Source organism: Streptomyces sp. DSM 120436 (genome assembly GCF_055778765.1).
On sequence record NZ_JBSKBS010000002.1, the window covers coordinates 1529339 to 1988432 of the forward strand.

At 73.0% G+C, this 459094-nt stretch carries 399 protein-coding genes, 1 tRNA gene, 1 other RNA gene, 13 pseudogenes and 3 riboswitches (2 of these 417 cut by a window edge); of the genes and pseudogenes, 195 read left to right on the top strand and 219 right to left on the bottom strand.

All coding sequences use genetic code 11. The annotated features are described in order from the left end of the window. Positions 1-640, top strand: the 3' portion of a protein-coding gene (locus ACWH4W_RS29045; RefSeq protein ID WP_473078773.1) for a LacI family DNA-binding transcriptional regulator. It extends 395 nt beyond the left edge of the window; 640 of the gene's 1035 nt are visible here — the last part of the coding sequence; the start codon falls outside the window, past its left edge; its stop codon occupies positions 638-640. Further along, entirely contained in the window at positions 637-1554 is a 918-nt protein-coding gene (locus ACWH4W_RS29050) for a carbohydrate kinase family protein (protein WP_473078774.1), read from the top strand. The genes ACWH4W_RS29045 and ACWH4W_RS29050 overlap by 4 nt, the downstream gene beginning before the upstream one ends. 66 nt (positions 1555-1620) lie before the next feature. Here the strand turns inward: ACWH4W_RS29050 and uvrA are convergent, their stop codons facing one another. Next, a complete protein-coding gene (gene uvrA, locus ACWH4W_RS29055) occupies positions 1621-4623 on the bottom strand; it encodes an excinuclease ABC subunit UvrA (protein ID WP_473078775.1) in 3003 nt (1000 codons plus the stop codon). A 223-nt stretch (positions 4624-4846) separates the two neighbouring features. Here uvrA and ACWH4W_RS29060 point away from each other — a divergent pair, with 223 nt between their 5' ends. Together ACWH4W_RS29060 and ACWH4W_RS29065 are read left to right on the top strand one after the other, a co-directional pair. Continuing rightward, a complete protein-coding gene (locus tag ACWH4W_RS29060; protein ID WP_473078776.1) occupies positions 4847-5536 on the top strand; it encodes a maleylpyruvate isomerase family mycothiol-dependent enzyme in 690 nt (229 codons plus the stop codon). Positions 5537-5575: 39 nt separating this feature from the next. After that, the gene (locus tag ACWH4W_RS29065; RefSeq protein WP_473078777.1) at positions 5576-6232 is read left to right on the top strand and encodes an MBL fold metallo-hydrolase; all 657 of its coding nucleotides are present in this window, start codon (positions 5576-5578) and stop codon (positions 6230-6232) included. A gap of 22 nt (positions 6233-6254) precedes the next feature. Here the strand turns inward: ACWH4W_RS29065 and aroQ are convergent, their stop codons facing one another. From aroQ to ACWH4W_RS29100, 7 genes are all read right to left on the bottom strand, one after another. Then, on the bottom strand, positions 6255-6728 hold the full coding sequence (gene aroQ / locus ACWH4W_RS29070) for a type II 3-dehydroquinate dehydratase (RefSeq protein WP_473078778.1): 474 nt from the start codon (positions 6726-6728) through the stop codon (positions 6255-6257). A 192-nt stretch (positions 6729-6920) separates the two neighbouring features. Beyond that, positions 6921-8021 (bottom strand): calcium:cation antiporter, encoded by a 1101-nt coding sequence (locus ACWH4W_RS29075; RefSeq protein WP_473078779.1) that lies wholly within the window; start codon positions 8019-8021, stop codon positions 6921-6923. Positions 8022-8304: 283 nt separating this feature from the next. Continuing rightward, positions 8305-9306, bottom strand: a complete 1002-nt coding sequence (locus tag ACWH4W_RS29080) for a TerC/Alx family metal homeostasis membrane protein (RefSeq protein WP_473078780.1) — start codon at positions 9304-9306, stop codon at positions 8305-8307. Positions 9307-9596: 290 nt separating this feature from the next. Then, on the bottom strand, positions 9597-11588 hold the full coding sequence (locus tag ACWH4W_RS29085) for a TerD family protein (protein ID WP_473078781.1): 1992 nt from the start codon (positions 11586-11588) through the stop codon (positions 9597-9599). A 94-nt stretch (positions 11589-11682) separates the two neighbouring features. Continuing rightward, on the bottom strand, positions 11683-12261 hold the full coding sequence (locus ACWH4W_RS29090) for a TerD family protein (RefSeq protein WP_106414740.1): 579 nt from the start codon (positions 12259-12261) through the stop codon (positions 11683-11685). A 136-nt stretch (positions 12262-12397) separates the two neighbouring features. Continuing rightward, positions 12398-14548 (bottom strand): excinuclease ABC subunit UvrB, encoded by a 2151-nt coding sequence (gene uvrB, locus ACWH4W_RS29095; protein ID WP_473078782.1) that lies wholly within the window; start codon positions 14546-14548, stop codon positions 12398-12400. Between the two features lie 40 nt (positions 14549-14588). Further along, positions 14589-15452: an MHYT domain-containing protein gene (locus tag ACWH4W_RS29100; protein WP_473078783.1), complete on the bottom strand. Its 864-nt coding sequence runs from the start codon at positions 15450-15452 to the stop codon at positions 14589-14591. A gap of 277 nt (positions 15453-15729) precedes the next feature. Between ACWH4W_RS29100 and ACWH4W_RS29105 the strand changes: the two genes are divergently transcribed. After that, positions 15730-16623, top strand: coding sequence for a glycerophosphodiester phosphodiesterase (locus ACWH4W_RS29105; RefSeq protein WP_473078784.1), 894 nt, complete (start codon positions 15730-15732; stop codon positions 16621-16623). A gap of 88 nt (positions 16624-16711) precedes the next feature. After that, complete coding sequence (locus tag ACWH4W_RS29110; RefSeq protein WP_473078785.1) at positions 16712-17266, top strand: methylated-DNA--[protein]-cysteine S-methyltransferase; 555 nt, start codon at positions 16712-16714, stop codon at positions 17264-17266. A 9-nt stretch (positions 17267-17275) separates the two neighbouring features. Here ACWH4W_RS29110 and ACWH4W_RS29115 read toward each other — a convergent pair whose 3' ends face one another. After that, entirely contained in the window at positions 17276-17704 is a 429-nt protein-coding gene (locus ACWH4W_RS29115) for a VOC family protein (protein WP_473078786.1), read from the bottom strand. Between the two features lie 99 nt (positions 17705-17803). Here ACWH4W_RS29115 and ACWH4W_RS29120 point away from each other — a divergent pair, with 99 nt between their 5' ends. Next, positions 17804-18715, top strand: coding sequence for a pseudouridine-5'-phosphate glycosidase (locus ACWH4W_RS29120; RefSeq protein WP_473078787.1), 912 nt, complete (start codon positions 17804-17806; stop codon positions 18713-18715). Next, a complete protein-coding gene (locus ACWH4W_RS29125) occupies positions 18712-19623 on the top strand; it encodes a carbohydrate kinase family protein (RefSeq protein WP_473078788.1) in 912 nt (303 codons plus the stop codon). The genes ACWH4W_RS29120 and ACWH4W_RS29125 overlap by 4 nt, the downstream gene beginning before the upstream one ends. Before the next feature lie 443 nt (positions 19624-20066). Here ACWH4W_RS29125 and ACWH4W_RS29130 read toward each other — a convergent pair whose 3' ends face one another. Together ACWH4W_RS29130 and ACWH4W_RS29135 are read right to left on the bottom strand one after the other, a co-directional pair. Continuing rightward, positions 20067-20495, bottom strand: coding sequence for a CBS domain-containing protein (locus ACWH4W_RS29130; RefSeq protein ID WP_473078789.1), 429 nt, complete (start codon positions 20493-20495; stop codon positions 20067-20069). A 134-nt stretch (positions 20496-20629) separates the two neighbouring features. After that, complete coding sequence (locus ACWH4W_RS29135; protein ID WP_473078790.1) at positions 20630-21274, bottom strand: nucleoside/nucleotide kinase family protein; 645 nt, start codon at positions 21272-21274, stop codon at positions 20630-20632. Positions 21275-21513: 239 nt separating this feature from the next. On the opposite strand from ACWH4W_RS29135, the gene ACWH4W_RS29140 reads away from it, so the two are divergent. Beyond that, positions 21514-21996 carry an anthrone oxygenase family protein gene (locus ACWH4W_RS29140; RefSeq protein ID WP_473078791.1) on the top strand — a complete coding sequence of 161 codons (483 nt, stop codon included), beginning with the start codon at positions 21514-21516 and terminating at the stop codon, positions 21994-21996. 159 nt (positions 21997-22155) lie between these two features. Further along, positions 22156-22452: pseudogene (gltD, locus tag ACWH4W_RS29145) on the top strand (glutamate synthase); the annotation flags it as partial. A gap of 512 nt (positions 22453-22964) precedes the next feature. Here the strand turns inward: gltD and ACWH4W_RS29150 are convergent. From ACWH4W_RS29150 to ACWH4W_RS29160, 3 genes are all read right to left on the bottom strand, one after another. Then, on the bottom strand, positions 22965-23768 hold the full coding sequence (locus ACWH4W_RS29150; protein WP_473078792.1) for an SAM-dependent methyltransferase: 804 nt from the start codon (positions 23766-23768) through the stop codon (positions 22965-22967). A gap of 81 nt (positions 23769-23849) precedes the next feature. Further along, positions 23850-24134 carry a DUF397 domain-containing protein gene (locus ACWH4W_RS29155; RefSeq protein ID WP_106414728.1) on the bottom strand — a complete coding sequence of 95 codons (285 nt, stop codon included), beginning with the start codon at positions 24132-24134 and terminating at the stop codon, positions 23850-23852. Further along, complete coding sequence (locus ACWH4W_RS29160) at positions 24135-24995, bottom strand: helix-turn-helix domain-containing protein (protein WP_473078793.1); 861 nt, start codon at positions 24993-24995, stop codon at positions 24135-24137. It lies immediately after the preceding gene. A gap of 236 nt (positions 24996-25231) precedes the next feature. On the opposite strand from ACWH4W_RS29160, the gene ACWH4W_RS29165 reads away from it, so the two are divergent. Together ACWH4W_RS29165 and ACWH4W_RS29170 are read left to right on the top strand one after the other, a co-directional pair. Then, on the top strand, positions 25232-25900 hold the full coding sequence (locus ACWH4W_RS29165; protein ID WP_473078794.1) for an ATP-binding protein: 669 nt from the start codon (positions 25232-25234) through the stop codon (positions 25898-25900). A gap of 47 nt (positions 25901-25947) precedes the next feature. Beyond that, positions 25948-26349 (top strand): hypothetical protein, encoded by a 402-nt coding sequence (locus ACWH4W_RS29170; protein WP_473079287.1) that lies wholly within the window; start codon positions 25948-25950, stop codon positions 26347-26349. Between the two features lie 29 nt (positions 26350-26378). Here ACWH4W_RS29170 and ACWH4W_RS29175 read toward each other — a convergent pair whose 3' ends face one another. Together ACWH4W_RS29175 and ACWH4W_RS29180 are read right to left on the bottom strand one after the other, a co-directional pair. Next, a complete protein-coding gene (locus ACWH4W_RS29175) occupies positions 26379-26564 on the bottom strand; it encodes a hypothetical protein (RefSeq protein WP_473078795.1) in 186 nt (61 codons plus the stop codon). Between the two features lie 156 nt (positions 26565-26720). After that, the gene (locus tag ACWH4W_RS29180; RefSeq protein ID WP_473078796.1) at positions 26721-27410 is read right to left on the bottom strand and encodes a DUF899 domain-containing protein; all 690 of its coding nucleotides are present in this window, start codon (positions 27408-27410) and stop codon (positions 26721-26723) included. Between the two features lie 556 nt (positions 27411-27966). On the opposite strand from ACWH4W_RS29180, the gene ACWH4W_RS29185 reads away from it, so the two are divergent. Together ACWH4W_RS29185 and glpK are read left to right on the top strand one after the other, a co-directional pair. Then, on the top strand, positions 27967-28809 hold the full coding sequence (locus ACWH4W_RS29185; protein WP_473079288.1) for an MIP/aquaporin family protein: 843 nt from the start codon (positions 27967-27969) through the stop codon (positions 28807-28809). A gap of 38 nt (positions 28810-28847) precedes the next feature. Then, entirely contained in the window at positions 28848-30365 is a 1518-nt protein-coding gene (gene glpK, locus ACWH4W_RS29190) for a glycerol kinase GlpK (protein ID WP_473078797.1), read from the top strand. A 16-nt stretch (positions 30366-30381) separates the two neighbouring features. Here glpK and ACWH4W_RS29195 read toward each other — a convergent pair whose 3' ends face one another. Further along, positions 30382-30573: a hypothetical protein gene (locus ACWH4W_RS29195; protein WP_473078798.1), complete on the bottom strand. Its 192-nt coding sequence runs from the start codon at positions 30571-30573 to the stop codon at positions 30382-30384. Between the two features lie 229 nt (positions 30574-30802). Here ACWH4W_RS29195 and ACWH4W_RS29200 point away from each other — a divergent pair, with 229 nt between their 5' ends. Continuing rightward, positions 30803-31939: a glutathione-independent formaldehyde dehydrogenase gene (locus ACWH4W_RS29200; RefSeq protein ID WP_473078799.1), complete on the top strand. Its 1137-nt coding sequence runs from the start codon at positions 30803-30805 to the stop codon at positions 31937-31939. Positions 31940-31951: 12 nt separating this feature from the next. On the opposite strand, the gene pip is transcribed toward ACWH4W_RS29200, so the two are convergent. Both pip and ACWH4W_RS29210 read right to left on the bottom strand, forming a co-directional pair. Next, on the bottom strand, positions 31952-32917 hold the full coding sequence (pip, locus tag ACWH4W_RS29205; protein ID WP_473078800.1) for a prolyl aminopeptidase: 966 nt from the start codon (positions 32915-32917) through the stop codon (positions 31952-31954). 31 nt (positions 32918-32948) lie between these two features. Beyond that, positions 32949-33671, bottom strand: coding sequence for a uracil-DNA glycosylase (locus tag ACWH4W_RS29210; protein ID WP_473078801.1), 723 nt, complete (start codon positions 33669-33671; stop codon positions 32949-32951). 97 nt (positions 33672-33768) lie between these two features. Between ACWH4W_RS29210 and ACWH4W_RS29215 the strand changes: the two genes are divergently transcribed. Then, positions 33769-34434 (top strand): RNA-binding S4 domain-containing protein, encoded by a 666-nt coding sequence (locus ACWH4W_RS29215; RefSeq protein ID WP_473078802.1) that lies wholly within the window; start codon positions 33769-33771, stop codon positions 34432-34434. 49 nt (positions 34435-34483) lie between these two features. On the opposite strand, the gene ACWH4W_RS29220 is transcribed toward ACWH4W_RS29215, so the two are convergent. After that, positions 34484-35170 (bottom strand): class I SAM-dependent methyltransferase, encoded by a 687-nt coding sequence (locus ACWH4W_RS29220; protein WP_473078803.1) that lies wholly within the window; start codon positions 35168-35170, stop codon positions 34484-34486. Between the two features lie 141 nt (positions 35171-35311). On the opposite strand from ACWH4W_RS29220, the pseudogene ACWH4W_RS29225 reads away from it, so the two are divergent. Further along, a pseudogene (locus ACWH4W_RS29225) lies at positions 35312-35574 on the top strand (DUF6343 family protein). Positions 35575-35607: 33 nt separating this feature from the next. Here the strand turns inward: ACWH4W_RS29225 and ACWH4W_RS29230 are convergent. The 4 genes from ACWH4W_RS29230 to rpsA all read right to left on the bottom strand — a co-directional run bounded on the left by ACWH4W_RS29230 (position 35608) and on the right by rpsA (position 39355). Continuing rightward, positions 35608-35988 carry a tetratricopeptide repeat protein gene (locus ACWH4W_RS29230; RefSeq protein WP_473078804.1) on the bottom strand — a complete coding sequence of 127 codons (381 nt, stop codon included), beginning with the start codon at positions 35986-35988 and terminating at the stop codon, positions 35608-35610. Positions 35989-36038: 50 nt separating this feature from the next. Further along, positions 36039-36650: a dephospho-CoA kinase gene (gene coaE / locus ACWH4W_RS29235; protein WP_473078805.1), complete on the bottom strand. Its 612-nt coding sequence runs from the start codon at positions 36648-36650 to the stop codon at positions 36039-36041. Between the two features lie 45 nt (positions 36651-36695). After that, positions 36696-37634, bottom strand: coding sequence for a PAC2 family protein (locus tag ACWH4W_RS29240; RefSeq protein WP_473078806.1), 939 nt, complete (start codon positions 37632-37634; stop codon positions 36696-36698). A gap of 227 nt (positions 37635-37861) precedes the next feature. Continuing rightward, positions 37862-39355: a 30S ribosomal protein S1 gene (rpsA, locus tag ACWH4W_RS29245; protein ID WP_093766690.1), complete on the bottom strand. Its 1494-nt coding sequence runs from the start codon at positions 39353-39355 to the stop codon at positions 37862-37864. Between the two features lie 362 nt (positions 39356-39717). Between rpsA and ACWH4W_RS29250 the strand changes: the two genes are divergently transcribed. Continuing rightward, on the top strand, positions 39718-40530 hold the full coding sequence (locus tag ACWH4W_RS29250) for a class I SAM-dependent methyltransferase (protein WP_473079289.1): 813 nt from the start codon (positions 39718-39720) through the stop codon (positions 40528-40530). Positions 40531-40534: 4 nt separating this feature from the next. Continuing rightward, entirely contained in the window at positions 40535-43324 is a 2790-nt protein-coding gene (locus tag ACWH4W_RS29255; RefSeq protein WP_473078807.1) for an ATP-dependent RNA helicase, read from the top strand. Positions 43325-43369: 45 nt separating this feature from the next. On the opposite strand, the gene ACWH4W_RS29260 is transcribed toward ACWH4W_RS29255, so the two are convergent. Further along, a complete protein-coding gene (locus ACWH4W_RS29260; RefSeq protein ID WP_473078808.1) occupies positions 43370-45199 on the bottom strand; it encodes a lytic transglycosylase domain-containing protein in 1830 nt (609 codons plus the stop codon). Positions 45200-45521: 322 nt separating this feature from the next. On the opposite strand from ACWH4W_RS29260, the gene ACWH4W_RS29265 reads away from it, so the two are divergent. Beyond that, positions 45522-46385, top strand: a complete 864-nt coding sequence (locus ACWH4W_RS29265) for a DUF4184 family protein (protein WP_473078809.1) — start codon at positions 45522-45524, stop codon at positions 46383-46385. Here ACWH4W_RS29265 and ACWH4W_RS29270 read toward each other — a convergent pair. Together ACWH4W_RS29270 and polA are read right to left on the bottom strand one after the other, a co-directional pair. Next, positions 46303-46740, bottom strand: coding sequence for a hypothetical protein (locus ACWH4W_RS29270; RefSeq protein WP_473078810.1), 438 nt, complete (start codon positions 46738-46740; stop codon positions 46303-46305). The genes ACWH4W_RS29265 and ACWH4W_RS29270 overlap by 83 nt on opposite strands. Positions 46741-47496: 756 nt before the next feature. Continuing rightward, positions 47497-50223, bottom strand: a complete 2727-nt coding sequence (gene polA, locus ACWH4W_RS29275; protein WP_473078811.1) for a DNA polymerase I — start codon at positions 50221-50223, stop codon at positions 47497-47499. Between the two features lie 194 nt (positions 50224-50417). On the opposite strand from polA, the gene ACWH4W_RS29280 reads away from it, so the two are divergent. From ACWH4W_RS29280 to ACWH4W_RS29320, 9 genes are all read left to right on the top strand, one after another. Then, positions 50418-52697, top strand: coding sequence for an FdhF/YdeP family oxidoreductase (locus ACWH4W_RS29280; RefSeq protein WP_473078812.1), 2280 nt, complete (start codon positions 50418-50420; stop codon positions 52695-52697). Positions 52698-52754: 57 nt separating this feature from the next. Beyond that, on the top strand, positions 52755-53237 hold the full coding sequence (locus ACWH4W_RS29285; protein WP_473078813.1) for a PaaI family thioesterase: 483 nt from the start codon (positions 52755-52757) through the stop codon (positions 53235-53237). Positions 53238-53362: 125 nt separating this feature from the next. Beyond that, a complete protein-coding gene (locus ACWH4W_RS29290) occupies positions 53363-53779 on the top strand; it encodes a hypothetical protein (protein WP_473078814.1) in 417 nt (138 codons plus the stop codon). Next, positions 53776-54381: a Tat pathway signal sequence domain protein gene (locus ACWH4W_RS29295; protein WP_473078815.1), complete on the top strand. Its 606-nt coding sequence runs from the start codon at positions 53776-53778 to the stop codon at positions 54379-54381. The genes ACWH4W_RS29290 and ACWH4W_RS29295 overlap by 4 nt, the downstream gene beginning before the upstream one ends. Positions 54382-54668: 287 nt before the next feature. Further along, a complete protein-coding gene (locus ACWH4W_RS29300) occupies positions 54669-55901 on the top strand; it encodes a branched-chain amino acid ABC transporter substrate-binding protein (RefSeq protein WP_473078816.1) in 1233 nt (410 codons plus the stop codon). A gap of 109 nt (positions 55902-56010) precedes the next feature. Further along, the gene (locus tag ACWH4W_RS29305; RefSeq protein ID WP_106414702.1) at positions 56011-56943 is read left to right on the top strand and encodes a branched-chain amino acid ABC transporter permease; all 933 of its coding nucleotides are present in this window, start codon (positions 56011-56013) and stop codon (positions 56941-56943) included. A gap of 5 nt (positions 56944-56948) precedes the next feature. Then, positions 56949-58775: a branched-chain amino acid ABC transporter permease gene (locus tag ACWH4W_RS29310; RefSeq protein ID WP_473078817.1), complete on the top strand. Its 1827-nt coding sequence runs from the start codon at positions 56949-56951 to the stop codon at positions 58773-58775. Next, positions 58772-59824: an ABC transporter ATP-binding protein gene (locus ACWH4W_RS29315; protein WP_473079290.1), complete on the top strand. Its 1053-nt coding sequence runs from the start codon at positions 58772-58774 to the stop codon at positions 59822-59824. Before ACWH4W_RS29310 ends, ACWH4W_RS29315 begins: the two co-directional genes overlap by 4 nt. Further along, on the top strand, positions 59821-60537 hold the full coding sequence (locus ACWH4W_RS29320) for an ABC transporter ATP-binding protein (protein WP_473078818.1): 717 nt from the start codon (positions 59821-59823) through the stop codon (positions 60535-60537). The genes ACWH4W_RS29315 and ACWH4W_RS29320 overlap by 4 nt, the downstream gene beginning before the upstream one ends. Positions 60538-60606: 69 nt before the next feature. On the opposite strand, the gene ACWH4W_RS29325 is transcribed toward ACWH4W_RS29320, so the two are convergent. After that, a complete protein-coding gene (locus tag ACWH4W_RS29325; protein WP_473078819.1) occupies positions 60607-61266 on the bottom strand; it encodes an ANTAR domain-containing response regulator in 660 nt (219 codons plus the stop codon). Positions 61267-61367: 101 nt separating this feature from the next. Here ACWH4W_RS29325 and ACWH4W_RS29330 point away from each other — a divergent pair. Continuing rightward, positions 61368-61450, top strand: a tRNA-Leu gene (locus ACWH4W_RS29330). An 82-nt stretch (positions 61451-61532) separates the two neighbouring features. Continuing rightward, positions 61533-62312 carry a helix-turn-helix domain-containing protein gene (locus tag ACWH4W_RS29335; RefSeq protein WP_473078820.1) on the top strand — a complete coding sequence of 260 codons (780 nt, stop codon included), beginning with the start codon at positions 61533-61535 and terminating at the stop codon, positions 62310-62312. A gap of 19 nt (positions 62313-62331) precedes the next feature. Here ACWH4W_RS29335 and pyk read toward each other — a convergent pair whose 3' ends face one another. From pyk to ACWH4W_RS29350, 3 genes are all read right to left on the bottom strand, one after another. Beyond that, positions 62332-63768: a pyruvate kinase gene (gene pyk / locus ACWH4W_RS29340; protein WP_473078821.1), complete on the bottom strand. Its 1437-nt coding sequence runs from the start codon at positions 63766-63768 to the stop codon at positions 62332-62334. Positions 63769-64064: 296 nt separating this feature from the next. After that, positions 64065-66623: an aminopeptidase N gene (pepN, locus tag ACWH4W_RS29345; protein WP_473078822.1), complete on the bottom strand. Its 2559-nt coding sequence runs from the start codon at positions 66621-66623 to the stop codon at positions 64065-64067. A 423-nt stretch (positions 66624-67046) separates the two neighbouring features. Then, complete coding sequence (locus ACWH4W_RS29350) at positions 67047-67385, bottom strand: chorismate mutase (protein WP_473078823.1); 339 nt, start codon at positions 67383-67385, stop codon at positions 67047-67049. A gap of 100 nt (positions 67386-67485) precedes the next feature. On the opposite strand from ACWH4W_RS29350, the gene ACWH4W_RS29355 reads away from it, so the two are divergent. The 3 genes from ACWH4W_RS29355 to ACWH4W_RS29365 all read left to right on the top strand — a co-directional run bounded on the left by ACWH4W_RS29355 (position 67486) and on the right by ACWH4W_RS29365 (position 70384). Further along, positions 67486-68385, top strand: coding sequence for a hypothetical protein (locus ACWH4W_RS29355; RefSeq protein WP_473078824.1), 900 nt, complete (start codon positions 67486-67488; stop codon positions 68383-68385). A 158-nt stretch (positions 68386-68543) separates the two neighbouring features. Then, positions 68544-69473 (top strand): rhomboid family intramembrane serine protease, encoded by a 930-nt coding sequence (locus ACWH4W_RS29360; RefSeq protein ID WP_473078825.1) that lies wholly within the window; start codon positions 68544-68546, stop codon positions 69471-69473. Beyond that, positions 69470-70384, top strand: coding sequence for a chitosanase (locus ACWH4W_RS29365; protein WP_473078826.1), 915 nt, complete (start codon positions 69470-69472; stop codon positions 70382-70384). Before ACWH4W_RS29360 ends, ACWH4W_RS29365 begins: the two co-directional genes overlap by 4 nt. Before the next feature lie 93 nt (positions 70385-70477). On the opposite strand, the gene ACWH4W_RS29370 is transcribed toward ACWH4W_RS29365, so the two are convergent. The 3 genes from ACWH4W_RS29370 to ACWH4W_RS29380 form a co-directional block, all read right to left on the bottom strand. Beyond that, entirely contained in the window at positions 70478-71941 is a 1464-nt protein-coding gene (locus tag ACWH4W_RS29370; protein WP_473078827.1) for a glutamate synthase subunit beta, read from the bottom strand. Further along, the gene (gene gltB / locus ACWH4W_RS29375; protein ID WP_473078828.1) at positions 71934-76532 is read right to left on the bottom strand and encodes a glutamate synthase large subunit; all 4599 of its coding nucleotides are present in this window, start codon (positions 76530-76532) and stop codon (positions 71934-71936) included. The genes ACWH4W_RS29370 and gltB overlap by 8 nt, the downstream gene beginning before the upstream one ends. Before the next feature lie 364 nt (positions 76533-76896). Further along, positions 76897-77628, bottom strand: a complete 732-nt coding sequence (locus tag ACWH4W_RS29380; RefSeq protein ID WP_473078829.1) for a VIT1/CCC1 transporter family protein — start codon at positions 77626-77628, stop codon at positions 76897-76899. Between the two features lie 304 nt (positions 77629-77932). Between ACWH4W_RS29380 and ACWH4W_RS29385 the strand changes: the two genes are divergently transcribed. From ACWH4W_RS29385 to ACWH4W_RS29410, 6 genes are read left to right on the top strand one after another with little or no spacing between them, the layout of a single operon-like run. Then, the gene (locus ACWH4W_RS29385; protein ID WP_473078830.1) at positions 77933-78937 is read left to right on the top strand and encodes an ADP-ribosylglycohydrolase family protein; all 1005 of its coding nucleotides are present in this window, start codon (positions 77933-77935) and stop codon (positions 78935-78937) included. Then, positions 78934-80160 (top strand): ADP-ribosylglycohydrolase family protein, encoded by a 1227-nt coding sequence (locus tag ACWH4W_RS29390; RefSeq protein ID WP_473078831.1) that lies wholly within the window; start codon positions 78934-78936, stop codon positions 80158-80160. Before ACWH4W_RS29385 ends, ACWH4W_RS29390 begins: the two co-directional genes overlap by 4 nt. 7 nt (positions 80161-80167) lie before the next feature. Beyond that, entirely contained in the window at positions 80168-81394 is a 1227-nt protein-coding gene (locus ACWH4W_RS29395; RefSeq protein WP_473078832.1) for an ADP-ribosylglycohydrolase family protein, read from the top strand. Then, complete coding sequence (locus ACWH4W_RS29400; protein ID WP_473078833.1) at positions 81382-82758, top strand: ADP-ribosylglycohydrolase family protein; 1377 nt, start codon at positions 81382-81384, stop codon at positions 82756-82758. The genes ACWH4W_RS29395 and ACWH4W_RS29400 overlap by 13 nt, the downstream gene beginning before the upstream one ends. Then, positions 82755-83975, top strand: a complete 1221-nt coding sequence (locus ACWH4W_RS29405; protein WP_473078834.1) for a CaiB/BaiF CoA transferase family protein — start codon at positions 82755-82757, stop codon at positions 83973-83975. The genes ACWH4W_RS29400 and ACWH4W_RS29405 overlap by 4 nt, the downstream gene beginning before the upstream one ends. Next, on the top strand, positions 83972-84802 hold the full coding sequence (locus tag ACWH4W_RS29410; RefSeq protein WP_473078835.1) for an HpcH/HpaI aldolase/citrate lyase family protein: 831 nt from the start codon (positions 83972-83974) through the stop codon (positions 84800-84802). Before ACWH4W_RS29405 ends, ACWH4W_RS29410 begins: the two co-directional genes overlap by 4 nt. 67 nt (positions 84803-84869) lie before the next feature. Here ACWH4W_RS29410 and lgt read toward each other — a convergent pair whose 3' ends face one another. From lgt to hisI, 11 genes are all read right to left on the bottom strand, one after another. Further along, complete coding sequence (gene lgt / locus ACWH4W_RS29415; RefSeq protein WP_473078836.1) at positions 84870-85868, bottom strand: prolipoprotein diacylglyceryl transferase; 999 nt, start codon at positions 85866-85868, stop codon at positions 84870-84872. A gap of 87 nt (positions 85869-85955) precedes the next feature. Next, positions 85956-86732: a DsbA family protein gene (locus tag ACWH4W_RS29420; protein WP_473078837.1), complete on the bottom strand. Its 777-nt coding sequence runs from the start codon at positions 86730-86732 to the stop codon at positions 85956-85958. 90 nt (positions 86733-86822) lie between these two features. Beyond that, complete coding sequence (gene trpA, locus ACWH4W_RS29425) at positions 86823-87638, bottom strand: tryptophan synthase subunit alpha (protein WP_473078838.1); 816 nt, start codon at positions 87636-87638, stop codon at positions 86823-86825. Beyond that, positions 87635-88918, bottom strand: a complete 1284-nt coding sequence (gene trpB, locus ACWH4W_RS29430) for a tryptophan synthase subunit beta (protein WP_473078839.1) — start codon at positions 88916-88918, stop codon at positions 87635-87637. The genes trpA and trpB overlap by 4 nt, the downstream gene beginning before the upstream one ends. 181 nt (positions 88919-89099) lie before the next feature. Continuing rightward, positions 89100-89261: a tryptophan biosynthesis modulator TrpM gene (gene trpM, locus ACWH4W_RS29435; protein ID WP_473078840.1), complete on the bottom strand. Its 162-nt coding sequence runs from the start codon at positions 89259-89261 to the stop codon at positions 89100-89102. 21 nt (positions 89262-89282) lie between these two features. Then, entirely contained in the window at positions 89283-90089 is an 807-nt protein-coding gene (gene trpC, locus ACWH4W_RS29440) for an indole-3-glycerol phosphate synthase TrpC (RefSeq protein ID WP_106414678.1), read from the bottom strand. Between the two features lie 119 nt (positions 90090-90208). Next, positions 90209-90643 carry a DUF2752 domain-containing protein gene (locus ACWH4W_RS29445; RefSeq protein WP_473078841.1) on the bottom strand — a complete coding sequence of 145 codons (435 nt, stop codon included), beginning with the start codon at positions 90641-90643 and terminating at the stop codon, positions 90209-90211. A 76-nt stretch (positions 90644-90719) separates the two neighbouring features. Beyond that, positions 90720-90971, bottom strand: coding sequence for an HGxxPAAW family protein (locus tag ACWH4W_RS29450; protein WP_473078842.1), 252 nt, complete (start codon positions 90969-90971; stop codon positions 90720-90722). A 124-nt stretch (positions 90972-91095) separates the two neighbouring features. Then, positions 91096-91737, bottom strand: a complete 642-nt coding sequence (locus tag ACWH4W_RS29455) for a TIGR02234 family membrane protein (RefSeq protein WP_473078843.1) — start codon at positions 91735-91737, stop codon at positions 91096-91098. Positions 91738-91779: 42 nt separating this feature from the next. Continuing rightward, the gene (locus tag ACWH4W_RS29460) at positions 91780-93273 is read right to left on the bottom strand and encodes an anthranilate synthase component I (RefSeq protein ID WP_473078844.1); all 1494 of its coding nucleotides are present in this window, start codon (positions 93271-93273) and stop codon (positions 91780-91782) included. 11 nt (positions 93274-93284) lie between these two features. Beyond that, positions 93285-93728, bottom strand: a complete 444-nt coding sequence (gene hisI / locus ACWH4W_RS29465) for a phosphoribosyl-AMP cyclohydrolase (RefSeq protein WP_473078845.1) — start codon at positions 93726-93728, stop codon at positions 93285-93287. Positions 93729-93812: 84 nt separating this feature from the next. Between hisI and ACWH4W_RS29470 the strand changes: the two genes are divergently transcribed. Continuing rightward, a complete protein-coding gene (locus tag ACWH4W_RS29470; RefSeq protein WP_473078846.1) occupies positions 93813-94448 on the top strand; it encodes a TIGR03085 family metal-binding protein in 636 nt (211 codons plus the stop codon). Positions 94449-94471: 23 nt separating this feature from the next. Further along, positions 94472-94870 (top strand): VOC family protein, encoded by a 399-nt coding sequence (locus ACWH4W_RS29475; protein WP_473078847.1) that lies wholly within the window; start codon positions 94472-94474, stop codon positions 94868-94870. 3 nt (positions 94871-94873) lie between these two features. On the opposite strand, the gene hisF is transcribed toward ACWH4W_RS29475, so the two are convergent. Genes hisF through hisD form a run of 8 tightly spaced genes read right to left on the bottom strand, consistent with a single transcriptional unit; the run spans position 94874 to position 100599 of the window. After that, a complete protein-coding gene (gene hisF / locus ACWH4W_RS29480) occupies positions 94874-95629 on the bottom strand; it encodes an imidazole glycerol phosphate synthase subunit HisF (protein WP_473078848.1) in 756 nt (251 codons plus the stop codon). Beyond that, positions 95626-96030, bottom strand: coding sequence for a Rid family hydrolase (locus tag ACWH4W_RS29485; protein ID WP_473078849.1), 405 nt, complete (start codon positions 96028-96030; stop codon positions 95626-95628). Before ACWH4W_RS29485 ends, hisF begins: the two co-directional genes overlap by 4 nt. A gap of 16 nt (positions 96031-96046) precedes the next feature. Beyond that, complete coding sequence (gene priA / locus ACWH4W_RS29490) at positions 96047-96769, bottom strand: bifunctional 1-(5-phosphoribosyl)-5-((5-phosphoribosylamino)methylideneamino)imidazole-4-carboxamide isomerase/phosphoribosylanthranilate isomerase PriA (protein WP_290007142.1); 723 nt, start codon at positions 96767-96769, stop codon at positions 96047-96049. Between the two features lie 4 nt (positions 96770-96773). Beyond that, a complete protein-coding gene (gene hisH / locus ACWH4W_RS29495) occupies positions 96774-97415 on the bottom strand; it encodes an imidazole glycerol phosphate synthase subunit HisH (RefSeq protein WP_473078850.1) in 642 nt (213 codons plus the stop codon). 4 nt (positions 97416-97419) lie between these two features. Next, positions 97420-97578: a hypothetical protein gene (locus ACWH4W_RS29500; protein WP_198602581.1), complete on the bottom strand. Its 159-nt coding sequence runs from the start codon at positions 97576-97578 to the stop codon at positions 97420-97422. Continuing rightward, positions 97575-98168, bottom strand: coding sequence for an imidazoleglycerol-phosphate dehydratase HisB (gene hisB / locus ACWH4W_RS29505; protein ID WP_473078851.1), 594 nt, complete (start codon positions 98166-98168; stop codon positions 97575-97577). Before hisB ends, ACWH4W_RS29500 begins: the two co-directional genes overlap by 4 nt. Then, entirely contained in the window at positions 98165-99277 is a 1113-nt protein-coding gene (locus ACWH4W_RS29510) for a histidinol-phosphate transaminase (RefSeq protein ID WP_473078852.1), read from the bottom strand. The genes hisB and ACWH4W_RS29510 overlap by 4 nt, the downstream gene beginning before the upstream one ends. Next, entirely contained in the window at positions 99274-100599 is a 1326-nt protein-coding gene (hisD, locus tag ACWH4W_RS29515) for a histidinol dehydrogenase (RefSeq protein WP_473078853.1), read from the bottom strand. Before hisD ends, ACWH4W_RS29510 begins: the two co-directional genes overlap by 4 nt. Before the next feature lie 192 nt (positions 100600-100791). Here hisD and ACWH4W_RS29520 point away from each other — a divergent pair, with 192 nt between their 5' ends. The 4 genes from ACWH4W_RS29520 to ybaK all read left to right on the top strand — a co-directional run bounded on the left by ACWH4W_RS29520 (position 100792) and on the right by ybaK (position 104942). Next, positions 100792-102369 carry an oxidoreductase gene (locus ACWH4W_RS29520; RefSeq protein WP_473078854.1) on the top strand — a complete coding sequence of 526 codons (1578 nt, stop codon included), beginning with the start codon at positions 100792-100794 and terminating at the stop codon, positions 102367-102369. A gap of 211 nt (positions 102370-102580) precedes the next feature. After that, on the top strand, positions 102581-103657 hold the full coding sequence (locus ACWH4W_RS29525; protein WP_473078855.1) for a hypothetical protein: 1077 nt from the start codon (positions 102581-102583) through the stop codon (positions 103655-103657). Positions 103658-103668: 11 nt separating this feature from the next. Next, positions 103669-104409, top strand: coding sequence for an LON peptidase substrate-binding domain-containing protein (locus tag ACWH4W_RS29530; protein ID WP_473078856.1), 741 nt, complete (start codon positions 103669-103671; stop codon positions 104407-104409). A 32-nt stretch (positions 104410-104441) separates the two neighbouring features. Next, positions 104442-104942 carry a Cys-tRNA(Pro) deacylase gene (gene ybaK, locus ACWH4W_RS29535; protein WP_473078857.1) on the top strand — a complete coding sequence of 167 codons (501 nt, stop codon included), beginning with the start codon at positions 104442-104444 and terminating at the stop codon, positions 104940-104942. 366 nt (positions 104943-105308) lie between these two features. Here the strand turns inward: ybaK and ACWH4W_RS29540 are convergent, their stop codons facing one another. The 4 genes from ACWH4W_RS29540 to ACWH4W_RS29555 form a co-directional block, all read right to left on the bottom strand. After that, a complete protein-coding gene (locus ACWH4W_RS29540; RefSeq protein WP_473078858.1) occupies positions 105309-106019 on the bottom strand; it encodes an AAA family ATPase in 711 nt (236 codons plus the stop codon). Between the two features lie 34 nt (positions 106020-106053). Further along, the gene (locus ACWH4W_RS29545; protein WP_473078859.1) at positions 106054-106866 is read right to left on the bottom strand and encodes an ABC transporter permease; all 813 of its coding nucleotides are present in this window, start codon (positions 106864-106866) and stop codon (positions 106054-106056) included. Between the two features lie 86 nt (positions 106867-106952). Then, positions 106953-107927 carry an ABC transporter ATP-binding protein gene (locus ACWH4W_RS29550; protein WP_473078860.1) on the bottom strand — a complete coding sequence of 325 codons (975 nt, stop codon included), beginning with the start codon at positions 107925-107927 and terminating at the stop codon, positions 106953-106955. 301 nt (positions 107928-108228) lie between these two features. After that, a complete protein-coding gene (locus tag ACWH4W_RS29555; RefSeq protein ID WP_473078861.1) occupies positions 108229-109434 on the bottom strand; it encodes an NYN domain-containing protein in 1206 nt (401 codons plus the stop codon). A gap of 221 nt (positions 109435-109655) precedes the next feature. Between ACWH4W_RS29555 and ACWH4W_RS29560 the strand changes: the two genes are divergently transcribed. Further along, complete coding sequence (locus ACWH4W_RS29560) at positions 109656-109823, top strand: hypothetical protein (RefSeq protein ID WP_473078862.1); 168 nt, start codon at positions 109656-109658, stop codon at positions 109821-109823. Between the two features lie 91 nt (positions 109824-109914). Here ACWH4W_RS29560 and dnaE read toward each other — a convergent pair whose 3' ends face one another. Continuing rightward, complete coding sequence (dnaE, locus tag ACWH4W_RS29565) at positions 109915-113454, bottom strand: DNA polymerase III subunit alpha (protein ID WP_473078863.1); 3540 nt, start codon at positions 113452-113454, stop codon at positions 109915-109917. A 261-nt stretch (positions 113455-113715) separates the two neighbouring features. Here dnaE and ACWH4W_RS29570 point away from each other — a divergent pair, with 261 nt between their 5' ends. The 4 genes from ACWH4W_RS29570 to ACWH4W_RS29585 all read left to right on the top strand — a co-directional run bounded on the left by ACWH4W_RS29570 (position 113716) and on the right by ACWH4W_RS29585 (position 118522). Continuing rightward, positions 113716-115062, top strand: coding sequence for a DUF2252 domain-containing protein (locus ACWH4W_RS29570; RefSeq protein WP_473078864.1), 1347 nt, complete (start codon positions 113716-113718; stop codon positions 115060-115062). Positions 115063-115130: 68 nt separating this feature from the next. Next, positions 115131-115838, top strand: coding sequence for a hypothetical protein (locus ACWH4W_RS29575; protein ID WP_473078865.1), 708 nt, complete (start codon positions 115131-115133; stop codon positions 115836-115838). Positions 115839-115937: 99 nt separating this feature from the next. Beyond that, positions 115938-116750, top strand: a complete 813-nt coding sequence (locus ACWH4W_RS29580) for a DsbA family protein (protein ID WP_473078866.1) — start codon at positions 115938-115940, stop codon at positions 116748-116750. A gap of 89 nt (positions 116751-116839) precedes the next feature. Further along, on the top strand, positions 116840-118522 hold the full coding sequence (locus ACWH4W_RS29585) for an alkaline phosphatase D family protein (RefSeq protein WP_473078867.1): 1683 nt from the start codon (positions 116840-116842) through the stop codon (positions 118520-118522). 15 nt (positions 118523-118537) lie between these two features. Here ACWH4W_RS29585 and ACWH4W_RS29590 read toward each other — a convergent pair whose 3' ends face one another. Next, entirely contained in the window at positions 118538-119131 is a 594-nt protein-coding gene (locus ACWH4W_RS29590; protein ID WP_473078868.1) for a dienelactone hydrolase family protein, read from the bottom strand. Between the two features lie 107 nt (positions 119132-119238). Here ACWH4W_RS29590 and ACWH4W_RS29595 point away from each other — a divergent pair, with 107 nt between their 5' ends. Beyond that, positions 119239-120360, top strand: a complete 1122-nt coding sequence (locus ACWH4W_RS29595) for a mechanosensitive ion channel family protein (RefSeq protein WP_473078869.1) — start codon at positions 119239-119241, stop codon at positions 120358-120360. Positions 120361-120367: 7 nt separating this feature from the next. Here the strand turns inward: ACWH4W_RS29595 and ACWH4W_RS29600 are convergent, their stop codons facing one another. The 6 genes from ACWH4W_RS29600 to ACWH4W_RS29625 all read right to left on the bottom strand — a co-directional run bounded on the left by ACWH4W_RS29600 (position 120368) and on the right by ACWH4W_RS29625 (position 125831). Next, entirely contained in the window at positions 120368-121111 is a 744-nt protein-coding gene (locus ACWH4W_RS29600) for an SDR family NAD(P)-dependent oxidoreductase (RefSeq protein ID WP_473078870.1), read from the bottom strand. A 51-nt stretch (positions 121112-121162) separates the two neighbouring features. Next, entirely contained in the window at positions 121163-122755 is a 1593-nt protein-coding gene (locus tag ACWH4W_RS29605) for a Na+/H+ antiporter (protein ID WP_473078871.1), read from the bottom strand. Between the two features lie 82 nt (positions 122756-122837). Beyond that, positions 122838-123305 carry a GNAT family N-acetyltransferase gene (locus tag ACWH4W_RS29610; protein WP_473078872.1) on the bottom strand — a complete coding sequence of 156 codons (468 nt, stop codon included), beginning with the start codon at positions 123303-123305 and terminating at the stop codon, positions 122838-122840. Further along, positions 123302-124246, bottom strand: coding sequence for an RluA family pseudouridine synthase (locus tag ACWH4W_RS29615; RefSeq protein WP_473078873.1), 945 nt, complete (start codon positions 124244-124246; stop codon positions 123302-123304). The genes ACWH4W_RS29610 and ACWH4W_RS29615 overlap by 4 nt, the downstream gene beginning before the upstream one ends. 53 nt (positions 124247-124299) lie before the next feature. Then, the gene (lspA, locus tag ACWH4W_RS29620; protein ID WP_473078874.1) at positions 124300-124959 is read right to left on the bottom strand and encodes a signal peptidase II; all 660 of its coding nucleotides are present in this window, start codon (positions 124957-124959) and stop codon (positions 124300-124302) included. A 65-nt stretch (positions 124960-125024) separates the two neighbouring features. Next, positions 125025-125831 (bottom strand): TraR/DksA family transcriptional regulator, encoded by an 807-nt coding sequence (locus ACWH4W_RS29625; RefSeq protein WP_473078875.1) that lies wholly within the window; start codon positions 125829-125831, stop codon positions 125025-125027. A 583-nt stretch (positions 125832-126414) separates the two neighbouring features. Between ACWH4W_RS29625 and ileS the strand changes: the two genes are divergently transcribed. Then, positions 126415-129558: an isoleucine--tRNA ligase gene (gene ileS / locus ACWH4W_RS29630; protein ID WP_473078876.1), complete on the top strand. Its 3144-nt coding sequence runs from the start codon at positions 126415-126417 to the stop codon at positions 129556-129558. A 215-nt stretch (positions 129559-129773) separates the two neighbouring features. On the opposite strand, the gene ACWH4W_RS29635 is transcribed toward ileS, so the two are convergent. The 16 genes from ACWH4W_RS29635 to rsmH form a co-directional block, all read right to left on the bottom strand. Next, entirely contained in the window at positions 129774-130937 is a 1164-nt protein-coding gene (locus tag ACWH4W_RS29635; protein WP_473078877.1) for a DivIVA domain-containing protein, read from the bottom strand. A 52-nt stretch (positions 130938-130989) separates the two neighbouring features. Then, on the bottom strand, positions 130990-131280 hold the full coding sequence (locus ACWH4W_RS29640) for a YggT family protein (RefSeq protein ID WP_106414640.1): 291 nt from the start codon (positions 131278-131280) through the stop codon (positions 130990-130992). A 48-nt stretch (positions 131281-131328) separates the two neighbouring features. Continuing rightward, positions 131329-131970: a cell division protein SepF gene (locus tag ACWH4W_RS29645; protein WP_473078878.1), complete on the bottom strand. Its 642-nt coding sequence runs from the start codon at positions 131968-131970 to the stop codon at positions 131329-131331. Positions 131971-132098: 128 nt separating this feature from the next. Further along, positions 132099-132818 carry a YggS family pyridoxal phosphate-dependent enzyme gene (locus ACWH4W_RS29650; RefSeq protein WP_473078879.1) on the bottom strand — a complete coding sequence of 240 codons (720 nt, stop codon included), beginning with the start codon at positions 132816-132818 and terminating at the stop codon, positions 132099-132101. A gap of 6 nt (positions 132819-132824) precedes the next feature. Then, on the bottom strand, positions 132825-133553 hold the full coding sequence (gene pgeF / locus ACWH4W_RS29655; protein WP_473078880.1) for a peptidoglycan editing factor PgeF: 729 nt from the start codon (positions 133551-133553) through the stop codon (positions 132825-132827). Beyond that, positions 133550-134746, bottom strand: coding sequence for a cell division protein FtsZ (gene ftsZ / locus ACWH4W_RS29660; protein ID WP_473078881.1), 1197 nt, complete (start codon positions 134744-134746; stop codon positions 133550-133552). Before ftsZ ends, pgeF begins: the two co-directional genes overlap by 4 nt. 288 nt (positions 134747-135034) lie before the next feature. Then, positions 135035-135829, bottom strand: coding sequence for a cell division protein FtsQ/DivIB (locus ACWH4W_RS29665; RefSeq protein WP_473078882.1), 795 nt, complete (start codon positions 135827-135829; stop codon positions 135035-135037). 25 nt (positions 135830-135854) lie between these two features. Continuing rightward, positions 135855-136949, bottom strand: a complete 1095-nt coding sequence (murG, locus tag ACWH4W_RS29670; RefSeq protein WP_473078883.1) for an undecaprenyldiphospho-muramoylpentapeptide beta-N-acetylglucosaminyltransferase — start codon at positions 136947-136949, stop codon at positions 135855-135857. Positions 136950-136955: 6 nt separating this feature from the next. After that, positions 136956-138308, bottom strand: coding sequence for a putative lipid II flippase FtsW (gene ftsW, locus ACWH4W_RS29675; RefSeq protein ID WP_473078884.1), 1353 nt, complete (start codon positions 138306-138308; stop codon positions 136956-136958). A gap of 86 nt (positions 138309-138394) precedes the next feature. Next, positions 138395-139813, bottom strand: coding sequence for a UDP-N-acetylmuramoyl-L-alanine--D-glutamate ligase (gene murD / locus ACWH4W_RS29680; protein ID WP_473078885.1), 1419 nt, complete (start codon positions 139811-139813; stop codon positions 138395-138397). After that, positions 139795-140868, bottom strand: a complete 1074-nt coding sequence (mraY, locus tag ACWH4W_RS29685) for a phospho-N-acetylmuramoyl-pentapeptide-transferase (RefSeq protein WP_473078886.1) — start codon at positions 140866-140868, stop codon at positions 139795-139797. The genes murD and mraY overlap by 19 nt, the downstream gene beginning before the upstream one ends. Continuing rightward, on the bottom strand, positions 140865-142295 hold the full coding sequence (locus tag ACWH4W_RS29690; protein WP_290007097.1) for a UDP-N-acetylmuramoyl-tripeptide--D-alanyl-D-alanine ligase: 1431 nt from the start codon (positions 142293-142295) through the stop codon (positions 140865-140867). The genes mraY and ACWH4W_RS29690 overlap by 4 nt, the downstream gene beginning before the upstream one ends. 4 nt (positions 142296-142299) lie before the next feature. After that, the gene (locus ACWH4W_RS29695) at positions 142300-143820 is read right to left on the bottom strand and encodes a UDP-N-acetylmuramoyl-L-alanyl-D-glutamate--2,6-diaminopimelate ligase (RefSeq protein ID WP_473078887.1); all 1521 of its coding nucleotides are present in this window, start codon (positions 143818-143820) and stop codon (positions 142300-142302) included. 219 nt (positions 143821-144039) lie between these two features. Beyond that, positions 144040-145998 (bottom strand): peptidoglycan D,D-transpeptidase FtsI family protein, encoded by a 1959-nt coding sequence (locus ACWH4W_RS29700; protein WP_473078888.1) that lies wholly within the window; start codon positions 145996-145998, stop codon positions 144040-144042. 5 nt (positions 145999-146003) lie between these two features. Next, complete coding sequence (gene ftsL / locus ACWH4W_RS29705) at positions 146004-146498, bottom strand: cell division protein FtsL (protein ID WP_473078889.1); 495 nt, start codon at positions 146496-146498, stop codon at positions 146004-146006. Positions 146499-146583: 85 nt separating this feature from the next. Beyond that, positions 146584-147588, bottom strand: a complete 1005-nt coding sequence (gene rsmH, locus ACWH4W_RS29710; protein ID WP_473078890.1) for a 16S rRNA (cytosine(1402)-N(4))-methyltransferase RsmH — start codon at positions 147586-147588, stop codon at positions 146584-146586. A 413-nt stretch (positions 147589-148001) separates the two neighbouring features. Here rsmH and ACWH4W_RS29715 point away from each other — a divergent pair, with 413 nt between their 5' ends. From ACWH4W_RS29715 to ACWH4W_RS29730, 4 genes are all read left to right on the top strand, one after another. Then, a complete protein-coding gene (locus ACWH4W_RS29715; protein ID WP_473078891.1) occupies positions 148002-148550 on the top strand; it encodes a beta-class carbonic anhydrase in 549 nt (182 codons plus the stop codon). Positions 148551-148810: 260 nt separating this feature from the next. Beyond that, entirely contained in the window at positions 148811-149878 is a 1068-nt protein-coding gene (locus ACWH4W_RS29720; protein ID WP_473078892.1) for an AAA family ATPase, read from the top strand. After that, complete coding sequence (locus ACWH4W_RS29725) at positions 149878-151239, top strand: DUF58 domain-containing protein (RefSeq protein ID WP_473078893.1); 1362 nt, start codon at positions 149878-149880, stop codon at positions 151237-151239. Before ACWH4W_RS29720 ends, ACWH4W_RS29725 begins: the two co-directional genes overlap by 1 nt. After that, positions 151236-153623 carry a transglutaminase TgpA family protein gene (locus tag ACWH4W_RS29730; protein WP_473078894.1) on the top strand — a complete coding sequence of 796 codons (2388 nt, stop codon included), beginning with the start codon at positions 151236-151238 and terminating at the stop codon, positions 153621-153623. Before ACWH4W_RS29725 ends, ACWH4W_RS29730 begins: the two co-directional genes overlap by 4 nt. Positions 153624-153808: 185 nt before the next feature. Here ACWH4W_RS29730 and ACWH4W_RS29735 read toward each other — a convergent pair whose 3' ends face one another. The 3 genes from ACWH4W_RS29735 to ACWH4W_RS29745 all read right to left on the bottom strand — a co-directional run bounded on the left by ACWH4W_RS29735 (position 153809) and on the right by ACWH4W_RS29745 (position 155942). After that, complete coding sequence (locus ACWH4W_RS29735; RefSeq protein WP_106416469.1) at positions 153809-154213, bottom strand: DUF3040 domain-containing protein; 405 nt, start codon at positions 154211-154213, stop codon at positions 153809-153811. A 287-nt stretch (positions 154214-154500) separates the two neighbouring features. Further along, positions 154501-155271, bottom strand: coding sequence for a methyltransferase (locus tag ACWH4W_RS29740; protein WP_473078895.1), 771 nt, complete (start codon positions 155269-155271; stop codon positions 154501-154503). Positions 155272-155378: 107 nt separating this feature from the next. Continuing rightward, positions 155379-155942, bottom strand: coding sequence for an SAV_6107 family HEPN domain-containing protein (locus tag ACWH4W_RS29745; protein WP_473078896.1), 564 nt, complete (start codon positions 155940-155942; stop codon positions 155379-155381). A gap of 423 nt (positions 155943-156365) precedes the next feature. Here ACWH4W_RS29745 and ACWH4W_RS29750 point away from each other — a divergent pair, with 423 nt between their 5' ends. Together ACWH4W_RS29750 and ACWH4W_RS29755 are read left to right on the top strand one after the other, a co-directional pair. Continuing rightward, positions 156366-156995, top strand: coding sequence for a TetR/AcrR family transcriptional regulator (locus ACWH4W_RS29750; RefSeq protein WP_473078897.1), 630 nt, complete (start codon positions 156366-156368; stop codon positions 156993-156995). 437 nt (positions 156996-157432) lie between these two features. Then, complete coding sequence (locus tag ACWH4W_RS29755) at positions 157433-158917, top strand: phytoene desaturase family protein (protein WP_473078898.1); 1485 nt, start codon at positions 157433-157435, stop codon at positions 158915-158917. 96 nt (positions 158918-159013) lie between these two features. Here the strand turns inward: ACWH4W_RS29755 and ACWH4W_RS29760 are convergent, their stop codons facing one another. The 5 genes from ACWH4W_RS29760 to ACWH4W_RS29780 form a co-directional block, all read right to left on the bottom strand. Continuing rightward, entirely contained in the window at positions 159014-159931 is a 918-nt protein-coding gene (locus ACWH4W_RS29760; RefSeq protein WP_473078899.1) for an SCO2102 family sporulation regulator, read from the bottom strand. Between the two features lie 56 nt (positions 159932-159987). Next, positions 159988-160911, bottom strand: coding sequence for a methylenetetrahydrofolate reductase [NAD(P)H] (gene metF, locus ACWH4W_RS29765; protein WP_473078900.1), 924 nt, complete (start codon positions 160909-160911; stop codon positions 159988-159990). A gap of 119 nt (positions 160912-161030) precedes the next feature. Further along, on the bottom strand, positions 161031-161690 hold the full coding sequence (thiE, locus tag ACWH4W_RS29770; protein ID WP_473078901.1) for a thiamine phosphate synthase: 660 nt from the start codon (positions 161688-161690) through the stop codon (positions 161031-161033). Between the two features lie 379 nt (positions 161691-162069). Continuing rightward, the gene (locus ACWH4W_RS29775) at positions 162070-162435 is read right to left on the bottom strand and encodes an Rv2175c family DNA-binding protein (RefSeq protein ID WP_006131264.1); all 366 of its coding nucleotides are present in this window, start codon (positions 162433-162435) and stop codon (positions 162070-162072) included. Positions 162436-162525: 90 nt separating this feature from the next. Then, positions 162526-163761, bottom strand: a complete 1236-nt coding sequence (locus ACWH4W_RS29780) for an NAD(P)/FAD-dependent oxidoreductase (protein ID WP_473078902.1) — start codon at positions 163759-163761, stop codon at positions 162526-162528. Positions 163762-163856: 95 nt separating this feature from the next. Beyond that, positions 163857-163968, top strand: a riboswitch (TPP riboswitch). Between ACWH4W_RS29780 and thiO the strand changes: the two genes are divergently transcribed. The 5 genes from thiO (at position 163966) to ACWH4W_RS29805 (ending at position 169131) form a co-directional block, all read left to right on the top strand. Further along, complete coding sequence (gene thiO / locus ACWH4W_RS29785) at positions 163966-165132, top strand: glycine oxidase ThiO (protein WP_473078903.1); 1167 nt, start codon at positions 163966-163968, stop codon at positions 165130-165132. Its footprint overlaps the riboswitch before it by 3 nt. After that, entirely contained in the window at positions 165129-165350 is a 222-nt protein-coding gene (gene thiS / locus ACWH4W_RS29790) for a sulfur carrier protein ThiS (protein WP_473078904.1), read from the top strand. The genes thiO and thiS overlap by 4 nt, the downstream gene beginning before the upstream one ends. Before the next feature lie 2 nt (positions 165351-165352). After that, positions 165353-166147, top strand: a complete 795-nt coding sequence (locus ACWH4W_RS29795; RefSeq protein WP_473078905.1) for a thiazole synthase — start codon at positions 165353-165355, stop codon at positions 166145-166147. A gap of 122 nt (positions 166148-166269) precedes the next feature. After that, positions 166270-168204, top strand: a complete 1935-nt coding sequence (gene pknB / locus ACWH4W_RS29800) for a Stk1 family PASTA domain-containing Ser/Thr kinase (RefSeq protein ID WP_473078906.1) — start codon at positions 166270-166272, stop codon at positions 168202-168204. A gap of 48 nt (positions 168205-168252) precedes the next feature. Then, entirely contained in the window at positions 168253-169131 is an 879-nt protein-coding gene (locus ACWH4W_RS29805; protein ID WP_473078907.1) for a deoxyribonuclease IV, read from the top strand. Positions 169132-169175: 44 nt separating this feature from the next. Here ACWH4W_RS29805 and ACWH4W_RS29810 read toward each other — a convergent pair whose 3' ends face one another. Beyond that, positions 169176-169823, bottom strand: a complete 648-nt coding sequence (locus ACWH4W_RS29810; RefSeq protein ID WP_473078908.1) for a sulfite oxidase-like oxidoreductase — start codon at positions 169821-169823, stop codon at positions 169176-169178. Between the two features lie 185 nt (positions 169824-170008). Between ACWH4W_RS29810 and bfr the strand changes: the two genes are divergently transcribed. After that, complete coding sequence (gene bfr, locus ACWH4W_RS29815; RefSeq protein ID WP_473078909.1) at positions 170009-170527, top strand: bacterioferritin; 519 nt, start codon at positions 170009-170011, stop codon at positions 170525-170527. A gap of 17 nt (positions 170528-170544) precedes the next feature. Here the strand turns inward: bfr and ACWH4W_RS29820 are convergent, their stop codons facing one another. Continuing rightward, complete coding sequence (locus tag ACWH4W_RS29820; protein WP_473078910.1) at positions 170545-170772, bottom strand: (2Fe-2S)-binding protein; 228 nt, start codon at positions 170770-170772, stop codon at positions 170545-170547. Between the two features lie 163 nt (positions 170773-170935). Continuing rightward, positions 170936-172291 (bottom strand): class II 3-deoxy-7-phosphoheptulonate synthase, encoded by a 1356-nt coding sequence (locus ACWH4W_RS29825; protein WP_473078911.1) that lies wholly within the window; start codon positions 172289-172291, stop codon positions 170936-170938. Between the two features lie 171 nt (positions 172292-172462). On the opposite strand from ACWH4W_RS29825, the gene ACWH4W_RS29830 reads away from it, so the two are divergent. Beyond that, the gene (locus ACWH4W_RS29830; protein ID WP_351712869.1) at positions 172463-172519 is read left to right on the top strand and encodes a trp operon leader peptide; all 57 of its coding nucleotides are present in this window, start codon (positions 172463-172465) and stop codon (positions 172517-172519) included. Between the two features lie 106 nt (positions 172520-172625). After that, the gene (locus ACWH4W_RS29835) at positions 172626-174536 is read left to right on the top strand and encodes an anthranilate synthase family protein (protein WP_473078912.1); all 1911 of its coding nucleotides are present in this window, start codon (positions 172626-172628) and stop codon (positions 174534-174536) included. A gap of 61 nt (positions 174537-174597) precedes the next feature. On the opposite strand, the gene ACWH4W_RS29840 is transcribed toward ACWH4W_RS29835, so the two are convergent. The 4 genes from ACWH4W_RS29840 to ACWH4W_RS29855 all read right to left on the bottom strand — a co-directional run bounded on the left by ACWH4W_RS29840 (position 174598) and on the right by ACWH4W_RS29855 (position 178592). After that, entirely contained in the window at positions 174598-175593 is a 996-nt protein-coding gene (locus ACWH4W_RS29840) for a 2-hydroxyacid dehydrogenase (protein ID WP_473078913.1), read from the bottom strand. Between the two features lie 211 nt (positions 175594-175804). After that, positions 175805-176497, bottom strand: a complete 693-nt coding sequence (locus ACWH4W_RS29845; RefSeq protein WP_473078914.1) for a response regulator — start codon at positions 176495-176497, stop codon at positions 175805-175807. An 8-nt stretch (positions 176498-176505) separates the two neighbouring features. Beyond that, entirely contained in the window at positions 176506-177753 is a 1248-nt protein-coding gene (macS, locus tag ACWH4W_RS29850; protein WP_473078915.1) for a MacS family sensor histidine kinase, read from the bottom strand. A 35-nt stretch (positions 177754-177788) separates the two neighbouring features. Beyond that, positions 177789-178592: a lysophospholipid acyltransferase family protein gene (locus ACWH4W_RS29855; protein ID WP_473079291.1), complete on the bottom strand. Its 804-nt coding sequence runs from the start codon at positions 178590-178592 to the stop codon at positions 177789-177791. A gap of 197 nt (positions 178593-178789) precedes the next feature. Between ACWH4W_RS29855 and ACWH4W_RS29860 the strand changes: the two genes are divergently transcribed. Together ACWH4W_RS29860 and ACWH4W_RS29865 are read left to right on the top strand one after the other, a co-directional pair. Beyond that, complete coding sequence (locus ACWH4W_RS29860; RefSeq protein ID WP_473078916.1) at positions 178790-179587, top strand: alpha/beta hydrolase; 798 nt, start codon at positions 178790-178792, stop codon at positions 179585-179587. Continuing rightward, positions 179580-180170: a hypothetical protein gene (locus tag ACWH4W_RS29865; protein WP_473078917.1), complete on the top strand. Its 591-nt coding sequence runs from the start codon at positions 179580-179582 to the stop codon at positions 180168-180170. The genes ACWH4W_RS29860 and ACWH4W_RS29865 overlap by 8 nt, the downstream gene beginning before the upstream one ends. A gap of 100 nt (positions 180171-180270) precedes the next feature. Here the strand turns inward: ACWH4W_RS29865 and ACWH4W_RS29870 are convergent, their stop codons facing one another. From ACWH4W_RS29870 to ACWH4W_RS29885, 4 genes and pseudogenes are all read right to left on the bottom strand, one after another. Then, positions 180271-181029: an endonuclease/exonuclease/phosphatase family protein gene (locus tag ACWH4W_RS29870; RefSeq protein ID WP_473078918.1), complete on the bottom strand. Its 759-nt coding sequence runs from the start codon at positions 181027-181029 to the stop codon at positions 180271-180273. A 36-nt stretch (positions 181030-181065) separates the two neighbouring features. Continuing rightward, positions 181066-181263, bottom strand: coding sequence for a DUF397 domain-containing protein (locus tag ACWH4W_RS29875; protein WP_473078919.1), 198 nt, complete (start codon positions 181261-181263; stop codon positions 181066-181068). Further along, on the bottom strand, positions 181263-181448 hold the full coding sequence (locus ACWH4W_RS29880; RefSeq protein WP_473078920.1) for a DUF397 domain-containing protein: 186 nt from the start codon (positions 181446-181448) through the stop codon (positions 181263-181265). Before ACWH4W_RS29880 ends, ACWH4W_RS29875 begins: the two co-directional genes overlap by 1 nt. Next, a pseudogene (locus ACWH4W_RS29885) lies at positions 181445-182267 on the bottom strand (helix-turn-helix domain-containing protein). Before ACWH4W_RS29885 ends, ACWH4W_RS29880 begins: the two are co-directional and overlap by 4 nt. A gap of 35 nt (positions 182268-182302) precedes the next feature. Here ACWH4W_RS29885 and ACWH4W_RS29890 point away from each other — a divergent pair. Beyond that, positions 182303-182500, top strand: coding sequence for a hypothetical protein (locus ACWH4W_RS29890; RefSeq protein ID WP_473078921.1), 198 nt, complete (start codon positions 182303-182305; stop codon positions 182498-182500). A gap of 148 nt (positions 182501-182648) precedes the next feature. Here ACWH4W_RS29890 and ACWH4W_RS29895 read toward each other — a convergent pair whose 3' ends face one another. The 5 genes from ACWH4W_RS29895 to ACWH4W_RS29915 form a co-directional block, all read right to left on the bottom strand. After that, the gene (locus ACWH4W_RS29895; protein WP_473078922.1) at positions 182649-183602 is read right to left on the bottom strand and encodes an ROK family glucokinase; all 954 of its coding nucleotides are present in this window, start codon (positions 183600-183602) and stop codon (positions 182649-182651) included. Between the two features lie 117 nt (positions 183603-183719). Next, on the bottom strand, positions 183720-184292 hold the full coding sequence (locus ACWH4W_RS29900) for a DUF5304 domain-containing protein (protein WP_473078923.1): 573 nt from the start codon (positions 184290-184292) through the stop codon (positions 183720-183722). A 58-nt stretch (positions 184293-184350) separates the two neighbouring features. After that, on the bottom strand, positions 184351-185502 hold the full coding sequence (locus ACWH4W_RS29905; RefSeq protein WP_473078924.1) for an ArsA family ATPase: 1152 nt from the start codon (positions 185500-185502) through the stop codon (positions 184351-184353). 241 nt (positions 185503-185743) lie between these two features. Beyond that, entirely contained in the window at positions 185744-186187 is a 444-nt protein-coding gene (locus tag ACWH4W_RS29910; RefSeq protein WP_473078925.1) for an SRPBCC family protein, read from the bottom strand. Positions 186188-186330: 143 nt separating this feature from the next. Beyond that, positions 186331-187128, bottom strand: coding sequence for a metallophosphoesterase family protein (locus tag ACWH4W_RS29915; protein ID WP_473078926.1), 798 nt, complete (start codon positions 187126-187128; stop codon positions 186331-186333). Positions 187129-187424: 296 nt separating this feature from the next. Between ACWH4W_RS29915 and ACWH4W_RS29920 the strand changes: the two genes are divergently transcribed. Next, a complete protein-coding gene (locus ACWH4W_RS29920; RefSeq protein ID WP_473078927.1) occupies positions 187425-189221 on the top strand; it encodes an AMP-dependent synthetase/ligase in 1797 nt (598 codons plus the stop codon). 446 nt (positions 189222-189667) lie between these two features. Here ACWH4W_RS29920 and ACWH4W_RS29925 read toward each other — a convergent pair whose 3' ends face one another. Next, positions 189668-190810 carry a glycosyltransferase family 4 protein gene (locus ACWH4W_RS29925; RefSeq protein ID WP_473078928.1) on the bottom strand — a complete coding sequence of 381 codons (1143 nt, stop codon included), beginning with the start codon at positions 190808-190810 and terminating at the stop codon, positions 189668-189670. Positions 190811-190931: 121 nt separating this feature from the next. Here ACWH4W_RS29925 and ACWH4W_RS29930 point away from each other — a divergent pair, with 121 nt between their 5' ends. Then, positions 190932-192164 (top strand): glycosyltransferase 87 family protein, encoded by a 1233-nt coding sequence (locus ACWH4W_RS29930; protein WP_473079292.1) that lies wholly within the window; start codon positions 190932-190934, stop codon positions 192162-192164. Between the two features lie 115 nt (positions 192165-192279). Here the strand turns inward: ACWH4W_RS29930 and ACWH4W_RS29935 are convergent, their stop codons facing one another. The 5 genes from ACWH4W_RS29935 to ACWH4W_RS29955 form a co-directional block, all read right to left on the bottom strand. Further along, positions 192280-193470, bottom strand: a complete 1191-nt coding sequence (locus ACWH4W_RS29935; protein ID WP_473078929.1) for a hypothetical protein — start codon at positions 193468-193470, stop codon at positions 192280-192282. 33 nt (positions 193471-193503) lie between these two features. Continuing rightward, positions 193504-194517, bottom strand: a complete 1014-nt coding sequence (locus ACWH4W_RS29940) for a C40 family peptidase (protein ID WP_473078930.1) — start codon at positions 194515-194517, stop codon at positions 193504-193506. A 190-nt stretch (positions 194518-194707) separates the two neighbouring features. Next, positions 194708-195748: a C40 family peptidase gene (locus ACWH4W_RS29945; protein ID WP_473078931.1), complete on the bottom strand. Its 1041-nt coding sequence runs from the start codon at positions 195746-195748 to the stop codon at positions 194708-194710. 231 nt (positions 195749-195979) lie between these two features. Then, positions 195980-197323, bottom strand: coding sequence for an NYN domain-containing protein (locus ACWH4W_RS29950; RefSeq protein ID WP_473078932.1), 1344 nt, complete (start codon positions 197321-197323; stop codon positions 195980-195982). A 103-nt stretch (positions 197324-197426) separates the two neighbouring features. Next, on the bottom strand, positions 197427-197666 hold the full coding sequence (locus ACWH4W_RS29955; protein ID WP_473078933.1) for a hypothetical protein: 240 nt from the start codon (positions 197664-197666) through the stop codon (positions 197427-197429). 156 nt (positions 197667-197822) lie between these two features. Here ACWH4W_RS29955 and ACWH4W_RS29960 point away from each other — a divergent pair, with 156 nt between their 5' ends. From ACWH4W_RS29960 to ACWH4W_RS29990, 7 genes are all read left to right on the top strand, one after another. Next, entirely contained in the window at positions 197823-198560 is a 738-nt protein-coding gene (locus tag ACWH4W_RS29960) for a rhomboid family intramembrane serine protease (protein ID WP_473078934.1), read from the top strand. Next, complete coding sequence (locus ACWH4W_RS29965; protein WP_006136621.1) at positions 198557-198838, top strand: Lrp/AsnC family transcriptional regulator; 282 nt, start codon at positions 198557-198559, stop codon at positions 198836-198838. The genes ACWH4W_RS29960 and ACWH4W_RS29965 overlap by 4 nt, the downstream gene beginning before the upstream one ends. Positions 198839-198966: 128 nt before the next feature. Further along, a complete protein-coding gene (locus ACWH4W_RS29970; RefSeq protein WP_473078935.1) occupies positions 198967-199314 on the top strand; it encodes a small secreted hydrophilic protein in 348 nt (115 codons plus the stop codon). Further along, a complete protein-coding gene (locus ACWH4W_RS29975; RefSeq protein WP_473078936.1) occupies positions 199202-200737 on the top strand; it encodes a sensor histidine kinase in 1536 nt (511 codons plus the stop codon). Before ACWH4W_RS29970 ends, ACWH4W_RS29975 begins: the two co-directional genes overlap by 113 nt. Then, positions 200734-201396 carry a response regulator transcription factor gene (locus ACWH4W_RS29980; protein WP_473078937.1) on the top strand — a complete coding sequence of 221 codons (663 nt, stop codon included), beginning with the start codon at positions 200734-200736 and terminating at the stop codon, positions 201394-201396. Before ACWH4W_RS29975 ends, ACWH4W_RS29980 begins: the two co-directional genes overlap by 4 nt. A 76-nt stretch (positions 201397-201472) precedes the next feature. Continuing rightward, a complete protein-coding gene (locus ACWH4W_RS29985; protein ID WP_473078938.1) occupies positions 201473-202888 on the top strand; it encodes an SLC13 family permease in 1416 nt (471 codons plus the stop codon). Between the two features lie 13 nt (positions 202889-202901). Continuing rightward, positions 202902-204062 (top strand): glycerate kinase family protein, encoded by a 1161-nt coding sequence (locus ACWH4W_RS29990; RefSeq protein WP_473078939.1) that lies wholly within the window; start codon positions 202902-202904, stop codon positions 204060-204062. On the opposite strand, the gene ACWH4W_RS29995 is transcribed toward ACWH4W_RS29990, so the two are convergent. The 6 genes from ACWH4W_RS29995 to ctaE all read right to left on the bottom strand — a co-directional run bounded on the left by ACWH4W_RS29995 (position 204053) and on the right by ctaE (position 211329). Continuing rightward, on the bottom strand, positions 204053-205549 hold the full coding sequence (locus tag ACWH4W_RS29995; RefSeq protein WP_473078940.1) for an aminotransferase class V-fold PLP-dependent enzyme: 1497 nt from the start codon (positions 205547-205549) through the stop codon (positions 204053-204055). The genes ACWH4W_RS29990 and ACWH4W_RS29995 overlap by 10 nt on opposite strands. A gap of 162 nt (positions 205550-205711) precedes the next feature. Further along, positions 205712-205828, bottom strand: a riboswitch (SAM riboswitch). Positions 205829-205925: 97 nt separating this feature from the next. Continuing rightward, entirely contained in the window at positions 205926-206990 is a 1065-nt protein-coding gene (gene trpD, locus ACWH4W_RS30000; protein ID WP_473078941.1) for an anthranilate phosphoribosyltransferase, read from the bottom strand. A gap of 148 nt (positions 206991-207138) precedes the next feature. Next, a complete protein-coding gene (gene qcrB / locus ACWH4W_RS30005) occupies positions 207139-208776 on the bottom strand; it encodes a cytochrome bc1 complex cytochrome b subunit (RefSeq protein ID WP_473078942.1) in 1638 nt (545 codons plus the stop codon). Then, the gene (gene qcrA, locus ACWH4W_RS30010; RefSeq protein WP_473078943.1) at positions 208773-209831 is read right to left on the bottom strand and encodes a cytochrome bc1 complex Rieske iron-sulfur subunit; all 1059 of its coding nucleotides are present in this window, start codon (positions 209829-209831) and stop codon (positions 208773-208775) included. Before qcrA ends, qcrB begins: the two co-directional genes overlap by 4 nt. Further along, positions 209828-210640, bottom strand: coding sequence for a cytochrome bc1 complex diheme cytochrome c subunit (gene qcrC, locus ACWH4W_RS30015; RefSeq protein WP_473078944.1), 813 nt, complete (start codon positions 210638-210640; stop codon positions 209828-209830). Before qcrC ends, qcrA begins: the two co-directional genes overlap by 4 nt. Positions 210641-210717: 77 nt before the next feature. Next, positions 210718-211329 carry an aa3-type cytochrome oxidase subunit III gene (gene ctaE / locus ACWH4W_RS30020; RefSeq protein ID WP_473078945.1) on the bottom strand — a complete coding sequence of 204 codons (612 nt, stop codon included), beginning with the start codon at positions 211327-211329 and terminating at the stop codon, positions 210718-210720. A 215-nt stretch (positions 211330-211544) separates the two neighbouring features. Between ctaE and ACWH4W_RS30025 the strand changes: the two genes are divergently transcribed. Next, a complete protein-coding gene (locus tag ACWH4W_RS30025; RefSeq protein WP_473078946.1) occupies positions 211545-211946 on the top strand; it encodes a response regulator in 402 nt (133 codons plus the stop codon). A 74-nt stretch (positions 211947-212020) separates the two neighbouring features. On the opposite strand, the gene ACWH4W_RS30030 is transcribed toward ACWH4W_RS30025, so the two are convergent. The 4 genes from ACWH4W_RS30030 to ctaC all read right to left on the bottom strand — a co-directional run bounded on the left by ACWH4W_RS30030 (position 212021) and on the right by ctaC (position 216567). Further along, positions 212021-213307, bottom strand: coding sequence for a L,D-transpeptidase (locus ACWH4W_RS30030; RefSeq protein WP_473078947.1), 1287 nt, complete (start codon positions 213305-213307; stop codon positions 212021-212023). A 139-nt stretch (positions 213308-213446) separates the two neighbouring features. Beyond that, complete coding sequence (locus ACWH4W_RS30035) at positions 213447-213845, bottom strand: cytochrome c oxidase subunit 4 (protein ID WP_473078948.1); 399 nt, start codon at positions 213843-213845, stop codon at positions 213447-213449. Next, positions 213842-215578 (bottom strand): aa3-type cytochrome oxidase subunit I, encoded by a 1737-nt coding sequence (ctaD, locus tag ACWH4W_RS30040; RefSeq protein ID WP_473078949.1) that lies wholly within the window; start codon positions 215576-215578, stop codon positions 213842-213844. Before ctaD ends, ACWH4W_RS30035 begins: the two co-directional genes overlap by 4 nt. After that, entirely contained in the window at positions 215575-216567 is a 993-nt protein-coding gene (gene ctaC / locus ACWH4W_RS30045) for an aa3-type cytochrome oxidase subunit II (protein ID WP_473078950.1), read from the bottom strand. Before ctaC ends, ctaD begins: the two co-directional genes overlap by 4 nt. A 299-nt stretch (positions 216568-216866) precedes the next feature. Between ctaC and ACWH4W_RS30050 the strand changes: the two genes are divergently transcribed. Beyond that, positions 216867-218255, top strand: coding sequence for a cysteine desulfurase/sulfurtransferase TusA family protein (locus ACWH4W_RS30050; protein ID WP_473078951.1), 1389 nt, complete (start codon positions 216867-216869; stop codon positions 218253-218255). Positions 218256-218261: 6 nt separating this feature from the next. Here the strand turns inward: ACWH4W_RS30050 and ACWH4W_RS30055 are convergent, their stop codons facing one another. Further along, positions 218262-219236, bottom strand: coding sequence for a carbohydrate kinase family protein (locus tag ACWH4W_RS30055; RefSeq protein WP_473078952.1), 975 nt, complete (start codon positions 219234-219236; stop codon positions 218262-218264). A 129-nt stretch (positions 219237-219365) separates the two neighbouring features. Here ACWH4W_RS30055 and ACWH4W_RS30060 point away from each other — a divergent pair, with 129 nt between their 5' ends. After that, positions 219366-219575, top strand: a complete 210-nt coding sequence (locus ACWH4W_RS30060; protein ID WP_473078953.1) for a hypothetical protein — start codon at positions 219366-219368, stop codon at positions 219573-219575. A gap of 143 nt (positions 219576-219718) precedes the next feature. Next, entirely contained in the window at positions 219719-221545 is a 1827-nt protein-coding gene (locus ACWH4W_RS30065; RefSeq protein ID WP_473078954.1) for a hypothetical protein, read from the top strand. Between the two features lie 81 nt (positions 221546-221626). On the opposite strand, the gene erpA is transcribed toward ACWH4W_RS30065, so the two are convergent. Continuing rightward, positions 221627-221983, bottom strand: coding sequence for an iron-sulfur cluster insertion protein ErpA (gene erpA / locus ACWH4W_RS30070; protein ID WP_356193288.1), 357 nt, complete (start codon positions 221981-221983; stop codon positions 221627-221629). Between the two features lie 285 nt (positions 221984-222268). Here erpA and nadA point away from each other — a divergent pair, with 285 nt between their 5' ends. Next, positions 222269-223453, top strand: a complete 1185-nt coding sequence (nadA, locus tag ACWH4W_RS30075; protein WP_473078955.1) for a quinolinate synthase NadA — start codon at positions 222269-222271, stop codon at positions 223451-223453. A gap of 82 nt (positions 223454-223535) precedes the next feature. On the opposite strand, the gene ACWH4W_RS30080 is transcribed toward nadA, so the two are convergent. The 5 genes from ACWH4W_RS30080 to ACWH4W_RS30100 form a co-directional block, all read right to left on the bottom strand. Further along, positions 223536-226655, bottom strand: a complete 3120-nt coding sequence (locus ACWH4W_RS30080) for an efflux RND transporter permease subunit (protein ID WP_473078956.1) — start codon at positions 226653-226655, stop codon at positions 223536-223538. Positions 226656-226791: 136 nt separating this feature from the next. Further along, a complete protein-coding gene (locus ACWH4W_RS30085; RefSeq protein ID WP_473078957.1) occupies positions 226792-227505 on the bottom strand; it encodes a response regulator in 714 nt (237 codons plus the stop codon). Between the two features lie 22 nt (positions 227506-227527). Continuing rightward, positions 227528-228751 (bottom strand): sensor histidine kinase, encoded by a 1224-nt coding sequence (locus ACWH4W_RS30090; protein WP_473078958.1) that lies wholly within the window; start codon positions 228749-228751, stop codon positions 227528-227530. A 109-nt stretch (positions 228752-228860) separates the two neighbouring features. Next, complete coding sequence (gene pspAA, locus ACWH4W_RS30095) at positions 228861-229142, bottom strand: PspA-associated protein PspAA (protein ID WP_473078959.1); 282 nt, start codon at positions 229140-229142, stop codon at positions 228861-228863. A gap of 20 nt (positions 229143-229162) precedes the next feature. Then, the gene (locus ACWH4W_RS30100; protein ID WP_473078960.1) at positions 229163-229996 is read right to left on the bottom strand and encodes a PspA/IM30 family protein; all 834 of its coding nucleotides are present in this window, start codon (positions 229994-229996) and stop codon (positions 229163-229165) included. Between the two features lie 255 nt (positions 229997-230251). On the opposite strand from ACWH4W_RS30100, the gene ACWH4W_RS30105 reads away from it, so the two are divergent. Then, complete coding sequence (locus ACWH4W_RS30105) at positions 230252-230890, top strand: DUF3043 domain-containing protein (RefSeq protein WP_473079293.1); 639 nt, start codon at positions 230252-230254, stop codon at positions 230888-230890. 86 nt (positions 230891-230976) lie between these two features. Then, positions 230977-231654: a class I SAM-dependent methyltransferase gene (locus ACWH4W_RS30110; protein ID WP_473079294.1), complete on the top strand. Its 678-nt coding sequence runs from the start codon at positions 230977-230979 to the stop codon at positions 231652-231654. Positions 231655-231747: 93 nt separating this feature from the next. Here the strand turns inward: ACWH4W_RS30110 and ACWH4W_RS30115 are convergent, their stop codons facing one another. Continuing rightward, the gene (locus tag ACWH4W_RS30115; RefSeq protein WP_473078961.1) at positions 231748-231993 is read right to left on the bottom strand and encodes a hypothetical protein; all 246 of its coding nucleotides are present in this window, start codon (positions 231991-231993) and stop codon (positions 231748-231750) included. A 116-nt stretch (positions 231994-232109) separates the two neighbouring features. Between ACWH4W_RS30115 and ACWH4W_RS30120 the strand changes: the two genes are divergently transcribed. After that, on the top strand, positions 232110-233309 hold the full coding sequence (locus ACWH4W_RS30120) for a bifunctional adenosylcobinamide kinase/adenosylcobinamide-phosphate guanylyltransferase (protein WP_473078962.1): 1200 nt from the start codon (positions 232110-232112) through the stop codon (positions 233307-233309). A gap of 323 nt (positions 233310-233632) precedes the next feature. Here ACWH4W_RS30120 and ACWH4W_RS30125 read toward each other — a convergent pair whose 3' ends face one another. After that, positions 233633-234682, bottom strand: coding sequence for a class I SAM-dependent methyltransferase (locus ACWH4W_RS30125; protein WP_473078963.1), 1050 nt, complete (start codon positions 234680-234682; stop codon positions 233633-233635). Positions 234683-234904: 222 nt separating this feature from the next. On the opposite strand from ACWH4W_RS30125, the gene cobT reads away from it, so the two are divergent. Then, a complete protein-coding gene (gene cobT, locus ACWH4W_RS30130; protein WP_473078964.1) occupies positions 234905-235969 on the top strand; it encodes a nicotinate-nucleotide--dimethylbenzimidazole phosphoribosyltransferase in 1065 nt (354 codons plus the stop codon). Between the two features lie 169 nt (positions 235970-236138). Here the strand turns inward: cobT and ACWH4W_RS30135 are convergent, their stop codons facing one another. Continuing rightward, on the bottom strand, positions 236139-236879 hold the full coding sequence (locus tag ACWH4W_RS30135; protein ID WP_473078965.1) for a hypothetical protein: 741 nt from the start codon (positions 236877-236879) through the stop codon (positions 236139-236141). Positions 236880-236939: 60 nt separating this feature from the next. On the opposite strand from ACWH4W_RS30135, the gene ACWH4W_RS30140 reads away from it, so the two are divergent. Both ACWH4W_RS30140 and ACWH4W_RS30145 read left to right on the top strand, forming a co-directional pair. Further along, complete coding sequence (locus ACWH4W_RS30140; protein WP_473078966.1) at positions 236940-237731, top strand: adenosylcobinamide-GDP ribazoletransferase; 792 nt, start codon at positions 236940-236942, stop codon at positions 237729-237731. Between the two features lie 83 nt (positions 237732-237814). Further along, positions 237815-238420, top strand: coding sequence for an RDD family protein (locus tag ACWH4W_RS30145; protein ID WP_473078967.1), 606 nt, complete (start codon positions 237815-237817; stop codon positions 238418-238420). Here the strand turns inward: ACWH4W_RS30145 and ACWH4W_RS30150 are convergent. Beyond that, on the bottom strand, positions 238380-239177 hold the full coding sequence (locus ACWH4W_RS30150; protein WP_473078968.1) for an endo alpha-1,4 polygalactosaminidase: 798 nt from the start codon (positions 239175-239177) through the stop codon (positions 238380-238382). The two genes, ACWH4W_RS30145 and ACWH4W_RS30150, sit on opposite strands and share 41 nt — an antisense overlap. Before the next feature lie 341 nt (positions 239178-239518). On the opposite strand from ACWH4W_RS30150, the gene ACWH4W_RS30155 reads away from it, so the two are divergent. The 7 genes and pseudogenes from ACWH4W_RS30155 to ACWH4W_RS30185 all read left to right on the top strand — a co-directional run. After that, positions 239519-241057 carry a leucyl aminopeptidase gene (locus tag ACWH4W_RS30155; RefSeq protein ID WP_473078969.1) on the top strand — a complete coding sequence of 513 codons (1539 nt, stop codon included), beginning with the start codon at positions 239519-239521 and terminating at the stop codon, positions 241055-241057. Positions 241058-241283: 226 nt separating this feature from the next. Then, on the top strand, positions 241284-242672 hold the full coding sequence (gene lpdA, locus ACWH4W_RS30160; protein WP_198602576.1) for a dihydrolipoyl dehydrogenase: 1389 nt from the start codon (positions 241284-241286) through the stop codon (positions 242670-242672). A 61-nt stretch (positions 242673-242733) separates the two neighbouring features. Then, positions 242734-244554: a 2-oxoglutarate dehydrogenase, E2 component, dihydrolipoamide succinyltransferase gene (sucB, locus tag ACWH4W_RS30165; protein ID WP_473078970.1), complete on the top strand. Its 1821-nt coding sequence runs from the start codon at positions 242734-242736 to the stop codon at positions 244552-244554. Positions 244555-244771: 217 nt separating this feature from the next. Then, positions 244772-245395 carry a GntR family transcriptional regulator gene (locus tag ACWH4W_RS30170; RefSeq protein ID WP_473078971.1) on the top strand — a complete coding sequence of 208 codons (624 nt, stop codon included), beginning with the start codon at positions 244772-244774 and terminating at the stop codon, positions 245393-245395. Between the two features lie 358 nt (positions 245396-245753). Continuing rightward, positions 245754-248456: a pyruvate dehydrogenase (acetyl-transferring), homodimeric type gene (gene aceE, locus ACWH4W_RS30175; protein WP_473078972.1), complete on the top strand. Its 2703-nt coding sequence runs from the start codon at positions 245754-245756 to the stop codon at positions 248454-248456. A gap of 74 nt (positions 248457-248530) precedes the next feature. Next, positions 248531-249517 carry a helix-turn-helix transcriptional regulator gene (locus ACWH4W_RS30180; protein ID WP_473078973.1) on the top strand — a complete coding sequence of 329 codons (987 nt, stop codon included), beginning with the start codon at positions 248531-248533 and terminating at the stop codon, positions 249515-249517. A 140-nt stretch (positions 249518-249657) separates the two neighbouring features. After that, a pseudogene (locus ACWH4W_RS30185) lies at positions 249658-249765 on the top strand (DUF4240 domain-containing protein); the annotation flags it as partial. A 28-nt stretch (positions 249766-249793) separates the two neighbouring features. On the opposite strand, the gene ACWH4W_RS30190 reads toward ACWH4W_RS30185, so the two are convergent. Together ACWH4W_RS30190 and ACWH4W_RS30195 are read right to left on the bottom strand one after the other, a co-directional pair. Next, a complete protein-coding gene (locus tag ACWH4W_RS30190; protein WP_365415829.1) occupies positions 249794-249970 on the bottom strand; it encodes a hypothetical protein in 177 nt (58 codons plus the stop codon). Further along, complete coding sequence (locus ACWH4W_RS30195; protein WP_473078974.1) at positions 249967-250881, bottom strand: peptidoglycan recognition protein family protein; 915 nt, start codon at positions 250879-250881, stop codon at positions 249967-249969. Before ACWH4W_RS30195 ends, ACWH4W_RS30190 begins: the two co-directional genes overlap by 4 nt. Positions 250882-251093: 212 nt before the next feature. Between ACWH4W_RS30195 and ACWH4W_RS30200 the strand changes: the two genes are divergently transcribed. The 3 genes from ACWH4W_RS30200 to ACWH4W_RS30210 all read left to right on the top strand — a co-directional run bounded on the left by ACWH4W_RS30200 (position 251094) and on the right by ACWH4W_RS30210 (position 255424). After that, the gene (locus ACWH4W_RS30200) at positions 251094-252278 is read left to right on the top strand and encodes a MarP family serine protease (protein ID WP_473078975.1); all 1185 of its coding nucleotides are present in this window, start codon (positions 251094-251096) and stop codon (positions 252276-252278) included. A 578-nt stretch (positions 252279-252856) separates the two neighbouring features. Continuing rightward, complete coding sequence (locus ACWH4W_RS30205) at positions 252857-253759, top strand: TIGR01777 family oxidoreductase (protein ID WP_473078976.1); 903 nt, start codon at positions 252857-252859, stop codon at positions 253757-253759. 249 nt (positions 253760-254008) lie between these two features. Next, a complete protein-coding gene (locus ACWH4W_RS30210; protein WP_473078977.1) occupies positions 254009-255424 on the top strand; it encodes an NAD(P)/FAD-dependent oxidoreductase in 1416 nt (471 codons plus the stop codon). 432 nt (positions 255425-255856) lie between these two features. On the opposite strand, the gene ACWH4W_RS30215 is transcribed toward ACWH4W_RS30210, so the two are convergent. Next, on the bottom strand, positions 255857-257320 hold the full coding sequence (locus ACWH4W_RS30215) for an NsdA family TPR-like regulatory protein (RefSeq protein WP_473078978.1): 1464 nt from the start codon (positions 257318-257320) through the stop codon (positions 255857-255859). 287 nt (positions 257321-257607) lie between these two features. Between ACWH4W_RS30215 and lipB the strand changes: the two genes are divergently transcribed. The 4 genes from lipB to ACWH4W_RS30235 all read left to right on the top strand — a co-directional run bounded on the left by lipB (position 257608) and on the right by ACWH4W_RS30235 (position 260733). Next, positions 257608-258450: a lipoyl(octanoyl) transferase LipB gene (gene lipB / locus ACWH4W_RS30220; protein ID WP_473078979.1), complete on the top strand. Its 843-nt coding sequence runs from the start codon at positions 257608-257610 to the stop codon at positions 258448-258450. A gap of 72 nt (positions 258451-258522) precedes the next feature. After that, positions 258523-259488, top strand: coding sequence for a lipoyl synthase (gene lipA / locus ACWH4W_RS30225; protein ID WP_473078980.1), 966 nt, complete (start codon positions 258523-258525; stop codon positions 259486-259488). Between the two features lie 280 nt (positions 259489-259768). Next, entirely contained in the window at positions 259769-259969 is a 201-nt protein-coding gene (locus tag ACWH4W_RS30230; protein WP_473078981.1) for an SCO2195 family GlnR-regulated protein, read from the top strand. Between the two features lie 59 nt (positions 259970-260028). After that, the gene (locus ACWH4W_RS30235; protein ID WP_471588281.1) at positions 260029-260733 is read left to right on the top strand and encodes a DUF4191 domain-containing protein; all 705 of its coding nucleotides are present in this window, start codon (positions 260029-260031) and stop codon (positions 260731-260733) included. A gap of 102 nt (positions 260734-260835) precedes the next feature. Here the strand turns inward: ACWH4W_RS30235 and ACWH4W_RS30240 are convergent, their stop codons facing one another. Beyond that, positions 260836-261303: an RDD family protein gene (locus tag ACWH4W_RS30240; RefSeq protein ID WP_473078982.1), complete on the bottom strand. Its 468-nt coding sequence runs from the start codon at positions 261301-261303 to the stop codon at positions 260836-260838. 210 nt (positions 261304-261513) lie between these two features. Between ACWH4W_RS30240 and glnA (ACWH4W_RS30245) the strand changes: the two genes are divergently transcribed. Beyond that, the gene (gene glnA / locus ACWH4W_RS30245) at positions 261514-262923 is read left to right on the top strand and encodes a type I glutamate--ammonia ligase (RefSeq protein ID WP_473078983.1); all 1410 of its coding nucleotides are present in this window, start codon (positions 261514-261516) and stop codon (positions 262921-262923) included. 158 nt (positions 262924-263081) lie between these two features. Beyond that, the gene (locus tag ACWH4W_RS30250; protein WP_473078984.1) at positions 263082-263339 is read left to right on the top strand and encodes an SCO2583/SCO2584 N-terminal domain-containing protein; all 258 of its coding nucleotides are present in this window, start codon (positions 263082-263084) and stop codon (positions 263337-263339) included. A gap of 6 nt (positions 263340-263345) precedes the next feature. Here the strand turns inward: ACWH4W_RS30250 and ACWH4W_RS30255 are convergent, their stop codons facing one another. The 6 genes from ACWH4W_RS30255 to ACWH4W_RS30280 form a co-directional block, all read right to left on the bottom strand. Next, complete coding sequence (locus tag ACWH4W_RS30255; RefSeq protein ID WP_473078985.1) at positions 263346-265898, bottom strand: FtsX-like permease family protein; 2553 nt, start codon at positions 265896-265898, stop codon at positions 263346-263348. Next, positions 265895-266638, bottom strand: coding sequence for an ABC transporter ATP-binding protein (locus tag ACWH4W_RS30260; protein WP_473078986.1), 744 nt, complete (start codon positions 266636-266638; stop codon positions 265895-265897). Before ACWH4W_RS30260 ends, ACWH4W_RS30255 begins: the two co-directional genes overlap by 4 nt. A gap of 22 nt (positions 266639-266660) precedes the next feature. Then, complete coding sequence (locus tag ACWH4W_RS30265; RefSeq protein WP_473078987.1) at positions 266661-267104, bottom strand: hypothetical protein; 444 nt, start codon at positions 267102-267104, stop codon at positions 266661-266663. 188 nt (positions 267105-267292) lie between these two features. Continuing rightward, positions 267293-267967: a response regulator gene (locus tag ACWH4W_RS30270; protein WP_473078988.1), complete on the bottom strand. Its 675-nt coding sequence runs from the start codon at positions 267965-267967 to the stop codon at positions 267293-267295. Then, complete coding sequence (locus ACWH4W_RS30275; protein ID WP_473078989.1) at positions 267964-269196, bottom strand: sensor histidine kinase; 1233 nt, start codon at positions 269194-269196, stop codon at positions 267964-267966. The genes ACWH4W_RS30270 and ACWH4W_RS30275 overlap by 4 nt, the downstream gene beginning before the upstream one ends. Positions 269197-269394: 198 nt before the next feature. Next, positions 269395-269709, bottom strand: coding sequence for a hypothetical protein (locus ACWH4W_RS30280; RefSeq protein ID WP_473078990.1), 315 nt, complete (start codon positions 269707-269709; stop codon positions 269395-269397). Positions 269710-269942: 233 nt separating this feature from the next. Here ACWH4W_RS30280 and ACWH4W_RS30285 point away from each other — a divergent pair, with 233 nt between their 5' ends. The 6 genes and pseudogenes from ACWH4W_RS30285 (at position 269943) to ACWH4W_RS30310 (ending at position 276123) form a co-directional block, all read left to right on the top strand. Continuing rightward, the gene (locus tag ACWH4W_RS30285; protein WP_473078991.1) at positions 269943-270329 is read left to right on the top strand and encodes an arsenate reductase family protein; all 387 of its coding nucleotides are present in this window, start codon (positions 269943-269945) and stop codon (positions 270327-270329) included. A gap of 98 nt (positions 270330-270427) precedes the next feature. Then, positions 270428-271114: an RlpA-like double-psi beta-barrel domain-containing protein gene (locus ACWH4W_RS30290; protein WP_473078992.1), complete on the top strand. Its 687-nt coding sequence runs from the start codon at positions 270428-270430 to the stop codon at positions 271112-271114. Between the two features lie 308 nt (positions 271115-271422). Continuing rightward, complete coding sequence (glnII, locus tag ACWH4W_RS30295; RefSeq protein WP_473078993.1) at positions 271423-272451, top strand: glutamine synthetase; 1029 nt, start codon at positions 271423-271425, stop codon at positions 272449-272451. Between the two features lie 160 nt (positions 272452-272611). Continuing rightward, positions 272612-273619, top strand: a complete 1008-nt coding sequence (locus tag ACWH4W_RS30300; protein WP_473078994.1) for an NAD-dependent epimerase/dehydratase family protein — start codon at positions 272612-272614, stop codon at positions 273617-273619. Between the two features lie 67 nt (positions 273620-273686). Next, a pseudogene (locus tag ACWH4W_RS30305) lies at positions 273687-274381 on the top strand (sensor domain-containing protein); the annotation flags it as partial. Positions 274382-274623: 242 nt separating this feature from the next. Next, complete coding sequence (locus ACWH4W_RS30310) at positions 274624-276123, top strand: DUF1996 domain-containing protein (protein ID WP_473078995.1); 1500 nt, start codon at positions 274624-274626, stop codon at positions 276121-276123. Between the two features lie 101 nt (positions 276124-276224). Here ACWH4W_RS30310 and ACWH4W_RS30315 read toward each other — a convergent pair whose 3' ends face one another. Then, positions 276225-276656 carry a hypothetical protein gene (locus ACWH4W_RS30315; protein ID WP_473078996.1) on the bottom strand — a complete coding sequence of 144 codons (432 nt, stop codon included), beginning with the start codon at positions 276654-276656 and terminating at the stop codon, positions 276225-276227. A gap of 190 nt (positions 276657-276846) precedes the next feature. Between ACWH4W_RS30315 and ACWH4W_RS30320 the strand changes: the two genes are divergently transcribed. The 3 genes from ACWH4W_RS30320 (at position 276847) to ACWH4W_RS30330 (ending at position 279955) form a co-directional block, all read left to right on the top strand. Further along, a complete protein-coding gene (locus ACWH4W_RS30320) occupies positions 276847-278769 on the top strand; it encodes a hypothetical protein (protein WP_473078997.1) in 1923 nt (640 codons plus the stop codon). Between the two features lie 65 nt (positions 278770-278834). Next, positions 278835-279530: a TetR/AcrR family transcriptional regulator gene (locus ACWH4W_RS30325; protein ID WP_473078998.1), complete on the top strand. Its 696-nt coding sequence runs from the start codon at positions 278835-278837 to the stop codon at positions 279528-279530. A gap of 8 nt (positions 279531-279538) precedes the next feature. After that, positions 279539-279955, top strand: coding sequence for a hypothetical protein (locus ACWH4W_RS30330; RefSeq protein WP_473078999.1), 417 nt, complete (start codon positions 279539-279541; stop codon positions 279953-279955). Positions 279956-279962: 7 nt separating this feature from the next. On the opposite strand, the gene ACWH4W_RS30335 is transcribed toward ACWH4W_RS30330, so the two are convergent. The 7 genes from ACWH4W_RS30335 to ACWH4W_RS30365 all read right to left on the bottom strand — a co-directional run bounded on the left by ACWH4W_RS30335 (position 279963) and on the right by ACWH4W_RS30365 (position 292781). After that, a complete protein-coding gene (locus tag ACWH4W_RS30335; protein WP_473079000.1) occupies positions 279963-280322 on the bottom strand; it encodes a 5-carboxymethyl-2-hydroxymuconate Delta-isomerase in 360 nt (119 codons plus the stop codon). Positions 280323-280376: 54 nt separating this feature from the next. Next, a complete protein-coding gene (gene pulA, locus ACWH4W_RS30340; protein ID WP_473079001.1) occupies positions 280377-285785 on the bottom strand; it encodes a pullulanase-type alpha-1,6-glucosidase in 5409 nt (1802 codons plus the stop codon). 202 nt (positions 285786-285987) lie between these two features. Next, entirely contained in the window at positions 285988-287361 is a 1374-nt protein-coding gene (locus ACWH4W_RS30345; protein ID WP_473079002.1) for an alpha-amylase, read from the bottom strand. 169 nt (positions 287362-287530) lie between these two features. Then, entirely contained in the window at positions 287531-289273 is a 1743-nt protein-coding gene (locus ACWH4W_RS30350) for a glycoside hydrolase family 13 protein (RefSeq protein ID WP_473079003.1), read from the bottom strand. A 210-nt stretch (positions 289274-289483) separates the two neighbouring features. Beyond that, the gene (locus ACWH4W_RS30355; RefSeq protein WP_473079004.1) at positions 289484-290398 is read right to left on the bottom strand and encodes a sugar ABC transporter permease; all 915 of its coding nucleotides are present in this window, start codon (positions 290396-290398) and stop codon (positions 289484-289486) included. Between the two features lie 11 nt (positions 290399-290409). Next, positions 290410-291414 (bottom strand): carbohydrate ABC transporter permease, encoded by a 1005-nt coding sequence (locus tag ACWH4W_RS30360; protein WP_473079005.1) that lies wholly within the window; start codon positions 291412-291414, stop codon positions 290410-290412. Positions 291415-291509: 95 nt separating this feature from the next. Next, positions 291510-292781, bottom strand: coding sequence for an extracellular solute-binding protein (locus tag ACWH4W_RS30365; protein ID WP_473079006.1), 1272 nt, complete (start codon positions 292779-292781; stop codon positions 291510-291512). A 420-nt stretch (positions 292782-293201) separates the two neighbouring features. Here ACWH4W_RS30365 and ACWH4W_RS30370 point away from each other — a divergent pair, with 420 nt between their 5' ends. Then, complete coding sequence (locus ACWH4W_RS30370; RefSeq protein ID WP_473079007.1) at positions 293202-294236, top strand: LacI family DNA-binding transcriptional regulator; 1035 nt, start codon at positions 293202-293204, stop codon at positions 294234-294236. 99 nt (positions 294237-294335) lie between these two features. Beyond that, positions 294336-295220: a phosphatase PAP2 family protein gene (locus ACWH4W_RS30375; protein ID WP_473079008.1), complete on the top strand. Its 885-nt coding sequence runs from the start codon at positions 294336-294338 to the stop codon at positions 295218-295220. Between the two features lie 58 nt (positions 295221-295278). On the opposite strand, the gene ACWH4W_RS30380 is transcribed toward ACWH4W_RS30375, so the two are convergent. After that, positions 295279-298281: a bifunctional [glutamine synthetase] adenylyltransferase/[glutamine synthetase]-adenylyl-L-tyrosine phosphorylase gene (locus ACWH4W_RS30380; protein ID WP_473079009.1), complete on the bottom strand. Its 3003-nt coding sequence runs from the start codon at positions 298279-298281 to the stop codon at positions 295279-295281. 222 nt (positions 298282-298503) lie between these two features. Here ACWH4W_RS30380 and ACWH4W_RS30385 point away from each other — a divergent pair, with 222 nt between their 5' ends. The 4 genes from ACWH4W_RS30385 to ACWH4W_RS30400 all read left to right on the top strand — a co-directional run bounded on the left by ACWH4W_RS30385 (position 298504) and on the right by ACWH4W_RS30400 (position 300955). Next, complete coding sequence (locus tag ACWH4W_RS30385; RefSeq protein ID WP_473079010.1) at positions 298504-298956, top strand: VOC family protein; 453 nt, start codon at positions 298504-298506, stop codon at positions 298954-298956. 238 nt (positions 298957-299194) lie between these two features. Then, the gene (locus ACWH4W_RS30390) at positions 299195-299836 is read left to right on the top strand and encodes a hypothetical protein (protein ID WP_473079011.1); all 642 of its coding nucleotides are present in this window, start codon (positions 299195-299197) and stop codon (positions 299834-299836) included. A gap of 1 nt (position 299837) precedes the next feature. After that, positions 299838-300266: a phage holin family protein gene (locus tag ACWH4W_RS30395; RefSeq protein ID WP_473079012.1), complete on the top strand. Its 429-nt coding sequence runs from the start codon at positions 299838-299840 to the stop codon at positions 300264-300266. Beyond that, complete coding sequence (locus ACWH4W_RS30400) at positions 300242-300955, top strand: DUF3618 domain-containing protein (protein ID WP_473079013.1); 714 nt, start codon at positions 300242-300244, stop codon at positions 300953-300955. The genes ACWH4W_RS30395 and ACWH4W_RS30400 overlap by 25 nt, the downstream gene beginning before the upstream one ends. 296 nt (positions 300956-301251) lie before the next feature. Here ACWH4W_RS30400 and ACWH4W_RS30405 read toward each other — a convergent pair whose 3' ends face one another. Beyond that, entirely contained in the window at positions 301252-302808 is a 1557-nt protein-coding gene (locus ACWH4W_RS30405) for a pectate lyase family protein (RefSeq protein WP_473079014.1), read from the bottom strand. Between the two features lie 307 nt (positions 302809-303115). On the opposite strand from ACWH4W_RS30405, the gene ACWH4W_RS30410 reads away from it, so the two are divergent. Further along, complete coding sequence (locus ACWH4W_RS30410) at positions 303116-303664, top strand: DinB family protein (protein WP_473079015.1); 549 nt, start codon at positions 303116-303118, stop codon at positions 303662-303664. A gap of 282 nt (positions 303665-303946) precedes the next feature. Here the strand turns inward: ACWH4W_RS30410 and glnA (ACWH4W_RS30415) are convergent, their stop codons facing one another. Beyond that, a complete protein-coding gene (gene glnA, locus ACWH4W_RS30415; protein WP_473079016.1) occupies positions 303947-305308 on the bottom strand; it encodes a type I glutamate--ammonia ligase in 1362 nt (453 codons plus the stop codon). A gap of 341 nt (positions 305309-305649) precedes the next feature. On the opposite strand from glnA (ACWH4W_RS30415), the gene ACWH4W_RS30420 reads away from it, so the two are divergent. Further along, positions 305650-306831: a globin domain-containing protein gene (locus ACWH4W_RS30420; protein WP_473079017.1), complete on the top strand. Its 1182-nt coding sequence runs from the start codon at positions 305650-305652 to the stop codon at positions 306829-306831. A gap of 21 nt (positions 306832-306852) precedes the next feature. Here the strand turns inward: ACWH4W_RS30420 and ACWH4W_RS30425 are convergent, their stop codons facing one another. Beyond that, on the bottom strand, positions 306853-307299 hold the full coding sequence (locus ACWH4W_RS30425) for an RrF2 family transcriptional regulator (protein WP_473079018.1): 447 nt from the start codon (positions 307297-307299) through the stop codon (positions 306853-306855). 213 nt (positions 307300-307512) lie between these two features. On the opposite strand from ACWH4W_RS30425, the gene ACWH4W_RS30430 reads away from it, so the two are divergent. From ACWH4W_RS30430 to ACWH4W_RS30440, 3 genes are all read left to right on the top strand, one after another. Further along, a complete protein-coding gene (locus ACWH4W_RS30430) occupies positions 307513-308175 on the top strand; it encodes a DUF3105 domain-containing protein (RefSeq protein ID WP_473079019.1) in 663 nt (220 codons plus the stop codon). Then, complete coding sequence (locus tag ACWH4W_RS30435) at positions 308172-308798, top strand: DUF305 domain-containing protein (RefSeq protein WP_473079020.1); 627 nt, start codon at positions 308172-308174, stop codon at positions 308796-308798. Before ACWH4W_RS30430 ends, ACWH4W_RS30435 begins: the two co-directional genes overlap by 4 nt. A gap of 84 nt (positions 308799-308882) precedes the next feature. Then, positions 308883-310649: an NAD+ synthase gene (locus ACWH4W_RS30440; RefSeq protein ID WP_473079021.1), complete on the top strand. Its 1767-nt coding sequence runs from the start codon at positions 308883-308885 to the stop codon at positions 310647-310649. Positions 310650-310756: 107 nt separating this feature from the next. Here the strand turns inward: ACWH4W_RS30440 and ACWH4W_RS30445 are convergent, their stop codons facing one another. Together ACWH4W_RS30445 and ACWH4W_RS30450 are read right to left on the bottom strand one after the other, a co-directional pair. Beyond that, complete coding sequence (locus ACWH4W_RS30445) at positions 310757-311806, bottom strand: endonuclease/exonuclease/phosphatase family protein (RefSeq protein WP_473079022.1); 1050 nt, start codon at positions 311804-311806, stop codon at positions 310757-310759. A 192-nt stretch (positions 311807-311998) separates the two neighbouring features. Next, complete coding sequence (locus ACWH4W_RS30450; RefSeq protein WP_473079023.1) at positions 311999-313600, bottom strand: MFS transporter; 1602 nt, start codon at positions 313598-313600, stop codon at positions 311999-312001. 223 nt (positions 313601-313823) lie between these two features. Between ACWH4W_RS30450 and panB the strand changes: the two genes are divergently transcribed. From panB to ACWH4W_RS30465, 3 genes are all read left to right on the top strand, one after another. Further along, a complete protein-coding gene (gene panB, locus ACWH4W_RS30455; protein ID WP_290009871.1) occupies positions 313824-314699 on the top strand; it encodes a 3-methyl-2-oxobutanoate hydroxymethyltransferase in 876 nt (291 codons plus the stop codon). Positions 314700-314888: 189 nt separating this feature from the next. Then, positions 314889-315917 (top strand): ATP-binding cassette domain-containing protein, encoded by a 1029-nt coding sequence (locus ACWH4W_RS30460; protein ID WP_473079024.1) that lies wholly within the window; start codon positions 314889-314891, stop codon positions 315915-315917. Continuing rightward, positions 315914-316738, top strand: a complete 825-nt coding sequence (locus ACWH4W_RS30465; protein ID WP_473079025.1) for an ABC transporter permease — start codon at positions 315914-315916, stop codon at positions 316736-316738. Before ACWH4W_RS30460 ends, ACWH4W_RS30465 begins: the two co-directional genes overlap by 4 nt. A gap of 26 nt (positions 316739-316764) precedes the next feature. On the opposite strand, the gene ACWH4W_RS30470 is transcribed toward ACWH4W_RS30465, so the two are convergent. Continuing rightward, positions 316765-320034 carry an AfsR/SARP family transcriptional regulator gene (locus ACWH4W_RS30470; RefSeq protein ID WP_473079026.1) on the bottom strand — a complete coding sequence of 1090 codons (3270 nt, stop codon included), beginning with the start codon at positions 320032-320034 and terminating at the stop codon, positions 316765-316767. Between the two features lie 215 nt (positions 320035-320249). Here ACWH4W_RS30470 and ACWH4W_RS30475 point away from each other — a divergent pair, with 215 nt between their 5' ends. After that, positions 320250-321044, top strand: coding sequence for a site-2 protease family protein (locus tag ACWH4W_RS30475; RefSeq protein WP_473079027.1), 795 nt, complete (start codon positions 320250-320252; stop codon positions 321042-321044). Between the two features lie 43 nt (positions 321045-321087). Here ACWH4W_RS30475 and ACWH4W_RS30480 read toward each other — a convergent pair whose 3' ends face one another. Continuing rightward, a complete protein-coding gene (locus ACWH4W_RS30480; protein WP_473079028.1) occupies positions 321088-321279 on the bottom strand; it encodes a hypothetical protein in 192 nt (63 codons plus the stop codon). A 54-nt stretch (positions 321280-321333) separates the two neighbouring features. After that, positions 321334-322050 carry an NADPH-dependent F420 reductase gene (gene npdG / locus ACWH4W_RS30485; RefSeq protein WP_473079029.1) on the bottom strand — a complete coding sequence of 239 codons (717 nt, stop codon included), beginning with the start codon at positions 322048-322050 and terminating at the stop codon, positions 321334-321336. 141 nt (positions 322051-322191) lie between these two features. Between npdG and ACWH4W_RS30490 the strand changes: the two genes are divergently transcribed. Continuing rightward, positions 322192-322794: a hypothetical protein gene (locus ACWH4W_RS30490; protein WP_473079030.1), complete on the top strand. Its 603-nt coding sequence runs from the start codon at positions 322192-322194 to the stop codon at positions 322792-322794. Positions 322795-322803: 9 nt separating this feature from the next. Here the strand turns inward: ACWH4W_RS30490 and ACWH4W_RS30495 are convergent, their stop codons facing one another. After that, complete coding sequence (locus ACWH4W_RS30495) at positions 322804-323031, bottom strand: hypothetical protein (protein ID WP_473079031.1); 228 nt, start codon at positions 323029-323031, stop codon at positions 322804-322806. Positions 323032-323089: 58 nt separating this feature from the next. Here ACWH4W_RS30495 and map point away from each other — a divergent pair, with 58 nt between their 5' ends. Together map and ACWH4W_RS30505 are read left to right on the top strand one after the other, a co-directional pair. Then, entirely contained in the window at positions 323090-323947 is an 858-nt protein-coding gene (gene map / locus ACWH4W_RS30500) for a type I methionyl aminopeptidase (RefSeq protein WP_473079032.1), read from the top strand. Positions 323948-324164: 217 nt separating this feature from the next. Further along, the gene (locus tag ACWH4W_RS30505; protein WP_473079033.1) at positions 324165-324812 is read left to right on the top strand and encodes a biliverdin-producing heme oxygenase; all 648 of its coding nucleotides are present in this window, start codon (positions 324165-324167) and stop codon (positions 324810-324812) included. A gap of 13 nt (positions 324813-324825) precedes the next feature. Here ACWH4W_RS30505 and ACWH4W_RS30510 read toward each other — a convergent pair whose 3' ends face one another. Continuing rightward, positions 324826-325200, bottom strand: a complete 375-nt coding sequence (locus tag ACWH4W_RS30510; RefSeq protein ID WP_473079034.1) for an ATP-binding protein — start codon at positions 325198-325200, stop codon at positions 324826-324828. Between the two features lie 67 nt (positions 325201-325267). Between ACWH4W_RS30510 and ACWH4W_RS30515 the strand changes: the two are divergent. Further along, positions 325268-325639 (top strand): annotated as a pseudogene (locus tag ACWH4W_RS30515) (Tn3 family transposase); the annotation flags it as partial. A 290-nt stretch (positions 325640-325929) separates the two neighbouring features. On the opposite strand, the gene ACWH4W_RS30520 reads toward ACWH4W_RS30515, so the two are convergent. Both ACWH4W_RS30520 and ACWH4W_RS30525 read right to left on the bottom strand, forming a co-directional pair. After that, the gene (locus tag ACWH4W_RS30520) at positions 325930-326751 is read right to left on the bottom strand and encodes a hypothetical protein (RefSeq protein ID WP_473079035.1); all 822 of its coding nucleotides are present in this window, start codon (positions 326749-326751) and stop codon (positions 325930-325932) included. Beyond that, positions 326748-327290 carry a SigE family RNA polymerase sigma factor gene (locus ACWH4W_RS30525; RefSeq protein ID WP_473079036.1) on the bottom strand — a complete coding sequence of 181 codons (543 nt, stop codon included), beginning with the start codon at positions 327288-327290 and terminating at the stop codon, positions 326748-326750. The genes ACWH4W_RS30520 and ACWH4W_RS30525 overlap by 4 nt, the downstream gene beginning before the upstream one ends. A gap of 222 nt (positions 327291-327512) precedes the next feature. Between ACWH4W_RS30525 and ACWH4W_RS30530 the strand changes: the two genes are divergently transcribed. The 3 genes and pseudogenes from ACWH4W_RS30530 (at position 327513) to ACWH4W_RS30540 (ending at position 329428) form a co-directional block, all read left to right on the top strand. After that, on the top strand, positions 327513-328520 hold the full coding sequence (locus tag ACWH4W_RS30530) for a recombinase family protein (RefSeq protein ID WP_473079037.1): 1008 nt from the start codon (positions 327513-327515) through the stop codon (positions 328518-328520). A gap of 232 nt (positions 328521-328752) precedes the next feature. After that, positions 328753-328935 (top strand): annotated as a pseudogene (locus ACWH4W_RS30535) (DUF397 domain-containing protein); the annotation flags it as partial. 205 nt (positions 328936-329140) lie between these two features. Continuing rightward, on the top strand, positions 329141-329428 hold the full coding sequence (locus ACWH4W_RS30540; RefSeq protein ID WP_473079306.1) for a hypothetical protein: 288 nt from the start codon (positions 329141-329143) through the stop codon (positions 329426-329428). Positions 329429-329455: 27 nt separating this feature from the next. On the opposite strand, the gene ACWH4W_RS30545 is transcribed toward ACWH4W_RS30540, so the two are convergent. After that, positions 329456-330100 carry a PhzF family phenazine biosynthesis protein gene (locus ACWH4W_RS30545; protein WP_473079038.1) on the bottom strand — a complete coding sequence of 215 codons (645 nt, stop codon included), beginning with the start codon at positions 330098-330100 and terminating at the stop codon, positions 329456-329458. 330 nt (positions 330101-330430) lie between these two features. Between ACWH4W_RS30545 and ACWH4W_RS30550 the strand changes: the two genes are divergently transcribed. The 4 genes from ACWH4W_RS30550 (at position 330431) to ACWH4W_RS30565 (ending at position 334946) form a co-directional block, all read left to right on the top strand. Beyond that, positions 330431-332176: a sodium:solute symporter family protein gene (locus ACWH4W_RS30550; protein WP_473079039.1), complete on the top strand. Its 1746-nt coding sequence runs from the start codon at positions 330431-330433 to the stop codon at positions 332174-332176. Between the two features lie 16 nt (positions 332177-332192). Further along, positions 332193-332324, top strand: coding sequence for a putative transporter small subunit (locus ACWH4W_RS30555; protein WP_473079040.1), 132 nt, complete (start codon positions 332193-332195; stop codon positions 332322-332324). 224 nt (positions 332325-332548) lie between these two features. Beyond that, complete coding sequence (locus ACWH4W_RS30560; RefSeq protein WP_473079041.1) at positions 332549-333709, top strand: serine hydrolase domain-containing protein; 1161 nt, start codon at positions 332549-332551, stop codon at positions 333707-333709. 229 nt (positions 333710-333938) lie between these two features. After that, positions 333939-334946: an SCO2278 family lipoprotein gene (locus ACWH4W_RS30565; RefSeq protein WP_473079042.1), complete on the top strand. Its 1008-nt coding sequence runs from the start codon at positions 333939-333941 to the stop codon at positions 334944-334946. A gap of 46 nt (positions 334947-334992) precedes the next feature. Here ACWH4W_RS30565 and ACWH4W_RS30570 read toward each other — a convergent pair whose 3' ends face one another. Then, positions 334993-335727, bottom strand: coding sequence for a bifunctional DNA primase/polymerase (locus tag ACWH4W_RS30570; RefSeq protein WP_473079043.1), 735 nt, complete (start codon positions 335725-335727; stop codon positions 334993-334995). 206 nt (positions 335728-335933) lie between these two features. On the opposite strand from ACWH4W_RS30570, the gene ACWH4W_RS30575 reads away from it, so the two are divergent. Next, positions 335934-336815 carry a glycerophosphodiester phosphodiesterase gene (locus ACWH4W_RS30575; RefSeq protein ID WP_473079044.1) on the top strand — a complete coding sequence of 294 codons (882 nt, stop codon included), beginning with the start codon at positions 335934-335936 and terminating at the stop codon, positions 336813-336815. Between the two features lie 24 nt (positions 336816-336839). On the opposite strand, the gene ACWH4W_RS30580 is transcribed toward ACWH4W_RS30575, so the two are convergent. Further along, on the bottom strand, positions 336840-337460 hold the full coding sequence (locus ACWH4W_RS30580) for a TetR/AcrR family transcriptional regulator (protein ID WP_473079045.1): 621 nt from the start codon (positions 337458-337460) through the stop codon (positions 336840-336842). Positions 337461-337566: 106 nt separating this feature from the next. Here ACWH4W_RS30580 and ACWH4W_RS30585 point away from each other — a divergent pair, with 106 nt between their 5' ends. Then, positions 337567-337779 carry a DUF6243 family protein gene (locus ACWH4W_RS30585; RefSeq protein ID WP_473079046.1) on the top strand — a complete coding sequence of 71 codons (213 nt, stop codon included), beginning with the start codon at positions 337567-337569 and terminating at the stop codon, positions 337777-337779. A gap of 327 nt (positions 337780-338106) precedes the next feature. Here ACWH4W_RS30585 and ACWH4W_RS30590 read toward each other — a convergent pair whose 3' ends face one another. The 3 genes from ACWH4W_RS30590 to ACWH4W_RS30600 form a co-directional block, all read right to left on the bottom strand. Further along, complete coding sequence (locus ACWH4W_RS30590) at positions 338107-339108, bottom strand: small ribosomal subunit Rsm22 family protein (RefSeq protein ID WP_473079047.1); 1002 nt, start codon at positions 339106-339108, stop codon at positions 338107-338109. A 461-nt stretch (positions 339109-339569) separates the two neighbouring features. Continuing rightward, positions 339570-340739: a serine hydrolase domain-containing protein gene (locus tag ACWH4W_RS30595; RefSeq protein WP_473079048.1), complete on the bottom strand. Its 1170-nt coding sequence runs from the start codon at positions 340737-340739 to the stop codon at positions 339570-339572. Then, on the bottom strand, positions 340700-342088 hold the full coding sequence (locus ACWH4W_RS30600) for a multidrug effflux MFS transporter (protein ID WP_473079049.1): 1389 nt from the start codon (positions 342086-342088) through the stop codon (positions 340700-340702). Before ACWH4W_RS30600 ends, ACWH4W_RS30595 begins: the two co-directional genes overlap by 40 nt. Before the next feature lie 139 nt (positions 342089-342227). Between ACWH4W_RS30600 and ACWH4W_RS30605 the strand changes: the two genes are divergently transcribed. Next, a complete protein-coding gene (locus ACWH4W_RS30605) occupies positions 342228-343253 on the top strand; it encodes a Gfo/Idh/MocA family protein (protein ID WP_473079050.1) in 1026 nt (341 codons plus the stop codon). Here ACWH4W_RS30605 and ACWH4W_RS30610 read toward each other — a convergent pair. The 7 genes from ACWH4W_RS30610 to ACWH4W_RS30640 all read right to left on the bottom strand — a co-directional run bounded on the left by ACWH4W_RS30610 (position 343240) and on the right by ACWH4W_RS30640 (position 356570). Further along, positions 343240-344907 (bottom strand): alkaline phosphatase D family protein, encoded by a 1668-nt coding sequence (locus ACWH4W_RS30610; protein ID WP_473079051.1) that lies wholly within the window; start codon positions 344905-344907, stop codon positions 343240-343242. The genes ACWH4W_RS30605 and ACWH4W_RS30610 overlap by 14 nt on opposite strands. A 763-nt stretch (positions 344908-345670) precedes the next feature. Then, on the bottom strand, positions 345671-346045 hold the full coding sequence (locus tag ACWH4W_RS30615; RefSeq protein ID WP_473079052.1) for a hypothetical protein: 375 nt from the start codon (positions 346043-346045) through the stop codon (positions 345671-345673). Between the two features lie 429 nt (positions 346046-346474). Beyond that, complete coding sequence (locus tag ACWH4W_RS30620; protein WP_473079053.1) at positions 346475-347206, bottom strand: DUF7873 family protein; 732 nt, start codon at positions 347204-347206, stop codon at positions 346475-346477. 155 nt (positions 347207-347361) lie between these two features. Next, entirely contained in the window at positions 347362-350226 is a 2865-nt protein-coding gene (locus ACWH4W_RS30625) for a pPIWI_RE module domain-containing protein (protein ID WP_473079054.1), read from the bottom strand. A gap of 95 nt (positions 350227-350321) precedes the next feature. Continuing rightward, complete coding sequence (locus ACWH4W_RS30630; protein WP_473079055.1) at positions 350322-353759, bottom strand: pPIWI_RE_Z domain-containing protein; 3438 nt, start codon at positions 353757-353759, stop codon at positions 350322-350324. Continuing rightward, positions 353752-354933 (bottom strand): pPIWI_RE_Y domain-containing protein, encoded by a 1182-nt coding sequence (locus ACWH4W_RS30635; RefSeq protein ID WP_473079056.1) that lies wholly within the window; start codon positions 354931-354933, stop codon positions 353752-353754. Before ACWH4W_RS30635 ends, ACWH4W_RS30630 begins: the two co-directional genes overlap by 8 nt. Continuing rightward, a complete protein-coding gene (locus ACWH4W_RS30640) occupies positions 354930-356570 on the bottom strand; it encodes a PD-(D/E)XK nuclease family protein (RefSeq protein WP_473079057.1) in 1641 nt (546 codons plus the stop codon). Before ACWH4W_RS30640 ends, ACWH4W_RS30635 begins: the two co-directional genes overlap by 4 nt. A 136-nt stretch (positions 356571-356706) precedes the next feature. Here ACWH4W_RS30640 and ACWH4W_RS30645 point away from each other — a divergent pair, with 136 nt between their 5' ends. From ACWH4W_RS30645 to ACWH4W_RS30675, 7 genes and pseudogenes are all read left to right on the top strand, one after another. Then, positions 356707-357582, top strand: a complete 876-nt coding sequence (locus ACWH4W_RS30645) for a hypothetical protein (protein ID WP_473079058.1) — start codon at positions 356707-356709, stop codon at positions 357580-357582. Positions 357583-357661: 79 nt separating this feature from the next. Then, the gene (locus ACWH4W_RS30650; protein ID WP_473079059.1) at positions 357662-358780 is read left to right on the top strand and encodes a hypothetical protein; all 1119 of its coding nucleotides are present in this window, start codon (positions 357662-357664) and stop codon (positions 358778-358780) included. Beyond that, positions 358777-360288, top strand: a complete 1512-nt coding sequence (locus tag ACWH4W_RS30655) for a hypothetical protein (RefSeq protein ID WP_473079060.1) — start codon at positions 358777-358779, stop codon at positions 360286-360288. Before ACWH4W_RS30650 ends, ACWH4W_RS30655 begins: the two co-directional genes overlap by 4 nt. Further along, positions 360285-361650, top strand: a pseudogene (locus tag ACWH4W_RS30660) (AAA family ATPase). The gene ACWH4W_RS30655 and the pseudogene ACWH4W_RS30660 overlap by 4 nt, the downstream one beginning before the upstream one ends. Before the next feature lie 77 nt (positions 361651-361727). Then, positions 361728-364931 carry a BPTD_3080 family restriction endonuclease gene (locus ACWH4W_RS30665; protein WP_473079061.1) on the top strand — a complete coding sequence of 1068 codons (3204 nt, stop codon included), beginning with the start codon at positions 361728-361730 and terminating at the stop codon, positions 364929-364931. A 5-nt stretch (positions 364932-364936) separates the two neighbouring features. Continuing rightward, positions 364937-367684 carry a site-specific DNA-methyltransferase gene (locus tag ACWH4W_RS30670; RefSeq protein WP_473079062.1) on the top strand — a complete coding sequence of 916 codons (2748 nt, stop codon included), beginning with the start codon at positions 364937-364939 and terminating at the stop codon, positions 367682-367684. A gap of 93 nt (positions 367685-367777) precedes the next feature. After that, positions 367778-370543, top strand: coding sequence for an ATP-dependent helicase (locus ACWH4W_RS30675; RefSeq protein ID WP_473079063.1), 2766 nt, complete (start codon positions 367778-367780; stop codon positions 370541-370543). A gap of 114 nt (positions 370544-370657) precedes the next feature. On the opposite strand, the gene ACWH4W_RS30680 is transcribed toward ACWH4W_RS30675, so the two are convergent. After that, positions 370658-370846 carry a DUF397 domain-containing protein gene (locus ACWH4W_RS30680; RefSeq protein ID WP_473079064.1) on the bottom strand — a complete coding sequence of 63 codons (189 nt, stop codon included), beginning with the start codon at positions 370844-370846 and terminating at the stop codon, positions 370658-370660. Next, on the bottom strand, positions 370843-371715 hold the full coding sequence (locus ACWH4W_RS30685; RefSeq protein WP_473079065.1) for a helix-turn-helix domain-containing protein: 873 nt from the start codon (positions 371713-371715) through the stop codon (positions 370843-370845). The genes ACWH4W_RS30680 and ACWH4W_RS30685 overlap by 4 nt, the downstream gene beginning before the upstream one ends. A gap of 586 nt (positions 371716-372301) precedes the next feature. On the opposite strand from ACWH4W_RS30685, the gene ACWH4W_RS30690 reads away from it, so the two are divergent. Then, complete coding sequence (locus tag ACWH4W_RS30690) at positions 372302-372991, top strand: hypothetical protein (RefSeq protein ID WP_473079066.1); 690 nt, start codon at positions 372302-372304, stop codon at positions 372989-372991. A 272-nt stretch (positions 372992-373263) separates the two neighbouring features. Here ACWH4W_RS30690 and ACWH4W_RS30695 read toward each other — a convergent pair whose 3' ends face one another. From ACWH4W_RS30695 to ACWH4W_RS30725, 7 genes are all read right to left on the bottom strand, one after another. Next, on the bottom strand, positions 373264-373749 hold the full coding sequence (locus ACWH4W_RS30695; protein ID WP_469988436.1) for a hypothetical protein: 486 nt from the start codon (positions 373747-373749) through the stop codon (positions 373264-373266). Beyond that, positions 373746-374075, bottom strand: a complete 330-nt coding sequence (locus ACWH4W_RS30700; RefSeq protein ID WP_473079067.1) for a plasmid mobilization protein — start codon at positions 374073-374075, stop codon at positions 373746-373748. The genes ACWH4W_RS30695 and ACWH4W_RS30700 overlap by 4 nt, the downstream gene beginning before the upstream one ends. Before the next feature lie 91 nt (positions 374076-374166). Continuing rightward, entirely contained in the window at positions 374167-374679 is a 513-nt protein-coding gene (locus ACWH4W_RS30705) for a hypothetical protein (protein ID WP_473079068.1), read from the bottom strand. After that, positions 374676-375137: a hypothetical protein gene (locus ACWH4W_RS30710; RefSeq protein WP_473079069.1), complete on the bottom strand. Its 462-nt coding sequence runs from the start codon at positions 375135-375137 to the stop codon at positions 374676-374678. Before ACWH4W_RS30710 ends, ACWH4W_RS30705 begins: the two co-directional genes overlap by 4 nt. A gap of 121 nt (positions 375138-375258) precedes the next feature. Beyond that, positions 375259-375687, bottom strand: a complete 429-nt coding sequence (locus ACWH4W_RS30715; protein WP_473079070.1) for a PIN domain-containing protein — start codon at positions 375685-375687, stop codon at positions 375259-375261. Beyond that, entirely contained in the window at positions 375684-375932 is a 249-nt protein-coding gene (locus tag ACWH4W_RS30720; protein WP_473079071.1) for a type II toxin-antitoxin system Phd/YefM family antitoxin, read from the bottom strand. Before ACWH4W_RS30720 ends, ACWH4W_RS30715 begins: the two co-directional genes overlap by 4 nt. Before the next feature lie 91 nt (positions 375933-376023). Beyond that, positions 376024-376686 carry an ATP-binding protein gene (locus ACWH4W_RS30725; RefSeq protein ID WP_473079072.1) on the bottom strand — a complete coding sequence of 221 codons (663 nt, stop codon included), beginning with the start codon at positions 376684-376686 and terminating at the stop codon, positions 376024-376026. Between the two features lie 147 nt (positions 376687-376833). Between ACWH4W_RS30725 and ACWH4W_RS30730 the strand changes: the two genes are divergently transcribed. The 3 genes from ACWH4W_RS30730 to ACWH4W_RS30740 all read left to right on the top strand — a co-directional run bounded on the left by ACWH4W_RS30730 (position 376834) and on the right by ACWH4W_RS30740 (position 379481). Further along, entirely contained in the window at positions 376834-377754 is a 921-nt protein-coding gene (locus ACWH4W_RS30730) for a helix-turn-helix domain-containing protein (protein WP_391662625.1), read from the top strand. Then, positions 377751-377966, top strand: coding sequence for a DUF397 domain-containing protein (locus ACWH4W_RS30735; RefSeq protein WP_391662556.1), 216 nt, complete (start codon positions 377751-377753; stop codon positions 377964-377966). Before ACWH4W_RS30730 ends, ACWH4W_RS30735 begins: the two co-directional genes overlap by 4 nt. A gap of 288 nt (positions 377967-378254) precedes the next feature. Next, the gene (locus ACWH4W_RS30740) at positions 378255-379481 is read left to right on the top strand and encodes a cytochrome P450 (RefSeq protein WP_473079073.1); all 1227 of its coding nucleotides are present in this window, start codon (positions 378255-378257) and stop codon (positions 379479-379481) included. A gap of 247 nt (positions 379482-379728) precedes the next feature. Here ACWH4W_RS30740 and ACWH4W_RS30745 read toward each other — a convergent pair whose 3' ends face one another. The 6 genes from ACWH4W_RS30745 to tal all read right to left on the bottom strand — a co-directional run bounded on the left by ACWH4W_RS30745 (position 379729) and on the right by tal (position 386266). After that, the gene (locus tag ACWH4W_RS30745; RefSeq protein ID WP_473079074.1) at positions 379729-381009 is read right to left on the bottom strand and encodes a cytochrome P450; all 1281 of its coding nucleotides are present in this window, start codon (positions 381007-381009) and stop codon (positions 379729-379731) included. Continuing rightward, complete coding sequence (locus ACWH4W_RS30750; RefSeq protein ID WP_473079075.1) at positions 381006-381623, bottom strand: GTP-binding protein; 618 nt, start codon at positions 381621-381623, stop codon at positions 381006-381008. The genes ACWH4W_RS30745 and ACWH4W_RS30750 overlap by 4 nt, the downstream gene beginning before the upstream one ends. Next, positions 381604-381963, bottom strand: a complete 360-nt coding sequence (locus ACWH4W_RS30755) for a DUF742 domain-containing protein (protein WP_106414478.1) — start codon at positions 381961-381963, stop codon at positions 381604-381606. The genes ACWH4W_RS30750 and ACWH4W_RS30755 overlap by 20 nt, the downstream gene beginning before the upstream one ends. Beyond that, on the bottom strand, positions 381960-382385 hold the full coding sequence (locus ACWH4W_RS30760; RefSeq protein WP_473079076.1) for a roadblock/LC7 domain-containing protein: 426 nt from the start codon (positions 382383-382385) through the stop codon (positions 381960-381962). The genes ACWH4W_RS30755 and ACWH4W_RS30760 overlap by 4 nt, the downstream gene beginning before the upstream one ends. 138 nt (positions 382386-382523) lie before the next feature. Continuing rightward, positions 382524-384476, bottom strand: coding sequence for an ATP-binding protein (locus ACWH4W_RS30765; protein ID WP_473079077.1), 1953 nt, complete (start codon positions 384474-384476; stop codon positions 382524-382526). Positions 384477-385129: 653 nt separating this feature from the next. Next, complete coding sequence (gene tal / locus ACWH4W_RS30770; RefSeq protein ID WP_473079078.1) at positions 385130-386266, bottom strand: transaldolase; 1137 nt, start codon at positions 386264-386266, stop codon at positions 385130-385132. A gap of 873 nt (positions 386267-387139) precedes the next feature. Between tal and ACWH4W_RS30775 the strand changes: the two genes are divergently transcribed. The 6 genes and pseudogenes from ACWH4W_RS30775 (at position 387140) to ACWH4W_RS30800 (ending at position 393380) form a co-directional block, all read left to right on the top strand. Further along, entirely contained in the window at positions 387140-388312 is a 1173-nt protein-coding gene (locus tag ACWH4W_RS30775; protein ID WP_473079079.1) for a 3-deoxy-7-phosphoheptulonate synthase, read from the top strand. 73 nt (positions 388313-388385) lie between these two features. Further along, positions 388386-389156 carry a 2,3-dihydro-2,3-dihydroxybenzoate dehydrogenase gene (locus tag ACWH4W_RS30780; RefSeq protein WP_473079080.1) on the top strand — a complete coding sequence of 257 codons (771 nt, stop codon included), beginning with the start codon at positions 388386-388388 and terminating at the stop codon, positions 389154-389156. A 42-nt stretch (positions 389157-389198) separates the two neighbouring features. Then, positions 389199-389822: an isochorismatase family protein gene (locus ACWH4W_RS30785; protein ID WP_473079081.1), complete on the top strand. Its 624-nt coding sequence runs from the start codon at positions 389199-389201 to the stop codon at positions 389820-389822. Next, positions 389819-391762, top strand: a complete 1944-nt coding sequence (locus ACWH4W_RS30790; RefSeq protein ID WP_473079082.1) for an anthranilate synthase family protein — start codon at positions 389819-389821, stop codon at positions 391760-391762. The genes ACWH4W_RS30785 and ACWH4W_RS30790 overlap by 4 nt, the downstream gene beginning before the upstream one ends. After that, entirely contained in the window at positions 391731-392915 is a 1185-nt protein-coding gene (gene aroC, locus ACWH4W_RS30795; RefSeq protein ID WP_473079083.1) for a chorismate synthase, read from the top strand. Before ACWH4W_RS30790 ends, aroC begins: the two co-directional genes overlap by 32 nt. After that, positions 392912-393380, top strand: a pseudogene (locus ACWH4W_RS30800) (shikimate kinase). The gene aroC and the pseudogene ACWH4W_RS30800 overlap by 4 nt, the downstream one beginning before the upstream one ends. A gap of 61 nt (positions 393381-393441) precedes the next feature. On the opposite strand, the gene ACWH4W_RS30805 reads toward ACWH4W_RS30800, so the two are convergent. The 11 genes from ACWH4W_RS30805 to ACWH4W_RS30855 all read right to left on the bottom strand — a co-directional run bounded on the left by ACWH4W_RS30805 (position 393442) and on the right by ACWH4W_RS30855 (position 410357). Next, on the bottom strand, positions 393442-394299 hold the full coding sequence (locus ACWH4W_RS30805; RefSeq protein ID WP_473079084.1) for an arylamine N-acetyltransferase family protein: 858 nt from the start codon (positions 394297-394299) through the stop codon (positions 393442-393444). Positions 394300-394399: 100 nt separating this feature from the next. Continuing rightward, complete coding sequence (gene asnB, locus ACWH4W_RS30810; protein ID WP_473079085.1) at positions 394400-396253, bottom strand: asparagine synthase (glutamine-hydrolyzing); 1854 nt, start codon at positions 396251-396253, stop codon at positions 394400-394402. 57 nt (positions 396254-396310) lie between these two features. Beyond that, on the bottom strand, positions 396311-397876 hold the full coding sequence (locus ACWH4W_RS30815) for a carboxylesterase/lipase family protein (protein ID WP_473079086.1): 1566 nt from the start codon (positions 397874-397876) through the stop codon (positions 396311-396313). A gap of 122 nt (positions 397877-397998) precedes the next feature. Further along, the gene (locus ACWH4W_RS30820) at positions 397999-399261 is read right to left on the bottom strand and encodes an FAD-dependent oxidoreductase (protein WP_473079087.1); all 1263 of its coding nucleotides are present in this window, start codon (positions 399259-399261) and stop codon (positions 397999-398001) included. Further along, the gene (locus ACWH4W_RS30825) at positions 399258-400697 is read right to left on the bottom strand and encodes an FAD-dependent oxidoreductase (protein WP_473079088.1); all 1440 of its coding nucleotides are present in this window, start codon (positions 400695-400697) and stop codon (positions 399258-399260) included. The genes ACWH4W_RS30820 and ACWH4W_RS30825 overlap by 4 nt, the downstream gene beginning before the upstream one ends. A gap of 8 nt (positions 400698-400705) precedes the next feature. Further along, positions 400706-402799, bottom strand: coding sequence for a molybdopterin oxidoreductase family protein (locus ACWH4W_RS30830; RefSeq protein WP_473079089.1), 2094 nt, complete (start codon positions 402797-402799; stop codon positions 400706-400708). Next, the gene (locus ACWH4W_RS30835; protein WP_473079090.1) at positions 402792-404195 is read right to left on the bottom strand and encodes a nitrate/nitrite transporter; all 1404 of its coding nucleotides are present in this window, start codon (positions 404193-404195) and stop codon (positions 402792-402794) included. Before ACWH4W_RS30835 ends, ACWH4W_RS30830 begins: the two co-directional genes overlap by 8 nt. Before the next feature lie 135 nt (positions 404196-404330). Next, a complete protein-coding gene (locus tag ACWH4W_RS30840) occupies positions 404331-405899 on the bottom strand; it encodes a class I adenylate-forming enzyme family protein (protein ID WP_473079091.1) in 1569 nt (522 codons plus the stop codon). A gap of 88 nt (positions 405900-405987) precedes the next feature. Beyond that, positions 405988-406530 (bottom strand): SRPBCC family protein, encoded by a 543-nt coding sequence (locus tag ACWH4W_RS30845; protein WP_466207349.1) that lies wholly within the window; start codon positions 406528-406530, stop codon positions 405988-405990. Between the two features lie 104 nt (positions 406531-406634). Further along, entirely contained in the window at positions 406635-407618 is a 984-nt protein-coding gene (locus tag ACWH4W_RS30850; protein ID WP_473079295.1) for an NADPH:quinone reductase, read from the bottom strand. A gap of 105 nt (positions 407619-407723) precedes the next feature. Next, the gene (locus ACWH4W_RS30855; RefSeq protein WP_473079092.1) at positions 407724-410357 is read right to left on the bottom strand and encodes an ATP-binding protein; all 2634 of its coding nucleotides are present in this window, start codon (positions 410355-410357) and stop codon (positions 407724-407726) included. 134 nt (positions 410358-410491) lie between these two features. Here ACWH4W_RS30855 and ACWH4W_RS30860 point away from each other — a divergent pair, with 134 nt between their 5' ends. The 3 genes from ACWH4W_RS30860 (at position 410492) to ACWH4W_RS30870 (ending at position 415281) form a co-directional block, all read left to right on the top strand. After that, entirely contained in the window at positions 410492-411577 is a 1086-nt protein-coding gene (locus ACWH4W_RS30860; protein ID WP_473079093.1) for an alkene reductase, read from the top strand. Positions 411578-411746: 169 nt separating this feature from the next. Continuing rightward, positions 411747-413000, top strand: a complete 1254-nt coding sequence (locus tag ACWH4W_RS30865) for an MFS transporter (protein WP_473079094.1) — start codon at positions 411747-411749, stop codon at positions 412998-413000. A gap of 358 nt (positions 413001-413358) precedes the next feature. Then, a complete protein-coding gene (locus tag ACWH4W_RS30870; protein ID WP_473079095.1) occupies positions 413359-415281 on the top strand; it encodes a helix-turn-helix domain-containing protein in 1923 nt (640 codons plus the stop codon). On the opposite strand, the gene ACWH4W_RS30875 is transcribed toward ACWH4W_RS30870, so the two are convergent. After that, positions 415269-416483 carry an IS701 family transposase gene (locus tag ACWH4W_RS30875; RefSeq protein WP_473079096.1) on the bottom strand — a complete coding sequence of 405 codons (1215 nt, stop codon included), beginning with the start codon at positions 416481-416483 and terminating at the stop codon, positions 415269-415271. The genes ACWH4W_RS30870 and ACWH4W_RS30875 overlap by 13 nt on opposite strands. Positions 416484-416838: 355 nt before the next feature. Between ACWH4W_RS30875 and ACWH4W_RS30880 the strand changes: the two genes are divergently transcribed. Then, the gene (locus ACWH4W_RS30880; protein ID WP_473079097.1) at positions 416839-417546 is read left to right on the top strand and encodes a DsbA family oxidoreductase; all 708 of its coding nucleotides are present in this window, start codon (positions 416839-416841) and stop codon (positions 417544-417546) included. A 343-nt stretch (positions 417547-417889) separates the two neighbouring features. On the opposite strand, the gene ACWH4W_RS30885 is transcribed toward ACWH4W_RS30880, so the two are convergent. Then, positions 417890-418309 (bottom strand): arsenate reductase ArsC, encoded by a 420-nt coding sequence (locus ACWH4W_RS30885; RefSeq protein ID WP_473079098.1) that lies wholly within the window; start codon positions 418307-418309, stop codon positions 417890-417892. Between the two features lie 44 nt (positions 418310-418353). Beyond that, positions 418354-418989 (bottom strand): arsenate reductase/protein-tyrosine-phosphatase family protein, encoded by a 636-nt coding sequence (locus tag ACWH4W_RS30890; RefSeq protein WP_473079099.1) that lies wholly within the window; start codon positions 418987-418989, stop codon positions 418354-418356. 75 nt (positions 418990-419064) lie between these two features. Here ACWH4W_RS30890 and ACWH4W_RS30895 point away from each other — a divergent pair, with 75 nt between their 5' ends. The 4 genes from ACWH4W_RS30895 (at position 419065) to ACWH4W_RS30910 (ending at position 422268) form a co-directional block, all read left to right on the top strand. Further along, positions 419065-419373 (top strand): ArsR/SmtB family transcription factor, encoded by a 309-nt coding sequence (locus ACWH4W_RS30895; RefSeq protein WP_473079100.1) that lies wholly within the window; start codon positions 419065-419067, stop codon positions 419371-419373. Continuing rightward, the gene (gene arsB, locus ACWH4W_RS30900; RefSeq protein WP_473079101.1) at positions 419370-420467 is read left to right on the top strand and encodes an ACR3 family arsenite efflux transporter; all 1098 of its coding nucleotides are present in this window, start codon (positions 419370-419372) and stop codon (positions 420465-420467) included. The genes ACWH4W_RS30895 and arsB overlap by 4 nt, the downstream gene beginning before the upstream one ends. 181 nt (positions 420468-420648) lie before the next feature. Further along, positions 420649-421920 (top strand): APC family permease, encoded by a 1272-nt coding sequence (locus ACWH4W_RS30905; RefSeq protein ID WP_473079102.1) that lies wholly within the window; start codon positions 420649-420651, stop codon positions 421918-421920. A gap of 72 nt (positions 421921-421992) precedes the next feature. Continuing rightward, on the top strand, positions 421993-422268 hold the full coding sequence (locus tag ACWH4W_RS30910) for a hypothetical protein (protein ID WP_473079103.1): 276 nt from the start codon (positions 421993-421995) through the stop codon (positions 422266-422268). A 215-nt stretch (positions 422269-422483) separates the two neighbouring features. Here ACWH4W_RS30910 and ACWH4W_RS30915 read toward each other — a convergent pair whose 3' ends face one another. Continuing rightward, complete coding sequence (locus tag ACWH4W_RS30915; RefSeq protein ID WP_473079104.1) at positions 422484-422789, bottom strand: Rv3488 family transcriptional regulator; 306 nt, start codon at positions 422787-422789, stop codon at positions 422484-422486. 90 nt (positions 422790-422879) lie between these two features. On the opposite strand from ACWH4W_RS30915, the gene ACWH4W_RS30920 reads away from it, so the two are divergent. From ACWH4W_RS30920 to crcB, 4 genes are all read left to right on the top strand, one after another. Beyond that, a complete protein-coding gene (locus tag ACWH4W_RS30920; RefSeq protein WP_473079105.1) occupies positions 422880-423029 on the top strand; it encodes a hypothetical protein in 150 nt (49 codons plus the stop codon). Positions 423030-423232: 203 nt separating this feature from the next. Further along, on the top strand, positions 423233-423718 hold the full coding sequence (locus tag ACWH4W_RS30925) for a fluoride efflux transporter FluC (protein ID WP_473079296.1): 486 nt from the start codon (positions 423233-423235) through the stop codon (positions 423716-423718). Further along, positions 423715-424065: a DUF190 domain-containing protein gene (locus tag ACWH4W_RS30930; protein WP_473079106.1), complete on the top strand. Its 351-nt coding sequence runs from the start codon at positions 423715-423717 to the stop codon at positions 424063-424065. Before ACWH4W_RS30925 ends, ACWH4W_RS30930 begins: the two co-directional genes overlap by 4 nt. After that, positions 424062-424436, top strand: a complete 375-nt coding sequence (gene crcB / locus ACWH4W_RS30935; protein ID WP_473079107.1) for a fluoride efflux transporter CrcB — start codon at positions 424062-424064, stop codon at positions 424434-424436. The genes ACWH4W_RS30930 and crcB overlap by 4 nt, the downstream gene beginning before the upstream one ends. 588 nt (positions 424437-425024) lie before the next feature. On the opposite strand, the pseudogene ACWH4W_RS30940 reads toward crcB, so the two are convergent. The 3 genes and pseudogenes from ACWH4W_RS30940 to ACWH4W_RS30950 form a co-directional block, all read right to left on the bottom strand. Further along, positions 425025-425331 (bottom strand): annotated as a pseudogene (locus ACWH4W_RS30940) (ArsR/SmtB family transcription factor); the annotation flags it as partial. After that, positions 425329-425731, bottom strand: an RNA gene (rnpB, locus tag ACWH4W_RS30945) — RNase P RNA component class A. The gene rnpB and the pseudogene ACWH4W_RS30940, both read right to left, overlap by 3 nt. 112 nt (positions 425732-425843) lie before the next feature. Next, positions 425844-426293 (bottom strand): annotated as a pseudogene (locus ACWH4W_RS30950) (EamA family transporter); the annotation flags it as partial. A 237-nt stretch (positions 426294-426530) separates the two neighbouring features. Here ACWH4W_RS30950 and ACWH4W_RS30955 point away from each other — a divergent pair. The 4 genes from ACWH4W_RS30955 (at position 426531) to eda (ending at position 429502) form a co-directional block, all read left to right on the top strand. Continuing rightward, a complete protein-coding gene (locus ACWH4W_RS30955; protein ID WP_473079108.1) occupies positions 426531-427286 on the top strand; it encodes a MerR family transcriptional regulator in 756 nt (251 codons plus the stop codon). 113 nt (positions 427287-427399) lie between these two features. Further along, the gene (locus ACWH4W_RS30960) at positions 427400-427954 is read left to right on the top strand and encodes a hypothetical protein (RefSeq protein ID WP_473079297.1); all 555 of its coding nucleotides are present in this window, start codon (positions 427400-427402) and stop codon (positions 427952-427954) included. A 27-nt stretch (positions 427955-427981) separates the two neighbouring features. Further along, positions 427982-428764: a peroxide stress protein YaaA gene (gene yaaA, locus ACWH4W_RS30965; RefSeq protein ID WP_473079109.1), complete on the top strand. Its 783-nt coding sequence runs from the start codon at positions 427982-427984 to the stop codon at positions 428762-428764. Positions 428765-428839: 75 nt separating this feature from the next. After that, positions 428840-429502, top strand: a complete 663-nt coding sequence (eda, locus tag ACWH4W_RS30970; protein ID WP_473079110.1) for a bifunctional 4-hydroxy-2-oxoglutarate aldolase/2-dehydro-3-deoxy-phosphogluconate aldolase — start codon at positions 428840-428842, stop codon at positions 429500-429502. Positions 429503-429526: 24 nt separating this feature from the next. Here the strand turns inward: eda and ACWH4W_RS30975 are convergent, their stop codons facing one another. From ACWH4W_RS30975 to ACWH4W_RS30985, 3 genes are read right to left on the bottom strand one after another with little or no spacing between them, the layout of a single operon-like run. After that, on the bottom strand, positions 429527-430957 hold the full coding sequence (locus tag ACWH4W_RS30975; RefSeq protein ID WP_473079111.1) for a bifunctional RNase H/acid phosphatase: 1431 nt from the start codon (positions 430955-430957) through the stop codon (positions 429527-429529). 33 nt (positions 430958-430990) lie between these two features. Further along, positions 430991-431734: a zinc ribbon domain-containing protein gene (locus tag ACWH4W_RS30980; RefSeq protein ID WP_473079298.1), complete on the bottom strand. Its 744-nt coding sequence runs from the start codon at positions 431732-431734 to the stop codon at positions 430991-430993. Further along, the gene (locus tag ACWH4W_RS30985) at positions 431731-432651 is read right to left on the bottom strand and encodes a Nif3-like dinuclear metal center hexameric protein (RefSeq protein ID WP_473079112.1); all 921 of its coding nucleotides are present in this window, start codon (positions 432649-432651) and stop codon (positions 431731-431733) included. Before ACWH4W_RS30985 ends, ACWH4W_RS30980 begins: the two co-directional genes overlap by 4 nt. Positions 432652-432896: 245 nt before the next feature. On the opposite strand from ACWH4W_RS30985, the gene ACWH4W_RS30990 reads away from it, so the two are divergent. Continuing rightward, positions 432897-434120, top strand: coding sequence for a hypothetical protein (locus tag ACWH4W_RS30990; protein WP_473079113.1), 1224 nt, complete (start codon positions 432897-432899; stop codon positions 434118-434120). A 97-nt stretch (positions 434121-434217) separates the two neighbouring features. After that, positions 434218-434385, top strand: coding sequence for a hypothetical protein (locus ACWH4W_RS30995; protein ID WP_473079114.1), 168 nt, complete (start codon positions 434218-434220; stop codon positions 434383-434385). 456 nt (positions 434386-434841) lie between these two features. On the opposite strand, the gene ACWH4W_RS31000 is transcribed toward ACWH4W_RS30995, so the two are convergent. After that, a complete protein-coding gene (locus tag ACWH4W_RS31000) occupies positions 434842-436275 on the bottom strand; it encodes an MFS transporter (protein ID WP_473079115.1) in 1434 nt (477 codons plus the stop codon). A 327-nt stretch (positions 436276-436602) separates the two neighbouring features. Between ACWH4W_RS31000 and ACWH4W_RS31005 the strand changes: the two genes are divergently transcribed. From ACWH4W_RS31005 to ACWH4W_RS31020, 4 genes are all read left to right on the top strand, one after another. Next, positions 436603-437205: a class I SAM-dependent methyltransferase gene (locus ACWH4W_RS31005; protein ID WP_473079299.1), complete on the top strand. Its 603-nt coding sequence runs from the start codon at positions 436603-436605 to the stop codon at positions 437203-437205. A gap of 9 nt (positions 437206-437214) precedes the next feature. Next, the gene (locus ACWH4W_RS31010) at positions 437215-438183 is read left to right on the top strand and encodes an N-acetylmuramoyl-L-alanine amidase (RefSeq protein WP_473079116.1); all 969 of its coding nucleotides are present in this window, start codon (positions 437215-437217) and stop codon (positions 438181-438183) included. Between the two features lie 160 nt (positions 438184-438343). Beyond that, entirely contained in the window at positions 438344-439168 is an 825-nt protein-coding gene (locus ACWH4W_RS31015; protein WP_473079117.1) for a hypothetical protein, read from the top strand. 112 nt (positions 439169-439280) lie between these two features. Next, a complete protein-coding gene (locus tag ACWH4W_RS31020; protein ID WP_473079118.1) occupies positions 439281-439574 on the top strand; it encodes a hypothetical protein in 294 nt (97 codons plus the stop codon). Positions 439575-439776: 202 nt separating this feature from the next. On the opposite strand, the gene ACWH4W_RS31025 is transcribed toward ACWH4W_RS31020, so the two are convergent. Genes ACWH4W_RS31025 through ACWH4W_RS31035 form a run of 3 tightly spaced genes read right to left on the bottom strand, consistent with a single transcriptional unit; the run spans position 439777 to position 443068 of the window. After that, positions 439777-440880: a prenyltransferase/squalene oxidase repeat-containing protein gene (locus tag ACWH4W_RS31025; RefSeq protein WP_473079119.1), complete on the bottom strand. Its 1104-nt coding sequence runs from the start codon at positions 440878-440880 to the stop codon at positions 439777-439779. Then, entirely contained in the window at positions 440877-441617 is a 741-nt protein-coding gene (locus ACWH4W_RS31030; RefSeq protein WP_473079120.1) for a class I SAM-dependent methyltransferase, read from the bottom strand. The genes ACWH4W_RS31025 and ACWH4W_RS31030 overlap by 4 nt, the downstream gene beginning before the upstream one ends. Continuing rightward, positions 441611-443068 (bottom strand): glycosyltransferase family 4 protein, encoded by a 1458-nt coding sequence (locus tag ACWH4W_RS31035; protein ID WP_473079121.1) that lies wholly within the window; start codon positions 443066-443068, stop codon positions 441611-441613. Before ACWH4W_RS31035 ends, ACWH4W_RS31030 begins: the two co-directional genes overlap by 7 nt. Positions 443069-443274: 206 nt before the next feature. Between ACWH4W_RS31035 and ACWH4W_RS31040 the strand changes: the two genes are divergently transcribed. The 8 genes and pseudogenes from ACWH4W_RS31040 to ACWH4W_RS31075 all read left to right on the top strand — a co-directional run bounded on the left by ACWH4W_RS31040 (position 443275) and on the right by ACWH4W_RS31075 (position 450998). Continuing rightward, positions 443275-443925: a TetR family transcriptional regulator gene (locus ACWH4W_RS31040; protein WP_473079122.1), complete on the top strand. Its 651-nt coding sequence runs from the start codon at positions 443275-443277 to the stop codon at positions 443923-443925. A gap of 85 nt (positions 443926-444010) precedes the next feature. Then, positions 444011-444313: pseudogene (locus tag ACWH4W_RS31045) on the top strand (endo-1,4-beta-xylanase); the annotation flags it as partial. Between the two features lie 175 nt (positions 444314-444488). Continuing rightward, positions 444489-444559: riboswitch (cobalamin riboswitch) on the top strand. 130 nt (positions 444560-444689) lie between these two features. Next, positions 444690-445925, top strand: a complete 1236-nt coding sequence (locus tag ACWH4W_RS31050) for a prenyltransferase/squalene oxidase repeat-containing protein (protein WP_473079123.1) — start codon at positions 444690-444692, stop codon at positions 445923-445925. After that, a complete protein-coding gene (locus ACWH4W_RS31055; RefSeq protein WP_473079124.1) occupies positions 445922-446581 on the top strand; it encodes an SCO2322 family protein in 660 nt (219 codons plus the stop codon). The genes ACWH4W_RS31050 and ACWH4W_RS31055 overlap by 4 nt, the downstream gene beginning before the upstream one ends. After that, positions 446574-447758, top strand: a complete 1185-nt coding sequence (locus tag ACWH4W_RS31060) for an energy-coupling factor transporter transmembrane component T (protein ID WP_473079125.1) — start codon at positions 446574-446576, stop codon at positions 447756-447758. The genes ACWH4W_RS31055 and ACWH4W_RS31060 overlap by 8 nt, the downstream gene beginning before the upstream one ends. After that, positions 447755-449419, top strand: a complete 1665-nt coding sequence (locus ACWH4W_RS31065; RefSeq protein ID WP_473079126.1) for an ABC transporter ATP-binding protein — start codon at positions 447755-447757, stop codon at positions 449417-449419. The genes ACWH4W_RS31060 and ACWH4W_RS31065 overlap by 4 nt, the downstream gene beginning before the upstream one ends. Further along, the gene (locus tag ACWH4W_RS31070; RefSeq protein WP_473079127.1) at positions 449416-450261 is read left to right on the top strand and encodes an ECF transporter S component; all 846 of its coding nucleotides are present in this window, start codon (positions 449416-449418) and stop codon (positions 450259-450261) included. The genes ACWH4W_RS31065 and ACWH4W_RS31070 overlap by 4 nt, the downstream gene beginning before the upstream one ends. 307 nt (positions 450262-450568) lie before the next feature. Continuing rightward, positions 450569-450998: pseudogene (locus ACWH4W_RS31075) on the top strand (aggregation-promoting factor C-terminal-like domain-containing protein). Positions 450999-451200: 202 nt separating this feature from the next. Here ACWH4W_RS31075 and ACWH4W_RS31080 read toward each other — a convergent pair. Further along, entirely contained in the window at positions 451201-451659 is a 459-nt protein-coding gene (locus tag ACWH4W_RS31080; protein WP_473079128.1) for a hypothetical protein, read from the bottom strand. Between the two features lie 201 nt (positions 451660-451860). Here ACWH4W_RS31080 and ACWH4W_RS31085 point away from each other — a divergent pair, with 201 nt between their 5' ends. Further along, entirely contained in the window at positions 451861-453498 is a 1638-nt protein-coding gene (locus ACWH4W_RS31085; protein ID WP_473079129.1) for a hypothetical protein, read from the top strand. Here ACWH4W_RS31085 and ACWH4W_RS31090 read toward each other — a convergent pair. Next, positions 453452-455662: a bifunctional glycosyltransferase 87/phosphatase PAP2 family protein gene (locus ACWH4W_RS31090; RefSeq protein ID WP_473079130.1), complete on the bottom strand. Its 2211-nt coding sequence runs from the start codon at positions 455660-455662 to the stop codon at positions 453452-453454. The genes ACWH4W_RS31085 and ACWH4W_RS31090 overlap by 47 nt on opposite strands. A 390-nt stretch (positions 455663-456052) precedes the next feature. Between ACWH4W_RS31090 and ACWH4W_RS31095 the strand changes: the two genes are divergently transcribed. Both ACWH4W_RS31095 and ACWH4W_RS31100 read left to right on the top strand, forming a co-directional pair. Then, positions 456053-457465: an MFS transporter gene (locus ACWH4W_RS31095; RefSeq protein ID WP_473079131.1), complete on the top strand. Its 1413-nt coding sequence runs from the start codon at positions 456053-456055 to the stop codon at positions 457463-457465. An 80-nt stretch (positions 457466-457545) separates the two neighbouring features. After that, on the top strand, positions 457546-458223 hold the full coding sequence (locus ACWH4W_RS31100) for an O-methyltransferase (protein ID WP_473079132.1): 678 nt from the start codon (positions 457546-457548) through the stop codon (positions 458221-458223). A 19-nt stretch (positions 458224-458242) separates the two neighbouring features. Here ACWH4W_RS31100 and ACWH4W_RS31105 read toward each other — a convergent pair whose 3' ends face one another. Then, on the bottom strand, positions 458243-458635 hold the full coding sequence (locus ACWH4W_RS31105) for an FHA domain-containing protein (protein ID WP_473079133.1): 393 nt from the start codon (positions 458633-458635) through the stop codon (positions 458243-458245). Between the two features lie 103 nt (positions 458636-458738). Here ACWH4W_RS31105 and ACWH4W_RS31110 point away from each other — a divergent pair, with 103 nt between their 5' ends. Beyond that, positions 458739-459094 carry the 5' portion of a DnaJ family domain-containing protein gene (locus tag ACWH4W_RS31110; RefSeq protein ID WP_473079134.1) on the top strand. 85 nt of this gene lie beyond the right edge of the window, so only the first 356 of its 441 coding nucleotides appear in the window; its start codon is at positions 458739-458741; the stop codon falls past the right edge of the window.

Genomic DNA, 459094 nt, shown 5'->3' on the forward strand with positions numbered 1-459094 from the left:
CTACCTGAGGCGGCACCAGGTACCGGCCGTATTCCTGGACCGGCTGGCCGTCCCGTCCGCCGAGGACGGGCCGCCCCTCTTCGACCAGGTCTGCGCCGAGAGCACCGGGCCGACCGCCCGCCTGGTCACCCATCTCGCCGAACGCGGTCACCGCCGCATCGCCCTGGTGGCCGGCCTGCCCGGGCTCAGCACCACCGCCGAGCGGATCACCGGGTACCGGCACGGGCTCGCGGCCTCCGGGCTGCCGTTCGACGAGCGGATCCTGGTGCACGGCGACTCGGAGGCCGCAGGAGCCGAACGCGCCACGGCCGAGCTGCTGGACCTCGGTTCGCGCCCCACCGCGCTGATCACCGCCAACAACGCCATGACCATCGGCGCGCTGCGCGCCCTGCGCGCCCACGGCCTGTCCGTACCCGAGGACATCGCCCTGTGCTGCTTCGACGACTTCGCCTGGGCGGACCTCTTCTCCCCTCGTCTCACGGCCGTCGCCCAGCCGAGCCGGGACATCGGCGCGCGGGCGGTGCACCTGCTGCTGGACCGCCTCGCCGCCCCGGACCGTCCGGCCCGCACCGAACGCCTCCCGTGCACCTTCGTGCACCGCACCTCCTGCGGCTGCCCGGAAGAAAGGAACCCCTCATGATCGTCGTCGCCGGTGAGGCACTGATCGACCTGGTACCGCAGGGGGCGGGCGCGCTCGCCGCGCTGACGCCCGCGCTCGGCGGCGGCCCCTTCAACACGGCGGTGGCCCTGGGCCGCCTCGGCTCCCCCACCGCGTTCTGCTCCCGGGTGTCGCGGGACGCCTTCGGGGAGGCGCTGCTGGAACGGCTCGAGGTGACCGGCGTGGACGTGGCGTCGGTGCAGCGCGGTGACGAGCCGACGACGCTGGCCGTCGCCACGGTCGGCGCCGACGGCTCGGCGGCCTACTCGTTCTACGTGGAGGGCACCGCGGACCGGCTGTTCACCGAGCCCGAGGCGCTGCCCGCCGGTACCCGCGCGGTGTCCTTCGGCACGTGTTCCCTCGTGCTGGAGCCGGGCGCGAGCGCGTACGAGGCTCTGATGCGCCAGGCGTCGGCGGGGGGCGTGTTCACGGCGCTCGACCCCAACATCCGGGCGGGGCTGATCCCGGACGCCGACGCCTACCGGGCGCGGTTCAGAAGCTGGCTGCCGTCGGTGTCCCTGCTGAAGCTGTCCGTGGAGGACGCCGAATGGCTCGGCGGGTCCCCGCGCGAGTGGCTGGCGGCCGGACCCGCGGCGGTGGTGGTCACCCGGGGCGGGGACGGTCTGACGGCGTACACCCGTGACGGTGCCGCGTACACGGTGCCGGGTGAGCGCGTCGCGGTGGTGGACACCATCGGCGCGGGCGACACGGTGAACGCGGCCCTGCTGCACGGACTGGCGGAGCGTGACGCGCTCAGCGACGAGGGCGTGGCCGCGCTCGGCGCCGAGGGCTGGGAGAGCCTGCTGCGTTTCGCGGCGCGCGCGGCGGCGGTCACCTGTTCCCGCGCCGGTGCGGAGCCCCCGTACGCCCACGAGCTGGAGCCGGGGGCCGCCTGACACACGTGTGCCGTGCCGCGGAGGAGCGCCTCCGCGGCACGGCACACGGTCGGGTGGGCGGGCCGGTCAGGTGCCGCGCGTCGTCTTCTTCGCGGTGGCCTTGCCGGCCGTCTTCCTGGCGGTGGTTCCGACCGCCTTGGTGGTGGTCGCCTTCGCCGTCGACCGGGCGGCGACCGTCTTCTTCGCCGCCTTGCGCGGGGCCCGGACCTGCGGCGCGTCACTGATCCGCTCCGCGCCCAGGATCTCCCGCAGGAACTTGCCGGTGTGGCTGGCCGGCACGCCGGCGACCTGTTCGGGCGTACCCTCCGCGACGACGAGGCCGCCGCCGGAACCGCCCTCGGGACCCATGTCGACGACCCAGTCGGCCGTCTTGATCACATCGAGGTTGTGCTCGATGACGATCACGGTGTTGCCCTTGTCGACCAGGCCGGACAGGACCGTCAGCAGCTTGCTGATGTCCTCGAAGTGCAGACCGGTGGTCGGCTCGTCGAGGACGTAGACCGTGCGGCCTGTGGAGCGCTTCTGCAGCTCGCTGGCGAGCTTGACGCGCTGCGCCTCGCCGCCGGACAGGGTGGTCGCGGACTGGCCGAGCCGGACGTAGCCGAGGCCGACGTCGTTGAGCGTCTTCAGGTGGCGGGAGATCGCCGGGACCGCCTCGAAGAAGTGCATGGCCTCTTCGATCGGCATGTTCAGCACGTCGGCGATGGACTTGCCCTTGTAGTGGACCTCCAGCGTCTCCCGGTTGTAGCGGGCGCCGTGGCAGACCTCGCACGGGACGTAGACGTCCGGCAGGAAGTTCATCTCGATCTTGATGGTGCCGTCGCCCGCGCAGTTCTCGCAGCGGCCGCCCTTGACGTTGAAGGAGAACCGGCCCGGCATGTAGCCGCGCACCTTCGCCTCCGTCGTCTCCGCGAACAGCTTGCGGATGTGGTCGAAGACGCCCGTGTACGTCGCCGGGTTGGACCGCGGGGTGCGGCCGATCGGCGACTGGTCGACGTGCACGACCTTGTCGACGAGGTCGTCACCCTCGACGCGCGTGTGCCGGCCGGGCACGTTGCGCGCGCCGTTCAGCTCGCGGGCGAGGTGCGTGTACAGGATGTCGTTGACCAGTGTGGACTTGCCGGAGCCGGACACACCGGTGACCGCGGTGAACACACCCAGCGGGAAGGACACGTCGATGTCCCGCAGGTTGTTCTCCCGGGCGCCGCGCACCGTGATGCGGCGCGACGGGTCGTGCGGGCGCCGCACGTCGGGCAGGGGGATCGACTTCTTGCCCGACAGGTACTGGCCGGTCTGCGACTCGGCGTTGGCCAGCAGTTCCTTGAGGGAGCCGCTGTGCACGACCTTGCCGCCGTGCTCGCCGGCGCCGGGGCCGATGTCGACGATCCAGTCGGCGACCTTGATGGTGTCCTCGTCGTGCTCCACGACGATGAGTGTGTTGCCCATGTCGCGCAGCCGGACCAGGGTCTCGATCAGCCGGTGGTTGTCGCGCTGGTGCAGGCCGATGGACGGCTCGTCGAGCACGTAGAGCACGCCGACGAGGCCGCTGCCGATCTGGGTGGCCAGGCGGATGCGCTGCGCCTCGCCGCCGGACAGGGTGCCCGCCGCGCGGTTCAGCGAGAGGTAGTCCAGGCCGACGTCGACCAGGAACCGCAGCCGCTCGTTGACCTCCTTGAGGACGCGCTCGGCGATCTTCTTGTCGCGGTCGGTCAGCTTCAGCTCGCCCAGGAAGTCCGCGCAGTCGCTGATGGACATCGCGGAGACCTCGGCGATGGACTTGCCCATGACCGTGACGGCGAGGACGACCGGCTTGAGACGCGTGCCCTCACAGGCGGGGCAGGGCACCTCGCGCATGTAGCCCTCGAAGCGCTCGCGGCTGGCGTCGCTCTCGGCTTCGCTGTGCCGCCGCTTGATGAACGGCACCGCGCCCTCGAAGGCGGTGGTGTAGCGCCGCTCGCGTCCGTAGCGGTTGCGGTAGCGGACCTCGACCTGGGTCTTGTGGCCGTACAGCAGGGCCTTCTTGGCGCGCTGCGGCAGCCCGGCCCACGGGATGTCCGTGCGGAAGCCGAGCGCGTCCGCGAGGGCGCCGACGAGGCGGTCGAAGTAGTCCTTGGTGTGGCCGTGCGACCACGGGTGGATGGCGCCCTCGTCGAGGCTCTTGTCCGGGTCCGGGACGATCAGCTCGGGGTCGACCTCCATGCGCGTGCCGATGCCGGTGCACTCGGGGCAGGCGCCGAAGGGCGAGTTGAAGGAGAACGAGCGGGGCTCCAGCTCCTCGAACGACAGGTCGTCGTACGGGCAGTAGAGGTGCTCGGAGTACATGCGCTCGCGTTCGGGAGCGTCCTCGGGGAGGTCGACGAAGTCGAGCACGACCATGCCGCCGGACAGCCCGAGGGCGGTCTCCACGGAGTCGGTGAGACGGCGCTTGGCGCTGTCCTTGACCGTGAGGCGGTCCACGACCACCTCGATGGTGTGCTTCTCCTGCTTCTTCAGCGCGGGCGGGTTGGACAGCTGGACGGTCTCGCCGTCCACCCGCGCGCGGGAGTAGCCCTTGGTCTGGAGGTCGGAGAAGAGGTCGACGAACTCGCCCTTGCGCTCGCGCACCAGCGGGGACAGCACCTGGAAGCGGCTCCCCTCCGGCAGTTCCAGGACCCTGTCGACGATGGCCTGCGGCGACTGGCGGGAGATCGTCCGGCCGCACTCGGGACAGTGCGGCCGGCCGATGCGCGCGAACAGCAGACGCAGGTAGTCGTAGACCTCGGTGATGGTGCCGACCGTGGAGCGCGGGTTGCGCGAGGTGGACTTCTGGTCGATGGAGACCGCCGGGGAGAGGCCCTCGATGAAGTCGACGTCCGGCTTGTCCATCTGGCCGAGGAACTGCCGGGCGTAGGAGGAGAGCGACTCGACGTAACGCCGCTGCCCCTCGGCGAAGATGGTGTCGAAGGCCAGCGAGGACTTGCCCGACCCCGACAGGCCCGTGAAGACGATGAGCGAGTCGCGCGGGAGGTCGAGCGAGACGTTCTTGAGGTTGTGCTCGCGCGCTCCACGGACGATGAGACGGTCGGCCACGCCGGTCCGCACCTTTCTTGAGGGAAGTGACAGGGGCGGGGCCCCCGTCCTTCTCAGACTAGGGGGAGCCACTGACAACGCCGGTTCGGATTCACGGATCGTCAACAAACCCCGGCTCTCCAGCATGCCCGACGCCGCACCCGACCTTATAGCACGTGCATTCGATTCCAGTGTCCGGTTCATTTCCTTCACCCGAAGGTGTGACACGGCTAGGGTCGGCGGCATGATGGATCACGCTGATGACCTGGCGTCTGTACAGGCCGCTACCGAGCGGCTGCTCCACGCGGTCGGCGCACTGGACGACGCGGCTGTGACCCAGTCGTCACGCCTGCCCGGCTGGACCCGCGGCCACGTCCTCGCCCACCTGGCCCGCAACGCGGACGCCCTGGTGAACGTTCTGGAGGGCCGTCCCATGTACGCCTCCGCCGAGGCCCGGGACGCCGATATCGAGGCGGGCGCCCCGCGTCCCCTGGACGAGCAGCTCGCGGATGTACGGGCGACCGCCGAGCGGTTCCGCGCGACGGCCGCCGCCCCGGCGGACCGGTCCCGCGTCGTCGAACTGCGCAACGGCGTCACCGACCGCGCGGAGCGGGTGCCGTTCCGGCGCTGGATCGAGGTGGAGCTGCACCACGTCGACCTGGGGATCGGCTATGAGCTGGAGGACCTGCCGGCCGACTTCACCGACCGGGAGATCGCCTTCCTCGCGGCCCGCTTCACCGGCCACCCGGACGTGCCCGCGACCACCCTCTCGACCACGGACGGCCGCACCTGGACGACCGGCGGCGGAGCGGACGGCGGCCCCGTCACGGTCGAGGGGACGCCCGCCGGTCTGCTCGGCTGGCTCGCCGGACGCCGGGACGGGGCCGCCCTGACGGTGAAGGGCGGGGACCTGCCGAAGCCGCCGCCTCTGTGAGCTCGGTCCGGCGCCGCTTACGGCGCTAGGCTGACGCCCATGACGTACAGCGGGCGGGTGACGGTCGGCGGACCGGCCGACGTGCACGAACTCAAGGACCTGATGATCACCAAGGTCGCGGTCGGCCCCATGGAGAACAACGCGTACCTGCTGCGCTGCCGGGCCACCGACGATCAATTGCTGATCGACGCGGCGAACGACGCCGGCACACTGCTGGGCATGATCGGTGACGACGGCATCACCTCCGTCGTCACCACCCACCGGCACGGCGACCACTGGCAGGCGCTCGCGGAGGTCGTGGCCGCCACCGGCGCCCGCACCTACGCGGGCCGGTACGACGCCGAAGGCATTCCGGTCCCGACCGACGTGCCGGTCGACGACGGCGACGTCATCCGCGTCGGTCAGGTGGAGCTCACCGCCCGCCACCTCGTCGGCCACACCCCCGGCTCGATCGCCCTCGTCTACGACGACCCCCACGGGCATCCCCATGTGTTCACCGGGGACTGCCTGTTCCCGGGCGGTGTGGGCAACACCCGCAAGGACCCGGAGGCGTTCGCCGACCTGATGCACGACGTCGAGACCAAGCTCTTCGACGTCCTCCCGGACGAGACGTGGGTCTACCCGGGCCACGGCGACGACACCACGCTCGGCGCCGAACGCCCCCACCTGCCGGAGTGGCGCGCACGCGGCTGGTGAGCGGGCGGCCGGTCCGCTCGGGTCACGCCTCGGCCAGCCCCGGACCCGCCAGCGCCGCGACCCGCTCCACCGCGAACACGTACCCCTGGACGCCGCACCCCGCGATGACGCCGTCGGCGCGCAGCGAGACGTAGGAGTGGTGCCGGAAGCTCTCCCGCCGGTGGATGTTGGAGATGTGGACCTCCACCACGGGCATGCCGTCGCAGGTGTTGAGGGCGTCCAGGATCGCGACGGAGGTGTGCGAGTAGGCGCCCGGGTTGATGACGATGCCGCAGTGGTGCAGCCGCGCCTCGTGGATCCAGTCGACCAACTGGCCCTCGTGGTTGGACTGGCGGAGGTCCACCGTGCCGTTGTGCGCGGCGGCCGCCCGGGCGCACATCGCCTCGATGTCGGCCAGTGTGTCGCGGCCGTAGATCTCCGGCTGCCGCTGTCCGAGCAGGTTCAGATTGGGCCCGTTGAGGATCATGATCGGGGCGTCGGCCAGGTTGCGGGGCACGTTTCCTCCGGTCCGTCGGCGGTGCGGTCCCTCGCCGGGACCGCTGATCGCACCCGGTCTATCACGCCACGCCGCACCATGCCGGAGGCTCGTGCGGCACCGTCGTCCGGCCGTGCTGTCCGCTCGTATCGGCAAGCGCCCGGGGCCGCCCGGATGTCCGGGCGGCCCCAGGGTCCCCCATCAGGTCCCCGGTCAGGGATTGATCGTCAGTTCCAGGTAGGCGGCGAGCAGCACCAGGTGCACGCCTCCCTGAAGCGGTGTGGCCCGGCCCGGGACCACGGTCAGGGCGCTGACCACCACCGTCAGGGCGAGCAGCACCATGTGGGTGTTGCCGAGGCCGAGAATGAGCGGGCCGGGCAGCCAGAGCGAGGCCAGCGCGACGGTCGGGATGGTCAGGCCGATGCTGGCCATCGCCGAGCCCAGCGCCAGGTTCATGCTGGTCTGCACGTGGTTGCGGTGCGCCGCGCGCACCGCGGCTATGGTCTCCGGCAGCAGCACCAGCAGGGCGATGATCACACCGACCACGCCGTGGCCGAGACCGGCCGCCTCCACCCCGGACTCGATCGTCGGCGACACGCCTTTGGCCAGGCCTACGACGCCGACCAGGGCCAGGAGCAGCAGCCCCAGGCTGATCAGCGCGGTGCGCGTGGAGGGCGCCTCGACGTGCTCCTCGGGGGTGGGCGACCCGTCGTGCTTGACGACCGGCAGGAAGTAGTCGCGGTGCCGCACGGTCTGGGTCGCGACGAACAGGCCGTAGAGGCTCAGTGAGGCGACCGCGGCGAAGGTGAGCTGGACGGTGGAGAACTCCGGGCCCGGCTTGCTGGTGGTGAACGTCGGCAGCACCAGGCTGAGAACCGCCAGCGTGGTCACGGTGGCCAGGGCGGCTCCGGTGCCCTCCGAGTTGAAGACCGCCGTCTTGTGCCGCAGCGAGCCGACGAGCAGGCTGAGCCCGAGGATGCCGTTGCAGGTGATCATGACGGCGGCGAACACGGTGTCCCGGGCGAGCGTCGCGCTCTTGTCCCCGCCGTCGAGCATCAGGGTCACGATCAGCGCCACTTCGATGACCGTGACGGCGACCGCCAGCACCAGGGAGCCGAACGGCTCGCCGACCCGGTGGGCGACCACCTCGGCGTGGTGCACGGCCGCCAGCACCGCTCCCGCCAGGACCAGGGTCACCAGCACGACGATCCCGCCGGGCAGGTCCCTCCCCCAGGTCAGGGCGAGCAGCACGACCGCGAGCACCGGAACGGCGAGCGTCCAACGGCTTGCCATGTACTTGATCCGGTCCGTCATGCGGCGCTCGTCCCCGGCGTGTGGGGGTACCGCACCTCGAAGACTGTCGACCACCGGGCGACCGTGGAGGGCGTCGGGACGGTCACCGCCGTACGGCGACCCCTTCCGCTCCGCGATCCTGATCGTCTGGGGGTCATCATGGTCACGCATGCCCTCCTGGTGTTCGTCGATTGCGGTCGGCGCCGTCCGGGGCGGCGCGGTGGAACGTGCGGGACCGGGAGCGACGGCCGGCGACGTGCTGTCCTTCGCTCCCGGTGCCCGGTGTTCCTGGTGTCCGACGGGGTCAGGCGTCGATGTCGGTCTTCTCGGAGCTCCCCGTGCCCCCGGTGACCGCCTCGGCCTGCGCCTGCTTCCGGGACGCCCGGAGGCTGGTGATCGTGGTGACGATCAGCACCGAGCAGATCACGCCCAGGGAGACCGGAATGCTGATCTCGGGTACGTGCACCCCGGACTCGTGCAGGGCGTGCAGCACCAGCTTCACGCCGATGAAGCCCAGGATGATCGACAGGCCGTAGGACAGGTGGACCAGCTTCTTCAGCAGTCCGCCGATGAGGAAGTACAGCTGCCGCAGTCCCATCAGCGCGAACGCGTTCGCCGTGAAGACGATGTACGGGTCCTGGGTCAGGCCGAAGATCGCGGGGATCGAGTCCAGCGCGAACAGGATGTCGGTGGAGCCGATGGCGAGCATGACGACGAGCATCGGGGTCATGACCCGCTTGCCGTTCTGCTGGATCCACAGCTTGGTGCCGTGGTAGCGGTCGGCCACGCCGAAGCGGCGCTCGGCCGCCTTGAGGAGCTTGTTCTCCTCGAACTCCTCGTCCTCCTCGTCGGCCCTGGCCTCCTGGATGAGCTTCCAGGCGGTCCAGATCAGGAAGGCGCCGAAGATGTAGAAGACCCAGGAGAAGCTGGCGATGATGGCGGCGCCGGCGGCGATGAAGATCGCGCGCAGCACCAGGGCGATGAGCACTCCGACGAGGAGCACCCGCTGCTGGTACTGCGAGGGCACGGCGAACTTCGCCATGATCAGGACGAAGACGAAGAGGTTGTCGACGCTCAGCGACTTCTCGGTGATGTAGCCGGCGAAGAACTCGCCCGCCGGCTGACCGCCGCCGAAGACCAGCAGACCGAGCCCGAAGAGCGCGGCCAGGACGATCCAGACGACGGTCCAGATCCCGGCCTCCTTGACGGAGACGTCATGCGGTTTGCGGCCGATGAAGAAATCGATGGCGATGAGGGCGCACAGGCCCACGATCGTCAGGACCCACAGGGTCGAGGAAACATCCACTGCGCCTCCGGCAGTTGCGTCACACGGCAAATGTCAGCGTCGTCGTCGCTGCCGGAGGTCTCTTCCACCCGGACCTGGGACGCTCGACGCGTCCCGATGGCCCTCGGGCCGACGCCCCGGGATCTGGCCTGATCCGTATTGACGGGGTCGCCGCACAGACAGGGAGTACTCCCCTCCGTGCGGCCAAGAGTACCCAATCACCAAGGGTTGGTAAAGAGATCAGTAAAGAAAGGCACAAAGACCCAGGTGGAAAGGCTTTGCGCGCTCTTGATCAAAGGGGTCGGACGGTCTCACCCGTTCCCCGTGCGGCGCGCCTCGGCGACCTTGGTGAGGACCTGGCGGAGCACCTCGCTGCCCTGCGGCACCACCGGCGGCTCGTACGTCCAGGCGTGCCCCACCCACGGGTCGGCGAGATGGTCGTCGGGCACCGGGGTCAGTCGCAGCAGCGAGCGCCACAGCGGGTCCAGCAGCGGTCCGTAGCCCGCTGACTCCTCGCGGTCCGCGACCATCATCAGGTGGACGCCGACCGACGGCCCCTCGTCGAGGAGGTAGCGCAGCTGGTTCACCGCCCGGTCGTCGAAGCCGTGCGGGAAGTCGTTGACGATCAGCAGCTGCTGCGAGGTGTCGAAGCCGGGCGGCAGCGCGTCCGGCGCCCCGCCGCGCAGCGCCATCTGCACCAGGTCGACCCGCTGGGTGAGCCGGGCCAGCACCTCCGTCACGCCCGCGGCGCCCTGGGCGGGCGGGCCGGCGAGGACGCCGGTCTGGGTGAGCGGAGCCAGCGCCCGCGCGCCGGATCCGGCCGGATCGACGACGTGCACGGTGAACTCGCCGGCCGGGTGGACGGCGAGCATCCGGGCGGCGTGCGCCACGGCGGTCTCCATGGCCAGGCGCCGCATGTCGTGGGAGTCGGTGAACGACCCGTCCAGGGAATCGGTGCGTCCGCTGTCGATCCACAGTCCGCGCTCCAGCGGCAGGCGGAGCAGCATCGGGATGCGGAGCGGCTCGGCCTCGGGCAGCCGGAGGTCGCCCAGGCGCAGCGCCATGGGTATCTCCATCGGCACCCGGTAGGCGTGCCAGCAGGGGGTGTCCCAGCGGGCGAACGCCGGGGGCAGGGCGGGTTCGACGACCTCGGACTCGGCGACGAGCTGGGCGACGTCCCGGTCGAGGGACGCCCGCGCCTGGTCGACGAGTTGCGCGTACCGCGCGCGGGCCGACTCGCGGGCGGCGTCGCCCTGTCCGCCGATACGGCTGCGCGGGTCGGACAGGGCCTGCTCCAGCTCCTTGTCCATCCGCGACTCGGCGAAGTCCACGGCGCTGCGGTACGCGGCGGTGGCGCGGGCCAGGTCCTCGAACATGCCCCAGACCTGGTTGTAGAGCCGCTCCTCCATGGACCACCCGGTCGCGTCGCCCGCCACCGGCTGCGCGGGCCGTCCGGGCTGCGCCGGGGGCGCCGTGGGCGGGGGCGGCGGGGCGGAGGTCCGGCGCCGGGGGTGGCTGTAGTCGACCGGGCCGCCGGAGGACGCGTGCGGGTCGGTCGCGCCGCCGTAGGCGGGCTGCGGTCCGCCCTGTCCCGGGCCGCCGGCCGGCTGCCCGCCGTACGGCGGCACGGGGCCGGGGGCGCCCTGCGGCGCGGCGCCCTGGTCGGAGCCGATCGCGGGGGCCGCGGCCTGACGGGAGCGGTCGCCCTCGGACGTGCGGGGCGGGGGCGTCTGCACGGAGCGGGCGAGACCCCGGGCGACGGCCTCGTCGATGCCGGCCGCGAGCTGCCGGGCCTCGGACAGCCCCTGGTCGGCGAAGAGTTCGGCCAGTCCGCCCGCGTAGCCCTGGCCGACGGCGCGCACCTTCCAGGCACCCCGCCGCCGGTACAGCTCCAGGGCGATGACGGCCGACTCCAGGTCCAGGCCGGTGATGGTGTAGCTGGCGACCTCGGTGCCGTCCAGACCGGTGACGGCGACGAAGGGGGCCGCCACGGCGCCGAAGCGGGCCGGTCCCGCGCCGCCGTTCGCGGCGGGCAGGGCGAGGAGCACACTGACGCGGTGGACCGCGTCGGTCATGGCGTCCAGGTCCACCGCGAGCCGGTGGTCGGCGGCCGCCTGGCGCGACACCTCCAGGCCGGGCTGCACGGGGGCGCCCGGGTGGGCCACCCACTGCGTGCCGTGGATCCGTCCGTTCTCGTCGCTGAGCGCGGCGGCGGCCGCGACCGGCGTGCCGGCCGAGATCCGGATCTCCAGACGGGACTGGGAGAGCGGGTGGTTCTGCCCCCGCACCAGCTCGGCCGTCATCGCCTTGGTCCCCCTGTGTCGCGTGGAAGTGTCGGGTGCGCCGAACCGGCCCCCGCGCGGGGGGCCGGTTCGTTCGCGGGTGCCTGGCGGGTGCCTAGAGGACCGGCAGGATGGCCGGCATCAGGTCCTGGAAGGTACGGCCGTTGGCCGGGTTGCCGAGGGCCGTCATCGTCCAGCCCGAACCGGTGCGGTGCACCTTGGCCATGATCTGGGCGGTGTAGGGGCCGCCGCCGGCCAGCGTGTAGCGGGCGAGCTCCTGGCCGTTGGTCTCGTCGACCAGGCGGCAGAAGGCGTTCTGCACTTCCTGGAACGTCTGGCCCGTGAAGGAGTTCACGGTGAAGACGATCTGGTCGATGTGGACCGGGACGCGCGAGAGGTCGACGAGGATGGCCTCGTCGTCGCCGCCCTGGCCGACACCGCCGACGAGGTTGTCACCGGTGTGGCGCACGGAGCCGTCGTCGCTCACCAGGTGGCGGAAGAAGACGACGTCGACCGGCTGCTTGTCGGCGAAGAGGACGGCGGAAGCGTCCAGGTCGACCTCCCGGGTGCGGGAGCCGAACAGGCCGCGACGGGGGGCCGCCTGCCAGCCGAGACCCATGCGCACCGCGGTCAGGCTGCCGCCGTCGTCCTTCTGCAGACTGATGGCCTGACCTTTGGTCATGTTCACGGTCACGCGCTGATTCCCCTCTCGTACGTCCCCTGTTGCCGCGAAGACCGCGGTTGACCAGAACCCTACGCAGGCGCACGGACACCGACGTACCCCGGTCCGCACTTTGTGTCGGTCTTGCAACACATTCCGTGTGCGGACGTCAGGACAGGCCCGCCTCCTGCATCTGCCGCAGCTCCTTCTTCATCTCGGACACCTCGTCGCGCAGCCGTGCCGCGATCTCGAACTGCAGGTCGGCGGCGGCGGCCCGCATCCGCGTGGTGAGCTCCTCGATCTGCTCGGCGAGTTCGGCCGCGGGGCGGTCGGTGGGGACGGTCTCGGCGGCCTTGCCCTTGGCCCCCTTGGCGTTCTTCGCGCCCTTGGCGGCCTTGCCGCCGAGGGCGGGCACGGGCGTCCTGGTGCCGCCGCCGTCCTTCTTGGCCTGTCGGTAGCCCGAGCCGAGCAGTTGCTCGGTGTCGATGTCCTCGCGGGCGATCTGCGCGACGATGTCGTTGATCTTCTTGCGCAGGGGCTGCGGATCGACGCCGTGCGCCTGGTTGTAGGCGATCTGCTTCTCCCGGCGGCGGTTGGTCTCCTCGATGGCCTTCTCCATCGCCGGCGTGATCTTGTCGGCGTACATGTGGACCTGGCCGGAGACGTTGCGCGCCGCGCGGCCGATGGTCTGGATCAGGGAGGTGCCCGACCGCAGGAAGCCCTCCTTGTCGGCGTCGAGGATCGCCACCAGGGAGACCTCGGGCAGGTCGAGGCCCTCGCGCAGCAGGTTGATGCCGACCAGGACGTCGTACTCGCCGCTGCGCAGTTCCCGCAGCAGCTCCACCCGGCGCAGGGTGTCGACGTCGCTGTGCAGGTAGCGCACCTGGATGCCGAGCTCGAGGAAGTAGTCCGTGAGGTCCTCGGCCATCTTCTTGGTGAGCGTGGTGACCAGGACGCGCTCGTCCTTCTCCACACGCGTGCGGATCTCGTGCACCAGGTCGTCGATCTGGCCCTCGGTGGGCTTGACGACGACCTCGGGGTCGACGAGGCCGGTCGGGCGGATGATCTGCTCGACGAAGCCGTCCGAGCGGGAGAGCTCGTACTGGCCGGGGGTGGCCGACAGGTAGACGGTCTGGCCGACGCGCTCCTGGAACTCCTCCCACTTCAGCGGGCGGTTGTCCAGGGCGGAGGGCAGCCGGAAGCCGTGGTCGACGAGGGTGCGCTTGCGGGAGGCGTCGCCCTCGTACATGGCGCCGATCTGCGGCACGGTGACGTGCGACTCGTCGATGACGAGGAGGAAGTCGTCCGGGAAGTAGTCCAGCAGCGTGTTGGGCGGGGAGCCCGGGGCGCGGTCGTCGAAGTGCATCGAGTAGTTCTCCACGCCGGAGCAGGTGCCGATCTGGCGGAGCATCTCGATGTCGTACGTGGTGCGCATGCGCAGTCGCTGGGCCTCGAGGAGCTTGCCCTGCTTCTCCAGCTCCGAGAGGCGCTCGCCGAGCTCCTTCTCGATGTCGTTGACCGCGCGCTCCAGCCGCTCGGGGCCGGCGACGTAGTGGGAGGCGGGGAAGACGTAGAGCTGCTGGTCGTCGCTGATGATCTCGCCGGTGAGCGGGTGCAGCGTGGACAGCGCCTCGATCTCGTCGCCGAACATCTCGATGCGGACGGCGAGCTCCTCGTAGACCGGGAAGATCTCGATGGTGTCGCCGCGGACGCGGAAGGTGCCGCGGGTGAAGGCCATGTCGTTGCGCGTGTACTGGATGTCCACGAAGCGGCGCAGCAGCTCGTCGCGGTCGACCTCGTCGCCGACGCGCAGGGGCACCATGCGGTCCACGTACTCCTGCGGCGTGCCCAGGCCGTAGATGCAGGAGACGGAGGCGACCACGACGACGTCGCGGCGGGTGAGCAGCGAGTTGGTCGCCGAGTGCCGCAGTCGCTCGACCTCCTCGTTGATCGAGGAGTCCTTCTCGATGTAGGTGTCCGACTGCGGAACGTACGCCTCGGGCTGGTAGTAGTCGTAGTACGAGACGAAGTACTCGACCGCGTTGTTCGGCAGCAGCTCGCGGAACTCGTTGGCCAGCTGGGCGGCCAGGGTCTTGTTCGGCGCCATGACCAGGGTGGGGCGCTGGAGCTTCTCGATCATCCACGCGGTGGTGGCGGACTTGCCGGTGCCGGTGGCGCCGAGCAGGACGACGTCCTGCTCGCCGGCCTCGATGCGCCGGGCGAGCTCGGCGATGGCCGCGGGCTGGTCACCGCTGGGCTGGTAGGGGCTGACGACCTCGAAGGGCGCCACCGTGCGTTCGATCTGGGAAACGGGCCGCATGTCATCCACGGTACGGCTCCCCTCTGACAACCGGTCCGGGTCAGCGGCGCTGGGGAGTGCGGGAGCGGTGTTCCGCGGGGCCGCGGGCGCGCAGCCGGGCTCGGACCGGGGGGTGGTGCGCCGGGGAGTGGGCGGGGATCCCGGGCAGGCGGTCGGCGGAGGGCGCCGGGGGGCGGCCCATGACCACCAGCGGGTCGAAGATCACCACGAGGCCCGCGAGGACGAGGACGGCGAGCGGACCGACCATCATGGGGCCGAGCAGGGCGGCCGCGGACTCCCCCGTGTCGGGTTCGGCCGTGCCGTGCACGTGCACCTCGACGGCGGCCATGCCGATGTAGTGCATGCCGGTGACCGCGAGGCCCATGATCAGACTCGCGCCCACGCTCCACAGGAAGCCCTTGGCCCGGCCGGCCGCCCACAGGGCGGCGCTGGCGGCGGCCATGGCGACGACGACCGAGGCGGCGACGGCGACGGTGTTGTACTCGATCTGCCCGTCGAGACTCATTCCGGCCATGCCGAGGTAGTGCATGGAGGCCATGCCGAGGCCGGTGACGGTCCCCCCGGTGAACAGGGCCGTCCCGGTGGCGCCCTTGTAGCCGACGATGAAGATGCCGATGCCCACCATGACGACGGCGACGGCCAGGCTCGCGAAGGTCATCGCGCGGTCGTAGTGGATCGGCGTCCCCTCGACGGTGAAGCCCATCATCGCGATGAAGTGCATCGTCCAGACGCCGGCGCCGATGGCGGCCGCCCCGAGGGCGAGCCAGCCGGGGCGCCAGGAGCGGGGCGCCAGCCCGGCCCGGGTGGTGCAGCGCAGTCCGAGCGCGCCTCCGAGGCAGGCCATGAGATAGGCCACCACAGGTGTTACCAGCCCGTAACTGAATCCGTCGACCGTGCCCTGCATGCGCGGCTGCCCTTCCGCCCTGTACGTCCCGCGTTGCCTGTTGTGCGCCCCCTCCCAGAACCGCTGCGGCGGCCAGGGTTTCGCAGAGAGTATGACCCCCACCGGAATGGTCGAACGACTATCCGACAAAGAAACACGTCCTTGCCCCAGGTGTGCGGCACCGGTGTGCGGAGTCCGGCGCCCGGCGTTCAATCCATGGCCATCCCGCACCCGTCCCGCGTTGACCCTCCGCTGTCACAGTGGATCCGACCGTGACCGTTCGACGCGAGGAGTACACATGCACGCACGCGCTGTCGCCGCCTCGACCACCGCGCTCGCGGGGGCCGTCGTCCTCCTGCTTCCGCTCTCCCCCGCCCGGGCCGCCGAGGCCGCCGAGGCCGTCGGGGGCGCCGGGGCCGCTCCCGTGGTCGTCGCGCACCGGGGCGCCTCCGGACACGCCCCGGAGAACACGCTCGCGGCCGTCGACAAGGCGGCCGCCCTGGGGACCGAGTGGGTGGAGAACGACGTCCAGCGCACCAAGGACGGCGAGCTCGTCGTCCTCCACGACGACAGCCTGGAGCGCACCACCGACGTCGAGGAGGTCTTCCCCGACCGGGCGCCCTGGAAGGTGAAGGACTTCACCGCCGCCGAGATAGCCCGGCTGGACGCCGGCAGCTGGTTCGGCCCCGAGTACGCGGGCGCGCGCGTGCCGACGCTGGAGCAGTTCGTGCACCGGGTCGACCGGCACCGGCAGAAGCTGCTGCTGGAGATCAAGAACCCGCAGCTGTACCCCGGCATCGAACGGGACATCCTCAAGGTCCTCGCCGACGAGGGCTGGCTCGACCGCAGGCACGTGCGGCAGCGGCTGATCGTGCAGAGCTTCAGCGCGGACAGCGTGCGCACGGTCCACGAACTGGCCCCGGCGGTGAAGACCGGCTTCCTCGGGACGCCGCCGGTCGCGGACCTGCCGGCGTACGCGGCTTTCACCGACCAGATCAACCCCTCGCACGGGTCGCTCACCGCCGACTACGTGAGCGCGGTGCACGCCTTCAAGGGGGCGCACGGCAAGCGGCTCGAGACGTTCACCTGGACGGTGAACGACGCGGCCGCCGCCCGGCGGGTGGCCGGCTTCGGGGTGGACGGCATCATCACCAACAACCCTGACGTGGTGCGTGACGCGGTGGGCGGCTGAGGCCTCGCCAGGACTCGGTCCCTCCCGGTCGTCCGTGGTTCCGCCGTTCCGCCGGACGTTGTCGGTGGCGGGTCGTACGGTGGGACGCATGGACGGCGACGGACGGTACGGGCAGCGGGTCGTGTGGGCCGTCGTGGACACCGGCATCGGCCCGTTGCTGCTGGCCGCGACCCGACAGGGCCTGGTCAACGTCGTGTTCCACGCCACCGGCGAGGTGCGTGACAAGGCGCTGGAGCGGCTCGCGTCCCGGCTCGGCGCCGAGCCCGTGGAGGAGCCCGGCTCTCCGTTGCTGGCCGAGGCGATACGCCAGCTCGACGCCTACTTCGCGGGTGAGCGGCACTCCTTCGAGCTGCCCCTGGACTGGTCGCTGACCTCGGACTTCCACCGCGAGGTGCTGCGCGAGCTGGCCTCCGGCGTGCCGTTCGGCACGGTGGTGGGGTACGGCGATCTGGCGGGCCGGGTCGGTCAGCCGGGCGGCGCGCAGGCCGTGGGCACGGCCATGGGCGCCAACCCGCTGCCGGTGGTCGTGCCCTGTCACCGGGTCGTGGAGAGCGGGGGCGGCATCGGCGGGTTCGGGGGCGGGCTGGAGACGAAGAGGCGGCTGCTCGCCCTCGAGGGCGTGTTGCCGGAGCCGCTGTTCTGACCCCGCCGCTCAGTCGTAGTGGCGGGCCTCGAAGATGTTGCCGTCGGGGTCGCGGAAGTAGAAGCTGCGCTTGGCCGGGCCACGGGCGCCGAAGGAGTCGTGCGCGATGTCCGAGACCGGGACCGACTGCTCCCGGAGACGGCCGAGGAGGGCGTCGAAGGCGTCCGCGGTCAGGGACAGGCAGACGTGGTTGACGGGGTGGCCGGAGCTGTCGGCGGCCCCGGGGAGCATCGTCATGCGGTCCGCCTCGGAGCGCGGCATGAGGTCGAGGATGGTCTCCTCGCTGACGCGCACCGAGGGGAAGGGCGCCTCGCCGGCCGCGAAGCCGGCGAGCCTGACCGGCTCCAGGCCGACCGCCTTCTCGTAGAACCGCACGGCGGCGACGGGGTCGTTCACCCAGAGGACGATGTGGTCGAGCCGGGTCGCGTGGTCTGTCATGGTCCCAGCCTCCGTGAGTCCTGCGACGCGCCGCAAGGGTTTGGCCCGGCGTGCCGCCCGCCAGGGATGGAGGGAGAGGCGGCAGACGGGAGACGACGCGTGGTGCTCAGGGTGTCGGAAGAGGTACGGGACGCGATCGCGGCGGGGCGGCCGGTGGTGGCCCTGGAGTCCACGATCATCGCCCACGGTCTGCCCCGGCCGCGCAATCTCCAGGTGGCAGGTGAACTGGAGGCCGTGGTGCGACGGGAGGGCGCGGTGCCGGCGACGATCGCCGTGCTGGACGGCCGGCCGCGGGTCGGACTGGACGAGGAGCAGCTGGAGCGCGTCGCGCACGAGGACGGCGTCCGCAAGCTGGGCCACCGTGACCTGCCGCTCGCGGTGGCCACGGGAGCGAGCGGGGCGACGACGGTCTCCGCGACCGCGCTGCTCGCCGCGCTCGCCGGGATCCGGGTGTTCGCCACCGGCGGGCTCGGCGGGGTGCACCGGGAGTGGACCGTCACCCAGGACGAGTCGGCCGACCTGGGGCTGCTCGCGCGCACCCGGATCACCGTGGTGTGCGCGGGGGTGAAGTCGATCCTGGACGTGCCGGCGACCCTGCAGCGGCTGGAGACGCTGGGCGTGGCGGTCGCCGGGTACGGCACGGACCGGTTCCCCGGCTTCTACCTGTCGGACTCCGGCCATCCCGTGGACTGGCGGCTGGACACCCCGGAGGAGGTGGCCGGGGTGATGCGGGCGCAGGACGCCCTCGGCGGCCCGGAGTCGGCGCTGATCGTCGCCCACCCGGTACCGGAGGACGAGCAGTTGGATCCCGAGACGCACGCGCGGGTGCTCGACGAGGCGCTGCGGGCGTGTGAAGCGTCCGGGGTCTCCGGTCAGGGGGTCACGCCGTTCCTGCTGGACCACCTGGTGCGGCACACCGACGGCGCCTCCCTCGAGGCCAATCTGGCGGCGGTGCGGGGCAACGTGGCCCTCGCGGCCCGGGTGGCGGCGGCCTGGGCCGCCGGGGAGTGACCGGGTCGGGCGGGGCGCTGCTGGTCGTCGGCGACGTGATCACGGACGTGGTCGCGCGCCATGCCGGCCCGCTCGCCCCGGGCACGGACACGGCGGCCGTGATCCGTACGGTGCCGGGCGGGGCGGGCGCGAACGTCGCCTGCTGGGCGGCCCGCCGGGGCGGGTGCGAGGTGCGCCTGCTGGGGCGGGTGGGCGCGGACGCGGCGGCCTGGCACGAACGGGAGCTGGCCGCCTGCGGGGTGCGTCCGCGGCTGGTGGTGGACGCCGGCGTGCCGACGGGGACGGTCGTGTGCCTGGTCGACGAGGGCACGGCGGCCGAGCGGACCTTCCTCACCGACAGTGGCGCGTCGGTGCGGCTCGGGCCCGAGGACTGGTCGGACGCCTCGCTGGACGGGGTGGCGCGGCTGCATCTGTCGGGCTACCTGCTGTTCAGCGGGAGCGGCCGGGCCCTGGTCGCGGTCGCGCTGAAGGCGGCGGAGGCACGCGGGGTGCCGGTGAGCGTGGACCCGGCGTCGGCCGGGTTCCTGGCCGGGCTGGGTCCGGAGCGCTTCCTGTCGCTGGTGGAGGGAGTGGAGGTGCTGCTGCCGAGCCGGGACGAGGCGTGCCTGCTGACGGGGTGCCCGGACGCGGCGGAGGCGGCTGCGCGGCTGAGCCGGCGGGTGCCGCTGGTGGTGGTCAAGCAGGGCGCGGAGGGTGCCCTGCTGGCGCGGTCCGGCGAGGTGTGCGCCCGTGTCCCCGCCGTGCCGGTGACGCCCCGGGACACGACGGGAGCCGGTGACGCCTTCACCGGGGCCTTCCTCGCGGCCCTGCTGGCCGGTGCGGCTCCCGGGCAGGCGGCGGCGGAGGGGTGCCGGGCGGGGGCCGCGGCGGTGGAACGGGTCGGTGCGCGGCCGCCGGCACGGGACTGAGCGTCAGGCAGCCGGTGCGGGACCGACGGGAGGGCGCGCGCGTCCCGGACGGAGGGCCGGTCGTCGTGGGTCCGCGCTCCTTCGTCCACAGGCGGGAACCAAGCGGAACGCGGCGTTTCCACAGGCCCGCACGCGGTCGGCCGGTCGTCGGCACACTGGCACGGCAGGCCGACGAGGAAGCGCGGCACGGGGAATCCCTATGAGGGGGGCCGGATGTCCAGGGCGGTGAAGCTGTGGAACGGGCGGCGATCGTCGCGGTGCCGGCCATGGTGCGGGGGGATGTACGGCATGAACGTCGGCCATGTGCCGGAGCCGCCCCGGCGGTACGGCCACGGCACGGTCGTCGGGGTGATACCCGGGCGCGTATCCGCTGCTGTACCGGGCGCTCCGGCGCAGCGGCCGGCCGTGACGTCCGCCCGTCCCGCAGGGCACGGGTGGAGGGGTCAGCCGGAGGCGGACCGGGCGTAGACGCTCTCGACGAAGGCGGCGATCTGCTCGTCCGTCAGGTGCCGTGCCAGATCGGCCTCGCTGATCATGCCGACGAGACGCTTGTCGTCCATGACGGGCAGCCGGCGGATCTGGTGGGTGCGCATCTCGGTGAGGACGTCGTCGATGTCGGCGTCGGACTCGATCCAGCGCGGTGTGCCCTTGGCCATCTCGCCCGCGGTGATCTGGGCGGGGTCGTGGCCCATGGCGACGCAGCCGACGACGATGTCGCGGTCGGTGAGGATGCCGCAGAGCCGTTCGTCCTCGTCGCTGATGGGCAGCGCGCCGACGTTCAGTTCACGCATCAACTGTGCCGCGCGGTCGAGGGTTTCGTGCGCGGGGATCCACTGGACGCCGCGGTGCATGACGTCTCCGGCGGTGGTCATGGGGTACCTCCCGGGGCCGGACGGCCGGCGCGGCGCGGGGCGCGCCGCGAGTCCCGACGCCCTTCATTGTCTCCGGGCCGCCGGAGGACGGCACCCGCAGCGGACGGCGCCGCGCAGGCAGCACGACCAGGTTCTCAACCGTGCTCTCGACCGCGCCAGGCCGGGTGGCGCGGGTCGTCGGCCCGCACCAGTACGTCGGCGGTGCCGGCCGGGTCGGTCTCCTGCTCGTAGCGCTCGAAGGCGGGCAGGGTCCAGTGCTCGGCCTCGGGGGTACGGCGGCGCAGCGCACCGGGCGAGAGGAGGACGTGGACGGTCAGATCGAAGGGGAACCAGTGGTGCAGGAGGAGCGGCCCGTGCAGCAACAGCACGCCGCCGGGCGGCAGTTCGACATACGGACTGCGGGTGGCTCGGTCGGTGACCGGGTCCCAGAGGTCGGGCAGCACCCGCCCGCTGCCACCCGGCCCGAGCGGGTCGAACACCTCGCGCCACAGGGCGCCGGTGTCGTACCAGCCGCTGTAGTAGGACTCGAGGTCCTGGTGACCGTACTCGAGCCGGACCGAGGCGGGGCGCAGGAAGCCCTCCGTGCCGACGACGAGGCCGGGGCGGCCGCGGACGCGCAGTGCCTCGGCGAGCCGCTCGGCGAGGTCGCCCGGGCGGGCGGCCGGGGCGCCGTCGAGGGCCACGCGGGGCCAGGGAGAACCGTCAGCCGGGTCGAGCTCCCGCAGGCGCTCGGCGAGTACGTCGACGAGCCGGTCCCAGGTGATCGCTTCGAGTCGCACACGGCCATGATGCGGCACGTCCCGGACCACACCGGACGTGCAGGCGAGGGTGGGGCGCCGTGGGCGGGCGCGGGCCGTGGACGCTCGCGCATGGGTGCGCGCCGCTCGGCCATGGTCCGCTGCGGCGGGGGCGCGTCCACTGGTGGTGCGGGCGGCCGGAGGACGGTGCCGTCCGGAAGGACGGGAGCGACGAAAGTGACGGGGATGACGAGGGTGGCGAGGGTGACGGGGGTGAGGACATGGGTGACGGGCCGTACGCCGTGCTGACGGCGCTGGGTGTGCTGGGGACCGGGCTGGTGGCCGGGGTGTTCTGCGCGTTCTCGACGTTCGTGATGAAAGGGCTCGCGGCACTGCCGCCGGCGCGGGGCGCGGCCGCGATGCAGGCGGTCAACGCGGCGGCGGTGCGGCCGCCGTTCATGGTCGTGTTCCTCGGCACGACGGTGCTGTGCGCGGTGCTCACGGTGGTGACGGTCGTGGCGCGGCCGGACGAGGGGGTGGTCGCCTCGGTGGTGGGCGGCGTGCTGTATCTGTGCGGGTCGTTCGGGCTGACCGTGGCGGCGAACATACCCCGCAACGACCGGCTGGCCCGGCTCGACGCGGGCGGTGCGGAGGCGGCCGCGTACTGGCCGGAGTACGTGCGCGGGTGGACGCGGTGGAACCACGTCCGCGCCCTCGCCTCGGCCGGTGCCGCTCTGGCGTACCTCCTGGCCCTCACCGGCTGACCGGCCGGATGCCACGAGCACCGCGGCCGGGTGGCGTGCCCGGCGCCGTACGGAGGGTGCCGGGCACGCTGCGGGGGAGGTGAGCGGACGTATCCGTGGCGCAGGAGTGCCGCCCGACGACGCACGGCTCGTCACCCGCGCACGCGAGGAAGACCGGCCATGGCCGGCCCCGAGGGTTTCCTCACCACGCCCCGCCAGGACTGGCCGCGTCGGCCGGTGCAGGAGCGGGTCCGCGGCTGGGACGGGGTGCACGTCCCCGGGGGACTGCTGCCGATCACCAGTACGCAGGCCGGCCGGTGCGTGGACTGCGGTGTGCCGTTCTGCCACGAGGCCTGTCCGCTGGGCGATCTCGTGCCCGAGTGGAACGACCTGGTCTCCCGGGCGGACCGGCGGGCGGCGGCGGAGCGGCTGCACGCCACGAACAGCTTCCCCGAGTTCACGGGGAGGCTGTGCCCGGGGGCAGACGCTGATCGTGCGGGCCCTCGCGGAGGGACGGGCGGTGGCGGCGGCCGTCGACCGCTACCTGACGGGCGGCCCGAGCCACCTGCCGACGCCGATCGGCCCGTACGACCGCCCGATGACCGTCTGACACACCCCCACGCCGCCCGGCAACCGTGGCCGGAACCCGACCCCACGCCCGGCGGACGCCGGCGGTCCCGGGCCGCGCTCGCGGCTCCCCGGGGCGGGCACGCCGATCACGCTCCGGACGGGCACACCTGGTGCTCCCCCGAGCCAGTGCGCCCGCTGCTCCCCCGAGCCGGCACGCCGCCCACCGCCTCCCCGGCCAGGCGCTCCTGCCGCCCGCCCGGGCCGACACCCGGCCCCGCCCGGTCTCAGCCCGGTGCGCCCGCCTCCCCGCGCGGGCCGGCCGACGCACACCGCGCCGCGCCGACCCCGTCACGTCACGACACGCCGACGCCCCCGGGCTTCCGGCGTCGGCCGGGCTCCCAGGGGCGTCGGGTGGCTGCCTACGGCTTGCGGGCCACCGCTCCGTAGCCGGGGATGACCCCGTCGTCCTGGCCCGGGACCGGGTCGCCCAGTTCGGGACGCCAGAGGTGCGGCACCTGAACGCCCGGTTCCACGAGGTCGAGGCCGTCGAAGAAACGGGTGAGCTCCCCGCGGCTGCGCAGCGCCAGGGTGACGCCCGCACCCTTGAGCTTCGCCGTGGCCTCCTCCGACTCCTCGGGCGTGAAGTCGGCCGTGGCGTGGCTGATCACCAGGTAACTGCCCGAGGGCAGGGCGTCCACCAGCCGCGTCACCAGCTCGTGCGCGCCGTCCTCGTCGGGGACGAAGTGCAGCAGCGCGATGAGCGACAGCGCGATCGGCCGGTCGAAGTCGAGGACCTTGCGCGCGCCCTCCAGGATGGTGTCCGGTTCCCGGACGTCGGCCTGGAGGTAGTCGGTGACGCCCTCCGCCGTACCGCGCAGCAGGGCCTCCGCGTGGGCCAGCACGATGGGGTCGTTGTCGCAGTACACGACGCGGGCGTCCGGCGCGATGCGCTGGGCGACCTGGTGCAGGTTCGGCTCGGTGGGGATGCCGGTGCCTATGTCGAGGAACTGGCGTACGCCCTGCCCCGCGAGCCAGCGCGTGGCGCGCTGCATGAACGCGCGGTTCACGCGCGCCATGACCGGCACGCGCGGATCGAGGGCGAGCATCTGCCGTCCCATGGCCTCGTCGACCGGGTAGTTGTCCTTGCCTCCGAGGTACCAGTCGTACATCCGCGCGGGATGCGGTCTGGTCGTGTCGATCTCGACAGGGTGCTGTCCGGTCATGACGGACTCCGTAACTGTCTGCAAGCGTTAGTGATCAATTCAGTGCCAAGGAGGAAGCAAAAGGTAGTGCGGCAATGAGGTTCAGGACAGCAGGAAATCCGCCTCTCCGGCCTTGGCTCCCTCGATGAAGGCCGTCATCTCGGCGGAGGTGTAGATGAGCGCAGGCCCGTCCGGGTCGGTGGACTGGCGCACGGCGATCCGGCCGTCGTCCAGCTTCATCGCCTCGAGGCAGTTGCCGCCGTTGCCACCGCTCCAGGGCTTGTGCCAGCCCTCGCTGCCCAGCTCCCGGGCAGGCATGCCGTTGTAGATCCGTGCGGCGTGCGCCCGCGCACGCGGCTGGGTCTTCGGGGGCTTGATGAGTTCCATTCACAGCTCCTTGCGGAGATCCCGGAGGATCCCCTTCGTGCGATGTGCCGTGGCGGCCTGCGCCGCCATGCGGTCCATGACCTCGAGGTGGGTCGCCACCTCGGTGCGCGCGTCCAGGTAGACGGCGCCGGTCAGGTACTCGCTGTAGACCATGTCCGGCAGTTCGGGCATGGCAAATCGGAACAGCACGAACGGCCCGTACGTGCCGGGGTGGGGCCCGCTGTCGAAGGTCGCGATCTGCAGCGTCACGTTGGGCAGCGCCGCCGCCTCGAGCAGCTTGTCGATCTGCGCGCGCATCACCTCCGGACCGCCGACCCGGCGGCGCAGCGCGGTCTCGTCCATGACGACCCACAGCCGGGGCGCGTCCTCGCGGGTGAGCAGTTCCTGCCGTCGCATGCGCAGGTCGACGTGGCGCTCTATGTCCTCGGGCCGGGTCTGCCCTATGGCGCCGGAGCGCAGCACGCCGCGCGCGTAGTCCTCCGTCTGGAGCAGTCCGGGGACGAAGTGGGGTTCGTAGCTGCGGATGAGGGAGGCCGCGCCCTCCAGGCTGACGTACATGGAGAACCAGCCGGGCAGGATGTCGTGGAAGCGCTGCCACCAGCCGGGCTTGTTGGCGTCCTCCGCGAGCTGGACGAACGCCTCGGCCTCCTCGTCGGAGACGCCGTAGGCCTTCAGCAGCAGCTGGAGGTAGGGAATCTTGAGCCCCACCTCGGCCGTCTCCATGCGGCGCACGGTGGCGGGCGCGACGCGCAGGATCCGGGCGGCCTCCTCCCGCTTGAGACCCGCGCGCTCACGCAGGTCCAGCAGGCGGCGCCCGAGGACGACCTGCCCCACCGTCGGCGCGGACCGGGGTTCGCTCACGCTCCACCTCCCTCGAACAAATAGTGACAGCCCGGCGGCGCCGTCCGGTGATCCGGCACGGGGATCAGGCACGGGGACCATGCAACCCGAACGTACATTCGAATCAGTCTCCGGCGATCCCAACTGGCGCCACGCGAGGTGCTGTTGCGAGCAGTGTGCCACGCCCGTCCAGACCGTCACACAGCACTCTGCAATTTTCAGAGTGACACTTGCCAAGTGTTCACGGCGGGGCGATAGTGGCAAGCGTGATTCCGTCCGCGCCCTTAGGAACAGACGCCGCCGCAGCTTCCGTCGGCCTCGGCGCCGCCCCGGCCGCCGCCCCCTCCCCGGGGGCCTCCGCCGAGCGCCGGTTCCGCTTCGAGCTGGCCGCTCACCCGGGTTCCCCCGCCCGGGCGAGACGGCTGACACGGGCCCGGCTGACCGGCTGGTCGGTGTGCGAGGACACCTGTGACACGGCGGCCCTGGTCGTCTCCGAGCTGGTCACCAACGCCATCGTGCACACCGCGAGCAGCCATGTCGTCTGCGAGCTGCACGACGATGACGACCTGCTGCGCATCGCCGTGCGGGACGAGGGCTGCGCGCCGGGCCGGCCTCGGGCGAACTTCCGGCAGCAGCCGGAAGAGGAGCACGGAAGGGGACTGCTCCTCGTCGACGCCCTGTGTCACGCGTGGGGCGCCCACGAGCACGGTCCCGGCCTGCTGGTCTGGGCGGAACTCCCCCGCACCGCCGACACCCCGCCCGGCTCCGGCGAACCCCGTGGCGACCTCGGCTGGGGCGCCCGGCCCAAGCCCGGTCCGGCCGGCGGCTCGGGGGACGGCGAGGACGGGGCCGGCGACGGCGGCCGGACCCACCCGGCCGAGCAGCGCCTGGGGACACCCGCCGAGCGGGACGGAGGACAGGCGTGACGGGCCCCGGCGGCATACGCGTGCTGAGCCTGGACTCGTTGGTCCGGATGCAGCGCGGACGGCAGACGCCCGACGCGCCCCGGCGGCTTCCCGTGCCCGACGGCATGACCGCCCCGATGGGCTGCGACGCGGTCGCCGTACCGGCCCGCTTCGGTCCGCTGGTCCTGCCCCGGCTGCCCCGCGTGGGGTGCGTGTACGCCGATGACGCGCACTGGTGGTGGCTGGTCCCGTCCGATTCGGACTACGCCCTGGAATGGCCCGCGCCCGCGCACTACGCCGTCGGCGCGGTCCTCCCCGACGCCCCGGCCGACACGGGCGCCGCCGGTCTCCCCGGGCTGATCCACCGCCCCGACGGCACGCTCCCCTACACGCCTCCGATACCGCTGTACCTGGCCCTGTGCCGCCTCACCGGAACCACCCCCGTCTGGTCACGCCCCGTCACCGCGTGACGGGCGCGCACGGCGCCCCGAGGAAGGGCTCACGCCACCGCCCCACCGCCGGCGCCCTCGCCGCGGACGATCACCAGGAACATGTCGGTGGCGAGGTCCATGACGACCTCGGCGGGCAGGCCCTCCAGGCGCCGCGCGTGCGCGAACTCCTCCGCGGGCCAGGAGCCGCGCGGTCCACCTGCGGGAAAGCGTTCGAGCACTGTTCGCCCGTGCACCCTGCCACCTCCATGTAGCGCTGTACTCGTAGAGTTAAACGCCAACCATGGGGCGAACGCCTCGTGCGGTGACGGTACTGAGACGTAGTTGACACCCGTTCACTGCCAAGTGTGAGCGCGCTCTCAGCTTTTCGGAGTAATCCGTCACCGTCCGTGTCAGTCGTCGTACTCGTCGTGGTAGCGGAGACGCTCCCGCGCCACGGGCGCCCCGACGGCGTACGCGCGTCCCTGCGGTTCCTCCCAGGGCTCCTGCCTGCCGAGCGCGGTGAGGTCCAGCAGGCTGGTGGTGGAGCCGAGCCCCTCCAGACCGCGTCCGCAGGCCGAGTAGGTGTGGAAGACCCGGTCGCCGTCGCGCAGGAAGCAGCTCACCCCCGGCCGCCGGACGGGCCGGCCGTCCTCCTCCGGGAACACGTCGAAGTCCGCGTCGAAGTCACCGGGGTGCGACGAGTACCAGGGCACGGTCCAGCCCATCCGGGCCTTGAACGGCAGGATGCGGGTGAACGGCGCGCGGGAGACGGCGGCGAACGTGGTGCGCCGCGCGTGCAGGTGGGCGAGGTGCCCGATCTGGTCCAGGAAGGCGGAGCAGCAGCGGCAGCCGGTCTCCCACCCGGGGTCGAAGACGAAGTGGTGCACGACGAGCTGCTGCCGTCCCTGGAAGAGGTCGAGCAGCGTGGCCTTGCCGTCACCGCCCTCGAAGACGTACTCGCGGTCGACGGGGACCATGGGCAGTCGGCGCCGTTCGGCACGGAGGACGTCGAGCGCGCGGGTGACGGCCTTCTCCTTGTCGAGCAGTTCTTCGCGTGCCGCACGCCACTGGGCGCGCGAGACGATCTCCGGAAGCGACATGGTTCCTCCAGTGCAACGGTCCCGTTGCGAGGAGTGACCGGAGTGCCGCACGGAACTCATCGCCCGCACGCACGATCTTTTTCGCCGCCCCGACATGACCATGTCACACGCCGTCGGCCGACGCCGGACGCTTCCAGGTGGCGTCGCCCAGCGCACCGCGCGGCACCGCGCTCCGGGAGACCGGCCCGCGCTGGGGCCGGAGGGCATGGGCGGGCCCCGGGGCACGGCGGGCACGTGCGGGGCGCAGGGGCCCTGTCGTCCGGCCGAGGCGGCCGGTCCTCGGCGGACGCTTTTGTCCGCTCTCCCCGGACCCGTGCGGAAACCTCGCTCCCGACTCCCCGAAGGCTCCGCAGTATTCGCCCTTCCCCTCCCCTTCGCTCACCGAACTGGGCCGTCGGTGGGAAAGGCCGCTCTCCGCGCGCCCGGGCACCGGGGCGGACCTACGCTGCCGACATGGAGAGGCACAGTCCGCGCCATTTCCGTTCGAGGAGGGCTGATGGCTGATCGCGTTACAGCTCCACGCCGACGCGGCTATCGCGAAGGCATCGGCGGCGAGATGCTCGCCGAATTCCTGGGGACGTTCGTCCTCATTCTGCTGGGTCTCGGATCCGTCGCCGTCGCGGTCGTGGGCCTCCCCGGTTCCGGGCGGCAGTTCGTGGATTTCGGACCGGCGAACTGGCTCATCATCTGCTGGGGCTGGGGCCTCGCCGTCGTCTTCGGCGTCTACGTGGCGGGCGGCATCAGCGGCGCCCACATCAACCCGGCGGTGACCCTGGCCTTCGCCGTGCGCAGGGACTTCCCCGTGAAGAAGGTGCCCGCCTACTGGCTGGCCCAGCTGCTCGGCGCCTTCGTCGCCGCCGCGCTCGTCTACGCCTGCTACCACTGGGCGATCGACGCCGCCGACGCGAAGGCCGGTCTGGCCCGTGACGAATCACTGTCCACCTATTCTATTTTCGCGACCTTCCCCGCGGAATACTTCGGGGATTCCTGGTGGGGCCCGCTGCTCGACCAGATCGTGGGCACCGGCATTCTGCTGCTCCTGATCTGCGCGCTCATCGACATGAAGAACGTCGCTCCCCTGGCGAATCTCCACCCGTTCCTCATCGGCCTGGTGGTCGTCGCCATCGGTCTCACCTTCGGCACGAACGCCGGATACGCGATCAATCCCGCGCGCGACTTCGGCCCCCGTCTGTTCACCTACTTCGAGGGCTGGGGCGACATCGCGTTGCCGGGCACGTTCGGGTGGTTCAGCGGCTACTGGTGGATCCCCATCGTCGGCCCGCTGATCGGCGGCGTCCTCGGCGTATTGGTGTACGACCTGCTCATCAAGCCGGTGATCACCGCCAGGACGCGGGCGATGGAGGACCAGGAGGAAGGCCCGGCCACCGAGGAGGCGTAGGCCCCCCGGGACCGTCGTCACTCAGAAAGGTTGCAGCGATGCCCGAATTCGTCGGCGCGGTGGACCAGGGGACCACCAGCACCCGTTTCATGATCTTCGATCACGCCGGTAACGAGGTGGCGAAGCACCAGCTGGAGCACCAGCAGATCCTGCCCCGTTCCGGCTGGGTCGAGCACGACCCGGTGGAGATCTGGGAGCGCACCAACACGGTGATCCAGAACGCCCTCCGCGACGGCAACCTGACGGCTTCCGACCTGCGGGCCATCGGCATCACCAACCAGCGCGAGACGACCGTCGTCTGGGACCCGCGCACCGGCCGTCCGTACTACAACGCGATCGTCTGGCAGGACACCCGCACCGACAGCATCGCCGCCGCCCTCGACCGCGAGGGCCACGGCGACGTGATCCGCCACAAGGCGGGGCTGCCGCCGGCCACCTACTTCTCCGGCGGCAAGATCAAGTGGCTGCTGGACCACGTGGCCGGGCTGCGCGAGGCGGCCGAGGCGGGGCACGCCCTGTTCGGCAACACGGACGCCTGGGTGCTGTGGAACCTCACCGGCGGCCCCAACGGCGGCGTCCACGCCACGGACGTGACCAACGCCAGCCGCACCATGCTGATGAACCTGGAGACCCTCGACTGGGACGACGAACTGCTCGGCATCTTCGGTATCCCGCGCTCGATGCTCCCGGCCGTCCACCCCTCCTCGGACCCCGAGGCGTTCGGCCAGGCCCGCACGTCCCGCCCGCTGGGCGCCGCCGTGCCGATCACCGGCGTCCTCGGCGACCAGCACGCGGCCACCGTGGGACAGGTCTGCTTCTCCCCCGGCGAGGCCAAGAACACCTACGGCACCGGCAACTTCCTGGTGCTGAACACCGGCACCGAACTGGTCCGCTCGCAGAACGGCCTGCTGACGACGGTGGCGTACCAGTTCGCCGGCAGCCCGGCGGTGTACGCGCTGGAGGGCTCCATCGCCGTGACCGGCGCGGCGGTGCAGTGGCTGCGCGACCAGCTGAAGATCATCGGGAGCGCCCCGGACAGCGAGCAGCTGGCGCGCTCGGTGGAGGACAACGGCGGCATGTTCTTCGTGCCGGCGTTCTCCGGCCTGTTCGCCCCCTACTGGCGTTCCGACGCCCGGGGCGCCATCGTCGGCCTCTCCCGGTACAACACCGGCGGCCACATCGCGCGGGCCACGCTGGAGGCGATCTGCTACCAGAGCCGTGACGTGGTCGAGGCGATGGAGCAGGACTCCGGGGTGCACCTGGACGTGCTCAAGGTGGACGGCGGTGTCACCGCGAACGACCTGTGCATGCAGATCCAGGCCGATGTGCTCGGGGTGCCGGTCAGCCGGCCCGTGGTCGCGGAGACCACCGCACTGGGCGCCGCGTACGCCGCGGGCCTCGCCACCGGCTTCTGGAGCGACACCGACGAGCTCCGCTCGCACTGGCAGGAGTCCAGGCGCTGGGAGCCGCAGTGGGACGAGGACCGGCGCAGGCAGGGCTACGAGGACTGGAAGCGGGCCGTCGAGCGCACCCTGGACTGGGTCAAGGTCGACTGAACCCTGAGGTGACCGGTCAGCGGTCGGCGACGTCCTCACGGAGACCGTCGGAGAACTCCCACCACGACAACGAGAGCCAGTCGCCGTTGACGAACGCGTCGACGGACGCGCCGCGGCCTCGGACGGTCACGGTCGTGCCCGGGGGGTACAGGGTGCCGGACAGCCCGGGCACGGCCACAAGCAAGGTTCCCAGCCTCTGAGCTGCCATGTTCCGCCCTCTCCCCTCTCATCGGTCTTCATCGGGTTTTCATCGGGTCTTCGTCGGGATCGCCGGGGCCGCGCCGCCGGAGCGGGGCGGGCATCGCACGGCATTCGTCGGATACTACCGGCTTGCCCCGGTCACAAGACCGGAGAATCATGAGATATCGGTCACGCGGACCATCGGGAGGGGCGTCGCTGCGCACCACGCAGAACACCAACCGAACGGAGATCGCACCATGAAGGCCGTCGTGTACAAGGGACCGTTCGAGGTCGCCGTCGAGGAGGTCGAGAACCCGACCGTCCAGCATCCCAACGACGTGATCGTCCGGATCACGTCGACCGCGATCTGCGGCTCCGACCTGCACATGTACGAGGGTCGCACCAACGCCGAGCCGGGCATCACCTTCGGCCACGAGAACATGGGCACCATCGCCGAGGTCGGTCCGGGCGTCACCTCGCTCAAGGAGGGCGACCGCGTGGTCATGCCCTTCAACGTCGCCTGCGGCTTCTGCACCAACTGCGTCGAGGGCTTCACCGGGTACTGTCTCACCGTCAACCCCGGCTTCCCGGGCGGCGCCTACGGCTATGTGGCCATGGGCCCCTGGAAGGGCGGACAGGCGGAGTACCTGCGCGTCCCCTACGCCGACTTCAACTGCCTGAAACTGCCTCCGGGCACCGAGCACGAGAACGACTTCGTGCTCCTCGCGGACATCTTCCCCACCGGCTACCACGGCTGCGAACTCGCCCAGGTGCGCCCGGGTGAGAGCGTCGCGGTGTACGGCGCCGGCCCGGTCGGGCTGATGGCGGCCTACTCGGCGATGCTGCGCGGCGCGAAGAAGGTGTTCGTGGTCGACCGGGTCGCCGAGCGGCTGCAGAAGGCCGAGGAGATCGGGGCGGTCCCGGTCAACTTCGCGGAGGGCGACCCGGTCGAGCAGATCCACGACCAGACCGAGGGCATGGGCACCGACAAGGGCATCGACGCCGTCGGCTACCAGGCCTCGGCGGGCGGCGGCACGGACCGCGAGGAGCCGGCGACCGTGCTGAACTCGCTGGTCCGCACGGTCCGGGCCACCGGCATGCTCGGCATCCCCGGGCTGTACGTGCCGTCCGACCCGGGCGCCCCCGACGAGCACTCCAAGCAGGGCATGCTGCTGGTCGCGGTCGGCAAGCTCTTCGAGAAGGGCATCAGGCTCGGCACCGGCCAGTGCAACGTCAAGCGCTACAACCGGCAGCTCCGCGACATGATCATCGAGGGCCGGGCGAAGCCCAGCTTCGTGGTCTCGCACGAACTGCCGCTGGACCAGGCGCCGTCCGCGTACGACAAGTTCGACAAGCGGATCGAGGGCTACACCAAGGTGGTGCTGCAGCCGTAAGGGGTCTGCTCGTCAGACCGGTCGGCGGGCGTACCGGTCCGTCGCCGCCACCAGGGCGTCGTCGCCGGCCGCGCCCGCGTCGTGACCGGCGTCGTCGACGATCACCAGCTCGCTGTCCGGCCAGGCGTGGTGCAGTCGCCAGACGATGCCGAGGAGATTACCGACGTCGAGGCTGCCCTGGACCAGGGTGCCGGGGATGCCCTTGAGGAGGTGGGCGTCGCGGAGGACGACGCCCTCCTCTCCCCCGTCGCCGAAGAAGTGGTCGTTGCCCCAGTAGTGGGTGACGGTGCGGGCGAAGCCCAGACGGAACGCCGGGTCGCAAAACCGCTCCACGGAACCGGGCGGGGCGGGGATGATCGCCGTCTCCCAGTCCGTCCACGCCCGCGCGGCCCGCGCCCTGACCCGCGGGTCGGGCGACTCCAGCAGCCGGTTGTACGCGGCGGCCAGGTTGCCGTCGCGCTCGGCCTCGGGCAGTTCCGCGAGGAACCGCGCGTGGGCCTCCGGGAAGATCCGGCCGAGGCCCCGCGTCAGCAGGCCGACCTCCGCGGGCGAGCCGGTGGCCACGCCGGTCAGCACCAGTTCGGAGACCGCACCGGGGTGGGTCTGCGCGTAGCGCAGGCCCAGGGCCGAGCCGAAGGACACGCCCCACACCAGCCACCGCTCGATGCCCAGGTGGGCGCGCAGCCGCTCCAGGTCCGCCATGAGGTGCGGCGTCGTGTTGAGGCCCATGTCGGTGGCGGGGTCGGCGGCCGACGGCACCGACCGTCCCGCGCCGCGCTGGTCGAACAGGACGATGCGGTAGGCGGCGGGGTCGAAGTAGCGCCGCAGTCCGGCGCCGGCGCCCGAGCCGGGCCCGCCGTGCAGCACCACCGCGGGCTTGCCGTGCGGATTCCCGCTGGTCTCCCAGTGGACGCGGTTGCCGTCCCCGACGTCGAGCATGCCGTGGTCGTACGGTTCGATCTCCGGATACCTGCCCATCCGAGCACCGTAGCGCCACCGTGCGGGACGCTCATCCCCTTTCCTCCGGGCGCAGTCCGGCTGCCTCGGCCGCCGTGCGCAGGACGTCCCGGAGCATCTCGGGGGTGAGCTTGCCCGTGAAGGTGTTGCGCTGGCTGACGTGGAAGCAGCCGTGAAGGCGGAGCGCCGGGCCGTCGGCGGCGTCCAGCTCGACCCGGGCGCCGTGCCCGAAGGCGGGCCGGGGCCGGGGAACGGTCCAGCCCGCCTCGGCGAACGCGGGAAGCGCCGCCTGCCAGCCGAAGGCACCGAGGACGACCGCCGCCCGGACCGTCGGCCGCAGCAGCCGCAGCTCCTGCACCAGCCAGGGGCGGCAGGCGTCCCGTTCGGCCGGGGTGGGCTTGTTGGCGGGCGGGGCGCAGTGCACGGGCCCGGTGACACGGACGCCGTACAGCTCCAGGCCGTCGTCGGCGTGGACCGAGGTCGGCTGGGAGGCCAGGCCCACGTCGTACAGCGCCTGGTACAGCACGTCGCCGGAGCGGTCCCCGGTGAACATCCGGCCGGTGCGGTTGCCGCCGTGCGCGGCGGGCGCGAGGCCGACGATCAGCAGCCGCGCGTCCGCCGGCCCGAATCCGGGCACCGGCCTTCCCCAGTACGTCCAGTCCGCGAACGCGGCCCGCTTGGTACGGGCGACCTCCTCGCGCCAGTCGACCAGGCGCGGGCAGGCACGGCAGCCGGCGATGCGCCGGTCGAGCCGGGCGAGACCTTGGTGATCCATGGTTCCACCGTAGGCGCCGGGTGCGACGTCCGGGCGTGGGCCGGGCCCGTCGATATCCGTACACGGTCGGCGGGCCGGGCGGGCTAAGGTCGGGAGCATGGTTGCGGAGGGTGCGCAGAACGACAGGACGGCCGGAGCGGACGGGGGCGCGGGCGGCGCGGGGGCCACGCCCCGGCCCGCGGGGACCACGCCCGAGCCGGCGGACCCGAAGACCGCCGCGGCGGTGGCCGCCGCCGAGGCGGCCGGGCCGCAGAACGGCGAGACCGTGCGGATCGACAGCTGGATCTGGTCGGTACGGCTGGTCAAGACCCGGTCCATGGGCGCCGCCGCCTGCCGGGGCGGGCACGTCCGCGTGAACGGCGAGCGGGTGAAGCCGTCGCACGCCGTGCGGGTCGGCGACGAGGTGCGGGTGCGGGTCGAGACGCGGGAGCGGGTCGTCGTCGTGAAGCGGCTGATCCGCAAGCGGGTGGGGGCGCCGGTCGCCGCCCAGTGCTACCTCGACAACTCCCCGCCGCCCCCGCCGCGCGAGGCCGTCGCCCCGGCCGGCATCCGCGACCGCGGCGCGGGCCGCCCGACCAAGCGGGACCGTCGCGAGCTGGAGCGGCTGCGGGGGCTGGGCGGCCCCGGCCCGTTCGGCGGCCCCGCGGGCCCGCCCGCCCTGGGTGACCCGGGCGCGGCACCGGGCGGAGGCGGTGGCGCGCGCGGGCGCGGGGCAGGCGGCCGAGGCCGGAGCGGGGGCGCCGGGGGCACGCCCCGGCCGTGAAGCCGGGTGCCGCGTCACGGGCGTGCGGGCGCCGGCGCCCGCACGCCCGTCAGGCGCGGGATGCCGGCACCGCCCTCACCCAGATCCCGTCCTCCGTCAGGTACCGGTCCACCCTCAGGCCCTCCTCCGCGAGTACCGCCTCGAACTGCTCCGGGGTCAGCGGGCGGGACAGGAACGTCTGGGTCCAGGTCGCGTCCGGGAACACGTACTCCGCGTGCACCGAGTCGACGCCGTCGCCGGCCGGCTCCACGGACACGATCCGCACCGTGAAACCCGCCGGGTCCGTCCGCTCGCGCGGCACGTTCGTGTGATAGTCCGCGCCCTCTCGCTGGATCAGTACGCACCCGCCCTCCGCCAGGTGCCGCACACAGGTGCGCAGCATGCCCCGCCGCACCTCGGTGTCCCCCGCGTGCACCAGGAACGAGGCCAGCAGCACCACGTCGAACGTCTCGCCGAGGTCGAGCCGCTCCACCGGACTGCATATCGTCCGCGCCCCGCGCACCCGCTCCAGCATCCCGGCGGATTCGTCCACCGCCGTCACCTCGAAACCGCGCTCCAGCAGCGCGTGGGTCATCCGCCCCACGCCGCAGCCCAGCTCCAGGATCCGCGCCCCCGCCGGCACCGCCGCGGCGACGACGTCCGGCTCGTCCCCCACGGGAAGGCGCGCGTACAGCTCCACCGCACAGCCGTCCGGGGTGATCGCCCCGGGCCCCGTCCCCTGACAACCCTCACGCATCGTCTGCTCCATGCCCGTCGAACGGACCGCGCCCGCACATCCGTTCCCCTGTCCGCCGTTGCCACCCGAACGAGTGACAGGAGGCCCGGCCGGGCACCCGGAGGGCGAGAAGCACCGGGCTCCGACAAGGTGAGGAGTGCGATGCGCACGGGCAGTGAACCGACGACCGCGCGGAGCCCTCTGCGCACGCGGCTCTGGCTGAGCGTGTGGGGTGTGGTCTCGGCGGTGGCCGGAACCGTGGCGTTCGCGCTCGCCGGGTATCCGGGCTGGGCGCCGGCCTGCGGGATGCTGTGGCTGGTCGGCACGGCGGACCTGTTGTTCGTGGTCCGGCACATCCGCCAGGGCCCCCACTGCCGGCCGGGCCGCGACGCCCCCCGTACGAGCCGCCGAAGGACCGGCGCTAACCGGGTGCGGCCCGGCTCAGGACCCGCGGGGACTCACTCGTCGAAGCGCGCCGCCTTCAGGTACTCCGGGTTCGGGTCCAGCGCCGCCGCCAGCCGGAAGTGCCGCTTGGCGGGGCGGGGGCGGCCCTGCCGCTGGTAGGCGCGGGCGAGCGCGTAGTGGGCGAAGGCGTTGTCCGGCTCCCGCTCCAGGACGAGCGAGAACTCCAGCTCGGCGGAGCGCAGCTGGGCGGCCGCGAAGAAGGCGCGCGCCCGCAGCAGCCGGGCGGCCGTGTTCTCGGGATGGACGTCGATCACGCCGTCGAGCAGCTTCACGGCGCCCCGCGGATCGCGGGAGGCGAGCAGGTGCTCGGCGGCGCGGAAGTCGATGACATGCGTCTCCGGCGTACGTCCGGACGGACCACTGGTGTCGGGCACGGCGGAATCCTTCCCTCGCTCGAGGGGATCAACGCCCCGCCCGGCACCGGTTATTCCGGCCGGGGCTCCCGCGCGCGGCGGACCAGCTCGGCCCACACCTCCTCGACGCGCCGTTCCAGCGCGTCGAGGGGCACGTCGTTGTCGATGACGATGTCGGCGACCGCCCGGCGCTGCTCCCGGGTGGCCTGGGCCGCCATGCGGGCCCGTGCGTCCGCCTCGCTCATGCCGCGCAGCCGCACCAGCCGGTCGAGCTGGGTCTCGGGACGCGCGTCGACGACGATCACGACGTCGTAGAGCGGGGCGAGGCCGTTCTCGGTGAGGAGGGGCACGTCGTGGACGACGACGGCGTCCCCGGGCGCGGCCTCCTCCAGCTCCCGCGACCGGGCGCCCACCAGGGGGTGCACGATCGAGTTGAGCGTGGTCAGCTTCTCCGGGTCGGCGAAGACGAGGGCGCCGAGGCGGGGCCGGTCCAGGCTGCCGTCCTCGGCGAGGATCTCCTCGCCGAAGGCCTCCACGACGGCGGCGAGCCCGGGCGTGCCCGGTTCGACGACCTCGCGTGCGATGCGGTCGGCGTCGATCAGCACGGCTCCGCGCTCCACGAGCAGCCGCGACACCTCGCTCTTGCCGGCTCCGATACCGCCGGTCAGGCCCACTGTCAGCATGGGCAGCAGCCTAGGCGGCGGCTGTGACCGGCGGTCCGGCGGGCGTCAGGTGTCGCCCTCCCGCTCGGCGAGGAACCTCTCGAACTCGCGGCCGATCTCGTCCGCCGACGGGATGTCCACCGGCTCGGCGAGCATGTTCCCCCGGGTCGCGGCGCCCGCCGCGGCGTCGTACTGGTGCTCCAGTCCCTGGACGAGGGCGGTGAGCTCGTCGTCGCCCTCCCGGATCTGGCGGTCGATCTCGGTCTGGGTGCGCTGGGCGTCGGTGCGCAGGGAGTGCGCGACGCCGGGCAGGACGAGCCCCGTGGCGGCCGTGATGGCCTCGAGCGCGGTCAGCGCCGCGTCCGGGTACGGCGAGCGGGCGATGTAGTGCGGCACGTGCGCCGCGACGCCCAGGACGTCGTGCCCGGCCTGCATGAGCCGGTACTCGACCAGGGCCTCGGCGCTGCCGGGCACCTGCGCCTCGTCGAAGGGGCTGCTGCTCACCGGGACGAGGTCGGTGCGGTTGCCGTGCGGGGTGAGGCCGACCGGGCGGGTGTGGGGGACTCCCATGGGAATCCCGTGGAAGTTCACCGACAGGCGTACCCCGAGGCGCTCCACGATCTGCCGCACGGCGGCGGCGAAGCACTCCCACTCCACGTCCGGCTCGGGCCCGGAGAGCAGCAGGAAGGGCGCTCCGGTGGCGTCCTGCACGAGCCGCACGGTGATGGCCGGCACCTCGTAGTCGGTCCACCGGTCGCGGGTGAAGGTGAGCAGGGGCCGGCGCGCCCGGTAGTCGACGAGCCGGTCGTGGTCGAACCGGGCGACGACCTGGTGGGGCAGCGAGTCGAGCAGCCGGTCGACGATCTGGTCCCCGGTCTCCCCCGCGTCGATGTATCCGTCGAAGTGGTAGAGCATGACAAGTCCGGCCGACTCCTGGGCCAGCGCCATGTCGACGACGCTCAGGCCCTTCGGCTCCCAGGCGTACACATCCTGCGGATCAAGCACAGTGACCGCTCCTCCTCGTGTTCCACCCACCACAACGTGGCACGGCACACAAGCATTCCCACGATGACGACGCCCTCGGGGAAACACCCTGGAGGGGCACGGGGAACCGCACGGCACACCCCCACCGGGCCCGCCGGCCGGCGACGAACCCCTCGGGAACGCCTGAGGGGCCGCACCTCGAAAGGTGCGGCCCCTCAGATCAACCGCTAGCCCTCAGCGGCGAGCGCTCAGCTCTGGCCACCCGCCAGCTTCTCGCGAAGCGCGGCCAGCGCCTCGTCCGAAGCCAGGGCGCCGGACTGGTCGCCGCCCTCGGAGGAGTACGAACCGCCGCCGGACGCGGCCGGAGCGGCGGCCTCGCCACCCTCGGCAGCGGCCTTCTCGTCCGCCTCGCGGGACTTGATGACCTGCGCCTGGTGCTGCTCGAAGCGGGCCTGCGCCTCGGCGTACTGGCGCTCCCACTCCTCGCGCTGCTTCTCGTAGCCCTCGAGCCAGTCGTTGGTCTCGGGGTCGAAGCCCTCGGGGTAGATGTAGTTGCCCTGGTCGTCGTAGGACGCGGCCATGCCGTACAGGGTCGGGTCGAACTCGACCGCCGTCGGGTCGGCGCCGAAGGCCTCGTTGGCCTGCTTCAGCGAGAGGCTGATGCGACGGCGCTCGAGGTCGATGTCGATGACCTTGACGAAGATCTCGTCGTTGACCTGGACGACCTGCTCCGGGATCTCCACGTGACGCTCGGCCAGCTCGGAGATGTGGACCAGACCCTCGATGCCCTCGTCCACGCGGACGAACGCACCGAACGGAACCAGCTTCGTGACCTTGCCGGGCACGACCTGGCCGATCTGGTGGGTGCGGGCGAACTGCTGCCACGGGTCTTCCTGGGTCGCCTTCAGCGACAGGGAGACGCGCTCGCGGTCCATGTCGACGTCGAGGACCTCGACCGTGACCTCCTGGCCGACCTCGACGACCTCGGAGGGGTGGTCGATGTGCTTCCAGGACAGCTCGGAGACGTGGACCAGACCGTCGACGCCACCCAGGTCCACGAAGGCGCCGAAGTTGACGATCGAGGAGACGACGCCGGAACGGACCTGACCCTTCTGCAGGGTGGTGAGGAACGTCTGGCGGACCTCGGACTGGGTCTGCTCCAGCCAGGCGCGGCGGGACAGGACCACGTTGTTGCGGTTCTTGTCCAGCTCGATGATCTTCGCCTCGAGCTCCTTGCCCACGTAGGGCTGGAGGTCGCGGACACGGCGCATCTCGACCAGGGAGGCCGGGAGGAAGCCGCGGAGGCCGATGTCGAGGATGAGACCACCCTTGACGACCTCGATGACGGTACCGGTGACGATGCCGTCCTCTTCCTTGATCTTCTCGATGGTGCCCCAGGCACGCTCGTACTGGGCGCGCTTCTTCGAGAGGATCAGGCGGCCTTCCTTGTCCTCCTTCTGGAGGACCAGGGCCTCGATCTCGTCGCCGACGGCGACGACCTCGTTCGGGTCGACGTCGTGCTTGATCGAGAGCTCGCGGCTCGGGATGACACCTTCGGTCTTGTAACCGATGTCGAGCAGGACCTCGTCCCGGTCGACCTTCACGATGACGCCGTCGACGATGTCGCCGTCGTTGAAGTACTTGATCGTCTCGTCGATCGCGGCGAGGAACGCTTCCTCGTTACCGATGTCGTTGACCGCTACCTGCGGGGTGGTGGCGGTGGTCTCGGTGCTGCTCGTCATGTGGGAAAGGGCTCCGGTACGGACATTGAAGTCGTAGGTACTGCTACGCCGGAGCCCGTTTCGCTCTGCAGAAGCCGGACAGCCAAGGAAGCGCCACGAAAACGCGATGGCGCCTCGACAACCGAGGGGACATACAACAGATGCGAGCGCAGCCTGCTACGTCTGAGGTGCGCAGGCCCGCAGCGCAACTTGTAGCATACGGGGACGGCCGGGCATGGTCAATGCACGAAGCCGCCCACCCGGGGCAGATCGCCGCATAACCGGCACAACTGCCGTCTCCCGAGGGCATGCAGGGGTGACGAAGACCCCCTCGGCGACACACCGGGGACCCGGCTGGACGGAAGAGTACGACGAGGGAGCCGATCATCCAAGAGCCCGAAGTCCCCGAACCGGAGGCCACCCGGCGGGAGGCCGGCGTCACGGAGAGCTCCCGGGCCAACCGGGGCTGGTGGGACCGCAACGCCGACGAGTACCAGACCGAGCACGGCGCCTTCCTCGGCGACGACCGTTTCGTATGGGGCCCGGAGGGTCTGGACGAGGCGGAGGCGGAGCTGCTCGGCCCGCCGGAGGAGCTGAAGGGGCGCGACGTCCTGGAACTGGGCGCCGGCGCGGCACAGTGCTCGCGCTGGCTGGCCGCGCGGGGCGCGCGCCCGGTGGCCCTCGACATCTCGCACCGCCAGCTCCAGCACGCGCTGCGCATCGGCGGGGCGTTCCCCCTGGTGTGCGCGGACGCGGGCGCGCTGCCCTTCGCCGACGCCTCCTTCGACCTGGCCTGCTCGGCGTACGGGGCGCTGCCCTTCGTCGCCGATCCGCGGCTGGTGCTGCGCGAGGCGCACCGGGTGCTGCGGCCGGGCGGGCGGCTGGTGTTCTCCGTGACGCACCCGATCCGCTGGGCGTTCCCGGACGAGCCGGGCCCGGAGGGACTGAGCGTGTCCGGGTCGTACTTCGACCGCACGCCGTACGTGGAGCAGGACGAGAGCGGCCACGCGGTGTACGTGGAGCACCACAGGACGCTCGGGGACCGGGTCCGTGACGTGGTCGCCTCCGGGTTCCGGCTGGTGGACCTGGTGGAGCCGGAGTGGCCGGCCTGGAACACCTCCGAGTGGGGCGGCTGGTCCCCGCTGCGCGGCAGCCTGATCCCCGGCACGGCGGTCTTCGTGTGCGTACGGGACTGAGCGCGTGATCCGTCACGAGGCGCTGGAGTCCCTCCCGGTGCGCGAGGCCCTGCCCGGGCTCGCCGAGGCGCTCGACACCCGCGGCACGTCCGTGCTGGTGGCGCCGCCGGGGACCGGCAAGACCACCCTGGTGCCGCTGGCGCTCGCCGGTCTGTGGGGCACGGGCCCCGCGCGGCGGGTGCTGGTCGCGGAGCCCCGGCGGATCGCGGCCCGCGCGGCGGCGCGCCGGATGGCGTGGCTGCTGGGCGAGCGGGCGGGCGGCTCGGTCGGCTTCACGGTGCGCGGGGAGCGGGTCGTGGGGCGGGACACGCGCGTGGAGGTCGTCACGACCGGCGTGCTCCTCCAGCGGCTCCAGCGCGACCAGGAGCTGGCCGGGGTGGACGCGGTGGTGCTCGACGAGTGCCATGAGCGCCATCTGGACGCGGACACGGCGGCGGCGTTCCTGTGGGACGTGCGCGAGACGCTGCGGCCGGACCTGCGGCTGGTGGCCGCGTCGGCGACGACGGACGCGCAGGGCTGGGCGCGGCTGCTGGGCGGCGCGCCCGTGGTCGAGGCGCGGGGCGCCGCGCACCCGGTCGACGTGGTGTGGGCGCCGCCCCCGCGCGCGGTGCGGCCGCCGCACGGCATGTGGGTGGATCCGGCGCTGCTCACGCATGTGGCGGCGGTGGCGCGCCGGGCCCTGGCCGAGCGGGACGGCGACGTGCTGGTGTTCCTGCCGGGGGTCGGGGAGATCTCCCGGGTGGCCGGGATGCTGGGCTCCCTGCCCGGGGTGGACGTCCTCCAGGTGCACGGGCGGGCGCCGGCCACCGTGCAGGACGCGGTGCTGTCGCCCGGTGAGCGGCGCCGGGTGGTGCTGGCGACATCGGTCGCGGAGTCCTCGCTGACGGTGCCGGGGGTGCGGGTCGTGGTGGACTCGGGTCTCGCCCGCGAGCCGCGCGTCGACCACGCGCGCGGGCTGAGCGCCCTGGCGACGGTACGGGCCTCGCGGGCCGCGGGGCGGCAGCGGGCGGGTCGTGCCGGACGGGAGGCGCCGGGCACGGTGTACCGCTGCTGGGCCGAGGCGGAGGACGCGCGGCTGCCGTCGTACCCCTCCCCCGAGATCAAGGTGGCCGACCTGACGGCGTTCGCGCTCCAGGCGGCCTGCTGGGGCGATCCGGACGCCTCCGGTCTGGCGCTACTGGATCCCCCGCCGGGCGGCGCGATGGCGGCGGCCCGCGCCGTCCTCACCGCGATCGGCGCGGTACGGCCGGACGGCCGCCCCACCGAGCGGGGCGCCCGCCTCACCCGGCTCGGCCTGCACCCGCGCCTGGGACGCGCCCTGACGGACGCCGCGCCGCGCGTGGGCGCCGGCCTCGCGGCCGAGGTCGTCGCGCTGCTCTCCGAGGAGCCCCCGCGCGACTACGGCGACGACCTGATCGCCGCCCTGCGCACCGCGCGCCGCGGCGGCGACGGATACGCGGCGCGCTGGCGCACGGAGGTACGGCGGCTGCGCGGGGCGGCGACCGGGGCGGAGGGAGCCGCACCGGCCGGTGGGCCGGACGCGGGCGGGCCGGACACGGGCGGCTCCGACGGGACCTCGGCGTCGGGCGTCCCTGCGGGGGCGGACGACGGCGCCGTGCCGGTGGCCCGGGGCGGCGGGGAACCGCCGGGCGGGCACGGTGGTGCGCCCGGCGCACAGAAGCGCGCGGACGGCGGGCCGGACGCGGGCCGCACGGACGGGACCGCCGCCCCCGGCGCCCCGACGCGGGCGGACGACGGCGCCGTGCCGGTGGCCCGGGGCGGCGGGGAGCCGCCGGGCGGGCACGGTGGTGGGGTCGGCGTGGAGGAGTGTGCCGTCGGTGTCGTCGTGGCGCTCGCCTTCCCGGAGCGGGTGGCCCGGGCGGACGGCGGGTCGTACCTGATGGTGGGCGGGACGCGGGCCGAGGTGGGGGCGGGGTCCGCGTTGCGCGGGGCCGAGTGGATCGCCGTGGCCGTGGCCGACCGGCCCGTGGGGCGCGGCCACGCGCGCGTCCTGCTGGGGGCCGCCGTGGACGAGGACGTGGCGCGCTGGGCGGCGGGGACGTTCGTGGAGCGGCGCGAGGAGGTGCACTGGGCCGGCGGGGACGTCGTGGCGCGCCGGGTCGAACGGCTCGGGGCGGTCGAGCTGGCCGCACGGCCGCTCACCGGCGCCGGCCCCGCTCTGGTGCGCGCCGCGCTGCTGGACGGGCTGCGCCGGGAGGGGTTCGGGCTGCTGCGGTGGCCGGCCGGGGCGGAGGTCCTGCGGCAGCGGCTGGCCTTCCTGCACGGGCGGCTGGGCGAGCCCTGGCCGGACGTGTCCGACGAGGCGTTGCACGCGCGCGTGGACGAGTGGCTGGAGCCGGAGCTGAGCCGGGCGCGGCGCCGGGCGGACCTCGCCCGCATCGATGCCGGGCAGGCGCTGGCACGGCTGCTGCCGTGGGCGTCCGGCGAGGCGGCACGCCTCGACGAGCTGGCGCCCGAGCGGATCACCGTGCCCAGCGGGTCGGCCGTGCGGATCGACTGGTCCGATCCGGAGCGGCCGGTGCTCGCCGTGAAGTTGCAGGAGATGTTCGGACTGCAGGAGTCGCCCGCGGTGGCCGGGGTGCCGCTGCTGGTCCATCTGCTGTCCCCGGCCGGCCGGCCCGCCGCCGTCACCGCCGACCTCGCCTCCTTCTGGAGGGAGGGCTACCAGCAGGTGCGGGCGGAGCTGCGGGGCCGGTATCCGAAGCACCCCTGGCCCCAGGACCCGGCCTCGGCACAGCCGACCCGGCACACCAACGCGCGGTTGCGGAGGTAGGACGCGCGGGCGCCCGTCCCGTACGGGGCGCCCGCGTCCGCGTCGTCAGGCGGCCGGGGTTCCCGACGGCCCGGTGGACGGCCCGGTGGACGGCTCCGTCGAGGGGCCGGTCGAGGGGTCCGTCGACGGTTCCGGGTCCGGGCTCGGGGTGGCCGCCGGTTCCACGGTCAGTTCGACCGTGAGGGTCGCGCCGCCGGCCGCGGTGAGGCGGAGCAGGAACGTGCCGGCGGTGTCGTCCGCGTACAGCTTCGGCAGGGTCAGCAGCCCGTCCGCGTCCGTCCTGAGACCGGTCAGGGTGCGGACCGTCCTGCCGTCGGCGTCCTTGAAGTAGGGGCCCTTGTCGTTCTCGGCGAGGTCGTCGGCGGACGTCACGAGGGTGGCGGTGACGGCGACCTTCCCGGCTGCCGCGCCCCGGTAGGTGGCCCTGACCTCGACCGGCTCGGCGAACTCGCCGCCCACGACGGAGGTCGGTTCCTCGGGGCCGGTGCGGACGAGGGCGTCGGCGGCCCGCTCGGTGACCGTCGCCTTGTAGGGGACGCCCTTGACGGAGCGGCCCGCGACGGCCGCCTGGACGGCGAACGCGCCGGTCTTCTCCCCCGCCCGCAGCGCGGGCGCCACCGCGACGCCGGACGCGTCGGTGGTGACGGTCGCCACGCTCTCGCCGCCCGCGAAGGTGGCGTCCGTGTCGCCGACGATGGTGAAGCGGATCCGCACCTTGGCGACCGCCTTGCCGGTCCCGGTCTCCGCGCGGGTGCTGATGCGCTCGGCGAAGGTGTGACCCGCCATGGCGGTGAGGGGGCCGGTGCCGGCGTCCTCCAGGTGGTGCACCGTGTCGGTGGGCGTCGGTGGGGTGGTCGGAGGAGGCGTGGTGGGCGGAGGAGGCGTGGTGGGCGGTGCGCTCGGGCCGCCGTCGCCGGGTGGGGCGGGGCGGGGCGCCGGCCGGGAGCCGGAGGGCTTGCCGGGCCGGGTGCTGCCGGGCCTCGTCGGCGGGGCGGTGGTGCGCGGCCCCGACGGGGAGGCGCCGGGGCGCGCCGTGTCGTCGCTGCGGTCCGCGGGCAGGCCGCCGGTGCCGTCGGGGATCTCGTGGGTGCCCTTGCGGTAGTACTCCAGCCACGACAGGACGGTGTTCACGTAGTCCGTCGAGTTGTTGTAGCTGAGGATCGCCTTGCGCAGGTCGTCCCGGTCGGACAGGTCCCAGTCGAAGCGGCACAGGTAGTGGCCGGCGGCGAGGGCGGCGTCGTAGATGTTGTTCGGGTCCTCGCGGCCGTCGCCGTTGCCGTCGCGGCCCGCCCACTCCCAGGTGGAGGGGATGAACTGCATGGGCCCGACGGCCTGGTCGTACATGCTGTTGCCGTCGTAGGCGCCGTCGTCGGTGTCCCGGATGAGGGCGAAGCCGTTGCCGTCGAGCTGGGGGCCGAGGATCGGCGTGACGGTGGTGCCGTCGGCGGTGACCCGGCCGCCGCGCGCCTGACCGGACTCCACCTTGCCGATGGCGGCGAGGAGTTGCCAGGGCAGGTTGCAGCCGGGCTTCTTCTCGCGCAGCGCGGCCTCGGCCTTCTTGTAGGCGTCGAGGACGGTCGCGGGTATGCCGGCCTCGGCGGCGCGCCGGTCGCCGGCGCCGCCGCCGGAGCCCGTGGAGGGCGACGGGCTGGGGCTGTTGAGGGGCGGCAGGTCCGTGTAGTACGGCGAGTTGCCGGTGGCGCTGTCGTCGGCGGCGGTGTCGGGCGCGGAGGCGGCGTCGCCGGTGCTCTGTCTGCCCTGGTCGTCGACCGTGACGCCGGGCGCCTGGGACGCGGACAGAGCCGCCACCGCTGCCGCGGCCACGGCGGTGGTCGCCGCTTGCTTGCGGAGCCGCCTGCCGATGTGCGCCGCCATAGAGTGAACCCCTCCCCATGGGCGCCGTCGGCGCCCGTCACCGTGTGCTGTGTCCGCCCTGTTGTGACGATCTGCCCGCCCCGCCGGTTGCCCCGGGGCGCGGGACCGGTTCGGCGACCCTCGCGACCCTACGACAACTTCCCCTGCACGGACACCCGTTGATGCCCGATATTCACCGGTTGGCCACCTTCTCGTCCGGGCGGTTCGCGGGGCGGCGGGCCCGCGTGCGCGGGTCTGCCGAATACTGGGGTCCGCCCGGCCCGGGGCCGCCGGCCGGCGAGCCCGGGCGTCCCCCGGTCAACCCCCGCTGCGAGGAGCTCCGTTGCCGTTCACACTCAGTCACGCGGCGGCGGTCCTGCCGGCCGTCCGCACCGACGGGACGGGCCGCGGGCCGCTGGTCCCGGCCGTGCTGGTCGCGGGCAGCTTCGCGCCCGACATGACCTACTACGCGGCCAGTGCGGTGTCCGGGGCGATGGAGTTCGGCGACGTGACGCACGCCGGCTGGGGCGTGTTCACCGTGGACGTGCTGATCGCCTGGGCGCTGGTGGGACTGTGGCTGCTGGTGCGGGAGCCGCTGGTGGCGCTGTTGCCGCGGGCGCGCCAGGGGCGGGTGGCGGCGCTGGTGCACTGCGGTGCGCCCCGGGCGCGCGTACGGGCGTCGTTGGCGGCGCGCTGGTACGTGTCCGCCGTCCTGGGGGCGCTGACGCACGTGGTGTGGGACGCGTTCACCCATCACGACCGGTGGGGGACGCGGCTGCTCCCCGTGCTGGAACGGGAGATCGGGGGTTCGCCGGTGTTCTGGTACGCGCAGTACGGGACGTCGCTGGCGGCCGCGGTCGTCCTGGTGGTGTTCGCGGCGCGGGCGCTGCGGCGCGTGGTCCCCGGGGGCACGGCGCCCTCGGGGGTGCCGGTGCTGTCGGCGGCCGACCGGTGGGCGGCCGTCCTGCTGCTCTGCGGGTGCGCGGTCGTGGCGGCGGTGTTGCGGGCCACCCGGTGGTGGGCCCACTGGGGCCACGTGGCGAAGCCCTACGAGCTGATCCCGACCGTCTGTTTCGGCGCGGGCGCGGGGCTGGTCGCCGCGCTGCCGGTGTACGCCGTCGCCGTCAGGGTGCGGCGTCGGGTCCCGGCCACGGAGGGCCCTGCGGGCGCGGATACGCGGGAGCCGGACCGTACGGCCGCACGCTGAGCGTCTCGCTCGCCGCGACGAACACGGTGATCGTGCGGACCGGGCGGGGCCGGGGCAGCAGGGTGAGGACGAGGGTGAGGTAGGCGCGGGCCAGCTCGGCCCACAGCCGCCACGGGGGTTGTTCCGTCCCGGCGCCCGGGGTGGCGGGGGTGCGGCCGGTTCTCCACCGGCCGTCGGTGACGCGGCGGCCGAGCCGGGCTGCGGCGTCGCGGAAGGCGGCCGTGAGGCCGCCGGGGACACGGGCGGTGCTTGCGGCGGCCGCGAAGACCGGGACCGGTGGAAACGCCTGGGTGGTGGGTCCGTCGGCGTCGGTCCGCGGGGGTGCCGCTCTGCGGTGAAGCATGCGTATACCCATGCCTGGCATGCTCTCCGCCCACCCCGGTGCGGGCTCCCCTGCGGGGGCCAGCCGAGTGAAGCACGGGGAGCCCGGCAGACGCCGGGACACCCTCCCGGCCCTCGTCCGACCTGCGGTTACGGCACCCCTGCGCACGCCTCGGGACGGCACGGCGACCTGGCGGACCAAAGGCACCGACCACTGCGGCGAGGGCACCGCCCGCCCACCGGCGGCCACCGCCGGGGCGAAGCCGCAGGCGGTGGCCTGCCGGCCGCGCGGCGACGGGGCGAGCGGACGGCCGTCAGGCCGCCGCGCCCCGGCATGCGACACGAGTGCCGCGCACCACCCACGGCCACATCCGAAACGGAACCGCAGGCCGCAGAGGCCCACCGACCACACGACGACGGACAGACCGGACGCCCGTCAGCCGACGCGCCGCGGCATGGACGCGGGTACCGGCCGCCTGCGGCGGCCACTGCCGAAGCGGAGTCCGGGGGCGCTGGGGATGGCCCGGCACGGTGACGGGGCCGGGCGGAGACGCCCGGCCTCCGCCCGCCCGCCGGGGCGAAGCCGCAGGCGGAGGCGTGCCGCCGTACGACGGCGGGCCGGGCGGGACGCCCGCCCGGCCGGTGCGTACCGGCGCCGCCGCGCCTCCGCGCCGCCGCGCCTCCGCGCCGCCGCGCGGCGGCGCACCGGCCGGAGGGGGGCAGGTGCCTGGCCGCGGGCGCGCGGGGGTTCCCGCAGAGACACAGGCCGCGCCCGGCCTCGCGCACCGCGTCAGTGCGCCGCCGACTCCCAGTCCGGGCCCGCGCCCACCGAGACGCCCAGGGGCACCCGGAGCTCGACGGCGGACGCCATCTCGCGGCGGACCAGGTCCTCGACCTGTTCGCGCTCGCCGGGGGCGAGTTCCAGGACGATCTCGTCGTGGACCTGGAGGAGCATGCGGGAGCGCAGGTCCGCCTCGCGCAGGGCGCGGTCGACGTTGAGCATGGCGATCTTGACGATGTCCGCCGCCGTGCCCTGGATCGGCGCGTTCAGCGCCATCCGCTCCGCCGCCTCGCGGCGCTGGCGGTTGTCGCTGTTGAGGTCCGGCAGGTAGCGGCGGCGGCCGAACAGCGTCGCCGTGTACCCCGTCGCCCGCGCCTCGTCCACGACGCGGCGCAGATAGTCCCGTACGCCGCCGAAGCGTTCGAAGTAGGCGTCCATCAGGGCGCGCGCCTCCGCCGCCTCGATGTTGAGCTGCTGGGACAGGCCGAAGGCGGACAGCCCGTAGGCCAGGCCGTAGGACATCGCCTTGATCTTGCGGCGCATCTCCGCGTCCACCGCGGACCGCTCGACGGAGAACACCTGGGCGGCGGCCGTGGTGTGCAGGTCCTCGCCGGACGTGAACGCCTCGATCAGACCGGCGTCCTCGGAGAGGTGGGCCATCACGCGCAGCTCGATCTGGCTGTAGTCGGCGGTGAGCAGCGCCTCGAAGCCCTCGCCGACCACGAAACCGCGGCGGATGGCGCGGCCCTCGTCCGTGCGGACCGGGATGTTCTGCAGGTTGGGGTCGGTGGAGGACAGCCGGCCCGTCGCGGCGACGGTCTGGTTGAACGTGGTGTGGATGCGGCCGTCCGCGGCGATCGTCTTGATCAGGCCCTCGACGGTGACGCGGAGCTTCGCCTGCTCACGGTGACGCAGCATGATCACCGGCAGTTCGTTGTCCGTCTGCCCGGCGAGCCAGGCGAGGGCGTCGGCGTCCGTGGTGTATCCGGTCTTGGTCTTCTTCGTCTTCGGCAGGGCCAGCTCGCCGAAGAGGACCTCCTGGAGCTGCTTGGGCGAGCCCAGGTTGAACTCGTGCCCGGCCGCGGCGTGCGCCTCCTTCACCGCCTGCTGCACGGCGCCGGCGAACATCTGCTCCATGGACTCCAGGTGCGCCCGGTCGGCCGCGATGCCGTGCCGCTCCATGCGGGCCAGCAGGGCGGAGGTGGGCAGCTCCATGTCGCGCAGCAGATCGGAGGCGCCCACGTCGGCGAGGCGGCTCTCGAAGGCCTCGCCCAGGTCGAGGACGGCGCGGGCCTGCACCATCAGCGCGTGCGCCTGGGCGCCGTCGTCCGCGCCGAAGGCGAGCTGCCCGTCGGGCGCGGCGGCGGGCGCCAGCTCGCGGTGCAGGTACTCCAGGGACAGGGCGTCCAGGTCGAAGGAGCGGCGGCCCGGCTTCACCAGGTACGCGGCGAGCGCCGTGTCCATGGTGACGCCCTCGATCCGCCAGCCGTGCTCGGGGAAGACCCGCATCGCGCGCTTGGCGTTGTGGAACACCTTGGGGCGGGCCGCGTCGCCGAGCCAGGCGCGCAGCGCCTGCTCGTCGGCCTCGTCCAGCTCGGCCGGGTCGAACCAGGCGGCCGGTCCCTCCGCCGTGGCCAGCGCGATCTCGGCGACGGAGCCGGTGCCGAGCGCCCAGGAGTCGACCGCGACGACGCCGACCGGACCGGTGGCGTGCTCCGCGAGCCAGCCGGCCAGTTCGCCGGTGCCCAGCACGGCGCCGTCGACCTCCACGCCGTCCGCGGCGACCGGGGTGGTCTCGGCCTCCTCGGCGCCCGGGTCGACGGCGAAGAGCCGCTCCCGCAGCGAGGGGTTCCTGATCTCCAGGGTGTCGAGGATCATCGCCACGGTCTTGCGGTCGTAGGCGGTGCGCTCCAGGTCGAGCACACCCTTCGGCAGCTCCACCCGGCGCTCCAGCTCGGTGAGCCGGCGGTTGAGCTTGACGGACTCCAGGTGGTCGCGGAGGTTCTGCCCGGCCTTGCCCTTGACCTCGTCGACCCGCTCGACCAGCTCGGCGAAGGAGCCGAACTGGTTGATCCACTTCGCGGCGGTCTTCTCGCCGACGCCGGGGATGCCGGGCAGGTTGTCCGACGGGTCGCCGCGCAGGGCTGCGAAGTCCGGGTACTGCGCGGGCGTCAGGCCGTACTTCTCGACGACCTTCTCCGGCGTGAAGCGGGTCAGCTCGGAGACGCCCTTGGTCGGGTACAGCACCGTGATGCGGTCGGAGACCAGCTGGAAGGAGTCGCGGTCGCCGGTGACGATCAGCACCTCGAAGCCCTCGGCCTCGGCCTGGGTGGCGAGCGTGGCGATGACGTCGTCCGCCTCGAAGCCCTCGACGGCGAAGCGGGGCACGCTCATCGCGTCGAGCAGCTCGCCGATCAGCTGGACCTGGCCCTTGAACTCGTCGGGGGTCTTGGAGCGGTTCGCCTTGTACTCGGTGAACTCCTCCGAGCGCCATGTCCTGCGGGACACGTCGAAGGCGACCGCGAAGTGCGTGGGCGCCTCGTCACGCAGGGTGTTGGCGAGCATCGACGCGAAGCCGTAGATCGCGTTCGTCGGCTGGCCCGTCGCGGTGGTGAAGTTCTCCGCGGGCAGCGCGAAGAACGCGCGGTACGCCAGTGAGTGCCCGTCCATGAGCATCAGGCGCGGGCGGGTCCCGCCGGAGGTCTGGTCGGTCTTCTTCGATGCTGTCTCTGCCACAGGTCCGATCCTGCCACGCCCCGCTGACACCGGACCCCGCCCCCGCGCCGCACGCGTCCGGCGCACCGGGGACCGGGGCGCGTCCCCCGCGGGCCTCGCTCGCGAGGTCCGCGCTTCCTCCCCGCCGCCCCGGCCCGGGCCCCGTGGGAGGATCGGAGGTCCACCTCACACGTGTGCGTGAACAGGAGTGCGCGATGGCAACGAAGCCGCCCCAGGGTGATCCGGTCCAGGACGCGCCGAAGGTGGCCGAGCGGAAGCGGGCGGCCGCCGGGCTTCCCGCGATCGGTCACACCCTGCGCATGGCCCACCGGCAGATGGGGGTGAGGCGCACGGCGCTGACGCTGCTCGGCGTCAACCAGGAGAACGGTTTCGACTGCCCGGGCTGCGCCTGGCCCGAGCCGGAGCACCGGCACCGCGCGGAGTTCTGCGAGAACGGCGCGAAGGCGGTGGCCGAGGAGGCCACGCTGCGCCGGGTCACCCCGGAGTTCTTCGCCGCGCACCCGGTCTCCGGCCTGGCCCGCCGCAGCGGGTACTGGCTGGGACAGCAGGGCCGGCTGACCCACCCCGTGTACCTTCCGGAGGGCGCCGACCACTACGAACCGGTGAGCTGGGAGCGCGCCTTCGACATCGTCGCCGAGGAGCTGGCCGCGCTGTCCTCCCCCGACGAGGCCGTCTTCTACACCTCGGGCCGCACCAGCAACGAGGCCGCGTTCCTCTACCAGCTCTTCGCGCGCAAGCTGGGCACGAACAACCTGCCCGACTGCTCCAACATGTGCCACGAGTCCTCCGGTTCGGCCCTGTCGGAGACGATCGGCGTCGGCAAGGGCAGCGTGCTGCTGGAGGACCTGTACCGGGCGGACCTGATCGTGGTCGCCGGGCAGAACCCGGGCACCAACCACCCGCGCATGCTGTCCGCCCTGGAGAAGGCCAAGGCGAACGGCGCGCGCGTGGTGAGCGTCAACCCGCTGCCGGAGGCGGGGCTCGAGCGCTTCAAGAACCCGCAGACGCCCAAGGGGCTCACCGCCGGCACCGCGCTGACCGACCTGTTCCTGCAGATCCGCATCGGCGGCGACCAGGCCCTCTTCCGCCTCCTGAACAAGCTGGTCCTGGACACCCCGGGCGCGGTCGACGAGGAGTTCGTCCGCGACCACACCCACGGCTTCGAGGAGTTCGCCGAGGCCGCCCGCGCCGCGGACTGGGACTCCACGCTCGCCGCGACCGGCCTGGCGCGCGAGGACATCGAGCGGTTCCTGCGGATGGTGCTGGACTCGGAGCGGATCGTCGTCTGCTGGGCGATGGGCCTGACCCAGCACAAGCACTCCGTGCCGATGATCCGCGAGATCGTCAACTTCCTGCTGCTGCGCGGCAACATCGGCCGCCCGGGCGCGGGCGTGTGTCCGGTGCGCGGCCACTCCAACGTGCAGGGCGACCGCACCATGGGCATCGTCGAGCGGCCCGCGCCGGCGTTCCTGGACGCGCTGGGGCGGGAGTTCGGCTTCACGCCGCCGCGCGAGCACGGCCACGACGTCGTCCGGGCGATCCGCGCGCTGCGCGACGGCGCGGCGAAGGTGTTCTTCGCGATGGGCGGCAACTTCGTCGCCGCCTCCCCCGACACCGAGGTCACCGAGGCCGCGATGCGCCGGGCGCGGCTGACCGTGCACGTGTCGACGAAGCTGAACCGCTCGCACGCGGTCACGGGCGCGCGCGCCCTGATCCTGCCGACGCTGGGCCGCACCGAGCGCGATCTGCAGGCGGGCGGCGAGCAGTTCGTGACGGTGGAGGACTCCATGGGCATGGTGCACGCCTCGCGCGGCCGGCTGGAGCCGGCGAGCCCGCACCTGCTGTCGGAGCCGGCCATCGTGTGCCGGCTGGCCCGCCGCGTCCTCGGCGCGGAGGACGACGTGCCGTGGGAGGAGTTCGAGAGGGACTACGCGACGGTCCGCGACCGCATCGCGCGCGTGGTGCCCGGCTTCGAGGACTTCAACGCGCGCGTGGCGCGCCCCGGCGGCTTCGCCCTCCCGCACGCCCCGCGCGACGAGCGCCGCTTTCCCACGGCCACCGGGAAGGCCAACTTCACGGCGGCGCCGGTGGAGTGCCCGCAGGTGCCGGAGGGCCGGCTGCTGCTGCAGACGCTGCGCTCGCACGACCAGTACAACACCACGGTCTACGGCCTGGACGACCGTTACCGGGGCATCCGGAACGGGCGCCGGGTGGTGCTGGTGAACCCGGAGGACGCCCGGGAGCTGAGGCTCGCGGACGGCTCCTACGTGGACCTGGTGAGCGAGTGGAGGGACGGTGTGGAGCGCAGGGCGCCCGGTTTCCGCGTCGTGCACTACCCGACGGCACGGGGCTGCGCCGCCGCCTACTACCCGGAGACCAATGTCCTGGTGCCGCTGGACGCCACCGCGGACACCTCCAACACCCCGGCCAGCAAGTCGGTCGTGGTGCGTCTGGAACAATCGGCGACCGACTGAGCGTCCGCTCAGGGCACAGACGTACCGACGTACCGACGCACGATTGGAGCCGGGCCCATGGGAGAGCCGCAGCAGGTGAAGTTCCCGCAGGAGGTCATCGACGAGTACGCCGCGCTCGGTGTGGACCTTCAGGCGCTGTTCTCGGCGGGCCACCTCGGCACGCGGATGGGTGTGCAGATCACGGAGGCGTCGGCGGAGCGCGTCGTCGGCACGATGCCGGTGGAGGGCAACACCCAGCCCTACGGCCTGCTGCACGGCGGCGCGTCCGCCGTGCTGGCGGAGACGCTGGGCTCGGTCGGCTCGATGCTGCACGGCGGCGTGGACAAGATCGCGGTCGGCGTGGACCTCAACTGCACGCACCACCGGGGGGTCCGCTCCGGCCTGGTCACCGGGGTCGCCACCCCGGTGCACCGGGGGCGGTCCACGGCGACGTACGAGATCGTGATCACCGACGAGGCGGACAAGCGGGTGTGCACCGCCCGGCTGACCTGCCTGCTGCGGGACGTGCGGCCGGGTGACGCGGAGAAGGCGGCCGGCTGACGACAGCGGGGGTGTGGGGCGCCCCCGGGGAAGTTCCCCGAGGAGCCTCCCTCGCCCCCGCCCCGCAGCGCCGCGCCCGTCGCCGCCGTTGTGTGCGGACGGCGGGCGCTCTAGCGTTCCGTGCCATGGGACGGGGCCGCACTCCTCGCGCCACCGGGGCGTTCCGCGCGCCCCTCCTGACCGTGCTCGCGGTGACCCTGGCCGTGGCCGGGTGCACGGCGGACGCACCCCGTGCGGCGCGGAACGCGCCTGCCCCGGCCTCCGGCTCCCCGTCGCCGCGGGCGACTTCCGACGTGGACCTGTGCGTGAGCGTCGTCGGCCACTGGGCGCGGGAGCTGCTCGACGGCCACGGGTACGGCGACTACCAGTCCATGGGCATGTCCGGCGGCCAGTACGACGTCCTGCGTGACGTGCTGGACGCCGCGCGCGCGGCCCGCCGTGCAGGGGCGCGCGACGTCCGCGTGCTGACGGACCGCCGGACGCGCCAGGGATGCGCCGCGTACCACCGCTCCGGCGGGCCCGCCGAGGGGCCGTGGCCGTGAGCGGCATCGGTCCCGTCGAACCGGACGGCGACACACGGCCGTCGGACGCGCTCCCCGCCGCTCCGCTTCCCCGGAACGGCACGCCGGCCGGCGTGCCGACACGCCCCCGCAGGACCGCGACGGTCGCGCTCCTCGCCGCCGCCGTACTCGCCGGCGGGCTCGCCCTGCACCTGACGCGGCCCCGCCCCGAGCCCCCGCCCGAACCCCGCTTCCCGAGCCAGACGACGTCCTTCCGCTACCTGTCCATGCAGGCCAGAGACGCACGGGCGACTTTGCCAGAATTTGAATTCATAATACAGGCACTTTCGGAATCCGACGCTCCGGTGACCGTTCTGGACATTTCCCAGCCCTACGCGGGCCTGTCCCTCAGCTCCGCGCCGACCACTCCTTTACGAGTGAAAGGGGGCACGTCCCGCAAGATCACCGTGACCGTCCGCGTGACGGAATGCGGAAAAGTGCCACGGAACGCCGGACTCCCTTTCCTGGACGTAACACTGCGTAACACGCGCGCAAAGGAGGCGCACAGCTACATCCTCGGCGCCCGGTACGCCAGGGACCTGTCCGCAGCCCTGGAGGTGGCCTGCGACGACGAGTTTCGGTAATCAGCAAAACACCTGATACACCTGAACCACCCCCGCCGGTTCCTGCGGTTTCTCACCATGCGGACAGGGCAAATCGGCGGGAATTCAGCTCTTCTCCCCACTCAGTACCGCTCTGCAATACGTCGTGTCATAACAAGAGCGTCACAGCCTTGGCCAGAGTCTCCTCCGCATTCCCTCCACACGCTTAGAGTCACGGCCAGTCACCGCGCCGCCTGATATCCACTCGGCCCAGCGCTCGACTCGGCCGTTTCCACGGGGAAGCGGCTGTCAGGGGAAAGGACTGGATCGTGCGTCAACGTTCGCTCATCTCCATCACCGCCGCCCTGGCGGCAGGTGCACTCACCCTCACCGCCTGCGGCTCACGCGACGACAACGGCGGCGGCTCGGACTCGGGCAACGGTGACACCACCGTGGTCATCGGCGTCGACGCGCCCATGACCGGCGACCTCTCCGCGCTCGGCCTCGGCATCAAGAACTCCGTGGACCTCGCCACGAAGATCGCCAACAAGGAGAAGTACGTCGAGGGCGTCACCTTCAAGATCGAGGCCCTCGACGACCAGGGCCAGGCCTCCGTCGGCCAGCAGAACGCCACCAAGCTCGTCGCCAACAAGGACGTGCTCGGCGTCGTCGGCCCGCTGAACTCCTCCGTCGGCGAGGCGATGCAGAAGGTCTTCGACACCGCCAAGCTGGTCGAGGTCTCCCCCGCGAACACCAACCCCGCCCTCACCCAGGGCGTGAACTGGCAGACCAAGAAGGAACGGCCGTACAAGTCGTACTTCCGCACCGCGACCACGGACGCCATCCAGGGCCCGTTCGCCGCACAGTACGTCTACAACGACGCCAAGAAGAAGAAGGTCTTCGTCATCGACGACAAGAAGACCTACGGCGCCGGACTGGCCGCCACCTTCACCGAGGAGTTCAAGAAGCTCGGCGGCCAGGTCGTCGGCACCGAGCACATCAACCCGGAGAGCAAGGACTTCAGCGCCGTCGCCACCAAGGTGAAGAACTCCGGCGCCGACGTCGTCTACTACGGCGGCGAGTACCCGCAGGCCGGCCCGCTGAGCAAGCAGATCAAGGAAGCCGGCGCCAAGATCCCGCTGGTCGGCGGCGACGGCATCTACAGCGCCGACTTCATCAAGCTGGCCGGCGCGGCCGGCGCCGGCGACCTCGCCACCTCCGTCGGCGCACCCGTCGAGTCGCTGCCGTCCGCCAAGGAGTTCGTCGCGAACTACGAGGCCGAGGGCTACAAGGAGGCCTACGAGGCCTACGGCGGCTACTCCTACGACTCCGCCTGGGCCATCATCGAGGCCGTCAAGAAGGTCGTCGACGACAACGACGGCAAGCTGCCCGACGACGCCCGCGCCAAGGTCGTCGACGCCATGCAGAACGTCTCCTTCGACGGCGTGACCGGCAAGGTCTCCTTCGACGAGTTCGGCGACGCGACCAACAAGCAGCTCACCGTCTACACCGTCAAGGGCGGCGACTGGGCCACCGTGAAGTCCGGCACCTTCACCGGCTGACCTCCCCCGCACCACTCACACGAGCCGCGCGGGGCGCTGTTCCACTGGCGCCCCGCGCGGACTCGGTTCCGGCCCATCCGTCGAACCCGAAAGTCTCGGAGGACATGCGGTGAACGAACTGCCGCAGCAGCTGGTCAACGGCCTGCTACTGGGATCCATGTACGGCCTGGTCGCCATCGGCTACACAATGGTCTACGGCATCGTCCAGCTCATCAACTTCGCCCACGGCGAGATCTTCATGGTCGGCGCCTTCGGCGCCATCACCGTGCACCTGTACGTCTTGCCGGACGGCACCTCCATGTGGGTCGCCCTGCCGCTCATGCTGATCGGCGCCATGATCGCCTCGGTGCTGGTCGCCATCGGAGCGGAACGGTTCGCCTACCGCCCGCTGCGCGGCGCCCCCCGGCTGGCCCCGCTGATCACCGCCATCGGACTCTCCCTCGCACTCCAGCAGGCCGTCTGGGCCTTCTACCCGGAGGCGAAGTCCAAGCTGGCCTTCCCGCAGATCGAAGGCGGCCCGTTCACCATCGGCGGCGCCACCATCCAGACCGGCGACATCTTCCTGCTCGTCGCCGCACCCCTCAGCATGGCGTTCCTCGCCTACTTCGTGATGCGCACCCGCACCGGCCGCGGCATGCAGGCCACCGCGCAGGACCCGGACACCGCGAAACTGATGGGCGTCAACACCGACCGCATCATCGTGATCGCCTTCGCCCTCGGCGCCGTCTTCGCCGCCGTCGGCGGCGTCGCCAGCGGCCTGAAGTACGGCCAGATCGACTTCAAGATGGGCTTCATCCTCGGCCTCAAGGCCTTCACCGCGGCCGTGCTCGGCGGTATCGGCAACATCTACGGAGCCATGATCGGCGGCGTGGTCCTCGGCGTCGTCGAGACCCTGGCCACCGCCTACATCGCCGACATCCCCGGCCTGGACCAGTTCGGCAGCCAGTCCTGGGCCGAGGTCTGGGCCTTCATCCTCCTCATCCTCGTGCTCCTGTTCCGGCCACAGGGCCTGCTCGGCGAGCGCGTCGCGGACAGGGCGTGACACCGATGACCACACAGACCACAGCGCAGAAGACCGTGGCCGCACCCGCCCCGAACACCCCCTCCGGGCTCATCGGCATCCCCGCGAACCTCGCACGGGCCCTCGCCACCGGCGGCAGCGTCCTCGCCGTCATCTCCACCTTCCTCGCCTGGACCTGGACCTCCGCCTTCCCCGGCGACCTCACCGTCTACGGCTACCCGGGCGGACTCCAGGTGCTCGTCCTCGCCGGCGGCGCCCTCGCCACCCTCTTCTGCCTCGCCTCCTACGGCGTCAGAGGACTGGGCTGGCTCACCCCGGCCGGCGCCGACGCGGCCGTGAAGTACGCCGTGCTCGGCACCTTCGCCACCGCCTGGTACACCGTCGTCTCGATCAGCGCCGAACTCGGCGGCGTCGTCAACCTCGAACCGGGCGGCTACCTCGTCGCCGCCGCCACCCTCATCGCCCTCCTCGGCGCCCTGGCCCTCCCCTTCGAACGGCCCGAACCCGACCCGATCGACCCCGAGGCCGGCGGCTGGGAACGATTCACGCACGACGCCGGGCACGCCCTGACGGTGCTGCGGACCGCCTTCGCCTCCGGCTCCCCGCGCCCCGTGCGCACCCTGCCGTCCTACGCCGAGATCCTGATCATCGTCGCCGTCCTCGCGGTCGCCCTGACCGTCTTCACCTACGGCATCGGCACCGAGTACGACGAGCTGTTCGTCGGCTTCCTGATCACCGCCGGCTTCGGCTTCAGCGCGCTGAACCGCTCCGGCCTGATCGCCCACGCCTCCCAGATCAGCGCCCGCCACCAGAACATCACCGTCTGCGGCGCGTTCATCGCGGCGGCCCTGTTCCCCTTCACCCAGACCGACGACCAGTACGCCACCCTCGGCGTCTACATCCTCATCTTCGCCACCGTCGCCCTGGGCCTGAACATCGTCGTCGGCCTCGCCGGCCTGCTCGACCTCGGCTACGTCGCCTTCCTCGGCGTCGGCGCCTACGCGGCCGCGCTCGTCTCCGGCTCGCCCAGCTCACCCTTCGGCGTGCACTTCCCCTTCTGGGCCGCCGTCCTGGTCGGCGCCGCCGCCTCGCTCGTCTTCGGCGTGCTGATCGGCGCGCCCACACTCCGGCTGCGCGGCGACTACCTGGCCATCGTCACCCTCGGCTTCGGCGAGATCTTCCGCATCGCCGTGAACAACACCGACGGCACCTCCGGCCCGGACCTCACCAACGGCTCCAACGGCATCGCGTCCATCCCGGACCTGAACATCCTGGGCTTCGACTTCGGCGTCGCACACGACATCGGCGGCTTCACCATCGGCCGGTTCGCCAACTACTTCTTCCTGATGCTGCTCATCACCGCCGTCGTCGTCCTCGTCTTCCGGCGCAGCGGCGACTCCCGCATCGGCCGGGCCTGGGTCGCCATCCGCGAGGACGAGACCGCCGCCCTCGCCATGGGCATCAACGGCTTCCGGGTCAAGCTCATCGCCTTCGCCGTGGGCGCCACCCTCGCCGGCCTCGCCGGCACGGTCCAGGCGCACGTCACCTACACCGTGACCCCCGAGCAGTACCTGTTCGCCGGCACCACCCCGCCCAACTCCGCCTTCCTCCTCGCCGCGGTCGTGCTCGGCGGCATGGGCACCATCGCCGGACCCCTCATCGGAGCCGCGCTGCTCTTCCTCATCCCCAACAAACTCCAGTTCCTGGGCGACTACCAGCTCCTCGCGTTCGGTATCGCACTCGTCCTGCTGATGCGCTTCCGCCCCGAGGGCCTCATCCCCAACCGGCGCCGCCAGCTGGAGTTCCACGAAGAGGCCGACGCGCCCACAGTCCTGAGCAAGACGGGGGCCTGACCACCATGACCACCCACATCACCAAGGACACCGCCGCGGGCGCGCCCGCCCCCGGCACCGTCGTCCTCGACGCGCGCGGCGTCACCATGCGGTTCGGCGGCCTCACCGCCGTCCGGGACGTCGACCTCACCGTCCGCAGCGGCGAGATCGTCGGCCTGATCGGCCCCAACGGCGCCGGCAAGACCACCTTCTTCAACTGCCTCACCGGGCTGTACATCCCCACCGAGGGCGAGGTCCGCTACAAGGACAAGGTGCTCCCGCCCAAGTCCTTCAAGGTGACCGCCGCCGGCATCGCCCGCACCTTCCAGAACATCCGCCTGTTCGCCAACATGACGGTCCTGGAGAACGTCCTCGTCGGCCGCCACACCCGCACCAAGGAGGGCTTCTGGTCCGCCGTCCTGCGCGGACCCGGCTTCCACAAGGCCGAAGCCGCCTCCCGCGCCCGCGCCACGGAACTGCTGGAGTTCGTCGGCCTCGCCGAGAAGGCCGACCAGCTCGCCCGCAACCTCCCCTACGGCGAGCAGCGCAAGCTCGAGATCGCCCGCGCCCTCGCCAGCGAACCGGGACTGCTGCTCCTCGACGAGCCCACCGCGGGCATGAACCCCCAGGAGACCCGGGCGGCGGAAGAGCTCATCTTCGCCATCCGCGACCAGGGCACCGCCGTCCTCGTCATCGAGCACGACATGCGGTTCATCTTCAACCTCTGCGACCGGGTCGCCGTCCTCGTCCAGGGACAGAAGCTGATCGAGGGCGACCCCGCCACGGTCCAGGGCGACGAACGGGTCATCGCCGCCTACATCGGCGAACCGCTGGCCGACGACCCCGGGGCCGCGGAGGCCGCCGAGGTCGAGGCCGCCGAAGCGGCGGCCGAAGCGGCGGGCCGGCCCCGGACACCCGCCAAGGCGGCCGACGCGACGGCTGACGCGGAGACACGACCGGAGGCCGCCACGGACACCGCGACCACCGCGGACGCCGAGACAGAAGCACAGGCGGACACGGAGACCGAGGCCACCACGGACACCGCGCCCGGCAAGGAGAACGACCGATGACCGCACTCCTCGAGGTCGAGGACCTGAAAGTCGCCTACGGCAAGATCCAGGCCGTCAAGGGCATCTCGTTCAGCGTCGGCGCCGGCGAAGTGGTCACCCTGATCGGCACCAACGGCGCCGGCAAGACCACCACCCTGCGCACGCTCTCCGGACTCCTCAAGCCGGTCGGCGGCCAGATCAAGTTCAACGGCAAGTCGCTGAAGAAGATCCCCGCCCACAAGATCGTCTCGCTCGGGCTGGCCCACTCCCCCGAGGGACGGCACATCTTCCCGCGCATGACGATCGAGGACAACCTCCGCCTCGGCGCCTTCCTGCGCAGCGACAAGGCCGGCATCGAACAGGACATCCAGCGCGCCTACGACCTCTTCCCCATCCTCGGGGAACGCCGCAAGCAGGCCGCCGGAACCCTGTCCGGCGGTGAGCAGCAGATGCTCGCCATGGGCAGGGCCCTGATGTCCCGGCCCCAGCTGCTCATGCTCGACGAACCCTCCATGGGTCTGTCGCCGATCATGATGCAGAAGATCATGGCGACCATCGCCGAGCTGAAGTCCCAGGGCACCACCATCCTGCTCGTCGAGCAGAACGCCCAGGCGGCCCTGTCGCTGGCCGACCACGGCCATGTGATGGAGGTCGGCAACATCGTCCTCTCCGGCACCGGCCGCGACCTCCTCCACGACGAGTCGGTCCGCAAGGCCTACCTCGGCGAGGACTGACCCGGCAGGCGAAAGGCCCGCACCCCGGTCCCACGGGGTGCGGGCCTTCGTCGTCCGTGTGACGTCCGCTCAGCCGCCCTTCGCGGCCTTCTTCTCCTCGGCGTCGTCGATGACCGCCTGGGCCACCTGCTGCATCGACATGCGCCGGTCCATCGAGGTCTTCTGGATCCAGCGGAACGCGGCCGGCTCGGTCAGCCCGTACTGCGTCTGCAGCACCGACTTCGCACGGTCCACCAGCTTGCGCGTCTCCAGCCGCTGACTGAGGTCGGCGACCTCGCGCTCCAGCTCCTTCAGCTCCGTGAACCGCGACACCGCCATCTCGATCGCGGGCACCACGTCGCTCTTGCTGAACGGCTTGACCAGGTACGCCATCGCACCCGCGTCCCGCGCCCGCTCCACCAGGTCGCGCTGCGAGAAGGCGGTCAGCATCAGCACGGGGGCGATGGACTCCTCGGCGATCTTCTCGGCCGCCGAGATGCCGTCCAGCTTGGGCATCTTCACGTCGAGGATCACCAGGTCGGGGCGGTGCTCACGGGCCAGCTCGACGGCCCGCTCACCGTCGCCCGCCTCGCCGACGACCGTGTAGCCCTCCTCCTCGAGCATCTCTTTGAGATCGAGCCGGATCAGTGCCTCGTCCTCGGCGATGACGACGCGCGTCGTCATCGGCGGCACGTGCGACTTGTCGTCGTCGGACACGTCTGCGGGCTGGGGCGACTCGGGGGCGCTCAACGTGGGCTCCTTGGTGCGGGGCAGGCCGGTACTGCTGCTTATGCAGCCTACCTAGAGGCGGCGACCAAGGGGGACCCGGTATGATTCCGTGAGCCAGTCCTGCCGGGTTGGTGGAATGGCATACACGGATGTCTCAAACACATCTGCCCGAGAGGGCTTGCGGGTTCGAGTCCCGCACCCGGCACTCCCTGAAGCGGAGGATCACGTTCGCGTGGTCCTCCGCTTTTTGCTGCGTGGCGTCACCCTCACTCACGCACAGTGGCCGCATGGAACAGCACAGCCCTTCGACCCGCGCACACGCTGTCGCACTCATGCGACAGGGCGTCCCCAACCGTGTGGTGGCAGAGCAACTGAACATCCCGCGAGGCACCATCGGCTGGTGGCGTTGCGAGGACCGCAAACTACGCGGCGAGGTATACCGGCAGCCGACGAATTGCCCGAAGTGCACAGGTCTCGGCTTCGACGAAGTGGCGTACTCGTATCTGCTGGGGCTCTACCTCGGCGATGGCCACATCGTCTCGAAGCCGAAACAGCACCACCTGTCGATTTTCTGCGACGCCAGGCAGACGGGCTTGATCGCAGCCGCCGAAGACGCGATGCGCAAGGTGATGCCCTCCTCCAGCGTCGGACGGAACCGAAAGCCCGGCTGTGTCGAAGTGAAGTCGTACACCAAGCACTGGACGTGCATGTTCCCCCAGCACGGCCCCGGCAAGAAGCACGATCGCCTCATCGCCCTCGAACCCTGGCAGCAGGCCATCGTCGATGAGCATCCCTGGGAGTTCATCCGCGGGCTCATCCATTCGGACGGCTGCCGGATCACCAACTGGACGACCCGCATGGTCGCCGGCGAGCGCAAGCGCTACGAGTACCCGCGGTACTTCTTCAGCAACACGTCGGACGACATCAGGAAGCTCTTCACGGACACACTGGACAAAGTCGGCGTCGGGTGGACCACGCTGGCCCGTGGCAGCGATCCTTTCAACATCTCCATCGCCCGCAAGGCGTCCGTCGCCCTGATGGATCTCCACGTGGGCCCCAAGTACTGACCCGAAAGGCCCCGCGCGGTCACTTCGGGCTGTCGTCCTCGCCGATGTGGTGGACGCGGACCATGTTGGTGGAGCCGGAGACGCCGGGCGGGGAGCCGGCGGTGATGACGACCGTGTCGCCCTCGGCGCAGCGGGCGTACCGCAGCAGGAGTTCGTCGACCTGGTCGACCATGGCGTCGGTGGAGTCGACGTGCGGGCCGAGGAAGGTCTCGACGCCCCAGGAGAGGCTGAGCTGGGAGCGGGTGGCCGGGTCGGGGGTGAAGGCGAGCAGGGGGATGGGTGAGCGGTAGCGGGAGAGGCGGCGGGCGGTGTCGCCCGACTGGGTGAAGGCGACGAGGAAGCGGGCGCCGAGGAAGTCGCCCATCTCGGCGGCGGCGCGGGCGACGGCGCCGCCCTGGGTGCGGGGTTTGTTGTGTTCGGTCAGCGGGGGCAGGCCGCGGGCGAGGATGTCCTCCTCGGCGGCCTCGACGATGCGGGCCATGGTGCGCACGGTGTCGACGGCGTGCTTGCCGACGCTGGTCTCGCCGGAGAGCATGACGGCGTCGGTGCCGTCGATGACGGCATTGGCGACGTCGGAGGCCTCGGCGCGGGTGGGCCGGGCGTTGTCGATCATCGAGTCGAGCATCTGGGTGGCGACGATGACCGGCTTGGCGTTGCGCCGGGCGAGTGCGACGGCGCGCTTCTGGACGATGGGGACCTGTTCGAGCGGCATTTCGACGCCCAGGTCGCCGCGGGCCACCATGACGCCGTCGAAGGCGGCGACGATCTCGTCGAGGGCCTGGACGGCCTGGGGTTTCTCGATCTTGGCGATGACGGGGAGGCGGCGGCCCTCCTCGTCCATGATGCGGTGGACGTCCTTGATGTCGCGTCCGCTGCGGACGAAGGAGAGGGCGACGACGTCGAAGCCGGTGCGCAGCGCCCAGCGCAGGTCGTCCTCGTCCTTCTTGGAGAGGGCGGGCACGGAGACGGCGACGCCGGGGAGGTTGAGGCCTTTGTGGTCGGAGACGACGCCGCCTTCGACGACGGTGGTGTGGACGCGGGGGCCGTCGACGGCGGTGACCTCGAGGGTGACCCGGCCGTCGTCGACGAGGACGCGTTCGCCCGGGGTGACGTCCTCGGCGAGGCCGGCGTGGGTGGTGCCGCAGAGGTGGCGGTCGCCTTCGACGCCGTCCTCGACGCTGATGGTGAAGGGGTCGCCGCGTTCGAGGAGCACGGGGCCTTCGGCGAAGCGGCCCAGGCGGATCTTCGGGCCTTGGAGGTCGGCGAGGAGTCCTACGCTGCGGCCGGTCTCGTCGGCGGCCTTGCGCACCTTTCGGTACCGCTCCTCGTGTTCGGCGTGCTCGCCGTGGCTGAGGTTGAAGCGGGCCACGTCCATTCCGGCGTCGACCAGGGCTTTGATCTGGTCGTACGAGTCCGTCGCGGGACCCAGGGTGCAGACGATTTTCGCTCGGCGCATGGTTCGACCCTAGGCCTTACCCATGGGTAGTGATGTGGTGGCGGGTGACGACTCAACGGCTTGTGGGTGAAAGGGTATTGACAAGCGTTGAATTGTGCGGTGGGCCGCTCTGATGAGCGTGCGGGGCGGGTCGCCGGATCGGCACGGGTACGGTGGCCGCTCCCGCGGCCCGAGGCCGCGGGACCGGCGGCCGGTCCGGGACGGCACGCCGGTGTTCCGACTGTCCTCCGTACGGGTGTCCGTCGGGGGCGCCGCCGGTCCGTCCGGCGGCGCCCCCGGCGCGTTTTCGTCCGCTGTCACCCCTGCTGGACGCGCAGGGCGCGGGCCAGGTCGTCGAGCCGGTCGGTGAACTGGCGGCGCAGGGCCGGCACGGGGTCGGCCTTGCGCAGTGTCTTCTCGCCGAGTTTCAGGGTCTCGGCGTCGACGGCGTGGGCGGGGAAGGCCCAGTGTCCGGCGGCCGTGGCGATGGCGGGTCCGCGGCGTGCGGCGAGGGCGACGGCGTCCTTGAAGTAGCGCGCCACGTAGGGGCGGACCAGTTCGGTCTGTTCGGGCTGCCAGAAGCCCTGGGCGGTGGCGGTGAACAGGTAGGTGGACAGGTCGTCGGAGCCGAACATGGACTCCCAGGCGCGGGCCTTGGCGTCCGGGTCGGGCAGGGCGGCCCGGCAGCGGGCGGCGCCCTCCCGGCCGGTGGCGCTGGGGTCGCGGCGCAGTTCCTCGGCGACGGCGGACTCGTCGACGGCGCCGAGCACCGCGAGCCGGGCGAGGATCCGCCAGCGCAGTTCCGGGTCGAGTTCGGGGCCGCCGGGGACGGTGCCCTCGGCGAGCCAGGCGGCGATGGTCTCGGGGCGGGCGGCGGCGTCGATGCAGTGGCGCACCGCGACCAGGCGCAGGCCCGGGTGGTCGCCGTCCTCGGTGCGGCGGATGAGGTCGCGGCACAGGTCGGTGAGGGTGGCGAGTGCGGCGGGTCGCCGGTCCGGGGGGAGGTAGTGGTCGGTGATCTGTCCGGACGCGAAGGCGAGGACGCCTTGGGCGAGGGCGACGTCGGTCTCGTGGGGCAGGTGGGTGCGGGCGATGTCGAGGTAGTCGGCGGCGGGCAGTTCTCCGTCGCGTACGGCGTCCCTGAGGGCGTTCCACACCACGGCGCGGGTGAGCGGGTCGGGCAGCCCGGACAGGTGGGTGCGCAGGGTGGTCAGGGAGTCGGGGTCGAAGCGGATCTTGGCGTAGCTGAGGTCGCCGTCGTTGAGGACGACGAGGGCGGGGCGGGTGCCGCCGGTGTCGAGGGAGACGGTTCCGTCGGCGGGGACGTCGGCGTCGGCGCGTTCGCGCAGGGCGAGGCGTCCGGGGTCGTGCAGGTCGCGGTCGTAGACGCCGACGGCGATGCGGTGCGGGCGCCTGCCGCCCTCGGCGGTGCCGGGCCCTCCGGTGTTGCGGACGGTGAGGGTCCAGGCGCCGTGGTCGCCGGTGCGGATCTCGGGGGCGAGGGTGTCGACGCCGGTGGTGCGCAGCCAGGCGTCGGCCCAGGCGTGCACGTCGCGCTCGGTGGCGGAGGCCAGCGAGTCGATGAACTCGGCGAGTCCGGCGTTGCCGAAGCGGTAGCGCTCGAAGTGGGTGTTGATGCCGGCGAGGAAGTCCTTCTCGCCGAGCCAGGCGACGAGCTGGCGCAGGGCGGAGGCGCCCTTGGCGTAGGAGATGCCGTCGAAGTTGAGCAGGGCGGAGGCGGTGTCCTCGACGTGTTCCGGGGCGACGGGGTGGGTGGAGGGCCGCTGGTCGGCGTCGTAGCCCCAGGCCTTGCGGGAGACGCCGAAGTCGGTCCAGGTGCTGGTGCCGCGCCAGCGGGGCGGCTGTCCGCCGGGGCTCGCGGGGGTGACCTCGTTGAGGGTCTGGTAGCCCATGTACTCGGCGAAGGACTCGTTCAGCCAGATGTCGTCCCACCAGCGGAGGGTGACGAGGTCGCCGAACCACATGTGGGCCATCTCGTGGGCGATCACCATGGCGCGGGTCTGCCGTTCGGTGTCGGTGACGGCCGAGCGGTAGACGAACTCGTCGCGGAAGGTGACCAGTCCGGGGTTCTCCATGGCGCCCGCGTTGAACTCGGGCACGAATGCCTGGTCGTAGGAGTCGAAGGGGTAGGGCTCGTCGAACTTCTCGTGGTAGCGGTCGAAGCAGGCGCGGGTGATGTCGAGGAGTTCCTCCGTGTCCGCCTCGAGGTACGGGGCGAGGGAGCGGCGGCAGTGCAGGCCGAGGGGGAGGCCGCGGTGTTCGGTGCGCACGGAGTGCCAGGGGCCGGCGGCGACGGCGACGAGGTAGGTGGAGACGGGCGGGGTGGGCGCGGCCTGCCACACGCCGCCGCCGGTGTGCTCGGTGACGCCGTTGGCGAGGACCGTCCAGTGCTCGGGCGCGGTGACGGTGAGTTCGAAGACGGCCTTGAGGTCGGGCTGGTCGAAGGCGGCGAAGACGCGCTGCACGTCGTCCAGGAAGAGCTGGGTGTAGACGTAGGTCTCGCCGTCGGTGGGGTCGGTGAAGCGGTGCATGCCCTCGCCGGTGCGGGAGTAGCGCATGCGCGCGTCGACCAGCAGCTCGTGTTCGCCGGCGGTGAGGTTCTTCAGCGGGAGCCGGCCGTCGTGGAGGAGGGCGGGGTCCAGGGGCTGTCCGTCGAGCGTGACGCTGCGCAGTTCGGCGGGCTTGGTCTCGACGAAGGTGTCCGCGTCCGCGCGGGCGGTGAACCTGATGAGGGTGCGGGAGTCGAACGTCTCGTCCCCGGTGGTCAGATCGAGGGCGATCGTGTAGCGGTGGACGTCGATGAGCTGTGCTCGGTTCTGCGCTTCGTCGCGCGTCAGTACGGACATGCACGCCATGCTGCCTGATGCCGCCTGCCGGGCACAGAGGTGGATGGGGTACGCGGCCTGTGTCCGGTGCCTTCCGGGCTCCGCGGTTGTGCGCCGCCGGGGGCTGTGCGGGGGGCGCGTGCGCGTGCGGGGGGGGTGGCGCGGGGCGTGCGGCGGGGGCGTGCGCCCCGCTTTCCGGGGCGGGCCTGCGCCGACGGGTGTCGTGGGGGTGGCACGCCCTGGTATGCGGCGCCCAGGGGCCGAGGGGGTGACGGGGGGCCGGCGAGGAGGGTGCGGGCGGCGGGCGGCATGGCGCGCGTCCTTCCTCGTCGGGGCCGGACGCGGGTCCGGGATGGAGGTGACGGACGGTGCTCGGCGGTCGGCACGGCGTGCGCGGCGTGCATGCGCCGCCCTGTCACCGCCCGCCGCGTCCCGGACCGGCGTCCGGTCCGGTCAGGAGGCGCCGTGCGCGGTGTCGTCGGCGATGCTCTCGTGGTGGCGGATCACCTCGGCGATGATGAACGTCAGGAACTTCTCCGCGAAGGCCGGGTCGAGCTTGGCGCTCTCGGCGAGGGCGCGCAGCCGGGCGATCTGGCGGGCCTCGCGTCCCGGGTCGGCGGGCGGCAGCCGGTGTTCGGCCTTGAGCCGGCCGACCTGCTGGGTGCACTTGAAGCGTTCGGCGAGCATGTGGACGACGGCCGCGTCGATGTTGTCGATGCTGTCGCGCAGGCGGGTCAGTTCGTCGAGGACCGCGGGATCGGCACCGGGGCCGGCGGTGTTGCTGGTGGTCATGGCGGTTCAGCCTACGGCGGGCGGGCCGCGCGTTCGCGGACGGCGGCGTGCGGGGCGGGCCCGTACAGTGGAGGGGGCCCAGGCGCGGCGGGGGTGCGACGTGGTGAACGGCGGACCGGTGGAGCACGGTTACCCGCATCTGCGGACGGTGCGGGAGTCCGTCACGGCGCTGTACCGGCGTCTGTCGTACGACACGGTCCGCACCTTCTCGGTGAGCGTGGCGCCGGCCGACGTGGCGTTCTGCGACACGGACGACCTGCATCTGGGGGCGCAGCGGGTGGCGCGCGAGATGGTGGCGCACTACCGGCTGCCGGACGCGCGGCTGATCGTCGGGTTCCGTGAGATGACGCATGCGGCGAACGTGGAACTGGCGGCGGGCCCGGAGTACTTCGTCGAGCTGAACGACCGGTTCCGTACGCATCGGCGGGACATCGGGGCGGCGCTGGCGCACGAGGTGGCGCACGTGTACCTGCACCGGCTGGGGCTGTCGTTCCCGTCGACGCGGGAGAACGAGATCCTCACGGACACCACGGCGGCGTACCTCGGGGCGGGGTGGCTGCTGCTGGACGCGTTCCGGGAGGACGGGGCGTCGTCGCAGAAGCTCGGGTACCTCACGCCGGAGGAGTTCGGGTACGTGCTGGCGAAGCGGGCGCTGCTGTTCGGCGAGGACCCGTCGGTGTGGTTCACCAGCCCGCAGGCGTACACGGCGTACCGCGAGGGGCTGGCGCTGGCGCGGCGGGACGCGGAGCAGCCGCCGTTGCGCTCGGCGGGGTGGGCCGGGCGGCGCCGGTACGCGCGGGACCGGCGGCATGCGCTGGGGGACGCGGAGGCGTCGGGCGGGGGGCGGGAGACGGCGTACCGGTTCTCGGCGGAGGGTCACGGTCGGCTGCGGGTGTCGTTCCCGTGTCCCACCTGCCATCAGCGGATCCGGGTGCCGGTGGCCGGGCGGGTGCGGGCGCGGTGCGGTCTGTGCCGGTCCGTGCTGGAGTGCGACACCTAGCGGTCCGGGTGCCGCACCGGCCACCACAAGTGCGGCATTTCACCCCCGGCGTTCGCCCGCTTCCCAGGTGTTCGCTATTTTGTTCGCCGCTGTCGTCGTGTGCGCCGCCGTCCCCCCCGCCGGCCGTTTTCGTCCCGACCCCGCCGAGGAGCCGGCCTGTGGAGCCCGAGTCCGCCGTGACCACCTGCTACCGCCATCCGCGGGTGGGGTGCCAGGTGCGCTGCGTCCGCTGCGAGCGGTACATCTGCCCCGACTGCATGCGCGAGGCGGCCGTGGGCCACCAGTGCCCCGACTGCGTGCGGGAGGGCGCCCGGTCGGTGCGGCGGGCGCGCACCCTGGTGGGCGGCCGGGTCCCGGCGGCGCCCGTGGTGACGTACGCGCTCATCGCCGTCAACGTGCTGGCGTACCTGGCGGAGACGGCCCGGCCGGAGTTCGTCGTCGGCCGGTTCGCGATGCTGGGCCGGGGGCTGGTCGGCGCGTACGATGAGCGCTTCGTATGGACCGACCCGTATCCCGCCGGCTTCACCCCGGAAGGGGTGGCGGAGGGCGAGTGGTACCGGCTGCTGACCGGCGCGTTCCTGCATCTGCCGCCCACGGAGGGGACGTTCGGCGTCCTCCACGTGCTGATGAACGCGGCGGTGCTGTGGAGCCTGGGCCGGGTGGTCGAGCCGATGCTGGGCCGGGTCCACTACCTCGCGCTGTACCTGCTGTCGGCGCTGGGCGGTTCGGTGCTGGTGCTGCTGATCGTGCCCTTCGACCCCGTGGTCGGCGCGTCCGGCGCGCTGTTCGGGGTCGGGGCCGCCTTCTACGTGGTGTCCCGGCGGGTGGGCGCGGACCCGCGCGGGGTGAACCGCTTCATGGCCGGGCTGCTGCTGTGGCTGGTGGTCTCCGCGGTGTTCACCTCGTGGCAGGGTCACCTGGGCGGGCTGCTCACGGGCGGGCTGGTGGCGCTCGCGTTCGCCTGGGCGCCGCGCGACGGGCGCCGCGTCCTGGTGCAGGCCGGCGCGTGCGCGGGGCTGGTGGTGCTGCTCGCCGTCCTGGCGGCGGCGAAGGTGTCGGAACTGACAGGTGGAGGGATCCCCCAGTGAAACGTGCCGGTGTGCTCTTCCTCGCGGGCGTCCCCGTGGTCGCCACGGCGGTGTACTTCGTCCTGCCGTCGGGGGCCGCCGACGCGCCGGCCGTCCCGTCCTCGGTCAGCGCGCAGTCCTCCCGTGACGACGTCAAGGACCGGGCCGAGCAGGACCACGAGCAGCGGCGGGACAAGGACGACGAGCTCATCGCCTCCCTGCCGCCGGGGCTGGCCGCCCCCGACAAGAAGGAACTGGCCCACCGGCTGGTGGCGAGCGCCGAGCACTCCACCACGGACTGGCGCTCCACCTACGGGGTCATCGAGGACGAGGGCGACGACTGCGGCTACACCGCGGGCATCGTCGGCTTCTGCACCGGCACCCATGATCTGCTCACCCTGGTGGAGCGCTACACCGAGAGCCGTCCCGGCAACGGTCTCGCGCGCTATCTGCCCGCCCTGCGGAAGGTCGACGGCACCGGCTCGCTCGAGGGGCTCGACCCCGGCTTCACCGACGCGTGGAAGGCGGAGGCGGAGCTGCCGGAGTTCCGCGCGGCGCAGGAGGCGGAGCGCGACCGGGTCTACTTCGAGCCCGCGGTCCGCCTCGCCAAGCTGGACGGTCTGGGCACCCTGGGCCAGTTCGTGTACTTCGACGCGATGGTCTTCCACGGCACCGGCACCGACGAGAACGGCTTCTACGCCCTGCGCGAGCGCGTCCTGGAGCGGGCGAAGACGCCCGCGGCGGGCGGATCGGAGAAGGCGTACCTGGACGCCTTCCTCGACGTCCGGCGCGCCACCATGCTGGCCCGCTACCCGGACCGCGACACCTCCCGCGTCGACACGGCCCAGCGCCGCTTCCTGCAGGCCGGGAACCTGGACCTGGACACCCCGCTCACCTGGGAGATGTACGGGACCTCCTACACCCTGCGCTGACCATGTCGCGGCGCCTGCCCAGGGGTCCGGTCGGGGACGGGTGGGCAGGCGCCGCGGTGTTCCGCACGCCTTTGTGCGGGACGTATCGGGGTGTCAGACCGCCAGGGCGCGGTCCGTCGGGCGGATCGGGGCGGGCAGTTCGCTCGCCCCGGTCAGGTACCGGTCGCAGCCGCGGGCGGCCGACCGGCCCTCGGCGATCGCCCACACGATGAGCGACTGGCCGCGGCCGGCGTCGCCGGCGACGAACACGCCCGGCACGTTCGTCTGGAAGTCGGCGTCCCGGGCGATGTTACCCCGCTCGTCGAGGTCCAGGCCGAACTGCTCGACCAGGCCGTTCTCCCGGTCGGTGCCGGTGAAGCCCATGGCGAGGGTGACCAGCTGGGCCGGGATCTTCCGTTCGGTGCCGGGCTTCCCGGTCGGCCTGCCGTCCACGAACTCGACCTCGACCAGGTGCAGCCACTGCACGTGGCCGTCCTCGTCGCCCTCGAAGTGGGTGGTGGAGACGGAGTAGATCCGCTCGCCGCCCTCCTCGTGGGCGCTGGTGACCTTGTAGAGCAGGGGGAAGGTCGGCCAGGGCTGGGAGAGGGGGTCCCGCTCGTCGTTCGGGCGGGGCATGATCTCCAGCTGGGTGACGGACGCGGCGCCCTGGCGGTGGGCGGTGCCCACGCAGTCGGCGCCGGTGTCGCCGCCGCCGATCACGACGACGTGCTTGCCCGCGGCGGTGATCGGCGGGGAGACGTAGTCGCCCTCCTGCACCTTGTTCGCCAGCGGCAGGTACTCCATGGCCTGGTGGATGCCCTTGAGCTCGCGGCCCGGCACCGGCAGGTCGCGCGCGGTGGTCGCGCCGACGGCGAGGACCACGGCGTCGTACCGCTTGCGCAGCGCGGTCGCCGGCATGTCGCGGCCGATCTCGATGCCGGTGCGGAACCTGGTGCCCTCCGCGCGCATCTGCTCGATCCGGCGGTTGATGTGCCGCTTCTCCATCTTGAACTCGGGGATGCCGTACCGCAGGAGGCCTCCGATGCGGTCCGCGCGCTCGTAGACGGCGACGGTGTGGCCGGCCCGGGTCAGCTGCTGGGCGGCGGCCAGGCCCGCGGGGCCGGAGCCGACGACCGCGACGGTCTTGCCGGACAGGCGTTCGGGGATCCGGGGCGCGACGCCGCCGGACTCCCACGCCTTGTCGATGATCGAGACCTCGACGTTCTTGATGGTGACCGGCGGCTGGTTGATGCCGAGCACGCACGCCGACTCGCACGGGGCGGGGCACAGCCGCCCGGTGAACTCGGGGAAGTTGTTCGTGGCGTGCAGCCGGTCGCTCGCCGCGCCCCAGTCCTCGCGGTAGGCGTAGTCGTTCCACTCGGGGATGAGGTTGCCGAGCGGACAGCCGTTGTGGCAGAACGGGATGCCGCAGTCCATGCAGCGGCCGGCCTGCTTGCTGATGATCGGCAGCAGGGAGCCGGGGACGTGGACCTCGTTCCAGTCCTTCGTGCGCTCCTCGACCGGACGGGACGCTGCGACCTCGCGGCCGTGGTTCAGAAAGCCCTTCGGGTCAGCCATGGATCGCCGCCTCCATCATCTTCTCGGTGATCTCGGTCTCCGACAGACCGGCTCGCTCGGCGGCGTCCTTGGCGGCGAGCACTGCCTTGTACGTGCTGGGGATGATCTTGCTGAAGCGCTCCACGGCGGTGTCCCAGTCGGCGAGCAGCTTCTCGGCGACGGTGGACCCCGTCTCCTCCTGGTGCCGCCGGACCACCTCGTGCAGCCACTGCTTGTCGGCGTCGTCCAGCGCCTCCACGGAGGCGAGGTTCCCGGCGTTCACGTTGTCCCGGTCCAGGTCGATGACGTACGCGACGCCGCCGGACATGCCGGCCGCGAAGTTGCGTCCGGTCTCGCCGAGGACGACCGCGTGGCCGCCGGTCATGTACTCGCAGCCGTGGTCGCCCACGCCCTCGGAGACGACCAGCGCGCCGGAGTTGCGGACGCAGAACCGCTCGCCGACCTTGCCGCGCAGGAACATCTCGCCGCCGGTGGCGCCGTAGGCGAGGGTGTTGCCCGCGATGACGCTGTACTCGGCGAGGTGGTCGGCGGCGCGGTCCGGCCGGACGACGATCCGGCCGCCGGACAGGCCCTTGCCGACGTAGTCGTTGGCGTCGCCCTCCAGGCGCAGCGTGACGCCGCGCGGGACGAAGGCGCCGAACGACTGGCCGGCGGAGCCGGTGAAGGTGATGTCGATGGTGTCGTCGGGCAGGCCCGCGCCGCCGAACTTCTTCGTCACCTCGTGGCCGAGCATGGTGCCGACCGTGCGGTTGATGTTGCGGATGGCGACCTGGGCGCGCACCGGCTGGGCGTCCTCCGCCCCGGAGGCGGAGAGCGCGTCGGCGGCGAGCTTGATCAGCTCGTTGTCGAGCGCCTTCTCCAGGCCGTGGTCCTGGGCGATCACCTGGTGGCGGGCGGCGCCCTCGGGCAGCTCGGGCACGTGGAACAGCGGCTCGAGCTCCAGGCCCTGCGCCTTCCAGTGGTTCACCGCGCGGGTCACGTCCAGCACCTCGGCGTGGCCGACGGCCTCGTCGACGGAGCGGAAGCCCAGCTCGGCCAGCAGCTCGCGGACCTCCTCGGCGATGAACCGGAAGAAGTTCACCACGTACTCGGCCTTGCCGGAGAACCGGTCGCGCAGCACCGGGTTCTGGGTGGCGATGCCGACCGGGCAGGTGTCCAGGTGGCAGACGCGCATCATGACGCAGCCGGAGACCACCAGCGGGGCGGTGGCGAAGCCGAACTCCTCGGCGCCGAGCAGCGCGGCGATCACCACGTCGCGGCCGGTCTTGAGCTGGCCGTCGGTCTGCACGACGATGCGGTCGCGCAGGCCGTTGAGGAGCAGCGTCTGCTGGGTCTCGGCCAGGCCCAGCTCCCAGGGGCCGCCGGCGTGCTTCAGCGACGTCAGCGGGGAGGCGCCGGTGCCGCCGTCGTGGCCGGAGATCAGCACGACGTCCGCGTGGGCCTTGGAGACGCCCGCGGCGACGGTGCCGACGCCGACCTCGGAGACCAGCTTGACGTGGATGCGCGCCTGGGGGTTGGCGTTCTTCAGGTCGTGGATCAGCTGGGCGAGGTCCTCGATGGAGTAGATGTCGTGGTGCGGCGGCGGGGAGATGAGCCCCACGCCCGGCGTGGAGTGGCGGGTCTTCGCCACCCACGGGTAGACCTTGTGGCCGGGGAGCTGGCCGCCCTCGCCGGGCTTGGCGCCCTGGGCCATCTTGATCTGGATGTCGTCGGCGTTGACCAGGTACTCGCTGGTCACGCCGAAGCGGCCGGAGGCGACCTGCTTGATGGAGGAGCGGCGGGCCGGGTCGTACAGGCGCTCCGGGTCCTCGCCGCCCTCGCCGGTGTTGGACTTGCCGCCGAGCTGGTTCATGGCGATGGCGAGGGTCTCGTGCGCCTCCTGGGAGATGGAGCCGTACGACATGGCGCCGGTGGAGAAGCGCTTGACGATCTCGGAGACCGGCTCGACCTCGTCGACGGGGATCGGCTCGCGGTCCGGCTTGAAGCCGAACAGGCCGCGCAGCGTCATCAGCCGCTCGGACTGCTCGTTCACCCGCTCGGTGTACTTCTTGAAGATGTCGTAGCGGCCGGAGCGCGTGGAGTGCTGGAGGCGGAAGACCGTCTCCGGGTCGAACAGGTGCGGCTCGCCCTCGCGGCGCCACTGGTACTCGCCGCCGATGTCCAGGGCGCGGTGCGCCGGGGCGATGCCGGAGGCGGGGTACGCCTTGGCGTGGCGGGCGGCGACCTCCTTGGCGATCACGTCGATGCCGACGCCGCCGATCTTGCTGGTGGTGCCGTTGAAGTACTTCTCCACGAAGGCCTCCTGGAGACCGACGGCCTCGAAGACCTGGGCGCCGCGGTAGGAGGCGACCGTGGAGATGCCCATCTTGGACATCACCTTCAACACGCCCTTGCCGAGGGCGTGGATGAGGTTGCGGATGGCCTTCTCCGGCTCGATGCCCGGCAGGAAGGTGCCCGCGCGGACCAGGTCCTCGACGGACTCCATGGCCAGGTACGGGTTGACCGCGGCGGCGCCGTAGCCGATGAGCAGCGCGACGTGGTGGACCTCGCGGACGTCGCCGGCCTCGACCAGCAGGCCCACCTGGGTGCGCTGCTTGGTGCGGATGAGGTGGTGGTGGACGGCCGCGGTGAGCAGCAGCGACGGGATCGGCGCGTGCTCGGCGTCGGAGTGCCGGTCGGACAGGACGATCAGCCGGGCGCCGTTGTCGATGGCGGCGTCGGCCTCGGCGCAGATGTCCTCGAGGCGGGCGGCGAGGGCCTCGCCGCCGCCGGCCACCCGGTACAGGCCGGAGAGCGTCGCGGCCTTGAAGCCGGGCATGTCGCCGTCGGCGTTGATGTGGATGAGCTTGGCCAGCTCGTCGTTGTCGATCACCGGGAAGGGCAGGGTGACGCTGCGGCACGCGGCGGCCGTGGGCTCCAGCAGGTTGCCCTGGGGGCCCAGGGAGGAGCGCAGGGAGGTGACCAGCTCCTCGCGGATCGCGTCCAGCGGCGGGTTGGTGACCTGCGCGAAGAGCTGGGTGAAGTAGTCGAACAGCAGCCGCGGGCGCTCGCTGAGCGCGGCGATCGGCGAGTCGGTGCCCATTGAACCGATCGGCTCGGCGCCGGACTTGGCCATCGGGGCGAGGAGGACGCGCAGTTCCTCCTCGGTGTAGCCGAAGGTCTGCTGGCGGCGGGTGACCGAGGCGTGGGTGTGCACGATGTGCTCGCGCCCGGGCAGGTCGGACAGCTCGATCTCGCCGGCCTCGAGCCACTCCGCGTAGGGGTGTTCGGCGGCGAGGGCGGCCTTGATCTCGTCGTCCTCGACGATGCGGTGCTCGGCGGTGTCCACGAGGAACATGCGGCCGGGCTGGAGGCGGCCCTTGCGGACCACCCTGGCCGGGTCGATGTCGAGCACGCCGACCTCGGAGCCGAGGACGACCAGGCCGTCGTCGGTGACCCAGTAGCGGCCGGGGCGCAGGCCGTTGCGGTCGAGCACGGCGCCGACCTGGGTGCCGTCGGTGAAGGTGACGCAGGCCGGGCCGTCCCAGGGCTCCATCATCGTGGAGTGGTACTGGTAGAAGGCGCGCCGGGCCGGGTCCATGGAGTCGTGGTTCTCCCACGCCTCCGGGATCATCATCAGCACCGAGTGCGGCAGTGAACGCCCGCCGAGGTGCAGCAGCTCCAGCACCTCGTCGAAGGACGCCGAGTCGGAGGCGTCGGGGGTGCAGACCGGGAAGATCCGCCCGAGGTCCTTCTCCGTGCCGAACAGGTCCGACATCAGCTGGGACTCGCGGGCGCGCATCCAGTTGCGGTTGCCCTTGACGGTGTTGATCTCACCGTTGTGCGCGACGAAGCGGTACGGGTGCGCGAGCGGCCACGACGGGAAGGTGTTGGTGGAGAACCGGGAGTGGACCAGCGCGATCGCGGAGCCGAAGCGGCGGTCGGACAGGTCCGGGAAGAAGGGCTCGAGCTGGCCGGTGGTCAGCATGCCCTTGTAGACGAGGGTCCGCGCGGACAGCGACGGGAAGTAGACGCCCGCCTCGCGCTCGGCGCGCTTGCGCAGCACGAACGCCTTGCGGTCCAGGTCGATGCCCCGGCTCCGCCCGTCGGTGACGAAGAGCTGGAGGAAGACCGGCATGGTCGAGCGGGCGGTGGCGCCGAGCAGCTGGGGCGCGACCGGCACCTCGCGCCAGCCGAGCACGGTGAGCTCCTCGGCGGCGGCGATCTCCTCGATGCGGGCGACGGCCTCGTCGGTGCCGTCCTCGGGGAGGAAGGCGGTGCCGACGGCGTAGCCGCCCGCCTCGGGCAGCTCGAATCCGGCCACCTCACGGAAGAAGGCGTCCGGGATCTGGGAGAGGATGCCCGCGCCGTCGCCGGAGTCCGGCTCGGAGCCGGTGGCGCCGCGGTGCTCGAGGTTGCGCAGCACGGTGAGGGCCTGCTCGACCAGCGTGTGGGACGCCTCGCCGGTGAGGGTGGCGACGAAGCCGACGCCGCAGGCGTCGTGCTCGTCGCGGGGGTCGTACAGGCCCTGCGCGGCAGGGCGGGCATCCATGAAGGACCAGCTCGTGCGGTCCTTCGAGGAATGCTGGGACGGCTGGCGCGGCGTACGCATCGGCTCTCCCGTCGTCGTCTGGCATGTGGGTGTGCCGAGGGACGACGTTGGCCCTCTGCGTGGAGCGAAATTTCGTGCAGGTTACATGATGGGGCGACTCTCGAACACCGGGATGTTCCGTTCCACCATGCGGACATCGACCCGGTCGCGAGGGGATGGCGCGTCTGTCGACGAAAGCTGCGGGGACCGCGGGGGGCAGATCGGTGCCCGTCGGCCGGATGGCGGGAAGAGGCCTCTTCGCCCCTCCGCCGGGCACGCCGTCGGCCTCGTTGCCTGCAGCGCTTACGGCTGATGCCCACCGGTCACACGGTCGAAACCAGCGAGTAATGATTGTTTATGCGATGCTCCGCATGGGCGCAAGAGGTCATCCCACGGCGGTGCCGAAAAGTGACCCGAGGGCGTACGTCAGACCGGCCGCCGCGCCGCCGAGGGCGAGCTGCCGCAGGCCGCTGTACCACCAGGAGCGCGCCGTGACCTTCGCGACCACGGCTCCGCACAGGAACAGTCCGACCAGCGCGACCAGCACGGCCGGCCACAGGCTGCTCGCGCCGAGCAGGTACGGCAGCACCGGCAGCAGCGCGCCCAGCGCGAAGGAGCCGAAGCTGGAGACGGCGGCGACGACCGGGGAGGGCAGGTCGCCGGGGTCGACACCCAGCTCCTCGCGGGCGTGTATCTCCAGCGCCTGCTCGGGGTCGCGGGAGAGCTGCCGGGCCACCTCCCGCGCCAGCTCCGGCTCGACCCCGCGGGCCCGGTAGAGGGCGGCCAGCTCGGCCTCCTCGTCCTCGGGGTGCTTGCGCAGCTCCCGGCGTTCGACGTCCAGCTCGGCCTCGACCAGCTCGCGCTGGGAGGCGACGGAGGTGTACTCGCCGGCCGCCATGGAGAAGGCGCCGGCGGCCAGTCCGGCGAGGCCGCTGAGGACGACGGTCTGCTGGCTGACGGATCCGCCGGCGACGCCGGTCATCAGGGCGAGGTTGGAGACCAGTCCGTCCATGGCGCCGAACACCGCGGGGCGCAGCCATCCGCCGTTCACGTCGCGGTGGGTGTGGTTGTCGCGGTGCGCCTCGTGGAGCGTCGCCTCGGTCTCGATGATGGCCATGCCGGGTCCCCCTGGACTTCCTCGGGCGCCCCCGTCCGGGCGCCGGCCCGCAGGTGACGCGGACCTTAATTTGGACTTGTTCTAACTTTTGACGCCACCCAGTTTACGCCTCGGCGGACCCCCCTGCCAGCAAGGAAAGGCTGGGCTAACCAGCGGTTTTGCCCTCCGCCCCGCCCGCGCGAACGGCCCTGCGGATGTCGTCCGGGTGACACTCCGGCGCGCGAGGCTGCGGCGGACACGGCACCGGGGACAGTTCCGCAAAGGGCCCGCGCCCCGCGGGGCGCGCCTGAGAGGAAGGCCGCGTATGGCATCGACCGCCCGCATCCCCTCGGCGCCCGCGCCCGGGGACGCCCCCGGGCTCCGCGAACGGGCCCGCGGCGCGCTGCTCGGCCTGGCCGTCGGTGACGCGCTGGGCGCCCCCGCCGAGAACATGAAGCCCTCCGAGATCCGCGCGAGGTGGGGCCGCATCACGGGCTACGTGAGCGACCCCCCGGCCGGCACGGACGACACCGAGTACGCGATCTTCTCCGGCCTGCTGGCCGCCCGGCACGGCTCCGCGCTCACCCCCGCGCACGTGGAGGCGGCCTGGCACGAGTGGATCGCGGACCGCGCCGAGGGCCCCTTCCGCGGCGCCGGCTTCAGCGAGCGCGGCACGCTGGAGAACCTGCGCCGGGGGCTGGCCGCGCCCATCTCCGCCCAGCACCGGCACGCCTGGAGCGACGGCCTGGCGATGCGGGCGGCGCCCTACGGCGTGCACGCGGCCGGGCGTCCCGACGAGGCGGCCCGGCTCGCGGCGGTCGACGGCTCGGTCAGCCACGACGGGGAGGGCATCTACGGCGGGCAGGCGGTGGCGGCCGGCGTCGCGGCGGCCATGGCCGGGGCGCCGGTGGTCACCGTCGTGGCCTCGGCGCTGGCGGTGGTGCCGGACGACTCCTGGACCGCCCGCTCGCTGCGCCGCGCGGTGACCGCCGCCCACCGCGGCGAGCGCGCGGTCCGCGCCGCGGTGGTGATCGGCGGCTACCCCTGGACCGACCTCGCCCCGGAGGCGGTGGCCCTGGCCTTCGGCGCGTACGCGGCGGCCGACGGCGACTTCGTCCACGCGGTGCTGGCCGCCGTGAACATGGGCCGCGACGCCGACACCACGGCGGCGGTGGCGGGCGCGCTGGCGGGGGCGACCCAGGGGGTCGCCGCCGTCCCCGAGCACTGGGCCGCGGCCATCACCCCGGCCCGCGGCACCTGCCTGCCCGCCATGGCAGGCCACCACGTCCTCGACATCGCGGACCTGCTGACCCCGGAGACCCCCACATGACCTCCACCACCCCCGCCCCGACCACCGACGACACGCTCACCCCCGGACCCGGCCGGGACGACGCGGCCCCCGCGCCGCGGACACCCGCCGCGCCCGCTCCCCGCCCGTCCCGCGCGGCCGTCGAGGGCCTGCTCCTCGGACTCGCCGCCGGGGACGCCGCCGGCTGGCCCGCCGCCCGGCACCGCGCCGCCCGCATGCCCGAGTGGACCCGGCGCCTCACCCGCGAGCTGGACACCTTCGCCGAGCAGAACGCCACCACCACGCTCCCCGTCCCCATCGCCCTGAACCAGCCCCCCGAGCCGCTCCGGCTCGGCCCCTCCGACGACGCCGAGTGGGCCGCGTTCGCCGCCGAGGCGGTGCTGCGCGCGGGCGACGACACCGTGCTCGGCGAGCTGAGCCGGGAGCGCCGCACCCGCGCCGCCATCGACCTCACCTGGAACGCGGTCGCGGCCGAGGTCGCCGCCGCCACCGAGCGGGCCCCCGAGACCGAGTCCGCCGTGCTGCCGCTGCGCGCCCGCATCTCCGTGCGGGCCGGCCTCGGCAACCTCGCCACCGGGCTGCGCCCGCCCGCCTCCGGCCACGACAACCCGCACTACTTCGACGACGCTGCCTGCGTCCGGGCCTGCGTGCTGGCCGTGGCCCACCCGGGCGACCCCCGCGCCGCCGCCGACCTCGCCGAGTTCGACGCCCGTTACACCCAGGACGGCGACGGCGTGCACGGCGCCCGCGCCATGGCCGCCGCCGTGTCCCTCGCCCTGTCCGGGGCGGACCCGGACGCCTGCGCGGCCGCCGCCTGCGCCGAGCTGCCCGAGGACACCGAGATCGGCCGCAACGCCCGGCACGCCCTGGCGCTCGCGGCGGACGCCGACAGCGCCTTCGCCCTGGTGCCGCCGCTGGAGCACCAGATCGTCGACCACGTCTACAGCTACGGCGTCGCCGCCGCCGAGACCGTCCCCGTCGCCCTCGCCCTGACCACCGCCGCCCGCGGCCGGATCGCGGAGGCGGTCCCGGCGGCGGCCTGTCTGTCCCGGGTGGCGGACTCCGCCCCGGCGCTGGCCGGCGCCCTCACCGGCGCGCTGGGCGGGGGCGCCGCGATCCCCGCGTCCTGGCGGGAGAGCTGCCGCACCCTGTCCGGCTGCGTGCTCCCCCGGCTCACCGGGACGGACCTGGTGGAACTCGCCGGGCTGCTGGAAGCCGCCCGACCGACCGCACCCGGAGGATGATCCCGGCATGACGCACGAATCGGCTGAAAGAACAGAAAGAACAGAAAGAACAGAAAGCGCAGGAAGCGCAGGAAGCGCAGGAAGCACACCGTCCCTGGAGGAACGGATCACCGGGGCGCTGGTGGGGGCAGCCGTCGGCGACGCCCTCGGCGGCCCGGTCGAGGGGTACTCCCCCGAGCAGATCGCCGAGCGCCACGGCGGCCGCGTCCACGGCGTCGTGGGTCCCTGGCACGGCGACGACTGGCGCACCGCCCGGCCGGTCGCGCCGTACCACAAGGGCGACGGGCACGTCACCGACGACACCCTGATGACCCACGCGCTGGTCCGGGTGTACGCGCGGGTCCGCGACCACCTGGACGCCTACGCGATCGCCGAGCACCTGGTCCCGGACCTGATGACGAACCCGCGCTGGATCCCGGAGCTGGAGGCGGAGACGATCCCGCTGCACCGGCTCTTCCTCGCGGAGAAATGGCTGGTGACACGCCTGCACTACGGGCACGTCGACCCGCGCGAGGCGGGCGTGGGCAACATCGTCAACTGCGGTGCCGCGATGTACATGGCCCCGGTCGGCCTGGTCAACGCCGCCCACCCGGCCGCCGCGTACGCCGAGGCCCTGGACGTCGCGGGCGCCCACCAGTCGTCGTACGGCAGGGAGGCCGCCGGGGTGTTCGCGGCGGCCGTGGCGGCGGCCTGCGCGCCGGACGCGACCCCGGAGTCGGTCGTCGCCGCGTGCCTGTCCCTGGCCAAGGACGGCACCCGGGAGGCGATCGAGAAGGTCTGCGCGGAGGCGTCGCGGCACACCGACGCCGAGTCGGCGCTGCGTCCGCTGCGCGAGGCGGTCGCCCCGTACGACACCGTGGGTCCCGACTACCGCTCCCCGTCACTGGGCGCCCGGCGCCCCTCCCGGCTGCACGCGATCGAGGAGCTGCCCGTCGCGCTCGGCATGGTGCTGGTGGCCCGCGGCGACTTCCGGCACGCGGTGCTGGGCGCGGTCAACTACGGCCGCGACTGCGACTCCATCGCCACGATGGCCGGTGCGGTGACCGGCGCGCTCGGTTCCCCGGTGCCCGAGGAGTGGGCCAAGACCGTGGCGGAGGCCAGCCGTCTCGACCTGTGGGAGCCGGCCGCCGCCCTCGCCGCGGTGGCCCGCGAGGTCTACGCCCGGGACGTGGAGCGCCGCCGCGCCCACGAACGGGCGTTCGCCCGGCTGGGAGGCGCCGGATGCTCCGACTGACCTGGGTCCAGCCGGAGGACCTCGTCGGGCACGAGCTGCGCCAGGCCGCGCTGGACGGCCGGGAGGCGTCGGCGGTCGCCGCCCGCTGGCGCGCGGCGGGCGGTCCCCCGGCCCCGCTCACCGCCGGCGCCTCCCCCCGCCCGGCCTCCCGTCACCTGCGCCTGCTGGCCGGCGACCTGCTGGACGAACTGGCCGAGCTGCCCAGCGTCCTCGCCGACGACGAGCCCTCCGACCTCGCCGCGATCCAGGCGCTGTGCCCCGAGTGGCCCCTCTCCCCCGGCGCCCCGGCGGCCTGGGACGGGCCGGTGTTCGAGGCGCGGCTGGAGGCGGCCTGGCTCGGCCGGGCGGCCGGCTGCCTGCTGGGCAAGCCGGTGGAGAAGCTGCCCCTGGCCGCCATCCGGGACCTCGCCCGCGCCGCCGGCAACTGGCCGCTGAACGGCTGGTTCACCGCCCGGGGCGTCCCCGCCGAGCTGCTGGACCGGCACCCCTGGAACCGGCGCTCGGCGGCCACCTCGCTCGCCGAGAACATCGACGGCATGCCCGAGGACGACGACCTCAACTACCCGCTGCTCGCCCTGCTGGTGCTGCGCCGCCACGGCCGCCGCTTCACCACCGGCGACGTGGCCCGCGTCTGGCTCGACGAGTTGCCCGCCGGCCGCACCTTCACCGCCGAGCGCGTCGCCTACCGCAACCTCCTCCACGGGCTCGAACCGCCGCTGACCGCCCGCCACCACAACCCGTTCCGCGAGTGGATCGGCGCCCTGATCCGCGCCGACGCGCACGGCTGGACCAACCCCGGCGATCCGGGCGCCGCGGCCGAGCAGGCGTACCGGGACGCCGCCCTCACCCACACGGCCAACGGCGTCTACGCGGCCATGTTCACCGCCGCCGTCATCGCCGCCGCGGCCGGCGGCGAGCGTGACGTGCACACCTGTCTGCGCACCGGGCTCACCGTCGTCCCGCCCCGCTCCCGGCTCGCGCGGGCCGTCCGCGACGCCGTGCGGCTGGCCCGTGAGCACGAGGACTTCGACACCGTGGCCGACCTGCTGCACGAGACGCACGGCGCCGCCCACCACTGGGTGCACGCCGTCCCCAACACCGCCCTGCTGGCCGCCGCGCTCACCCACGCCGACGGGGACTTCACCGCCTCGATCTGCCGCGCGGTGTCCGGCGGCTGGGACACCGACTCGGTCGGCGCCACCGCCGGCAGCGTCGCCGGGCTGCTCGCCGGTTCGCCCCGCGCGCTCCCCGAGCGCTGGACGGCCCCGCTGAAGAACCGCCTGGCCACCTCCGTCGGCGACTTCGACGGCACCGGCTTCGACTCCCTGGCCCGTCTCACCCGCCTGGAGGCGTCCCGCCCATGACACCCCCCGACCCGGCCGCCGCCGCCCCCGCCGCTCCCCCGCTGACCGGCCTGCGCGTCCTGGATCTCGCCACCCTCTTCGCCGGCCCCCTCGCGGCCACCCTGCTCGGCGACTTCGGCGCCGACGTCGTCAAGGTCGAGCACCCGAGGCGCCCGGACCCCTCGCGCGGCCACGGACCGTCCAGGGACGGCGTCGGCCTGTGGTGGAAGGTCCTCGGCCGCAACAAGCGCACCGTCACCCTCGACCTGTCCACACCGGGCGGCCGGGCCATCCTGCTGCGCCTGGCGGCCACCGCCGACGTGGTCGTGGAGAACTTCCGCCCCGGCACCCTGGAGAAGTGGGACCTGGGCTGGCCCGAGCTGTCCGCGGTCAACCCCCGGCTGGTGCTGGCGCGGGTCACCGGCTTCGGCCAGTTCGGCCCGTACGCGCACCGGCCGGGCTTCGGCACCCTCGCCGAGGCGATGAGCGGCTTCGCCGCGCTCACCGGCGAACCGGACGCGCCGCCGACCCTGCCGCCGTTCGGCCTCGCGGACTCCGTCGCGGGCCTCACCACGGCGTACGCGATCATGACCGCGCTCGCGGCCCGCGACCGCACGGGCCAGGGGCAGGTCGTGGACACGGCGCTGATCGAGCCGATCCTGGCCGCCCTCGGCCCCCACCCCACCTGGTACGACCAGCTCGGGCACGTCCAGCCGCGCACCGGCAACCGGTCGCAGAACAACGCCCCGCGCGGCACCTACCTCACCGCCGACGGCACCTGGGTCGCCGTCTCCACCTCGGCCCAGTCGATCGCCGAGCGGGTGATGGCGCTCGTGGGGCGCCCCGACCTGATCGACGCCCCCTGGTTCGCCACCGGCGAGGGCCGGGCCCGGCACGCGGACGTGCTGGACGAGGCGGTCGGCGGCTGGATCGCCCGGCACACCCGCGCCGACGTGCTGGCCGCGTTCGAGAAGGCGGAGGCGGCCGTCGCCCCGGTCCAGGACGTACGGGACGTCATGGCGGACCCGCAGTACCAGGCGCTCGGCACGATCACCACGGTCGAGGACCCGGAGCTGGGCCCGCTGCGCATGCAGAACGTGCTGTTCCGGCTCTCCGCCACCCCGGGGGCGATCCGCTGGGCGGGCCGCCCGCACGGCGCGGACACCGAGGAGGTGCTGACCGGGCTGGGCCTCACCCCGGCCGACCTGGCGGAGCTGCGGGCGGAGGGCGCGCTGTGAAGGGCCCCCCACTGACCTGGCTGTACGCGCCCGGCGACCGCCCCGACGTGGTGGCGAAGGCGCTGGTCTCCGGGGCGGACGTGGTGGTGGTCGATCTGGAGGACGCCATCGCGCCGGACCGGAAGGCGTACGCCCGCGCGGCCACCGCCGAGCTGCTGCGCGACCCGCAGCCGGTGCCGGTGCACGTCCGCGTCAACGCCCTCACCGGGCCCTGGGGACAGGCCGACCTGGCGGCGCTGGCCCCGGCGCCGGGCCTGTCGGGGCTGCGGCTGCCGAAGGTGTCCTCCCCGTCCGACGTGGTGCGGGCGGCGCGCGGGGCCGTCTCCGCGCGCGGCGGCCCCCCGCCCCTGTACGCGCTGCTGGAGACCGCCCTCGGCGTCGAGCACGCCCACGCCGTGGCCACCGCGCACCCGGCGCTGCGCGGCATCACGCTCGGCGAGGCGGACCTGCGGGCCGACCTGGGGGTGCGCGAGGACGCCGGGCTCGACTGGTGCCGGGCCCGGGTGGTGGTCGCGGCGCGCGCGGCGGGGCTGGCCCCGCCCGCCCAGTCCGTGCACCCCGACATCCGTGACCTGGAGGGTCTGGAGGCGTCCTGCGTCCGCGGGCGCGCCCTGGGCTTCCTGGGCAGGGCGGCGATCCATCCGCGCCAGCTCCCGGTCATCGAGCGCGCCTACCTGCCCACGGAGCGGGAGATCGAGCAGGCGGAGACGGTCCTGAAGGCGGCGGCCGCCACCCCGGGCGCGCAGGCCCTGCCCGACGGCACGTTCGTGGACGCGGCGGTGGTGACGGCGGCCCACCGGACGCTGGCGCTGGCGCACAAGCGGTGACCCGGCCGGTGACGGCGAGGGCGCCCGGGGTGTCCCCGGGCGCCCTCGGCACGCGTACGGCGGGCGGTCAGCCCTTCTTGGCCGACCCGGCCCCGTCCCTGGACTCCTCGGGGTCGTCGGGGTCGTCGGGTTCGCCGGAGTCGCCGACGTCCGTGGTGTCGCCCGCCTTCGCGTCCTCGCCGGAGGCGTCCGCCTCCCCGGTCGCGTCGCCGTCGGCCTTCTTCTCCCCGTCCGCGGGTCCGTCGCCGTCGGCGCCGGGTTCGACCACGGCCTCCCGGCCCGGGCGCTTCCGCGCGGACAGCACGATGTACAGCACCGCCAGCAGGAAGACCAGGATCGCCGTCCAGTTGTTCAACCGCAGGCCGAGGATGTGGTGCGCCTCGTCCACGCGCATGTACTCGATCCAGAACCGGCCCGCGCAGTACCCGGCGACGTACAGGGCGAAGGCGCGGCCGTGGCCGAGCGTGAAGCGCCGGTCGGCCCAGATCACCAGCAGCGCCACGCCGACGCACCACAGCGACTCGTAGAGGAACGTCGGGTGGTAGGTGCCCGGCATCCGGCCGTCGGAGGAAGAGGTGATCTCCACCGCCCACGGCAGGTCGGTGGGCTTCCCGTACAGCTCCTGGTTGAACCAGTTGCCCCAGCGGCCGATGGCCTGCGCGAGAGCGATGCCGGGAGCGATGGCGTCGGCGTACGCGGGCAGCGGGATGCCGCGGCGGCGGCAGCCGATCCACGCGCCGAGCGCGCCCAGGGCGATGGCGCCCCAGATGCCGAGGCCGCCCTCCCAGATCTTGAAGGCGTCCACCCAGTCGCGGCCCTCGCTGAAGTACAGCTGGTAGTCCGTGATCACGTGGTAGAGCCGGCCGCCGACCAGACCGAACGGCACGGCCCAGACGGCGATGTCCGCGACCGTGCCGGCCCGCCCGCCCCGGGCGATCCAGCGCTTGTTGCCGAGCCAGACGGCAACGAAGACGCCGATGATGATGCAGAACGCGTAGCCGCGCAGCGGGACGGGGCCGAGGTACAGCACCCCGCTCGACGGGCTGGGAATGTAGGCAAGTTCCATGGCAGGACCGACGCTACCGTGCCGGGCCGCCCGCACGGCAGGCAGCCCGGCAACGGCTCCATAACAGGCCCCTCGGGGACGCGGCCCCTAGGACGCGCCGGCCTCCTCGACCATCTGCTTGAGCTTCTCGGGCGTCATGGAACGGTCCTGGTAGATGTTCTGGCCCTCGAACAGCACCGTCGGGGTGCCGCTGAAGCCGCCCTTCTGAAAGGCCTCGTTGGACTTGACCACCCAGCTGTCGTGCGTGCCGTCCTCGACGCAGGCGCGGAACTCGGGGGTGTCGAGCCCGTCGACCTTGCTCGCCAGGTCGAGCAGCTTGGCGTCGTCGGAGAAGGCGTCGTCGGTCTCCGCCGGCTGGTTGTCGAACAGCACGTCGTGGTACGCGGCGAACTTCCCCGCGTCCTGGGCGCACGCGGCGGCGTTGGCCGCGTTCAGCGAGCCGCTGCCGCCGAGGCCGCCGTCGATCAGCGTGACCAGGTGGTACTCGACCTTCAGCCGGCCGGCCTCGGTCAGCTCGTTCAGCGTCGAGCGGTAGTTCTGCTCGAAGGACTTGCAGGCGGGGCAGCGGAAGTCCTCCCACACCGTGAGGGTGGTCTCGGCGTCCTCCTCGCCCACCGGGACGGCCAGGCCGTCCTTGCCCTGGGCCCCCGACGGCGCCACGACCGGACCGGACGCCTTGCTCTCGTCGTCCCCGCCCGCGTTGGCCGCGACGACGCCGATCACCGCCGCGAGCCCCAGGACGCAGACCACGCTCGCACCCACGATCAGGGTGCGGCGCCGCTTCTCCGCCGCCTTCTGCTTCTCGCGCTCGACCGCCAGCCGCTCCCGGGCGGTGCGCTTTCCCTCACGGTTCTTCTCGCTCACACCCCGCAGAACGAACCGGGGAGGCGCCCAGCGCCTCCCCGGTCCCAGGTCCACCCGTACGAGGGACCCCGGCGGCCCGCCGGCCGGTGGTCACGCCTGCCCGCGCACTCCCTGGGCCAGGTCCCCGGCGAGGGCGCGGACCGCCTCGACGCCCGCCGCGGCGTCGGGCGCGTCCAGCATCCGCTTGACGAAGGCGGAGCCGACGATCACCCCGTCGGCGAACCGGGCGACCTCCGCGGCCTGCGCGGGGGTGGAGACGCCGAGTCCGACGCACACGGGGGTGCCGGTGGTGGCGCGGGTGCGCCGCACCAGGTCCTCGGCCTGCGAGCTGACCGACTCACGGGTGCCGGTGACGCCCATGAGGGAGGCGGCGTAGACGAAGCCGCTGCCGGCCGCGGTGATCTCGGCGAGCCGCTCGTCCTTGCTGCTGGGCGCGACCACGAAGACCGTGGCGAGCCCGTGCTTCTCGGCGTGCTCCCGCCACAGCGCGGACTCCTGGACCGGCAGGTCGGGCAGGATGCACCCGGCGCCCCCGGCCTCCGCGAGCTCGGCGGTGAACCGCTCCACGCCGTAGCGGTCGACGGGGTTCCAGTACGTCATGACGAGGATCGGCGCGCCTGTGGCCGCGTGGGCCTCGCGCACCGTGCGCATCACGTCGGCGATGCGCACCCCGCCGCGCAGGGCGATGTCGTCGGCGGTCTGGATGACCGGGCCGTCCAGGACGGGGTCGCTGTGCGGCAGCCCCACCTCGACGACGTCGGCGCCGCCCTCCAGGGCCGCCTTGACCGCCTCGATGCCGCCGTCCACGGTCGGGAACCCGGCCGGGAGGTAGGCGATGAGGGCGGCGCGGCCCTCCGCCTTCGCCGCGGCGAGGGTGTCGCTCAGCAGCCGCACGTTCCCGCTCACTTGGCGTCCCCCTCGATCTCGGCGGTGCCGGAGGCGTTCTCGTCGACCTCGGCGTCCGTGTCGTACAGCCCGAAGTAGCGGGCCGCGGTGTCCATGTCCTTGTCGCCGCGTCCGGAGAGGTTGACGACGATCAGCCCGTCCCCGCCCAGCTCCCTGCCGACCTCCAGGGCGCCGGCCAGGGCGTGCGCGGACTCGATGGCCGGGATGATCCCCTCGGTGCGCGACAGCAGGCGCAGGGCCCGCATGGCGGCGTCGTCGGTGACCGCGCGGTACTCGCCGCGGCCGCTGTCCTTGAGGTGGGCGTGCTCGGGGCCGATGCCGGGGTAGTCCAGGCCGGCGGAGATCGAGTACGGCTCGGTGATCTGGCCCTCGTCGTCCTGGAGGACGTAGGAGCGGGAGCCGTGCAGGATGCCGGGCTCGCCCGCGGTGAGGGTGGCGGCGTGCTCGCCGGTCTCGATGCCGTGTCCGGCGGGCTCGCAGCCGATCAGGCGGACGCTCTCGTCGGGGAGGAACGCGTGGAACAGGCCGATGGCGTTGGAGCCGCCGCCGACGCAGGCGACCGCGGCGTCGGGCAGGCGTCCGGCGCGCTCCAGCAGCTGGCGGCGGGCCTCGACGCCGATGACGCGGTGGAAGTCGCGGACCATCGCCGGGAAGGGGTGCGGTCCGGCGACGGTGCCGAACAGGTAGTGGGTGCGGTCGACGTTGGCGACCCAGTCGCGGAACGCCTCGTTGATGGCGTCCTTGAGCGTGCGGCTGCCGGACTTCACGGCGACGACCTCGGCGCCGAGCATGCGCATCCGGGCCACGTTGAGGGCCTGGCGCCGCGTGTCGATCTCACCCATGTAGATCGTGCACTCGAGGCCGAACAGGGCGCAGGCGGTGGCGGTGGCCACGCCGTGCTGTCCGGCGCCGGTCTCGGCGATGACGCGGGTCTTGCCCATGCGCTTGGTGAGCAGGGCCTGGCCGAGCACGTTGTTGATCTTGTGCGAGCCGGTGTGGTTCAGGTCCTCGCGCTTGAGGAAGATCCGGGCGCCGCCGGCGTGCTCGGCGAAGCGGGGGACCTCGGTGAGGGCGCTGGGGCGGCCGGTGTAGTGGGCCAGGAGGTCGTCGAGTTCCCGGGCGAACTCGGGGTCGGCCTTGGCCTTGTCGTACGCGACGGCGACCTCGTCGACGGCGGCGACGAGGGCCTCGGGGATGAACGCGCCGCCGAAGGCGCCGAAGTAACCCTCCGGAGAGGGGACCTGGCCCTCCGGGTCGGGGATGAAGAAGGTGCTGGGCATGCGTGTACCTCACGGTGGGTGTGTCGAGAAAACACTGAGCGCCGTGGGGGGCGGGGTGATGCGTCGGCTGCGGGCCGTGGACGGCCGGTCGCGCAGTTCCCCGCGCCCCTGCCGGGGCGGAGGCTGTCGGTCGGTCACCCGCCGTGCGCGGCTTGTCGCGCCCACGCGGCGGAGCCGCAGATCAGTGGAGCCCCGCGCCCCTGACGGGGCGCTGCCATCGCCGTCCGTTCACCTGGCCCGGTTCGTCGCCGATGACGTAGCGGACCCTGCGGCCGTGCACCCGGCGGGCGGGGGCACGGCAGCCGCGGGGCCGGCAGCCACGTGCGAGTCGGGGAAGCGTCATCGGGGTCGGCCCGGCGGGGTCTCAGCGGCCGTGGCGCAGGGCCGGGTGCTCGCCCGCGGCGACCAGGTCGGCGACCGCCGTCTTCGGGTCCTTGCCGGTCACCAGGGACTCGCCGACCAGGACGGCGTCGGCCCCGGCGTTGGCGTAGGCGATCAGGTCGTGCGGACCGCGCACGCCGGACTCGGCGACCCGCACGAGGTGGGCCGGGATCTCGGGGGCGACCCGCTCGAAGGTGCCGCGGTCGACCTCGAGGGTCTTGAGGTTGCGCGCGTTGACGCCGATGACCTTGGCGCCGGCGTCGACCGCCCGCTCCACCTCGTCCTCGTCGTGCACCTCGACCAGCGGGGTGAGACCGATGGACTCGGCGCGCTCGATCAGCGACTCCAGGGCGGACTGCTCCAGGGCTGCCACGATCAGCAGCGCCAGGTCGGCGCCGTACGCGCGGGCCTCCCAGAGCTGGTACGACGTGACGATGAAGTCCTTGCGCAGCACGGGGATGTCCACCCGGGCGCGGACGGCCTCCAGGTCGGCCAGCGAACCGCCGAAGCGGCGCTGCTCGGTGAGGACGGAGATGACGGAGGCGCCGCCCGCCTCGTAGTCGGCGGCGAGCGCCGCCGGGTCGGCGATCGCGGCCAGCGCGCCCTTGGAGGGGCTGGAGCGCTTCACCTCGCAGATCACCTTGACGCCGTCACCGCGCAGGGCGGCCACGCCGTCCTTGGCGGCGGGGGCCTTGGCCGCGCGCTCCTTGAGCTCGTCGAGGCTGACGCGCGCCTGCCGCTCCGCCAGGTCGGCACGGACTCCGTCGATGATCTCGTCGAGCACACTCACGCGAGCGGCCCCCTTCCTGACGGTCGGACTTGGCTGGTCCCTGCGATGGTATCCGGAGCGGGTCGAATGCCCCGCATCCGGCCGAGGCGACGTCCAGCACCTGGACGATCACCCCTCGTTCACGGGTGCAGCCAGCCGCCGAACGGCGTGTTCCGGATCACCGTGAAGGCGAGCAGCAGCCCGCCCACCGTCCACAGCACCGCGGGCGGCGGGTCGAGGCGGAAGGGCCGGCCGCGCGCCGCGCGGACCGCCCAGACGGTCCACAGCACGGCGAAGGCCGCGTAGCCGAGGACGGCGGGGGCGTTGGCCTGGAGGGCGGCCGGCAGATCGCCGTGGGCGACGGCGTGGGCGCTGCGCAGCCCGCCGCAGCCGGGGCAGTACAGGCCGGTGAGGCCCAGCAGCGGGCAGACCGGGTAGTGGCCGGGCTCGTTGGGATCGACGGCGGCGACGTAGGCGAAGGCCGCGGTCACGGCGGCGAGCAGGCCGGCGGGGGCGGCCAGCCGGGCCGCCCGGCCGGGGGCCGCGTGGGGGCTCGGGGCGTTCACGGGAGGCATTGTCCCCCGGACGCGCCGCGGGGGCGGCTCCGGCTCACGGCCGGATGCCGCCCCCGTGCGGAGTGGTCCGCGGGGCTCAGCCCTGGGCGCCGGCCGGCTGGCGGTCGCCGGTGGTCTCGTGCACCGGGTGGTCGCTCTTCGGCTGACCCAGCCCCATCGAGCGCATGACGGCGCCGACCACGCCGCCGAGGAGGACGACGCCCATGCCGGCCCAGAAGCCCACGGGCTGGTCCATCACCATGAACGCGCCCGCGGCGCAGAAACCGATGAAGGCGATGATGACACCGGTCCAGGCGGCCGGGGTGTGACCGTGGCTGCTGCCCGCCATTGCTTGCTCCTCGTTGCCGTGTGCGTGGGTGAGCGGGACGCTCGTCCCCATTGTCCCGCACACGCCGGGCCGCCGTGCGCCGGGGTCGGCCGTGGGCGGGTCGGCCTCGGGCGGGTCGCCCGGCTCAGGCGCCGGTGGGGTCCTCGCCCCGGTCGAGGGCCTTCCAGAGCTCCTCGGGGCGGTCCGGGTCGGCGGGGGCGGCCGCCCGGCGCGGGCGGGGGGCCCCGTTGCGTTCGTAGCGGCCGGACATGGCGGGCCACAGGCGCCCGTACCGCAGCGCGAGCAGGCCGGCGGCCAGCAGCAGCAGTCCGCCGACGGCGGCCACGTACGGCCAGGCGGTGTGGGAGAGGGCTCCGACGGTCGCGGACGCGTCGCCGGACGCCTGCGCGGCCTTCTCGTCGAGGGCGGTGGAGTCGGACGCCCCGAGCAGCGCGGCGGCGACGGTGCCGGCCCCGGAGAGGGCGAGCACCGCGGCGACCGCGAGGCGGCCGGCCCGGCGCACGGCGAAGACGGCGACCAGGGCGGCGAGCCCGACGACGGCCAGCGCGGCGGGCACGCCGGTCACGTCGCTGCCCTTGGCGGTCAGCGGGAACGCGCCGCCGGCCACCGTCGCGGTGCCCTCCGACCACTGCTGCCGGGTGGCGAGCAGGGCCACGGCCGCGCCGAGGGCGCCGCTCAGCAGGGCAGCGGCGAGGCTCGTGCGGCCGGTCCGGGAGGGGCCGGCGGGCTCGGGACGGGGGCTGGGTGCGGCAGTCACGTCCTCCACTATCGCGCGGACCCCGGGCGTCACGGCATCCGGGGGGCTGTGTCAGCCGTCACCGAGCCGGTTCGCGGTGTGGACGGCGCGCAGCACCGCGGCCGCCTTGTTGCGGCACTCGGTGTCCTCGGCAGCCGGATCGGAGTCGGCCACGACCCCCGCGCCGGCCTGCACGTACGCGGTGCCGTCGCGCAGCAGGGCGGTGCGGATGGCGATGGCCGTGTCGGAGTCGCCGGCGAAGTCGAGGTAGCCGACGCAGCCGCCGTACAGGCCGCGCCGGGAGGGCTCGAGTTCGTCGATGATCCGCAGGGCGCGGGGCTTGGGGGCGCCGGAGAGGGTGCCGGCCGGGAAGCAGGCGGTGAGCACGTCGAAGGCGGTGCGGCCGGCGGCGACCCGCCCGGTGACCGTGGAGACGATGTGCATCACGTGCGAGTAGCGCTCGATCGACATGAAGTCGACGACCTCGACGGAGCCGGGTTCGCAGACCCGTCCGAGGTCGTTGCGGCCGAGGTCCACGAGCATCAGGTGCTCGGCGCGCTCCTTGGGGTCGGCGAGCAGTTCCTCGGCGAGCGCCTGGTCCTCCTGCGGGGTGGCGCCGCGGTGCCGGGTGCCGGCGATGGGGTGCACCATCGCCTGCCCGTCCTCGACCTTCACCAGCGCCTCGGGCGACGACCCGGCCACGTCGAAGCCGTCGAACCGGAACAGGTACATGTACGGCGACGGGTTGGTGGCCCGCAGCACCCGGTAGACGTCGAGGGCGCTCGCGGTGCAGGGCGTCTCGAACCGCTGGGAGGGGACGACCTGGAAGGCCTCGCCCGCGCGGATGCGCTCCTTGACGTCCTCGACGGCCCGCCGGAAGTCGGGCCCGCCCCACAGCGCGGTGTACTCGGGCAGCTCGGAGGGCGGCAGCACCGCGGGGGGCTGGGCCACCGGGCGGGCCAGGTCGGCCTCCATGGCGTCGAGGCGGGCCACGGCGTCCGCGTACGCCTCGTCGACGCCGGTCTCCAGGTCGTTGTGGTTGATCGCGTTGGCGATCAGCCAGACGGCGCCCTCCCAGTGGTCCATGACGGCGAGGTCGCTGGTGAGCAGCATGGTCAGCTCGGGGAGCCTCAGGTCGTCCCGCTCGCCGGGGCCGATCTTCTCCAGGCGGCGCACGATGTCGTAGCCGAGGTAGCCGACCATGCCGCCGGTGAAGGGCGGCAGGCCGAGGTCCTGGGCGAGGTCGCGCGGGGTGTGCAGGGTCTGCAGGGTGGCGCGCAGCGCGGCGAGCGGGTCGCCGTCGACGGGCACGCCGACGGGCGGGGCGCCCTCCCAGTGGGCCTGCCCGTCGCGCTCGGTGAGGGTGGCGGCCGACCGTACGCCGACGAAGGAGTAGCGGGACCAGGACCTCCCGTTCTCCGCGGATTCCAGCAGAAAGGTGCCGGGGCGTTCGGCGGCGAGCTTGCGGTAGAGCGCGACCGGGGTGTCGCCGTCGGCGAGGAGCTTGCGGGTGACCGGGACGACCCGGCGGTCGGCGGCGAGCTTGCGGAAGGTCTCGAGGTCCATGGCGGCAGACCCTACTGATCCGCGGCGGGTACGCCGGTACCGGCGTCCTTCAGCAGCACGTCGGCGTCGAAGCAGGTGCGGTCGCCGGTGTGGCAGGCGGCGCCCACCTGGTCGACCTTCACCAGCACGGTGTCCGCGTCGCAGTCCAGCGCGACCGACTTCACCCGCTGGACGTGCCCGGAGGTGTCGCCCTTGACCCAGTACTCCTGGCGGCTGCGCGACCAGTAGGTGCAGCGGCCGGTGGTGAGGGTGCGGTGCAGCGCCTCGTCGTCCATCCAGCCCAGCATCAGCACCTCGCCGGTGTCGTACTGCTGGGCGATCGCGGGCAGGAGGCCGTCGGGGGTGCGCCTGAGGCGCGCGGCGATCTCCGGGTCGAGGCGGCTGGGCGGAGCGCTGCGGCGCGAAGCGCCTCCCTGGGGTGCGGTGGCCGGGCGACGGGCGGGCGTGCTGGTCATGGGGACCATTGTGCCGCGCACGCCCGGTGCGTCCGCGCCCTCGTCCACTGTCCGGACGCGACGGCCCCCCGTAGGCTGGCTGGCATGTCGACCCATGCCAAGCGTGAACGCCTCCTCCTGGCCGACCTGCTGGAGACCGCGGGCCCGGACGCGCCCACCCTCTGCGAGGGCTGGACCACCCGGGACCTGGCCGCGCACGTGGTGGTGCGCGAACGCCGTCCGGACGCGGCGGGCGGCATCCTGGTGAAGCAGCTGGCGCCCCGTCTGGAGCGGGTGACGGCGGAGTTCCTGGCGAAGCCGTACGACGAGCTGATCCGGCTGATCCGCACCGGCCCGCCGCGCTTCTCCCCCTTCTCGCTCAAGCAGGTCGACGAGATGTCGAACGTGATCGAGTTCTACGTGCACGCGGAGGACGTCCGCCGGGCGCAGCCGGACTGGACGCCGCGCGAGCTGGACCCGGTGTTCCAGGACGCCCTGTGGTCGCGGCTGGAGCGTTCGGCCCGGCTGCTGGGCCGCGGGGTGCCGACCGGACTGGTGCTGCGCCGGTCGGACGGGCAGACGGCGGTGGCGCGCCGCGGGGCCCCGGTGGTGACGGTGACCGGGGAGCCGTCCGAGCTGGTGGTGTTCGGGTACGGCCGGCAGAGCGCCGCGAAGGTCGGGCTGGACGGCGACGAGAACGCGATCGCCGAGCTGCGCGCCACCAAACAGCTCGGCATCTGATCCACTCCGGAAAGGCACAGCTCGTGATCAAGGTCGCCATGACGAGTGTGTACGTGGAGGACGTGGCCAGGGCGCACGCCTTCTACACCCGGGTGCTCGGCTTCGAGACCCGCACCCATGTGGACCCGGGCGGCGGCGCGCCGTTCGTCACCGTGGGGGCGCGCGCGGGCGCCCAGCCCGATCTGGAGCTGCTGCTCGAGCCGGGCGACGGGCCGCTCGCGGAGCCCTACCGCCGTGCGGTGCGCGAGGCGGGGCTGCCGGCGATCGTGTTCTCCGTGGACGACCTCCGCGCGGAGTTCGAGCGGCTGCGCGGGGAGGGCGTCCACTTCGTCCGGGAGCCGGAGAGGCAGGGCCCGGTGCTGACCGCGCTGCTGGACGACACCGTCGGCAATCTGATCCAGCTCACGCAGCCGCTCGGCTGAGGATCACCGCACCGGGTGGCCGGCGTCCCTGAGGGTCTGCTTGACCTCGCCGATGCGCAGGTCGCCGAAGTGGAACACCGAGGCGGCCAGCACCGCGTCCGCGCCGGCGGCGACCGCGGGCGGGAAGTCGGCGAGCTTGCCGGCGCCGCCGGAGGCGATCACGGGGATCGTGACGTGCTTGCGCACGGCGGCGATCATCTCCAGGTCGTAGCCGTCCTTGGTGCCGTCGGCGTCCATGGAGTTGAGCAGGATCTCGCCCGCGCCCAGCTCGGCGGCGCGGTGCGCCCACTCCACGGCGTCGATGCCGGTGCCGCGGCGGCCGCCGTGCGTGGTGACCTCGAAGGACCCGCCCTCGGTGCGCCGGGCGTCGACCGAGAGGACGAGCACCTGGCGGCCGAACCGCTCGGCGATCTCGCGGATGAGGTCGGGCCGGGCGATGGCGGCGGTGTTCACGCCGACCTTGTCGGCGCCGGCCCGCAGCAGCTTGTCGACGTCCTCGGCGGTGCGCACGCCGCCGCCCACGGTGAGCGGGATGAACACCTGCTCGGCGGTGCGGCGGACCACGTCGTAGGTGGTCTCGCGGTTGCCGGAGGAGGCGGTGATGTCCAGGAACGTCAGCTCGTCGGCGCCCTCGGCGTCGTACACCTTGGCCATCTCGACGGGGTCGCCCGCGTCGCGCAGGTTCTGGAAGTTGACGCCCTTGACGACCCGGCCGCCGTCCACGTCCAGGCAGGGGATGACTCGGACCGCCAGGGTCATGACTCCACGGCTCCTCTGAATGCTTCGAGTTCCACTGAGACCAGTACGCGCGAGTCGACGAAGCCCTCGACCACCAGCAGCGTGGTGACCGGGCGGACCGCGTCGAACAGCTCCTTGTGCGCGCGGCAGGCCTCGTCCACGTCCCGCGCGTGGGCGAGATGGAGGCGGGTGCGGATCACGGACCCCGCGCCGAGCCCGAACTGTCCGAGCGCCTCCAGCGCGTGGGCGAAGGCCGCCTTGGCCTGCTCGTACGGGTCGCCCTCCCCGTGCAGCACGTCGCCCCGGAACGCGGTGGTGCCCGCGACCAGGACGAGGTCGCCGGCCGCGACGGCGCGCGCGGAGCCGAGGGTCTCCTCCCAGGGGTTCCCGCTCTGCACGCGCCGCACGGCTTCCGGCGTCATCGGACCGTGTCCCGTCTCATGACGTGGCCTCCAGGGCCTCTTCCAGGGTGAACGCCTTGGCGTACAGGGCCTTGCCGACGATGGCGCCCTCGACGCCGAGCGGGACCAGCTCGGCGATCGCCCGCAGGTCGTCCAGCGAGGACACCCCGCCGGAGGCGACGACCGGGCGGTCGGTGGCGGCGCAGACGTTCCTCAGCAGCTCCAGGTTGGGGCCCTGGAGGGTGCCGTCCTTGGCGATGTCGGTGACGACGTAGCGGGCGCAGCCCTCCTTGTTCAGGCGGTCCAGCGTCTCGTAGAGGTCGCCGCCGTCGCGGGTCCAGCCGCGGCCGCGCAGGGTGGTGCCGCGCACGTCGAGGCCGACGGCGATCTTGTCACCGTGCTCGGCGATGACCTTGGCGACCCACTCGGGGGTCTCCAGGGCGGCCGTGCCCAGGTTGACGCGGGTGCAGCCGGTGGCGAGGGCGGCGGCGAGGGTGTCGTCGTCGCGGATGCCGCCGGACAGCTCCACCTTGATGTCCATCGCCCGGGCCACCTCCGCGATCAGCTCGCGGTTGTCGCCGGTGCCGAACGCGGCGTCCAGGTCGACCAGGTGCAGCCACTCGGCGCCGGAGCGCTGCCAGGCGAGCGCGGCCTCCAGCGGCGAGCCGTAGGAGGTCTCGGTGCCGGACTCGCCGTGCACGAGGCGGACGGCCTGGCCGTCGCGGACGTCGACGGCGGGGAGGAGTTCGAGCTTGGCCATGTCTCTACAGGGTTCCGATCCAGTTGGTGAGGAGCTGGGCGCCGGCGTCGCCGGACTTCTCGGGGTGGAACTGGGTGGCCCACAGGGCGCCGTTCTCCACGGCGGCCACGAAGGGCCTGCCGTGGGTGGTCCAGGTGACGAGCGGGGCCTCCATGGCCGGGTTCGCGGTCTCGAACGTCCAGTCGTGGACGGCGTAGGAGTGCACGAAGTAGAAGCGCGCGTCCGCGTCCAGACCGGCGAAGAGCCGGGAGCCCTCCGGGGCGTCCACGGTGTTCCAGCCCATGTGGGGCACGACGTCGGCCTGGAGCGGCTCGACCGAGCCGGGCCACTCGTCGAGGCCCTCGGCCTCGACGCCGTGCTCGATGCCGCGGGCGAAGAGGATCTGCATGCCGACGCAGATGCCCATGACCGGGCGGCCGCCGGCCAGGCGGCGGTCGACGATCCAGTCGCCGCGGGCCTCCCTGAGACCCGTCATGCAGGCGGCGAAGGCGCCGACGCCGGGCACGAGCAGGCCGTCGGCGTTCATCGCCGTGTCGAAGTCGCGGGTGATCTCGACGTCGGCCCCGGCGCGCGCGAGGGCGCGCTCGGCGGAGCGGACGTTGCCGAAGCCGTAGTCGAAGACCACGACCTTCTTGGTGGTGCTCAAGGGCTCACACCTCCAGTTGCAGCAGGCCCGTGACGATGCAGAGCGCGGCACCGACGGACAGCAGCACGATCAGGCTCGTCGGCATCTTCTGCTTGGCGAAGGAGATGATCCCGCCGACGAAGAAGAGGCCGAGGACGATCAGGACGGTGGACAGTCCGTTCACAGCGCGCCCTTCGTGGAGGGCAGGATGCCGGCCGCGCGCGGGTCGCGCTCGCAGGCGTAGCGCAGGGCCCGGGCGAGGGCCTTGAACTGGCACTCCACGATGTGGTGGGCGTTGCGCCCGTAGGGCACGTGCACGTGCAGCGCGATCTGCGCCTGGGCGACGAAGGACTCCAGGATGTGCCGGGTCATCGTCACGTCGTAGGAGCCGATCATCGGCGCCATGTTCTCGGGCTCGGTGTGCACGAGGTAGGGGCGGCCGGAGAGGTCGACGGTGACCTGGGCGAGCGACTCGTCCAGCGGGACCGTGCAGTTGCCGAAGCGGTAGATGCCCACCTTGTCGCCGAGCGCCTGCTTGAAGGCGGCGCCGAGCGCGAGGGCGGTGTCCTCGATGGTGTGGTGGGAGTCGATGTGCAGGTCGCCCTCGGTCTTCACGGTCAGGTCGAACAGTCCGTGCCGGCCGAGCTGGTCGAGCATGTGGTCGTAGAAGCCGACCCCGGTGGAGATCTCCGTCTTCCCGGTGCCGTCGAGGTCGATCTCGACGAGCACGGAGGTTTCCTTGGTGGTGCGTTCCACGCGTCCTACGCGGGTCATGCGCTCTGCTCCTTCTTGATGTCACGTACCGCGTCGAGGAACGCGTCGTTCTCGGACGGGGTGCCCGCGGTGACCCGCAGCCATCCCGGTACGCCGTTGTCCCGGACCAGGACGCCCCGGTCGAGGATCTGCCGCCATACGGCGTGGGAGTCGGGGAAGCGGCCGAACTGGACGAAGTTGGCGTCGGAGTCGGTCACCTCGTAGCCCAGGGAGCGCAGTTCGGCGACCAGCCGGTCGCGCTCCGCCTTGAGCTGCTCGACGTAGCCGAGCAGGGTGTCGGTGTGCTCCAGGGCGGCCAGCGCGGTCGCCTGGGTGACCGCCGACAGGTGGTACGGCAGCCGCACCAACTGGACGGCGTCGACGACCGCGGGGTGCGCGGCCAGGTAGCCGAGGCGCAGGCCTGCCGCGCCGAACGCCTTCGACATGGTGCGGGAGATCACCAGGCGGGGGCGCCCGTCGAGCAGCGGCAGCAGCGAGTCGCCGTGGCTGAACTCCACGTACGCCTCGTCGACGATCACGATCGAGGGCCTCGCGGCCTGCGCGGCGTCGTACAGCGCGCGCACCTCGTCGGCGGGGACCGCGGTGCCGGTGGGGTTGTTGGGGGTGGTGACGAAGACGACGTCGGGCCGGTGCTCGGCGATCGCCTTCTCGGCGGCGGGCAGGTCGAGGGAGAAGTCCTCGCCGCGCGGCCCGGAGACCCAGCCGGTGCCGGTGCCGCGCGCGATCAGACCGTGCATCGAGTACGAGGGCTCGAAGCCGAGCGCGGTGCGGCCGGGTCCGCCGAAGGTCTGCAGCAGTTGCTGGAGGACCTCGTTGGAGCCGTTGGCCGCCCACACGTTCTCCAGGGCGACCGGGTGGCCGGTGGTCCTCGTCAGGTACGCGGCCAGCCGGGTGCGCAGCTCGACCGCGTCCCGGTCGGGGTAGCGGTTGAGGTCCCGGGCGGCCTCGCGGACCCGCTCGGCGATCCGCTCGACCAGCGGCTCGGGCAGCGGGTAGGGGTTCTCGTTGGTGTTCAGCCGTACGGGAACGTCCAACTGGGGCGCGCCGTAGGGGGACTTGCCGCGCAGCTCGTCCCGCACGGGGAGATCGTCGATGCTCACGTCGCTCACTTGCTCCCGGGCACCTTCCAGCCGAACCTGGCCTTGATCGCCGCGCCGTGCGCGGGCAGGTCCTCCGCCTCCGCCAGCGTGACCACGTGGTGCGCGACCTCGGCGAGGGCGTCCTCGGTGTAGTCGACGATGTGGATGCCGCGCAGGAAGGACTGCACGGACAGGCCCGAGGAGTGGCAGGCGCAGCCGCCGGTGGGCAGCACGTGGTTGGAGCCGGCCGCGTAGTCGCCGAGGGAGACCGGGGACCAGGGGCCGACGAAGATCGCGCCGGCGTTGCGCACCCGGTCGGCGACCGCGGCGGCGTCGGCGGTCTGGATCTCCAGGTGCTCGGCGCCGTAGGCGTCGACGACCCGCAGGCCCTCGTCGATGCCGTCGACCAGCACGACGGCGGACTGCCTGCCGCCGAGGGCGGGCGCGATCCGCTCCTCGACGTGCTTGCTGGCCTTGACCTGCGGCTCCAGCTCCTTGACCACCGCGTCCGCGAGGTCGGTGGAGTCGGTGACCAGGACGGCGGCGGCCAGCGGGTCGTGCTCGGCCTGGCTGATCAGGTCGGAGGCGACGTGCACCGGGTCGGCGGTGGCGTCCGCGAGGATCGCGATCTCGGTCGGGCCGGCCTCGGCGTCGATGCCGATCTTCCCGGTGAAGTACCGCTTGGCGGCGGCGACCCAGATGTTGCCGGGGCCGGTGACCATCGTGGCGGGCGGGCAGGACTCGGTGCCGTACGCGAACATCGCGACGGCGGTGGCCCCGCCGGCCGCGTACACCTCGTCGACGCCGAGCAGGGCGCAGGCGGCCAGGATGGTGGGGTGCGGCAGCCCGCCGAAGTCGGCCTGGGCCGGGGAGGCGAGCGCGAGGGACGGGACGCCGGCCTCCTGGGCGGGCACCGCGTTCATGATCACGGAGGACGGGTAGACGGACCGGCCGCCGGGCGCGTACAGGCCGACGCGGTCGACCGGCACCCACTTCTCGGTGACCGTGCCGCCGGGCACGACCTGGGTGGTGTGGGTGGTGCGGCGCTGCGCGCGGTGGACGAGGCGGGCGCGGCGGATCGACTCCTCCAGGGCGGCGCGCACGGCCGGGTCGAGCTCCTCCAGCGCGCGCTCCAGCGCGGCGGCGGGCACCCGGACCTGGTCCAGCCTCACGCCGTCGAAGCGCTCGGCGAAGTCGATCAGCGCCGCGTCGCCGCGATGGTGCACGTCCTCGCAGATGGGCCGCACCTTCTCCAGGGCGGCCGCGACGTCGAAGTCGGCACGGGGCAGCAGGTCACGCAGGGCGGGGCCCTCGGGGAGGGCGTCGCCGCGCAGGTCGATTCGCGAGATCACGTGCTCAATTCTCTCAGACCCGCTCCGGAGCACGTCCGCCTGTTCCAGTGGCTGATACGTCACCCTCCTCGTGACGGTCCGCACTCGTTTTCAACATCTTCTTCACTTTCCGTGTTCAGCACGTCACCGCACCGGGCATGAACGGCTGTACGAAGCGATGAACCCGTGAGTAATGAGGAGGAGGGGAGTTCCGTGGCCGAGGGGGTGAGATCGCAGGACGGCGAGCCGCCGGAGCACCTGACCGCCGCGGAGGCGGGGATGTGGCAGGCCTTCCGCAACGGCAGCGTGTACGACCTGAGCTGCGGCGACGCGCTGGTCGACGACCCGCACGGAGGGCACCCCTGGGGACCCGGGCGCACCGTCCGGGCCCGGGTGGTGTGCTGGCTGCTGCTGGACGGCCCGCCCCCGCTGGCCGGCCGCGTCTCCTCGCTGAAGCTGGTCGGCGTGCGGATCAGCGGCCCGCTGGACCTGGCCGGGGGCACGGTCGAGCCGTACGTGGAGATGCGCGGCTGCCGTTTCGAGCGGGACGTGCTGCTGCCGGAGGCACGGTTCACCACGTTGCGGCTGGTGGACTGCTCCGTGCCCCGGCTGGAGGCCGCCCGGCTGAGCACCGAGGGCGATCTGCACCTGCCGCGCTGCCGCTTCCTGGGCGGCATCCGGCTCACCGACGCCCGGATCGGCACGGACCTGCTGCTCAACCAGGCGGTCGTGCACCGCGACCGCAGCGGCCGCTCCATAGCCGGCGACGGGATGAGCGTCGGCCAGGACCTCCAGGCGGAGATGCTGGAGTCGTACGGCGAGCTGAGCCTGCGCGGCGCCACCGTCGGGGTGTCCATGGGCCTGCGCGGCGCCCGGCTGGTCAACCCGCACGCCCGGCTCGCGCTGAACGCGCCGCAGCTGACCGTCGAGCGCTCGCTGTACCTCACCCCGGCCGGGGTGGGGGCGCACGCCCGCAGCGGCATGACCCCCGCGCGGGGCACGCGCATCCAGCGGTTCACGTGCGAGGGCGGGATCCGGCTGGACGACGGACGGTTCGGGGACGCGGTCGACTTCGAGGGGGCCTCGTTCACCTTCACCGACGAGCAGGAGCTGTCGCTGCGCCGGGTGCAGACACCGGAGCTGCGCTTCCTCGGGCAGCGGCCGGCGCGCGGGCGGGTGGTGCTGTCGGGGGCGCGGGTGGTGAACCTGGTGGACCGGGCGGACAGCTGGCCCGGACCGGGCCGGCTGCACATGGGCGGCTTCGCCTACGAGAACCTGGTACCGCGCGGCCCGTTCCCGCTGGCGCTGCGGCTGCGCTGGGTGGACGCGGCGAGCGCCGAGTACAACCCGGAGCCGTACGAGCGGCTGGCGGCCGTGCTGCGGGAGAGCGGGGCGGACGAGGACGCCCGCGAGGTGCTGCTGGCCAAGCAGCGGCGGCGCCGCGAGAGCCTGCCGCTCGCCGCGAAGCTCTGGGGCTACGCGCAGGACTGGACGGTCGCCTACGGGTACCGCCCGGGCCGGGCGGCGGTGTGGATGGCGGTGCTGTGGGCGGCCGGTTCGGTGGCCTTCGCACGGGCGGACCATCCACCGCTGAAGGCCGGCGAGCACCCGGACTGGAACCCGGCGCTGTTCGCCCTGGATCTGCTGCTCCCGGTGATCGACCTGGGGCAGGTGGGGTTCTGGCAGCTGCGCGGCGGCTGGCAGTGGCTGTCGGCGGCGTTCATCCTGCTGGGCTGGGTCCTGGCGACGACGGTGGCGGCGGGGGCGACCCGCACGCTGCGGCGTACGTGAGTGACCGCGTCCCTCTGAGGCGCGGGGGACCGCGCGACGGCCGAGCGGACACGGGGCGCCCCGGAACCGGCGGCGCGTGCGACAGGCGGGGCCGCCGAGGCCCTGGTCACCTGGGGAGCCGTCCGCTTTTTACCGGCCCTTGACCGGCGCCCGTACAACTTTCCGCGAGTTCCGCGTGGGGTCTGGCGCGGTCATGACCTGCGGTCCTTCAATGGTCGACACCATGGCTCTGCTGCACGCGTTCACGCGCACGTCACGGGTGCGGGGGAAGCGGACGGGCGCCGCGCCCCCCGCTCCGGTCGCGCTGCCCGCCGACGACGAGGTGCTCCTCGACGCGCCGGACGACGACCTGGGCCGGGCACTGGTCGGGGCCGCGGCCGGCGACCACGCGCCCGCCGCCGGACTCCTCGTCGCCACCCGGCGTCAGGCCGCCTGGGAGCACCGCGACCGCTACGTGCGCCGGCTGGCCGCGTTCGCGCGGTCGCGGCCCGAGTGGCTGGACGCCTGGCGGGCCCGCGCCCCGCGCGACCCGGACGCGCTGCTGGTGGACGCCCAGCGGGCGGTGGACCGGGTCTGGGACTCGCCGGCCCGCGCCGAGCTGCTGCGCGAGGTGAGCCCGCTGATCACCGCGGCCGCCCGCGCCGACCACCGCGACCCGGTGCCGTGGCGGCTGGCCCTGGACCACGCGCGCGGCGCGCGCGCCGGCCACACCTACTTCGAGGAACTGTGGGAGGCGGCGGTGCGGCGCGCCCCGCACCACCACGGCTGCCATGTGGCGGCCCTGCGCTATCTGGCGTCCTCCTGGCACGGCTCGCACCGCGAGTGCTTCGACTTCGCCGACACGGCCGCGCAGGACGCGCCGGAGGGCTCGCTCACCCAGGCGCTGCCGCTGCGGGCCGCGTTCGGCTACCTCACCGACGGCTGCGGCCCGGCCGTGGAACGGGCCCGGCTGGACGCGGCCGCCGACCGGGCGGCCGCCCTGTCGGCGCGGCTGCCAGCGGCCCAGCCGTGGCCGGCCGAGCTGCGCAACCTGCTGGCCTACGTCCTGGACCGGCTGGGGCGCCGGCAAGACGCGCTGGAGCAGTTCCGGCTGACCGGCCCGTACGCCACGTCCCTCCCCTGGGACCGGGACGCGGGCGACCCGCTGGGGCGGTTCCTGGAGGTCCGCCAGGACGTGCTGCGGGCGGTCGCGTCGGGCGCCGAAGCGACCGGAACGGACACCTCCGTCACCGTCCCCGGGCGTCCGGGGAGCGAACGTCGCGGACGGCCGGACCCCGGCGGCCATTAGGCTCTTGCGACGTGACCACCGTCCGGCTTCCGCTCTTCCCCCTGAACACGGTGCTGTTCCCGGGGCTCGTGCTCCCGCTCAACGTCTTCGAGGAGCGTTATCGCGCCATGATGCGCGAGCTGCTGAAGACCCCGGAGGACGAGCCACGGCGGTTCGCCGTGGTGGCGATCCGGGACGGCCACGAGGTGGCGCCGAGCGCCCCCGGCCTGCCCGACCCCACGGCCGTGCCCGAGCGGGGCCCGGCGGCCGGTTTCGGCGCCGACCCGCTGCGCGCCTTCCACAAGGTGGGCTGTGTCGCCGACGCGGCGACGATCCGCGAGCGGCCCGACGGCACCTTCGAGGTGCTGGCGACCGGCACCACCCGGGTGCGGCTGCTGTCGGTCGACGCCTCCGGCCCCTTCCTCACGGCCGAGCTGGAGCCGCTGGAGGAGGATCCGGGCGAGGAGGCGGGGACGTTCGCGGAGGGCGTGCTGCGGGCGTTCCGGCAGTACCAGAAGCGGCTGGCCGGGGCGCGGGAGCGGTCGCTGTCCTCCGACACGGAGCTGCCGGACGAACCCAGCGTGGTGTCGTACCTGGTCGCCGCGGCGATGATGCTGGACACGCCGACCCGGCAGCGGCTCCTCCAGGCGCCGGACACCGCGTCCCGGCTGCGCGACGAGCTGAAATTGCTGCGCACCGAGACGGCGATCATCCGTAATCTTCCGTCGTTGCCCGCGTCGGAGCTGACGCGGGCGCCGACAAGTCTCAACTGACGATCACTGATGTGTGCGGAGCGGCGACCGGCATGGCCAAGAAGTCCAAGAAGCAGCAGTCGGGCGGCACGCCCGCCACGGTGGCGCTCACCGCGGCCGGGGTGCCGTTCACGGTGCACTCCTACGACCACGATCCCTCCCACCCGAGCTACGGCGAGGAGGCCGCCGAGGCGATGGGCGTCTCCCCCGACCGGGTCTTCAAGACGCTGGTGGCGGACGTCGACGGCGCCCTGACCGTGGCGGTGGTGCCGGTCGCGGGCCAACTGGACCTCAAGGCGCTCGCCTCGGCGGCCGGCGGCAAGCGGGCGGCGATGGCCGACCCGGCGCTGGCGGAGCGCACCACCGGCTATGTGCGGGGCGGCATCTCGCCGCTGGGCCAGCGCAAGAAGCTGCCGACGGTGCTGGACGAGTCCGCGTGCCGGCACGAGACGATCTGCGTCTCGGCGGGCCGCCGCGGCCTGGAGGTCGAACTCGCCCCCGGTGACCTGGCGCACCTGACGTCGGCGACCCTGGCGCCGATCGGCCGGGTGTAGCGCGGCCCCGCACCGGCCGGGGACCCGACGCCGTCCGGCCCCCGGCCCGTGCGCGAGCCCCGCACGACGAGGTCGCGCCCGAGCCTCCGACCGGAACGCCACGCGCTGCGACGGCGCCCCGCCGGCCCCGCACGGCGCTCGTCAGGGCGCCTCGGTCGTGCGCGGCCGCGGACACCACGGGGCGGGGGTGGCGTGCCGCCGTAAGCCCGCGGCGCGGCCCGTTCCGTACCTGGCCGACGGCGCCCGTGCCCTCGGCCAGGTGCGAAGGCGGGTCGAAGCGGACGCGCGAGCGCAGGGGGCGGACCAGACAGCGGCGGGCGGAGCCCGGGGCCGGCCCGGCCGAAGGCGCGGTGCCGGGCGGCGCCCTTACGCGGTCCGCTGCGGCTGCTGCGCGTTCGGCGGCGGCCACTCCTCCGGGTCGCGCGGCCCGAACAGCGCCGTCAGGCCGAGGTGGAACACCAGCGCCGCGAACGGCCACGCCAGCAGCGCGCCCTTCGCGTTCAGCTCCAGCGGGGCGTCGAAGGTGACGCCCTTCCCCGCGCTCCTGGCCTGCGCGATCACGTCCTGCGAGGGGCCGAGCCACACCCCGAGCCGCCAGGCCAGCACCGACCCGAGCAGCCCGCCGGCCGCCAGCGCCACCACCAGCGGGACGCCGCCGCGCCGCCGCACCAGGAACACCGCCAGGGCGCTCAGCGCGCCGCAGGCCAGGGCGATGAGCGTGAACGTGCCGTCCACCCCGATGCTCTGCTCGCCCTCGGAGTCCCGGAGGTAGACCACCCAGGCGTCACCGGACGCGTCGCCCACCAGCGGCACGCGCGGCGCCAGCCACCACCACAGCACCCCGAGCAGCACCCCGCCGAGCGCCACCGCCACGGCCGCCACGGCCGCCTCCCGGATCTCCTTCGCCCACCCGGTGCCGTCCTCGTCGTGCCGGGGGTGCGCGGCGCCGCCGGGCTTCCCGTCGTAGCGGTGCGCGCCGGTGGCGGGAGCGCCGGACGGCGGCTGCCACGGGTCGTGCGCGGAGGGGCCGTGCGCGGAGGGGTCGTGCGGTGGCGGGGGTGTCAGGGGTGCGCTCACCCTGCCATCGTGCCAGGCGCGGCTGTGCGGCGCGTCACCGGACGGCGGCCCTGCGGTACGCCCAGGTCGCCACGGCCAGCGAGATCACCCCGACCATTCCGCACACGGCGAGGTCGCCGAGCACATGGGCCCAGTCGGGGTGCGGGGCGAAGGTCCGGGCGAAGGCCTCGACGCCGTACGTCGACGGCAGCAGGTCGCGGGCGAGGCGGACGGCCTCCGGCATCCGCTCCGGCGGCAGCACGCCGAGCAGCAGCGCCGCGGACATGCCGAGCTGGCCGAGCAGGGTGGCCAGTTCGGGGCGGGGGGCGAGCAGGCCGAGGGCCGCGCCGAGCCCGGCGAGCGCGGCGCCCGCGAGGGGGATGACCGCGGCCAGGATCCACAGGTGGGCGAGCGGCAGCCCGAACAGGGCGCATCCGAAGACGGCGGTCACGACGGTCCCGGGGACGGTGAACGACGCGTAGGCGCCGGCCGCGCCCAGCACCACGGCCGCGGGCGGCACGGGCAGGGTGGCGTAGTGGTCGAGCCCGCCGCTCGCGCGGAGCTGGCCGAAGTACTGCGCGAGCAGGTTGAGCGCGACGAAGGCGACGACCAGCACGGACGAGCCGGCCACCACGGCCCGCGCCTCCCCGCCGCCGTCGACGACCCCGCGCATCAGGATCATGATCCCGACCGACTGGAAGGTCGCCACGAAGAGCAGCGGGATCCGCGCCACCCGGGCCCGGGACAGCTGCGCCCGGTACACGGCCGCCAGGGACGGCCACAGCCGCGCACGGGGACCGAGCGCGGCGGGTCGCGGCGCGACGGTCTCCCCCTCCGCGGTCAGGGCGCCGGCGGGTACGACACTCACGTCGTGCTGCTCCCCTTCGCTCGGGAATCCGTCCGGAGCCGCTCCGGAGGTCGCCCCGTTCCGTACGGATGACACGGCCCGTGTGCTCACACCTTCACCAGTCCCTGTCGCACGGCGCCGCCCAGCGCCAGGTACACGTCCTCCAGGCTGGGCGTGGCCAGCGTGAAGTCGTCGAGGGCCGCGAAGGCGGCGCCGCCGGTGACGGTGGCGACGACGGTGCGGGCCTCCTCGGGCGCCAGCCGCAGGGTCCAGCGGCGGCCGGACTCGACGGCCCGGTCGCGCAGCGCGGCCACCTCGGGCACGTGCAGCGGCGCGGCCTCGCGCCACACCAGCTCGACCCGGACCTCCCCGGCGACCTGTTCCTTCAGCCCGGCCGGGGTGTCGCAGGCGATGACCCGGCCGCGGTCGAGCACGGCGACCCGGTCGAGCACGGTCTCGGCCTCGATGACGTTGTGGGTGACCAGCAGCACCGTGGTGCCGTGCTCCGCGCGCCGCCGGTCGACGGCGGACCACACGGCGCGCCGCGCCACGGGGTCCATGCCGGTGGTGGGCTCGTCGAGCACCAGCAGGGGCCGCTCCCCCACCAGCGCGGCGGCGAAGCAGGCAAGCCGGCGCTGGCCCCCGGAGAGTTTGCGCAGCGGGCGGGAGGCGATCGTGCCGAGCCCCAGCTCGCCGAGCACGGCGTCGCGCTCGGCGCGCGCCTGCCGGGCGCCGAGCCCGCGCAGCCGGCCGGTGGTCTCGGCGGCCAGGGACACGGTCAGCTCGTCCAGGGCGCTGGACTCCTGCCCGAGGTAGGCGAGGATGCGGGAGGCCCGCTCGGGGTGGCGGACGATGTCGTGGCCGAGGATCTCGACGCTGCCGCTGTCGGGCCGCATCAGGCCGGTCATCTGCCGCACGAGGGTGGACTTTCCGGCGCCGTTCGGACCGAGCAGGCCGAAGATCTCACCGCGCCCGATGTCGAGGGCGACGTCGTCGGTGGCGCGCACCTCGGGCGTCGCCGGAACCCCGCGCCGTCCGCGCACCGCCGGATAGGTCTTGGTCAGCCCGCGCACCGCACACACGACGTCACCACCGTGCCGATGTCCCTGTGCCGCGCGCGTACTCACAAGGGACGAGCCTACGGGGTCGCCCCCGTCCCCCCGCCCTCGGGTCACCCTTCCGCCCCGCCCCGGCCGGGGGGACGCACGGGACGTCAGGGGAGGGATCGGCGCCCCCTCGACGGAGCGGCCGTCCGAACGCCGAGTGGGGCGGCGGGCGGCGGGTTCCCGTCCTCCCCGGCTCCACGTACCCGGTGCCTGACGGGCCGGCACACCGGTGGCCGACGCGGGACCCGCTGGACCGGCGGCGGGAGGCACCGGGCGCTCACTCCCCCGCGGAGGCCCGTTCCGTGCCGGTGCGGGTGTCCAGCTCACGCCAGAAACCCGCCCGGATGGCGTAGCGGTCGCGTTCGTCGATCTGGTCGTCCTTGTGGGCGAGCAGGCCGAAGCGGGCCGCGTAGCGCAGCAGCTCGCCGTCGATGCGGTGCGGGATGCGCGGGTACATGGCGGACAGCTTCCGGACGTGGCTCTGGTCGCCGAGCCGTTCCACCCAGCGGCGGGCGAAGACCTGGCCCACCTCGAACGGGTCGCCGCCGACGGTGGTGATGTCCTCCTCGCGGTCGGCCCAGCGCTGCTCGGCCGTGGTGAGCTGGGCCAGCGTCGGCATGGACGCGGCCTCCGGCGGCTCGGCGGCCGGGCGGTCCACCCAGCCCTTGTCGGAGGACCAGCGCAGGGTCGCGGAGGCCGGCTGCTGCGGCTGGTGCGGGCCGGGGTGGCGCAGCGCGGCCAGGTCCTTCGGGGTGGGGACGCCCTTGGCGGCGGGCGCGCGCTCGGCCGTGCCGTTGTGCGCGGCGGCCGGGTGGCGCGGCCCGGGCGGGGTGCGCTCGGCGGCCGGGGCGAGGGCGGAGTCGGGCAGCGGGGCGGAGAGGATCGCGGCGATCTCGGGCCGGGGCACGGGCGGCGGGGCGCACACCCCGCCGGTCTCCTTGGCGCGGACGGCCTGGGTGATCCACGCCCGGTCCAGCACCCGGCGCTCGTCGGCCTCGGCGACCAGGTCCTCGGACTGGTTGTAGTCGCCGTCGGCGGCCTGCACCGCCCACAGGTGCACGGCGACGCCGTGCTCCTTGGCGGCCATCATGCCCGGCAGCAGGTCGCCGTCGCCGGTGACCAGGACGATGTCGGAGCAGGCGCGGTTGCGGGCGAGCTCGGTCAGCTCGGCGTGCATCGCCGCGTCCACGCCCTTCTGCGCCCAGCGCCCGTCGCTGCGGGTCAGCGCGCCGAGCCGGACGGTGACCCGGGGCATCACGCGCAGCCGGCGGTGCTCGGGCTGCGGCACGCGGTCGGGGGCGCCGTCGAACCAGTAGATGCGCAGCAGCGGCCGGCGCGTGTCGTTCTCGGCGCGGTCACGCAGTCCCTGGATCAGGGCGGCGTGGTCCACGGTGATGCGGGACCGCGAGGGCTCCCCGGCGAGGAGACTGGCGGCGGCCCCCAGCAGATACCCGGCGTCCACCAGGACGATGCAGCGGTCCACGCGATCCACCCTCTTTCCGGGAGGTTTGGCTTCGGGCTTCCTTCGAGTCTGCCCGACCCCGCCGGTCTTAACGGCCCGAACTCGATCTTCGGCGTGGCGTTTCCACACTTCCTCCCCCGACCACGCCCGTCACGGACGGTAATTGTCCGACATGCGTGGGTCATCGGCTTGTGTGAATCTGAATCCGGCCCTGGCCCCTAGTCCCCACAGGAGGCACCACCATGGCCAAGAACAAGAACCGTGACCGTAAGCAGTCCCAGGCCGAGCGCGCTCCGCGCGCCGCGCAGACCTCCACCCTGGAGCCCTCGGACGAGCAGCTCACCACGCAGGCCGTGCCCGGAGAGGCCGGCCGCGGCAAGGGCCGGCAGAAGCGCTTCGGCCACAACTGACACCGCGTGAAGGGCCGTTGCGGCCCGGCCGTACAGGAAGAGGGGCGCACCCGTCGCGGGTGCGCCCCTCCGGCGCGTCGGGGGCCGGCGCCTAACCGGCCAGGCAGGACGGGCCGAGCAGCACCTTCAGGTCGCCGAACAGGGCGGGATCGGGCTTGACCCGGTGCCGGTCGAGCCGCAGCACCGTCGTCCTCGTCGGCCCCTGCAGCTTGATGCGGACCTCGCTGTCGCCCTTGTGGTGGGTGAGGATCTCGCCGAGCCGGCTGACCATCGGCGGGGTCACGCGCGTCGCCGGGATGGTCAGCACCACGGGCGCGTTGGCGCCCGCGTGGGACAGGTCGGGGACCATCAGCTCCATGGCGACCAGCCGGGGCACGTCCTCGCGCTTGTCCAGCCGCCCCTTCACGAACACCACGGCGTCCTCGACCAGTTGCGTCGAGACGAGCTGGTAGGTCGCCGGGAAGAACATGCACTCGATGGAGCCCGCGAGGTCCTCCACCGTGGCGATCGCCCAGGCGTTGCCCTGCTTGGTCATCTTGCGCTGGAGCCCGGAGATGATGCCGCCGATGGTGACCACCGCGCCGTCGCCGAAGTCGCCGCCGGTGAGCTGGGAGATGCCCGCGTCGGCCTTGTCGGACAGCACGTGCTCCAGCCCGAACAGCGGGTGGTCGGAGACGTACAGGCCGAGCATCTCGCGCTCCTGCGCGAGCAGGTACGTCTTGTCCCACTCCTCGTCGGTGAACTGCACGTCGAGGCCGAAGCCGGGCTCGTCGCTCTCCTCCTCGCCCATGCCGCCGAAGAGGTCGAACTGTCCCTCGGCCTCCTTGCGCTTGACCGCCACCACGTTGTCGATCATCGGCTCGTACTGGGCGGTGAGGCCCTTGCGGGTGTGGCCCAGGGAGTCGAAGGCGCCGGCCTTGATCAGCGACTCGGTGGTGCGCTTGTTGCAGACGACCGCGTCGACCTTGTCGAGGTAGTCCGGGAAGGACGTGTACTTCCCCTTGGCCTTGCGGCACTTGATGATCGACTCCACGACGTTGGTGCCGACGTTGCGCACCGCGGAGAGGCCGAAGAGGATCACGTCGTCGCCCTGCGCGGCGAAGTTGGACTCGGACTCGTTGACGTTCGGCGGGAGCACCCGGATGCCCATGCGGCGGCACTCGTTGAGGTAGACCGCGGACTTGTCCTTGTCGTCCTTCACCGAGGTGAGCAGCGCCGCCATGTACTCGGCGGGGTGGTTCGCCTTGAGGTAGGCGGTCCAGTAGGACACCAGTCCGTACGCGGCGGAGTGCGCCTTGTTGAAGGCGTAGCCGGCGAACGGCACCAGCACGTCCCAGAGCGCCTGGATCGCCTCGTCGCTGTAGCCGTTCTTGCGGGCGCCGGCCTGGAAGATGGTGAAGTTCTTCGCCAGTTCCTCGGGCTTCTTCTTGCCCATCACGCGGCGGAGGATGTCGGCCTCGCCGAGCGAGTAGCCGGCGATGATCTGGGCGGCCTTCTGCACCTGCTCCTGGTAGACGATCAGGCCGTAGGTGACGTCCAGGACCTCCTTGAGCGGCTCCTCCAGCTCGGGGTGGATCGGGGTGATCTCCTGCTGGCCGTTCTTGCGCAGCGCGTAGTTGGTGTGCGAGTTCATGCCCATCGGGCCCGGCCGGTACAGGGCCGACACGGCGGAGATGTCCTCGAAGTTGTCCGGCTTCATCAGCCGGAGCAGGGAGCGCATGGGGCCGCCGTCGAACTGGAACACGCCGAGGGTGTCGCCGCGCTGGAGCAGTTCGAAGGTCGTCGGGTCGTCCAGGGGCAGCGACAGCAGGTCGATGTCGATGCCCTTGTTCGCCTTCACCATCTTGACGGCGTCGTCCATGATGGTGAGGTTGCGCAGGCCCAGGAAGTCCATCTTCAGCAGGCCGAGCGACTCGCAGCTCGGGTAGTCCCACTGCGTGATGGTCACGCCGTCGGTGTGCCGGACCCAGACCGGGACGTGGTCGGTGATGGTCTCGCTGGACATGATCACGCCGGCCGCGTGCACGCCCATCTGCCGGACCAGGCCCTCGACGCCCTTGGCGGTGTCGATGACCTTCTTCACGTCCGGCTCGTTCTCGTACATCGACCGGACCTCGCCCGCCTCCGAGTAGCGGGGGTGGCTGGGGTCGGTGATGCCGGACAGCGGGATGCCCTTGCCGAGGACGTCGGCGGGCATCGCCTTGGTGATGCGGTCGCCCATCGCGTACGGGTAGCCCAGCACGCGCGCGGAGTCCTTGATGGCGTTCTTCGCCTTGATGGTGCCGTAGGTGCCGATCATGGCGACCTTGTCGGCGCCGTACTTCTCGGTCACGTAGCGGATCACCTCGACGCGCCGGCGCTCGTCGAAGTCGATGTCGACGTCCGGCATGGAGATGCGCTCGGGGTTGAGGAACCGCTCGAAGATCAGGCCGTGCGGGATCGGGTCGAGGTCGGTGATGCCGAGGGCGTAGGCGACGATCGAACCGGCCGCGGAGCCACGGCCGGGGCCGACCGCGATGCCCTGCTTCTTGGCCCACATGATGAAGTCGGCGACCACGAGGAAGTAGCCCGGGAAGCCCATCGAGATGATGGTGTCCATCTCGTACTCGACCTGCTTCATGCGGTCGTCCGGGATGCCGTCCGGGAAGCGGCGGTGCATGCCGCGCATGACTTCCTCGCGGAACCAGCTGACCTCCGTGTACCCCTCCGGGATGTCGAACTTGGGCATCAGGTCGCGCTTGACGAACATGCCCGTGGTGTCGACCATCTCGGCGATCAGCCGGGTGTTGGCGCAGCCCTGCTGCCAGGCGTCCGAGGAGTCGATGGCGTACATCTCCTCCGTGGACTTCAGGTAGTAGCCGGTGCCGTCGAACTTGAAGCGGTCGGGGTCGGAGAGGTTCTTGCCGGTCTGGATGCACAGCAGCGCGTCGTGCGCCGCCGCCTCGTGCGCGTAGGTGTAGTGCGAGTCGTTGGTGACCAGCGGGGGGATGCCGAGCTTCCTGCCGATCTCCAGCAGGCCGTCGCGGACCCGGTGCTCGATGTCGATGCCGTGGTCCATCAGCTCCAGGAAGTACCGGTCCTTGCCGAAGATGTCCTGGTAGTCGGCGGCCGCCTTGAGGGCCTCGTCGAAGTGGCCGAGGCGCAGCCGGGTCTGCACCTCGCCGGAGGGGCAGCCGGTGGAGGCGACGATGCCCTCCGACCACTTGGCGATGGTCTCCTTGTCCATCCGGGGCCACTTCTGCAGCCAGCCCTCGGCGTAGGCGTCGGAGGAGAGCCGGAAGAGGTTGTGCAGGCCGGTGCTGTTCACCGCCCACATGGTCTTGTGGGTGTAGCCGCCGGAACCGGAGACGTCGTCCCGCTTCTGGTGCGGCTGGCCCCACTGGATCTTGCGCTTGTTGCGCCGGGACTCGGGGGCGACGTACGCCTCGATGCCGATGATCGGGGTGACCCCGGCCTTCTGCGCGGAGTGGAAGAAGTCGTACGCCCCGTGCAGGTTGCCGTGGTCGGACATGGCGATGTGCGTCATGCCCATCTCGTTGCAGGCGTCGAACATGTCCTTCAGCCGCGCGGCACCGTCCAGCAGCGAGTACTGGGTGTGGACGTGCAGGTGCGTGAACGGCGGCTTCGACACGGTGCGGCCTCCAGGTGCTGCGGGTGGCAGAGGGACGGACGGGGACAGCCTCGAAGTCTATGCCCCGGCGCCCACACCCGGCGCCCGTCCCCGCGTGCCTCCGGGCGGGTCGCGGGCACTCCCGCGCGCCGCCGCGCGTTGGGTCCTTCGTCCGGGTCGGGCCGGGTCAGGGGCCCGCGGGCCCGGCATGATCCGAACAGAGGCCCTGAGCAGGGGACGGAGCAGCCGTCCCCGGGGTCCCGTACCAGGAGGCACCCAGCGATGCCGGTCCCGCAGCCCGACGACGAGCACCGCGGCGAGGAGATCCTCGCCGTCCTCGACACCGCCTTCGGCGAGCTCCTGGCCGCCGACCCGGCCGCGTTCCGGGTGAAGTTCCGGAAGATGGCGGCCTCGGCGTTCGCGTTCTACCGCGGGACGGCGAGCCTCTTCTGCCACGACCTGTCCGCCGAGCACGCCGGGCGCGGCGCCGACGCGCACAGCGGCCCGTACCTGGACGAGCGCACCTCGCGCGTGTGGATCCACGGCGACCTGCACGCGGAGAACTTCGGCACGTACATGGACGCAGGCGGCCGCCTGGTGTTCAACGTCAACGACTTCGACGAGGCGTACGTCGGCCCCTTCCTGTGGGACCTGAAGCGCTTCGTCGCCTCCATGGCGCTGATCGGCTACGCGAAGGCGCTCAGCGACGAGCAGATCACCGGCCTGGTGTCGATGTACGCGGCCGCCTACCGGGAGCGGATCCACGCCCTGGCGACCGGCGCGAAGGACGAGGAGGCGCCGCCGTTCACCCTGGACACCGCGCAGGGGCCGCTGCTGGACGTGCTGCGCGACGCCCGGTCGCTGACCCGTTTCTCGCTGCTGGACTCGATGACCGAGATCCGTGACTTCGAGCGCCGCTTCGCGCCCGGCGGCGGCGCGGTCGAGCTGGACGCCGCCACCCGCTACAAGGTGCTGGCCGCCTTCGACGGTTATCTGGAGACGCTGCCGGACTCCTCGCTGGCCCGCCCGGACTCCTACCGCGTGAAGGACGTCGTGGGCCGCCGGGGCATCGGCATCGGCTCGGCCGGGCTGCCGTCGTACAACATCCTGCTGGAGGGGCACAGCGACGCCCTGGAGAACGACGTGGTGATCTACGTCAAGCAGGCGCAGACCCCCGCGGTCTCCCGGCACATCACGGACCCGGCGGTGCGCGCGTACTTCCTGCACGAAGGGCACCGCACGGTGATCTCCCAGCGGGCCCTGCAGGCGCACGCCGACCCGTGGCTGGGCTGGACCGAGCTGGACGGCGCCGGACAGCTGGTCGCCGAGGTCTCGCCGTACGCGGTGGACCTGGACTGGGGCGACCTCGACGACCCGGAGGAGATGGCCCAGGTGGTCGCCGACCTGGGCCGGGCGACGGCGGCGATGCACGCGGCGGCGGACGACACCTCCGGCGAGTCGCTGGTGCCGTTCTCCACGGAGCGGGCCATCGACGCGGCGATCGCGGCCGACGAGGACGGGCTGGCGCCGCTGCTGGTGGACTTCGCCCACGCCTACGGGGCGCGGGCCCGCCGCGACCACCAGATCTTCCTCGACCTGTTCCGCAACGGCCGGATCCCGGGACTGTAACCTTCCGCACATTCACAGGCCCCCTTTAGGGACCCCTTAACGGAGCACGTGCCACACTCGTAGCCGCCATGGACATATCCGGACCCCAGCTCAGAGCCGTTCGCGCGGCGCTGTTCACGGCTGTCGTCGTGACCCTCAGCACCGCGTCGCACGTGCTGCTGTCCGGGGCCCCGCTGCCGCTGAACACGGTGGCCGCGGTCGGCGCCGCCGTGTTCCTCCCGGCCTACGCGCTCGCCGGGCGGGAGCGTTCCTTCGGGCGGATCGCCGCCCTGCTGATCCCGCTGGAGCTGGCCGCCGACACGGTCTTCACCACCGGTCAGCACGTCTGCTACGGCCGGATGGGCGGCCCGGTGGCCGGCCCGCTGCGCTCCGTCGGGTTCGACGTGCTGTGCGGGGACGGCACCGGTGTGGGCGCGCCGCTGGCCCGGGTCACCGGGCACCCCGCGGAGGGCGGCGAGCAGGTGGCGGCGGTGCTGGCCGAGGCCGGCCCGGCGACCGCCTGGCTGCTGCTGGGCGCGCACATCGGGGTCGGTCTGTTCGCCGCCGCCTGGCTGCGCCGGGGGGAGCGGGCGCTGGCCCAGCTGCTGGGCGCGGTCGCGGCCACGGCCTCGACCGCGGTCCGTCCGCTGCTGCTGGCCGTCGCGGTGGTGACCGTGCGCCGGGCGCCGGAGACGGGCCGCCCGGTCCGCACCCCGCACCGCGCCGCCGTGGCGCGCACCCTGCTCCTCGCGCACTCCCTGGGACGGCGCGGACCGCCGTGTTCCCTCGCCGCCTGAGGCCGGTCACGCCCCGGGCGGTCGTCCGAGCACCGGCAGTCCCCCCCCCCCGTACGAACCGAGCACACGAGCGTGTGCGTCCCCTGTGGAGACATCACCATGAGCAAGCGGAACAGCCAGGCGGCCAAGACGGCGGCGCGCGAGCGGCTGCGCCAGGAGCGCGAGCGCCAGGCGAAGAAGGCGAAGGTCAAGCGGCAGCTCGTCGTCGCCGCGACGGTGGTCGGTGTGCTGGCCGCGGCCGGCGGCATCGGCTACGCGGTGGTCCAGGCGAACAAGCCGGACCACTGGGAGGCCGCGAAGGACGCCGAGCTGGTCAAGCCCGCGAACACCAGCGGCAAGGACGGCACGACCGTCGTCATCGGCAAGGCCGAGGCGAAGAAGACCCTCGAGGTGTACGAGGACCCGCGCTGCCCGATCTGCGCCACCTTCGAGCAGGCCGTCGGCGAGACGATCGAGAAGGACGTCGAGGACGGCAAGTACAAGGTGCAGTTCATAGGCGCCTCGTTCCTGGACCGCAACCTCACCGGCGAGGGCTCGAAGAACGCGCTGAGCGCGCTGGGCGCCGCGCTGGACGTCAGCCCCGAGGCGTTCCTGGCGTACAAGTCGGCGCTCTACTCGGCGGAGTTCCACCCCGAGGAGACGGACGACAAGTTCGCGGACGACGCCTACCTGATCGAGATCGCCGACACGGTGGACGCCCTGAAGAACAACAAGGAGTTCCAGGCGGACGTGAAGGACGGCACCTTCGACCGCTGGGCGCTGGAGATGTCGGACAAGTTCGACAGCAGCGACGTCCAGGGCACGCCGACGGTGAAGATGGACGGCAAGAAGGTCACCGGCTCCGACGGGCAGAACGCGCCCATGACGGCGGCCGAGTTCACCACGGCGGTCGACAAGGCGCTGAAGGGCTGACGCGGAAGGCCGGCGGCCGGCTGAGGAGCGGGCGGACTTTTCCCGGGTTCGCCCGCTTCCGCATGTACATGTCAGTAACCTGTTCGGCTGTGACCAGTCGACACGGATCAACCGAGAGCGCCGTCCCCGCCACCGCGGACACCGCCCCCCTCACCCCGCGCCGCCGTACGGTCGTCAAGGCGGCCGCCGCCGGCGCGGCGCTGGCCGGCCCGCTCGCCGCCGCGCTGCCCGCCCGCGCCGCCCAGCGGGCCCCCGCCTTCCTGCACGGCGTCGCCTCCGGCGACCCGCTGCCGGACGGCGTGCTGCTGTGGACCCGGGTGACGCCCACGCCGGACGCCCTCCCGGGCTCCGGCACCGGCCCCGACACCGAGGTGCGCTGGACCGTCGCCCGCGACCGGGCGTTCACCGACGTCGTCGCGCGGGGCTCGGTCCTCGCCACCGCCGCCTCCGACCACACCGTCAAGGCGGACGTCCGGGGCCTGCGGCCCGCCACCGACTACTGGTTCCGCTTCTCCGCCGGCGGCGCCGACTCCCCCGCGGCCCGCACCCGCACGGCGCCCGCCGCCGACGCCGCCGTGACCGGACTGCGCCTCGGGGTGGTCTCCTGCGCCAACTGGGAGGCCGGGCACTTCGCGGCGTACCGCCACCTCGCGGCCCGCGGCGACCTGGACGCCTGGCTGCACCTGGGCGACTACATCTACGAGTACGGCACCGGCGACTACGGCACCCGCGGCACGGTCGTCCGCCCGCACTCCCCCGCCCACGAGATCCTCACCCTCGCCGACTACCGGGCCCGGCACGCCCGCTACAAGACCGACCCCGACCTCCAGGCGCTGCACGCCGCCGCCCCGGCGATCGCCATCTGGGACGACCACGAGTTCGCCAACGACGCCTGGTCCCGGGGCGCGGAGAACCACACCGAGGGCGCGGAGGGCGCGTGGGCCGCCCGCCAGGCCGCCGCAAGGCAGGCGTACTTCGAGTGGATGCCGGTCCGACCGGCGGTCGAGGGCACCACCTACCGCCGGCTGCGCTTCGGCAGGCTCGCCGACCTGTCACTGCTGGACCTGCGCTCCTTCCGGTCGCGGCAGGTCTCGCCCGGCGACGGCGACGTCGACGACCCCGGCCGCACGCTCACCGGCCGCGCCCAGCTCGACTGGCTGAAGGCGGGCCTGTCGGCGTCGGACACCACCTGGCGGCTGGTCGGCACCTCGGTGATGATCTCGCCGTTCGCGCTGGGCTCCCTGCCCGCGAGCCTGCTGAAACCGCTCGCGAAGCTGCTCGGCCTGCCGCAGGAGGGGATCGCCCTCAACACCGACCAGTGGGACGGCTACACCGCGGACCGCCGCGAGCTCCTCGCCCACCTGCGCGGCGACGCCATCCGCAACACGGTCTTCCTCACCGGCGACATCCACATGGCGTGGGCGAACGACGTACCGGTGAACGCCGGCACCTATCCGCTGTCGGCGTCCGCCGCCACGGAGTTCGTGGTCACCTCGGTCACCTCCGACAACCTCGACGACATCCTGAAGGTCTCCGAGGGCTCGGTCTCCGCCGTCGCCGCCCCGCTGATCCGGGCCGCCAACCGGCACGTGCACTGGGTGGACACCGACCGGCACGGCTTCGGGGTGCTGGACCTCACCGCCGAGCGGGCGCAGATGGACTACTACGTGCTCTCCGACCGCACGAAGGCGGACGCCTCCGCGGCCTGGGCCCGCTCCTACCGCACCCGCAGCGGCACCCAGAGGATCGAGCGGGCCGACGCGCCCGTCTGACCGCCCCGGCGCGGATCAGTCCGCGTCCTCCCCGCCCTCCTCCAGCGCCTCGAGGAAGCCGAGCGCCACCCGCCAGGTGGCCTCGGCGGCCTCCTCGTCGTGGTCGGGCAGGTCGGGGTCGGTGTAGAGGTGTCCGGCGCCCGCGTACCGGTGGACCTCCACGTCGGCCCCGGCCCGGCCCATCCCCAGGTACCAGGCGGTGAGCCAGTCGTCGGTCTCGAACGGGTCGGGCTCGGCGACGTGCAGCTGCACCGGCAGCCCGTCGCACGTGGCGTTCTCCGCGATGTCGGAGGTGCCGTGCAGGAGCAGCAGGCCGCGCGCCTTGTCGTCGCCCAGCGCCAGCGTCTGCGCCACCGAGGCGCCGAAGGAGAACCCGGCGTACACCAGACCGCGCTCCGAGTAGGGCGCGGCCGCCAGGACGGCCCGCCTCAGCAGCTCGTCCTTCCCGGTCTCCTCCCGGTAGGCCATGCCCTCCTCGACCGTGTCGAACGTGCGCCCCTCGAAGAGATCGGGCGTCCACACCTCGTGTCCGGCCGCGCGCAGCCGGTCCGCGGCCCGGTGCACCGCGGGGCGCAGTCCGTGCGCCGAGTGAAAGAGCATGATGTTCATGCCGCCCATGGTGCCAGCCGGGTGTGGCGGAGCCCGCGGGCGGCACTACCCCGGAGCGGGCGGAAGTCACATGTTCATGCCGGTGCGGGCCGGTTAGGTTCGGGGGCATGGAAGACGTGCTGCGCCCGCTGATCGTGGTCGGCGGTTCGGTGACGCTGACGCTGCTGCTCGGCTGGGCCACCGACCGGCTGCTGCGGAAGGCCGACGAACGCCACCACGAGACACCGCTGTGGGGCCTGCTGCGCCGGGCCCGTGTCCCCTACCAGCTGCTGCTCTGCGCCGCCCTGCTCAGAGGCTCCTACGACGAGGCGCGGCTGCTGACCTCCCACGAGGTGGCCGTCGGCCGGGTGCTGACCCTGGTGCTGATCGGCTCGGTCGCCTGGCTGACGATCCGGATCGCCGCCGCGGTCGTGGAGACCTCGTACGCCCGGTACGCCAGCCACCACCGGGAGCGCAACCCGGCCCGGGTGCGCCGGGTGCGCACCCAGGTGACGCTGATCCGCCGGGTGGTGTCGGCGGTGGTGGGCGTGGTCGCGGTGGCCGCGATGCTGCTCACCTTCCCCGCGATGCGGGCGGCCGGGGCCTCGCTGCTGGCCTCGGCGGGCATCCTCGGCATCGTCGCCGGTGTGGCCGCGCAGTCCACGCTGGGCAACCTGTTCGCCGGGCTGCAGATCGCGTTCGGCGACATGGTGCGCATCGGCGACACCGTGGTGGTGGACGGCGAGTGGGGCACGGTGGAGGAGATCACCCTGACCTTCCTGACCGTGCGCACCTGGGACGAGCGCCGGATCACCATGCCGGTGTCGTACTTCACCTCCAAGCCGTTCGAGAACTGGTCGCGCGGCACCCCGCAGATGACCGGCACCGTGTACTGGCACGTGGACCACAGCGCTCCGCTGGAACTGATGCGGAAGAAGCTGCGCGACATCCTGCGGGAGTGCCCGGAGTGGGACGGCCGCGCCTACAACCTGACCGTCACGGACAGCACGCCGAGCACCCTGGAGGTGCGGGCGCTGGTGACGGCCAAGGACGCGGACGACATCTGGACCGTCCGGGTCGCGGTCCGCGAGCAGATGATGCGCTTCCTGACCGACGAGCACCCCTACGCCCTGCCCCGGGTCAACACGGCCCACGCGGTGCCGCCGCCCCGCACCGGCCGGGAGAGCGCGCCGGACGACGGCGTGCCGACGACCCGCCGGCTCCACACCCGCCCGCCCCGGCAGCGCTGAGCGGCCCTCAGCACCCGCGCTCGGCGCCGCCGTTCACCTGGACGATCTGCGAGGTGACGTGCCCGGCGCCGGGTGAGGCGAGCCAGTGGAGGGTCGCCGCGACGTCGCCGGGGCGGCCCGCGCGCCGGTTCGACGTCTCGGCGACCAGCGCCGCCCGCCGCTCCTCGTCCAGGCCGTCGCCGCCGAAGAACGCCGTGTCCTCGACGTAGCCGGGCGCGACCACGTTCACGGTGATGCCGTGCGGCCCCAGCTCCCGGGCCAGGGCGTGTGCGTACGGGTGCAGCCCCGCCTTGGCCGCCGCGTACGACACCCGGCCGGAGCCGCGCCTGGCGGCGATGGAGCTGAGGAACAGCACCCGGCCGCCGGGCACGGCGAGCCGGTGCCGCAGCGCCTCGGTGAGCAGCACGGCGGTCAGCACATTGAGCCGGAAGTTGACCGTCCAGTCGCGGGCGACGGCGTCGAGCGGGTCGTCGCCGCCCACCGGCGGTTCGAGCAGCCCGTTGCCGCCCGCGCAGTGGACGAGCACGTCCACGGCCCCGAACTCGCGCCCCACGAACCCGGCCACGCCCCGTACGGCCTCGGGGTCGGCCAGATCGGCGGCACGGGTGAGCGCGCCGGGTACCTGGGCCCGCTCCAGGACGTCACCGCGCCGCCCGATGAGCAGCACCCGGTCGCCGTCGGCGGCGAACGTCCGCGCGGTGGCGAGCCCGATGCCGGTGCCGCCGCCGCTGATCACCACATTGCGTGTCATGCCCCGACCCTACGGAGCGGGAAACGGCGGACGGCGGCGACGCGGCGGCGCTCAGCGCAGACTGCGCACGTCCAGGTGGCGCAGCACCCGGTCCACCACCTCGGGGTCGGCACCCGGCTCGCTGCGCGCGGCGAGCACCTCGTGCCGGGCGGCGCTCAGCATCTCCTGCTCGATGCGCCGGATCCGCTTCAGCCGCTCGGCCCGCTGCAAGGCCGCCTCGCGCCGTTCGTCGTCCGCCATGTCCGGGCTGATCCGCACACCCACGTCGAACGCCCTGCGCAGCAACTGCTCGGACAGCTCCTCCGGCAGGTCCTCGACGTCCTCGATCTCCCGCAGCCTGCGCTTGGCGGCCTTCGCGGCCCGGACGGCGAGCCGGCGCTCCAGTTCCTTCTCCCGCGCGGTGTCGCCGCGCACCCCCAGCCTGCCCACCAGCCACGGCAGCGTCAGCCCCTGCACCAGCAGCGTCCCCAGCACCACGCCGAAGGCGATGAAGACGATCTCCGCACGGGCGGGGAAGCCGCCCCCGGAGTCGGTCTCCAGCGGGAGGGCGAGGGCCAGCGCGACGGACGCCACCCCCCGCATCCCGGACCACCACATCACCACGGTCTCGCGCCAGCTCAGCGGGATCTCCTCGCCGACGTCCCGCTCGGTGTGCAGCCGCTTGGTCAGCCAGGTGGCCGGCAGCAGCCACGCCAGCCGGACCAGCACGACCACCCCGACGACCACTCCCGACCAGCCCAGCAGCTCGCCCCAGTGACCGGCCGCGGCGTTGACCGCGTTGTGCAGCTCCAGGCCGACCAGCCCGAACGCCACGCCGGTGACGAGGGTGTCCACGATGTCCCAGAAGGTGTGCCCGGCGAGCCGCGCCGTCACGTCGTCGGCGCTGATGGCGTACTCCATCAGGAACAGCGCGGTGACCAGCACCCCCAGGACGCCCGAGCCGTGCAGCTCCTCGGCGAGGACGTACGCGGCGAACGGGACCAGCAGGGTCAGGGCGACCTGGAGGGTGGGGTCGCCGAGCAGGTCCATCGCCTTGTTGGTGGCCCAGCCGAGCACCAGCCCGACGGCGACCGCCACCACCGCCGACAGGATCAGGTCGAGCCCGGCCGACCAGGGCGAGAAGGTGCCGCTCACGGCGGCGGCCACGGCCACGTGGTACAGCACGATCGCCGTGACGTCGTTGAACAGTCCCTCGCCCTCCAGGATGGACACCAGCCGGCGGGGCAGCCCCAGCTTGCCCGCGACGGCGGTCGCCGCGACCGGGTCGGGCGGCGCGACCAGCGCGCCGAGGGCGACGGCGGCGGCCAGCGGCAGTCCCGGCACGATCGCGTGGGCGACGACGGCGACGCAGAAGGCGGTGACGAAGACCAGCGCCACGGCCAGCAGCAGGATCGGCCGGACGTTGGCCGCGAACTGGCGCCAGGAGGTGCGGCGCACGGCGGCGTAGAGCAGGGGCGGCAGCAGCAGCGGCAGGATCAGTTCCGGCGGTACGTCGACGTTCGGCACGAACTCCAGCAGCGCCAGGACGATCCCGAACACCGTCATCAGCACCGGCGCCGGCAGCTTCAGCCGCTCCCCCACGGGGACGCTCACGACCGCCCCGAGCAACAGCACGAATAGCAGGGCCAACTGATCCACGGTCACCGCTCCCGGGGGTCGGACGGTCGGTCAGGCACTCTCCAGCCTGCCATGCGCCGCACCCCGCCGGCGCGCCCGCCGGGCCGGGTTACAGGGCGCGCCGCATGGCCCGGTGCGGTAGGCCCGCGTCCGGGAACTCCGGCCCGTAGGCCGCGTAGCCGAGCCGCTCGTAGAAGCCGAGGGCGTGGGTCTGCGCGTGCAGGTCGACGCCGGTGAGGCCGCGCTCCCGGGCCGCCTCCTCGACGGCCCGCACGAGCGCCGCGCCGACCCCGAGACCGCGCGCCCGCCGCAGGACCGCGAGCCGGCCGAGCGAGCCGGCCGACGGGTCCCCGCCGTTCCTCGCCGCCGCGGCGGCGCCGTGCAGCAGCCGGGCGGTGCCGAGCGGGGTGCCGTCGTCCGCGACCGCGAGCAGGTGCACGGCGTCCGCGTCGTGGGCGTCGTACTCGATGTCCTCGGGCACGCCCTGCTCGGCGACGAAGACCTCCTTGCGGACCGCGAAGCAGGCCTCGCGGTCGGCGGGTTCCTCCGCGACCCGGACCGTGACCGCCGGGCTCACGCGTACGTCTCCTCGCGGACCCGGTCGAGGGCCTGCCGCAGGTCGTCCGGGTAGTCGCAGGAGAACTCGGCCCACCGGCCGTCGCCGGGGTGCTCGAAGCCGAGGCGTACGGCGTGCAGCCACTGCCGGGTCAGCTTCAGCCGCTTCGCGAGGGTGGGGTCGGCGCCGTAGGTCAGGTCGCCGACGCAGGGGTGGCGGTGGGCGGCCATGTGCACGCGGATCTGGTGGGTGCGGCCGGTCTCCAGCTTCACGTCCAGCAGGGACGCGGCGCGGAACGCCTCGATCAGGTCGTAGTGGGTGACGGACGGCTTGCCGTCGGCGGTGACCGCCCACTTGTAGTCGTGCTGCGGGTGGCGGCCGATGGGGGCGTCGATGGTGCCGCTGGTCGGGTCGGGGTGGCCCTGCACCAGCGTGTGGTAGCGCTTGTCGACCGTGCGCTCCTTGAACTGGCGCTTCAGCGACGTGTACGCGTACTCGGACTTGGCGACCACCATCAGGCCGGAGGTGCCGACGTCGAGGCGGTGCACGATGCCCTGGCGCTCGGCGGCGCCGGAGGTCGAGACGCGGAAGCCGGCGGCGGCGAGCCCGCCGATCACGGTCGGGCCGGTCCAGCCCGGGGAGGGATGGGCGGCGACGCCGACGGGCTTGACGATCACGACCACGTCGTCGTCGTCGTGCACGATCTCCATGCCCTCGACCGGCTCGGCGACCACCCGCACCGGGGCGGGCGCCTGCGGCATCTCCACCTCGAGCCAGGCGCCGCCGCTGACCCGCTCGGACTTGCCGACCACCGACCCGTCGACCGTGACCTTCCCCGCGGCGGCGAGCTCGGCCGCCTTGGTCCGGGAGAAGCCGAACATGCGGGAGATGGCGGCGTCGACGCGCTCGCCCTCCAGGCCGTCGGGCACGGGCAGGGTACGGATCTCGGGAATCGTGCTCACCCGTCGAGTATGCCGGACGGGTCCGTCACTCCCGCACGGGAGTGACGGGGCCCTCAGTCCTTGTGGACCGTGCCGTCCGGGTCGAGCCCCCGGAAGGACAGCAGCACGATCAGGATGCCGCCGCACACGATGGCCGAGTCCGCCAGGTTGAACACGGCAAAGCCCTTGGGCGCGATGAAGTCGACGACCGCGCCCTGGAAGACGCCCGGCGAGCGGAAGATCCGGTCGGTGAGGTTGCCGAGGGCGCCGCCGAGGAGCAGGCCGAGCGCGATCGCCCAGGGCAGGCTGTAGAGCTTGCGGGCCAGGCGGAAGATCACCACGATCACCGCCGCCGCGATGACCGTGAAGATCACCGTGAACGCCTCGCCGAAGCCGAAGGCCGCGCCCGCGTTGCGGATCGCCTCGAAGCGCAGCCAGTCGCCGACGACCTCGATCGGCTCGTGGTGCTCCAGCTTCGCGACCACGATCATCTTGCTGACCAGATCGAGGGCGTAGGCGACGGCGGCCACGGCGAACAGCACGGCGATCCGCCGCTTGCCGCGCGGCCGCTCCGCCTCCGCCTCCGTACCGTCGGCGGCGCCGGCCGGCTCCCGGCCGTCCCGGTCCCGCGGGTCCTGGCCCCGCGGGTCCCGGTCCTCCCCGTCCCGGTCCTGCTCGTCCCGGTCCGCGTCCGGAGTGTCCGGCGTACCGATGATGCGCTCCGCCTCTGCCACGTGAGTCCCTCAGCCTAGGTCCTTGACTGAGGACGAGGGTACGGCACGGCCTGCACGGCCGCCCTTCAGTACCGGCGCTCCTGCTTCTGCTTGCACTCGACGCACAGGGTGGCTCTCGGGAAGGCCTGCACCCGGGCCTTGCCGATGGGTTCGCCGCAGTTCTCGCACAGGCCGTAGGTGCCGGCGTCGAGCCGCTGGAGCGCCCGCTCGAACTGGTCGAGCATCTCGCGCGCGTTCGCGGCGAGGGCCAGTTCGTGCTCGCGCGTGATGTTCTTGGTACCGGTGTCGGCGTCGTCGTGGCCCGCGCCGTCGCCGGAGTCGCGCATCAGGCCGGCCAGCGACCGCTCGGAGGAGCTGATCTCCTCGCGCAGCCGCAGCACCTCCGACATCAGCTCGGTCCGCGCCTCCTCGACCTCTTCCCCGGTCCACGGCTCCTCACCGGGACGCACCGCGAGCTCGCCCGGCTCCACCACACCGTGCCGGGCCTTGGGCACAGCGGTCGCCGCCGCTGTGGCCGCCGAGCCAGGAGTCTTCTTCGCACCCACCGTCGTCACTCCCGTCTGCGCCGCGGCATCGGCCGCGCCCGCGTCGTCGGCCGCGCTGTGCCCGGCCCCATCCTGAGCGGACCCACTGGTCCTGGCAGCACCGTTCCCCGCACGAGCGTCCTGCCGGCCGCCCGTCCCCCGGCCTCCGGTCGCCGCCCTGCCGGCGGCGCCCCGCGCCGGCTCCCCGCCGGCGGGCTTCCTCGCGGTGGCCCTCTCGCCGACGGCCTTCGCGGTGGCCCTCCCGGACGCCGTCGTCCTGGACGCGGCCCCGGCCGCACCGGCCTCCGTCCCGGCGGCCTCGGCCGCCGCACCCTTCTTCGCCACCATGGCCGCGGCCCCTTCACATTTTGTGATCTTGCACGCGAATCGTGCTGGGACGATAAATCGACTCGGGGCCCGCGGCAACGGGGCACACCGCCCGATTCCCTCGCCCCGCTCACGCCGCGCGGCAACCTGCATGCGTTGTGCCCAGCTACCCGCCGGGTATGCCACCCGCACGCACGCCCCGCCGCTCCGCACAGGCGTACCGCGCCATTCGGGGCATCCCCGCGCGTACCGCCCCGGGAAGAGCGGTCGGCCGCCCACCGCGCCGCGCCGTACACTGGGCGGAGCGAAAAGCGTGGATGGGGACGAGTAGCGGCGTACGCAGCCCAGAGCGACCCGGGGACGGTGTGAGCCCGGGGGCGAGCGCGACGTGAAGATCACCCCGGAGCCGCCGGAAGAAAGCCGCAGCACACCGCGGCGGTGAGTAGAACCGGCATCGCGACCCGAATGAGAGGGCTCACCGGAGCGTACGGCGCACCGGGGGCCAAGGAGGGTGGTACCGCGGGAGCGCGCCGACGGCGGCGCAAGGACACAGCTCTCGTCCCTCCGGTCGGAAGGCAGCAAGTCCGCCGGAGGAAGCCCGCTGATGACAACGCCGACGTACCGCCCGGTACCCGCCCAGGTCGACCTGCCCGCCCTCGAGCACGCGGTGCTCGACTTCTGGCGCGAGCAGAAGATCTTCGCCAAGAGCCTGGAGCAGTCCGAGGGCCGCCCCGAATGGGTGTTCTACGAGGGCCCGCCCACCGCCAACGGCATGCCCGGCGCCCACCACATCGAGGCCCGCGTCTTCAAGGACGTCTTCCCCCGCTTCCGCACCATGCGCGGCTACCACGTGGCCCGCAAGGCCGGCTGGGACTGCCACGGCCTCCCGGTGGAGCTCGCCGTCGAGAAGGAGCTCGGCTTCTCCGGCAAGCAGGACATCGAGGCGTACGGCATCGCCGAGTTCAACGCCAGGTGCCGCGAGTCGGTGACCCGGCACACGGACGCCTTCGCCGAGCTGACGACCCGCATGGGCTACTGGGTCGACCTCGACGAGGCGTACCGCACCATGGACCCGGAGTACGTCGAGTCCGTCTGGTGGTCGCTGAAGGAGATCTTCAAGAAGGGCCTGCTGGTCCAGGACCACCGTGTCGCCCCCTGGTGCCCCCGCTGCGGCACCGGCCTGTCCGACCACGAGCTGGCGCAGGGCTACGAGACGGTCGTCGACCCGTCGGTCTACGTCCGCTTCCCGCTCACCTCCGGCCCGCTGGCCGGCGAGGCGGCCCTGCTGGTGTGGACGACCACCCCGTGGACCCTGGTGTCCAACACCGCGGTCGCCGCGCACCCCGAGGTCGGCTACGTCGTCGCGACGAACGGCGAGGAGAAGCTGGTCGTCGCCGAGCCGCTGGTCGGGAAGGCGCTCGGCGAGGGCTGGGAGACCACCGGCGAGACCTTCACGGGCGCCGAGATGGAGCGCTGGACGTACCGGCGCCCCTTCGAGCTGGTGGAGTTCCCCGCCGAGGCCCACTACGTGGTCAACGCCGAGTACGTCACCACCGAGGACGGTACGGGTCTGGTCCACCAGTCCCCCGCCTTCGGTGAGGACGACCTCAAGGTCTGCCGCTCCTACGGCCTGCCCGTGGTCAACCCGGTCCGCCCCGACGGCACCTTCGAGGAGGACCTGCCGCTGGTCGGCGGGGTGTTCTTCAAGAAGGCCGACGAGCGGCTCACCGAGGACCTCCAGCAGCGCGGCCTGCTGTTCCGGCACCTGCCGTACGAGCACAGTTACCCGCACTGCTGGCGCTGCCACACCGCGCTGCTCTACTACGCGCAGCCGTCGTGGTACATCCGCACCACCGCCGTCAAGGACCGCCTGCTCCAGGAGAACGAGAACACCAACTGGTTCCCGGACACGGTCAAGCACGGCCGGTACGGCGACTGGCTGGACAACAACATCGACTGGGCGCTGTCCCGCAACCGCTACTGGGGCACCCCGCTGCCCATCTGGCGCTGCGAGAACGACCACCTCACCTGCGTCGGCTCGCTGACCGAGCTGACCGAGCTGACCGGCGCCGACCAGTCGGGGCTCGACCCGCACCGCCCGTACATCGACGAGGTCACCTTCGCCTGCCCGCAGGACGGCTGCGGCACCACGGCCACCCGCGTCCCCGAGGTCATCGACGCCTGGTACGACTCGGGCTCCATGCCGTTCGCGCAGTGGGGCTACCCGTACAAGAACAAGGAACTGTTCGAGTCCCGCTACCCGGCGCAGTTCATCTCCGAGGCCATCGACCAGACCCGCGGCTGGTTCTACACGCTGATGGCGGTCGGCACGCTGGTCTTCGACAAGTCCTCCTACGAGAACGTCGTCTGCCTCGGCCACATCCTCGCCGAGGACGGCCGCAAGATGTCCAAGCACCTGGGCAACATCCTGCAGCCGATCCCGCTGATGGACCAGCACGGCGCGGACGCGGTCCGCTGGTTCATGGCGGCCGGCGGCTCCCCCTGGGCGGCCCGCCGCGTGGGCCACGGCACCATCCAGGAGGTCGTCCGCAAGACGCTCCTCACGTACTGGAACACGGTCGCCTTCCAGGCCCTGTACGCCCGCACGTCGGACTGGGCGCCGAGCGAGGCCGACCCGGCCCCCGCCGAGCGTCCGGTGCTGGACCGCTGGCTGCTGTCCGAACTGCACGCCCTCACCGACCAGGTGACCCAGGCGCTGGAGAACTACGACACCCAGCGGGCCGGCAAGCTGCTGTCGGCGTTCGTCGACGACCTGTCCAACTGGTACGTCCGCCGCTCCCGCCGCCGCTTCTGGCAGGGCGACAAGGCCGCGCTGCGCACCCTGCACGAGGTCGTGGAGACGGTGACGAAGCTCATGGCCCCGCTCACCCCGTTCATCACCGAGCGGGTCTGGCAGGACCTGATCGTCCCCGTCACGCCGGGCGCGCCGGAGTCGGTGCACCTGTCCTCGTGGCCGGAGGCGGACCTGTCCGCCGTGGACCCGGAGCTGTCCCGCCAGATGACGCTGGTGCGCCGCCTGGTGGAGCTGGGCCGCGCCACGCGCGCCGAGTCGGGCGTCAAGACCCGTCAGCCGCTGCGGCGCGCCCTGATCGCGGCAGCCGGCTTCGACGGCCTCGACCCGGAGCTGCACACGCAGATCACCGAGGAGCTGAACGTCGAGTCGCTGGCGCTGCTGTCCGAGGTGGGCGGCTCACTGGTGGACACCACCGCCAAGGCCAACTTCCGCGCGCTGGGCAAGCGGTTCGGCAAGCGGGTCCAGGACGTGGCCAGGGCGGTCGCCGGCGCGGACGCCGCCGCGCTGTCCCTGGCCCTGCGCGAGGGCGCGGCCTCGGTGGAGGTCGACGGTGAGACGATCACCCTCTCCCCGGACGAGGTGATCATCACGGAAACCCCGCGCGAGGGCTGGTCGGTGGCGTCCGACGCGGGCGCCACGGTCGCCCTGGACCTGGAGATCACCGAGGACCTGCGCCGCGCCGGTCTGGCCCGTGACGCGATCCGGCTGATCCAGGAGGCCCGCAAGAACAGCGGCCTGGACGTGGCCGACCGGATCGCCCTGCGCTGGACGTCGGACGACGCCGCCACGGTGGACGCGCTGACCGGGCACGCGGAACTGATCGCCGACGAGGTGCTCGCCACGGACTTCGCCCGGGGCGAGGCGGACGACACCTACGGCGCCCCGTTCACCGACGAGGGCCTGTCGCTGACGTTCCGCCTGCGCAAGGCGTAACCACCGTCACACGCCGAAGGCCCGGCCCCGGGCGGAGAAATCCCCGGGGTCCGGGCCTTCGGCGTTGCGTACGTCGGACATGTCCGCCGCATCCGAACAAACGGCGCGAACAACGTGAACACGCGTAGCACGAGGGCGGGGCCCCGGGTTGGTGAACCCGGGGCCCCGCCCTGAACGCTGCCGACTTCTACGCCGTACCTATGACCGCGGGGCCGTCAGTTGTCGTCCTCGTCGATCAGGAAGCCACGCATCGGCGAGGGCGCCTGCCCCATCGGCGACGGGCCCTGCGGACGGACCGGAGCCATGGGCTGGGTCATCGCCGGCTGCATCTGCTGCTGACCGCCGTACGACGGGCCGGACTGGCCGCCGGGGCCGCCGCCCATCCCCTGGTTGCCGTAGGACGGGGCACCCGCGCCGGCCGGGGCCATCGAGGGCGCCGGGGACGGCGGGAGGGACGGAGCCGCGCTCGCGGGCTGGCGCGGCGGGGCGAGCGAGTCGTCCGCCTGGGTCTCCAGCTGACGCAGCTGCGACTCCAGGTAGGACTTCAGCCGCGTGCGGTACTCGCGCTCGAAGCCGCGCAGGTCCTCGACCTTGCGCTCCAGCGTGGCGCGGGCGGACTCCAGGGAGCCCATCGCGACACGGTGCTTCTCCTGCGCGTCCCGCTCCAGGGCGTCGGCCTTGGCACGGGCGTCACGCTCGAGACCCTCGGCACGCGAACGCGCCTCGCCCACGATCTTGTTGGCCTCGGAACGGGCCTCCGCGATCGCCTGGTCGGCGGTCTGCTGGGCCAGCGACAGGACGCGCGCGGCGCTGTCGCCACCGGGGCCCCCCTGACCGGGGAGACCGGGGCCGCCCATGGGACCGCCCATCGGGCCGCCGGGGCCCATCTGCCCCTGCATCGGGCCACCCTGGCCCATCGGGCCGCCCTGGCCCATCGGCCCGGGACCCTGGCCCATGGGGCCGGGACCCTGCGGGCCGCCCTGTCCGCCGGGGCCGGCGGGCAGCTGAGGAGCACCGCTCGGCAGCTGGGGCGGGCCACCCATGGGGCCGCCCATCTGCTGCTGCGGCGGGCCCGATATGCCGGCGGGCACCGGACCGCCGGGACCTCGCATGCCCTGCTGCGGCATGCCGGGAGGCGGACCCTGCTGTTGCTGCTGGTCCGGCCCCTCCGGAGGCTTGCGCATGTTCTGCTGGTTCTGGGCGGCGGCGCGGGTGGCCGCGGCCAGCTTGGCGCGCAGGTCCTCGTTCTCGCGGAGCAGGCGCGTCAGTTCGGCTTCGACCTCGTCGAGGAAGGCATCGACCTCGTCCTCGTCATAGCCTTCTCGGAGGCGGACGGTCGTGAACTGCTTGTTCCGCACGTCCTCGGGGGTCAACGGCATCTCTTCACCTCAACGTAGTCATCGGCAGTCGGCAAGACCGTATCGTCCACTGTCACCTCGCGAGATTGCCCACGATCGAGATGAGGACGTAGACGATGATCATCAGTACGAAGAAGGACAGGTCGAGCGCCACGCCCCCGAGACGCAGCGGCGGGATGAACCGCCGCAGAAGCTTCAGCGGTGGATCGGTGACAGTGTAGGTGGCCTCCAGGACGACCACCATCGCCTTGCCGGGTTGCCATGAGCGGGCGAACTGGAACACGTAATCCATGACCAAACGGAAGATCAGCACGATGAGGAACACCATCAGCGCGATGTAGATCACCTGCGCGAACACGCTCATGGTCTGTTTTTCCCTCTCCCCTGTGCCGCTCTTGTCCGGTCCTGCGTCTCAGCTCTGGTTGAAGAACCCGCCCTCTGCGATGCGGGCCTTGTCCTCCGCCGTGACATCGACGTTAGCAGGCGACAACAGGAACACCTTCTGCGTCACCCGCTCGATACTGCCGTGAAGACCAAACACCAAACCGGCCGCAAAGTCGACAAGTCGCTTCGCGTCTGTGTCATCCATCTCAGTCAGATTCATGATCACCGGAGTGCCCTCACGGAAGTGTTCCCCGATGGTACGGGCCTCGTTGTAGGTCCGGGGGTGGAGCGTGGTGATCCGGTAAGGCTCTCGTTCCGACACGACCTTGGGCATGATCACCGGTGCGTTCTTCTCCAGGCTGGCGCGTTCTTGTGTGATGGATGCCACGGGCGCGATCCGCGCCGGGCGTGGCGATTCCGCGGGCAGCGAAGCGGAACGGGACACCGGTTCGCGGGGCGCGGGTGGGTGAACGACTCGTACCTCTTCGTCCCTTTGGGGCTGATGTGCACCGTGGGACTGGTGCGACGGCTCGTGTCGCCGGTGGTCCCGCTCCGGCTCCGGGTCGAGTTCCGGTTCGAAATCGTCGTCTGGGTCGAATCCGCGGCCGTCGTACCCATCGTCCTCCACGAGGCCGAGGTAGACCGCCATCTTGCGCATCGCGCCGGCCATGCTTCGAGTCCTCCGCTCTGTGGTGGATCCGCTGACGACCGCCAAGTGCCCGCGATCCACTGGGTCCTTGCTCCGCCATTGGGCGGAAATGACCATATTTTCTGCTGTGGTCCGACTTCTTGGCGACGTTACCGGAGCCTGGGGCGGACTCCGAGTACCGCACTGCCGACGCGCACATGTGTCGCTCCGGCGGCCACGGCCTGTTCGAGGTCCGCGCTCATCCCCGCCGAGACCATGTTCGCAGCCGGATGGGTCCGCCGCAGGTCGGTCGACACATCCATCAACCGCTCGAAGACCGCCTGTTGACGGCCGGCGTACTCCCCGGTGAGCGGCGCGACGGTCATCAGGCCGTCCAGCCGCAGCCCTTCGGCCCCGGCCACCAGGTCGGCCAGCTCCGCCACGCCCGAGGGCGCCACGCCGCCGCGTTCGCCCCGGCCGTCGACGCCGGCGTCGAACGCCACCTGGATGAGGCAGCCGACCTCGCGTCCGGCCCGGACGGCCTCCTTGGAGAGCGCCGACACGAGACGGGCACGGTCGACGGACTGCACGACATCGGCATAACCGACCACCGAACGCACTTTGTTGGTCTGAAGCTGACCGACGAAATGCCACGCAAGGGGCAGATCCGCGCATGCCGCCGCCTTCGGGGCGGCGTCCTGGTCGCGGTTCTCGGCGACGTGCCGCACGCCGAGCCCGGAGAGGACGCGCACGTCGCTCGCGGGCCAGGTCTTGGTGACCACGATCAGCGTCACCTCGTCGCGTCCGCGACCGGCCGCGTCGCACGCGGCGGCGATCCGCTCCTCCACTCTCGCCAGGTTCGCGGCGAGTTCGTCCTTACGGTCCGTCATGCCCCATCAGTCCAGCCACACATAAGCCGCGAGCCGCCCGGTGGTGCGGTCGCGACGGTACGAGAAGTGATCGTCCGACTCCCGAGTGCACACGGGCGAGCGCTCGCGGGCGAAGACGCCCAGCCGCTCGAGTTGCGCGTGCACACCCGCGACGACGTCGACCGCCGGGGTGCCCCAGCCGGTCTCGGCGTACGCCGCCGGCTCGGCCGCGGCCACGTCGGCGCGCATCTCCTCGGGTACCTCGTAGCACCGGCCGCACACCGCGGGTCCGGTGCGCGCGACGATCCGGGCCGGGTCCGCGCCCAGGCCGGTCATGGCCCGCACGGCGGCCGGGACCACGCCGGCGACCAGTCCGGGCCGGCCCGCGTGCGCCGCGGCCGCGACGCCCGCGACGGGGTCGGCCAGCAGCACCGGCACGCAGTCGGCGGTGAGCACGGCGAGGGCGAGTCCGCGCCGCGCGGTGACGATCGCGTCCACCTCGGGCACGGGGCGGTCGCCCCACGGCTCGTCGACGACGACCGCGTCGGCCCCGTGCACCTGGTTCATCCAGACCACGCGGGCCGGGTCGACGCCGAGCGCCTTGGCCGCCAGGTCCCGGTTGGTGCGCACGGCTTCGGGGTCGTCCCCGACCGCGCCTCCGAGGTTGAGCTCCTCATACGGAGCGGCGCTCACCCCGCCCCACCGGTCGGTGAAGCCGAAGTGCGCGCCGCTCACGTGTCCGCGCTGTCCTATCACTTCAGGAAGTCCGGGACGTCCAGTTCCTCGGCCGCGCTGTCGTAGCTCCGGGACGGCGGGACGGGCGGATGGACGGCCGGGATGTCGGCCACGGGCTCGGGGGCCGGGGCCGGCTCCGGGTCCTCCTTCGGCGTGACGCTGCCGAGCGAGCCGAAGGAGGGGCGGCTCTCCGGCCGGGCGGCCGGGGCGGGCTCCTCGCGCTTGACCGAGGAGGAGCCGAGGACGTTGTCCCGCTTGGCGGGCGGCTGGCCGCCGTCGAAGCCGGCGGCGATGACGGTGACCCGGACCTCGTCGCCGAGGGCGTCGTCGATCACCGCGCCGAAGATGATGTTGGCCTCCGGGTGGGCGGCCTCGCTGACCAGCTGGGCGGCCTCGTTGATCTCGAACAGGCCGAGGTCGGAGCCGCCGGAGATGGAGAGCAGCACCCCGCGGGCGCCGTCGATGGACGCCTCCAGCAGCGGGGAGGAGATGGCCATCTCGGCCGCGGCCACCGCGCGGTCGTCGCCACGGGCCGAGCCGATGCCCATGAGGGCCGACCCGGCCTCGGACATGACCGACTTGACGTCGGCGAAGTCGAGGTTGATGAGGCCGGGGGTGGTGATGAGGTCGGTGATGCCCTGCACACCGGAGAGCAGGACCTGGTCCGCCGACTTGAAGGCGTCGAGAACCGACACCTGGCGGTCCGAGATGGACAGCAGCCGGTCGTTGGGGATCACGATGAGGGTGTCGACCTCTTCGCGGAGCTCCGCGATGCCGTCCTCGGCCTGGTTCGCGCGGCGCCGTCCCTCGAAGGTGAACGGGCGCGTGACCACGCCGATGGTGAGAGCACCGAGGGAGCGGGCGATGTTGGCCACGACGGGCGCGCCGCCGGTGCCGGTGCCGCCGCCTTCACCGGCCGTCACGAAGACCATGTCGGCCCCCTTGAGGACCTCCTCGATCTCCTCACGGTGGTCCTCGGCGGCCTTGCGGCCGACGGCCGGGTTCGCTCCGGCGCCGAGTCCGCGGGTGAGTTCACGGCCGACGTCGAGCTTGACGTCGGCGTCGCTCATCAACAGCGCCTGCGCGTCGGTGTTGATGGCGATGAACTCGACGCCCTTGAGACCGACCTCGATCATCCGGTTGATGGCATTGACACCACCGCCGCCGACACCGATGACTTTGATGACTGCGAGGTAGTTCTGCGGTGCTGCCACGTCGAAGGCCTCTCGCCTCGAGTTACGTGTCGCCGGAGCGCCGGAGCACCTGCTGCCCCGCGATCCGACGACTGATGCCGAATGGGACGGTCCGTATCGCCGACCCGAACCCTAACGTTGAAGTTTAGGGTTACCAGTGTGTCTGTTCCCTGGAGTCTTCCGAACAGGACACTAAGTCGACACGTGGCGCACGTTCAACGAACACGCCGAACCTCCCGTTTTTCTTTTCACCCTATGTGATCAGCCGTGTCGCTGCCCAACCAGGGTGCTGGCCTGCGCTGATGTGCGTCAACTCCCTGATGACGCGGGGGCGCTGGGAACGCTGACGTCGAAGTGCCGTGCGCCGGGCTCCGCTTTCATCAGCGCGGTGAGGGCGCGCCCCTTCCGCGCCCCTTGCTCACTGCTACCCCAGTCGACGGTACGGCCGTCCTTCAGTTCCAGCGAGATGTCGTCGTAGGAACGGACCTTGACGCTGCGGGTCCCGGACGCCAGGGACTCGGGGACGGCGCCGGCCACGCGCACCGCCTCCCGCACCAGACGGTCCTCGCCGAAGCGCCGGAGGCTGGCCGCCGCGGAACCGGATCGGGAGAGGTCCATCTCCAGCGCGGGCACCCCCTTGGGCGCCTTGGCGACGGTGGCGAACCGGACGCCGTCGTCGTCCACTTCGACGAACCTGCCGCCCTGGTGGACGAGGAGGACGGCGGTGCGTTCGGTGACCTCGAGCTCGATCCCGTCGGGCCAGGAGCGGACCACGTCGATGGTGTCGATCCGGGGCAGCGTCTCGGTGGCCCGCTTCTCGATGGCCCCGGTGTCGACGGAGACGAGCTGTTCCCCGAGCGGCACGTCGGCCGCCTCGCGCACCTGGTCCGGAGTCAGGACGACGGTCCCGGAGACCGAGACGCGTTCGACGCGGACCAGATCGGAGCCGTACAGCAGCCAGAAGGCGCCGCTGCCGAGGAACAGGAGGACGATCGCCGATGCGATGATCAGACGAAGACGCCGTCGCCGTACGGCTCGTACGGGCGGCGGGCCGGACGACTCCCGCTTGCGTCCACCGCGCTCGGCGGTCGTCGATCCGGCCACGTCCCCTGCCTTCCGTCACATGCCTCTACCTGTGGGCACGGGCGGCGATCGCCTCGTGCACCATGCCGACGAGCAGCTCGTCGGCGTCCCTGCGGCCGAACTCGCTCGCGGAGCGGGACATCTCGTACAGCCGGTGCGGGTCGGCGAGCACGGGCAGGACGTTCTGCTGCACCCACTCGGGGGTGAGGTCCGCGTCGTCGACCAGCAGTCCGCCGCCGGCCTTCACCACCGGCTGGGCGTTGAGCCGCTGTTCGCCGTTGCCGATGGGCAGCGGGACGTAGGCGGCCGGGAGCCCGACGGCGGAGAGTTCCGCGACGGTCATCGCGCCCGCGCGGCAGAGCATCATGTCGGCCGCGGCGTACGCGAGGTCCATCCGGTCCAGGTAACTTACCGGGATGTAGGGGGGCATGCCCGGCATCTGCTGCACCTGCGGCAGTTCGTTCTTCGGTCCCACCGCGTGCAGGATCTGGATGCCGGCCTGCTGCAGCCACGGGGCGACCTGCTGGACCACCTCGTTGAGCCGGCGGGCGCCCTGCGAGCCGCCCGAGACCAGCAGGGTCGGCAGGTTGGGGTCGAGGCCGAACGCGGCGCGCGCCTCGGGGCGCACGGCGGCCCGGTCGAGGGTGGCGATGGAGTGCCGCAGCGGAATGCCGATGTAGCGCGCGTTGCGCAGCTTGCTGTCCGGGGTGGCGACGGCGACCTGGGCGGCGTAGCGGGAACCGATCTTGTTGGCGAGGCCGGGGCGGGCGTTGGCCTCGTGGATGACGATCGGCACGCCGAGCCGCTTGGCCGCGAGATAGCCGGGCAGGGCGACGTAGCCGCCGAAGCCGACCACCACGTCGGCCCGGGTGCGCTCCAGGATCTGCTCGGTCGCCTTGATGGTGCCGCGCAGCCGGCCCGGGACGGTGATCAGCTCGGGGGTCGGCTTGCGTGGCAGCGGAACGGCGGGAATCAGCGCCAGTTCGTACCCGCGCTCGGGTACGAGACGGGTCTCCAGGCCGCGCTCCGTGCCCAGGGCCGTGATGCCCACGGTCGGATCCTGCCTGCGCAGCGCGTCCGCGAGGGCGAGCGCGGGCTCGATGTGGCCCGCGGTTCCTCCGCCGGCGAGTACGACATGCACCGAAATTCACCGCTCTCCGGACGGACGCGCCCCCGGGGCGCGCCGTCGCATCGTGTTCCATCTCCGGGGCCGCTGAGAACCCCTGATCCGCTTTTTACCAAAGCGGGGTTGCCGCATCGCAAGCGCCGTCCGCGCTGCGGGGTCCTCACGCGCGAAGGCGATCAGCAGCCCGATGGCGAACATGGTCGGCAGCAGGGCGGACCCGCCGTAGGAGAACAGCGGGAGCGGGACTCCGGCGATCGGCAGCAAGCCGAGCACCGCACCGATGTTGATCACGGCCTGCGCCGTGATCCAGGTGGTCACGCCTCCCGCGGCATACCTGACGAAGGGGTCCTCCGTGCGTCCGGCCACGCGGATACCCGCATAGCCTAGAGCGGCGAACAGGGCGAGCACCGACAGCGTCCCCGCCAGGCCCAGTTCCTCACCGGTGACGGCGAAGATGAAGTCCGTGTGCGCTTCGGGCAGTTCGCCCCACTTCTCCAGACTCGCACCGAGTCCGGAGCCGAAGATCCCGCCGGACGCCAGGGCGTAGATGCCGTGCACGGCCTGCCAGCAGTCGACCGGGCCGGTCCGCGGCTCGGTGGCGCCGAGACAGGCGAGCCGGGCCATGCGGTTCTCGCTGGTGCGGATGAGGATCGCGCCGAGCACCACGGCGACCGCCAGCACCCCGGTGAACAGCCGGGTCGGCGCCCCCGCCAGCCACAGCAGACCGAAGAGGATCGCGGTGAGGATGATGGCGGTGCCCATGTCGCCGCCGAGCATGATCAGCCCGAGCAGCATGAACGCGGCCGGCACCAGCGGCACCAGCATGTGCTTCCACTGGGCCAGCAGCCGCTTGTCCTGTTTGCGGGCGAGCAGGTCGGCGCCCCACAGCACCAGCGCCAGCTTGCCGAACTCGCTGGGCTGGAGCTGGAAGGAGCCGCCGAGGGCGATCCAGTTCCGGTTGCCGTTGACCGCGACTCCTATCCCCGGCACCTGCACCAGGGCCATCAGGACGACGGCCCCCGCGAGGATGGGGTAGGCGAGCGCCCGGTGCAGCTTCACCGGCATCCGGGAGGCCACCACCAGCAGCACGGCGCCGATCACGGCGGCCAGCAGCTGCTTGCGGAAGAAGTACGAGCCGGGCAGCGACATCTGCAGCGCCGTGATCTGGGAGGCCGAGTAGACCATCACCAGGCCCAGCACGGTGATCAGCAGGCTGCCGCCGAGGATGACGTAGTACGCGGTCAGCGGCCGGTCCCAGGCCCTGCGCGCCCGGGTCACCAGGGTGCGCAGGGGATTCTCGCGCGGGGGGCGGGGCACGACGGGGCGCCGGGCGGCCCGCTGGACGGGCGGCCGGCCGGTACGGCTACTGGACATCACGACCTCCGCGGTACGCCGGCCAACAGGTCTCGGACGGTCCCACGCGTCCCTCCCAGGGTCGCCCGGCGCCGGGGCGGCCGGGGTCAGGCGCCGAGCTCGCGCACCGCCTGTGCGAACGCGTCACCGCGCTTGTTGTAGTTGGCGAACATGTCCATCGAGGCGCAGGCCGGGGCCAGCAGCACCGTGTCACCGGGGCGTGCCAGCCGCCGCGCCTCCTGGACGGCCTGGAGCATCGCCCCAGTGTCGGTCCGCTCGAGGTCGACCACGGGGACTTCGGGGGCGTGTCGCGCGAGGGCTTCGCGGATCAGGGCCCGGTCCCGGCCGATCAGCACGGCGCCGCGCAGCCGCTTCGCCGACGCGGCGACGAGTTCGTCGAAGGTGGCGCCCTTGGCGAGTCCGCCCGCGATCCACACCACGGAGTCGTACGCGGCCAACGAGGCCTGCGCGGCATGGGTGTTGGTGGCCTTGGAGTCGTCGACCCAGGCCACGCCGTCCACGTCGGCCACGTGCGCGATGCGGTGGGCGTCCGGGGTGAAGTTGCGCAGACCGTCCCGTACGGCGCTCGCGGGCACCCCGTAGGCGCGCGCGAGGGCCGCCGCGGCGAGGGCGTTGGCGATGTTGTGCGGGGCCGCCGGCTTCACGTCGGAGACCTCGGCGAGCTCCTGGGCGTTCTCGTGCCGGTTCTCCACGAAGGCGCGGTCGACCAGCAGGCCCTCCACGACGCCGAGTTGGGAGGGACCCGGGGTGCCGAGGGTGAAGCCGACCGCCCGGCAGCCCTCCTCCACGTCGGCCTCACGGACCAGGTCCTCGGTGGCCTTGTCGGCGGTGTTGTAGACGCAGGCGATCCGATTGCCCTCGTAGATGCGGCCCTTGTCCCTGGCGTACGCCTCCATGGAGCCGTGCCAGTCGAGGTGGTCGGGCGCCAGGTTGAGGACGGCGGCGGAGTGGGCGCGCAGGGAGGGGGCCCAGTGGAGCTGGTAGCTGGACAGCTCCACGGCCAGCACGTCGTACTCCTCGTCGCCGAGGACCGCGTCGAGGAGGGAGACGCCGATGTTGCCGACGGCGGCGGTGCGCAGGCCCGCCGCCTCCAGGATGGAGGCGAGCATCTGCACGGTGGTGGTCTTGCCGTTGGTGCCGGTGACCGCGAGCCAGTCCGCCGCCCCGGGCTTCCTGAGCCGCCAGGCGAGTTCGACGTCGCCCCACACCGGCACCCCTGCCGCGTCCGCCGCCGCGAACAGCGGCTTGTCCGGCTTCCAGCCGGGCGCGGTGACGATCAGTTCGGTGCCGTCGGGCAGGGTGTCGCCGTCCCCGAGGCGGACGGTGACGCCGAGCGCCTCCAGTTCCGCGGCCTGCTCGCGGGCGCGGGCGTCGTCGCCGTCGTTGACGACGGTGACCTTCGCGCCGAGTCCGTGGAGCGCCTTGGCCGCAGGGACGCCGGAGACGCCGAGCCCCGCGACGGTGACGTGCTTGCCCTGCCAGTCGGTCACTTGTCCGCTGCCCATCCCGCGTAGAAGAGGCCGAGTCCGACGATCACGCAGATGCCCTGGATGATCCAGAAGCGGACCACCACAAGGACCTCGGACCAGCCTTTGAGTTCGAAGTGGTGCTGGAGCGGCGCCATCCGGAAGACCCGCTTACCGGTGAGCCGGAACGAACCGACCTGGATGACCACCGACATCGTGATGAGGACGAACAGGCCGCCGAGGATGGCGAGCAGCAGCTCGGTGCGCGAGCAGATCGCGAGACCCGCGAGCACGCCGCCGAGCGCCAGCGAACCGGTGTCACCCATGAAGATCTTGGCCGGGGAGGTGTTCCACCACAGGAAGCCGAGGCAGGAGCCCATCAGCGCGGCGGAGACCACGGCGAGGTCGAGCGGGTCGCGCACCTCGTAGCAGGCGCCCGGGTTGGTCAGCGTCTCGCCGTTGGCGCAGGACTCCTGGAACTGCCAGACGCCGATGAAGGTGTAGGCGCCGAAGACGAGCACGGAGGCGCCGGTGGCCAGACCGTCCAGACCGTCGGTCAGGTTCACGCCGTTCGACATCGCGAGGATCATGAACAGCGCCCAGAGCACGAACAGCACCGGGCCGATGGTCCAGCCGAAGTCCGTGATGAACGACAGCTTCGTGGAGGCCGGGGTGTTGCCGCGGGAGTCGGCGAACTGCAGCGAGAGCACCGCGAAGGCGATGCCGACGATGAGCTGGCCGGCCATCTTCGCCTTGGCCCGCAGACCCAGCGAACGCCGCTTGACGATCTTGATGTAGTCGTCGAGGAAGCCGACCAGGCCCATGCCCACCATGAGGCCGAGCACCAGCAGACCCGAGAACGTCGGGGGTTCGCCGCTGATCACCTTGGAAAGGAAGTAGGCGGCGACCGTCGCCAGGATGAAGGCGATGCCGCCCATCGTCGGCGTGCCGCGCTTGCTGGCGTGCTCGCGCGGGCCGTCGTCACGGATGTACTGCCCGTATCCCTTGCGGGCGAGCAGCTTGATCAGCAGCGGCGTGCCGACCAGCGTCAGGAAGAGGCCAATGACTCCTGCGAACAGGATCTGATTCATCATCGGGCGGCGACCTCACCCTCGGCACCGGTCTCGAGCAGCGCCTGCGCCACGCTCTCGAGCCCGACCGAACGGGACGCCTTCACGAGTACGACATCCCCCGGGCGCAATTCGCTGCGCAACAGGTCGACCGCCGCCTGTGCGTCGGACACGTGCACCGACTCCTCACCCCACGAACCCTCGTTATATGCGCCCAGTTGCAGCCAGGCGGCTTCCCTGCCCCCGACCGCGACGAGCTTGCTGACGTTGAGCCGGACGGCGAGCCGTCCGACCGCGTCGTGCTCGGCGAGCGCCTCGTCCCCGAGCTCGGCCATCTTGCCGAGCACCGCCCACGTGCGTCCCCCTCGTGCCCGTGAGGCTTCGCCCATGGCCGCCAGCGCACGCAGCGCGGCCTTCATGGACTCGGGGTTCGCGTTGTAGGCGTCGTTGACGACCGTCACGCCGTCCGGTCGCTCGGTGACCTCCATGCGCCAGCGGGAGAGGGAGCCCGCCTCGGAGAGCGCGCGGGCGATCTCGTCTGCGGACATGCCCAACTCGTGGGCGACGGCGGCCGCGGCGAGCGCGTTCGACACGTGATGCTCACCGTACAGGCGCATGGTCACATCACTTGCACCGGAGGGTGTGTGAAGCCTGAAGGAGGGCTGTCCGCTGTCCGTGAGTCGCACGTTCTCGGCGGAGACGTCCGCTTCGCCGGACTCTCCGAAAAAGATCACCTTCGCCTTCGTACGGGTGGCCATGGCGCGGACGTAGGGGTCGTCCGCGTTGAGGATCGCCACGCCCCCCTCCTCGGCCGGCGGCAGCGACTCCACGAGCTCGCCCTTGGCCTGGGCGATCTGCTCCCGGCCGCCGAACTCGCCGATGTGCGCGGAGCCGACGTTCAGCACGAGGCCGATCCTCGGCGGGGTCAGTCCGGTGAGGTAGCGGATGTGGCCGATGCCGCGCGCCCCCATCTCCAGCACGAGGAACTTCGTCTCCTCGGTGGCGGTGAGCGCGGTCAGCGGCAGCCCGATCTCGTTGTTGAGGGAGCCGGGCGTGAAGACGGTGGGGGCCTTGCTGCGCAGCACCTGGGCGATGAGGTCCTTGGTGCTGGTCTTGCCGGCCGACCCGGTGAGGGCGACGGGGGTGGCGCCGAGCCGGGCGACGACGTGCCGGGCGAGGGCCCCGAGGGCGGCCTGGACGTCCTCCACGACGATCGCGGGCACCCCGACCGGCCGGGAGGCGAGCACGGCGACCGCGCCCGCCTCGACGACCTGGGCCGCGAAGTCGTGGCCGTCCACGCGCTCGCCGACGAAGGCGACGAAGAGGCTGCCCGGACCCGCCTCCCGCGAGTCCCGGACCACCTCGCCGGTGACCCGGACGGAGGGGTCCGGTATGTCGTGCGTCTGCCCGCCGACGACTTCTGCGATCTCGGCGAGGGAGAGGGCGATCACAAGTTCATCCCTGGGTCTTCTTGATGGCTTCGCGAAGCACCTGGCGGTCGTCGAACGGACGCACCACCCCGGCGATGTCCTGTCCCAGCTCGTGGCCCTTGCCGGCGACCAGCACGGTGTCGCCGGGCTCGGCCCGGGCGACGGCGGCGGCGATCGCGGCGGCCCGGTCCTCGAAGACCTGGACCTCGCCGCGCTGGTGGGCCGGCACCGAGGCCGCGCCCTGGAGCATCGCGGCGAGGATCGCCAGCGGGTCCTCGGAGCGGGGGTTGTCTGAGGTCAGTACGGCGGTGTCGGCGAGCCGCGCGGCGGCCGCGCCCATCGGCTCCCGCTTGGTGACGTCGCGGTCGCCGCCGCAGCCGAGCACGACGTGCACCCGGCCCTCGGTCACCTTGCGCAGGGCGCGCAGCACCGACTCCACGGCGTCCGTCTTGTGCGCGTAGTCCACGACCGCCAGGTAGGGCTGCCCCTCGTCGACGCGCTCCAGGCGGCCGGGCACGCCCGGCACGGCGGCGACGCCGTCGGCGGCGGACTGCGGGTCGAGTCCGGCGGCGGCCAGCGCGACGATCGCGGCCAGGGTGTTGGCCACGTTGAACGGGCCGGGCAGCGGCGAGCGGGCGGTGATCCGCTCGCCCCCCGGCCCGGCCACGGTGAACGTCGAGTCCAGCGGGCCGACGTGGACGTCCTCGGCGCGCCAGTCGGCGTCCGGGTGCCCCTCGGCGGAGTACGTGACGACCGGGACGCCGGCCTCCTTGACCAGGCGGCGGCCGTACTCGTCGTCCACGTTGACCACGCCGAGCCGGCTGCGGGCGGGCGTGAACAGCTGCGCCTTGGCCTGGAAGTAGTCCTCCATCCCGGAGTGGAACTCCATGTGCTCCGGGCTGAGGTTGGTGAAGACGGCGATGTCGAAGACGCAGCCGTCGACCCGGCCGAGGACCAGGGCGTGGCTGGAGACCTCCATGGCCACGGCCTCGGTGCCGCGCTCGCGCATGACCGCGAACAGCGCCTGGAGGTCGGTGGCCTCGGGCGTGGTGCGCTCGGACTTGATGCGCTCGTCGCCGATGCGCATCTCGACCGTGCCGATCAGTCCCGTGCTGCGGACGGTCCGCAGACCCCCCTCGACGAGGTAGGCGGTGGTGGTCTTGCCGGAGGTGCCGGTGATGCCGATCTGGAGCAGATCGCGCCCGGGGTGGCCGTAGATGGTGGCGGCCAGTTCGCCCATCCGCGCCCGCGGGTCGTCCACCACCAGCGCGGGCAGCCCGGTCATGGCGACGCGTTCGGCGCCCGCCGGGTCGGTGAGCACGGCGGCGGCGCCGAGGCCGGCGGCCTGGGTGACGAAGTCGGCGCCGTGGGCGCGGGCGCCGGGAAGCGCGGCGTACAGGTCCCCGGGCCGGACGGCGCGCGAGTCATGGGTGATGCCCGTGACCTCGGCGGCCTGCGCGGGTGCGGGGACACCCAGCTGACCGGCGAGTTCCGCGAGCGGTGTGGCGGAGACCTGGTCCGGACGGGGCGGCCCCGGATATGTCACGGGTTGGCCCTTCTGGGTGGTTTGGGACTGATCAGCGTGTGGCACGGCGGTGAGCGTACCGGGCGTACCGGCCGGCGGGGAAAAGAGGGGGCCGTGCGTGGTGCCGCCGGGCGGGGGCGGGCGGCGGTCGGGCGAGGGGCGGGGGGTGTGGTGGTCCCCGGGGCCGGGGGTGATCGTTGTCACGAGGTGGTTCCTGGTGGCTCGGTGCTCGGTACGGGGTCAGGGCTCGAAGGTGACCGGCAGGGCGGCGGGTGCGGCGCCGGTGGGCGGCACCTGGAGGCTCTTCAGGGCGAACGCCATGACCTGCTTGAAGACGGGGCCGCAGATCTGGCCGCCGAAGTAGCTGCCCTGGGTGGCGTTCTGGATGACGCAGTAGACGGTGATCCGGGGCTTGTCGGCGGGCGCGAACCCGGCGAAGGACGAGGTGTAGCCGTGGTACTTGCCGGTGGCCGGATCCACGCGGTTCGCCGTACCGGTCTTGCCCGCGACCCGGTAGCCCGGGATGCGCGCCTTGGTGCCGGTGCCCTCCTCGTCGTCGACGACCGACTCCAGCATCTGTGCGAGGGTCTTCGCCGTCTTCTCGCTGACGACCCGTGTCCGCTCCGGCTTCGGGGCGGGCGTGAAGCGCCCGTCGGGCCCCCTGGAGCCGCGGACGAGGGTGGGTTCGACGCGGACGCCGCCGTTGGCGATGGTCGAGTAGATGGAGGCGGCCTGCATCGCGTTGACGGACACGCCCTGGCCGAAGGGGATCGTGTACTGCTGCGAGGTGGACCACTGGTCGGGCGGGGCCAGGATGCCCTTGGTCTCGCCCGGGAAGCCCAGTCCGGTGTGGCTGCCGAGGCCGAACTCGCGCATGTAGTCGTACAGCACCTTGTTGGCCTGGGCCTGGGTCCTGCCGAGCTGGCCGGTGGCGAGGATGGTGCCGATGTTGCTGGACTTGGCGAGGACGCCGTTGAGCGTCAGGTACCAGGTCGGGTGGTCGATGTCGTCCTTGAACAGCCGGTCGCCCCGGTGCAGCCGGTTGGGCACCACGACATGGGTGCCGGGGGTGGCGACGTTCTCCTCCAGCACGGCCGCCATGGACAGCACCTTGGCCGTGGAGCCCGGTTCGAAGGCGTCCTGGAGGGCGGCGTTGCCGAGCGTCCTGGGGTCGGCGGCGGACAGGTCGTTGGGATCGAAGCCGGGGGCGTTGGCCATCGCCAGGACCTCGCCGGTGCGGGTGTCCTGCACGATGACGTAGCCGCGGTCGGCCGCGGACTCCTCCACCTGCTCGCTGATGGCGTTCTGCGCCGCCCACTGGATGTCGCGGTCGATGGTGAGCTCGATGTCGTCGCCGGGCACGGCCGGGGTCTCCGTGGAGCCCGCGGTGGGCACCAGACGGCCGCCGGACTGGGCGTAGCGGATCTTGCCGTCCTCGCCGGCCAGCCGCTTGTCGAGCTGGAGCTCGACGCCGCCGCTGCCCTTGCCCTCGGCGTTGACCCAGCCCAGTATCCCGGCGGCGAGCTCGTTGTTCGGGTACACGCGCTTGCTGGTGGGCACGGAGAAGACGCCGGCCAGCACGTTGACGGTCGACGGGTCGGTCTCGGCCTTGGTGGCCAGGGCGGCCTTGAGGTCCTTGATCTGCTTCCAGACCTGGGGGGTCTGCCGGCCGGCCAGCTTCACGTAGCGCAGCGACGGGTTGTCCGGCCGCAGCTTGCGGACCAGGTCCTCCTGGTCCGCGCCGAGGATGGGGGCGAGCAGCGCCGCGGCCTGCTCCGGCCCGTCGTCGATCTCCAGCTCGTCGGGGGCGAACATCGTGGGGTCGGCGGTGATGTCGTAGGCGTCCTCGCTGGTGGCGAGGGCGACGCCGTTGCGGTCGGTGATCTCGCCGCGCTCGGCGGCCAGCACCTGGCCCACGTAGCGGTTGCGCTCGGCCTTGCCGGCGTAGGTGCTCGCGTCGACGGCCTGGACCTGCACCAGACGGACGACGAAGGCGAGCATGACGAGGGTGAGGGCCACGCCGACCAGGCGCAGCCGGGGGCGCGGGCTGCCCAGCCGGATGGTCTTCGGGGTCCCGGGGCGCGGTCCGCCGGGGCGGCGGGCCGGACGGGCGCCGGGGCCGGTGCGGCCGCGGGCGGCCGGACGGGCGGGCCGGGCGGGTCCGGGCACCCGGCGGCGGGGCGGTTGCCTGTCGGACACTTCCGTCACCTGCCGGGGGTCGAGGCGTGCGAGGAACGGGGGGCGGGCTCCGAGGCGGGCGGCGGGGCCGTCGCCGTGGCCGGCGCCTCGGGCGCGGGGACCACGGGGGCGCGGGCCTCGGAGGCCGCGCCGGGCACGCCCTTGACCTTGCCGTCGGGGCCGAGGAAGGCGGGGTCGCCGCCGGGCACCATGCCGAGCTCGCGGGCGCGGCGCTGGAGCGCGTCGGGGGCGGAGTAGGCGTCGATGTCGCGCTGCAGGGCCTGCTCCTCGTCCGTGAGCTCCTTGGTCTCCCGCTGGAGGTCGTCGAGGCGGAACGCGCCCTCGCTGAGCGCGGAGTTCAGCACCAGCAGGCCGATCAGACCGCCGCCGAGGAGCAGGACCACGAGGAGCACGAAGGGGGTGCGGGCCGCCTGGGCGCGGCCGGTGGGCAGGAGCCGCGCGAGCCGGGCCGCCCTCCCCCGCAGCTCGGGCCGCCCCTTCAGTTCGGGTTTCCTACTCACTCACGCTCCCCTGAGTTCGCTCGTCCCGTCCGTCCGCCCGGCCGTCACCCGCCCGGGGCCCGGCCCGTGTCTCACCGCCGCCGCCTCACTCGACGTCCTCCCGGACGCGCTCGGCGCCGCGCAGCCGCGCGGGGGCCGCACGGCGGTTCTCGGCGATCTCCTCCTCGGTGGGAAGTTCGGCACCGCGCGTGAGCAGCTTGAGCCGCGGCTGGTACCGCTCGGGGACGACCGGGAGCCCGGGCGGGGCGGTGGTGGCGGCGCCCGCCGCGAACACCTGCTTGACCAGCCGGTCCTCCAGGGAGTGGTACGACAGCACGGCGATGCGTCCGCCGACGTCGAGGGCCTTCACGGCCGCCGGGACCGCCCGCTCCAGCACCGACAGCTCGCCGTTGACCTCGATCCGCAGGGCCTGGAAGGTGCGCTTGGCCGGGTTGCCGCCGGTGCGCTTGGCGGCCTGCGGCAGCGCGTCGCGGATCAGCTCGACCAGGCGGGCGCTGGTGGTGAAGGGCTCCTTCTCGCGCTCCCGCACGACGGCGGCCACGATCCGCTTGGCCTGCTTCTCCTCGCCGTAGGCGCGCAGGATGCGGACCAGCTCGCCGGGCGGGTAGGTGTTGAGGACCTCGGCGGCGCTGACGCCGGCCGTCTGGTCCATCCGCATGTCGAGGGGGGCGTCCTGGGCGTACGCGAAGCCGCGGCCGGCCTCGTCGAGCTGCATCGAGGACACCCCGAGGTCGAACAGGACGCCCTGGACACGGGGGACGCCGAGCCGGCCGAGGACGTCCGGCAGCTCGTCGTAGACCGCGTGCACCAGGGTGGCGCGGTCGCCGAAGGGGGCGAGCCGTTCGCCGGACAGGCGCAGCGCCTCCTTGTCACGGTCCAGGGCGACGAGCCGGACCTCGGGGAAGCGGGTGAGCAGCGCCTCGCTGTGGCCGCCGAGGCCGAGCGTGCAGTCGACGACCACCGCGCCGGGCCGCTCCAGGGCGGGCGCCAGCAGGTCCAGACACCGCTGGAGCATCACCGGGACGTGTCGGCTCTGGCCCTCCCGTCGCCCGCCACCGCCCTCGTGCGGAAGCGCTTCGCGCCCGTTCACTTCGGCCCTCTCAGATTCGGCGTGACGCTCACGCACCGCCGGTTCCCCGCCCTCCCCGGTGAGGGGGCGGCCGGCGCCGGAGGCGTCGGCCGGGCGGCGGCGGGAGGAGGCCGAGCCGTACGTACGCGCCGCGCACGCGGGGGACCCCCTGGCCGTGGCCGGGGGATCCGGGGAAGTCACAGCGGCGGGCGGTCTCGCCTCCCGCTTCGCGTCACTTTAGTCCACGGCCCGGTCCGGTCAATCAACCGGACTGCGCGTCGCGGCCCGCCCGGGTCAAGGGGCGGATCGGACACATCACTCGGAGGAAGGGGGTCACACCACTCCTGTGGGTTACCTCACACCAAGGTTCGCCGGTAATCTTTGTCCCCTCTCACAACGGGCCCGACGCCCTCATGACCAGTACGGTCAGTCGTATGACGACTTCTGCATCCGTGCCCGCCGGTGCCGGGAGCACCGCCGCCGGCCCCGGCACCGTGACCGACCGTCTGGTCGAAGCCAACGAGCGTTACGCGGCCGCTTTCACCGATCCCGGGATGGACGCCCGCCCGGTCCTCCACGTCGCGGTCGTGGCCTGTATGGACGCCCGCCTCGACCTGCACGACGCGCTGGGCCTGTCGCTCGGCGACTGCCACACCATCCGCAACGCGGGCGGCGTCGTCACGGACGACGTGATCCGTTCGCTGACCATCAGCCAGCGGGCGCTGGGCACGCGCAGCGTGGTCCTCATCCACCACACCAACTGCGGTCTGGAGTCCCTCACCGAGGAGTTCCGGCACGATCTCGAGATGGAGGTGGGACAGCGTCCGGCGTGGGCCGTCGAGGCCTTCCGGGACGTGGACCAGGACGTCCGCCAGTCGATGCAGCGGGTGCGGACCTCGCCGTTCCTGCTGCACACCGACGACGTGCGCGGGTTCGTCTTCGACGTCAAGACGGGTCTGCTGCGTGAGGTCGACCCCGCCTGACCTGGCCGTCCGTCCCGGGACCGGCCGCACCCGGAGAGTCGTCGAACGTCGTAAAAGCTGACATATAGCTGTCAGTTGTCCACAGGCGAGTGACACGAAACGGTAACGACGGCAAGAATGCGGAAGTGGTGTCACCCGGAACTTTTCCCGGGTGACGCCCGTGATTCGGGGAGGGCCGGTCCGCTGGGCAAGGGATCGGCCGGGACATGTGGGGAACCCACGCTTCATTGCGGAGCGCGGGAAAGGCCGAGGAGGGCCGGGTGACGACCTATGACGATCGTGCGAGCCATGGGGGCGCCCCCGACCGGGCATACGGGGCGGTCGGGGAGGACCTGACCGCCGTCGTGGAGCGCGTGCACGGTTCGGTGGAAGGCGTGATCGAGGGGAAGTCCGAGGTCGTACGGCTCTCGCTGACCGTGCTGCTCGCCGAGGGACACCTGCTCATCGAGGACGTCCCGGGAGTCGGCAAGACGATGCTGGCGAAGGCACTGGCGCGGTCGATCGACTGCTCGGTGCGGCGCATCCAGTTCACACCGGACCTGCTGCCCTCGGACATCACCGGTGTGTCCATCTGGGACCAGCAGCGCCGTGACTTCGAGTTCAAGCCGGGCGCCATCTTCGCGCAGATCGTGATCGGCGACGAGATCAACCGCGCCTCGCCGAAGACGCAGTCGGCCCTGCTGGAGTCGATGGAGGAGCGCCAGGTCACCATCGACGGCAAGACCTACGAACTGCCCAGCCCCTTCATGGTGGTGGCGACGCAGAACCCGGTCGAGATGGAGGGCACCTACCCGCTGCCGGAGGCCCAGCGCGACCGTTTCATGGCCCGCGTGTCGGTCGGCTACCCGAGCGCGGAGGCCGAGCTGCGGATGCTCGACGTGCACGGCGGCGTCTCCCCGCTGGAGGACCTCCAGCCGGTGGCGCACGCGCACGAGATCGTGAAGCTGATCGAGGCGGTGCGGAGCGTGTACGTGGCCGAGCCGATCCAGCGGTACGCGGTCGACCTGGTCGCCGCCACCCGCACGCACCCGGACCTCAGACTCGGGGCGTCGCCGCGCGCGACGCTGCATCTGCTGCGGGCGGCGAAGGCGGCGGCGGCCCTGGAGGGCCGTGACTACGCGTTGCCGGACGACGTGCAGGCGCTCGCCGTCGCCGTGCTCGCCCACCGTCTGCTGCCCACCGCGCAGGCCCAGCTCAACCGCCGCACCGCCGAGCAGGTGGTGCAGGAGATCCTGCAGCGCACCGCGGTGCCCGGGGCGGCCGGCCAGCCCGCCGGGTCCGGCCTGGGCCGCGGAGGCTACGGCCAGCAGCCGCCCCGGAGGCTGTGATGAGCACCGCCGGCGCGGTCCAGGCCGACGACGACCGGGGCGACCGGGGCGGGCTGAGGACCGCCCTGGCGGGGCTCACCACCCGGGGGCGCTCCTTCCTGGCGGCCGGGATCGCGGCCGCGATCTGCGCGTACGTGCTCGGGCAGAGCGACCTGCTGCGGGTCGGGCTGCTGCTGGCGGTGCTGCCGCTGGTGTGCGCGGCCGTGCTCTACCGCACCCGCTACCGGGTCGCGGGCAGCCGCCGGCTCTCCCCCGGCCGGGTACCGGCGGGGACCGAGGCGCGGGTGCACCTGCGCATGGACAACGTCTCCCGGGTGCCCACGGGCCTGCTGATGCTCCAGGACCGGGTGCCCTACGTGCTCGGTCCGCGCCCGCGGTTCGTGCTGGACCGGGTGGAGGCGGGCGGGCGCCGTGAGGTGTCCTACCGGGTCCGCTCCGACCTGCGCGGCCGCTACCCGCTGGGCCCGCTGCAGCTGCGGCTGTCCGACCCGTTCGGGATGTGCGAGCTGAACCGCTCGTTCTCCTCGTACGACACGCTGACGGTGACCCCCCGCGTGGAGGCGCTGCCACCGGTGCGGCTGAGCGGCGACTCGAAGGGGTACGGCGACGGGCGGCAGCGCTCGCTGGCGCTGGCCGGCGAGGACGACGTGATCCCGCGCGGCTACCGCTACGGCGACGACCTGCGCCGCGTCCACTGGCGCTCCACCGCCCGCTACGGCGAGCTGATGGTGCGCCGCGAGGAGCAGCCGCAGCGCGCCCGCTGCACGGTGCTGCTGGACACCCGTGCCGTCGCCTACGAGGGCGCGGGGCCGGACTCCGCGTTCGAGTGGGCGGTGTCGGGCGCGGCCTCGGTGCTGGTGCACATGCTGGAGCGGGGCCTCTCGGTGCGACTGCTGACCGACACCGGCGACTCGGTGCCCGGCGAGGGCGCCGACGGGTTCTCAGGGGTGCACCAGGAACCGGCGGACGCGGCCGGGCTAATGATGGACACCCTGGCCGTGGTGGACCACTCCGGCGAGGAGGGCCTGTCCCGCGCCTATGACGTGCTGCGCTCCGGGGGCGAGGGTCTGCTGGTGGCGTTCCTCGGCGACCTGGACGACGAGCAGACCGCGGTGCTGGCCCGGATGCGGCAGCGCACCGGAGGCGCCGTCGCCTTCCTGTTGGACAGCGACGACTGGCAGCGGGAGCCCTCGGACGTGCCCGGGTCCGCGGAGCCGGGCGAGGAGCGGCTGCGGATGCTGCGCGAGTCGGGCTGGACGGCCGTGGCGGTGCCGCGGGGCGCCTCGCTGGAGCAGCTGTGGCGGCAGGCGGACCGTGAACGCTCGGGCCTGGTGGCGGCGAGCGGTGGGGAGGGACCGTGATCAGCTCACTGGCCAGGCTGACGGTGCGCGCCTGGGCGGCCACCCTGCTGGCGGCCTGCGCGCTGCTGCCGCTGGTGGAGTCGATCGTCTGGATACTGCAGGCGGCGCTGCTGCTGGGCGTGCAGGCGGGCGTGGGCGCGGCGGCGCGGCGGGTGCCGCTGGCGCGGCCGCTGACGGTGACGGCGCAGGTCGTCGTCACGCTGCTGCTGCTCACCCTGATGTTCGCGCGGGAGCACGCCGTCGCCGGGCTGATACCCGGCCCGGACGCCGTGCGCTTCTTCGGCCTGCTGCTGGAGCAGGGCGGCGAGGACGTCAACCGGTACGCGATACCGGCGCCGCTGACCGACGGCATCCGTCTGATGCTGGTCGGCGGGGTGCTGGTCATCGGCCTGCTGGTGGACGCCCTCGCGGTGACCTTCCGCAGCGCGGCCCCGGCCGGACTGCCGTTGCTCGCCCTGTACTCGGTGGCCGCGGGTCTGACGGACAACGGCATCGAGTGGCTGTGGTTCCTGCTGGCGGCGGCCGGTTATCTGATGCTGCTGCTCGCCGAGGGCCGGGACCGGTTCTCCCAGTGGGGCCGGGTGTTCGTCGGGCCGTCGCGCGGCCGGGGCGGGGAGACGTCCGGCGCGCCGGCGCCGGTGCGCTTCGGGCACCGGATCGGCGTGGTGGCGCTCGGCATCGCCCTGGTGGTGCCGCTGGCGCTGCCCGCGATGGACGGCGGTCTGCTGGGCCCGGACGGCCGGGGCTTGGGCGCGGGGAACGGCGGGGGCGGCACCATCTCCGCGGTGAACCCGCTGGTGTCGCTGCGCGACTCGCTGAACAACGACGACGACCGCCAGGTGTTCTCGGTGCGCACCGAGATGGAGAACGCCTCGGACCTGTACCTGCGCATCGTGTCCCTGGACGACTTCGACGGCACCACGTGGAAGCCGTCGAAGCGGGCCATCACCCAGGTGCCCGAGGGCTTCCCCGCCCCGCCGGGCCTCGGCCCCGACGTGGAGTTCACGGAGGTCGGCACGTCGATCTCGGTGGCGAAGACGTACGGTCAGACCTGGCTGCCGATGCCGTACCCGCCGAGCCGGGTGAGCGTGCAGGGCGACTGGCGCTACGAGCCCGTCGGCATGACGCTGGTCGGCGACCACGGGCAGAGCACCAGCGGCCTGACGTACGAGGTGCGCAGCCTCGACGTGCGGCCCACGGCGGAGCAGCTGGCCGGGGCGCCGGAGCCGCCGGCCGGGATGCTGCGCGAGTACACCGAGCTGCCCGACTCGCTGCCCCCCGTGGTGCACCGGACCGCGCGTGACGTGACCGACGGCGCGAGGAGCGCCTACGACCGGGCGGTCATGCTGCAGGACTGGTTCACGCTGAGCGGCGACTTCCAGTACGACACCCAGGTCGACGTCGGCAGCGACTCGCAGGCGATCGCCCGCTTCCTGCAGGACAAGCGGGGTTTCTGCGTGCACTACTCCTTCGCGATGGCGTCCATGGCGCGGTCGCTGGGCATCCCGGCGCGTATCGCGGTGGGCTTCGCCCCCGGCGTCCCGCAGGCCGACGGCACGATCTCGGTCGCGATGCGGGACGCGCACGCCTGGCCCGAACTGTACTTCGAGGGCGTGGGCTGGACGCGGTTCGAGCCGACCCCGACCCGTGGTTCGACGCCGGACTACACCGTGCAGGAAGTCGAGGACAACGGGCCGGCGGATCCGGCCCGGCCGTCGCAGGCCGCGCCCTCGGACCCGGCGGCCGCGCCGTCGCAGAGCACGGACTGCCGGGCGGACGGCAGCGACCCGGGGGCCTGCGAGAGCGAGTCTCCGCAGGCGGCCCTCCCGGTGGACGACGACGGTCCGAAGTGGCACGTGGTGCTGCTGTGGACGTCGGCCGGGCTGCTGGCCCTGGCGCTGCCGCTGTCGCCGCTGCTGTGGCGGACGCGGATGCGGGCACGGCGGCTGGGCGGCCACGGCCGCTCGGAGGAGGACGTCGCGCCGTCCGTGCTGGCCGCCTGGGAGGAGCTGACGGACGCAGCCTGGGACCACGGCATCGTGCCGGACGAGTCGCTGACCGCGCGCGGGGCCGCCGACCGTCTCGTGCGGCAGGGCCGGCTCGAGGGGGACGCGGCGGCGTCGGTGCACCGGCTGGCGGGGGCGGTGGAACAGGTGCTGTACGCGCCGCGGCCGCGGCCGGCCGTGGGCCTGGCGGACGACGTGCGGCGCGCGACGGCCGCGTTGCGGGCCTCGGCGTCGCGCCGTACCCGCCTGCGGGCGGTGCTGGCGCCGCGGTCGGCCGTGCGGGTGGTGTGGACGGTGTCCGACCGGTGGACGGCCCTGCGGGAGCGTCTCACCGCCCTCCGCCCGAACTGGCGCCTCCCGTCCCGTCAGCGGGGCTGAGGCCGGGGGCGGCCACGCGCCGTCCTGAGCCGTACGCGCGGTTGCCCGCGCCTCCCTGAGGGGGGCGCGGGCAACCGCGCGAGAACAACCACGGAGCGCCCGGGTGGGGCCGCGGCCGGTGCCAGGGACGGTTCAGGGGTGCCCACCGTGTCGGTGGGCACCCCTGAACCGGAAGCTACGAGGCCTCAGTGGCCGCCGCCCTGTTCGTCACGGCGCCGCTGCCACCGCTCCTCGATGCGGTCCATCATCGAGCGACGCGCTCTGCTCTGGCGGCCGGCGCGCGGCGCGGCACTCGCACCGGCGGCCTGCTCACCCGGCTTGGGCGCCTTGCGCCATCCGGTCACCGCGAGCACGGCGCATCCCAGCATCACGAGGAAACCCACGACGCTGAGCCACACCTGCTGGGCGACCATACCGGCCATGAGGAGCGCAATACCTACGAGGAAGCCCGCGACCGCCTGGTAGACCCGTCGCCGGGTGTACGTACGCAGCCCGCTTCCCTCGAGCGCTGTCGCGAACTTGGGATCTTCGGCGTACAGCGCTCGCTCCATTTGCTCGAGCATGCGCTGCTCGTGCTCCGAGAGCGGCACGGAGTCCTCCTCATCGTGCAGTCGCCGGGGCGACCCGGGGGGTCCCTTCAGGATAGGCAGGGAATCGCCCCCGTGAAACCCGCCCCTCTGCGCCAATTGCCGACCGGTGTCCGCCATCACGCACCGGTCCGCTGAGGCTGTCATTCCCCGGCGGCCGACCCGTCATGCCGGGCGGTCTCCCTCGATCATACGGCTCCGAGCCGCCATTCGGGGGGCCTGTGGCACAGTCCATGCGCCCCGGGGCCGCCGGACGCGCCGCTGATCAGCGCCGTGTCACGGACGACGGCTCACGCCTCGGCGGCCCCCGTGGCCTCACCGAGCACATGAAGCTGCGTGGCCACGGAGTGGAACGCCTCGAGCTCGGCCGCTGCGGCCTCCAGCTTCAGCAGCGCCTCCAGCGCCCCGGGCTCGGTGTCGACCAGCACCCCGGGGACGAGGTCCGAGAAGACCCGTACGCCGTGCACCGCGCCGACCTCCAGGCCCGCGCCGCGCACCAGCGCGGTGAGCTGGTCGGCGGTGAAGCGGCGCGGCACGGGGTCGCCCTCGCCCCATCGGCCGTTCGGGTCGACGAGCGCCTGCCGGGCCTCCGTGAAGTGCCCGGCGAGGGCGCGGGCGAGCACCGCGCCGCCCAGACCGGCGGCGAGCAGGCTGAGGACGCCGCCGGGGCGCAGGGCGGCCACCGTGTTGCGCACGCCCTCCGCCGGGTCGTCGACGTACTCCAGGACGCCGTGGCACAGCACGACGTCGTAGCCGCCGCGCTCGGCGACGTCGAAGAGGCCGCGGGCGTCGCCCTGCACGCCGTGCACCCGGTCCGCGACGTCCTCCTCGGCGGCGCGGCGCCCGAGGGCGAACAGCGCGTCGGGACTGGGGTCGACGACGGTCACCCGGTGGCCGAGCCGGGCCAGGGGCACGGCGAAGTTGCCGCTGCCGCCGCCGGTGTCGAGGACGTCCAGAGCCTGCCGTCCGGTGGCCTCGACCCGGCGCTCCAGGGCGTCCTGGAGGACGTCCTGGACAACGGCGGTACGGAGAGCGGCGCGGGGGCGCATCGGGTCCGGCACGGTGGTGACTCCTCGGCGGGGCACCGCCTGGGGCGGGGCGGTCGGTTTCAGGCGCTGTCCACCCTATGGCCTGTCCGGCGGCCCGCCCTCACCCGGTGGCGCTCCGGTCAGCCCGCGTCGGGCAGGCCACCGCGCGGGGTGGTGTCCGGGCCGTCCTGGTCGGGGCGGGGCTGGGGCAGCACCGGCTGGAGCACCAGCATCCGCTCGACCAGACGCAGGAACATCGCCACGTCCCGGATCAGGTCGTCGGCGTCCCGCACGGTCGCCGCGCCCTGGATGCCCGCCTCCGCCCGGGCACGGCGCTGCGCCCCGGAGGCGAAGAGGGCGCTCCACTCGGTGAGTTCGGGCGCGATCTCGGGGAGCACCTCCCACGCGCTTCGTATCTTCGCCCGCGCCCGGGGCGAGGTCTCGGGCCTGCCCCGGGCGGCGAGCACGGCGGCGGCGGTGCGCAGGGCGGCCAGGTGGGCCATGGCGTAGCGCTCGTTGGGGGTGTCGAGGACGGCGGCCTCGTCGAGTCCGGCGCGGGCCTGGGCGAGCAGGTCGAGGGCGGCCGGCGGGGCCGTGGCGCGGCGCAGCACGGGGTGGATGTCGCTCGCCGGGCCGTTGTTCAGTGAGGGGGCAGGGCCGGTTGCGCGGCGCCGACGGGCGGCTGCTGCGGACGAGTGGGCCATGACGAACCTCCTGTCGTCTTCGTGACGGCACGCCATGAGGCAAGTGCCGTATGTGCACATCGTGCGGTATGGCACTGACAATCCGTTCTGACCTGCGACGTTGCCTCGCTCGTCCGTTCGAGCTGACTTTTGTGCTAACTAGTCAGTTTAAAAATTCCAGGAGCAGTCCGGCGCCTCCCCCGCCGGCACGGCCGCGGACACCGGCACCCCGACAGCGGATCCCGGCCGCACCGACGACCGCACCGACGCCGGCCCGGAGGAGACGGCCGCGGCCGACGAGACCGGCACTCCCTCGGGCGCCGCCCACGCGCTCGCGCTGACCGCGCTGTCGGCCCACCGCCGGCGGGTGTGGACGCTCGACCGGCTGCTCCCGGAGCTGAGCCTGTGAACGGACGGACGGGCGCTCCTGTGAGAATCAGGGCCATGGAACGCAGCAGCACCACGCCGGGCGGCAGCGCCCGCCGCGAGGCCACCCGGCAGAAGCTCTACGAGGCGGCCGTCACCCTCATCGCCGAGCAGGGGTTCTCCGCCACCACCGTGGACGAGATCGCCGAGCGGGCGGGCGTCGCGAAGGGCACCGTCTACTACAACTTCGCGAGCAAGTCGGTCCTCTTCGAGGAGCTGCTGCGGCACGGGGTCGGCCTGCTGACCGCCTCGCTGCGGGAGGCGGCCGAGCGGACGGACCGGGAGGGCGGCTCCACCGTCGACGCCCTGGACGCCATGATCCGCGCCGGGCTGGTGTTCATCGACCGCTACCCGGCCTTCACGCAGCTCTACGTGGCCGAGCTGTGGCGCACCAACCGGGCCTGGCAGTCGACGCTGATGGTAGTGCGGCAGCAGGCCGTGGCGGTGGTCGAGGGCGTGCTGCGCGAGGGCGTGGCGGCCGGGGAGTTCAACGAGGAGATCGACGTGCCGCTGACGGCGGCGGCGCTGGTGGGCATGGTGCTGGTGGCGGCGCTGGACTGGAAGTCGTTCCAGCCGGAGCGGTCCCTGGACGACGTGCACGCGGCGCTGTCGCGGCTGCTGCAGGGCCGGGTCAGCGGCCGCCCCTGACCGGGAGCCCGCACCGGCGCCGCACACGTGAAGGCGCCGGTCCGGCGGTGGCCGCGTCCCCCGCGGGCCACCGGCCGGGGCCGGCGCCTTCCGTTCCCCCGTACGTCCCCCCGTGGAACCCCCGTCGCGGTCGTTCCCCCGGGTTCCCCCGTGCCTCGCTCCCGCCGACGGCGCCGGCGGAAGGAGCGGATCGCGGGCCGGCTCCGTTCCGGCGCCCCGTGTCGCCGGTCCCGTGGGTCCGGGCCCCTCTCCGTGGCCTCCACTTTCCCGGTCCCGCCGGTCCGGGCCCATCCGCCGCCGTACTCAACTCGCCGGCTAGGTACGCGTACTCACGCCTGCGCACCCGGGCCCACCACGGTGTGCGCCCGGACGGTCACGCCGCGGGGGTGCGGGTACTCGGGGACGGGCCGTGACCGGCGGCGGATAAAGTCCCTGGCATGGCACGGATTGCGGTGATCGGCGCCGGCGCGGGCGCGCTGGCGGCCGCCGCCCGGCTGGCCGTCGCGGGCCACCGGGTGGCGGTGTACGAGCGGACGGAGACGTACGGCGGTGCGCTGCGCCGCCGGGAACGGGACGGGTTCGCCTTCGACACCGGTCCCGGGCTGCTGCCGCTGCCCGCCGTCTACCGCGACCTGTTCGTGAAGACGGGCCGGGAGCCGCTGGAGGAGTGCGTCGAGCTGGTGCAGGCCGACCCGTCGTCGCACCACGTCTTCGCGGACGGCACCCGGGTCTCCCTGCCGAACGCCTCGCGCGCGGGCGTGATCTCCGCGCTGGAGGAGGCGCTGGGCGCGGACGCGGCGCGGCGCTGGGGCGACTTCCTGGTGCGGGCCCGCGAGGCCTGGGACCGGGCGCGCCGCCCGCTGCTGGAGGAGCCGCTGTGGCCCAACTGGGAGGTGCTGGCCGCGCGCGAGCCCTACCCCGCGGTCCCGCACCGGCGGCTGCTGCGCACGCGCAAGGCGGTCACGCTGGCCGAGGTGGGTGACCGGGAGCTGCGTGACCCGCGGCTGCGGGCGCTGCTGGAGAGCCACGCCCTGGCGTTCGGGCTCGATCCCCGGACCGCCCCGGCGAGCGCGGCGGTGCTGCCGTACATGGAGCACGCCTTCGGCACCTGGTACGTGCGCGGCGGGCTGCGGGAGCTGGCGCGGGCGGTGTACGAGCGGTGTCTGGCCCGCCGGGTGGAGTTCCGCTTCGGCGCGGAGGTCACCGCGGTGCTGGAGAAGGACGGCCGGGCGGCGGGTGTGGAACTCGCCGACGGCACGGCGGTGGAGGCGGACCTGGTGGTCGCGGGGGTGGACCCCGCCGCGCTGGAGCGGATGAGCCGCACGCGGCTGCGCGGGGAGGGCGAGGTGCCCGCCCGGCGGGACGGGGCGAGCCGGACGACCGTGCTGCTGGCGCTGCGCGGTGGCCGCCCGGAGGGCGCCCCGCACCGGACGGTCGTGCACACCCGGAACCGCGAGGCGGAGCTGGACGCGCTGTCCGGCGGCGGGCTGCCCGCCGAGCCGACGGTGACGGTGCTGCGCCCGGACGACCCGGCGCTGGTCCCGGACGCCGGGCACGAGGCGGTGACGGTGACGGCGGTGACGCCCGCCGGGGCGGCCGGCGTCGAGGAGTACGCGGAGCGGATGGTCACGGCCGCCGCGCGGGCCGTGCCGGATCTGCGGGACCGGCTGCTGTGGCACGAGGTGCGCACGCCTCAGGACGTCGCGCGGGAAACGGGCGCGGAGGGCGGCGCGGTGCCGTCGCCGGCGCTCGCCGCGGCGGACGGCCGTTTCCTGCACGCGTCCAACAGCACGCGGCTGCCGGGGCTGTTCACCGTCGGCGGCTGGTCGCACCCCGGCGGCGGGCTGCCGCACGCCGGGATGTCGGGGGCGCTGGTGGCCGGACTCGTCGTCGAGGGGCCGGACTTCCGCGGCTCGCGGTGAACACGGGCCGCGGCGCGGGCGGTTGAGCGGGACCGCTCGTGACCGCCCGCCCGCCCGCTCAGAAGCGGTACTGCTCGTGACCGCCCGCCCGCCCGCTCAGAAGCGGTACTGCTCGTCGTACCCGCTGCCGTGGGCGCCCTGCTGCTGCCCGCTGTCCTGGTACGGGTACCGCTGCTCCGGCGGGAGTTCGCCGCCGTACGGGTCGTCGGCGCTGCGCTGCTGCGGCACCCACAGGCCGCCGGCCGGGGTCTCGCCGCCGTAGCCGCCCGTCGCGTACGGGTCCGGGGCCGCGTAGCCCTGCTGGGCGTACTGCTGGTCCGGGTAGCCCGTGTCGTACGCGCCGCCGTCGTACGTGGGGTTGCCGATGTACGGGTCGGAGTACGCGGCGTACTGCTGGCCGGTGTCGTAGCCCTGTTGTCCGTAACCGGAGTAGTCGTAGGCGTAGTCGGCGTCGGCGGTCTGCGCGGTCGCGGCGTACTGGTCCTGGCCGGCGTGGCCCTGGTCGCCGTAGACGCCGTAGGAGCCGGTGTCGTCGGGCATCGGCTGCGGTGCGTAGACGGCGGTGGTCTCCGCGGCCGTCTGCCGGTCGGACACGGGGGTGAAGACGTCGTCGCGGTCGTAGTCGTCGTCGGCGCCGTGACCGGCCGTCTCCGGGCGGGAGCCGAACGCGTCGGCGCGGTCGCCGGACGCCTCGAGGTCGTCGGCCTCCAGCGCCGGTTCCTCGCGTTCACGGCCGCGGCCCTTGACGGCGGACAGCACCGGCGCGTTGACCGCCCAGCCGGCCTGGAAGCCGCGGCGGAACGACAGCGTGACGTAGGTCTGCCCGACGGCGAAGGCCGCGGCGCCCAGTCCGATCACCACCACGGACGGGATCAGCACGCCGAACACGACGCCGAGGAACCCGACGAAGGCGAGCAGCCGCCAGCGCAGGCGCGCCTTGTACTGCAGCAGCACCTCACCCAGCAGCCACAGCGCGACGATGCCGAACGCGATGTAGAGGACCGCCCAGCCCATGTACGCCCCTCTCCCAGTGGTCGTTACGCAGTGTGTCGTATGCGCGTGCGACCGGTCTAGGTCTGCGGCGGGTGGTGCAGACCCAGGTTCTCGTAGATTTCCAGCGTCGCCGTGGAGTTGTTGAGCGTGATGAAGTGCAGACCGGGCACTCCTTCGGCCAGCAGCCGCGCGCAGAACTCCGTGGCGAAGTCGATACCGATGGAGCGTACCGCCGACGGATCGTCCTTCGCTGCGAGGATCCGCTCTTTGAGGGCGTCGGGGAAGGCCGCGTTGCTGAGCTTCGGCAACCGTTCCAGCATCTTCACGCTGGTCACGGGCATGACCTCGGGGATCACGGGCGTCTCGCAGCCCGCCGCGTCGACTCGGTCACGCAGCCGCAGGTACGACTCGGGCCGGAAGAACATCTGGGTGATCGCGTAGTCCGCGCCGGCCCGGCACTTGTCGACGAAGCGGGCGACGTCGGTGTCCCAGTCGCTGGACCGCGGGTGCATCTCCGGGAAGGCGGCGACGCCGACGCAGAAGTCGCCCGACTCCTTGATGAGGCGCACCAGTTCGGCCGCGTAGGTCAGTCCCTGGGGATGCGGCACCCACTCGCCCATGGGGTCGCCGGGCGGGTCGCCGCGCACGGCGAGCATGTTGCGGATCCCGGCGTCGGCGTACTGGCCGATGATGTTGCGCAGTTCGGCCACGGAGTGCTCCACCGCGGTGAGGTGCGCGACCGGGGTGAGGGTGGTGTCGGCGGCGATCCGCTCGGTCGCCTTCACCGTGCCGGCGCGGGTGGAACCGCCCGCGCCGTAGGTGACGGAGACGAAGCTGGGCGCGACGGCCTCGATCCTGCGGAGCGCGTTCCAGAGGTTCCGCTCGCCCTTCTCCGTCTTGGGGGCCCAGAACTCGAACGAGTACGTCGTCTTCCCGGTGGCGAGCATGTCGCGCACGGTGCGTGCGCGGTCCGTCCTGGTGGATGCGGTTCCGAGGGCCATACGGGCAGCGTAGCCACGGGTCGGCGGCCCCCCAACCAAAAGCGAGATATTTGTCTGATTCGCCGACTTACCGTCCACAGTGTGGACAGACTTGAGACGCCGGCCTCCCGCCGCGCCGGTCAGCCGGCGTCCGCCGCCTCCCGCACCCGGCGTGCCAGCTCGGCGGCCGCGGCGCCGGGGTCGTCGGCCTCGGTGAGGGCGCGGACCACGACCACCCGGCGGGCGCCGGCGTCCAGCACCTGGTCGAGGGTGGCGAGGTCGATGCCGCCGATGGCGAACCAGGGGCGGTCGGTGCCGAGCCCGGCGGCGTACCGGACGAGGTCCAGGCCGGGGGCGGGGCGGCCGGGCTTGGTGGGCGTGGGCCAGCAGGGTCCGGTGCAGAAGTAGTCCACGCCGGGCTGGACGGCGGCCGCGGCGGCCTCGGACTCGGCGTGGGTGGAGCGGCCGATCAGGATCTCGTCGCCGAGGATCGCGCGGGCGGCGGGGACGGGCAGGTCGCCCTGGCCGAGGTGGAGGACGTCGGAGCCCGCGGCGTGGGCGACGTCGGCGCGGTCGTTGACCGCGAGCAGCTTGCCGTGGCGGGCGCAGGCGTCGGCGAGGACCGCCAGGTGCTCCAGCTCCTCGGCGGCCTCCATGCCCTTGTCGCGCAGCTGCACGACGTCGACGCCGCCGGCGAGCACGGCGTCCAGGAACTCCGGCAGGTCGCCCTGCCGCTTGCGGGCGTCGGTGCAGAGGTAGACGCGGGCGTCGGCGAGCCGGGCGCGCGGGCTGTCGGTCATGGGGTCCCCCCGGGTTCGTCTCGGCGGCACACGGGCCGGGCGGGCCCGCGCTGCCGGCGGCCCCGGCCCACCACGGGCCGGGCCTGCCGCCGGAACCCTATGCGGTGCCTCGCGGGGACCGCACGGCGGTTCGGGCACGGGAGCACGGCGGTTCGGGCACGGCACACCCCGCGCCCACGGAACCGCGCGCGAGGACTCAGCAGCGCAAGGAGCGGGCAGGGGCCGACGCCGGTGTCGGGCGCGACAGGCCTGCGGCCGGATGGGGACCGGCGCCCGCCCGGCACCCCGGCCCCACACCCGCGGAAGCCGCGCGGGAGTCCGCGGCCGGGGCGGTGGGCCCCGGCCGTCGGGGACGGTGTTCGGACAGGGGCGGGCGCGGTCAGACGGCGAGAGCCTGGGCCCGGCGCTTCACCTCCGTGCCGCGGTTCTCCGCGAGGGCCTGGGCGGGCGTGCCCGGCAGGCTGGGGTCGGGGGTGAAGAGCCACTCCAGCATCTCTTCGACCGTGAAGCCGTCGTCCCGCAGGAGCGTCAGGGTCCCGGTCAGGCCCTTGACGACCTTGTCCCCGTCGATGAAGGCGGCGGGGACGTGCAGCGCGCGGTTCTCCCCCCGGCGCACGGCGATGAGCTGGCCCTCCTTGACCAGCTGCCGGACGCGCGTCACCTCGACGCCGAGCTTCTCGGCGATGTCGGGGAGGGTGAGCCAGGCGGGGACGAGAGCATCGATCTTTGCGTCAATCTCGGTCACGGGACAAGCCTGCCACCTGCCACCGACAGTCGGAAGCCAGCCCCGCCCCACCGGGCGGGCGCGTCGGCGGCGGGCCCCGCCCGCGAGGTGTCAGACGGCCGCCGACTTCAGCGGGCGCGCCGGGTCGGCCACCCGCTCCGCGTCCATCGCCGCGCCCGCCTCGATCAGCCGCCGCCCCTGCGCCAGGTCCCGGGGCCGCCCGACGGCGAGCAGCGCGACCAGCCGGTCCCCGCGCAGCCAGCAGACGCTCCACGCCGGGTCGGAAGGGTCCCCGCGCCACACCGTGCGGTCCGCGTCCGCGTGGTGGCCGGCGTACTGCACGAACCGCCCGAACTGCTCGGACCAGAAGTACGGCACCGGGTCGTACACCTCGCGGCCCGCGGTCCCGCCGACGATGTTCGCGGCGACCGTGCGCGGCCCCTGGAGGGCGTTGTCCCAGTGGTGGACCAGCAGGCGCTCGCCGTAGCGGGCGGACGGGAAGGACGCGCAGTCGCCTACGGCGTACACGTCGGGCAGGGAGGTCGCCAGGTGCGCGTCGGCGACGACCTCGCCGTGCGTCCCGAGGGCGATCCCGGACCCGGCCAGCCAGGCCGTGGCGGGGCGGGCGCCGATGCCGACGACCACCGCGCCGGCGGGCAGCCGGCCGCCGTCGTCGAGGAGCACGGCGCCGGGCTCGACGCCGCTCACGCGCGTGTGGGTGCGCAGGGTGACGCCGGCCTCCGCGTACCAGGCGGCCATCGGCGCGGCCACCTCCGCGGGCAGCGCCCCCGCCAGCGGCCGTTCCCCGGCCTCGACGACGGTGACGGCGCAGCCCGCCTCGCGGGCCGCCGTGGCGAACTCGGCGCCGATCCAGCCCGCGCCCACCACCACGATGTCGTGCCGCGCGGCGAGCACCGGCCGCAGCCGCTCGGCGTCGTCCAGGGTGCGCAGCAGGTGCACCCCGGGCACGCCCTCCGCGGCGGGCAGCCGCAGCGGTTCCGCGCCGGTGGCGATCACCAGCACGTCGTACGGGACGGGCCCGGCCTCCGTGTCCAGTTCGTGGTCGCCGGGGCGCAGGCCCGTCACCTCGCAGCCCAGCCGCAGGGCGACGCCGAGCTCCTCGAAGTCCACGTCGAAGGCGGAGCTCTCGGCGGTGCCCAGCAGCACCGCCTTGGACAACGGCGGCCGGTCGTACGGCTGGTGGGGTTCCGCCCCGATCAGCGTCACCTCGCCGGTGAAGCCCCGCTCCCGCAGCGCCGCCGCGGTCTGCACGCCCGCCATGCCCGCGCCCGCCACCACGACCCGGCGCGGCGCGGCCCCTCCCGGTTCCTGCGTCTGCTCGCTCACCCGCTCACCATAGACACCCGCGCCCGCCACGCCGGACCGCTGCCGGGCGGGGTCCCTTACGGGTGCGGCGGGGCGCGGGCTAGGGTGGCCCGCGTACACGCACTCGCGGGAGTCCGGACGCACCGGGCTGAGAGGGAGGCTGGCGGCCTCCGACCGTACGAACCTGATCCGGGTCATGCCGGCGAAGGGAGGGGCTGGACGCCCATGTCGCCCACGCGTACCGCGGACGTCCTCGTCGTCGGGGGCGGGATCATCGGTCTGGTGACGGCCTGGCGGGCCGCGCAGGCCGGTCTCGCCACGGCCGTCGTGGATCCCGAGCCGGGCGGGGGCGCCGCCCGGGTGGCCGCCGGAATGCTGGCCGCCGTCACCGAACTGCACCACGGCGAGCAGACGCTGCTGGGCCTCAACCTGGCCTCGGCGCGCCGCTACCCCGGCTTCGCGGCCGAGCTGGCCGAGTGCGCCGGCCAGGACCTCGGCTACCGCCGCTGCGGCACCCTCGCCGTGGCGCTGGACGCCGACGACCGCGCCCATCTGCGCGAGCTGCACGCCCTGCACCAGCGCTCCGGCCTGGACTCGCAGTGGCTGACCGGACGGGAGTGCCGACGCCTGGAGCCGATGCTCGCGCCGGGCGTGCGCGGCGGGCTGCGGGTGGACGGCGACCACCAGATCGACCCGCGGCGGCTGGCGTCCGCGCTGCTGACCGCCTGTGAGCGGGCCGGCGTCGTCCTGCACCGCACCCGGGCCGAGCGGCTCGTCGTCCGTCGTGACCGCGCCGCCGGCGTGGTCACGACGGACGGCGCCGAGCGGGCCGCGGGTCAGGTGGTGCTGGCCGCGGGAAGCTGGAGCGGGCGGCTGGCGGGCGTCCCGCCGGAGGTGCTGCCGCCGGTGCGGCCGGTGAAGGGGCAGGTGCTGCGGCTGGCCATGCCGGACCGTCCCGAGCCGTTCCTGAGCCGCACGGTGCGGGCCGTGGTGCGCGGCAGCCACGTCTACCTGGTGCCGCGCGAGAGCGGTGAGCTGGTGATCGGCGCGACCAGCGAGGAGCTGGGCTGGGACACCACGGTCACCGCGGGCGGCGTCTACGAGCTGCTGCGCGACGCCCACGAGCTGGTGCCGGGCCTCACCGAGCTGCCGCTCACCGAGACGACCGCCGGTCTGCGCCCCGGCTCCCCCGACAACGCGCCGCTGCTCGGCCCGACCGGCCTCGACGGGCTGCTGCTGGCCACCGGGCACCACCGCAACGGCGTGCTGCTGACGCCCGTCACCGGCGACGCCATGGCGCGGGTGCTGACCACCGGCGAGCTGCCCGAAGAAGCCCTCCCGTTCACCCCCCGGCGCTTCGGCGCCCCCGTCCTCGCGGAGCAGTCCGTATGAACGCCCCGGACCCCACGGTCACCGTCACCGTCAACGGCGAGCCCCGGGACTTCCCGCCCGGCACGGCTCTCGACCTCGTCGTGAGGTCGCTCACCGCGGCCCCCTCGGGGGTGGCCGCCGCCCTCAACGAAACCGTCGTCCCGCGCGCGCAGTGGCCCGCCACCCCCCTGTCCGCAGGGGACCGGGTGGAGGTCCTCACCGCCGTCCAAGGAGGCTGACCATGGCCGACGATCCCTTCGTCCTCGGCGGCCGGACCTTCACGTCCCGGCTGATCATGGGCACCGGCGGGGCGCCGAGCCTCGACGTGCTGGAGCGGGCGCTGGTGGCGTCCGGCACCGAGCTGACGACCGTCGCCATGCGGCGGGTGGACCCCTCGGTGCGGGGGTCGGTGCTGTCGGTGCTGCGGAGGCTGGGCGTCGAGGTGCTGCCGAACACGGCCGGCTGTTTCACCGCCGGGGAGGCCGTGCTCACCGCGCGGCTGGCCCGGGAGGCGCTGGGCACGGACCTGGTGAAGCTGGAGGTCGTCGCGGACGAGCGGACCCTGCTGCCGGACCCGGTGGAGCTGCTGGACGCGGCGGAGACGCTGGTCGACGACGGGTTCACGGTGCTGCCGTACACCAACGACGACCCGGTGCTGGCGCGGAAGCTGGAGGACGTGGGCTGCGCGGCGGTGATGCCGCTGGGCTCGCCGATCGGGTCCGGTCTCGGCATCCGCAACCCGCACAACTTCGAGCTGATCGTGGAGCGGGCGGGCGTGCCGGTGATCCTGGACGCCGGGGCGGGCACCGCGTCCGACGCGGCGCTGGCGATGGAGCTGGGCTGCGCCGGCGTGATGCTGGCGTCGGCGGTGACCCGCGCCCAGGAGCCGGTGCTGATGGCGTCCGCGATGCGGAGCGCGGTGGAGGCGGGACGGCTCGCGCGGCGGGCGGGGCGCATCCCCCGGCGTCACTTCGCGCAGGCGTCCTCGCCGGTCGGGGGCCGGGCCGCGCTGGACCCGGAAAGGCCCGCCTTCTGACCCGCGGGACGGCCCGCTGGACGGACCGCGGCGGGACGCGGCCGGGTCGCACAGGTCACAGGTCCGCTCCAACGGTGGTCGACCGGGCCGGGGCTGTCGTCGCGGGCTCGTAGACTCGCTGCGTGGACACGACCCTTCAGGACCCGCTGGTCGGGCAGGTGCTCGACGGCCGTTACCGCGTCGAGGCGCGGATCGCCGTCGGCGGGATGGCCACGGTCTACCGGGCCCTGGACACCCGCCTGGACCGCGTCCTCGCGCTCAAGGTGATGCACCCCTCGCTGGCCTCCGACGCCGGCTTCGTGGAGCGCTTCATCCGCGAGGCCAAGTCCGTCGCCCGGCTGGCCCATCCCAACGTCGTCCAGGTCTTCGACCAGGGCGCCGACGGGGGGTACGTCTACCTGGCGATGGAGTACATCCCGGGCTGCACCCTGCGGGACGTGCTGCGGGAGCGCGGGGCGCTGCAGGCGCGGGCCGCGCTGGACATCCTGGAGCCGGTGCTGGCCGCGCTGGGCGCCGCCCACCGGGCCGGGTTCGTGCACCGCGACATGAAGCCGGAGAACGTGCTGATCGGGGACGACGGCCGGGTCAAGGTCGCCGACTTCGGGCTGGTCCGCGCGGTGGACACGGTCACCCGCGACAGCACGGGCACCGTGCTGGGCACGGTGTCGTACCTGGCCCCGGAGCAGATAGAACACGGCGTCGCCGATCCCCGCGTCGACGTGTACGCCTGCGGCATCCTGCTGTACGAGATGCTGACCGGGGAGAAGCCCCACGACGGCGACTCCCCCGCGATCGTCCTCTACAAGCACCTGCACGACGACGTGCCGCCGCCCTCGACGGTGGTGCCCGGTCTGGCGCCCGCGCTGGACTCACTGGTCGCGGCGGCGACCGCGCGCGCCACCGAGGCCCGCCCGGCCGACGCGGTGGCGCTGTTCGCCGTGGCCCGCGAGGCGCGTGGCCGGCTCACCGACGAGCAGCTCGACGCGATGCCTCCGCAGGCCCTCTCGGCGGAGCACGACAACGCCGACGACCGCACCAGCGTCATCCCGCGCTCGCTCACCGTGCCGCGCCCCCTCCCCGTGAACGAGGACGAGGACGGCGGCGCGCACGCCGTGCACCGCACCAGCCGTCTCCAGTCCCCTCCGCCGCTCCCGCCCCGGCGCCGCACGGCGCTGCGCCGCGGGCCCGCGGCGATCGTCGTGGCCGTGCTGCTGGTGCTGGGCCTGGGCGCGGGCGTCTGGTACATCAACTCCGGGCAGTTCACCGAGGTCCCGCCGCTGCTGTCGAAGACCGAGCAGGAGGCCCGGGACCGGCTCGCCGAGGCCGGGCTGGACGTCGGCGAGGTCGAGGAGGAGTACAGCGACACCGTCGAGCGGGGCAAGGTGATCAGCACCGACCCGGCGGCGGGCGCCCGCGTCCGCGGCAGCGCCTCGGTGTCGCTGACCGTGTCCCAGGGCCCGCGGACCGTCCGCGTGCCCGACCTGGACGGTTACCCGCTGGACAAGGCACGGTCGCTGCTGGAGGACGAGGGCCTGGAGCCGGGCATGGTGACCCGGGAGTTCAGCGACTCCGTCGCCAGGGACGCGGTGGTCTCCACCGAGCCGGGCAAGGGCACCGAGGTCCGCGCGGGCTCCGCGGTGGCGCTGACGGTGAGCAAGGGCAGCCCGGTGGAGGTGCCCGACGTCACCGGCGACGACCCGGAGGAGGCGCGCGCCGAACTGGAGGAGGCCGGGCTGAAGGTGGAGATCGCCGACGGGCGGGTCCACTCCGAGCACGACGCGGGCCGGGTGGCCCGGCAGTCCCCGGGCGTCGGCGGACAGGCCGCCGAGGGCGACACGGTCACCCTCACGCTGTCCAAGGGCCCGGTGATGGTCGAGGTGCCGGACGTGGTCGGCGACAAGGCGGACGAGGCCCGGCGGAAGCTGGAGGAGGCCGGGTTCGCGGTGCAGGAGGACCGCGGTCTGCTGGGTCTGTTCCGCGACACGGTCAAGGACCAGTCGGTGGACGGCGGCGACACCGCGCCCGAGGGCTCGACGATCACGATCAGGATCGGCTGACGACGGGGGCCGTCCGGGTGACGCGCGCGTCCGTGACACCCTTGACGGGTGAAGAGTCACCCGTCCGGCCCCGCCCGCAACCCGATCGGCAGTCACGTCCCCGTGGCCGGCGGTCTGCATTCCGTCGGCCTGTCCTACGCCCGTGACCTGGGGGCGGAGACCGTGCAGGTCTTCGTCGCCAACCCGCGCGGCTGGGCCACACCGGCCGGCAGCCCCGCGCAGGACGAGGCGTTCCGCGCGGCCTGCGCCGAGGCGTCCGTGCCGGCGTACGTGCACGCCCCCTACCTGATCAACTTCGGCTCCCACACCCCGGCGACCGTCGAACGGTCGGTGGAGTCCCTGCGGCACTCGCTGCGCCGCGGCCGGGAGATCGGCGCGCGGGGCGTGGTGGTGCACACCGGCAGCGCGACCGGCGGACGCGAGCGGGCGGTGGCGCTGAGGCAGGTACGGGAGCACATGCTGCCGCTGCTGGACGAGCTGACCCGCGACGACGACCCGTACCTGCTGCTGGAGCCGACCGCGGGCCAGGGCGCCTCGCTGTGCTCCCTGGTCGAGGACCTGGGCCCGTACTTCCGGGAGCTGGACGCCCATCCGAGGCTCGGGGTGTGCCTGGACACCTGCCACGTCTTCGCGGCCGGGCACGACCTGGCCGCGCCCGGCGGCGCGCACCGCACGCTGGACGAGCTGGTGGCGACCGTCGGCGCGGGCCGCCTGAAGCTGATCCACGCCAACGACTCGAAGGACGTCGCCGGCGCGCACAAGGACCGGCACGCCCCCATCGGGGCGGGACACATCGGGGAGGATCCGTTCCGGGCGCTGATGACGCACCCGGAGACCGCGGGCGTGCCGCTGGTCATCGAGACGCCCGGCGGCAAGGAGGGGCACGCGGCGGACGTGGAGCGGCTGAAGAAGCTCCGCGACGGCTGAGCCGCGGGCGCGGCGGCCGTACGGGCGGTCGCCGTGCGGGGGGGTCAGAGCTCGGGGCCGTCCCCGGGTTCCTCCTGGTAGGAGTAGCGCTGCTCCCCCCAGGGGTCGCCGACGTTGTGGTAGCCGCGCTCCTCCCAGAAGCCCCGGCGGTCGGCGGTCATGTACTCCACTCCCCGGACCCATTTGGGGCCCTTCCACGCGTACAGGTGGGGCACGATCAGGCGCAGCGGGAAGCCGTGCTCGGCGGTGAGCAGCTCGCCGTCCTTGTGGGTGGCGAAGAGGGTGCGGTCGGACAGGAAGTCCGCGAGCCGCAGGTTGGAGCTGTAGCCGTACTCCGCCCACACCATCACATGGGTGACGTCGGGGGCGGGCGGGGCGATCTCCACGACGGTGCGCGCCGGGATCCCGCCCCACTCCGCGCCGACCATGCTGAACTTGGTCACGCAGTGCAGGTCGGCCTCGACGGTGGTGTACGGCAGCGCCGTGAACTCCTCGTGGTTCCAGCAGTGCTTCTCGCCGTCGGCGGTGGCGCCGAAGACGCGGAACTCCCAGCGCTCCGGGCGGAACTTGGGGACGGGCCCGTAGTGGGTGACCGGCCAGCCCCTCTGGAGCCGCTGTCCCGGCGGGAGCCGGTGATCCGCCGCTCCCCGTGTCGCGCGCTCCCCCGCTTCGCGTTCCGCCGGCTGACCCATGTCTCCATCCTGACAGACCGGTGGCCATGCTCCTGAACCGGGCTCTCGATATTCGGCCATATCGGACCGAAAAGGGCAAGGCGCGGGATTACCCACTAAGTCAAGACTTACTAGAAGATCTTGCGCGCGGGTGCAATCATGCGCCCCGACCCGCACATTCCCCCCACGCGGAAGGAGCCCGTGCCATGCAGGGCGATCCCGAGGTCATCGAGTTCCTGAACGAGCAGCTGACCGCCGAGCTGACGGCGATCAACCAGTACTTCCTGCATTCCAAGCTCCAGGACCACAAGGGCTGGACCAGGCTCGCCGAGTACACCCGCGCCGAGTCCTTCGACGAGATGCGCCACGCCGAGCTGCTCACGGACCGCATCCTGCTGCTCGACGGCCTGCCGAACTACCAGCGGCTGTTCCACGTCCGCGTCGGGCAGACCGTCACCGAGATGTTCCAGGCCGACCGCGAGATCGAGCTCGAGGCGATCGACCGGCTCCGCCGCGGCGTCGAGGTCATGCGCAACAAGAACGACATCACGTCGGCCAACGTCTTCGAGGCGATCCTGGCCGACGAGGAGCTCCACATCGACTACCTGGACACCCAGCTGGAGCTGATCGACAAACTGGGCGAGGCGCTCTACCTGTCGACGGTCATCGAGCAGTCCCAGCCGGACCCCTCGGGCCCCGGGACGCACGGCTTCAAGTCGCCCTGACGGTGCCGGGAGACCGCCTACGCGGCTTCCGGGACCTCCGCCACGAGCGGCTGCTCACCCTGGTCGACGAGCCGGCGCCGGGGGCACGCGCCGCGGCCGAGCAGCGCCTGGATGCGCCGGACGCAGCCGCCGCAGTCGGTGCCGGCCTTGCAGGCGGAGGCGATCTGCCGGGGCGTGCAGGCACCGGCTTCCGCGTGGCTCCTCACCTGTTCCTCGGTCACGCCGAAGCAGCTGCAGACGAACACGCGGGTCACCTCCCGACGAAGAGCTGGGTCGTGCCGTACCGACCCTCCGCCGGTGAGGCAAACCTAACCTTACCTGCGCCCTCGAAGGGTGCAAAAGGGGGGTGGGGCGTGATCCCGTGTGAGACACGCCCCACCCCCGGCGGCCGTCGGCCGGCTCAGCCGGTCACTGGTCCCGGTACATCTCCGCGACCAGGAACGCCAGGTCGAGCGACTGGCTGCGGTTCAGCCGCGGGTCGCACGCCGTCTCGTAGCGCTGGTGCAGATCGTCGACGAAGATCTCGTCGCCGCCGCCCACGCACTCGGTGACGTCGTCGCCCGTGAGCTCCACGTGGATGCCGCCCGGGTGGGTGCCCAGCTCCTTGTGGACCTCGAAGAAGCCCTTCACCTCGTCGAGCACGTCGTCGAAGCGGCGGGTCTTGTGCCCGGAGGCCGCCTCGAAGGTGTTGCCGTGCATCGGGTCCGTCACCCACGCCACGGTCGCGCCGGACGCGGTCACCTTCTCCACCAGCTCGGGGAGCCGGTCACGGATCTTGTCCGCGCCCATCCGGACGATGAACGTCAGCCGGCCGGGCTCCCGCTCCGGGTCGAGGCGGTCGATGTACTGCAGCGCCTCCTCGGCCGTCGTGTTCGGGCCGAGCTTGATGCCGATCGGGTTGCGGATCCGCGAGGCGAACTCGATGTGCGCGTGGTCCAGCTGCCGGGTGCGCTCACCGATCCACACCATGTGCGCCGACACGTCGTACAGCCGGCCCGTGCGGGAGTCCACGCGGGTGAGCGCCGACTCGTAGTCGAGCAGCAGCGCCTCGTGCGACGAGAAGAACTCGACGGTCTTGAACTCCTCCGGCTCCGCGCCGCAGGCCCGCATGAAGTTCAGCGCCTGGTCGATCTCCCGGGCCAGCTGCTCGTAGCGCTGGCCGGACGGCGACGACTTCACGAAGTCCTGGTTCCAGGCGTGCACCTGGCGCAGGTCGGCGTAACCGCCGGTGGTGAAGGCGCGCACCAGGTTCAGCGTGGACGCCGACGCGTGGTACATGCGCTTCAGCCGCTCGGGGTCCGGGACCCGGGCCTCCTCGGTGAACTCGAAGCCGTTCACCGAGTCGCCGCGGTACGTCGGCAGCGTCACGCCGTCGCGGGTCTCGGTCGACTTGGAGCGCGGCTTGGAGTACTGCCCCGCGATCCGCCCGACCTTCACCACGGGCACGGAGGCCGCGTAGGTGAGGACGGCGCCCATCTGGAGCAGGGTCTTGAGCTTCGCCCGGATGTGCTCGGCGGACACCGCGTCGAACGACTCGGCGCAGTCACCGCCCTGGAGCAGGAACGCCTCACCCCGGGCGACCGCCGCCATACGGGCGCGCAGCTGGTCGCACTCGCCGGCGAACACCAGCGGGGGATACGTTTCCAGCTCGGCGATCACATCGCGCAGAGCCTGGGCATCCGGGTACTCGGGCTGCTGCGCCGCGGGCAGGTTTCGCCATGTCGCCTGTGCGGCGACGCTCAGAGAATCAGCGTTCACGGTCACGGGCTCCACAGTACGCGGTCGCTTCGCGTGCCTTTCGCCCCGCTCATCCAGTGAGACGGCTCCGTCCGGCCGGGCGGGCGGGACCGGAACCGGCCCGTTCCCGCGCCGGCCGGGAGCGTCCTGGGCGCCGACGCTCACGCGTCACGGGCGGGATCGTGTACCGTGCCGTCCATGTTCGCGCACTCGACCCGCACCTGGTGGTGGACCGCTTCTCCGGCGGCCCACTGACTGCGCGTACGCACCGACTTCGCGAAGGCCGCCCGAGGGGCGGCCTTCGGTGGTTCCCGGGGCCGTTCCTCACCGCTCACGACAGCGACGAAACGAGGAACGCCCCATGGACCTGGCACGGCTCCCGCACGACGACCGCCCCTTCGCCCTGCTGCGCCGCCGCACCCCCGGCCACGACCACGACACGGTGGAGCTGCTGATCGGCCCGGTGACGGCCCGCGAACGCCTGGCCGACCTGCCCGACGAGGGCCTGGCGCTGGTGCCCTTCCGGCAGATCCGCGAGCGCGGCTTCGACGTCCGCGACGACGGCACCCCGCTGCTGGTGCTGACCCCCGAGGAGCGCCACGCGTTCCCGCTCGCCGAGGTCCTGGCGGCGCTGCCCGCGCATGACGTGCGGGTCGAGGGCGGCGGCTTCGACGTCGGCGACGAGGAGTACGCGCGGATCGTCGGGCGGGTCCTCGACGAGGAGATCGGCCGGGGCGAGGGCGCCAACTTCGTGATCCGCAGGACGTACGAGGGCGCGGTCCCCGGGTTCGGGCGGGCCGACGCGCTCGCGCTGTTCCGGCGGCTGCTGGAGGACGAACGGGGCGCGTACTGGACGTTCGTCGTCCACACCGGTGAGGGGAAGGGGTCCGAGGGGCCTTCCCCGGAAGGGCGGGAGCGGGGGACGGGCGGGCGGACGCTGGTCGGGGCCAGCCCCGAGGTGCATGTGCGGGCGTCCGGCGGGACCGTCGTGATGAACCCGATCAGCGGCACCTACCGCTACCCCGCCGAGGGCCCGGCCCCCGAGCACCTGCTCCGCTTCCTCGCCGACGGCAAGGAGACCGAGGAGCTGTCGATGGTCGTCGACGAGGAGCTCAAGATGATGTGCACGGTCGGTGACAGGGGCGGCGTGGTGATCGGGCCCCGGCTGAAGGAGATGGCGCACCTCGCGCACACCGAGTACGAGCTGCGCGGCCGGTCCTCGCTGGACGTGCGCGACGTGCTGCGGGAGACCATGTTCGCGGCGACCGTCACCGGCTCGCCGGTGCAGAACGCCTGTCGGGTGATCGAACGGCACGAGACCGGCGGACGCGGCTACTACGCGGGCGCGCTGGCGCTGCTCGGCCGCGACGAGGGCGGCGCCCAGACGCTGGACTCCCCCATCCTGATCCGCACCGCAGACATCGACGCCGCCGGACGGCTGCGGGTGCCGGTCGGCGCCACGCTGGTGCGCGGCTCGGACCCGGCCGGCGAGGTCGCGGAGACCCACGCCAAGGCCGCCGGGGTGCTGGCCGCGCTGGGTGTGCGCCCCGGACGGCCGCGCGCGGAGGCGGCGCGGCCGAAGCTGGCGGACGATCCGCGGGTGCGGGCGGCGCTGGACGGGCGCCGGGCCTCGCTCGCCCCGTTCTGGCTGCGGATGCAGGAGCGGTCGGACGCGCTGACCGGGCACGCGCTGGTGGTGGACGCGGAGGACACCTTCACCGCGATGCTCGCCCATGTGCTGCGGGCGGCCGGGCTGGAGGTCACCGTGCGCCGCTACGACGAGCCCGGCCTGCGGGAGGCGGTGCCGGCGCACGAGGGCCCGCTGGTGCTGGGCCCCGGCCCCGGCGACCCCTCCGACACGGCCGACCCGAAGATGCGGTTCCTGCGCGAGCTGACCGCCGGGGCGATCGCCGGCCACCGGCACGGCGTGCTCGGCGTCTGCCTCGGCCACGAGCTGATCGCCGCCGAGCTGGGCCTGGACATCGTCCGCAAGGAGGTGCCGTACCAGGGGGCGCAGACGGAGATCGACCTGTTCGGGCGGCGGGAGACGGTCGGCTTCTACAACAGCTTCGCAGCGCACTGCGACGAGGAGGCCGCGCGGGAGCTGGCCGCCCACGGCGTCGAGGTGAGCCGCTCCGCGAACGGCGAGGTGCACGCGCTGCGGGGGCCGGGCTTCGCGTCCGTGCAGTTCCATCCCGAGTCCGTGCTGACGCTGAACGGCCCGGGCATCATGGCCGCGCTGATGCCCGAACCGGTGCTCCGGCGGCCGTGACCCGTCCTGGGGAGTCACCGTCGTCAGGACGGTGCGCTCCCCGGCCGCGCGGGACGACGCGTCAGCCGCGCGGCACCAGCACGTTCTCGGAGCGGCGGCCCGCGGTGTAATCGAGGACGTTGTCGACCGTCGTCGCGACGATCTGCGTGACGGCGTCCACCGTGTAGTACGCCTGGTGGGACGTGACCAGGACGTTGGGGAAGGTGACCAGGCGGGCCAGGGTGTCGTCGTCGACGGCCTCCAGGGACCTGTCGAGGAAGAACAGGCCCGCCTCCGCCTCGTACACGTCCAGTCCGACGCCGGTGAAGCGGCCCGCGCGCAGTTCGTCGACGAGGGCGGCGGTGTCGATGAGGCCGCCCCGGCTGGAGTTCACCAGGATCGCGTCGTCCCGCATGGTCTTCAGCGCGGTCGCGTCGATGAGGTGCCGGGTCTCCGGCAGCAGCGGGACGTGCAGGCTGACCAGGTCGGACTCGGCGAGCAACCGCTCCTTGGAGACGTACGTCATGCCGAGTTCACGGCAGGCGGGGTTCTCGGCGACGTCCCAGCCGAGCAGCCGCATGCCGAAACCGTGCGCGATACGGGCGAACGCCTCGCCGATCTTCCCGGTGCCGAGCACACCGGCGGTGCGGCCGTGCAGGTCGCGGCCCATCAGCCCGTCCAGCCGGAAGTCGAAGTCACGGGTGCGGGTGGAGGCGCGGACGATCCGGCGGTTGACCGCCATCGCGAGGGTCCACGCGAACTCGGCGACGGAGTACGGCGAGTACGACGACACGCGGGCGACGGTGATGCCGAGGCGTTCGGCGACGTCCAGGTCGATGTTGTTGAAGCCGGTGGAGCGCTGGGCGACCATCCGGGTGCCGCCGGCGGCGAGACCCGACAGGACGTCGGCGCCGAGGTCGCAGTTGACGCTGGTGGAGATGACCTCGTGGCCGGCGGCGATGGGGGCGGTGTCCGTGTTGAGGAAGACGTCCAGGCCGCGGACGGTGTGGTGGTCCGCGAAGGCCCGCTCGATGAGGGGCTTTTCGTCGGCTTGTACGCCGAAGGCGAGCAGTTCCACGGGCCCCTCCGGGGGTGTGCGCCGGTTTCTTTCCGTGAGGATACGGGGCCGCGGGTGGGGATGCCTGGGCCTGATGGGCCACGGTGCCGGTGTCGTCGCGGGGCGGGGGTGTGCGCGGCCCGGCGTCCGCGGGGCGCCTCCCGGGGGAGGCGCCCCGCGGGAGGCACGGGTGGGACGGCAAAGCCCGGGAAGAGGCGGGGCGTCGGAGCGGCTACTCGTCGTCGAGGCCGCGCTCGATGGCGTATCGGACGAGTTCCACCCGGTTGTGGAGCTGCAGCTTGCCGAGGGTGTTCTGGACGTGGTTCTGCACGGTGCGGTGGGAGATGACGAGGCGTTCGGCGATCTGCTTGTAGCTCAGGCCCTTGGCCACCAGGCGCAGCACCTCGGTCTCGCGCTCGGTGAGCCGGGGCGCCTTCCGCTCCTCGCCGCCGGCGGCGGGCGCGGCCGGTTCGGCGGCGAGGCGGCGGTACTCGCCGAGGACCAGTCCGGCGAGGCCGGGGGTGAACACCGGATCGCCGGTGGCGGTGCGGCGCACGGCGTCCCGCAGCTCCTCGGTGGAGGCGGACTTGAGCAGGTAGCCGGTGGCGCCGGACTTCACGGCCTCCAGGACGTCGGCGTGCTCGCCGCTGGCGGAGAGCACCAGCACACGGACGGAGGGGTGGGCGGCGACGACCTCCTTGCACACCTGCACGCCGGGCTTGCCGGGCAGGTTGAGGTCGAGGACGAGGACGTCGGGGACGGCGGCCTTGGCGCGGCGGACCGCCTGGTCGCCGTCCCCGGCGGTGGCGACGACCTCGAAGCCGGACTCGGAGAGGTCGCGGGCGACGGCGTCCCGCCACATCGGGTGGTCGTCGACCACCATCACCCTGATCGGCGTGCCGGTCGTCCCGGTCGTCCCGGTCATCCCGTTCATCACTGTTTCGCCTTCCCCCGCGGGTCGTCGGTCTCCTGCCGGTGCCTGGGCACCCTGAGTTCGACCTCCGTGCCCTGTCCGGGCACGGAGATCACCTCGGCGCTGCCACCGAGGTCGCGCAGCCGGCCCCGGATGGACAGGGCCACGCCGAGTCGGCCCTCCCCCTCGGCCTGGGCGAGCCGGCCTTCGGGGATGCCGGGGCCGTCGTCACGGACGGTGACGATCACCTCGTCCGGTTCGTCCTCCACCAGGATCCAGGCGCGGGCCTGCTCCCCGGCGTGCCGGCGGACGTTGTCCAGGGCGGCGCCGACGGCGGCGGCCACCTCGCGCGCGGCGTCCGGGGCGAGCGTCACGGGCGCGCCGGGTTCGGCGAGGCCGACCCTCGACCCGGCGTGCGGGGCGAGCAGGGACCGCAGGTCCACCGGCCCGTCGTCCTGCGGCTCGTCCTCCTCCACGGTCCGTACGACGGCGCCCCGGGCGGTGTCCTCGGAGGCCCGGGAGACGGGGACGGAGACGGGGGCGAGGCCGCCGGAGACCAGGGTGCGCAGGGCCACCTCCTGCTCGCCGGCCAGCCGGCCCAGCTCGGCCGCCTCGCCGCCGATGACGGCGCCGCGCCGCTGCACCATGGCCAGCACCTGGAGCACGCTGTCGTGGATGTCCCGGGCCAGGCGCTCCCGTTCCCGGGTGGCGGCCTCGATCTCCAGGGCGCGGGCGAGGGTGCGCTCGGAGGCGCGGGCGACCTCGACGACGTAGCCGATGGCGATGGAGGCGACCCAGACGAGGACGACGTTGTGCACGGTGTCGCGGGCGGGGGTGCCGCGCTCGACCAGGTTGGCGACGGCGACCAGGGTGGAGGCGAGGGCGGCCCAGCGCCAGCCGCCCTTGACGGCGAAGGCGAGCACCGAGCCGGCGGTCCAGATGGAGGGCAGGGTGGGGCCGCCGTCGTGGACGCGCTGGACGGCGTCGGTGACGGGGGTGATGAGGATGCCGGTGAGCGCGAGGGCGAGGTCGACGGCGAGGAAGGGCTTGGTGCAGGCGGCGGCGCTCGCGACCTTGGGGAGGGTGGCGAGGGTCCACACGCCGAGGACGGCGAAGTAGGCGACGGCGAGCCAGGGGCGGGTGAACCCGTCGTGGGCGGCGGCGAACAGGCCGATCGCGTAGATCATGGCCAGGACGCGGTAGCCGGCGAGCGCGCGCCACAGCGGCTGCTCGACCGACATGCGCATGACTCTGTCACGCTGGACCATGTTCCCCCACTCCCCCCGGTGCGTGCCGGGCCCGGCTACCGCTCGGACGGCCCCCCGGTCCCTCCCCGGTCCGCCTGCTCCATGGCCGCCCTCAGCTTCTCCGCCTGCTCCTTCTCGGCCCGGGCGAGGGCTGCCTTGGCGGCCTTCTCGGCTTCCTTCTCGGCCTTGGCCGCCTCGGCGAGCTGCCGCTTCATGGCGGTGGCGTACATGTCGACGTACTCCTGACCGGACAGCTTCATGATTTCGTACATGACCTCGTCCGTCACCGCGCGGAGCACGAAGCGGTCGTGCTCCATGCCCTGGTAACGGGTGAAGTCGAGGGGCTTGCCGATCCGGATGCCGGGGCGCATCAGCTTGGGCACGACCTGCCCCGGGGGCTGGATCTTCTCCGTGTCGATCATGGCGACCGGGATGACCGGCGCCCCGGTGGCCAGCGCCACGCGCGCCAGGCCGCCCGGCTTGCCGCGGTAGAGGCGGCCGTCGGGCGAACGGGTGCCCTCGGGGTAGATCCCGAACAGCTCGCCGCGCTCCAGCACCTCTATGCCGCTCCTGATCGCGGCCTCGCCGGCGCCGCGCGCCCCGGAGCGGTCCACGGGGAGCTGGCCGACGCCCTTGAAGAAGGCCGCCGTCATCCTGCCCTTGACGCCGGGGGTGGTGAAGTACTCCGCCTTCGCGATGAAGGTGACCTTGCGGTCCAGCATGATGGGGAGGAAGAAGGAGTCCGAGAACGACAGGTGGTTGCTGGCCAGAATGGCGGGGCCCTCGGCGGGGACGTTCTCCAGGCCTTCCACCCAGGGCCTGAAGGCGAGCTTCAGCGGCGCCCCGATGGCGACCTTCATCGTGCCGTACAACAACCGAGTGCCTCCTGTGCGTGTTGGTCAGACCATATCCCGGAGCGCGGTCCGGGGCCCCGACGGCCCTGGTCGGTGTCAGTGCGGTCGCGTACGGTGAAGGTCCTGCAATCCCTGTGCCGGCCGCGCGCCGGCCGGGACGACGTGCCGGACCTTCCACGAGTCCCCAGGAACAGGAGGCCGACGTGCCGCTCCTGACCGGAGCCGAGCCGCTGCGCCACGAGGGCGGGGAGACCGCAGTCCTCCTCTGCCACGGCTTCACCGGTTCGCCGCAGTCGCTGCGCCCGTGGGCGGAGCATCTCGCCGAGCGCGGGCTGACCGTGTCGCTGCCGCTGCTGCCCGGGCACGGCACCCGCTGGCAGGACCTGGGGGTGACGGGCTGGCAGGACTGGTACGCGGAGGTGGACCGCGAGCTGCGGCTGCTGCGCGACCGCTCCGCGCGGGTGTTCGTGGCCGGGCTGTCGATGGGCGGCGCGCTGGCGCTGCGGCTGGCGGCGCGGCACGGCGACGCGGTGAGCGGCGTGCTGGTGGTCAACCCGGCGAACAAGGTGCACGGGGTGGCCGCGCACGCCCTTCCGGTGCTGCGCCATCTCGTCCCGGCGACCAAGGGCATCGCGAGCGACATCGCCAAGCCGGTGACCAGGGAGCTGGGGTACGACCGGGTGCCGCTGCACGCGGCGCACTCGCTGCGGACCTTCTTCCGGATCGTCGACCGTGAGCTGCCCCAGGTCACGCAGCCGCTGCTGCTGATGCGCAGCCCGCAGGACCACGTGGTGCCGCCCGCGGACTCGGCGCGCATCCTCTCCCGGGTGTCGTCGGTGGACGTGACGGAGATCCTGCTGGAACAGAGCTACCACGTGGCGACGTTGGACCACGACGCGGAGCTGATCTTCCGGGAGAGCACCGCGTTCATCGGCCGGCTCGCGCCCGGCGCCGTCAGGGAGCCCGGTCCCGGCGAGGAAGGGACGACCACAGGTGGCTGAGCACGACGCGGGCCGTGAGGGCCGCGAGCCGGAGGACAAGGACGTCCCCTTCGACGAGACCGCCGCGTGGGAGGCGATCGTCGCCGGGTACGGCGAGGAGCCGCCGGACCCGCCGGGCGCCAAGCCGTTCAAGTCGGTGGAGGACCTGGCGCTGCTGGAGGCCGAGACCAACGACGAGGACGGCGCGGACGGCGCCGGGACCAAGGCGCCGCCGCGGAAGGCTGAGGAGGAGCCTCCGGCCAGGCCGCTGGGCGGTTCCGTGTCCTTCGCGCCGGGGGTCGGCCCGCGCGACTACAGCGTGGCCGAGCCGGCGGAGGAGGACCTCGACGAGAGCGACGAGGGCCACTTCGTACCGCCGGAGCCGCCGCCGCTGCCGGAGGCGGACGCGACCTCCAGGTTCGCCTGGCTGGGGGTGCTGGGCGCCCCGGTGCTGCTCCTGCTGGCGGTCCTGCTGGGCTGGGAGATGTCCTGGTGGCTGACCACCCTGTGCATCGGCGGCTTCCTGGGCGGCGCGGTCACGCTGGTGATGCGGATGCGCCCGGACGACGAGGACGACGACCCGGGCCGGGGTGCGGTGGTCTGACCGCGGCGCCCCTGGCCGGGATGCGACGGTCCGACCGCCGTCGGACAGCCGCTGACACGACGACAACGCCCCGGACCGGGATGCGGTGGTCCGACCGCCGTCAGACAGCCGCGGGCACGGCGAGGGCGGCCAGTACGGGCAGGTGGTCGGTGGCCGTCCTCAGGTCCGCCTCCGTCACTCCGGGCTGGTCGTACGGCACGCCGCAGCCCAGCACCTCGACGCCCTTCGTGACGAACAGGGCGTCGATGCGCTTGGGCGGGTCGCTGTGCGCCCAGGTGTGCTCGCCGCCCCAGGGCGCGGCGGTGTAGCAGTCCGTCAGGGTGCCGGCCAGCCGCCGGAAGGTGCGCCCGGCCGGCTCGTCGTTGAGGTCCCCGCCCGCGACGACGTGGTCCACGCCCATCCCGGCCACCCGGTCCAGCAGCATCCCGCCCTGCTCGTGGCGTTCACCGGCGCGCAGGGAGAGGTGGCAGCTCAGCACGCCGAGCCGGGCCCCGCCGAACCGCACGACGGCGGTGGCGAAGCCGCGCCGGTGCTGCCCCGGGGTGAGCGGCAGCAGCACGTCCTCGGTCCGCTCGACGGTGGCACGCAGGGAGCACAGCAGGGCGGGCCCCGCGGCGGTGGCCCCGCCGGAGAGGACCACCAGGCCGGAGTCGGAGGCGAGCCGGGCGAGCTTCTTGCGCCAGCGGAAGAAGCGGGGCGCCTCCTGGAGCAGCACCAGGTCGGGCGCGCAGGCGCCGATCACCCGGGCGAGGGCGGCGGTGTCGTCCTTCATCGAGCGGATGTTGTAGCTGAGCACCCGGACGACGGCCGAGCCGTCGGCGTCGGTCCGGGACCCGGGAAGCAGCGGAGTCGTCGCCATGCGATCAAGATAGTCCGCCCCGCGCACGGACGCGGGTCAGCGCTTCACACGGCCGAGGAAGTCACGCCAGGCGGCTGCGCGGACGGCGAGCCGCGGTCCGTCCGTCTCCTTGGAGTCGCGCACGTGCACGACGCCGGGCGCATGAGCCATCTCGACGCAGTCGTCACCCTCGGAGCCGCTGTAGCTGCTCTTGAACCAGTCCAGCTCGCCGTGGGCGCTCGAAGCACCCCACATCAGCGCCCCAGGCATCCGATGAAGTCGCGCCAGGAAGTCGATGAGACCGCGAGCTGCGGTCCGTCCTGCGTCTTGGAGTCGCGCACATGCACGGCGCCAGGTGCGTGCGCCACCTCCACACAACTGTCGCCTTCGGACCCGCTGTAGCTGCTTTTGAACCAGTCCAGCTCGCTGTAGGTGCTCATCGCGCTCCTCGCATCCGCTGCAACAACTCCACCGAGTCCGCTGGGGGCAAGGCCTGTGAGCGCATCTTGGCCTAGCGCATCTGCATGACGCTCACTGCTTCTCGGTCACAGACGAGCTGTCCCGTCTTCTGCCCCTCCGAGTACCCCACCCACTGCCGCTCCGAGGTCTCAAGGAGCTGCATAGGCCCATCCGCCCCCGCGTGATACGGCTGCCGCAACGGCATGATCTGCAACTCCACGTTCCACAACTCGGTGGTCGCGAGGAGATGGTCGACCAGCTCCCGGGTGACATCCTCCCCACCCGTGTGCCGCAGCAGCACCGCCTCCTCGACGATGAAACTGAACGCGATCGGCGGCCGGCGCCGGAGCAGTTCCTGTCGCGCCAGCCGGGCGGCGATCCGCTGCTCCAGTTGCTCCTCGCTGGGCGGAGGCGGCACGTTGAGCATCACGGCGCGGGTGTACGCCTCGGTCTGGAGCAGTCCCGGCACCACCCGGCACTCGTACGTGCACAGCCCGACCGCCATCCCCTCCAGCTGGGCCCACTCCCGGAACCGCACCGCCAACCCGCGCTGCCGCCCGAGGTGCCGGACCATGGGCCCGCAACACCCCGAACGCCTCCAGCTCCTCCTCCGCCCGCTCGACGAAGGCGGCGGCCGGCATGCGCCGCCCCTGCTCGACCGAAGCGACGGACGCGTGTGAGTAGTTGAGCCGTTCGGCGAGCTGCTCCTGTGTCATCAGGGCACGTTCCCTGAACGCCTTCAAGGCCGCCCCGAATGCCTTGAGACTGTCGGACGACTCAAGCGTGCTGCCGTTCGCCATGGACGACGACCCCCTTGTCGCGTTACCGGCACACCGTGCAGCCGTACAACGCGCAGCCAACGCTGATCACCTCCCCCGCGGATGCCGACAACAACGGCACACCGGACCTCTGGGCCAACAGTCCCGATACGGGCAGCGGCTTGTACTTCTATCCCACTGTCACCACCAGCGGTCACGGCACACCCGTCACCGTCGGTTCCTCCGGCTGGCTCGCCTTCCAGGCATTCAGCTGACACGCGACAGGACCACACGCCAAACCTGACACCTGTGATCGGCAGGCGCTCGGCCTGCCGAGATCGGTTTTCCTACGAGACACGGCTGCGCCCGCCGCCCCCCCCGGGGAGGGGAGCAGGCGGGCGCAGCCGTGCGTGAGGGCAGGAGTTACATGATCGGGTCGGGCTCGCGGGCGAGGTCGGCCGCGCCGACCAGACCCGCCTTGTTGCCGAGCCGGGCGCCGAGGACGTCGGCGACCGGACGCCAGTTGCCGCCGACCAGCCAGCGGCGGTACGACTTGCGGATCGGGCCGAGGACCAGTTCGCCCTCGTCGGAGAGGCCGCCGCCGACGATGAAGGCGGAGGGGTCGAACAGGGAGGCCAGGTCGGCCAGGCCCGCGCCGACCCAGCGGGCCAGTTCGCGGTAGGAGTCCACGGCCACCCGGTCGCCCTGGCGGGCGGCCATGGAGACGTGCTTGCCCTCGATGCCCTCGGGGGTGCCGTCGCCGAGCGAGAGCAGGGTCTGGGCCTGGTCCGGGGTGGCGTTGGCGCGCTGCTTGGCGTAGCGGACGAGGGCGCGGCCGGAGGCGTACTGCTCCCAGCAGCCCTGCGAGCCGCAGCCGCACAGCAGGCCGTCCGGCACCATGCGGATGTGGCCGAACTCGGCGGCCACGCCGAAGTGGCCGCGGCGCAGCTTGTTGCCGATGATCACGCCGCCGCCGAGGCCGGTGCCGAGCGTGATGCAGATGACGTTGCGGTGGCCCTTGCCCGCGCCGAACTTGTACTCGCCCCAGGCCGCCGCGTTGGCGTCGTTCTCCACGACGACCGGGAGGCCCACGCGGGCCTCGACCTTCTCCTTGAGCGGCTCGTTGCGCCAGTGGATGTTGGGGGCGAAGTAGACCTCGGAGCGCTGGCGGTTGACGTATCCGGCCGCGCCGATGCCCACGCCGACGATGTCGTGTCCGGCGCGTGCTCCCTCCACCGCGGAGGCGATGGCGTCCACGATCTCCTCGGGCGTGCCCGGGGTCGGCACCTTGTGGGTCGAGAGGATGGTGCCTTCCTCGTCGACCACGCCGGCCGCGATCTTGGTGCCGCCGATGTCGACGCCGATGGTGAGTCCCATGAATCCCTCAGTTTCGGTCGAGCCCCGCTACGCCAACGGTACCCGAGGGGACGGGCTCGCCGTCCTTGTGTCCGCAGGCCGGGCGGCCCCGTTCGGCCGGGAGGGTCCGGGGTGCGCTCAGTCCAGGTCGATGCGCTCGCCGGGGCCGGCGCCGGGGTCGTCCCCGGGGTCACGGCGCTCGCCGGGGTCGCGCGGCGGGGTGTCGCGCGCCGTCCAGCGGCGCTCCTGGTCCTGCACGGCGGAGCGGTAGGCGGCGAGGAGTTCGCTGCCGGCGGCGGCGAGGTGGTCGAACACGTCGGGGTTGCGTTCGATGACGGGTTCGACGGCGGCCTTCGCCTGCTGCACGACCTGGCGGACGACCTGCTGGGCGGCGGGTCCGGCGACCGCGCCGAGCAGCGGGGACGGCAGTTCGGAGAGCTTGTCGGCGACCGCGTCGACGAGCTTCCTCAGTTCCTCGGCGGCGGAGCCGGGGGGCGTGCCGTGGCGGGCGCGGCGGCGGGCCCGTTCCGCCTCGAGGTCCTCGGCGGCGGCGGTGGCCCAGGCGTCGGCGTGCACCTCGGAGGGCGCTGCGGCGGGCGTCTCGGCGCGGTCCGTGCGGGCGTCGTCCGCCGGCGTGCCGAGGGTGTCGTCCCCGACCTGCTTCCCGGCCTCGTTCCCGGTGTCGTCGGGCGGGGGGAGCTGTTCGCTCATGACGGACTCCTTGACTGCGGGTGGCCCCCTCGACGGTACCCGAACGGCCGCCGCGGCTTCACCGGGTGCGCGGCCAGAGCTCCGGATCGGGCCGGAACCTGAGGCGCAGCTCGCCCTCGCGCAGGGCGGCGCCGTCGACGGTGCAGCGGCGCAGCGCGGAGGGCAGCGGCACGACGCGGCGGAACGGCCCGGCGGTGACGGTCAGTTCGTCACCGCGGCGGACGAGGTCGAGGGCGTCGCGGCGGGCGCCGGGCAGGGGGAGGCGCCAGACCAGGACGCCGTCCTCCCGGATGCGGTCGTCGACCGGCCACTCGACGGGTCCGGTGGCCGTGGGGGCGGCGGGCACCGCGAGGGCGGCGAGGTCGTCGGCGCCGCGCGGGTCGCGGCCGAGGTGGGCGACGGGATGCACGGCGTGCTCCGCACGCCACTCGTCGAGGGCCTTGCGCTGCTGGGCGACGGGTCCGGCCAGCCAGCCGGCGGCGTCGTTCTCCGGCAGGACGCGACTGGCGACGACCGCGTCCAGGCGCAGTCCGCGCAGGGCGACGCCGAGGGAGGCGGTGCGCAGGGCGTCGGCGCCGGCCGGCCCCGGTTCGACGACCAGGCGTACGGCGGTGCCGCGGTCCGCGAGGAGGGCCTCGACGGCGGCGAGCTGGAGGTCGAGGCGGGCGGCGGTCTCGTGGATCCACTCCGCGGGCATCGGGACGCCGGCGAGCCGCCCCAGCACCGGCCGCAGCGCGCGGGCCGCCTGCCGCTCGGGCGGCAGCAGCCGGCGCAGGACGCGGCGGAGCTCCTCGGGCAGGGCGAGCAGGGAGACGGCCCGCGGGGTGGCCGGAAGATCGACGACCAGGAGGTCGTACGCCTCCTCGGAGACGGCGGCGTCCCGCAGGGCGCGCAGCACGGCGAGTTCCTCGGCGCCGGGGAGCGGGCTGGTCTCCTCGGGCGCCAGGCGGGAGGCGCCGAGCAGGTCCAGCGCACCGCCGGCCCGCTCCTGCAGCGCGGCGAGGTCCGCCCGGAACCCCGCGTCCGGATCGACCCGCCGCACGGTGAGCCCCGGCACGTCCACGTCCCCGAGCACCGGCCCCAGGCTGTCCGCCGGGTCGGTCCCGAGCAACAGCGTGCGGGCGCCTCCCCGGGCGGCGGCGTACGCGGTGGCGGCCGCGACGGTGGTGCGGCCGCTGCCGCCGGGACCCGTGATCAGGAGGGTGCGCATGGAGGTGAACGCTACCGGCCGGTCGTGCGCGCACGGCACGCGCGCCTCGTGTGCGGAGGCACGCCGGCGCACCCGCCCTCCGCCGCACAGGGCGGACCGCCCCGCGCACCGGGGAGCTCGCGCTCCCGACCCCGCACCGTGCCTCGCGGCCAGGCGTCCGACCCGCGCGGGCCGGGCCGGGCCGCGCACCCGGCACCACGGTGCACCGGGGCGTACCCGGGACGACGCGCGCCGGAGGCGGCTACGCGGCGCCGGATTCCACGCGCTTCTTCAGGCCCGCCAGCGCGCGGTCGATGATGACCTTCTCCGCCTTGCGCTTGATCATGCCGAGCATGGGGATCTTGACGTCGACGGTCAGCCGGTAGGTGACCTCCGTCGTGCCCGCGCCCGCCGGGGTGAGGACGTAGGAGCCGTCGAGGGAGCGGAGCATCTGGGACTTCACCAGCGTCCAGGAGACCTCGTGCGGGCCGCTCCAGGTGTACGCCAGGGTCTGGTCGTCCTTGATCGCGCCGGCGTCCATGACCAGGCGCACCTGCTCGGCGCGGCCCTCGGCGTCGGTCCTGAGGACCTCCGCCTCCTTCACCTCGCCCGTCCAGTCCGGGTAGCGGGCGAAGTCGGCGATCACCCCCATCACGTCGGCCGGTGCCGCCTCGATGGTGATGCTCGAGCTGGTGTGTTCCGCCATCGCCGTGGCTCCTCCAGATGCGGGCCGGTAGGTCGTCCTCGCCGTGCGTGGGCCGGGCAGCGCACGCGCGTGCAGCGGAAGGCTATCGCGCACCGCGCCGGCCGAGCTCACCCGACCTGGGGCGGTCCGCGCTCCGGGCGGTCTCAGAACTCCAGCGCCCAGGGCCGTCCGGTGCTCGCGAAGTGCCCCACGTTGACGCATTCGGTGACGCCGATCCGCATCCGTCGCACCAGCGGCTGGTGGACGTGGCCGAACAGGGAGTAGCGGGGGCGGGTCCGGCGTATCGCGTCGAGCAGCGCCACGCTGCCGCGTTCGAAGCGGCGGGCGACGGTGTCGTAGACCAGCTCCGGCACCTCCGGCGGGATGTGCGTGCACAGCACGTCGACCTCGCCGACGGCCTCGATCTTCGCCGCGTACTCCTCGTCGTCGATCTCGTACGGCGTGCTCATGGGGGTGCGCAGGCCGCCGCCGACGAAGCCGAAGGTCCAGCCTCCGATCTCCACCCGCTGCCCGTCCAGCACGGTGGTGCCGGGGCCCGCGTACTCCCGCCACAGGGGCGGCACGTCGACGTTGCCGTAGGTGGCGTACGTGGGGGTGGGGAAGGCGGCGAACAGCTCGGCGTACTGCTTGCGCACCGCCGTCTCGATCGCCGTGGCGCGGTCGACGCCGACGCCGGCCCACAGCCCGCGCTGGAACGCGCGCGCCTCCTCGAAGCGGCGGGCGGTGCGCAGCTCCACGATGCGGTGGGCGTTCTCCGTGCCGAACAGGTCGGGGAAGATGCCGCGCGAGTGGTCGGCGTAGTCGAGGAACAGCACCAGGTCACCGAGGCAGACCAGGGCGTCGGCGCCCTCCTTCGCCCGGGCGAGGCCGGTCGCGTTGCCGTGTACGTCGCTGACCACGTGGACGCGGGTGCGCCGGCCCCCGCCGGGTGTGGATGCCATGGTGATCAAGCGTAATCCTGTGGGGCATACCTGAACAATGGCGGGCCTACCTGCGGTTACTGGCTCGTCGCTCCGGCCGTGGACTACTGTGCGCGATGAAACACCAACCTGTGTGACGCAGCGAACATCTGGCAGGGGCCCCCTGTCGGGACGGGCATACCGGCGGGTAACGTCCGGGCAGTCCAGTCGTGCTCGGGATTTCAACCAGTGAATTCGCGAGCACCCGCCCGAGCCTTGGACCGCACCGTCGCATCGCACAACGTCGTGGCGCCGGCGCCCTAAGAGGAGCAGCAGTCTTGCGCGAGTTCAGCCTTCCGGCCCTGTACGAGGTCCCTGCGGACGGCAATCTGACCGACATCGTCCGCAGAAACGCCGCGCGGCATCCCGATGTCGCCGTCATGGCCCGCAAGGTCGGCGGAACGTGGCAGGACGTGACGGCCGCGGCCTTCCTCGCGGAGGTGCGGGCCGCCGCCAAGGGCCTGATCGCCGCGGGCGTGCAGCCCGGCGACCGGGTGGGCCTGATGTCCCGCACCCGTTACGAGTGGACACTGCTGGACTTCGCGATCTGGAGCGCCGGCGCGATCACCGTGCCGGTGTACGAGACCAGTTCGGCGGAGCAGGTGGCGTGGATCCTCGGTGACTCCGGCGCCACCGCGTGCCTCGTGGAGCTCGACACCCACGCGGCCACCGTGGAGTCCGTGCGCGACCGGCTGCCCGCGCTGGAGAACGTGTGGCAGATCGAGGGCGGCGGTCTGGCGGAGCTGGGCCGCCTCGGCGCGGACGTCGGTGACGGGACGGTGGAGGAGCGCTGCTCGGTCGCCAAGGCCGACGACCCGGCGACCATCGTCTACACCTCCGGCACCACCGGTCGCCCCAAGGGCTGCGTGCTGACCCACCGCAGCTTCTTCGCCGAGTGCGGCAACATCGTGGAGCGGCTGCGCCCGCTGTTCCGCACCGGTGAGTGCTCCGTGCTGCTGTTCCTCCCGCTCGCCCACGTCTTCGGGCGGATGGTGCAGATCGCGCCGATGATGGCGCCGATCAAGGTGGGCTGCGTGCCCGACATCAAGAACCTCACCGACGAGCTGGCCGCGTTCCGGCCGACGCTGATCCTCGGTGTGCCGCGGGTCTTCGAGAAGGTCTACAACTCGGCGCGCGCCAAGGCGCAGGGCGAGGGCAAGGGCAAGATCTTCGACAAGGCGGCGGACACCGCGATCGCCTACAGCCAGGCGCTGGACACCCCGTCGGGCCCGTCGTTCGGCCTGAGGATCAAGCACAAGCTCTTCGACAAGCTGGTCTACGGCAAGCTCCGCGCGGTGCTGGGCGGACGCGGCGAGCACGCCATCTCCGGCGGCGCCCCGCTCGGCGAGCGCCTGGGCCACTTCTTCCGCGGCATCGGCTTCAGCGTGCTGGAAGGTTACGGTCTGACCGAGTCCTGCGCGGCCACCGCCTTCAACCCGTGGGACCGGCAGAAGATCGGCACGGTCGGCCAGCCGCTGCCCGGCTCGGTCGTGCGCATAGCGGACGACGGCGAGGTGCTGCTGCACGGCGAGCACCTGTTCAAGGAGTACTGGAACAACCCGGCCGCGACCGCCGAGGTGCTGGCCGACGGCTGGTTCCACACCGGGGACATCGGCACCCTGGACGAGGACGGCTATCTGCGGATCACCGGCCGGAAGAAGGAGATCCTGGTGACGGCCGGCGGCAAGAACGTCGCCCCGGCGGTCATCGAGGACCGCATCCGGGCGCACGCGCTGGTCGCGGAGTGCATGGTGGTCGGCGACGGGCGGCCGTTCGTGGGCGCGCTCATCACCATCGACGAGGAGTTCCTGGGCCGCTGGTGCGCGGAGCACGGCAAGCCGGCGGGGTCGACGGCGGCGTCGCTGTGCGAGGACCCGGATCTGCTGGCGGCGGTCCAGGATGCGGTGAACGACGGGAACGCGGCGGTGTCGAAGGCGGAGTCGGTGCGGAAGTTCCGGATCCTTCCGGCCCAGTTCACGGAGGAGTCGGGGCATCTGACGCCGTCGCTGAAGCTGAAGCGGAATGTCGTGGCCAAGGATTACGCGCACGAGATCGAGGCGATCTACGCGAAGTAGGGTGCCTGTACGGGGGGTTGGGCGCGCAGTTCCCCGCGCCCCTGGAGGAGCGGTCCCGCCCGTGACGCAGGCGCCGCACCGTGAGGACTGAGCGCGCAGTTCCCCGCGCCCCTAGAGGAGTGGCGGTCCCGCCCATGACGCAGGCGCCGCACCGTGAGGACTGAGCGCGCAGTTCCCCGCGCCCCTAGAGGAGTGGCGGTCCCGCCCATGACGCAGGCGCCGCACCATGAGGACTGAGCGCGCAGTTCCCCGCGCCCCTAGAGGAGTGGCGGTCCCGCCCATGACGCAGGCGCCGCACCATGAGGACTGAGCGCGCAGTTCCCCGCGCCCCTAGAGGAGTGGCGGTCCCGCCCATGACGCAGGCGCCGCACCATGAGGACTGGGCGCGCAGTTCCCCGCGCCCCTTCGAAGCGAGAAGGCCGCCCTCAGCGAGGGCGGCCTTTCGGTCACAGCAGGGTTTTCAGCTGGTCGGCCAGGAGGTCCCAGCGCCATTTCTCCTCGACCCATTCCCGGCCCCGTCGGCCCATCCTGCGGCGGAGGTCGGGATCGGCCAGGAGGGTCGTGATGCGGTCGGCCGTCCGGGACGGGGAGTCGCCGGGGACGACCCAGCCGGTCTCGCCGTCGAGGACGGCGTCCGGCGCGCCGCCGGAGTCGCCGGCGACGACGGGGAGGCCGGTCGCGGACGCCTCCAGGTAGACGATGCCGAGGCCCTCCACGTCCAGGCCGCCGCGCCGGGTCCGGCAGGGCATCGCGAAGACGTCGCCGGCGCCGTAGTGGGCGGGCAGCTCGGACCAGGGGACGGAGCCGGTGAAGCGGACGGAGGCGGCGACGCCGGTGTCGGCCGCGAGGCGGCGCAGGTCCTTCTCGTAGGGGCCGCCGCCGACGATCAGCAGCACGGTGTCGGGTTCGGCGGCGAGGATCGCGGGCATCGCCCGGATCAGCGTGTCCTGGCCCTTGCGCGGCACGAGCCGCGAGACGCACACGACCACCGGGCGGTCGGTCAGCCCGAGCCGGGCGCGCACCTCGTCGCCGCCCGAGCCGGGGTGGAAGGTCTTCTCGTCGACCCCGGGCGGCAGTTGCACCATGCGGGCGGCGGCCTCGGGGGGGAGGGCGCGGGCGATCCGGGACCGGGTGTACTCGCCCAGGTAGGTGATCGTGTCCGTGGACTCCCCGATGCGGCGCAGCAGTTGCCGTGCGGCGGGCAGCTGGGCCCAGCCGGCCTCGTGACCGTGCGTGGTGGCCACGATCCGCTCCGCGCCCGCGCGGCGCAGCGCCGGCGCCATCAGGCCGAGCGGGGCCGCCGCCCCGAACCACACCGAGGTGCAGCCGTGTTCGCGCAGCAGCCCCACGGCCCGCCGGGTGGCGGCCGGTGTGGGCAGCAGCATCGTCGTACGGTCGCGTACGACGGTGAAGGGCTGTTCGGCGTCGAAGGCGGCGGTCGCCTCGACGCCCTCCCGGGTGCGCTTCCAGGTGGAGGCGTAGACGACGACGCGCTCCGGGTCCAGCCGCAGGGCCATGTTGTGCAGGAAGGCCTGGATGCCGCCGGGGCGGGGCGGGAAGTCGTTGGTGACGATCAGGGTCTTGTGCATCGCCGCCGACCCTACCGAACGGTTGTCGTGCGCCCCGTCACGGCGCCGCTCGGTGGCATGGACACCGGCTTCCGGGACATCATGGCCCCTCATGACCGCACACCGGACGGGCAGGGATCACGTGGAACCGACGGCCGCACGAGGGTCCCTGGCAGGACTGCTGGGGATCTGGGGCGTCACGCGCGCGGCGCTGCTGCTGTGCGTGCTGAAGGTGGTGGTCTTCCCGGGTCCGGACGTCACCAGCGACGTGTCGGTGATCTACCGGGGCTGGTACGACGTCCTGGTCACCGGAACGTTCCCGCTGGACGACGTGACCTGGCAGTACCCGCCCGCGGCGGCCCTGGCGGTCCTCTCCCCCGCCGTGCTGCCGTTCCTGGAGTACGCCACCGCCTTCTTCGTGCTGGCGCTGGCGGCCGACGCGGTGACGCTGGCGCTGCTGCTGCGCGGGGCGCGCGGCACGGGCCGGTCCCGCCGCGGGGCGTGGCTGTGGGTGGCGGGCGTGCCGCTGCTCGGGCCGACGGTGTACGCCCGGTACGACGTGATGGTGACCGCGGTGGCGGTGGCCGCGCTGCTGGCGGCCGGCCGGCACCCCCGGCTGGCGGGCGCGCTCGCGGCGTTCGGGGCGCTGCTGAAGGTGTGGCCGGCGCTGCTGCTGCTCGCGGTGCGCCGGCGTGACGCGTGGGTGTCGGCGGCGGTGACCGGCGTGGTGGTGGCCGGGCTGTTCGCGGCGCTGATGCCGGGCGCGTTCGCGTTCCTGGGGTTCCAGCGGGACCGGGGCACGGAGGTCGAGTCGCTGGGGTCGCTGGTGTTCCACGTGGCCCGGCACCACGGCTGGGACGGCGAGGTGCTGCTGAACTACGGCTCGGTGGAGTTCCTCGGCCCGTACGTGAGCTGGGTGAGCACGGGGGCGCTGTTCCTGAGCGGTGCCGCGTTGGCGTGGCTGGTGCTGTGGCGGCTGCTGGCGTCCCGGTTCGCGGCGCACACCGCGGCGGACGCGGCGTTCACGGCGGTGCTGCTGTTCACGGTCACCAGCAGGGTGATCAGCCCGCAGTACATGGTGTGGCTGGTGGGCACGGCGGCGGTGTGCCTGTGCTTCCGGGACAGCCGGATGGGGCGTCCCGCGGTGCTGGTGCTGGTCGCCTGCCCGGTGACGATGCTGGAGTTCCCGCTGTGGTTCGCGCACGTGGTGGCGAGCGACTGGCTGGGGATCACGCTGCTGGTGGTGCGCAACGGGCTGCTGGTGGCGGCGTCGGTGCTGGCGGCGCGGGCCCTGTGGCGCGCGTCGGTGCGGCGGCCGGAGGTGCCCGCGGCCCCAGGGCCGTCATGGGCGGAGCGGACGACGGTGTCGTCCTGACCCCGGGGTCCGCCGGTGGATCCGGTGGCCTGTGCCCCGTCGACGGGTGCGGGACGTCCGGGGCCGGTCGCGCAGTTCCCCGCGCCCCTCAGGGCGCTCCTCCCGACGCGACCCGTCAACGCAGCGCGGCACGGACGTAGTCGCGCCACCGGAGGGTGAACTCGCCCACCGTGGTGCCGAGGACGCGGCGCATCGCGTCCTCGACGGCGCCCTCGCGGTCCCCGTGGGCGCCCACGGCGCGGTAGAAGGCCCCGAGGCGGTCCTCGCCCCAGTGGTCGGCGATCATCCGGCAGGCCAGCCAGCTCCCCTCGTAGGCGCGGGCCAGGCCGTCCGCGTCGCCGGTGAAGCCGAAGTCCTCGTCCTCGGGCAGCGCGTCCGGGACCTCGCCGCGGCCGACGGCGTGCGCGAGTTCCGGCGCGGCCTCGGCGGGGGTGCCGTCCGTGCCGCGGTAGCCGACCCAGTCCGCGTATCCCTCGGACAGCCACAGCGGGGTGGCGGCGGAGGTGTGCGCGCGGGTGGCGACGTGGGCGGTCTCGTGGGTGAGGACGACCTGCCGCCCGGAGTCGCCGAGCAGCACGAAGGCGTCCGGGTTGACGATCACCCGGTCCGCGGGCGCCCGCGGGCCGCCGCCGGTCGTCCCGGTGGTGACGGCCGCGATGCCCCGGTAGGAGGACGGGGGCGAGCCGAGCAGGCCCGCCATGCCCTCCAGGGTCTCCGGGACCAGGACGACGACGCCGCGCGCCCACGCGGGGCCCCAGGCGTCGGAGACGGCGGGCACCGCGCGGTCGGCCAGCTCCGCGTAGTCGCGCAGGGTCGCGTCGGACTGCCCGACGCCCAGCACCAGGCTCCGCTCGCCGCGCACGGCCCGCGCCCGGCCCTGGTCCCAGAGCTGCTGGCCGGACTTCTCGGCGGGGCGGTCGGACTCCACCCTCCAGCGGCCGTCCCGGTCCCGGCTGAGGCTCAGGGTGCGGGCGGTGACCACCGGGGAGCGGTCGTGGCCGTCGACGCGGTAGCTGAGGTCGGCGGTGGCGGTGGCCCGGTCGCCGGTGCGGTCCAGGGCGGTGACGCGGTAGGACCAGTCCGCGAGCGGCACCGCGCGCAGGTTGTCGAAGCCGTCGCGGGTGCCGGTGCGGGCGTAGGCGGCGGCGTCCCGGTCGAGGACCGCCTCGGCACGCCGGTCGAGCAGGGACTGCACCTGCGCGCGGGCGGCGTCCACGGCGGGACCGCCGCCGCATCCCACGAGGGCGGCCAGCAGCAGGCACAGCACTGCCACCGCCGCCTGCGACACCCGCGTTCGACCGGCCACCTTTCCGAGGGTACGGGCGCGGGCCCGCGGGGGTCAGACCCTGGTGACCGACGAGACCGGCATCATGCCGACCGGGTCGTAGCGCACGGGGGCGCCGGGGTACGGCGCGTGGATCACCTGGCCGTTGCCCGTGTACATCCCCACGTGGGAGGCGTCGGAGCGGTAGAGGACCAGGTCGCCGGGGCGGGCCTCGGACAGCGGGACCTGCCGGCCGGCGTGCCGCTGGGCCTGCGAGGTGCGCGGCAGCGCGACCCCGGCCTGCGCGTACGCCCACTGGGTGAGCCCGGAGCAGTCGAAGGCGGAGGGGCCGCTCGCGCCCCAGACGTAGGGCTTGCCGAGGGCGGAACGGGCGGCGGCGACGGCGGCGGCCGCGCGCCCGGAGGCGGGGGCGCCGCCGGGGCCGAGCGGGTCGGTGCGGCCGGAGCGGGAGGCGCGGTCCCAGGCGGCCCGTTCGCCGGCCGGGAGGGAGTTGAGCAGCCGGCGGGCCTCGGCGAGCTTGCCCTCCACGGTCCGCTTGTGGGTGGCGGCGGCCCTGCGGCTGCGTTCCAGGGCGCCGAGCCGTTTCGCCGCCTCGGCGCGGTCCTGGGACAGCGAGCGCAGGGTGCCGCGGAGCCTCTTCAGCTGGGCGGCCTGGTGGACGCCGATCCGGTCGAGGACGGAGGCCTTCTCGAGGTAGTCCTCCGGGTCGTCGGAGAGCAGCAGGGCGAGGGCGGGGTCCAGTCCGCCGGAGCGGTACTGGGAGCCGGCGAGCGAACCCAGCGCCTCCCGCATGGTGTTGACGCGCTGCTGTTTGCGCGCGATGCCGTCCTGGGCGTCGGCGATCTCCCGGCGCAGGGCGCCGGCGCGCTCGTCGGCCGCGTTGTAGGCCTCGGTGGCCTGCTCCGCCTCGCGGTAGAGGCGGTCGACCTCGGCCCTGGTGTCCTCCTGGGGCGCGGCCGTGGCCGGCACCGCGCCGAGGGCGGTGGCGGCCGCGGAGAGCAGGCCCAGGGCGAGGGCGGTGCTCCGCTCGGGCCCTGAGGACGGTGCGGTACGACGATGGGACCCCACGGGAAGCCGCGCTCCTTCCGCTGGCGGACAGGGAAACGCGGCAGACAGTAGCCTCCGGGGCGGCCGGCGGAGCCACGGCCAGGGCGGCACACACGGTGACGCCCCGCCGTTGACCTGGGTCGAGGCGGGGCGTGGAGGCGGAGAGGGCCACCGGGAATCCCCCGAACGGGGGCACCCGGGGCGGTGTACGTCAGACGCGGACGCCGAACATGAAGGGGCCGCCGATGGTGTTCATCGACTCGTAGCGCACGACGGTGCCGGAGCGCGGGGCGTGGAGGACCTGGCCGTTGCCCGCGTAGAGGCCCACGTGGTGCAGGTCGTTGAAGAAGAACACCAGGTCGCCGACCTTGAGCTGGTCCACCGAGTAGATCTTGGTGCCGGCGCCGGTCTGGGCCTCGGAGGTGCGCGGGATGCCGACGCCGGCCTGGGCGTACGCCCAGGAGGTCAGGCCCGAGCAGTCGAAGGAGGACGGGCCGGTGGCACCGTAGACGTAGGGCGTGCCGAGCTTGCTCTGGGCGGCGGCGAAGGCGGCGGCGGCGCGGCCGGAGCCGGCCGGGACGTTGACCGAGAGGGCGTCGCGCTCGCTGGCGCGGGTGGCGCGGTTCTCCTCCTGGGCGAGCTGCGCCTTCTCCTCGGCGGTGAGGCTGTTGAGCAGCTTCTGCGCGGCGGCGAGCTTGCCCTGGACCTCCTTCTTCTTCTTGCCCAGTTCGGTCCGGGTGGAGGAGAGGTCCTTCAGCTTCTCGGCGGCCTCGGAGCGCTGCTGGGCCAGCTCGCGCTGCTTCTCCTGGATCTCCTTCAGCGCCTCGACCTGCTGGGCGCTCAAGTGGTCCAGGGTGGACGCCTTGTCGAGGTAGTCGTCCGGGTCGGCGGAGAGGAAGAGCTGGACCGAGGGGTCGATGCCGCCGCTGCGGTACTGGGCGCTGGCCATCGAACCGAGGCCGTCGCGCAGGTCGTTGAGCTCCTGCTGGCCCTTGGCGACGTTGTCCTGGATCGTGGAGATCTCCTTCTGGAGCTTCTCCTGCTTCTCCTTGGCCCCGTTGTACTTCTCGGTGGCCTGCTCCGCCTGCTGGTAGAGCTTGTCGACCTTGGCCTTGACCTCGTCCTTGCTCGGCTTCTCGCTGGGGGCCGCGTTGGCGGCCTGCGAGCTCATGACGACGGCAGCGGCGGCAGCGGTGGTGAGCACGGTCACGCGTGCGCGGCTCGGCTGCTTGGGACGACGGTGGGACGCCACGGAGACGAGCTCCTTCTCGAGAGTGATCGCGCGAGCGAGGGTTCGAGGGCTGACCCTAGTGATACTCCTGTGATCAGTTCAAATCCCTGGACGCAAAATCTCCGCTACAGCGCGTTTATCCCGTGACAATTCACCTGCGGTGACGTCGCCTTGACGCTACGTTGCGTGACGGTTCCGTCAATTGGGGCATTGCCCCTGTACGTTACACGGGGGACAGATGTGCATCAGATACTAGGAAAGCCTTTTGAGGAGCACGGCTGACGCGACGGGGCGCGCGCCGGCGCGTGCGACCCCGTCGGCGACCTCGCGGTCGGTGGAGGCGACGATGACCGGCCGCCCCGGCGGCTCGGCGCGCACGAGCTGACGGATGAGCTCGTCGGCGGTGACGCCCGGCTTGGAGAACAGCACCCGCACCCCGCGCGGCGGCGCCAGCAGCACCGGCGCGGCCAGTTCGGCGCCGTCGAAGACACAGGTGACCTCGGCGCCGGTCTGGGCGGCGAGCTGGGCGAGCTGGCCGAGCAGGCGCAGCCGCTGCTTCTCCAGCGGCATCTGCGGATAGCCGGTCTTGGTGACGTTGTAGCCGTCGACGACCAGATGCGCCTGCGGGAGGGCGAGGAGCTGGTCGAGGACGGCCGGGTCGTCCTCGGACAGCGCGCGGGCGGCGATGTCCTTGGGGGTCATCCGGTCCGGCTCCACGGCGTCCACGGTCTCCGCGGGCCGCACCGACACGGGCGGCAGCGCCAGTTCGCGCCGCAGCCCCTGGGCGGCGTCCAGCACGGTGTCGAGCAGCAGCCGTACGCGCATGTCCTCGACGCTGCGGCCCTCGCGGGCGGCGCGGCGGGCGGCCTCCAGGGCGGCCTCGGTCTCCCCCAGCCGGGCCTTGAGGCGCCGGGTCTCGCTCTCGGCGGCCGACACCTGGGCCTGCCCCTCGGCGCGCACCGCATCCATCTCGCCGCGCACCTTGCGCAGGGCGGCCTCGCCGCGCTTGACGTCGGCGAGGGCGGACCGCAGCTTGCGGTGCAGGGCGTCGCTCTCCCTCTTCGCCGCGTCCAGCTCGGCGCGCAGCCGCTCGGTCTCGGAGCGGGTGTGCTCGCGGGCGCGGTCGAGTTCGGCGCGCAGCCTCTCCAGCTCCGCGCGGGTCTCCTCGTCGGCGCGTTCGGCGTCGGCGCGCTGGGCCTCCTCGCCGGCGGCGGCGACCAGCTTGACCCAGCCCGGCGGGCGGAGCACATAGGCCGCGGCCGCCACGTCGAGCGGGTCCGCGGCCGGGGGCGGGGAGCCGGAGTCGAGGGCGCCGGTCAGTTCCGGCTGGGCCTCTCTGAGCTTCTCCCCGATCCGCTGCCGGAACAACGGATCGGTCTCCAGCGCCGCCGCCATGGCGTTCCCGGCGAACTTGGCGCGGCGGCTCGGGGTGAACCGGGCGTACTGCCGCAGTTGCGCGGGCAGCTCGGCGACGGTGAGTCCGCCGAAGCCGTCCGCGACGATCTGGACGACCCTGCGGCGCACCCCGTCGGGCAGCGGACGGTCGAGCACCTCGGCGGCGCCGTCCTGCGGCCCCCCGCCCGTGGTCTCCACCATCCGTCACACCCCCATGCCTGTGTGCGGCCCCGTCCGCGGGGTCGCCGTCAGCGGGGCCCTCCCCCACTCTCGATTTCGCTCGAGCGGGAGGGACCCCCTTGTCTCAGGAGCCGGCGCCCGGCCTGTCCACGAGTTCCACCTGGTCCACGGCGTTGCACCAGCGGCACCGCACCGACTCGATCGTCTCATCGAGCACCTCGCGCTCCTCGACCTCGGGCTCGCCGGCCAGATCGAGGTGCACGTACTCGACGACCTTCGACGAGCGGGTGACGTCGAAGCGGGTGAGGTTGCCGCAGAGGCTGCAGCGCCACCGCGTCGAGGCGGTCGGCAGAGGAACCGTCATCGTGGCTGTTCGCCTTCCTTCCAGTGTCCGTGACGCACCGGAGTGCCGGTGCGTGTGGCTCGTAACCCTACGGCCTGCCGGGCTTCCGCCGCCCGCCCGCCCACGGCGGCGAGGCGATCCGCACGGTTGCGTCCGGCTACGTCATGCTCTGTACCCATGATGCGCACCTGGACCGCGGCGGCCGCCGTGGCGCTTCGGACCACGCCCGCCCCGGTCACCCGCACCCTCATCGCGCTGTGCTGCCTGGTCTTCCTGATCGGGCCGGTCTCGGGGCTGCACCCGGCCCACGGCTCCGGGGAGGAACTGCTGGCCGCGCAGCGGGCCTACGTCCGCCGCTGGGGCGTCGTCCCCGCGGAGCTGTTCGACGGGTCCCCCGCGGCCGTCCTCACGCCCGCCACGGCGCTGTTCGTGCACGGGAGCTGGGTGCATCTGCTCGGCAACATGCTGTTCCTCCACGTGTTCGGGCCGATGACCGAGGCACGGATGGGCCGGGTGCGGTTCGCCCTGTGCTACGCCGGCTGCGGCTACCTCGCGCTGCTGGGGTACGCGGCCGCCCACGCCGGTTCCGAGCGGTCCCTGGTCGGGGCCTCGGGGGCGATCTCGGCGCTCCTCGGCGCGTTCCTCGTCCTGTTCCCCCGGGGGCGGGTCACCAGTCTCCTGCCGTTCGCCTTCTTCCTGCCGGTGCGGCTGCCCGCGTGGGTGGTACTGCCGTTCTGGGCGGCGCTGCAGTGGGCGGCCGCCGGGCGGACGGCGGAGGGCGCGCCGGGGGTGGCGTATCTGGCGCACCTGGTGGGCTTCGCGCTGGGGATCGGCTGCGCATGGGTGTGGCGCGGCGGGGCGACTACAGTGAAGTCCGCCCCTGCTCCGGCCCCCGAGGGAGAGAACCAGCCGTGATCACCGCGATCGTCCTCATCAAGACCAGCGTGGACCGGATCCCCGAGATCGCGGAACAGATCGCCGCGCTGGACAGCGTCAGCGAGGTCTTCTCCGTCACCGGCACCTACGACCTGATCGCCATGGTGCGGGTCCGGGAGCACGAGGACCTGGCGGAGGTCATCCCCGGCCGGATCAGCAAGATCCCGGGCGTCGAGGGCACCGACACGCATGTGGCGTTCCGCACGTACTCCCAGCACGACCTGGAGGCGGCCTTCGCCATCGGGCTCGACAGCTGACGTCCTTTCCGGGCCCCGGCCCCGGGCCCCTCTCCTCAGGCGCCGGAAGGGCTGGTGCTCGCGCAAGATGAAAGGTTCCTCATCGGAGCCTCATCCTGGGCCGCAGGTGTCCGGCCCAGGATGAGGGCATGGCCTTCACTCGCCGGATGGCGGCCCTCGCCGCCGTCGTACTGATTCCCCTGGGCGTCGCCGCGACCAGCTTCGCGCTCTCCGACAGCCCCGAACCGCCGAAGGTGCCCCCGCGGGTCGAGCTGGACAGCGGGTCGCCCGCGCCGACGCCGTCGGACGCCCGGCCCGCCCCCACGCCCAGCGACGAGGTCGTGTCCCGGCCTCCGGTGACCGACGGACCGACGGACGACGACGATGACGACGACCAGGACCGAGGCCCCTCGGACGACGGACCCGACCGGGACGACGGACCCGACCGGGACGACGGACCCGGCGGGGACGACGGACCCGGCGGGGACGACGGCTGACCGGGGCCGCCGGCGGCTCTCCGCCCGGGTCCGCATCCTGCTGTGGCTGCTGTTCGTGATGACGGTGGCCCTCACCTCGGTCGCCGCCACCACCCGTTCCTTCCTGCTGCGGGACGTCGACCATCGCAGCAACGGGCTGCTCGCCCAGGAGACCGGCGAGTTCGCGGCGTTCGAGGAGCGGGGCCTGGACCCGGAGACGGGCCGGCCGTTCACCGAACCGGACCGGCTGCTCAGGGTGTTCCTGGAACGGCAGTACGCCGACCCCGACGAGGAGCTGATCGGCCTGGTGGCCCGGCCCGGCGGCGACCCGGCGCAGATCATCCAGCCGCGCGACCTGCCCGTCGCGCTGCCGCTGCACCGGGACGCCGACGCCCGGCGCCGCATCTTCGACTCCCCCGACCCGTCCGGGGTGCTGCACCGGCCCGAGGGCGAGATCCGCTGGGCGAAGGTGCCCGTGGCCCGGCACGGCGGCCACTCCGAGGTGACGTTCGTCGTCGCCTACCACCCCGAGCGGGAACTGGCCCGCGTGGACCAGGTGTTCCGGGTGCTGCTCGCCATCTCGGGAGTGGCGCTGCTGCTCACCATCGGCATCGGCTGGGCGGTCGCCGGGCGCATCCTGCAGCCCGTACGGCTGGTGCGCACCGCCGCCGCACAGCTCACCGAGCAGGACCTCACCCGCCGCATCCCGGTGCGCGGCCACGACGACATCGCCGCCCTCGCCGAGACCTTCAACGCCATGCTGGACCGGCTGGAGCGGGCCTTCGCCGTCCAGCGCCAGTTCGTCGACGACGCCGGGCACGAGCTGCGCACCCCGATCACCATCGTGCGCGGCCATCTGGAGCTGATGGGCGACGACCCGGCGGAACGCGAGGAGACCGTCCGCCTGGTCACGGACGAACTGGACCGGATGAGCCGCATCGTGGAGGACCTGCTGCTGCTCGCCAAGGCCGAACGGCCCGACTTCGTCAGCCCCGAGCCGGTGCAGCTCGCCGAACTCACCGCCGACGTCTTCGTGAAGGCCCGCACCCTCGGCGACCGCGACTGGCAGCTCACCGACACCGCCGACCGGGAGGCCGAGCTGGACCCGCAGCGCATCACGCAGGCGATGGTGCAGCTCGCACAGAACGCGGTGCAGCACACCACGCCCGGGCAGACCATCCGCATCGGCTCCCGCGCGGAGGGCTCCCGCGTCGAGCTGTACGTCGCCGACTCCGGCCCCGGCGTGCGCCCGCAGGACCGGGAGCTGATCTTCGAACGCTTCCGGCGCGGCACGTCCCGGCGCGGGGCGCGCGGCTCCGGCGCCGGTCTCGGCCTGTCCATCGTCAAGGCCATCGCCGAGGGCCACGGCGGGCGGGTCCGGCTGCACGACACCGAAGGCGGCGGCGCCACCTTCGTACTCACCCTGGAAGAGGCCCGCGGATGAACCGGATCCTGATCGTCGAGGACGAGGAGCGCATCGCCTCCTTCATCGAGAAGGGGCTGCGCGCCAACGGCTTCACCACCACTGTCGTCGGCGACGGCGAGGCCGGCCACGCGTACGCCCTGACCGGCGGCTTCGACCTGGTGGTCCTGGACATCGGGCTGCCGGGCCGGGACGGCTTCACGGTGCTGCGCGAACTGCGCGAGGCCCGGGTGACGACCCCGGTGATCGTGCTGACCGCCCGGGACTCGGTACGGGACACCGTGGCGGGTCTGGAGGGCGGCGCGGACGACTGGATGACCAAGCCGTTCCGCTTCGAGGAGCTGCTCGCCCGGGTCCGGCTGCGGCTGCGCACCGCGGCCCGGGCGCCGGAGGTGACCGTGCTGCGGTCCGGCGCGCTCAGCCTCGACCTGCGCACCCGGCGGGCCCGCGCGCACGACCGGACCGTCGACCTGACGGCCCGTGAGTTCGTGCTGCTGGAGCTGTTCCTGAGGCATCCCGGCCAGGTGCTGTCCCGCGAGCAGATCCTCTCCCACGTGTGGGGCTACGACTTCGACCCGGGCTCCAACATCGTGGACGTCTACGTGCGGGCGCTGCGCAAGAAGCTGGGCGCGGACCAGCTCGAGACGGTCCGCGGGATGGGCTACCGTCTGCCGGCCTGACGCACCGGCGTCCCGGTGAAGGTTCCTTCATCGAGGACTCATCGGCGGCTCACCGCCCGAGGGGACCGTCGATGACGTGACCTTGAGCATCCGTTCCACCGTGGCGCTGTGCGCGGCCCTGTCCCTCTGCGCGGCGCTCGCCGTTCCCGGTGTCTTCCCCGGTCTCGGCGGGGACGCCCGGCTCACCCTCGCCGTCTTCGCGCTGGCCACCTGCGCGTGGATCGGCACTCCCGTCGACGACACCTACATCGCGCTCGGCGCGGGGCTCGCGCTCACCGTGACCGGGGTGATCGACAGCGACACCCTGTTCGGCACCCTGGGCGACTCGACCGTGTGGCTCCTGATCTGCGCGTTCGTGCTGGCCGCCGCGGTCACCCGGACCGGGCTCGCCGGGCGGGCGGCCGCCTTCCTGGTCGGCGGGGCGCGCACGGTACGGCAGTTGACGCATCTGACGACGGCGGCGCTGGTCGTCACCGCGTTCGCGGTACCGGCCACCTCGGGCCGGGCGGCGCTCGCGCTGCCGGTGTTCCTCGCGCTGGCCAAGGCGCTGGCCGGGCGCGGGCGGCTGGTGGTGATGCTGGCGCTGCTGTTCCCCACCGTGATCCTGCTGTCCGCGGTGGCGACCCTGATCGGCGCGGGCGCCCATCTGATCACCGTGTCCGTGCTGTGGGAGGCCACCGGGGAGCGGGTCGGCTTCACCGAATGGCTGCTGCTGGGGCTGCCGCTGGCCGTGGCGTCCTCCCATCTCGCCGCCGAGACCGTGCTGTTGACGACCACCCGGCGGGCCGACCGCGCCGGTCCGGTACACGTCACCGCCGAGGAGATCCAGCGGCACAGCGACCGCCCGGTCACCGGCCCCTGGACGCAGGCGGAGAAGCGGTGCGCCCTGCTGCTGGCCACGGTGGTCGCCCTGTGGTGCAGCGAACCCCTGCACCAGGTGTCCCCGGCGGTGGTCGCGCTGATCGGCGCGGTCGTCGTCGCCTCCCCGGCGCTGGGCACCGTGCGCCTGAAGGACGCGCTCAAGACGGTGCCGTGGTCGCTGCTGCTGTTCATGGCGGCGACCATGGCGATGGGCGTGGCGCTCGCCGAGTCGGGCGCGGCCCGCTGGCTGGTCGGCGGACTGCCCGCGGGCATCGGCCCGTTGACGTTCCTGACGATCGTCGTCGCCGTCAGCACGGCCGCCCACCTGGTCCTGCAGTCACGGTCCGCGCGCTCCTCCGTGCTGGTGCCGCTGGTGGTCGCGGCGGCCGCGACGGCCGGGGTGAACCCGGTGGCGGCGGCGCTCGCGTCCACCGCCGCGGCCGGCTTCTGCCACACCCTGCCCGTCTCCGCCAAGCCGGTGACGCTCTTCGCGGACGTTCCCGGCACCCCCACCTACACCCCGCGCGACCTGTTGCGGCTGTCCGCCGTGCTGGCCCCGCTCACCGCCGCCCTCGTCCTGCTGTTCGCCGTCACCGTGTGGCCCGCGCTGGGCGTGCCGGTGACCCGCTGAGGAGTGATCGCCCATGCTGAACCGAGTCGTCGTGGCCCCCAGCGGCTTCAAGGAGTCGCTGTCCGCCCCCGCCGCCGCCGACGCCATCGCGGCGGGCGTCCGCCGGGTGCTGCCGGACGCCGAGATCGACCGCATCCCGCTGGTGGACGGCGGGGAGGGAACCGCCGCCGCGCTGGCCCGCGCGACCGGCGGCCGGCTGGTCGCCCTGGCCGCCACCGGCCCCGTCGGCGAACCGGTCGGCACGCACTTCGCGCTGCTCGGCGGGCAGGACACCGCGGTGGTGGAGATGGCGGCCGTCGCCGGGCTGTCCCTGGCCCCCCGCACCCGCCGCGACCCGGGTGTCACCACCACCTACGGCGTCGGGGAGCTGATCCGTGCCGCTCTCGACCAGGGGGTGCGGCGGATCCTGGTGGGCTGCGGCGACTCGGGCACCTCCGACGGGGGTGCGGGCGCGCTCCAGGCGCTCGGCGCGCGGCTGCTGGACGCGGACGGGGTGGAACTGCCTCCGGGGGGCCGTGAGTTGTCGCGTCTCGCCCGGATCGACGCGACCGGGCTCGATCCGCGCCTCGACGGTGTGGAACTGGTCGTCGCCTGCAACCCGTACAACGTGCTGTGCGGGGAGCGGGGTGTGGCGCGGGTGTTCGGGCCGCAGAAGGGGGCGACCCCGGGACAGGTGGAGGAGCTGTCGGCGGGGCTGGAGAACTGGGCGCGGGTACTGACCCGGGACCTCGCCGTCACCGGCGTCGACCTGCGGCTCGGCCGCGGCACGGGCGCCTCCGGCGGGCTGGGGGCGGGGCTGGCCTCGCTGGGCGCGGCGCTGGTGCCCCGGTTTCCCGTCCTGCTGGACCATCTCGGTCTGGACGAACGCCTCGCGCGGGCCGACCTGGTGGTCACCGCGGAAGGGGCGCTGGACCGCCAGACGCCTCGCGGCAAGGTGCCCGGGGAGGTGGCCCGGCGGGCCAAGCTGGCGGGGCGGCCGGTGCTGGCGCTCGCGGGGACGTTGGGGGACGGGGCGGGGGAGGTGCCGGGGGTGGATGCGTGTCATGGCATCCTGCCGGGGCCCATGGAGCTGGCGGAGGCGCTGGTCCGGGGCGCGGAACTGCTGACGGACGCGACGGAGCGGGCGCTGCGGATGATCGTGCTGGGAGCCCGGCTCCCGTCCCCTCAGGGGTGATTCGCCCCCGCCGGCGTGTCCGGCACGCACCGCCCGTCCACCGTGCGGTACCTCCACCGCGCCCCGTCCCGCACGAGCTCCCGCACCGCCCGGACGAACCGCTCGACATGCTCCTCCGGTGTGCCGGCGCCGAAGCTCACGCGGACCGCGTTCAACGCCCGTTCCCCCGGCCCCGCCTCCGGCGTCCCGCACTCCCCCGCACCGCCCGTGTCGCCGCCCAGCAGCCGCCGTACCAGCGGGTGCGCGCAGAACAGGCCGTCCCGTACGCCGATGCCGTACTCGGCGGACAGCGCCGCGGCGAAGTGGGAGCTGTTCCAGCCGTCGACCACGAAGGACAGGACCCCCACCCGGGGCGCGTCGTCGCCGAACAAGGACAGGAACCGCACCTCCGGCACGTCCGCCAGCCCCTCCCGCACCACGCGGACCAGCGCCTCCTCCCGTTCCGCCAGCGCGTCGAACCCCGCTTCCGTGAGCGCCCGGCAGGCCGAGGCGATCGCGTGGGCGCCGATGACGTTGGGCGAGCCGGCCTCGTGGCGGGCGGCGGTCTCGTGCCATTCCACGTGCACCGCCCCTCCCGCACCCCGCGCGACCTTGCGGCTGGCGCCGCCGCCGGCGAGGTAGGGCTCGGCCTCGCGGAGCCAGTCGGCGCGGCCGGCCAGCACCCCGGCGCCGAAGGGCGCGTACAGCTTGTGTCCGGAGAAGGCGACCCAGTCGACGTCCAGGTCCCGCACGCTCACCGCGCGGTGCGGGACGAGCTGGGCGGCGTCCAGCACGATCCGGGCGCCGTGCGCGTGCGCGGCGGCGGCCAGTTCGCGGACCGGCCACAGCTCGCCGGTGACGTTGGAGGCGCCGGTCACGCAGACCAGGGCCGGGCCGTGGGGGTCGCGGCCGGCGAGGGCGCGCTCCAGGGTCTCGACGGCCCGCTCCGGGCTGTGGGGCGCGTCGAGGCAGGTCACCCGGCCCGCACGCCGCCACGGCAGCAGCGCCGCGTGGTGTTCGGTCTCGAAGACGAAGACCTCGCAGCCGTCGGGCAGGGCGGCGGCGAGCAGGTTGAGGGAGTCGGTGGTGGAGCGGGTGAACACCACCTGGTCCCCCTCCCGTCGCCCACCACCGCCCTTGCCGGACCGGGCTTCGCCCGGGCTGTCCCCGCCCTCCCGTCGCCCACCACCGCCCTTCTCGGACCGGGCTTCGCCCGGGCTGTCCTCGATGCGGCAGTCGAGGAACTCGGCGACGGTCCGGCGGGCGTTCTCGAACAGGTCGGTGGAGAGCTGGGAGAGGTGTCCGGCGCCGCGGTGGACGCTGCCGTAGTAGGGGGCGTAGGCGGCCACGTCGTCCCAGACGCGCTGGAGGGCGGGGGCGCTGGCCGCGTAGTCGAGCGCGGCGTAGGGGACCTCACCGCCGGTGACCAGGGGAACGGCGACGTCCCGGCCCAGGACGGGCAGCGGGGCGCGGACGGACGGGCCGGCGACGACGGGGGAAGCGGGCATGACGGAACTCCCGGAGAGCAGGGCGGATCCCCGCGCGAGCGGACGGCGCGCCGGCGCGCAGGAGAAGAGAGGAAAGGGTGTGCGGAGGCGGGGCTCTACGCCCTAGCGCATTCGCTTGCTCACGGAAGACTCCTCGACGACCAGGACCCCTGGTGTGCGAGGGGTCCGCGCTTGCCGTGAGCCCTGCTGCTCACAGCCCGGTCTTCACCCGGGGCACCCCGCCACGGACGGAGGGTTGCCGGACAGCCGGCCGGGGCCTGATGGCTGTCACTCATGACCTGAGAGGGAACGTACGTGAGGTGACGGCCGTCCCGCAACCCGCATCCGGATCGCGGGACGGCCGTCCCGGGGCCTGCGCGTCGGTCCGCGCGGCGGCCTACGCGTGGGTGACGGCGACCCAGCGCTCGAGGACCCGCTTGGCGGCGCCGGAGTCGATCGACTCGGCCGCCTTCGCCATCCCGGCGCGGATCTGCTCGGTGAGCGTGCCGCTGCCGGGCTCCAGGGCCACCAGCGCCGCCGCGGAGTTCAGCAGCACCGCGTCGCGGACCGGACCGCGCTCGCCGTCCAGCAGCCGGCGGGCGACCTCGGCGTTGTAGGAGGCGTCGGCGCCGCGCAGCGCCTCCACCGGAACCAGCTCGATGCCGACGTCCCGCGGGTCGAAGGCCTCCTCGGCGACCTCGCCGTCGCGCACCACCCACACCCGGGAGGTGCCGGTGGTGGTCAGCTCGTCCAGGCCGTCGTCGCCGCGGAACACCAGGGAGGAGTGGCCGCGCCCGGCGAACACCCCGGCCATGATGGGCGCCATGCGCGGGTCGGCGACGCCGACCGCCTGGGCCTTGACCTGCGCCGGGTTGGCGAGCGGGCCGAGGAAGTTGAACACCGTGCGGATGCCGAGCTGGCCGCGGGCGGCGGCCACGTGGCGCAGCGCCGGGTGGAACTTCACCGCGAAGCAGAAGGTGATGCCGGCCTCCTCGGCGACCTCGGCGACCCGGCGCGGGGTCAGGTCGAGGTTGACGCCCAGCTTCTCCAGGACGTCGGAGGCGCCGGAGGCGGAGGACGCGGCGCGGTTGCCGTGCTTGACGACCTTGGCCCCGGTGCCGGCCACGACGATCGAGGACATGGTGGAGATGTTCACCGTCCTGGCGCCGTCGCCGCCGGTGCCGACGATGTCGACGGTGGCGCCCGGCACCTCGATGACGTGGGCGTGGTCGTAGAGCGCCCGGACGCAGCCGGTGATCTCCTCGACGGTCTCGCCCTTGGCCCGCAGCGACACCGCGAAGCCGGCGATCTGCGCGTCGGTCGCCTCGCCGCGCATGATCAGGTCCATCGCCCAGGCGGTGTCGTCGGCGGACAGGTCGCGGCCGTCCAGCAGTCCGTTCAGCAGGGCGGGCCAGGAGCGGCCCGCCGCGTTGTCGCCTCCAGCGGGGGTCACAGCGCTCATGGTCGCTCCTGACGGTCGTAGCGGGTGCCTGGGGACCGGACGGGTCCCGGACCCACCCTATCCAGCCCCGGGCACGGCGAAGGGCCCCCGTCCGCAGAACGGACGGGGGCCCTTCGCTGTCGTGTGGCGACGGGTGGAGCTCCGAGGATCAGTGGTGGCCGTGGCCGCTCGTGATCTCCTTGTACTCCTCGACGGTCGGCTTCGGAACCTGCGACTCCTCGCCGTAGAAGCCCTCGCTGAGCTTCGCGCGCAGCTTCTCGGTGGCCTTCACCTTGCGGCGGACGCCGTTCTCGTCGGCCTCGGGGCCGATCTCGAGCGGCTTGGGCTGCTCGTGCGCGGTGAGGGTGTAGAGCTGCTCCTGGCTGAGCGGCTCGTGGACCTCGATGAACTCACCGTGCGGCAGGCGCTTGATGATGCCCGACTCGCGGCCGTGCAGCACCTTCTCCTTGTCCCGGCGCTGCAGGCCGAGGCAGATCCGCTTGGTGACGATGAACGCCACGACCGGGGCGACGAAGAACGCGATCCGGACGAACCAGGTGATGGCGTTGATCGACAGGTGGAAGTGCGTGGCCCAGATGTCGTTGCCGCCGCCGATGAGGAGCACGAAGTACAGCGTCATCCAGGCGACACCGAACGCGGTGCGGGTCGGGGCGTTGCGCGGGCGGTCCAGGATGTGGTGCTCGCGCTTGTCGCCGGTGACCCAGGACTCGATGAACGGGTACACCGCGATGGCGGCCAGGACCAGCGGGAAGACCATCAGCGGGATGAACACGCCCAGGACGAGCGTGTGACCCCAGAAGTTGATCTCCCAGCCCGGCATGATGCGGACCAGGCCCTCGGAGAAGCCCATGTACCAGTCCGGCTGGGCGCCGGTGGAGACCATGTCCGGCCGGTAGGGGCCGATGGTCCAGATCGGGTTGACCGTGGCGATCGCGGCGATGGCCGCGATCACACCGAAGACCAGGAAGAAGAAGCCTCCGGCCTTGGCCATGTACACCGGCAGCAGCGGCATGCCGACGACGTTCTTGTTGGTCTTTCCGGGACCCGCGAACTGCGTGTGCTTGTGGTAGAAGACCAGGATCAGGTGCGCCACCACGAGACCGAGCATGATGCCCGGCAGCAACAGGACGTGGACCGAGAAGAACCGGGCGACGAAGTCGTCGCCGGGGAACTCGCCGCCGAAGAGGAAGAACGAGAGGTACGTGCCGACGACCGGCACGGACAGGACCGCGCCCTGCATGAAGCGCATACCGGTGCCCGAGAGCAGGTCGTCCGGGAGCGAGTAGCCGGTGAACCCGGTGAACATGCCGAGGACGAGCAGCAGGAAGCCGAACAGCCAGTTGATCTCACGCGGCTTGCGGAACGCGCCGGTGAAGAACACGCGCATCATGTGCACGAACATGCCGGCCACGAAGATCAGCGCGGCCCAGTGGTGGATCTGCCGGATGAGCAGACCGCCACGGACGTCGAAGCTGATGTCCAGCGTCGACTTGTAGGCCTCACTCATCAGCTGGCCCTGCATCGGGATGTAGCTGCCGTGGTACTCCACCTCGTTCATCGACGGGTGGAAGAACAGCGTCAGGTACACACCCGTGAGGATGATGATGATGAAGCTGTACAGGCAGATCTCACCCAGCATGAACGACCAGTGGTCGGGGAAGATCTTGCGCATGTTGGCCTTGGCCAGGGAGTAGATCCCCAGCCGGCCGTCGGCCCAGTCGGCGACCCGCTCACCGGCCGGTGCCTTCCCGCGCGAGCGGGGATCGGTGCTGGTCGTAGTACTCATCCGCGCTCCCAGAAAGCAGGGCCGACGGGCTCTTCGAAGTCGCCGAGCGCTTCGAGGTAACCCTCGTCGTTCACGCCGATGCGCAGCTGCGGCAGCGGGTGACCGGCAGGACCGAAGATCACCTTGGCGCCGTCGGAAAGGTCGAAGGTGGACTGGTGGCAGGGGCACAGGGCGTGGTGCGTCTGCTGCTCGTACAGGGAGACCGGGCAACCGACGTGGGTGCAGATCTTCGAGTACGCGAGGATGCCCTCGTGCGACCACTCGAGCGTGCGCTTGTCCTTGATGTCCTCCGGCTCGATCCGGACCAGCATCAGGGCGGCCTTGGCGATCTCGTTCTGGAAACCGTGGTCGTGCTCGTCCAGGCCCTCGGGCTTGGCGAAGGTCAGCGACCCCACGATCAGGTCCGACGGGCGCAGCGGCTCGTTGGTGTTCGTGTTGACGAGCAGCTTGCCCTTGGACCACAGGGTGTGGCGCAGCTTCGTCCCGGGCAGCGGCCCGAGGTCGCGCAGCAGCACCACGCCGGAGAGCGGGAACAGGGCCAGCGCGCCGAACATGGTGTTGCGGATCAGCTTCCGGCGGCCGAGCGCCGACTCCTTGGCGCCCTGGCGGAAGTCGTCCATGACCTTCGCGCGGAGCTCGGGGGACGCCTCGATCGGGTGACGCTCGTCGGTCAGCTCCTGGTCCGACATCAGCGTGCGGGCCCAGTGGACCGCGCCGGCGCCGATGCAGAACAGGGCGATGCCGAGCGTCATGCCCAGCGCGAAGTTCATCGCGCTGATGTGGCCGAGCGTCCAGATGTAGATCGACTTGTCGATCGGGATGGCCACGTACGAGACGATGAAGCCGATGGTGGCCAGCATCGACACCGTGAACAGCAGGGCGACCGTGCGCTCGGACCGCTTGGCGGCCCGCTCGTCGATGTCCTGGATCCGCGGCTCGTGCGGCGGCAGGCCCGGGTCGGCGAACGGGTTCTGCTCGTCCGCGAGCTTCACCCCGCCGGGGGCGGCGTCCTGCACTGCGGGCAGGTTCTCTTCGGGAATGTCTTGGCTACTCATGACTTCTTGGCCTTTGCGGTCCGAGCGGCGACCCAGACGGCGACCGCGATCAGCGCCCCGAGTCCGAAGATCCACGCGAACAGACCTTCGGCGACGGGACCGAGACCGCCCAGTGCCAGCCCGCCGTGGCTCTCGGTGTCATCACTGTTGACCTCGTCCAGGTACGCGATGACGTCCTTCTTGTTCTGCTCCGACAGCACGCTGTCGGGGAAGGAGGGCATGTTCTGCGGGCCGGTCAGCATGGCCTCGTAGATGTGCTTGGGGTCGACGCCCTCCAGGCTGGGGGCGTACTTGCCGTGCGTGAGCGCACCGCCCTTGCCGGTGAAGTTGTGGCACTGCGCGCAGTTGTTGCGGAACAGCTCCCCGCCCTTGGCGGCGTCGGCGCCCTCGGGGCCGTACTGCTCCTCGGTCGGGATGGCCGGGCCGGCGCCCAGGGAGGCGATGTACGCCGCCAGCTGGTCGATCTCGGCCTGGGTGTAGATGTTCCTCTTGCGCGGGACCTGCGCGCTCTGCGAGGTCGCGGCCGGCATACGGCCGGTGGCCACCTGGAAGTCGACCGCCGCGGCGCCCACGCCCACCAGGCTCGGGCCGTCGGTGGTGCCCTGACCGCCGGTGCCGTGGCAGCTCGCGCAGCCGACGGTGTAAAGCTTCTTGCCCTCCTCGATGGTGAGGGACTGGGCGGTTTCGTCGGCCTGCGCCTTGTCCGCGGGTGCGAACACGGCGTACAGCCCCCCGGTGCATGCCAGCGCGAGGAGTAGGACGACGAGCGCCGCCAGCGGATGGCGTCGTCGTGCGGAGAGCTTTTTCACGGATTACCCCGGTGTCAGGATCTTCTGCGTCGATGCTTCTGTTGAGTGCGCTGTGTCCAGCGCGGATGAGGGCCCGCCTACTTGATCATGTAGATCGTGGCGAAGAGGCCGATCCAGACGACATCGACGAAGTGCCAGTAGTAGGACACGACGATGGCCGAGGTCGCCTGTTCGTGGGTGAACCTCCGGGCCGCGTAGGTCCGGCCCAGGACCAGCAGGAAGGCGATCAGGCCGCCCGTCACGTGCAGGCCGTGGAAACCGGTGGTCAGGTAGAAGGCCGAGCCGTACGGGTCGGAGGAGAGGGACAGGCCCCCGTGCTTGACCAGCTCGGTGTACTCGAGGACCTGGCCTCCGATGAACACCGATCCCATGATGAAGGTGACGATGAACCACATCCGGAGCTTCTTCACGTCACCGCGCTCGGCGGCGAAGACGCCGAGCTGGCAGGTGAGCGAGGAGAGCACCAGGATCGTGGTGTTCGTCGCCGAGAACGGGAAGTTCAGCAGGTCGGCCTTCTCCGACCAGAACTCGGGTCCGGTCACCGATCGCAGGGTGAAGTACATCGCGAAGAGGGCCGCGAAGAACATCAGCTCGGAACTCAGCCAGATGATGGTTCCGACGCTGGTGAGGTTCGGTCGGTTGACCGACGGGTGCGCGTGCCCGGTGTCTACTGTCGTTGCTGTCGCCACGCCGACATTATGTCGGTCGCTTATCCCGCCCTCACTCCCGGGGGTGCCGTTCGGTGTGTTCGCCCCTCCTGGACTGCCCGTATGGCCCATGGGAGCCCCCTTCGAAGCCGTGTCCGAACCAGTGTTGACAGGCGGTCCGAGGGGGTAGCATCCGCGCCATCGGTACCCGAAGTTCCCGACAGAGCCGTGCCCTCTCTCTTACGCGTGGAGGAACAATGCAGGCGACCGCCACGGTGCTGGTCTACAGCGACGACGCCAACACCCGGGAGCAGGTGCGGCTCGCCACCGGGCGGCGGCCGGCACCGGACGTGCCCCTCGTGGAGTTCATCGAGTGCGCGACGCCGGCGGCCGTGCTCAAGGAGCTGGACCGGGGCGGCATCGACGTGTGCGTGCTGGACGGCGAGGCCGTGCCGATGGGCGGCATGGGCGTGTGCCGGCAGATCAAGGACGAGATCTTCGACTGCCCGCCGGTGCTGCTGCTGATCGGACGGCCGCAGGACGCCTGGCTGGCGACCTGGAGCCGCGCGGAGGCCGCGGTGACGCACCCGGTGGAGCCGGTGGAGTTCGCCTCCGCCCTGGCCTCGCTGCTGCGCCGGAAGGCGCTGGCGGGCGCCTAGGGGCTCCCGCGGCGCCCCGGCCGCCGCCTGGTCCGCCGGCACGCCCGTGGGCGTGCGCGGCGGCCCGTGCGGCCTCACACGGCCGCCGGCCGCAGCCGCGCCGCCTCCCGGGCGGTGCCGGGGGGCTTCCCGCCGTCCCTGAGGGCGCTGCCCTCGCGCCACCGGTCCCAGTCCAGGTTCCAGTCGCCGAAGCCGTTGCCGAACGGTTCCATCGTGTCGCCGTCGGAGTTCACGACCTCGACGAGGTCGCCCTGGCGGACGGTGTCGAAGAACCACTCGGCGTCGGCGGTGCTCATGCCCACGCAGCCGTGGCTGACGTTGGCGTAGCCCTGCGAGCCGACCGACCACGGGGCGGCGTGCACGTACTCGCCGCTCCAGGTCACCCGGGTGGCGAAGTGCACGTCCAGGTCGTACGACTCCGCGGAGCCCTCGGCGATGCCGACGGTGGTGCTGCGCATGCGTACGAGGCGTTCCTTGGCGAGCACCACCTTGACGCCGTTGCGGGTCTCGAAGCCGGGCTTTCCGGTGGTGACGGGGATCTGCTTGATCTCCTCGCCGTTCTTGTAGACGGTCAGCCGGTGGGCGGCGGCGTCCGTGAGGGCTCTCACACGGTCACCGGTGCGGAGGGTGAGCGGCTCGGCCCCGCCGCCCCGCAGCCCGTCGCCGATCCAGACGTCCTCCAGGTTGCTGCGCACCTGGACGGTGGCGTGGGCCGGCCAGTAGTCCCTGGGCCGGAAGTGCAGCTTCTTGTCGTCGACCCAGTACCAGGCGCCGGTCACGGCGGGCGTGGAGTCGACCTCCAGGCCGCGTTCCACGACGGCCCGCTGCGCCGGCTCCCTGACCGGCTCGCTGAGCTCCGCGACGAGCGGCTGGCCGACTCCGTACGTGCCCGCCCCGGGGCCGAAGGTGACGCCCAGGCGTTTGGCGGTGCCGGGCCTGCCCGTGGTGAAGACGACGACCTTGCGGCCGGGCCTGCCGCGCTCGTCCTCGGTGCTCACGCGGATCGTGTACTGCGCGTCCTCGGCCAGCGGGGACGTGTTGTGCCAGCGGCTGCCGTCGGCGGCCAGTTCGCCCGCCAGGTGCCGTCCCGCGGCGTCCACCGCGACGACGTCCGTGATGCGTCCGTCGGAGCCCTCGGCGGTGATCTCCAGGGGCTGGTCGGGGTCGACGGGCCCGCCCTCGTCGAGGGAGCCGCTGAAGGAGATCTGGTCCGCCGCGTCGTACGGCTCGGCGGACAGCGGGCTGCTGTCGGAGGAACAGCCGGTGACGCCCGCGCCGAGGGCCGCCACCAGCAGCGCGCAGCCGGCGAGGCGGGTCCGCGCGCCGCGGAGGCCGGTGCGGGGGGACTCGGTGTCTCTCATGGCCTCACGCTAGGGAGCCGGGCCGGTCCCGGCTCACCGGGCGGCCCGAACGGGTGAGGCGGGTGCGGCGGGTGCGGCACGGGCGGGAGCCCGGACCCTCCTGACGGAGTGTCCGGGCTCCCGGGTGCCGTGCGGCGTGTTACTGGGTGCGGTTCTCACCGCGGTAGTACTCGAAGACCCAGCCCCACAGACCGAGCAGCAGGACCGGCGCGGAGAAGTACATCAGCCACCAGCCGATCGCCACGCCCATGAAGGCCAGGGCGGCGCCCAGGCCCAGGGCCAGCGGCTGCCAGCTGTGCGGGCTGAAGAACCCGACCTCGCCGGCGTCGTCGGCGACGTCCGCCTCCTTGTCGTCCTGGGCGCCCACGTCGACCCGCCGGGCCGTGAAGCCCAGGTAGAAGCCGACCATGATGCTCAGGCCGAAGGCCAGGAAGAGGGCGGTGGTGCCGACCGGCTCCTTCGACCAGACGCCGTAGACCACGGCGATGGCCAGGAAGAAGAGGCTCAGCCACATGAACATCTTGCCCTGGATCTTCACTTGCCGGCCTCCTTGCCGCCGGAGAGGGCCTTCTCGCCGTGACCGGCGTTCTCGAGCTCGTCGAGCGCGGCGATCTCCGGGTGGTGCAGGTCGAACGCCGGGGATTCGCTGCGGATCCGCGGCAGGGTGAGGAAGTTGTGCCGGGGCGGCGGGCAGGAGGTCGCCCACTCCAGCGAGCGGCCGTAGCCCCACGGGTCGTCGACGGTGACCGGCTTGCCGTACTTGGCGGTCTTCCACACGTTGTAGAAGAACGGCAGCATCGCCATGCCGAGCAGGAACGAGGCGATCGTCGAGACCGTGTTCAGGGCGGTGAAGCCGTCCGCGGCCAGGTAGTCCGAGTACCGGCGCGGCATGCCCTCGACACCCAGCCAGTGCTGGACCAGGAAGGTGCCGTGGAAGCCGACGAACAGCGTCCAGAAGGTGATCTTGCCGAGCCGCTCGTCGAGCATCTTGCCGGTGAACTTCGGCCACCAGAAGTGGAAGCCGGCGAACATCGCGAACACCACGGTGCCGAACACCACGTAGTGGAAGTGCGCCACCACGAAGTACGAGTCGGAGACGTGGAAGTCCAGCGGCGGCGAGGCCAGGATGACGCCGGTCAGACCGCCGAAGGTGAACGTGATGAGGAAGCCCAGCGTCCACAGCATCGGCGTTTCGAAGGACAGGCTGCCCTTCCACATGGTGCCGATCCAGTTGAAGAACTTCACACCGGTCGGGACCGCGATCAGGAAGGTCATGAAGGAGAAGAACGGCAGCAGCACACCGCCCGTGACGTACATGTGGTGCGCCCACACCGTCACCGACAGACCCGCGATCGCGATGGTCGCGCCGATGAGACCCATGTAACCGAACATCGGCTTGCGGGAGAACACCGGGATGATCTCGGAGACGATGCCGAAGAACGGCAGCGCGATGATGTACACCTCGGGGTGACCGAAGAACCAGAAGAGGTGCTGCCAGAGCAGCGCTCCGCCGTTCGTCGAGTCGAAGATGTGCGCCCCGAACTTGCGGTCCACCTCCAGGGCGAACAGCGCCGCGGCGAGCACCGGGAAGGCGAGCAGCACCAGCACACCGGTGAGCAGCACGTTCCAGGTGAAGATCGGCATGCGGAACATCGTCATGCCGGGGGCGCGCATGCAGATGATCGTGGTGATGAAGTTGACCGCGCCGAGGATGGTGCCGAAGCCGGAGAGGGCGAGGCCCATGATCCACAGGTCGGCGCCCAGGCCCGGCGAGCGGACCGCGTCCGACAGCGGGGAGTAGGCGAACCAGCCGAAGCTGGCGGCGCCGTCCGGGGTGAGGAAACCGCCCACCGCGATGAGCGAGCCGAACGAGTAGAGCCAGTAGGCGAACATGTTCAGCCGCGGGAACGCCACGTCGGGCGCGCCGATCTGCAGCGGCATGATCCAGTTCGCGAAGCCGGCGAACAGCGGCGTCGCGAACATCAGCAGCATGATCGTGCCGTGCATCGTGAACGCCTGGTTGAACTGCTCGTTCGACACGACCTGCAGGCCCGGGCGGGCCAGCTCGGCGCGCATCACCAGGGCCATCACGCCGCCGATGATGAAGAAGACGAACGACGTCACCAGGTACATGGTGCCGATCGTCTTGTGGTCCGTGGTCGTCAGCCACTTGACCACGACGCTGCCACGGTTCTGGCGCCTGACCGGCAGTTCGTCCTCGTAGTGGGACCCTGCTGCCGCGGCACCCTTGGGTTCGTTGAGGATGCTCACAGGATGTTCGACTCCCGGTTCTTCTCGGGGCCGGACTGCTCGATGCCCGCGGGCACGTAGCCCTGCTGCCCCTTCTTCGCGAGGTCCTTCAGGTGCTGCTCGTACCGCTCGGGGGAGACGACCTTCACGTTGAACAGCATCCGGGAGTGGTCGACGCCGCAGAGCTCGGCGCACTTGCCCAGGAAGGTGCCCTCACGGTTGGGGGTCACCTCGAAGGCGTTGGTGTGGCCCGGGATGACGTCCTGCTTCATCAGGAACGGCACCACCCAGAAGGAGTGGATGACGTCACGCGAGGTCAGCACGAAGCGGACCCGCTTGCCCTCGGGCAGCCACAGGGTGGGGCCCGGGTTGTTGGTCTGCGGGTTCCGGGTACCGGGGATGCCGCAGTCGTGCACACCGCCGGCGTCGGCCGGGAAGGCCTCCTTGTAGCGGTCCGGGATCGCGTCGAGTTCCTTGGACGTCTTGGCGTCGCCCGTGGAACCCTCGACGTCCTCCACGTAGTTGAAGCACCAGCTCCACTGGAAGCCGACCACGTTCACCGTGACGTCGGGCTTCTTCTCGAGCTTCAGCAGCTCGGATTCGTCGCGGGCGGTGAAGTAGAAGAACACCGAGACGATGATGAGGGGGACCACCGTGTACAACGCCTCGATGGGCATGTTGTACCGGGTCTGCGGAGGTACCTCGACCTTGGTGCGGCTGCGCCGGTGGAAGAAAGCACTCCACAGGATCAGGCCCCACACCAGCACGCCGACGGCGAGCGCGGCCGCCCAGGACCCCTGCCACAGGGAGAGGATCCGCGGAGCCTCTTCCGTCGTGGGGGTGGGCATGCCAAGGCGGGGGAAGTCCTCCCATGTGCAACCGGTGGCGGTCGCCAGGACCAGGCCCGCGGTCAGTGCCTGCAGCAGCTTCCGCCGCATCGGGCGCCGCGGCTTGGGGGTACCGCCCACGCCTTCCAGGCCGTGGGGGAGGTCGGAGCCGTTGGGACTCACGTAGCGCCTTCCCGAGAGTCTCGCCCGCGCTGTTCGGCTGCGGCCTGGCCTTCTCGCTGGTCGGTCGCCGCCCTGCGTCGGGCAGGGGTTTGGATGTTTATGCGGACCAAACCCTAGCCGACGCCTTTTGAGGTCTCGCGGGGAGGGGTGCCATACGCGCCGCGGGTTACACCGAGCGCCCCATCGCCCGGGTGTCCGGGGTGTCGCGCGGGCGGGCGCGGAAGCGTCTCCCGGCCGCCGGAGCGCGCCCGCGCCCGGGCCGGTTCCCGGGTTCGCGCCGGGGCGCTTAGCGTGGGGGCGTGTCCTACTTCGATGCCGCTTCCGCCGTTCCGCTCCACCCCGTCGCCCGGCAGGCCCTGTCGGCCGCCCTGGACGAAGGGTGGGCGGATCCGGCGCGGTTGTACAGGGAGGGGCGGCGGGCCCGGCTGCTGCTGGACGCGGCGCGCGAGGCGGCCGCGGAGTCGGTGGGCTGCCGGCCGGACGAGCTGGTGTTCACCCCGTCGGGCACGGCCGCGGTGCACTCCGGGATCGCGGGGGCGCTGGCCGGACGGCGGCGCACCGGGCATCACCTGATCGTGTCAGCGGTCGAACACTCTTCTGTACTCCACGCGGCGGAAGTTCACCGGGCCGGCGGCGGCACGGTCACCGAGGTCCCGGTGGACCGCACGGGCGCCGTGAGCCCGGCGGAGTTCGCCGGGGCGCTGCGGCCGGACACCGCGCTGGCCTGTCTGCAGTCCGCCAACCACGAGGTGGGGACCCTCCAGCCGGTGGCCGAGGCGGCCGGGGCGTGCCGGGCCGCGGGGGTGCCGCTGCTGGTGGACGCGGCCCAGTCGCTGGGCTGGGGGCCGGTGGACGGCGACTGGTCGCTGCTCGCGGCGAGCGCCCACAAGTGGGGCGGCCCCTCGGGGGTCGGGCTGCTGGTGGTGCGCAAGGGGGTGCGGTTCGCGTCCCAGGGACCGCGCGACGAGCGGGAGTCGGGGCGGGCGCCCGGGTTCGAGAACCTCCCGGCGATCGTGGCCGCGGCGGCGTCGCTGCGGGCGGTGCGGGCGGAGGCCGCCCAGGAGGCGGCCCGGCTGCGGGAACTGACGGAGCGGATCCGGGCGCGGGTGCCGGAGCTGGTGCCGGACGTGGAGGTGGTCGGGGACCCGGAGCGGCGGCTGCCGGGCGTCGTGACCTTCTCGTGTCTCTATGTCGACGGGGAGACCGTGCTGCACGAGCTGGACCGGGCCGGGTTCTCCGTGTCCTCCGGCTCCTCCTGCACCAGCAGCACGCTGACGCCCAGCCATGTGCTGAGGGCGATGGGCGTGCTCAGCGAGGGCAACGTCCGCGTCTCGCTGCCGCCGGGCACGGAGGAGGAGGACGTCGAGCGGTTCCTCGCCGTGCTGCCGGGAGTGGTGGCCGGGGTGCGGGAGAAGCTCGGGGCGCCGGTGTCCCGGACGGACGTGGTCGCGAAGGAGCGGGACGAGGCGCTGGTGGTGGACGCGCTGGGACGGCGCTGCCCCATTCCGGTGATCGAGCTGGCCAAGGTGATCGGCGACGTGCCGGTGGGCGGCCTGGTGCGGGTCCTCGCGGACGACGAGGCGGCCCGGCTGGACATCCCCGCGTGGTGCGAGATGCGCGGGCAGGAGTACGTGGGCGAGCAGCCGGCGGACCGGGGCGCCGCTTACGTGGTCCGCCGGCTGTCGTGACCGGGCTCAGCTCAGGTGCTGCCGCACCTCGGCGGCGGCGTCGTCGCCGTAGGCCTTGGTGAAGCGCTCCATGAAGTGGGCGCGGCGCAGCTGGTACTCCTGGGTGCCGACCGTCTCGATGACGAGGGTCGCCAGCATGCAGCCGACCTGTGCCGCGCGCTCCAGCGAGACGCCCCACGCCAGGCCGGACAGGAAGCCGGCGCGGAAGGCGTCGCCCACGCCGGTGGGGTCGGTCTTGCACTCCTCGTCGGGGCAGGCGACCTCGACGGCCGGCTCGCCGGCCCGCTCGATGCGCACGCCACGGGCGCCGAGGGTGGTGACGCGGTGGCCGACCTTGGCGAGGATCTCCTCGTCGGTCCAGCCGGTCTTCGTCTCGATGAGGCCCTTCTCGTACTCGTTGGAGAAGAGGTACGTGGCCCCCTCCAGCAGTATCCGGATCTCCTCGCCGTCCATCCGGGCGATCTGCTGGGAGAAGTCGGCGGCGAACGGGATGCCCCGGGAGCGGCACTCCTCGGTGTGCCGGAGCATCGCCTCCGGGTCGTCGGCGCCGATGGACACCAGGTCGAGACCGCCCACGCGGTCGGCGACGGTCTTCAGCTCGATCAGGCGGGCCTCGCTCATCGCGCCCGTGTAGAAGGAGCCGATCTGGTTGTGGTCGGCGTCCGTGGTGCACACGAAACGGGCGGTGTGCAGCGTCTCCGAGATGCGCACGGAACCGGTGTCGACGCCGTGCCGGTCCAGCCAGGCCCGGTACTCGTCGAAGTCGGAGCCGGCCGCGCCGACCAGGATCGGGCGGGTGCCGAGCTGGCCCATGCCGAAGGCGATGTTCGCGGCCACCCCGCCGCGACGCACGTCGAGGTTGTCGACCAGGAAGGACAGCGAGACCGTGTGCAGCTGGTCCGCGACGAGCTGGTCGGCGAACCGGCCGGGGAAGGTCATGAGGTGGTCGGTGGCGATGGAGCCGGTGACTGCGATGCGCACGGCGTGGATTCTCCTGAGGGAGGGGGTTTGACACTTCACGCTACCGGGTGGGGACGGCCCGCAGAAGCGACCGAAACTACCCGATAGTAGACCTTTCTTCGCGGCTGTCGGCGTGCATACGGTGCGGACATGACGAACATCAAGGTCCACGCCCCCGCTCCGGTCGACCTAGAGGGCGACTTGACCTCCCTGCGCGGCGACTGCGCCCGGATGGTCCCGCACTGGGCGGCGCCCGAGCGGGCGGCGGCCCGGCCGGTCCCCCCCTCCCTGATCCACGGGGTGGACGTGCCGCCCGCCTCCGCGCGGATGCTCGACGCCATGTCCGACTACGGCGACTGAGCCGGCGCGGGGAACCGCGCGCTCCCCCACCGCGTCCCATCGCTGTCCCCCGTGGAGGGGACGCGGGACACGAACCCTCAGCAGTTCCCGTGCGACCGGGCAGGGTCCGCAGGGGACGGCTGTGCAGGCGAAGGAGCGATGCGGTGAACACCGAGCGACCCGACCACGACGACGAGCCGCGCCCCGTCACGGACGACGCGGGGGGCGCACGGCCGCGCACCGCCTCCGGCGCCCCGCAGGCGCGCGGCGCGGGCGAGGACACCGGGGCTCCGAAGCCCGAGGACACCGGAACTTCGGCGCCCGAGGGCGCGGACGCCGCGACCACGGACACCGGGGCGGGTGGACCCGAAGCGGCCGGCCCGCGGACCGCCGGCGGCGACGCCGGCGAGCCCGCGGGAGGCGGCGGTGCTCCCGCGGCGGAGGCGGACGAGTCCGCGCGCGCCGAGACTCCCGCGGCGGAGGCGGACGAGTCCGACGGACCGGCCGAGCCGGTGGTCGGCGCGGGCCATGACGGTGACCGTGGGCCGGAGAGGCCGGGACGGCGGCGGACGCCGGCGTTGGTGGTCTCCGTGGCCGCCGCCGTGCTGCTGGTCGGCGGCGGCGGGGCGTACCTCGCGACCGGGGCGGCCGGGGACTCCGGGAGCGGCACGGCCCCGGGGGCGAACGGCGACCCCACTCCCCCGCCGCTCGCCCTGGACGGCTACTCGGAGAGCGGCCCGGCCGGCATCGCGCCGGGCGAGCCGAATCCGTACGGCGCCACCTACCGCGCCGAGGGCACGCTCCCCGAGGGCCCGGACTCGGCGCCGGTGTTCCACGCGCGGGGCCAGGTGACCGAGGACAGGGTGGTCGCGCTGGCGAAGGCGCTGGGGATGGAGGGCGAGCCGGTCGCCGAGGGCGGTTCCTGGCGCATCGGCGGCCAGGACGGCTCCGGTCCGACCCTGCGCGTCGACCAGCGGGCCCCCGGCGCCTGGACGTTCAGCCGGAACATCCCCGGCGGCGACAACTGCAAGGGCGCCACCTGCAAGGCCCCGACCGGCGCGAACACCCCGGCGGTGAGCGAGGCCGCCGCGAAGAGGGCCGCCGCGCCGGTGCTCAAGGCGGTGGGCCAGGACGACGCCAAGCTGGACGCGAGCCAGGTGCTGGACGGCAGGCGTGTGGTGAACGCCGACCCGGAGGTCGGCGGGCTGCCGACGTACGGGTGGACGACCGGGGTGGTCGTCGGGGCCGGCGGCGAGGTGGTCGGCGGCAGCGGCCGGCTCGCGGAGCCGGTCAAGGGGGACGACTACCCCGTGGTGAGCGCCCGCGAGGCGCTGGACGCGATGAACGGCGCGCCCGGCGCCGGGGGCCGGGTGGAGATCGGCGGCTGCGCCACCCCCGTACCGCTGGACGAGGGGCAGCGGCAGGAGGAACCGTGCGTCCCGGCGACGAAGCCGGCGGGCGACGCCGTGTCGGTGGACGAGGCGGTGTTCGGGCTGGCCGCGCACGCGGTGGACGGGCGTCCCGCGCTGGTGCCCTCCTGGCTGTTCGAGGTGCGCCCGGCGGGCTCGGAGAGCCCGTTCACGGTGACGCACCCCGCGGTCGCCCCCTCGTTCCTCGCCTCGCCGGCGGCATCCGGACAGCGGCCGGGCGAGGAGCCGTCCGGTCCCGGTGACGAACCGACGTCCGCGCCGGCCACGCGCGAGGTCGAGGTGGAGGGCTACACGGCGGAGGGCGACGAGCTGACCGTGGCGTTCACGGGCGGTGTCTGCGCGGACTACGAGGCGACGGCGAGCGAGAGCGGGGACGAGGTCACGGTGCGGGTGACCGGGACGTCCCAGCCGGGCGAGGTGTGCATCCTGATCGCCAAGCGGTACCAGGAGACGGTGCGGCTGGACGCTCCGCTCGGCGACCGCGAGGTCGTGGACGCGGAGGGCGAGCCGGTGCCGCTGCACAAGGAGGGCGCCCGCCTGCCGGCGCCCCGCGCCCGCTGACGGCGGACGCGTACGACGAAGGCGGCGGTCCCGTGCTCACGGGGCCGCCGCCTTCGTCAGGCGCTGTGGGGGCGGAGCCGCTCAGCTGAAGGAGTCGCCGCAGGCGCAGGAGCCCGTGGCGTTCGGGTTGTCGATCGTGAAGCCCTGCTTCTCGATGGTGTCGACGAAGTCGATGGTGGCGCCGCCCAGGTACGGGGCGCTCATGCGGTCGGTGACGACCTTCACACCGTCGAAGTCCTTCACCACGTCGCCGTCGAGCGAACGCTCGTCGAAGAAGAGCTGGTAGCGCAGGCCGGAGCAGCCGCCGGGCTGGACGGCGACGCGCAGGGCGAGGTCGTCACGGCCTTCCTGGTCGAGCAGCGCCTTGACCTTGGACGCGGCGGCGTCGGTCAGGATGATGCCGTCGGTGACGGTGGTGGTCTCGTCCGATACGGACATCTACATCTCTCCCGGGTTGTACGGAGACTGCTTGCCGACGGTTGCAACCGACGGGGCCGCGGATTCATTCCGGGCCGGGCGCGTCTTTTCCTCGGCTCCCTCCTCATGCTCGCACACGCCGTGCGGAGCGGAAACCGTCGCTCGCGGGGCCCCGGGGGAACGCACGGGCGGCCGCCGGGATTCACGTCACATGGACGCTATGGCCATCGTCAAAGTGACGTGAACCGGTTATGATAGATAGCGTCAATTCGACGAGAAGTCGCCAGAACAGAAAGGGTGCGTGTCGTGACCACCGCCCAGACCCAGGAGCTCGACGTTCAGCCGACGCCCCTCGCCCTGCTGCTCCTCGGCCGTGAGGCCGACCCGAGGAGCGAGCGCGGTGTGGAGTGCCCCGGCGACCTCCCCTCGCCGTCCGACCCGGACCTGGTGGAGCGCGCCCGCGCGGCCAAGGCGAAGCTCGGGGACAAGGTCTTCGTGCTCGGCCACCACTACCAGCGGGACGAGGTCATCCAGTTCGCCGACGTCACGGGCGACTCCTTCAAGCTGGCGCGGGACGCGGCCGCGCGCCCGCAGGCCGAGTACATCGTGTTCTGCGGTGTGCACTTCATGGCCGAGTCCGCCGACATCCTCACCGGCGACGACCAGAAGGTGGTCCTGCCGGACCTCGCGGCCGGCTGCTCCATGGCGGACATGGCCACCGCCGAGCAGGTGGCCGAGTGCTGGGACGTGCTGACCGAGGCCGGGATCGCCGAGCAGGTCGTCCCCGTCTCGTACATGAACTCCTCCGCCGACATCAAGGCCTTCACCGGCAAGCACGGCGGCACGATATGCACCTCGTCGAACGCCAGGCGCGCGCTCGACTGGGCGTTCCGGCAGGGCGAGAAGGTCCTCTTCCTCCCCGACCAGCACCTGGGCCGCAACACGGCGGTGCGGGACATGGGGATGTCCCTGGAGGACTGCGTCGTCTACAACCCGCACAAGCCGAACGGCGGCCTGACCGCCGAGGAGCTGCGCGCGGCGAAGATGATCCTGTGGCGCGGCCACTGCTCGGTGCACGGCCGTTTCAGCCTCGACTCGGTCGACGAGGTCCGTGAGCGCATCCCGGGCGTCAACGTCCTGGTGCACCCCGAGTGCCGGCACGAGGTCGTGGCCGCGGCGGATTACGTCGGCTCGACCGAGTACATCATCAAGACCCTGGAGGCGGCCCCGGCCGGCTCCAAGTGGGCCATCGGCACCGAGCTGAACCTGGTCCGGCGCCTGGCGAACCGTTTCGCGTCCGAGGACAAGGAGATCGTGTTCCTCGACCGCACGGTCTGCTTCTGCTCGACCATGAACCGCATCGACCTCCCCCACCTGGTCTGGGCCCTGGAGTCCCTCGCCGAGGGCACCCTGGTCAACCGCATCGAGGTCGACAAGGAGACGGAGGCCTTCGCGAAGCTGGCCCTGGAGCGCATGCTGGCGCTGCCGTAACTCCGGCGCACGGCGCACACGGCGAGGGCCCTCGCCCGGCACCTTCCGGTGCCGGGCGAGGGCCCTCGTGCGTCCCGCGGGGTCAGACCTGCGCCGCGGCCGCCTCGTCGGAGGAGGACTCCGGCCGGGCGGCCGCCTGCCGCTTGGCCGCGCGCCGCTGGGCGCGGCGCTCCTTGCGCAGTTCCAGCATCGCGTAGAGCGTCGGGACCAGGAGCAGGGTGAGCAGGGTCGACGTGATCAGGCCGCCGATGACCACCACCGCGAGCGGCTGGGCGATGAAGCCGCCCTCGCCGGTGACGCCGAGCGCCATCGGGAGCAGGGCGAAGATCGTCGCCAGGGCCGTCATCAGGATCGGCCGCAGTCGGTGCCGGCCGCCCTCGATCACGGCCTCGATGACGCCGTGGCCCTGCGCGCGGTACTGGTTGATCAGGTCGATCAGCACGATCGCGTTGGTGACCACGATGCCGATCAGCATCAGCATGCCGATCATCGCCGGGACGCCCATCGGGGTGCCGGTGAGCAGCAGCAGGCCGAGCGCGCCGGTCGCCGCGAACGGGACGGACACCAGCAGGATCAGCGGCTGGGCCAGCGACCGGAAGGTGCCGACCAGCAGCATGAACACGATGGCGATGGCGGCCAGCATGGCCAGGCCCAGGTTGACGAAGGCCTCGTCCTGGTCCGCGGTCACGCCGCCGATCTCGGCCGTCGCACCCGCGGGCAGCGTCAGCTCGTCGATCTTCTTCTGGAGCTCCGTGCCCACGGCGCCCGTGTTCTCGCCGACCGGGCGGGCGGTGACGGTCGCCGCGCGCTGGCCGTCGATCCGGGTCATGGAGACCGGGCCGTCCACCAGCCGGACGGTGGCGATGTCACCCAGCTTCACCGGGCCGAGGCGCAGGTCGCGCAGCTGCTCCACGGTCGTGGCGGGCCGCGCCGAGCGGATCACGACGTCCCGCTCCGCGTCGCCGAGGACCGCCTTGGCGGCCGGGGTGCCCTTCACCGACTGGGCGACGGCCATCCCGAGGCTCTGGGCGTCGAAGCCGGCCGCGGCGGCCTTGTCGGTGGGCTCGACCGAGATGCGGGGGACGCTCTGCGCCAGGTCGCTGGTGACGTCCGTGACGTCGTCCAGCGAGGCCACCGCGTCGCGGACCTGCCCGGCCGCCTTGTGCAGCACCTGCGCGTCGGCCGCCTTGACGGTCACGCTGACGTCCTGGCCGCCGAAGCCGTCACCGGCCGCCACGAGGGTGGTGCCGATGCCGTCGAGTCCGGCGAGGCCCTTCTCGATGCTGTCCCGCACCTCGTCGGAGGAGGCGGACTCCTCCAGCATGACCTGGTAGCTCGCCTGGTTGGTGTCGGTGCCGCCGCCGAAGGCCGCCAGGAAGCCGGACGAGCCGACCGTCACCTGGTAGTCCTCGACGCCCTCGGTGTCGGAGAGCAGCTTCTCGATCTTCTTCGCCTGGGCGTCGGTGGCGGCCAGGCTGGTGCCGGGCTCCAGCTCCTGGCGGACGGTCAGGACCTGCTGCTCGCCCGCGTCGAAGAAGTTGGTCTTCAGCAGCGGGGCCATGGCGAAGGTGGCGATCAGCACGACCACGGCGATGGCCAGGCTCGCGAGCCGGCGCCGGGTGGCGAACCGCAGCACGGGCACGTAGGTGCGCTGCAGGCGGCTCCTGGCCTCCTTCTCCTCGGCCAGCCGGCGGGCTTCCTCGGCGTCCTCCGGGGTGCCCTTCGGCGGCCGCAGGAACCAGTACGACAGCACCGGCACGACCGTCAGCGACACCAGCAGGGACGCCAGCAGCGCGGCGGTGACGGTGAGGCTGAAGGAGCCGAACAGCTCGCCCACCATGCCGCCGACCAGGCCGATCGGCAGGAAGACGGCGACGGTGGTGAGCGTGGCGGAGGTGACCGCGCCGGCCACCTCGCGCACCGCCTTCATGATCGCGGCGTGGCGCTCCTCGCCGTAGCCGAGGTGCCGCTTGATGTTCTCCAGGACGACGATGGAGTCGTCCACGACCCGGCCGATGGCGATGGTCAGACCGCCCAGGGTCAGCATGTTCAGGGACAGGTCACGGGTCCACAGCACGATCAGCGCGAGCACCACCGACAGCGGGATGGACACCGCGGTGACGAGGGTGGAGCGGACCGACGTGAGGAAGACCAGGATCACCAGCACGGCGAAGACCAGACCGAGCGCGCCCTCGGTGGTCAGGCCCTCGATGGCCTTGGAGACCGCGGGGCCCTGGTCGGCGACCACGGTGAGGGTGGCGCCGTCGCCGAGGTCCTCGCGCAGTCCGGGCAGCTTCTTCTCCACGGCCTCGGAGATGGCGACCGCGCTGCCGTCGTGGTCCATGGTGGCCAGCACGGCGAGGCTGGGCTTGCCGTTGGTGCGGGTGAGGGAGGCGGAACCCGCCTCCTCCTGCCGGACGGTGGCGACGTCGCCGAGGCGGACCGGCTTGCCCTCGCCGGGGCCGGCCGTGACCATCAGGTCCTGGATCTGCCGCACCGAGGTGAAGCCGCCGCCGACCTGGACAGTGCGGTTGGCGCCGTTCTCGTCGAAGGAGCCGGCCGGGACCGTGGCGCCGCCGGCCTGGAGGGCCTGGGCGAGGGACGCCGTGGTGAGGCCCGCCCGGGCGAGCTTCGCGTCGTCGGGCACGACGGTGACCTGAAGGTCCCGTACGCCGTCCACCAGGACCTGGCCGACGCCGTCGATGCCCTTCAGCGCGGGCACCACCGTGCGGTCCAGCTGATCGGCGAGCGCCTGCTGGTCCTTGTCGGAGGTGACGGCGAGCACCACGGCCGGGATGTCGTCCGTGGAGCCGGCGACGACCTGCGGGTCCACCCCGGACGGCAGCCGGGCGCCGGCCCGGTTGACGGCCTGCTGCACGTCGGCGACGAGCTGCTGGGTGTGGTTGCCGTAGTCGAAGGACGCCATGATCACGGCGTTGCCCTCGCTCGCCGTCGAGGTGACGCCGGAGATGCCGTCGACGGCCTCCAGGCTGTCCTCGATGGGTTCGACGACCTGCTTCTCCACCACGTCCGGCGACGCGCCCTGGTAGGGCGCGATCACGGAGACCATGGGCAGTTCGATGGTGGGCAGGAGCTGCTGCTTGAGCTGGGGTATCGCGATCGCCCCGAAGACGAGCGCGATGATCGACATCAGTCCGATCAGCGCCCGTTGCGCGAGGCTGAATCTGGACAGCCAGGACATGGGTCAGGGTCTCTTTTCCGTGGAGCGGCGAAGGTCCGGCAGACGGGCGCGCGCACAGTGAGCGGCCCGCTCCACACCCTGGGGCATGGGCCGGGTCGGATCCGTGGTCCCGAGGTCCGATATCTTCCCGCGGCGCCTACTCCGGCCGCAGTACACCCGACTGCGGCCGGTCCGTCCTCGGACGGACCAGCCCGGACTCGTAGGCGATCACCACGAGCTGGGCCCGGTCGCGGGCGCCCAGCTTGGACATGGCGCGGTTGACGTGGGTCTTCACGGTGAGCGGGCTGACCTCGAGGCGTTCGGCGATCTCGTCGTTGGAGTGACCGCCGGCGACCTGCACCAGCACCTCCCGCTCGCGCACGGTGAGCGAGTCCAGCCGCTCGGCGCGCTCCGGGTCGCGGTCGGGGCCGGGCGGGCCGTCCTGGGCGAGGAAGCGGGCGATCAGGCCCTTGGTGGCCTGCGGGGACAGCAGCGCCTCGCCCCCGGCGGCGACGCGGACCGCGTGGAGCATCTCGTCGGGCTCGGAGCCCTTGCCGAGGAAGCCGGAGGCGCCGGCCCGCAGCGACTGGACCACGTAGTCGTCGACCTCGAAGGTCGTCAGTATCACCACCCGCACCCCGTCGAGCGCGGGGTCGGAGCTGATCTCGCGGGTGGCGGCGAGCCCGTCCGCGCCGGGCATGCGGATGTCCATGAGGACCACGTCGGGCCGGTGTTCGCGCGCCAGCCGGACGGCCTCGGCGCCGTCGGACGCCTCGCCCACCACCTCCATGTCCGGCTCGGAGTCGACCAGGACGCGGAAGGCGCTGCGCAGCAGGGCCTGGTCGTCGGCGAGCAGGACGCGGATCGTCATGCGGGCTCCAGCGGGGCGTCGGTCACGGGCGGCTGCCGGGGACGGTGGAGGTGCGGGGCTCGACGGGAAGGATCGCATGCACGCGGAAGCCGCCGCCGTAGCGGGGGCCGGTGGTGAGGGTGCCGCGCAGCGCGGTGACGCGTTCGCGCATGCCGAGCAGTCCGTGCCCGCCGCCGGGGGTGGGGGCGTGGCCCCCGTCGCCGCCGTCGTCGAGCACGGTGACCTCGATGTGCGGTCCGACGCGCACGACGCTGACCTCGGCGCGCGCGCCGGTCCCGGCGTGCTTCTGCACGTTGGTCAGCGCCTCCTGGACGATCCGGTACGCGGCCAGGTCGACGGCGGCGGGCAGTTCGGTGCCCTGGTCGGCGCGGGCCACCTCGACGCGGAGACCGGCGTTGCGGAAGGTGACGGCGAGCTCGTCGAGGCGGTCGAGGCCGGGGGCGGGCTCGGTGGGCGCCTCGGGGTCGCCGGACTGGCGCAGCAGGCCGACGGTGGCGCGCAGTTCGCCGAGCGCGTGGCGGCTGGCCGCACGGACGTGGGCGAGGGCCTCCTTGGCCTGGTCGGGCCGCTTGTCCATGACGTGGGCGGCGACCCCGGCCTGGACGTTGACCAGGGCGATGTGGTGGGCGACCACGTCGTGCAGGTCGCGGGCGATGCGCAGGCGCTCCTCGGCGACCCGGCGGCGGGCCTCCTCCTCGCGGGTGCGTTCGGCCCGTTCGGCGCGCTCCCGGATGGCCCGGACGAACGCGCGGCGGCTGCGGACGGCGTCCCCCGCGGTGGCGCCGATACCGGTCCAGGCGAGGATCGCCAGGTTCTCCTGGGCGTACCAGGGCAGGGGTCCGGCGGCCATCGCGGCGCCGGTGAGGACGGTCGTGGTGAGCAGACCGAGCCGCCAGGTGGTGGGGCGGTCGGTGGAGGCGGCGACCGTGTAGAGGGCGACGACCGCGCACATGGCGACGGGGGCGCGGGGGTCGCCGGTGACGGACTCGACGACGGAGAGGCCGCCGGTCACGCCGAGCACCGTGCGGGGTGCGCGGCGCCGGAGGACGAGCGCGGCGGCGCCGAGTGTCATCAGGACCAGGCTGAGCGCGTCCGGGGTGCGCAGGCCCCAGCGGACCCCGTCGGGGCCGTGCGGGTCGACGAAGGAGCCGGCGACCATGCACAGCAGGACGCCGGCGGCCAGCGCCGTGTCCACGGCGGCCGGGTGGGCCCGCGCCCGGCGCCGGGCGCGTGTCAGGGTGCTCACGGCTGGTTGCGGTGACCGGAGCGGACGCCCGTGCGGCGCGGCCCCGGTTCCCCCCTCTCTGCGGACGGCCTTCTCGCGGACGGTCGGACCGGGTGGTCCCGGGGACGCCTCAGGTCCCCGGGATGAGGCCGTCGTCGGTGAGGAGGTCGCGGACCTCCTCGAGGGTGGCGTCGGGGGACGGGAGGATGAGGTCGGACGGCTCCAGGGAGTCGTCCGGCACCGGCTCGCCCAGCTCGTGCACCTTGTTCAGAAGTGCCCGCAGCGTCGCGCGGAAACCGGGCCCGTCGCCGTTCTCCATCTCGGCGAGCAGTTCCTCGTCCAGCCTGTCCAGCTCGGGGAGCCGGCTCTCCGCCAGCGTCACCTGCCCCTCCCCCATGATCCGTACGATCATGTCGCCCTCCTCGGCGTGGGCTACTGCTTGTCGAAGCGCGGGGTGTCCTGCGGCTGCTGCTGTGCCTGCGGCTGGGCCTGACCCTGGCCGCCCTCCAGGGCCTGGCGGTCGGCGGAGCCGCCTCCCCCGGAGCCAATGGCCTGGGAGGTGCCCCCAGCCAGCTCGGCCTTCATGCGCTGCAGTTCGAGCTCCACGTCCGTGCCGCCGGAGAGGCGGTCCAGCTCGGCCTGGATGTCGTCCTTGTGCATGCCGGACGGGTCGTCGAGGGCGCCGGAGGCGAGCAGCTCGTCGATCGCGCCGGCCCGCGCCTGGAGCTGGGCGGTCTTGTCCTCGGCGCGCTGGATGGCCAGGCCGACGTCGCCCATCTCCTCGGAGATGCCGGAGAAGGCCTCGCCGATCCGGGTCTGCGCCTGGGCGGCCGTGTAGGTGGCCTTGATGGTCTCCTTCTTGGTGCGGAAGGCGTCCACCTTGGCCTGGAGGCGCTGCGCGGCCAGCGTCAGCTTCTCCTCCTCGCCCTGGAGCGTGGCGTGCTGCGTCTCCAGGTCGGTCACCTGCTGCTGGAGCGCGGCGCGGCGGGAAAGGGCCTCGCGCGCCAGGTCCTCGCGGCCGAGCGCGAGCGCCTTGCGCCCCTGGTCCTCCAGCTTCCCCGACTGGGACTGGAGCTGGTTGAGCTGGAGCTCCAGGCGCTTGCGGCTGGTCGCCACGTCGGCGACGCCCCGGCGGACCTTCTGGAGCAGCTCCAGCTGCTTCTGATACGAGTAATCGAGGGTCTCGCGCGGGTCCTCGGCCCGGTCAAGGGCCTTGTTCGCCTTCGCGCGGAAGATCATCCCCATACGCTTCATGACACCGCTCATGGGCTTCGCGCGCCCCCTTCTGACGGACTCCAGCTCCAGTGACTGCGACAGAACCCACAGTACGGGCCCTGCATCCATTACCGCACTGTCCGGGGACTGATGCGCTCATCCCCAAGGACGACTGAGTACCCTCCTGATCCGGCGCAGGGAGTAGGTGGTTCCCGGGTGGCGGCCGCCGGTCGTCCCGGAGACCCCGCTACGTCCCCATCTGTCCTAGGAGAGACGTCCGGTGTTGCCGGATCGTTCCCCGCGGGGCTGTGGTCCAACCCCGGCCACCCCGTACCCTTGGGTTTTGTGTTCCGTAGCCGCGCCAAGGAAGAGAAGGCACCGGTCGCCGACAAGGCGACGGTGACCGACTCCCATCAGCCCCGTCATCCCGAGGCCCCCAAGGGCCGCCCCACACCCAAGCGCAGCGTGGCCCAGTCGCAGCGCCGCAGCGTGGCCAACACGACGATGTCGCGCAAGGAGGCCGCCAAGCGCCAGCGCGAGGAGCGCCGTGCCGCGCTGGAGCGTCAGCGCCAGGCGCTGGCCAGCGGCGACGAGCGGTACCTGCCCGTGCGTGACAAGGGCCCGGTGCGCCGGTTCGCCCGTGACTACGTGGACTCGGGCTTCCACATCGCCGAGTGGTTCCTGCCGCTGGCCGTGGTCATCCTCGTGCTGAGCATGGTGCCGGTGCCGCAGCTGCAGAACGTCGCGCTGCTGCTGTGGCTGGTCGTCATCGCGGTGATCGTGCTCGACTCGGTCGTGACGGGTTTCCGGCTGAAGAAGGCGCTCGCCGAGCGCTTCCCGGACGAGAAGCGGCGCGGCGCGGTCGCCTACGCGCTGATGCGCACGCTCCAGATGCGCCGGCTGCGGCTGCCCAAGCCCCAGGTGAAGCGCGGGGAGCGGCCCTGAGCGCCACCCCGTTCGCGCACGGTACGGCGGCGCCGGGCCCGGTGAGCGGGCCCGGCCGGCTGCGTGACGTCGTCCGTGAGGAGCTGGTGGCCCGCCAGCTGGAGGAGCAGATAGTCGGCCGCTTCCCGGTCGGGAAGCGGCTGCGGGTGCTCGACGTGGGCATGGGCCGGGGCGCGCAGGCGCTGCGGCTGGCCCGGGCCGGCCATCAGGTGACGGGCGTCGAGCAGGACGCCGCGTCGATCGCGGCCGCCCGGGAGACGTTCGCCGGGGAGCCCGAGGGCATCCGGGAGCGGATGCGGATCATCGAGGGTCACGCCGGGGACACCGGGGTGCACTTCCTGCCGGGCAGTTTCGACGTCGTGCTCTGTCACGGCGTGCTCACGGGCGACGTGGAGGAGCCGGACGCGCTGCTCGCGGGGGTGGCCCGGATGCTGGCGCCCGGCGGGATGCTGTCGCTGCTCGTGCGCAACGGCGACGCGGCGGCGATGCGGGCGGGGCTGTCCGGCGACTGGGCGGGCGCGCTGGCGGCGTTCTGCCCGCCGACGGCGTCGCTCGGGCTGAAGCGGCTGACGTCGACCCTCGCGGGGATCGGGGCGCCGCTGCACACCTGGTACGGCGTGCGGGTCTTCACGGACACGGTGGCGGACGACGTGGTGCTGCCGGACGACCTGGACGCGGTGCTGGCGGTCGAGGAACGGGCCGGGCGGACGGACCCGTACCGGGGGGTCGCCGCGCTGCTGCACCTGTGCGGGGTCCGGGGCTGAGGTCTCGGCCCCGGACGCCTCGGCTCCGGAGCCATCGGTCTGGGTGACCTCGGCTCCGGAGTCCTCGGGTGGCCCGGGCCCGGTGGCCTCGGCTCACGCCCCTTCGTCGGCGCTCTCGGTCTCCGCCGTCGTCCCGTCCGCGTGGAGGCTCATCGGGCCGTAGATCTCGGTGTCGTCCTCCAGCAGCCGCACCCGGTCGGCGCCGCCCTCCAGAAGGGCCTTCCAGTTCTCCCCGATCCAGGACTCGGCGTCCCCCTGCGTGGAGAACTCCTCCGGCGGCACCGCGGGCTCGACCTGCGTCCCGTCGGCCTTCTCGAACCGCCACGTCCATGCCGCCATGTACGCCTCCCAAGCGTGTGAGCTCACTGCACAGCGGGAGCCGGATCTCGGTCCGGCTCCTGACCGAGAGCGTAGTCGGACGGGCATCGGCTGTGGGGAAGGGCGAGAATCGGGGCGTGGAACTGACTCTGCTCGGCACCGGCGCCCCGGCGGGACTGCCCCGCCCCGACTGTCCCTGCGCGGCGTGCGCGTGCGCGCTCGGACCGGACGCGCGGGCGGCCACCTCGCTGCTGGTGGACGGCGCGCTGCTGCTCGACCTGACCCCCGGCGCGGCCTTCGCCGCGGCCCGTGCGGGGCGTTCGCTGGGCGGGGTGCGCCAGGTGCTGCTGTCGCACCCGCACGACGGCCCCGCGGTGGAGGTGCCGGCCGGGCTGCCGCGGCCGGGCCGGGTGCCGGACGGGCGGGAGCTGACGCTGCTGACCGGGCACCGGGTGCGGGCGGTCGCGCTGGACGCGCCCGGCACCGGGTACGCGGTGACCGGCCCGGACGGGCAGCGGCTGCTGTATCTGCCGCCGGGCGGCGCCCCGGCCGGTCTTGAGGCGCCGGCCGAGCCGTACGCGATGGTGGTGCTGGACGTCGTGGGCCGCCCGGACGCGCTGGCGCGGCTGCGGGAGGCGGGCGCGGTGGTGCCGGCCACGGACGTGATCGCCGCGCACCTGGACCACGACGTGCCGCCGGGCGGCGAGGTACGGCGCCGGCTCGCGACGGCGGGGGCGCGCGCCGTGCCGGACGGGACCACGCTGGAGGTCGGCGCGTACGAGGACGTGCCCGACGTGCCGCGGCGCACGCTGGTGCTGGGCGGGGCGCGGTCGGGCAAGTCGGTGGAGGCGGAGCGGCGCCTGGAGTCGTTCCCCGAGGTGCTGTACGTGGCGACCGGCGGCTCCCGCAACGGGGACACCGAGTGGGCGGCGCGGGTGTCCGCGCACCAGGAGCGGCGGCCGGGGTCCTGGCGGACCGTGGAGACCTGCGACCTGGTGCCGCTGCTCGCGGACGACGGCCCGCCGCTCCTGGTCGACTGCCTGTCGCTGTGGCTGACGGACGCGATGGACGCGGTGGGCGCGTGGGACGACGCGGAGTGGGCGGACGGCGGCGAGCGCGCCCTGCGGGAGCGGGTGCGGACCCTGACGGACGCGGTCCGCGAGACCGGCCGCACGGTGGTCGCGGTCTCCAACGAGGTCGGCTCGGGAATCGTCCCCGCCACCGCCTCCGGCCGCCGCTACCGCGACGAACTGGGCCGCCTGAACGCGGCGTTCGCCCGGGAGTGCGAGCAGGTACTGCTGGTGGTGGCGGGGCAGGCGCTGGTGCTGCGCGGGTGAGGCGGGAGCGGCCGGGGCGGCGGGGCGCCGGCGTCCCGCCCGGGTGAGCGGATGACCGTCGGCTCGCCGCCCTGCCCTCCCCCGCCGGTCACCCGGCACCGGCCCGCAGCCGGCACTCCCGGCCCACGCGGACGGCGCGACGGCGGACCCCCGGCGCCACCGCCTCCCCCGCCGGTCACCCGGCGCCGGCTCCCGGTCGACGGTCCCGGCCCACGCGGACGGCGCGACGGCGGACCCCCGGCGCCAGGGGCGGGGCTCTCCGGCGAGACGCCCGGCACCGGCCCGACGGACCGTGCGTCCCGGGTCGTGGTACGGCCGGCCGGTCACCGCTTCGGCTTGCGGGCGATCACGCGGTACGCGTTGGCGAACGGGCTGTGGCGGATCAGGGGGGACAGGGCCAGGTCCGTCGCCGCCGCCGCGATCACCAGGGGGGTGCCGGCGCGGAGGAGGACCGCGCGCAGGCGTTGCCGGCCCGGGGACGGCGGGACGGATCGCCAGGGGGTGTCCGGGGCGGGGAGGGCGTGGGAGAGGGCGAGGGCGGCGAGGCCGGCCAGGTCGTGCGGCACGTGGGCGGCGCGGTGGCCGGCGGTGACGATCTCGCAGCCGCGTGCCTCGAGTTCCTCGCGGAGGTTGCGGCGGGGCAGCAGGTGCAGGCGGCGCGGCTGGTCGTAGGGCAGCCACCAGCGGCCGAACAGGGCGGCGTACGCGCAGCGCGGGTCGAGCGTCTCGATCAGCAGGTGCCCGCCGGGGCGCAGGGCGTCGAGGGCGGCGTGCAGTTCGGCGCGCGGGTCGGTGGTCCGCTCCAGGTGGTGCAGCAGGCTGACCACGTCGTAGCGGCCGGTCAGCCGGGCCCGCAGCGCGGGGTCGGTCAGTGGCCCGACGTGCGCCTCCTCGACCCGGCCGAGCTCACGGGCCCGCGCCACGCGCGCGGTGAGGTCGGTGCCGTCGAACGCCGTGTACGGGAAGAACTCCCGCGCGGTGTCCGGGAAGCGGGCGAGCCCGGTGCCGACGTCCAGCCAGCTCTCCGGTTCGCCGAAGGGCAGCATCGCGCGGGCGGCGGCGCGGCGGCGGTGGCGTACGGCGTGCAGGGCGAGGACCCGCTCGGTGGCGGGGTCGCGGGGGGCGCCGCGCACCGCCCGCCGGTAGAAGGCCAGGCCCTCGGGGGTGAGCCGGGGGTTCTGGAAGGTGTGCCCGCAGTCGCGGCACTCGTCGACGGTGAACAGTCCGGGCCGGTGCCGGCGCAGGTCTCCCGTTCTCAGCCGGGTGCGCAGCCGTGCGGAGCCGCACCAGGGGCAGTCCGGGCGGCGCGGTTCGTGCACCCGGGCGGAGCCGTGCGGGACGGGGAACGCGGTGTCGGGGGCGGTGGCGGACATGGGCGGCTCCCGGCGTGAGGGCGTACGGCACGCGGGTGGCGCGACGTGCGGGGACGGTCGGGGACGGTCGGAGGTATCTCCGGCATCACCGGGCAAAACGTTACGTACGGGAGGGTCTCGCGGGGTGGATCGCCGCCGGGGCGGCGTGGTGGGGGTGAGGGCGCGAACGCGGGGACGACCGGCGCTCCGGGGTGTTCGACGGGGGCCGGTACTGTTCGGCGAATGAGCTCGCTTAATCTCGACGACTTCACCGATCTGATCGAGCGTCCGGACGGCGGGGTGCGCCGCGACGCCGAGGAGCACCGGTCCCGCCTGGTGGTGCCGCCCGGGTCGCTGGGCCGCCTGGACGACCTGGGTGAGTGGCTGGCCGCGGCGCAGTCCGCGGTGCCGGTGCGGCCGGTGGAGCGGCCGCGGGTGGTGCTGTTCGCGGGCGACCACAAGATCGCCGAGCTGGAGGTCTCCGCGCGTCCCGCGGGCACCGCCGTGGAGCTGGTGCGGGACGTGCTGGAGGGCGCCCGCCCGGTCTCGGTGCTGGCGCGGCGACTGGACGTGCCGGTGCGGGTGGTCGACATGTCCCTGGACTGCGACCCGGCGTCGCTCCCCGAGGACGTCGTGCGCCACCGGGTGCGGCGCGGCAGCGGGCGCATCGACGTCGAGGACGCGCTGACCGCGGAGGAGGCCGAGGCGGCGTTCCGCGCGGGGATGGCCGTGGCGGACGAGGAGGCCGACTCCGGTACGGACCTGGTGGTGCTGGGCGACGTCAGCGTCGGCGGCACGACCGCGGCGGGTGTGCTGGTGGCGGCGCTGTGCGGGACGGACGCGTCGGTGGTGACCGGGCGCGGCGGCCTGGCGATCGACGACCTGGCGTGGATGCGCAAGTGCGCGGCGATCCGGGACGCGTTGCGCCGGGCGCGGCCGGTGCTGGGCGACCAGCTGCGGCTGCTGGCGACGGTGGGCGGGGCGGACCTCACCGCGATGACCGGGTTCCTGCTGCAGAGCGCGGTGCGGAAGCTGCCGGTGCTGCTGGACGGGGTGGTGACGGCGGCGTGTGCGCTGGTGGCGCAGCGGGTGGCGTTCCGGGCGCCGGACTGGTGGCTGGCGTCGCACCCGAGCGGGGAGCCGGGGCAGGCGAAGGCGCTGGACCGGATGGCGTTGGAGCCGTTGCTGGCGGAGGGGGTTCGTGTGGGGGAGGGCACGGGGGCGTTGCTGGCGCTGCCGTTGGTGCGGGCCGCGGGGGTTCTGGCGGCGGAGTTGCCCGTGCGGCAGGAGGTCGCCAAGGGCGAGTGAGGTGGGTCCGGGGGCGTTCCTCCGCCCCCGCCGCCCCTTCCCGTCCCCGGGGCAGCGCCCCGCGGACCCCTTCTGCGCAGGTCCCCGCGTCCCTGGGGGCGGCGCCTCCCGTGTCTCCGGGGGCGGGCGGGCCTGATCCGCCGTTCCGCGCGGTTCCCCGCGCCCCTCTTCAGGGGCGGTCCGGTTTGCCGCCCAGCCAGTCCCCGACGGCTCGGGCGGGGCGGGACCAGCGGCGGTCGTGGCGGTAGGCGCGCAGGAGGGCCTTCGCCCGGGCCCGGTGGCGGTGGCGGTAGAAGCGCCGGGCCCACGGGGATCCCGGGCGGGCCAGCCGCAGGGAGCCGATGAGCGCCACGACCGGGACGATCACCCCGAAGACCGCGAGGCGCACCTTGCCCTTGCTCAGGGCGATCAGCGCGAAGCCGGAGTTGACGGCGAGGCCGGTCAGCGCGCCCGCGCGGTTCTGGAGTTCCTCCTGGGAGAGGTCGTTGACGCCGAACGGCGCGAACCCGGCCAGCAGCAGGACGACCAGCGCCGCCGTCAGCACGACCATCTCCACGCTCTTGCGTCCGGCCTCGGACCAGTACACGTCGTCCAGGTGGAGGATCAGCGCGAACTCGTCGAGCACGAGCCCCGCGCCGATGCCGAAGAGCACCGCGCTGAGGTACGGACCGAGGCCGCGCCCCCCGCTCGCCACCGCGCCGAAGCCGCCGACGACGGTGAGGATGACGCCGGGCACCACGTGGTGGATGTGCACCGAGCCCGCGGTGACGTTGCCGAAGGGGCCTTTGCCGGCCCGGATCAGCCGGGTGACGATCCGGGTGACCACGAAGGTGAGGACGAAGGCCGTCAGCGCGAGGAGCAGCGGGAGCTTGCCCGGCTCGATGATGTTCCGCTCCAACAACTGTCCCATATGCGTACTTTATGCACGTCCGTGGGCGACGCCCTGCTGACCGCCGGGTACTCTGCGCCGGTGCCCGAGCCCTCCCCCGCCTCCCCCGCCGACGGCCTCCGCTTCGCCTTCGGCACCCTCACCGTGCTCCCGGCCCGGCTCACCCGCTGGGACCGTCCGGCCGCGCGGGCGGGCATGCTCTGCGCGCCCGCGGCCGGTCTGGTGGTGGGGGTCGTGGCCGCCGCGACGGGAGTGGTGCTGCTGTTCCTCGGGGCGGGGCCGCTGCTCGCCGCCGTGGCCTCCGTCGCCGTGCCGGCCGCGCTGACCCGGGGGCTGCACCTGGACGGGCTGGCCGACACCGCCGACGGACTGGGCAGCGGCAAGCCCGCCGGGGACGCGCTGCGGATCATGAAGCAGTCGGACATCGGCCCCTTCGGGGTGCTCACCCTGGTGCTCGTCCTGCTGGCGCAGGTGGCCGCGCTGGCGCAGGCGTACGGCGGCTCCTGGGCACGGGGCGCGCTGGCCGCCGTGGTGTCGGCGGTCGCGGCGCGGCTCGCCCTCACCCTGGCCGCGCGCACCGGCGTGCCGGCCGCCCGGCCGGAGGGGCTGGGCGCGACGGTCGCGGGAGCGGTGCCGGTGCGGGGCGCGGTGGTCGCCGCGGCCTTGACGACGGGGCTGCTGGCGGGTGCGGGCGCGGTCCTCGGGGCGCACGACGCGCTGCGCGCCGGGCTCGCGGTGGCGGGGGCGGCCGGCGCAGCCGAACTGCTGCTGCGGCGCTGCGTCCGGCGGTTCGGCGGGGTGACCGGCGACGTGTTCGGCGGGGTCGCGGAGACGGCGGCGACGACCGCGCTCGTCGTCATGTCACTGGCCTGAAACGATCTTCGCGTCCCCCTGGGGGCACACGCGCCCCGCCGCTAGCCTGTGGGCTCGAATCGGCGGACGAACGGGGGGCGTTGATGTCGGCATCGCGTCGTGCCACGGCCTGGGTGATCGACTTCGCGCTGGTGGCGGGGCTGGCCTCGCTGCTGGCGGTGCTCACCTTCAGCCGGATCTCCGCCCTGGTGACCGACGTGCCCGGGCTGGCCGCGCGCGGCGGCTTCGACCTGCTCACCTCACGCGGGGACGTGCTGGACGCCTCCGCCGGTCTGGGCACGTCGCTGTGGGACACGTCGGTGGGGTACGTGCGGCAGGCGTTCGGGCTGCTGGCCGTCGCCGCCTTCCTCTACCAGTGGGCGTGCCTCGCCCTGGCCGGACGGACCGCCGGCAAGGCCCTCACCGGGCTGGAGGTCACCCCGCGCACGCCCCGCCGGGCGGCGCTGCGCGCGGCGGTGACGACCGCCACGGACGTCGCCGTGTACGCGGTGGCCTGTGTGCTGCTGATCGAGGGCGAGATCCTGCTGTCGGTGCTGGTGTGGCTGGTCGCGGTGGCGCTGTTCCTGCTGAACGCGCTGCCGGTGCTGGGCGCGCGGCGGCGCTCCCTCGCCGACCGGGTGGCCGGCACCTCGGTGGCCTCCGTGGAGCTCAGCAGGTTCGCCGCCACGCGTCGAGTTCGTACCTCTTGAGCAGTGAACTCAGCTTCAGACGGCGGGAGTCGGCGCAGAAGCGGGCGGTGGGCAGCTCGTACTCGGCGTGGAGGACGGCCTTGCCCGCCTCGACGAACGGGGTGAGCTCCTCGCACTCGCCGTACTGGGCGCACTGCTCGTTCACCGCGAAGTCGAAGTCGCCGACCAGGTCCGGGATCTGGTCCAGGTCGTTCTTCAGGCCCACGGCCATGCCGCGCTCGTGCGCGAGGCGGGCGATCAGCCGGTTGTAGCGGAACTGGTCGGCGGCGGTGAGCGGGAAGCCGGTGCGGTTGCGGTAGCCGTCCATGTTGTCCGGTTCCACCGCGTCGAATCCCTTGTCGCGGCACATGTCGAGGCGTGCGGCCATCAGCGGCTCCAGGACGTCGGTGCGGCGGATGTCGAGCCAGCGCTCGCCCTCCCAGCCGTTGCCCCGGCCGAGCACCGACTCCGGGAAGCCGTCCGCGTCCGGGCGGAAGTCCTCCCAGGCGCCGGTGGACAGGTAGCAGATGACCTTGCGGCCGTCGCGGTGCAGCCGGGCGACCGTCTTTGCCGAGTGGTCGAAGCCGTCGATGTCGTACACCGGGACGTCGACGGCGGTGTCCAGGCGGCCGCTGAGCTGCCACTGCCAGGCGACGCCGGGCCGCGGCCGCCACCACTCCCCCGACGGCGACGGCTCCGCGTCCGCGCCGCCCGAACCCCCGGCACACCCCGTCAGCACCAGGGCCAGCAGGACGGCCACCGCGCGCACTCCTCTCACCGGACGCTCCTCCAGGGCTCACGGCCGCCGCGCCCCGGTGGCGCGGCGGCACCCCCATGATCGCCCGGTCGTCCGCACCCCGGGTCGCGATCCGGACACCGCACGGGCCGGCCCGGGGCATTCCCGGCCCGCCGCGGGGCACCCGCCGCGCCGGGGCGGGTGCGCACCGGCCATGAGAGCGGGCGCACACGCGCGTAGGCTCGGAGCCGAGTGTTCGCCGCACCGGGGGAGGCCCCGACGGGATCGCACCCGGACATCACGATTAGGGTCGGCTGCCGGGCCCGGTCGACCCACACCCTTCGGCCACTGAAACTTCACATCGGAAGCGAGAATTCACCACCGTGACTGCTCTGACTCTCAGCACCGCCGCGGTCGCCGGCCTGCGCGCCGACGCGATCGTGATCGGTGTCGCCAAGGGCTCCGCGTCCACGCCCGGAGGACCCGTCGTCGCACCGGGCGCCGAGGCCGTGGACCAGGCGTACGACGGCAACCTGGCCGGTGTTCTGGAGACCCTCGGCGCGTCCGGTGCCGAGGGCGAGGTGACCAAGCTCCCCGCGCCGGCCGGCCTCAAGGCGCCGCTCGTGGTGGCGGTGGGCCTCGGCGCCCGGCCCGAGGAGGACTCCGGCTACGACGCCGAGGCGCTCCGCAAGGCGGCCGGCGTCGCCGCCCGGGCGCTCGCCGGCGCCAAGAAGGCCGCGTTCGCGCTGCCCGTGGCGGACGCCGCCGACGCCGGCGCGGTCGCCGAGGGCGTGCTGCTCGGCGCGTACTCCTTCGACGCGTACAAGGACAAGGGCGACGCGAAGAACGGCAAGAACGGCAAGGCCCCGCTCGCCGAGGCCGTGCTGCTCGGCGGCAAGTCCCGCGACAAGGCGTTCAAGGCGGCCCTCGAGCGCGCCGTCGCCGTGTCCGAGGAGCTCAACCGCGCCCGCGACCTGATCAACACCCCGCCGAACGACCTCAACCCCGAGGCGTTCGCGGCGGTCGCCCAGGCGGCGGCCAAGGAGCACGGCATCAAGGTGCAGGTGCTCGACGAGAAGGCCCTCGCCAAGGGCGGCTACGGCGGCATCCTCGGCGTCGGCGCCGGCTCCGCCTCGGGTCCGCGCCTGGTGAAGCTGTCGTACACCTCGTCCAAGGCGAAGAAGCACCTCGCCCTGGTCGGCAAGGGCATCACCTACGACTCGGGCGGCATCTCGCTCAAGCCGGCCGGCCACAACGAGACGATGAAGTGCGACATGAGCGGCGCCGCCGCCGTGTTCGCCGCGGTCGTCGCTGCCGCCCGCCTCGGCCTGGAGGTCAACGTCACCGGCTGGCTGGCGCTGGCCGAGAACATGCCCTCCGGCTCGGCGACCCGTCCGGGCGACGTGCTGCGCATGTACAGCGGCAAGACCGTCGAGGTGCTCAACACCGACGCCGAGGGCCGGCTGGTCCTGGCGGACGCGCTGTGGGCGGCCTCGCAGGAGAAGCCGGACGCCATCGTGGACGTGGCGACCCTGACCGGCGCCATGATGCTGGCGCTGGGCAGCCGCACCTTCGGCATCATGGCCAACGACGACGGCTTCCGCGCCGCGGTGCACGAGGCCGCCGAGGAGGCGGGCGAGCCGGCCTGGCCGATGCCGCTGCCGGAGCACCTGCGCAAGGGCATGGAGTCGGCGACCGCCGACATCGCCAACATGGGCGAGCGGATGGGCGGCGGCCTGGTCGCCGGCCTGTTCCTGCGCGAGTTCGTCGGCGAGGGCATCACCTGGGCCCACCTCGACATCGCCGGTCCGGCCTTCAACGAGGGCGGCCCCTTCGGCTACACGCCCAAGGGCGGGACGGGCAGCGCGGTGCGCACGCTGGTGCGGCTGGCGGAGCGGGCCGCCGCCGGCGAGCTGAGCTGACGCGTCCTCGGGTGAGGGGCCTCGTACGCGGGTGCGACGGGGCCCCGTCACCGGGGAGTGGGACGTCTCACACCACGGCCCGGCGTCTCGTACGGCCCCGACAAGTGCGAGGATAGGGCTCGGCAGGACAGGGCCCCACACAAGGGCCGAGAACATAGAGCGGCCGGACACCAGCCGCCGACCGGTCACTGGAGACCGGCGTGGCGCAATGCATGGAGGACGTGACGTGGCGAACGACGCCAGCACCGTTTTCGACCTAGTGATCCTCGGCGGTGGCAGCGGTGGGTACGCCGCGGCCCTGCGCGGGGCGCAGCTGGGCCTGGACGTCGCCCTGATCGAGAAGGGCAAGGTCGGCGGTACCTGCCTGCACAACGGATGCATCCCCACCAAGGCCCTGCTGCACGCGGGTGAGATCGCCGACCAGGCCCGCGAGAGCGAGCAGTTCGGTGTGAAGGCCACCTTCGAGGGCATCGACATCGCGGCCGTCCACAAGTACAAGGACGACGTCATCGCCGGCCTGTACAAGGGTCTCCAGGGGCTGATCGCCTCCCGCAAGGTCACCTACATCGAGGGCGAGGGCCGGCTGTCCTCCCCCACCTCCGTCGACGTGAACGGCCAGCGCGTCCAGGGCCGCCACGTCCTGCTGGCGACCGGCTCCGTGCCGAAGTCGCTGCCGGGCCTGGAGATCGACGGCGACCGGATCATCTCCTCCGACCACGCCCTGGTCCTGGACCGCGTGCCCAAGTCCGCGATCGTCCTGGGCGGCGGCGTCATCGGGGTCGAGTTCGCGTCCGCGTGGAAGTCGTTCGGCACCGACGTCACGATCATCGAGGGCATGAAGCACCTCGTCCCGGTCGAGGACGAGAACAGCTCCAAGCTGCTCGAGCGCGCGTTCCGCAAGCGCGGCATCAAGTTCAACCTGGGCACCTTCTTCGAGAAGGCCGAGTACACCCAGGACGGCGTCAAGGTCACCCTGGCGGACGGCAAGGAGTTCGAGGCCGAGGTCCTGCTCGTCGCCGTCGGCCGCGGCCCGGTCTCGCAGGGCCTGGGCTACGAGGAGGCCGGGGTCGCGATGGACCGCGGCTACGTCCTGGTCGACGAGTACATGCGCACGAACGTCCCGACGATCTCCGCCGTCGGCGACCTCGTCCCGACGCTCCAGCTCGCGCACGTCGGCTTCGCCGAGGGCATCCTGGTGGCGGAGCGGCTGGCCGGTCTGAAGACCGTCCCGATCGACTACGACGGTGTCCCGCGGGTGACGTACTGCCACCCGGAGGTCGCCTCCGTCGGCATCACCGAGGCCAAGGCCAAGGAGATCTACGGCGCGGACAAGGTCGTCGCTCTGAAGTACAACCTGGCGGGCAACGGCAGGAGCAAGATCCTGAAGACCGCGGGCGAGATCAAGCTCGTCCAGGTCAAGGACGGTGCGGTGGTCGGCGTCCACATGGTCGGCGACCGTATGGGCGAGCAGGTCGGCGAGGCCCAGCTGATCTACAACTGGGAGGCGCTGCCGGCCGAGGTGGCCCAGCTCATCCACGCCCACCCGACGCAGAACGAGGCGCTCGGCGAGGCCCACCTGGCCCTGGCCGGCAAGCCCCTGCACTCCCACGACTGACGCCCTCAGTCACCGGGCGCGACGACACAGACTTCCGCACTTCTAAGGAGCAACCGAAACCATGGCGGTTTCCGTAACCCTTCCGGCGCTCGGCGAGAGCGTCACCGAGGGCACTGTCACCCGCTGGCTGAAGGCCGAGGGCGAGCGCGTCGAGGCCGACGAGCCGCTGCTCGAGGTGTCCACCGACAAGGTCGACACCGAGATCCCGGCCCCCGCCTCCGGCGTGCTGTCCTCCATCAAGGTCGCCGAGGACGAGACGGTCGAGGTCGGTGCCGAGCTGGCCCTGATCGACGACGGCTCCGGCGCCCCCGCGGCCGAGCAGGCCCCCGCGGCCGAGCAGGCCCCGGCCGCCGAGCAGGCCGCCCCGCCGGCCCCCGAGCCGGAGCCGCAGGCCCAGCCGTCCACCGAGCAGCCCGCCCCGGCCCCGGCGCCCACCGCCGAGGCCGCGTCCGGCGGCGGTTCCGCGCAGGGCACCGACGTGGTCCTGCCGGCGCTCGGCGAGTCCGTCACCGAGGGCACCGTCACCCGCTGGCTGAAGTCGGTGGACGACACCGTCGAGGCCGACGAGCCGCTGCTCGAGGTGTCCACCGACAAGGTCGACACCGAGATCCCCGCCCCCGCCTCCGGCACCCTGCTGGAGATCGTGGTCGGCGAGGACGAGACCGCCGAGGTCGGCGCGAAGCTCGCCGTCATCGGCGAGGCCGGCGCCGCTCCGGCCGCCGCCCCCGCCCAGGAGGCCCCGGCCGCCCCGGCGCAGCCCGAGCCGGCCCCGGCCCAGCCCGAGCCGGCTCCGGCTCCGGAGCCCACGCCGGCCCCGGCCGCCCCGGCCCCGCAGCAGGCCGCTCCGGCTCCGCAGCAGGCCGCCCCGGCGCCCGCTCCCGCCCAGGCTCCGGCTCCGGCTCCGGCCGCACAGGCTCCCGCGGCTGAGGCCCCGGCCGCCGCCAAGGGCTCGGACGACGGCGCCTACGTGACCCCGCTGGTGCGCAAGCTCGCCGCCGAGAACGGCGTCGACCTGTCCACCGTCAAGGGCACCGGCGTCGGCGGCCGCATCCGCAAGCAGGACGTGCTCGCCGCCGCCGAGGCCGCCAAGGCCGCCGCGCCGGCCCCGGCCGCCGCCGCTCCGGCCGCCTCGAAGAAGGCCCCGGCGCTGGAGGCGTCCCCGCTGCGCGGCCAGACCGTGAAGATGCCGCGGATCCGCAAGGTCATCGGCGACAACATGGTCAAGGCCCTGCACGAGCAGGCCCAGCTGTCCTCGGTCGTCGAGGTCGACGTCACCCGTCTGATGAAGCTGCGCGCCCGGGCCAAGGACGCGTTCGCGGCGCGCGAGGGCGTCAAGCTCTCCCCGATGCCGTTCTTCGTCAAGGCCGCGGCCCAGGCGCTGAAGGCCCACCCGGTCATCAACGCCAAGATCAACGAGGCCGAGGGGACCATCACCTACTTCGACACCGAGAACATCGGTATCGCGGTGGACTCCGAGAAGGGCCTGATGACCCCGGTCATCAAGAACGCCGGCGGCCTCAACATCGCCGGCATCGCCAAGGCCACGGCGGAGCTGGCGGGCAAGGTCCGCGGCAACAAGATCACCCCGGACGAGCTCTCGGGCGCGACCTTCACCATCTCCAACACCGGGTCGCGCGGCGCGCTCTTCGACACGATCATCGTGCCGCCGGGCCAGGTCGCGATCCTCGGCATCGGCGCCACGGTCAAGCGTCCGGCCGTCATCGAGACCGAGGAGGGCACGGTCATCGGCGTCCGCGACATGACCTACCTGACCCTCTCCTACGACCACCGCCTGGTGGACGGCGCCGACGCGGCCCGTTACCTGACGGCGGTCAAGGCGATCCTGGAGGCCGGCGAGTTCGAGGTCGAGCTCGGTCTGTGAACCGGGCGGTGACCACGGACCGCTGATCAGGTCCCTCGGTGCCCCCGTCCGGAAGCCCTCGCGGCTTCCGGACGGGGGCACCGTCACATGGGGCGTGTAAGTCTCGTCTCACCTGGGCGAGAGCGCCCCCGCGCGCCCCACCCGGGCGGGCTCCCGGCCGTATTGTCTATTCGTCAAAGCCCCCCGGGGGCCCGCGGGCCCCGCTAAGGAGCCCGTCATGACCGCGCCCGTCGTCCACTCGCTGCGCGAACAGATCCGCGAGCACATCCTGGAAGGGATCATCAGCGGGCGCTGGAAGCCGGGCGAGCGGATCGTGGAGCGGCGCATCGCGACCGAGCTGGAGGTCAGCCAGACGCCCGTGCGGGAGGCGCTGCGCGAGCTGGAGTCGCTGCGGCTGATCGAGTCGGCGCCGAACAAGGGCGTGCGGGTGCGGAACCTGACCGCGGCCGACCTGGAGGAGAGCTATCCGGTCCGGGCCGGTCTGGAGGCGATCGCGGCGGAGCTGGCGGCGGGGCGGCTGGCGGAGGACTGCTCGGCGCTGGAACCGCACGTGGCCGCGCTGTACGAGGCGGACCGGCTGTCCGACGGGACCGCGCAGGTGCGGCACACGGTGGCGTTCCACCGGGAGCTGGTGCGGGCGGCGGGGAACTCGGTGCTGCTGCACACGTGGGAAGGGCTGGGGATCGAGGTGTTCACGGCGCTGTCGATACGGTGGCTGGGCACCGTGCAGCAGTCCTACGCGGAGGAGCACGAGGAGCTGGTCGCGGCGTTCCGCCGGCGCGACCCGCGCATCGCGGAACTGGTCAAGGCGCACGTGCTGGGGTGTGCCCCGCGCGCTTGAACAACCGTTTCGCGCGGTTCCCCGCGCCCCTGAGGGAGTGCGGGGAACCACGCGAAAAGGCCCCCACCGGCCCGCGGTCGACACACCTCCGAAGCGTCCCGCGCTCGCCGGCGCACACCCCATCTCACCTGGGCGAACGCCCAGATCATTCCGTCACCCCGTGCCACCGCCGGAGGCACCCCGTGCCGACTTTCTCCAGATCAAGAGATTTTGCCCCTCAACCCTTTGATCGATCATCGATCACGGAGTTATTGTCGCCTGCGGACTTCCACCGAAGTCCGCAGCCCTGTCCTGCCAAAGACCAAGGGCACCCCCGAACCCTTTGAGGGCACCCCCTTCGACTGAGGAAGGCGGCGACATGACCGACCCCAACGCCATCCAGCCGAGCGAGCTCGACCAGCTCCCGGACCGCGACCCCGAGGAGACCGCCGAGTGGCAGGCCTCCCTGGACGCCGTTGCCGCGGCGGCCGGGCCGCACCGTGCCGCGTACCTGATGCGCCGTACGCTGGAGCGTGCCGAGGGCGCCGGCGTCGCGCTGCCCAAGCTGCTCGAGACCGACTACGTCAACACCATCCCCACCGCGGCCGAGCCCGCCGTGGACGGCGACGAGGCGCTGGAGCAGCGCATCACCGCCTGGAACCGCTGGAACGCGGCGGCGATGGTGACCCGTGGCAGCAAGTACGGCGTCGGCGGCCACATCGCCACCTTCGCCTCGGCCGCGTGGCTCTACGAGACCGGTTTCAACCACTTCTTCCGCGGCAAGGAGGGGGACGGCTCCGGCGACCAGCTCTACATCCAGGGCCACGCCTCCCCCGGCATCTACGCCCGCGCCTTCCTCGACGGCCGGATCAGCGAGGAGCAGCTCGACAACTTCCGCCGCGAGGCCGGCGGCAACGGCCTGCCCTCCTACCCGCACCCGCGGCGCCTGCCCTGGCTGTGGGAGTTCCCCACCGTGTCGATGGGCCTCGGCCCGATCTCCGCGATCTACCAGGCGCGCTTCAACCGCTACCTGACCAACCGCGGCATCAAGGACGTCTCCGACTCCCACGTGTGGGCGTTCCTCGGCGACGGCGAGATGGACGAGCCCGAGTCGACGACCGCGCTCACCCTGGCCGCCCGTGAGCAGCTGGACAACCTGACCTTCGTCGTCAACTGCAACCTGCAGCGCCTCGACGGGCCGGTCCGCGCCAACTTCAAGATCGTGCAGGAGCTGGAGGCCCAGTTCCGCGGCGCCGGCTGGAACGTGATCAAGACCCTGTGGGGTTCGGCCTGGGACGAGCTGTTCCGGCTCGACACCACGGGCGCGCTGGTCCGCCGCCTCCGCGAGGTGCCGGACGCACAGGTGCAGACGTACCAGACGCGCGACGCCGCCTACATCCGCGAGGACTTCTTCGGCGCGGACCCGGCGCTCGTCGAGATGGCGAAGCTGCTGAGCGACGACAAGATCCTCGAGTGCTTCCACTTCTCCCGCGGCGGCCACGAGTCCCGCAAGGTGTACGCCGCGTACAAGGCCGCGCTCTCCCACAAGGGCGCGCCGACCGTGATCCTGGCGCAGACCGTCAAGGGCCACACCCTCGGTGAGGGCTTCGCCTCGAAGAACGCCAACCACCAGATGAAGAAGCTGACGGTGGACGAGTTCAAGGCGATGCGCGACCGCCTGGAGCTGCCGATCCCGGACTCCCGGTTCACCGACGGCGTGGTGCCCTACGCGCACCCGGGCGCCGACTCCCCCGAGGTCCGCTACCTCCAGGAGCGCCGCGCCGCCCTCGGCGGTCCCGCCCCGGCCCGCCGGGTGCACCCGGTCGCGCCGCTGCCGCTCCCCGCCGACAAGGCGTTCACCGCCTTCGACAAGGGCTCCGGCTCGCAGAACGTGGCCACCACGATGGCGTTCGTCCGCCTGGTCAAGGACCTGGTCCGCGACAAGGAGACCGGCAGGCGCTGGGTGCCGATCGTCCCCGACGAGGCGCGCACCTTCGGCATGGAGAGCCTCTTCCCGTCCCTCGGCATCTACTCGCCGATGGGCCAGACGTACGAGCCGGTCGACCGTGACCAGCTGATGTACTACAAGGAAGCCAAGAACGGCCAGATCTTCAACGAGGGGATCACCGAGGCCGGCGCCATGGCCGAGTTCATCGCCGCGTCGACGTCGTACGCGACGCACGGCGAGACGATGATCCCGTTCTACATCTACTACTCGATGTTCGGCTGGCAGCGCACCGGCGACCAGATGTGGCAGCTCGGCGACCAGCTCGGCCGCGGCTTCCTGGTCGGCGCCACCGCGGGCCGCACCACGCTGACCGGTGAGGGCCTCCAGCACGCCGACGGCCACTCCCCCGTCATCGCGGCGACCAACCCGGCCGCCCTGACGTACGACCCGGCGTTCGCGTACGAGATCGCGGTCATCGTCAAGGAGGGCCTGCGCCGGATGTTCGGCGAGGCGGAGCCGGGCGAGGACCAGGACGTCTTCTACTACCTGACGGTCTACAACGAGCCGCTGCCGCAGCCCGCGAAGCCGCAGGCGGCCGGCATCGACGAGGGCATCGTCAAGGGCCTGTACCGCTTCAACACGGCGGAGTCCGCGGGCCTGTCCCCCGCCGCCAACGCCCCGCGCATCCAGCTGCTGGGCTCCGGCACGGCGATCCACTGGGCGCTGAAGGCGCAGGCGATGCTCGCCGAGGAGTGGGGCGTGGCCGCCGACGTGTGGTCCGCCACCTCGTGGACCGAGCTGCGGCGCGACGCGATGGAGGCCGACGAGGCCCTGCTGCGCGGCGAGGAGCGGGTGCCGTACGTCCGGCAGGCGCTCCAGGGCGCCGACGGCCCGGTGCTGGCGGTGTCCGACTACATGCGCCAGGTCCCGGACCAGATCGCGCAGTGGGTCGAGCAGGACTACACCTCGCTCGGTGCCGACGGCTTCGGTCTGTCGGACACCCGTGAGGCGGCCCGTCGCCACTTCGGCGTGGACGCCGAGTCCATCGTCGTCGCGGCCCTGGCCCAGCTCGCCCGGCGCGGCGAGGTGCAGGCCACCGCGGTGAAGGAGGCCCGGGAGAAGTACGGCCTGTAGGGCTCGAGGTGCGGGGAGGCCCCCGTCGTCACGCGTGCGCGCGGGGCGGCGGGGGCCTCTTGCATGATGGGCGCATGCGTGCTGCCCGGTTGATCAAGATGGTGCTGCTGCTGCAGTCCCGGCCCTCCATGACCGCCGCCGAACTGGCCCGGGAGCTGGAGGTGTCGGAGCGGACGGTCACCCGGGACGCGCAGGCCCTGTCGGAGGCGGGCGTGCCGGTGTACGCGGACCGGGGGCGGATCGGCGGCTACCGGCTGGTCGGCGGGTACCGGACCCGGCTGACGGGGCTGGCCCGCGGCGAGGCGGAGGCGCTGTTCCTGTCCGGGGTGCCGGGCGCGCTGCGCGAGATGGGCCTGGAGGACGCGGCCTCGGCGGCCCGGCTGAAGGTGTCCGCCGCGCTGCTGCCGTCGCTGCGGGACGCCTCCCGGACGGCCGCGCAGCGGTTCCACCTGGACGCGCCGAACTGGTTCCGCGAGCCGGAGACGCCGGAGCTGCTGCCGGCCGTGGCGGACGCGGTGTGGGACGACCGGCGCATCACCGCCCGCTACCGGCGCGGGGCGGGCGGGCAGCGGCGCGAGGTGGAGCGGGAGCTGGAGCCGTACGGGCTCGTGCTGAAGGCGGGCGTCTGGTACCTGTGCGCGCGGGTCGCGGGGCGGGACTCCTTCCGGGTGTACCGGATCGACCGGTTCACGGCGGTGGAGCCGGGAGAGGAGCGGTTCGAGCGGGCGGAGGACTTCGAGTTGCCCGCGTTCTGGGAGGAGCGGGCGGAGCAGTTCGCGCGGTCGATCCTGCGGGCGGACGTGGTGGTGCGGCTGACGGCGGAGGGGATGCGGAGGCTGCCGTACGCGGTGGACCCGGTGTCCGCGCGGGAGGCGCTGGAAGGGGTGGCGGAGCCCCGCGCCGGTGAGTGGGTCACCGTGAGGCTGCCGGTGGAGTCGGAGGAGGTGGCGCGGGTGCAGCTGACCGCGCTGGGTGCGGAGGCGGAGGTGGTGGAGCCCGTGTCGTTGCGGGAGTTCTTCGCCTCCGAGGCGGAGCGGTCGGTGCGGTTGTACCGGGGGTGAGGGGGCTGAGGGCGCGCGTTCGGTTCGTTCGCCCCCTCCGCCCCTTCCCTTCCCGTCCCCGGGGGCTTCGCCCCCGGGCCCCGTTCGCGCGGTTCCCCGCGCCCCTGGAGGGGCGCGGGCCGGTGATGTCCGGTCCCGGCCTCCCTCCGGCTCCGGCGGAGCCGGAGGGCACGCCGCTCGGGCTCGGGAACGAGGCGCTGCTCGCCGCGCGCTACCCGCGGCTGTGGGAGAGGTTCCGCGGGGACTGAGCCGCGGGGCGCGGACGCCGGGCGCCGGTCACAGGCGCCGGTGCGGGCTCGGCGCGTGGCGCAGGGGGGCCGCGTTGGCCTGCATGAGGGCGGTGGCCGTGGAGGCCGCGGGTCCGAGGACGACGGCCGCCGCGGCGCACAGCGCGGTCCAGGGGCGGCGCAGGGCGTCCGCCCAGGTCGTACTTCGGTCAGGGGTGTCGCTCATGGGCTCAGCTCTTCGTTCCGTGCGTCGCCTGTCGCGGTGACGCGCTGTGTGTCGGTGCCGGTGCCCCGGCCGGGGCCGGTTCCGGCGTCGCGGCCCTGGAGACGGGCCGCGAGGTCCCTGATCTCCGGGAGCCGCGCGTGCAGGGCGGCGCCCGGGCAGTCGGTCATGTAGCCGTCGCTGTGCCCCGCGACGGCGGGCAGGGTGGCGGTGGTGCCGGCCGCGTACCGGCTGCCGCCGTTGCTGGAGACCAGCCGCACCTCGGCGCGCGGGTCGGTGCCGGAGGGGCCGAGCTTCCAGGCGGTCACCGCGGCGATCGCGCGCAGCATCACGTCCGGTACCTCCGCGCCCTCGGTGAAGGTGCCGAGGGCGGCGATGCCGGCGGTGCGGTGGTTGAAGCCCTGGGTGTGGGCGCCGGTGACGGGGCGGTCGGCGCCGCCCGCGCGGCCCTCGTAGACGGTGCCGCAGCGGTCGACGACGAAGTTGTAGCCGAGGTCGTCCCAGTCCCGCCCCTGGGTCTGCCCCTCGTACAGCGCCCGGATGATGCCGGGGGCGTCGGCGCAGTCGTACCCGTTGGGCGAGTCGGTGTGGTGCAGGAACACGGCGACGACCTGGTCGTCGTAGCGCGGCGGGGGCTGGTCGCGGGCCGCGTCGCCGATCCATGCCGCGCGCGGCACGATGTCCGGCCGGGGCGCGTGGAAGACGGGCGCGGGACGGACGGCGGCCCGGGCGTCGGACTCGGCGGCCCGTTCCACGCCCTGGGCGCTCAGCACCAGCGCGACGGCGGCGGCCGCGCCCGGGACGAAACCGAGGGGCGCGGTGACCGCCCGGGGCAGCCGCGTGCGGCCGGGCCCGCCGGGTATCCGGGGCGGGCGGGGTTTCCGCGCGCCGCGCGGTCTCCTGGGGACACGCATGGTCTCACTGTGGGTGCGGCCGGCGAAGCACGCGACATCTGCTCTGCCAGTCGGTGGACGACCGGTGGAACCATCGTCCCGATGCGTGACGTTCTCCCCGGTGCACGCGCGCCTCGCGGGCGTTCTCCCCGCGTCCGGACGGCGCGTGGCTGATCATCGGGCCCCCGGGCCCCGTATTGAGGGTCGGCGGTCCCGAGAGAAAGGCGGCGTGCGTGGAGCTGCTCGACATTCTGCTGATGCTGGTCGTCCTGGCCTATGCGGCGTCCGGTTACCGGCGCGGACTGGTCGCCGGCTGTGTGTCCCTGGCCGGTTTCGTGGGCGGCGCGGTCGTCGGCGTGTGGATCCTGCCGTGGGTGATGGACCTGGTGACGCCGGGGACGACGCGGGCGACGGTGACGGCGGTGGTCACGGTGCTGCTGCCGGCCGTGGTGGGGCACGAACTGGCGGGGCGGCTGGGGCTGCGGCTGCGCCGGGAGCTGGACCGGGGCCCGCTGCGGGTGGCGGACGGGGTCGGCGGGGCCGCGGCGAACGCGGTGGCGGTGCTGATCGTGGCGTGGGTGGCGGCGAGCGTGCTGGGCGCGTCCTCGTCGCCGCTGGTCACGTCGGCGATCCGGGACTCGCGGCTGCTGGGCGCGGTGCAGGACGCGATGCCGGACACCACGCCGGCCTGGTTCTCGCGGGCCACCTCGGCGCTGACCGAGGCGGGTTTCCCGCAGGTGTTCAACCCGTTCGAGAACGAGTCGACGGCGGAGGTCGCCGCGCCGACCGGGGACAACGTCACGGCGGCCGCCACCCGTGCCGCGCGGCGCAGCACCGTGAAGGTCGAGGGGGTGGCAGGCGTCCAGGGCCGCGAGGGCAGCGGGTTCGTGTACGCGCGGGAGCGCGTGATGACCAACGCGCACGTGGTGGCGGGCATCGACGAGCCCACCGTGCGGGTGGGCGGGGTCGGGCGGGCGTACGAGGCGCGGGTGGTGCTGTTCGACCCGCGGACGGACGTGGCCGTGCTGTACGTACCGGATCTGCGGGCGCCGGTGCTGGCCTTCGACGACGACGCCGGGCGGGGCGCGGCGGCGGTGGTGGCGGGCTATCCGCAGGACGGCGACCTGGATCTGCGGGCGGCGACGGTCGCGGCGCGGGTGCAGGCGCGGGGGCGGAACATCTACAACGACGCCCCGGTCACCCGGGAGATCTACTCGATCCGCTCCACGGTCCGGCCCGGGAACTCCGGCGGTCCGCTGCTGACCACCGACGGGCGGGTGTTCGGGGTGGTGTTCGCGCGGTCCACCTCGGACGTGGAGACGGGGTACGTGCTGACGGCGGACGAGGTGGCGGACGAGGCCGCGCGGGCGGCCACGGCGACCACGGCGGTGGACACGGGGCGGCCGGTGGCGTCGTAGCGGGAGCCGCCGTCAGAGAAGGCTCCGCCCCCTGTGGACGGCGTCGGCGTGACGGCCGCCGAGGTGGAACCCGCCGGGCAGCACGTCCTCCACCGCGAAGCCCTCGGACGCGTACAGCGTGCGGGCGACGGTGTGGGGGCCGAGGACCGGCAGGGTGATCCGGCGCGCTCCCCGGCGACGGGCCCCGGCGACGGGCGGCCCGCACCGACGCCCGGCCGGCGCCCGTGCCGCGGGCCTCCCGTCGCGGCGGCCAGGCCGCAGATCCGCAGCACGTGCGCGTGGGACGACGGCAGGGCGGTGGGCCGGGCGAGCCGGACGCAGCCCACGAGCCGTCCGTCGTCCTCGGCGACGAGAGGGGCGTCCGGGCCGCGCGTCGGGCGGAAGAAGGGCTCGTCGGGTCCGGACGCCGGCCTGACCTCGTGCAGCGGTGACCAGGTCTCCCGGTCCGGACGGGCCAGGGCGTCCTCGTCGTCGGGGCGGGGGGGGACGCGTGAGCGGTTCCGGCATGCGCGTCACTCCGCGACTCCACGTGCCGTCCCCACCGTGATTTCCCGTGCGGCCGGGGCAGGATGGACGCCATGGAACATGCGCGGATCGCGGTGGCCGGGGCGTCCGGACTGATCGGCTCTGCCCTGGCGCGGTCGCTGACGGCGGACGGGCACACGGTGGTGCGGCTGGTGCGCCGGGCGCCCCGGTCGGCGGACGAGGTCCGCTGGGACCCCGGGCGGGGCTCCGTGGACGCGGCGGGGCTCGCCGGGTGCGACGCGGTGGTGAACCTGGCGGGCGCCGGGGTGGGCGACCGGCGCTGGACGGACGCGTACAAGGACCTGATCCGCTCCAGCCGGGTGCGGGGGACGACCGCGCTCGCCGAGGCGGTCGCCGGGCTGCCTGAGGACGCCAGGCCGCGGGTGTTCCTGAACGGCAGCGCGATCGGCTACTACGGCGAGACCGGCGACCGGGCGGTGGACGAGAGCGCGCCCCCGGGCGAGGGGTTCCTGCCGGAGGTGTGCGTGGACTGGGAGGCCGCCGCGGCGCCGGCCCGGGAGGCGGGCGTGCGGACCGTGTTCGCGCGCACCGGCCTGGTGGTGGCGCGCGGCGGCGGGGCGTGGGGGCGGCTGTTCCCGCTGTTCCGGGCCGGTCTGGGCGGGCGGCTCGGGGACGGGCGGCAGTACTGGTCGTACATCGCGCTGCACGACGAGGTGGCGGCGCTGCGGCATCTGCTGGACACCGAGGGGCTGTCCGGGCCGTTCAACCTGACGGCCCCCGAGCCGCTGACGAACCGTGAGATCACCGCGGCGATGGCGCACGTCCTCAGGCGTCCCGCCGTGTTCGCGGTGCCGGCGCCGGTGCTGCGGACGGTGCTCGGCGAGATGGCGGGGGACGTGCTGGGCAGCGCGCGGGTGCTGCCCACGCGGTTGCTGGAGTCGGGGTTCCGGTTCGCCTTCCCGCGGATCGAGGGGGCGGTCAGGGCGGCGCTGTGAGGGACGCCGTGGGGGTGACCGCGCACGGACGCGAGCTGACGGCGCCGGGCAGCGACCTCCCCTGACCCCTCTGCGACCGGATCGCGCCCGTACGGGGCGCGTATGCGACCGTCGTGCGCCCGTGCACGGTGCGTGCGCGCCTGACCCGGCGACCGGACACGGACCTAACCTCGAGCCGAACTCGGGTATCCCTGGGGCCTGTTGAGGGCATGACGTCTCCAGCGCCCGCGCAACCTCGAGGAGGGGCACGTGCTAGAGCCCACGCACCAGGCGGACGTCGTCGTCGTGGGAGCCGGGGTGGCCGGACTCTCCGCGGCACGACGACTGACCAGCGCAGGACTGTCCACCGTCGTCCTGGAGGCCGCCCATGAGGTGGGGGGCCGCATGGCGACCGAGCAGGTCGACGGCTTCCGTCTGGACAGAGTCGGCCGGCTGCTGTCGACGGCATGCGCCGAACTGCACGTCACCCCGGGGCTGGAGGGCCTGGTCCTGCGGCCGTTCGCGCCCGGTGTCCTGCTGCACAGCGACGGGCGACATCATCGCGCCGGAGCGCGGGCGGGCGCCCGGCGCGCACGGGGAGCACGGAGCGCGAGGAACGCGAGGGGCGCGCTTCACGCGGTGCGTGCCCTGGCGAACGCCCCCCTGCCGGGGCCGCGCAGGCCGGCGGCGGTGCCCGGGCGGCAGGTGTCCGCGCCCCGCAACCGGGGCGGCGCCCCGCTGGGCACGGCGCTGGACCAGGCCCGGCTGGGGGCCGCGCTGAACCGGCTGGCGGGCACGTCGGCGGAACGGCTGCTGGCCCGCCCCGAGACGACCGCCGCCGAGGCGCTACACGGCCGGGGCCTGCCCGCCCGCACCGTCGACGGCTTCCTGCGCCCCCTGCTCGCCGCCCTGTTGTGCGACCCGGAGCTCACCACGTCCAGCAGGCCGGCGGACCTCGCCCTGCGGGACTTCGCGAGCGGACGGCTGTGTCTGCCGGAGGGCGGGGCGGAGGCGCTGCCGCGGCTGCTGGCGCGGGCGCTGCCGCCGGGCACGGTGCACACGGGGGTGCGGGTCACCTCCGTGTCGACGACGTCGGTGACCACCGCGGAGCACGGGGAGTTCCGGTGCGCGGCGGTGCTGGTCGCGACCGGCGCGCGGGCCGCAGCGGAGCTGCTGCCGGGGCTGCGGGTGCCGGACTTCCATCCGGTGACGGTGGTGCACCACACCACCGACGAGCCGCCCGGCACGGGCACCTCGCTGCTGCTGGACGCGGACCGGGGCGGGCCGGTGGCGCACACGGCGCTCGTCAGCGCGGTAGACCCCTCCCGCGCCCCGGCCGCCCGCACGCTGGTGACCTCCACGGTCCTCGGCCCGGCCACGGCGGACACCGACACGGCCGTGCGCACGCACCTGGCGCGGCTGTACGGGGTGCCGACGGCACGGTGGGAGACGCTGGCGGTACGGCACACCGCCGACGCGGTCCCGGCGATGCGCCCGCCGCACGACCTGCACCGTCCGGTACGGCTCCTGGCCGGCCTGTACGTCTGCGGCGACCACCGCGACAGCGGCACGGTCCAGGGCGCCCTCCGCTCCGCCGACCGCGCGGCCACCGCCCTCCTGACCGACCTGGGAGCAGGCCGTCCGATGCACACGGCCGACCCCGTCCCCACAGTCCGGGCAGCCTGACCCCCGCCCCGGACGGACCCCACGAACCGGCGCCCGCCGACGGTGAACACACCCTCGGCGGGTGCCTTCCACCTCAGACGCCCCCTGAGCAAGGACGCGCCCGGCACCCGCACCGGCGCTCGGAACACCGCACGGCCTCGCACGGCACGCTCCCGGACCGGCTGGGCGCCTCCCCGCCCGGGATGCGGCGCGCGTCCCGCGGCCCGGGTCGGCGACTCCTCCGTGCCGCATCCGGTCCGCCCCGGGAGCCGCCTCGCGTCCTGCGCGACGCGGCGGCCGTGCTCCGCGCCGGCGGCCCCATGCCCGCACACGCACCACGCACCGGGCGGAAGCCGTGAGCACGCCGTGCAGGGTCCCGGCCGCGAGGTGACACCCCCGCCCCGGAAGCCGGGTGGGGGCTGTCTCCCCGCGACCCGGGAAGTCCCCGCCCCCTCAGACGAACGCCGTCGCCACCCTGTCGCGGTACGTGCGGACCGGGGCCGCGTCGCGGTACGGCTCCAGGCGGCGTTCGAAGTCGCGGACGTACTCGACCGCGCGGACCGAACGCATCTCCGCCGCCTGGGCGGCCGCCTCCGCCGCGAGCTGGCAGGCCTGGTCGAGTTCGCCCAGCCCGAGGCGGGCGGTGGCGAGGACGACGCGGCAGAACAGGCGGCTGCGGGCGTGACCCGGCGCGCGCAGCTGCAGCGAGCGTTCGGCGTGCTGGGCCGCCGCGCGGAACTGCTGGAGGTCCCGGTGGCAGTGGCCGAACTCGTCGGCGAGCTGGGCCTCGTCGAAGGAGCGCGCCCAGTGCGGCACCTCGTCGCCGGGCCGTGCCGCGTCCAGCGCGCGTTCCGCGCGGACCAGGGCGGCCGTGCCGGCCCGTACCTCGCCGAGCACCGCGTGCCCGCGTGCCTCGGCGGCGTGCAGCAGGGCCTGGACGGCGGGCGGGACCGAGCTGCCCACGCCCTGCTGGGCGACCCGGGCGAGCTGCACGGCCTCCCGCCCGTGACCGAGGTAGACGGCCTGGCGGCTCATGGTGACCAGGACGTAGGCGCCGTACGCCCGGTCGCCGGCGGCCTGGGCCAGCCGGAGCGCCTGGACGAAGTACCGCTGGGCGAGCCCGTGCGCGGCGATGTCGTACGAGGTCCAGCCGGCCAGCCGGGTCAGGTCGGCCGCGGCGGCGAACAGCCGTCGGCCCGTCTGCTCGCCGTAGGCGCCGCGCAGCATCGGCTCCAGCTCGTGCTCCAGGTAGCGCACGAGGGCCTGGCGGGCGTGCCCGCCGCCGTACGCGTCGTCGAGGGTGCGGAAGAGCTCGCCGACGGAGCGCAGCGCGGCGATGTCGCCCCCGGTGACCCGGTGGCCGGGCGCGCGGTCGGCCGCCCCGCGCCGGCGGGCGGCGGTCTCGGCGGGGGTCACGGGCCGCGCCGGCGAGCGGCCCTGGGCGGGCACCCGTACCGGCTCGGCGCGGGCCACCTTCTCGTCGGGCCGCCCGATCAGCCAGTCCCGGCTGGGCACCACAAGCCCCGCCGAGGTGAACGCGATCTTGCGCAGCTCGGCGTGGCTGCCGGAGTCCTTGCGCCACAGCCCGCTGACGATGTCGACGGCCTCCTCGGGGGTGGCCGCGAACTCCAGCCCCGCGTAGACCGGCGCGCAGGCGTCCAGTCCGAGGTCCTGGGCGGTGAGCCGGCGTCCGAGGCGCCGGGTGAAGACCTCGGCGATCAGCGCCGGGGTCGTGCCGCGCGGCTGCTGTCCGCGCAGCCAGCGGGTGACGGAGGTCTTGTCGTATCTCAGGTCGAGCCCGTGTTCGAGACCGAGCTGGTCCACGCGACGGGCGAGTCCCGCGTTGGAGAACCCCGCTTCTGCGATGAGCGCGGCGAGCTGGCGGTTGGGGGTGCGCTGCGCGGGTCGTTCCGTCATCTGCGGTGCGGTCTCCTGCCTTCCGGCTGTTGCCCTGTCCGGATTGCCTGTGAGCAGCCCTTATGGCCGTGCGGTCGGCGCGAATGTAGCGGAGCGTGAGCACTCGGTCGCAGAGATTGACCGGCATTCATCCGATCGTGTGAGGATTGGTTCGAAGCTGACGAGCGGGGCACGGGCGGCCCTCCGGCGGCCGACCGCCGACGGCCGCCGGTCGGAGGAGTGTCGAACGGTCGTACAGTGGCGTGGGCGCGTTTCGCGCCTGACGACCTTCGAGGGAGGCGTTTGCCGTGAGTGAGGTGCGGTTCGTCCGGATGGGCTTCGGCGACGAGGCGGTGGACTACCGGGTGGCCTGGGACGAACAGCGCCGGGTGCACGCCGCACGGTTCGCCGACGAGGTGCCCGACACCGTGATCCTGCTGGAGCACCCGCCCGTCTACACCGCCGGGCGGCGCACCGAGGACAGCGAGCGGCCCCTCGACGGGACCCCCGTCATCGACGTGGACCGCGGCGGCAAGATCACCTGGCACGGGCCGGGCCAGCTGGTGGGCTACCCGATCCAGAAGCTGCCCCGCCCGGTGGACGTGGTCGCGCACGTCCGCCGCCTGGAGGAGGCGCTGATCCGCACCTGCGCGGAGTTCGGCCTGGAGACCACCCGGGTCGAGGGCCGCAGCGGGGTGTGGGTGCTGGGCGACCCGGTCGAGCGGCGCCCTGCGTGGGGGTCCCCCCGGTCGAAGGCCGGGGGAGGCCTCTGCCTGGACTTCGACCCGCGACTGCACGACGAGGAGTTCGACCCCCGGCTCAACGGCCCGGAGTACGCCCCCTCCAACGCCGGCCAGCGCCGCGAGGACCGCAAGATCGCGGCGATCGGCATCCGGGTCGCCAAGGGCGTCACGATGCACGGTTTCGCGCTGAACGTGAACCCCGACAACAAGTGGTTCGACAAGATCATCCCGTGCGGCATCCGCGACGCGGGCGTCGCCTCCCTGGCGAACGAGCTGGGCCGCGACCTCACGATCCAGGACGTGCTGCCCGTCGTGGAGCGCCACCTGAAGGACGTGCTCGAGAACGCCGAACCGACGCCGAGGGCGGTCGGGAAGGCGCCGGCGGCCGTCGGCCCGTCCGGCGCCTGAGGGCCCTCCGGGCATTCACATCGACGGGCGTACGCTTGACCACGCCGAAGAATCAATCGCTAGGAGCCGGTCGTGTCCGCAGTCGCACCCGACGGACGCAAGATGCTGCGCCTGGAGGTCCGCAACAGCCAGACCCCCATCGAGCGCAAGCCCGAGTGGATCAAGACCCGGGCGAAAATGGGCCCCGAGTACTCCAAGATGCAGAACCTGGTCAAGAGCGAGGGTCTGCACACCGTCTGCCAGGAAGCCGGCTGCCCCAACATCTACGAGTGCTGGGAGGACCGCGAGGCGACCTTCCTCATCGGCGGCGACCAGTGCACCCGGCGCTGTGACTTCTGCCAGATCGACACCGGCAAGCCCGAGGCGCTGGACCGGGACGAGCCGCGCCGCGTGGGCGAGTCGGTCGTCACGATGGACCTGAACTACGCCACCATCACCGGCGTCGCCCGCGACGACCTGGAGGACGGCGGCGCCTGGCTGTACGCGGAGACCGTGCGCCAGATCCACGCGCAGACCGCGGACCGCGCCGAGGGCCGCACCAAGGTCGAACTGCTGGCCCCCGACTTCAACGCGGTCCCCGAGCAGCTCGCGGAGGTCTTCTCCTCCCGTCCCGAGGTGTTCGCGCACAACGTGGAGACGGTCCCCCGGATCTTCAAGCGGATCCGCCCCGGCTTCCGCTACGAGCGCTCCCTGAAGGTGCTCACCGAGGCCCGTGACGTCGGCCTGGTCACCAAGTCCAACCTGATCCTCGGCATGGGCGAGACCCGCGAGGAGGTCAGCGAGGCGCTGAAGCAGCTGCACGACGCCGGCTGCGAGCTGATCACCATCACCCAGTACCTGCGCCCCTCGGTGCGCCACCACCCCGTGGAGCGCTGGGTGAAGCCGCAGGAGTTCGTGGAGCTGAAGGAGGAGGCCGAGCAGATCGGCTTCTCCGGCGTGATGTCCGGCCCGCTGGTCCGCTCCTCGTACCGGGCCGGCCGGCTGTACCGGATGGCGATCGAGAAGCGCGGCGCGTTCGTCGCCTCCCAGGCGGTCTGAGCACGGCGGCGGAGGCACCGCGGGGGCTGCCCCGCCCCCCCGCCGTCATGCTGTGAATTCACGCACAAGGCCCTACCGGCGGGTAGTGGCCGAGAGAACGCGGCCCCGGCCGTCCTCCCAGTTGAGGGCACAGGCCGGGGCCGCGTCGGCGTCCGAGGCCCCGGCGCGAGGACTTCATGCCTGTTTGACCGGTCGGTCACGCCCTGGTAACACCAGGCAGTGAGCCTGGTACCACCGCACACACCGCCATCGCCCGCCGGCATCGAGGGAGACCGTCACCATGCAGGCCGCGCCTGTCCGCGCCACCGCCATCCCGTCCCTCACCACCGCTCTGCGCGCCGTCGAGTCCCTGCTGATGAGCAGCGGCCAGCGCACCGCCCGGCGCAACGCCTGGACGTCCGTGCTGGAGGACCGCCGCCGCGCCAGGGACCGGGTCGAGGCCCAGCGCGTCCTCGACCAGAACGTGATCACCCACGGCTGAGCCCGGCCCATCCCGGACTGCCGTCGAACGCGCTCCGGGCGGCACGTAGACTTCATGCCATGGCGAGGAAGGAAACCGCAGCGGACGCTGCGAACCCCGGGCGACTGAAGCAGATCGCCCTGACCTACAAGATGACCCGCAGGGCCGACAAGAAGATCGGTCTTGTACTCGCGGCTGTCGGAATCGTCACCTTCGGTGTCTTCCTCGCGATCGGTTTCTTGATCGGGCACCCCATCTATCTCGGCATCCTGGGCTTCCTGCTCGCCTTCCTCGCGACGGCGATCGTGTTCGGCCGCCGCGCCGAGCGAGCGGCCTTCGGACAGATGGAGGGACAGCCGGGCGCCGCCGCGGCCGTGCTCGACAACATCGGCCGCGGCTGGACGACGACCCCGGCGGTCGCGATGAACCGCAACCAGGACGTGGTGCACCGCGCGGTCGGCAAGGCCGGCATCGTGCTGATCGCCGAGGGCAACCCGAACCGGGTGAAGAGCCTGCTGGCCGCCGAGAAGAAGCGGATGAACCGCATCGTCGCGGACGTCCCCGTGCACGACCTGATCGTGGGCACCGGCGAGGGCCAGGTGGAGCTGAAGAAGCTCCGCACCACCATGCTCAAGCTGCCCCGCGTCCTCACCGGCCCGCAGGTCACCGCGACCAACGACCGGCTGCGCGCGCTGGGCGACCTGATGAGCAACATGCCGCTGCCGAAGGGGCCGATGCCCAAGGGCATGAAGCTGCCGAAGGGCGGCGGTCCGCGGGGCCGCTGAGCCCCGCCCCGGACGGGACAGCACGAGGACGGGGGCGCCGGATTCCCTTCCGGCGCCCCCGTCCTCGTCCGGGCACAGGACCGGATCGGATGCAGGACCGGGTCAGATGCGGACCTCGACCGTGCGGGCCAGCCGGTCGTGCAGGCCGCGGCCGTCACGGTCCCAGATGAGCGCGGGGAGCGCGAGGCACAGCAGCACCGAGCGCAGCAGGCCGCGCAGCGGCTGCACCCGGCCGCTGTCGAGGGCGACCACCCGCAGGCCGAACAGCCGCTTGCCGGGGGTGGAGCCGACGGTGCCGACGGTCAGGACGCTCAGCACCAGGAACACCAGCAGCGCCCAGTTGCCGGTCCGGGCGTCGTAGCCGTCGGTGAACAGACCGTATGCGATCAGGAGGCACAGGCCCCAGTCCACGGCGAGGGCGCCGAGCCTGCGGCCGGGGCGTGCGATCGAGCCCGGTCCCTGTTCCGGCAGCCCCAGTTGCTCACCCCGGTAGCCGAAGTCGGCACCGGCCTCCTCCATGGCCGCGCGCGGGCCGGACAGCCACGATCCGATTGCTTGTCTGTTGTCCACCCGTCCACGGTACTGCGACCGGACATGACCGGGGGACGGCGGGGTGTGCCAGGGCTACCCTGGGAAAGGCGCTGGTTAACGTGTGCGAAACAAACGGGTCACGCCCGAGAAATGACCCGTCCCTAGGGTCGGGTGCAGCGTGTGCCCCCCGCACTGGCCGCACGAACGATCTACCACCCCGGCGGGACGGTCGGGAGTAGGAGGAGCTGGATGTTCCAGAACGCCGACGAGGCCAAGAAGTTCATCGCGGACGAGGACGTCAAGTTCGTCGACGTCCGGTTCTGCGACCTGCCGGGCGTGATGCAGCACTTCACGATCCCGGCGTCGGCCTTCGACCCGGCCGAGGAGCTGGCCTTCGACGGCTCCTCGATCCGCGGCTTCCAGGCCATCCACGAGTCCGACATGGCGCTGCTGCCCGACCTCTCCACCGCGCGGGTCGACCCCTTCCGCCGCGACAAGACGCTCAACGTCAACTTCTTCATCCACGACCCGATCACGGGCGAGCAGTACTCCCGTGACCCGCGCAACGTGGCCAAGAAGGCCGAGGCGTACCTCGCCTCCACCGGCATCGCCGACACCGCGTTCTTCGGCCCCGAGGCCGAGTTCTACGTGTTCGACAGCGTGCGCTTCAAGACCTCGGAGAACGAGTCCTTCTACCACATCGACTCCGAGGCGGGCGCCTGGAACACCGGTGCGCTGGAGGACAACCGCGGGTACAAGGTCCGCTACAAGGGCGGCTACTTCCCGGTCCCGCCGGTCGACCACTTCGCCGACCTGCGCGCCGAGATCTCCCTGGAGCTGGAGCGGGCCGGCCTGCAGGTCGAGCGCCAGCACCACGAGGTGGGCACCGCCGGCCAGGCCGAGATCAACTACAAGTTCAACACGCTGCTCGCGGCCGCCGACGACCTGCAGCTCTTCAAGTACATCGTGAAGAACGTCGCCTGGCGCAACGGCAAGACCGCGACCTTCATGCCGAAGCCGATCTTCGGTGACAACGGCTCCGGCATGCACGTCCACCAGTCGCTGTGGTCGGGCGGCGAGCCCCTCTTCTACGACGAGCAGGGCTACGCCGGGCTGTCGGACATGGCCCGCTACTACATCGGCGGCATCCTCAAGCACGCGCCGTCGCTGCTGGCCTTCACCAACCCGACGGTGAACTCCTACCACCGTCTGGTGCCGGGCTTCGAGGCGCCGATCAACCTGGTGTACTCGCAGCGCAACCGCTCCGCGGCCATGCGCATCCCGATCACCGGATCCAACCCGAAGGCCAAGCGCGTCGAGTTCCGCGCCCCGGACTCCTCCGGCAACCCGTACCTGGCCTTCTCGGCGCTGCTGCTGGCCGGCCTGGACGGCATCAAGAACAAGATCGAGCCGGCCGAGCCGATCGACAAGGACCTCTACGAGCTGGCTCCCGAGGAGCACGCCAACGTGGCCCAGGTCCCGACCTCCCTCGGCGCCGTGCTGGACCGTCTCGAGGCCGACCACGAGTTCCTCCTCCAGGGCGACGTCTTCACGCCGGACCTGATCGAGACGTGGATCGACTACAAGCGCCAGAACGAGATCGCCCCGCTGCAGCTTCGTCCGCACCCGCACGAGTTCGAGCTGTACTTCGACGTGTGACCGGACCGCGGCGCGCGTGCCGCGCCGGTCCGCACGCCGCCGCCCCCGTCCCCGGTGCGTCCGGGGACGGGGGCGGCGGCGTGCCCGGAAGGCTTCCCTCTTCGCGGCCGGGGAGGGATCCTAGTGGCGACACTGCTGTTCGAAAGAGGGTCACGGGGATGTCCGAGCGGGACGACGAGGAGCGCGAGTTCGATCTGAGGTGGGCGGACGGCGCCGAGCACAAGGAGCCCTCGGCCCGTGCGCGGATGCTCGCCGCCCGCTGGAAGGAGAACCCGCCCGGACCGGTGCCGTTCCGCGCCGAGCCGGAGCACCGGGGGTCGGCGGGACGCTCGTCGTGGGTGTCGACGGTCGTGGTGCTCGGCTGCGTCGTCGCGGTGATCGTCCTGCTCGGGTACGCCGACGTCGGGCGGTACTGACCCGGGTCAGTCGCCCCGGGCGACGGCGACCGTCGGCGGGGTCCGGGAGGCGCGCAGCGCGGGGACCGTGCCCGCGGCGGCGGTGACCAGGACGAGGGCGGCGAGGACCGCGGCGAGCTGTCCCGCCGGCACGGTGAACGGGGCGCTCACCTCGGCGACCCGCACCACCAGCCAGGAGTACGGCACGCCGAGCGCCAGGCCGAGGACGCCGCCCAGGACGCCGTGGAGCGCGCACTCCACCGTGACCATGCGGTGCACGGCCGCTCCGCCGAGGCCCAGGGCGCGCAGCAGCCCGAACTCGCGCCGGCGCTCGACCACGGTGAGGCTCGCCGTGGTGGCGACGCCGGCGACCGCCACCAGGACGGTCAGGCAGAGCAGCATCACCACCGTGGTGGCCGTCGTCCGCAGGTCGTCGTCAGGACCCGCCCGCGCGGCCGTGTCCTCGGCGACGACCCTGCCGTCCCCGCGCTCCGGTCCGGTCAGCGTCTCGGTGACGGCCCGGTGGGCGCGCGTGCGTCCCCGGGAGCCGTCCGCCGCGGCGTTGGCGGTGATCAGGGTGGGCGCGGGGGCCGCCCCCATGCGGGTGAGGTCCGCGGCGGGCACGAAGAAGTTCCCGCCGTGAGGTCCGGCGCCGGGCAGCGTCGCCGCCACGGTGAGCCGTACGGGACGGCCCTCGAACTCCAGCGTCACGCGGTCGCCCGCCTCGACGCCGAGGCGGTGCGCGTACTCGGCGTCCACCACGGCGTGCGCGGGGCCGAGCCGGCCGAGGGAGCCGGTCCGGGCGGTCAGACCGGTCCCGGAGCGGACGGTGGTGAGGTCCAGGTCGGAGACGGTCGCGCTGCGGTTTCCCTCGATCACCTCGGCCGTGCGGAAGGCGGTCACGTCGGCCAGTTCGGGGCGGGCGGCCAGGTCGGCGGCGAGCGTCCGATCCAGCGCTCCGCCCTCCCCCGCGTACAGGTGGAAGTCCGCGGGCGCCTCCAGCGTCCGCTGGTAGCGCTCGTAGGCGTCCAGGGAGGCGAGGCAGGTCAGGGTCGAGCCGACCAGGCAGACGCCGAGCGCCACCACGACCGAGACCGAGGCGGCCCGGCCGGGCGCTCCCCCGACGCCCGCGACGGCGAGGCGGCCGGTCGCCCCGGTACGGCGCAGCGCCACCGCGAGGGCCGCCAGCACCGACCGGACCAGCAGGGGGCCGAGGGCGATCAGGGCGAGGAAGGCGAGGGCGCCGGAGACCACCACGACGGTCAGCGCCGCGAACCGGTCGTACGCCGTGTCGCCCGGCTCGGGCAGTCCGGTGTACTGCTGCCGGGCGAGGAGCACGGCGCCCGCCGCGCACAGCACGCCCAGCACGGTCCGTCCGGTGCCGCTCACCGCGCTCTCCCCCGACGTCGCGGTGCGCAGGGCCTGGAGCGGGGAGACGCGGGAGGCGGTGAGGGACGGGGCCAGCACCGCCAGGACCGCGAGGAGTCCGGTGCCGAGGACGGTGAGGGCGGCCTCGGGCAGCGGGAGCGAGGCGGGGACGGACAGGTCGTGCCCGAACCGGCCGGCGACCGGGGGGACGAGCCGGGCGCAGCCCCAGGCGGCGAGCACGCCGGCCGCGCCGGCCAGCAGGCCGGCCGCCGCCCCCTCGGCGACGAGGGCCGCGGCGAGCCGCCTCGACGTGGCGCCGATGGCGCGCAGCAGCGCCAACTGGCGTACGCGGCGGGCGAAGACGATGCGGAAGGTGGAGGCGGCGACGAGCACGGCCGCGCCGACCGCGACCGCGAGGAAGACGCCGGCCAGCTCCCTCGTGTCGCTCGCGTCGGCGACGGCCTCGCGGGCCTCCTGGTCGCGCACCTCGTCCCCGGACCGTACGACCGCCCCGGGCACCGCCCGCCGGATCCGCTCCGCCGTTTCCGCGGACGCGGTGGTCGGGTCGGTGCGGAGGTCGACGCGGGCGTAGCCCGGCAGGCCGAGCAGCTTCACCAGGTCGGGGCCGGGCGCGTACCCGGTGGGTTCCGCGGCGCCGGTGGCGGTGGAGCGGACGACGCCGGTGATCTCGACCGGCACGCGCCGGGTGCTGTCGCCGTCGGGGCCGGGGAGCAGCAGGGTGAGCGACGATCCGGGGGTGAGGCCGTACGCCTCGGCGGCCCGGGTGTCGACGGCGAGCCGGCCCGGCCCGGCGGGGTAGGCGCCCTCGACCAGCCGCACCTGTGCGAGGGCGCCGGCGCCGGGGTCGGCGGAGAGGGCGAGGTAGCGTTCGGCGGCGCTGCCGCCGACCGGGGCGCCGCCGTCGGCCCGGCCGACGGCCTCGGCGACCCCGGGCGTCCCCCGGATCGCGTCCAGGCCGGCCTCGCGGATGTCCCGCGCTTCCTTGCGCGTGACGGTGAGCGACACCGCGTCGGGGGTGCCGCGGAACCGTTCGACGACGGTCGCGGTGACGATCTGCTGGGCCATGACGGCCCCGAAGACGACGAAGGCGGCGATCAGCAGCGACAGTCCGGTGGCCGCGAACCGGCCCGGCCTGCGCAGGAGTTCGGCCACCTGGGAGCCCAGGACCGTCGCGCGCCACGGGGTGCTCATCGCCGCCTCCCGAGGGCGCCGTCGGGGGTGGTGCGCTCGTCGTGCACGACGCGTCCGTCGGCGAGGGTCAGCACCCGGTCCGCGTACCGGGTGGCGGCGGGGTCGTGGGTGACCATCACGACCGTCTGGCCGAGTTCGTCGACGGCCCGGCGCAGCATGGTGAGCACCTCGGCGCCGGCCCGGGAGTCGAGGTTGCCGGTGGGTTCGTCGGCGAAGACCACGGCGGGCCGGGCCACCAGCGCCCGGGCGACGGCGACCCGCTGCTGCTGGCCGCCGGACAGCTCGGCGGGGCGGTGCGACAGCCGGTGGGCGATGCCGAGGACCCCGCACAGGTGGTCCACCAGCTCGCGGTCCGGGCGCCGGCCGGACAGGGTGACGGGCAGCACGATGTTCTCGTAGGCGGTGAGCTGCGGCAGCAGGTTGAACGACTGGAAGACGAACCCGATGCGCTTGCGGCGCACCCGGGTCAGCCGCCGGTCGGACAGCCCGGTGAGCTCCGTCCCGTCCAGGACGACGCTGCCGGAGGTGGCGGTGTCGAGTCCGGCGACGCAGTGCATCAGGGTCGACTTGCCGGACCCGGAGGGGCCGACGACGGCGGTGAACCGGGCGCGGCGGACGGCGACGGACACCCCGTCGAGGGCCCGGATCTCGTCGGTGCCCTGGCGGTAGGTCTTGACCAGGGCGGTGGTGGTGATGACGTCGTCGGGTGCGTGGCCGCGCGCGGCGGCGTGGACGGTCATGGGGGCGGTCCCTCGGTCCGGTTCAGGAGCCGAGCGGCGGCAGGGTCAGGGTGACGCCGGAGTCCGCGCAGTGTCCCCGCGCCTCTTCCTGGAGGTCCTTCACGTCCTTCGCGGACGGCGTCTCGGCGGACTTCCTGGCGGTCTCCAGCGCCCAGCCCTCGTAGTGGGAGATCTTCGCCCCGAGGTAGCCGTCCTTCATCGTGGCGCGGCGCTCGTCGCCGGTCTCCTTCCACCACTTCTCGGCCTGCGGCACCGGGCCGGTGGCGATCTCCGCGGCCTCGGTGACGATCCGCTGCGCCAGCCGGCAGTCCTCGGCGGACGCCTGGCTCAGCTCGTCGCGGTCCTGCCACCAGGACGCGCCCCCGGCGGCCAGGGCGGCGACGACCGCGGCCGCGACGGCGCCCAGGATCAGGCGGTTGCGCTTGCGGTGGGGCCGGGTCGCGGGCGTGGTGGTCGTGGTGGCCATGAGGTCCTCCGTGTCTTCTCTCCGCCGCGTCCCGCGGCACTGGGAGAAGTCTGGGATCCCGGGGCCTTCCGCGGATCGGCCACGGATCCGAGACCGAAGGCGGCCGGTCCGGTACGCCGGACGGGGCGCCTTCTGCGCCCGAGGGGGCAGAGGGCGGGTGCACCTCTGCCCCCTGAGGGGGAGGCGGCTCACGCGGAGGGGCGGACCAGTCCGGACTCGTAGGCGAAGACGACGGCCTGGGCGCGGTCCCGCAGGTGCAGCTTGGCCATGAGGTTGCCCAGGTGCGTCTTCACCGTGGCCTCCGCGACGTACAGTTCGGCCGCGATCTCGGCGTTGGACAGGCCCCGGGCGACCAGGCCGAGCACGTCCCGTTCGCGGCCGGTGAGCTGCTCCAGCCGTTCGGCCTGTCCGTTCGCCGGGGCGAGCCGGTCCGAGACCCGGTCGAGGAGCAGCCGGGTGATGCGCGGGGCCACCACGGACTCGCCCGCGGCCAGGACGCGGATGGCGTGGACGACCTCGTCGGCGGGGGCGTTCTTCAGCAGGAAGCCGCCGGCTCCGGCGCGCAGGGCCGCGAAGGCGTCCTCCTCGTCGTCGAAGGTGGTGAGCACCAGCACGCCGGGCGCGTCCTCCCGGCGCGTCAGCCGTTCGGTGGCCTGGATGCCGTCCATGACCGGCATGCGGATGTCCATGATGACGACGTCCGCCGCCACCGTGTCGAGCAGGTCGAGGGCCTGCCGCCCGTTCTCCGCCTCGCCGACGACCTCGATGTCGTCCTGGCCGGCCAGCACCATGGAGAAGCCGGCCCGGATGAGCGGCTGGTCGTCCACCACGGCCACCCGGATCGGCCTGTCGGTCCCTGTCATCGCTTCGTCCTCACCGGTATCGAGGCACGCACGTGCCATCCGCTGCCGAGCCGGGGGCCCGCCTCGAAGGCGCCGCCGGTCAGTTCCACCCGTTCGCGCATCCCCACCAGTCCGTTCCCCCCGGACGCCCCGGCGGCGGCCCGGCCCGCGAGGGCGCCGGCCCCGTCGTCGGTCACGTCGATCAGCAGGGCGCCGTCCTCCTCGCGGACGCGGATGTCGACCGCCGCCCCGGCCCCGGCGTGCCGGAGCACGTTGGTGAGGCACTCCTGGACGATGCGGAAGGCCGTCATCTCCTCCGCCGGCGACAGCCGTCCCCCGGCCACGTCGACCGAGAGGTCCACGGTCAGTCCGGCGGTCCGCGCGCGGTCCGCGACGACCGCGATCTCGTCGAGGGTGACCAGCCGCCGGTCCTCCCCCGCGCCGTCGGCCTCCGGCTGTCCCTCGCGCAGCACCCGCACGATGCGGTGCATGTCGTCGATGGCGTCCCGGCCCGTCGCGGCGATGGTCTTCAGCGCGGACTCCGCCCTGTCGGGCGACTTGCGCAGCACGGCCCCGGCGCCGTCGGCCTGGAGGATCATCACGGCCAGGCTGTGCGCCACCACGTCGTGCAGTTCCCGGGCGATCTCGGCCCGTTCGCGGGCCGCGGCCAGCCGGACGCGCTGCTCCTGCTCCCGCTCGGCGTGCCGGGCGCGGGCGGCCTGGCTCTCGGCGTAGAGGCGCCGCGTGAGGAGGGCGAAGGCGGTGAGCCAGACCGTCAGCGTCAGGCCCCAGCAGACGAGCAGCGTCCCGCCGTCGGTGAACGGCTCGGCGCCCAGGAGCGGCGGCCCGACCGCGGTCGCCGCCGTCGCCAGCAGCACCACGCCGCCCGCGGCGTACGGCGTCCAGGCGGTCCGGGAGTGGTGGACGACCGACATCATGGCGAACAGCACGGCCACGTCGTACGCGGCGGGCGCGGACGCCGGCGGGGTGGCGGCGTACGGCTCGTACAGGAGGAACTGCACGAGGGCCAGCGTCAGGACGACCGCCATCACGGTGACCGGGTGCTTCCTGCGGGCCAGCAGGGCGAGCGCCATCAGGGCGCCCAGGAGCAGGTCGTGGTCACCGGTGTAGCGCTGTGCCGCCAGCAGGACCACCAGGGCGAGCGCGACGTCGATCGCGCGGCCCAGGGCGCGTGCGTACCGGCCGGACGGCGTGATCCACGGGACCGGGACCGTGCTCTCCTCGGCCAACGGCCCTCCCTCTCTCCTCCGCCGGGCGCGGCCGGACAAGTGCCGCTCGGCCCGGGCGGCTTCGGGGCGGGTGGCACCCCGCCGCCGCCCATACTGCCTCAGCCGCGGCGGGTCACGGCACGCCGGTGCCGGGCGCCCCGCGCTGGGGGCGCCCGGCACCGGTCCTGTGCTCAGCGGTTGTCGCTCACCGGCCGCCGCTCAGCGGTTGTAGCGCATGAACGCCCGGACCATGTGGCACGTGGTGTCCGACGGCGGGTGGACGCCGATCAGCTCGGCGGCGCCGCGGATCGTCTCGTCGCGCGCCTGGCTCGGCAGGTAGACGCCGGAGTCGAGCAGGGCGATGGCGAGGCGCATCGCCTTCAGCCGGCGGTTGTGGGTGATGTACCACGCGCGCGGACGGCCCGGCGGCAGCGGGCGCTTCTGCACCGGGGCGCAGGGCAGTTCGAGCGGCACGGGTCGCTTCGCGGTGGACTGGGTGGGCAGGGGCTTCGGCTTGAGTGCGGCAGCGGGCACGGGCATCCTCCTGTCGCGGTCGGGGCCGTCCTCCGGGGTCCACGGCGACCTCGGCAACTCCCTCGAACACTTCCCTCATTCTACGGTCTGCCACCGACAATCGACAGGCTCGCTTCGGCCATCAAATGCGCAGGTGAGGTTGGGTTTTGAGGGGCCGGGACGGGTGGTGCGCGAGAGGTGTGCGGACGGGTCGGAAATTCGAACAGACGGGGTCCGGGCGTACCGTGTACGGCATGGAGATCTGGATCAACCCGGCCTGTTCCAAGTGCCGCAGCGCGATCAGCCTGCTCGACGCGGAGGGGGCGGAGTACACCGTCCGCCGTTACCTGGAGGACGTGCCGGGCGAGGACGAGATCCGGGAGGTCCTGGAGCGGCTCGGACTGGAGCCGTGGGACATCACCCGGACGCAGGAGGCGGCGGCCGAGGAGCTGGGACTCAAGGAGTGGCCGCGGGACGCCGGCGCGCGGGACCGCTGGATCGCGGCGCTGGCCGCGCACCCGAAGCTGATCCAGCGGCCCGTCATCACCGCGGACGACGGGACGGCGGTGGTGGCCCGCACGGAGGAGGCCGTGCGGGACGCCCTGTCCCGCCGAGGGCGCCCCGACTCAACACCCCTGTGACGCAGGCCACTTCGGCGGCTTGGGCCGGTCCCTGAGCAACCGCGTCCGGTATCTCGTACATAGCGGCGTACGCTCCCCCGATCCTCTTGGAGGCGCGCATGTCGCGCAGGAGAAGTCTCGGCCCGAAGAAGAAGCTCGCGTTGCTGCTGAGCGCGGCCACGGTGGCGGGCGGCGGCGCCTTCGTCATGGCGACCACGTCCAACGCCGCCCCGCCGTCGGCCGCCACCAGGTCCGCGGCGGACTCGACGGTCTGCCAGGGGCTGGCCACCGCGCTCGGCAACAACGAGCGGTTCATCGCGGGTCAGCGGGCCGACCCCGACGCCCGGTCCGAGGCGCGGATCGCCAACCGCGAGGCGGTCATCGCGCAGATCGAGGTGCAGCAGGAGGCGTCCGGGTGCACGGTGGGGGAGTCGGCTCAGGGCTCCCAGCCCGCGCAGCCGGGGCCGTCCGCCCCGTCGCAGCCCGCCGCGGGCGGCCGGGACGGGCAGGCGGGGCAGGACGCGCAGCCGGGGCAGGACGGCGGCGGGGCCGCCGCCGGTGAGCAGGTGTGCAACGGCTCGACCGTCACCCTGTCCGGCGAGCCCGGCGCCCCGGCCGCGTCCAGCGACCGGTTCCCGGCCGGCACGAAGCTGCGGGTGACGAACCTGGACAACGGCAGGTCCACGACGGTGGAGGTCACCTCGGTGTCCGGCAGTTGCGTGCTGCTGAACGACGCGGCCTTCGAGCAGGTCCGCGAGCCGGGCAGGTTCCTGATCCGCCGGGCCCTGATCGAGAAGGTGGGGTGAGGTCCGCGCACGCGGGGTGAGGTCCGGCATGCCCGGGCGGGCCCGCCGCTCCCGGCCGGAGCGACGGGCCCGCCCGCGTGACGCACAAGGGCTTCCTCACGTCCCCTCGCATGCACCCGGCCCCCTCCCCCGCCCCCTCACGGAGTGGGGCCGGGCGCCCGGGCATCCGGTAACACGGGGTTCACACAGGGGCAATGGACGGGAAATCGCCCGTTGACACGCTGCGGGACATCGCCGGCGGCGCCCCCGTGCCGCAGCGCCGCAGCATCCGCACCGAGCGCCCAGACCCACCCCGAAGGATGTGGACCGTGAGCTTCAAGGCCGAGTACATCTGGATCGACGGCACCGAGCCGACCGCCAAGCTGCGGTCCAAGACGAAGATCCTGGGCGACGACGCGAAAGGCGCCGGCCTGCCGGTCTGGGGCTTCGACGGGTCCTCCACCAACCAGGCCAAGGGCCACGCCTCCGACCGCGTGCTCAAGCCGGTCTTCGTCTGCCCGGACCCGATCCGCGGCGGCGACGACGTCCTGGTGCTGTGCGAGGTCCTGAACACCGACATGACGCCGCACGAGTCGAACACCCGCGCGGCGCTGGCCGAGGTCGCCGAGAGGTTCGCGGCGCAGGAGCCGGTCTTCGGCATCGAGCAGGAGTACACCTTCTTCAAGGACGCCTACCCGCTGGGCTTCCCCAAGGGCGGCTTCCCGGCCCCGCAGGGCGGCTACTACTGCGGTGTCGGCTCCGACGAGATCTTCGGCCGTGACGTCGTCGAGGCGCACCTGGACAACTGCCTGCGGGCGGGCCTGGGCATCTCCGGCATCAACGCCGAGGTCATGCCCGGCCAGTGGGAGTTCCAGGTCGGCCCGCTGGCCCCGCTGGAGGTCGCCGACCAGCTGTGGGTGGCCCGCTGGCTGCTCTACCGCACCGCGGAGGACTTCGGCGTCGCCGCCACCCTCGACCCCAAGCCGGTCAAGGGCGACTGGAACGGCGCGGGCGCGCACACCAACTTCTCCACCAGGGCGATGCGCGAGTCCTACGACGCGATCATCACCGCGTGCGAGTCGCTCGGGGAGGGCTCCAAGCCGCTGGACCACGTCAAGAACTACGGCGCCGGCATCGACGACCGCCTCACCGGCCTGCACGAGACCGCCCCGTGGAACGAGTACTCCTACGGCGTCTCGGACCGCGGCGCCTCGGTGCGCATCCCGTGGCAGGTCGAGCAGGACGGCAAGGGCTACATCGAGGACCGCCGCCCCAACGCCAACGTCGACCCGTACGTGGTGACCCGTCTGCTGGTCGACACCTGCTGCACCGCGCTGGAGAAGGCCGGCCAGGTCTGACCGGCGCCGCAGGCCCGGCCCGGAGTTCCGTGACGCCGTCCGCACCGTGCGCCGGGCCGGCCGCGCGCACGTGCCGCCGGTGCGGCGCCGAGCGCGCGGGCTCTCTGCCGACAGCAGATTCCCGTTCCCCCGTGCCGCCCGGCGGGGCAGGGTCGCCGGTATGAGACTTCTGGTGCTGGGTGGTACGGAGTTCGCGGGCCGGGCCGTCGTCGAGGCGGCCCTCGGGCGGGGCTGGGAGGTGACCGTCCTCCACCGGGGACGGCACGCGGCGCCGCCGGGCGCCCGCGAACTGCTGGGCGACCGGACCGCGGTGGACGGGCTGGCGGCCCTCGACGAGGACCCGGGGACGTGGGACGTCGTCGTCGACACCTGGTCGTCCGCCCCGCGCGCGGTGCGGGACGCGGCGCGGCTGCTGCGCGACCGGGCCGGGCGGTACGTGTACGTGTCGAGCTGCTCGGTGTACACCTGGGCGCCGCCCGCCGGGTACGGGGAGGACGCGCCCGTGGTGGAGGGCGCCTCCCCGGACGCCGGCGGGACGGACTACGCGCGGGACAAGCGGGGCGGGGAGCTGGCCGCGGTGGACGCCTTCGGCGCGGACCGGTCGGTGCTGGTGCGGGCCGGGCTGCTGCTCGGGCCGTACGAGAACGTCGGGCGGCTGCCCTGGTGGCTGAACCACGTGGCGCGCGGCGGCCCGGTGCTCGCCCCCGGCCCGCGGGACCTGCCGTTGCAGTACGTCGACGCCCGCGACCTCGCGGAGTGGATCCTCGGGGCGGCGGAACAGGAGCTGAGCGGGCCGTACAACCTGATGTCGCCGCAGGGGCACGCCACCATGGGCGAGCTGCTGGATGCCTGTGCGCGGGTGACCGGGGGGCCGGCCGAGCTGCGGTGGACGGAGCCCGAGGTGATCCTCGACGCCGGGGTGGAGCCGTGGACCCAGCTCCCGGTGTGGGTGCCGCCGCACAGCGACCTGCACGACGCCCTGCACTCGGCGGACGTCTCCCGGGCGGTGGCGACCGGACTGCGCTGCCGCCCGGTCGGGGAGACCGTCGCGGACACCTGGGCCTGGCTGCGGGACATCGGCGGCACGGCGCCGCAGCGCCCGGACCGCACGGTCAAGGGGCTGGACCCGGAGATCGAGGCGAAGGTGCTGGCGGCCCGGGGGGTGTAGGCAGCCCCACCCCCGGGGCGGGGCCGGGCCCAGTGTGCCGCCGGCCGCGGACGACGAGGCTGGGCCCATGACGACAGGGACGAGCGGACACGGCAAGGTGAGTGCGGCGCGGGGCGCCCCGCTCGCGGCGGTACGAGGGCTCGCGCTGGCGCTGGTGTCGCTGCCGGGGGCGGTGGTGTGCTTCGTGACGGCCGCGGTGTCGATCGCGCTGATCCCGGTCGGGGTCGGCATCGTCACCACGCCGTACGTGCTGCGGGGCGTGCGGGCGTTCGCGGACCGGCGGCGGCTGCCGGCGGCCGGGTGGGGCGGGTGCGGATCCCGCGCACCTACCGGCCGCTGCCGAGGGACGCCGATCCGTGGGGGCGGACGTCCGGCATGCTGGGCGACCCGGCGACCCGGCGGGACCTGCTGTGGCTGCCGGCCGACATGACGGCCGGCTTCGTCACCGCGCTGCTGCCGTTCGCCCTGCTCGTCCACGCGCTGGAGGGACTCGCGCTGGCGGCGGGGCTGTGGCGGGTGCTGCCGGACCCGTACTGGTACGGCTTCGTGCCGGTGTCCGGACAGGCGACCGCGCTGGCCGCCGGTGCGCTGGGACTGGTGCTGCTGCTGGTCGGACACGTCACCGCCGCGCACCTGCTGCGCGGGCACTTCCTGCTCACCCGGGCCGTGCTGGGGGACGGCGCGGGCGAGCCGGCCGGGCGGGTGCGGGTGCTGACCGGGACCCGGCGGGACGCCGTGGACTCCGCCGCCGCCCACCGCCGCGTGCCGGTGTCTCCCGGCCCCGGCCGGTGACACCGGACACCCGGCTCCCCCTCGGGTGGAGGACCGGCAACCCCCGCTGCCGCAAGGGCTGTTGACGCCGACGGAACCACACCGCTTCTCATCGGTTCCTGTGCCGGATGAACACCCGTGGGACGGTCTGCGTACTCATGGGCGCCGCTTCCCCTCACGGGCGCCTCGATGCCCCGCACAGGGATGCCCCGCAAGGAAGTCAGAGGAGTTCCATGGGACGCAACACGAGAAAACGCCGTACGCCGCTGGCCACCAAGGTGATAGCCGGGGCGGCGGCCCTGGCGATCGGTGGGGGCGGTCTGGTCTGGGCCAACTTCTACGCCTCCGCGCACGAGGAGAACGGGGGGCGCCACCACGCGACGAAGTCGGGGCAGGCCCGGGTCGCCACGATCAACTGTCCGGACGTCGGGCAGAAGCTGACCAAGGTGCCCCGCAAGGCGCGCCGGGACGTGGCGCGGGAACTGGCGCGGCTCGACCGCCAGATCACCGACGCGTACACGCGCCTCGCCGAGACCCGGCAGGCGCAGGCGGGGGACGCGAACTACGTCGAGAACGCCATCCTCGGCCCGCTGAGGGCCAAGCGCGCGGCCACCCTGGACCGCATCGACCTCAACGTCGAACGGGCCGGCGGCCAGAAGCGCGGCCTCGGCCGGTTCGCCCGCTGCCAGGGCGTGCCCGCGGAGCAGCCCGGCAACGGCGGCGGAGGCCAGGACGGCGGCGGCCAGGACGGCGGAGGTCAGGACGGCGGTCAGGACGGCGGCCAGGACAACGGCGGGCAGGCCGGGAACGGCCCCGTGGCGGAGGACTTCATCCGCATCGAGGACGTCCGGCCGGGCTCCCGGAACCTGCCCAACGGCCTGCCCGCGAACGGCGACACCGGCTCCACCGGCAGCTTCACCACCGTGTGCGGCACCAACGAGAACGGGCTGCGCAACTCGGACAACGTGATCGTCGCGCCCGGCGTCAGCAACGGCGCCCAGCACCAGCACGACTACGTCGGCAACCAGGCCAACAACGCCTTCGCGAGCGACGAGGACCTGGCGGGCGGCGACACGAGCTGCCAGAACCGGGGCGACCGGTCGTCGTACTTCTGGCCGGTGCTGCGGATCCAGGACGGCACGCAGGACATCGACCAGGACCAGCCGGGCGGCGGCCAGGACGGCAACGTCGGCAAGATCGTCGCGCCCACCGAGGTGAACCTGACGTTCGTCGGCAACCGCACCGGCGACGTCGTCCCCATGCCGCGGGCGCTGCGCATCATCACCGGTGACGCCAAGGCCTTCACCAACGGCCTGGGCAACGCCAACACCGCGTGGAGCTGCACCGGCTTCGAGGACCGTCAGGTGACGGACAAGTACCCGATCTGCCCCGAGGGCAGCGGCGTGGTCCGCACGTCCAGCTTCCAGAGCTGCTGGGACGGCCAGAACACCGACAGCGCCAACCACCGCACGCACGTCGCCTTCGTCGCGGCGGACGGCACCTGCCCGGACGGCTTCCAGGCCATCCCGCAGCTCCAGGTCCGCCTGGTGTACGACAACATCCCGGCCCCGCGGACCGACGACGGGCAGCTGGTGAACCCGTACGCGGTGGACACCTTCCCGGAGCAGCTGCACAAGCCGATCACCGACCACAACGACTTCATCAACTTCTTCGACGAGGACCTGATGAACGAGATGGTCGAGTGCATCAACAGCGGCCGCGACTGCCAGTAGGCGGCAAGGCCGCTGACAGGGTCCCCGGGGGAGAGGGAGAAGGCCGGCGGTGGGAGGTCCCACCGCCGGCCTTCCGCTGCGCCGGGCTGCCGGAAGGCGGCTCAGCCGTGGTGGCCGCCCCTGTTGTGGCTGCCGCCGGGGTTCATGTGCGCGGAGCCCTCCTCCAGGTCGCCGCCGAGGCTGGCCCGCAGCGCCTCGACCGTCTCCTCCTCGCCGACGGCGACCCACTTGCGGCCGACGAGGTAGTAACCGCCGTAGTCCTTGGCCGTGTCGAGCCACTCGCGCTGGCCGCGGTCGGTGGCGAACGTGGCGAGGACGTACTTCCCGTCGCCCTTCCCGCACAGCGCCTGCCGGATGGTGTCGGCGTCGGTCTGCATGTCGGGGTCGCACTTCGCCTCGGCGGCCAGCTTCTCCAGGCTGCCGGTGACGGTGGGCGGCACCCGGTCCTCCCCGGCGCCGCCGGCCCCGCAGCCCGCCAGCGCCAGGGCCGCCACCGCACAGGCCAGCGCGAGCTTCGGTCGGGTCACCCTCATGTGTTCCTCCGGTCTTGACGGCGACATCGTGCGCGGCGGCACGCCGCACGGAGCCCCCGGGCGGGGCCCTCGGCATTCGATACGGCTGCGGCGCGCCCGGCGCTCAATCACCCCGCAGGCCGGCCGGTCCGGTGACCGGACGGACGCGGCGGACAGGTGACCATCGACGGATGCGCTCGTTCTGCTGAACGTGCAGTCACAGGATGTCGCCACCCAGTCCCCCGCGCCCTCCGCCCCGGCCGGCCCGGCCGTGGACGTCGAACAGGCCGAGGCCGCGCTCGTCGAGCACTATCCGCGGCTCGTCCGGCTGGCCTACCTGGTGCTGCCGTCCCGCATGGGCCGCACCCGGCGGGTGCTCACCGCGCACGCCCTGGTCCAGCGGGCGCTGCCCCGGGGCCGGGCCGACGCGCCGCTGATCCCCGCCCGGAGCTCCGGCCGGGACGGCGACCCCGGTTACGCGCTGGTCCGGCTCCAGGTGGTGCGCGCGGCGCTGGAGGCGGGCCTGCCGCTGCGCCGCCGGGGTCTGCCGAAGCGGGCCCAGCTGCCGCCGCTGCTGCCCCAGGTGTGGGGCCTGAAGGTGTTCCCGCGGCCGGGCGGCGCCGACGAACTCGCCCTGGACCAGCGGCTGTCGGCGCTGTCCGCCGCGGCCCGCGCCGCGCACGCCCTGCGCGGGTGGGAGGGGCTGCCGGACCGCGAGGTGCGCCGGGTGCTGGCCGTCGCGGGCGTCGCGGACCCGGACGCCGCGCTGGCGGAAGCCGACGGCGTCCCGGACCCGTACCGGCTGCTCGACTCCTGCGAGTTCGACCCCTGTTCGCTGCAGGCCCGGCCGACGGACCTGCTGCGCCGCCGCCGGCACCTGCACGCCGCGCTGGTCGGGGCGGCGGCGCTGGCGGTGTGCGGGGCGCTGCTGTCGCTGCCCGGGGACGGCTGGGGCGCCGACGGCCCGGCCGCTCCCCCGTACGCGCGGAACCCCGCCGCGCAGGCCGCCCTCGACCCCGCGCGGCTGACCCGGGTGCCCGCCGCGGCGTGGAGGACGTCGGCGCGCACCGACTTCTCGGTGTGGCCGGCGCGCGGCGCCCTCACCGGCGACCGCGCGCTGCTGCGCCGCGCACTCGCCGTCTGGGCCCGGCCGGGCGAGGGCGTCAAGGCGTCGGCGACCCCGGGCACCCCGTCCGGCGGGCCCGCCGGACCGCCCCGGCTGCTGTACGCGGGCACGGTGGACGCCGCTCGCGTGGTGATCCTCTACGACGGCTGGCGTCTCGCCCGGTACGCCGAGCCGGAGGAGGGAGAGCGGGGCGCGGCCCTGGACCTGGCGCGGGTCGACGGAGCCGGGCGGGCCGGGGCGAGCGCGGTGGTGCTGAGCCGCTCGGACGGCAACGTCCGCTTCCTGGTGGCCCCGTGGGTGCGCGAGGCGGGCGAGCGGGACCTGCGCGCGCCGGGGTCGGATCCCAGGGACCTCGCCCTGGAGGACGGGGTGACCGGGCCGTTCGTCTCCGGCCAGGGGCGGGAGCCGTGCACGGCGTGGAACGCGCTGGAGGTGACCGACGGCACCGGCACCCGGCTGCTGACGGACCTGGGCGAGCTGGTCCCGGCGCGGCTGACCACCGGGCGTCCGGGCGAGACGGAGGAGGTGTCCGGGGCGAAGGCGCTGCGCACCTGGGCGCCGTACGCCTGCTCGCTGGCCGCGATGCGGTCGGCTGGCGTCCGCGGCGTCAACGCCTGGGCGTACGCGGAGCAGCCGCTGCCCGGCGGCGACGGCCGGGCGCAGTGGCTGTGCGCCCGCGGGGAGACCTGGCGGGGCGCCGGGGCGCGGGTGCTGGCGCAGTTCCACTCGCCGGGCGCGCGGTACGGGGCGGTGGCGGCGCGCGCCGAGGACGTGCCGGCGTGCGGGGAGCGGCGGCCGGACGTGCTCGCCGGGGTGCTGTGGAAGTCCGCCGGCGGCGCCTGGTACCTGCTCGCGGCCGGCAGTGACGGGGTGACGTCCGTGGAGGCCACGGGCGGCGTCGAGGGAAAGGCGCGGGACCGGATGCTGTCGGTGCGCGCGGAGAAGGGCGCGCGGGCCGACCTCAAGGGCACGCTGGAGGACGGGGGGTCGGTCGGCGGGTTGCGGTGATCCGGGGGAACACCGGTGCCCGCTCCGGCCCGTGGGAGGCCGGAACCGATCGGTAGGGTGTGCGCATGGGTACCGGGGTGCGTCGGAGGATGGGAGTCGAGGAGCGCCGGCAGCAGTTGATCGGCGTGGCTCTCGAACTGTTCAGCAAACGTTCCCCGGACGAGGTCTCGATCGACGAGATAGCGTCCCGGGCGGGCATCTCGCGCCCGCTCGTCTACCACTACTTCCCCGGCAAACTCAGCCTGTACGAAGCCGCGTTGAGGCGTGCCGCGGAGGACTTGTCGTCCCGGTTCGCCGAGCCGCGCGAGGGTCCGCTGGGCTCGCGCCTGCGGCGGGTGATGGCGCGCTTCTTCGACTTCGTGGAGGAGCACGGCCCCGGCTTCTCCGCCCTGATGCGCGGCGGTCCCGCCGTGGGCTCCTCCACCACCAACGCGCTGGTCGACTCGGTGCGGCAGGCCGCGTACGAGCAGATGCTGGCGCACATGGGCGTGGTGGGTCCGGCGCCTGCGCGGCTGGAGCTGGTGGTGCGCTCCTGGATCTCGCTCGTGGAGTCGACGGCGCTGATCTGGCTGGACGGGCGGCGGGTGCCGCGCGAGGAGCTGGAGACCAAGCTGGTGCAGGACTTCGCGGCGCTGGCCGCGGTCGCCGCCGCCCGGGACGAGGAACTCGCCACGCTGCTGCGGGGGCTGGTCGAACAGGAGCCGGGCGAGGGCCCGTTCACGGACCTGGCCGCCCGGATGATCTCGCTGGCCCAGGAGTGAACCCGGACGTGACGTGGGGGCTGGTCGTCGAGACGACCGTCGGCACCGGACAGCGCAAGCACGTCGAGACGCACGTCGTCGCGCACGTCACCGGATCGCGGGAGGAGGCGCTGGCGGAGCTGGAGCGGCGCGCCCGCGCCCATTCCCCCGCGCATCCGCTGAGCCCGAAGCGTCGCCGTCTGCTGCGCACCGGGGACGGGTTCCTGCTGGTGGTGGACGGGTCGTGGCAGTCGTTCGCCACCCGGTTCGCGGTGGCGGAGCTGCTGGAGGACTCCGCCGCACCACACGAGCCTGAGCCGGTGGCCGAGGCGGACCCCGCACCTTCCGAGCCGCCGCGGAAGCCGCCGCCGGCGCCGGACACGGAGGTCGACGAGGACGGCGTCCCGGTGCGGCCGGCGTGGCTGTACCGCGACGGCCTGTCGTGACCGTCCGTCACTCGCCCTCGGACTTCCGGTAGGACGGGTCGAGGTCCCGGACCTCGGCGGAGGCGTGCAGCGTCTGCCCCTCGGCCGGCTCGACGTGCTGCCGCAGCAGCTCCAGGACCGTCTCGGTGAGCCGGGCCTTGGTCTCGTCGGTGCGGCCGGCCAGCAGGGCGACGTGCACGTGCACCAGCGCGTGCCCCTCGGCCTCGGGTCCGACCACCGGGTCCTCGGTGCGCCGGAACCGCGTCTTGCACGCGGGCGGCTTCGCCGCCGCGATCTCCACCACGGCGGAGTGCAGGTCCCGCGCGAAGGCGGGCCGGTCGAAGCCGTCCGCGAGGCCTTCGGAGTAGTCGACGGTGATCTGCGGCATGGGCCCTCCTGTCCAGGTCAGGAGGGCCCACGATAGCCGCGGCCGGTCATCCGGTCATCCGGTGGTGAACACCGCGACCGTGCGGGCCGGCACGCTGAACGTGCCGGTCGCCCTCGCGTACGACGAGGTCTTCACGACCGCGTCCCCGCCCGCCGCCTGCACCGGGTGCAGGCGGTGGCCGGTCCCGGCGAGCGCGGCGACGCGCTGCTGCTGCCGCTCGGGCGTGGCGTTGAAGACCACGACCAGACCGCCGAGGCGCATGGTGATCACACCGGGCGTCTCGTCCTTCCCGGACAGCGGGAAGGACAGCCGGGACTGCACCTGGTCCGCGGTGTCGAGGGAGAACACCTTCTCCGTCGTGCGGATCCGCAGCAGGTCCCGGTAGGCGGCCGAGGCGCCCTCGATCTGCGGGCAGCCCACCGCGACCGAGCCGAGCAGCGGCTTGGCGTACGGCCACTTGTCCTGGTTGTCGGCGGCCGGCGGCAGACCGCGGCCCATGCCGTTGCCGTCCGCGCAGTTCCAGTGGATGGCGTTGAACCAGTCGCCGCTGTCGTAGGAGTTGCGGTCCAGGGACTTGGAGCGCAGCAGGTCGGTGCCCGCCTGGGAGAGCGCCGGGCCCTGGGAGAGGGCGGCGGTCGCCATGGCGAGGACCTGCATGCGGGCCCGGTCGTCGGCGGACGTGTCCTTCGGCAGCTTGAAGGCGAGCGCGTCGAACAGCGACTCGTTGTCGTGCGCGTCGGCGTAGGCGAGCGCGTCGCCGGGGGCGGCCGCGTATCCGGCGGGGGCGCCGTTGTAGTCGACCTGGGAGCCCTTGACCTCCTTTCCGCTGGTGTCGGTGAAGGTGTAGTCGGCGAGGTTGCCGCTCAGGCCCACCTTGATGAGGTCCTGGTAGTGCAGCAGCCGGGCCTTCTGCTCGGCCGGGGTGCCGCCCGCGGCCGAGGAGTTGGGGTCGGTGTAGAGGCCGGAGGCGAAGCCCTGCACGCCGGGGTCCTCGTCGAAGGGGCCGCCGCCGCGCACGGCGTCACGGGCCCGGTCGGAGAAGGTGGCGATGCCGGTGCCGGCCATGTTCGCCTGCGTGGCCTGCTCGAAGCGGGCGTCGTCGGCGATCTCGCCGAAGTTCCAGCCCTCGCCGTACAGGATGATCTTCTTGCCGTCGACGCCGTCCTTCCTCAGGGTCAGGGCGTCGAGCGCCTTGCGGACGGCGAGGATGTTGGCCTTCGGGTGGTGGCCCATGAGGTCGAAGCGGAAGCCGTCGACCTTGTACTCCTTGGCCCAGGTGACGACCGAGTCGACGACCAGCTTGCCCATCATGGCGTTCTCGGGCGCCGTGTTGGAGCAGCAGGTGCTGTCGGCGACGGAGCCGTCGGCGAGCAGCCGCTGGTAGTAGCCGGGCACGATCCGGTCAAGGACGGAGGTCTTCGCCTGGCCGTGGGCGGCGGTGTGGTTGTAGACCACGTCCATCACCACGCGCAGACCGTCCTCGTTGAGCGCCTTGACCATCTCGCGGAACTCGACCGTGCGGGCCGTGCCGTCCGGGTCGGTGGCGTAGGAGCCCTCGGGGACCGTGTAGTGGTACGGGTCGTAGCCCCAGTTGTAGGCGTCCTTGGCCGCCACCTTGGCGACGCACTCCTGCTGCTTGCCGGAGTCGGCCGGGTAGGAGGCGAGGTCGCAGTCGACGGTCGCCTGGTCGGACTTCCGCTCGGGGACGGTGGCGATGTCGAACGCGGGCAGCAGGTGCACGTACGAGGTGCCGGCCTTGGCGAGCTCGCGCAGGTGCCTGCTGCCGTCGCTGTCCTTGTCGGTGAAGGCCAGGTAGGTGCCCGGGTGCCGGGCCGTGCGGTCCTCGACGGAGAAGTCGCGGATGTGCAGCTCCTGGATCTGCGCGTCCTTCAGCGGCACGGCCCTCGGCTTGGGGTGGCTCTCCCAGCCGCGCGGCTTGAGGGACCGGTCGGCCAGGTCGACGACGAGGCTGCGCTCGGAGTCGGCGGTCAGGGCCGTCGCGTAGGGGTCGGTGACCTTGTTGGTGACGACCTCGCCCGCGGCGGGCGCCCACACGGTCACCGCGTACCGGTACGCCTTGCCCTTCCAGGAGGCCGGGCCGGTGACGGACCAGACGCCGGTGGCGTCGTCGCGCCGCATGGCGACAGTCCGGCCGCCGATCTCCAGGGCCACCTTCCGCGCGGTCGGCGCCCACACGGACAGGGTGGGCCGGTGGTGGCGGAACACCGGGCCGAGCCGCTCCTGGGTGGCGCCGGCGGCGTACAGGTCGTCGAGGACGCCGGCGATCTGCACGCCGGTGGCCGCGAGCACCGCGCCGGTGGCGGCGCGCTGGGTGGCGACGACCTGGCCGCGCAGGGCCTCGCGCACCCGGTCGCGGTCGCGCGGGTCGACGGTCCAGGCGGTGCCGTCCTTCAGGTGCGGGAACTTCGTCTTCTGGGCGTCGGTGAGGGCCGACTCCGCCAGGCGGATCCAGCGGGCGTCGCCGGTGTCCAGCTTCCCGTCCCGCACCTTCACCGAGCCGGTGCGGGAGGCGAGGAGCTGGGTGGAGGCGGCCGCGGCGGAGCCGTCCCAGACCAGGGTGGAGCGGTCGATCCAGACCGCCTTGGAGGTGGTCAGGTCGAGGGCGGCCGCGGACCCGGCGGGCTGCGGCAGCAGGTACTCCTCCTGCCCGCTCACCAGCCACACCTCGTGGCCGCTGGCCCTGAGGTCCAGGGACTGGTCGGCGGGGAGGTCCTTCTCGTCGCCCTTGTGGAGGATGTAGCTGAGGCTGGTGGCACCCTCGGCGAGCGGCACCTCGAAGACAGCGCCATAGGAGTCAGTCTCCACCGGCTCCAGGGGCTTCGACCAGTCGGTGGGGTTCGCTGCGCCGGTCCAGGTGTGCAGGCCCCAGCCGTCGTAGTCCCCGTCGGCGCGGTGGTAGTGCAGGACGGCCTTGGTGGTGTCCTGGGCCGGGTACTCGGGCCGCTCGGTGGTGACGGTCTCGTCGCCCTGCTTGATCCAGACCTCGCCGGTGCGGGTCACGTCGATCGTGCGGTCGGTGGCGACGTCCTTGGTGCCGTCCTTGTCGACCACGAGGAAGCCGACGTCGGAGGCGCCCGGCTTCAGCTTGACCCAGGCGAAGGCGCCGTAGGCGTCGCGGCCGGTGAAGGCGTGTCCCGCGGGCCACTCGGTGGCCTCTCCGTCGGCGAGGTCGCCCCAGGCGTACAGGCTCCAGTCGTCGTAGTCGCCGTCGGGGCGCTGGTAGTGGACGATCGCGTAGTCGCGGGAGGCCGCGGCGGGCTCCTCCTCGGCCGGCGGGGTGCCGGTGCTGGAGGCGGCCGTGGCGCTCGCGGTGCGGCCGGCCGAGTCGATCACGACGGCCTTGTAGCGCAGGGCGGTGCCGGCGGGCACGTCCGCGCCGATGGTGTGGGTGACCTGGTAGGGGGCGTGGTCGGCGGAGCCGAGCGTCTGCCACGGGCCGTTGCCGGTCTGGGCGGCGAAGACGACCCGGTTGAGCTGACCGCCCTCCACGTCGGCGCTGAGCCCGACGGTGCCGGTGGCGCCCGCCTCGGGGGCCTTCAGGGTGATCGTGGGCTGCGCGGCGGGCTCGCCGAGCGGGGCGGCGGCCTTGAGGACGATCGCGGAGCGGGCCGGGACGGAGACGGTGATCTTCTTGTCGGCGTCGCTGCGCACGGTCGCGTCGGTGCCGTGGATGCCCGTGAACGTCATCCGGGCGGAGCCGGTGGCGAAGGTGGCCGTCCTCGTCCCGTCGGCGTTGTTGAAGGCGACGACGTACTCGGTGGTGTCCTTGCCGGTGGCGGTGCGGGAGAAGGCGTAGACGCCGGGGCCGTCGTCGGCGTACCGCTCCTGCTGGATGCCGTCGGTCAGCGCGGGGTGCGCCGTGCGGAGCTTCGCGAGGGCGCTGATCTGCCGGTAGAGGGGCGAGCGGGTGTCGTAGGCGTCCTCGGCGTGGGTGCGGCCGGTGCCGATCAGGTCGTCGTCGAGGTAGTCGGCGGTGCGGGACGCGAAGAGGGTCTGCCGGGCGTCCTTGTCGCCGCCGGCGCCGGTGAAGCCCTGCTCGTCACCGTAGTAGACGACCGGGTTGCCGCGGCTGAGGAACATCAGCTCGTTGGCGAGCATGTCCCGCTTCAGCAGCTCCGCGTCGGACGCGTCCGGGTTGTCCTGCTTCAGGAACGTGCCGATGCGGCCCATGTCGTGGTTGCCGAGGAAGGTGACCTGCTCGTAGGCGTTGGCCCTGCCCGTCGTGTACTTGTAGTCGTCGCCGAAGACGGAGGCGAGCTTCTCGGCGCTGCCGCCCTGGGAGGCGTAGGCGCGGGCCGCCTCCTGGAAGGGGAAGTCGAGGGTGGCGTCGAGCCGGCCCTGGGTGACGTAGGGGGCGGTGACGTCCGTGTCGGAGGAGTACACCTCGCCGAACATGAAGAAGTCGTCCCGGCCGCGCTGGGCCGCGTAGGCGTCGAGCGCGGTGGCCCACTGGGTCCAGAACTCCATGTTGACGTGCTTCACGGTGTCGATCCGGAAGCCGTCGATGTCGAAGTCCCTGACCCACCGCTGGTAGATCTTCTCCATGCCCTCGACGACCTCGGGACGCTCGGTCCACAGGTCGTCGAGCCCGGAGAAGTCGCCGTACTCGCTGGACTCCCCGGCGAAGGTGGAGTCGCCGCGGTTGTGGTACATCGCGGGGTCGTTGAGCCAGGACGGCACCTTGAGGCGCTTCTTCGCGGCGGGCACGACGGGGGTGCGCGGGAAGGAACCGGTGTCCACGCGCGGGAACTTCCGCTTGCCGTCCGCGTGGTCCGAGTCGTCGAAGGGCCTGCCGTCCTTCGTCAGGTACGGGAAGGCGCCCTTGGAGAGGTAGTCGTAGGACTTCTCCTCGTAGTCGATGACGTCGGCGGTGTGGTTGGTGATGACGTCGAAGAAGACCTTCATGCCCTTGGCGTGGGCCTTGTCGATGAGGGTCTCGAGGTCCTCGTTGGTGCCGAAGTGCGGGTCGACCTGGGTGAAGTCGGTGATCCAGTACCCGTGGTAACCGGCCGACGCGTCCTTCCCGGCGCCCTGCACGGGCTGGTTCTTGAAGATCGGCGCCAGCCAGATGGCGGTGGTGCCGAGCCCCTTGATGTAGTCGAGCTTCTTCGTCAGTCCCTTGAGGTCGCCGCCCTGGTAGAAGCCCTTGTCGGTGGGGTCGTACCCGTGGGTGAGGCGCGAGCCGGTCAGTCCGCCGCGGTCGTTCCTGGTGTCCCCGTTGGCGAAACGGTCCGGCAGGACGAAGTAGAACTGCTCCCGCGTCAGGTCGTGCCGCGCCGGGGAGGCGGCGAGCTTCGCGTCCGACGGGGGCGCGGGCGGGGTGGCGGCGCGGGCGGCGACCGGCTGCACCAGCGCTGCGGCGAGCGCGGCCACCGTGACGGCGGCGACGCGGCGGCCTCTCGCGGTGCGGCGCCCCGGGGGCGCGGGCCATCTGGGTATCAAGGCGTGAACTCCTTGCGCTTACGGCTCATTGGGTCCGACCCCACGCCCCGGCGGGGTTGTTTCGGCCACATCACCGGAGCGTCGGCGTGACCGTACCGTCGTTGAAAGCCTTACAGCAAGGGTTGTGAAAGCTCCGGAAAGGAATTGCACGGGAATGCCGGTCGCGCCGCCGCCCGTGAACGGCGGCGCGACCGGCGGGGATTCAGCAGGACGACTTGCCCGCGTACACGGCGAGGGCCGTGCGGGCGCCCAGCGTCGCGGTGAGCTGTCCCGAGCCGTTCACCGTCACCGGCTTGTTGCTCTGCACGTCGCAGTACGTGCCCGCCGGGAGGGAGGTCTGGTAGGTGCGGGTCAGGGAGCCGGACTCGTGGTTGATGGCCACGAAGCCCTTGCTGCCCCGGCCGAAGGCGATGGCGTCGTTGCCGTTGTCCCACCAGTCGGTGACGGCCTGGCCGCGGGCGGCGTTGCGGAAGCCGACCATCGACTTGATCTCGGGCCAGTTGTGCTGGCACTTCCAGCCGTTCTGCCAGCAGGCGTCCACCCGGCCGCCGCCCGGCGGTCCGGCGTCGTGGTCGGTGAACTCGTAGCCGGAGTTGATGTCCGGGGCGCCGTAGGGCCAGGCCAGCATGAAAACGTTGGCCAGGGTGTAGGCGGCGTCGTCCTTGTAGCTGAGCGTGGAGCCGTTGCGCTCGGTGTCGTGGTTGTCGACGAAGACGCCGGCGGAGCCGCTCTTCAGGTAGCCCCAGCCCTCGCCGTAGTTCTTCAGGTAGGCGAGCTTCTCGTTGGTGAAGACCCGCTTGAGGTCGTAGGCGTAGCGGAACTCCTGGACGTCGCCGGTGCCGGTGTACTCGGTGGGCTGGACGGCCTCACCCGCGCCGTAGATGACCTCCTGCTTCCAGTAGGCGGAGGGGTTGGTCAGGCGGGACTTGATGTTCGCCAGGTCGGCGGCCGGCATGTGCTTGGCCGCGTCGACGCGGAAGCCGTCCACGCCGAGGGAGAGCAGGTCGTTCATGTACCCGGCGATGGTCCTGCGGACGTACTCCTCGCCGGTGTCGAGGTCGGCGAGGCCGACCAGTTCGCAGTTCTGGACGTTCCAGCGGTCGCGGTAGTTCGTGATCTGCGAGGTGCAGTCGTCGAAGTCGCGGGAGGAGTACAGACCGGGGTAGTCGTACTTCGTGTACGACGAGCCGCCGGTGCCCGTGCCGCTGCCGGCGGACATGTGGTTGATGACGGTGTCGACGACGACCTTCACGCCGGCCGCGTGACACGTGTCCACCATGCGCTTGAAGGCGGTGCGGTCGCCCAGGCGCCCGGCGATCTTGTAGCTCACCGGCTGGTACGACGTCCACCACGTGGAGCCCTGTATGTGCTCGGCGGGCGGGGAGACCTGCACGTAGCCGTAGCCGGCGGGGCCGAGGGTGGTGGTGCACTCGCGGGCGACGGAGGCGAAGTTCCACTCGAAGAGGACGGCCGTGACGTCCTTGGAGCCGGGCGGGGAGGCCTCCGCCGCCGTCGGGGTCATGACAACCGAGGCGGCCGCGAGGGCGGCGATCCCGGCGAGGGTTCTGCGTGCCATGTGGGGATCCTTCTTCATCGAAGGGGGTGGGGACACCGGCAAGGCCGGCTGAAGCTTCTTGCAGAAAGGTTCAGCAACCTTGCGGCAACGCAGATGTTAGAGGCCCGCCACCCGAAAGGGCAGCGGGCCGTACCAACTTGAAGGAAAAAAGTTGCGGGGCGTACGACCGTCAGGCCGTCGTCCACCACACGGTCGTGTCGGCCGCGACGACGGCCTCGCCGCCCTTCTCCTCCACCTCGCCATTGGTGAGCAGCACCCGCCCGTACGCGGGCACGGTCACCGGCTCACCCGTGGTGTTGGCGACGCACACGAAGTCCCCGCGCCGGAAGGCGAGCACGCCCTCGGGCGCGGCCAGCCACTCCACCGCGTCGCCCGCGCCCAGGTCCGCCTGCTCCCGGCGCACGGCCAGCGCCGAACGGTACAGCTCCAGGGTGGAGCCGGGCACGCCGGTCTGCGCCTCGACGCTCAGCTCGCCCCAGCCCTCCGGCTGCGGCAGCCAGCTCCCGCCGTCGCCGAAGCCGTAGCTCGAGCCCCCGCGGGTCCACGGGATCGGCACCCGGCAGCCGTCGCGGTAGCCGTCCTGGCCCGCGCCACGGAAGTACGCCGGGTCCTGGCGCACCTCGTCCGGCAGGTCCACGACGTCCGGCAGGCCGAGCTCCTCGCCCTGGTAGACGTAGGCCGAGCCGGGCAGCGCCAGCATCAGCAGCGTCGCCGCGCGGGCCCGGCGCAGACCCAGCTCGCGGTCTCCGGCCAGCCGGATCTGGGTGCCGAGGCCGGGCGGGTTGCCGAAGCGGGTGGCGTGCCGGGTGACGTCGTGGTTGGACAGCACCCAGGTGGCCGGGGCGCCGACCGGGCGCATCGCGTCCAGGGTGCGGTCGATGACCTCGCGCAGCTCCGCCGCGTCCCAGTGGCTCGCCAGGTACTGGAAGTTGAAGGCCTGGTGCAGCTCGTCGGGACGCACGTAGTTGGCGGTGCGCTCGACGGTCGGGGTCCAGGCCTCGGCGACGAAGATCCGCCCACCCGTCTCCCGCCCCCGCCCTTCTGCGGAAGGCCCTTCGGGCCCCAGTGCATCGCTGTATTCGTCGAGGATGCGCCGCCACTGCCGGTAGATGTCGTGCACGCCGTCCTGGTCGAAGAACGGGGTGACATCGTTGCCCAGCATCCGCAGCTCGTCGTGGGAGCCCAGGTCCGGCAGGCCCTCGGCCTTCACCATGCCGTGGGCCACGTCGATGCGGAAGCCGTCCACGCCCATGTCCAGCCAGAACCGCAGGATGGAGCGGAACTCGTCGCCGACCGCCGGGTGCTCCCAGTTGAAGTCGGGCTGCTCGGGCGCGAAGAGGTGCAGGTACCACTCGCCGGGCGTGCCGTCGGGCTCGGTGACCCGGGTCCAGGCGGGGCCGCCGAAGATGGACTCCCAGTCGTTGGGCGGGAGCTCGCCGTTCTCACCCTTGCCGGGGCGGAAGTGGTAGCGCTCGCGCAGCGGCGAGCCGGGGCCCTCGGCGAGGGCGCGCTTGAACCACTCGTGCTGGTCGGAGGAGTGGTTGGGCACCAGGTCGACGATGATCCTGAGGCCCAGCGCGTGGGCGTCGCGGATCAGCGCGTCCGCGTCGAGCAGGGTGCCGAACATCGGGTCGACGGCGCGGTAGTCGGCGACGTCGTAGCCGGCGTCGGCCTGCGGGGAGGCGTAGAAGGGGCTCAGCCACACGGCGTCCACACCGAGGTCGCGCAGGTACGGCAGGCGGGAGCGGATGCCTTGCAGGTCGCCCATGCCGTCGCCGTTGCTGTCGGCGAAGCTGCGCGGGTACACCTGGTAGATCACCGCGTCCCGCCACCAGTCACGGCGCCGCGCGACGGTGGCGACGGCCGAGTCGGTCGGGGGAGTCGGGGCCGGGGCGGCGGAGTGCTGGCTCATGTCGTCCTTGATACGGGATTCGGGCAGGGAAGCGGAATGGAGGCGGCCGCGATGACAGCGGGGTCGGATGGCCACGCGGCCGCCTCGGACCCGGGGAAGGGCAACGCCCTCCGGGGGCGCGGGTCTGCGTCGACGTGCGGCTCCGCCGCGCGAGCGCGACCAGCCGCGAGGAACGCGGCAGCCGGCCGACGGCAGTCGCCCCGATCGGCGTTACCCCTTGGTGCCACCGGCCGTAAGGCCGGTGACCAGGTTCTTCTGCACGAGGTAGAAGAACGCGGAGACCGGTATCGCGATCAGGACCGCGGTGGCGGCCATGAGGTTGCGCTGCGCGTCGTGCTCGCTGACGAAGCTCTGCAGACCGACGGCCAGCGTGTACTTCTTGTCGTCGAGCATGAACGTGGTGGCGAAGGCGACCTCGCCGAACGCGGTGATGAAGCTGTAGAACGCGGCGACCGCGAGTCCGGGCCTGGCGAGCGGCAGGATCAGCCGCGCGAAGGTGCCGAACGGGGTGAGCCCGTCGACGCGTCCCGCCTCGTCGATCTCGAACGGGATGGTGTCGAAGTAGCCCTTCATCAGCCAGGCGCAGTACGGCACCGCCGTGGAGCAGTACACGAGGATCAGGCCCAGGTAGCTGTCGATGAGCTGCAGGTCCGAGAGGATCTGGTACATCGGCACCATCAGCACGGCCACCGGGAACATCTGGGTGAGCAGGAGCACCCACATGAACTTCCGGTAGCCCGGGAAGCGCATGCGGGAGACCGCGTAGCCGGTGGTGGCGGCGACGAGGACGCCGATGACCGTGGTGCCGAGCGACACGATCAGCGAGCTCTTCAGCCAGTCGAAGAAGTTCGTGTTCTGCAGCACGAACGCGTAGTTGTCCAGCGTCATCTTGCCCCAGATGCCGCCGGGACGCAGATAGTCGTCCTTGTCGGGGCCGAGGGACAGGAAGACCAGCCAGGCGACCGGGAACAGCGCGATCAGGCTGGCCACGACGAGGATGCCGTGGGAGGTGAGGCGGCCCAGGGGGCTGACCTCACCGCGCCGGCGGCCCTTGCGGGGCGCGGCGGTCCGCGCGTCGGCGGGCCGGCCGGCCTCGGCGGCGGTGGGGAGGGTCGAGGTGCTCATGGGTTCCCGCCTCAGATCGCGAGCTGCTGGTCGTTGCGGTTCAGCCAGCGGCGGTAGAAGGAGGTGAAGACGACGAGGATGGCCAGCAGCAGCATGCCGTAGGCCGCGGACTCGGCGAACTCGCGCGGCTGCTGCCCGAAGCCGAGCTGGTAGGCCCAGGTCACGAGGATCTGCGCGTCCGGGGCGGTGTTGCCGAACAGCAGGAAGATGATCGCGAACTGGTTGAACGTCCAGATGACGCCGAGCAGCACCACGGTGGAGCTGACCGAGCGCAGGCCGGGCAGGGTGACGTGACGGAACCGCTGCCAGGCGCTGGCGCCGTCCATCTCGGCGGCCTCGTAGAGGCTGTTGTCGATGGACTGCAGTCCGCCGAGCAGGGAGACCATCATGAACGGCACGCCGCACCAGGTGTTGACCATGATGGCGGCGAACCGCTGCCAGAAGGAGTCCTCCAGCCACGCCGGGGTGGGCAGGCCGAGGAAGTCGAGGCCGGAGTTGATGATGCCGGCGTCGGCGAGCATGAAGCGCCAGCCGAAGACGGTGACGAAGGTCGGCACGGCCCACGGCAGGATCAGGATCAGCCGGTAGAGGGTGCGCCCGCGCAGCTTCTGGTTGAGCAGCAGGGCGAGGCCCAGGCCGATGGAGTAGTGCAGGAAGACGCAGGCCGCCGTCCACACGATGGTCCAGATGAACTTGGACCAGAACCGGTCGTAGGCGGTCTCGCCCCAGAGGATCTCGGCGTAGTTGTCGAGGCCGACGAACTCGTAGGTGGCCGCGATCTCGTTGACGCCGATGGTGCGGGCCGAGTTGAGGCTGTCGGCGTCGGTGAGGGTGAGGTAGAAGCCGTACGCCAGGGGGTACAGCACGATGACGCCGAGCACGACGGCCACCGGCAGGATCATGGCGTAGGCGTACCAGTGCTTCTGGTAGGCGTGCTTCAGCCTGCGGACCGGTCCGGGGCGGGGCGCGCGGTCACCGCGGCGCTTGCCGGTCGCGCGGTCGATGGCGACTGTCATGGTTCGGCACCTTCTGGATGATCAAGGAGTACGGCTCACAGGCCGGCGGCCGCCGGGCCCTCCCCTCCTGGAAGCGGGTCCGGCGGCCACGCGGGTTACTTGCTGAAGTCCGGCACCAGCTTGGCGAGGGCGGCCTCCGCGTCGCTCAGGCCCTTGTCCAGGGACTCCTTGCCGCTGGCGATCTGCGGCAGCTCGTCGTCCAGCGGGCCCCACAGGGAGCTGTACTCGGGCAGCGCCGGGCGCGGCTGGGCGGCCGAGAGGACCGTCTGGTAACCGGCGATGCCCGGGTCGGTCTTGACCTTGTCGGTGTAGGCGTCGTCACGCGTGGGCAGCGTGGAGTTCTTCAGCGCGATGGTCTCCTGCGCCTTCGCCGAGGTCATGAACTTCACGAACTTCAGCGCGGCCTCCTGCTTCTCCTTGCTGGAGCCGGCGTAGACGGAGAGGTTGTGGCCGCCGGTGGGGGCGCCCGCCTTGCCGGTGGAGCCGGCCGGGACGGTGGCGATGCCGAGGTTGTTCTTGTCCTTGAAGGCGGAGCCCTTGTAGAAGTTGGTGATCTCCCACGGGCCCTGGATGATCGAGGCGACCTTGCCGTTGACGAACGCGTCCTGGATGTGGGCGTAGGCGTCGGCGGTCACGTCGGCCTTGTGCAGGCCCTTGCCCTCGAAGAGGCTCAGCCAGGTGCCGTAGGCCTTCTCGGCCGCGGCGGACTTGACGGTGATCTTCTTGGCGTCGACGTCGACCGTGTCGGTGCCCTCGCCGTACAGGAACGGCTGGGCGTAGTAGCCGGCCGTGGAGCCCCAGTAGCCGTCGACGCCGGTCTTCGTCTTGATGGTGGCGGCGGCCTTCTTCAGGTCGTCCCAGGTCTTGGGGACCTCGACGCCGGCCTTGGCGAAGAGCTCCTTGTTGTACACGAACGCGAGGGTGTCCGTGGTGAACGGGACGCCGTAGGTCTTGCCCTCGTACTTGGCCTGCTCGAGCAGGTTGGGCTTGAACTCGTCCTGCTCGGCGAGGGCCTCGGTGCCGTCCAGGGGCAGGAAGAAGCCCTTTTTGGCGAAGGCGGGGGTCCAGCCGACCTCGGAGCGCAGCACGTCGGGGGCGCCCTTGGAGCCGGCGGCGGTGTCGAACTTGTTCTGCGCCTGGTCGAACGGGACGTTGACGAAGTTGACCTTGATGTCCTTGTTGGCGGCCTCGAACTCCTTGACCAGGGCCTGGTAGGTCGGCGCCTCGTTGGTCGCGTTGGAGGTGTCCCACCAGGTGATGGTGACCGGGCCGCCGGCCTTGTCGCCGCTGTCGCTGTCGCCGCCGCAGGCCGTCGCCGCGAGGGCGAGGGACGCCACCAGCGCGGTGGCCGCTATGCCACGCCGCATGAGGTTCTCCTTGAGGGTTAAGCCCGTGAGGCGGGAACGGCCCCGTCTGCCGTCCCGCGAGGTGCCGACTGCGCCGTTGCGGCGGCCGGGCGACGTGAACGTAACAGCGTCGGAACATTTCCGAAAGACCTTGCAGAAAAGTTTTGCAAGAGCCCGCGACAGTTATGCCGCCGTGACCCGTTCTCAACCGTCGCGCAACCCTGCTTTCCGCCCGTACGCCGGGGGTTCGCACAGTTGTGCAAGACTCTGCAAGCACTTGCCATCCGTTGCCGCCGGGGGGAATCATCCGTTGCGGAGCGGACGCCGACCACGACTTGAGGGATCGCGATGAGCCAGCAGCCCACCACGGGCCGTCCCACGGCGCGCACCAGGCGTCCGATCGGTGCGCAGGGCGACAACCGGCAGCTACAGTCCGGTCCTGTGACCACACGGCTTGCTGACATCGCTGCTCAGGCGGGGGTGAGCGAGGCGACCGTCAGCCGGGTCCTGAACGGGAAGCCGGGCGTCGCCGCCACCACCCGCCAGTCCGTGCTCGCCGCCCTGGACGTGCTGGGCTACGAGCGCCCGGTGCGGCTGCGGCAGCGCAGCGAGGGTCTCGTCGGGCTCATCACGCCCGAGCTGGAGAACCCGATCTTCCCGGCGCTGGCCCAGGTGATCGGGCAGGCGCTGACCCGGCAGGGCTACACCCCGGTGCTCGCCACCCAGACCCCCGGCGGGTCCACCGAGGACGAGCTGACCGAGATGCTCGTGGACCGCGGGGTCGCGGGCATCATCTACGTCTCCGGACTGCACGCCGACACCACCGCCGACATGCAGCGCTACGAGCGGCTGCGGGCGCAGGGCGTGCCGTTCGTGCTCGTGGACGGTTTCTCGCCGAAGGTGCAGGCGCCGTTCATCTCCCCCGACGACCGGGCCGCGATGGCGCTGGCCGTCACCCACCTCGCGTCCCTCGGCCACACCCGGATCGGGCTGGCGCTCGGGCCGAAGCGGTTCGTGCCGGTGCAGCGCAAGATAGAGGGCTTCGTCCGGGCCGTGCAGGAGCAGTCGGGGCTGAGCGCGGAGACGGTCGAGACGGAGCTGATCCAGCACTCGCTGTACACGCTGGAGGGCGGACAGGCCGCGGCCAGCGCGCTGATGGACCGGGACTGCACGGCCGTGGTGTGCGCGAGCGACATGATGGCGCTGGGCGCGATCCGGGCGGCCCGGCAGCGCGGGCTCGAGGTGCCGGACGACATCTCGGTGGTCGGCTTCGACGACTCGCCGCTGATCGCGTTCACCGACCCGCCGCTGACCACGGTCCGCAAGCCGGTCCCGGCGATGGGGCAGGCGGCGGTGCGCACGCTGCTGGAGGAGATCGGCGGGACGCCCGCGCCGCACAGCGAGTTCGTGTTCATGCCCGAGCTGGTGGTGCGCGGTTCGACGGCGTCGGCGCCCGGGGACCGCCATCGTCCCTAGGGAGGAGGCGGGAGGCCCTCTTCCCGGGGCAGAACATGCGGGCCGGACCCGACCGGGGGATGATCCGACGAGAGGTCCTGTCTGGCAGACTCTGTGCCCATGGGTGACTCGACCGTGACCACGCTGGAAGGCCGTCGGGCGGCCGCAGCGAGCCCCGTCGAGGAGACGGCGGGGGCGGGCCGTCTGCGTCGTCTCCGCGCTCCCCGCCGACCCCGGTTGTGGTTCGAGATCCTGCTCATCGCGGTGAGTTACGCCACGTACTCGCTCGTGCGCAACGCGGTGCCGGAGCAGCGGGCGGAGGCGCTGCGCAACGCCGACCTGATCTGGCGGCTGGAGAGCCAGCTCGGCACGGCCTTCGAGCTGTCCGTCAACCACGCGGTGAACTCGGTGACGTGGCTCGTCGTCGGGATGAACTACTACTACGCCACCCTGCACTTCGCGGTGACGCTGGGTGTGCTGGTGTGGCTGTACCGCAGACACCCCGGCCGGTACGCGGCGACCCGGACGGTCCTGTTCGTCACCACGGGCTTCGCCCTGGTCGGCTTCTACCTCTTCCCGCTCGCCCCGCCGCGGCTGATGAACGGCCCGGACTTCATCGACACGGTCCTGGTCCACCAGACCTGGGGCTCGATGGCCTCCGGCGACCTGAAGAACGTCTCCAACCAGTACGCGGCGATGCCGTCCATGCACATCGGCTGGTCGCTGTGGTGCGGCATCGCCCTGTTCGCGCTGGCCACCGTGCCCTGGGTGCGGGTGCTGGGGCTCGTCTACCCGGTGGCCACGCTGGTGGTCATCGTCGCCACCGCCAACCACTTCTGGCTGGACGCGGTCGGCGGCGTCCTGTGCCTCGCCGTCGGCTACGGCGTCACCCACGCCTGGTACGGCCGCCGCCCCTCCGCCCTCCCCCGGCTGCTGCCGGACGACGGGACGGGACGGGAGACGCCGACGGCCCCGGAGCACGGGCCCCCGCAGAAGCGGGGCTGACGCCCCGGAGCCACGCGGGGGCCCGACGGCGGGAGGGCTCACAGTCCCCCGTAGAGGCTCACAGTCCCCCGTAGAACAGCTCCTCCATCACGCCCCGGGCGCGGCGGGCCGTGCGGCGGTAGGCGTCGAGCATGTCCCCGGCGTGGCCGGGGCCGTAGCCCAGGTAACGGCCGACGGCGGCCAGTTCGCGCGGCACCGTGGGGAAGGTGTCCCCCGCCCGGCCCCGTACCAGCATCACCGCGTTGCGGACGCGGGTGGCCAGCACCCACGCCTCGTCGAGGATGCAGGCGTCCTCCGCGGAGACCAGCCCGGCCTCGCGCGCGGCGGCCAGCGCCTCCCGGGTGCGGGTCGTCCGCAGCCCCGGCACCTGAGCGGCGTGCCGCAGCTGCAGCAGCTGCACGGTCCACTCCACGTCGGACAGCCCGCCCGGGCCCAGCTTGGCGTGCAGCTTGGGGTCGGCGCCGCGCGGCAGCCGCTCGGACTCCATGCGGGCCTTCAGCCGCCGGATCTCCCGGACCGCGTCCTCGTCCAGCCCTCCGGCCGGGTACCGCAGCGGGTCGGCCAGCTCCACGAAGCGGCGGCCCAGCTCCTCGTCCCCGGCGACGGGCTCCGCCCGCAGCAGCGCGTGCCGCTCCCACACCAGCGCCCAGCGCCGGTAGTACGCCGCGTAGGAGGCGAGGGTGCGCACCATCGGGCCGGACTTGCCCTCCGGACGCAGGTCGGCGTCGATCAGCAGCGGCGGGTCAGCGCTGGGCGCCTGGAGCAGCCTGCGCATCTCCGCGACCACCTTGTTCGCGGCCTCGGAGGCCTCCCGCTCGTCCACGCCGTCGCGCGGCTCGTGCACGAACAGGACGTCCGCGTCGGAGCCGTAGCCCAGCTCGTGCCCGCCGAAGCGGCCCATGCCGATGACCGCGAACCGGGTGGGAAGGGCGTCCCCCCAGCCCTCGCGGACCACCGCGCGGAGCGTGCCGGCGAGGGTGGCGGCGGTCAGGTCGGACACCGCGTCGCCCACCAGGTCCACCAGGGCGCCCTGGTCGGCCTCGGCGGGCTGGGACTCGGTGCCGTAGGAGCCGACGATGTCGGCGGCGGCCGTGCGGAACAGTTCGCGGCGGCGCACCCCGCGGGCGGCGGTGACGCCCTGGACGGCGTTGTCGGCGCGGCGCACCGCGGCGAGGATCTCCTGCTCCAGGGAGGCGCGGGAGCGGGGGGTGAGGCCGCCGCCGTCCCCGTCGCCGAGCAGCGCCACCGCCTCGGGGGCGCGCATCAGCAGGTCGGGGGCGAGCCGCCCGGCGGACAGCACCCGGGCGAGGTTCTCCGCGGCGGCGCCCTCGTCGCGCAGCAACCGCAGGTACCAGGGGGTCTTGCCGAGGGCGTCGGAGACCTTGCGGAAGTTCAGCAGTCCGGCGTCGGGGTCGGCGGAGTCCGCGAACCAGCCGAGCAGCACCGGCAGCAGGGTGCGCTGGATGGCGGCCTTGCGGGTGACGCCGGAGGCCAGGGCCTCCAGGTGGCGCAGCGCGGCGGCGGGGTCGGCGTAGCCGAGGGCGACCATGCGGGCGCGGGCGGCCTCCGCGCTGAGCCGGGCCTCGCCGGGGGCGAGCGCGGCGACGGCGTCGAGCAGCGGCCGGTAGAACAGCTTCTCGTGCAGCCGCCGCACCACGGTGGCGTGCCGCCGCCACTCGCGGGTCAGGGAGGCCACCGGGTCGGTGCGCAGGCCCAGGGAGCGGCCGAGGCGCCGCAGGTCGGCCTCGTCCTCGGGGACGAGGTGGGTGCGGCGCAGCCGGTGGAGCTGGATGCGGTGCTCCAGGGAGCGCAGGAAGCGGTACGCCTCGTCGAGCTGGGCGGCGTCCGCCCGGCCGACGTAGCCGCCGGCGGCGAGGGCCTTGAGCGCGTCGAGGGTGGCGCCGCTGCGCAGGGAGGCGTCGGCGCGGCCGTGCACGAGCTGGAGGAGCTGCACGGCGAACTCGACGTCCCTCAGGCCGCCGGGGCCGAGCTTGAGCTGGCGGTCGACCTCGGCGACGGGGATGTTCGCCACGACCCGGCGGCGCATCTCCTGCACGTCGGCGACGAAGTTCTCCCGCTCGGCGGCCTGCCACACCAGCGGCCGGAGCGCGGCCGTGTACTCCTCGCCGAGCGCGCGGTCGCCGGCGACGGGGCGGGCCTTGAGCAGCGCCTGGAACTCCCAGGTCTTGGCCCAGCGCTGGTAGTAGGCGAGATGGGAGGCGAGGGTGCGCACCAGCGGCCCGTTGCGGCCCTCCGGCCGCAGGTTGGCGTCCACGGGCCAGATGGAGCCCTCGACGGTGGTCTCCGAGCAGATCCGCATCATGTGCGAGGCGAGCCGGGTCGCGGCGCGCAGCGCCTTGTCCTCGTCGGCGTCGCCGGCCGCCTCGGCGACGAAGATGACGTCGACGTCGGAGACGTAGTTCAGCTCGTGGCCGCCGCACTTGCCCATCGCGATCACCGCGAGCCGGCACAGCGCGTCGTCCTCGGGCGCGTCGGCCGCGGCGAGGGCGAGGGCCGCGCGCAGGGTGGCGGTGGCGAGGTCGGCGAGTTCGGCGGCGGCCTCGGAGACGTCGACGGTGCCGCAGACGTCGCGGGCGGCGATGGACAGCAGGCAGCGCCGGTAGGCGACGCGCAGGGCGACCGGGTCGGTGACGCCGGCCAGGCCGCGTTCGAACTCCTCCACGCCGGGGTGCAGGTCGCGCGGCTCGTAGGTGACGAGGGCCTGCCAGTCGCGGGGGTGCCGGGCGAGGTGCTCGGCGAGCGCCTCGGAAGCGCCGAGCACCCCGAGCAGCCGGTCGCGCAGCGGCTTGGCCGCTATCACGGTGTCCAGCAGCTCCTGGCGTGCGGTGGCGCCGTCCTGCGCCTCCAGCAGCCGCACCAGTCCGCGCAGCGCGAGGTCGGGGTCGGCGGTCCGCCCGAGGGCGTCGAGCAGCACGGGGTCGTCGCGCACGGCCGTCAGCCCGGGGCTGTCGAGGAGGCGTTCGGCGGCCGACGGATCGGTGAAGCCGTGCCGCAGCAGCCGCGTGAAGATACTGCTCCTGCGTCCCGGCGCCGACGTCATCCCCGGCCTCCCTCGTGCCTCGGTTCAGGGTCGTACGGCCCTGAGCCTAGCCGGAGGACGCGATCACGGCCCCGGGGCGGCCCGCGGTGGCGTCCGGAGCCGTGCCGAGGTGTCCTCGGTGGCGGCGCACGCCGTTTTCGGTTTCGGTGAGGGGGAGCCGTTCCGCCGGACCCGGTGGCGGTTCGCCCGACGCGGTACCCGACGACGGAGCCGGAGGCTCTCATGGACATGACCCTCGAAGTGATTCCGCTCCCGGTGAGCGACATCGACCGGGCCCGGGACTTCTACCGGGACAAGGTCGGCTTCCACGTGGACATCGACCAGGAGGTCGTGCCGGGCATGCGCGTCGTCCAGCTGACCCCGCCCGGCTCCGGGTGCTCGATCGCCCTCGGCGACACCCTCTGGGAGACCGCCCCCGGCCCCACTCCGGCGCCCGGCGCCTACCAGGGCCTCCAGCTCTGCGTCGCCGACATCGAGAAGGCCCACGCCGAGCTGACCGCCCGCGGCCTGGAGATCTCCGCACCGGTCCGCTACGCCGACTCCGACGGCGCCACCTTCATGCACTTCGAGGACCCTGACGGCAACGGCTGGGCGGTCCAGGAGTACCGCCGCCGCGCGACGGAACCCCTGCACAAGCTGCTGTCGAAGCAGGCGGAGGAGCAGGCGGAGAGGTAGGCGGAGGGGCAGGGCCGCCGTCGCCGCGTCCGCACGGCGCGGGCGTGCCTCCGTCCGCCGCCCGGCGACGCACGGCAGCCGTCGCGGACAGTACGACATAAAGCCTCTCGATATGTGTCAAAACATCTTAAATGGCCACCCGGACCACGACGGACGGCCCCGTGTGCGGCCCGGAGCGCGGCTTCCGGCCCACGGGGGCACGGGCCGCACGCACACAGTCGATGAGGGGAACACGCCGATGAGTGAGTCCGTACGAACCGGGTCCGCCGGCACCGGGGAGAAGGTGAAGGCAGAGACCTCCGCGACGGCCGGACAGGCCAAGCAGGCCGCCGGACAGGTCGCCGGGACCGCGGCGGAGCAGGCCCGTACCGTCGTGGGAGAGGCACGGGAGCAGGCCGGCACGGTCGTCCAGGACCTGCGCACCCGCGCCGTCGAGGAGGCGGACGGGCAGACCAGGCGGGCCGCCGGCACGCTGCGGCAGTGGGCGACCGACCTCACCGAGCTGGCCGCGCACGCCGAGAGCGACTCCCCCGCCCGCAGCCTGGCGGCGAGGGCGGGCGACAAGGGCCAGCGGGCGGCCGACTACCTGGAGCGCCAGGGCGTCGAGGGCATCGTCGCCGACCTGCAGGGCTTCGCCCGGCGGCGTCCCGGCGCCTTCCTCGGGGGCGCGCTGCTGGCCGGACTGGCCGTGGGCCGCCTGGCGAAGGTGACGCAGGCGGCATCGCAGACGGACGGCGACGGCCGGGCCGAGGTCACCGCGGCGCCGGGGCAGGGCGAGCTGACGCCGCCGGCCGGGACGACGCCTCCCGCGCCGTCCGCCCCGCCGAGCCTGGGCACGCCGCCCGCCGGCACCCCGGGCCGCACCTTCCCGGAGGCGTGAGATGGCCACGATGTCGCCCCTGTCCCGGGTCCGCGCCGCCGAGCCGGAGGTCCAGGAGGAGTCCACGGGCCGGCTCCTGTCCGAGATCACCTCCGACCTGCAGCTCCTCTTCCGCCAGGAGGTGGAGCTGGCCAAGGCCGAGCTGAAGGAGGAGGGCACCAAGGCCGGCAAGGCGGCCGGGATGCTCGGCGGTGCCGGTTTCGCCGGCTACATGGTCCTGCTGTTCGCGTCGCTGGCGGTCATGTTCGGGCTGGCCGGCGTGATGGACGAGGGCTGGGCCGCGCTGATCGTCACCGCGCTGTGGGCCGTTGCCGCAGCCGTGCTGTACCAGAAGGGCCGCGCGAGGATGCGAACCGTCTCGCCGAAGCCCGAGCACACCGTCCAGACGCTGAAGGAGGACGCGGAATGGGCACGTCACCCGACCAAATGAGGGCCGAGATAGCGGCCACGCGGAACCAGCTCTCCGCGGACGTGGACCGGCTCGCCGACCGGGCCAGCCCGCGCCGCATGGCCCAGCGCCGCAAGGCGAGGGTGCGCCGTACGGTGACGGGCGTGCGGGACCGCGTCATGGGCACGGCTTCGAACGCGGCGTACGGTGCGGCCGGCACCGCCCGGTCGGCGGCCGGCTCGGTGCAGTCGGCGGCGGGAACGGCGGCCGGCGCCGTGCAGGAAGGGACCGAGCGCGCGGCCGGCACGGCGCGCGAGGTCGCCGAACAGGCCGGACAGGCCGTCCAGCAGACGCCCGAGATGGCCCGGCGCCAGACGCAGGGCAACCCGATGGCCGCCGGGCTGGTCGCCTTCGGCCTCGGCCTGCTGGCCGCCTCGATGGTGCCCGCCTCCGAGAAGGAGCAGCAGAAGGCGTCCGAGCTGATGGAGCGCGGCGCCGAGGCGCTGGAACCGGTGAAGGAGGCGGCCACGGAGTCGGCCCAGCACCTGAAGGAGGGTGCCGTGGAGGCCGCCCAGAGCGCCGCCTCGGAGGTCAAGGACACCGCCCAGCAGGCGGCCCGCACCACCCAGGACGAGGCGCGCGACCGGGCGGGCCAGGTCACCGAGCAGGCGCGCGACTCCGGCCGTTCCCTCAGGGACGAGGCCCGGAGCCGTTCCGGCCCGCCCGGCTGAGACCGGCGCAGCGCCGGGCCGAGCGTCTGTCCCCGACCGTGCGGTCGGGGACAGACGCTCGGCCCGGCGTGTCCCGGATGCGGGTGCTCGGATCGGCACCGGACGGACGCCGGGTGTGCGGGCGGCGCGGGGCCGCCGGGGTCAGAGGACGAAGACCAGGAGCAGGACCAGGGTCGCCACGAGGCTGATCGCCAACGAGCCGAGGCAGCCGACCCGGTTGCTGAAGAAGAAGAACATGCCTCCCGGGTACCCCGCCGCGCCGCTTCACGCAGCGCGGCGGGGCGTCCCGGGGCGGTTCAGCTCGCGTACGTCTCGAACTCCGCGATGCGCGGGGCGCCCGAGGCGCTGGTGATCTCGAGGGTGATCTTCCGCAGGGAGACCGGGGAGAAGGCGACCGTCCCCGCTCCGCTGCCGGAGGCCAGCACCGCGCCCGTGTCGTGGTCGAGGAGGCGGTACGCGCCGATGGCGCCGGAGCCGGAGGCCAGGCGGATGTGCACCTTGGAGACCGTGGTGGCGGAGCCCCACTTCACCGAGACCGAGCCGGTCGGACCGGACGGCGACCAGTACGTGTTCGTGTTGCCGTCGACGACGTTGCCGTAGCTGGTCCCGGAGGCCTTGGAGGAACCGTCGGCGCCCGCTTTGAGGCTGAGGTTGGCGCCGGTGGGCGGGTCGGTCGGGCCGGGGTCGGTGGGGTCCGGGTCCGGGCCCGGGTCCGTCGGGCCGGGGTCGGTCGGGTCGGGGTTCTGCGGGGTGCAGCTGCCGTCCGAGACCTTCAGGCCCTTGTTGGCGCCCGCCGTCTGCGCCACCACGTTCGGCACGCAGTTCGCCCCGTCGAGCGTGTAGCCGTACGGGATGCTCACCGACGTGTTCGAGGTGGGGTTCGGGCCGGCCGGGTTGTGGTCGCCGCTGCGCGAGGACCAGGTGACGTTGTCGAAGACGTTGCCGCTCACCTGCCAGGAGCCGGCCTGGTCGGTGTAGAAGGTGCCGAGGACGTCCTTGGAGTCCTCGAAGTAGTTGTTGTCCACCTTGGCGCGGGCGCCCGCCCGGGAGTTGATGCCGGAGTCGTTCAGCCGCTTGTAGTGGTTGTTGTACATGTGCGCGATGCCGCCGCGCAGCAGGGGCGCGCGCGAGTCGATGTTCTCGTACAGGTTGTGGTGGAACGTCACGTACCCGTTGGAGCGGTCGCTCTCGCTGGAGCCGATGAGGCCGCCGCGCCCGGAGTTGCGCAGGATGCTGTACGACAGCGTCACGTACTGGGTGTTGTCCTTCATGTCGAACAGGCCGTCGTAGCCCTCGGACTCACCGCCGGACGCCTCCAGCGTGACGTGATCGACCCATACGTTCCTGACATCGCTTTCCATGCCGATGGCGTCGCCGCCGTTCGACGTGGGCGAACCGGACTTCTTGACGTTCCGGACCGTCACGTTCTGGATGACGATGTTGCTGGCCTCGCGGATGTGGATGCCCAGCTGGTCGAAGACCGCGCCGTTGCCGACGCCCACGATGGTGACGTTGCTGATCTGCTTCAGCTCGATCCTGTCGGCGGCGGTGTTGCAGCTCGAGCCCGACACCTTGCTGGTGTTGCCGTGGTTGATGGTGCCCTCGACCTGGATGGTGATCGGGGTCGAGCTGCTGGCCCGGCTGCACAGGGCCTGGTGGATCGCGGTGCCGGTGGTGGCGCGGACCGTCTGCCCGCCCGCCCCGCCGGTGGTCCCGCCGTTCTGGGTCGCGTAGCCGGTGACCCCTCCGGTGGCGGCGGCTGCGGTGGACGTGGACAGCGCCACGCCGGTGGCGGCCGTCAGTGCCCCGGCGGCCAGCAATGCGGAGAGCCGCACGGCGACTGCTCGTCTCATGGTCGTCTCGCCTTTCGTCGTTCACTGTCATGGGCATGTCAGTGCTGCCGATGAGGGAGGGCGGGGTGGGCCTGGCCCATCGGTCGAGAAAGCGCTTTCTGTCTGTGTGTCGCGACAGTAGGGGTGCGCCCTCGGGCTGGCAAGGTTCCGCGCAGTAACGGAATAAGGAACTCCGGATCGCGGGACGGAGGGCGCGGTCACTAGGACATGATCTGACCTAGACGGCTCCTAGCGTGTTTCTCGTCGCGCCGAACGGCACGACACGGCACGAACGACCACGGAACCGATGAAGGCGAAGGCGGAGACCATGACCGTGAACCAGCCGACCACCGACCAGCCCTCCGCCGTCACGGGCGAGCGCGCCGATCTGCTGGAGGTGCTCGCCACGCACCGGGAGTTCCTGCGGACCACCACCCGCGACCTGACCGACGAGCAGGCGGGCCTGCGGACGACGGTGAGCGAGCTGTGCCTGGGCGGCCTGATCAAGCACGTCGCCGCGGTCGAGCGGAGCTGGGTGGACTTCATCCTGGAGGGCCCGTCCGCGATGCCGGACTTCACGGCGATGACGGAGGAGGACTTCGCGCGCCGGAACGCGGAGTTCCGGATGCTGCCCGGGGAGACGCTCACCGGCGTCCTGGACGCGTACGCGGAGGTGGCCCGCCGCACCGAGGAGGTGGTCGCCGGCCTGCCCGACCTGAACGCCTCGTGGCCGCTGCCGAAGGCGCCGTGGTTCGAGGGCCGGCCCGAGTGGAGCGCACGCCGGGCGCTGCTGCACGTCATCGCCGAGACCGCCCAGCACGCGGGCCACGCGGACATCATCCGGGAGGCGCTGGACGGGGCGAAGACGATGGGGTGACGGGCCGTCCCGTGCCTGGAGGACGGGAGCGGCGCCCCCCTCCTCCCCCAGGCGCGGACGCCCGCAGCCCGTTCCGCCCGGCGCGGGACGAAGCAGGCCGAGCCCAGCGCGCCCCGGCGCCCGCACGCTCACCGGGAGCGGCGGGTGACACCCCCTCACCGTCCCGCCCCGGGCCGCCGGAACACAGGCCCGTCCGGTGCGGGACGGGAGCGGCCGGCGCACCGGGGCCTCGTCGAGCGGGGCCGCGATCGGACGCCCCCGGAACCGGGCGCCGGCCCGCGCCTACAGCACCGGCAGGTTCTTCCGCAGCTCGAAGGCCGTGACCTCGGACCGGTACTCCTCCCACTCCTGCTTCTTGTTGCGCAGGAAGAAGTCGAAGACGTGCTCGCCGAGGGTCTCGGCGGCCAGGTCGCTGCGTTCCATCAGGGTGAGCGCCTCGCCCAGGTTCTGCGGGAGCGGCTCGATGCCCAGGGCGCGGCGCTCCGCGTCGGAGAGGGCCCAGACGTCGTCCTCGGCGCCCGGCGGGAGTTCGTAGCCCTCCTCGATGCCCTTGAGGCCGGCCGCGAGGAGCAGGGCGTAGGCCAGGTACGGGTTGGCGCCGGAGTCGAGGGAGCGGACCTCGACGCGCGCCGAGCCGGTCTTGCCGGGCTTGTACATGGGCACGCGGACCAGGGCGGAGCGGTTGTTGTGGCCCCAGCAGATGTAGGAGGGGGCCTCGCCGCCCGCGCCGGCCGGGCGCTCGGCGCCGCCCCAGATGCGCTTGTAGGAGTTGACCCACTGGTTGGTGACGGCGGAGATCTCCGCGGCGTGCCGCAGCAGGCCCGCGATGAAGGAGCGGCCCACCTTGGAGAGCTGGTACTCGGCGCCGGACTCGTAGAAGGCGTTGCGGTCGCCCTCGAAGAGGGAGAGGTGGGTGTGCATGCCGGAGCCGGGGTACTCGGAGAACGGCTTCGGCATGAACGTCGCCTGCACGCCCTGCTCCAACGCCACCTGCTTCATGACCAGGCGGAACGTCATGATGTTGTCCGCCGTGGACAGCGCGTCCGCGTAGCGCAGGTCGATCTCCTGCTGGCCGGGGGCGCCCTCGTGGTGGGAGAACTCCACCGAGATGCCCATCGACTCCAGCATGGTGATCGCCTGGCGGCGGAAGTCCATGCCGACGTTCTGCGGGGTGTGGTCGAAGTAGCCGGAGTTGTCCGCCGGGGTGGGTCGGCTGCCGTCCACCGGCTTGTCCTTCAGCAGGAAGAACTCGATCTCCGGGTGGGTGTAGAAGGTGAAGCCCAGGTCGGAGGTGCGGGCGAGGGCGCGCTTGAGGACGTAGCGCGGGTCCGCGAAGGACGGGGAGCCGTCCGGCATGAGGATGTCGCAGAACATGCGGGCCGTGCCGGGCGCCTCGGCGCGCCAGGGCAGGATCTGGAACGTCGACGGGTCCGGCTTGGCGATCATGTCGGACTCGTGCACCCGGGCGAAGCCCTCGATGGCGGAGCCGTCGAAGCCGATGCCCTCGTCGAAGGCCTGCTCGAGTTCGGCCGGGGCGACGGCCACGGACTTGAGGAAGCCCAGGACGTCGGTGAACCACAGGCGTACGAACCGGATGTCGCGCTCCTCCAGCGTCCGGAGCACGAACTCCTGCTGCTTGTCCATCTTCCGCTTCCCCATTCCTGCCGGTCAGGCCGCCCGCTCCTCCCGGCCCCCGGGAGACGGGCCGGCACTTGTGCATCCCACCACACCAGCGTTTCACACGCGTTGCCGGACCCGGTCCGCCGACCGGCCGCGGCCTGAACCGCCGGCGCCCCGGAACACACCGCCCGTCCGCTCATCCTGCCCGGCCGGACCGGCCGCCACGACAGCGGGCGGGGGCGGCTCCCGCCCCTCGGCCCGCCGGCTCCGCTCCCCCGCGCTCCGGGAGACCACCCCCGGTCAAATTGGAGTCCTGGATGCAAGTTTTAATGAGGGCGCAGGCATCCGACCCACGAGGAGACCCAATGCTGTCCGAGCAGTCCGCCGCCACCGTCCGCGCCACCCTTCCCGCCGTGGGCGCGTCCCTCGGCGAGATCACCGAGCGTTTCTACGCCGGGATGTTCGCCGCCCGTCCCGAGCTGCTGCGCGACCTGTTCAACCGCGGCAACCAGGCCGCCGGCACCCAGCGCCAGGCCCTCGCGGGCTCCATCGCGGCCTTCGCCACGCACCTGCTGGACCACCCCGACCAGCGGCCCGACGCGATGCTGTCGCGCATCGCCCACAAGCACGCCTCCCTCGGCGTCACCCCGGACCAGTACGCGATCGTCCACGAGCACCTGTTCGCCGCCATCGCGGACGTGCTGGGCGACGCGGTCACCCCGGAGGTCGCCGCCGCCTGGGACGAGGTCTACTGGCTGATGGCGAACGCCCTGATCGCCGTCGAGAAGCGGCTCCACGAGGAGCGCGGCGGCGCCGTGTGGCGGCCCTGGGAGGTCGTGGAGCGGGTCACCGAGACCGCCGACGTGGTGACCTTCCGGCTGCGTCCCGCCGACGGCGGCCCGTCGCGCGGCTTCCGTCCGGGCCAGTACGTCTCCGTGCGGGTCCCGCTCGCGGACGGCGCCCGCCAGATCCGGCAGTACAGCCTCTCCGGGGCGCCCGGCCCGGACCTGCGGCAGTTCAGCGTCAAGCGGGTGCACGAGGGTCCGGCGCCCGACGGAGAGGTCTCCACCCACCTCCACGCGCACGTCCGCGTCGGCGACGTCCTGGAGCTGTCCGAGGCCTACGGCGACCTGGTGCCGGACGCCGGCGACGACACCCCGCTGCTGCTGGCCTCCGCCGGGATCGGCGTGACCCCGATCGTCGCGATGCTCGGGCACCTCGCCGCCTCCCCGCACCGCGCCCCGGTCACCGTCGTGCACGGCGACCGCTCCCCCGCCCACCACGCCCTGCGCGCGGACCACGAGGCGTGCGCGGCGAAGCTGCCGGACGCGACCGTGCGGTTCTGGTACGAGCAGGACGCCCCCGAGGGCGCCGGCACCGGTTACGTGGACCTCGCGGACGTGCCGGTCGCGCCCGGCACGCGCGCGTACCTGTGCGGTCCGCTGCCGTTCATGCGGAGGGTGCGCGAGCAGCTGATCGCCAAGGGCGTGGCTCCGGCCGACGTCCACTACGAGGTGTTCGGCCCGGACCTGTGGCTCGCGCGCTGACGGCGCGGGCACGGGCGGGCGTCAGCGGACGCGGGGGACGCCGAGCAGGAGGGGGCCCGTCGGGGCCGTGGTGAGGTCCGCGACCGTCAGCGGGTCCAGCGAGGCGTAGAACGCCTCCTGGGCCCGCCGCAGCGCGCCGCGCAGCCGGCAGTCGGAGCGCAGGGGGCAGGGGGCGGCGGAGCCGGCGCCGTCGCAGTCGACCACGTCGCCGTCGCCCTCGAAGGCGCGGACCAGGCGGCCCACGGAGGCCCCGCGGCCCTTCTCGGTGAGGGACAGACCGCCGCCCCGGCCCCGCCGGGCGGTGAGCAGCCCCATGTGCCGGAGCTCGGCGACGACCTTCGCGGCGTGGGTGTACGGCACGTCCAGGGCCGCCGCGACGTCCCGCGTGGTCGGGACGGTGCCGTCGCCGGCCACGGCGAGGCGCATGAGGACCCGCAGGGCGAGGTCGGTGGAGCGCAGCAGCCGCATACCGGGCAGCGTAGGTAATCGGAATCCCTGGCTCAAAATTTACGGCCGGACCTTCACCGAGTCCGCCCGGTCCGCGTCCCGGGTCCCCGGTGCGCGGTCCGCCCGTGTCCGGTCGTCGTCGTCGCCCTCTACGACTCGCCCGGCTTCCCCTTTACGATCGGCGGACCCGTTCACCCCTCCGGCCCCACCTCCTCCGACCCGAAGGACACGCCCATGGGCTCCGCCAAGAAGAGCAGCGCGGCACGCACGGCACGCATAGAGGAGATGCGGCGCGCCGAGCAGGCCCGCGAACGCCGCAACCGGGTCCTCACGGTCGCCGCCTCGGTGGTGGTCGTCGCGGGGCTGGTCGCCGGCGGGGTGGTGCTGGTCCGGTCGCAGTCGGACGACGGCGGCGGCGGCGCGGACGACGCGAAGGCCGCGGGCAGGTTCGTCACCGGCGCGGACGGCGTGCGGGCCTGGAAGGGCACGCTGGGCCGCGACCACGTGACGACGTCCGTGGACTACCCGGTCACGCCTCCGGTGGGCGGTGACCACAACCCCGTGTGGATGAACTGCGACGGGGACGTCTACGAGGACGAGATCAACGCCGCCAACGCCGTCCACTCGCTGGAGCACGGCGCGGTGTGGGTGACGTACAACGGTGACGCGCCGGAGGCCGACGTGGAGGCGCTGGCGGCGAAGGTGCAGAGGACGCCGTACACGCTGATGAGCCCGGTCGGCGGGCAGAAGGACCCGCTCGTGCTGACCGCGTGGGGGCACCAGCGCACGGTGACCGGCGCGGACGACCCGGCCGTGGACGCGTTCCTGGAGAAGTTCGTGCAGGGACAGCAGACGCCCGAGCCGGGTGCGGCCTGCACCAACGGGCTGTCGAAGTGAGGCGGTCCGTCCTGGCCGCCGGGGCGGTGGCGGCGGTGCTCGCCGTCGGCGCGGCGGCCGGGTGGGCGGTGGCCTCGGCGGCCGGCGACGAGGGCCGGGCGGCCCCGGCGGCGGACTCCGCGGACGCCGGGTTCGCCCGGGACATGGCGGTGCACCACCAGCAGGCCGTGGAGATGTCGTACGTCGTGCGCGACCGCACCGACGACGAGGAGGTGCGGCGGCTCGCCTACGACATCGCCCAGACCCAGGCCAACCAGCGGGGCATGCTGCTGGGCTGGCTCGACCTGTGGGAGCTGCCCAAGGTGTCCGCCGATCCGCCCATGACCTGGATGGGGATGGGTGACGCGGCGGCCGGCGAGGACGGCGTGCTGATGCCGGGCATGGCGACGGACGCGGAGATGGCGCGGCTCGGCCGGCTGGACGGCCGCCGGGCCGAGGTGTTCTACCTCCAGTTGATGACGGACCATCACCGGGGCGGTGTGCACATGGCCGAGGGCTGTGTGCGCGCCTGCGAGGTGGCGGCCGGGAAGCGGCTGGCGCGCGGGATGGTCGAGGGGCAGGAGTCGGAGATCCGGCTGATGGCGGGGATGCTGAGGGCGCGGGGAGCGGCCGCGCGGCCGTGACGGCCGACGGCGGGCGTCAGGTCGCCGCGGATCCGTGGTCCGGGCACCCCACATCGCGTCGCTCTGACGATTACACTGGCCGGCGTGCCTCAACTACGACTCGCCCTGAATCAGATCGACTCGAGCGTCGGCGATCTCGCCGGCAACGCGGAAACGATTGTCCGCCGGACCCGGCAGTCCGCCGAGCAGGGGGCGCACCTCGTGGCGTTCCCGGAGATGGCGCTGACCGGCTATCCCGTCGAGGACCTCGCCCTGCGGTCGTCCTTCGTGGAGGCCTCCCGGGCGTCCCTGCGGGCCCTCGCCGCGCACCTCGCCGACGAGGGCCTCGGCGACCTGCCGGTGGTCGTCGGCTACCTGGACCGCAGCGCCACCGCCCAGCCGAAGTACGGGCAGCCCGCGGGCGCCCCGCGCAACGCGGCGGCCGTGCTGCACCGGGGCGAGGTGGCGCTGAGCTTCGCCAAGCACCACCTGCCGAACTACGGCGTCTTCGACGAGTTCCGGTACTTCGTGCCCGGCGACACCCTGCCGGTGGTGCGGGTGCACGGGGTGGACGTCGCCCTGGCCATCTGCGAGGACCTGTGGCAGGACGGCGGCCGGGTGCCGGCGGCGCGCTCGGCGCGGGCCGGGCTGCTGCTGTCGGTCAACGCCTCGCCGTACGAGCGGGACAAGGACGACACACGGCTGGAGCTGGTGCGCAAGCGGGCGCAGGAGGCCGGCTGCACCACCGCGTACCTGGCGATGACGGGCGGTCAGGACGACCTGGTCTTCGACGGGGACTCGATCGTCGTCGGCGCGGACGGCGAGGTCGTGGCGCGTGCGCCGCAGTTCTCCGAGACGTGCCTGGTGGTCGACCTGGACCTGCCGGCCGCGGCGGCCGACGCGCCGGAGGGCGTGGTGGACGACGGGCTGCGCATCGAGCGGGTCGTGCTGTCCGAGGACCCGGTCCCGGCCTACGAGCCCGAGCACACCGGCGGCTGCGCGGAGCGGCTCGACGACGACGCGGAGGTGTACGCCGCGCTGGTCGTGGGCCTGCGGGCGTACGTACGGAAGAACGGTTTCCGGTCGGTGCTGATCGGGCTGTCCGGCGGCATCGACTCGGCGCTGGTCGCCGCGATCGCCTGCGACGCGGTGGGCCCGGAGAACGTGTACGGCGTCTCCATGCCGTCGAAGTACTCCTCCGACCACTCGAGGAGCGACGCGGCGGAGCTGGCGCGGCGCACCGGGCTGAACTACCGCACGGTCGCGATCGAGCCGATGTTCGACGCGTACATGGGGTCGCTGGAGCTGACCGGTCTGGCGGAGGAGAACCTCCAGTCGCGGCTGCGCGGCACGATGCTGATGGCCCTCTCCAACCAGGAGGGCCACATCGTCCTGGCCCCGGGCAACAAGTCCGAGCTGGCGGTGGGCTACTCGACGTTGTACGGCGACTCGGTCGGCGCGTACGGGCCGATCAAGGACGTCTACAAGACCCTGGTGTTCCGGCTGGCGCGGTGGCGCAACCGCGCGGCCGAGGAGCGGGGCGAGACGCCGCCGATCCCGGAGAACTCGATCTCCAAGCCGCCGAGCGCCGAGCTGCGGCCGGGCCAGGTGGACACCGACTCGCTGCCGGACTACCCGGTGCTGGACGGGATCCTGGCGCTGTACGTGGACCAGGACAAGGGCGCGGACGAGATCGTCGAGGCCGGCTACGACCGCGAGCTGGTCGAGAAGACGCTGCGGATGGTGGACCGGGCGGAGTACAAGCGGCGCCAGTACCCGCCGGGCACCAAGATCTCCCCGAAGGGCTTCGGCAAGGACCGCCGCCTGCCCCTCACCAACGGCTGGCGCGAGGGGCTGCCGCCGCAGGTGTGAGGTCCGGCGCGACGACGGCGGGCGGGGCGCGGCGTTCCGCGCCCCGCCCGCCGTCGTGCGTCCGGGGGCCGGGGCCGGGGCCGCGGGTCCGGCCACCGGCCCCCGGGTCAGTCCGACGAGCCGGTGACCCGCACCCGTGCCGCTATCGGCAGGTGGTCGCTCGCCGTCGGCGGCAGCGTCCAGGAGCTCTCCGGCTCGGCGCCCCGGACCAGGATCTGGTCGATCCGCGCCATCGGGAACGACGCCGGCCAGCTGAACCCGAAGCCGCTGCCCACCGCGCCCTGCGTGGAGCGCATCTGCGAGGTGACCGCCTTCAGGGAGCGGTCGTTCATCGTGCCGTTCAGGTCGCCGAGCAGGACCACGTTCTCCAGCGGCTCGTCCGCGATGGCCTCCCCCAGCGCGTCGGCGCTCTTGTCGCGCTGCCGGGCGGTGAAACCGGCCTCCAGCTTCACCCGCACCGACGGCAGATGGGCGACGTACACCGCGACCCGGCCGGCCGGCGCGTCCACCGTGGCGCGCATCGCCCGCTTCCAGCCCAGCCGGATGTCCACCGGCTTCACGTCGCTGAGCGGGTACTTGCTCCATAGGCCGACGGTGCCGACCACCGCGTGGTACTCGTACGTCTCCGAGAGCGCCGCCCGGTAGACGGGCACCTCGGAGGCCTTCAGCTCCTCCAGCGCCAGCACGTCCGCGCCCGCGGCGGCCACGTCACGGGCGGTGCCGGACGGGTCCGGGTTCTCGGCGTTGACGTTGTGCGTGGCCACCGTCAGGTCGCCGCCGGAGGCGTTCTTGTCGGTGAGCAGGCCGCCGAAGAGGTTCAGCCACACGGCCACGGGCAGCACCGTGGCGATCAGCGCCGTCGCCGAGCGGCGGACGAGGGCCAGGAGGAGCAGCACCGGCACGAACAGCCCCAGCCAGGGCAGGAAGGTCTCGACGAGGCTGCCCAGGTTGCCGATGGCGTTCGGGATGTGCGCGTGGGCCAGCATGACCAGCGCCAGCAGGAGCGCGCAGACGGCCACCACCCAGCCCCGGCGCCAGATGCCTCGGTCACTTCTCAGGGCGCCCAGACGGTCCGTCAGGCGCCGCAGCCGGGAAGCCGGGGTCCGGGGGCCCTCGCGCCCGTCGTCCGTCTCCGTCATGTACGCCTGCTGCGCCATACCGCCGCCTCACAACCTGCCGTGCACACCGTCGCCCCCCGTGTGCGTAAGACACTAGGGGATGATCGGTTCCTTTCTCGCCGCCGCCCGGGCGGCCGTACGGGAGCGAGGACGTGCGGGGCCGCGCGGGCAGTTCCGGAACCGGGCGACCGGGGTGACGTCTGTGACGAAACGCGCACGAAGCGACCTGGATCAGCCGCCGGCGGACTCCGCCGCGGGCACCGGCCGCTCCTCCCGTTCCGCACCGCCGGGCGCCTCGGTGCGTCCCGGCAGGAACACGGCGACGACGACCGTGCCCAGCACCGCGATCCCGGCGCTCCACAGCGCGGTGACGTGCATGGCGTGCAGGAAGGCGTCGTGGGCCGCGGCGGCCAGGGCGTCGGCGCGCGGACCCAGCCGCTCGGCGACGGCCAGGGTGGCCTCGATCGACTCGCCGGCCGCGTGCCGGGCGGCGGGCGGCAGCACGCCCAGCTCGTCGTGGACGGCGCCGCGGTAGGCGGTGGACAGCACCGAGCCGAGGACGGCGATGCCGAAAGCGCCGCCGACCTGCCGGAAGGTGTTGCTGAGCGCGGAGGCGGAGCCGGCCTTCTCGCGGGGCAGCGCCTGCATGACGACCACGCTGACCGGCGTCATCACGTGCGCCATGCCCGCGCCCATCAGGAAGAAGACCACCTCGAGGAGCCAGATCGGGGTGTGCGCGTCCAGCGCGGCGAACGCGGCCAGCGTCGCCGCGACGACCACGAGTCCCCCGGTGGTGGTGGCCTTGTTGCCGAAGCGGTCCACCAGCAGCCGGGCGCGCGGGGCGAACACCGTCTGCGCGACGGCCAGCGGCAGCATCAGCAGACCGGTCTCCAGCGGTGAGTGGCCGCGCACGCTCTGGAGGTAGAAGACCGCGAAGAAGGTCACGCCCATCAGCGCGAAGAAGACCAGCGCGATGGCGGTGATCGCCGCGGAGAACGCCTTGTCGCGGAAGCAGCCCAGGTCGACGGACGGGTGGTCGCTGCGCTTCTCGGCCACCACGAACGCGGTGAGGACGGCGAGTCCGCCGCCGATGGCGCCCAGCACCACGGGGTCGCCGAAGTCGGCGAGCCGGCCGCCCTCGATGATGCCGTAGACCAGCAGGGCCAGGCCCGTCACCGACAGCAGCACGCCCAGCGGGTCGATCCGGCCGGGGTCCGGGTCGCGGGAGTCCGGCAGCAGCCACAGCATCAGGCCGATGCCGAGGACCACGATCGGGACGTTGACCAGGAAGACCGAGCCCCACCAGAAGTGCTCCAGCAGCAGCCCTCCGGTGATCGGGCCGACGGCGATGGCCAGGCCCACGCCGCCCGTCCAGATGCCGATGGCCTTGGGCTGCTCGTCCCGTTCGAAGACGTTCATCAGCACCGCCAGGGTGGCCGGCATGACGAACGCGCCGCCCAGCCCCATCATCGCGCGGAAGCCGATCAGCTCGGCCGGGGTGCCGGAGAACGCGGCGAGCGCCGAGCCCGCGCCGAACACCGCCAGCCCGCCGAGCAGCGCCTTCTTGCGGCCCAGCCGGTCGCCGAGGAGCCCCGCGGTGAACAGCAGGCCGGCGAAGACCAGGGTGTAGGAGTTGATCGCCCACTCCAGCTCGCTCTGCGTGGCGCCGAGACCGGCGGGGGCGGGCGTCGAGATCGTCTTGAGGGCGACGTTCAGGATCGAGTTGTCCAGGACGACGATCAGCACGCTCATCATCAGCACGCCGAGGATGGCCCAGCGACGGCGGTGGACGGCCTCCGGGACCCGGCGGGCGGGGGCGGCGGAAGAGATCATGCGGTCACCCTAGGGACATCCGGTACGGAACCATCTCGTATCGGATGGTTCCCCCGATACATGCCCCGACATTGCACCGCGTTGGGCCGTCCGGCGCAGTACGGCACGGCGGGGCGCGGTTCACGCGGGAGCCTCTGGCCCTCGTCCGGCGGAGGTGCCACCATGGACGTGGTCCGGGGACGCCGTCAGGGCGCCTCGAGATGACGTGTTGGGAGACGGATCCATGACGCAGCTTTCGGCTGCCCAGACCGGGACGCCCGGTCCCTCCTCCGGCGGCAAGACGCTGTACGGGGGCAAGGGCACGCGCCGCATCACTGTCCGGGACATCGCCCTCGCCAAGGAGCGCGGCGAGAAGTGGCCCATGCTCACCGCGTACGACGCGATGACCGCGTCCGTGTTCGACGAGGCCGGCATCCCGGTGATGCTGGTCGGCGACTCCGCGGGCAACTGCCACCTCGGGTACGACACCACCGTGCCCGTCACCCTCGACGAGATGACCGTGCTGGCCTCCGCCGTCGTCCGGGGCACCTCGCGCGCCCTGATCGTCGGCGACCTGCCCTTCGGCTCCTACCAGGAGGGTCCGGTGCAGGCGCTGCGCTCGGCGACCCGCCTGGTGAAGGAGGCCGGCGTCGGCGCCGTGAAGCTGGAGGGCGGCGAACGCTCGCACCGGCAGATCGAGCTGCTGGTGGAGTCCGGCATCCCCGTGATGGCCCACATCGGGCTGACCCCGCAGTCGGTGAACGCCATGGGCTACCGGGTGCAGGGCCGCGGCGAGGAGGCCGCCCAGCAGCTGCTGCGGGACGCGAAGGCCGTGCAGGACGCGGGCGCCTTCGCGGTGGTCCTGGAGCTGGTGCCGGCCGAGCTGGCCGCCGAGGTGACCCGGACGCTGCACATCCCGACCGTCGGGATCGGCGCCGGGCCGCAGACGGACGCCCAGGTGCTGGTGTGGACCGACATGCTCGGGCTGACCGGCGGCCGGGTGCCGAAGTTCGTCAAGCAGTACGCGAACCTGCGGGACGTGATGACCGGGGCGGCGAAGGCGTTCGCCGAGGACGTGGTCGCCGGGTCCTTCCCGCAGGAGGAGCACTCCGTGCACTGACCCGCGCCCGGGTGCCGTGAGCCACTGCCGCACCACCGTGACGGCCCGCCGATCTTCCCCCGTCGGCGGGCCGTCGCCTTGTCCGCGGTACCCCGCCGGCACGGCGTGCGCAGGCGCGTCGGCGGGGTGTCGGCGGGGTGTCGGCAGTCTGTCGGGGCTCTGTCGGCGGCCCCTGGGATCGTCGCTGACATGACGCGACACGACGAACGAACGCGGGGCGCGGCGAGCGCCGTGACCGTGCGGGGGCTGGTCAAGCACTACGGGGAGACCAAGGCCCTGGACGGGGTCGACCTGGACGTGGCCGCGGGGACCGTGAGGGGGGTGCTCGGGCCGAACGGGGCCGGCAAGACCACGCTGGTGCGCATCCTGTCCACGCTGCTCGCCCCCACCGCCGGGCACGCCACCGTCGCCGGGTACGACGTGGTCCGCCAGCCCCGGCAGCTGCGCCGGGTGATCGGGCTGACCGGGCAGTACGCCTCCGTGGACGAGAAGCTGTCCGGCTGGGAGAACCTCTACCTGATCGGGCGGCTGCTGGACCTGCCGCGCAAGGAGGCGCGGCGCCGCGCCGACGAGCTGCTGGAGCGGTTCTCGCTCACCGGGGCGGCCCGGCGTCCGGCGGGCACCTACTCCGGCGGCATGCGCCGGCGGCTCGACCTGGCCGCGTCGATGATCGGCCGTCCGGCCGTGCTGTACCTGGACGAGCCGACCACCGGCCTGGACCCGCGCACCCGCAACGAGGTGTGGGACGAGGTCGGGCGGCTGGCCGGCGACGGGGTGACGGTGCTGCTGACCACCCAGTACATGGAGGAGGCCGAGCAGCTCGCCTCCGAGCTGACCGTGGTGGACCGCGGCAAGGTCGTCGCGAGCGGCGGCATCGAGGAGCTGAAGGCGAGGGTCGGCGGCCGCACGCTGCGGATCCGCCCGGCCGACCCGCTGGAGCTGCGCCCGCTCGCGGCCGCCCTCGACGAGCTGGGGATCACCGGGCTGGCCGGCACCACCGTGGACGCCGAGCGGGGCGCGGTGCTGGTCCCCGTGCTCAGCGACGAACAGCTGACCGCCGTGGTCGGCGCGGTCACCGCACGCGGCATCACGCTGCACTCCGTCACCACCGAACTGCCCAGCCTGGACGAGGTGTTCCTGTCGCTCACCGGCCACCGCGCCGGTGCCCCGCAGGAAACCCTGCCCGCCGACACGGCCGAGGAGGTCGTCGCCGTATGAGCGCCGCCACCGCCGCTCCCGCCGCCGGCGTCCGCTCGGACGCGCGGATCTCGCCGCGGGCCCATCTGCGTCACACCGGGGCGCTGGTGCGCCGCAACCTGCTGTGGATCCGGCAGGACCCGGAGTCGATGTTCGACGCCGTGCTCTTCCCGGTCGTCTTCACCCTGCTGTTCGTGTACGTCTTCGGCGGCTCGATCGGGCAGGCCCTGGGCGGCGGACAGGAGGCGTACGTGCAGTACATCGTGCCCGGCCTGATGGCCATGATGGGCATGAACATGGCCCAGGGGGTGGGCACCGGGTTCAACCAGGACTTCCACACCGGGGTGATGGACCGCTTCCGGTCGCTGCCCATCGGGCGCGGCTCGGTGCTGTTCGCGAAGATCTTCGTCGAGCTGGTGCGGATGCTGATCGCCACGGCGATCCTGCTGGTCGTCGGCGTGCTGGTCGGGTTCGACATCACCGACTGGCCGGGGTTGTTCGCCGCCGTGGGGCTGTCCACGGTGTTCGGCTCCGCACTGATGTGGATCTTCCTCACGCTGGGCGTGGTGATGAAGAACGCCCAGTCGGTGCAGGCCATGGGCTTCCTGGTGCTGATGCCGCTGCAGTTCGGCTCGTCCATCTTCGCGCCGACGCAGTCGATGCCGGGCTGGCTGCAGAGCTTCACCGAGTACAACCCGCTGTCCGCGCTGGCCGACGCCGCCCGCGGGCTGATGGTGGGCGGGCCGGTCGCCCACGACCTGTGGATGACGCTGGCCTGGTCCGTGGGGATCACGGCGGTGATGGCGCCGGTCGCCATCCACAGGTTCCGCACGAAGACCTGATCACGCGCCGTCGTGCGGGGTCCCGGTCACGCCGGTTCGAGCAGGGCGACGGCCTCCTCCGGGGAGAGGCCGCCGCCCTCGGCGTACGCGGCCTCGAACGCGGCCTCGTCGAGCACCTTCCGGATACGGGCCTCGGCGCGGGCGCGCGCGGTGCGCTCCGCGAGGTTCGCGCGGTGTCCTTCAGGGAGCCAGGCGTCGGCGGCGCCCAGGCAGCGGGCCGCGTCCCGGGCGTGCCGGCCGCCGTCGAGTCCGGCGAGGGCGACGGCGGCCAGGATGAGGTACGCGGAGCGCATGTGCGGGGCCATGGCGGTGGACAGCGGGTCGCTCGCCTGCTCGATCGCCCGCCGTATGACGACGAGCCCCCGCTCGTCGTGGCCGTCGGCCACCTCCAGGAAACCCTCGGCGCCGAGGATGAACGCGTCGAAGACGACGTAGTGCGCGATGCGGAACTCCTCGCGCAGCGCCCGCAGATGCTCACGGGCCTCCGCGGTGCGGCCGGTCACGGAGAGCCAGCCGACGAGGAACAGCCGGGCGGCGGGCAGCGCCTCGACGTGCCGGCCGCGAGTGCTGTCGATGACCTCGCGCAGCAGCCGTTCGCCGCGCTCGGTGTCCCCCGCCTCGATCAGCGCGTCGCCGAGCTTGGCGGTGAGCACGGCGCTGTGGGAGCGGGCGCCGAGGCGTTCGGCGTGTTCGATGGCCGCCTCGTAGTCGGCGGCGGCCTCCCGGTGGGCGCCCGCGCGTTCCCGGGCCTCGCCGCGCGCGGAGAGCGCCTCGGCGATGCCCCAGGTGTCGCCGAGCCGCCGGTGGATCTCCAGGGCCTCGTCGGCGTCGCGGCGGGCGTCGCCGGCCCAGTCGCTGCGGTTGGCGAGCAAGTTGGCGCGGAGCTGGAGGTTGCAGGCCAGCTCCCACTCGAAGCCGGGCGTCTCGCGGCAGGTCCGGACCGCCGCGTCGACCACCTCGCGCAGCCGGTCCATGTCGCCGGTGAGCATCACGGCGAACGTCCAGAGCAGGCCCGGCGGGCGGCAGACCTGCGGCAGGCCCGGCTCGTAGGTCGCGGCGACCAGGCGCAGCTTGTGCTGGGCCCGCGGGGTCTGCCAGTCGTCCAGTTCGGTGTCCATCTGGGCGAGGTGGGCCAGGTGCACCCCGCGGCGGGCCTCGGTGAGGACCTCGCCGGTCATCGGGGGCGGCCGGTCGGTGCAGCGCTGCCACAGCGGGGCCGCCGGCCGCACCGGTTCGGTGAACGGGTCGGGGGCGAGCGCCATGACCTCGCCGCACCAGGTGCGGGCCTCGACGCGCAGGTCGCGCATCTGCCAGTACCAGACCAGGGACAGGGTGACGCAGAGCGCCTCCTGCTCGTCGCGCAGGGCGACGGCGTGCCGCAGGGCGGTGCGCACGTTCTCGTACTCCCGCTCGAGGCGGGCGATGGCCTCCGCCTGCCGCGGGCCGCGCAGCAACGGCTCGGTGGTGCGGGCGAGTTCGCGGTAGTACGTCAGATGGGCGCGCTCGGCGGCGGCGCGGCCGCCGATCTCGTCGAGGCGTTCGCCGGCGTACTCGGCGACGGTCTCCAGCAGCCGGTAGCGCATGCCGCCGTCGCCCGACGGCGCGGCCACCACCAGCGACTTGTCGACGAGGGAGCCGAGCGCGTCCAGGGCGGCCGGTCCGCACACGGCCTCGGCGGCGGTGAGGTCGCAGCCTCCCGCGCACACCGACAGGCGGCACAGCACGTCGCGTTCGTCCGCGTCGAGCAGCTCCCAGGACCAGTCGACGACGGCCCGCAGGGTCTGCTGACGGGGCAGGGCGGTGCGGCTGCCGGAGGTGAGGAGGCGGAAGCGGTCGTCGAGCCGGTCGGCGATCTGCCGCGGGGTGAGCATCCGCAGCCGGGCGGCGGCGAGTTCGATGGCGAGGGGCAGGCCGTCGAGGCGGCGGCAGATCTCGGCGCACGCCTCGGGGTCGTCGTCGGTGCGGAAGCCGGGGCGGGCGGCGGCCCCGCGCTCGGCGAGCAGGCGCAGCGCGACCGGTTCGGGCAGCGGCTCCACGGGGCGGACCGATTCGCCGCGCACGTTGAGGGGTTCGCGGCTGGTGGCGAGGACGGTGAGGCCGGGGCAGCGTTCGAGGAGGGTCTCCACCAGGCGGGCGGCGGCCTCGACGACGTGCTCGCAGTTGTCGAGGATCAGCAGCATGCGGCGCAGCCCGCAGTGTTCGGCGAGCCGGTCCACGGGGGTGCTGTGCCGGTCGGTGACGGCCCGCATGCCCTCGGCGCCGGCGCCGTACAGCACGGTCTGGCGGGCGCCGACGGCGGTGAGGACCGCCTCGGGCACCGCGTCGGGGTCGTCGACGGGGGCGAGTTCGGCGAACCAGACGCCGTCCGGGTGGGCGGCCCGTACGGTCTCGGCGGCCTCCTGCGACAGCCGGGTCTTGCCCGCCCCGCCCGGCCCGAGCAGGGTCACCAGGCGGGCGGCGGACAGGTCGGCGCGGATCGTCTCGATGTCCGCCTCACGGCCGACGAAGGAGGTCAGCCGGGCGCGCAGGTTGCCGGGCGTTCCGCCGCCCGGCCGCCCGGACGGCGGAGCCGTCCGTGGACTGAGCAACTCGGCGTGCAGGGAACGCAGTTCCGCGCCCGGGTCGGAGCCGAGGCGGTCGGCGAGCAGGCGGCGCACCTCGTCGTAGGCGGCGAGTGCCTCGGCGGTGCGGCCGGTGTCGCGCAGGGCGCGCAGGCGCAGCGCCTGGAGGGGTTCGTCCAGGGGATGGCTGTCGCAGAGGGCGGTCAGCTCGGGCAGGGACTGCTCGGCCTCGCCGAGGGCCAGGGCGGCGGTGTGGCGGGCGCGCAGCACGTCCAGGTGCCGGGTGGCCAGGCGGGCCGCCTCGGCGGTGCGGCCGGGCAGCCCGGCCGGTGCGGGGCCGCCGCGCCACAGGGCGAGGGCGTCGTCGAGCACGGTGGCCGCCTTGCCGGGGTCGCCGTCGTTCAGGGCGCGCAGGCCCTCGCCGGCCAGCCGCTCGAAGCGGTGCAGGTCGACGTCGTCGGGCGCGGCGGTGAGCCGGTAGCCGCCGTCGGCGGAGGCGACCGCGTCCGCGCCCAGCACCCGGCGCAGCCGTCCCACCAGGGCCTGCACCGCGCCGGTGGCGTCGGCGGGCGGGTCGCCGTCCCAGACCTCCTCGACCAGCAGGCCGACCGGCACGGTGCGGCCGGCCCGCAGGGCGAGCACGGTCAGCAGGGCGCGCAGCCGCGCCCCGCCCACGGGGACGACGGTGCCGTCGGGGCGGACGGCCTGGGTGGTGCCGAGGATGCGGTAGCGCACGGGCCCATTCTCTCCGGTGCCGGCCGCGGGGGACGCGCGGGCCGGGGGACGCGCGGGCCGGGGGCGGGGGCGCCCTCGCCCCGCACGGAACCGGCCGCCCGCGCGAAGCGTTCTCCCGGCGTGCCCGGTACGGTCGGGCAGGCCCGCGCGTTCCCCCGTTCGCGCTCCTCGGCACCTCTCAGCACCACTCCGCACCACTCAGCACCGGGAGTCCCATGACCGCCGCCGCCACCCGTCCCAGCGACCGGAGGGTCAGTCCCGTCTTCCTGGGCATCCTGGCCGTCTCGGCGGTCACCGGCTGGGCCACCTGGACCGGGTTCGCGGCCGAGCCGGGGCTCGCGGTGTTCCTGTTCGTGACGTCCGCGTGGATCGTCTCCCTGTGCCTGCACGAGTACGCGCACGCGCGCACCGCCCTGCACGGCGGGGACGTCTCGGTCGGCGCGAAGGGCTATCTCACGCTGAACCCGATGAAGTACACGCACGCCCTGCTGAGCATCGTGCTCCCCGTGCTCTTCGTGATCATGGGCGGCATCGGTCTGCCGGGCGGGGCGGTGTTCATCGAGCGCGACCGGATCCGGGGCCGCCTGCGGCACAGCCTGGTCTCGGCGGCGGGCCCGCTGACCAACGTGCTGTTCGCGGTGGTGTGCACGGCGCCGTTCTGGCTGGGAGCCCTGGACGGCGTGCCGTCCGCCTTCCGGTTCGCGCTCGCCTTCCTGGCGCTGCTCCAGGTCACGGCCGCGGTCCTCAACTTCCTGCCGGTGCCGGGGCTGGACGGCTACGGCGTGATCGAACCGTGGCTCTCCCCCGGCGTCCGCCGCCAGGTGGAGCCCTTCGCCCCCTTCGGCCTCCTCTTCGTCTTCGCCCTGCTGTGGGTGCCGACGGTGAACGGCGCCTTCTTCGACATGGTCGACGCGGTGCTGGGCTTCCTGTGCATCGAGGAGATCGACACCCACTGCGGCTTCAGCCTGTTCCGCTTCTGGCAGGGCACGGACGGGTTCTGTCAGGTGTGAGGGACCCCGGGAACGGTCCCGGAGGGGGTTCTCCCGACGGGGATCAGCCGGTGGCCGGGCCGCCGTCCCGGGGGGCGCGGCCCCGCTTCACGTAGTACCAGGTCATGTTGGACGACAGGCCCGCCAGGAGGACCCACACGACGCCGATGAACACGCCGCCCTCCACGAAGGAGACGACGGCCGCGGCGACGGCGAGGAGGCACACGACGAGGGCGTAGACGGCGAGGCGGGGCATGGCGGGGGGCTCCTGTCGGGGGACACTGCTGCCGCTCCAGTGTCCCCCATCGCCTCATACGTCCGTGACCCGGAGCCCGGCGTGCGCCTTGTAGCGGCGGTTGACCGAGATCAGGTTGGCGACCAGCGACTCCACCTGGTGGGCGTTGCGCAGGCGGCCGGCGAAGATGCCCCGCATGCCGGGGATCCGCCCGGCCAGCGCCTGGACGGTCTCCACGTCGGCGCGGACCTCGCCGAGGACCATGACGTCGGTGTCGATCGCCTCGATCTCCGGGTCCTGCAGCAGCACCGCCGACAGGTGGTGGAACGCGGCGGTGACGCGGGAGTCCGGCAGCAGCGCGGCGGCCTGCTGGGCCGCGCTGCCCTCCTCCGGCTTCAGCGCGTAGGCGCCCTGCTTGTCGAAGCCGAGCGGGTTGACGCAGTCCACGACGAGCTTGCCGGACAGTTCCTCGCGCAGGGATGCGAGGGTCTTGGCGTGCCCGTCCCACGGCACCGCGACGATGACGACGTCGCTGCGCCGGGCGGTCTCGGCGTTGTCGGCGCCCTCGATGCCGTGGCCGAGCTCCTCGGCGGCGGCCCGCGCCCGCTCGGCGGCGCGGGAGCCGATGATCACCTTCTGCCCGGCCTTGGCGAGCCGGTAGGCGAGACCCTTGCCCTGCGGTCCGGTGCCGCCGAGCACGCCGACGACGAGGCCGGAGACGTCGGGCAGGTCCCAGGGGTCCTTGGCGGGGGCCTTCTTCGGGGGCTGCTGTGCGCTGTCGGTAGAGGTCATGGCCCGACTCTACGTGCGGGCGGCCGTCGTGACCGGCCGGGCGTGAGGCCCGTCACGGCCGCCCGCCGGGGTCCCCGGGTCGGGCGAAACGGATTCGAACACCGGGACGCGGGCGTGCCGTCGGGGGCAGGATGCGGCGGCATGGACGCCGTACGGGTCGCGCTGCTGAGGGACGTGCTCGCCGGGACGGAGTGGCTGGGCGCGACCCGGCACTTCGCGGGGACGCTGCGCGGGTCGGTGGTGTCGCACGGCGGCGGACTGCTGCTGGTGGGCACCCCGGAGTACGAGCCGTGGCACCTGGCGGCGCACCTGGTGGACGAGGCGGCCTGGTCGGGCACCCCGGAGCTGGCCCCGACGCTGGTGCGGCACGACGCGCGCCCCACGGACCCGGCGCACCTGGCCGTGGGCCTGGGGCGGCTGGAGGCGGCGCGGCGGGGCGAGACGCTGCTGGTGGTGGCGCCCGGCGAGCCGCCCGCGGCGCTGCTGGAGCGGGTGTCGGACGCCCGCCGGGCCGGGGCGACACTGCTGTCGCTGGGTCCGGAGGCGGGTGAGCTGCCGGCGCTGGCGCACGAGGTGCTGCCCGTCCCGGACGGCTCCGAGCTGGACCTGGACACGGTGCAGCACCTGGTGAGCGCGGCGGCCGGGGAGAACGCGCTGCCCGCCCGCCGGGGCCCGCGCCGCTTCCGGGACCGGCTGTCCCGGCTGGCCGACCTGCTCACCGCGCCGCCGCCGATCCGCTGGTAGCGCGGCGGCTCAGTCCTCGTCGCGGCCCTGGGGGCCGTCGTGCCACGCGGGGTCGTTCTCCCACTGGAGGTTGCGCTCGCGGGCGGTCTCCATCGCGTGCTCCGCCTCGGTGCGGCTCGCGTACGGGCCGAAGCGGTCCTTGGCCGGGCACTCGGGCCCTTCCTCGACCTTCCGGTGCTCCAGGCAGTAGTACCACTCGCCGGGTTTGCCGGCCGTGCGCTTCTTGAACAGGGGCATGACGGCTCCTCTCGCCACGGAAGATGGTCCCCCGTCGCCGCTGAATTAGACTCGCCGCATGTCTGGCCAGTCACTCCTCGTACCGGGGAAGCTCTCCCCCACCCGCTCCGTGCCCGGGAACATCCGCCGTCCCGAGTACGTCGGCAAGCCCGCGCCCGCCCCGTACACCGGGCCGGAGGTGCAGACGCCCGAGACGATCGAGGCGATGCGGCGCGCCGGCCGGATCGCGGCCCGCGCGATGGAGGAGGCGGCGAAGCGCATCGCGCCCGGCGTGACGACGGACGAGCTGGACAGGGTGGCGCACGAGTACCTGTGCGACCACGGCGCCTACCCGTCGACGCTCGGCTACCGCGGCTTCCCCAAGTCGCTGTGCACCAGCGTCAACGAGGTCATCTGCCACGGCATCCCGGACTCGACGGTGCTGCGCGACGGCGACATCGTCAACCTCGACGTGACCGCGTACATCGGCGGGGTGCACGGCGACAACAACGCCACGTACCTGGTGGGCGACGTGGACGAGGAGAGCCGGCTGCTGGTGGAGCGGACCCGCGAGGCGCTGAACCGCGCGATCAAGGCGGTGCGGCCGGGCCGCCAGATCAACATCATCGGCCGGGTGATCGAGTCGTACGCGAAGCGGTTCGGCTACGGAGTGGTCCGTGACTTCACCGGTCACGGCATCAACACGTCCTTCCACTCGGGCCTGATCATCCCGCACTACGACAGCCCGCACGCGACGACGGTCATGCAGCCGGGCATGACCTTCACCATCGAGCCCATGCTGACGCTGGGCACGCACGAGTACGACATGTGGGACGACGGCTGGACGGTCGTGACGAAGGACCGCAAGCGCACGGCCCAGTTCGAGCACACGCTGGTGGTCACGGACACCGGGGCGGACATCCTGACGCTGCCGTGACGCCCGGCGCGCCCGCGCCACGCCCACGAGGGCCCGCCTCCTCCGGGAGCGCGGGCCCTTTCGCGTCCTGGGGGTGCTGGGGGTCTCCGGGGTCTCCGGGGTCTCCGGGGTCTCCGGGATCCTCGGGCCGTTTGCCCGGGGCGGAGGCGGGGGAAGTTCCCGACAGACTGTCGGCAAAGCATTGACTTAGGTAAACCTAACCACAGAAGATCGGTACATGGACTCCTTCTCGACCCTCATCCGCACCGCCTCCCACGAGCAGCACGCGGAGGCGGAGACCTCGACCTTCATGACCGATCTGCTGGGCGGGCGGCTGGGCGTGGACGCCTACGCGCGCTACACCGAGCAGCTGTGGTTCGTGTACGAGGCACTGGAGTCCGGCGCGCGGGACCTGGCGTCGGACCGGGTGGCGGGCCCGTTCATCCGCCCGGAGCTGTTCCGCCTCGCCGCCCTGGAGCGGGACCTGGAACACCTGCGCGGCCCCGGGTGGCGCGCGACCCTGGCCCCCCTGCCCGCCACGCGCGCCTACGCGGACCGGGTCAGCGCGGTGGCCCGTGAGTGGCCGGCGGGATACGTCGCGCACCACTACACCCGTTACCTGGGCGACCTGTCGGGCGGCCAGATCATCCGCGACAAGGCGGAGCGGACCTGGGGCTTCGCCAAGAAGGGCGACGGAGTCCGCTTCTACGTCTTCGAGTCGATCCCCAACCCGGCCGCGTTCAAGCGCGAGTACCGCGCGCTGCTGGACGGGGTGCCGGTGGACGACCTGGAGAAGCAGCGCGTCGTGACCGAGTGCAAGCACGCCTTCGCCCTCAACACGGACCTCTTCCGCGCCCTGGGCGAGGAGTTCCCCCTGTCGGCCTGACCCCCGCCCCGCGTCACAGCGGCCGCTGACGCTCCATCTCGGCGCGCAGTGCGGCGGTCCAGCGCCGGTACGCGGGCACCTTGCCCAGCGCATCGAGCGCGACCGTCTGCCCCAGCCGTGCGAAGTCGTGCTCCGCGTCGCGCCGCCCGCCCGGCGCCGCCTTCAGCACGGCCTTCGGGTCGGCGGTCTTCTGCACGTCGCGCGGCGCCTTCCCGGCGGTGTCGCTCACCTCGATCCGCAGCAGCCCGTCCGCCACAAAGCGGCTGATCCGCACGCCTGCCTGCCGGTCCTCCGGCACGGGAACGCGCAATGCGTCGGTGACGAGCTCCGGGAGCACCAACCCGGCGTTCTCCAAGGTCTCCTGGCCCACACCGCAGTCACCGAGCACGGCATGCAGCAACGCCCGGGCGCGGGGGACGCTGCGGTGACTGCGGGGCAGTCGGAAGGTGATGTCGTCAGCGAACCGGCAGCCGACCGTGCAGGAGTCCCGGCACCGGCTCGCCCGCGCGATCTGCCACGGCGGCCGCGGACAGATCCGCCAGGCGTACCGGGACGGCCAGGAGGACCAGCTCGCCGCCCCCGGCCTGGTCCTCAACGCCGTCGTGCTGGGGAACACCCGCTACGCGGACGCCGCCGTCGCTCAGCTCCGCGCGGAGGGCCACGACATCAAGGACGAGGACTTGGCCCGCCTGTCCCCGCTGAAGAACGCGCACATCAACTTCCTGGGCCGCCACCTGTTCGACATCGCCTCCTCCGGCCCCGCCCAGGGCCTGCGGCCCCTGCGCGACCCGGACGAGGTCGAGCCCGACGGCGGGGACGAGGACTGATCCGCGCGTACCGGCCGCGCTGCGCCCGGGGGCCGGGTCAGGCCGTGCAGCGGCGCCACGGCTTGTCGTACTGTGCGACATCCCGTGGGTTCTCCTGAGCGGCGAGCAGCTGCCGTTCCTCAGCATCGGGTTCGTGGACAGGCGTACCCGCAGGTGCCGGTGCCGGCTGGAACCTCGCGTGCCCTTCTCGATGTCCTGGTGCATATGAACGATGCACTTCGTAACGTGGTGCCCGTCGGGGTTGTTGCCGTGGTTTTCCTGCCCCTCGGAGCGTTAGTCTCCCGCTTGGTCTACTTCGTGACCTTGATCCCCTCCAACTCGGTGGACTCCGGCGCCAGGATGGCGAACCAGTCGTAGGGGGAGTGCTTGAGGCTGTGGATGACCGGAACGCCGGTGTTCGCCTCGGTGTCCGCGGACGTACGGCCGACCTTGGTGGACGTGCCGTCCTTCCAGGTGCAGGTGACCTCCCGGGCGGTCTTGGCGACCTGGCCAAACACCAGGCGCGGGGGGGCCGTGCCGTTCCCTGGGAGCAGCGGGAGCGAGACGGTCCCGTACTCGCCGCCGGTCAGGACGTCGTCCTCGGGTAGCACCAAGTTCCCGATCTGAGTGGTCTTCGCCTCTTCACCGGTGACCCGGTGCACGAAGTGCGCGACCTTGCCCACCAGTTCGGAGGCTGTGGAGACGTCCTGCGGGTGCTCGCCGAACTTCGCCATGGCCGCCAGGGTGGCCTGGGCCTCCGCCGTGTCCGCCGGCGCCTTCCACACGTCGATGTACACCCTCCACGGCACTCCCGCGTCGGTGCCGCTCGCCAGGGTCGTCCGCATGTGCGGCTCGGACGTCTCCGCGCTGGCGACCGGCTGGCTCGCCGCCGACACCCCCCGTTCCCCGTCACCGGACAGCCCGTTCAGTGCCAGAGCCCCCGTGGAGCCGGCCACGACCAGGGTGGTGGTCGCCACGACCGCCCAGCGACGGGCCCTGCGGCGGCGGCCGCCGCGAATCAGCGCCTGGGCGGGGGCTGTGCCGATCCTCACCTCGTCGGCGGCTTCGGCCAGCAGAAAGGCGATGTCGTGCTGTGTCATGTTGTGGCTCGTCTCCCAGTCCGCGCTCTTCACGTTCGTCCTCCCTGCGTCACTTTCTCCGCCAGTCCCGAAACGGCGCGCAGCTTCGCGATCCCCTTGGCTGCGTTGCTCTTCACCGTGCCGACCGAACAGCCCATCGCCTCGGCCGTCTGTGTCTCAGTGAGGTCCTCCCAGTAACGCAGGACCACTGCTTCCCGCTGCCGTGCCGGCAATTGGGCCAGCGCCTTCAGCAGCGTGTGACGGTCGTCGGCCTGGGCGATCCGGTCACCGGTGTCGGCCACCTCGTGTGCCAGGCCCGCGTCCCCGCTCCTGGGCAACAGGAACTCCCGCAGCTTCCTTCGATATCTGCGGGCATGCGCGTTGATCATCACTCGTCGCACATACGCCTCAGGGGCGTCGGCCAGGGCGACCCTGTGCCAGACCACATAGACCTGCTCCAACGTCGACTGGACCAGATCCTCCGCAGCGTGCTGCTCACCCGTGAGCAGAAATGCCGTGCGCATCAGGCGCGGCCAGCAACCGACGACGAAATCGTGGAACTCTCGGTCCCCGACCTGCTTTCGAACCCCCATGAGCACCTCCCTCCTAGATGTTCAAAAGAGTCCACACGAAGCCGAGACCGTTGCCTCACCACGGAATCTTCTTCCGCTTCGCACAAACGATCCCTTCCGAGACCAAGATCGATAACGGGCCGTCGGATCGCCGCCGGACCCGGATTCGCTCTCACGACCCGTTCTCACCCAAAGCGGCACGGATCCCGTTCTGAGACTTGCATTGTGCGAAAATTCGGGGCCATGACGAGCCCTCAGCACCCCTCCCCGGCGGACCGGTCGGACGCCGACGCCGTCGAGGCTCACGCCTGTCCGAAGTGCGAAGCCCAGCCCGGATCACCGTGCCGCTCGCGCGGCGGCGCGGTCGCCTCCGCCTACCACACCCGCCGCTTCACCCGCGTGCCCCGGCTGAAGAAGGCACTGCGCGTGCCGACTCCGGCCGACCGCGCACCGGGCCGGCCGTGGCGGCCGGGCACCCCTCCCCCCGCACCGGTCGATCCGGCCCTGCCGAGCGCGGACATCCGCATCGGCTACGCCCGCTGCTCCACCCTCGGCCAGGAACTCGACTCCCAGCTCGACGCCCTCGCCGGGCACGGCATCCCCCGGGACAAGATCTTCGCCGAGAAGATCAGCACCCGCATCCGCGTACGCCCGAAGTTCGAGGAGGCCCTCCGTACGGCGCGGGAGATCAAGGCCCACGCCCCGCACTGCCGGGTCATCTTCACCGCGTACGAGATGAAACGACTCGGCCGTGACGCCGCCGAACTCACCGCGCTCGCCGACCACCTCACCGCCCACGGTCTCATCCTGGAGATGCTCGCCGGGCCACTACCCGGCATCTACGACCCCACCGGCCCGGGGAAGCTGCTGTTCGCGTTCTTCGCCGCGATGGCGGAGACCGAGCGGGAGAACATCCGCGAATCGACGCTGGAGGGGCTCGACACCGCGGCCCGCAAGGGCAAGCACGGCGGCCGGCCCCCGGTCATCACCGACGACATGCTCCACACCGTGCTGCGGCGCCGCGCGGGCGGTGAGTCCGTCGCGCAGATCCAGCCCGACCTGATCATCCCCACCGGCAAACGCAAGGGACACAACCCCTCGGTGGCCAGCATCTACCGGGCCCTCGCCGAGCACGCCAAGCGCGAGGCACACCCCGAAGCCGTCGAGCAGGCCCACGCCGACTTCGCCGCCAGCCGGACCGCGACGGTCCCCGAGCCCCGCCCCGACACCCCTGACCGAGCGTCACTCTGACCACAGAGAGCTACTTGTCACTTCGCGGCAGCTTCGGGAGGACAGGACCGAGAACCCCAGCCCAGGGCCATGATCGATCTCAGCGCTACATCCTGTACCGCAACTACTCAGACCCGGAGCGGGAGCCCGAAGTGGCGTGTCACCAGGTGCTCTTCGATGATGCTCGAATGGCAGCACCGCCACCGGCGGACTCACTCGCGCCGATCCGGCACGTCGCCAAGGAGTGCAGACCATGAACCACGCCGGCCTCGACCGCACGGTCCCCGACACAGCGCTGGGGAAAAGGAGCAGCTACAGCGGCGGGCAGGGTGACTGCCTCGAACTCGCCCACGACATCCCCGCCCTCGCCCCCGTGCGCGACAACAAGGACCCGGCCGGTCCCGTGATCCCCTTCGGCCGTGATGCCTGGGGCGTCTTCGTCTCGCGGCTGGGCGGTCGGCGTTCCAGGCAGCACCGGCCCTTGAGGGCGGGACGCCTTGTCCCCTCGCGGAACAGACACTCCTGTGTACCCGGCCGGCAACAAGGCCGTGAGCCGTGGTGGCCGGCGGCGGGTGCGGTCCAGAATCTGTCTGCGGCCGGGTCTCGTGAGCGGCCTCCCACGACCGACCGCGGGGGACACCATGGACACCGCTGCCCGCAGGAAACGCACCGGTTCCAGAGGCTGGAAGGCCTGCACCGCCGTCACCGCCGCGCTGCTCGCGTCCACCGCGTGCAGCCCGGACGCGGACGGCTCGGACGAGGTGAAGAGCATCACCCTCACCCTGCACGGCCGTGAGCCCGGCAGCACCGGGAGCGCTCCGATCGTCGTCCCGCTGCCCGAGGGGGCGCTGTACGCGGACGACGGTCAGCTCGTCACCTCCTGGACGACCGCCTCGGGCGGTGCGCTGGACTTCATCGTGGAGAGGTGACGGACCCGGGTGCCGGGTCCCGCCCGCTCAGCGCTCCAGGTACACCCGGCCGCCGACCTCCGTCCAGCCCTCCGGCTGCGGCGCCGTGAGGATCTGCGAGCCCGTGCCCTGCGTGATGTTCAGGGCGCGGCCCAGCCGGTCGGTGAGCAGCAGCGCGGCGGCGCCCGTCGCCTCGTCCTCGTCGACGCCGTCGTCCCGGCCCGGGAACGCGCGGGCCCGGATCCGCCCGGCCGGCTCGTCCAACCAGGCCCAGGCGTAGACCCACTCCCCCTTCGGGGGCACGGACAGTGCGTCCACCTCGGCGGCGGTGGCGTACTGCCGCAGGGTGCGCGGCGGCACCCACTCCGCCCGTGCCTCGATCCAGCAGAACTCCCCGTCCTGCCGGGCCCCCACGACCCCGGCGGGCGTGACGAGTTCGGGCACGTCGAGCAGCCAGGCGGCGCCGACGCAGGGGTGGCCCGCGAAGGGCAGGCGGGTGGTGGGGGTGCGGATGTCGATCACCCCGCGCTCGGGGTCGTCGACGAACACGGTCTCGCTGAAGCCGAGTTCGGCGGCGAACTCCTGGCGCTCGTCCGGTCCGGGCAGGACCGAACCGTCCCGGACGACGCCCAGTTCGTTGCCGTATCCGCCGCGCGGGCCGCAGAAGACACGCAGCACGTCGTAAGCAGTCACGGGGGCATTCAAACACCGCGGGCGGCCCCTCACGGTCGGCGGCCATGTGTTTCGTTAACGTAACGAAGTGATCAACTTTGCCAATGCGATGCGCAAACGCCTGGCCGAAAAGAGTCGGGGCAAAGGTCCACATTCGCGACAGAATCCCCTTCGGACATGTCCAGGACTTGTACGAATTGGGAAAAGTCTCAGGTCACGGCTCCCACTCCGGGCGGACCCTCATTCCGCCCTCTCTTCCCGAACTGACTGTTACCGTGCGGCACGTTTGCGGGTTCAAAGAACCCGTGTTCGTGTGAACGCACCCGGTACAGCCATGAGGAGGTGGCGCGTGTGGAAGGACTGGAGACAGCCCGCTTCAGCGCACTCGTGGTCGTGGGTCTGCTGGTCCTGTTCTACGGAGGGACCTTCCTGATCTCGGCCCGCATCGGCAAGAAGGAAGAGAACGCCGACGGTTACATGACCGCCGGCAACAACATCGGCTTCGGCATCTCCGCCGCCAGCATGACGGCGACCTGGATCTGGGCGTCCTCGATGTACGCCTCCGCGACCTCGGGGTACACCTACGGCGTCTCCGGCCCGATCCACTACGGGCTGTGGGGTGCGCTGATGATCCTCTTCATCTACCCCTTCGGCAAGCGGATCCGGCAGGTGGCCCCCAAGGCGCACACCCTCGCCGAGGTCATGTACGCCCGGCACGGCCGCTCCAGCCAGCTGATGCTGGCGGGTTCGAACATCGTGGGCAGTCTCATCAGCCTGATGTCGAACTTCATCGCCGGCGGTGTGCTGATCTCGATGCTGTCGCCGTTCACCTTCACCCAGGGCGTCTTCGCCATCGCGGCGGGCGTGCTGCTCTACACCCTGTGGTCCGGCTTCCGCGCCTCCGTGCTGACCGACTTCGTGCAGGTCGTCGCGATGCTCGGCGCGGTCGCCGTCATCGTGCCGTTCATCTTCTTCGCGGCGGACTTCCCGGCGGCCTTCGAGACCGGCGCCGGCCGGCTCACCCCGGAGCAGGGCGACTTCTTCTCCAGCACCGCCTTCATGGAGCAGGGCGCCCCGTACATCGCGGCCGTGCTCGCCTACGCGATCGGCAACCAGACCATCGCGCAGCGGCTGTTCGCGGTGCGGCAGGACCTGATCAAGCCGACCTTCGTCACCGCGACCGTCGGCTACGGCGCGATGGTCATCGGCGTCGGCATGCTGGGCGTGCTCGCCCTCTACCTCGGGCACGACCCGGCCGGCGGCGACGTCAACAACCTCATCCCGGGCATGGCCGCCGAGTACCTGCCGCCCGTGCTGCTGGCGCTGTTCTTCGTCATGATCGTCGGCGCGCTCTCCTCCACCGCCGACTCCGACCTCGCCGCCCTCTCCTCGATCATGATGGCCGACGTCTACGGCCAGAACGTGGCCGGCAAGGAGAGGGCGAACCCGCGCACCATGCTGCTGGTCGGCCGGATCACCATGGTGATGGCGACCGCGGCGGCCGTGGCGTTCGCCAGTCTGCAGCTGAACATCCTCGATCTGCTGGTCTTCGTGGGCGCGTTGTGGGGCGCCCTGGTCTTCCCGGTGCTGGCCAGTTTCTACTGGGACAAGGTCAGCGGGCGGGCGTTCACCACCTCGGTGCTCGCGGCGCTCGCGGTGTTCCTGCCGGTGCGCTTCTCCTGGATCCCCGTGGACGGCTTCTTCGGCGTCGTCGTGGACGTGCTGTCGGTGCTCGGCATCGGCGTCGTGCTCGGCCTGATGGTGTTCGGCTTCTTCGGCATCCGGGCGGCGAAGGCCGTGGGCGTGGCGGCGGTCGTGGTGGCGGCGCCGTTCGCCGTGGGCTCGCTGCACGAGTACGCCACGCTGTGCGGCTCGCTGGTGGCCTACTCGGTGTCCACCGTCGTCTGCTGGGCGATGAGCGTGCGCCGCCGTGAGGGCTTCGACTTCTCCCTCATCGCCCGGCGCACCGGCGACTTCGACCACGGGCCCGAGGCCGCACGGGCCCCGGAGACCCGGCCGGCCGAGGGCGACGGCCCGGCGCCCGGGCGCGGCGACGCCGGCGGCGCGCCCGAACCCGCCGGAACCACCACCCCGTGACCCCCGAGGAGGCACCGTGTCCACCGCAGCGCTCACCGCGTACGTCCTGATGTGGCCCGTGCTCGTGGCCGTCGTGCTGTTCGTCATCGGCCGCGGCTTCTTCCGCGAGTGGGCGAAGGCCCGCCGCGAGGGCGAGGACCTGATCTGACGCACCGCTCCGACGGGACGTGGGGAGAGGGGACACCCCAAGGGCGTCCCCTCTCCCCACGGGCCGTCTCGGGGTCGTCGCCCCGGGAAGTCCCCCAGGAACCGGGCCGGTCGGTGAGGGCCGTCTCAGGGGTGGTCCTCGTCACCGCGCACGATCCCGCCGCCGTCCGTGATCACCAGGATGGTCCCGTCCGCAGCACGCACCGCCGCGATCGGAGACCCCTCATGACCTCAGGCACCACCGCCCGCGCCCGCGCCACGGCCGTGTCCGCCTTACTGGCCTCGTCCCTGCTGCTCATCCCCCTCGCCGGGACGGCCGCCGCCCGCCCCGCTCCCGCCTCCCCCGCCGCCTCCGCGCCCCGGACCGGCGGATTCGACGCGACCGCGCTGGAACGGGCGCTCGCCGAGGTCCCCGACGGGGACGTCTCCGCGGCCCTGGTCCGGGTCGGCGGCAAGGGCGGCTGGGCGGGCAGCGCGGGTGTCCGGAGCCTGCGCACGGGGGCGCCCGCGCTGCCGCACGCCCGCTTCCGGGCCGGCTCCACGACCAAGGTGGTGACCGCGGCGGTCGTGCTCCGGCTCGTCGCGGAGAAGCGCGTCGACCTGGACGCCCCCGTCACCCGCTACCTGCCCGGGCTGCTCCCGCCGTCCTTCACCGAGCCCCCGACCGTCCGTCACCTGCTCACCTACACCAGCGGGCTGCGTCCCGGCGCGAGCCTCGGGTCGACGACCGAGGAGATGTACCCCCGCCGGTTCGAGACGCTCACCCCCGAGGAGGTGGTGGCCGCGTCCGTCGCCCGGGGACCGGCGCACGCCCCCGGCGAGCGGCAGGAGTACGGGAACATCCACTACACCGTGCTCGGCCTGCTCATCGAGAAGGTGACCGGCGACAGCTACGAACACCAGGCGGCCGTACGGGTCTTCCGCCCCCTGGGCATGCGGCACACCGGCTTCCCCGGCGGCCCCGACCCCCGTGTCCACGGGCCGCACCACCGCGCGTACGCCGACATCGGCGGCCGGACCACCGACGTCACCGAGTGGAACATGTCCGACCGCTGGGCGGCCGGGGACATGATCTCCACCACCGCCGACCTGGAGCGCCTGCTGTTCGGCCTGTTCGGCGGCGAACTCCTGCCCCGGCCGCTGCTGGACCAGATGCTCACCGTGCCGGACGCCGACGGCGCCACCTACGGGATGGCGCTCGAGCGGTTCGTGGTCGGCGGGCGGGAGGTCTGGGGCAAGACCGGCTCCCGGCCCGGCTACCACACGGTGCTGGGTGCCACCCGGGACCTGTCCCGCACGGTCGTCTACTCGGTCAACGCCAAGAGCGCCCGCGAGGACGGCTTCCCGCTCGTCCAGCGCTTCGCCCTGCCGGCCTTCGAGAGCTAGGCGGAGCCGGCGGAAGGGGCGCCCCGGGGAAGGCCGACACCGCGGAGCGCAGGGGCACTTGGCCCCTCGGCGACCGCCACCGGGGCGTCACGGCCGTCCCCGGCCGGGGGAGACCGGACGCCCCGCCGGGTTCAGGTCACGGTGCGGCCGCTGTGACCGGTCCCGGCGTCCGGCTCCGAGGGTGTCCCGGTAGGGTTCGCCTCCGGGAAGGGGAAGGTGAAGGAACCGGATGAGCAGGGATCTCGGTCTTCGTAGGCTCCACGCGCTCCGCGGGCCCCGCGGACCTCGCCGTACCGCGCTGATCGCGGCCTCCGTGACCGCGCTGTCGGCGACCGCGAGCGGCTGTGTCGTGGTGCACGGCGAGCGCGAGGTGCTCCCGTCCGCCACCCGCGCCGAAGCGGCCGAGGCGCTCGAGGAGTTCACGGCCGCGTACAACGAGGCCGACAAGGCGTACGACTCCTCCCTGGACGCCGGTCACGTCACCGGCGCGCTCGCCGACATCGACGCGGCGCGGCTCAAGGCGGGCAAGGTCAACCACCCCGACGGCAACCCGCGTCACGTGCCGCTGGAGCTGACCGACGCGAAGTTCACCATCCCCGCCAAGGCCGGCTGGCCGCGCTGGTTCCTCGCGGACGCGGCCGCCAACAAGGGCGGTGACATCCGCTGGCTGCTGGTGTTCACCCGCGACGCGCTGGACGACCCGTGGGAGGTGGCGTTCCTGACGCTGGTCTCCCCGGAGGACATACCGGAGTTCAAGACGGACGAGGACGGCTGGGCCGAGGCCGTCCCCGCGAACTCCACCGATCTCGCGGTCGCGCCGGGCGAGTTGAGCCAGAAGTACGCCACGTACCTGAAGGACGGCGGAAACGGTTTCGCGGACGGACCGCACACCAGCGCCTGGCGGGACACCAGGCGGAAGCAGGCGGTGCGGCCGGGTCTGGCCACGCAGTACATCGACGAGCCGATGGTGAACGGCGACTACGCGCCGCTGGCGCTGCGCACGGCGGACGGCGGGGCGCTGGTGTTCTTCACGACGCGGCACTTCGAGAAGCAGACGGCGGCGGCCGGGGCGACGGTGCCGACGCCGAACGAGGACGTGCTGGCGCTGACCACCGGGGAGATACGGCAGTCGCTGACGATGGAGTTCGTCTCCAGCGAGGTGGCGCTTGACCCGGCGGACGGTCCGGTGGAGGTGCTGGGGCGGGTCCAGGGGCTGACGTCCGCGAAGGGCGAGTAGTGGCGAGGCCGTGGCGCGGGACGGCGTGAGGTGACCGCCGTGGCGGTCAGCGGCGCAGGGGCCAGGCGGCTTCGGTGGGGCCGGGCCGGTCGCCGGCGTACCGGGCGCAGGCGTCCGTGAGGTACTCCAGCAGGCTCAGCGGGTCGGGCAGCGGGTGCTCGGGGCCGCGCTCCCAGTGGACCGACGGGTCGTCGTCGCCGAGGAGGCGGGCCGGCGGGACGAGGACGTAGGAGCCCCGGCAGTGCCAGCGCAGTCCGGGATGCTCGTCCATGGTCTCCGGATGGCAGTCCAGCTCGCAGGGCCACCACTCGTCCTCGTCCTCGGGGGTGCCCCGGGTGAGGGTGAAGAACAGCATGCGGCCGTCGTCGCTCTCGGCGACCGGGCCGACCTCGACGCCGGCCTCCAGCAGGCGGTCCAGCGCCTCACGGCCCGCGTCGAGGGGGACGTCGAGGACGTCGTGCACCATGCCGGTCGCGGTGATGAAGTTGGCCTGCGGCTGGTGGCGGGCCCAGCGCTCGATCTGGGCGCGGTCGGTGGTCGACTGGGTCTGCCAGGCGAAGGACACCGGGTGCCGGGCGGGGGTGGGACAGCCCACGCGGTCGCAGGAACAGCGGTAGCCGGCGGGGTGCGCGGCGGGCGCGAGCGGCAGTCCCGCTTCGGCGGCGGCGAGCAGCAGGGCCTCACGGCCGCCGTCACCGGCGGCCTCCTTCGGGCGGCGTCCGCGCAGCCACTGGGAGAGTTTGCCCTGCCGGCCGCTCCGGCCGCCGAACTCCGCGCTCATCTATCCCCTCGCCTCGCCGTCGTGCGCTCCAGCATGCCCTATGGTCCCACGATCGTGCGCATCGGGGGCCCGGAGCCCACAATCGGCGCAGGTGGGACGAGGGTGACGCGACAGGGCGCAAGCTGACCGGTGGGACGAACGGGACACCCGGTCCGCCGGGTGTCATTGCACGGTCCGCCCCGGTGGGCCCGCCTACCGTGGGCGGCATGGTCTCGTGGATCGCGTCGACGGCGCCGGCCGCCCTGCTGTCCGTGGTGTCCCTGGCCGCGCTGCCGTTCACGGGGCACGGCGGCTCTCCCCCGCTGGAGTGGGGCGGCGGCCCGCTGACGGTGGACTCGCTGCCCCGGGTGACGTACGTCGCCCACCGCGGCGGGGCGCGGGAGGTGCCGGAGAACAGCATGTCGGGGCTGATGGCGGCGTACCGGCGCGGCACGGCGCAGGTGCTGGACTTCGACACCCGGGTGCTGCGGGACGGCACGCCGGTGGTCTTCCACGACGCGACGCTGAACCGCACGACCTTCCTGGGCGGGCAGGTGCGGAAGCTGGACGCGCGGGAGTGGGAGGGGGTGCGGCTGCGTCCGCGCGACAGCCTGCCGGGGAGCTGGCGGTCGGAGCGGCCGCCGACGGTCGAGGAGGTGCTGGACCGGCTGGGCGGGCGGATCCTGCTGATGCTGGAGCTGAAGGATCCGCGCGGCCTGGACCGGGTGGCCGGGATGATCCGGGCGCGGGGACTGACCCGGTCGGTGTTCGTCAACACCAACGACCCGGCGGTCGCGCGGCGGGTGCACCGGCAGGGCCTGCTGACCCAGCTGTGGCGCTCGGCCGACCAGATGCGCACCGACCGGCCGGAGCGGTGGCGCTCCTTCGTCGACCTGCTGGACGTCGACATCCACGCCCGGGACGCGGACCTGAAGCGCGCGGTGCGCTCGGGGATCGGGCGGGTGTGGGCGCACACCGTCCTCACCCCGGCGCAGCGCGACCGCGCCCTGGCGCTCGGCTGCGACGGGATCCTCACGGACGCGCCGGGGCGGCTGGCGCGGTACCGGGCACGGGTGCCGGGGCCGGTCAGCGCGGTGACGGGGCGCTGAGCGGCGGGCCGGGCGGGGCCGGTGTCAGCGGGGGGCGAGGCCGTGGAGGGCGTAGTCGACGAGGGTGTCGGTGTACGCGTGGTCGATGGGGCCGGTGTACTGCAGCCAGCGCTGGGCGAGCGGGGAGACGAACAGCTCCAGGGCGATGCGCGGGTCGATGTCGGGGCGGACGTCCCCGGCCTCCTGCGCGGCGCGCAGCCGGTCGACGTAGAGCTGGAGCTGGGGTTCGAGGAGCCGGGCGACGAAGCGCCGGCCGAGTTCCTCGTTGACGATGCCCTCGGCGGCCAGGGCGCGCGAGGGCGCCTCGAAGGCGGGGTCGCGCAGCTCGTCGACGGTGGCGCGCAGGACGCTCTTGAGGTCGGCGGCGAGGTCCCCGGTGTCCGGGAGGCTGTACGGGACCTGCCCGGCGGCCTCGGCGGCCTGCTCGCTCAGCGCCGTGAACGCCTCGAGCAGGACGTCCGCCTTCGACGACCACCAGCGGTAGATCGTCTGCTTGCCGACGCCGGCGCGGGAGGCGATCCCCTCGATGGTGGTCTTCGGATACCCCACCTCGGCGACGAGGGCGAGGGCGGCGTCGTAGATGGCACGACGGGACCGCTCGCTGCGGCGCGAGGTGTCGGGGGCGGGCGACTGTTTCTGGGCCATGGCGCGAATGTAGCAGGTTGACAAGACGCTACGTCTCGCCGGACAGTGGAGCGGACGACAGGCGAGACGGACCGTCTCGTATTCTCTCCATCGGAAGGAGCCTCTCATGACCCGAGGCGGAAACATGCTGGGCGTCGGCGGCACCCGGCGGCACCTGGGCCGGGAAGCCCTGCGCGGCGGCGGCCACGGCGGCCGCGTCGGCGGCGGCACGGACCCCCAGGCCCGGAAACGCGAACTGCTGCGCCGGCTCCGGGAACGGCGCACCGCCCGCCAGGAGGGCGGTGCGGGGGAGGAGAGCGGTCAGCCGATCCAGCGGTAGACGGCCGGCCCCGGTGGCGGGCCCCGGTGGCGGGCCCCGGTGGCGGGCGTCGCGGGCGCGGCCGGCCGGATCGTCGAGGATCGCCGGCGGTCCCCGGGCCTCCGCGGGTCCTCCGGGCCTCCGAACCTCCGGGTTCTCCGGGCCTCTGAGTCCTCCGGGTTCTCCGGGTTCTCCGGGCCTCCGGGCCTCCGGGACGGCGGCCTCACCTCCGTCGGACGCCGGAGACGCCGGAGGAGAGCGGCACGTGCGCACGCCGTGGACCGGTCCGCGGCGCCGCGACGGTGAGGGGCACCCCGGCGTCCGCCGGCCGGCGGACGACCGTGACCGCTACTCCTGCTCGGGCGCAGGCGGCCAGGGGTCGCCCCAGTCCGTGTCGCGGGCCGCGCGGTAGAGGGCGCCGTGGCGTTTGGTGATCGTGGTGCGGCGGAGGGCCGGGTCCGTCTCGCAGAGGTCGAGGAGGACCTGGCCCTTGCGGATCTGGGGCTTGCGGACGACGCGGGCGGGGGCCGGGGCGACCGGGTGCCGGGTCGCGGCGACGTAGCTGAACTTCTCGTCCTCGTAGGCGAGGGTGCCGCCCTTGATCTGGCGGTGCAGCGAGGAGCGGCTGACCCGCGCCGAGAAGTGGCACCAGTCCGTGCCGGGCGCGATGGGGCAGGCCGCGCCGTGCGGGCACGGGGCGGCCACGTGGAAGCCCGCGGCGATCAGGCGGTCGCGGGCCTCGATCACGCGGGTGTAGCCGTCGGGGGTGCCGGGCTCCACGATCACCACGGCCCGCGCGGCGCCGGCGGCCGCGTCGACGAGGGCGGCGCGGTCGGGGGCGGTGAGTTCGTTGAGCACGTAGGAGACGGTGACGAGGTCCGTCGGCCCGAGGGTGAGCGCCGGTCCGATCCGGGCGCGTTCCCAGCGGGCGGCGCGCAGGGCCGGGTGCCCGGCGGCCAGTTCGCGGCCGAGGTCGAGCGCGGGTCCGGCCCAGTCCAGCACGGTCACCGGACGCTCCCCGTCCCAGGTCGCGCTCACCGCCCACGCCGCCGCGCCGGTGCCGCCGCCCACGTCGACGTGGTCCCCGGGCGTCCACCCGGGCACGGCGCCGGCGAAGGCGCGGAGCGCCGCGTGGACCGCCTCGAAGGTGGCGGGCATGCGGTACGCGGCGTACGCGGCCACGTCGGCGCGGTCGCGCAGGATGGGGGCGTCGGTGGGGGTGGCGCCCCGGTAGTGGGCGATCAGCCGCTCGACGGCCTGGGCGGCCTGCCGCGCCGGGATCCCGTCGAGCAGCCCCCCGAGGGCGGCGCGCAGGGAGTCGGCTGTGGGGAGGGGGGCGGGGGCGTTCACCCGGTGATTCTACTGACCCCCAAGGAGCCTCGTTTCCGCACGTGGGCCGGGGCATGCCGGCGGATCGGCGCGCCTGGCGGCGGTGAGGCCGGCGGGCCGTGGCTCCACCGGGGTCCGGTCGGTGACGGGACCGGAACGCCGGACGGCCCGTGGCCACCGGACGGCACGCCGCCACCGGGTGGCCCGTCGCCGGGGGCCGGGAATCCGTGGGCGCCGCGGGCGCGGTGTCACGGGATCCGAGACCCCGTGGCCACGGACGTCCGGGACGGCACGGGTCTTCTGCCGGGGGCGCCCCGCCCCGGAAGCGCCGTCAGCGCCCGGCCAGGGCCCGCGCGGCAGGACTCCGGTGAGGCCGACGGCCGGCGCCGGGCAGCCGCGAAGTCGCGGCGCTTCCCGGCCCGGGACGCCGGGACGGGCGGCGCGACGCCGCTGTCGGGGGCCGCCCCCAAGGACGAGCCCTCTCACCTCCCCCGCACCGCCCGCGCCACCCGGGTCGCCGCGTCCGCGCGGGGCGTGCTGTCGGGCGAGGCGGGGCGGCGGGGGTGGACCGTGTTGGCGAGGAGGACGACGAAGGTGTCCGTGGCGCGGTCGAGGACCAGGGAGGTGCCGGTGAAGCCGGAGTGGCCGGCGGCGCCGCGGCCCGCGAGGGCGCCCATGAAGGAGGGCTGGTCCACGGCGAAGCCGAGGCCCGGGGGCCGCAGCATGAGGTCCACGTGGTCCGGGCCGAGGATGCGGGCGGGCCCGTACGCCCCGCCCGCCAGCAGGGTGCGGCAGAGGACCGCGAGGTCGCCCGCCGTGGCGAAGAGGCCGGCGTGGCCGGCGACCCCGCCCAGCGCCCAGGCGTTCTCGTCGTGCACCTCGCCCCGCAGCATCCCCCGGTCCGCCTTGCCCCACGGCCGCCGCTGGTCCTCGGTCGCGGCGGCCGACGGGCAGGGCCCGAACCCGGTCGCGTCCATGCCGAGGGGCCGGGTGATGCCGTCGCGCACCAGGACGTCGAGGGTGCGGCCGGTGAGGCGTTCCAGGACGTGCTGGAGCAGCAGCATGTTCAGGTCGGAGTAGCAGTACGTGCCGGGCATGCCGACCGGCCGTTCCGCGCGCAGCCGCGCCAGGCGCTCGGCGTCGTCGGCGCAGTCGTACAGCGGCAGTTCGGGGCGCAGTCCGGAGGTGTGGGTGAGCAGCTGGCGCACGGTGACGCCGTGCCGTACGGCCGCCGTGAAGTCCGGCAGGTAGGCGCCGACGCGCGCGTCGAGGTCCAGCGTGCCCCGCTCGATCTGCTGCACGGCGGCCACCGCCGTGAACAGCTTGGTGACGGAGGCCAGGTCGAACGGGGTGTCCACGGTCATCGGCACCCGCTGCTCCGGCGGCAGCTCGACGGGCGCGTCCGCCGTCCCGTCGTAGCCGGCGTAGCGCACCGCCCAGCCCGCCGCCTCCTCCACGGCGATGACCGGGCCGCGTCCGACGGCCACCACCGCGCCCGCCGCCCAGGGCCGTCCGCCCTCGGTGCGGGCGCGGACCTCCTGGACCAGACGCCGCAGCTCCCCGGCGTCCAGTCCGGCCCGTTCCGGGGTGCCCCGGCGCAGTCGCGGGGTGCTCAGACGCCCCCGCCCTTCCGGTCCGTCCCGCTCCTCCACGGGCGGCACATTCCCAGGAAGCAGGCCGTCGCCACCAGGGCGGAGGCCAGCTGGACGACGGCCATCGGGACGGCGGTGTCCTCGCCGGCGATGCCGACCAGCGGGGTGACGACCGCGGCGACCAGGAAGGACGTCGTGCCGAGCAGGGCGGACGCGGAGCCCGCGGAGTGCTTGGTGTGCAGCAGGGCGAGGGTCTGGGTGTTGGGCATGGTGACGCCCATCGCGGACATCAGCACGAACAGCGCGACGGCCACGGGCACCAGCCCGGTCTCGCCGAACACGCCGAGGGACAGCAGCAGCAGCACCGTCGCCGCGGCCACCACGACGGCGAGCCCGACGCCGAGCACCTTGTCCAGGCGGACCCGTCCGACCAGCACCTTGCCGTTGATCTGGCCCACCACTATCAGCCCGACGGAGTTCAGCCCGAACAGCAGGCTGAAGGTCTGCGGGGAGGCGCCGTAGATCTCCTGGACGACGAACGGGGACGCCGAGACGTAGGCGAACAGCGAGGCGAAGGCGAAGCCGCCGGCCAGCGTGTAACCGGTGAAGACCCGGTCGGCGAGCAGCCGGCGCATCGAGCCGAGGGTCTCGCCCACTCCCCCGTCGTGCCGGTCGGCCGGCGCGAGCGTCTCCGGCAGCTTCGCCCACACCACGACGGTCAGCAGCACCCCGATGGCGGTCAGGACGACGAACACGCCCCGCCAGTCGGTCACCCGCAGGATCTGCCCCCCGACCAGCGGCGCCATGATCGGCGCGATCCCGGAGATCAGCATGAGGGTGGAGAAGAAGCGGGCCATGGCCACGCCGTCGTACAGGTCGCGGGCGACCGCGCGGGCGATGACGATGGCGGCCGCGCCCGCGAGTCCCTGGGCCAGCCGGAAGGCGACGAGGAGTTCGACGGTGGGGGCGAGGGCGCACAGCGCGGTGACGACGACGTACACCGCGAGGCCGGCCAGCAGTGGCCGGCGGCGGCCCCAGCGGTCGCTCATCGGCCCGACGACCAGCTGCCCGAACGCCATGCCGGCCAGGCAGGCGGTGAGGGTGAGCTGGACGGTGGCGGCGGGCGCGTGCAGGGACCGGGTGACCTCCGGCAGGGCCGGCAGGTACATGTCCATCGCCAGCGGCGGGGTGGCCGTGAGCCCGCCGAGGAGCAGCGTGACCAACAGGCTCGCACGCCGGCCGGGGACCGCGCCCCGGGCCGCCGTGGTGGCGCCCTCCGCCGCCCCCGCAGTGCCGCCCGGCGCCGGGTCCGGCCGCCCGCCCCCGCCCGTGTCCGCGGTCCTCTCCGGCGCCCCGCCGCCGACCGGACCCGCCGACGGCTTCGATATGGACGCCCCGCTCTCGGGCATGTGCCCCTCCCTTTTCCTGCCTTCGGCTCCCTATGCTCTCAGCTCGTACGGAGTGCTCGACGTCGACGGTGATGTCATGGGAGCGCTTCCATCGACTCTCGTCGACGATACGGCGAACGACACGATCAGGGTGGGACGAATGACAGAGCAGAAGGTGCGCTGGGGGATCCTGGCGACCGGGGGGATCGCCGCGAGGTTCACCGCGGACCTGGCGGACGTGCCCGACGCGGAGGTCGTGGCGGTGGCGTCGCGGTCGACGGAGCCGGCGAAGGCGTTCGCCGAACGGTTCGGGATACCGCGGGCGTACGGCGACTGGGAGTCGCTGGCGCTCGACGAGGAGGTCGACGTCGTCTACGTCGCCACTCCGCACACGGCGCACCGCGCGGCGGCCGGGCTGATGCTGGAGTCCGGGCGGAACGTGCTGTGCGAGAAGCCGTTCACGCTGAACGCGCGGGAGGCCGAGGAGCTGGTCGCGCTGGCGCGGGGCAACGGGCGTTTCCTGATGGAGGCCATGTGGACGTACTGCCATCCGATGGTGCGGCGGCTGAAGGCGCTGGTCGACGACGGCGCGATCGGCGAGGTGCGCCACGTGCAGGCGGACTTCGGTCTCTCGGGTCCGTTCCCGGTGTCGCACCGGCTGCGGAACCCGGCGCTGGGCGGGGGCGCCCTGCTGGACCTGGGCGTGTACCCGGTGTCGTTCGCGCATCTGCTGCTCGGGGAGCCGTCGGACGTCACGGCGCGGGCGATGCTCTCGGAGGAGGGCGTCGATCTGCAGACGGGGGCGCTGCTCTCGTGGGAGAACGGCGCCCTCGCCTCGGTGCACTGCTCCATCGTGGGCGGTACGGCGACCTACGCCTCGGTCACCGGCTCCGAGGGACGCATCGACATTCCGTCCGGCTTCTTCTTCCCGGAGCGGTTCGTGCTGCACCGGAACGGCTGTGACGCCGAGGAGTTCACGGCCGACCCGGCCGACGGCCCCCGCGACAGCCTCAAGCACGAGGCCGTCGAGGTGATGCGGGCCCTGCGGGCCGGTGAGACGGAGTCGCCGGTGGTCCCGCTGGACGGCACCCTCGCCGTGATGCGGACGCTCGACGCGATCCGGGACCGCGTCGGCGTCCGCTACCCGGGCGAGGACGCGAACGGCTCGGCGGTCAGGCCGGCTTGAGCCCCGGGTTCCCCGCCTCCGTGACGAAGGAGGCGGCGGTGGTGAGCGGCGCGCCCGGCGTGGTCACGTGGGAGACCGTCCTGAAGTCGGCGCGCGCCCGCTCCCGGCCGAGCGTGACGGTCGTGTAGCCGCGCAGACCGTTGTAGAAGCGCAGGTGCGGGTTGGCGGCGGTCAGGTTGTCCCAGTTGGCGGGCTTCTCCGACCCGTTGCCGCCGCTGGTGACGGAGGTGGTGACGATCTCGGTGCCCACGGTCCTCGAGCCGGGGTCGGAGAAGTCGCGCTTGATGTCGAAGCCGTAGTGGACGTGCACGTCGCCGGTGAGGATCATCAGGTTCTCCACGCCGGCGGCCTGCGCGCCGGCCAGGACGCGCTCGCGGGAGGCCGGGTAGCCGTCCCAGGAGTCCATGGACACCTTGGCGGGCGGGGTCGGCGTGTCCAGCCGCCGGGAGAAGGTGACCTGCTGCGGCACGACGTTCCACACGGCGTCGGAGCGGCGCCAGCCGTCGATCAGCCAGCGCTCCTGGGCGGCGCCGGTGAGGGTGCGCGAGGGGTCCTCGGACTCGGGGCCGGGGAACTGCCAGCCGTCGCCGTAGGCCTGGTCGGAGCGGTACTGCCGGGTGTCGAGCACGTCGAACTGGGCGAGGCGGCCCCAGTGCAGACGACGGTACAGCCTCAGGTCCGGGCCGTCGGGGAGCTGGGGCCGGCGCAGCGGCATGTTCTCCCAGTAGGCGCGGTAGGCGGCGGCCCGGCGCAGCAGGAACTCCTCCGGCGGGACGCTGTTCTCGGGGATGCCGCCCGCGTAGTTGTTCTCGGTCTCGTGGTCGTCCCAGGTGACGACGAAGGGGTGCGCGGCGTGCGCGGCCCTGAGGTCGGGGTCGGACTTGTAGAGGGCGTACCGCAGCCGGTAGTCCTCCAGCGTGACGGTCTCCCGGCGGAACAGGTCGGGCAGGGTGCCGGCCGGGTAGGCGCGGGAGCCGGCGACGTCGTTGACGGCGTACTCGTAGAGGTAGTCGCCGAGATGGAAGACGACGTCGACGTCCTCCTGCGCGAGGTGCCGGTAGGCGGTGTAGTAGCCCTGGTCGTAGCGCTGGCAGGAGACGATGCCGAAGGTGAGGTCCGCGGCGCGGCTGCGGACGGCGGGCGCGGTGCGGGTGCGGCCGGCGGGGCTGACGAAGCGGCCGGCGCGGAAGCGGTAGTGGTAGACGCGGCCGGGGGCGAGCCCGCCGGCCTCGACGTGCACGGTGTGGTGGAACTCGGGGTGGGCGGTGGCCTTCCCGCGCCTGACGACGCTGCGGAAGCGGGCGTCGAGGGCGAGTTCCCACTCGACGGTGACGCGGCGGGCGGGCAGCCCGCCGTCCGCCTGGTACGGCGCGGGCGCGAGGCGGGTCCACAGCAGCACCGAGTCGGGGTGCGGGTCGCCGGAGGCCACGCCGAGCGTGAAGGGGTCGTCGGCGAGCCGCGCGGTGTCCAGTTCGGCGGCGGCCGCGGTGCCCGCGCCGGGCACGCCGACGGCGAAGGCGAGCGCGGCGGCGGCCCCGGTGGCGGTCAGGAAGCGGCGGCGGCCGATGTGGCGGGCGGCGGCGCGCAGTTCGGGCGCGTGGGACGGGCGGGCCTCGGATGTCGTCGGTACCTGTGCCGTCGGTTCCCGTGTCATCGGTTCCTCCCCTGGCGGACATGTGGGTGCGGGAGGAATTGCAGTGGCCGGGGACGACGTGGCATTGACGCGTGCACATCATTTGGATGACGGTCGCATGAGCAGCAACGGTCCGAGGTCGCACGGTGAACCCTTCCGTACGCCGCGGGCTCTTGAAGGCCGAGAAGACGGCCGGGCGGACGGACCGGGATCGCGCCGGTCACCGGGGTGGGTTCCGGCGTCGGATGCGCCGTGACCCGCGAACTATTGGGCGCGGGCTGGTCGGTGACGCCGGCGGGGCGGAGGGGGACGGAAGGTGGCCGGCCGTCTCGACGGCCGTGTCACGACCCGGGGACGTGGAGGCGCCGTTCGCGGCGGCTGAGATGACGGGGCCTATGCGGACCGGCGCGCTCCAGGCGAACGGAGAGATCGCGGGCGAGGCGTTCCGCACCTTTGTCGTGGGAGGTGATCCACACAATCGGAGTTAACACATCCGCCCCATTGCGGCCGTTCGGGATACTATGCTCAACTTCTCTACACCAAAGCTTCACAGTTGAGGCAGCGGTCTTTCATCGGCCACCTCCAGGGGGAGGGCGGCAGCCGTTCCACTCCGCCGGCTGGGGGTGGACCCGCGCGGGACCGCGGGTCCATACCGGCGGGTGGATCGGCTGCCGCACGTTTTCCGTGGCTGGAGGGTTCCCGGCCTCCCGCTCCGACGGCCCGTCGAGGTCGCTCGATCCTGTTCCGGCCATGGGTGACAGCCCTTCCCGGTCCCCCCGCACCGTCACCATGTCGCTCTCACGGCCCGCTCGACGCTCCCGGGGGTCGCTTCCTCGGTGACCGTCACGTCGAAACCGTAGGTGTCGTCGCAGAAGACCAGTTCCTCCGCCGGCGGGACCAGGCGTCGGTACCAGACGGCGAACCGGACCGCGAGGTGCAGCGGCCCTTCGAGGTAGAGGCACGTCCCGTCGATGTGGGAGCGGCCTTCGAGCCGGTCCCCCGCCTCCTCGTACAGCCAGGTCACATCCCGCACCTCGGGTCCGGAAGTGTGATCGCTGCTCACCTCCGCGCCGGGCCAGTCCGTGCGGAGTGCCCGTGTCAGCTCGTCCCGGTCGACGGCCTGGCCGCCCGCCCCTTCGAACACCGCGAGATAGGTCACGAGTCCACTTTCTCGTGGGCTCCGGACGTGGCGGAGCCCGGGAGTCGTATCCAGCTCCCGGGCTCCTGGGGATGCCACCCAATTGCGCACGCCGGCGGCGTTCAAGAGGACGGATCAGTCGTCAGGCCGTCGTGTTCTTCCTTTGAACTACCGCGCCGGGGAAGAGGCGCAGGCGAGAGTCGAACTCGCATCCGACGGCGTTCGTCCGTCCCCGTTCGGTCCGGCGATCGGCGGCGATGCTGAGACTGGAGCGAGAGTCTGAGATTGATCACGGCCGCCTTCGTCGGCAGGCCGTGCCTTCAGGCTGAACTTCAGTTTCAGCTTGCGCTCCCGGCACGAATCGGTCCTCACCCGGCTCGCACCCCGTAGCGCACCCCCGCGCTCGCACGCGGGGGCGATCGTGGATGCCACCTGTGGCCGCGCCGCGCGTCAGCCGAACAGGTAGCCGAACACCGCGTCGCCGACCCGCTGGTCGGTGACCTCGGTGCCGTTGGCCTCCTCGCGGGCGAACTTCACGGCCTGCTGGAGCTTCTCGACGCGCTCCACCAGCTCGTTCACCCGCCGCGCCGGAAGGGCGCCGGAGAACTTCACGGTGGTCCAGTAACCGATCGGCACGTCCTCGTAGTACACCTCGACCTGCGCCGGGTGCTTCTCCGTGGCCTCCGCCTTGACGTGGTTGCGCGGCACCTTCTTCGTGCGGATGGTGCGCACCGGGTCCGTCTTCCACCAGTCCGTGGACGGGTCGAGGGACCAGGACTCGGCGGCGTCGAGGGTCGGCAGCTTCTTGACGAAGCCGTGCAGTTCGGCGAGCTGCTTCTCGAGGAAGAGCAGGTAGCTGACGGGGACGTCGGCGACGAGCGTCCGCCCGTCGACCGTGACGTCCGCGCGGGCCTGGCAGTTGGCCCAGTCCTTCGTCGCGGTGACGTCGAACAGCCGGGTCAGCGAGGCGGACACCTCGCGCACCACGTCCTCGGCCTGCACCTGCACCCGCGTGGACTCGGGCGGCAGCTGCTCGCCCTCCTCGTCCTTCGGCTGGTACGTGCGCGAGATGCCGGCCAGCAGCGCCGGCTTCTGCACCTTGGCGTGCGCGGCGTTGATGTCCTGGAGCGACTTGCTCTTGACACCCTTCTCGACCGCGATGATCTGGTTCAGCTTGGTCACGGGCTCCCCCTTCGAACAGGCAGGAGCTTGTCAGAGAGCCGTTGACCGGCGCACACGATTTATCGCGTGCGCCGAAGCGAAGCCTGTCGGACCGAGAACACTCAACCGCGTGCTCGACCCCATGCGTGGATGTTCCCGCTGCCTTGGCTCGGCGTTCAATCGTCTTCCCCCTCCGTAAGATCGAAGTCAAAGGTCAACTGGCCTGAAACGTCGCTCCCTACTTCCTCGGCGTCCTGTGGCACCGTCGGATCCACCGCGTCATCGATCTCGTGAGGCAGTGCGTAAGCGTCAGCAAGCCGCGCGAGATGCAGGACCAACGGAAGAGCCAACCCCTCTCGACCCGCACAGTAGTCCTCGCTGAAACGCTGCTGATGGACAAATGCAGCCCAGGCCTCCGCCTCGTCACCTGGCTGGAGGCACGCGACGGTCAGTTCGAGGAGGCTCGGGTTCCAGGCGTTCGCCGTCGGGCGGTAGGCCTGGGCACCCGAGGCGTTGGTGTGTGGAGTCAGCTTGGCATCGTCGTTGGTCAGTTTCGACTGTGTGCCCGACTTGCCGATCGTGCTGTAGAAGACGCGGTCCGCGTGCTCCCGTTCTTCGGGCCGCCACAACCCCATCGCGATACCCCCGCCCCGCTTGCCTACCATCTCGGGAGAGAGTTCCTCCCTTTCGGCCCACCACTGTGCCGTCTCGTCCCGACTGCCGTCGGCGACCCGGACCACACGCAGGTGCTTGCCGTACAACCCGATCCGCTGCGCCGGACCTCCGTCGACACCGAGCCTGTCCCGCTCGAGACCGTCGTTCCGCAGCCACGGCCAGCGCTTCCGCACGTCCTGGGCATGCGCCAGGAGGAGCGTCGGAGTGCTGCGCAACTGTGCGAGAGTCTTCTTGACGAAGGCAGCCGTGAGGGCCGACTGCTCCACACTGTTCTTCCGGCCCTCGACCCGTCCCGTCAACGACTTCAGGAGTTCGGGGTAGGGAACCCACTCGTGCATGTCTGCCGACTTGCCCAACACACACTTCGCACCTGGCCGGATGAGCACTGCGATCGGTGTGAACTGCTGCTTTCCGGTGGGTCCGTCCAGGCGTCGTTCCACGAGGTGGAAGGCCACCTGGTTCAGGCCCGGCGGGATGAGCGCGTCGCCGAGTGTGTGCTGCGGCACCAGTCGTACTCCGGTCTGGCGCAGTCCGTCCGACCATGCCGCGGCGGCGCGCAGCTCTGCGTCCACGACCGCCTCCTCCGTCCCCGCTTCCGGATCCGGCGGACGGATGAACTGGGTCACCAGGCCTGCGTCCGCGCATCCCAGACGGATCGCGTGTTTAGGGTCGCTCCGTCGCTTGGCGTGTCGGAAGGCATCATCCCCGTCGAGTTCGACAAAGGCCAACCGCACCCCGGGCACATCCTCCCGAAGGGCGGTCACAGCCCGTGCGACAGCGGTACGCCGCTCCTCGATGGCCTTGTCGTGCTCCTGCCCCCGGCGCGGCACACTGCCGGCTCCCAGCGGTGCGCCGAGTGTCCCCAACGGCCGGGCGTTGAGCCGCACGGTCAGCTCCTCCGTTTCCCACACCCAGGTGTCCGGACCCTGCGCACGCCGGTACCCGGCCAGTCCCAGCCCTGTCTCCGCCGCAGCGATCATCTGATCGCGGATGATGTCGTTCTGGTGAAGTACGACCACGGTGAGGGCTTCCCCCTCGAGGGCTTCCGCCAGGCGCGCCCGCAGGGCCTGCGCGTTGTGGGCAACGGCCACCTCACGCTCGTCCAGACGTGCGGCAAGTGTTTCGGGAGTCATCTTGTCCGCATGCTTGGGGAGGGGAGGCAGCACCTTGAGCTGCTTTTTGGGCGGCCGCGCGAAAAGACTGCGCTCGAGCTTCGGCGCGGGAACGAAGTCCGGAGCGATCGCCTGCTCCGCCCACTCGATCAGCCGTCGGCGCTCACTGGGCATCAGTCCGGTGCCGACTGGATGCCTTCCCATGGCGGTCTGGTGCCCGATCGCAATCCGGATGCCGTCCCGGCCATGGATCCAGTAATCGGCCTCCTTCACCAGTCGGTCCGGAGACGGCAGTGCGTCGAGTGCGCTGATCCGGGCGAGCATCCCTGCTGCTCCACCCTGACGCCAGTCCGTGGTGCCGTTCTTCCACTCCAGCATGGCGACCGCGAACCGTTGCGGCTGCGGTCCACCGTTGACGAGGGAGCCGTCCGGGAGCAAGTAGGCGGACACGCCCCTTCCGTACGGCATATAGACCTTGCCGGAGACGAACCGGCGTACGCCTGCCGCGACGTGGACGCGCGGGACGGGTGAGAAGGGAACCGTGCGCACGGTGATACGGAGGGTGGCCGCGTAGTAGGCCGGCTTGCCACCACCGCGCCGCCCGGGTACGTACTCGATCAGGTCCGACATCAGCTCGGCCCCGCCGCTTCCCTGACCCCGCGCGCCCGCAAGCCCGGCGACCTGCCGGAACGTCAGTCGGTGGCCTTGGTGTTCGTACGGCGCCTGACGCGTGATGCGTTCGGCGAGGACATCGGGAAGCAACCGGTACATGTGAGGGGCGGGGAGTGCGGTTCCTCCAGGCGACAGCTGCTGTGCCAGCAGATCGACTTTGCCAGGACACCAGGTGAGTGCCGCGGTGTCGAGGTCTCGGAAACACTTCATCAGCAGGGCTGAGGTCTCCGGATCGTCGGCGTCACGCGGAAGATTTTTCAACCAGGCGGCGATGTAGAGGTTCGTCACCGTCTGCGGGTAAGCGTCCCGGCAGTAGAGCCAAGGGTTCTCCGAACCGAAGCGTGCGGTGGAGTCGACCGTGACGATGTCCGGTGCGGTGGCGCGCAGCAACTGATTGACCGCTGCTGTGGGAACGCGGCGCCGTCGCTCGGCCTGTCCTCCGGTCGTTCCTCCGTGGTACAGGCGCAGGAGCGGCTCCTCCCAGTGGGCGGGCAGGGAGAGCGTGTGCATCGGAACGACGAAAGGTCCCCGCGCCGGGTCGGGCAGGTATGCCGCAGGGCGGATGTATTGGTACTGGGCCATGGATGGCGTCTCCTCGGGGCAGAGTGTGAAGCGTTCGCGACCGGGCCGCATCGCGGGCGCCGGCCGCTTCGGTGTCGGAGAGGCGGCGGAGGCCGTCAATCCATGTCCACCAGTGCGCGGTAGAGCGGTTCGTACAGTTCGCGGACGAGGGACCTGTCGATCGGAGCGGGATCCCGCCCCGCGGCGTCCCCGTCCTCGAAGTACGGGGCCAGCACGTCGCGCATGCTCGCCAGCAGACTGGTGTCAGGCGTGTCGGCGCTCTGGAACCCGGCTTCCCGGGGCGAGAAGGCCGCGTCGACGAAGATCACCCGCGCCGGCACGCCGCCGCGCACCAGGCGTCCGATGACCTGCCACATGACGACGAGCTGGTCCCAGGTGAACGCCTCCTTCTCGTCGTCCCGCAGGCTCGACCAGGCCAGCCGCCGGGTGAGGAAGCGGTTCCACTGGCGACGCGCGCGGCTGCGGAACTCCACGGCCGCCTGGTCGGGTGTGGCAGCGGCGAGCGCGCTCTGCCGGAAAGACCCGTCGGCATCACGGAGCTGGCGGACGGCCCAGTCGTTGATGGACTGAATGGCGAGTGAGATGTCGTCCGGCCGGGGGTGAGGACGTGCCAGGAAGTAGACGGAACCGATGGCCGCCTTGCCGCCGCGCAGCACGATGTTGTGCCCTCGCTCCACAGCGAGCAACGGCGCGACGAGGATGTCACCGCCGACCGAGGGGAAGGATTTCACGTCACCGCGTGGCAAGGCCCGTACGGTGGCGTCCTCCGGCAAGCGGCTCCAGGCTGTGTCGGAATCCGCGTCGTCGGACACGAGCCGGGTGACGCGACCGTTCCATTCGGGGATCTGGTTGAGATACTCGGCGGCCCGGCGCGCTTCGTCGTAGCTGCCGACGAGCAAAAGGATGCGACGACGGTCCGGGTCATCGATCTCCCTCAGCTCGGCGTCCAGCATGCTCTCGGCGCCGGGCAGGCTCCGGTCGGGGACGGCGAGTTGTTGCAGCATCTGGAGAAGAGCCTGCGGCCGTTCCTCGGGGTCGCTGCCGGACAGGCGCAGCGGCTTGGGCCGGTCGCTTCCGGGCCAGTACAGGAACTCCTTGCGGAACTCGCTGCCCAGGACGGCTTCGACTTCCTCGTCGTGAGGACGCAGTACGGCACCGACCTCGACGTGCACGTGGTACCTGCTCGAGGTGCCCGCCCAGCTCGTCGCGGACATGAGCAGGACATGAGGGTCCGGGCGTCCGTCCACGGCGCACAGGTCGCCGAGTCTCATGAGCAGTTCGCGGCCCACCCCGTTGCAGTGGAAGAAGCGGAGTTCACCGCTGCGGTCACCGTCACGTTCCCGGTCGTCGTGACGGAACTGGAAGCCCAGCACGTTGCCCATGGGCGACTCGGGGATGACCGCCTCGTAGTCCTTGGGAGGCCTGCGGGACAGCACGTTCGAGGCGCTCTCGAGATTGAGGGCCGCCTCGACCCGCGGCCACAGCGTGGTCATGAAGTCCAGACGGCTGTGAAGCGCGGAAAGCAGCAGGGTGAACTCGAAGCGCCGGGCCTGGAGGCCGGCGTCCGCGAGCACCGTACTGTCGTCCCCGACGATGTCAGTAAGTGTGTCGCGCAGTCTCTCGCGCGTCCGCGCTCCCCGGGGCGCGTGCAGAAGTTCCAGGGTCAGGTGGACGAATGTGTTCACCAGGGGTGTCACTTCATCGTCGTCACTCGTGCGCTGTTGCTCGTGCAGCGGGTCATCGCGGAAGCGGCCGAGCGCGCTGTCCAGCGTCCGGGCCGCCGCAGGTGGGCGTTCCCCCTCCTTCCGTCCAGGGAACCAGCTGTCCAGCAGCAGGTTGTGGAGAGTGAAGGAGCTGAAGTAGTCGACGCTGATCCACCGCCTGAGCTTGTCGTCCTTGACCAACAGGGCGAAAAGGCGATCGGTGGCGGCACTGACCGTGTTGACGGCGTTGGTCCAGTCGTCGACGTCACGGGCGGACAGCTGGAGCCGCCCGTCGCGGGCCATCTGCTGGAACTTGTGGACGGCGACCTCGTCGAACCAGGAGTTCGGGGCCTTGCCCACCAGCGTGCTGGCCGGTGCGAAGGCGGTATCCAGTTGCATCTGAACCCGGTCCGCCTCGTCGACGATGATCAGGTCACTGAGCCGACAGGCGAGTTCGAGGTACCTGAGCTGCTCCTGGTGCTGGTGCATCGGGACGGGGCTGTGCACCAGGCTTGCCGGGGTGGCGACCCACACCTGTGCGTCGACGAGGTCGCGGGCCCCGCGGTGGCGCGGACAGCGATTCCACAGCGGGCACAGTCTCCGTTGCGGTTTCGGCCGCGGTGAGCCGCTGCGCATGACGTCCTCGTCGTCGACGAGGGGGTCACTGTCCGTGTCCTCCTGCTCGGGGACGGTGGACAAAGTCGTGCACGGTGCTTCACGGATGCTGAGCGGGCGGCGTGCTTCCAGGCCGCGTAGCACATCGACGGGGCAGGCGCTGCTGAGGTAGGCGAACCCGGCGTGGTCGTGCCCGAGCATGGTGGCGGCGCCGGTCGTGGCCGTGCGGCGGTGCAACCGGTTGATGTTGTGCTCCCGGGTGGAGTGTCCGAGGACCGGTGCGGCCCGCACGCCGAGCCGGTCGAACTGCTCCACCACGGCGAGCGTCTCGGCCACGTCGCCGACGACGAGGGTGACCCGGCGGGGTGTCCGGGTCACGAGGTGGTAGGTCAGGATGTCCCGGAGGGTGGACTTGCCGGCTCCCACCATGCCGACGAGGTGCAGCAGCCGGTCGATCCTCAGCCGTCCCTGTTCAGTGAAGCGGCCGAGTTCCGCGTCGCGCACCAGCAGTTTCACCCGCCGGAGCCGACCGGCCCAGTCGTTGCGTGAGCCCTCCGCCGTCATCGATTCGACGGTGTCCATCTCGTCGGCGGCCTGTTCCAGCTCTTCCCAGGTGACGTCGACGGGTCTTCCGTGCCCGGCCGGCGGTGCGTCGAGCGCGTGGGAGCGCGGCAGGGTGTCCGTCAGCAGTTCCTCGTCGAAGACGACGGACTGCGCACGGTCCTGCACCCGGAAGGTGTGTTCTCCCTCCTCGGCGAACGGAACGGACCGGGTCGCGAACCGGGGAGGCGTGCTGAGCAGTTCCTCGAAGACCTCGAAGCGGTGCGCGGCACGCGACGTCTCGCGGCGGCGCGGCACGGAGCCGGGACCGTCGATGTCGTAGCCGCGCAGGTGCTGCGGGACCTTCAGGTAGTCGGCCAGCGCCTCCGACCAGGCGTGCCGGCGCCGCATGTCCCACAGGTAGTGGCGGGCGCGCAGGACGCGCAGCCGCTGCTCGTCGGTGCGGACGTCCCCGAAGACCTCGCTGTAGGGGTAGCCGCCCAGCAGCGGCCAGACGTCGGCGGCCGTGCGGGCGGGCGTCACGTCCTGCAGGAGGTACAGGCCCAGCTCGACGTCGAGGAGGTCGCCGGGGCGGAAACCGCCGAGGTTCGTCGGCCACACCTCGGTGAGCTGCTGCGGTGAGCAGCGCCGGTGCCATCCTCTACGGTCACGCACGGGGGTCTCCTTCGGTACGCGGGTCCCCCGCCTTGTCGCGCGGGGAGGGGATCTCGTCGGCGACCAGCCGCAGGAAGGCCCGGTCGTCCAGGAGGGTGATCCGGTCGGCCAGGTCCTCCGGCAGGTTGCGGCGGAACTGCCGCCCGTACGCCTCGTTGTCGCGGAAGCGGTAGCGGGGCACGACGAGGAACGCCCGGTCGTACGGCGGCTCGTTCCTGAACGGCGTGAGGGAGCGGGCCAGGAGGACGGGGTTCACCCGGTCCTTGACGTCCACCGCCCAGTGCCGTCCCTCCGGCAGGGGGATGCGCAGGTCGTACGCGTCGTAGTGGGGCCACATCTCGGCGGTGATCCCGAATTTCTTCAGCAGAGCGGCTTGCAGATCGGTCTCCGCGAGCCCAGGGCTGGTGATGAACATCCGCAGGGGACGGCTGAGCTGGAGGAGTCCGCCCTTGTCAGCGCGGAGCGTAGTGCCTTCGTCCGAGGTGCCGTCGCGGCGGCACCGGTCCAGTTCGCACCGGTGGCCGCCGTGCAGCAACGGCACCATCAGGCAGCGGCAGCGAGCGCACTGCCGGTACGTGCCGTGCCGCTGGTAGGAGGCGGGCACGGGCTCGTAGCAGCGCTTGATCACGTCGTGCAGCAGCATTCCGCAATCGGGGTCGCCGCCGAGCAGGGCCAGCTCGGCGCCGGTCAGCACCGGCCTGGAGGTGAGCAGGGCCCGGAAGGCGGTGTACGCCTGCGGTGACTTGGCCGCGCGGCACCGGGCGACGGCTTCCCGGATGAGTTCGTTCTCGAAGAGTTCCGCGGCCGGATCGGCCGCGCTCACCTCCCACTCCAGGCACAGCTGGTGCGGCAGCCGGGTCTCCGGATCGACGAGCAGGGACGCGCCCGGGAACTCTTCGGCCGGCAGCTTCAGCGGCCACTCGGTCAGGGGGCGCTCACCGGCCCAGCGGACCATCTCGGGCACGCTGCCCGGGGGCTCCTCCCCCCGGCGCAGACAGTGCAGGACGAGCCGGTTGTACGCGTTCTGCACCTTCGCCGGGTAGACCGGGTTGGGTACGGTCCTCAACCGGGACAGGCACGCCAGGGCGGTGGCGATCTGGCGGAGCAGCGCCTCGTCCGTGCCGCCGGTGCTCTCTGACCGTGTCCGTGCGTCCTTCGTGCCGGCCGTGGTCACGCCTTCTCCTCTCCCGCGACGGCACCATCGGGCGCGTTGCTCGGGCACCACCGCGACACCGGGCAGGACCGACAATGCGGTCCGGGACGGGCCTCCCACGCCTCGTCCTCCCTCCACGGGCCGGCGTACCGCCGCAGTACCGACAGGGCCTTCCGCTGACGTTCGGGGTCCGTCGGGTCGATCACGTGCGGGTCGGAGCCGTCCGGCCGCAGGATCTCCACCTCGACGCGCGAGCCGCCCGGATCACCGCCCAGCGCGCCCTGCGCCAGGAGCGTCACGGCCAGGGCGAGTTGGGGGTAGGTCTCGAGGAGGTCCTCATCGGGGCGGCGCCGCTTCCGTGTCGTCTTGAGCTCCCGCCACACCCACGAGCCGTCCTCCAGGTAGAGCAGGTCGGGTTTGGCGATGACGACGGCCTGGGCCGCGGTGTCGTGGACGACGCGGAGGGCCTCGGGCTCGACCCGCTGGATGAGAGCGGCGTCCTGGAAGGGGCAGGCGTCGACGTGGTGGAGCAGCATGGCCCGACCGGTCACGGCCTCCTCGTCGGGGACCCGCCAGCGTCCCTCCGTCCAGTTCTCGCCCTCCGCCGGCATGTCAGCGGGCACGCACGGCGGCCGTCCGGGACGCCGGTGCAGCTTCTCGATCCAGCCGTGCACCGCCTGGCCGAGCCTGGCCGCGCTGCCGTACTCGTCGGACCTGGGCAGGTGCAGGGCACGGAGGAACCCTTGTGCGGGGCAGACCGCGTGGTAGCGAAGGTCGCTGACCGACACCTTCCTCAGCGGCGCCACGCGCGAGGAGATCCCGAGGAAGCCGGGCCTGCGCGGCACGGCCTCGCAGGCCGTGAACTGCTTGCAGTCCACGCAGGACGAGCCGGGTGCCGGCCTGCCGCCCGCCACGGCACGCGCCACGTGCGGGCGCCCGTGCTCGGCGTAGTAGGCGTCCGCCTCCTCGGCCGTCCCGTCGAACTGCACGCGCGACCGTCCGTCGGCCAGTCCCACCTCGACCACGCGGACGCGCTCGGGCCGGGTCCCGGGCCCGTACGGCTGGAACGCGCGTGACCACGGCCGGGGCCAGCCCGCCCGGCGCCCGTGAACGGCCACGTACGCGGCGATGGCGATCTCCCCGGGCTCGGAGTCCTTCGCCTCGCCGTGCCGCAACCGCCGGTACTCGCGGAGTCGTCCGTCGGCCGACTCGTACCGGCGCCACCAGGCGTACAGCTCCCAGGACCTGCCGTTCTCCCGCTGCGCCACCCAGTACGGGCGGACCGGCAGCAGCCGTCGCTCGCCATCGTCGTCGCACGCTCCGAGGTACGTACGCACGGCGTGCTCGGCGTACGTCAGGTGGCCGGGATGGAGTGCGGGGGCACGGGAGCGCAGCCGCGCCAGGGCCTGGTCCGGCGTCTCGCCGTGGAACTCGACCCGGTCGACGGTGTCCACGACCGGCCCGAGGGTGAACGTCTCGAGCTTCGGCTCGGGCAGCCGCAGGCGCCGGGCCGGCCGGAGAGCGGGCCGGGCCTTGGCCGCGGCGTGCGCGGGGCAGGTGTGCTCCTCGCTCCCGCCGGTACCGGGTCCCACCCGGACGAGGCGGTCGTCCCCGGTCAGCCAAGACGGCCTGCGCCATGCCGTCGTGTCGTGGCTCATTGCTCCCCCTCCTCGATGCGAACAGACGGCACCCCTCGGGCCGATCGGGTGTGCCGCCGCATTCGACCGTAGCAGCAATCTTGGAACTCATTGGAACTTCTTGGCACAGGTTGGGTCCTGCGCTAAGCTGCCCCGCATGGCGGCATCACTGGATGAGCTCGAGCAGCGTCTGTCGCACCTGCGCACCGAGCTGCGCGGTGCCGTACGCGCACGGGACAAGGCCGAAACCGCACGCATCCGTCGCGAGCTGCGTGAGGCCGAGGTCGCGTGGGAGCACGCCCTCGAGTCCGAGGCGGGAGCGGACGACGAGGCGCTCCCGACCGGGCCCCCGGCCCCGCAGGTCCCGGCGCCCACCGGCGCACCACGCCGCAAGGAGCGGCCGACGCACGGCTCCATCCCGATCCGTGAACAGGTCCACCAGGCGCTCACCCTGCTGGGCGCCCCCGCCTCCCCGAAGCTCATCTCGTCCACGTACGAGGCGTTCTTCACCCAGCCGCTGGTCGCCACCAAACTCGCGTCCCTCCGCCGCGACGAGGAGCGCTCCTTCACGGCACAGGGCTACGCCCGCCCGTACTACATCTGTGCGGCGCTGACCCACGACCGCCTCGTCCCCGCGCGCGGACTCCTGGCACTGTCCACCTGGCCCGTGGAGCGGCGGATCATCGGCCCGCTCAGCCCGCGCGCCGACTTCCTCGCCCACGCGGTGGGAACCGCCGAGCAGATCCAACGGCTCACCGCCGCGGGGCACCCGGCCCCGGAGGCGGCCTGGCGACTGCTGCGCCGGTTCGCCCTCACGATCCCGGGCGCCCACGACACCGCGGCCCCGGACCCCGACCCCGCACGCGTGATCACCGCCGCCCACGCCGAAGCAGCCGTCCACCAGCAGGAGGACGACCAGCAACGGCAAGCGGCCGCGCAGCGCGCCCGCGCTCAACTGGCCGACGTGCAACAGTTGTTCGGTGCGGCCCCGATGCGCGACGCCCTGCGCGACGCGAGTGGGACCCTGTCCTGACGACCCGTTCCCCGGCGGCGATGACACCAGACGCCTCGCACGCCGGTGAGCTCCCGAAGACGTTCCCGAAGCAGAGACGATGCCCTCGCAGCAGTCCGACCCTCCCGACGGCCGACTCGCGCGGCTGCGTGGACCGCAGCCCCCTCAGCCGTACACCGCCCGCAAGATCACCGCGCTGACCGCCAATCCCGCCTGCGCCCGACGCGCCGTCCTCGACGCCGCCGGAGTGGACAAGGCGCTGCTCGCCCAGCAGGTCGGGTACGAGCCGCGCTTCGGCCAGTCCCCCTTCTCCCTCGCCCGTGAACAGGCGTTCCACGCTCTCGTGAAGTGGGGCGGCTACGCCGAGCTCATCCGACTGCTGCGCGAGCGGCTCTCCGTCCCCGTGGCGGAGGCCCACGTCACCGACCTCACCGAGGTGGGAGGCAACACGGAACTGCCCGTGCGCGCGCGGGAGACCCTCCGCCTCCTCACGCACGTGGCCTCCGGCCGGGACGTGCGGCTCATCCTCGACCGCCCCGTGCTCACCCTCGAAGTCGCCGGACAGACCGCATACTTGGAGCCGGACGCGCTCACCCACCGCATCGACGGGAAGTTCCACGTCGTCCTGATCCGCTCCTTCGCGGCGATCGACGGCCAGGCCGACCCGACCGCCGTCGCCGAGACGGCCAAGCAGGCCGCCGTCTACGTTCTGGCCCTGCGCCGCGCCTTCGAGACCGCCGGCCTGCCCGCCGACCAGCTCTCCCACGAGTTCCTGCTCGTCTGCCCCCAGGACTTCTCCAACCGCCCCTACGCCCGCCTGGTCGACCTCCGGCAGGAACTCGACGCCCTCCGGTTCCAGCTCTCGCGGCTGCGGCGCGCCGAGGACCTCGCAGCCCGGCTCCCGGAGACGGCGACCCTTGACACGACCCGAGACGCCGGTGAACTCTCCGCGACCATAGGGGCGTTGGACGCGTCGTACACGCCCTCCTGCCTGTCCTTCTGCGAGATGGCGCGCTACTGCCGCGACGAAGCGGACGGCTGCGCCTCACCGGCCCGCTTCGGCAGCGGCGTGCGCAACGACCTGCCGGGCATCGACTCCACCCGCACCGCGCTCGACTACCTGGACGGCGTCGCCGCCCCGGGAGAGGCCGAGGCGGAAGCCGCCGACCTGCTGCGCGCCGCCGCCCGGCTGCGCCGGCTCCGCCGGGGGGCCGCATGAGCGTCCTGTCCACCGTCGCGGCGCTCACGGCGTCCCGCACCGGCCGTGCCGAGCCGCTGACGACCGTCCGCCACCACCACCTGGACGACAAGCCCTTCGTCCTGGTGCCGCTCACCCTCGCCGGCGAGGCGTGCGCGCCCCTGGCCGCGCTCGCGGGCACGGACCCCGAGCACCCGGTCCTCCTCACCGTCCGCCAGCCGCGCAACCGCGCCGAACGCTTCCGGTTCGCCGAGCGCCTCGCCGCACTGCTGCTCGCACACATCGACGAGTGTCGGGCGGAGACCGAGCCCTACACCGTCGGCCGCGGCAAGGAGAAGGAGGAACGCCTGCGCTTCCAGCGGGCCCCACAGCTCCTCGTGCCGAACGGCGAGGGCATCGCGTACGTGCGCCTGCTCGGCCGGCTGACCCGGCTGCGCGCCACCGAGGGCCCGTACGCGGCCGACCCGTCCGTGCCCGCCCTCGGCAAGTGGCTGACCTGGTTCGCGGACCTGGCCGAGTTCCCGGACTCCGGGGTGCTGCTCGCGATGACCCGGCTGCTCGCCGCGCACTGGGCGACGGGCCAGAGCCCTTCCGAGGACTCCCACCTCGCGTCCCTGCTCGCCTGGATCGATCCGCCGGAGGGCAGCGACGGCGCGACGGCGGCGCGGGAGGCCGAGGACCCCGCCGTGTGGCCGCCGGCCGGCCCGTCCACGGACCCGGTCTTCGACCGGACCCTGCACGAGCTGATGACCCGCTACGACGAGGCGTCCGACGACCGCGGACGCGAGGCGGTCGGCCGCCAGATCGACCGTGAGCTGAGCGGCCAGATGCTGCCCACCTGGCGGCTGATGTGGCGCGGCGTGGAGCTGCTCCATGAGCTGCCGGAGGGCGCGCACGTCCCCGGCCGCTGGGAACGCGACCGGCGCCGGTTCTCCGAGTACGCCGAGTACCTGGACGCCGACGGCCGCCCGCAGGCCCGCCGTGACCAGGCCGTCCGGGCCGCCCGTCGCCTGGCCCGGCTGGAGGACGCGGTCGCCCGCTACGAGGCGGAGCGCGCGTACGACGACCCGCTGGTGATGGCGGAGTACGAGCTGACCGGCGAGGCGTTCACGGGCACGGTGACAGCCGGGAACGAGGACCGCTTCGTCCCCGGCGACCGCCCCGGCTCCCAGGTGTGGCGCCCGACGCTCACGCTCCGCACCGACGCCCGTACCGTCCCCGCGGTCGGCACGGAGGTGACGTCCCCCGCCCGGCCCGGCCAGAGAGCCCGGATCCTCGATGTCCGGCAGGAGGACGACGACGGCCACACCGTGGTGCTCCAGCTCGAGGGCGGTTTCGCGAGGAAGCGCAAGCCCCCGGCACCGCCCGGCACCCTCGCCGGGACCGGCGAGGAGCTGACGTACACCACGCTCAACCCCAAGGCCATGCCGTCCGCCCTCCCCGACGAGGGGGACACCCCCTGGACCCACGGCGGTCCGCCGCAGCCGTACGAGCCCACCGACGAGGACGCAGAGGAGACCTGGGAGTGACCGCCCTCCTTCCCGGCACCGGGGAGCCCGAAGCCCTCACCCCCGGCGAACGTGCGGACCGGGCGGTCGCGGAGATCCTGACCAGCCTCGACACCGCGCCCGGCCGGGGCGTCGTCGTGGACTCGCCCCCCGGGGCCGGGAAGTCCACGCTGGTGGTGCGGGCCACCGGGCACCTGACGTCCGCGGGCCACCAGCTCATGATCGTCGCGCAGACCAACGAACAGGTCGACGACCTGGTGGACCGCATCGCACGGGAGCACCCCGGCCTGGCGCTCGGCCGCCTTCACGCCGGCGGCCATGTCCTTCCGCCCCGCGTCACCCGGCACCCCAACGTCACCGGGAGCACCCAGGCGACGGACCTGCGCGACCTGCCCGTCGTGGTGTCCACCGCGAAGAAGTGGTCGTTCGTCACCCCGGCCACGTGCGAGCCGTGGCGGTGGGCCATCGTCGACGAGGCGTACCAGATGCGCTCGGACGCCCTCCTGGCGACGGCCCCGCTGTTCTCCCTGGACGACTCGCAGGTCCTCTTCGTCGGCGATCCCGGCCAGCTCGACCCCTTCGCCACCGTGGACACCGACCGCTGGCACGGCCTGACCTGGGACCCCCTGCGCAACGCGGTCGACGTCACCCTCGCCCACAATCCCGACCTCGCCCGCCACCAGCTTCCCCGTCTCCTGGCGCCTCCCGGAGTCGGCGGCGCCCCTGGTCGAGCAGGCCTTCTACCCCTTCTACCGGTTCATCCCGGGCACGACGGCACCGGAGCGCGTGCTGTCCTACGCCAGCCTGCCCCACGGATCCGGCCCGCTGGACGACGTCCTCGCCCGGGCCGCCGACTCCGGCTGGGGCCACCTGGAGCTCCCCGCCCGCCACACCCTCGACCAGGACCCGGAGGTGGCGGACGCCCTCGCGGCGACCGCGGCCCGGCTGCTGGAACGCGGCGCGCTGGTCAACGGGGAGCCCCTGACCGCGGACCGCATCGCCATCGGCACGGCCCGCACCGTGCAGGCGGAGGCGGTCCGCACCCGCCTCGCCGCCCGCGGCCTGACCGGCATCACCGTGGACACCGCCAACCGCCTCCAGGGCCGCGAGTTCGACGTCACCCTCGTCTGGCACCCGCTCTCCGGCCGCCAGGACGCCTCCGCCTTCCACCTGGAGACGGGCCGCCTGTGCGTCCTGCTCTCCCGGCACCGCTTCGCCTGCATCGTGGTGGCCCGCGCCGGCATCCGCGACCTGCTGGACCGGCATCCTCGGAGCAGCCCGGTGTACCTGGACGTGCCGCCCAAGTTCCCGGACGGGTGGCGGGCGCATCAGGTGGTCATGGGGCATCTGGAGCGGGAGGAGCATCGGGTGCGGATTACCTGATCATGCGCGAGTGGGGTCATCGTCGGTGGCAGGATGTACGGTCCACGCAGATGTGGCGTGAGGGAGATATCTAGAGCATGGCAGCAGTGATCGAAAATCCGATCATCAATTCCCCGTACAAGGAACCGGCCTGGCACTGGGAACTGGACGAGCGGGGGCAGCCGACCGGTGAGCGGGTTCCCGGGCGCCGCCCTAGCGAAACCTGGATGCCCGTCCCGCGCGCCAGGAAGGGACGCAAGTCGTCGGCTGGCGTCCAGCACGAGTTGTTCTTCGACGGCATCCTGGAAGAGCGCAAAGGCCAGGATGTCATCGGCAACATCCGCAACGAGGTCGGCCGCTGGCGCACTGCGGGATACCCCAACATCACGCCGACAACCCGCCGTCTCCTGGAGTACTGGACCGACCAGGAACGGGAACGGAAGCTCTTCTTCGCCCAGGTGGAGGCGGTGGAGACTGCCATCTACCTGGCGGAGGTGGGCACGAAGCTCGGCAGGCCGTGGATCAAGACTCACCTGGAAGAAACCAACCAGGAGCACAACGCGGGGCTGCCCAGGGTCGCCCTGAAGATGGCGACGGGCGCGGGCAAGACCGTCGTGATGGCGATGTTGATCGCCTGGAACGTCCTCAACAAGGTCGCTAGCCCGCAGGACGCCCGGTTCGCCAAGCGCTTCCTCCTGGTCGCGCCCGGTGTGACCATCCGGGACCGGCTGCGGGTGCTGATGCCCTCCGACCCGAACAACTACTACAAGGAGCGGGACATCGTCCCGGCGGACCTGTGGGGTGCGCTCGGGCAGGCGCAGGTGGCGATCACCAACTACCACGCGTTCATGCTCAAGACGACGCGGGAGGGCCAGGGGCTCGCGTCCAAGACCAAGAAGCTGCTGCTGGCCAAGTCGAAGAATGATCCCTTCATCGAGACGCCCAACATGATGGTCAACCGGGTGCTGCGCGATCTGGGCGGTAGCAAGGGCGAGATCATCGTCATCAACGACGAGGCGCACCACTGCTACCAGACCCGCGGGGCCGCCCTGGAGGGAGCCGTCACCGTCGACGACCTGAAGGGAGAGGAGAAGAAGCAGGCCGAGGAGGAGAACAAGCACGCGCGCCAGTGGTTCGACGGCCTGAACCACATCATGCGCAAGACCGGCATCAAGACGGTCTACGACCTCTCCGCGACTCCCTTCTACCTGAACGGCTCGGGCTACCCGGAGGGCACCCTCTTTCCCTGGGTGGTCAGTGACTTCGGACTGCTGGACGCCATCGAGTCGGGCCTGGTCAAGATCCCTCGCGTGCCTGTGGACGACGACGCGGAGCACAAGGAGGTCTCGTACCTGAACCTGTGGGAGCACATCAGGGACGAGATGCCGAAGCGCTCCCAGAAGCCGGAGACACTCGCGGACAAGACGCTGCCGGCCGTTCTGGACGGGGCGGCCCACAGCCTGTACCGCAACTACGCGGAGGCCTTCGCGCGCTGGGAGGAGGAGACCCAGGGCACCGGCTCCACTCCCCCGGTGTTCATCGTCGTCTGCAACAACACGACGGTGTCGAAGTGGGTGTACGACCAGATCGCCGGTCACGAGCTGCCGGACAGTGGCGGACTCGGCAAGCGGGGCATGCTGGACCTCTTCTCCAACTACGACGAACAGGGCCGCCGCCACCCCGTGCCACGCACCATCCTGGTCGACTCCGCACAACTGGAGTCCGACAACCCTCAGCTGGACGCCCAGTTCAAGGCTGCGGCGGCCGAGCAGCTGGAAGCCTTCAAGGAGGAGTACCGCACACGATTCCCCGACCGGGACGTGGAGTCACTCACGGATGCCGACCTGCTGCGTGAGGTCCTGAACACCGTCGGCAAGAAGGGCAAGCTTGGGCAGGACGTGCGGTGCGTTGTCTCCGTGTCCATGCTGACGGAGGGCTGGGACGCCAACACGGTCACGCACATCCTGGGGGTCCGAGCCTTCGGCAGCCACCTGCTGTGTGAGCAGGTCGTGGGCCGTGGTCTGCGCCGCATCTCGTACGCGGTGAACGACGAGGGACTTCTGGAGCCGGAGTACGCGGATGTGTACGGCATTCCCTTCCAGTTCATCCAGACCGATCCGAACCGCGAGCTGAAGACCAAGCCGCGACCGGAGCCCAAGCACGTCCGGGCCATGAAAGACCGGGAAGAGCTGCGCATCACCTTCCCGCGGTTGGAGGGGTACCGCGTGGAGGTGGAGGAGGCGCGCTTCTACGCGGACTTCACGCAGGCGGAGCCGTTCAAGGTGAACGAACACGTAGCGACGCGGGCTGAGGTGGAAGGCCTCATCGGGAAGAGCGCCACACACACGCTGGTCGACGGCCGAGGTGTCCGAGTCCAGCAAGTGGCCTTCAAGGTGGCCAAGCTGGCTCTGGAACTCTTGGAGGATCCCAAGCAGGGGCGCAAGCCATGGATGTTTCCGAACCTCGTGCAGCTCGCGAAGGACTGGATCACTCATTGCGTTGGAACTGATAACCAGCGGGACTTGACGATCATTTCCAGCGTTTCCGAGGAGCAACTGCGGGCCGCGCAACAGTTCTTCGCCGCACTGAACCGCCAGGAGAGCAACAATTCGTCCAAGGTGCTACCTATTTTCGCGCGGTATGCGCCGGAGGGCTCCACGGACGACGTGAACTTCTACACGACCAAGGCGGTCTACGAGGCAGAACCGAACAAGTCGCCGGTGAACTATGTCGTCCTTGATGGAATAGGCGGCAACACCTGGGAGCAGATTCTGGCGACGTTGCTCGACGGCAACAAGAACGTGGAGTCGTACGTCAAGAACGATCACCTGGAGTTCGCGATCCCGTACCTTTACGCAGGTCGCACCCACCGGTACCTACCTGACTTCATCGTCCGGTTGAAGCCACAGGATGAAGAGGACGAGCAGCGTCATCTCATCGTGGAGGTGTCGGGCTCCCGAAAGTCGGCCGGCAAGCGGGCCATGAAGGCGGAGACCGCACGCATGTGGTGCGCGGCCGTTAACAACCACGGCGGGTTCGGCAGGTGGGGTTACGTCGAGCTGTCGGAGGATCCCACCAAATTCAAGGCGGGGCTGAACATGGCGATCCAGTCGCTGTACGACGACGGGGCGCTGACTGGCCTCCATGAGGACGGTCTCAAGAGCGTCGAGCGACTCAAGAACGACGATGACGACGCGGACTGGGGCGGCGACGACTACCCCTGGGACGACTTGTTCAGCGCGGCGCGCGAGGCGGAAGCCGAGCAGCGGCGGCACGACGGCAACGACGAGGAAGGGAAGTAAGGAAAATGGCCGCTCCCCGCAGAAACAGTGCGAAGACCGCCGCGAACCGCACCAAGGCCGTGCAGGCCATAAGGCATGAGGACAAGCGAGTGAACAACCCTACGGCAGACGCGTTCGACCTTGTCACGGAGGAGGTTGAGCAGGCAAAGACGCTGCTGTACCCACGTGACCCCTCACTCGATCCTCAGCTCGTCTGGAAGGGCAAGGACGAGCAGGACCGCCAGGACCTGGAGGTACCGGCCCCACCGATCTTCCGCCAGGAGCTAATCGAGCCGCGGTATCTCGTCAAGCAGCTCATGGACGAGACGAAGACGCGATGGAAGGACGGGGAAGACGATGGCACCGAGGAGGAACTGTCACTCTTCGGCACTGACTTTTTCGACGACGGCATCCCGGATGAGCTGGAGAAAATCGAGTGGTATAAGCACCAAATGAACTGGACCAACCGTATGATTCTGGGCGACTCGCTCCAGGTGATGGCAAGCCTTGCGGAGCGGGAGAATCTGCGAGGCAAGGTCCAGATGGTGTACATCGATCCGCCGTATGGGATCAAATTTAACTCGAACTGGCAGGTAACCACACGATCACGTGATGTGAAAGACGGCAACCTCTCATCTGCAACGAAGGAGGTAGAACAGCTTCGAGCCTTCCGGGATACTTGGCATCTCGGTATCCACTCGTACCTCACATACCTACGGGACCGACTCACCGCCATCCGGGACTTGCTGTCAGAATCCGGCTCCGTTTTTGTGCAAATCGGCGACGAGAATGTTCACCTGGTGCGATCTCTCCTGGATGAGGTATTCAGTCCCGAAAATTTCGTTTCACTCATCACCTACACCAAGACAGCTGGCCAGACAAGCGACTTCCTTCCCGGCACATCCGATTTCATCGTTTGGTACGCCAAGAACAAAGAAAAGGCCAAATATAGGCGCCTTTACCAAAGGCGTGAACTAGGCGGCGCCGGATCGGATAAATACAACCAGGTTGAACTCGAAGACGGAAGCCGCCTACCGCTAAAAAGGGCAGCCGACGCCGGAAAGAGCGGGCGAGCATTTCGCCTTGACAACCTCACGAGCCAGAGCATGGGGCGCGAAAAGGGGGAAGGGGCTGCCTCATGGTTCCCCGTCGAGGTCGATAATCGAACATTCCGCCCGAACATGACTTCACGCTGGAAGACAAACGAAGCAGGTATGAAGAATTTGCTTCTGGCTCGACGAGTGCAGGCAACCAGCAACACCCTCTCCTACGTTCGATACCACGACGACTTTCCTGCATTCCCCATTTCCAACACATGGACTGACATCGGAGGAATTCAGAGTCGAGTAGATCCAAAAATTTACGTTGTGCAGACCGCAAACTCTGCAATCGAACGCTGCATGCTCATGACCACTGACCCAGGTGATCTCATCCTCGACCCCACCTGCGGCTCCGGCACCACGGCCTATGTCGCCGAGCAACGGGGACGTCGCTGGATCACCATCGACTCTTCGCGCGTCGCCGTCTCTCTCGCCCGTCACCGCATCATGGGCGCTCTTTACCCCGCCTATCTCCTCGCCGACTCCCCCGAAGGAAAGGCAAAGGAAGCCGAACTTAGCCAGCAGCCGCTCGACCGCTCGCCCTCAAAACACGACATCCGCCGTGGCTTCGTTTACGAGCGCGTCCCACACATCACGTTGAAGTCGATCGCGAACAACCCCGACATCAAGGAGGGGATGACCCGCGAGCAGATCGACAAGGCGATCAAGAAGCACGCCGAGTTCGAGACCTTGTACGACCGTCCCTACGAGAACAAGAAGGCCGTACGGGTTGCCGGAGCTTTCACCGTCGAGTCCCTGTCGCCGCACCGCTCCGTCTCCTTCGACCAGGAGGTTCCGGCCTCTGAGAAGGCCGCCGAGATGATGCCGTCCGGCGCCTCCTACGAGGAGACGATCCTGGAGCACGTCAAGAAGGCGGGCGTGCAGAACGGTTACCGGAACGAGCGGCTGGAGTTCGAGTCGGTCGAGCCGGTCTCGGGTCGGATACTGACCGCCGTCGGCATCCGCAAGGGCGCCGAGGAGGGCACGCCGGCCCGCGTCGGCATCGCACTCGGTCCCGAGTACGGAACCGTCGACTCGCTCTTCATCAAGAACGCGGCCCGTGAGGCGCTCCGGTTCGGCAAGATCGACCTCCTGCTCATCCTTGGTTTCGCCTTCGACGCCAACGCGACCGAGGCGACCAACGAGATCAACCAGGAGCGAGGCGAGTTCTCCGTCATCCAGCAGCGCCAGGTCGGCAAGCTGACCGTGCTGAACGTCCGCATGAACCCGGACCTCGCCATGGGTGACGAACTCGCTAACACCGGCGCCGGCAACCTGTTCACGGTCTTCGGCGAGCCCGACATCGAGGTGACCGAGACGAGCGACGGCCAGCTCGTCGCCGAAATCAAGGGACTCGACATCTACAACCCGACGACGGGCGATGTCCGTGCCGAAGGTCCCGACGACATCATGATGTGGTCCATCGACACGAACTACGATGCCGAGGCCTTCATCGTGCGCCACGTCTACTTCTCGGGAGAGAACGGGAAGCCCACGGGTCTCAACCCGTACGAGCGGCTCGGCAAGGCGCTCAAGGGGCAGATCGACGAGGAGGCCCTGGCCACCCTCTTCACCACGAAGTCGCGTCCCTTCCCCAAGCCCGAGTCCGGCCGCATCGCGGTCAAGGTCGTCAACTACTACGGCGACGAGGTCCTCAAGGCCATCGAGGTCTGACGTCACCGCTCGCGGGGTGGGTGCCATGGCGCCACCCACCCCGCCCATTACCGGCCTCCCACACAGAGGCACCAGTCAGTTCCGGGGGGAACAATGCCGTTCACGGATGCCCAGCGCACCGCCATCAACACCCACGACGACAACCTCCTCATCGTCGCCTGTGCCGGTTCCGGCAAGACGGAGGTCATCTCGCAGCGGATCGCCCGCCTGATCGGGCGGCCCGATGTGCAGCCGAAGAACATCGTCGCCTTCACCTTCACCGAGAAGGCCGCAGGTGAGCTGAAGGAGCGTGTACACACCCGTATCCGTGAACTCCACGGCGAGGTGCACGGCCTCGCCGAGATGTACATCGGCACCATGCACGGCTATGCCTTGGATCTGCTGCACAGCCACGTCCCCGAGGCGTTCAAGTACAACGTCCTCAACGATGTGCAGACCCGCTTGATGATCGACAAGTACAGCACCCGCTCCGGGCTGACCACGACGAAGGCTGTCGTCAAAGGCGCCGAGAAGCCGCTGCGGCGCTGGGTCAACTCCAAGCTGTACCAGCAGGTCATGTCGATCCTCCGTGAGGACGACGTGGACCTCGAAGGGCTCCGCCCGGACGTCGCAGACGGGCTCGACAAGTACATGCAGCTCCTCAGTGACCGCGCCTACTTCGACTACACGGCGATCCTCCACAATGCTGCCGTTCTGCTGAACGACGACAACGACGAGGGTGACGAGTCCGTCCTGGACCTTCAGCGTCACGTCAAGGAGACCGTCAAGTACGTCGTCGTTGACGAGTACCAGGACACCAACCCGGTCCAGGAGCAGCTGATCCGCGGGCTCACCCGCCACGGGGCGAACCTCTGCGTGGTCGGCGACGACGATCAGACCATCTACCAGTGGCGCGGCAGTGCCGTCGAGAACATCCTCACGATCGAGGACCGCTATCCCAACGTCCACCGCGTTACCCTGAACGAGAACTTCCGCTCCAGTTCCGCCATCGTCGATCTCGCTCGTCACGTCGTCGAACAAATCCCTCCCAGCGAGCGTCTCAGCAAGGCAATGAAGGCAGCGGGCCATCAGACCTTCGAGCGCGGTGATCTGCTGGCGCTGGAGTTCCCGGACACTGAGGCCGAGGCCACTTGGCTCGTCGACCGCATGGAGCGGCTGCGTGGTGTTCCCTTCCACGACCGGGAAGGCAGTGAGCCGCGCGGCCTCGACTGGTCCGACTTCGCTGTCCTGTTCCGCTCCGTCAAGGCCGACGCCGGACCTCTCGTCGAAGAACTGCGCAGTCGTGGCATCCCCTACGTCATCAAGGGCCTGACCAAGCTCTTCGAGACCCCGGAGGTACAGGCGGCCGTCACCTGTTTCCGGTTCGTCGCGGGGCTGGCCGACGAGCAGGACGTCGTCGATGCATGGGTGGACGCCGGCGTCGGGCTCGCGGAGGGCGACGTTCGTGCCGGTCTTCCCGTACTCACCGCCGCCATGCAGTGGGATGCCTCCAAGCCCTGGGACTCCACCACGCTCCAGGGCGTCTTCCTCGAGTTCCTCGAAGCCGTGGAGCTGCGCGAAGAGCGCGTTCCGAACGAGCGGGGCGAACTCGTCTACTACAACCTCGGCCGCTTCTCCACCGCGATCGGGGACTTCGAGCGCATTCACCTCACCAGCGAACCCCAGCAGCGGTTCGACGCGTTCGCCAAGTGGGTCGAACACCAGGCGCCCGATTACTACGAAGAGTCCGACGGAGACAACGGCTACGCCCAGCCCAACGCCGTCGTCATCGCCACCGTCCACCAGGCCAAGGGCATGCAGTGGCCCGCGGTCTTCCTGCCTGCCCTGCGCAAGAACACCTTCCCCGCCTCCGGCCGGGGCGGGCTCGGCGTCTTCCACGTGGTCGAGGAAGAACTCATCCCAGGTGCTGCCCGCTACCGAGGCACCGAAGCAGACGAGCGGCGCCTCTTCTACGTCGCCGTCACCCGCGCCCAGAAGTACCTGGCGCTCTCCTTTGCCCCCAGCGAGAAGCGCACCGGCAAGAAGCGCTCGGACTTCTTCAACGAAGCCACGGGAGTCCATACCGTCCTGACCCGGGAGGTCGTCCCCTCCCCTGACGACCGGTTGACGCCCAGCCCCAGGCGCGGCACTCCCGAGGTCGTCATGTCCTTCTCGGACCTGAAGTACCTCTTCGAGTGCCCGTACTCCTTCAAGCTCCGCCTGCTGTACGGCTTCGACTCGCCCCTGCAGAAGGAACTCGGCTTCGGCAAGTCCTTGCACGACGTCATGGCCGAGATCCACAAGCGTGCCATCGAGGGCGACATCGCCACTCCCGAGGAGGCGGAGGACCTCGTAGACCGCCACCTGAACCTCCCGTTCGCGAACAAGGCGGCAGCCGATCAGCTCCGCCCCGCTGCCGAGACGGCCGTCCGGCGATACCTGGAGCGTCATGGCGCGACCCTGCACCAGACGCGGTACTCGGAGCAGCCCGTCGAGATCCACCCGGTCCCCGGCGTCACCGTGACGGGCCGCGTCGACCTGATCAAGCGGTTGGACACGAACGAGACGTCGGTCGTCGACTTCAAGTCCAGCGAACGGGCTCAGGCCGAGGACCTGACCCGTGACCAGTTGCATCTTTACGTGCTCGGTTACCGGGAGCTGACCGGGCAGGACGCGGACGTCGTCGAGGTACTCAACCTCGACAAAGCGGGACGCGACACCCGCGAGATGGTGGATCCGGAGGTCATGACCGACCTCGGCAAGCGGGTCACGGAGGCTGCGGAATCGCTGCGCACCAACCGACTGTCCCGCCTGGACAGCTGGTGCACGTCCTGTGCCAGCTGCGACTTCGCGGGTATCTGCCGTAGCCGCGAAGGCTGACGGACGGTCCGACCCTTCCTGGCCCGTGCGTTGGCATGGGCCAGGCGGGTCCCAGGCGCAGGCGGTACGAGCCGAGACGTGCAAGGCCGCCCGCGGCCACCGCTCACCTTGATGTCACGCCTCTGACATGAACCCCACGAACCGCGACCACTCCTCGCGGCCGACAGCGAAGTGAGGACGCGACATGTCCTTGGAGTCCCTTACGCACACGGCCTGTTCTGTGACGGCGACCTCCACGCAGTCGTCACCCTGACTGCCGCTGTAGCTGGACTTGAACCACGCCAGTTCCGGCCTCGTGCTCATAGCTCTCCTCGGAGTCGCTCCAACAGACCCCGCGAGTCCTTGGCGTTCAGGGCCTGCGAGCGCAGTGTGTCATAGCGCTGGCAGAGCAGGCTCACCTCTTTCACGTCGGAGATCAGGCGGCCGTTCTGCTGCCCCTCTGAGTACGCGAGCCGTTGCCCTTTCGGAGTCTCCAGAAGCCGCACCGGCCCGTCCAGGCAAGCATGCAGCCCTGCCTCCAACGGCACGACCTGCAGCGTCACGTTGCGCGGTGCGCTCAGCTCCAGCACATGGTCGAACATCTCCCGCATCTGGTCCGGATTCCCGAACCGGCGCCGGAAGACGTGCTCTTCGACGATGAAGCTGAACGGTGTCGTCGGTCGCTCGAACAGCATCCGCTGTCGCTCCATCCGCCGGGCCATGAAGTCTTCCAGCAGGTGGTCCGGGGCCACCGGAACGGTGCCCTCGAACACCGCCCGCGCATACCCCTCCGACTGCAACAACCCCGGCACCAGCCGGCACTCGTACGTGCACAGACTCACCGCCACCCGCTCCAGCCGGGCCCACTGCCGGAACCACGCCGCGAGTCCCGTATCGCCCCGCCCCCGTGTCACGTACTGTGAGGACTTCCGCAACGCCCCCGTGTTCCCCAGGACCTCGTCGGCGCGCTCGACGAACGCCACATCAGGCATCCGGCGCCCCAGTTCCACCGATTCCACGGTGTGCTTGGAGAAGCGCACCAGGTCCGCGAACTCGGCCCGGCTGTAGCCCGCGTGCTCGCGCAGTGCCTGCTGGAAGGCGCCCCAGGTCCGCAGGCTGTCCGAGGGATCGGGCTCCCGGTCCGTCTCGCCGCACGGCGCGTCACCGCCGTCCACCACACCGCCCTCGGCCATCCTCAGCCACCTCCGGTTCCGTACCCGCGCCGTTCGCCGTCCTGCAGTCGACGACACTCAGCGTGACGTATGAACCGTCGTACCGTCCACGGAATGTGCCCGTACGCTGACGCAGCGTACGGTCCGTGCGCCTGGGACATGCCTCGCCCACCCGCACCGTGGCTTCATGAGCACGATCACGTCCCAACGCTCCCCGCTCGGCCGAACGTTCGTCCAGCTCCTGCCGTCATCGAACGCGTCGAACAGATCGTGGCGGTACTCGGGGTCAGCGCGTCCCTGCACGGCCGTGTGTCACGGCGGGCGGATCCGACCAGACGGCTGGGCGCGGTTCACCCGCTGCGTGGCAGCGCTACCGAACGCAATCCTCCGCCCTGCCGATGAATCGAGGTCGGACGCCAGGTGAGCCCGCCGCGCTTCAGCCCGCTCGACACGGAACCAGGAGGCGCTGACAGTGACCTCGTACACGAGGGGTTGGCCCTCAAACGGCGCCCCGTCTGAGCAGGCAGGAGCCGCCGCAAAACGCTCCGGAACCGGCAGCCTGAGTGGAAGAATCCCCTGATACCTCACGACTCAAGGAGCTCAAGGCATGGCCATGGATGCCCACGACGGACCGGTTCCGGACGAAGACGCACGCGGGCAACGAGTCCTCGGCCTCCTGGACAAAGCGATCAGCGCCCAGAGCCCACTGGTGCGCAAGAACATCGCACGGGCCCGCCAGCGGAATCCGGAGGCGACACCGGCGCAGGTGATACGCAACCTGGAGCGGATGTACGTCAGTGCCTTGAGCGGGACAGGTGCCGCGGTCGGGGGAACCGCGGCCGCGCCCGGGGTCGGTACCGGAGTCGCCCTGGCACTGTCGGCCGGTCAGGCCCTGTCGTCTCTCGAGCTGACCGCCCTCTTCGCCCTCTCGGTCGCGGAAGTCCACGGGGTCCCCATCGACGAGGTGGAGCGGCGCCGGACGATCGTCATGGGCATCATGCTCGGGGGAAGCGGCTCCACCACGATCACCAAGGTGGCCGAGCGCACGGGGCAGCACTGGGGGCGTCAGGTTGTCGCCAAGACGCCGGTCGAGACGCTGCGTCAGGTCAACAAGGTCCTGGGGCCGAACTTCATCACGAAGTACGGGACCAAGCAGGGGATCATCGTTCTCGGCCGGGTGGCACCGTTCGGCATCGGCGCCGTGATCGGTGGTGGCGCCAACGCCGCCATGGCCGCTCTGGCCGTGAGGGCCAGTCGTCGCGCGTTCGGCCCTGCTCCGGCATCGCGGGACGGCTGACGCCCAGCACACCGACCGCGTGCGGGAACCCGCTCGCTGCCTGGATGCATTGGAGGGCGTCGAGCGGCTCTTCCCCACCGGAGTCGGCTAACGGCACCGTGCAGTCACCTCCGGGCCGTCTGGACGGGGTGACGCTGAATCTTCCGTCCGAGTAGCCGACGAGGTGCTGGCCGGGACCAGCAGGGCGCAGCAGGGTCAAGCTCCTCTCCCGTCGACGGCTCGTTCACCGCCTGCGCGACCATCTGGACGGAGCGGGCCGTGGCTCCCGGTCGTCAGACCGCGACCACGTGCACGTCCGTCGGCGCAAGGACGGCCAGGTAGGCGTGGATGTCTCCCGGGTCGGTGGTGAAGATCACCGCGCTGCCGTGCCGGGCCGCCGCCAGTGCGACCCAGGCGTCCACCGCGTCCGGCCGCTTCTTCGCTGGCAGGGCCGCCCGGCCCAGGGCGGTGCCGATGCGCCGCCAGTCCGCGAGGTCCGGACCCGTCGCACAGGCCAGGCACTCCGGGCGTCCCGCCTTGGTCTCCCGCATGGGCGGTTCGGACGTACGGGCCTGGGGAACCGTGCAGTCCTTCAGAACGCCGGACAGGGCGTGCACCAGAGCCGGCTGGGGGCGCCACACCTGGGCGAGGACCGGTCCGAGCACCAGCGCCCGGTGCGGAGCCTGGCGCAGTCCCTCGTGGAGAGCAACCGCCTTGGCCTTGCGGTCGGCGAGTGCGATGAGCATCCCGGTGTCGTAGACCGGCACCCGTGCGCTCACGCGGCGTGCCCCGGCCGACGGCTTTGCCGGTCCCGGCCCTGGACGAGCCCCAGGGCCTCCTCGACCTCACGGCGCTCCTGCTCCGTCAGCTCCGCGGCAGGTTCGGAATCGCGTTCGGCGGGGAGCCCGTCCGCTGCCTGCTCCGCCCGGGCGATGAGTGCGTCCACCTCGGCGAACTGTTCCTCTATGGCGTCGCTCTCCGCCATCTGGCGCGTTGCGGCGTGGACCAGGTACGCCGAGACGTCCATGCCCGCCCGTTCCGCATGCCGCTTGATGCGTTCGGCCTGGTCCTGCTCCAGGCTGATGCTGATCCGAGTCTTCGCCATGAAGGCATGGTAATACGCGTATGACGGTGGTGCGAGTACCGATCGTCGCGAGCAGTCGGAGAGGCCCTCTCCTGGCGTCCGGTCCCCCAGCTCACCCGCCCACCGGTTCCACCGCCCGCCCGACGCGGCGGGCCTGCGCTCCGGCGGCGATCCGTCGCCGCGTCCGGGGTGCCAGAGCCCCGATCACCCGGTCGGCGTCGTCCCGCCAGGCACACAGCTCCGCATGCGTGGGAGCCAGCTCATAGCCGTGATAGTGGCAGGCCCGGCTGAGACCGGCCCAGGTCGTCGACCAGCGGCGGGCCGTCTCGGGGCCGGCGTAGGACTCCAGGCACGGGGACTGGGCGTGAGGTGAGCATCGGGCCAGCTGCGGTGTGCGGGCGTGCCAGTAGCGGCGCAGGGCTTCCTCGAGGGCGTGGCGCAGCAGCAGTGCCACGGCGCGTGGCCGGACGCCCGTGGTGGAGGTGGTGGCCGTGCCGAGCAGCCGGTCGGCGGCCGCGAGCAGTTCCTCCGGCGTCGAGGCGGACGGCTGTGGAGGCGGAAGAGGTGCAGGGAGCAGGGGCGTGCGCGCGGACGGGACGGGTGCGGCCGGACGGATCGTGGTCACAGGGACCGCACCGCCTTCGCGAGGTCCGCGGTGCGGCGGATGATCTCCTCCACGTCGCCGACGGGCACGGCTTCGTGGGTGCCCTTGTTGCACCACCGGATGTGGTCGGCGGCCTGCTGACCGCAAGCCCGGGTGAGGTCGTCCATGGCTTCGCCCACCCTGTCGGTTTGTCCGTAGAGGGCGAGAGAGGCCAGTTCGGTGAGCTTGCGGGCTTTGGCGATGTGCTGCTCGATCTCGGCGTGCGGCAGGCCCGCGCCGAGGAGCCGGCGCCGGGCGGGTTCCAGGAGTGCGGCTTCCAGGGCGGTGCGGAGGTACGGCACGCGGAAGAGCCCGTCGGCCGGGTCGGTGAGGAAGTCCTCCAGCGCGTCCTGGGTGTCGGGCTCGGCCGGCGCGAACGTCGTCGTCAGGTACTCGACCGTCGTGTCACGCCGTGTCCGCGCGGCGAGTGTCGGTCTCATGCCGCGCTGCGGCCCCCGTCTCCCGAGCCGTCCCGTGATCCGAATCGATCACGGACCACCTTACGTGGAGGGTCGGACACCGCCCCACGGTTCTCTCATATCCGGCGAACACCGCTCGGTGTCACTGGTCGTCGGGCCACAGACGGAACGCGGTGTGCCCGGTCAGCGGGCGCACCATGCGGAAGTGGCGGCGGTCCAGCGTGAGGATCGCGTCCGTGCGGTATTCGGCCGCCATCACCACGTTCATTGTGTCCGTGAGACCGATCTGCGGGTACCTGCGCATGGTGACGAGCGCCGTCGACAGGTGCGGTTCGATCTCCGGGACCGCGTACCGGCGTACGGCGGTCTGGTCCCGGACGTACCCCAGGGCCGCCTGCGCCGCCTCGGGCCCGACCCGGGTACTCAACAGGTAGTCGAGCTCGGCGAGAACCAGCGGGCTCACCACCAGGTGGGAGGCGTCCGCGACGGCTTTGCGGCAGGCCGCGTGCTCGGGAGCATCCGCGTCGAACAGGGAGAACAGACCCGAGGTGTCGGCAATGAGCACGGTCACGCGCCGAAACCTTCCAGGTACGAGCCACGGCCCTCGGACCAGTCGATCCTGGAGCCGCTGTGGAACACGGGGATGTCGTCTTCACCCATCGGGTCCGTGGGATGGTCGGGTACGGGCTCCTCCGTGACCGGCGACAGTATGGCGACCGGGCGCCCGTTCTTGGTCACCGTGATCCGCTCACCCCGCTCGGCCGCAGCAAGGATCTTCGAAGCGTTCTGATTAAACTCACGCGCCGTCGTCTCCATGTAGTACAAGGTACTACGGTCACGGACGCGGTGCTCTGGAGCATGCGCCGCTGCGCGTCCGGCGCGCAGCGCGTCGAGGTGCCCCATCCGTTCAGCTCCGCTCTGCCCGGAGCCTTGCGGCCGTCCCGGCGAGCGAGACCGACCGCTCCAGCCCTTCGGACCGGGCTTCGTCAGCCAGCCTGTTGAGCCACACCTCTTCGGCATGTTCGGCGATGCGCCGCACCTCAGCAGGGGCCGCGATCTCGCACTCCGCCCAGACCGTCTTGCCCGGACCGTCCGGCCGCGGGCACCAGTCCCAGCGGGTGGCCAGGGCGGCGACCAGGAGGAGGCCCCGGCCGGTTTCGTCCACGGCGGGGACCTCGGGCCGGGGTCCTCCCGGCCGGAGCGGGACCCGTTCGCCCCGGGTGTCGGTGACCTCGACGCGGACGGTGGCGGAACGGGGTCCGGCGTGGAGGAGCCCGAGGCGCAGGTGGAAGTCCCGGCCGGGGACGTTGCCGTGCAGCACGGCGTTCGCCGTCAGCTCGGCGACGATCACCAGGATCGCGTCGTGGTCGTCGGTGCCGTACGGGACGCCCCAGGCGTCCAGGCGGACGGCGGCGAGGTGGCGGGCGAGACGGGCTCCGCGCGGGGTCGAGGTGAAGCGCATCGCGAAGGTGCGGGACGCCGGCGCGGGTTCGGGTGGGACGGCGCCCAAGCGAGCGGTGGGGGTGGCGAGCCGGCCGGGGCCGGTGGGACCGGCGGGGTTGTTCGTCATGCCGACCACGGTCCCGCCGGTCGCGTAGCGTGACCAGTGGTGACGCACCGACGCGGACCGCTGTACGCGACGTGTCGGCGCGAGTACGTGACGTGCGGCGTGACGGAGTCCCCCGCGGGCGCGTTGGGCCGGAGAAGGCGGTGGTCGATGACGAAGCGTACGGGCGCGGACGCCCTGGCGGGCGGCGGGGACGGCGGAACGGTCGTGAGTGTCGGGGACGGATGGGAGAGCGACGACGGCGGGGGCGGCGCGCGCCGTCCCGAGGACGGGGCGGGGAAGGGCGTGGTCGCCGCGTTCGGGCAGAGCCTGAAGACGCTGCGGCTGCGGAAGGGCCTGGACCGGGCGGAGTTCGGGAGCCGGATCGGGTATTCCGCGGCCACGGTCGCGTCGTTCGAGCAGGGGCGGAGGATCCCGTCGCCCCGGACCATCGAGCGGGCGGACGAGGTGCTGGGGGCGGACGGGCTGCTGTGCGTGTGGAAGGAGGAGGTGGAGCGGGCCCAGTACCCGGTGTTCTTCCAGGGGATGGCGACGCTGGAGAAGGAGGCCGTCGAGCTGCTCGCCTACGACACGCTTGTCGTCAAGGGGTTGCTCCAGACCGAGGAGTACATGCGGGCAGTGCTCGCAATGCGGCGCCCGCCTCTGGACCAGGAGACCACTGAACAGCGAGTGGCTGCACGGCTGGCCCGGCAGGACATCTTCGACCGGACCCCCTCACCGCTGTTGAGCTTCGTCATGGACGAGTCGGTGCTGCAGCGTCCGTACGGAGGGAAGGACGTGCTACGAGGCCAGCTGGAGCACCTGCTGCTGATCGGCCGGAAGCGTAACGTCGAGATTCAGATCATGCCGGTCAGGGCCGAGGACAACGCGGGCGTGAACGGGCCGTTCACGGTTGTCACACGCAAGGACGGCAAGAAGTTCGCGTACGCCGAAGCGCAAGGCATCGGCTCCCTGCAGACCGACCCCGAACAAGCAACTCTCGCACACGCGCGCTATGGGATCATCCGGTCACAGGCTCTCCCACCACGAGAGTCACTGGAGCTCATCGAAGGGGTGCTGGGATCGCTATGAACAACGCTGAATCCTCGACCGTCGCCTCCGGCCGCGCCTGGTTCAAGAGCAGCTACAGCGGAACCGAGGGCGGCGATTGCGTAGAGGTCGCGGCCGGTACGGCAGTTGTGCACGTCCGGGACTCCAAGGCCGTCGCCGGGCCCGTCGTCACGGTGTCGCGTGACGCGTGGGCGGGGTTCGTCGGGCTGGCCTCCTCGGAGCGGAGCGTCTGACACTCGTACGGTCACGGGAGCCCTGCCGCGCCTTGCGGGCGGCAGGGATCCCGTGTGCGCCGGGCGCCTGATCAGCCCTCCGGGTCTCCCGGGGGCCGGGTGTCACCGGGCTCCCAGCCGTCCCGCGCGCAGCGGGAGCGCCGCGGCGGACGGCCGTGACGAGGCCGCTCAGGGGCGATTTTCGGCCGGTTCCGCGTTCGAGCAAATCCGGTCATCAAGCGGTCTGTCGTTGCTGATGAATGATCAATAACCTTGCGCAGTACACGAAATACGATCGCAGGGAGCCCCATGTCCACCGCCCAGCAGGTGCCCGACATCCTCTCGCCCGAGTTCGCCGCCGACCCCTACCCGGCCTACCGCGTGATGCGGGAGACCTCGCCCCTCATCTGGCACGAGCCGACCAAGAGCTACATCGTCTCGCGCTACGAGGACGTCGAGCGCGTCTTCAAGGACAAGGCCGGCGAGTTCACCACCGACAACTACGCCTGGCAGCTCGAACCGGTGCACGGCAAGACGATTCTCCAGCTCAGCGGACGTGAGCACGCCGTCCGCCGCGCGCTGGTCGCGCCCGCCTTCCGCGGCAGCGACCTGGAGCAGAAGTTCCTGCCGGTCATCGAGCGCAACTCCCGTGAGCTGATCGACGCCTTCCGGCACACCGGCTCCGCGGACCTGGTGAACGACTACGCGACCCGTTTCCCGGTCAACGTCATCGCCGACATGCTGGGCCTGGACAAGGCCGACCACCCCCGTTTCCACCGCTGGTACACCGCCGTCATCGCCTTCCTCGGCAACCTCTCGGGGGACCCCGGGGTCACGGAGGCCGGTGAGCGGACCCGGGTGGAGTTCGCCGAGTACATGCTGCCGATCATCCGCGAGCGCCGGGAGAACCCGGGCGACGACCTGCTGTCGGTGCTGTGCGCCGCCGAGGTGGACGGCGTGCGGATGAGCGACGAGGACGTCAAGGCGTTCTGCAGCCTGCTGCTGGCCGCCGGCGGCGAGACCACCGACAAGGCCATCGCCGGCATCTTCGCGAACCTGCTCGCCCACCCCGACCAGCTCGCCGCCGTCCGCGCCGACCGCTCGCTGATACCGCGCGCCTTCGCCGAGACCCTGCGGTACACCCCGCCCGTCCACATGATCATGCGGCAGTCCGCGACGGAGGTCACCCTCAGCGGCGGCACCGTACCCCCCGGCGCCACCGTCACCTGCCTGATAGGCGCCGCCAACCGGGACGAGCGCCGTTACGCCGACCCGGACCGGTTCGACATCTTCCGCGAGGACCTGTCCACCACCAAGGCCTTCTCCGCCGCCGCCGACCACCTCGCGTTCGCGCTGGGCCGGCACTTCTGCGTCGGCGCGCTGCTGGCCAAGGCCGAGGTGGAGATCGGCGTCGGCCAGCTCCTCGACGCCATGCCGGACGTGCGGCTCGCCGAGGGGGTCCAGCCGGCCGAGCAGGGCGTGTTCACCCGCGGCCCGCAGAGCCTGCCGGTCCGGTTCACGCCGGTCCAGGGCTGACCGCGCCGGTCACCGTCGTCGGACGCACCGTCGCCGGTCGCCGCCGTACGCGCCGCCCCCGCCCCGGCCGGGTCCCGCCGCACCGGGCCGACCGCGGGGGCAGCGCCCGCCCGTACGTCCGAACGCCCACGCACGAGACCGCGGACGCCCACGCACGAGACCGCGGACGCCCGCACGCGCCCCCGCGGGCGCCCCGCCTCGCCGGAGCGTCCCGCGCGCCGCGGAGCGCTCCCGCCCCGGCGGAGCGCTAATGCACCACCGGGGTGAACTGCACCGGCAGTTCCATCAGGCCCCGCATCCAGATCGACGGACGCCAGACCAGCTCCTCCGCCTCGACGGACAGGACCAGGTCCGGCAGCCGCTCCAGCAGCGTCTCGACCGCCGTCCGCGCCATCACGTCCGCCAGCAGCGGGGCCGGGTACGGGCAGCGGTGCTCGCCGTTGCTGAACGACAGGTGCGCCGCGTTCTCCGCGCCCACGTGGCCCTCGGGCCAGATCTGCGGGTCGGTGTTGGCCGCGGCCAGGCCCAGGACCACGCAGTCGCCGGCCTTGATCTGCCGGCCGCCGAGCTGGACGTCCCGCACCGCCCAGCGCCCGATGAAGTTCTGCGTCGGGGTGTCCAGCCACAGCACCTCGTTGAGCGCCTCGCCGACGCTGAGCCGGCCGCCCGAGACGTTCACGGCGAAGCGTTCGTCCGTCAGCAGCAGACGCAGGGTGTTGCAGACCCAGTTGGCCGTCGGCTGCTCGGCCGCCGAGATCACCGAGATGAGGTCCTGGACGATCTCCTCGTCCGAGAGTCCCGCCGGGTCCGTGATCATGCGCGAGGTGACGTCCGGACCGGGCGCCGTCCGCTTCTCCTTGACCAGCTCCCGCAGCCGTTCGCCCACCCGGTTGTACCCGGCGACCGGGTCCTCGCCCTCCGCGGCGTCCAGGGAGATGCGCAGGTCGTCGACGAGCCCACGGGTGTCCTCGCCGGTCGCCGGCATGCCGCACATCTGTACGACGGCGCGCATCAGCAGGGGATGCACGTAGTCGGACATCAGTTCGGCCTGGCCGCTGCCGGCGAACCGGGCGATGAGGTCGTCGGCGATCAGCCGGCACTCGTTGGCCAGTTCGAACTGGTCGACGCCCTCCAGTGCCTCGGTGATCACCCCGGCCCGCCGCCGGTGCTCGTCGCCCTCGGCGAACAGCACCGACGGCTGGTAGCCGACGTACGGCAGCAGCGGCCAGTCCGACGGGATGTTCTCCCACTGGTTCCAGCGCCGGGAGTCCCGCGCGAACAGCTCGTCGTGACTGGTCACATAGGTGAGCTCGGTGTAGCCCAGCACCAGCCAGGCCGGGATGCCGCCGTCGAGCAGCACCGGCGCGACGGGGCCGTGTTCACGGCGCATCGTGCGGTAGAGCTGCGAGGGCGTCTGCTGGAAGTCCAGCCCGGTCAGGCTCACCGCGCCGGCGTGCGCGGGGCGCCCCGGGGGCGGCTCGTCGCCGGGGTGGACCGGGTGCGCGAAGGGAGCGGCCGGATCGGTCACAGTGTCGCCTCCTTGGCGGTGGCCAGGTCGTGGAGGTGGTTCACGAGGGTGATCAGCACGTCCTTGCCGGAGGCCCGGACCCGGGCGTCGCAGTCGACCATCGGCACGTGCGCGGGGAGGGCGAGCGCCTGGCGTATCTCGTCCAGGGAGTACCGGACGCCGTTGTCGTCGAACCGGTTGACGGCCACCACGAACGGCGTGCCGTGGTGCTCGAGGCGGTCGATGGCGTACCAGGAGTCGTCCATCCTCCGCGTGTCCACGAGGACCACGGCGCCCAGGGTGCCGGAGAACAGCCGGTCCCACAGGAACCAGAAGCGCTCCTGCCCGGGCGCGCCGAACAGGTACAGCACCATGCGGTCGTTGAGGCTGATCCGTCCGAAGTCGAAGGCGACCGTGGTGGTGGTCTTCGTGGCCACCCCGTCGGTCTCGTCGACGCCCACGCCGGCCTGGGTCATCACCTCCTCGGTGTTCAGCGGCCGGATCTCGCTCACGGAACGGACCAGGGTCGTCTTGCCCACGCCGAACCCGCCCACGACGACGATCTTCAGACCCGTCTCCGCGGTGTCGCGGAGCGGTGTGCGGTGGGTGGGCAGCTCAGAGGTTGCGGAGTCCATGGAGCACCTCTTGGAGTAGGGCGGAATCGGGCAGGGAGGCGACGGACGCCGCCGCGCGCGGGTGGCGCGCGGTGATGCGTCCGGTGTCCAGCAGGTCGCCGAGCAGGATGCGTACGACCGTGACCGGCAGCCCGAGTTCCGCGGCGATCTCGACGACGGCGACGGGGTGTGCGCACAGCTCCAGGATCCGGACGTGCTCCGACTGCATCCCCGGCGTCGGCGCGCTCTCGCTGACGATCAGGGTGACCAGGTCGAAGGACTCGTCGGCGCGGCTGCGTCCGCCGGTGACGGTGTAGAGCCGGTCCGGGTCGCCCGTGTCGACGGGTTTGCGGGGGGTCACGAGGTTCCGCTCCCCGCGGCCTCGGTTCGCGGTTCGGCCCGCAGGTGGTCGCCGATCTGCTCGACCAGCTCCGTCATCTGGTGGCCGACCACGCCGGGGTCGGCGTCCTCCCCGGCGACGACGGCGAGGTGCGCGCCCTGGCCGGCCTCCACGATGAACAGCAGGCCGCCGTGGAACTCGGTCATCGACTGCCGTACGCCGCCGGTGCCGTCGCCGAACTCCATGGAGGCGCCCTGGGCGAGGGCCTGGATGCCGGAGCAGATGGCCGAGAGCTGGTCGGCGAGGTCGAGGGTCAGGTGCTCGCTCCAGCAGAGCTTGAGGCCGTCACGGGAGAGGACCAGGGCGTGCCGTGCGCCGGGGGTCCGCTCCAGGAGACCCTGCAGGAGCCAGTTGAGGCTGTTGTCGGTGGTCGTGGTCTGCATGGTGGGTGATGGGACGGTGGTGTCCGGCGTGCCGGTCACCGGCCCGTTCCTCCTATCTCACGTGCTCGAGCGGGAAGGGGCGCCGTCGCCCCGGACGCCGTACGGGGCCGGGGGCGGCGCCGTACGGGAGGGGTGGGACTAGGGAGCCGCGGGGGGCTGGGAACCGGCGTCGGTTCCGGATGTGCCGGTGATGCCGTTGCCGGGCGTGCCGGGGATGCCGTGTCCTGATGTGCCGGCGGCGCCGTTGCCGGCCTGCCGGGCGCCGCGGTGGAAGGCGCCGAACCGTGAACCGGCGTCGCGCGCGCCGCGCCGTGCCGACCCCGTGTCGCCGGAGCGGGCGGCCGTCGACTGACGCTGTTCGCGCTCGCGTTCCGCCTCGGCCATGGTGCGGCCGGGGGCGCGGACCGGAAGGCCGTTCGGGGTGGTGCCCTCGGGCTGCCGGTGCCGTCCCTGGCCGGGGATCGAGGGCAGGTCGGGCCGCTCGGTGCGGGCGGCCGGGCGCTCGGGCCGGGGGGCTGGCTCCGGGGCGGCGGGCAGCGCGGCGGCCGCGGGGCGGGCCTCGGCAGCGTTGTCATGGCCACCGCGGGAGGTGCGGGCGGGCAGCGCGTCCACGTCATGGGAGCCGCGGGCGGGCAGCGCGGCCGGTCCGGACGCCGTCGGGGACGGGACGGGCACGCCCCGGGCCGCTCCGCCGCGGCCGGCCAGCGCCTCGCCCCGGCCGGCCGTCTCGTGCGGCGCGGGCTCGCGCTGCTGGGCGAGCAGGTTCAGCGGCAGCAGGACGACGACGCCGGTGCCGCCGCGGGAGGACGGCCGGTAGTTGACGCTGATGCCGTACTTCGCGGCGAGCCGGCCGACCACGGCGAGGCCGAGCCGGGTGCCCTGGAGCGAGGCGAGGTCGGTGACGCGGCCGGTGACGGCCTCCTCGGCGCGCCGCATCGCCGCGGCGGCCATCTTCAGGCCGCTGTCCTCGATGGTGACGACGATGCCGGCGCTGCGGTCCTCGACGTAGACGTGCACCTCGTCGATGGGCGGGGAGAAGTTCGCCGCGTTGTCCATCAGCTCGGCGAGCAGGTGCATGACGCCCTCGGCGGCGAAACCGGCGACCGCGGTACGGGTGGAGCAGTGCAGGCGCACCCGCTGGTAGGCGGCGATGCGGCCGGCGGCGCCGCGCAGGATGCTCTCCATCACGATCGGCTTGTTCCAGGCGCGGCTGGACCGGCCGCCCATGAGCAGCGCCAGCCGGTCGGTCATCAGGCCGAGCTGGGAGGTGCTGTGGTCCAGCTTCAGCAGGTCGCCGAAGACCTCCTCGCCGTGCCGTTCCTGCATCTCGCGCAGGTCGGCGAGCATCTGGACGGCCTTCGCCTGGACGCGGCTGAGCGCCTTGGCGGAGGCGGCCTGGGCGGCGGCGGCGCGCCGCTCGCTGTAAGCGAGTTCACGGATGAACGATTCCGCCGGGGCGCGCAGGGTGGGGAGCTGCGGCAGGTCGGTCTCGGCGAGCACGGTGTCGGCGGAGCGGCCCTCGCGGAGCCGGGCGACCGCGGCCGGCATCGTCTCCCGTACGAACCGGTCGTGTTCGGCCGCGGTCCGGTCGAGTTCGTCGCGGACCGCGCGGTACTCGTCCTCGAGGGTGAACACGCGCCGCACGTCCTCCTCGGCGACGGCGGCGAAGGCGTGGGTGACGCGGGAGAGCTGCGGGTCGGACGGCGAGGGCACGGCGGCCAGCACGTCGGCGGCGCTCATGCCCTCGCGCAGCCGTTCGGCCACGGCGGGCAGGGTGACTCCGGCCAGGTGGGAGATTTCCGCGGACCGCCGGGCCGCCTCGGCGCGATGGCGGCTGATCTCCGACTCCCGCTCGGCGGCGGTGGAGCGGGCCCGCTGGACGAGGCGGTGGTCGACGAGGACGGTGACGGCCACGCACGCCCATCCGGCCAGCACCACGGCCAGGGTCCACGAGGTGGCGCCGGACGGCGCCAGGGCGAGCGCCGCGCCTCCGGCGGCGGCGGTCACCACCAGCACGGCCGCCCGTGCGGCGAACGAGGTGCGCGGCGCCCCCGCCGGTGGGTGCTGGCTGGGAGAGGCAGGCACTGGCATGGAGCGGTCCCTCGGTCGGTGAGAGCAGGGGAAGGGGGCGGCCGTACGACGACGGCCGCGGGCCGGGAAAGGGATCGGCCAGGAGAAGGCGATCTTCCGACCACGTACGGCTCATGCTAATCACCCGGATGCGCGGGGACGCCCCGCTTGCTGAACAGCTCGTCAGCGAAATGAGTTCGTCGTGAACCCATCGCTCGTGCGTTCCGCTGTGGTAGCCGTGACGAGGCGGGACGAGCCGGGCCGGAGTGCGGCAACGCGCCCCCGTCAGGACCTAACGGCCCGTCACCTTTGCTTCACAGGGCGCTTTTTGGTACTCCGCTCACTCACGTGAGGCATCGTTTTTCGGCCAACTGCGCCTATGCCAGGGGCGTTTACCCCCGGGGTGCCGTGACGAGGAGGGCGTGAAGGTGAAGGACTGCCGCCGCTCGTGAAGCTTCGGTGAGGGCCGCTCGCGCCGGTTTGCGTGAGCGGGGGCGCACGGGGGGTTCTCGCGGAGGGGAACGGGGCCCTCCCGGAGGAAGAGGAGAGCGGCACCGGATCGGCCCGGGGCGCTCAGCGGCAGCCGGAGGCGACCCCTCTGCTCCTGCCGCCCGAGCGGCCCGGGAGTCCGGAACCGGACAGGCCGACGACTCCGCCTCCGGCCCCGGGCCCGGTCACGCCCGGTGAGCCGTGTGCCGCCCCGCGTCCACTGCCGCGTACAGGTCGCGCCACGCGGCCGCCAGCCCTTCGACGCTCTCGGCCTCCAGCTTCCTGGCGACCTCTTCGCCGTCGATGCCGAGGCCCTCCAGTCGTCTCCAGACCTCGAGAGCCGCACCGTGACGACCCATCAACGTGTCGCCGCACAGGTCGAGCCGTCGGGCGGCCGCCTCCAGGGTGGGCAGGGTCATCAAGGTGATCGTGCCCCAGGTGACGAGCTGCTCGACGTAGCGGGTGAGAGACGACGAGGGCTCGGTCACGGCCGTGGCCGTCCACATCAGCCGTTGCGGATGGCCTCCCGCGGCGGCCAGGGCCCGCCAGTCGGCGCCGCCGAACCAATCGTCGTACATCCGGTAGAAGTGGCGGGCCCGCGCCACAGCGGCTTCGCCGCGCAGCGCCAGGGCGTCGGGGGTGCCCAGGTCCTCCAGCCGCGCGTCCACCTCGGCGTCCAGCAGGCCCACGGGCAGTGAGACGACCGAGACCAGCGCCGAGAGCCGCCGGCCGTCGGCCAGCGCGCGCTGGAGGCCCTCCACGTAGGCCTCGAGGGCCTCGCGATAGCGCGAGGCCGAGAAGACCGCGGTGACATGGACGGGGAAGCCCGCACCGACGCACTCCCTGATCGCGGCGATCCCCTCCGTGGTGGCCGGCAGCTTGACCATCGCGTTGGGCCGGTTCACCGCGCGCAGCGCCTGCTCCGCCTCCGCCACGGCCGACTCGACGTCGTGGGCGAGGCGCGGGTCCAGGTCCATCGACACCAGGCCGTCCAGGCCGCGTGTGGCCTGGTACACCGGCCGGAGTTCGTCACAGGCCCAGCGGACGTCGTACGCCGCCACCGCACGTACCGCGTCGGCGGCGCAGATGTCGTCGGAGGCCAGGCCCGCGAGTTGTTCGCGGTAGGCGTCGTCGCTCTCGACCGCCGCCGCCAGCGCGGCCGGGTCGGACGTGGCGCCCCGGACGCCGGTGCGCGCGATGAGCCGGGTCAGGCATCCGGAGGCGAGGTGGCCGCGGGTGAGTCCGTCCAGCCAGGGCGAGACGCCCTCCGCGACCAGCTCGTCCAGCTCCAGCACGCCCGGTTGCCTCAGCCGGTCCGACATGGCGGATCGTCACTCCTTGCTAGTCCATGGCGAGTTCAAGCGTCACCGTCAGGTTATTCGCATGCACCCGCGATGAACTACGGGTGTCATGCCACATTGGCGCAAAGTGGTTCCGACATCGACTTGATGAAGTAGCGGCTATTTGACGAAGTCCGTCGATCGTCATTGGGCCTGCCTTCGCTTTCGATACAGGATCGGGGCGAACAGCCGGCCCGAGGTCCGGCACGGCCACTCCGTCTGCCGAGGAGCACCGCATGCACGACCCACATCGCCGTCCTCGACGGCCCTGCACGGGTCTTGTCCGCACTCCGGACGCCTACCGGCGCCGGGGGGCTCGCCACCTGGGCGAACGGCCTGTTCTCTTCGGCCGCGCCCCGTCGTGGCTCCCCCGGGGGCGACGCTCGAACGGCCCTTCGGATCCGGGCCGGGCCGCGCGCGGCCCCCTGGCGGCCGTTCCGGTTTCCCGGCCCGGAACCGGAACCGGGTGAAGCGGAAAGCATCACCTCCGGGCCGGTAACGCATTTGCGGGGCAGCGCCCATTGCGTGCTCCGGCGTCCGGGTCCGCCGCAAAGCGAGCAATTCCCAGCCGCGGCGTTCCCGCCACCTATCGCATGAGCGGAGCTATCACCAGAGCTATTCCGCGTGCCGAACAAAGCGGCGGTCGTCGCGCCTCCGACGCGCGGACGGGCACACCCGCACGGCCCGCGGCGGCGCCGCTCGTGCGGCTTGTCCGATGACCGGCGGCCCCGGCACACCCCGGTGCGCCCGGCCCCGCCGGCCCACGTCCGAGACCCGCACGGCCGCGCGTCACGGGGTTCTCCCCGCCCCGGCGATGGCGCGCCGCAGTCACGCCCTTCGCCAAAGGAGACACCAGTGGACGACGCTCTGCTCGACATCAAGGACAAACCCGCCAGGCAGCAGCCCGAGTGGGGTGATGCGGCGCGGGTGCGGCAGGTCACGGACACCCTGGCCCACCGACCCGCCCTCGTCGACGCGGCGGACGTCGACACGCTGCGTTCGCTGCTGGCCCGGGTCGCCTCGGGCGAGGCCCTGGTCATCCAGTCCGGCGACTGCGCCGAGGACCCCGCCGAGTGCACGCCCGGCTATGTCGCCCGGAAGACCGCGGTGCTGGACCTGCTGGCCGGCGCGCTGAAGATGATCACGCACAAGCCGGTGATCCGTGTGGGCCGGATCGCGGGCCAGTTCGGCAAGCCCCGCTCCAGCCCGACCGAACTGGTCGGCGGCAGGGAACTGCCGTCCTACCGGGGCCACATGGTCAACGGCCCGGAGCCCGACCCGGAGAGCCGGCGCCCGGAGCCCGGCCGCATGCTGGACTGCTACCAGGCGGCCCGCGAGATCATGACCCATCTCGGCTGGCAGGACGCCGGACCGCGGCACGCCGTCGAGCCGCCGGTGTGGACCAGCCACGAGGCACTGATCCTGGACTACGAACTCCCCATGGTCCGCCGGGACGACCGGGGCCGGCTCGTCCTCACCTCCACGCACTGGCCCTGGATCGGCGAGCGCACCCGTCAGCTCGACGGCGCGCACGTCGCCCTGCTGTCCCGGGTCGCCAACCCGGTCGCCTGCAAGATCGGGCCCAAGGTGACGGCCGACGAGCTCCTCGGGCTGTGCGAACGGCTCGACCCCGACCGGGAGAAGGGCCGCCTGACCCTCATCGCCCGGATGGGAGCGTCCACGGTCGGCGACCGGCTGCCGGGGCTCGTCGCCGCGGTCCGCGAGGCCGGGCACCCGGTGATCTGGCTGACCGACGCCATGCACGGCAACACCGTCGCCCTGCCGAGCGGCCTCAAGACCCGCTACCTGGAGACGATCGAGCGGGAGATCCAGGAGTTCCAGGAGGCCGTCCGCTCCGAGGGCGGCATCATCGGCGGGCTGCACCTGGAGACCACGCCGGACGACGTCACCGAGTGCGTCCCCAACGACTCCTGCGTCGAGCACGTCGCGGACAAGTACACGTCCTACTGCGACCCGCGCCTCAACCCGGGCCAGGCCGTCGCCGTGACCTCGGCCTGGCTCGGCTGACAGCTCCGTCACCCACCCCGACCGGCACGGGGCACGGCCGCCGGGCAGACACGCAGATGAGGAGGTCCTGACAATGGACGGAAAGGTCGCACTCGTCACCGGGGCGGCGGGCGGCATCGGCGAGGCGGTGGCCCGCGCCCTCGGCGAACGCGGCGCGGTGGTGGGAGCCGTGGACCGCGACGCCGACCGGCTGCGGCAGGTGGTGGACAAGCTGCGCGCGGACGGCCTGGAGGCGCAGGCCCTGCCCGCCGACGTCACCAGCGCCGCCGACGTCGACGCCGTGGTCCGCGTGGCCGAGGAGCGCCTCGGCCCGCTGGAGTACCTGGTCAACGGGGCCGGCGTGCTGCGCCTGGGCACCGTGCGCACCCTCACCGACGAGGACTGGACGACGACGTTCGCCGTCAACGCCACCGGCGTCTTCCTGATGTCGCGGGCCGTCGTCAACCGCATGCTGCCGCGCCGGCGGGGCGCGATCGTCACCGTGGCGTCCAACGCCGCCGCCACCCCGCGGGTGCAGATGGCCGCCTACGCCGCGTCCAAGGCGGCGGCGACCATGTTCACCAAGAGCCTGGGCCTGGAGGTCGCCCGGGACGGCATCCGCTGCAACGTGGTGGCGCCGGGCTCCACCAGCACCCCGATGCTCACCTCCATGTGGCACGACGAGTCCGGCCCGGAGCACACGATCGAGGGGCAGCTGGACGCGTTCCGGGTCGGCATCCCGCTGGGCAAGGTGGCCCGCCCCTCGGACGTCGCCGACGCCGTCGTCTTCCTGCTGTCCGACGAGGCCTCCCACATCACCCTGCACGAACTCACCGTCGACGGCGGCGCCGCGCTCGGCGCCTGAGCACCGACCCCCACCGACCTGAGGCGACCAGGAGAGCAACCCATGGCAGGCATACCCGAGATCACCCCCTACCCGATGCCGACGGCCGGCGACGTACCCGGCAACGTGGCTCAGTGGTCCGTCGACCCGGACCGCGCCGTCCTGCTGGTGCACGACATGCAGCGCTATTTCCTGCGGCCCCTGCCCGACGGCCTGCGGGAGGAACTCGTGGGCAACGCCCGGCAGGTGCGCGAGCACTGCGCCGGGCTCGGCGTGCCGGTGGCGTACACGGCGCAGCCCGGCGGCATGACCGACGAACAGCGGGGCCTGCTGAAGGACTTCTGGGGCCCGGGCATGCGCACCGCCCCCGCCGACCGGCAGGTCGTCGACGAACTGGCCCCGGCCCCCGGCGACTGGCAGCTCACCAAGTGGCGTTACAGCGCCTTCTTCCGCTCCGACCTGCTGCAGCGGATGCGCGCCGCCGGCCGGGACCAACTGGTGCTGTGCGGCGTGTACGCCCACGTCGGCGTGCTGATGACCGCCGTCGAGGCGTTCACCCACGACATCCAGCCGTTCCTGGTGGCCGACGCCGTGGCCGACTTCTCCGAGTACCACCACCGGCTGGCCCTGGAGTACGCGGCGCAGCGCTGCGCCGTCGTCGTCACCACCAAGGAGGTCCTGGCATGACCGGCACCGCGAGCGGCGACCTGCTCGGCCGGATCCTGGGCGACCGGCCACCGGCCGCGTACGCCCTGCTGCACCGCCCCGAGACGACGGGGCCGGGCGTGCTGGACGTCGTCGTCGGCGAGACGACCGAGCCGCGCACCCTCGCCGACCTTCCCCTGCCCGACGCCTCGGAGACATCCGGCGGTCCCCGCCACGAGGTCCTGGCCCTCGTGCCCTACCGGCAGATCGCCGAGCGCGGATTCGACTGCCCCGACGACGGCACGCCGCTGCTGGCCATGACCGTCACCGGTCAGGCCACCGTGCCCGTCACCGAGGTGCTGACCCGGATCCCCGACCTGCCCGTGGCGCTGTCCGGCGGCCGCTTCGACGTCCCGGACGAGGAGTACGCCGACACCGTCCGCCGGGTCGTCAAGGACGAGATCGGCACCGGGGAGGGCGCCAACTTCGTCATCAAGCGCACCTACACCGCCGACATCACCGGCTACACCCCGCGGCACGCCTTGGCAGTCTTCCGGCGCCTGCTGCAACGCGAGAGCGGCGCCTACTGGACGTTCCTGGTGCACACCGGCTCGCGCACGCTCGTCGGCGCCACCCCCGAGCGGCACATCAGCCTGCGCGAGGGCCTTGCGGTGATGAACCCGATCAGCGGCACCTACCGCTACCCGGCCACGGGCCCGGCGCTGCCGGAGGTGCTCGACTTCCTCGCCGACCGCAAGGAGGCCGACGAGCTGTACATGGTCGTGGACGAGGAACTGAAGATGATGGCCCGGATCTGCGAGGAGGGCGGCCGGGTGGTCGGGCCGTACCTCAAGGAGATGGCCCGCCTCGCCCACACCGAGTACTTCATCGAGGGGCACAGCACGCACGACCCGCGCGACATCCTGCGCGAGACGCTCTTCGCCCCGACCGTCACCGGCAGCCCGCTGGAGAACGCCTGCCGGGTCATCAACCGGTACGAACCCGAGGGGCGCGGCTACTACAGCGGTGTCGTCGCGCTGATCGGCCGTGACGAGCACGGCGGGCGGGCCCTGGACTCCTCCATCCTGATCCGTACCGCCGACATCGACGCCACCGGCCGGCTGCGGATCGGCGTCGGCGCCACGCTCGTACGGCACTCCGACCCGGAGAGCGAGGTCGCCGAGACCGCGGCGAAGGCGGCGGGTCTGCTCGCGGCCGTCGAGAGCCACGGGCCGACCCGCTTCGCGGACCATCCGCGGGTCCGGTCGGCGCTGGAGCAGCGCAACGCCACCCTCGCCGGCTTCTGGCTGGCCGGTCACGGCTCCGGGGCACGGCCCGGTCCGGAGCTGAGCGGACGCCGCGTGCTGGTCGTGGACGCCGAGGACACGTTCACGTCCATGCTCGACCACCAACTGCGCTCCCTGGGGCTGCGGGTGACGGTCCGCCGCTTCGACGAGCCCTACTCCACGGACGGCTACGACCTCGTGGTGATGGGGCCCGGACCGGGCGATCCGCGTGACGTCGAGCACCCGAAGATCGCGCACCTGCGTGCCACGGTGCGCACCCTGCTCGACGAGCGGCGCCCGTTCCTCGCCGTCTGCCTCAGCCACCAGACGCTGTGCACGCTGCTCGGTTTCCCGCTGGTGCGCCGGGCGGTGCCCAACCAGGGCGTGCAGCGGGAGATCGACCTGTTCGGGGCCCGGGAACGGGTCGGGTTCTACAACACGTTCGCCGCCCGCGCCGAGGAGGACAAGGCCGAGTGCGAGGGGGTGGGCGTGGTGGAGGTCAGCCGCGACCCCGACACCGGTGAGGTGCACGCGCTGCGCGGCCCGCACTTCGCGTCGATGCAGTTCCACGCCGAGTCGGTGCTCACCCAGGACGGCGTGCGCATCGTCGGCGGCCTCCTCGAGGAGGTTCTCCTCCACGCGACGGGAAAGGAGCGCGGCACCGTTGAGCAGGTTGCGCTGGCTGACCGCGGGTGAGTCCCACGGTCCCGCACTCGTGGCGACGCTGGAGGGTCTTCCCGCCGGCGTGCCGGTCACCACGGACATGGTGGCGGACCACCTGGCGAGGCGGCGGCTGGGCTACGGTCGTGGTGCCCGGATGAAGTTCGAGCGGGACGAGGTCACCTTCCTCGGCGGTGTCCGGCACGGGCTGACCCTGGGCTCCCCGGTCGCGGTCATGGTGGGCAACACCGAGTGGCCCAAGTGGGAGCAGGTCATGGCGGCCGACCCGGTCGACCCGGAGGTGCTGGCGGGTCTGGCCCGCAACGCCCCGCTGACCCGCCCGCGTCCCGGTCACGCCGATCTGGCCGGCATGCAGAAGTACGGTTTCGACGAGGCCCGGCCGGTGCTGGAGCGCGCCTCCGCCCGGGAGACCGCCGCCCGCGTGGCGCTGGGCGCGGTGGCCCGGTCGTACCTGAAGGAGACGGCCGGCGTGGAGATCGTCTCCCATGTGGTCGAACTGTGTTCCGTCAAGGCGCCGCAGGGCGTGTACCCCACGCCGGCGGATGTGGAGCGGCTGGACGCCGACCCGCTGCGCTGTCTGGACGCGGACGCGTCGAAGGCGATGGTCGCCGAGGTCGATCAGGCGCACAAGGACGGTGACACCCTCGGGGGTGTGGTGGAGGTCCTCGCCCACGGGGTGCCGGTCGGTCTCGGTTCGCACGTGCACTGGGACCGCAGGCTCGATGCGCGGCTGGCCGGTGCGCTGATGGGCATCCAGGCCATCAAGGGCGTCGAGATCGGCGACGGCTTCGAGCTGGCCCGGGTGCCCGGCTCCGAGGCGCACGACGAGATCGTGAACACGCCCGAGGGGGTCCGGCGGGTCTCCGGCCGCTCCGGTGGCACCGAGGGTGGTCTGTCCACCGGTGAACTGCTGCGGGTGCGTGCGGCGATGAAGCCGATCGCCACCGTGCCGCGTGCTCTGGGGACGGTGGACGTGACCACCGGTGAGGCCGCGCGGGCCCACCACCAGCGTTCCGACGTCTCCGCCGTGCCGGCCGCCGGGATCGTGGCCGAGGCGATGGTCGCGCTGGTGCTGGCGGACGCGGTGGCGGAGAAGTTCGGCGGTGACAGCGTTGCCGAGACCCGTCGCAACGTCACCTCGTACCTCGAGAACCTGGCGATCCGGTGAGTCCGCGACTCGTTCTGACCGGCCCGATGGGCGTGGGCAAGTCCACCGTGGGCCGGCTGCTGGCCGAGCGGCTCGGCGTCGGCCACCGGGACACCGACGACGACATCGTCGCCGGGCAGGGCCGCACCATCGCCGACATCTTCGCCGACGACGGCGAGCCCGCGCCGGGCGGCGGGACGGTCCTCGATCCGCGGACCCGGGCGCCGCTGTCCGGACTGCCGGTGGTCTTCCTCGACGCCGACACCGACACCGGCGAGGCGGCGAGGCGGCGAGGCGGTGCGGCGGATCGGCCGGGACCCCGGCCGGCCGCCGCCGGCGGGTGATCCGCACCGGCGGTGGCGTGCGCCGGCCGCGGCACGCCGTCCGCTCTGCACGGAGGCCGCCCGGGCGGTCGTCGGCACCGGCGGGCGCACCCCGGAGGGGGTCGTGGAAGCCGTGCCGGCCCCGCGAGAGGTGAAGGCCTGAAACCCTTGTACGAGAGCTCCCCGCCTTCCGGGCGGGGAGCTCTCGTACGGTGGCACGCCCGTCACCACCGGGCGGCGAGGAAGCCGTGCAGCAGCCGTTCCTCCTCCGCGGTGAGCGGCAGCCCGAACACGGTGCGCACGACGTCCACGGTCTCGTGCGGGCGCAGGAGGCGCAGGCGCTGCTCGCCGCTGCGGTACTCGGTCATGAACTCGTTGTTCTTGAGCCGGTACCGTTCCTCGTCGTGGGCCCTCTGCACCACGAGCTGCCCGACGAAGGGCGAGCCGGGGCGGGTGGAGCTGACGTAGTGGGCGGCCTGGAGGTCGACGGCGTACTGGGGTTCGATGCGGAAGGCGTAGACGTCGAACCAGCCTTCGGGCCGCCGGTACTGCAGGAGCCAGTGGCCGTCCTCGGTCGTCAGCCGCCACGACCAGCCGTCGACGGTGCTCTCCTCTTCGGGTCGCAGGGCGATGGGTTCGATGAGCGCGGCGTAGCCGTAGCCGGGGTCGGCCAGCCACACGGTGTCTTCCGCCCGCACCAGCAGGGCCGTGTGGGAGCGGAACCGGCGCTTGTCACTGCCCTCGCGGATGCGGACCAGGAGCCGTGTGACGGGGAAGCCGAAGCAGTCCAGCGCGGCGGCGAACAGCAGGTTCGTCTCGTAGCAGTATCCTCCGCGGCCCGCCTGGACGATCTTGCGCTGGACGGCGTCGATGTCGAGGGAGACCGTGCGCCCCAGGACGATGTCGATGTTCTCGAAGCAGACGGAGTCCCGATGGGCTCGGTGCAGGGCGCGGAGCGCCGCGAGGGAGGTCTCGTGCGGCCCCCGGTAGCCGATGCGGGCGAGATAGGCGTCGAGGTCGAGCTGTTTGCTGCCCCACTCCGGGGAGTCGTCGACCACGAGGGGCAGGCCTGAAGTGTCCATGAGCGTCCTTCCGCCGGTGCGAGAGGTGGGTCGGATCGCACGGCGTGCGGCGCGCGGCCCGTCCGGGTGCCGTGCGCCGCACGCCGCGCCGGTGGAAGTGTCACCACTCCACGCGGACGTCGTACTCCTTCACCCACGCGTCGAACTCGACCAGGCGCTCCATCACGGCCCGCATGCCCCACAGGCCGCCGAGACCGGCGTAGGACTCGACGGGCTCGTCCAGGAGCTTGCGGATGCCCTCGGCCGGCACGAGGTCGAGCACGGGGGAACCGTCCAGCAGGGCCTCGACCTTGGCGCGCAGGGCCCGCACGTACTCCACGTCCTGGGTGGACGGGTAGGGGCTCTTCTTGCGCTCCAGCACCGACTCGGGCAGGACGTGGCCCGCCGCGGCGCGCAGCAGGCTCTTCTCGCGGCCGTCGAAGGTCTTCATGGCCCACGGCACGTTGAAGACGTACTCCACCAGCCGGTGGTCCGTGAACGGCACCCGCACCTCCAGGCTCGCGGCCATGCTGATGCGGTCCTTGCGGTCCAGCAGGAAGTTCTCCCAGCGGCTGATGTTGAGGTACGACAGCTCCCGCATCCGCGCCTCGTCGGCGGACTCGCCCTCCAGGCGCGGCACTTCGGCGAGCGCCTCGGCGTACCGCTTGGCGACGTACTCGTCGAGGCCGAGCCGGTCCCAGAGGCCGATCTCCTTCATGGTGTCCAGACCGCCGAGCCGGCGCCAGGCGTCGTACCAGGGGAAGGTGTCGCCCTCCACGGCCTCCTTGTCGAAGAACCAGTTGTAGCCGCCGAAGAGCTCGTCCGCGGTCTCGCCGGACAGGGCGACGGTCACCTGCTCTTTGAGGGCCTTGCACAAGTGGTAGAGGGAGTGCTCCATGTCGCCGGTGGAGATGGGCAGGTCCTGGGCGCGCAGCACCCGCATGCGCACGTCCTCGTCGAGGACGTGGTGGTTCTCCAGCTCGACGATGACGTGCTCGGCGCCGGAGCGGCGGGCGACGTCGACGGCGTACGGCGTGTCGGGGTCCCTCCAGATGCCGTTGCCGCGGAAGTTCTCCTCGTTGTTCTTGAAGTCGATGGAGAAGGCCTTGATGCGCTCCTGCCTGCCCTGGTCGCGGAAGACCTTGGCGGCGAGCGCGGTGATGGCGCTGGAGTCGAGGCCGCCGGAGAGCAGGGTGCCCACCTTGACGTCCGCGACGAGCTGGCGTTCGACGATGTCCTCGAGGAGTTCGCGGACGCGGGTGACGGTGGTGTCGAGGTCGTCGGTGTGCGGACGGGCCTGAAGCTGCCAGTAGGTGCGGGTGGTGTGGCCGCCGCGGTGGAAGCGCACGACGGTGCCGGGCACCACTTCGTGCATGCCCTTGAAGACGGCGTGGCCGGGGGTGTTGATGATGGCGAAGATCTCCGCCAGGCCCTCGCGGTCGACGACCGCCTCGGCGTCGGGGTGCGCCAGGATGGCCTTGGCCTCGGAGCCGAACAGCACGCCGTCGGGCGTCGGGTAGTAGAAGAGGGGCTTGACGCCCATGCGGTCACGGACGAGGAGGAGTTCCTCGGTGCGCGGGTCCCACAGGGCGAGGGCGTACATGCCGTTGAGGCGTTCGGCGAAGTGCTCGCCCCACTCCAGGTATGCGTGCAGGACGACCTCCGTGTCACTGGAGGTGCGGAAGGCGTGGCCGAGGCCGACGAGTTCCTCCTTCAGCTCGCGGTAGTTGTACACCTCGCCGGTGTAGACGAGGACGGGGAGGCCGTCGTCCTCACCGGTGACGTGCATGGGCTGGCGGCCGCCCTCCAGGTCGATGATGGAGAGCCGGCGATGCCCGAGGACGGCGTGCGGTGAGATCCACACGCCGCGGTCGTCGGGGCCCCGGCACGCCAGCGTCTCCGTCATGGCCGAGGCCGTTCCGCCGTGTACCGACAGATCGTGGTCGTAGGCGACCCAGCCTGCGAGTCCGCACATCGAAGTCCCAGTCCTTTCGTTCCTGTGGTGGTGTGGGGCGGGGGGATGGAGTGGTGCTCAGGGCCGCGGCACCCAGCCGGCGCGGTCCCAGTACGTCAGGTGGGGCTGGGCCGACACCGTGCCGACCCGCGCCACCCGCTCGCCGCCGAGGACCATCACGGTGGGCCGGTCCGGGCTGAACACCGGCCAGTCGGGCGCGTGTTCGCTGCTCGGTGCCCCGCCGCGGGCGAAGGCCGCCACCAGGTCGATCAGCGTGTCCGAGATCCGCCGCTCCAGTGGTCCGTCCCCGAAGGCGGGTGCGTTGGCCGGCAGCGCGAACGTGCCGAAGAGGAACTTCGCGACGGCCTCGTGCGGGGTGGTGCCGGCGTACGGCGGCCTGAGCGGGTGGGAGAACTCCATCAGGTACTGCGGCGAGGCGGCGGGGTCGCGTTCGCGGGCGTGCCGTTCGGCCAGCCGCACGATCTGGTAGCGGAACAGCCCGTCGCCCCACACCTGTGTCCACACCGACACCGGGTCCCGGGGCAGGCCCTCCGCCTCGGACGCCCGCCGGTAGTGGGCGACGCAGTCGTCCACCTGCTCGTCGGTGACCTTGGCGGCACCCTTTTCGAGGACCTCGCGGACGGCGGCGCGCAGTCCGGTGTCGTCGGCCGGGTGCGGGCCGGGACAGGGGTATCCGGGTCCGGTGGTGAAGAAGGAGCCCTCGGTACGGCAGTAGACGGGCATCATCGGGATGCGCGGGGTGGGCAGGGCGTGGTCGTAGCCGCGCATCCACCGCCCGTCGACGATCGGCCCGCGGTACTCGCGTGCGCCCTGCACGAACCGCTCGGTGGGGCTGCCCCCGTACACCTCGTCGAAGGCGTCCCGCAGTTCGGCGGCCGGTACGGCGCGCAGACCCGGCACGGTGGTGCCGAAGCGGCGCGCCAGGTGCCGGTGGACCCTGCGGGCCTCCCCGGGCGTGGTGGAACTGGCCGGTTCCCACACGTGCTTGACGCTGATCGGGATGATCCTCTTGATGATGCCCCGCAGCTCGGGCAGCAGAGCGAGCTGCCAGGTGCTGGAGCCGCCCGCCGAGGTGCCGGAGACGGTGATGTTGTCCGGGTCGCCGCCGAACGCGGCGGCGTTGTCGCGGACCCAGCGCACCAGCGCGGCCTGGTCCTGCAGGCCCCAGTTCGCGCAGGATCCCGTACGCGGGTCGGTGAGGTCCTCGTGCAGGCCCCAGCCGAACACGCCGAGGCGGTAGTTGAAGTTGACGACGACCATGCGGCCGTGGACGGCGGTGCGGGCGCCGTCGTAGTCGGGCTCGCTGCCCGCGCCGAGCATCCAGCCGCCGCCGTGGATGTAGACGAGGACCGGCAGACGGCCCGCCACGTCCGGGGTCCACACGTTGGCGTAGAGGCTGTCCTCGCTGCTGTCGGGCAGGTAGTCGCCCTGCAGGGAGGGGGCCGCGAAGGCGGTGGCGTCCCGCACGCCCCGCCACGGCTCGGGCGGCCGGGGCGAGGAGAACCGCAGCGGGCCCACCGGCGGGGCCGCGTAGGGCACGCCCCGGAAGACGGTCAGTCCGTCGGCCCGCTCTCCGGCCACTCGTCCCGTCGTCGTCCGGACGACCACTGTGCGACTGGGCATCTGGTGAACCTCATTTCCCGCCTCGGCGTCGTCAGGGGCGGCGCGGCGCGCACCACGGGGCCACAGTGATCGTCGCTCCGGTGCCGGGCCGGCCGCCAACCGCCGGTCACTACTCCGTCAAGTCAGGCCGCGTCCGCCGCACGGTGCGGGGGCGGCGGGCCGCCGGGGCCCGGCGCGGACAGCAACCGGTCGGGCGGGGCGGTCAGTTCACGGCCGGTCAGGGCGCGCAGGGTGCGATAGGCGCCGGTGTCACCGGCGAGCACACCGCCGCGCAGGACCCGCCCCTCGGGGTCGAGGACGAGCTTGGCGTAGGTGCCGGCCGTGTCGTCGCGCAGGACGTACTCCACGGCGCCCTCGGTCTCGGCGTGGGCGTCGCCGAAGCTGGCCACGTCGACGCCGAGGAGTTTGAGCTTGGCGGCCGTGTCGGGGTCGGCGAAGGGCGTCGTGGGGCGGCCGAGCAGCCGGTCGGCGACGAGTTCGGCCATCCGGTAGCCGGGGGCGACCAGCCCGTAGGTGCGGCCCCGGACGGCCGCGCACTCGCCGACGGCCCAGATGTGCGGGTCCTCGGTGCGGCACAGGTCGTCGACGAGGAAGCCGCCGCGTCCGCCCGTGGCGAGGCCGGCGGGCCCGGCCAGTTCGTCGCGGGGGCGCACGCCCGCGGAGAACACCACCAGCCGGGCGTCGAGCGCGGTGCCGTCGGTGAGGGTGACCCCGCCGACCCGGCCGTCGGCGGCCGGGCGGATCTCGCGGACGGCGGTGCCGCAGTGCACCCGCAGTCCGAGACCGGTGACGAGCCGGGCGAGCACGTGTGCTCCCCCGTCGTCGAGCTGCACCGGCATCAGGCGCGGCGCGAGTTCCACGACGTGGGGGCGGACGCCGAGCAGCCGCAGCGCGTTGGCGGCCTCCAGGCCGAGCAGGCCCCCGCCGACCACGACACCGGGGAGGCCCTCGCGTGCCGTGTCGCGGAGGGCGTCGAGGTCGTCGAAGGTGCGGTAGACGAAGCAGCCGGGCAGGTCGCGCCCCGGGACGGGCGGCACGAAGGGCCGGGACCCGGTGGCCAGTACGAGGGCGTCGTAGCGTCTGACGGCGCCGTCGGCGGTGGTGACCGTGCGGGCCCGCCGGTCGATGCCGGTCACCGGGGCGGCCGTGTGCAGCTCCACCAGGGGGTCGGTGAGGAAGGCGCGGTCCGCGAGGGTGAGGTCGGCGGCGCTCCTGCCCTCCAGGTAGGACGACAGGGCGACCCGGTTGTAGGCGGGGCGGGGCTCCTCGGCCAGGACGACGGCACGCCAGGCGCCGTGCCGGTCGTGGGCCCTCAGGTGCTCGACGAGGCGGTGGCCGGTCATGCCGTGTCCGACGACCACCAGGGTGCGCGGGGCGCGGGTCATGGGTTGCTGTTCCCTCCGGTCGCCGGCGCTGCGGTCGACGGTGTTCCGGCCCCTCCCGCCCCTCCGGTCGCCGACGCGAGGACCATGCGCACGTCGTCCGCGCAGCCGCCGCAGCCGGTGGTGGCACGGGTGGCGGCGGCGATCCCCGTCAGGTCGCGGGCACCGGCGCGCCAGGCGCGCAGCAGGTCGGCCTTGGTGACGTGGTTGCAGTGGCAGAGCACCGCCGCGTCCGGCAGTTCGACGCGGGCGGGGTGCGCGCCGGCCGCGGTGCCCAGCAGGAGAGCGAACCGGTCGGACGGCACCGGCAGTTCGCGCGCGTACAACTGGGCGAGCGCGGCGGTGGCGCGCGGCAGGCCGATGAGGACCGCGCCCGCGACGCGGTCCCCGTCGAGGGCGAGCGCGGCGTGGCGGCCCCGGGCCGGGTCGGACAGCGTGATGTGCCGGGTGGCGCCCGGCGGGTCGGGCGGGCCGAGGCAGGCCAGGTCGAGGCCGGGCGCCCTCAGCCGCAGCACGGGCCGGCCGGCGCGGTGGTGCGTGTCGTGGCCGGCGAGGATCCGGGCGAGGCTCTCCGCCTGTTCCCAGGCGGTGCCGACGAGTCCGGACACCTCGCCGCCGAACTCGGCGCAGTCGCCCAGGGCGTGGACGCGCGGATCGGTGGTGCGCAGGTGCCGGTCGACGACGATGCCCGTGCGGACGGCCAGTCCGGCGCGCCGGGCGAGCGCGGTCTCGGGTTCGGCTCCGGTGCACAGCGCGAGCACGTCGGCCCGCAGGACCTCGCCGTCGTCGAGGACCAGCTTGCCGGGCCGGTACTCCACGGCGACGCGCCCCGTGCGCAGGCGGGCGCCGGCGGAGCGCAGCCGGTTCGCGAGCAGGGCGCCGGCCGTGTCGTCGAGCCGGTCGTGCAGGGGGTGCGGCCCGGGGTGCACGAGGGTGACGTCGCGGCCGGCGCGCAGCAGCGCGAGGGTGGTCTCGGTGCCGAGCACGCCGCCGCCGAGCACCACCACGGGCCCGTCCGCGAGCTGTTCGGCGTCGTCGGCGGTGCGCAGGGTGGTGGCGCCCTCGGTGAGCCGGCCGTCCGCGGTGAGTACGCCGGGCAGCCGCGGGATCCTCGGCCGGGCGCCGGTGGCGAGCACCAGCCGGTCGTAGCGGAGGCTCTCGCCGGTGTCGGTGCGCACCAGGCGGCGGGCGCGGTCGACGGCGGTGGCGGTGACGCCGGGCCTGACGCGCACGCCGTCGGGCGGGGCGGGCAGTTCCAGGTCCCCGGCGGCGAGGGTGCCGTCGAGGACGGAGGTGAGCAGCATCCGGTTGTAGGCCGGCCGCGGCTCCGCGCCGAGGACGGTGACCGGGCCGCGGTGTCCGTGCGCCCGCAGCCGCTCGACGAGCCGGTGCGCCGCGGGTCCGTGGCCGACGACGAGGACGTGGTGCAGGGCGGTCATGGCTGGCCTCACGGTGCGTCGGAGCCGGGTTCGACCCGCACCGCGCAGACCTTGAACTCGGGCATCTTGCTGCGGGGGTCGAGGGCGGTGCCGGTGATCAGGTTGGCCCGGCCGGCGCCGGGGTGGTGGAACGGCAGGAACACCGTGTCCGTGCGCATGCTGCCGACCAGCCTGACCCGCGCGACCGTGGTGCCGCGGGCCGAGGTGACGCGGGCCAGGCCGTCCTCGCGCAGACCCGCGCGTTCGGCGGTGTCGGGGTGGATCTCGACGTACGGCTCGGGGACGGCGTCGTTGAGTTCGGGCACGCGGCGGGTCTGCGCGCCGGACTGGTAGTGGGCGAGGACCCGGCCGGTGGTGGCGTACAGGGGGTGGTCGGCGCCGGGCGTCTCGGCCGGGTCGCGGTGGTCGACCTCGGCGAACCGGGCGCGGCCGTCCGGGGTGGCGAAGCCGTCGAGGAAGAGGCGGGGCGTGCCGGGGTGCGGCTGCCCGCCGGGGCGTTCGGGGCAGGGCCAGTGCAGGGCCTCCCCCGCGTCCAGCCGCTCGTAGGTGATGCCGGAGTAGTCGGCCGTGCCGCCGCGGGAGGCGCGCCGCAGTTCGTCGAAGACCTGGCGCGGCGCCGTCGGGTAGCGGTGGGCCGGTTCGCCGAGCCGGACCGCGAGGCCGTGCAGGACCTCCAGGTCGGTGCGCACGCCCTCCGGCGGGGGCAGCAGCCGGCGGCGGCGCAGCACCCTGCCCTCCAGGTTCGTCAGGCTGCCCTCCTCCTCGGCCCACTGCGCGACCGGCAGGACGACGTCGGCGGTCCGTGCGGTCTCCGAGGGCACGAAGTCGGCCACCACCAGCAGGTCGAGGGCGGCCAGCCGGTCGGCGACATGGGCGGAGTGGGGCGCGGACACCAGGGGGTTGGAGCCGAACACCAGCAGGGCGCGCGGGCCGCCTTCGGTGCCGAGCGCGTCGAGCAGTTCGCAGGCGCTGCGGCCGGGGCCGGGCAGGGCGTCCGGTGTGGTGCCCCAGACCCGGGCGACGTGGGCCCGTGCCTCCGGGTCTGTGATCATGCGGTAGCCGGGGAGCTGGTCGGCCTTCTGCCCGTGCTCGCGGCCGCCCTGGCCGTTGCCCTGTCCGGTCAGGCAGCCGTAGCCGCTGCCGGCGACGCCGGGCAGGCCCAGGGCGAGGGCGAGATTGATGAAGGCCGCGGCGGTGTCGGTGCCCTTGCTGTGCTGCTCGGCGCCCCGTCCGGTCAGCACGTAGGCGCGGCGCGCCCGGCCCAGCAGTTCCACGGCGGCGCGCTGTTCGGCGGCGGGGACGCCGGTGACCTGTTCGACGCGCTCGGGCCACCAGGTGACGGCGCGCCGCCAGGCCGCGTCGAAGCCGGTGGTCCGTTCCTGGACGTATTCCTTGTCGCACCAGCCGTCGCTCACGGCGATGTGCAGCAGTCCCAGCGCCAGCGCGAGGTCGGTGCCGGGCACCGGTTGCAGGTGCAGGGCGGCCCGTTCGGCGGTCCTGGTGCGGCGCGGGTCGATGACGATCAGGTCCGCCTTCCGCAGGTGCCGCATCAACGGGGGCATGGTCTCGGCGGGGTTGGCGCCGGCGAGCAGGATCGTGTCCGCCGCGTCGAGGTCGGCGACGGGGAACGGCAGCCCGCGGTCCAGGCCGAAGGCGGCGTTCTGGGCCGCGGCGGCCGAGGACATGCAGAACCGGCCGTTGTAGTCGATCTGGCTGGTGCCGAGGGCGAGCCGGGCGAACTTGCCCAGCAGGTAGGCCTTCTCGTTGGTGAGGCCGCCCCCGCCGAACACGGCGAGCGCGTCCGGGCCGTGCTCGTCGCGGATGCGCCGCAGCCGCGCGGCGACCGTGTCCAGGGCGGTGTCCCAGTCGGCCGGGGCGAGACGGCCGTCCGGGCCCCGCAGCAACGGCCGGCGCAGCCGGTCCGGGACGTCGAGCACCGCGGGCGCGGTCCAGCCCTTCTGGCACAGGCTGCCGTCGTTGACGGGGAAGTCGGAGGGTTCCACCACGGTTCCCGAGGCGCCGTGGCCGAGGCGGGTGCCGCACTGCAGGGCGCAGTACGGGCAGTGCGTGGCCACGCTCGTGCGCGGCGCGCTGTCAGGCACGGGTGACCTCCGAGGACTCGGCGGCCCTCCGTCCGGCCCGCCGCGCCTGCCGCGCGTCGCCCGCCGGGGTGCCGTGCGGGGTGCGCAGGTAGACCAGCAGGGTGACGGCCACGCACACCGCGTAGAAGGCGAGGAAGGACCAGAAGGCCGGCTCGCCCGTGCCGCGGCTGCCGTAGGACGCCCGGAAGGCCAGGTTGACGACGACGCCGCCGAGCGCGCCGACGGCACCTGCGATGCCGATGACCGTGCCGGTCAGGCGGCGGGCCCGGGCGAAGGCCTCGGTCGCGTCGTGGCCGGCGGTGACGGCGGCCTCCGCCTGCCCGGCGAAGACGACCGGGATCAGCTTGTACGTGGAGCCGTTGCCCAGCCCGCTGAGCACGAACAGCACCGTGAAGACGGCGACGAACAGCGCGAGGGAGTCGTGCGCCGAGGCGACCGGCAGCAGGAGGGTGCCGGCGCCCATGGCGAGGAAGTTCCAGAAGGTGACCCGGGCGCCTCCCCAGCGGTCGGCGAGCCGGCCGCCCAGCGGGCGGGACAGCGAGCCGAGCAGCGGCCCGAGGAAGGTGAACCCGGCGGCCTCCAGCGGTGTCGAGCCGAACTGGTTCTGCAACACGAGCCCGAAGGCGAAGCCGTACCCGATGAACGAGCCGAACGTGCCCAGGTACAGCAGCGAGATCCACCAGGTGTGCGGGTTGCCCACCGCCTCGCGCAGCGCGCCCGTCGGGGCCGGGCCCGTGTCGACGTTGTCCATGCCGAGCGCCGCGAGCACCGAGGCGAGGGCGATCAGCGGCAGGTAGGCGGCGATCACGTAGGCGGGGTGGGTGTCGCCCGCGGTGGCGATGACCAGCAGGCCGACGAGCTGGATGACGGCGACGCCCAGGTTGCCGCCGCCGGCGTTGAGGCCGAGCGCCCAGCCCTGGTGACGCCGGGGGAAGAAGTGGGCGATGTTGGTGGTCGAGGAGGCGAAGTTGCCGCCGCCGACGCCGGCGGTCGCGGCGACGAGCAGGAACACCCACAGGGGTGTGCCGGGCCGCTGGACGAAGTACAGCGCCAGCAGGGCCGGGACGAACAGCAGGACCGAGCTGAAGACGGTCCAGTCGCGCCCGCCGAAACGGGTCACGGCGTGGCTGTACGGCAGGCGCAGCAGCGCGCCCACCAGGGTGGGGGTGACCACCAGCAGGAACTTCTCGCTCGGGGTGAATCCCAGGCCGATGGCCGGGGACATGAACAGCACCAGGACCGACCACATGCTCCAGATCGAGAACCCGATGTGCTCGGAGAGGACGGACAGGACGAGATTGCGTCGTGCGACGTGCTTGCCGGTGCGCTCCCAGAACTCCTCGTCCTCCGGATCCCAGTGCTCGATCCGGCGTCGGGAGGCGCGCAGTGCCGTCATCGGGGGCAGCTCCTCGGCTGGGGACGGCGGCCCGGAGGGTGGCGCCGGGCCGCCGTGCGGGGGGGTGGTGGGGGCGCGGGCCCACGGGGGGGATGGGCCCGCGCCCCGAGGGGGCGGCGGTGCGGGATCCGGGACCTACGCGTCCGTCCGTTCCGCCTTCAGCAGCCGGGCCAGCTCCAGCCGCTTGATCTTGGTGGTGGCGGTCTGCGGCAGGTCGTCGAGCTTCCACTGCACGGGCTCCGCCATCGCGGGCAGACCGGCCACCGCGGACTTCCAGGCCGCCAGGTCGAGCGGCTTGTCGTCTCGCGTGCACACCACGGGCAGGGGCCTGCCGTCCTCGTCCGGGACGATGATGACCTCGACGAGCTCCGGTATCCGGGCGAAGAGGGTGTCCTCGATCTCCAGGGTGCTGTCGATACCCTCGATCTCGTCGACCTCCCGGTCGAGCAGGTGCAGGCAGCCCCACTTGGTGCGGTAGCCGAGGTCGCCCATGCGCCACCACTCGCCGTCGGCCTGCTTCTCCCAGCGCTCGTGCTCGCCGAGGTAGGTGACGATCCGCCCGTCGGAACGCACCTCGATGTAGCCGGGGTTGGACTTGGTGGGCCGCCTGCCGTCCCGGCTGACCACCCGGACGCCCGTCATGCCGGGGAACGGGGAGCCCACGCAGCGGCCGTCGGCGTCCGCGCCGCGCTTCTTGGAGTAGGTGCGCCCGGCGATCGGGCCGACCTCGCTCTGCCCGTACATCTGCACGAACTGCGGCGACTCGCGCCGTGACGCCTTGAGCATCAGGTGCACGGTGCGCGGGTGGATCGCGTCGAAGGTGCTGCTGAAGTACTTCACGTTCGCCAGCGGCCGGCGCGGGTCGTCGACCAGCACCTCCCAGCGCAGGAACGTGTTGGGGTGCGCCTCTATCAGGCCCGGCGGGGCCTGGCGGAACACCTCGGCCACGACCTCCGGGTCGTCGTCCCGGAGGATGATCATGGGGTGTCCCTGGAGGATCGTGATGGGCATGGCGGTGAACATCCGCGAGTGCACGAACGACACGTGGATGGCCACCGGTTCGCTGCGGCCCACCAGGGAGGCCACGGTGCCCTGGGGGCGGTAACGGGCCTGGAAGGTGCGCCCGGTGTGCACCGCCAGCTTGGGCGTTCCGGTGGTGCCGGAGGTGTGGGTGACCAGCGTCGGGTGGTCCGGGGGCATGGTCACCGGGGCGACCCGGGCCGAGCCGGCCAGCGAGGCGAGCGTGACGGCCTCGTCGTGGTCGCCGGAGGCCAGGAGCACCTGCCGGGCCAGACCGAAGATCTCGGCGGGCAGGTGGTGGTCCAGCTTGTCCTGGTCGGTCACCAGGTGGGGCCGGTCCACGCGGCGCACCAGCTCGCACACGGTGGTGCCGTCGAGCTTCGGGGACAGCAGGACCGGGACGGCGCCGATCCTGGCCGTGGAGCAGGCCAGGAGCGTGATGTCGAACCCGTTGGTCTTGTGGACGACCACGCGCTCCCCGGGCCGGACGCCGGCCGCCCACAGCCGGGAGGCCAGGTCGTCGACGAGGTCGGCGACCTCCGTGAGCGTCATGCGGCGCCCGCGCTCCGGAGCGACGTCGAGATCATGGTCGAGAATCACGGGATTCGCCGGGTGCCGGGCCGCGGCCCGCTCGAAGAGCGTGCCCAGCCGAATTCCCTTGTTTCCGATGCGCTGGAGAAACATCTGCCCACCCTCTCATCCGCCGTGACTGTTCCCCAGCCGTGCGGCGGGCCGTTTGAATTCAGGCTCCCGTACGGATCAGCGAGAATTGTCACCGCTTTTCGATGACGTCCTTGATGCGCTTCAGCGTGGCGTCGAGGTCCTGCTCGAGCTTGGCGGTCCAGTCGGCCACGAAGCGCTTGCGGTCGTCCTCGTCGAGGTCGGCGACGATCTTGTGGATGCCGGCGGTGGCCCGGCCCATGCGGAAGTGGTGGGTGAGCACGCAGCCGTCCTCGGCCGGCGCCATGTCGAAGCCCCAGATGCTCTCCTGGTCCTCGCGGGCGTGGGTGAGCATCATCCACCGGAAGGTGCGGCCGGGCTCGGCGGCGGTGATGCGGCACTCGGTGTGCCAGACGCCGCGCACCAGGGGCGCCCAGGCGACGACGTCCTCGCTGCGGAGGTTCTCGCCGCGGAAGACGGCGCCGACGGTGGACGGTTCGCCGGAGACCCACGTGCCGCCCCGGCATTCGGGGCTCCATTCGGCACTGCGCGGCAGATCACTGACGACGGAGTAGACCTCGAGCGGGGTCGCGGAAATGTGAATGTCGGCCTTGAGCTCGAAGAGCGGCGAGGTGTCGATGATTGACTGGGTCATGTGCAGAATTCTGTCGAGGCTGCCCGACGCCGGTCAAAGAGCGGCTTTCTCATTTGTCAGGTCTGAATTCCCGCATTTCACCGGCGTCGCGCGCCCCGCCCGGATCAGGCCCTGCCGGTGACGCTCAGCACGAGTTTTCCGTGCACCTTTCCCTCCTCCAGCCGGCGGTGGGCCTCGGCGGCGTCGCTCAGGTGCAGCCGCTCGATCGCCCGGGGCCGGAGACGGCCGTCGGCGACCAGCCGGTTGACGGCGCTGGCGGCCTCGGCGAGCTCCCCGGCGGTGGCGTGCGAGATGGCGAAGCCGTGGATCGAACGGTCCCTCAGGTACAGCGGCCCCACCGGCAGCACGGGCCGGGAGCGCAGTCCGGCGAGCAGTACGATCCGCCCCCGCCCGGCGAGCAGGTCCACCGCGGTCTCCAGGTCGTTGGTGCCGGAGGCGTCGAGGTAGAGGTCGGCGCCCGCCGGGGCGGCGGCGCGGATGCGCCCGGGCACGTCGGGGTCCCGGTAGTCGATGACGTGGTCGGCGCCGAGTCCGCGGCAGTACCCGGCGTCCCGCGCGGAGGCGACGGCCACGACCCGGGCGCCCGCTGCGGCGGCCATCACCACCAGGGCGCTCCCGACGTTCCCGCCCGCGCCGACCACGACGGCGGTCTCGCCGCAGCGGAGCCGCCCGTGGGTGAACAGGCCGAGGTAGGCGGTCGCGGCCGGATGGGCCAGCGCGACGGTCTCGTACGGGTCGGCGCCCTCCGGCAGGCGGTACAGCCGGTCGACGGGCACCACCACCCGCTCGGCGGCGGCCCCCTGACGGCCGTCGTGGCCGAGGCTGTTGCACCACACCCGGTCGCCGGGCCGGAACCGGTGGACTCCGGTGCCGACCGCGGCGACGGTGCCGGTGAGGTCCCGGCCTATGACGAAGGGGAACGTGAGCGGGGTGCGCCAGGCGCCCGAGCGCACGAAGGTGTCGACGTGGTTGACCGAGACGGCCGTGACGTCCACCAGGACGTCGGTCGGCCCCGGTTCCGGCGTGGGCTGATCACCGTAACGGATGACGTCCGGAGATCCGAGCTGTTCAATGTAGGCAGCACGCATCATGGTCAGGGATTCTGGCAAAGAGGCCCCGGCCTCGTCCGCGAGCGGCCCGGACGCCGTCGCGGATCTGTCAGATCGGAACCATCTCTGTCAGATCCACCCCGTTCAGACCAGGTTGAGACGGGCCAGTTCCCGCCGGGAGCCGACGCCCAGCTTGGGATAGGCCTTGTACAGATGGTGCTCGACGGTCCTGCGGCTGAGGAACAGCTGCGCGGCGATCTCCCGGCTGCTGTTGCCGCCGGCCGCCAGCCGGACCACCTGCAGCTCCTGCGGGGTCAGCCGGTCGAGGACGTTCTCCGCGGCGGCCTTGGCGCTCGCCGTCGCGTCACCCGCCGCCCGCAGCTCCGCACGCGCGCGCTCCGCCCAGGGCAGGGCGCGCAGCCGTTCGAAGTCCTCCAGGGCGGACCGGAGCGTGTCACGGGCCTCGCTGCGGCGCCGGGCCCTGCGCAGCCACTCCCCGTACAGCAGCGCCGTGCGGGCCCGCTCGAAGGGCCGCCGGCCCCGTCCGTGCAGCCGGACCGCCTCCCGGTAGTCCTCCTCGCGCCCGTCGACCAGCGCCCGGCACCGGTGGGCCACCGCCAGCGCCCACGGCTGCCGGCCGGCCCACGCCCAGTCCTCGAAGGCGCGCATCGGCCGCTCGGCCCGCTCGGACTGCCCCAGCCGTACCGCGGCCTCCACCTGATCGGCGACGGTGGCCATGGCCATCGCCATGTGGCGCTGCGGTCCCGGGCCGACGGCGGTCTCCAGGCGGCCGAGGGCCGCCTCGTAGTCGCCGCGCGCCAGTTCCAGCAGGCTCAGGGCGCTCTCACCGGCCACCCGGCCGACGTCGGGGACGTCCCGCATGAGGTCGCGGCAGCGCTGCTCGTCGCCCTCGATCGCCGCGATCCGGGCGGGAACGCCGTTGAGCCAGGCGACGCGCTCGCGCAGCCCGGTGTCGCGGGCGATCTCCACGGCCTCGGCCACCGACGCCTCGGCGTCCCGGTGGGCCCCGGCCAGCACCTGGCGTTCCGCCAGCAGGTGCAGGGCCTGGGGCAGGGCCCCGATGAGGCCCTGCGCGCGGCAGCGGACCACCTCGGCCGCGGCCAGTTCCATGGCCGTGGCATCGTCGCCGAGCAGGATCGCACTGTGCAGGGCGCGCGTGCGCGCCGCGTCCGAGCCGCCCTGGCCGGCGGCGACGGCGCGCTCCAGCAGGGGCAGTCCGCGGGCGTAGTCGTCGTCGACGAGGTGGGCCATGCCCTCCACCATCGGGTCGGCCTCCCCGAGGGACGCCAGCCGCTCGGCGGCCTCCCGCACGGAGTCCGCGTCGCCGGCGAACCAGCCGTACGTGGCACCGGTGCGGAGCATGGCGGGCCCGAGGCCGGGACCGGCCGCGTGCGTCCGCCGCAGCAGCAGGCGGGCGGCCTCGCGCTGGTCCCCCGACTCGAACATCACGGCGGCCCGTACGGGGGCGAGCCGGGCCAGGTCCTCCGGTTCCGGGGTCGACCGCTCGGCCTGCTCGGCCAGGTCCCGGGCCTGACCGACGTGGCCGGCGTTGAGTGCGCAGGTCGCGGCGTCGGTGAGCCGGCGGACCTGGGCGCGGCGGTCGGGGGTGAGCCGGGCGGCCTGCTGGTGCAGGAGCGAGGCGGCGGCGTAGGCGCTGCGGTCGGCGGCCCGCTCGGCGGCGGCGACCAGCTCGGAGGCGACCTCGTCGTCGGGTGAGGTCGTGGCCAGCGGCAGGTGGCGGGCCCGGCAGTCGGGGTCCTCCGCGGCGTCGGCCAGCGCCTGGTGGACGGCGATCCGCCGGGCCAGTACGGCTCCCTGGTAGGCGGCGGTCCCGATCAGCGGGTGGCGGAACACGACGGTGCTCTCGGTCACCTGGACCAGCCCCGCCCGCTCCGCGTCCTCCAGGGCCTCCAGACCCACGCCGAGCGTGCGGGCCGCCTTCATCTGCAGCGGCAGGTCGCCCCGCCCCTCGGCCGCGGCGAACAGCAGCGCCAGCCGCGTCTTCTCGGGGAGCGCGGCGATCTGGGTGCGGTACGACGACAACACCCGGTCGGCGACGGTCACGGGCGTGAAGCTGCCGGGGTCGTCGCGGCGGGCGGCGCCGAACTCGATGAGCGCCAGCGGGTTCCCGGCGGACTCGGCGATGACCTGGTCCCGGAAAGCGGGGGGCAGCCCCAGGTCGGCGAGGAGACTCACCGCGTCGCCGGTGTCCAGCCGGGAGGGGCGCAGTTCGGCGAGCCCGGGGGCGGCGAACCCCTCGTCCCGGGTGGCGAACACCATGGCCACCTGCTCGGCGGCGAGCCGGCGGGCGGCGAAGAGGAGCGCGTCGGAGGTGGCCTGATCCAGCCACTGGGCGTCGTCCACCAGGCACAGCAGCGGCCCCTGCTCGGCCAGGTCCGCCAGGAGCGTGAGCACGGCCAGCCCGGTCAGGAACCTGTCCCGCGTGCGGGTGCGGCCCGCCCCGAGGACCGCCCGCAGGGCGTCCGCCTGGGGTTCGGGCAACCCGTCCAGCCGGTCCTGCACCGGCCACAGCAGCTGCACCAGCCCGCCGAAGGCCAGGTCCGCCTCCGGCTCGACCCCGGTGACCCGCAGGACCCGCATGCCCGCCGCCGACGCCGACTGCGCCGCCCGGTCGAGCAGAGCCGTCTTCCCGATGCCCGCCTCACCGCGCAGGACCAGGGCGCCGCTGCGTCCCTCGCGGGCCCGGACGGTCAGTTCTTCGAGCGCCGCAATCTCGGTGGACCTGCCGTACAGCACGTAGGTGCCCCCACTCCCCGTGATGCGGCCCACCGGTAGGCAAGCCGTGCCGACGTACGTATCCGGTTTCAGAAATCTTACTGATTCGGCCTGACCTCCCCTCTTCCTACGGTGTGGAACAAGCCGGTTCCCTGATGGAGGAGATCGTGAGCCACTTCTTCGAACCGCTGCCCCTGGGCAAGCTGACGCTGCCCAACCGGCTCGTCATGGCGCCGATGACGCGCAGCCGGGCCAGGGACGGCGTACAGACCCCGCTGGCGGCCGACTACTACGGACAGCGCGCCGGAGCGGGCCTCATCATCACCGAGGGCACGCAGCCCTGCGTGATCGGGCAGGGGTACATCGACACACCGGGCGTGCACACGCCCGAGCAGGTGGAGGCATGGCGTCGGGTGACCGGCGCGGTGCACGAGCGGCAGGGCCGGATCTTCGTGCAGATCATGCACTCCGGCCGTGTCGGGCACCCGAGCCTCTACCCCGACGGCGCGCTGCCGCTGGCCCCCTCCGCGGTGGCCTCGGGCGGCCGGATGTACACGCCGGAGGGCATGCTGGACCACCCCACGCCCAAAGCCATGGACCTGGAGGACATCGCCCGGGCGGTGGAGGACCACGTCTCCGCCGCCAAGTACGCGATGGACGCCGGGTTCGACGGTGTGGAACTGCACGGAGCCAACGGCTACCTGATCCACCAGTTCCTCGCCGACAACACCAACCTGCGCACCGACGCCTACGGCGGCAGCGTCGACAACCGCATCCGCTTCGCCGTCGAGGTCGCCCAGGCGGTCAGCGACGCGATCGGCCCCGAGCGGGTCGGCATCCGCCTCTCCCCCGCCAACACGGCCAACGGCATCGAGGAGAGCGACTCCGCCACGCTGTACGCGGCCCTGATCCGCGCCCTGGCGCCGCTCAGCCTGGCCTACGTCCACCTGATGGAGTTCGGCGGCCGTGACATCACGAAGCTGATCCGGCGCGAGTGGCCGGGCGTCCTGATCCTCAACCCGCACGCCACGGGCGAGGAGGCCGCGGTGACGCCCGAGGCCGCCGAGGCGGTCCTCGCGGAGGGCCTGTGCGACGCGGTGAGCATCGGCTCGCTGTGGCTCGCCAACCCCGACCTGCCCGCGCGGATCAAGGCCGGCGGCCCCTACAACACGCCCGACCCGGAGACCTTCTACGGAGGCGACCACCGGGGTTACACCGACTACCCGACACTGGACGGCTGATCCCCCGGGCAGGCGGCAGCGGGGCTCCCGGCCGGCGCCCGCCCCGCCCCGCTTCCCTCCTGCCCCGATCCCCGGCTCCCTGGCCCGGCCGGCGCCTTCTCCCCCGAAGGGCTGCACGCCGGACCGGGCCAGGGTGGTCCAGCGACGACCGACCGCTCAGGGAGCACCGATGAGCAACTCACTCGCCGAGTCCGACGCCCAGGGTCCCGCCGCGCCGGGCAGGAAACCTCACGCAACCGACATCCGCGGCCCGTTCCACGGACCCGCGGCCCTCTGGCTGGCCCTCATGGCCGGCCCGCTGTCCTTCGGTATCGCGGGCCCCGCCCTGGTCCTGGACGACGCCGCGCGGGACCTCGACGTCTCGACCGGCGCCGCCACCTGGACGGTGACCGCGTTCGGCTGGGGCATAGCCGTCGGAACGCCGCTGCTGGCCGGGCTGCTGGACCGCCGGGGGGCTCGCACCGCCCTCACCGCGTGCGGTCTGCTCGTCCTGCTGGGGGCGGGTCTGGTGGCCGGCGTCCCCGTGCTGCCGGTGCTCGCCCTGGGAACCGCCCTGATGGGCCTCGGCACGGCCGGCCTCACGGCGACGGCCATGAGCCTGGCCGGCTCGCCCCGCGCCATGGGACTGGTCACCGCCTCGCTCGCCGTGGTGGGTTCGACGGCCCCGCTGGCCGGTTCCCTCGTCAACGACCTGCTGTCCTGGCAGGCCACCCTCGCGCTGCCCGTGCTGAGCGTCGTGGCCGTGCCGTTCGCCGTGGCCCGGTGCGCGCGCGGCGCCCCGGTCACCCGGGAGCCGTTCGACCCGCTGGGCGCGGTGCTGCTGACCGCGCTGGTCACCGCGCTGGTGTTCGTGCCGCACCAGCCCCTGGCGGCCGGGGTCTGCTCCGTGCTCGCCGCGGGGCTGCTGGCGGCCCGGATGCGCGCACGGCCGCGGGGTTTCGTCCCCGCCGTCCTCGTCCGCACCCCGGGCTTCCTGGTCGCGGCGGGTCTCGCGCTGTGCCTGGCGGTGGTCAACTTCGGCATGATGTACGCGATTCCAGAGCGGCTGGAGGATCACACGTCGTGGTCCACCAGCGAGATCGGCGTCGCCATGGTGTGGCCGCTGCTGCTGGGCGGCGCCCTGTCCTGGTTCGTGGTGGCGGTCTCGGCGGCGCGGGCGGGACGCCGGGTCGTGATCACCGCGCTGGTGGGGCTCGCCCTCGCGGGAGCGGTGCTGGCGGCCGTCGGCACCTCCGCCGCGGTCCTGCTGGCCGCCCAGGCCCTGACGTCGATCGCGGCGGCCTCGGGCCAGGGAGCGTTCGCAGTGCACGCCACCTCGGCCGTCCCCGACGCCCAACGCCCCCCGGCCATCGGTATGTTCAACCTCGCCTATCTCCTCGGCGCCGCCTTCGGCCCCGCCATCGTCTCGCTCCTGTCGCTCTGACCGGCGGCGGCCCCGATCCGGGCGTGCCGTCACACCACACGGGTGTGACGGCACACACCCGTTTCCCGGAATCTCACTGCATGCGTCAACTGGCATACTTCCAAAGGGGGTTCCTGGGGGAAAGCGAGCCGTGAGCCTGCTCGGCCGCCGTCGTGGCGGTCCGCAGGCCCCCAGGCCACCACGGGGGGAGAGGCTGTGGCTCTCGGTTCGCGGGCGCGGCTCGCGCAATGCGCGCGGGTGTTCCCCCGCTGCACCGGTGGGGCTGCGGCCCGTGCGACTCGGCCTCGTGCACCGTCACTGCCAGCGATTGGGAATCGAGACACCGGAGGACCTCGTGTCGGGGACGAAGGACGAAGCGGTGGCGGCAGTGCTGGCCCTGCTGGGCCTCCTGGCCGGTGAGGGGACGGCGAACCGGTTCGAAGCCGTGGTCGAGGAGGCACGAAGACAGGGCGTGACCGGCGCCGACCTGCACACGGTGGAACGGGTCAAACGGCTGGCCCTGGGCATCCAGGCCCGGCTCGAGCGTCGTCAGCAGCAGAGCGCCGCCCTCGCCGCGCTCGTCGACACCGCCTCCGATCTGGCGAGCCCGCACACGGTCGAGGACACCCTCAAGATCATCACCCGCCGGACACGGCTGCTGCTCGGCGCCGACGTCTCGTGGGTCACCCTGCCCGCCACCGACGACGACGGGGCGTTCCGGCTGCACTCGCTCGACGGTCACGTCTCGATGCTCAACACGCGGCTGCGACTACCGGAGGGAGCCGGGCTCGCGGCCGCGGTACTGGCACACCGCGCGCCGCTGTGGACCTCCGACTACCTGACGGACGAAAGTTTCCGGCACGCCGCCGAGCTCGACCGGTGGATCGGCGCCGAGGGCCTGCACGCCGTGCTCGCCGTGCCGTTGAGCCGCGGCACCGACTTCGCCGGATCGCTGCACGTGGCGGACCGCAGCGTGCGCCACTTCTCCGCGGACGAGATAGCACTGGCGAACATGCTCGCCGAGATCGGCGGTGTGGCGCTGTCACGGGCCGTGTACCTGGACGAGACACTCGCGGAGATGTCGGCCCTGCGGGAGCGGCTGTCGCGCGCCGAGGCGGACCTGGCCTGCGCACGCGGGCTCACCGAGGCCCAGGGGGCGTTGCTCGCCCTGGTGCTCGACGGTTGTGCCCCGCAGCTGCTGGTGGAGGAGTGCCACGTCAGACTGAGAGCTCCGGTGCTGTTGTGCGGCCCGCACGGTACGACGATCGCCGCGGCCGGTGACCTGTCCGGGCGCGGCGAGGCGTTCGCTCGCGCCAAGAAGGCCACCGGTGTCCTGCTGGATCCCGCCCCCGTCCTTCTGCAGGACGGCATCTGGTCCGTGCCGGTCCTCGCCGGCAGTCACCACCTGGGCGCCTTGTACGTCCAGGCCGGTCCGGCCCTGACCGCCGGCGCCGAGGAACTGCTGCGGTACGCGGCGCGCGTCGTCGCGGTGCTGCTGTCCCTGCAGGAAGGCCGAGGCCCTGTGAACGGGCAGTGCCGGGACGAACTGCTCGAAGACCTGCTGATCAGTGTGCCTCGCACCCGGGATCAGCTGGAGCGGCGCGCCCGCCGGCTGGGCATCGGACTCGATCAGCCGCACGTCGTCGTGATCGCCCGCGTCGAAGGGGACGCGCAGGCACACGCGGTGAGCCGGGCATCGACCTGCGCACGCCGTCTGAACGGGCTCCAGACGACGCACGAGAGCGACATCGTGCTGCTGCTGCCGGGCACCGACCCGGGCGCCGCCGCCCGGACGGTGCACGACGAGCTGTCGTCCCTGCCCGGCGGTCCGCCGACGGTCAGCGGTTCCGGACCCGTGTCGGACCCCGGTGCGATCCTCCACGGGTTCCGGGAAGCGGCACGCTGCCTCGACGCGATGACCGCCCTGGGCGCCGCAGGAACCTCCGCCTCGACTCACCAGCTGGGGTTCCTGGGGCTACTGCTGTCGGACCACGTGGACGCCGACAGGTTCATCCAGAGCACCATAGGGGCCGTGCTCGACTACGACGAGCAGCGGCTGACGGAACTGATCCGCACCCTGGACGCCTACTTCGACACCGGCGGCAGCCCCACGTACGCGGCCGAGCAACTCCACGTGCACCCCAACACCGTGGCCCGCCGGCTGGAGCGCATCGGTGAGCTGATCGGCTCGGACTGGCAGAAGCCCGAACGCGCCCTGGAGATCCAGCTCGCGCTCCGCATGTCCCGGATACGGCGTGTGCTGCGGGAACGCGACGAGTCGGCCGGGGTTCAGGACGCATAACCCAGTTCGGCGTCGTCGGCGTCGCCCAGGGCCGCCAGGGCGTGCGCGGCGGACGCGAGGGTGACGTGGCGGTGCCAGCCGCGGTAGGAGCGTCCGGCGAAGTCGCGGATCCCCACCTGGTCGGCTCCGTGGGCGAGGTCCTGGTCGACCCGGGAGATCATCCCCCGTAACCGCATCAGGAACGCGGGCGGAACCGACGTCAGGTCGGTCAGCCACACCTCCCGGGGCCGGCGCCGGTCGTTGTTCCCCAGTCCCAGCAGAAGCAGGTCACCGTACCCGCGGCCGGCCCGCCGGCCCGCAGGGGCGGGCAGTGCCACCCGTACGGCGGTGACGAGCCCGGAGCACCTGACCGTCCCCGCGCCGTCGCCCGGCCACACCACCGGCCGCTGCAGGCCCCGGCTCGCGCTCATGATCTGGTACACCGGTCTGGGGGTGGTGTCGAAGCCCTTCAGCGCGGGGTCCCTCACCGACAGCCGCAGGGAGTCGTTCACCCTGAGCATCATCTGCGTGCCCCGGCCGAGGAGTTGCGACACCGTCGAGGTGATGTCACCGCCGCGGGCGTCCATCACCAGGGGGCGGGACGGCAGTCGCCAGGCCGTCGTCTCCAGAAAGGCCCGGAGCGAGCACTCACCGAGGGTCTCCGCCGACGCGTCGTCCGGTATGGACGCGCGGCGCCGACGGTCCTCGGCCAACCAGGCCGGGGAGAGCTGCAACCGCCAGTTGACCGGCACGCTCGCCTCCTCACCGACCGCCCATACGCCCACGGCCTGCTGGGCGTTGAGCACCTGCCCGTGCTCCGGGAAGAAGCGCCGCTCCACTCCGACGGAGTGCCGCCCGGTCTTGGGTATGACCATGGGCCGCACCGCCCACGCCTGGGGCGGGACCACACTCGCCGTGTACCGGGCCAGTGCCCGGCGCACCGGGCCCCAGTCCCAGCTCGAGTCGCTGATGAAGTGGTGCAGACTCTGCTCCGTCGCCTGTCCCCCGACAAGCGCGGCGATGTTGCGTATCGACTTGCGTCCCCTCACCTCCAGCAAACCACGTATGTAGTCCATGCCCTTACGGCGTTGGTCACTGCGGGGCAGGGAGGCGAACAGCAGTGAACACATCTCCGGCAGCGACACGCTGCACGGAGGTGCGCATGACGGCTCGTGCCTGGTCAGACTCTGTGCTTGGTCAGGGCTCAGCGCGACCACACTCATGAACGGACTCTCCATCGGGTGTAGACGAAGACGATCCGAAGGGCTGCCCGTCCAATGTGCGGCAGGCGGGGTCCCCGCCCCAGGTACACCGAGCACAGGACTTGTGACGGACAGTGGTGGCCGGGCCACCACCGTCTCCTTCCCTCCGCGGATCCCTGTCCGGAGCGCACGGTTCGGAAGGTGTCCGGACCACCGTCCTGGCCGGCGGGCGCCCCTGCGGAGCCCGGTGCCAGGCGACTTGACGAAGTGGCGCCGGCATCGGGCGCCGGGCGCCGCACACGCGGCACCATGGGATTCCACGACGCGGCACACACCGCGAGGACCCCGGTGTGGTCCCGCTACCGAGGAGGACATCATGAGCGCCGCCCCTGAGCCGCGGCCCGTCACCGTCTGGTCGGATCTGGGGTGTCCCTGGGCCACCCTCGCCCTGCACACGCTGCGCACCGCGGCCCGGGCACGGGAGCAGGACCTCCTGATCGACCACCGGGCCTTCCCGCTGGAGTTGTTCAACCACCAGCCCACGCCCAAGTTCATCGTGGAGCCCGAGATCGTGGTGATCTCCGCACACCGTCCCGACCTCGGCTGGCGTCCGTGGGCCGGGCGGGAGTACGACTACCCCTCGACGATGCTGCCCGCGATGGAAGCCGTCCAGGCCGCGAAGGACCCGTCCGTCGGTGGCCTGCGCGGCAGCGACGAACTGGACGCCGGACTGCGGCACGCGTTCTACGTCGAGAGCCGGTGCGTCAGCATTCCCTCCGAGATCCTCGACGTCGCGGCGGGGTGTGAGCACGTCGACGAACAGGCCCTGGCCCGCGCTCTCGAGCGCGGCGCCGGCCGCGCGGAGATCCACGAGCAGTTCCGCGTCGCCCAGGGGCCCGACGTCCAGGGCAGCCCCCACCTGTTCGCGCCCGGCGGGTACGCGGTCCACAACCCCGGCGCCCACGTCCGGTGGACGGGCGATCCCGACAAGGGGGGCCTGCCCCGCCTCGACCGCTACGACCCGTCGTGGGCGGAGGAACTGCTCGACCTGCTGGCCGAGGGGAGGCAGTCGGCCGATGCCTGAGAGGGACCTCCGCGTCTCGACCGCCACGTACGACCGCTTGGCGGCGGCGGCCGCGGCAGAAGGCGTGACGGTGCGGGCCTACCTTGAAAGGCTGACGGAATGGATCGCGCCCGGACAGCCCGGACACCATGTTTCCGTGGCGAGGCCCGAAGCCGACCTGCGGTTGGTGTCGCTGGGCATAGACGCACCGGGTGCAGACGGATCCGAGTCCCCCGCAACCACGACGCCTGATCCCCCTTCCTGACCGGCCGGGGAAGCTCAGTGCAGGGGGCGGCGGTGTGTCCGGCGGGGCCGGAGCCGATGATGACGACCTCGCGCACCTGGCCGGGCTGTGTCACGGGGCTCACGTCTCCTGCTGGGCGTCGATCTCGGCGATGAGGGCCTCGATGCGGGTCTTGATCTCGTCGCGGATCGGGCGGACGGCGTCGACGCCCTTGCCGGCCGGGTCTTCCAGGGCCCAGTCGAGGTACTTCTTGCCGGGGAGGATCGGGCAGGCGTCGCCGCAGCCCATGGTGATGACGTAGTCGGAGGCCTGTACGGCCTCGGGGGTGAGGATCTTCGGCGTGGCGGCGGAGATGTCGATGCCGGCCTCGGCCATCGCCTCGACGGCCGCGGGGTTGACCCGGTCGCCGGGGACGGATCCGGCGGAGCGGACCTCGATGCGGTCGCCCGCGAGGTGCTGGAGGAAGCCGGCGGCCATCTGCGAGCGGCCGGCGTTGTGGACGCAGACGAACAGCACGGAGGCGAGCGGGGCGGAGGACATGCGTTCTTCCTTCACAAGGTGAGTGGCAGGTGGTGCGAGGGGTTTCAGGTGCTCGGCAGGCCGGCGAGCAGGTCGGTGATGCGGCGGTCGATGTCGTCCCGGGTGGCGCGGACGACTGCGATCGGGGCGCCGTCGGGATCGGCCACGGGCCAGTCCAGGTAGCGGCGGCCGGGCACGACGGGGCAGGCGTCGCCGCAGCCCGTGGTGATGACGGTGTCCGCCGCCTGGACGACCTCGCCGGTCAGCGGCTTCGTGGACGCGTCGGCCGCATCGGTGCCGGCCTCGGTGAGGACCTGCGCGATGTGCGGCTCGGTCCCGGGCCCTGGGTGGGCGCCCGCGGAGGAGACGGCGCCCCGGCCGCCCGCCCGGTGCCGCAGGAGGGCGGCGGCGAGCTGGGAGAGGCCGGCGTCGCGGCTGCACGCGAACAGCACCCGTGACAGCCCTGAGCCCGGCGCGCTCCGGACGTGGGCGAGGGCGTCGAGGCGTTCGGCGGTGAAGCGCTCGGCCGGCACGATCAGGTGCGTGGTCACCGAGGCGGTCTCGGCCAGGCGCCGGCAGGAGTCGGTGAGCAGGCCCCGCACGGTCTCGGGCGCGAAGCGGCCGGCGTGCCGGGCGGCGAGCCGTGCGGCGCCGGCGGCCAGGCGCTCGTCGGGCAGGGCGGGGGCGGGAGCGGCGGACACGGGAAGACCTCTTCGACGGACCTACGGGTCAGCCCCGACTGGTATCAGCGTTGGATGATGTGACAGTATCAGCCCATGATGACGTCAGTCGACACTGATCTGATGCGGGTGCTGGCCGACCCGCTCAGGCTCCAGATCGTGACCCTGCTCGCCCGCGAGACGCTGTGCACCACCCACCTGGTGGAGGAGACCGGCGCCAAGCAGACCAACCTCTCCAACCACCTGAGAGTCCTGCGCGAGGCCGGTGTCGTCGAGACCGAGCCGTGCGGACGCTTCACCTACTACAAGCTGCGCCCGGACGTCATCGCCCAGCTCGCCGGGCAGTTCGCCGACCTGGCCGAACAGGCCCGTACCGCCGCCCGCGACAAGAGGGCCTGCCCGTGACCCGCACCGAAGCGCCCGCGACGGCCGAGGAATCCTCGGTCGTCGCCAAGCTCTCCACGCTCGACCGCTACCTCGCCGTGTGGATCCTCATCGCCATGGCCGTCGGCCTCGGGCTCGGGAGGGTGATCCCCGGACTGAACGACGCGCTGGCGAAGGTGGAGATCGGCGGGATCTCCCTGCCGATCGCGCTCGGCCTGCTGGTCATGATGTACCCGGTCCTGGCCAAGGTCCGCTACGACAAGCTGGACGCCGTCACCGGCGACCGCAAACTGATGGTCTCCTCGCTGGTCATCAACTGGGTCCTGGGTCCGGCGGTGATGTTCGCGCTGGCGTGGACCTTCCTGCCGGACCTGCCCGAGTACCGCACCGGCCTGATCATCGTCGGCCTGGCCCGCTGCATCGCCATGGTCATCATCTGGAACGACCTGGCCTGCGGCGACCGCGAGGCCGCCGCCGTCCTCGTCGCGCTGAACTCGGTCTTCCAGGTCCTGGCGTTCGGCCTGCTCGGCTGGTTCTACCTCGACCTGCTGCCCGGCTGGCTGGGCCTGGGCGACGGCGAGCACCTGGACGTCTCGATGGGGGAGATCGCCCTCAACGTGGTCATCTTCCTCGGCGTCCCGCTGCTGGCCGGCTTCCTCACCCGCCGGATCGGCGAGCGGAAGACGGGTCGCGAGAACTACGAGCGGAAGTTCCTGCCGAAGATCGGGCCGTGGGCGCTGTACGGGCTGCTGTTCACGATCGTCATCCTCTTCGCCCTCCAGGGAAAGACGATCACCTCGCAGCCGCTGGACGTGGCCCGGATCGCCCTGCCGCTGCTCGTGTACTTCGCGGTGATGTGGTTCGGCACCTTCGCCCTCGGCAAGGCCATCGGCCTGGCCTACGGCCGCACCGCCACCCTCGCGTTCACCGCGGCCGGCAACAACTTCGAGCTGGCCATCGCGGTCGCCATCGCCACCTTCGGCGTCACCAGCGGCCAGGCTCTCTCCGGCGTCGTAGGACCGCTCATCGAGGTCCCCGTCCTCATCGGGCTGGTCCACGTCTCCCTCGCCTGGCGCCGGAAGTTCACCACGCCTGACGGAGCGCCGACGCGCTAGTCCGCTTCCCGGCCGACAGCGACCCGCGCCTCGCTGTCGGCCGGCTCCCAGCGGGCCGCCGGCCCTTCCTCGGATACGCGCAGCGCTGGGCTCGGCCATGGAACTGCTCCGGGCTCATATATCGTCTGCCGATATCGGAAGCCGTAAAGCGTGCGGCCGTGTGTCGCCGAGGAGTGTGCCCATGAGCAAGCCATCGACCGCCGGCAGCGTCCCGGAGGAGTTGCGGCGGACGCTCGGCGTGCCCGACGCCGTCGTGATCGGTCTGGGCTCGATGATCGGCGCCGGGATCTTCGCAGCGCTTGCCCCGGCCGCGCGGGCGGCCGGTTCCGGGCTGTTGATCGGCCTGGCCCTGGCCGCGGTGGTCGCGTACTGCAACGCCACCTCCTCGGCCCGGCTCGCGGCCCGCTACCCCGCCTCCGGCGGCACGTACGTGTACGGCCGCGAGCGGCTCGGGGAGTTCTGGGGCTACCTGGCGGGCTGGGCGTTCGTGGTCGGCAAGACGGCCTCCTGCGCGGCGATGGCGCTCACCGTCGGCTCGTACGTGTGGCCGGGCCAGGCGCACGCGGTCGCGGTCGCGGCGGTGGTGGCGCTGACCGCGGTGAACTACACCGGGGTGCAGAAGTCCGCGTGGCTGACCCGCGCGATCGTGGCCGTGGTCCTGGCGGTGCTCGCCGCCGTGGTGGTCGCCGCCCTCACCTCCGACGGGGCGGATGCGGCCCGGCTGGACGTCGGCTCGGACGCGACCTTCGGCGGAGTGCTCCAGGCTGCGGGACTGCTGTTCTTCGCCTTCGCCGGGTACGCGCGCATCGCCACCCTGGGCGAGGAGGTCCGCGACCCGGCCCGCACCATCCCGAGGGCGGTCCCGATCGCGCTGGGCATCGTCCTCGTCGTCTACGCCGTCGTCGCTGTCTCCGTCCTGATGGTGCTGGGGCCGGACGGCCTGGCCGAGGCTGCGGCGCCGCTGTCGGACGCCGCGCGGGCCGCGGGCGCCGACCGGCTCGTGCCCGTCGTCCGCGTCGGTGCGGCCGTCGCCGCGCTCGGCTCCCTGCTCGCCCTGATCCTCGGCGTCTCGCGCACCACCCTGGCCATGGCCCGCGACCGGCACCTGCCGCACGCCCTGTCCGCCGTCCACCCCAGGTTCCAGGTCCCGCACCGCGCCGAGCTGGTCGTCGGCGCTGTTGTGACCGTGGCCGCCGCGACCGGGGACCTGCGCGGGGCGATCGGCTTCTCGTCCTTCGGCGTCCTGGTCTACTACGCCGTCGCCAACGCCTCCGCCTGGACCCTCGCCCCCGAGGAGGGCCGCCCGGCCCGGGTCATTCCGGTCGTCGGCCTGGCGGGCTGCCTGGTGCTGGCCTTCGCGCTGCCCGTGTCGTCCGTGCTCTCCGGTGCCGCGGTCCTGGCCGCCGGCGCCGCCTGGTACGGCGTCCGCCGCAGGTCCGCCGCGCGCAGCTGACCACTCCTACGGTCCGTCTGATCACCCGATCGGGCGGCGCCCCGGCGTCGAGCCGGGCGCCGCCCGATCGCGTTGCCACGCTCTGCCCCTGCGCCCCGGCCCAGCGGCCTGGCCTCCGGCGCGCACGCGCTGGCCGAGATCGGCGAACACGGCAGCCGCGTCGCCCGGATCCCCACCCTCATGGCCACCGTCGTCGGCGGCCTCGCCGGCTACGCGGTCATCGCCTGGTTCATGAAGTTCGCCTCCACCCGCGGCTTCCCGCCCTTCGCCCTCCACCACGCCGCCCTGCTGGTCCTGATCCGGCTCGGCCGGCTCGACCCGCCCGCCGGAAGCACCGTCGGCGGCTGACACCCGCCGACACGCTCGCTCCACGGAGGCGTGAAACCGCCGACGCCCCTCTCGACGAGGCCGGCATCCCCGCCCCCGGCTTCCTCGCCCCGCTCGACGGCTTCTCCGAGATCGTCTGCGGCCTGCTGCTCCTGGTCGGCGCCGGCGCCCGCTCCCTCGACGCCCGCCTCACCCGCCGAGCCGCCGAACCGGCCGAGGCGGCGGTACGCGGAGGATCAGGGTGCGTCGTCGCCCAAGACCTCGCGGGCCAGCTCCGCCAGCGCCCTGCGGTCCTCCGCCAGGGCCTTCTTCCCGGCCTCGGTCGCCTTGTAGACACGCCGGGTACGGCCGTCGACGACGCGCTGCTCCGAGGTCAGCAGGCCGTCCGCCTCCAGCCGGTGCAGCGTCGGATACAGCGTGCCGGGGCTGATCCGGTAGCCGTGCGAGGCCAGCTCCTCGGTCATCCACGCGCCGTGGACCTCCTCCTCGGCCGCGTGATGCAGGATGTGCAGCCGCACCGCACCCCGCTGGAACTCCCGCACCTCTACCCCGCCTCCCCGCCCGTGAGGGCAGTGACGAAACCGATATCGGCTACCGAGTCTACGACGGGGCCCGCCGTTCACTCCGGCTCTGTGCGCGTGCCCGCTGTGGTCGGCGAGCCGGACGCGGGGCACGCCGTGCCCACGGCTGCCACCTGCGTGCTGCTGCTGTGTCTCGCCCGCATCACCCACATGCCCGCCGGCCTGCTGCGCCTCGGCTGGGTGACGGCAGCGTCCGACTGACGTGCCGTCCCCAGCACGGCGACGTTCAGCACGTCGCCGGCGGCCGTACCCTGGTCGTCGGCGGCGGCTCCGGCACGGGGCTGCCGCGCGGCGGTGGGGCCCGCCGTACCCGAACCGCGGCACCAGCTGCCGCCAACGGTCCCTACTTGCGCTCACGCGCGCCCTGAGAATGGGGCGCCTGGCGAGTAGGAGACGTGTACCTGATGAAGCCGCCGCATTTCCCGGCCGTGGGTGAGCCCACCGACCCGGACGCCGACCTCCCTGTACCCGTTCAGCGCCCCGGACCGTGGCGGACGCAGTTTTCCGTGGTGGCCGCAGTGGCGCTGGGCGGAGCGATCGGCGCCTCGGCCCGCCATGGCGCGTCGCTGCTGTGGCCCGCGGACGGCGGCGGCTTCCCGTGGACCACGCTGGCAGTGAACACGGCCGGCTGCGCGGTGATCGGCGTGTTCATGGTCGTCATCAGCGATGTGTGGACCGCGCACCGGCTGGTGCGGCCCTTCTTCGGCACCGGAGTGCTGGGCGGGTTCACGACGTTCTCGGCCTACGCGGTCGACGTCCAGCAGCTGGTCGACGCCGGCCGGGCGGGCACGGGGCTGGCCCATCTGGGACTGACGCCGCTGGTGGCGCTGACGGCGGCAGGGAGCGCGATGTGGGCGACGCGCCGAATCGTGGCGTGGAGGCAAGCATGACCAGGCTGACCGGTCGCGCGCTGCGCGTGACGATCTTCACCGGTGAGAACGACGTCCGGCGCCACAGGCCGCTGTACACCGAGATCGCGCACCGGGCCCACAAGGCGGAGCTCGCCGGGGCGTCGGTGTTCCGCGGCACCGAGGGCTCCGGCGCCTCCTCCCCGATCCACGCCAGCCGCCTGCTGTCGCCGAGCGAGGACCTGCCCGTCGCCCTCGTCGTCGACGCCGAGACCCGCGTCCGCGCGTTCCTCCCGCAGCTCGACGAGCTGGTCACCGAGAGCCTGGTGATCCTCGACGACCGCGAGGTCATCCGCTACGTCGGCCGGAGCGAGGAGCGCGCGCAGTGACCTGGCTGCTGGTCATCGCCGGCGCCGCCGTCGGCGCACCCCTGCGGTACCTGACCGACCTGGCGGTGCGGAAGCGGCACGACACCGTCTTCCCCTGGGGCACCTTCACCGTGAACGTGGCCGGCTGCCTGGTCCTGGGCCTGCTCACCGGAGCGGTCATCTACGGCGCCGCCCCCGACTCGGTGCGGCTGCTGGTCGGCACCGGGTTCTGCGGGGCACTGACCACCTACTCGACCTTCTCCTACGAGACGATGCGGCTCGCGGAGACGGGGGCGAAGTCCTTCGCCGCCGCCAACGTCATCGCCAGCGTCGTCGCCGGGCCCGGCGCGGCGTTCCTCGGCGTCGCGCTCGCGCAGGCACTGTGGACCTGATCCCGGGCACCCGCAACGGCCCTCCCCCTGTCGCACCGTCGGGCGTACACGTCTCGACGTTCCTGTCGCGCCCCCTGGACGCCCGCCTCACCGGCGCCCGGCCCGCCCCCGCGGCCAGGGCGGCGGTGCGCGACTGATCAGGGCACGCAGGGGGCGACCACGGAGGCACAGGGCAACGCATCCGGGTCACCAGGAGGTCGCCATGGCAGCCGGACCCTTCCCCGCTCCGCCGACAGCGTGCGCCCACGCGCTGCTGCGGACAGCCACGCTGCGGCCAAAGCCCGCGGCGCTCACGGTCCACGGCGCCCGTCGCGCCGTCCAGCGCACGCTGCACCACGCCGGTCTCGACACGGTCGCCGTGATCGAGACGCGACGACGCCCGCGTCCACGCACCGGCCCGAGACCCGGCCCGCCGCCACCCGGCGAAGCACCGCCCCGCTCTCGTCGAGGACGGCGAAGCCCCTCGTCGACGCCCGCCCGGTAGAAGACCGCCGGCGTCAGCACCGCGCGCTCCACCACCGGCGGCACGACCATCGCGGTCAACGTCCCGCGCACCACGTCCCGCTCCGTCTCCGTCCGAGGTCGTCGGGCGACGGCCGACGTCGTCAGCGGCTTGCCCACGGCGGCGAGCACGGACGGCTCGACGCGGTAGCAGCCCCAGGCGCCGCGCCGCTCGGAAGCCGGCGGCCCGGCCTCCCTCAGCTTCCTCAGGCGGGGAGACGGCGGGCCGGGAGGCGCCGGCGTCGGAGATGTCGCACCCGCACGCCTCCCCGCCCTCGTGCGAGGCCACGGCGGAGAACAGCCGAAGGCGAACCGGGTCGCCGAGCGCTCGGCCCCGGAGCCGAACGGCAGAGTGGGCACCCCCTCTGACCTGGGCCGGAGGGGGTGCGACAGGACGAGCCGGGCTGTACGCCGGGTTCTGTTCCGGCGGGCCCTCGCGGTCCCGCCGGCGACGGCCATCCATCTAGGACCGGTGTCGCCACCGGCCTCGTGCGGTCCACCCGCGGACTCGGGCGGGCAGCCCTCGGTCGTCCGCGCAGAAGCACCGGGGTGCTTCCTTTTGACCTTGCTCCGGGTGGGGTTTACCTAGCCGCCTGAGTCACCCCAGGCGCTGGTGGTCTCTTACACCACCGTTTCACCCTTACCCGGTGCCGAAGCGCCGGGCGGTCTGTTCTCTGTGGCACTGTCCCGCGGGTCACCCCGGGTGGCCGTTAGCCACCACCCTGCCCTGTGGAGCCCGGACGTTCCTCGGAAAGCCCCCTAGGGGGACTCCACGCGGCCGTCCGCCCGGCTCGTCTGCCGTGCCGACCATGGTACCCGCCGGGCGGCGGGCTTCCGCTCCCGCACGTTGGCCAGCACCGATCCGGTGAGGATCAGGACGAAGGCGGCCAGCACCGTCCCGGTCAGGGCCTCGTCCAGGAACAGCGCGCCGGCCGCCACCGCGATCGCCGGGTTGACGTACGTGATCACCGAGGCGCGGATCGGGCCGGCCTCCTTGATCAGCTCCAGGAAGGCGACGAACGCCACGGCCGTGCAGACGACGCCGACGATCGGCACGCCCGCGATCAGCAGCCCGGCCGTGGAGCTGGACAGGTGGCGTTCGGCGTCGGTCAGCGTGTACCAGGGGCCGACGATCTCGATGACCGCGAACGCCAGCATCGGCTTCCAGTGCGTCCGCACGTTCCGGACGAGGCCGCTCTGGCGCAGGGCGAAGGGGAGCAGCAGCGCGCCCACGGCGCAGCGCGCGAACACCACCCCGGACGGGGACACCTCCTCCACCGCCACCTTGATCATCAGATAGGGAATGCCCCCGACCACTCCCATCAGGGAGAACAGGAACCAGCCGCGTGCGGTCATGCGGGGAGTGTCCGCCGGGTCAGCGTCCGGGGTCTTGAACGCTGTTGCGGTACGCCGCCGGGGTCACCCCGAGCACGCGCCCCCTCCTTCGGTCGCTCGCCAGACCGGACCATCGGGTGATCACCTGTCCGGGGGATCGGGAACCGTTCCCTCGATCGTGGCACAGGAGCACGCCCCCCGTCGGACGCCACGGCGTTCGCTTGACCCTGCCGCGACGTCAACGTCTCTACTGGGGGCATGCGGATCGGAGAACTCGCCGCGACCGTCGGGGTCACCACCCGGGCGGTGCGGCACTACCACCATCTGGAGCTGCTGCCGGAGCCCGAGCGGCTCGGCAACGGGTACCGGGACTACACCCTGCGGCACGCCGTCGTGCTCGCGCGGATCCGGCGGCTGACCGAGCTGGGGCTCGGGCTCGCCGAGGTGCGGGACGTGCTCGCGGACGACGCGGGCAAGGACCTCGCCGAGGTGCTGGCGGAGCTGGACGAGGACCTGGCGCGGCAGGAGGAGGCGGTCCGGGAGCGGCGGGCGCGGCTGCGGACGCTGCGGGAGTCGGAGGGCGCTGCGGCCGCCGAGGGCCCGGTCTCGCCGGAACTGGCCGCGCTCTTCCGGGACACCGCCCACCTGACCGACTCCCCCATGGCCGCGAAGGACCGCGAGATCCTCGCGCTGATCGAGACCTCCGCCCCGCCGGAGGAACGGGAGCGGCTGATGGGGACGGTGAGCGGCGTGGTCGGGACGCCGGGCGGGACGGAGCGGACCGTGACCGTGTACCGCCTGCTCGACGAGCTCGCCGGCGCCGGTCCGGACGACCCGCGCGTCGAGGAGGCCGCCCGCGCGCTCGCGGAGTGCGTGCCCGCCGAGCTGCTGCCCGAGGACGTCGTCCTCGACGAGAGCGACGGCTTCCTGGCCGCCCTCTACGCGGACTTCGCCCCCGCCCAGGCGGAGGCCTTCCGCCGGGCGCTGCGGATCGTCGCGCAGGGACGGACGTGAGCGGAGGGACGGTGCGCGGGAGTTCCGCACGGGCGGGCGGTCAGGGGAGGGGCGCCGTGACGGGAGCGACGGTGCGGGCGGTACGGACGCTGGTGCGGCACGAGGCGCGGCTGATGGTGAGCCTCGCGCTGTGGCTGGCGCGGCGTACGCACGGCACCCGCGGGGGCACGGCCTTCGGGTACGCGCGCGGGGAGGCGGCCATGATGTCCGGGCTCGCGTTCGTGTGCGTGGTGGAGACGGTCGTGATGTCCGTGCTGCTGAGCGACTGGCCGGTGCTGCACGCGGTGGTGCTCCTCCTGGACGTGTACACCGTCGTCCTCGTCGTCGCCCTGTACGCCGCCTCCGTCGTCCGCCCGCACGTCCTCGGGCCCGACGGTCTGCGGGTCCGCCGCGCCGTCCACGTCGACCTGCGCCTGCCGCGGGAGCGGATCGCGTCCGTCCGGCGCGAGCTGCGGATGACGCACACGCCGGCGGAGGGCGAGCTGAACCTCCCGGTCGGCTCGCGGACGACCGTGACGGTGGAGCTCACCGAGCCGGTCACGCACCGGTCCTTCTTCGGCCGGACCCGGGACGTGCGCGTGGTCCGCCTCCACGCCGACGACGCGGACGGTCTGGTACGGGCGCTCACCGCCGCCGGACCGGGGCCGGCCGGCCACGCCGTACCCTGACAGGCGAGCTCGACCGAAGGAGTACGTGTGCTTGTCCTGCTGCCGCCGTCCGAAGGCAAGGCCGCTTCCGGCCGCGGTGCCCCGCTGCGGACGGAGTCCCTGTCGCTGCCGGGACTGAACGCCGCGCGGGAGGAGGTCCTCGCCGAGCTGGTCGACCTCTGCTCCGGCGACGAGGACAAGGCACGCGACGTGCTCGGGCTGAGCGAGGGCCTGCGGGGCGAGGTCGCGAAGAACCGCGAGCTGCGCACCGCCGGCGCCCGCCCGGCCGGGGAGATCTACACCGGGGTGCTGTACGACGCCCTGGACCTGGCCTCCCTCGACGCGGCGGCGAAGCGGCGGGCGGCGCGGTCGCTGCTGGTGTTCTCCGGGCTGTGGGGCGCGGTCCGCGTGACCGACCGGATCCCCTCCTACCGTTGCTCGATGGGGGTCAGGCTGCCCGGCCTGGGCGCGCTGGGCGCGTACTGGCGGGCGCCGATGGCCCAGGCGCTGCCCGAGGCCGCGGGGTCGGGGCTGGTCCTCGACCTGCGCTCGGCCGCGTACGCCACGGCGTGGAAGCCGAAGGGCGAGGTGGCCGGGCGTACGGCGACGGTCCGCGTGCTGCACGCGCCGACCCGCAAGGTGGTCAGCCACTTCAACAAGGCGACCAAGGGCCGGATCGTCCGGAGCCTGCTGACGGCCGGGGCCGCGCCGGAGGGCCCGGCGGAGCTGGTGGAGGCGCTGCGGGACCTCGGGTACGCGGTGGAGGCCGCCGCGCCGGCCCGTGCGGGGCGGGCGTGGGCGCTGGACGTGCTGGTGGACGAGGTGCACTGAGCCCCTCCGGGGGCGCTGTTGCATCATGCGCAACGATCTTTGCGCAGGGTGCGTGCCGACGGCAGGATGAGCGCCATGAACGCTCCCCTGCCGTCGTCCGGCGTGCCCGGCACGGGCGCCGCCCCCTCCTTCTCGGTGCTCGGGCCGGCTCCCGTGGTGCCCGTGGCCGTGGTCGAGGACGCCGCCGACGCCGTGCCGCTGGCGCGGGCGCTGGTGGCGGGCGGACTCCCCGCGATCGAGGTGACGCTGCGGACCCCGGCCGCGCCGGACGCGATCCGGGCGATCGCCGCCGAGGTGCCGGGGGCCGTGGTCGGGGCCGGGACGGTGCTCACGCCGGAGCAGGCGAGGGGCGCGGTGGCGGCCGGGGCGCGGTTCCTGGTGAGCCCGGGGTGCACGGACACGCTGCTGGCGGCCCTGCGGGCGTCAGGGGTGCCGTTCCTGCCGGGGGTGTCCACGGCGTCGGAGGTGATGGCGCTGCTGGAGCGCGGGGTGCGGGAGATGAAGTTCTTCCCTGCGCGGGCGGCGGGCGGCACGGCGTACCTGAAGTCCCTGTCGGGACCGCTGCCGCAGGCGCGCTTCTGCCCCACCGGGGGCATCGGGCCGGACACCGCCCCGGAGTACCTGGCCCTCCCCAACGTGGGCTGCGTCGGCGGGAGCTGGATGCTGCCGGAGGACGCGGTGGCCGCCCGCGACTGGGACCGGGTGGAGCGGCTGGCGCGGGAGGCGGCGGCGCTGTAGGGAGACGGGCGGGACCCGCCGGGTCTACCGCAGGTGGGACGTGTCGTTGAACAGGCGGACGCTGGCGTTGCCGTCGGCGTAGTACGCCACGGCGGACAGTGAGGCGGCGGACAGCTCCATGCGGAACAGCGCCTCGGGCGGGGCGCCCAGGGCGAGCCGGATCAGGGTCTTGACCGGGGTCACGTGGGTGACCAGCAGGACCGTGCGGCCCCGGTACTCGGCGAGCAGCTTGTCGCGTGCCTCCGCGACGCGGGCGGCCGTGGCCGCGAAGCTCTCGCCGCCGCCGGTGGGTTCGGCGTCCGGGGACGCCAGCCAGGCGTTCAGGTCCTCGGGGTACCGCTCGCGCACCTCGCCGAAGGTGAGGCCCTCCCAGGCCCCGAAGTCGGTCTCCCGCAGCCCTTCCTCCACGGCCACGTCCAGACCGAGCCGGGCGGCGACGATCCCTGCCGTCTCGCGGGTGCGGGCGAGGGGCGAGGCCACGACCGCCTGCACGGTGCCGCGCCGGGCGAGCGCGGCCGCGACCCTCCTGGCCTGCTCGCGCCCGACGTCCGAGAGGGAGGGGTCACTGCCCCCGCTGCCCGAGAACCGCTTCTGCGGGGTGAGCGGCGTCTCGCCGTGCCGCAGCAGCACGAAGGTCGCCGGCGCCCCCATGTCGGCGGGCGCCCACCCGGAGGAGGGGGTGGCGACGGCCTGCACGGCGCGACGGTCGGCGTCGGCGGTCGCGGAGCCGCTTCCCGCCGCGTCGGAGGCGCCGGCATCCCGTTCCGCGGAGGCGCCCTCGCCGCCACGCCACCGATCCGTGCCCGCCGAACCCGAACCACCGGCCCCGGCACCGCTCGCCCCTGCGGGACGCCGCCTCGGCCCCGGCTGGCCCGGCTCCGCGGCGCTCCCCGTCCCCGACGCCACGGCGCTCCCCGTCCCCGACGCCATCGCCGCGCGCACCCGTGCCGCTCCCGCCGTCGCGTCACCGGGCGGGCCCTCGGGGGCCGGCACGGCCGGGGGCGTGTCCAGGCCGGCGCGGCCGGCCGCGGGCGACCGGGGCTCGCCCCGCTCGCCCGCGTCCATCGCCTCGTTGGCCAGGCGGTCCGCGTGGGTGTTGCGGGCGCGGGGGATCCACTCGTAGGTGACCCGGTCCGGCGGGAAGACCGTCGCGGCCTCCGCCGCGAGCGGTTTCATCGCCGGGTGCTTGACCTTCCAGCGGCCCGTCATCTGCTCGACGACGAGTTTGGAGTCCATCCGGACGTGGACCCGTGCCTCCGGGTCCAGCTCACGCGCGGCGCGCAGGCCGGCCAGCAGGCCCCGGTACTCGGCGACGTTGTTCGTGGCGACGCCGATGTACTCGGCCGCCTCCGCCAGGGTCTCCCCCGTGGCCGCGTCGCTCACCACGGCCCCGTAACCGGCCGGTCCCGGGTTGCCCCGCGACCCGCCGTCCGCCTCGACGACGAACTCCCGCATCGGATTCGGTCCCCTGTGAGCCCCGCTGCTCCCCTACAGTCCCGACTCCGCCGTGCGGACCAGGATGCGGCGGCAGTTCTCGCAGCGCACCACGGTGTCCGGGGCGGCGGCGCGGATCTCGTTCAGCTCGGTGATGGCCAGCTCCTGACGGCACCCCTGGCAGGTGCGCGCGTACAGCTTGGCCGCGCCGATGCCGCCCTGCTGCTCGCGCAGCTTGTCGTACAGGCTGAGCAGGGCGGTCGGCACGGACGCGGCGACGACCTCGCGCTCCTTCGTCACGGAGGCGGTCTCTCCGTCGATCTGCTCCAGCGCCGCGTCCCGGCGGGCGGTCGCGTCGTCGATCTTGCCCTGGACGGAGCCGACCCGCTCGGTGAGTTCGGCGACCCGCTCCTGGGCGGACTCGCGGCGCTCCATGACCTCGAGGACGACGTCCTCCAGGTCGCCCTGGCGCTTGGCGAGGGAGACGAGTTCGCGCTGGAGGTTCTCCAGGTCCTTGGGCGAGGAGACGGCTCCGGAGTCGAGACGCTTCTGGTCGCGGACGGCGCGCTGGCGCACCTGGTCGACGTCCTGCTCGGCCTTGGTCTGCTCGCGCGCGCAGTCGCTCTCCTCGGTCTGCGCGGCGACGAGCAGGTCGCGCAGCTGGGCGAGGTCCCGGTTCAGCGACTCGATCTCGGCGTGCTCCGGGAGCGACTTCCGCTTGTGCGCGAGCTGCTGGAGGCGGACGTCGAGGTCCTGGACGTCGAGGAGACGGATCTGGTCGGCGGGCTCGGCGTTCAGTTGGGGGCTCCAGATGTGTCGGAATCCAGAGGGGCGCGCGCGGCGCTCCCCGGAAGGGTGGCGGTGGGTGACGGGTGGGCACCGGACGACGCCGCGTGGGCGGTCCAGGGGTCGGTGACCGTGCGCGAGACGTGGACCCGAAGGTTCCAGCCGTGCCGGTCGGAGATCTCGTCGAGCTGGGCGGCGGCCAGCTCGCACCAGGGCCACTCGGTGGCCCAGTGCGCCGCGTCGAGCAGCGCGAGAGGACGGTGGGCGCGGTCCGCCATGAACTCGGACGCCGGGTGGTGGCGCAGGTCCGCGGTGAGGAAGGCGTCGACGCCGGCCGCCCGGACGTGGTCGAAGAGGCTGTCGCCGGAGCCGCCGCTGACGGCGACCGTCCGTACCGGCGCGTCCGGGTCGCCGGCGACGCGGACGCCCTGCGCGGTGGCGGGCAGCCGTTCGGCGGCGCGGGCGGCGAACTCGCGCACGGTGAGCGGCGGGTCGAGCTCGCAGACGCGGCCCAGACCCCGTCGCCCCTCGGGGTCGGACGGGTCCGGCACCAGGGGCCGTACGACCCTGAGGCCGAGCGCGCCGGCGAGGGCGTCGGAGACTCCCGGGTCGGCGGTGTCGGCGTTGGTGTGGGCGACGTGCAGCGCGATGTCGTTCTTGATGAGCGTGTGCACCACGCGGCCCTTGAAGGTGGAGGCCGCGACGGTGGTCGTGCCGCGCAGGTAGAGCGGGTGGTGGGTGACCAGCAGGTCGGCGCCGAGCCTCACCGCCTCGTCGACGGTCTCCTGGACCGGGTCGACGGCGAACAGGACGCGCGTGACCTCCTGGTCCGGCTCCCCCACGACGGTGCCGACCGCGTCCCAGGACTCGGCCCGCCCGGCGGGCCACAGGTTCTCCAGCGCGGCGATGACTTCTGACAGACGGGGCACGCGGCCAAGGCTACCTGGCCCTTTCGTACGGCAGTACCGGATCCGGCCCCGCCCGGTCCCGCACCGCGCCCGTGGTGCGCCACGGCACGGCACCCGGCGACCACCCGGCGCGCACCCGTGGAGCACACGACCCGCGCTTCCTCGGCAGAATCGTTCCTGGAGCACCCGTACGTGTGAAGCGCGCCCCTCCGGTCCGCCGCCTCCGTCCGCGGAAATTACCGTTCGTCACCGGAGGTGACCGAGAGATGACGGTCTGCGCCATCGAACCTGCGGCGGCACACGAGAACGGAGCGGGACGGGCGGGCTGCGCCATCACCGCGGACGGCTGTTACGCCGCCCGTCTGGCCCTCGCCGGCGGCTCCCTGTTCCCGGAGCGCTGGACCCTGGACGGCCCCGAGCCGTACGCGGTGCCGCTGCCCGGCAACCAGCCGGAGGAGCCCGGCACCGAGGTACAGCCCCTGAGCGACGGCCGCGTCCTCATCCACCGGCTGGTGGACGGGCGGCACGCCTTCTCCCTGCTGTACCCGACCGGGCCCGGCACCGGCGAGCTGCCGCTCGGCACGGTCGCGTGCCCGGACGGGCGGACCCGGCTGCGGCTGCTGCCCCCGGCCCCGGACGGCCGCCGGGCGTACGCCCTCGCCGCCGGCCGGGACGCGGCGGCGGTGTGGCTGGTGGCGGGCGGCGCGTCCGGGCCCGAGCGGGTCGCGGAGATCCCCGGCCGCTGCTCGGGCGGGGTGTGGCTGGACCGCGAGGGCCGGATACTGGCCCTGGACCGGGAGGCGGGCGGACGCACCAAGTCGGTCGTGGTCGACCTCGGACGCGGCGGCGAGGTGTCCCCGCTGCTGCAGATCACCCCCGGCAGCGACGACCGGGTCCTGCTCGCCGACCCGGACAGCGGTCTGCTGCTGATCCGCTCGGACGCGCCCTCCCCGGGGGAGGAGCGGCTCGGCTGGGGGGTGCTGGGCAGCACCCTGCCCGTGCGGTTCCCCGGGTGCCTGCGGCTGGCGGGCCGCACGGTCACTCCGTTCGCCGTGCAGCCGGGGCAGGTGCTGAGCCCGGAGGGCTGCGCGGTGGCGCTGCGCGTCGAGGGGGCGGGCGGCGCCGGCTGGATCGGGCTGTGGCGTCCCGCCGAACGGCGCGTGCACCACGTCCCCGCCCCGGCGGGCTGGCTGACCGGCACGGGACTGTGGACGGCGTCCGGGACGCTGCGACTCCCCTGCTCCACCGGGGCGGCGCCCTGCGGTGTGGCCACGCTGACGATGCCGGGGGAGCGGCGGCGGCCGGAGGGCGACCCGCCCCGGGGCGTCGCCGCGGACGCGGAGCCCTCACCTCCGCGCCAGGAGCCGTTCACCGGCCAACTGCCGACCGGAACAACGGAGATGACCGTCCATCACCTCCACTCCCTGGCCGACGTGCCCCGTCCCGTCCCGCTCCAGCAGGCACCCCTCGGGCGGCTTGTAACGAACTAGCGGCGGTTGGCGTGGCCGCCTGGATCCGGGGTGCGGTGGGCCGGTTAGACTCGCCCGGCTGTAGGAAAGATCATGTTTACGGGGTGAATTCCTTCCGATGAGCGACGTCATCACGCACGAGCCGCAGACCGTCGAGCACGAGCAGGTCGCCGCGGGTCACGGCAGGCACCGGGGGCCGGTCTCCACGCAGGACACCGAGACGTCCCCGCGCGGCCGGCACCGCAAGCCGACCCAGGAGAACGAGCGCGTGGAGTCGGCCGCCTGACACCGGGCCGGCGGACTCGCCCTCCGCGGGCGGCACGGAAGAGCGGCCCCGGTCGTCGGACGACGACCGGGGCCGCTCCCGCGTCCGGGGAACCTCTACGTCCACCCGGCGTCCACCACGCGTCCGTACGGCGCCGGGGACGTCATGGCGCGGCGGGTGGCGCCCGGCCTGATGACCGCGGCGGCGCGCGGCGCCGGGCCCGGTCCGCTCACCGCCCGCTCACCGCCCGCTCCCCGCCCGCGCACCCGCGACGTACTGCGGGAGTCCGCGGGCGGGGCGACCGCCGCCGGCCTCGCCGCCCGCCCGCGCCCGTCCGGGTCCGCGGTCCGCACACCACCACGGTCCGCACCGCCGGTCCGCGGCCATCGGCAGGACGGGCACGCGTCACCGCACGGGCCGGGCACGAGGCCCGCGACCGGCTGTGACACCGGGGCCGGACCCCGCCCTCGGGACGGTTCAGCCCGGCTGCCTCGCCGGGGCGCGCGGCAGCCACACCCACATCAGGACGGCGCCCACCGCCAGGACGGCGGTCCCGGTGGTGAAGACGAGGGCGTAGCCCTCGGTGAGGGCCTCCGGGGTGTCGCGGCCGTCCGTGCGGGCCGCCGCGAGGGTGGCCATGACGGCGAGGCCGAGGGAACCGCCCATCGTCCGGGAGGTGTTGACCAGGCCGGAGACCACCCCGGCCTCCTCGGGCGCCGCGCCGGAGGTCGCGAGGGAGGCCAGCGGGGTGCCGGCGAGGCCCGCGCCCAGCATCATCAGGACGCCGGGGAACATGACCGCGGTGAGGTAGTCGCCGTCCGCCGTCATCGTGGACTGCCAGGCGAAGCCGGCCAGCGCGACGAGCGTGCCGAGCACGGCCACGGCGCGCGGTCCCGTCGCCCGCATCAGGCGCGGGGCGACCTTGGAGCCGATGATCACGGCGAGGGAGCTGGGCACCAGGGCCAGTCCGGCCTCCAGCGGGGTGTAGCCGAGGACGTTCTGCGCGTAGAGGGTCATGAAGAACCACATGCAGAACATCGCGGAGCCGCTGAGGAACATGGCGACGTTGGCGGAGGCCACCGACCGCAGCTTCAACAGGCCGAGCGGCATCAGCGGGGACCTGGCGCGGGCCTCGACGAGCACGAACAGCGCGACGAGGACGAGCCCCGCGCACAGCGGCACCACGGTGGACACCGCCGTCCAGCCGACGGCCTCGGTCTGGGAGACCCCGTACGCCAGGGTGGCGAGGCCCGCCGTGACGAGCACCGCGCCGGGCAGGTCGAGGCGGCGGCCGTGCCCGGCGCGGCTCTCGGTGATCCAGCGGGCGGTGGCGGCCAGCACGACCGCTCCGACGGGCACGTTGATCAGCAGCACCCAGCGCCAGGACAGCGCCTCGACGAGCACCCCGCCGACGAAGCTGCCCGCCGCGCCGCCGCCCGCGCCGACGGCGGTCCAGGTGGCGATGGCGCGGGCGCGGGCCGCGCCCTCCGGCACCGCCGAGGTGACGAGGGTGAGCGTGGAGGGCGCCAGGACGGCCGCCCCGAGCCCCTGCACGGCCCGCGCCACCAGCAGCTGCCAGCCCTCCTGGGCGAGCCCGCCGGCCAGTGAGGCCAGGGTGAACAGTCCGAGCCCGACGAGGAACATGCGCTTGCGTCCCCACAGGTCGCCGGCCCGGCCGCCGAGCAGCATGAAGCCCGCGAAGGCGATGGAGTACGCGTTGACCACCCACTGCAGGCCCTGCTCGTCCAGCGCGAGGCCGGTGCGCAGGGAGGGCAGCGCCACGTTGACCACGGAGATGTCGAGGACGACGAGGAACTGGCCGGCGCAGGCGAGCGCCACCACCAGCCACACGGGAGGTGCGGAGCGGGCGGGGGCGCGGGTGGTGTCGGGGGCTTCGAGCATGAGGGTCATGTTCTCAACCGCCGCGCGCGACCCGCATCGGCATTTCGTCGGACACCCGTCTCCTCCCCCGGACCGAGCGCGGTCGCCTCTTCACGATGCCGCCCGGTGGACGGCCCCCCTCCGCACAAGCCGGGCCCGCGCGACCGGGCAGCGCCCCGACGCGGGGGCGTGCGCCGGCCGGACGGCGTCTCGGCGTCACCCCCCCCTCGCCGTCCCCGCCAGGCCCTGCGGCAGCATGGCCCCGTGGAAACTTCTGTGACCCCCGAAGAGGCGTCCCCCGTGGTGAAGGCGCCGGGGCCCGCGATCCTGGCCGCGTTCGAGGCGGCGAAGGGGTTCATGCCGCTGGACGAGGGCCTGGCCCTGTACGCGGCGGCGGCCGAGGCCGGCCGGCTGGGGCTGCCCCTGCTGGAGATCGGCACCTACTGCGGCCGTTCCACGATCCTGCTCGCGGACGCGGCCCGCGCGGCCGGCGTCACCGCCCTCACCGTGGACCACCACCGCGGCAGCGAGGAGCAGCAGCCGGGCTGGGAGTACCACGACCCGGGGACCGTCGACCCCGAGCTGGGCGTGATGGACACCCTGCCCTCCTTCCGGCGGACCCTGTACCGGGCGGGTCTGGAGGAGCACGTGGTGGCGCTGGTGGGGCGCTCCCCGCAGATCGCCGCCCTGTGGGCGCGCCCCCTCGGCCTGGTGTTCGTCGACGGCGGCCACACCGACGAGCACGCGAGCGCCGACTACGAGGGGTGGGCCCCGCACGTCGCCGAGGGCGGACTGCTCGTCATCCACGACGTCTTCCCCGACCCGGTGGACGAGTTCACCGGGCAGGCCCCGTACCGGGTGCACCAGCGGGCCCTGGCGTCCGGGGAGTTCACGGAGGTCTCCGCCACGGGTTCGCTGCGCGTCCTGCGCCGTACGGGTGCGGCCGCCGCGCACCGTTAGGGTGGCTGGGTGTCGTACACCGGTCCCGACTTCGATCCGCCCCCGCGGCGGCGGTCCCGCCGCGGTCCGCTGACCGTGGCCCTCGCCGCGCTCGTCTGCGGCGGGCTGCTCGGCTGGGGCGTCTACGCGGCCACCGGCGGCACGGACGACGACGGGGCGGGCGCGGGAGCCGAGGGCTCCCCGTCGGCCGCGTCCCGTACGCCGTCGCCCACCGCCTCCTCCCCCGCCGCCGCCTCGCCGTCCGCCGGGGACGAGGGCTCCCCCGTCTCGCGGGCGCCCTCCGCGTCGGCGCCCGCCGCGGCCGGCCCGCTCAAGGGCAAGGTGGTCGTCATCGACCCGGGGCACAACCCGGCGAACTTCGAGCACACGGCCGAGATCAACCGCCAGGTGGACGTCGGCACCCACCGCAAGGAGTGCGACACCACCGGCACGTCGACCGACGACGGGTACACGGAGGCGGAGTTCACCCTGGACGTCGCCCACCGGATGCGGGCCGTCCTGGAGAAGCAGGGCGCGACGGTGAGGCTCACGCAGGACGGCGACCGGCCGTTCGGGCCGTGCGTGGACGAGCGGGCCCGGATCGGCAACGCGGCGAAGGCCGACGCCGTCGTCTCGATCCACGCCGACGGCTCCGGCGCCGGCAACCGCGGCTTCCACGTGATCCTGCCGGGCGAGGTGAACGCCGGTGAGGCGGACACCCGCGCCATCGTGGAACCCTCGCGCGAACTCGGGGAACGCGTCGCGGGCGCCTTCGTGCGCGTCACCGGCACCGCGCCGTCCAACTACATCGGCGGCGGCACCGGACTCGTCACGCGGAAGGACCTGGGCGGTCTCAATCTGTCAACGGTTCCGAAGGTGTTCGTCGAGTGCGGGAACATGCGCGACAGCAAGGACGCGGCGCTGCTGACCAGTGGCGCGTGGCGGCAGAAGGCGGCGCGAGGGATCTCCGAGGGAATCGTGAGCTTCCTGCGCGGGTAGGGATCGGCGCGCTGGTCCGGGCGGACAGCCCGGTCCCGCGGACGATAGTGTCCTCCGTACGATCAGGGGCCACCCCGCGCTTCACACCGGACCACCCTACGGGGCGACATGGTGACAGCGACGCCTCTTCCGACGACGAGACGACCTACAAGGACCTGAAGTGAATATCCGCTCCCTCACTCGAGGCGACGGCGTGGTGATCGGAGCAGCCGTACTGCTGTTCATCGCGTCGTTCCTCGATCTGTACTCGATCGACGGCGCCCCGGACAGCACGGACATCCCCAGCCTGTGGGCGAGCGGTCCGGTGCTGCTGAGCGTGGTGCTGGCGGGACTCATCGCCGCGGCCCTGATCGTCCTCGCCCGGGGCCTGCCGCAGGCGCCGAAGGTCGCGGGTCTGGAGCTGGCGCCGTTCGGTGTGGCCTTCGCGGTGTTCGCCGCCTGGAGCGCGCTGGGCAACGTCTTCGACCCGGCGGGCGGCCTCGACAACTTCGACGGCGCCGGTGACGGCCCCGACGCGGGCCTGGGCGTGATCCTCGCCCTCGTCGCCACGCTGGTGATGGCGGCGGCCGCCGTGGCCACGCCGCTGGTCCCGGCGCTCAAGGGCGCGCTGCTCCCGGCCGCCCGTCCCGCCGCCCCGCAGCAGCCGTACGGCGCGCAGCCGCCCGGCGGTTACGGCTACCCGGGCGCCCAGCAGGCGTCCTTCGGCGGCGGCCAGCCGGGGCAGCCCGGCCAGCCGTACGGCGGTCAGCCGCAGCAGGGTCAGCCGGCCGCGCCGCCCTCCGCCCCCGACTTCTCCCCGTTCTGGTTCGCCGTGCCGGTGCCGCGTCCGCTGTTCCCCGAGGACGGCTCGCCCACGCCGATCGCCGAACTGGCCCCGGGTACCTGGTACCTGGCGGTGGAGCAGCGCGGTCAGGCGCTGGTCGCGCAGACGCAGGACGGCCGCCGCGGCGTCCTCCAGGACACGTCGGGCATCCAGCGCGGCTGAGCCCCGGCCCCGTCCCCGACGGCCCCTCGCCCCTGCGGGCGGGGGGCCGTTCGCGTGCGCGGTCCGCGAACGAGGCTGGTTTCAAGCGGGCGTTCGGGGCCAGACGGACATCATGTCCCCTCGATATCGCTCTGGTTCCACCTCCGCGGGAAGGGTCATCGCGGTGATCGCGGACGTCATGGCCTTCATCCTCGGACTGTGGATTCTGATGTATCTGCTGGACGCCAACCGGGCCAACGACCTGGTCCAGTTCGTCCATGACGCGGCCAACTGGCTCGCCGCCTGGTCGCGGGACCTGTTCACCTTCGACGAGGAATGGGCCCGGGTGGTCTTCGGCTACGGACTGGCCGCCGTCGTCTACCTGTTCATCGGCCACGCCATCGCCGGCCGCCTGCGCCGCCACTGAACCGGACCGCCCCGACCCCCGGCCCGGTCGCGGGACCCGGGGGTCCGGGGGGGCACCCCCGGGAGAACACAGCACCTTCGACGAGAAGCGGGCCCGGGTCGTCCTCGGCTACGAACCGGCCGCCGCCGTCCACCTCTTCACCGGCCACGCCATCACCGGCCGCCTGCGCCGCCACTGAACCGGGCCGCCCCGGCCGGGCGGTTCAGACGTCCGGGCAGCAGTCCGGGTCCATGCCCTTGGGCAGCTGGTCCCCGCCGAAGACCGCGCAGGTCGGCTCGTGACCGCCGAGGGCGGCGACGGCCAGCAGCAGCGAGCCGGCCGTCCAGGTGGTCAGCTCGCGCGGCCAGACCGCGTCGTCGTCGAAGACGTACCCCGTCCAGTACAGGCCGCTCTCCGGGTCGCGCAGGTGCCGGATGGACTGGAGCACCTCCAGCGCGCGGTCGGACTCACCCGTGGCCCACAGGGCCAGGGCCAGTTCGGCCGACTCGCCGCCCGTCACCCAAGGGTTGGGCACCACGCAGCGCACTCCGAGGCCGGGCACGACGAACCGCTCCCAGCCCTCCTGGATGCGCTCGCTCGCCTCCGCGCCGGTCAGCGCACCGCCCAGCACCGGGTAGTACCAGTCCATCGAGTAGCGGTTCTTGTCGAGGAACCGCTCCGGGTGGCGCCGGATGGCGTGCCGCAGCGCGCCCACGGCCAGCTCCCAGCCCGGCTGGGGCTCCTCGCGCTGGTCGGCGATGGCGAGGGCGCAGCGCAGCGCGTGGTGGATGGAGGAGGAGCCGGTGAGCAGCGCGTCCGTGACGGGGGTGCCGTCGTCGTCGCGCCGCCAGCCGATCTGTCCGCCGGGCTGCTGGAGCGTCAGCACGAACTCCACGGCCGCGCGGACGGCGGGCCACATGCGGTCCAGGAAGGTGTCGTCGCCGGTGGACAGGTAGTGGTGCCACACGCCGACCGCGATGTAGGCGACGAAGTTGGTCTCCCGGCCACGGTCGGTGACGTCGTGCGGGTCGCCGTCGGCGTAGGCCGCGTACCAGGAGCCGTCGTCGAGCTGGTGGCGGGCCAGCCACAGGTAGGCCCGCTCGGCCGCCTCGTGCTCGCCCGCCGTGTCCAGCGCCATCGCGGCCTCGACGTGGTCCCACGGGTCGAGGTGGTGGCCCCGGAACCACGGGATGGCGCCGTCCTCCCGCTGCACGGCGAGGATCCCGGCGACGGTCCGCGCCGCCTGCTCGGCCGTCAGCACGCCCGTGAGGACGAGGTGTTCGAGGCGGGGGGTGCGGGGGTCGCCGGCCGGCCGGGAGGTCGTCACGTGGCGTCCGCCTCGACGCGCGGCAGGTGCGGCTTGGTCGCGTAGGCCACGAAGCTCTTGCCGATCACCGGGTTCAGCGCCCGCTCGGCGACCCGGGTGGCCAGCGGCTTCTTCATGATGTCCCAGACCAGCAGCTTGTGGTACGCGCGGACCGGCAGCGCCTTGTCGTTGTCGACGCCGAACGCGCACTTCAGCCACCAGTACGGCGAGTGCAGGGCGTGGGCGTGGTGGGTGCCGTAGGGGCGCAGGCCCGCCTCGCGGATCTTGGCGAGGAGTTCGTCCGCCTTGTAGATGCGGATGTGGCCGCCCTCGACCTCGTGGTAGGCGTCGGACAGGGTCCAGCAGACCTTCTCCGGGCCGTAGCGCGGGACGGTGATCGCGATCCGGCCGCCGGGCTTGAGGACCCGCACCATCTCGGCGAGCACGCCCTTGTCGTCGGGGATGTGCTCCATCACCTCGGAGATGATGACCACGTCGAAGGACTCGTCGGGGAAGGGCAGGGCGAGGGCGTCGCCCTCCATGGCGGTGGCGGTGGCCCCGGCGGGCGCCTCACCGGCCTCCTTCATCGCCGCGAACCACTTGGCGACCTCGCGGATCTCCTCGCCGTTCTGGTCCAGCGCGACGACCCGGGCGCCGCGCCGGTAGCACTCGAAGGCGTGCCGTCCGGCGCCGCAGCCGAGGTCCAGGACGCGGTCGCCCGGGGCGAGCGGGAACCGGGAGAAGTCGACGGTCAGCACGTGGCCCTGCTTTCACGGTCGGAGGTGTCGGCCGCGGTCACGGGTACGCCGCCCGTGTCCGCGGGAGCGTCGGGGACGAGGTCGAGGTCCGCGGGCGCCGGGGTACGCCGGTCCGGGGCCGTCCCGTGCGGGGCCTCGCCCCGGCCGGCGCGGGCGGTCTCGATGGCCTCGCGGTAGCGGGCGACGGTGCCCTCGGCGGCGCGTGCCCAGGTGAAGTTGGCCAGCACGCGCTCGCGTCCGGCGGCGCCGAGGCGGGCGCGCAGGCCGGCGTCGCCGAGCAGCCGGGTCAGCGCGGCGGCCAGCGCGCCCGCGTCGCCGGGCGGCACGGCCAGGCAGGTCTCCCCGTCGCGTCCCGCCACCTCGGGGATGGCGCCGCCGGTGGTGGCGACGAGCGGGGTCCCGGTCGCCATGGCCTCGGCGGCCGGGAGGGAGAAGCCCTCGTACAGCGACGGCACGCAGGCGACCTGCGCCGAGCGCACCAGGTCGACGAGTTCGGCGTCGGAGATGCCCTTGACGAACTCGACGGCGCCCTCGAGGCCGTAGCGCTCCATCGCCTGGGCGACAGGGCCCTCGGCGGGCCGCTTGCCGACCACGACGAGGTGGGCGTCGGGCTGCTCGGCGCGCACCTTGGCGAGCGCCTCGACGAGGAAGACCAGGCCCTTCAGCGGCACGTCGGCGCTGGAGGTGGTGACGATCCGGCCCGGGACGACCGCGACGGACGGGTCCGGGGAGAACAGCTCGGTGTCGGCGCCGATGTGGACGACGTGGACGCGGTCCCGCCGCACGCCGAGGTCCTCGACGATCTCGGCGCGGGAGCTGCCGGAGACGGTGAGCACGGACGGCAGCCGGCGCGCGACGCGCTTCTGCATGCGGGTGAACCCGTACCAGCGGCGCACGGACATGCGGCGCTGCCAGGTCCCGGCGGCGTCCAGTTCGAGGCGGCGGTCGACGGTGATGGGGTGGTGAACGGTGGTCACCAGGGGCGCGCCGAGGTCGCCGAGGAGGCCGTAGCCGAGGGTCTGGTTGTCGTGGACGACGTCGAAGTCGCCGCGGCGGGCGCGCAGATGGCGGCGGGCGCGCAGCGAGAAGGTCAGCGGCTCGGGGAAGCCGCCGGTCCACATGGTGCCGACCTCGAGGGCGTCGATCCAGTCGCGGTACTCGTCGCGCTTCGGGGTGCGGAAGGGGTCCGGCTGGCGGTAGAGGTCGAGGCTGGGCAGCTCGGTGAGGCTCAGCCCGTCGTACCCCTCGTCGAGCACCGGGTAGGGCTGGGCGCCGATGACCTCGACGCGGTGCCCCAGGCGGGCCAGTTCGCGGGAGAGGTGGCGCACGTAGACGCCCTGGCCGCCGCAGAACGGGTTTCCCTTGTAGGTGAGGAGCGCGATGCGGAGCGGTCGCGAGCCGTCGGATGCGGGGCCCGCCGAGGGCCCGGCCTGACTGGCCTCAGCGGTCACTGCGGGGCCCCCTTCTGCCTGCGCTGTCCCGCGACAGTACGACGGGACGCCGATCTAGAACAAGTTTCAGAGTTGATCGTTCGGAGGATCCGAATCTACCGGCAGGTAAGGAGGCCGGCAGCGGTGGATCAGGTGATTCACGCCACGGCGGACGCCGTGCCATGCTGTCCGATCATCGATCCTCACCGACTGTCACGGACGGACCCATGCCCGCGGATGCCCACAGGACCAAGGCGGCGCCGGACGCCGGGCGCGCCGACCCGGCCGCCCCGCTCACGGAGCGGCAGGAGGCCCGGCGGCGGCGCATCCTCGAGGCGTGCGCGCGGCTGGCCTCGCGGGGCGGCTTCGACGCGGTGCAGATGCGCGAGGTCGCGGAGTCCTCGCAGGTGGCGCTCGGCACGCTGTACCGGTACTTCCCGTCGAAGATCCACCTGCTGGTGGCCACGATGCAGGACCAGCTGGAGCACCTGCACGCGACGCTGCGGAAGAAGCCGCCGGCCGGCGAGACGGCGGCGGAGCGGGTCGCCGGGACGCTGATGCGGGCGTTCCGCGCGCTGCAGCGCGACCCGCACCTGGCGGACGCGATGGTGCGGGCGCTGATCTTCGCGGACCGCAGCGTGAGCGCGGAGGTGGAGCAGGTCTTCCGGCGGACGACGGCGATCGTCCTGGACGCGATGGACCTGGCCGACCCGACGCCCGAGCAGCTCTCGGCCGTGCGGGTGGTCGGGCACACCTGGCACTCGACGCTGATCACCTGGCTGTCGGGGCGCGCCTCCATCGCGCAGGTGAGCGCGGACATCGAGACGGTGTGCCGGCTGATCGACCTGACGGCGCCGCCGGCCTCCGACCAGCCGTGACGAAATTCTCGACAGCGCTTCCGGCGTCGCCGCCCGCCCCTCCCGCCGGCGGCTCCTCGACCGCCTCGACGCCCGGCGTGCGTGAGCGGACCCCGGCGTGGACGTCCAGATCACCGAGCTGGACATCGGGGGCTCGGGCCAGGCCCAGGCGGCCGGCCACGGGACCGCGGTCCGCGCCTGCCCGGCGGTGAGCCGCGGCGCCGGCATCACGGTAGGGGGCGTCCCGGACAAGTACTCGTGGCGGGCGAGCGGCACCCCGCTGCTGTGCGACGACACCTGCGACAAGAAGCCCGTGTACGACGCCGTGCTGAGCGCGCCGGGCGGCGTTCCAGGTGACCCGGGCGACCCCGGCGGCCCCGGCGACCCGAACGCGGCCTGCACCGCCTCCTGACCTGCCCCGCCCCGCCCCGTCGGCCCGCACCCGTCCCACGGGTGCGGGCCGTCCCACGGATGCCGTGACCCCCGTCACCCCCCGTGTCCCCGCCCCTCCCCGCGCACGCGACCGTCCCGGAAGCCCGTTCGACGGGCGGGTAGAGTGGCCGCGTCGTATCACAGTCGTACGGGGGGAAGCCGGTGCGAATCCGGCGCTGACCCGCAACCGTGAGCCGTCGCGAGACGGTGAGCCGGAATGCCCCGCACGGATCGTGACCGGCTCACGTGCCCGGCATTCCGCCGACGCACGGGCACCGTCGAGGTATACGGAGCCGAGCCGCCGGGGTGTCCCGCGCTGCCCGGCCCTCTTCAGGGAGAGGCACCCGCCCGTCATGAACGTCCGCCGCAGCGCAGCGGTGCTGGCCGCCGTCGCCGTCCTCGGCGCCGCCGCACCGGCCGCAGCCGACTCGTCCCCGTCACCGTCCCGGCCCGCGCTGCCGTCCGCGCTGTACGGCGACACCGACCCGCAGTACGACGGGGTGTGGCGCCAGTCGCTCGCCCTGCTCGCCCAGCACGCCGCCGGCGTCGAGCCGCCGAAGGCCGCCGTCGGCTGGCTGGCCGGCCAGCAGTGCGCCGACGGCTCCTTCGCGCCGTTCCGGGCCGACCCGTCCGCCGCGTGCGACGCGAAGACCACGGTCGACACCAACCAGACCGCCGCCGCCGTGCAGGCGCTCGTCGCGCTCGGCGGCCACGACGCCGTCACGGAGAAGGCCGTCGGCTGGCTGAAGTCCGTGCAGAACGAGGACGGCGGCTGGGGCTACACCGCGGGCGGCGCCAGCGACACCAACTCCACGTCCGTCGTCATCGGCGCGCTCGCCGCCGCCGGCGAGGAGCCCGGCGCGGTGAAGAAGGGCGGCAAGTCCCCCTACGACGCGCTGCTCGGCCTGGAGCTGCCCTGCACGGGCGAGGGCGCGGGCGCGTTCGCGTTCCAGCCGGAGAAGGACGGCTCGCTGGCCGCCAACGCCGACGCCACGGCGGCGGGCGTGCTCGGTGCGCTCGGCAAGGGCCTGCTGGTCGAGCCCGGCGAGGGCGAGGGCGCCGCGGCCGGCTCCTGCGTCAGGGCCACCACCCCGGAGCAGGCCGCCGCCAACGGCGCCGCCCACCTCACCGACGCGCTCGCCGCCAAGGGGTACCTCCTCGCCCCGACGCCCGGCGGCGAGGAGCAGCCCGACTACGGCAACACCGCCGACGCGGTGATCGCGCTCGCCGCGCGGGGCGACACGGCGCAGGCGGAGAAGTCGCTCGCCTGGCTGGAGAGGAACGCCGTGGACTGGGCCGCGCAGAACGGGCCCGGCGCCTACGCCCAGCTCATCCTCGCCGCGCACGCGACGGGCGCGGACCCGCGCGCCTTCGGCGGCGCCGACCTGGTGAAGCAGCTCCAGGCCGCCGGCCCGGCACAGGAGCGCGCGGCGGCGGACCGGCGCGCGGAGAACGAGGAGAACGAGGAGAACGAGGAGAACGCGGGCTCCGCGTCCGTCGTGTGGTGGATCGCCGGCGGCGTCTGTCTGGTCGCGGCCGTCGGCGCCGGCTTCCTGATCGCCGCCCGCGCCAAGAGGCGGCAGCCGTGATCCGCCGGGTCACCGTGCTCCTCCTGGCCGCGCTGCCGCTCCTGCTGGCGGGCGCCGGCCAGGCCCAGGCCGCCGGGTACCGCTACTGGTCCTTCTGGGAGCGGGACGGCTCGGCGTGGACGTACGCCACCGTGGGGCCGTCGCTGTCCCGGCCCGCCGACGGCGATGTGCAGGGCTTCCGCTTCTCGGTCAGCGAGGACTCCGGCGACGCCGCGAAGCCGCGCGGCACCGCCGACTTCGACGCGATCTGCGCGCGGACGCCCGCGAAGGACGGCACGAAGCGGGTGGCGCTGGTCCTCGACTTCGGCACGCCCGCCGACGCCCCGTCCGGGGAGCGGCCCCCGGCCGGCCGCACGGCCTGCGCGCAGGTGCCGGAGGACGCCACGGCGGCGGAGGCGCTGGCCTCGGTCGCCGAGCCGCTGCGCTACGACAGCAACGCGCTGCTGTGCGCGATCGCGGGCTATCCGGCGAAGGGCTGCGGCGAGCAGGTGGCCGGGGGCGGGAAGGAGTCCGCCCCCGGCACGGAGTCCGGCACGGAGGAGACCTCCGCGCCGGACGACGGCGGCTCCGGGCCCTCGGTGGGGCTGATCGCCGGTGCGGCGGTGGTGGTCGTGCTGGGCGCCGCGGCCGTCTGGCAGGCCCGCCGCCGTGCGTGAGTCACGCGGCTCCGGGCGTCCGGGCCTCGCCCGGCCGCGCCCGGAGCGGGGGGCGCCGCCCGTCGGCGTCCCCGTCCCCCGCGCGCGCCGCGCCCCGCTGCACCCCGGCGCGTGGTGGCTGTGGGCCCTCGCGCTGGGCACCGCGGCCACCCGCACCACCAACCCGCTCCTGCTCGCCCTCCTGATCACCGTCTCCGGGTACGTCGTGGCCGTCCGCCGCCCGCACACGCCGTGGGCCCGCTCCTACGGCGCCTTCGTGAAGCTCGCCGCCGCCGTGCTGGTGCTGCGGCTCGCCTTCGCGGTCGTCCTCGGCTCGCCGATCCCCGGCACCCACACCCTGTTCACGCTCCCCGAGGTGCCGCTGCCCGACTGGGCGCAGGGCATCCGCCTGGGCGGCCGGGTCACCGCCGAGGGCCTCGCCTTCGCCCTGTACGACGCGCTGCGGCTGGCCGCGCTGCTCATCTGCGTGGGCGCCGCGAACGCCCTGGCCAGCCCGTCCCGCCTGCTGAAGTCCCTGCCGGGCGCCCTGTACGAGCTGGGGGTGGCCGTGGTGGTGGCGCTGACCTTCGCGCCGAACCTGATCGCCGACGTACGGCGGCTGCGCGCCGCCCGCCGCCTGCGCGGGCGTCCCGACAAGGGCGTGCGCGGGCTGGTCCAGGTGGGGCTCCCGGTCCTCGAAGGCGCCCTGGAGCGCTCGGTGTCCCTGGCCGCCGCGATGGACGCGCGCGGGTACGGCCGTACCGCCGAGGTGCCGCCCGCCGTGCGGCGCGCCACCGCCGCCCTCACGCTGGGCGGCCTGCTCGGCGTCTGCGCCGGGACGTACGGGCTGCTCACCGCCGAGGGCGGCAGGTACGGGCTGCCCGTGCTGCTCGCCGGCCTGGTGTCCGCGCTGGCGGGCCTCCGGCTCGGCGGGCGGCGCACCCTGCGCACCCGCTACCGCCCGGACCCGTGGGACGCCCGCGCCTGGCTGGTCACCGCGTCCGGCGCGGCCGTGGCGGCGCTCCTGATCCTGGCCGGCTCGCTCGACCCCGGGGGCCTGAACCCCGGTGTGGTCCCGCTGGAGCCGCCCACCCTGCCCCTGTGGCCGGCGGCGGCCGTGCTCATCGGTCTGCTGCCCGCCTTCGTCACCCCCGCCCCCGAGGCGGTCCGCGACCCCCGCGAGGAGCCGACCCCGTGATCCGCTTCGAGAACGTGTCGGTGACCTACGACGGCGCGGCACAGCCCTCCGTGCGAGGCGTCGACCTGGAGGTCCCCGAGGGCGAACTGGTCCTGGTGGTGGGCCCGTCCGGCGTCGGCAAGTCGACGGTGCTGGGCGCGGTCAGCGGACTGGTGCCGCACTTCACCGGCGGCACCCTGCACGGCCGGGTCACGGTCGCGGGCCGCGACACCCGCACCCACAAGCCGCGCGAACTCGCCGACGTGGTGGGCACGGTGGGCCAGGACCCGCTGTCCCACTTCGTGACGGACACCGTAGAGGACGAACTCGCCTACGGCATGGAGTCGCTGGGCCTGCCGCCGGACGTGATGCGCCGCCGGGTCGAGGAGACCCTGGACCTGCTGGGCCTGGCCGGCCTGCGGGACCGCCCGATCTCCACGCTGTCCGGCGGCCAGCAGCAGCGGGTGGCCATCGGCTCCGTCCTCACCCCGCACCCGAAGGTGCTGGTCCTGGACGAGCCGACGTCCGCCCTGGACCCGGCGGCCGCCGAGGAGGTCCTGGCGGTCCTCCAGCGCCTGGTGCACGACCTCGGCACCACGATTCTGATGGCCGAGCACCGCCTGGAGCGGGTCGTCCAGTACGCCGACCAGGTCGTGCTGCTGCCGGGCCCCGGTGAGCGCCCGTGGATGGGCGCTCCGGCGGAGGTCATGGCGGTCTCCCCGGTCTGCCCGCCGGTGGTCGAGCTGGGGCGCCTGGCCGGCTGGTCCCCGCTGCCCCTGACGGTCCGCGACGCCCGCCGCAGGGCCGCGCCGCTGCGCGAGCGTCTGGAGGGGGAGCGGCCCGGGCGGGACGCCGCCCCGCCGCGGCCCGCGCCCCCGGTGAAGCGCCGCTTCACACGCGCGAGGAAGCAGAACGCCGACGCCCCCGAGCCGGTGGCGGAGGTGCGGTCCCTCGCCGTCCGCCGCGACCGCGTGCGGGCGCTGACCCACGTGGACCTCACGGTGTCGCCCGGTGAGACGATCGCGCTCATGGGCCGCAACGGCGCGGGCAAGTCGACGCTGCTCGGCGCGCTGGTGGGGCTGGTCCCCCCGTCCTCCGGGTCGGTCCGCACCGGCGGCGCGGTCCCGCACCGCACCCGCCCCCGCGACCTGGTCCGCAAGGTCGGCCTGGTCCCCCAGGAGCCCCGGGACCTGCTGTACGCGGACACGGTGGCGGCGGAGTGCGCGGCCGCCGACCGGGACGCGGAGGCGGAGCCCGGCACCTGCCGCGCGCTGCTCACCGAGCTGCTGCCGTCGGTGGCCGACGACCTCCATCCCCGCGACCTGTCCGAGGGCCAGCGGCTCACCCTCGCCCTCGCGGTGGTGCTCGCCGCACGGCCGCCCCTGCTGCTGCTCGACGAGCCGACCCGCGGCCTGGACTACGCGGCGAAGGCCCGGCTGGCGGCGATCCTGCGCGGCCTGGCCGCCGGGGGCCACGCCCTCGTCATGGCGACGCACGACGTGGAGCTGGCGGCGGAACTGGCGGACCGGGTGGTGCTGCTCGCCGAGGGCGAGGTGATCGCGGACGGTCCGTCGGCGGAGGTGGTCGTGGCGTCACCGGCGTTCGCCCCGCAGGTGGCGAAGATCCTGGCGCCGCAGCCCTGGCTCACGGTCGCCCAGGTGAAGGAGGCGCTGGAGCGATGAGCACGCCGATCCCCGCGCGGCCGGCGGACCGCCAGGCCCGCGCCCTGCGTCTGGGCCCCCGCTCCTGGCTGGCGCTGGCGCTGGTGAGCGCGGTGGGCGTGGCCGGGTTCGGCTGGCCGTTCCTCGCCCCGCCGAAGTCGGCGGTGAACGCGCACGCCGCCGACGCGCCGTGGCTGTTCGCGGGGCTGCTCGTCCTGCTGGTCGCCGTGGTGGCGGCGGCCCTGTCGGAGTCGGACCTGGGCGCGAAGGCGGTGGCGATGCTCGGCGTCCTCGCGGCGGTGGGCGCGGCCCTGCGCCCCATCGGCGCGGGCACGGCCGGGCTGGAGCCCATGTTCTTCCTGATGGTGCTCAGCGGCCGGGTCCTCGGACCGGGGTTCGGCTTCGCCCTGGGCTCGGTCACGATGTTCGCGTCCGCGCTGCTCACCGGCGGGGTGGGCCCCTGGATGCCGTTCCAGATGCTGGCGATGGGCTGGTTCACCATGGGCGCGGGCCTCCTGCCGGGCCCCGACCGGCTGCGCGGGCGCGTCGAGGTCTGGATGCTCGCCGTGTACGGCTTCCTGGCCGCCTTCGCCTACGGCACCGTGATGAACATGGCGGGCTGGCCCTTCATGCGGGAGCTGGCCTCGAGCATCGCCTTCAACGGCGACGACCCGGTGTCCGCCAACCTGGCCCGCTTCGTCGTGTACTGCCTGGCCACCTCCCTGGGCTGGGACCTGGGGCGGGCCGTGATCACGGTGGTGCTGACGCTCACCGTCGGGGCGACGGTGCTGCGGGCGCTGCGCCGCGCCACGCGCAGGGCCGCTTTCGAGGCGCCGGTCACCTTCGCCGACGCCCCTCGGTAGGCGTGCGTGCGCGCCGCGCACACGAGTCGGTGAAGCACCCCACATGACCCGGGTCACATACGAAGGAGCACCGTAGGCGGGCGGCGGAGTCAGGTGGCGGCAGCCCGCCCGAAACCGGACCTGGCGGACATGGGGACCCACCCCCCTCCGACCGCCGGTAGTAAAAGGGGCCTTTGCGGGCAAACGCCGGATTTGTTTCTGTGGAGCGGTCGCCGGGCGCCGACGTCCCCCACGGGTCGCGGCGCCGCCGTGCGCCCCGCCTCCCGGCGCGGCCGCGACTCCCCCGCTTCCGACCGAAAGGCCGCCTGTGTCCGCCGCTTCCCTCCTCCGCTCCGTCGCCACCCCGAAGAAGGCCCTCGCCGGCGCCGCCCTGACGGCCGCCACGTGCGGCACGCTGATCGCCGCCGCGCCCGCGCAGGCCGCGACCACGGCGGCGCCCGCCTCGGCCGCCTCGGCCCAGGCGACCGCGAAGAAGATGATCGGCAACTCGGCCGAGTTCCAGTGCTTCTCGAACATCGTGGCGCACGAGAGCAAGCTGGAACCCGCAGGCCACCAACGCCTCCAGCGGCGCCTACGGCCTGGTCCAGGCGCTCCCGGCCGCCAAGATGGCCTCGGCCGGCTCCGACTGGAGGACCAACTCGGCCACCCAGATCAAGTGGGGCCTGGACTACATGAAGGACCGCTACGGCAGCGCCTGTGACGCCTGGTCCTTCTGGCAGGCCAACCACTGGTACTGATCACCCCGGCCACCCCCCGTACCGAAGGCGGCGACCCCCTGATCCCCGGGGCCGCCGCCTTCGCCTGTGGTCGGCCCAGCGCCCGCGTCCGGCCCGGGACGAGCGGGAGCCGCCCGCCGGGGCCGCCCGGCGCGGTGCGGGCGGCCGTCGGCGTCCCCGGCCTCACAGGGCGGTACGGCTAGGTCTCCCCGGCCGCCCGCGGTCACGCCATGAAGTCCTCGACGAGTGCGGGCGGGTCGGCGGCCCCGGTGGCGTGCGCCTCCCAGCCGGGGCGTGCCAGGTCGAAGACGACGCCCGGCAGCGGCCGGCCGAGGACGCGCTCGATCACCCCGTCGGCGTGCAGGTGCCGGACCAGGCCGATCACGGCGTCGCGGAAGTGCGCGCGCAGCAGGCGGGCCCGGGCGGCCACGTCCCCGTCGTCCAGCACCCGGTCCAGGTCGAACTCGCCGTCGCACCAGGCGCCGAGGCGCCGCACCTCCTCGACGTACACCTGGCTGCCGACCGGGTCCTCGGGGACGTTGCCGAGCCTCTCGAAGCCCTCGAGCGGCCAGTAGGCGTAGTTCCAGCGCGCCTCGCCGCCGTCGTCCGGGTCGCGCTCCCGCTCGTACCGGCTCTCGGTGGTGTGCCCGATGGCCACGTGAGGGCGGCGGCCGTCGTCCATCCGCCGGACACGGAAGGACAGGGCGCAGGTCTCGGGCCTCGATCCGGCGGGGAAGCGTTCGAGGACGCCGACGGCCGCGGTCCGCAGACGGGCGAGGAAGGTCTCCGGTCGATCCGTCGTCCGAGGAGCATCCCATCCGTCAACGACGGGTGACGGGACCCCCCTTGCGGAGTGAACGCCGGTACGGAGTATGACGTCTTCATGATCGTGCCCTCTGCCGACCTCGCCCTGATCCAGCGCCCCGACCCGGTTCCGCCGCGAAGGTCGCCCCTCCGCGCCTTCTGCCGGCGTCATCGCGTACCGCTCCTGGCCACGCTGCCCGTGCTGCCGCTGTACGCGCTGTGGTGGGCCGTGCTGGCCACCGGCGGCGGTGACCTCGCCGCCCAGGACGCGTGGGCGGGGTTCGCCACGCGGCACGGCGCCTCCGCGTACAACCTCTTCTGGTACGGCGGCATGCACACCGCCAACTACAGCCTGATATCGCCGTACTTGATGGCGGTCGTCGGGGTGCGGGCGCTCACCGTGGCGTCCGGGGTGGCCGCCACCTGGATCGCGGCGGTGCTGATCGGACGCGTGCTGCCGCGCCGGCCGCTCGCTCCCGCGCTGCTCGCGGCGCTCGGCCTGTGGGGCAACGTGGCCTCGGGGCGCACCACGTTCGCCCTCGGGGTGGCCTTCGGGCTCGCCGCGTGCCTGTACCTCACCGGGCGCAGACGTCTCGTCCTCACCGGTTCCCACGCCGCCCTCGCCACCATGGCGTCCCCGGTCGCGGGCCTGTTCCTCGCCGTGGTCGGCGCCGGGTACGCGCTGGTGCGGCGGCCGGGTCCCGCCGTCGCCCTGCTCGTCCCGCCCGCCCTGGTCGTGGGCGCGACCAGTCTGCTGTTCCCCTTCCAGGGCGAGCAGTTGATGCCCGCGGGCCGCATAGGGATACCCGCGACGCTCGGGATCGCCGTCGCGGTGCTGTCCCCGCCGTCCTGGCGGGTGGCGCGGTGGAGCGGCGTCGTCTACGCGGCCGGGACCGTGCTGGTGTATCTGATCCCCTCCCCCATCGGCACGAACGTCGAGCGGTTCGCCGAGTACGCCGCGCCGGTCGCGCTGCTGGTGGCCCTGCTCGCGCAGCCGCGGCTGCGGCCGGTGCGGCGCGCCCTGCTGGTGGCGGCGCTGGTGTTCTCCGCCGGGTGGACCGGCAAGAAGACCGTCGACGACCTGAAGGTGTCGACGGACGTCCCGGCCTGGGCGGCGCACACGGACGGCGTCGTCCGGGCCCTTCAGGCGCTCGGCGCGGACCGGACGCGAGTGGAGGCGGTGCCCGCCCGCAACCACCGGGAGGCGGTGGCGCTCGCCCCGCACGTGCACCTCGCGCGGGGCTGGAACCGGCAGCTCGACGTGGAGCGGGCCCGGCTGTTCTACGACGGCTCGTTCTCCGCCGCCTCCTACCGGGCGTGGCTGGACCGGTGGGCGGTCGGGTTCGTCGTGCTGCACGACGGCAAGCCCGACGGGTTCGCCGAGGAGGAGGCGCGGCTGGTGCGGGAGCGGCGGCCCGACTGGCTGGTGCCGGTCTGGCGGGACGCGCACTGGCAGGTGTTCCGGGTCCGGGACGCCGTCCCGCTGGTGTCCGCGCCGGGGTCGGTGGTGCGGACCTCCGGCGCGGAGCTGGTGCTGCGGGTGGCGCGGCCCGGCACCGTGACCGTGCGGATCGCGTACTCGCCGTGGCTGCGGGTGGATGGCGGCGGATGCCTGTCCCGCGCGGGCGAGTTCACCCGGCTCACCGTGTCCGCGCCCGGCGCGTACCGGATCAGCTCGGAGTACGGTCCTTCTCCGGCGCCGGCGGCCCGCTGCTGACCTCCTTCTCCTCCTTCTCCGTCTCCGCCGCCTTCTCCGTCTCCGCCGCCTTCTCCGTCTCCGCCGCCTTCTCCGTCTCCGCCGCCTTCTCCGTCTCCGCCGCCTTCTCCGTCTCCGCCGCCTTCTCCGTCTCCACCGCCTTCTCCGTCTCCACCGCCTTCTCCGCCGCCGCCGTGACCGTGCGGGCGCGCGGGCCCTGGAACAGGTAGGTCAGGCCGAAGCCGGCGCCGACGACGACCGCGCCGCCGACCGCGTCCAGGATCCAGTGGTTGCCGGTGGCGACGATCGCGGCGGCCGTGAACAACGGGTGCAGCAGGCCGAGGGCCTTCATCCACGCCTTGGGCGCGATGATCGCGATCACCAGGCCGCACCACAGCGACCAGCCGAAGTGCAGCGACGGCATCGCCGCGTACTGGTTGGTGAGCGCGGTCAGCGTGCCGTAGTCGGGCTGGGAGAAGTCCTGCACGCCGTGGACCGTGTCGATGATGCCGAGGCCCGGCATCAGGCGCGGCGGGGCGAGCGGGTACAGCCAGAAGCCGACCAGGGCGAGCAGCGTGGCGAAGCCGAGGGCGGAGCGCGCCCAGCGGTAATGGACGGGGCGGCGCCAGTAGAGCACGCCGAGCACGGTCAGCGGCACGGCGAAGTGGAACGACGTGTAGTAGAAGTCGAAGAACTCCCGCAGCCAGCCGATCTTCACCACGGCGTGGTTGACCGCGTACTCGATGTCCAGGTGGAGCACGCGCTCCAGGTCGAGGATCTGCCGGCCGTGCTCCTCGGCGCGGGCTCGGCCCGCCGAGTTGCTGCCGCCGGTCGCGGCGAGCCGCACCTTGGCGTACCCGGCGTAGGTGACGCGGATGAGCAGCAGCTCCAGCAGCAGGTTCGGCCGGATCAGCACCCGCCGCAGGAACGGCAGCAGCGGCACGAAGGCGAACCGGGCCGGCACGGGCGGGGCGTACGGCGTCGGCACCGGGTCACGGAAGTACGGCGAGGTGCGGCTGAGGAACGGCACGGCGGTGGCGGCGGCCAGCGCGGCGAGCAGCACCACGTTGTCCCGCAGCGGGTGCAGGAACGCCATGTTCGGCAGCATCATCTTGGCCGGCAGCGTCATCACCAGGACGACGGCGACGGGCCACACCAGCCGGTCGCGGGCGCGCGTGCCGACCCGGCCGACGACGGTGAGCAGCACCCAGAGCAACTGGTGCTGCCAGGCGGTCGGGGACACCGCTATGGCGGCGCACCCGGTGATGCCGACGGCGAGGAGGAGCTGGCCGTCGCGGGCGTAGTGGACGGCCCGCTTCAGTCCGAGGGCGACGACGGCGGCGCCCAGCAGCAGGAACAGGGCGATCTCCAGCGGGCCTTCGAGGCCGAGGCGGAGCAGCGCGCCGTGCAGGGACTGGTTGGCGAGGGCGTCGGCGGGGCCGCCGAGGCCGGCGCCCGCCAGGTGGTGCACCCAGTAGGTGGCGGAGTCCTGGGGCATGGCGGCCCAGGCGAGCGCGGTGGCCGTGGCGAAGGTGACGGCGGTCGTGGTGGCGGCCTGGCGGCGGCCGGTGAGCCACAGCAGCGGCGCGAAGAGCAGCAGGGTCGGCTGGAGGGCCGCCGCGACGCCGACGAGGACGCCGCCCGCCCGCTGCCCGTGCGCGACGAAGCAGCCGAGCAGGACGAGCAGCACCGGGATGATGCTGGTCTGGCCGAGCCAGAGGGTGTTGCGCACCGGCAGGGACAGCATGAGCAGGCTGACCGCGACGGGCGCGGCGAGCAGCGCGGTGCGCCGGCCGACCGGCTGCGGCAGGGCGCGGACGGCGATCAGCGCCAGGGCCACGACGAGCAGCAGGGTGCCGAAGGTCCAGCCCCAGCCGAGGGCCTGCTCGGCCGCTCTGGTGAGCGGTTTGAGGACCAGCCCGCCGAACGGCGTGCCGGTGAACTCGGTGGAGTCGTAGAGGGAGCCGCTGACGTGCAGCACGCCCTCGGGGCCCACCCAGGTCCCCAGGTCGGTCAGGCGTTCACCGCTCGGGGTGGTGAGGACGAGGGCGACCTGGCGCACCGCGAGGACCGCGGCGACCAGCCACAGTCCGAGGCGCGCCGCCCGCAGCCGCGCCCGGGTGCCGTCCACGGCCGTCGCGCCGAAAGCCTCGGCCGGTCGCCCAGTGTGTTCCGCATTCGCCACGCCTCGTCGGCCTCCCGCCCCGATTTCGCCCCGCGCGTCCCGTGCGGGGGCTTCGTCGTGCGCAGCCTACGAGGCGCGCACCCCTCGACAAGGACGCCGGACGCCGCCGCTTCACCTGACGGCCCGCTCTCTTTTGTCCGGATGACGATAGTCCGAGGGGGACGGAGTTGCCCCGGCGGGACGCGAGAAGCATCACAACCGGCCATGCGGAGCGGCGGCCCCGGTGGCCGCTGCATGCCTGGACACGGCGCATTTTCATGCAATATGCATCTATCTCCGTACGGTACGTGACGGGGGAGACGCCGCCTATCGTCGCTGGCTCCGGCCCGCCCGACAGCGCCGCCGCGCGGACCCGTCCCCGTCCCCGACGAAAGGCAGGCGAGCGAAGTCTTGTCGACTGCTCCCGTCGCCCCCCGCTCCGTCGCCCCCGGCACGGCCGGCACAGCACAGGCGTCCGACCCCTCCGCCGGTCCCCCGACGGTCACCGACCCCGCACTCGTCAGGCGCGCCGTGAAGGCGGCCGCGCTCGGCAACGCGATGGAATGGTTCGACTTCGGCGTCTACAGCTACATCGCCGTCACCCTGGGCAAGGTCTTCTTCCCCTCGGGTGACCCCACCGCCCAGTTGCTCTCCACGTTCGGCGCCTTCGCCGCGGCCTTCCTGGTCCGCCCGCTCGGCGGCATGGTCTTCGGCCCGCTCGGCGACCGCGTGGGCCGGCGGAAGGTCCTCGCCCTCACGATGATCATGATGGCCGCGGGCACCTTCGCCATCGGCCTGATCCCCTCCTACGCCGCGATCGGCGTAGGCGCCCCGGTCCTGCTGCTGGCGGCCCGCCTGGTGCAGGGCTTCTCCACCGGCGGCGAGTACGCGGGCGCCTCCACCTTCATCGCCGAGTACGCCCCCGACAAACGGCGCGGCTTCCTCGGCAGCTGGCTGGAGTTCGGCACGCTCGCCGGGTACGTCGGCGGTGCGGGCCTGGTGACGCTGATGACCGCGCTGCTGTCCACGGACGCCCTGCTCTCCTGGGGGTGGCGCATCCCGTTCCTGATCGCCGGGCCGATGGGCGTCATCGGCCTCTACCTGCGCATGCGGCTGGAGGAGACGCCCGCCTTCGCCGCCGAGGCCGCCAAGGCCGAGGCCGAGCGCCCGAAGGTGCCGCTGCGCGAGATGATCACCGGCCAGTGGCGCGCGCTGCTGCTGTGCGTCGGCCTGGTGCTGGTCTTCAACGTCACCGACTACATGCTGCTGTCGTACATGCCGAGCTACCTCACCGGCGAGCTGGGCTACGACGCCACGCACGGCCTGGTCGTCGTGCTCGGCGTGATGGTGCTGATGATGACCGTCCAGCCGTTCGCGGGCGCGCTGACCGACCGGGTGGGGCGCCGCCCGGTGATCGCGGCCGGCTGCGCCGGGTTCCTCGTGCTGTCCGTGCCCGCGCTGCTGCTGATCCGCGACGGCGGACTGCTCGCGGTCGCCGCCGGCCTGGGCGCGCTCGGCCTGCTGCTGGTCTGCTTCACCGCCGCGATGCCGTCCGCGCTGCCCGCGCTGTTCCCCACCCGGGTCCGCTACGGCTCGCTGTCCATCGGCTTCAACGTCTCGGTGTCCCTGTTCGGCGGCACCACCCCGCTGGTGGTCACCGCCCTGATCGGCGCGACCGGCGACGTGATGATGCCCGCCTACTACATGATGGCGGCCGCCGTGATCGGCGGGTTCGCGGTGTGGCGCATGGCCGAGTCGGCGGGCCGCCCGCTGCCCGGCTCGCCGCCGTCACTCGAGCCCGGGACACACCCGGAAAAGGTCTGACGGCCCGGCGCCGCGCCCCGTATCTTCGACAGCCGATCCGGCCGGGCAGGACCGGCCGGCCCGACGGAAGGCACACCCGCATGAGCGAGGCGCGGACCTGGAACGCGGTGGACGACCACCTCACCGGGCAGCTCCTGGGCGACGACCCGGACGAGGCCCTGGCGGCGGCGCTGCGCGACAGCGACGCCGCCGGCCTCCCGCCCATCGCCGTCTCCCCGCTGCAGGGCAAGCTGCTCCGGCTCCTCGCCCGGCTCCAGGGCGCCCGGCGCGTCCTGGAGATCGGCACGCTCGGCGGCTACAGCACCATCTGGCTGGGCCGCGCCCTGCCCGCCGACGGGCGGCTGGTGACCCTGGAGTACGACCCCCGGCACGCCGAGGTCGCGGTCCGCAACATCGCCCGCGCCGGTCTCGCCGGGCGGGTCGAGGTGCGGGTCGGTCCGGCGCTGGAGTCGCTGCCGAAGCTCGCGGACGAGCACCCGCCGCCGTTCGACCTGGTGTTCATCGACGCCGACAAGGCGAACAACCCGCACTACGTCGAGTGGGCGCTGCGGCTGACGGCCGCGGGCAGCCTGATCGTCCTCGACAACGTGGTGCGCGGCGGCCGGATCGCCGACCCCGCGAACACCGACCCGGACGTGGTGGGCACCCGCGCCGCCCTGGACCTGCTCGGCAGCCACCCGCGGCTCGACGCCACGGCGCTGCAGACGGTCGGAGCCAAGGGGTACGACGGGTTCGCGCTGGCGCGCGTGGTGGCGTGAGCGGAGCCGTACGGGCGCCTCACACCTCGTGGTAGAAGCCCACGTTGACGCTGCGCGGGGTGGTGCGGTCCTGGATCACGATCTCCCCGCTGCCGCCCCGGGGCAGCGGCACGGTCCCGCCGTACGCGACCGGCCGGGTGTGCTCCCCGACGGTCAGCCGCACCTCGGACGACGGCTCGGGCAGCGAGCCGCGCAGCCAGGTCAGGTGCCAGCCGCCGTCCTGCGCGCACCGGAACTCCAGGTGCGCGCGGGACACGAACAGCCAGTCGTCCGGCGTCGTCAGCCGGCACAGGGACGCGTCCCTGCCCACCCGCAGCACCGTGCCCGGCTCGCTGGGCGCGTCGGCCATGAGCATCCCGGCCGTGGCGCCCGCTTCCGCCGCGGACACCGCGGCCATGGTGAGTTCGAGCACGTGCGCTCCTCCTGAGAGGTCCCGGGGGCCGGAGCGGCCGGATCGGCTGCCCGCCGCCGCATGATAAAACGCCCGGCCGTACCGCGTCCGGCACAATGGCCCTATGACCGAGCGGAAGCCACCCGGCGTCGACTTCGAAAGCTGGGTCGAGAAACAGATCCGCGACGCCGACGCGCGCGGGGAGTTCGAACGGCTCGAGGGCGCGGGCAGGCCGCTGCCGCGCGAGGTCGAGGACGCCTACGACGAACTGTGGTGGGTGAAGCGGAAGATGGCCCGCGAGGGCATGTCGGTGCTGCCGCCGACGCTGGCCCTGCGCAAGGAGGCCGAGGACGCGCTGGAGGCGGCGCTCGCGGCCCCCTCCGAGCGGATCGTGCGGAAGATCCTCGCGGAGATCAACGCGAGGATCAGCGACATGATGTTCAAGCCGCCGCCCGGCCCCCCGCTGGGCAAGAAGCCGTA

Bases quoted from the DNA above. Each gene is read 5' to 3' on its own strand.
- ACWH4W_RS30345 (WP_473079002.1), bottom strand. From the start codon at position 287,361: ATGGCACGCAGAACCCTCGCCGGGATCGCCGCCCTCGCGGCCGCCTCG.
- pepN (WP_473078822.1), bottom strand. From the start codon at position 66,623: ATGGCGTGCATGTCCGTACTGACGCGCGACGAAGCGCAGAACCGAGCA.
- ACWH4W_RS30300 (WP_473078994.1), top strand. From the start codon at position 272,612: ATGAGACTTCTGGTGCTGGGTGGTACGGAGTTCGCGGGCCGGGCCGTC.
- ACWH4W_RS30925 (WP_473079296.1), top strand. From the start codon at position 423,233: ATGAAGCCGCCGCATTTCCCGGCCGTGGGTGAGCCCACCGACCCGGAC.
- ACWH4W_RS29575 (WP_473078865.1), top strand. From the start codon at position 115,131: ATGGACATATCCGGACCCCAGCTCAGAGCCGTTCGCGCGGCGCTGTTC.
- ACWH4W_RS29725 (WP_473078893.1), top strand. From the start codon at position 149,878: ATGAGCACCGCCGGCGCGGTCCAGGCCGACGACGACCGGGGCGACCGG.
- ACWH4W_RS30460 (WP_473079024.1), top strand. From the start codon at position 314,889: ATGACGCGACACGACGAACGAACGCGGGGCGCGGCGAGCGCCGTGACC.
- ACWH4W_RS30465 (WP_473079025.1), top strand. From the start codon at position 315,914: ATGAGCGCCGCCACCGCCGCTCCCGCCGCCGGCGTCCGCTCGGACGCG.
- ACWH4W_RS30650 (WP_473079059.1), top strand. From the start codon at position 357,662: ATGCCCTCGCAGCAGTCCGACCCTCCCGACGGCCGACTCGCGCGGCTG.
- ACWH4W_RS29645 (WP_473078878.1), bottom strand. From the start codon at position 131,970: ATGGCCGGCGCGATGCGCAAGATGGCGGTCTACCTCGGCCTCGTGGAG.
- hisF (WP_473078848.1), bottom strand. From the start codon at position 95,629: ATGACCCTGGCGGTCCGAGTCATCCCCTGCCTGGACGTGGACGGCGGC.
- ACWH4W_RS30825 (WP_473079088.1), bottom strand. From the start codon at position 400,697: ATGACCGCCCTGCACCACGTCCTCGTCGTCGGCCACGGACCCGCGGCG.
- ACWH4W_RS30865 (WP_473079094.1), top strand. From the start codon at position 411,747: ATGAGCAACTCACTCGCCGAGTCCGACGCCCAGGGTCCCGCCGCGCCG.
- sucB (WP_473078970.1), top strand. From the start codon at position 242,734: ATGGCGGTTTCCGTAACCCTTCCGGCGCTCGGCGAGAGCGTCACCGAG.
- ACWH4W_RS29910 (WP_473078925.1), bottom strand. From the start codon at position 186,187: ATGGCGGAACACACCAGCTCGAGCATCACCATCGAGGCGGCACCGGCC.
- ACWH4W_RS29980 (WP_473078937.1), top strand. From the start codon at position 200,734: ATGAACCGGATCCTGATCGTCGAGGACGAGGAGCGCATCGCCTCCTTC.
- ACWH4W_RS30410 (WP_473079015.1), top strand. From the start codon at position 303,116: ATGACCGTGAACCAGCCGACCACCGACCAGCCCTCCGCCGTCACGGGC.
- ACWH4W_RS30285 (WP_473078991.1), top strand. From the start codon at position 269,943: ATGGAGATCTGGATCAACCCGGCCTGTTCCAAGTGCCGCAGCGCGATC.
- ACWH4W_RS30365 (WP_473079006.1), bottom strand. From the start codon at position 292,781: ATGCGGCGTGGCATAGCGGCCACCGCGCTGGTGGCGTCCCTCGCCCTC.
- ybaK (WP_473078857.1), top strand. From the start codon at position 104,442: ATGGCCAAGAAGTCCAAGAAGCAGCAGTCGGGCGGCACGCCCGCCACG.
- ACWH4W_RS31085 (WP_473079129.1), top strand. From the start codon at position 451,861: ATGATCGTGCCCTCTGCCGACCTCGCCCTGATCCAGCGCCCCGACCCG.
- ACWH4W_RS29335 (WP_473078820.1), top strand. From the start codon at position 61,533: ATGGAACAGCACAGCCCTTCGACCCGCGCACACGCTGTCGCACTCATG.
- ACWH4W_RS30445 (WP_473079022.1), bottom strand. From the start codon at position 311,806: ATGGCGCAGCAGGCGTACATGACGGAGACGGACGACGGGCGCGAGGGC.
- ACWH4W_RS29215 (WP_473078802.1), top strand. From the start codon at position 33,769: ATGGTTGCGGAGGGTGCGCAGAACGACAGGACGGCCGGAGCGGACGGG.
- ACWH4W_RS29810 (WP_473078908.1), bottom strand. From the start codon at position 169,823: ATGGGTCAGCCGGCGGAACGCGAAGCGGGGGAGCGCGCGACACGGGGA.
- ACWH4W_RS29390 (WP_473078831.1), top strand. From the start codon at position 78,934: ATGACCTCCACCACCCCCGCCCCGACCACCGACGACACGCTCACCCCC.
- ACWH4W_RS30665 (WP_473079061.1), top strand. From the start codon at position 361,728: ATGGCAGCAGTGATCGAAAATCCGATCATCAATTCCCCGTACAAGGAA.
- ACWH4W_RS30805 (WP_473079084.1), bottom strand. From the start codon at position 394,299: ATGGACACTTCAGGCCTGCCCCTCGTGGTCGACGACTCCCCGGAGTGG.
- ACWH4W_RS29600 (WP_473078870.1), bottom strand. From the start codon at position 121,111: ATGACACGCAATGTGGTGATCAGCGGCGGCGGCACCGGCATCGGGCTC.
- ACWH4W_RS30080 (WP_473078956.1), bottom strand. From the start codon at position 226,655: ATGTCCTGGCTGTCCAGATTCAGCCTCGCGCAACGGGCGCTGATCGGA.
- ACWH4W_RS30450 (WP_473079023.1), bottom strand. From the start codon at position 313,600: ATGATCTCTTCCGCCGCCCCCGCCCGCCGGGTCCCGGAGGCCGTCCAC.
- ACWH4W_RS29100 (WP_473078783.1), bottom strand. From the start codon at position 15,452: ATGCAGGGCACGGTCGACGGATTCAGTTACGGGCTGGTAACACCTGTG.
- ACWH4W_RS29580 (WP_473078866.1), top strand. From the start codon at position 115,938: ATGAGCAAGCGGAACAGCCAGGCGGCCAAGACGGCGGCGCGCGAGCGG.
- ACWH4W_RS30290 (WP_473078992.1), top strand. From the start codon at position 270,428: ATGTCGCGCAGGAGAAGTCTCGGCCCGAAGAAGAAGCTCGCGTTGCTG.
- ACWH4W_RS30310 (WP_473078995.1), top strand. From the start codon at position 274,624: ATGGGACGCAACACGAGAAAACGCCGTACGCCGCTGGCCACCAAGGTG.
- ACWH4W_RS30250 (WP_473078984.1), top strand. From the start codon at position 263,082: ATGTCCGAGCGGGACGACGAGGAGCGCGAGTTCGATCTGAGGTGGGCG.
- ACWH4W_RS29925 (WP_473078928.1), bottom strand. From the start codon at position 190,810: ATGCACAAGACCCTGATCGTCACCAACGACTTCCCGCCCCGCCCCGGC.
- ACWH4W_RS29405 (WP_473078834.1), top strand. From the start codon at position 82,755: ATGACACCCCCCGACCCGGCCGCCGCCGCCCCCGCCGCTCCCCCGCTG.
- ACWH4W_RS30670 (WP_473079062.1), top strand. From the start codon at position 364,937: ATGGCCGCTCCCCGCAGAAACAGTGCGAAGACCGCCGCGAACCGCACC.
- ACWH4W_RS30700 (WP_473079067.1), bottom strand. From the start codon at position 374,075: ATGGCGAAGACTCGGATCAGCATCAGCCTGGAGCAGGACCAGGCCGAA.
- ACWH4W_RS30395 (WP_473079012.1), top strand. From the start codon at position 299,838: ATGGCCACGATGTCGCCCCTGTCCCGGGTCCGCGCCGCCGAGCCGGAG.
- ACWH4W_RS29285 (WP_473078813.1), top strand. From the start codon at position 52,755: ATGGGAGAGCCGCAGCAGGTGAAGTTCCCGCAGGAGGTCATCGACGAG.
- ACWH4W_RS29905 (WP_473078924.1), bottom strand. From the start codon at position 185,502: ATGCGCACCCTCCTGATCACGGGTCCCGGCGGCAGCGGCCGCACCACC.
- ACWH4W_RS30260 (WP_473078986.1), bottom strand. From the start codon at position 266,638: ATGACCGTCCACGCCGCCGCGCGCGGCCACGCACCCGACGACGTCATC.
- ACWH4W_RS30735 (WP_391662556.1), top strand. From the start codon at position 377,751: ATGAACAACGCTGAATCCTCGACCGTCGCCTCCGGCCGCGCCTGGTTC.
- ACWH4W_RS30690 (WP_473079066.1), top strand. From the start codon at position 372,302: ATGGCCATGGATGCCCACGACGGACCGGTTCCGGACGAAGACGCACGC.
- ACWH4W_RS29795 (WP_473078905.1), top strand. From the start codon at position 165,353: ATGGCCGACGATCCCTTCGTCCTCGGCGGCCGGACCTTCACGTCCCGG.
- ACWH4W_RS30565 (WP_473079042.1), top strand. From the start codon at position 333,939: ATGAGCAGGGATCTCGGTCTTCGTAGGCTCCACGCGCTCCGCGGGCCC.
- ACWH4W_RS30205 (WP_473078976.1), top strand. From the start codon at position 252,857: ATGGAACATGCGCGGATCGCGGTGGCCGGGGCGTCCGGACTGATCGGC.
- ACWH4W_RS30025 (WP_473078946.1), top strand. From the start codon at position 211,545: ATGCAGGCGACCGCCACGGTGCTGGTCTACAGCGACGACGCCAACACC.
- ACWH4W_RS30570 (WP_473079043.1), bottom strand. From the start codon at position 335,727: ATGAGCGCGGAGTTCGGCGGCCGGAGCGGCCGGCAGGGCAAACTCTCC.
- npdG (WP_473079029.1), bottom strand. From the start codon at position 322,050: ATGACCTCTACCGACAGCGCACAGCAGCCCCCGAAGAAGGCCCCCGCC.
- ACWH4W_RS29990 (WP_473078939.1), top strand. From the start codon at position 202,902: ATGCTGAACCGAGTCGTCGTGGCCCCCAGCGGCTTCAAGGAGTCGCTG.
- ACWH4W_RS30730 (WP_391662625.1), top strand. From the start codon at position 376,834: ATGACGAAGCGTACGGGCGCGGACGCCCTGGCGGGCGGCGGGGACGGC.
- ACWH4W_RS29995 (WP_473078940.1), bottom strand. From the start codon at position 205,549: ATGCCCGCTTCCCCCGTCGTCGCCGGCCCGTCCGTCCGCGCCCCGCTG.
- ACWH4W_RS30760 (WP_473079076.1), bottom strand. From the start codon at position 382,385: ATGCAGACCACGACCACCGACAACAGCCTCAACTGGCTCCTGCAGGGT.
- ACWH4W_RS29065 (WP_473078777.1), top strand. From the start codon at position 5,576: ATGACGTACAGCGGGCGGGTGACGGTCGGCGGACCGGCCGACGTGCAC.
- ACWH4W_RS29460 (WP_473078844.1), bottom strand. From the start codon at position 93,273: ATGGACCTCGAGACCTTCCGCAAGCTCGCCGCCGACCGCCGGGTCGTC.
- ACWH4W_RS30600 (WP_473079049.1), bottom strand. From the start codon at position 342,088: ATGCCCGAGAGCGGGGCGTCCATATCGAAGCCGTCGGCGGGTCCGGTC.
- ACWH4W_RS30575 (WP_473079044.1), top strand. From the start codon at position 335,934: ATGGTCTCGTGGATCGCGTCGACGGCGCCGGCCGCCCTGCTGTCCGTG.
- ACWH4W_RS29525 (WP_473078855.1), top strand. From the start codon at position 102,581: ATGGTCGACACCATGGCTCTGCTGCACGCGTTCACGCGCACGTCACGG.
- ACWH4W_RS29280 (WP_473078812.1), top strand. From the start codon at position 50,418: ATGGCAACGAAGCCGCCCCAGGGTGATCCGGTCCAGGACGCGCCGAAG.
- ACWH4W_RS29855 (WP_473079291.1), bottom strand. From the start codon at position 178,592: ATGAAGGTCGCCATCGGGGCGCCGCTGAAGCTCGCCTTCAGGCCCTGG.
- ACWH4W_RS29570 (WP_473078864.1), top strand. From the start codon at position 113,716: ATGCCGGTCCCGCAGCCCGACGACGAGCACCGCGGCGAGGAGATCCTC.
- ACWH4W_RS30085 (WP_473078957.1), bottom strand. From the start codon at position 227,505: ATGACGATCCGCGTCCTGCTCGCCGACGACCAGGCCCTGCTGCGCAGC.
- ACWH4W_RS30255 (WP_473078985.1), bottom strand. From the start codon at position 265,898: ATGAGCACCCCGTGGCGCGCGACGGTCCTGGGCTCCCAGGTGGCCGAA.
- ACWH4W_RS29755 (WP_473078898.1), top strand. From the start codon at position 157,433: ATGGCACGGATTGCGGTGATCGGCGCCGGCGCGGGCGCGCTGGCGGCC.
- ACWH4W_RS30710 (WP_473079069.1), bottom strand. From the start codon at position 375,137: ATGAGACCGACACTCGCCGCGCGGACACGGCGTGACACGACGGTCGAG.
- ACWH4W_RS30610 (WP_473079051.1), bottom strand. From the start codon at position 344,907: ATGACACGGGAACCGACGGCACAGGTACCGACGACATCCGAGGCCCGC.
- ACWH4W_RS30875 (WP_473079096.1), bottom strand. From the start codon at position 416,483: ATGAGTGTGGTCGCGCTGAGCCCTGACCAAGCACAGAGTCTGACCAGG.
- map (WP_473079032.1), top strand. From the start codon at position 323,090: ATGTCTGGCCAGTCACTCCTCGTACCGGGGAAGCTCTCCCCCACCCGC.
- ACWH4W_RS29195 (WP_473078798.1), bottom strand. From the start codon at position 30,573: ATGGCAGCTCAGAGGCTGGGAACCTTGCTTGTGGCCGTGCCCGGGCTG.
- ACWH4W_RS29105 (WP_473078784.1), top strand. From the start codon at position 15,730: ATGCACGCACGCGCTGTCGCCGCCTCGACCACCGCGCTCGCGGGGGCC.
- ACWH4W_RS31050 (WP_473079123.1), top strand. From the start codon at position 444,690: ATGAACGTCCGCCGCAGCGCAGCGGTGCTGGCCGCCGTCGCCGTCCTC.
- priA (WP_290007142.1), bottom strand. From the start codon at position 96,769: ATGGCCAAGCTCGAACTCCTCCCCGCCGTCGACGTCCGCGACGGCCAG.
- ACWH4W_RS30880 (WP_473079097.1), top strand. From the start codon at position 416,839: ATGAGCGCCGCCCCTGAGCCGCGGCCCGTCACCGTCTGGTCGGATCTG.
- hisB (WP_473078851.1), bottom strand. From the start codon at position 98,168: ATGACCCGCGTAGGACGCGTGGAACGCACCACCAAGGAAACCTCCGTG.
- ACWH4W_RS29385 (WP_473078830.1), top strand. From the start codon at position 77,933: ATGGCATCGACCGCCCGCATCCCCTCGGCGCCCGCGCCCGGGGACGCC.
- ACWH4W_RS29895 (WP_473078922.1), bottom strand. From the start codon at position 183,602: ATGGGACTCACCATCGGCGTCGACATCGGCGGCACCAAGATCGCGGCC.
- ACWH4W_RS29220 (WP_473078803.1), bottom strand. From the start codon at position 35,170: ATGCGTGAGGGTTGTCAGGGGACGGGGCCCGGGGCGATCACCCCGGAC.
- ACWH4W_RS29140 (WP_473078791.1), top strand. From the start codon at position 21,514: ATGGGTGACGGGCCGTACGCCGTGCTGACGGCGCTGGGTGTGCTGGGG.
- thiO (WP_473078903.1), top strand. From the start codon at position 163,966: ATGTCGCCCACGCGTACCGCGGACGTCCTCGTCGTCGGGGGCGGGATC.
- ACWH4W_RS29200 (WP_473078799.1), top strand. From the start codon at position 30,803: ATGAAGGCCGTCGTGTACAAGGGACCGTTCGAGGTCGCCGTCGAGGAG.
- ACWH4W_RS30170 (WP_473078971.1), top strand. From the start codon at position 244,772: ATGACCGCGCCCGTCGTCCACTCGCTGCGCGAACAGATCCGCGAGCAC.
- ACWH4W_RS31000 (WP_473079115.1), bottom strand. From the start codon at position 436,275: ATGACCCTCATGCTCGAAGCCCCCGACACCACCCGCGCCCCCGCCCGC.
- ACWH4W_RS30060 (WP_473078953.1), top strand. From the start codon at position 219,366: ATGACGAACATCAAGGTCCACGCCCCCGCTCCGGTCGACCTAGAGGGC.
- ACWH4W_RS30405 (WP_473079014.1), bottom strand. From the start codon at position 302,808: ATGAGACGAGCAGTCGCCGTGCGGCTCTCCGCATTGCTGGCCGCCGGG.
- trpM (WP_473078840.1), bottom strand. From the start codon at position 89,261: ATGACGCTTCCCCGACTCGCACGTGGCTGCCGGCCCCGCGGCTGCCGT.
- ACWH4W_RS29115 (WP_473078786.1), bottom strand. From the start codon at position 17,704: ATGACAGACCACGCGACCCGGCTCGACCACATCGTCCTCTGGGTGAAC.
- qcrB (WP_473078942.1), bottom strand. From the start codon at position 208,776: ATGAGTACTACGACCAGCACCGATCCCCGCTCGCGCGGGAAGGCACCG.
- metF (WP_473078900.1), bottom strand. From the start codon at position 160,911: ATGGCCCTCGGAACCGCATCCACCAGGACGGACCGCGCACGCACCGTG.
- ACWH4W_RS30780 (WP_473079080.1), top strand. From the start codon at position 388,386: ATGGACGGAAAGGTCGCACTCGTCACCGGGGCGGCGGGCGGCATCGGC.
- ACWH4W_RS30885 (WP_473079098.1), bottom strand. From the start codon at position 418,309: ATGTCCTCCGCCCCGCTCGCCTCCGTGCTGTTCGTCTGCGTCCACAAC.
- ACWH4W_RS30960 (WP_473079297.1), top strand. From the start codon at position 427,400: ATGGTGAGCCTCGCGCTGTGGCTGGCGCGGCGTACGCACGGCACCCGC.
- ACWH4W_RS29290 (WP_473078814.1), top strand. From the start codon at position 53,363: ATGGGACGGGGCCGCACTCCTCGCGCCACCGGGGCGTTCCGCGCGCCC.
- ACWH4W_RS29955 (WP_473078933.1), bottom strand. From the start codon at position 197,666: ATGACGGTTCCTCTGCCGACCGCCTCGACGCGGTGGCGCTGCAGCCTC.
- ACWH4W_RS30195 (WP_473078974.1), bottom strand. From the start codon at position 250,881: ATGCGTGTCCCCAGGAGACCGCGCGGCGCGCGGAAACCCCGCCCGCCC.
- ACWH4W_RS29845 (WP_473078914.1), bottom strand. From the start codon at position 176,497: ATGACCGGGACGACCGGGACGACCGGCACGCCGATCAGGGTGATGGTG.
- ACWH4W_RS30835 (WP_473079090.1), bottom strand. From the start codon at position 404,195: ATGACGGCACTGCGCGCCTCCCGACGCCGGATCGAGCACTGGGATCCG.
- mraY (WP_473078886.1), bottom strand. From the start codon at position 140,868: ATGATGAATCAGATCCTGTTCGCAGGAGTCATTGGCCTCTTCCTGACG.
- thiE (WP_473078901.1), bottom strand. From the start codon at position 161,690: ATGACCGACAGCCCGCGCGCCCGGCTCGCCGACGCCCGCGTCTACCTC.
- ACWH4W_RS30990 (WP_473079113.1), top strand. From the start codon at position 432,897: ATGACGGTCTGCGCCATCGAACCTGCGGCGGCACACGAGAACGGAGCG.
- ACWH4W_RS29595 (WP_473078869.1), top strand. From the start codon at position 119,239: ATGGAAGACGTGCTGCGCCCGCTGATCGTGGTCGGCGGTTCGGTGACG.
- ACWH4W_RS30765 (WP_473079077.1), bottom strand. From the start codon at position 384,476: ATGCCAGTGCCTGCCTCTCCCAGCCAGCACCCACCGGCGGGGGCGCCG.
- ACWH4W_RS30640 (WP_473079057.1), bottom strand. From the start codon at position 356,570: ATGAGCCACGACACGACGGCATGGCGCAGGCCGTCTTGGCTGACCGGG.
- thiS (WP_473078904.1), top strand. From the start codon at position 165,129: ATGAACGCCCCGGACCCCACGGTCACCGTCACCGTCAACGGCGAGCCC.
- ACWH4W_RS29395 (WP_473078832.1), top strand. From the start codon at position 80,168: ATGACGCACGAATCGGCTGAAAGAACAGAAAGAACAGAAAGAACAGAA.
- ACWH4W_RS30820 (WP_473079087.1), bottom strand. From the start codon at position 399,261: ATGACCCGCGCCCCGCGCACCCTGGTGGTCGTCGGACACGGCATGACC.
- ACWH4W_RS29625 (WP_473078875.1), bottom strand. From the start codon at position 125,831: ATGGTGGCGAAGAAGGGTGCGGCGGCCGAGGCCGCCGGGACGGAGGCC.
- ACWH4W_RS29635 (WP_473078877.1), bottom strand. From the start codon at position 130,937: ATGCCGTTGACCCCCGAGGACGTGCGGAACAAGCAGTTCACGACCGTC.
- ACWH4W_RS30355 (WP_473079004.1), bottom strand. From the start codon at position 290,398: ATGAGCACCTCGACCCTCCCCACCGCCGCCGAGGCCGGCCGGCCCGCC.
- trpD (WP_473078941.1), bottom strand. From the start codon at position 206,990: ATGAGCGCTGTGACCCCCGCTGGAGGCGACAACGCGGCGGGCCGCTCC.
- ACWH4W_RS29650 (WP_473078879.1), bottom strand. From the start codon at position 132,818: ATGACGGACCGTAAGGACGAACTCGCCGCGAACCTGGCGAGAGTGGAG.
- ACWH4W_RS29400 (WP_473078833.1), top strand. From the start codon at position 81,382: ATGCTCCGACTGACCTGGGTCCAGCCGGAGGACCTCGTCGGGCACGAG.
- ACWH4W_RS30905 (WP_473079102.1), top strand. From the start codon at position 420,649: ATGAGCAAGCCATCGACCGCCGGCAGCGTCCCGGAGGAGTTGCGGCGG.
- trpB (WP_473078839.1), bottom strand. From the start codon at position 88,918: ATGCCCAGCACCTTCTTCATCCCCGACCCGGAGGGCCAGGTCCCCTCT.
- glnA (WP_473078983.1), top strand. From the start codon at position 261,514: ATGTTCCAGAACGCCGACGAGGCCAAGAAGTTCATCGCGGACGAGGAC.
- glpK (WP_473078797.1), top strand. From the start codon at position 28,848: ATGCCCGAATTCGTCGGCGCGGTGGACCAGGGGACCACCAGCACCCGT.
- ACWH4W_RS30315 (WP_473078996.1), bottom strand. From the start codon at position 276,656: ATGAGGGTGACCCGACCGAAGCTCGCGCTGGCCTGTGCGGTGGCGGCC.
- ACWH4W_RS29270 (WP_473078810.1), bottom strand. From the start codon at position 46,740: ATGGGTATACGCATGCTTCACCGCAGAGCGGCACCCCCGCGGACCGAC.
- ACWH4W_RS30265 (WP_473078987.1), bottom strand. From the start codon at position 267,104: ATGGCCACCACGACCACCACGCCCGCGACCCGGCCCCACCGCAAGCGC.
- ACWH4W_RS30975 (WP_473079111.1), bottom strand. From the start codon at position 430,957: ATGCGGGAGTTCGTCGTCGAGGCGGACGGCGGGTCGCGGGGCAACCCG.
- rpsA (WP_093766690.1), bottom strand. From the start codon at position 39,355: ATGACGAGCAGCACCGAGACCACCGCCACCACCCCGCAGGTAGCGGTC.
- ACWH4W_RS30815 (WP_473079086.1), bottom strand. From the start codon at position 397,876: ATGCCCAGTCGCACAGTGGTCGTCCGGACGACGACGGGACGAGTGGCC.
- ACWH4W_RS30235 (WP_471588281.1), top strand. From the start codon at position 260,029: ATGGCGAGGAAGGAAACCGCAGCGGACGCTGCGAACCCCGGGCGACTG.
- qcrA (WP_473078943.1), bottom strand. From the start codon at position 209,831: ATGAGTAGCCAAGACATTCCCGAAGAGAACCTGCCCGCAGTGCAGGAC.
- ACWH4W_RS30675 (WP_473079063.1), top strand. From the start codon at position 367,778: ATGCCGTTCACGGATGCCCAGCGCACCGCCATCAACACCCACGACGAC.
- ACWH4W_RS29260 (WP_473078808.1), bottom strand. From the start codon at position 45,199: ATGGCGGCGCACATCGGCAGGCGGCTCCGCAAGCAAGCGGCGACCACC.
- ACWH4W_RS30380 (WP_473079009.1), bottom strand. From the start codon at position 298,281: ATGACGTCGGCGCCGGGACGCAGGAGCAGTATCTTCACGCGGCTGCTG.
- lgt (WP_473078836.1), bottom strand. From the start codon at position 85,868: ATGGAACTTGCCTACATTCCCAGCCCGTCGAGCGGGGTGCTGTACCTC.
- ACWH4W_RS29975 (WP_473078936.1), top strand. From the start codon at position 199,202: ATGACGACGACCAGGACCGAGGCCCCTCGGACGACGGACCCGACCGGG.
- ACWH4W_RS30135 (WP_473078965.1), bottom strand. From the start codon at position 236,879: ATGGGACAGTTGTTGGAGCGGAACATCATCGAGCCGGGCAAGCTCCCG.
- ACWH4W_RS31040 (WP_473079122.1), top strand. From the start codon at position 443,275: ATGCCCGCGGATGCCCACAGGACCAAGGCGGCGCCGGACGCCGGGCGC.
- ACWH4W_RS30430 (WP_473079019.1), top strand. From the start codon at position 307,513: ATGGGCTCCGCCAAGAAGAGCAGCGCGGCACGCACGGCACGCATAGAG.
- ACWH4W_RS29485 (WP_473078849.1), bottom strand. From the start codon at position 96,030: ATGACGCCGGAAGCCGTGCGGCGCGTGCAGAGCGGGAACCCCTGGGAG.
- ACWH4W_RS30530 (WP_473079037.1), top strand. From the start codon at position 327,513: ATGACGAGCCCTCAGCACCCCTCCCCGGCGGACCGGTCGGACGCCGAC.
- pyk (WP_473078821.1), bottom strand. From the start codon at position 63,768: ATGCGCCGAGCGAAAATCGTCTGCACCCTGGGTCCCGCGACGGACTCG.
- ACWH4W_RS29880 (WP_473078920.1), bottom strand. From the start codon at position 181,448: ATGAGCACCTACAGCGAGCTGGACTGGTTCAAAAGCAGCTACAGCGGG.
- ACWH4W_RS31070 (WP_473079127.1), top strand. From the start codon at position 449,416: ATGAGCACGCCGATCCCCGCGCGGCCGGCGGACCGCCAGGCCCGCGCC.
- bfr (WP_473078909.1), top strand. From the start codon at position 170,009: ATGCAGGGCGATCCCGAGGTCATCGAGTTCCTGAACGAGCAGCTGACC.
- ACWH4W_RS29900 (WP_473078923.1), bottom strand. From the start codon at position 184,292: ATGAGCGAACAGCTCCCCCCGCCCGACGACACCGGGAACGAGGCCGGG.
- uvrB (WP_473078782.1), bottom strand. From the start codon at position 14,548: ATGCGGCCCGTTTCCCAGATCGAACGCACGGTGGCGCCCTTCGAGGTC.
- ACWH4W_RS30860 (WP_473079093.1), top strand. From the start codon at position 410,492: ATGGAGGAGATCGTGAGCCACTTCTTCGAACCGCTGCCCCTGGGCAAG.
- ftsW (WP_473078884.1), bottom strand. From the start codon at position 138,308: ATGTCCAGTAGCCGTACCGGCCGGCCGCCCGTCCAGCGGGCCGCCCGG.
- ACWH4W_RS30475 (WP_473079027.1), top strand. From the start codon at position 320,250: ATGACCGCCGCCGCCACCCGTCCCAGCGACCGGAGGGTCAGTCCCGTC.
- ACWH4W_RS30215 (WP_473078978.1), bottom strand. From the start codon at position 257,320: ATGACGGAACGACCCGCGCAGCGCACCCCCAACCGCCAGCTCGCCGCG.
- ACWH4W_RS29950 (WP_473078932.1), bottom strand. From the start codon at position 197,323: ATGGTGGAGACCACGGGCGGGGGGCCGCAGGACGGCGCCGCCGAGGTG.
- erpA (WP_356193288.1), bottom strand. From the start codon at position 221,983: ATGTCCGTATCGGACGAGACCACCACCGTCACCGACGGCATCATCCTG.
- ACWH4W_RS30490 (WP_473079030.1), top strand. From the start codon at position 322,192: ATGGACGCCGTACGGGTCGCGCTGCTGAGGGACGTGCTCGCCGGGACG.
- ACWH4W_RS31020 (WP_473079118.1), top strand. From the start codon at position 439,281: ATGTCCCCTCGATATCGCTCTGGTTCCACCTCCGCGGGAAGGGTCATC.
- ACWH4W_RS29450 (WP_473078842.1), bottom strand. From the start codon at position 90,971: ATGGCGGGCAGCAGCCACGGTCACACCCCGGCCGCCTGGACCGGTGTC.
- ACWH4W_RS30680 (WP_473079064.1), bottom strand. From the start codon at position 370,846: ATGAGCACGAGGCCGGAACTGGCGTGGTTCAAGTCCAGCTACAGCGGC.
- ACWH4W_RS30390 (WP_473079011.1), top strand. From the start codon at position 299,195: ATGAGTGAGTCCGTACGAACCGGGTCCGCCGGCACCGGGGAGAAGGTG.
- ACWH4W_RS30645 (WP_473079058.1), top strand. From the start codon at position 356,707: ATGGCGGCATCACTGGATGAGCTCGAGCAGCGTCTGTCGCACCTGCGC.
- ACWH4W_RS29320 (WP_473078818.1), top strand. From the start codon at position 59,821: ATGACCGCACTCCTCGAGGTCGAGGACCTGAAAGTCGCCTACGGCAAG.
- glnA (WP_473079016.1), bottom strand. From the start codon at position 305,308: ATGGACAAGCAGCAGGAGTTCGTGCTCCGGACGCTGGAGGAGCGCGAC.
- ACWH4W_RS29350 (WP_473078823.1), bottom strand. From the start codon at position 67,385: ATGACCACCAGCAACACCGCCGGCCCCGGTGCCGATCCCGCGGTCCTC.
- ACWH4W_RS29130 (WP_473078789.1), bottom strand. From the start codon at position 20,495: ATGACCACCGCCGGAGACGTCATGCACCGCGGCGTCCAGTGGATCCCC.
- ACWH4W_RS29835 (WP_473078912.1), top strand. From the start codon at position 172,626: ATGGACCTGGCACGGCTCCCGCACGACGACCGCCCCTTCGCCCTGCTG.
- asnB (WP_473079085.1), bottom strand. From the start codon at position 396,253: ATGTGCGGACTCGCAGGCTGGGTCGCCTACGACCACGATCTGTCGGTA.
- ACWH4W_RS30895 (WP_473079100.1), top strand. From the start codon at position 419,065: ATGATGACGTCAGTCGACACTGATCTGATGCGGGTGCTGGCCGACCCG.
- ACWH4W_RS30740 (WP_473079073.1), top strand. From the start codon at position 378,255: ATGTCCACCGCCCAGCAGGTGCCCGACATCCTCTCGCCCGAGTTCGCC.
- ACWH4W_RS30625 (WP_473079054.1), bottom strand. From the start codon at position 350,226: ATGGCCCAGTACCAATACATCCGCCCTGCGGCATACCTGCCCGACCCG.
- ACWH4W_RS29210 (WP_473078801.1), bottom strand. From the start codon at position 33,671: ATGGATCACCAAGGTCTCGCCCGGCTCGACCGGCGCATCGCCGGCTGC.
- ACWH4W_RS29170 (WP_473079287.1), top strand. From the start codon at position 25,948: ATGCAGCGCGGACGGCAGACGCCCGACGCGCCCCGGCGGCTTCCCGTG.
- ACWH4W_RS30750 (WP_473079075.1), bottom strand. From the start codon at position 381,623: ATGGACTCCGCAACCTCTGAGCTGCCCACCCACCGCACACCGCTCCGC.
- panB (WP_290009871.1), top strand. From the start codon at position 313,824: ATGACGCAGCTTTCGGCTGCCCAGACCGGGACGCCCGGTCCCTCCTCC.
- ACWH4W_RS29155 (WP_106414728.1), bottom strand. From the start codon at position 24,134: ATGGAACTCATCAAGCCCCCGAAGACCCAGCCGCGTGCGCGGGCGCAC.
- ACWH4W_RS30720 (WP_473079071.1), bottom strand. From the start codon at position 375,932: ATGGAGACGACGGCGCGTGAGTTTAATCAGAACGCTTCGAAGATCCTT.
- ACWH4W_RS30495 (WP_473079031.1), bottom strand. From the start codon at position 323,031: ATGCCCCTGTTCAAGAAGCGCACGGCCGGCAAACCCGGCGAGTGGTAC.
- ACWH4W_RS29560 (WP_473078862.1), top strand. From the start codon at position 109,656: ATGGCCAAGAACAAGAACCGTGACCGTAAGCAGTCCCAGGCCGAGCGC.
- ACWH4W_RS30400 (WP_473079013.1), top strand. From the start codon at position 300,242: ATGGGCACGTCACCCGACCAAATGAGGGCCGAGATAGCGGCCACGCGG.
- macS (WP_473078915.1), bottom strand. From the start codon at position 177,753: ATGGTCCAGCGTGACAGAGTCATGCGCATGTCGGTCGAGCAGCCGCTG.
- ACWH4W_RS29050 (WP_473078774.1), top strand. From the start codon at position 637: ATGATCGTCGTCGCCGGTGAGGCACTGATCGACCTGGTACCGCAGGGG.
- ACWH4W_RS29380 (WP_473078829.1), bottom strand. From the start codon at position 77,628: ATGGCCATCATCGAGACCGAGGCGACGCTCCACGAGGCGCACCGCGAC.
- ACWH4W_RS30850 (WP_473079295.1), bottom strand. From the start codon at position 407,618: ATGCGTGCTGCCTACATTGAACAGCTCGGATCTCCGGACGTCATCCGT.
- ACWH4W_RS31080 (WP_473079128.1), bottom strand. From the start codon at position 451,659: ATGGACGACGGCCGCCGCCCTCACGTGGCCATCGGGCACACCACCGAG.
- ACWH4W_RS30725 (WP_473079072.1), bottom strand. From the start codon at position 376,686: ATGACGAACAACCCCGCCGGTCCCACCGGCCCCGGCCGGCTCGCCACC.
- ACWH4W_RS29970 (WP_473078935.1), top strand. From the start codon at position 198,967: ATGGCCTTCACTCGCCGGATGGCGGCCCTCGCCGCCGTCGTACTGATT.
- ACWH4W_RS30525 (WP_473079036.1), bottom strand. From the start codon at position 327,290: ATGGGGGTTCGAAAGCAGGTCGGGGACCGAGAGTTCCACGATTTCGTC.
- ACWH4W_RS30505 (WP_473079033.1), top strand. From the start codon at position 324,165: ATGGACTCCTTCTCGACCCTCATCCGCACCGCCTCCCACGAGCAGCAC.
- pspAA (WP_473078959.1), bottom strand. From the start codon at position 229,142: ATGATCGTACGGATCATGGGGGAGGGGCAGGTGACGCTGGCGGAGAGC.
- ACWH4W_RS29445 (WP_473078841.1), bottom strand. From the start codon at position 90,643: ATGCCTCCCGTGAACGCCCCGAGCCCCCACGCGGCCCCCGGCCGGGCG.
- ACWH4W_RS30350 (WP_473079003.1), bottom strand. From the start codon at position 289,273: ATGAGCCAGCACTCCGCCGCCCCGGCCCCGACTCCCCCGACCGACTCG.
- ACWH4W_RS30145 (WP_473078967.1), top strand. From the start codon at position 237,815: ATGTCGGCATCGCGTCGTGCCACGGCCTGGGTGATCGACTTCGCGCTG.
- ACWH4W_RS29150 (WP_473078792.1), bottom strand. From the start codon at position 23,768: ATGACCGGACAGCACCCTGTCGAGATCGACACGACCAGACCGCATCCC.
- ACWH4W_RS30180 (WP_473078973.1), top strand. From the start codon at position 248,531: ATGCGTGCTGCCCGGTTGATCAAGATGGTGCTGCTGCTGCAGTCCCGG.
- ACWH4W_RS30785 (WP_473079081.1), top strand. From the start codon at position 389,199: ATGGCAGGCATACCCGAGATCACCCCCTACCCGATGCCGACGGCCGGC.
- ACWH4W_RS30995 (WP_473079114.1), top strand. From the start codon at position 434,218: ATGAGCGACGTCATCACGCACGAGCCGCAGACCGTCGAGCACGAGCAG.
- ACWH4W_RS30955 (WP_473079108.1), top strand. From the start codon at position 426,531: ATGCGGATCGGAGAACTCGCCGCGACCGTCGGGGTCACCACCCGGGCG.
- ACWH4W_RS29715 (WP_473078891.1), top strand. From the start codon at position 148,002: ATGACGACTTCTGCATCCGTGCCCGCCGGTGCCGGGAGCACCGCCGCC.
- ACWH4W_RS30790 (WP_473079082.1), top strand. From the start codon at position 389,819: ATGACCGGCACCGCGAGCGGCGACCTGCTCGGCCGGATCCTGGGCGAC.
- ACWH4W_RS29110 (WP_473078785.1), top strand. From the start codon at position 16,712: ATGGACGGCGACGGACGGTACGGGCAGCGGGTCGTGTGGGCCGTCGTG.
- ACWH4W_RS30230 (WP_473078981.1), top strand. From the start codon at position 259,769: ATGCAGGCCGCGCCTGTCCGCGCCACCGCCATCCCGTCCCTCACCACC.
- ACWH4W_RS29060 (WP_473078776.1), top strand. From the start codon at position 4,847: ATGATGGATCACGCTGATGACCTGGCGTCTGTACAGGCCGCTACCGAG.
- ACWH4W_RS29750 (WP_473078897.1), top strand. From the start codon at position 156,366: ATGGAACGCAGCAGCACCACGCCGGGCGGCAGCGCCCGCCGCGAGGCC.
- ACWH4W_RS30840 (WP_473079091.1), bottom strand. From the start codon at position 405,899: ATGTTTCTCCAGCGCATCGGAAACAAGGGAATTCGGCTGGGCACGCTC.
- ACWH4W_RS29085 (WP_473078781.1), bottom strand. From the start codon at position 11,588: ATGACGGCCGAGCTGGTGCGGGGGCAGAACCACCCGCTCTCCCAGTCC.
- ACWH4W_RS29870 (WP_473078918.1), bottom strand. From the start codon at position 181,029: ATGGCGACGACTCCGCTGCTTCCCGGGTCCCGGACCGACGCCGACGGC.
- ACWH4W_RS29185 (WP_473079288.1), top strand. From the start codon at position 27,967: ATGCTCGCCGAATTCCTGGGGACGTTCGTCCTCATTCTGCTGGGTCTC.
- ACWH4W_RS30930 (WP_473079106.1), top strand. From the start codon at position 423,715: ATGACCAGGCTGACCGGTCGCGCGCTGCGCGTGACGATCTTCACCGGT.
- ACWH4W_RS30540 (WP_473079306.1), top strand. From the start codon at position 329,141: ATGGACACCGCTGCCCGCAGGAAACGCACCGGTTCCAGAGGCTGGAAG.
- cobT (WP_473078964.1), top strand. From the start codon at position 234,905: ATGAGCTCGCTTAATCTCGACGACTTCACCGATCTGATCGAGCGTCCG.
- ACWH4W_RS30585 (WP_473079046.1), top strand. From the start codon at position 337,567: ATGACCCGAGGCGGAAACATGCTGGGCGTCGGCGGCACCCGGCGGCAC.
- eda (WP_473079110.1), top strand. From the start codon at position 428,840: ATGAACGCTCCCCTGCCGTCGTCCGGCGTGCCCGGCACGGGCGCCGCC.
- ACWH4W_RS30845 (WP_466207349.1), bottom strand. From the start codon at position 406,530: ATGACCCAGTCAATCATCGACACCTCGCCGCTCTTCGAGCTCAAGGCC.
- ACWH4W_RS30360 (WP_473079005.1), bottom strand. From the start codon at position 291,414: ATGACAGTCGCCATCGACCGCGCGACCGGCAAGCGCCGCGGTGACCGC.
- ACWH4W_RS29640 (WP_106414640.1), bottom strand. From the start codon at position 131,280: ATGAGCGTGTTCGCGCAGGTGATCTACATCGCGCTGATGGTGTTCCTC.
- ACWH4W_RS30605 (WP_473079050.1), top strand. From the start codon at position 342,228: ATGACAGAGCAGAAGGTGCGCTGGGGGATCCTGGCGACCGGGGGGATC.
- ACWH4W_RS29590 (WP_473078868.1), bottom strand. From the start codon at position 119,131: ATGAACATCATGCTCTTTCACTCGGCGCACGGACTGCGCCCCGCGGTG.
- ACWH4W_RS30125 (WP_473078963.1), bottom strand. From the start codon at position 234,682: ATGTCCGCCACCGCCCCCGACACCGCGTTCCCCGTCCCGCACGGCTCC.
- ACWH4W_RS29180 (WP_473078796.1), bottom strand. From the start codon at position 27,410: ATGTCGCTTCCGGAGATCGTCTCGCGCGCCCAGTGGCGTGCGGCACGC.
- ACWH4W_RS30385 (WP_473079010.1), top strand. From the start codon at position 298,504: ATGGACATGACCCTCGAAGTGATTCCGCTCCCGGTGAGCGACATCGAC.
- ACWH4W_RS30420 (WP_473079017.1), top strand. From the start codon at position 305,650: ATGCTGTCCGAGCAGTCCGCCGCCACCGTCCGCGCCACCCTTCCCGCC.
- ACWH4W_RS30480 (WP_473079028.1), bottom strand. From the start codon at position 321,279: ATGCCCCGCCTCGCCGTCTACGCCCTCGTCGTGTGCCTCCTCGCCGTC.
- ACWH4W_RS29370 (WP_473078827.1), bottom strand. From the start codon at position 71,941: ATGGCTGACCCGAAGGGCTTTCTGAACCACGGCCGCGAGGTCGCAGCG.
- ACWH4W_RS29075 (WP_473078779.1), bottom strand. From the start codon at position 8,021: ATGACGGACCGGATCAAGTACATGGCAAGCCGTTGGACGCTCGCCGTT.
- pip (WP_473078800.1), bottom strand. From the start codon at position 32,917: ATGGGCAGGTATCCGGAGATCGAACCGTACGACCACGGCATGCTCGAC.
- ileS (WP_473078876.1), top strand. From the start codon at position 126,415: ATGACAACGCCGACGTACCGCCCGGTACCCGCCCAGGTCGACCTGCCC.
- ACWH4W_RS30685 (WP_473079065.1), bottom strand. From the start codon at position 371,715: ATGGCCGAGGGCGGTGTGGTGGACGGCGGTGACGCGCCGTGCGGCGAG.
- gltB (WP_473078828.1), bottom strand. From the start codon at position 76,532: ATGCGTACGCCGCGCCAGCCGTCCCAGCATTCCTCGAAGGACCGCACG.
- ACWH4W_RS29915 (WP_473078926.1), bottom strand. From the start codon at position 187,128: ATGGCATCCACACCCGGCGGGGGCCGGCGCACCCGCGTCCACGTGGTC.
- ACWH4W_RS30560 (WP_473079041.1), top strand. From the start codon at position 332,549: ATGACCTCAGGCACCACCGCCCGCGCCCGCGCCACGGCCGTGTCCGCC.
- tal (WP_473079078.1), bottom strand. From the start codon at position 386,266: ATGTCGGACCGGCTGAGGCAACCGGGCGTGCTGGAGCTGGACGAGCTG.
- ACWH4W_RS30580 (WP_473079045.1), bottom strand. From the start codon at position 337,460: ATGGCCCAGAAACAGTCGCCCGCCCCCGACACCTCGCGCCGCAGCGAG.
- ACWH4W_RS29470 (WP_473078846.1), top strand. From the start codon at position 93,813: ATGTCGACCCATGCCAAGCGTGAACGCCTCCTCCTGGCCGACCTGCTG.
- coaE (WP_473078805.1), bottom strand. From the start codon at position 36,650: ATGCTGACAGTGGGCCTGACCGGCGGTATCGGAGCCGGCAAGAGCGAG.
- ACWH4W_RS30325 (WP_473078998.1), top strand. From the start codon at position 278,835: ATGGGTACCGGGGTGCGTCGGAGGATGGGAGTCGAGGAGCGCCGGCAG.
- ACWH4W_RS30375 (WP_473079008.1), top strand. From the start codon at position 294,336: ATGGGTGACTCGACCGTGACCACGCTGGAAGGCCGTCGGGCGGCCGCA.
- ACWH4W_RS29745 (WP_473078896.1), bottom strand. From the start codon at position 155,942: ATGGCCCACTCGTCCGCAGCAGCCGCCCGTCGGCGCCGCGCAACCGGC.
- ACWH4W_RS30030 (WP_473078947.1), bottom strand. From the start codon at position 213,307: ATGAGAGACACCGAGTCCCCCCGCACCGGCCTCCGCGGCGCGCGGACC.
- ACWH4W_RS30335 (WP_473079000.1), bottom strand. From the start codon at position 280,322: ATGCCGCAGATCACCGTCGACTACTCCGAAGGCCTCGCGGACGGCTTC.
- ACWH4W_RS30270 (WP_473078988.1), bottom strand. From the start codon at position 267,967: ATGACAGGGACCGACAGGCCGATCCGGGTGGCCGTGGTGGACGACCAG.
- murD (WP_473078885.1), bottom strand. From the start codon at position 139,813: ATGGGCAGCGGACAAGTGACCGACTGGCAGGGCAAGCACGTCACCGTC.
- aceE (WP_473078972.1), top strand. From the start codon at position 245,754: ATGACCGACCCCAACGCCATCCAGCCGAGCGAGCTCGACCAGCTCCCG.
- ACWH4W_RS29875 (WP_473078919.1), bottom strand. From the start codon at position 181,263: ATGTGGGGTGCTTCGAGCGCCCACGGCGAGCTGGACTGGTTCAAGAGC.
- ACWH4W_RS30190 (WP_365415829.1), bottom strand. From the start codon at position 249,970: ATGAGCGACACCCCTGACCGAAGTACGACCTGGGCGGACGCCCTGCGC.
- ACWH4W_RS29960 (WP_473078934.1), top strand. From the start codon at position 197,823: ATGATGCGCACCTGGACCGCGGCGGCCGCCGTGGCGCTTCGGACCACG.
- ACWH4W_RS29310 (WP_473078817.1), top strand. From the start codon at position 56,949: ATGACCACACAGACCACAGCGCAGAAGACCGTGGCCGCACCCGCCCCG.
- ACWH4W_RS30655 (WP_473079060.1), top strand. From the start codon at position 358,777: ATGAGCGTCCTGTCCACCGTCGCGGCGCTCACGGCGTCCCGCACCGGC.
- ACWH4W_RS29760 (WP_473078899.1), bottom strand. From the start codon at position 159,931: ATGGGCTGGGCGGTCCTCTACATCGCGTTCGGCATCGTCGCGCTGTGG.
- ACWH4W_RS31100 (WP_473079132.1), top strand. From the start codon at position 457,546: ATGAGCGAGGCGCGGACCTGGAACGCGGTGGACGACCACCTCACCGGG.
- ACWH4W_RS31005 (WP_473079299.1), top strand. From the start codon at position 436,603: ATGCCGCTGGACGAGGGCCTGGCCCTGTACGCGGCGGCGGCCGAGGCC.
- ACWH4W_RS30100 (WP_473078960.1), bottom strand. From the start codon at position 229,996: ATGAGCGGTGTCATGAAGCGTATGGGGATGATCTTCCGCGCGAAGGCG.
- ACWH4W_RS30115 (WP_473078961.1), bottom strand. From the start codon at position 231,993: ATGGCGGCATGGACGTGGCGGTTCGAGAAGGCCGACGGGACGCAGGTC.
- hisI (WP_473078845.1), bottom strand. From the start codon at position 93,728: ATGACCAGCACGCCCGCCCGTCGCCCGGCCACCGCACCCCAGGGAGGC.
- ACWH4W_RS30425 (WP_473079018.1), bottom strand. From the start codon at position 307,299: ATGCGGCTGCTGCGCTCCACCGACCTCGCCCTGCGGGTCCTCATGCGC.